The organism is Shewanella sp. UCD-KL12, assembly GCF_001957125.1.
Lineage (GTDB): Bacteria > Pseudomonadota > Gammaproteobacteria > Enterobacterales > Shewanellaceae > Shewanella.
The window spans coordinates 56985-518357 of the sequence record NZ_MPHJ01000001.1; the positions used below are offsets into that span (position 1 = coordinate 56985).

Sequence of the window (461373 nt, forward strand, 5' to 3'; positions counted from 1 at the left end):
AACTCCTGATCAAGCTTAGTAAGCTGTGAGGTGATTTTAGGTAGTTCACTTGACTGACTAGTATGGTAAGCCAGTAAAACTTGTTTCTCCTGCAGAGAAACACCTTGTAGTAGATGGCTTGTAGACTCGAGCGCTGGGATGCTTAGTTCTTGTAATACTTGAGTACTGGTTTTGAGTTTACTATTGGTTAGTAGCGATGCTGCACCTAATGCAATCAATAATAAGGTGACAACGCTAAATCCGCCAATGACTCTCGTGGCGACATTCATCTTCATAGGGTACTCCAGTTATTATTATATTTTCCCGTAAATGTTCATCCATCTGTATTTTGATATATTTATCTCGTAGCCTACTTTCAATCAGCGCGTTTGAAGGGGGAGGTTACTAAATATATTTACAGTTATAAACTGGTTGAACAACAACTCACCCTTATAAAAAAGGTCTTTATAATTCAGGGCTTGTCTGGCTGACTAGCGCTTTCATTTTTGTTATATCGGCCAAAACTCACGCTAGTTTAACTCTTTTTTAACTTATTTTGGGTAATTTTTTGGTCTGATTCCAAATGCCATAAGGTCATATGCTCCCCCCAGCAGCAGCCTGTATCGAGCGCATGCATGTTTGCGACCGGCACCTCACCCATAACTGCTGCCCAGTGTCCGAACACTAAGGTATGGCTAGCAGCAATCTGGTTTTCAACTTCAAACCAAGGAGTAAGTGCTTTATTATCGCAATCTTTCGGTGCCAGTTTACAGTCAAAGTCGAGACTCATATCAGGATGTAGGTATCGCATGCGGGTTAATGCATTAATGCAAAATATTTTCCGTTCTAGTTCTGATAAAGCGTTATTCCACTTGTTTGAGCCGTTAGTATACATATGAGCGATTAATGATGAGATATAATCAGGCGCACTAAGGGATTGATTGACTAGGCGTGCTTCAGTTCGCAGTTGGCTAAGATCCCAGTTTGGTGGAATACCCGCGTGGCTCATTATTATATTGTGTTCAGGTAGCTCTTGAATGAGTGGCTGTACCCTAAGCCAGTCTGTGAGTACGGATAGATCTGGTGCTTCTAACAATTGAGCTAACTGATCTTTTGGGTTCGCCCGTTTGATTTTCTTTGAAACAGCGAGAAGATGTAGATCGTGATTGCCTAATGCGACTCTCGCAGAGCCATCAAGGTTTTTAAGATACCTAAGCGTGGGCAAGGAGCCCGGCCCTCTGGCGACTAAGTCACCTACCGCCCAAAGCATATCCGTTGAAGGGTTAAAGGCCACTTTGTTGAGGAGCAGTTGCAGCTCTTCGAAGCAGCCCTGAATATCCCCTACAAAATAATTTGCCATTTGCTACTAGCCTTAAATTTAATGAAGTAAACCTGGAACAGCGAGTCTGAATGGGGCTATAAATGCCTTAAACTGCTGGCCTTCTTCGGTCACCATATTATAGAAACCTTGCATTACACCTACTGGCGTTTCCAGTACCGTACCACTGGTATATTGATATGCTGTATCAGGATCTATGGTCGGTGTTTCACCTACTACGCCTGCACCTTGGACTTCGCTTTTGTGGTTGTTGGAGTCGGTAATGCACCAGCTACGGCTTTTAAGTGTGACTGGATCAAGGCCTAAGTTTATGATTGTTATCGTATAGCGAAAAAGATATCGATCTTCATCTGGGGATGATTGCTCCTCGATATACTCAGTTTTAACTTCAATTTTGATTGTCGATTCAAGCTCTGACATTGCTTACCTTTTGACATAAGAAAGGAGGGCAAGCCCTCCATTATTTAAGCGCTCTTAATGCGAAAGCTATTATGAGCGAGTCAATGCATAGATATTGCTAACTATATAGGATCTTTGGCTTTTTTTTCAATGACTAAGTTAGCCATTGAAACATATTGCTCGACTGTGATCTGCTCAGGTCTGAGGGATGAGTCTATGTTGAGTTGTTCAAACTCTTCATCGGTGATCATCTGTTTTAAATTATTACGCAGCGTTTTACGGCGCATATTAAAAGCAGTCGTGGTTAAATGTCTTAAAAGGTCAACGTCCTTACACGGCCAAGGTTTAGTCTTATATGGCACTAAGCGTACTACTGCAGAGTCGACTTTCGGGGCAGGGGTAAAGCATCCTGGTGGCACTTCTAGGACTGGTAACACCTGGCAATGGTACTGAGCCATGACAGTCAAACGGCCATATGCTTTAGTGCCAGGAGAAGCCGATAATCTTAACACAACCTCTTTTTGCAACATAAAGTGCATATTGGTTATCTGCTCTGCGAACTCGAACAGATGGAACATCAATGGGGTTGAGATGTTATAGGGTAGATTACCGAAAACCTTCAGCTCTTTGCCCGCTTCAATTAACTGACTGAAATCAAACTTAAGCGCATCACCTTGATGGATCTCAAGCTTATCTTTCAAGGTAGGGTGCTTCTGCAGGCGCTCAACAAGATCTTTATCGAGCTCAACCACTTTCAGTTTATCAATACTAGTAGCAACTGGTTCGGTTAAGGCGCCTAAGCCTGGACCAATCTCAACCATAACGTGCTCATTATCAGGTGCAATCGCACCAACAATACGATTGATTACGTTATTATCGGTTAGAAAGTTTTGTCCAAAACGCTTTCTGGCTGTGTGGCCTAAATGTACTTTATTACTCATTTGCGATTAAATTATCCAGCTTTTGCTGCCAAATCTATGGCTTTATTTAGTGCACAGACAAAGCTTCCTATGTCTGCTTTACCTGTGCCTGCTAGATCAAGAGCGGTGCCATGATCGACAGAGGTACGAATATAGGGGAGTCCTAAGGTAATATTTACCGAACTACCAAACCCTTGTGATTTTAAAACAGGTAGACCCTGATCGTGATACATGGCCAATACTACATCGGCATCTTCTAAGTATTTACTCTGGAAGATAGTATCAGCTGGCAGCGGACCTACAAGACTCATTCCTTCTGCACGTAACTCTTCAAGTGCGGGAATGATAGTATCAAGCTCTTCACGGCCTAAGTGTCCATCCTCACCTGCGTGTGGGTTGAGTCCACATACATATATTTTAGGTTGCTTGATGGCAAACTTGTTGACTAAATCTGTGTGTAAGATTTTGACGATTTGGTGAAGGCGGTCGCGAGTGATCGCTTTTGACACATAGGCCAGCGGGATATGTGTGGTAACAAGCGCCACATGTAAGCCAGGTGCTGAAAGCATCATGACGACATCTTGACAATTTGCTTGATTAGCAAAAAACTCAGTATGGCCACTGAAAGGGATACCTGATTGGTTAATAATTCCCTTGTGTACAGGCCCAGTTACAACGGCATCAAACTCGCCATTCATATTCTTCTCACCGGCATAGCGTAACGTTTCAACTACGTAGGCACTATTTTGCTCATTGAGCTTGCCACATGTGCTTTCTGCGGCTAGTGGGAAGGGGGCTATTGTAAGCGTGCCTTGCTCTTGAGCTTTGGGTTCTTGGCTAGGCTGGTATGGTTTCAGCTGTAGCGGCAATCCCAGTTTTTTTGCTCTAGAGATCAACAGATCGGGATCAGCACAAACAACTAGCTCAGCAGGCCAAGCCTGCTGAGCTAGTTGAATAACTAAATCTGGACCAACTCCTGCGGGTTCACCCGCAGTAATGGCAATACGTTTAGTCGTCAATATGATTAACCTCTATTAAAATCAGCATCGAAAACTTCGATATAAGCTTCCGCTCTCATCTCATCTAACCAGTTCTGTAACTCTTCGTTAAACTTACGACGGAAGATAAGCTGATGTGCTTTATTGGTATTGAATTGATCAGTTGCATCTGTTTTTCGACGCTCCTCTAGCTGAACGATGTGCCAGCCATGGCTTGAGCGAAACGGCTCACTGATCTCATTAATTTCTAACTCATTTAAGGTTTGTGAAAATGCAGGTACATAAACAGAAGGATCTGCCCAACCTAACTCACCACCTTTAGCCCCAGAACCTGGATCTTCTGAGTATTGACGAGCAAGCGCTGCAAAGTCAGCATCACCAGCTCGGATTTGGGTTACAAAGTTATCAAGCATTGCCTTAGCTCTCTCCTCTGAAAGGATCGGCGAAGGCTTAACTAAGATATGACGAGAGCGAACTTCATCGACTTCTTTTGTTTGTAGACCGCGGGCATCCATGACCTTAATGATATGGAAACCAGCTCCACTTCTGATTGGGCCGATAACATCACCAGATTTTGCATCAGAAAGTACTTCTGCAAACAAAGTCGGCATCTCGTTAACATTCATATAGTCCCAAATACCACCTTCAAGGGCCTTAGGGCCTGCTGATGCAGCAATGGCTGTACGTCTAAAGTCTGCACCATCATTAATGCGCTTTAATACGGTGTTGGCACGTTCACTCGATTTTGCTAACTGTTCACTATTTGGGTTATTTGGGATCTCAATAAGAATGTGACCAATTTGAAATTCAATCTGCTTAAGGCCTTGTTCTTCAATCATAGCGACCAGGTTATTAATCTCTTGCGGAGATACCTGAATACGGCGCTGAACTTGAATACGCTGAATTTCACCTAAAGTGATCTCTTCGCGAAGCTGTTCACGGTACTGACTCCAGCTCATCCCCTCTGCGCTGATTTTCTGCTTCATCTGCTCAGTGGTCATCTTCTGTTCTTTGGCTATATTGCCAATCGTCTGATCTAGCTGGAGATCACCAATGTGCAAACCAATTCGGTCTGCCATCTGCATCTGTAGCCGTGTCATAATCAAACGCTCAATGACCTGGGTTCTTAGGGCTTGATCAGAAGGCAGTGACTGACCTGCGGCGGTTGCATTTGATTTAACTGTTTTTAGCATATTGGTGATTTCACTCTCCAATACGATACCTTCATTGATCTGAACTGATACCCGGTCTAGAGGCTCGTTAGCTGCTTGAACCGTATGGCTTAAAGCCAAGGTTAAAAAGGCAAAAATTAACTGTTTACAGGGTTTCATCCACAAAAATCCTTGGCATATGTATGTCAGTTGTGGCACTACAACTGATGTCTCTAATATCGATTACCATGATTGGACTATAAGACCGGCTCATGGTTCAAAGCAAACAAACATATTTGCTTAACTAGTTCTTAAGGTAAAGCGGTTTTCTATAATTAAATAATCCATCATTGAGCATATCGGATACGCCCAGAGGACCTGAACCACCTAATCCTTTAATGACGAAGTTTAAGTAAACTCCGCTTTCGAACAACTCTCTATTATCCAGTGTTGGATTGTAGTCGTCATCATAATTGGTTTTGATGCGGTAGTGATAGCTTAAACGTAAAGCCCAGCAACATGACTCATATTGGAAACCTGCGTAAGTTTCAACACTACGGCTTTCATTAAGATCATAATACCAGTTTCCGACGAGATATAAGCTGTCATTAATTGGCCATGCCCCGCGCATACCCGTTTGGGAAATGTTTACAGACTCATTGGTATTAGTATTGAGTAGGTCGGGGACGTAACGATAACTAAACTGAAGCAGTTTATTAGCACCAGGTCTAAAGTCGAGTGTTACTTCACTCTTTTTATTTTCACTTTGCTTAGTATCATACTGAATTGAACCACTCATGTACCAGTCTTTATATAGCTGAGCATTTAACTCGGCAGCTAACACTGAGTTTGAGGTGTTCTCTTGAGTAAAGGTCTGCTCAGGCATACTTGGATCTGAGATACCAACACGACTATCGTTGAAATAGAAGATTTGACCCAAGCTAAACTTTAATTTTTCAACGTTATGATCGTCAAATAAACGGGTCGTTAAACCTAATGTCATCTGGTTGGCATCTGCAATTCTATCTAAACCTGAAAAGCGTCTTTCCCTGAACAGACCATAGTAATCTTCTTGGAGTTGAGCGGTATCGTAAATGCCAATATTAGATTGATCTTCATATCCCACATACAGGTATTGAAACTGTGGCTCTAACGTTTGGCGATAGTTCTCAGTATACCGTTCAAAATTTATCTGACCATGTAGCCTAACCTGTGGCAGCGTTCTATTGACCTGACTGTCGAGATGCTCATTCCCCACATAACCTTGGTCATCTTGCCAATAATTAGTTTGGAGTAATTTTACTTCACTCGTAAATGAGCCCGCTGGTCCATGGATAGGGTAGGAGATGCTTGGCTCAAGGTGAACACGAGTGGCGGTTGAAAACTCATTCTCTTGATGTCTGAAGTTGGTGACTTCACTCATCAGATCGAAATCAATACCATTCCATAGGTTAGGCGCGCGGTAGTTTAAATTTAACTGCGGCATGACCTGGTAAGGTTTTTCATCTTCACCCAGTACTTTTATATCTTGAACTCTGGCACTGAAATCCCAATTGCTTTCAAAGTAGCTAATTTCTCCAACTCGTGAAAGTTGGTTATCTGTTGCTCTCAGTACGTCAGAGTCTAAGTCATTAAAGTAGTTGTTATCAGATACATCTGTATAGTTAGCCAATACGCGCCAATTTTCATTTATCGCGCCTTGATGCTCCCAGTGATATAGGTAACGGTTAGGGCTTTTATCTAACATGTTGTCATCAGCAAGATACTCAACATTGAGTTGTCCCTGCTGTGATTCCCCTGCAAGGTATCTAAAGTCAGTCTTAAGGAACATTCCTCTTGCTGACATATAATGGGGGGTAAATGTTAAGTCATATTCTGGTGCGATATTCCAGTAATAGGGCGTAGCGACTTCAACACCATTGGTGGTACTGGTACTAAATGTGGGGAACAAGAAACCTGACTTACGTTTATCTGAAACAGGTATTGTCATGTAGGGAATATAGAAAACGGGTATATCACCAATCTTCAATTTGGCATTCCATAACTCTCCCCACTCCTCTTTGCTATCAATTTTGATCTTTTCAGCTTCGAGTAACCATGAGTTATCACCTGGCGGGCAAGTGGTAAAATTGGTCTTGGTCAGGTGCAGATTATTGTCAGGTGTTATCTCTAACTTTTCTGCATCACCGTGGATCTGTTGGCCATGTAGCCAATATTGCGCACCTGACAGTGTAGCGCTGTTAGTTCGCATTTGAGCAACTAAGGAGTCTGCTGTGATGGTAAACATTTGATCTTGAAAGACCAAGTTGCCATTCGCATCTAATCGCTCGCTCTGTTGATCTAAAATGGCTTCATCGGCTGCGATATGGCGACCGCCTTGAGTAAATGATACATCGCCATTAAATTTTGCTTGTCTTCCCATCTGAGCTTCTGAGCGATCTGATAGGATTTTGATCTCTTGGAGGTCTAGAGCAAGCTCGTCTGCATTATTTACTGGCATGCGCGGTACAGGCGGCTCAACAATACATTGTGCACTGGTTTGGTTTTCCAGTTCGGTTTCTTCAGCCAAGACTAATTGGGGAAGTAGGCTTAGTGCCAATAAATATCGGATCTGCATCTTAAGTCGTTAATATGATTTCTTAGTCTGGATAAACATTGGGGAGAAAGTTGCACTTTTTATAGGCAACTCAGCTAAATATCAATAATGCGCTGTTTAGCTAATTCCATTTTGCTTTATAATAAAGCAATTTTTACGTAAGAGCCATGAGGCGCCCTTGTCAGATCTTAGATTTCTTCAGTTAAAAGCTTGGCTAAACCAGATTTTTGATACACATGTAACGCTAGCATTGATCTCTGGAGATGCGAGTTTTAGACGATATTTTAGGCTGAGCCTTGATTCTAAAACTTATATCGTTATGGACTCACCACCTAAACTCATTCCTGTGACTCCATTTATTAATTTAGCAAAAGCCTATGAAAATAACGGTATTCTATCTCCTCAAGTCATTGAATCTAATGTTGAAGATGGGTTTTTAGTCTTAAGCGATCTTGGAGACGTACAGCTGCTCTCACGGCTAAATATCGATACTGTTAGTGGCTATTACAGCCAAGCCTTGTTGCTGCTAGATAAGATCTCAACAATAAAAAATGTCGGTGAAATAGCACTGCCTCTTTATGATTCAGCCTTTGTTCAGAGGGAGTTAGATATTTTTTCTGAATGGTTGATAAAACATCATCTAAATCTAATGCTCGATGTAGAAACTCAACAGATGATTGAACAAGCGTTCGAGTTCTTGGTGGTGAATGCAGACGAGCAACCTAAAGTTGGCATGCATAGAGATTTCCATAGCCGTAACTTGATGCTTACCCCAGTTACGGATGGCTCTGAACAGTTGAGTGTGATCGACTTTCAGGATGCGGTATTGGGCCCAGTGACCTATGACACAGTTTCACTATTAAGGGACTGTTATATCCGTTGGCCTGATGCTTTGGTGGAAGATTTGATGCAAAAACACTATCAACACCAAGTTGAAATTGGATTAATCGCAGCCGATGTTTCGCTATCAACTTATCGTCGATGGTTTGATCTTATGGGGTTACAACGTCACATTAAGGCTGCAGGTATTTTTGCTCGTTTAAACTATAGGGACAACAAACCTGCTTACATGGCTGATATCCCAATGACATTAGATTACATTGTAGATATTTCTGCACGATATCCAGAACTTGAAAAGTTCAGTTGCTGGGTTAAAGAGACTGTTATCTGCGAATTTAAGGAAAAAGCATGAAGGCGATGATCCTTGCTGCTGGCAGAGGAGAGCGATTGCGTCCCCTTACGGATACCTTGCCTAAACCTTTAGTGCCAGTATTAGGTAAACCGCTGATTGTCTACCATATAGAGCGCTTAGCAGACCTTGGGGTTAAAGATATTGTCATTAATCATGCTTGGCTTGGAGAGAAACTGGTTAATCAACTCGGTGATGGTAGTCAGTGGAGAGTCAATATTATCTACAGTGCGGAAAAAAGTGCTTTAGAGACAGGTGGTGGTATCAAGTTAGCCCTGCCGTTATTAGGCGATGAACCTTTTTTGGTGATTAATGGGGATCTGTTTATCGATCGCTTGCCTGAAGATATCGACTCTGCGCTGAACAAGCTTACCTCTGGGAAATTGGCGCACCTTTGGTTAGTCGATAATCCAGAACAACACCCCAATGGTGATTTTCCACTTCGTGATGGAGTACTCGCTCCATATTCAAATGAGGGAGAGTCGGCGTTGACCTTTTCTGGCTTAGGTTTATATCATCCATCTCTATTTGATAATACGCCATCCGGTGGGTTTCCTCTGGCCCCTTTATTGCGAGATAAGATGGCAGAACAAACGATATCTGGTAGTCATTTTGATGGCTTTTGGTGTGATGTTGGGACAGTTGAAAGGCTGAATAATTTAGAGAAAAGCTTGTTGAAGGCTAGCGGTTAGAGTAAGCGGCTAATATATTCTATTTTTATCTTGGTTTGACTATTTTCATGAGTAAGGTTTATTAATGCGTATTTGGGGTAAGTTCTTTGGTTTTGCCATAGGTTTTATGTTTGGCCGTATCATAGGTGGCTTGATTGGTCTTTGGTTGGGGCACCTCTATGATAAAAAGAGTGCTCAACTGAGTGGCATCATAGGTAAAGGCGCCAACAGACAGGCGCTGTTTTTTAATACAACCTTCGCAGTAATGGGACATGTCGCTAAGGCTTCTGGTCAGGTGACTGAAAACGATATACGTATCGCCACTATGCTGATGGATCAGATGCAACTTGAAGGCGAGGCAAGGAAAGAGGCACAAAAAGCGTTTAATGAAGGTAAAGCGAGTGACTTCGATGTAAAGGCTTGCCTAAAAACGTTCAGAATTATCTCTATGGGGCGCAGAGAGTTATTACAGATGTTTCTGGAGATCCAGATACAAACTGCACTTTCTGATGCTGAGCTTGACCCTAAAGAACATGCTATCTTACTTACCATTGCCCAAGAGCTAGGTTATAGCAGAAGTCAGCTTGATGAGCTGTTAAAGCGATGGCAAGCTGAGTTTAATTTCCATCGTGGCGGTGGGGGGAATCAAACTTCAATTAGTGATGCATATGACCTATTAGGTCTGAGCGAATCCTCATCGGATCAAGAGGTGAAGCGAAGCTACCGTAAGCTTATGAATGAACATCATCCCGACAAGCTTGTGGCTAAAGGATTGCCCGAAGAGATGATGGAGTTAGCCAAGCGTAAAGCACAGGATATACAGGCGGCCTACGATAGAGTCAAAACGGATAGAGGCATGCGTTAAATGGGTCAAATGAACTCATAAAAAGGGTCATTTGGGATAAGTAAAATAAAGAAGGGATTAAGGATGAACAAGCGTACTAAGTTATTTGTAGCCATGCTAGCTGGCTCATCAGGATTGTTTTCAACCTCGGCTTTAGCTGAGGTCTTCGTTGCTCCTTTTGCTGGTTATAGTTTCGCTGCGAGCGAGTTTGATGTGACTCAAACTGAAACGGATGAGCAAGGTAATGTAAAAATTGCTGAGTCTGCAAATTATGGCGTGATGTTTGGGGTAACGACAAAAGATCCGGGCAATATCTATTTTTTATATAGCAGCCAAAGCACAGATTTGCGTTCCGGTGGAAACTTCAGCCCTGACTCAATCACAGACTTGACCGTAGACTACTTTCATATTGGTGGCTCTTTATTCTTTCCCAATGGCAACTTGAAACCTTATGTAACTGCTAGCGTCGGTATGACCAATATGCGCCCCAGTGGCGACTACTCGAATGAGTCACGCTTCTCTATGGGCTTTGGTGCTGGTGTTGAATACGAAGTTACGCCTGCCGTTTCCCTATTTGCCGATGCGCGAGGTTATGCGACCTTTGTGAGCAGTGATAACGCACTGTTTTGCGATGGAGGCCATTGTGTGTGGAATATTCATGCAGATATTATGTGGCAGGGCCAAGTTAATGCGGGCGTTAAGTTAACATTCTAGAATACCGTTTCGGGAAGTATCAGATGAAGCTTGTTGTACTGGACAGTTTTACGCTTAACCCTGGTGACTTGAGCTGGGAAAGGTTAAAGGAGATCGGTGATTTACACTGCTATGATAGGACACCTGCTGAGCTAACTGTCCCTCGCTCGAGTGAAGCAGGAATTGTCTTTACCAACAAAACAGTGCTTGATAGCCAAGTATTGAATGCGTTACCTAAGCTGAAGTACATCGGAGTGTTGGCGACAGGCACTAATGTTGTTGATCTTGAAGCTGCAAGAAAGCGAGGGATTGTCGTCACCAATGTGCCTGCTTATGGCCCTGATGCTGTCGCTCAGATGGTCTTTGCGCATATTCTGCATCATACACAAAAGTTGGCACTGCACCATGATGCTGTTATACAAGGTACTTGGTCACAATGTGATGACTTTTGTTTTACGCTCTCTCCGCTGCAATCCCTTAAAGGTAAGTGCATCGGCTTGATTGGTTATGGCGCCATAGGGCAGAGAGTAGCAAATATCGCGCTTGCCTTTGGGATGAGTGTCAAAGTCAATACTCGCTCTAAGCAGATCCAATTACCCTGTGGTGTTGAGTGGTGTGAGCGAGGCTTGCTGTTTGAACTGGCGGATATTGTGTCATTACATTGCCCTTTATCGGTTAGTACTGAGAATCTGATCGACGGTGATACTCTCAAGTTAATGAAGGCGAGCGCCCTATTGATTAATACGGCCCGAGGTGGGCTTATCGATGAGCTGGCGCTTGCGCTAGCACTTGAGAAAGGGGAGATAGCTGGCGCTGGTGTTGATGTGCTTTCAACTGAGCCCCCCCAGGCTGACAATCCGCTTCTTGGTGCTAAAAACATCTCAATTAGTCCTCATAACTCTTGGGCAACCATAGAGGCAAGACAGAAACTCCTCGATATTGCCTGTGATAATTTGGCTCACTTTCTATCTGCTCAGAGAAACGTGCAAGATAAGTGTAATAACCAAGTGAATTAACGTTAGCTCTTATCATTAGTAAGCTTCATTAATTACCTTAGTTAATTAAAGTATTAAGAGAAGATTCATAATCTAGTCAAAGAGTCATTTCTATTAGTACTAAGGTACTGGCACTGAGGCTAACTATGATAAAACCACTTTTTTTTATTGCACTATTGGCGACAGCGAATGCTGTTGCGACTGAGGTTCCTGTCGCTGAAGATGAGGGAGCATGTAAATGTAACCGCATCACTATGACAGAGGCTGAATTTTTAGAGATGAAAGCTAAAACCACCGATATGCCAGTTATTGGTGCGTATCTAGATGATAAAACTGGAAAGGTTGTTGTAGCCGGAGAGGCTGAAACTTCATCTCCTAAGTGAGTGCCTGAAAATCAGAGACTTTCAGGCACGCTTTGAAGCGTTACAAAATAACTTGTACACAATTAGCTGATGTTTTAGCTTTGTCTATAGCGCTGGCTATATCTTCAGCTCTGGCTAGGGCAACCCCTAAACGCCGTTTGCCATCAATTTCAGGTTTACCAAATAGTCTGATCTGTGTGTTGGAGGCCTCAAGTGCCTGAGCCACACCTTCAAAGCGAATATCCTGAGAGCTCCCTTCTGCAAGAATGACAGCTGAAGCGCTAGCACCATGCTGCTCGATATTTGCAATAGGTAAGCCTAAAATAGCGCGTGCATGCAGAGCAAACTCAGATAGATCTTGGCTGATCAGGGTGACTAGGCCAGTATCGTGTGGTCGTGGTGATACCTCTGAGAAATAGACCTCATCACCTTTAATAAATAGCTCTACGCCAAACAAGCCATATCCACCAAGCGCTTCGACCACTTTTTTGCCAATCTCTTGAGACTTTTCGAGTACCACACTAGACATTGCCTGTGGTTGCCAAGACTCTCTGTAATCGCCATCCTCTTGCCTATGGCCAATAGCATCACAAAAGTGAATCCCATTTACCGCACTTACTGTTAGTAGCGTTATCTCATAATCGAAGGGGACAAAGCCTTCGACGATAACACGACCTTTACCTGCCCGGCCTCCCTCTTGGGCATAGTGCCAGGCGCTATCGACCTGTTCGCTAGAGTGGATAACGCTTTGTCCTTTACCTGATGAGCTCATCACAGGTTTTACGACACATGGAATACCAATTTTTTCAATAGCGGCTTCAAACTCAGCCTGAGTATCACAAAATACGTAAGGGGAGGTTGGTATGTCTAAGGTTTCAGCAGCTAGACGCCTGATCCCCTCTCTATCCATGGTGAGCTGCGTTGCCTTAGCGGTTGGAATGACATTAATCCCTTGGGCTTCCATATCCACTAAGGTTTGCGTCGCAATAGCTTCTATTTCTGGTATCACCAGGTGTGGCTGCTCTTGCTCAATGATACTTCTCAGTGCTTGTGGATCTAGCATATCGATAGTGTGAAAGCGGTGAGCGACCTGCATCGCTGGCGCATTTGGGTAACGGTCGACGCCAATCACTTCGACTCCTAAGCGTTGAAGTTCAATTGCAACCTCTTTACCTAGTTCGCCGCAGCCAAGCAACATCGCACGTGTTGCACCTTTTGAGTGGGGAGTGCCTATCATTGTGGGTACCTTAGTCATTATCGTTATGGTCAGTAATTAACTACAGTTTTTGCTGTTAATTATTTGCTGCTATTTTTTGGGGGCATTTTACCGATAACGAGCAGTAATAAAGTATCGGGCAGGAACAAGTGTGTGCTCGATCACCGAAACAGACTGTTCACACCTACGGCAAATAGAAAATTCACTGGCGTTGATAACAGAATGTTGAGAGAATGTTTTTTAATGTGTGGGGACTTTAACTAATAAAAATAATGATCTAAATATCAGTGGTTAGTGGAAAATATTTAGATATAAGGAGCTAAGGTGTTTTTAGATTACTTTGCATTGGGTGTGATCTTTTTCGTCGCTATATTTCTGTTTTACGGAATTATAGTCATTCATGATATTCCCTACGAGATTGCTAAGGAGCGCAATCACCCACAACAGGATGCCTTACATATTGCGGGGTGGGTTAGCCTGTTTACCTTGCATGCTATCTGGCCATTTTTGTGGATTTGGGCAACGCTTTACCGAGAGGACAGGGGGTGGGGCTTTAATAACGTTGTTCAGCGAGAGCTCGCTCTTGAGGATGAGGTCAAGCAACTCAATAAAACGGTAGCGCAGCTTGAATTACGGTTACAAACCATAGAGCAAGGAGCTGTTTCAACGCCAGCAGAGTCAACTCAATCAACCAGTGGGAAGGAGGCATAAGATGGATCTATTACTCATTCTTACTTATACCGCAATCTGTATTGCTATTTTCAAGATTTTTAAGATCCCGCTAAATAAATGGACTGTTCCAACGGCTATTTTAGGTGGAATATTCATTGTTGGTGCACTTGTTTTATTGATGAACTACAACCACCCATACTCTCCTTTCGCTAGGGAAGTATTTGTTACTGTGCCTATCAATCCCGCTGTACGGGGGATAGTGACTGAGGTTGAAGTTAAGCCAAATGTGCCAATTAAAAAAGGCGATGTACTGTTCAGATTGGATCCAACCCCTTTTGAGGCAACGGTTCAGCAAAAGCGAGCAGCTTTAGTTGCTGCAGAACTTGAAGTGCCTCAGCTTGAAGCTTCTTGGAATACTGCGACTGCGAGTGTTGCAAGAGCCGAAGCTGATAGAGATAGAACTAAGTCGGCCTATGATAGATATGCCAAAGGAAAGAAAAGAGGAGGGGCAAACTCTCCCTTTACTGAGCTTGAACTTGATAACAAGCGTCAGCTCTATTTAGGATCTGAAGCGACACTTTCAGCGGCAAAAGCTGAAGAGTTGCGAATGCGATTAGCTTTCGAGTCAAACGTCGATGGCGTGAACACTAAGGTGGCAGGAATTCGAGCTGAGCTTGATAAAGCCATATTTAACCTAGAGATGACCGTGGTGAGGGCGCCTGCTGACGGTATGGTCACTCAGATGTTGTTGCGTCCAGGCATTGTCGCTGTGCCTATGCCACTTCGCTCACTAGTCAGCTTTATTCCTGACGAGGAAAGGTATTTTGCTGGCGCATTTTGGCAAAACTCATTGCTTCGACTCAAAGAGGGAGACGAAGCGGAGGTTATCCTTGATGCAGCGCCGGGTCAGGTATTTAAAGGCCGAGTTTCTCAGGTTTTACCAGCGTTAGCTGAAGGTGAATTACAGTCTAGAGGCGTACTTGTTTCGTCAATGGCATTAATGCCAAGAGGACGAGCAATCGTGCTTATAGAGCTTGACGATCATGAAGCTAAGAAGCAGTTTCCTGCGGGTGTAGCGGGACAAGCTGCTATTTATACTGAACACTTCTCTCATGTTGCAGTGATGCGTAGGGTATTGCTAAGAATGCAGGGGTGGTTGAACTACTTGTTCCACTAGACCACTGACAGACTTAATTATTGATAGCAAAAGGGGCCATGTGTCCCTTTTTTTATCTGAATATTTAGCAGTAATTTAAGGGATTAGCATGCAAGATATTAGAGATCTGACTTCAGTGTTAAGATCGAACACGCCCATTGTGATCATAGAAACCTATGAGGAATACCGTGTTATAGAGTTGCTTAAAAGAGTCTCTGCGGTGCTGTATCAACCGCTTTTTACTTGGAGCATTACGCAAGGTTTAACCCGTGCTGACCTAGCCATGGGGACACAAAAGTTTAATAGTGAGCCTGCTGATATTCTAGGCCAGATAAAATCAACGTCACAGCAAGGGATATATGTTCTGTGTGACTTTCACCCCTTTGTCGATAATGCGCCTAAAAATGTCCGTTTACTCAAAGAGATTGCACTTGAATATGCATCCCTTAAGCACACAATTGTGTTGGTTAGTCATGCGTTTGAGATCCCGCCTGAAATTCAACGGTATTGCGCCCATTTTAGTTTATCGCTGCCAGATAGTGCACAACTTCAAAACCTCATTTATGAGCAGGTTGAGCAGGTCAAAAGCGAAGGTATGATGCTTAACGTAGATGACTCGGCTGTAGAAAAATTGGCGGATAATTTACGCGGACTGACGTTCGATGATGCAAAGCGTTTGTCACATAAGGCGATAGTCGATGACGGTGCCATCACTCATTCTGATATCGATATGGTTAATCAGGGAAAATTCAAGTTGCTCGATATGGAGGGAGTGCTGCAATTTGAGTATGACACCAGTAACTTTTCTCAAGTTGCGGGCCTACATAACCTTAAGCACTGGCTAGAGCAAAGAGCCCCTACAGCGCATACCGAAAACGTTGAAGATAAACCGAAGGGAATATTGCTTCTTGGGGTTCAGGGAAGCGGAAAAAGCTTAGCAGCTAAGGCCGTAGCGGGAATGTGGCAACGGCCCTTATTACGAATGGATATGTCTGCTTTATACAATAAATATATTGGTGAGACAGAAAAGAACCTACGCAGTGCATTGGAGCTAGCCGATCTTATGTCTCCCTGTGTGCTTTGGGTCGATGAGATAGAGAAAGGCTTGAGTAGTGGTAACAGTGATGATGGCACCTCTAAGCGTATTTTAGGTACCCTTTTGACTTGGATGTCTGAGAGAAAGTCTGATGTGTTCCTTGTCGCGACGGCAAATGATATTTCGGTGTTACCACCAGAGTTAATGCGAAAAGGCCGAATGGATGAGGTATTTTTTGTTGATCTGCCAGATGATGAAATTCGCCGTGCAATCTTTCTTATTCATACCAAACGCCGAGGGTTAGATATCTCTAGTTTAGACTTGAGTCCGCTATCTAAGGCGAGTGAAGGGTTTTCTGGTGCCGAGATTGAGCAGGCGGTGATATCGGCTATTTATACCGGTAAGGCAGCGAATAGGCTAGTCGATCAACACCTACTCATAGAGGAGCTAATGAAAACACGTCCACTATCCGTAGTTATGCGTGAAAAGTTGCAAGCTTTAAGGCTGTGGGCTTCAGGACGAACGGTTAATGCACATAAGTAGATTTTACATCTGCTTATGTTAATGAGAGTGAGAGTGCGTGCAAATGCTTAAACAGCATGATTTTTGATATCGATTTCACTGGCATAGGGCGGTTTTTTTTCGTTGAAGGCATTTGCTCTGTCAGTGCGAGTTAACAGTTAATCATCGATTAAACTCTTTTCTTTATCTATTTTCTATCTGTTTTAACTCTATTAAATGAACTCGCGATCTCCAGCGTTGATTTGTCCTTAACTTTATGAATAATTTTAATTCTGTATCAGGAAGATAAAGTAAATATAGAGCTAAGGATTATGAAATGAATGGAGTTCAACTCATATTATCAAAAGTCGCATTAAGTGGTTTGGTATTAATTTTTCTAACAAGTTGTGGGATGACTAATGCGGAGCAGTTAGAGAGAGATGCTTTAATAAGTAAAGGGATTGAGCAGCACCCCAGCAGATGCACGCGCCTTGATGAAAACTTGTTTGAGCATCATGTATATAATAACCGCCTAGCAAGAACCAAAATTATCAAAGAGCCTGTCTATCCTGAAACTGCGGAAAAACTAAGGGTAGAAGGATACGTATCACTCGAGTTTGACCTCTCTGATAATGGTAAGCCTATTAATATATCTGTTTTGAAATCCTATCCTGCAGGAGTATTCGATCAAGCTGGCATTGACGCGCTATCGACTTGGGTTTATCAAGGAGAGATGCTTCCTTGCCTTGGGGTGAGACTCGATTTTAGCTTGCCACCAGCTAGGTGAGCCACTTAGTACAATACGCACCAGCTAAGAGTATGTTGGTAGTCTTAGCTGGTGCGCGATCTTGTGTTACTGCTTATGGGGAGGGAAAAGTGCTAATATTTTGGCTACAGTGGCTCGAGTATCGGCCACCTTCTCTTCACCGCCAGCATCAAAGTTAAATTTATCTGTGCCACGCCAGATTAGCCGGTTAGTTTTTGGGTTAATGATATCTATTTGTATCGTCTGAATTTTTGCTGTGTCGCTACCGATGGGAACGCCCACACTCGTACCAATACTTACACCGCCGCTGCTCCCCCAAGTCCCTGTACCCAATCCAATGGAGACGCCTGAATCTTTAGGTTTATCTTCAACCTGAAATGAATAAGTCACGGTAAAGTCCGCTTGGTTTCTGTCGAGTACAAACCCTTGCTGTAACAAGGATGAGGTAATTGATTCTTCAATTCTTGTTGAACTCAGAGGATCGTTACTCTGAGCTGGAGAAAAGGGCGCAAAGGAGTGAAGTTGACTAAAATCAAACTCAGTATCGTAATCACTCTTAGGTTTGCTGGCACACGCACTAAGGAGCACGATTGAAACACACGCAGCAATTAATGTTGAAACTTTCATCTTTCTCTCCAAATAGAACCTCAATGCATAATTTGATATTAACTTGCTCTATATGCAAGGTATTTTATTATTTTACTACAGAACTTTCTGCGCGAAAAATAGCCAGTATGAGATAAATCAGTTATGGTTAAATTATGACAATTAAAACGAATCGGTAAAGAACGCTGATAATGATGGAGCAGTTAGAGTTTTTTGAGATCCCTAGTCCCTGCATCGGTGTGTGTCAAACCGATGCTCGAGGCTATTGTAAGGGCTGCCTGCGCAGCCGTGAAGAACGCTTTAATTGGCTAGATTTTTCGGATGCAAAAAAAACGGATGTTATCCGCCTTTGCAAGCAGCGTATGAGAAGAAGAAAATTAGCGATTTTAAAGGCTAAAAAGGCGCAATTGCAGCTTGAAAGGGCTGAACTTAATACATCACTAGATTTTGAAAAAACAGAGGAAAGTGAGGTTAACTTATCACTCGATGATTTTTCACTAGATTAGTTATTTATGCTTTGTGTTTTTGGCTATCGGCCAATAAAGCGTAAAGCAGGTCACTCCCTTCTGGCTTGTTAAACTCACTTTTCCCTTATGTTGCTCCATAATGCGCTTAATAATCGCCAGCCCAAGCCCATGACCTTTATTACCATTTTGAACTGATTTACTTCGATAAAAAGGTTCAAAAATCTTACTTTGATCTTCTATTGGTATTCCTTGCCCATCGTCAACAACCCTAAGTGATAGGTACTTGTGATCGAGTTGAATATCGATACTAATTGATTGTTCTGCAAAGCGCTGGGCATTGGTGATTAGGTTCTGTATTGCCCTTTCGATAAGTAGAGGATCGCCAAGAATAAATGCATCTTCAGTGTTGTTATTTAGGGTGATAGGCGCAGAAGTATCAGACTGAAGCTTTTCGATAATCTGCTCTGCTATCACATTAAGATCGCAATGCTCGAATTGTATCTCTTTTTGCTGCGATTCAAGGCTAGCGTAGGTCAATAGCTCCTGAAGCAGGTTTTCCATCTCCTTGACATCTTGCTGCATCTCCTCAAGAAACTCCGCTCTGCGGGCTTCATCTGAGTTGGGTAGGCAATACTGCGGCATCAAGGCTAATGCAAATTTTAGTCTTGCCAATGGCGTTCTAATTTCATGTGAGACCGCATTGGACAGATGCTTTTGGTTTTCAATCAAGGTACTGATTTGCCGTGACATCTCATTAAAGGTTAATGCCAGTGGCAGTACTTGAGAGCGAGGTGACAGCTCTATTTGTGTATCCCATTTCGCTTGGCCAAACTCTTTTGTCGCACTCTTCAATGTTTTGAGATCTCTTGATAAGGGCCAGACCCAAATCAGCGCAACAAAGGCCAGCGACAGATAGAAAAAGAGTGTGAACAGACCGCGCAACTGAGCGCGAGGATCTATCTCTACCGGGCCTGCAATTAAAACTTGTGTATCAACCTTAATAAAGTGCAGTTCATGCTCTTTGCCTTGGGCTGTGATCAGCACTGAGTCTGATGCAAGTTTATGGTTGTTAGGTAGGGCTACTTTGCTTGAATTTAGAAGTTTTAGTGGGTAGTCAGCGTTTTGCTCAAGCTGATCAATATAGCTACTGCGATCTTGAATGGGAAGTTTAGCAAGTATTTGAGCTAAAGCGATAAGTGGTGCATCCATTGCACCACTATCTTCGACACTGTTTTGCCAGATACTATCAAGAGTCCAGCCTATTCCTAGAAAGCTTAAGCTTACTAATAGGTACAGACTGATAAAGAGTCTTTTCAACTTTTAGTTCCGTATAAACTGACTATATCTGACAGTGGGTAAGCTTAGTTTGCCCAAGCCTCTGGAGCAAATAGATAGCCTTGACCCCATACTGTCTTGATTCTAAATGGTGTTTCGATATTATCTCCAAGCTTTTTTCTAAGACGAGATATTCGAACATCAATCTTTCTATCTTTACCATCAAAGTCGATATTGAGTAGGTATTGATAGATGTATTGACGACTTAGTACCTGTCCAGCCTGAGAAGCGAGTAACCAAAGCAACTCAAATTCATGGCTGGTCAGATCGACCTCTGTTTCTCCTAAACGGATAGCTTGGGTGTGAGGATCGATACTTAACTTTCCAAAACTTAAGCAGTGTGACTCAACCTTTGGTGGTTTTGCTGTTCGGCGTAAAAGGTTATTAATTCGCGCGATAAGTAGAGCTGGATCAACAGGTTTGACGACATAATCATCAGCACCTAACTCTAAGCCTTTAATTTGATCTTCATTTGAGCCAAGTGCACTCATAAGTAAAATAGGACCTGCAAAATAATCAGGCAACTTTTCGCACAGGGTTAAGCCATCCATTCCTGGCAACATAATATCAAGAAGTATGATATCGGGCTTATAGTTAATAAGCCGAGTTAAAACCGTATCTCCTCGGCGTTCTACTTCAACGTGCATTCCATGCGACTTTAAATAATCCACAATCAAATTGGCAAGGCGGATATCGTCCTCTACCAGTAAAACTCTATGGGTAGATTGGGGGTCGGTCATTAGAATAAGCTCCATGGGTTGCGGTAGCGTCGTCGCACTTTAGGCTCAGCAGCCGGTGTGACTTTGAGTTTGACTCCAGCTAATGTTTGGTGTGTTTCTTTATCAATCATCACAAATTGAATATCGTCAGTAGCTTTTATATTCAAGGTTAATGAGTGAGTATCCGCTGACTCGGCACACCACTTTGCCATCTCTTTGTAGTCAGACAAAATACAGATGGGTCTAAAATCTTTATTTTCCCATTCTAGCACTAGGGTAAGTTCACACATAAGCTCATCTTCAGAAGTTATGCAAAACTCAGGGGAAAGTTTGAGTTTGGAAGTGATTTCATCATCTAAATCATCGGCAACAGCGTAGCCGCTCAATAATATGAGGCTCAGTATTCCAACGGGTAATAATCTATAAGCTGACACAAGTACCTGAATTAACACACGTATTAAAACCTATAGGCTGTGCCAACAAAAAAGGTACTGGTATAATCTTCATTAAGCAGTGGACTTGCAACTATTTCGTCAGCAATTTGCGTGTATCTGGCAAGAAACAGTAATTTCCAATGATCGGAAAGCACATAATGACTCGTGAGCTCTATCCCCGTATTGAGCGCAGACTCCGCTTTGTAGTTTTCGCTCCAATACGCATTCTCTGAAGGCCGAATACCGTAATAATAGTCAACAACCTCTTCACTCTTCCAGTCGAAGACAAGCGCTAATTCAAAGTTCCACTCATCTATAGCAAGGTTATAAAGCCACTTTAATGATGCTTCAGTACCTTGGTGAACATTGAGAAGATCATGTGTCAAAGAGAGATTAACTATGCCTACTCGCGTATAAATATAGGCTTCAACGCCACCAAGGTAGGTAAAGTTACGGCTTCCCAGTTCATCGATATTCAGTGTCGTTGGCTCTTCGCCCATCAATGTTGGTTGAATCGATCTTGATAAGACGCCGGGCTCGAATTTATTCGTGCTTGTAAGAAATATGTTAGAGGGATCCCAACGATGAAAGAAAGCACTGTCAGTACTAAAGCTGGTGGTCAGGTTTATGGTATATCTTTCATCTTCGGCTAAGGTGTAACCGATATTACCGTTGTCGAAATACCAAGAATCACCGTAATAAGCAAAGGTCGGAGCTAAATAGATAGGAATATCATCATAATCTTTAAGAGGATTACTGCGAGAGCCGTAGCCGAATGCTAGGCCTACATCCCATCTGCCGATTTCGATACACTCATATTCAGTGCCGCAAGAGTCGACAGTGTCTGCCCAAGCAAAAAGGGGAAATAGGATGCATGTTAGCAGTATTGCTCTAAGCTTTTTCATGTTGCCCGTTTATATACTCATCACAGAATTAACATAATAAGTAACAGAGTATCATCTGTGGTTCGTTTAGGTAGTTTTTTAACGCTAACTGATGCAAAATGATACAGCGGCGCTTCATTTGTGGGGGTAGTGTTTACACGAACACCTGTTGTGAAAACAGTTTTTATGTATTTTGTTGCGGTCGTGTTTTGTCCCTGTTTCTATCTCGTGTGTTCAACCTATCTCAGAGTCCGTATTAAGCAGTCGTTTCGGACAGCTCTCATTGATTACTCAACAATCTCTTCGAAATGCTCACAAACATAGCTGCACTTCAAAGATGATGAGTCGTTCACTGCACACCTAAAGCGTGCTTTGGACTTAAATCGCTGTTTTATGTACAGCTTCTAAAATTTCATTTTTGGTTGATGGCTTTAAAATATATCCTTGCAGGCCTTGTTCGGCCCACTTTTTAATGAGTTCTTTATTTTTATTACCTGTTAATGCAATTACAGGTACTTCTTCGCCACCATTAATGGTCTTTATCTGCTTGGTGGTATTGATACCATCAAGGTTTGGCATAAATAGATCCATCAAAATTAATGAATATTGGTTAGCGCGTATTTTTTTCAGAGCACTGAGTCCATCTCCTACATCATCAACTTGATAGTCTTCTTTAGCTAACACTCTGACTAACATATCTCGGTAAATTTGATTATCTTCGACGACGAGTATTCTTTTCGCCTTATTTTCACTATCGCTGGCTTTAGTGGCTTTATCTATTACGCTGTTCTCACCTGTTATTGCTTCTGCAATTGTTGCGGCGCTAGGGAGTTTTACACTGTTTAATTCAATGGCTTTACTTTCTAGTTCTTTAAGCCCAATTTGCTTAGATAACAGCTGCTGTATCATGTCATCTAGGCCTGTTTTTATATTTGTCTCAAGTTCTGCAAGAAGTGGTTCAATGTGTGTCTTATTTATCTTCTCTATCATTGCTTTGGATGTGATTTTAGTCGTTTTAGTATCTTCTATTAGGTTAGTTTGAGAGTCCGTAATATCTTGTTTGCACTTAGCTATTGAATCTAATAAAGACTGTTTACACTGACCTCCAGAGTCAATGAGGCTCGCTAACTCATCGTTGACATATTCAAATTGCTCATCATTTAACCCTCTATACTGCTCTGCTGATTGGCTGACCATCAATCCATTGTGGACAATCATTTTTAGACGAAATTTTTCATAAAGTGGTTGATAAACAAAGTAGTTGTCGAATAAACCTTTGATACAACTTCTGAAAGCGACTCCTGACTCTCTGTTCTTGCATAGCAGAATGCCGTAGTGAGGGTAGTTTAAGTGTGTGTCTTGAATGAGTTTCGTATATAGCTCGATGCTTCTTTGAACACTTGAGAGTGCAAATAGGATCACTGATGGTTTAATTATTTTGATTTTTTCACCGATCTCGCTGTTGAGCAGCACAGTTCGATATTCATCGACTTGATCGGCAATAATACTTGCAGCGCCAAGAATATCATCTTCATTTTCATAGATCATGATCACCTTAGGCTGCCGGCAAGCAATTTTGACGTTATTTTTCATTAGCTATTACCCCATGTATCTGCTGTAAGGCAACTTTAATATTTAAGATAAGCTCTCTGCATTCAGGTTTATTGAGCTCATTTCCTGACTCTTCTAATGTTTGTAACAGGTGTGATACTTGCTCGGCTCCGACCGCTTTTGCAGAGGTTTTGAGAAAGTGAGCTTCCTCTTTGATATCACTGAATTTACTTCTGTTATAGAGATCTGCAATTTTTTGCAAAGAGGATTTTGCCTGCTTTAAAAAATCAATCTCAAACTGTCTTATTAGCTCAGGTTCATCTCCAATGAGCTCAATCATGACATTTCGATTTAAGATCTGTTGATTCCCTTCATTCATATCTATCCCACCTGTCTATTCCTTTAGCTTTCTCGTCAAATAGCACGAGTAAAAAAGTGCGTGCTTGTTAGTTTAAATATCATATTCCTCATGAAACTCTGTGGCAGCAGAGCGCTGTAAATACCATTTGTTCATCACTTTTTTTAGGTCTTTAAGTACTATAGGTTTACTGACAAAGTCATTCATACCCGTGGAGTAACAATGCTCTGCGTCACCAGCCATTGCTGCACCTGTTATGGCCACAATTGGAATAGACTCTTTGTTTTGTTCCTGCTCAATTCCCCTAATTTTTTTTGTCATGTGGTAGCCATCAAGATTTGGCATATGGCAGTCAGTTAAGATAATTTTATAGTCTGCTGACAGCCACCTTTCAATACCATGCACCCCATCATCAGCTAGATCACACTGGTAGCCTAAAGCGGCGAGTTGCTTAGCAATCAACTTTTGGTTTAATGGGTTATCTTCTACCACGAGAATGTCACTTAGCGACTGGCAATTTGCTGAATTCGGAGAGGTTGGGGGGAGGGTATCTGTCTCTAACTCATCGAGATCTAAACAGAGCTCTTTGTCGATAACCTTCTTTAGGGATGCAATCAGCTGACAACGGGTCATAGGTTCTATTGATATTAAAGTCGCTTGTGGCATGAGCTTTCTTGCTTGGCTCATTTGAGAAGCATCAACACCAATTATAAGGTTAGGGGATTGCTGGTAGCTCTGGTAGATATCGATGAGTGATTGTTGATGACGTTCAATATCATTAACTAACAAGAGTACGGCATCACTAGAGCTGACCGTTGAGCTGATATTATCAATCTTAGATACAGTAACTATCGCTTTTTCACTCTCGAGATGTCGTTTAATATTGAGCTGGCGTTGATCGGCCTGCTTCTCGAGTTGAACGATGGCAATTTTGGAGGCACTAAGGTGGTAACTGTCATCTGGTTGCGGAGTCTTTGAATACCAGAAAGGTAGCTCAACACGAAATGTTGAACCCACCTCTGGTGAGCTTGAAAGTTCAATCGCCCCCCCCATTAAATTGGTTAGCTTACCGCATATGGCCAGACCTAGGCCTGTGCCACCGTATTTTCTAGTGGTAGAACGCTGGGCTTGTGTGAATGGGGTAAAGAGTTTTTTTTGTGTCTGTTTATCAATACCTATTCCGTTATCTGAGATGCTGAACGCGATGCGATAGACGATATTATTGTGTTCAACGACTTCAGCCTTTAGCCTGACTTGGCCTCTTTTATTGCTATCTGTGGAGGTGAACTTTATAGCGTTACCAAGCAAGTTAAACAGTATCTGCCTGACTCTAAGGGCATCCCCTTCCATAAACCTTGGAATGTTAGGATCCTCTTCAATATGCAGTGAAATTTGCTTCTTATTGGCTACTGGCAGAAATATTTTTACAACATTATCTATGGTTTCAGCAATGGAGTAATCCCGCTCCTCTAGTTGTATTTTCCCTGCCTCAATTTTATTGATGTCGAGTATGTCGTTAAGAATGGCAATTAAATTATTTGCCGATGTGGCTGCAGTTTCAATGAGCTCAGTAGATTCTGGTGTCTGTTTGGATAAGGTGAGTAAGTCTAAAGAGCCGAGAACGGCATTCATTGGCGTTCTTAATTCATGGCTCATCATGGAAAGAAACTCACTCTTGGTCTGATTGGCTTGTTCGGCTCTCTCTTTTGCTTGTTGCAGCTCTAAAGTTCTGAGGTTTACTCTCTCCTCGAGCTCATTATTGATCTCTTCTAGCTCTTTTTGAGCGACAAATATAGGCGATTGGTCAATACAGACCCCATCAATTCTAGATATATTATTTTTTCTATCTTTGCCTACCTTGCCTTTTCCCAGAATGTATTTGACCTCTCCATCAGGCAGGATTGTACGGTACTGCATACTGAAGGGGGTGCCAGTCGTTAGCGAATGCTCGACAGCGGCTAAAACTTCTTCAGAGTCTTGTGGATGAAGCCGGTCTACCCATCTTTGTAAGTTACCAATATCTTCAGGGTTAAGCGCAAACATATCATTAGCTCTTTCATCCCAGTTCCATTTCCATACTTGCTCAGTATCTAGCTCTGCACGCCAGTTTCCTATATTACCGGCATCGAGAGCCAACACTTTTGATTCAATAGCATCTCGGAGTGCTAAATCGTTTTCTTTCTCCTCTGTGCAATCAATTAGTGAACCAGTAATCGTTAATAGCTCACCATCTGAGAGAAATGCTTCACTGTTGAGTTTGTACCAGTGCTCTTTCCCTTCCTTAAAAATTCGATACTCAAAATTGATCTGAGAGCCTGGAGTGATATCTTTTTCATTTAATTGATTAAATTTATAACGATCTTTTTCGACGGCTAATGCTTTAAATTGTTGCCAGCAGAGTTGAGTATCAAGTTTTACACCAATGAGGGATTTTAATTTTAAGGAGAAATAACTGCGTGCTGATTGCGGGGTATATTCCCAAGTCCCTATATCGGCTCCTTTCATTGCGTGGTTTAATCTATGCAGCTTATTCCTGATTAAGTTGCTTTTTATCTGAGATTCGTGACAGGTGTTCACGGCTAAACAGTATTCATCGGGAGAGCTTAAGCTTGCACTGATTGCTACGTTAACGCTGTATTTGTTTGGGCCTAAAATTAAGTATGAGAGAAAGTTATCTTGATTAACGAGGTGCTGTAAAAAAATACGATGACATGACTTAGCTTCAATATCGAAAAAATTAAAGATTGTATGCGCCATCATATCGTTTAAAGAGGCATCAGAAGTATGGAATGTCTCTGTGAAACATTGATTTATAAAAACAATTCCACCGAGTCTATTACACACTAAAATGGGAAAAGGAGTCGCATTCAATGCTGAGTAATCGTACATATCCTTTTGTACTCTCTAAAAGTGGGGCTTATTATGATTAAGCCTAGCCGCTATAAAAAAATTCACCTTGCTATAAGGCATTTTATTTAAATTATCTACCGCTTTTTTGATCTCGATTGATATGAAAACCTTTTTACAATCATAAAAAAAAGTGTGTAAAGTTATCTTTTGGGTGTGAATGATTATTGGAGTTTAATATGGATTTTGAGGTACAAGGAGAGATAGAGGTTCGCCATAGTCACGCTGATGATATCGCTGCAATACACGGTATCTACTCACAGCGTTCTTGTTATAGTGGAACCTTACAACATCCATATCCATCGATAGCGCTTTGGCAAAAGCGCTTGAGTGACCTTCCTGAAAATAGCCATAGTTTAGTCGCCGTTATTGACAATCAAGTCGTCGGGCAAATTGGTATGGAGGTGATGTCGAGCCCGAGGCGTAAGCATGTGGCTAATATAGGCATGGGGGTCGATGAAAAATTCCGCGGTCGGGGAGTCGGCGAAGCTATGCTCAAGGCTGTAATAGAGCTCGCTTATAACTGGTTAGCGATTAGAAGGATTGAGCTGGAGGTTTATACCGATAATCACGCCGCCATTGCCCTTTATAAACGAAATGGCTTTGTTATTGAGGGGGAAGCTCGAGACTATGCATTTCGTGCTGGTGAATATGTCGATGTCTTTATGATGGCAAGCGTAAAAGATTAACTCTCAAAGAGCATATTCAGCGCTAATGCTCAGAGTATTAGCTGATTGAAATGTTCAGCATAAGCAATTGCTTTAGCTCACCAGAAATGAGCAAGGGCTCAGCTTTAACTGAGTCCTTGTACCGTCTAAGAGCCAGACTTTTCTATAATAAAATCGATAGCTTCACTGTTGAGAGGGCGCTTCGAAAGGTAACTGGTTCCTCCCGAGTGTTTAATCAAGAAGCCCTGTTTAGTGACAGTGATTTCATTGGTGTCATGCCAATTAATCTTACTGTCGACATAGAGAGAGTGAGTTATCACTCCCTCTTCATTGACAGTTAGGCTGACTTCATTACCTGCCGCCTTGCTCATCATCTGACGCCACAGCCACCACGTTTTTTTAAATTTGACGTGAAATGCCTCTAAAACGCCTAAGCCTACGAGAAACCAGGATGCATAAGCGTTTGTATATGTGAGTAGCAATGCAACGCCTATCAGGAAGAAGCCGATTGCCTTGGCATAGGCTTTTACTGAAAAATCGAGGGTCACAGACTCATCGAAACATTCATTGAAATGCTGTTTATCTAAAATGTAGTTGGTGGTGTAGCTAAATGGCTCTTTCATTAATTCATTGTGGCTGTGATTGTAATTTTCCCTAGTTTAACGGATAAACAGAGTTTTCAGCTATTCAATCTAGGTAATTTGTGCAGATGCTGGCTAAACTTAAAATCAGATTATGGTATTTAAGAGAAAAGCTAATGTCTTGTGTTCCAAAAGGCTATGTAAGCTACAAGTCGACAAAGGTGTTTACCAAAACCTCAACGCCAGCAGCGCTGCTTGAACCTCATATCACTAAGCCAGGGTTTTACGAGCAGGTCCATGTTTTACATGGAGAGCTGGCATTTTATGGTTATTGCGATAATCATACAAAAACAGATAAGCAGGTAAGAGTTAAACAGAATGAAACCGCCATATCCCACCCCTATTACTGGCATAGAATAGAGCCTCTAACTGATGACACCGAGTTTGAAATTCATTTTTTTAAGAAGGTTTAGTATCTCTAAGTGGGGGAGTGTTTTTTAATCAGCCATTCAGAATGAACTGTGATATGTACAATATACCTGCGGTTAACAATTCTTAACATGACATTCACAAGGTTAAAAGGTAGAGTGGAAGCTCATCCACAATTCTCGCATCTGATTGTATTGGTGCATTTTTTAATCTAGAAATTTGGCTAAACATATATAAAAGTGACTAGCCTAGCAGTATTCAAGGAAGAAACGAGTAAGGAGAAGGTATGTTAATTGGAAGCATAGCCGAACTGTTCTTCTGGTTTTTCTGGGACCTATTATTGTCTTTTATTTTATATACAACGGGTGCTCTAGTATTAAGGGTTGTTTCATTTGGGCAAGTAAAAAAGCCCCTTTTTGTTCCCCATGTATTTAGTAATGAAAAACGTTTGGCAAAGAATGACTTTTTTTCAGCCTATATATCTGGATTCTTTTTCTATTTAATCTTGTTAGCTTTGATTGTCTGGCTAAAGTAATTTTGCTCATAGAAAACAAAGCTGTATCAGCAGATTGATTATACTGTCTACTTAGTTATGTTATCTGTTTTGTGCTTTATGACATGTTAATTTCTACTTTTGAGTTGTGCTGGCAAGAGGGAAAGATTGAGGTGATCAAGCTCAATACTTTTAAGATAAATAGACTCAAACCTCGGGCTCAAAGCTGCGTGCTATTCATATCGATTTCTCTGTGAGGGGATATCACTCAGGTATTGCACAAATTCCACTTCATATCCATTTGGGTCTAGATAATAAACATTTTTTCTAAACTCATCGATAGCGCCATCTTTGTCTGCTAAAAATCCAGCCTGAGCTAAACGTTCGATCACTGCATCAATATTACTGGTAACAAAGGCAAAGTGAGCTAAACCAACCTGGTGACCAGTAAGGTCTCGATTTTGACCGACTCCATCGTCGTTAAAAGTGAGGTATTGATAGTCATCACCAAAATGTACCCAGTTACGTGGCTTTCCGTGCCATACTCCTTCGCCTCCACCCCTTACTGACCAGTGCGGAAAAGCTGCTTGATAGAATTTTAGCGTCGTTGGGATATCTTCCACTACTAAATTCAGATGTTCCAGATGTAACATAACTCACTCCTATTGTTCCTATTAGAACGTGTTTAATTATTTAACTGTTTTCCATTATAGGAAAGCTCATGGTCTTCTACATGCCGTAGCAATACTCTTGTTGTTTAGGGTATGGGGTGTTCTCATGTCTAGTTCTGATCTCTGCGAGTGCCTCACTGTATTGATTGAGCATATACATGCTGTAATTAATTCTTTGCCTTAGGTCTTGATCTCTATCCTTTATCACTGGATTGTCTAGCTCGGAAGTGTTGAGCACATCATTTACATTACGAATGATGAGATGATCAGGAAGTGCGACGAGTTTATTGTTTTTCAGCGCATTCATGCGTAGCTCTGCAATAGGGTAGGCCCCACTAATCCCACTGACAACTGAGACTAATAATGCCGGTTTATGGGCTGTGTCTTGGTTATCACACATCAAAAGAAAGTTTTTCAGTAATGGCGAAGCCATTCCTCCCCACTCTGGAGTGATTAATACCAAGGCATCTGCACGGCGAACTTTTTGGCTAATAAGTGGCCATGGACTGCTTTGCATTGATTTACTCTCCTGTTCACCATCCCAAAAAGGTAAGTCGTAACGGCAAAGCTCAATATGGCTTATGTCGTTAAATTCAGATGAATGCTTAGCGATATAGTTAGCCACTTTAGCGCTTTGTGAATTTTCTCTTTGGCTGCCACTGACGATGAGTAACTTCATTTAATAAACCTTTTTCTTTATTAAGTGTTTTGTAATGTAAATGCTTTACATAAGTTTGTAAAGGGTAAAGTAAATAAAAATGTTTACTTAATATCTGATTCAGTAATAATAGTAGGCCTGCTAAAGGTGAGATATTTTATGAAAACCAGTGAAAGAATCATTCAACTGCTAAAAGTTCAAGGGCCTTTAACTGCCAAAGTACTGGCGAGTGAGTTGTCCTTAACAACCATGGGTGTACGTCAGCATATGCAAGGTTTAGAGGATGATGGCGATGTGATCTTTGAGGACAAAAAAGCGGCTAGAGGGCGTCCAACAAGATACTGGTCGCTGACACCTCAAAGTAATAGTCATTTTTCTGATACTCACGAAGAGCTGTCTCTACAGCTGATCGATTCGGTGATCACAGTGTTTGGTGATACGGGGTTAGACAAGCTGATTAGCCATAGAGAGCAGGCATCACTTTCACTCTATCAAACGAGTTTACAAGATAAGACTAGCCTTAAATCAAAGCTTGATACGCTTGCTGAGATCAGAAGTCGCGAAGGTTACATGGCGACAATTGTTGAAGATGGAGACTTGTTTTGGTTAATGGAGAACCACTGTCCAATTTGCGCAGCAGCGAGCAAATGTTTGAACTTCTGTCGCTCTGAGCTTAACTTGTTCCAGACGATTTTAAGCAAGGAGGCCAAGGTTAGTCGTGAGGAGCACATTATAGAAGGCGCAAGGCGCTGTGCTTACAAAATCACACCCTTAACTCAAATCTAAGTACCTTGACTGACTAGGAAGAACCGATAGACAGATTATGGAATCAAAACGTGCAAGGCTCGACCGTTTTCTAAGCAGTGAGCTAAATATCAACCGCAAAGACGTTCGCCTTATGCTAGCCAAGGGGCGAGTTTTCGTTGACGGTGTGATTGCGAGAGATATTCAGCTTCCTGTTGATGAGTTTACCCATGTGACCTGCGATGGACAGGTACTTAAAGATAACAGACCAAGCTATGTGATGTTGCATAAACCTGTCGGCGTGGTTAGCGCGACAAAAGATGATAAGCATAAGACTGTCATCGATCTGCTTGATCGCGAAGATAGTGATGAGTTACATATTGTTGGGCGTCTTGATCTCAATACATCGGGTTTACTACTATTGACTAATGACGGTCGGTGGTCCAAGAAACTCATGTCTCCGGAGTCAAAGGTGGCTAAACGTTATCGAGTTACCTTGAAAAACGCGATCAGTGAGGATTATATCGAGGCGTTTGCTAAAGGCTTTTATTTTGAGTTCGAAGATATTACCACTCAGCCAGCTCAGCTTGAGCTGATCTCTGAACATATTGCTGAAGTGACTTTAACCGAAGGTAAGTATCATCAGATTAAGCGAATGTTTGGTCGCTTTCGTAATCCTGTTATAGGCTTACATCGAATTTCAGTGGGAAACATCATACTCGATCCTCAATTGACACCGGGAATGAGCCGAACCTTAACTCAGCAAGAAATATTGCTATAGAGGCGAGCTATTTAACAGCAAGGCCCAAGGCCGCTGCTTATTAGTTATTAGTCATTAGATATCCTGGCTCACCTGCTGACTCATTCGGTATTCATCAACTTGGGCTATCACTAATATTGACACCATAAATTAACGTTGACAGCTCTGGGTCATGCTTTTTTTTATCGCGAGATAGCGCTTTACCCTCTGCCGTGTCATGTAATTTGAGTATTTTAGGTGCCTTAGGGCTCCTTTTTTGGCTTTGAGGTTTAAAAAATAGGTAAAGCTCAATTCTGTGATCGAGATCGATAATCTATGCCTGAGCCTCGCAGCTATCAGTAATGGCTAAAGTAATAACTGCTTAAGTGTGTGAGGAGTGTCTCAATTGATCACCTAAATGTGAGGTGAGTTGTTTGCCGCTGTTGGTTAAAGTAAAGTCTCGTTTTTTACCTTTGTAATCATTTGAAACTAAAGTGTAATTCTTGATTTTTTATGGGGATTGCTGCGCTGTGTAAGTTGTAATTGTAGATTTGCTTGGCCTAAGTGCTTGCACTAGAATCCGCGTCGCTAAGATTAACCAAAGTTAATCTAGTGCGACGATACCCTCGTTGCTACCTATTCTATTGATTACTTCCTGTAGGGGAATTCAATGTCTACACAGCTTACAAACTCTCTCGCAAATCCCGCTCCACTTGGTTTGATGGGATTCGGTATGACCACTGTCCTGTTGAATATTCACAATGCCGGCTTCTTTCCGATTGACTCAATGATATTGGCTATGGGGATATTTTATGGTGGTATCGGTCAAGTGCTAGTTGGCTTGATGTGTTTTAAGCGTGGTGATACTTTCGGCACAACAGCATTTACCTCATACGGCTTGTTTTGGTTGACCTTAGTTGGCCTGTTAGTGATGCCTAAAATGGGGCTTTCTGAGCCAAGTTCCGCAGGATTTATGGGGTGGTACCTAACATTGTGGGGGATTTTCACAGGCTTTATGTTTATTGGCTCATTGCGTTACCCACGTGCTAAGCAGGTAGTTTTTGGCTCGCTTACCATTCTATTCTTTCTGCTTGCAGCAAGAGATTTTACTGGTAGTGAACTAATAGGAACCATTGCTGGTATCGAAGGGATTTTTTGTGGCGCGAGCGCTATCTATTTTGCTATGGCTCAGGTGTTAAATGCTGAATATGGCCGTACTATTTTACCTGTTGGTGAATTGAGCAAAGATTAATAGATTGATAAATAGTTTTATTTTGTTGAGAGGAGCTTAGCCGCTTCTCTCAATTATTAATCGACACCCCAGCGAAACCTGCATGTTCGCTCCTTGATTATTTAGAAAAGCACTTAAGAGTGATAAATCAGTTTAACCTTTTCATTCAATTGGTTGCCATGTTGTCGTTTGAGGGGAGGGACACTCAGTGCTTTGGAAAAATAGCCACTTTTGAGCTAAGTTAAGTGTAATTATACTTATCTTAAGGCATTTTATGCCCAGTGCTTGGCAGTCCGTTGAGCGTACCTTTCTTATCGCTGTAAGGGAATCCTTTATAGCCCTGCTGCCATTCCTGTTCGTTAATTCATTTATGGCCCTAGTTCTAGCGCTCGTTAACTTATGGCATCCAGTTTGGCTAGAGGGCCAAGTTTATGTATGGCTCACCTTGTTTATCGAAAGCTTACTCAGCTTGTTTCCTTTGCTTGCTATCTTGTCGCTCTCATTTCATTTTGCCAAATACCTCAATGTTTCAGCTGTGGTTGTAGCATCAATATCCATTGGTTCTTTGATGGCACTGCATATTAACCCTTCAGTGCCGTTGGAGAGTGTAGAACAGTTTAATGAGATGTTTAGCGACCCCAGAGTTTTACTCTTACCTATTATTACTGCATACCTGCTTAAATTTACAGTCTCTATTGAACGCTTGAAAATCGTCACTAGTACCAGTTTAAGCAGCTACCTTAAGTCGCACCTAAATTTAGTTATTCCAATGCTTTTCTGTTTCTTTTTTGTGTCTTGCTTTGTCTATGGAGCTACATATTTACTAGAAATGATTTTTCAGCCTTTATTTCTTGCCTTGACTGACTCTAGCTCAGTTGTTCAGTTATTTATTAGGGTGTTGATGACCCATACCTTGTGGTGCTTTGGCGTTCATGGCGATATTGCTTATATGATGATTGTTGGTGCTGATAATGGCTTACAGGAGCTAATACCTAACCTAACAATCTCTCAGTTTATGGATCTGTTTGTTCTCTTTGGGGGCAGTGGTTCAACGCTCTCTTTAGTGATCGCTATTTTTGTATTTTCTAAAGATCACAACTCGTTGAATATTGCCAAGCTCTCTTTGCCTTTTACCCTATTTAATATCAATGAAATCCTAATCTATGGCTTGCCTATTATCTTCAACCCTAAGCTCATTCTGCCCTTTGTATTACTGCCTATATTAAATACCTCGCTTGCCTATCTAGCTATCTCATCAGGCATACTTGATTTTACAGGTGGATCATTTCCTTGGGTAACACCGGCACTGTTAAATGGCTATATTGCAAGTGGGAATTTTACTGTGGTTGGTTTTCAGTTTTTACTTATTATTATGGGAGTATTTATCTATCTTCCCTTCGTTAAGCAGTTCAACTTATTGAAGGCCAATAAGGCTTTTGAGCATGATTTAGTGAATAAAGTGAAATTGCAAAATGATATGGAACGTATTTCGGAGAGAAATTATAGTCGGCAGCAATCAGCAGTATTAGCTGCCAATAGGAACCTTGAGAAAACACTCAAGGAGGTACTTAATGGCGAGTTGTTGCTCTACTATCAGCCTAAGATAGAGGTATCTACCAATAAGGTCGTTGGCTTTGAAGCCTTGATAAGGTTAAAGCGTGAGTCCGGTGAGGTGGTTGGCCCCTACTTTATTCAGGAGTTTGAGCAGGCAGGTTATGCCAAGCTCATTGACCATTTTGTAATTAATACCCTTGCTATGGATCTGTCTCGATGGCAAGCAGAAGAGTTTTTCCCAACTGTAAGTATCAACTTAAATCCCAATAATATTTTAGACAGCCAAACTCAAGCGCTACTCATCGATAAGCTTGGCGAGGTCGCTGATAAAGTCGAGATTGAAGTATTGGAATCTGCATTTATGCATGATTTAGAACATGTTGAATCGTCGATTGCTAACTTGCGAAGCTATGGCTTTAGGTTTTTGCTCGATGACTTTGGCACAGGTTTTTCGAGTATCAGTTTATTGAGCCGCATTAATATTGATGGCGTCAAATTAGATAGAAGTATCTTAGAGAATATTACCCATGATAAAGGGAAGACGCTATATAGACATACTTGTATGTTGTGTCAAAGCTTAGGTTTTTCACTCGTTGCTGAAGGGGTTGAAACAGTCGCTGAAGTTGAATTTATAAAGCAAAGTGGTGTGGATTATGTTCAAGGTTGGCTTTACGCTAAAGCGCTGCCTCGCCAGGAGGCGAAGCGTTACGCAATATTATCATCACTGTTAGGCGTAAAAGCTAGTGAGTCCCATTAATCTGTAGGGAAGTTTGAAAAAAGGGGCGAAGCCCCTTTTATTTTATAGCTTGTTCTAGCTTTCGCTTAAACTTAACGATACTTGCTTAGCTTCTTTGCAGCTTGAGTAGCCACTTTCCGTATAGGTAGATACCTACGGCAGAGATAGTGCCGATAGCAGCAATGATATACCAAGCCATACCAATATTATGAGTATTGTAGAGCAAGGTCGTTAGCTCTTGTGCTGGTTCGCCTGTGTAGGCTACAAGTGTCGTAAAGGCTTCACCCTGAGGAATTGCACTCACGTCGCTGGCGCTCATGCCACGCTGAGCGAGTAGTTCCAATGAGAAGATCTCTTTCGATGCATAAATCTCATAGAGTTTAGGGCCAAAGTATCCTTCAAGTGTCCAGCCTATACCTTGAGGCAACATAACAAAGCCTAGATACATGGCTTTTTTACCTTCAGGTGCGATATTGCCCATAAACTCATTCTTTTTCGGGCTAATCATCATCTCACCGAATGAGAACATAGCAATCGCCAGTACCATCATCCAAGCAGCATTAGTCGCGCCAATAAGGAAAAATGCCAAAATACTCAGTAAGCAGCCACCTAACATAGCTGTTGTAATGCGGTATTTAGCTGTAAGGGCTGCAACAAGGAAACAGGAGGTCATGATCATACCCGCATTGAGGTTGAGCATACCCTCAGGCATCACTTTTGTACCTGTGTTATCAAGTCCTAGCCAGAACTGTAATATTCCGTTGGAGGTCCCCTCTGGACCAAACAGTGAGGTAACAATCACGCTAGTATCTACCCATTCGGCAATATGGATGGGTAATACATCAAATAGAGAGTTAAATAGAAACCAGAAACCTGCGAAAACGAGCATGTAGTAGATAACAATTGGCTTTTTTAACTCATGCCAAGCATCTTTCCAAAGCACCTCTTGATGGATTTCACCGGCTTTAATTTTACGGTTACGTTCTAAACGTTCCTCTTTACCCGGCTCTTTATAAGCGAGTAAAAATAGGAAGTTAAGAGAGATAATTGCAGCACAAGCATAAAATACATTATCCCATGATAGCTGACGCATATGCACTGCAACTAGCGGACCTAAGAATCCACCAATATTGACCACCTGATAGAAGATACCCCAAGCCATTGAGGTGTTTTGCCTACCCGTCGACAATACTAGTGTGCCTTGAATGCCGGGTTTAAATACCCCTGTACCCGCTGCGAGTAATATTGCACCGAAAAGGAAGCCGTAAAAGCTTGGGAAGAACGCCATGACCAAGTAACCAGCAATCTTGATTAAGGTTGAGGCGAAGATGGTTTCCTTATAGCCGACTCGGTCTGAAATACCACCTGTAAATACAGGAATAAAAGTCTGCATCATTGCCCAGATAGCGATAATGATACCGTAGTCATTAAGGCTGATCCCAAGACCGCCTTCTGAAACAGGTGCTTTAGCATAAAGACCCGCACTGGCTTTCACACCATAATAGGCAATGCGCTCAACGAGCTCCATGCCGCCAACTATCCAGAAAATATAACTTAAACTGGCAATAGAGGCCCACATGCCCAGTTGTTTCACTTCCCGCAGATCATTGTCTGCATAAGCATCTTTGGAATCGCTCATCTTCTTCCTTTAAATATTATAATTATTAGCTTGTTATTAATGATATTTGTTAGCTTGCTACTAATGATGTGGCTATGTTGAATTATAATGTTTTAAACGCACATCTTGATTGTTTTTAGGTTGTTCACTTGTGATAACACTCGACACTTTACCTAATTTACTGCAAAACACCAAAACCAATCTCATAAACTTATTTAAACAGCAGTATCGCTAGTCTTTATCAGTTGTTAATCTTATGTTTGAAGATACTGTTTATTGTGTCAGTTTTAATTTAGGGATAGATAAAATGCAGCTTGATAAAGAAAGAAGAGTGACTAAAGAGATAAGGTTCATAGCAGAGAATGAGCTACATAACTTCTTTGAGTATCTAAGCCTGCAAATTGCAGAAAATGGTCAAGGAGACGTTCCCCTGTTTCAACCAATGTCGGCTGATGTTTCTGTTATGTCTGAACAGATGAAGCTGAGGTTTTCTCAGGGAGTGGCTACTCATTTTCCCGATGCTGGTTGGAGAAAACTGTGGATTGCTACTGATGAGAAAAAGCAAATTTGTGGTCATATAGATTTAAGGCCCTTAGCCGAAGCTCATACAGAGCACAGAGCCCTATTAGGCATGGGAGTACATAATGATGCTAGACGCACAGGTTTAGGTAAACAGTTGATTAAAACCATAGTGTCATGGGCAAGAGATGAAACTGAGCTGCAATGGATTGATCTCTGGGTGATGTCTAATAATCTGCCTGCTATCGCTCTTTATCAAAAGACMGGTTTTATCAAAAATGGTGAAATAGAGGACATGTTCAGGATAGATGGCAATTCATATTCCTATATCAATATGAGCCTGAAGCTGTAACTTTTCCCGTGTTCAATGGCTTGCCTGCGAYCCCTACATATCAAAAGACAGGTTTTATCAAAAATRGTGAAATAGAGGAYATGTTCAGGATAGATKGCAAYTCATATTYCTATACTAATATACGTCTTAAATTATGATTAACTCAAATAGAAACAGCTAATGTCCAATAACGGATAATCATTTATATAGTTTTAAATATTATAGGAGTTGCAGCCGACTGAAAAGTAATGACTTTTACTCTCGATGTAAACGGGAGATGTAGGTTTATCTTTGCCTTTTGCTTTTTAACATCTCCTCTTCAGCCTATTGAACTATAGTTAATCGGATATGTGTCAAAATGACAAGCGCCAAGGAGTATGGGGCTTACGTTTATCTGTGTCATGAATGGAGGCTGGACATGAATCATTATTTTAATAATATGCCACTAGCGAGAAAGTTAACGTTTGTTCTCTGTGCTGTTGGACTCGCCCCAGCGATTATTATCGCTTCTCTAGCCCTTTTTAATAGCTCACAAGCCTTATCCAATGACAAATCATCAGCGTTAACTGCGGTGGCAGAACTGAAAACGAGTATTATTAGTCAATACTTCAATACCGCGCAGTCACAGTTAGAAAATTTGAGTCGGAGTGGCATGGCACGGAATGCGCTTAATAGTTTTTCCCAAGGCTTTCATCAATATTTAGCTGAGCATCAAGCGCTAAATACGAATACGTTAAGGCAATACTATCGAGATCAGTTTGGTGCTAAATATCTGTCTGACACAGCACAGAAAGTTGATGATGCAGGTTTAGTATCATCGCTTTCTGAGGTTGCCGTTGCATTGCAAACAAGTTATATCAGTTTGAACCCTTACCCTTTAGGTGAGAAAGATAAACTCACTGATAACGGCGTCTCGACTCTCTATGATCGTGCCCATAAGCAGTACCATCAAGACTTCAGTAGTTATGTTTCTGAGTTTGGATATTATGATATTTTTCTTATTGATGCGCAGAGCCATCAGGTTGTCTACTCTGTTTATAAGGAACTGGATTATGCGACGAACTTAGAGTCTGGTCCCTATATGACAAGTGGACTTGCACAAGCTTATCGAAATGCTGTTACCAATAAGTCTACGGTGTTTGTGGATTATGCTCCCTACACTCCCTCCTATGAAGCGCCAGCAAGCTTTATTGCCAGTCCTATTTTTGATGGAGAGCAGTTGCAAGGTGTATTAATTTTTCAGCTCCCGCTAGATCAAGTATCGCAAGTCATGAGTTCGACATTTGGATTAGGTAAAACGGGTGAGTCTTATCTGGTCGGTAGCGATCATAAGATGCGCTCCGATAGCTTCTTCGACACTAAATACTCAGTGAAGGAATCTTTTAATTCTTACAGTAATGTTCAGAACAGTACTCGCCAAGTTGATAAAGCCTTAGCGAATGAATCAGGTTTTATTGAAAGTGCAAACTATCAAGGAGAGGAAGTTGTCGCGGCTTATGCTCCCTTAATTGTTATGGGCAGCCGATGGGCCTTAATTGTTGAGCAAAGTACGGGGGAGGCTTATGCCGCCATCTCCTCACTGAGATTGTTATTTATCTTTATGATGTTGGGGTTATTAATTTTTACGGTGTTAATTGCCATTAAATTCGGCCGCTCTATCGCATCGCCCATTCAAGACTTGTCGGCATTTATTCTCGACTTGAAATCTCAATGGCGATTTTCAATGCGCACTAAGGTGTCTAGTGCTGATGAAACTGGTCAGGCGGCTAAAGCCCTTAATGAGATGCTAAGCTCGCTCGACTCTGCGGTGCAGGATATCAATGGAACGGTTGAAGAGTTAGCAAAAGGTAACTTCAAACGAAGAGTCAATACCGAGATGGCGGGTGATCTGGATGATCTTAAATGCACCATTAATGATTCAGCTCGATCCATTACTGACTCTATTGATGATATTGGTCGTGTAATGAAAGCCATCGAGCTTGGTGACTTTACTCAAAGAGTTGAAGTGAATGCTCAAGGGCAATTACTCGAGCTGAAAACCATGGTAAATACTACAGCTCAAAGCACCGCTATGTTTATCGATAATGCGGTAGCTGTGATGCAAGGTGTTGAAGCTGGGGATTATAGCGTTCGGGTCTCAGTGGAGACCTCAGGTGAGCTAAATACGTTCAAGCATGTCATAAATCAAAATATTCAAAACACTGCATTAGTTATCGAAGATATAGGCCGAGTAATGCAAGCTATTCAACTTGGGGACTTTACTCAACTTGTGAATGTACCCGCCCTGGGGCAGCTGCATACACTTAAAAATACGGTTAATCAGACAGCAGAAGGTATGGCGAACTTTATTCAAGATACCACAGGTGTTATGCAGCAATTAGAGGCTGGGAATTATAGCGTCAGGGTTAAGGTGGATGTAGCCGGAGAGCTGGATACGTTTAAACATGCCATTAATCAAAATATCGAAAACACAGAGCTGGTTATTAATGACATTGTGCAAGTGATGCATGCAATTCAGCAAGGGGATTTCACTCAAGCCGTGAATGTACCTGCCCAGGGGCAATTAGATACCCTGAAAGTGACCATTAACCAAACGGCAGAAGGGATGGCGAGCTTTATTCAAGATGCGACTGGTGTGATGCAGCAATTAGAAGCTGGTGACTACAGTGTTAGGGTTAAGGTCGATGTAGCCGGAGAGCTAGATACATTTAAACACGTTATTAATCAAAATATCATGAATACACAAACGGTGATCTCAGAGATCGGCTGTGTGATGCAACAAATTCAGCAAGGTGTCTACGGTAAACAAGTGGAGTGTGATGCTAAAGGGCAACTTGCTCAAATTAAAGATAGTGTCAATACGGCCTCTAAAATCACCGATGATATTGTTCGTGAAATTATTCAGGTGATGGAGTCACTGGCTCAAGGTGATTTTAGTCATCAAGTTTCAGTAGATGCCAAAGGCGATTTAGCCAGGTTGAAGCAGAGTATTAACTTGGCAGCGTCTGGCACTAAGGATGTCATTGATAACATCATTCATGTAATGAAAAAAGTTGCTGAAGGTGAGTTTGACCAACTCGTTACCGTCGATGCTAAAGGGCAGCTTTTGGATTTAAAGCAAGGCGTTAATTCTGCTGCAATTGCTTGCGATCAAGTGGTGAAGGCGATATCTCAAGTGATGGAGTCTTTAGCTCATGGCCAACTGGAGCAAAGGGTGACAATTCAAACTTATGGAGACTTCAATCAATTGTCTGGGGCTGTTAACCAAACCTGTGATGCAATCGAAGCAACGCTCAATGAGTCAAAAGAGGTGATGGAAGCCGTTGCGGGAGGTAATCTGTCACAGTCATTTAATATGGCGGTAGAGGGGGAGTATGCAGCCTTAAAGCAGAGTATCAACCGCACGGTTGATAACCTTGTCGCTATGATTGATGAGATCCGTAGTGCAGCAGATGTGGTTAATCATAAAACTCAGGAAGCTTCGGATGAAACATTTGGCCTCAATCAACAGGTCGATGAGCAAGTTGCAAGTGTGGAAAGTATTGCCAGCTCGATGACTGAGATGCAATCGTCTATCAATAGTACGTTAGAAAAGGCCCACCAGTCGGCGAATATGTCAGTGCAAGCTCATAAATATGCTATTGAAGGTGAGAGGGTGGTCGATGATGTCATTTTAGCAATGAATGGCATTACTCAATCTAGCGCTAAGATGTCAAACATCATAGGGGTTATTGACGAGATTGCATTTCAGACTAATCTACTTGCGCTCAATGCCGCTGTAGAAGCCGCCAGAGCTGGCGAGCAAGGTAGAGGTTTTGCTGTAGTTGCAGGTGAAGTTAGAAATCTTGCCCAGCGTAGTGCTAATGCAGCTAAAGAGATATCCAACCTTATCAATGACTCTGTTGAAAAAGTGAATGCAGGAGCTGGCCTAGTCACTGAATCTGGTCAATTGCTTAAAGAGATCACCGTCTCTAGCGAAGGTGTGAAGAATAATGTCGATGAGGTGACGCTATCAATGAAAGAGCAGCAGAGCCAAGTGCTCTACGTGTCTGAAGCGATGGAGAATGTCGACAGCACTATTCAGCAAAGTGCAGCGATGCTCGAAAACCTTAATCAAAATGTCGGTGATGTGAAGCAGCAAGCTACTAGCTTACTCAAGTTGATAGAGAGGTTTCAGACCCAGTCACCACAGATGCTCAAAGTTGTGTAATACCCGTTGTTTAATCCCTTTACGGGGCACGCAAGGTTGAAGAGCAGCTATTTTACCTAAGCTGCTTTTTACTTTGCTTTGTAACGTCTCTTTGTAGCTGTTGCACTTTTAATTGGCTAGTTAGGCTCACTAAAATGAACGACAGAAAATACTTTAACTGACAATTGCTTAGACCAATAGTCGCAAGGCCAGCCTGCTTTGTTCTTCAAGGCATCAAGAAAGTGCTTTGGCTGCGGTAGTTGTTGCCATACCTGAGGTAAAAAAACGCTCCTTTTATCCCCTTCTGAGAGTAATACACCAAGCTTATTAATACTCAAATACTCCTCTAGTTGAGCTTGACTGCTGACATCGATTGCTGACAGCGGAGATAGTAATGATATCTCTATACGTACTTGTTCAAGTTGCTCCTCTAGCAAAGGGGAAAACCTTCTATCATAAAAAGCACTGCTGGTGGCTAGATCTGGAATGCTTTGGCTTAAAGGGCGATCGCTTTCAATTGTTCCAATGCAACCTTTAAGCTCGTCATCAATAGTTAGGGTGATGAAGCAGCCTAGGGGGAGGTTAAGTATTGATGGGTCATCATTTATGCTTGATAGCGTAAACGTGTGGTTCGAGGCAAAGCTGTTGATTAAGGTATCTCGGGCTAATTTCAACAGTTTTTGTTGCTCAGTTTGGCTAATATTAATCGATGACAAAGCTGGCATAGCCGACCACCCGTTCTTTATCTCCTGCGCTTGTGTCACCTGAGTTTCTATAGCTGAGCTGAGTAATATTGAGGTTATGGCGTCTGGCTTGTAAGGCTATTGCGTTTAGTGCACGGCAACCGCAAGCCTGCTCAGAAGAGATATCACAGCTGAGGGCTAACACTTTTTGGCAGGTCTTACTGTCTATGTACAGCGCCTCTTCATATTGGTGAAAATGACTCAAGTCAGTACTAACCACTATCAAGGTTTCATCACCTCCCCATACTCGCTGTAGAATGTCCGCCATGATATTGGGCATGATATCGCCGACAACTATGGGGATTAGCGTGAATTCGGAGATTAGGTGCTGAAGAAAAGGAAGCTGTACCTCTAGGCTGTGCTCGTTTTGGTGTGGAAGGTCGGAAGTGGTTACGCCCTCATAGGATGACAAGCTGTTTATGCTGTGTTTATCGATATCTAAAAAGCCTAAAGGAGTTTCAAAGTGAGTCATTTCAGGTAGGGCGCAGCCTTGCAAGTAAATGGTATGGGCTGGGCCGATTAAAACAACTCGCTTAATCTTATTAGCGTTAGCGCCGATACTGGCAAAGGCATGGGCTGCTACCTCACCTGAATAGATATAACCTGCATGAGGAACAATAATCGCCTTAGGGCGCTTGCTGGATAGGTCTTGCTGTGTTCCCACTTTTGCTAAGTAACTTTTGAGCTGTTTAGTCAGCTCGACAGGATCTGCTGGGTAAAAAAGCCCAGCGACAGCGGGAGAGCGAGTAGAGCTAAACATCTGATACCTTGGCAGAGGTTTTAAACTAGGCTTTAAGTATAGGCCAAGGTGGACACATATAGATGATGTCTAAAACGAGTACGGTAAAGACGAACTACTGGCATCAATTGGAGGATGGTAGAGTTCAGTGCGATCTTTGTCCTAGGCATTGCCAGCTACGGGAAGGCAAACGGGGAGTGTGTTTTGTCAGGCAAAATATTGAAAATGAAATAAAACTGACTAGCTATGGCCGTTCCAGTGGGTTTTGTATCGACCCCATAGAGAAGAAGCCACTCAATCACTTTTATCCCGGGAGTTCTGTGCTCTCTTTCGGCACTGCTGGCTGTAACCTCTGCTGTAAATTCTGTCAAAATTGGGATATTAGCAAGTCACGAGAGTTTGATATTCTAGGCTCAAAAGCCAGTCCTGAGGCGTTGGCGGCGACGGCTAAGCGCATGGGCTGTAAAAGCATTGCCTTCACCTATAATGATCCGATTATTTTCCATGAGTACGCCATCGATGTTGCCCAGGCTTGTCATGAGCTAGAGTTAAACTCAGTTGCTGTGACTGCAGGCTACATCTGCCCCGAGCCAAGAGCCGAGTTTTTTAAGTTTATGGACGCTGCCAACGTAGATCTTAAGGGCTTCACTCAAGACTTTTATCATAAGATCTGTAGCGGAAACCTGAACGATGTACTCGATACTTTGTTGTACCTTAAACATGAAACTCAAGTCTGGTTCGAGATCACTACACTATTGATCCCCGATGAAAATGACAGCATCAAGGATTTAGAGCTTCAGAGCAGATGGATAGCCGATAATTTAGGGGCGGATATTCCACTGCACTTTAGCGCCTTTCACCCAGACTTTCATATGTTAGACAAATCTAGAACGCCAACATCGACCTTAATACGCGCCAGAGAGATAGCCTTAGCTCAAGGCCTTAACTATGTTTACACTGGTAATATTCATGATAGCGCTGGTGGGAGTAGTTATTGCCCAAGTTGCCATAAACTCGTTATCAACCGAGACTGGTATGAGCTGGGTGAGTATCACTTAGATCATAGTGGCAAGTGCCAGCACTGTGGCACACACATACCTGGCAGGTTCAACGGCCCTTGTGAGCATTTCGGTAGAACTCGAATTCCGATAAAGATTGGGTAAAAGCAGAGGGCAAGCAGTAAGTTATAAGTGGTAAGTAAAAGCATTGGTAATACGTTATTTTAGGCATTAAAAAAGTGACCCAAAGGCCACCTTTCTACTCGTTTTTTATATCACGTTGATATTCAGCCTGTATTGATATGCCGAAGGGAATTAATTTTATTCGGCGGTCGGGAAAATCCCAGTTACAGCTATACAAGCTGTAAGTGATTTATACGAAATTCCATTTCCGTTGCCATTCCCATTACCGTTGCCATTTCCGTTACCATTTCCATCGTCCGTTTGAACCACTATGTGCTGGCGCAGATCGGGTAACGCAAAATCCTCAACCCCGTCTCCGCCATAAGTTGTTCCAAGAAGGGAGAACAAACTAGCGTTCTGAGCAATGGAGAGAAGTGAACCATCAGCTTCAACCCAATGACCTGAGCTATTGCTGGTGGGACAAAAATCAAAAGATACAAATTTAATTTCACCTAAAAATGGTTCATCTGCCTGAGCAAATGTGGAAGCCATCAGCAGTAGGAATGTGATCACTAAAGCTGGAATTTTATACTTAGTAGCTATCATAGTACTTTCCTTAAAATGAAACTGATGTCAGTCAATTTCGACACTCGAGCAATATAAACACTATCCCTATCATTGATTAAACTCCGGTTTTATAATCAAATTATGATTCCCGTGTTATATATTCAACTCGATTATTAGCAGTAATAAATATAGTACAGGGTGAATGTTTTATTGTATTAATAACGTATAAGAAATATTTTAATATATGGCCTTAGTATATAGGTAAATCACTTTAACTTTGGGGGCGTGTAAGTCATTAAGTTGATTGTAATCGTTTGATTTTAATCGGTTTGGTTGGTTGATGATTATTTGGGGAGTAACAGAGGGGGATTTATTAAAATTCAGCCCTGTAAAATGTCTACAAAGTTGTATTTGCTGAAAATAAATTTATTTATCTTCTAACAACAATATAAAAAGTTAGCATTATCCTTACTAATAATAATGCTTTATATAACTTAAGGTGCATTAATTTATTCTTGAACGTAAAGTTGACTTTTTGTCAGAGTCGTCCATAAAAAAGCCCTGTAGATAATACAGGGCTGATAAAGTCGCTTTACATTATTTAATGTAGGTCCAGATGATGTAAACGGCGCTTAATAGCTGCCTATTTATGCATCTCTTTCTGATAGCTTTCTATCTTCAAGCTAAACTTGAAGATAGAAGCTTGCGACCGACGATAGCATTAACCTTCAGCTTCTAGCTTTGCAAGCTCAGCTTTCTGCTCGGTTAGCTTTTCGATATCGCGTTGATATTCAGCTTGCTTAGCACGCTCTTTTTCAATCACGGCAGCTGGAGCCTTGGCAACAAAACCTTGGTTAGAAAGCTTACCTTCGATGCGCTTAAACTCACCAGCAGCCTTTTCTAAAAGCTTGTCGATACGAGCGACCTCTTTAGCCACATCGATAAGACCTGCCATCGGGATAAGGAGCTCCATATTGCCAATCAACTGAGTGGTCGACATAGGCGCTGTTTCATCTTCGCCAAGGACTGTCATAGTCTCAAGCTTAGCCAGCGTCTTGAAGAAAGTCTGATTAGCTTCAAGGCGAGCCCTGTCTTGCTCACTCACACCCCGTAGTAGGGCATTAAGTGGCTTAGATGGGGCAATGTTCAGTTCGGCGCGAATGTTACGTACGGCGGTGATCACTTGCTTAACCCACTCGATATCTGCCATCGCTTCACTATCAACCTTATCGGCTTGATATTGCGGGAACTCGGCTAACATCAAGGTGTCACCTTCAATGCCTGCAAGGCCTTGAATACGCTTCCAGATAGTTTCTGTTAGGTATGGCATCATTGGGTGCATGAGGCGCTGCATCTTCTCAAGCACAGTCACTAAAGTATGACGTGTACCGCGAAGTTGAGCTTCAGTGCCACTTTGCATTACCGGCTTGGTAAGCTCTAGGTACCAATCACAGAACTGATTCCAAGTGAACTCATAGATGGTATTTGCCGCGAGGTCGAAGCGGTAGTTTTCCATGTGCTCATCGTAAGCTTTAACGGTTTCGTTAAACAGGCTGATGATCCAGCGATCGGCAAGTGACAACTCCATCTCACCAGGCTTGCCATCAACAAGTAGTTGACCACAATCGAGTGCTTCGCCGATAGCATCTTCTGCTGCATCTTCAACTTGTACTTCGGTGTTCATCAGCACGTAGCGTGATGCGTTCCAGATCTTGTTACAGAAGCTGCGGTAACCGTCTAGGCGTTTCATGTCCCAGTTGATATCACGGCCAGTAGAGGCCATAGATGCTAAGGTGAAACGCAGTGCATCGGTGCCGTGGGCTTCGATGCCGTCAGAGAACTCTTTACGGGTGCTCTTTTCGATTTTAGCGGCAAGTTTTGGCTGCATCATGTTGCCAGTACGCTTGGTCACTAGCGACTCTAAATCGATACCGTCAATCATATCTAAAGGATCGAGTACGTTACCCTTAGACTTAGACATTTTATTACCCGCTTCATCACGGATAAGGCCTGTCACATAAACCGTCTTAAATGGCACTTGTGGCTTGCCATCTTCATCTTTGATGAAGTGCATAGTCATCATGATCATGCGGGCAACCCAGAAGAAGATGATGTCAAAACCAGTTACCAACACATCGGTTGGGTGGAAGGCTTTAAGCTCTTCGGTGTTCTTCGGCCAACCTAAGGTTGAGAAGGTCCAAAGTGCAGAGCTAAACCAGGTATCGAGTACATCATTGTCTTGGCGTAGTACGACAGAATCATCAAGCTTGTGCTTAGCACGAACTTCTGCTTCATCGCGGCCGACATAGACTTTACCTGATTCATCGTACCAAGCTGGAATTCTGTGTCCCCACCAAAGCTGGCGTGAGATACACCAGTCTTGAATGTCACGCATCCAAGAGTTATACATGTTCTCATACTGCTGTGGTACGAACTTGATATCACCGTTATCAACCGCTTCCATGGCAGTTTTTGCCATAGGTGCAACGGATACATACCACTGATCTGTTAATAGTGGCTCGATAACCACGCCAGAGCGGTCGCCGTAAGGCACTTTTAGCCCGTGAGGGTCTATTTTACCTAGTAGTCCGAGGGTTTCGAATTCGGCAACAATCGCTTTACGAGCGGCAAAACGCTCAAGACCTGCATAACGCTCAGGTAGGCTGTTATCTAGCTCATTATTTGCGGTGCCATCTGTGTTAACCACTTCGGCTGCACTACGAATAGCAGCATCGATAGTTAAAATATTAAACATTGGTAGAGCGTGGCGCTTACCGACTTCGTAATCGTTAAAGTCATGGGCTGGAGTGATCTTCACACAGCCAGTGCCAAACTCCATGTCGACATAATCGTCGGCCACAATCGGGATAAGACGATTAACGATTGGCAGAAGGATAAATTTGCCTACCAGTGAGCTATAACGCTCATCATCTGGGTGAACGGCTACGGCGCTATCACCAAGCATGGTCTCAGGGCGGGTAGTCGCCACTTCCAGGTAGTCTTTACCGTCAGCAGTCAAAGCACCGTCGGCTAGCGGGTAGCGGAAATGCCACATGCTACCTTGCTTCTCTTTGTTCTCAACTTCTAAGTCAGAAATCGCAGTGTGAAGCGCAGGATCCCAGTTAACCAGACGCTTGCCACGGTAGATCAGGTCATCTTCATACAAGCGAACGAATACTTCTTGAACCGCTTCAGACATGCCTTCGTCCATGGTGAAACGCTCACGATCCCAATCAACCGATGCGCCAAGGCGACGTAGCTGTTTAGTGATAGTGCCACCAGACTCATTTTTCCAGTCCCAGATACGGTCGATGAACTTTTCACGGCCTAAGTCGTGGCGGTTCAAGCCTTCTTCGGCAGCAACTTTTCGTTCAACTAGCATCTGAGTGGCGATACCCGCATGGTCGGTACCGACCTGCCAAAGGGTATTTTTACCCTTCATGCGTTGGTAACGGGTAAGCGTATCCATAATCGTATCTTGGAAGGCATGACCCATATGCAGACTACCCGTCACATTTGGTGGCGGGATCATGATGCAATAGTTGCCTTGGGACTCGTCGCCATGTGGCTTGAAGTAACCTTTCTCTTCCCAGCTTTGGTAAAGAGACTGTTCTATAGACTGCGGGTTATATGTTTTTTCCATGGGAGCTAGTATTTTCTCAAACAAAATTAAGTGGTTGTGCTGCTAGGTCTTGAGTAGTTAATGCTACTCCAAGGCTCTTATACTGGCGGTAGCGATCGCGTGCGATCGCCTTGAAGCCAGTATCATTGGCAACGAAATCGATAATCTGACCAAAGTTTACCGCAAATGAGGGTACTTGGTCTGCAAGATTAATCAGAAGGTGACGATTTTTATTGGGTCCTAAGGTATCGAAGCCGATCTCCACAGGCGCACCAGTCGTCGGGCCTTCACCTTTTAGGTTATGGGGTACAAAAGAATTTGGCTCAAATTGCCAGAGTAATTCATCGACAGCATAAGCTTGTGCTCTATCCTGAGTATGGATATAAACCAACTGCTGATTCACATATGCGTTTTGTGCAAGTTCGCAAGCCAGTCGGTGAACCTGTTCAGTCGCCTCCGAGGGGCTATTAGCCTCAGCAGGCATCACATAAAATAGGGCATTTGGCATAGTTGGGATCAGTTGAGCTTAATTTACTGTCGAAGGGAGGAATTTTACACCAAAACCTATGCTTTAAACCAGAGTAGAGGTTAGTTATCAGCCTCTTTTTTTGTTGATTTGAACTTCAATTGGACACATAAGCCTTGTTTTAGCATTAACCCACATTTTAACCTATCGCTTGCAGCGTGCTTTTATGCAAATGCTTCTGTGACACGGCTTGGTTTAACTTGTCAGATCACAAATTTGAAGCTCTTTTATGTGGGTATCTAGCTTCATTCAAAGCTAAAGTTGTTTTTGATAGATACCTTCTGCGCAATCAGCACTATCAGCGAGTTCAAAGCCGACGTTGAATAGATATTCTTTGTGCTCTACTGTTGCCGCTTTAGCTATTAAGGTGTTCACTCCACGTTGTTTTATTTCATTAGGGTGCGAGACAAAGTAATAGTTTGCCAGCTTAAAATCGCGGTATTGTGGAGTGACATAGTCGAGCAGAATGGAAAGTTCGCCCTTATCATTGTTATTGCCTACAAGTACTCCGGCAATGCTGTTATCTCTTAGCATATAAAACGCAGTGTTGGCCTTTCTTAGGTCATCGATAGATGTTTGTGTCTCTATGCCGGTCTGGTTCTCGGAGATGAAGTGCTCAAAAAACTCAGTATTCACCGATGCGGCAATCAACTTGAACTGCTCATTGGTTGAATAAAATTTCCATAAATAATAAACGTTAATTCCAGCTATACCTAAATTCATAAACATAGTCGGGTAGGAGTTTATTAGGTAAGCAAAGCCTGCGAACGCTAAGCAACCCACTAGATTAATGACTCTTAACTTGATAATGGATGTCATCGTTAGAGAAACGAGGACGATTAGTGATGCCAGATAACCAAACCACTCAACCCAATCAAAATCCATTTTCTCTCCCTGTATGTTAGTAATCACAGTGCTATCAGCGACTGAAATGTTATTTATTGTTAATTAATACAGTGGAATAAAAGGAGGGTCAACACCTTATGCCACCAACTTACTTAACAGTCGCTAAGCTAGGTTGTGATTGGTAATTAGTCGCAGGTAGGGAAATGGTTTATGAAGGTATAGTTAAAGATATCTATAGAGCCATTTACAGCCTGTTGTCGCAGACTGTAAATGGCGATGAAACTAAGAGCTTCACATATTTATCTCTATTTTGGAGGAATGATTTAATGAATTATCCTTAATCGATATATCCCAGCTTCAGAGAGGACACATTCGTCTTGTCCGACTTGGCTATTGGGGGAGTCATTGTATCTGTCGTTGTTAAATGCACGGTGAAAGTCCCAGTATCCTTCAGCATTTTCGACCCATTCAGGGTATTTCTTTCCTTTGAGATCTATGGTCATTGGACCTTTTCTAAGTTTTTCCATAAGACTTCTCCTACGCCCTTAAGCAAGGGCTTGGTTAGAGTAAATGAATGCATAACAATCTTGAGTGGAGCAATGAACCTTTATCCTTGAGAAGGCTTAACATAAGGATTAATGATGATGGTTCAATATTGATAGGTCTTAATTCGAACTGAGCTGACTCTATATGACATTTCTATTAGCGCCAGAATTTAAAGATAGAACATTCTGGATAGTTTCACCCTAAGTATTTTTACTGAGAATTTGTTTGAATCTAGTTTAAGGCTAGATTTTAGCGGTGCAGGAGCCGATAAAAGAGGAGGAGTCCTATAAGACTTAGGTACTCCTCAATTGCTATGGTTATAGATCATTTAGATAGCGCATTACCATCTCCTCTTGGCTTTCTGGTGTGCTATCTACTGATAGCTGCTCGTTTATCATTAGCCCCATAGTAGGAAATGATGAACGCTCTATTTGGCTTTGAAGTGACCAAAGCTTGGAGCGCATCAGCGCTTTAGCACAATGTAAGAAAACCTCTGTTACAGCTAGCTCTATACAGGTTATGGGAGCTTTTGTGTCTTCTGTAAATAGGTTCAGGTGTTCAGGGGACGTTGATAAGCGGGCTGTGCCATTTACTCTTAGGGTTTCATCGACGCCAGGTATAAGAAACAAGCAACCTATGTTGCCTGTTTCAATAATATTGCTCAGGCTATCGAGGCGATTGTTTCCCTTGGCATCTGGGATTAACAAAGTGCTGTTATTGAGAACTTTTATGAAGCCTGGTTTTCCTCCTCGGGGAGAGCAGTCGAGTTTACCTAAACTTGAGGCTGTTGAAACGGTAACAAATGGCGAGTGCTCGATAAAATTGATTGAATGTTTCTCTAATGCATCGAGTTGTTTGTCTAGGCTCCGGCCTTTTGCAGGTGCGTAGAGCTCTCTAAGTTGTTCTTCTCTTTCAATATACATCTCTATCCTTAATAAATAACTATGACTCCCTGTGACTAGCGCTAATTCAGTAACTGAATAGTGAAAAAGCCTGCGTATCAGAAGGAATATAGCATTGTGATTGACCCCTACCAAGTTTCAAAGCCTTGGCAGAAGTAGTGAATACTTGGTCTAGAATTTAAGGGGAAGGTAATTTTTACCGTTACCTTTTGTTCGTTTAAAAAGAGAGGAGGCGAAATGGCTGTAGCTATTACTCATATGGCACTGCATGTCAAAGACGTCCAAGCTTGTGTCGATTTCTACTCTTCATATGCAGGTATGCATATAATCCATGAGCGAGAGTGCGGAAGAAGTTATGAGGACTCCCCTGAGTCTAAATCTGTAGGTATGTGTGAAGCCACGCGCATCGTATGGCTTAGTGAGCCCGGGCAAGAGTCTCAATTTATCATTGTTTTAATTCCTGGTGGAAGGGGTCATCAGCAACAACTTGATGATTTTTCTCACCTTGGTTTTGCCCTGGAGAACAAAGCTGCTGTTGATAAGGTTGCAAAACTGGCACTAGAGGAGGGGAGGCTGGTTTGGGGAGTGCGTGAAGACAAATACCCAGCGGGGTATTACTGTGGAGTTCGGGATCCTGATGGTAATTTTATCGAATTTAGTTATGGCCAACCCCTAGGGCCTGGTGCATTAGAGTTAGATATAGCCGAGCTGTAAATAAAAAGGGCGAACACTTGAGTGCCGCCCTTGATAGATTTTAGTCATAACTAAAAGCTTTACTCTCCTTGAGGAACACCCGCTCGGTTGATCAGAAATTGAGTCAGCAGAGGTACAGGACGTCCAGTCGAGCCCTTATTCGCGCCACTGTTCCAAGCAGTACCTGCCACATCTAAATGCGCCCAGTTGTACTTCTTAGTAAAGCGAGACAGGAAGCAAGCTGCAGTGATTGAACCACCGGCGCGGCCGCCAAGGTTAGTCATATCTGCAAACGGGCTTTCAAGGTGCTCTTGATACTCATCCCATAAAGGCATGCGCCAAGCTCTATCGCCACTTTGCTCACCTGCATTCAGTAACTCATGAGCGAGTGGGTTATGACCAGAGAATAGGCCTGAAGCATGTTTACCTAATGCGATAACACAAGCACCTGTCAATGTTGCTGTATCAACAACTAGCTCAGGATCAAAACGCTCAACATAGGTCAACACATCACACAGTACTAAGCGGCCTTCGGCATCAGTGTTTAACACTTCAACAGTTTGACCAGACATAGTTGTGAGAATATCACCAGGACGGTAAGCATTGCTTGAAGGCATGTTTTCACAACCTGCAAGAATACCAATCACGTTAATTGGCAGTTTCAGATCGCATAACGCTTTCATTGCACCAATTACGCCTGCTGCGCCGCCCATGTCGTATTTCATCTCGTCCATGGCTTCGCCAGGTTTAAGAGAGATACCACCTGAATCAAATGTCAGACCTTTACCGACAAGGACAATAGGCTTTTCTGTACTATCGACAGCGCCCTTATACTCCATCACAGTCATCACTGATTCGTTGTCACTGCCACGGCCAACTGCAAGGTATGAGTTCATACCTAACTTTGCCATCTGCTCTTCGCCTACGGTTGTTACCGTTAGCTCTTCGCTTGTTTCAGCAATTTGACGAGCTTGTGAAGCAAGGTATGCAGGGTTACAAATGTTTGGAGGCATGTTAGCTACATCACGACATAGATGCATACCGGCAGAAACACCCATACCATGCTCAATCGCGCGCTCTCCAACAGTCAACTCACGACGTGTCGGTACATTAAAAACCAGCTTACGAAGTGGACGACGAGTTTCACCTTTGTTGCTTTTTAGTGCATCAAAGCTGTAAAGGCCATTCTGAGTTGTTTCGACAGCTTCACGTACTTTCCAGTATGTATCGCGGCCCTTAACGTGAAGTTCCGTCAGGAAGCAAACAGCTTCCATTGAACCTGTTTCGTTAAGTGTTGTGATCGTTTTAGTGATGATCTGCTTGTACTGACGCTCATCAAGTTCACGCTCTTTACCACAACCAACCAATAAAACGCGTTCACTTAGGACGTTAGGTACATGATGCAAAAGTAGCATCTGACCAGGCTTTCCTTCAAGATCGCCACGACGTAGCAAGTTGCTGATATAGCCTTCACTAATTTTATCAAGCTGCTCAGCAATACCCGATAGGCGTCTCGGTTCATATACGCCAACCACTATGCAGGCCGAACGTTGCTTTTCCGGACTACCGCTCTTAACGCTAAACTCCATGAGCTCTCCTAGATTCTTAAAGACAAATTTTATTATTTATTAGATAATGTCTGCTTGTGCCCAAAACGGGCCTAAATATTGGTACATCAAAGTTTGTTTTTTTAGGTGTTTTTATACCATATTTAGTTAATAGCTGGTTACAAAACTACCAAAAGTAGACAGTCTACATGAAAGTTGGCCTTACACCAGCATAATTATAAGTTTAGGGACCGGATCCTGCCTGTGATTGTATTTAGATACCTGATTCGAGAAGTTTTAAAGGCACAAATAGCCGTACTTTTAGTACTTTTAGCTATTTTTATCAGCCAACACTTTGTTCGTGTACTTGCAGATGCTTCTGACGGTGAATTTCCTGCCTCATTGGTATTAACCCTTTTAGGATTGAATTTACCTTACCTCGCAGTCCTTGTTATACCGCTTAGTTTATTCCTCGGTATTTTACTCGCCCATGGGCGTATGTATGCCGATAGTGAAATGATTGTTTTTCATGGCGTTGGGGTCAGTGAGTGGTATATCACTCGAGTGACGTTATTGCTTGCGGTGGTCAATATGTTGATCACTCTGGGGCTTTCTGTTTATGTCACTCCTTGGGCGGAGGAGAAGCAAAATCAGGTGCTAGAGCATGCGCAATCAGAAGCAGGTCTTGCGGCGATAACCCAGGGGCGCTTCCAAACGAGCCCGAACGGCAGAGCCGTACTATTTGTTGAGCGAATCGGCCGTGATAACAAGTTAGATAAAGTTTTTGTTGCCCAGTTACCTGATCCAGAAGATGAGTCTGGACTTAGTAATATTGTGGTTGCTGAAGGTGGTAAGGTCGTCGAAGATGATACTGGTGGGCAGCGTTTGCAACTCAATGATGGTGTGCAGTACCAGGCAACTCCCAAGCAAGTGGACTTTCAGATCATCGAGTTTGGTGGTTATCAGATGCAGATTAAAGAGCAGGAGGTCGACGAGCGTCGACGTAAACTTTCTGCCTTGCCTATTAATGAGTTAATGAAGCTTGAAGGGCCTGAAATTACCGCAGAGTTTCATTGGCGCCTTGCTATTCCTCTGGCGATTCCTTTAATGACCTTAATTGCTGTACCTATGGCACGTGTGAATGTGCGCCAAGGTAAGTTTGCTAAGATGTTCCCTGCAATTTTACTTTACCTTGGTTACTTTGGTTTGATGATCGCTGGGCGTAAAGCACTAGAGGATGGGGTGATACCTGAGTACCTTGGGATGTGGTGGATCCATGCCTCCGCGCTTTTCTTAGGGATTTTGCTTTTAGGTAAAGAGCGGCCATCTGGTGCTAAGTTAACTGGTATATTTAAGCGTAAGAGGGCTTCTGCGTGAGAATATTAGACCTGTATATCGCACGTACATTAATTAGTACATCTGCACTTTGTTTACTGATCCTTACAGGGCTATCTGGGATTATCAAATGGGTCGATCAGCTAAGGGTTGTTGGCCGGGGTAGTTATACCATGCTTGATGCTGGTATTTATGTCCTCTTTTTGATCCCTCGTGATATCGAAATGTTCTTCCCTATGGCTGTACTTCTTGGTGCACTTATCGGTATGGGGATGCTTGCTTCAAACTCTGAATTAGTTGTCATGCAGTCTGCCGGACTGTCACGCTTTCAGATCACCATATCAGCAATGAAAACTGCGGTTCCTTTGATGTTGATGATTATGGCTCTCGGAGAGTGGGGCGCACCTGTTGCCGAGCAGCGCGCTAATGAGTTACAGGCCTTCAAAGTCTCTGGTGGTAGCTTAATCAAGTCTAGCCGAGGGATCTGGGCAAAAGATGGCGATCTGTTTGTTAATATCGGCGAAGTCGAAAATATTAATAGTCTGCGTAATATCACCCTCTATGAGTTTGATAATACTCTGACTTTAGTTAAAACGATCCATGCTGAACGTGGTATTTATTCAAATGATCACTGGCGCTTGCTAGATGTAAGGCAAACAGATATCACCAAACAGAAGGTGACATTAACCGATCTGACGCTATACCGCTGGGAATCAACACTGACGCCAGATAAGTTGAGTGTGGTATCTGTAAAACCTGAATCTTTATCGATTCAAGGTTTAATGGGATACCTCGATTACTTAGAAGTTAATAACCAAGATTCAGGGCGTTATGAACTGGCGCTTTGGCGTAAAATAATGCAACCGGTGACGGTGGCAGTGATGATGCTAGTAGCCCTCTCATTTGTCTTTGGTCCACTGCGTACAGTGACTATGGGTGCACGAGTATTACTTGGGGTTATCGCAGGTTTTACCTTCTATATCAGCAGTGAGATCTTTGGCCCCTTGACCTTAGTATATGGCTTACCGGCCTTTATTGGCGCCATGATGCCCGCTTTGATATTCAGTGCTGTCGCAATCTATTTTATTAGGCGGTAAAGCAAGCTATAAGTTTTAAGTGATAAGTTGTAAGAGTGATATCTTCTACTTAGCACTTAAAACTTCCCTACCTGACAAACGGATCGCTAAACTTCTCATCAGATAAAAAATTCTCATCAGTTAAGGTGTGCAGAAAAGCGATTAAGTCTGCCTGTTCAACCGCCGTAAAATTATAGTGTACCGGGTTGCCATCTTGGTCTCTTAACAGGGCTTGTAGCGTAGGGTGTGGCTTTATACCACTACTATAATGCTCTATGGTCTCCTCTAAACTGTTAAAGCGAGCATCATGCATATAGGGTGGTCTGACAGCGACATTTCTTAAGGATGGCACTTTAAACTTGCCTGTATGACCATTTATGCCAGTGGTTTCAAATACACCAAGGTCATCACTCGATTGCTCATCTAAGCCATTATTACTGGCGATGGTAGTGGCATTAGAGTCTGGGCCGATTAATGGGCCGACAAAAGCTTCCGAACTGTGACAGCTAGTGCAGGGAGGGATCCCCTCTCTGAAGGTCATAAATAAGCGCTTACCTGCATTCTCCTCGCGACTGAAATTAGGGAAATCTCGCAAGGGATCTGTAACCTGTATTCTCCCCTGATCATATTTGGCATCAACACTGACCATAGCGCGAACAAATTGAGCTAGCGCTTTGGCAATTCTGTCGCTGCTAACTTGCTCATCACCAAAAGCATTGCTGAACAGTTCAGGGTAGTAGCTTTGCGCTGAGACTGTTTGTACCAATTGAGCTAATGTCATCCCCATCTCAACTTCATCTTGAATAGGCATTAACACTTGCTCCTCAAGTGTTGATGCACGCTCATCCCAGAAAAACTTACCCGTTTGGTAAAAGCGTGCATTAGCTAATCCCATTGAGTGTCTACGAGTTTCGCCGCCAGCAAAGCCGATACTTAAGGCGCTGGGATCTGAAAAACCGAATTCCTGAACATGACAAGAGGCGCATGACACTGTGTCGTTGATGCTGAGTTTCGTATCATAAAAAAGAACCCTGCCAAGTGTGGCTCCAGCATTGGTGATTGGGTTATCTGCTGGTGTGTTATCACTCTCAATCGCAGCGGTCTGAAACTGAAAGTTATCGGGAAAATCGTTTTGAATAAAGTGCTGCGGCAAAACGATACCTGCATAGTCGAACAGTGTTTCAGGGAGTTGAATGACAATAGGTTCAGGTTCTGGCTCCGGTGGGGGAGTTAATATGACTGTGAGAGTTTGAATATCAGCTTGTTGTCCATCACTGACAGATACTGAGATAAGCTCCTCTGAGGCTGCGTCTACCGTCCCAGTACTAACGGTGATTTCATTGCTGTTATGGCTGACAAGTAGCGCTTCGCTGGATGATACTTGTATCACTAAAGGGTCGTTATCTGCATCGCTAGCAGTGAATGCAATAACTTGTGTGCTGTCAGACGTTAAAGAGATGGTATCTAAAGACAAATTTAGCACAGGTGCGGTATTAACCACTGGTGTATCTGTTGCTGGCGGGGTTACAGGCGTCTTAGTCTCTTCACTTGAATCTTGGCCGCCACAAGCGGTTAAAACCAGCGTAGAGGTAAGGAGTACTGAGCAGAGCTGGAATTGAGAAGGGTTGATGTATCTCATGTATTACTTACCTTTGCGAGTCACTGGTGGTTAACGTTTTATTTACATGTTAACTATAAAGCAGCGGAGGTAAATCAATCTATGAGTTTTGTAAAGATGTGCAAAATCGTAAATTAGGAATTACGAGCTAGTGCCTAGCTCGTAACTCGTGACTGTCTTTGCAGTTAAAGCTGAATTAAACGCCTCGCCAGTTGCGCATTTGATTCGCTTCTTTTGAAAGTACAACAACCTCTGAGCGGGTCATCATATCTTGCAGTGCCAGCTTGTCGCCATTGATGAGGATCCACAAGTTACCGATCCCAAGTAGAGACCATACTAGCCTTGCACCTGCTGTTATCATGCTTAGGCTTTGACCATTGGGGTGTTGGATTTTTAATTTCCAAGCTCGCATTCCCAGTGTTTGACCGCCATAACTCCAGAAAGAGATATAAAAAAGCCCCACGCACAAAGAGATCCAAAATTGATAAATCCCTTTATATAGGGAGTTTCCATTTAGTAGATCTGATACATGCTCATAATTTCCCATGTTAATCACCCCATAAGAAGTGAGCGCGGTAAATACGCCAAAGCCAATGGCTCCGGCAATCATGTATACGGCCACTGCAAGTAACAGGTCATAAACTATAGCGCCGCAACGGCGAAAGAATCCGGCACGGGGAAAGTTAGCATGTTCACTATTTGGCATTGAGCTTTCGGTCATTTTTAGGCTCTCTAGCGTTGAGATAATCTTGGCTTATATCTATTACTCATCACCACTCGACGTTATGTTTGATGCGCTAACATTGATAAAATAGTCGGTGATAATAGGTGGTACTCAGTTACTTGTTTTTGGGCTCATCTTTGATGTAATAAATGTCACTAAATCCCATGCGAGCAAACTCTTTATCTCTAAAGTCTCTAACAGCCGCAGAGCCTTTTGATGTCATAGCAACCTGCTGCTCCATCATATGATAGCTGGTTAGGTCGATGCCTTCTGCAGCTGCAATTGCTTCATGGATATCATGATGTTTGTCATAAGCGAAGTTGATCTCTTTCGCCTGTTTCTTGTAGGTGTAAGTTACTCTAACGGCCATAATTTTCTCTGTTCACTCTTTTACGTAATATATTCATTGCGGCGGTGCGCATTTATATTTCCAGCACCATATAGCAGGCATCTGGTGTGTATCCGGTTAAGCTCTTTTCAATCTCTTGAACAACAAAGCCTTGTTTCATCCAATAGCTACTAGCACCTTGCACTGCAACTAAAGAGAGACTGCTATAAGCGCTTTGCTTAGCTAGCTGCATCAGTTTTTTTAAAGCAGCTTGCCCAGCGCCTTTGCCCTGAGCTTTAGCTGAAAGCGCGATATCATGGAGATACAAGCTGTTCGCTTGTTTATCTGCAGTTATCACTTGCTCGAGAGATGGAGGGTTACCTAGATGCCATGGATGAGCTAAACAGTAACCAACAACTTGTTTGTGTATCTCGATAACAAAGCAGCTTAGGGGGGAAACCCGCCACTTACTTTGTAGCGCTTGCAGGGACTCTGGTTCTAAATCTGGGTAGCATTCGTCTTGAATCAATAGGATCTCAGCCCAATCATCACAGGAGATACTTCTCAGTTTCATCGTTTTGCCCTCATCATGCGCTTTCGTGGCTGTATGATACGTTATTTAAGGTATCTTTGCTCTAAGTGACGTCTAAAGAATTTAGGGTTTAATGACTCGCCTGTTGCGTGTTTAACTAACTCTTCAGTTGTCATTAAACAGCCTTGAGACCAGATGTTCTTATTTAACCAATCAAATACTAGGCCGATTTTCCCGTTAGCAAGGAGTTCATCGACAGGACCAAGGCTGGCTTCCATTGCGAATCTAAATTGTGCTGCGTACATGGCACCGAGTGTATAGCTAGGGAAGTAGCCTAATTCACCCACAGCCCAGTGAATATCTTGCATACAACCATTTCGATAATCTCCTTGGGTATCAACGCCTAATAGGCTTCCCATCTGTTCCTGCCAGAATTCAGGCAGCTCTGCGACACTCAAGCTACCATCAACGAGCCCTTTCTCAGCTTCAAAGCGCAGTAAAATATGGCATGGATAGGTTACCTCATCGGCATCGACCCTGATTAAGCCTGGCTTTACTCGAGTGTAAATATCGCTCAGCTGATCGATAGACAATTCACTGGCTAAATGTTGCTTTATTTTGGGTTGGAGCTGGCTCAGAAAACCTTTTCCGCGACCAAGTTGCATCTCACAAAAAAGGCTTTGGCTTTCATGTATAGCCATAGAGCGGTGGTTACCTGCTGGTTGTCCACGCCACTCTATAGGTAAGCCTTGCTCATAACGTGCGTGACCCGTCTCGTGGATGATTCCCATTAAGCCACTGGTAAAGTCTGCTTCATCGTAGCGTGTTGTTAGGCGTATATCACCAGGGACGCCGCCGCAGAAAGGGTGACTACTAATATCGAGGCGACCTTGGGTGAAGTCAAAGCCAAGAAAAGCCATCACATCTCGGCCTAGCGCTTCTTGAGCTTGAGCACTAGCATGAATTGGCAGCGCAATATTATCTCGGCCCTGCAGCTTAACGGTGTCAATAAGGTTAGGAAGCCAACTTTTTAGATCGCCAAATAGATGCTCTAAGCGGCTCGTAGTCATACCCGGTTCAAACTTATTGAGTAGGGCATCATAAGGGGAGAGGTCTTGGGCTTGAGCTCTGATACCCGCTTCCTCTTTCACTAGGCTTATCAGTGATTCGAGGTTAGGTTTAAAGCCTTGCCAGTCATTATTTTTTCTCTGATCTCGCCACGCATGCTCACAACGGTATGCCAATTGAGTTTTGGCTTGTACTAGATCTGCAGGCACTACATTGGCTTGCATAAATTGGTAGTTCATTTCACTTAAGTTAGCCATCTGGTGACTGTTTAGCAGCTCATCTTGGGCTTGCTCTAAACTGTCTTCAATGAAGGGGGCTGTCTTGAGTTCATGAATATGGCGTGCAAGTTCAGCCATCGCTGCGCCGCGTCCTTCACTGCCGCCAATTGGCATCATTGTGGCCTGATCCCAATCCCCTAATGCACTGAGGTGCTCAAAATGGGAGATTTTCTGAAAGTGTTCTGTCAGGCTAGTGTAATACGGTGTCGATTGAGAATCTGTCATAACTTTTTTCTATGAGCGATGAATATCCCAATGGTATACCAAGCAATGGCAATTTTCCTTCTGCTTTTCACTTAATCACTTAGCTGCTGCAAATTGCTTTTGCTGTAAAACTCGTTGCGGTTGATTTCCATATTCAAAAAAGCTTTGCTATGATTTTATTCATACAGATGGATTCTGGTTAACATGGTTTGTTGACTAAATTCTCTTTTTTTTCAATAAAATGGACTTTGTTATGCACATGGATGCGACGACTATGGTGGACTTTCTGCTCACTCAAGCCAACTTACCTTTTACTATCTCTCTTTCATTCGTGGTCATACTTGCAGTATTAGAGGCTTTATCTTTATCCGTGGGCTTTAGTTTAGTGAAGGCACTAGAGAAGTGGGCGCCAAGAGATACAGGTTTAGAGCATACAGATGTCTCTGTAAATGGCTTAGCAAGTGTCGCTAGCTGGCTTTGTTTAGATAAACTTCCACTGCTTATCTGGTTTGTTCTCGCCTTAGTGAGCTTTACTCTGGCGGGCTTTGTTAGCAACTATATTGCACTTACTCTATATAGTAATCTGCTTCCTCAAAGCGCTGCATTGCCTATTGCACTGTTTGTTACTGCCTTTGCTTGTCGGTATATCGGGGAAGCCATTGCGAGCGTCTTGCCTAGAAATGAGTTGGGCATAGTATCAACAGATGGCTTACTTGGAAGTGTTGGCACTGTCACCGTTGGTTGTGCGATCAAAGGTAACCCCAGTGAGGCATTGGTTCAAGATCAGTACCAGCAGAAGCATTATGTTTTAGTCGAGCCAGAATCTAAGGGAATTGAATTTAATAGTGGAACTCAAGTGGTCTTGCTAAGAAGAGAGGGGGGGGTCTGGTCCGCTGCTAGGTTTGATTCTTAAATTAGCTAGGCGCGACTTAAGTCACGCCACGAGGTATAAAACTAAATGCTTTATCTAACCAGTAGAGCCATCTCTGGCTGTTGATTACCAGGAAATACCTTATAAGCCTTATGATGTTTAACTAAGCTTGCCTTTTTATCTCCTTGGCTAAGGAGTAGGCCATGCTTAGCAGCGATTTTGGCAAGTGCTTGCTCATCAGCGCGAACATACATGGTGATAGTTTTTGTTAACGCTTCACCGCTGATATGACCTTGATACTGCTCATCAGAAATCACTAAACTATTCTGGCCGCTACTTTCAAGTTTAAGTTTTGTAGTGACCTCACAGTCAAGAATGACCACCCAGTCAAGTTCAGCCAGCTCTGTGAGCATAGTATTTAGAGATAAGCCTAATGCCTGGCTTTTCTCTGCCGCTAAATATTGCTGCTCAATGCGCTGCAGTAACGAAGGCAGTTGAGCGGCAGCGCCCATGCTACGAGCATCTCGGATCCATTGAGTAAGCTCTTTGGCTATCAGCTTAGAAAAGCGTCGCTCTTTCAATGCCTGAACCATCCAGTTACAGAGAAAATGACTTTCTGCATCGACTGTTTTAACTACATTTTTGCCGTTACTACGTTCATCCAGTGCGGCAAGTCCTGCTTGAGCTATCTCTAAGATAGCTTGGTTATAACTGCTCATCGGTTTTCCTTAGCGGATCTTCTTCGCTTTGCTCTTTGGGCTGTTCGATGAGTTTTTAACTTTAACTCTACGGCCTTCCATGTTTCTCTCGGCGACAACCTGAGCACCTGCATTATCTTCACGCTGCTGCTTTTTAGCAAAACTACGACGTTTTTGAAGTTGCTTAATCAGTAGATCACGGCTACCTACTTCATAACCTGGAATGGTGATACGACTAATTTTTTTACCGATCAACTTTTCGATATCATAGAGGGTTCGCTCCTCTTCACGACTAACGAGTGAGATGGCGACACCTGATTTACCTGCACGTCCTGTACGGCCAATACGGTGAACATAATCTTCAGCTAAGAAAGGCAGATCATAGTTAACGACATATTCAAGATTTTGAATGTCTAGACCGCGAGCGGCGACTTCAGTAGCGACTAGGGCGCGTATCTTCCCCTCTTTAAACTCGCGAAGTGCACGGCGACGATTACCTTGTGCTTTTTCTCCGTGGACAACAGATGATGGAATGCCATCCAAGTTTAACTCTTTTACCAGCTTATCAGCTGCATCTCGAGTCGCTGTAAATACAAGTACTTGCTGCCAGTTTTTCTTACCAATTAACTCTGACAATAGCTCACGCTTACGGCGTTGCTCCACAGGGTAGACCACTTGGCTTACTGTATCAGCTGTACTGTTTTGGCTATCTACCGCAATAAGCTTAGGCTTAACTAGCATCTCATTGGCAAGGTTCTTTACAGCACTTGAGAAAGTCGCTGAGAAGAGTAAGTTTTGGCGGTTTTTATTAACGGCCTGCATGATCTTTTGGATATCGCTAATAAAGCCCATATCTAACATGCGATCGGCTTCATCTAGCACCATAAAGTCGACATTTGAAAGGTTCAAGTTACACGCTTGAAGGTGCTCTAAAAGGCGACCTGGTGTTGCCACTATGATGTCTGCGCCGCGTTTAATCTTCTGTGCCTGACTTTCTAACTTAACACCACCGTAAATGGTCAGTACTGAGACATCCATATACTTACTGTAATCATTAATGTTATCGGCGATCTGTGAGGCGAGCTCACGTGTTGGCGTAAGGATCAGCGCACGAGTGTTAGAGCGTTGAGTTTCGGCTGGGTTATCAAGCATCTTCTGTAAGATAGGCAGAGCAAAAGCTGCTGTTTTTCCTGTTCCGGTTTGTGCACTTGCAAGCACATCTTGACCACGGCGAATGGCTGGAATAGCTTCTTGCTGAACAGGCGTCATTTTTTGATAACCACATTCAGAGATAGCACGCAAAATCTCGGGAGCAAAACTAAAAGATTCAAATCTCATCTTGGGGCCTCTACCTTACTTATATGTTCACCTACGTTAATGCAGGCAATATGCTTTATTCACTAGGCTTTCAATGCCTAAACCGCGAATGAAATGCGGCGGCGGAGTATAGCAAGTTTATGATGATTTTAACAGCATATCATTCATCCCCTTAAAAGCGCTATTGGGTTAGATTTTGATAGGGGAAATAGACTTTCAGTCAAAGATTTACAAGCTGCTATTTGACAGAGTGGACCTATGAACTAGGCTTTAGTTGATTTAACTGTAGCGCTAATGCATGGAGGCAATATGGCACCTTGGATACTTGCTGTGAAAAGGAAAGTTTCAACGCTGACAGATCCTTTTACCCTCTCTATGCTGACTCTTCTCAAAAGTGGTAGTGCTAAATTCTCTCGCTTAAGTTCTTTTTTCATTGCACTACTGATAGAGAACCAATATGTCTATTAATGTACTCGTTATCGATGACTCTTTATCCTCTTGCCGAATTTTAAGTGAATACCTGATGCAGCTGACGGTCAATCGAGTGGAATATTGCACCTGTGGTGGTTCCGCTATTAAGATCTTGACCAGATATTCACAGGATTATCACCTGGTTGTCGTTGACCTACATATGCCCAATATGGATGGCATTGAATTACTGATGCAGTTGAGTGAAATGGGCTACAAAGGGGGGATTATTATCGCTTCTGCCATGGAGAACCGTATCATTGAAGCGGCATCCCAAATAGTGATCAACTCAAACCTGCGCTTGCTAGGCTCCTTGGTAAAACCTGTATCAGTAAACCAGCTAAAGTTATGTATCGAACGTTTATTTATGATGGAGACAGAGTTAAGTCCAAAGCCGGCTACAATGACTGTTGATGAGTTACAGCATGCATTGAATCAGGATAAAGTGATCCCCTATTTTCAGGCTCAAATGGATGCCGAGTCAGGGGATATTGTTGGCTTTGAAGTGCTTTGCCGGATCCAATCGGGTAATCAATTAAAGCTACTATCCCCGGATAGTTTTATAGAGGTTGCTGAGAGTCATGATCTCCTTAACCTGCTTACTGAAAAGCTACTAAGTAAAGCTATGGTGGAGTGGAGCCAAATTTGCCAAGATGAATCTTGTATCAACACTAGTCTCTCTATTAATCTTAATCCCAGCCAGTTAGCCCAAGCATCGTGGCCTAATAAGTTGCTTAAGTATTGTGATGAAAACCAAGTAGATTCAGCGAAAATTACTGTTGAAATAACTGAAAACCAGGCCTTAGATCAGCAGAGCCAGTATTCAAGCATTAGTCGCCTTCGCTTGCATAAGTTTGGTGTTGCGATAGATGATTTTGGCACGGGGTATACAAATCTAACTCAACTTTGTCGTTTACCTATCAGTGAGTTAAAGCTAGATATGAGCTTTGTCAGAGGAATACACTTAGATCCATTAGCGCAAGCTATTCTCAAATCATTGCAAAATATCAGCCAAAACCTTGGTATAAGCCTTGTGGCTGAAGGCGTAGAGGATCTGCGCGATCTAAATTATCTTGAGCGTATAGATAATTTGCGGTTACAGGGCTTTCTAATCTGTAGGCCAAAACCATTTACTGAGTTAATGCGCTGGTTAAAAGCGCATAAAAAAGTGGGTAACGCTAAACTTGAGAGCTCTCGAGTTAATAGTGATAAAGCTAACAGTAACAGAGTTGAAAGTGGTTCAAAGGTAAAGGCTGTTATCACCGCTGAACACTCTGATGATAGAAGGTCAAATTACACTATCTAGCGATTCAATTGGTATGAGTAAATATGCTAATAAAAAAGCAGGCAAAAATGCCTGCTTTTTTTATGAGGATTATACGTGATACCAATTGCATTAAGTATTTGATCAATTCAGAGCGCCTTAGGCTTTTCAATTCAAGGCGCATTAGTGAGCAAATGGTTATTCCCTTTTGAGCTAATGCAAAGCAGAAGTGGGAAGCCTAAGACGCTCACGTAGTGCGGCTGATGTTCAAAGCAATGGCAAAGCCCTTTATACTTCGATGAACGCTTTCGATATAGAATAACTATTAGCTTCAATCGTCCATCTCGCCTACAGGGCTTTGAATTCCCGTTGAATGGTCAAACTTTTAATGCAACTGGTATTAAATTGCTTTAGTCGCATTTTCCAACCAGCTTAGTTCAGCGCCTTGCATTAAGGGAGAAAGCGTCTGATAAACTTGCTTATGGTAATCATTAAACCAGTTTACTTCAGCACCCGTTAATAGGTTCTTGTCGATTAGGCGTGAATCCATAGGGATAAATGTCAAAGCTTCAAATTCAAACATTTCACGCTCAGCATTCGCTAAAGCTTCACAAGGTCTGACGGCGATAAGGTTTTCGAGTCGAATACCAAATTCATCAGCGCGGTAGTATCCAGGCTCATTAGAGACAACCATTCCAGCTAGCAGTGGCACGTTATTACTGTTTTTTGCGATCCGTTGTGGTCCCTCATGTACGCTGAGGAAGTGTCCGACACCATGGCCTGTTCCATGATCATAGTCGAAGCCATGTTGCCATAAGTGTTGGCGGGCAAAGCTGTCAAGTTGTTGACCTGTGGTGCCACGTGGGAACTTCGCCTGATCAAGAGCAATATGTCCCTTAAGTACTAAGGTGACCATCTTCTTATGCTCGTTAGTCACTTGACCTATGGCGATGGTACGGGTGACATCTGTGGTGCCATCTAGGTACTGGGCACCAGAGTCGACCAAGTAGATACTGTTGTTGGTCATTTGTGCTGGAGTGCCATTGTTATGGTTGTAATGGCACATGGCAGCATTCGCACCGACAGCCGAGATGGTGTCGAAGCTAGGTTCTTGATAAAGGCTATCTGCTAGGCGGAAGCTTTCAAGTTTGTCGGCTAAAACGGCTTCATCATAAAAGTTACCTGCTAGGACTTCACTGTCTAACCAAGCTAAAAAACGGCTAACAGCGACACCGTCACGTATGTGACAAGCTCTCATTCCATCTAGCTCTGCGGTGTTTTTCTGTGCTTTTGCCAAAGCGATTGGGTCACTGCCTGGGATTAATATCGCCCCAGCCTGCTGAGCGGTGAGTTGTGACCAAGCATTACTGGCATTAGGATCTGCGAGTAGTTTGACGCCATTTAGTTGAGTCAAAGATGCTTTTAACTCCACTTCATCTTTAAAGCTCACGCCTGGGCCAACATGGCTATCTATGCCTGTCGGGAGTTTGCTCAGGTCAGTAAACAGTGTCATTTCACCGCTACTGCTTAATAGTGCAGAGCCTAATATAACCGGTAGACGAGGAACATCGCTGCCTCGAATGTTTAGTAGCCAGCAAAATGAGTCTAACGAGGTGATGAGAGCCATATCTGCGCCCATTTTTGCGACAGTTTTACCGCTCTGCTGACGTTTTTCTACGCTCGTTCTTCCTGCTAGCGCTTCATCAAAGAGTATGGCTGGTGTGTCAGTAAGTTCAGGTCTCTGCTGCCAATGAAGATCGATTGGATTGTTATCTAGTGGGATCAGCGACATTTGAGCTTGTGATAACTGGCTAACAGCGGCTTGCTGCCAGCTGAGCGGGTGAAGCCTCGCATCATATCCGATACGTGCATTGGCACTTAATGTTTCGACAAGCCATGGGATCTGCGGCGTATCAGTGAGGCTTAAATAGTCAAATAAAGTGTTATCAACTTGAAGTTTAACTTGCACAGTGTAACGGCCGTCAATAAAGATGACTGCGCTATCTTTTAAAACGATTATCATCCCCGCAGAGCCAGTAAAGTTACTGACCCACTGCATGCGCTCATTTCGCTCAGGCACATATTCACCTAAATACTCATCGGCACGAGGAATGATAAAGGCATCTAGGTTTTCTTTAGCCATCTCGCTACGAACCGCTGCAAGACGTGAAGCAATAGATTGGGGCATGGATACTCCGGTTACGACTAACATTCGCTCGTTAGTGTCATTATAGTTTTAGTAATGCGGGGATTATCGCAGCAGAAACGCTGAGTGGGAAGCACAAACAGATGTCCAAACTCTTCAATTTAGACAGATATGTATGTGTCACTACATATTTACTGTTACATCTGTAGCTAAATCAATTAGATTAATGGTTACGGATGTTTCGATAACTAGAAAACCTTAATGATATGGAGATAGTTGATGCCTTTTAATGTGTGGGTGCTGACCATTGCTCAGGCCTTTGCCATGAGTGCTGCCCCTATGATGATGCTACTAGGTGGAATTATCGGTGCAAAGCTTGCTCCCACTCCAGTATTGGCCACTTTACCGATAGCCTCTATGGTTGTTGGGGTGGCTATCTCTATACTTCCTGTGACTCAATTAATGCGTGCTTTTGGGCGTAAGAAGGTATTTATTGCGGGCTCGGTACTTGCTGCTTTTGCAGGTCTTATTGCTGCATATGCCGTGGCAGAGCAAGTGTTTAGCTATTTTTGCATTAGTGGTGTCATTCTTGGTTGTGCAGGTGCCATTATTCAGCAATATAGATTTGCTGCCATGGAATCCGTTACTGCTGAGCTATCAGCAAAGGCCGCATCTAGAGTCTTATTAGGTGGATTAGTTGCTGCCTTTTTAGGTCCTGAACTGGCAGTCTTAGGCAGTGAAATTGTTGCGACCCCTTTCGTTGGTGCCTTTCTATTTTTAACCTTAATGGCCATATGCGCCGCGATCACTTTGAGTTTCTACCAAGAAACACAAATAGAAGCTGAGTCTGCCAGTGTAGAGCAAGTAAAAGGTGAGTCTCGGAGTATGCGTGAGATTTTATCAAATATTCAGATCTGGGTTGCCATTGCTGGCGCTATGATAGGTTTCGCCATGATGTCATTCGTAATGACTGCAACGCCTCTGCACATGCATCATATTGAGCATCACTCACTGGCAGATACTAAATGGGTTATTCAGAGCCATATTATCGCTATGTACCTACCGTCGCTGTTTACTGGCTACCTCGTGGCCAAGTGGGGAGTGTCTAAGATGATGTTGATAGGGCTCGCTGCCTACGCTGTAACAATTATGACAGCTTTAGTCGGTAACGAGTTGCTTAACTATTGGACTGCACTCGTTTTGCTTGGCTTGGGTTGGAATCTATTATTTGTTGGCGGCACCGTCATGTTGCCCCGTTGCTATATGCCTAGTGAGCGCTTTAAGGTTCAAGCCTTTAACGATACTGTGGTTTTTGGTGCCCAAGCCATCGCTTCGCTCAGTGCAGGCTGGGTGATCCATCAACTTGGTTGGGAGCTGTTATTGGTGATCTGCTTACCCTTTATTGCAGTTCAACTGGCCTTAATTAGCTGGTTGAAATTCAGCCGTAGTAAGTTTTTAACGGCAAAAACCAGTGATTAAGCGATTCTCTTATGTTGTATAGTTATTGTTAAATAGATTATTATTACAAAAAGTTATTAACTAACTCAGGGAATCGAGTTTTATTGGAGCAAGCGATGCACACGTTAACAATCGATATTGGTGGTACAAAAGCATTATTTGAGTTGCACCTTGATGGGCGTACTGAACAGTATAAGGTTCCGACGGGTGAAGGATTCGATATCGCAGATCTCAATAGGCACCTCATTGAGTTGGAAGCGGACTATGGCTTAGATGAATATCAGCTTGCTGTTGCTTTACCTGGCCTAGTCAAACGTAATGAACTGCTCTCTAGTAAATCTCTTCCATGCTTAAATGGTTTGTCTCAATCAGATCTAAATTCTAAGGCAAAAAGGATACTTTTAAGTAATGATCTGGATGCGGGTCTGGGGGCTGTGATCGATCCTAAGCAAGATTGTGAGTTGTTGATCATGTGTGGTACCGGGATCGGTTTGGCAATCTCTGTCAATGGGCAGCTCTTCTCTGGAGCGAGTGGATTTGCTGGTGAATTAGGCCATTGCCGAGTAATGACAGAATCTGGTGAGTTTAGTCTGGAGCAGTTAGCGAGTGGTGATTCGATTCGAACCCGTGAGCTAAAAAGTTCATACGAGCTTAATCGTGCAGGACGCTACCTAGGTATGGGCATATCTTGGGCTGTTAATCTATTTAACCCTAATCGTATCTGGTTAGCTGGTGGAATGATGAACAGCTCGGATTACTATAGGGGTTGTATAGATTCCTTGAATGAGATGGCATTAACAGCACCATTATCTGAAACTAAAGTTGCTCGAGTTGATGATATGGAGACCTTAGTTTGTCGGGGGTTGAAAGTGTTACTCGATAAAGCAGTATAGCCGTACTTTAAGCGCGTCATCCCATTGGCGCGCATTGCTAGCGTGTATTTCAGTCCTTGTTCGCGTCACTACTCTGCAGCACCTTTTGCTATTCAATAAGTTTACTCTTCAATCTATTCTACCAATTGGTTTTCTGAATCATTTAAGGGAGGTTTTTCAACTACGATCTCTCATTTGAAAAACTTTCCACTGACACTTTGTATATTTTATGCTAGAAAGTAGCTCTAATTTCTGTATTGGTTGAGTGTCGCTATTTAGTCACTGTTTTTAATAGCAGGTATCTGAGCCAAAAAATAAAAAAATCTGGCAAAGCATTAAGCTTTGAGTTTGAGATAAAATAAAAAGGGTAATCCTATGACCTTAGGTGTGGGCGGTTCGACCGCAGTGCAAGAGTTGGCTAAGTTGAGTGATATGACCAAAGGGTCTCATCCTATTAGCCAAAATGAATACCGTGAGCGTATTGAGAAAGCGCAGTCACTAATGAAGGCGCAGGAGCTTGAAGCCATCTATATTAATGCCGGAACCAATCTCTACTACTATACCGGAACACGTTGGTATGCCAGCGAGCGTATGGTTGGCGCTATCATCCCAGCGAGCGGTGACGTTGAATATATCGCGCCTGCTTTTGAGGTCGATACTTTAGAAGGCTTTATGGTTATCGAAGGCAAGGTGAATACGTGGCAAGAAGATGAAAGCCCCTATGCTCTGTTTGGCGATGTGCTAAAAAATATGGGCATAGATAGCGGTAAAGTGGGGATTGATGAGTCGGCTGCTTTCTTTATCTTCGATGGTGTGCGCCTTGCTCATAACCAATTTGATTATGTAAATGCAAAACCTGTGACTGCAGCGTGTCGTATGATCAAATCAGATACAGAACTTAGTCTACTTCAGCGCGCTAAGGATATGACCTTAGAGGTACATAAAGCTGCTGCACGTATATTGAGGGAAGGTATCACTGTTGGTGAAATTGAAGCCTTTATCAATGACGCGCATAAGGCGGTTGGTGCACCAGCAGGTTCCTATTTCTGTATCGTATTATTTGGTGAAGATAGTGCTTACCCACATGGGGTTAAGTCACCTAAAGCGCTTGAGCTTAATGACACTGTGCTCATTGATACAGGTTGTCAGCTTCAAGGGTATAACTCAGATATCACCCGTACATTTGTGTTCGGTAAACCAAGTGCTAGACAGCGTGAGTTATGGCAGCATGAGCAAGATGCTCAGCTTGCAGCTTTCGAAGCTGCAAAAGTAGGGGCAACCTGTGCCAGTGTTGATAGAGCTGCTCGTGATGTACTGGAAGCGGCTGGTTTTGGTCCTGGGTATGATGTACCAGGCTTACCTCACCGTACTGGCCATGGTGTAGGACTCGATATTCATGAGTGGCCATATTTGGTGCTTAATGACCAGACACCTTTGGCTGCTGGCATGTGTTTTAGCAATGAACCTATGCTATGTGTGCCTGGTGAGTTTGGCGTACGTCATGAAGACCATTTCTATATGACTAATGAAGGCCCGGTATGGTTTACAAAGCCTGCCCATTCTATCGATGATCCTTTTGGTTACGAAGACTAAGTCGTAACCTTTACTCGTGCTGAGCCATAAGTTCTGGAAGTAGACAGCGCGAAATAGACAGTGCGAAATAGACAGCGGATATGATGTTGAGTCATTCCGCTTTTTTCTGCGTATAGCTTGCTGATAGTGATGATATTTGATGCTTGCTTTTCTCAGTTTTAGCCATCCCATATACAAAACATATTCAGTGATATATTCCTTTTTTACTGCTTTCTCCTTTTTTAAATCTCGCTAAAGCCCGCGTAAGCCATTATTTAAACCATTTATAATCATATGCTTGCGTTAATGTAAAACTAGGTGTTGCAATTACGTTCAATTTAAGCCTATGCTAAATAAGTGATGACAGCGTTGTCATTGCCCTGTGAAAAATTTAATGAAAGGCAAACCAATCGAAAGGTTGGGACGCAAAGCCACCGGTCTAAGGGGGCAATATTGAAAAGGTCGCATTTTCAATATTGTCGAAGTACCTAAGATAGCGGGGATGTTTCAGGAATTTCTTCGTGTGATGTGATGGTATAAAGAACCGAAAAGGTCAGTACTAGCCATATCCATGGTATTAAGAATAGGTTGGTATCCTGTTCAAGCTTTGTTTGCCTTATTGATTGTTTTATAAAAATAAAAAGCAATAAGGATACCCTATGTTTAACACTAAACTCTCATCTGCTGCGCTTGTCGTGGCTAGCGTATTTGCAACATCTGCATATGCCTCTGTACCCGGTAAGCCAACAATAGGCTGGGGCGAAACCAACTTTTCAATTATTGAAGTCAATCAATCTGCTACCGCATACAACCAACTGGTTACCGTTAAAGATGCCGCAGCAGTTTCTGTTACTTGGAACTTATGGTCTGGCGAACTTGGTGACACGGCCAAGGTGCTATTTGATGGTGTTGAGGTTTGGTCAGGCGCTTCTACGGCGTCGGGCAGTGCGACGTTCGACATCAGTCAAGGTGGTCGCTATCAAATGCAAATCCAACTTTGTAATGCTGATGGTTGCACGCTCAGTGATGCTAAAGAGATCATTGTCGCCGATACTGATGGCAGTCATTTATTGCCGTTAGAGACACAGCTAGGGGAAAACAACAAACCTTATGCCAACAAGTCAGGCAAGGTTGTGGGCAGCTATTTTGTTGAGTGGGGCGTATATGGCCGCAAATTTCCGGTCGATAAAGTACCGGCACAAAACCTGACCCACATTTTATATGGCTTCACGCCTATTTGTGGTGGCGATGGCATTAACGATAGCTTAAAGGAGATTGAGGGGAGCTTCCAAGCTTTGCAGCGCGCTTGTAGTGGTCGTGAAGACTTTAAAGTGGCGATACATGATCCATGGGCTGCTGTGCAGATGCCCCAAGCTGGTGTTAGTGAATTTTCAGATCCATACAAGGGCAATTTTGGTCAGTTGATGGCGTTAAAGCAGGCTCAACCTGATTTGAAGATCCTCCCTTCGGTTGGTGGCTGGACACTCTCTGATCCTTTCTATTTCTTAGGCGATAAAGTTAAGCGTGACCGGTTTGTCGCTTCGGTAAAAGAGTTCTTACAAACCTGGAAGTTCTTCGATGGTGTCGATATCGATTGGGAGTTTCCTGGTGGTAAAGGCGCTAACCCAGATCTTGGCGATCCAGCCACTGATGGTGCGACCTATGTGCTCTTGATGAAAGAGCTAAGAGCCATGCTCGATGAACTGAGCGCAGAAACGGGCAGAACCTATGAGCTGACATCTGCGATCAGTGCTGGCTCTGATAAAATTGCCATGGTGGATTATCAAGACGCGCAGCAGTATATGGATAACATCTTCTTGATGAGTTATGACTTCTACGGTGGCTGGTCTAATACAGATCTCAACCATCAGACGGCACTGTATGCTGCGAGCTGGAAGCCAGATACCAAAAATACCACTCATATCGGTGTCAATGCGCTGCTTGCGCAAGGCGTGACGCCTGAGAAAATCGTTATTGGGACAGCCATGTATGGTCGAGGTTGGACTGGTGTCAGCGGTTATCAAGATGGTAATCCGTTTACAGGAACGGCAACCGGAAAAGTGAAAGGTACCTGGGAAGATGGGGTGGTCGATTATCGTCAAATTATCAATGAGTATATGTCTGGTGAATGGCAATATGATTACGATGAAGTGGCTGAAGCACCTTACGTGTTTAAAGCATCGACAGGGGACCTTATTACTTTTGATAACCCAAGATCTGTGAAAGCAAAAGGTCAGTATGTTACGGCTAATCAATTAGGTGGACTGTTTTCGTGGGAGATTGATGCTGATAATGGGGATATTCTTAATGCTATGCATGAGGGTTTAGGCCACGGCGAGGGCACAACTCCTCCAGTCAATAAAGCGCCTATCGCAAATGCGGGGAGTGCCCAGAGTGTGACAGGGCCCAGTGATGTCGTATTGGATGCTGGTTTGTCACGGGATCCTGAAGGTAAAGCACTGACCTATGCCTGGAGTCAGACCTCTGGTCCTGCACTTACTTTGGTCAATGCCGATATGGCTCAAGCCAGTTTTAGCCTAAATGCAACGGATGCCGATGTAGTGTATGGCTTCTCTGTGACAGTGACCGATCCTGAAGGCTTATCAAGCACTGCAATAACATCTGTGACTAATATGGCACCTCAAGCTAACCGCGCACCAGAGGTCTCTCTTGATGCTGCTGTAACAGTTGATTCAGCCAAGCAGGTCAGTGTGGTTGCGACTGCGAGCGATGCCGATGGTGACGCCTTGACTTATAGCTGGACAGTGCCTGCTGGTATAACTGCAACGGGCCAAGCAACTGACACATTAGTGGTCACAGCCCCTTCTGTTACTGAGGATACAAGTTATACCTTAAGTGTTCTGGTGTCCGACGGCTCTCTTGATGCCTCAGCGCAAACACTGCTTACAGTGAAAGCGCCAACAACGGGAGGCTGTGACTCAACTGACCCTGATGCCGGCAATCACCCTGCATGGGAGTCTGGCACTGTTTATACTGGTGGTAATACTGTGAGTCATAACTGTTTGGTCTGGAAAGCTAAGTATTGGACTCAAGGTAACGAGCCTACTGTTACAGCGGATCAATGGGCGTTGCAAAGTAATGTCGAGCTCGGCTGGAATGCGGGCGTTGCATATAACGGTGGTGAGCAGACAACGCATAATGGCCATACTTGGCAGGCTAAATGGTGGACGAAAGGTGAAGAGCCTGGCGTTGCTGATGTTTGGACAGACCTCGGCGCGACAGCTAACTAATCTGTTGTTTTCTATCTAGTAAGAGGGGAAGTTCTTCCCCTCTTTTTCCTTTGAATATGCCTAAATTTTGCAATCGGAATCTGGCTAGCTGTCTTGCCCTTTTGGAGATTTAGGTGGAGAGTTCCTATGAAACAACATCATCTAGCCATCTCTATCATGGCATCATCTCTAGCGTTTCCTCTATTGGCTGCAGAAGCTGTACATTTCACTCAAGCCGAGATTGATGCTAAAGAAGCGACATTGACAGACTTTCCTTTGATGCAAGCGGTCAAGTCATCTATCGCTACCAGAGATAATGCCATCGTCGAGGCGATCACACCACTAAATCCAACGAATCCTGACAATGTTAAGCGGCTCGAGTCAGTACTCAGTGAAGCGCAGTTTGAATTTCTGTTTCCTGTGCGGGCGTCTGAATATACCTATCAAGGCTTATTGCAAGCGGCTGCTAAGTTTCCGGCGTTATGTGGAAGTTATAGCGATGCTCGTGATGCAGAGGCAATATGCCGAAAATCGTTAGCCACTATGTTTGCACATTTTGCCCAAGAGACAGGCGCCCATGATAAGTGGATGACTGAGCCCCAATGGCGACAAGGCTTGTATTGGGTGCGGGAGGTCGGCTGGGATGAAACCAAGCGTGGTGGCTACAATATGGAGTGCAATCCTGATACTTGGCAGGGACAAGTTTGGCCTTGTGGCACCTTTGCTGATGGTAGCTATAAGAGCTACTTTGGTCGTGGGGCTAAACAGCTTTCGTACAACTATAATTACGGTCCTTTCTCCGATGCCATGTTCGGTGATGTTGCGACCTTGCTTAATAACCCTGAGTGGGTAGCCGATACCTGGTTAAATTTAGCCAGTGCAGTTTTCTTCTTTACCTACCCTCAGCCTCCTAAACCTTCGATGCTGCATGTCATTGATGGGACTTGGCAGCCCAATGCTAAAGATAGCCAAAATGGGCTGTCTGCAGGTTTTGGTGCGACGACCCATATCATCAATGGTGGGATTGAGTGTGGGGCGGGCAGTGAAAAGCCGCAATCTCTGAACCGGATGGAGTACTACCAAGCTCATGCTCAATACCTAGGCGTGCCTATTGAGGCTGATGAGGTGTTAGGTTGCAAAGATATGAAACCTTTCGATAACCAAGGCGCTGGCGCCATGTTGATCTATTGGGAGCAGGATTGGTCCTATATTCCAGGTAACCCCAATGGCGGTAAGAGTTATGCGTGTAAATTGGTTGGCTATCAGACTCGCTACAGTGCCTTTAAATCCGGCGATTACAGTCTATGTTTACTGCATTTTTTTCCTGAAGTTGTCATTGATGACACTGGTACACCGACGGATCCAACAGATCCTGTGAATCGTGTACCAGTTGCAGATATTCAAGGAGCTGCAGAAGCTGAAAGTGGCGCATTAATCACATTATCTGCGTCGCAATCAAGCGATCCTGAAGGAGCTGCGCTCAATTACCTTTGGACATTACCAGCAGGTGCGAGTGCACCGTCGCTTGTGGATGAGACATTGGCATTAACCCTTCCTGCACTTAGTCAGACCGAAACAGTGACGGTGTCACTCAAGGTCACAGATGATAAAGGCTTAAGTGCCAATATTAGCCATGCTATTTTAGTTAATCTTGTTGATGGAACGCCGCCCGATGGTGTAGCGCCTTATCAAGCGGGCTATGCATATGCGGCAGGAGATAGAGTGAGTAATGCTGGTGGTATCTATGAGTGTAAACCATTTCCTTACACAGCTTGGTGTGCGGGCGCTGCCTGGGCTTATGAGCCGGGAGTAGGCGTTGCATGGGAAGATGCATGGATAGCGAGATAGCTTATGTTGAAAAGATAAAATAGCGTGAATCTAGAGTATAAAAAACGCGCCAAAGGCGCGTTTTTTAATTCTAATATAGCGTAAAAATGACTTAATCTATGCTGATAAGCTCAACGTCAAAAATTAGCACTGAACCACCAGATATTTTGCCTGTTGAGCGGTTGCCATAAGCTAAGGTGCTAGGAATAAAGAAGCGTGTCTTCTCACCGGGTACCATCAACTGTACGCCTTCAGTCCAACCTTTGATCACGCGGTTAAGTGGAAAAGCGATAGGTTCACCGCGCTCCACCGAGCTATCAAATACTGTGCCGTCGATTAAGGTACCGTGATAATGCACTGTCACTGTATCACTGGCTTTTGGGTGAATTTCACTATCGCCTTTATTGAGCACCTTATATTGCAGGCCCGACAGTGTCTCTACAACACCCTCTTTATTTTTGTTTTCGGCCAAAAAGGCATTACCGATAGCAATATTCTCTTTTGAAACTTTTTGATTATTCATCGAAGTGAAAAAGTAAAAAATGACGCCAGCAATGACGACAACGGCTAAAAGCATTTTCATATAATTAATTCAATCAGTGTAATGTCTGAAGCTATGATATCTAATCGTTTGCTATAGGTAAATTAGAGCTGAACATTATCTGTATTTTATCAATTAAGTATATTTGATTTGCTTATAGTCAAAAGTTGTCTGGGCAATATTTTTAATAGAAAAGTTGTGATAGTGTTGGCTTGAAAGTAACCAATAACTCTTTTTAAATAAGCATAATTTCTAAGTTTTTATATACCTTACTAGAGTGGTAAAGCGTTATATGAGAATACCTACCGCTTTGACACCACATAATTAATGCAGAATAAGGATTCATTCTGATGAAGTATGTCAACTCCATCTATAGCTATTTTCTTTTCATTTCATTGGCGCTTCTTTCTGGTTGTGGAGGCGATAACGATGGCTTTCCTACTGGTGGCTGTGGCGGAGAGGGGGACCCTTGTCCTCCTTATGCTGTTGAGTTAACCGTTACTCCTCAGCTGAGTACATTAGCGGTTGCCACCGAAGAGCAATATATAGCGAGGGCGACATACAGTGATGGTACGCAAAGAGAGGTAACCACAGAGGTGACCTGGTCAAGTAGCATGCCTGATGTGGCTTCAATTGAAGCGGCTGGAATAGCGAGCGCTGAGGCGGTAGGTACAACAGATATTATCGCCACACTTGCAGCGAGCCAAGCTGGCCCTGAAGTGAGCGATAGCGCGATTCTTCATGTCACAGATGCCGCTGTTACCTCATTGACGATAGAGCCTGGTCAAGCCGAAACCTTAGTGGGTTTAACGCAAGGCTATAGAGCTGTCGCCTTATTTGCGGATTCTCATATACAAGATGTGAGTCGCTATACTGATTGGGGCACCTCAGAGCCAACAGTGGCAACTATCTCCAACGAGGAGTTAACCAAAGGACTTGCTACAGGTGTGATGCCTGGTACGACCCAAGTCATTGGTAGTTATGCGAATATGAATGCAGAAGCGCAATTAGTGGTACTGGATTCGGCAGTTGAAAAGCTTGTTGTTAGCCCAGTAGATATCAGTTTTCCAGTCGGTACGGGCGTACAGTACCGCGCCGATCTTATTTTTGCTGATGGTCTAAGTATGGATGTCACGGCACAGTCAAGTTGGGCCAGTAGTGTCACGGCTGTGGCTAGCATAAATTCAGATGCGCGTTTAATTGGACTGCAAACGGGTAAAACACAAGTCTCAGCTAACTTAAACTTTGCTGATGTGAATGTGTCAGATTCGACCTCCGCCACAGTAACCCAAAGCGTGATAACTCAATTAGTTGTAAGCCCTGATAACCTGATTAAACCTGTAGGGACTCAAGGTGATTATTTAGCAACGGCATATTATTCAGACGGTACCACAGCAGATGTCACCCATGATGCCACTTGGTCGGTCGATGATAAAAGCATTGCTGTGATTGTAGAGTCCGGTGACATGGGGGGCCATGCTACAGCTATCTCTCCAGGTTCTGTGGAAGTGACGGCATCATTTGGTAACCAAAGCGGCGCCGTGACGGCTGAAGTGACCCAGGCTGTGATAGAAAGTATAGAGATCACGCCTCTTGATTATGTAACCCCCGCAGGCACGCAAGTTGTTTACAGCGCCAGAGCAAGATTTTCAGACGCAAGTGTTCATGATATTACCTTACTGGGCTACTGGCAGAGCACGATAGACTCGGTTGCGAATATTGGTATTAGTGGGGCCAAAGCGGGAGTTGCCCATGCCAAAGCGGTAGGCGTAACAGATATCAGCATAGATTATATGGGGATGAAGCAGACAACGACGTTAACTGTGACTGATGCGGTTATCTCAGGTTTACAGGTGACCCCAAAGAATTTGCAAAAACCTCAAGGCACTCGCGGTCAATATCGGGCTATAGCTAATTATACTGATGGCCATACTGAAGATGTTACATCGACAGCGACATGGAGCTCAGCTAACCCAAGCATTGTGAGCATTATAACTTCAGGCAGTAGTGGTGGATATGCAACCGCCAATGAGGTGGGTACCACGAATATTCAGGCTGTTTACGCAGGTCTGAAAGCATCATCAGCTAACACCTCACTAATAAAAGTCAGTGCACAAACCTCGGGGGCAAGCTCAGATTCGACCCCTGCTACTGTCACAAATGCGGTGCTTGAGAAACTGGTTATCTCGCCTGTAACGGCGAGTGTCTCGGCAGGGAATAACCAGCAATATAACTTAACTGGGATCTTCTCTGATGGCAGTAGTAAAGAGGTTACCGAATTTGCTGACTGGCAAGTTGAAAGCTCGAAGATTGCGACAATAGATGCTAAAGGCAACGCCTTAGGCTTGAGCTCTGGCACGACCGGGATATTGGCGACCTATTTAGGCGTTCAAGCTAGCGCTGAGTTAATTGTGACCGATGCAGTTATTGAAAGCCTACAAGTGACGCCAGTACAGAACCAATTGCCAGAAGGGGAGACGCAGCAACTAATTGCAACGGCTTTTTACTCCGATGGGCATGCTAGTGACGTGACTCAATTGGCGACTTGGTCATCAGTTGATACAAGTATTGTAGAGGTGGTATCTCTCGGTGTCGAGGCAGGTTTAAGCCATGCTTTGAGTGCTGGGGATACCAGTGTCACAGCTAATTTTGATGGCATGCAAGCCAGTGCGACCTTTGTTGTGACTGATGCAATTTTGGAGTCTGTGACCCTTTCTCCTGTTTACTCATCAGTTGCAGCGGGCAATAGTCAGCAATACCAATTTATGGGCATCTTTTCTGATGGTACAAATAGAGATCTGACTAAGGTTGCTAATTGGCAGTCAAGTCTTGCCTCCGTGGCAAGTGTCGATCGCTTTGGTCTCGCGCTTTCCTATGTTGAAGGGATGACAGAGATACGTGCAAGTTACATTGGCTTTAGCGCCACCGCGACGCTTGATGTCACCGATGCAAGCTTGACAGGGCTTCAGGTTACTCCGGCAAACACTCAGGTTCCTGTAGGGACAAGTGGTCAGTTTGTTGCGACGGCATTTTACTCAGATGGGCATAGCAGTGATGTCAGCCAATTAGCGACTTGGCGTGCTGTAGACAATTCAATTGTTAATATTGTCGCAACTGGAGCCACTGGGGGATTTGCTGAGGCGATTACCGTTGGCGATACTCAAGTTCAGGCGAGCTTTGAAACGTTAACTGATTCGGTCGATGTGACTGTCACCGATGCTGTACTAGAGCGTTATGTGGTCAGCCCAACTTCGGCCACTATTGCTGCAGGTCTTACTCAGTCTTATCAAGCGACAGGTATCTTTTCAGACGGTAGCAATAAGGACCTCACTCAGTTCTCTAACTGGCAAAGCTCGGATACCAGCATAGCTAGCTTAAATAAACAGGGCGTTGCAAGCAGCTACACATCTGGCCAGATCACTGTGACGGCTCAATATATTGGTTTTAGCGATATCGCTTCCTTGGTCGTCAATGATAAAGCGCTTAGCTATATCAAGGTCACACCAAGTCTTGTTGAAGTGCCTTTAGGCACCGAAGGGCAGTTTACTGCTCAGGCTTTCTATACTGACAATAGCTCAGAAGATATCACTGATGTTGCTACATGGCGCAGTCAAGATGAGTCCATTGTTCATATTGGTACGGGCGCACTGGATGCTGGCTACGGTATAGGAGTTGGTGTCGGGCAGACATCAATTACAGCGCAGTATAAAACCGAAACTGATACTGCAGTTGTTAGGGTGAATGATGCCGATATTATTGAACTGACGATATCGCCTGAAAACAAAACGGTGCCTCTAGGTTTAAGTCAGCCTTATCAAGCTTTTGCCCGCTTCACTGATGGAAGCAGTAAAGAGGTGACTTTAGCGTCTAGCTGGCAAAGTTCAAACCTTAAAGCTGCCACAATCGATATGCAGGGATTGGCACAAACCACGGTAGGCGGTGGAGAGTATCAAACAGTTATTAAGGCAACATATAAGGGCTTAACGGCAGAGACGAACTTGTATGTTGGTGAAGCACAGCTTGTAGAGCTTCAAGTCACGCCTGCAACGTCAGAGGTGAATATTAATGAGTTTCAGCAGTACATTGCGACAGCGTTTTATTCTGACGGTTACTCTTCAGATATAAGTGGTGCTGCAACTTGGACTGTCCTCGACTCCAGTGTTGCCCATGTCGTTTCTTCAGGCTTTGCCGCAGGGCGCGTGACTGGAGATAGTCAAGGTACGACTCAGATAAATGCACACTATTATGGTATGGATGCTCAAGCTGAAATAGTAGTGACAGAACTTGAATATCTTGGGGTGGATGTAGAGCCTGCTGACAGTCATGTGATTGTCAATGAGACGATTCAGATGCAAGCGCTAGCGATATATAAAGATAGTGGCGGTAGCATTGTCTCTAAAGATGTCACGCCTCAAAGTATATGGTCTGTTGAGAAGCGGGAGAAAATAACCATCAACACTACTGGGCTAGTGACAGGGCTAGAGGCTGGAGAGTCTGCAGTTTATGCTGAATTTCAGGGCCTCAGAGGTGAGGGACGAGTCAATGTGCTTAACAGTGAAGTGATAAGCCTCAAGGTTACGCCTGATAATTTAGCGGTGCCTGTCGGCACCAAGGGACGCTATACCGTAGTTGCGACCATGTATAACGCGTCACTCGTCGATGTGACAGATAAGGCGACTTGGTCTTCAAGCAACACTGATGTGATCCATATGGTGACGACAGGTTCTGATGGTGGGACAGCGACGGCGGTAGGTGTAGGCTCAAGTACTATCACTGCGGAATATGATGGTGCCGTTGATGCAGTGACAACACAAGTGAATGCCGTTTCATTAGTAAAGCTTGAGATCACGCCAAGAATCGAATGGATAATCTCCCAAGTTGCTACCCCATTTTTTGCCACTGCCACATTCTCTGATGGGTCTGAGTTAGATGTCACCAGAGATGCTTCATGGATGAGTAGCAATCCTAGAGAAGTTGAGATCGGGACTGGAGGTGAACGTGCTGGGATAGCGGTAGGGCAGTATGAGAGTGGCAGCGCCACAATTTCAGCCACGTATAAAGGGTTAAGCGATCAATTAGCCCTTGGTGTTGCACCTAGAGAAGCGGTATCGGTTGAGATTCTTCCCAACCAGATGACGATTGAGGTGGGAGGGTATCAAATTGTGGAGGTCTGGGTTCATTTTAATGATGGCAGCTCAGAAAACTATGCCGACTATGTTGATTGGAACAGTAGTGATTACAGTGTCGCTTATCCAAACAGACACGAGGTTGATGGTGAAGGCGTTGGGACGGCAATAGTCACAGCCACTTTTGATGGGCAAAGTGGCACTGCTAATGTAGAAGTAGTACCAGCCAGTTAACCCTATGTAAAGCGTAAAAGAGTAGAGAGTAAAAAAGGCGCTTTAAGCGCCTTTTTTATTAGGAGCGTTATTGGACAATTGAATAAACTAGCTGCTGCCCTCTATCTGACAGTGCGCCAAACAGGAGCAGGTTATTTATAATAATCATGCAAGCGAGTATGACTCTAAAGCTGACTTTCTGCGATTTGTGCCTTAAATATTGCTGTGCGATTAACGCCCCAGGCCAGCCGCAGCAAAGCGCGAGTAGCTGTAAGGTACGCTCTTTTATTCGCCATTGACCTTTGATAGCTGCAGACTTATCTCTGGCATAGGCAAGAAAGGTGATAAAGCTTACGCTTAAATAGACGTACAAAACTGTCAAAGGCAGTTTGTCGAGCATAGCGCTAACAGTAAGGCCGGCTAAAAACAGCAGTGCTGCGCCGACCTTGATTTTTTGATTCATAAGAGTGTGCTTAAGAGTATTGATTCACTTCAGTCTATCAGAAGTACTCCACCTCTAGCTCGTAGATCTCAGCGCGTAATTCATCTGATTCATATTTTGCTATTAAGGCAAAATCATCACGATAGAGATCGACCATATCGAAGTTATCGCTGGCATCTGTGTATTGCTTTAGCAGCGATTGTTTATTAGTAGGTAAACCTAAACCCTTAATTGATGAGTAGTAGCTCTCAAGTGAATCTTCTTGTGCAAAAACAGCGGGTGATACACGTAATTTTGTCAGCTTGTCATCCTGAAACTGCACTTGTAGGTGATTGCCAAGCAGCCACCACACTCCAGAGCCTGAGATGTTTAGGCGGCTCATCGCTGGGTAAATATCTTGCAACTCTTCTAGGCTAGGTTGTCTGCTCTTATTGAGGTTGAGCAGTGATTCAAGCTGATTAAGTTGTGACTTTGTCGGCGTATTAGGGGTATAGCTTTTATGACTAACATTAGATTTGAGCTGATATTGAGTGAGTAAAGCAACTGGCTCCTCCATGCTTGAAGGGTGGAATAGATCAAAGCTTAATTTCAGTTGTGTATCTTGATGGGACATTGAGATGAAGTTAGTACCCACCAAGTTATTGGTTTGTTCTAGCTGATTTATTACTTTATCAATGCTGGTTTTTTGAGGGATGGTGCCATTTACTTTCCAACTAATATCATCAAAGCCATCTCTTGGTTCGATAAGGTTACGACCATAAGCGCTCATATAAGGAGACTGGCTTCTCACCTCTATCAGCTGGTGGTCAGAAAATATAAACCAGTGGGAGCGACCATAGCCCCACACAGCCATATCATCCTCTAAAGTAATTTCAATACTAGGTGGTCCAAGCCGCTCGCTGACTTGTTCACTCTTTGCCCCTAAATTTAATCCATATACACCAGTATTGAGCGAGACTTCAGCGGGTGGGACTTGGATATTCTTGGCCAAGATTGCCGGCGACTCATCGACTGGCAGCTCCATGGTATAGGCATAGCTGAAACTTTTTATCTGATAACCTTGAGCATTAAACTTGGTTCGCTGACTGGTGAGGCTTTTGTCTGATGAACAAAGCTTGAATAGTTTAGCTTCTAGGTGGGTCGTGAGCCGAGTGAATGATTTGTCATAACTGCTTCTCGACTTGGTATAGTTAACCTCGAGCTTTTTAGTGGCGTTGGTGACATGGTTGTTCACCTTAGTCAAAGCAACGGCATCTGCGCCTTGTTCGCTCGCTTGGACTTGCAGTGCTTTTAGGGCTTGTTTAAACGCTTGGCTTTCTTCCGGTGCGCCATCATCTACATAGTCACCAGCAACCACTTCGATGGTTAATGGTGGAAGGCTTTTATCGATACAGCTCGGTTGATAATCTAAAAGTGTGGCCAATGTTTCAGCTTGGGTTGAAGTCGATAGAGAGGCTAAAAATGCCATTGTGGTAAGACTGGATAGAAAAAATCTATGTGTGTTCACTGGTTAGCCCTTAAGTCCTTTTAATGTAACCATTTTTCACTAGCTGGCTACATGTGTCAATGGCTTAATTTGTAACCTTGAATAGCTGAAAACGATATTGATGATTAGCCGTAAATAAAAGTATAACCATGCGAACCAACTGTAGCGCCAGCAACGGCAACTAAACTTAAACTCAGCAATAATATGTGCATGTTATGGACTAAGTTAAAGGTCTTTTCACTATCTTGCGCTGCTTTTTTATGGAACCACTGATGTAGAAAGAGGGGTTCTAAAACAAAAAGAACTAAGGTGAATATTGCCCAAACCAACGTCATTAAGTGCATCCACCAAAATTGTGGATATAAGTAGCGATCCCAACCATTGATGATTTCTAACATGACATAGCCAGAGATCCCTGTGGCTAAAGTGACAAACTTAGCTTGGAAGGAGAACTTGCTCTCTAACTGCTCAAACAGTTCGAGTCGCTTCTCGGCTGAGGTGAGCTGTTTGATCGCAGGCAATAAAATAGTGGTCACAAACGCTACTCCCCCAATCCAGAGTACAACCCCTAAAACATGGATGGCTCTAGCAATAACAAAATAGTGATGTTGTTCCATAATCAATGCTTCCATAGACAGTAATGCTAATAATATGTATTTACAATACAGGTTATAGGTGCTTGCTGCTATGGCATAAGTCAAACTTTGAGCTTTTTCTGTTGCGTGTTGAATGCGTTGAGCATTCCAATGCAACAGCTTTCATAACTACTAGTGCTGACAGTGCGCATTTACAGCTTTCATAGCGACTAATGCTGACAATGTGCATTTACAGCTCAAGCGATAAGTGCTTGCTTCTATGGCATCAGTCAAATTTATTCGGAGCTATTCTGTTTATGCTCGGCCTCTTTTCGATAGCTTTCGCCCTGCAAGGGCATTTTGTCCAAGTAGATATAAGTTACAGGCACCTGCTGTTAATTCAATCGCTTGCAGTAGATAGAAATAAGTGTCGAACTGGCCAGCCTGAGCCCAATTGTTAAGCACAATTGCAGCGGGAAGTAATATCAGTAAGCCATTGGCTGCCGCAAGTTTCATTCTGAGCATTTTTTGTTTAATTAATTTGTTGTGTCTTCCTTTAGTTAAAAGATTTCCCGTGATACCTGTCAGAGCCATTGCTGGGATTAAAATGAATAACCCAGGAAATAAAATACTCGCTTTTACTTGGGCTACCGTTTGTAAGCTTCCGAGCAGCTCACTCAATAAGCTAGCGGTGAAGAATGTGACGATACATAACGTCGCTAGAGTTGCTGCTGTTAGATGAATTTTAAGTTTCATAGGTTTGCCTCTGACAATGTTTAAAAGCGATACGTTTATAATTGACAGTGTATTGTCAATGTCTGCAGTCTAGGATATTTGACAGTAGGTTGTCAATAGTGACAGCGTGTTGTCGTATTTGTGTTTCCTTGTTATAGTCAGAGACAGAAATAGAAAATGAATCCAATCGAGCATGAGCTGCGGTGGATAAATTACGAGAAGATAGATGGCTGAAGATGAAGGCTTTACGCAACTAGTATTAAGTGTATTTAGGCTTAATGGCTTATTAATCAACGAAGGTGATGCACTGAGTCAGCCTTTTGGGCTAACGAGTGCGCGCTGGAAAGTGTTAGGGGCTATTGAGCACTGTGCACAAACAGCTTCTGAAATTGCTCGAACCATGGGGCAGACGCGTCAAAGTGTACAGCGGATCGCTAATGAATTAGAGAAGCTTGAAATTGTTTGCTTTGAAGATAACCCGAGTCACAAGACAGCTAAGTTAATTGCAAGAACGCCCAAAGGCGCAGAGTTATTCGAAAAGCTCTCTTTGCTGCTTCCTGATTGGAGTGCATCAGCCTTGGAAGGTATTTCTGAAGAGGAGTTAGCGATCACGCTGAAAGTGATCACTAAGCTAGTTACTCATTTCGATCAGACTTGATTGTTGTCAGATTTCTTAGCGGACTGTTTGTTTTAGCTATTCTTAGCAGGCTTAGCGGATATCCAAAGTTTTATATGTCCTTTTACCACTACGATACCTTGGTCATCATAAGCGGTGACAGGCACTAGCAGATCACCTTCAACCCAGTCTTCTGGTTTGACTTCGGCGACACAGCGAATATCACTGCCCGCTTTGGCGGTATAGTCCACAGACATGCCTTTAGGGATCCACCTTAAATGATGAGGGATAGAGGCTTCAGCCATCACGCCCATCGCCATCTCAAGCCCATTACAGATAGCAATCACATGGACTGTTTTAATATGGTTATGTACGGCGTTGCGCTTTTTGACAAAACATTCACAGTAGTTTGGCTTTAATTCAGTGATCAGCGGTCTAATGGTACCGAAATAGGGGGCCATGCGAGCGACCATGATAGAGAAGATCTTGTTACCAAAAGGAAAGCGAGTGACCTTGTTATACAGCGCCATAACTTTAGTGGGTTTATTCTGGGTCATCTTATTGTGCCTTTATCATGTCGGGCTAAATATCATCAGCTTGTTCTGGTCGGATGAGTCAAGGTTATCTCGATAACATAAAAGTAACAAGCTGAATTTTTATCTGAGCAGACACAAGCTTAAAAGCGCAATGAGCTTAATAAATTAAAATGAATCAAAGTTCATTTTCCTTTATTGGATCCTGACCCGTATAATCTCAGCTTCATTAATGAAAGCTATTAACCAAATAGGGCTAAAAATTGAATTATCTGCTTACCTACCTCAAAGGTATGGCAATGGGTGCTGCTGATGTAGTCCCAGGTGTCTCAGGTGGAACTATTGCATTTATTACAGGTATTTTAGATACCTTGCTCGACAGTATTCGTCGTATTAATCCGAGCTTGATTAGTGTGATAAAAGAACGGGGAGTAAAGGGAGCGTTTCATTATATCAATGGTCCCTTCTTAGTATGTGTATTTGGTGGCATATTAACGAGCATTTTTACCCTATCAAAAATTATCTCCTACCTACTTGTTAATCACCCAATCCCGGTCTGGTCCTTCTTCTTTGGGCTCATCTTGATCTCTGTTGTTCATATGCTCAAACAGGTCAAAGGTTTCTCGGCTGTGCGGATCATGCTGTTTGGCCTCGGGGTGCTCTTTGCCTGGGGGATAACTATGCTCAACCCTATCTCATTGGAGATGACCTATTTAAACGTATTTATCGGCGGTAGTATCGCTATCTGCGCCATGCTGTTGCCTGGGATCTCAGGGAGCTTTATTCTACTTTTATTGGGCTTGTATCCTTCGGTACTCGCAGCAGCAAAAAATTTAGATATTACAGTACTGGCTATCTTTGCATCGGGTTGTGTTGCAGGCTTACTGACATTTAGTCATCTGCTTTCTGCACTACTTAGAAAGTTTCATGACGCGACGTTGATTTTCCTTACGGGTTTAATGCTGGGGACGCTAGGCAAAATCTGGCCATGGAAAGAGGTGGTTAGCTGGCGAGAGAATTCAGCTGGAGAGCAGGTTCCCCTGCTAGAGCAAAACCTTTCGCCTATGCAGTTTGAACAAATAACTGGCCAGCCTGCAAATATTGCTTGGGCCATTGCAGCGTTATCTTGTGGTATTTTGTTGGTATGGGGAATGGAAATAATTGCCGGGCGTAATGCGGAACCTGATGAAAACAATCAAAATAAAGAGGGGTAATTGAGTGAAACTAGTCCTTATTGTCACCGCACTGCTTGGTATTTCAGCCTGTGCAACCAATATCAATTTCGACATGAGTAACGATGAGCAGACTCCTGTTGAAGGCGCGCCAGCCCAAGATGCTATGGTTGAAAATAACCAGCGTATTATTGACGATGCACGGGAGCGCGGTGAGCTAGAGCGCAAATAGTCGCAAGCTTCTCAATAGAAGTAGGTCCTTCGGGACCTGCTTATCTTATTAGCCTGCCTGTCGACTATTATCTACCTGCTTCTTGTCGTAATACTCAAAGGGGAACAGGTTACGAATTCTTTGGGTGATACCATCCCTGACATTTGCTGATACATGTAACCTTACTGCGCCTGATAGCTTTTCACACCTAACTGAACAGGTGAGCTTTTCAGCCTTGGCTATCGCTCGACAATCTTTTTGAAATTTCTCTGGGATCTTACCTTTGTGGGATTTAAGTTTGCCATCTTTAAAGTGCATCTCAAAAATGGTGAGCCCTTTTTTTCCACTAAAGATTAGTTTGTAAGCGATGAAAAGCCCAACAACGATAAAGAGTACTTTTAAAAAGGTCGGTGTCATCTCAAATTTCCTTATGCCTGTTTGATTAACAATACGCTTGTCAGGGAATATTTTAAAGTCTGATAGCGCACACTTTTCGTTTGAATTGTTAGACTAAGTAAGTTTACTTGTTTAACCGTGATAGTGAGCTATGATTGTAGATTAGGACGTAGCAATACAAGGATGTTATATGTTTATATCAAATGCACAACGCTGGGCTACAATTTGTGAGCGCCAAGCTGAAATCATTGAAAACCTATCAAAAACATTTCCTGAACGTAGAGAGAATCACAGCGATCTAGGGATCTGCTGGCGACGTCTAGGCGATCAAGTGAGCCGTGGTCAGTCTATAAATACGCTGGATTCATTTAATAAGTAACGTTACTCATTACTGATGTATCTTGTTCTTAGTATAAAAAAACCGCCTAGATGGCGGTTTTTTTGATCGTGAATAAAGCGCTAGAAGGCATAGCTAGCAGTAGCCAATACCGTACCATCATTCTGCCATGGGCCGTCTTTAATGATGTTGTCATCACTTAAGTTAGTGTCTATCCAAGCAACCGATAAGCCCACACCACCGAGCTCTGTAGAGATCCCTATCGAGTAGTCATAGTAATCTTCGCCCCAATCTAGATCTGCACCATCCCCATAGCTGTAACCAGCATGGGCATCTATGCTCCAGTTATCGGCAAACTCAAACGAGTAGTTAAGCTCTGAATAGTGCAGTGATACGTCGGCATTAGCATAGTCATTGGTATACCACTGGGCGAAATGGAAGCCTGCATAATAGAAGCCCACATTAGCTTCTAGATACTTAGTGCTTTCGTCTTGCCCTGGATAAGTGTAATAGGTCAGAGTGACATCATATTCAAACTCTTCATCCTCACCAATCGCTCCCCAATAACCAGCGTAAACATCGATCTCAATATTTGAGTCGTAGCTTTCATCATCAACGTTACTTCCCCAAGCGCCGAAGAAAAAACCACTTTCTGTGCTGTAATCTATGCCTGCTTGTAGAGCAAAGTCTCCAGCCGTTTGTGATACGCCGCGAAAGCGGTAATCGTTGGTGACACTGACTTCACCAGATACCTCTGCTTGGGCAAGAGGAGTGATTAGCGCAGCAGCTAAGGTTAGGCTGGTAAGTTGGGCAATCCGTTTTTTATTGAAGTTTTTATACACGGTAGTTTCTCCATTTCGTGGTTTTGAAATAATGGTTTTGACATATTTTTGTTGAAATAATGGTGTACATTTTTGTGTTGAAATATCCCTTAAAACAACAAAGGGGGGGCCAAACATCAGTTCACTGCACTGAGACCACATGGCGACGGTTTTAAAATCGTGATGTTACTTTTACTGACTGTTTTACTATCTCTTTTAATGAGTGACTAAAGCCAGATAGTCACTTTGACTCGAATACCACGTAGATTTTTTTACATGGTTCGGTGACTTGCCATGAACCGCTAAATCCTGCGGGTATGACAAATCTGTCTCCTTTGTTGACAGTCATTGAGTTGCCATTCTTATCGGTAATGACACTGCAGCCCTCGAGGATCTCGCAGTATTCGTGTTCACTGTAATTGACTCTCCAGTGACCGATTTCGCCTTGCCAGATACCGCTATTCATCTGATCGCAAGGGCTGGCATAGTGATTAGTTACCTCCTGATGAGGTGCCCCGTTGATAATCTTATCTTCAGCAGGAAGATATTTTTCAGTCTCATTAACTGCCGTAGCAAAATTTACGATGGCATTGATGTTAATGCTCATAGTGTTAGCCCCATATTTTCTCGATATGACTTAGAATTGAGTGACTCATATATTGCAGCTAAGGAGTGACATTTTAGTCACTCCTTCAAGTGAGTTACTTCATTGTTGGCATAACGAACTCGGCCTTGGCATCTTTCGCTTTAGGCCAACGGGCGGTGATTGCTTTACGTTTGGTGTAAAAACGAACGCCGTCAGGACCGTGCATATGTAGAGGACCAAACAGTGAGCGTTTCCAGCCGCCAAAGCTGTGAAAAGCCATAGGAACGGGGATAGGCACGTTAACGCCAACCATACCCACTTGCACGTGATGACAGAAGTGGCGTGCAGCTTCTCCACTTTGGGTGAATATCGCTGTGCCGTTACCAAATTCATGATCGTTGATGAGTTCAAGGGCTTCTGCATAATCCTTTACTCGCACAATAGCGAGTACCGGACCGAAGATCTCCTCTTTATAGATGCTCATCTCAGGGGTGACATTATCGAATAGGCAGCCGCCAAGAAAGTAACCTTGCTCATGATCGGCAACACTTAGCTGTCGTCCATCGGCAACTAAGGTGGCGCCTTCTGCTACTCCGGCATCAACATAGCCTCTGACTTTATCTAAGTGTTGGGCTGAAATAAGTGGACCCATATCCATATCTGGTAATACGCCATTACCAACACGCAGTGCGGCAATTTGTGGCAGTAGCTTTTCAACTAGCGCATCACCAGAGTCACCTACAGCTAAGACAACAGAGATTGCCATACAGCGTTCACCTGCTGAGCCAAAGGCTGCGCCCATTAATGCGCCTACCGCTTGGTCCATATCTGCATCTGGCATCAGTAGCATATGGTTTTTAGCGCCGCCCAAGGCTTGAACGCGTTTGCCATGTTTAGACGCGGTTTCGTAGATATATTCTGCAATCGGTGTCGAGCCGACAAAACTCACGGCTTGAATATCTTTGTGGGTCAGTAATGTATCTACCGCCTCTTTATCGCCGTTAACCACATTGAATACACCATCGGGAAGCCCCGCTTCAGTCAGCAGCTCAGCGATACGCATCACTGAACTTGGATCTTTCTCTGAGGGCTTCATGATAAAGGTGTTACCAGCTGCTATGGCGATGGGGAACATCCACATAGGCACCATGACTGGGAAGTTAAATGGCGCGATACCCGCAACGACACCTAAAGATTGATTAACATGCCAAGCATCAACACCATTGCCTACCTGTTCCGTGTGTTCACCCTTTAATAGGTGAGGGATGCCACAGGCAAACTCAACGACCTCTAATCCGCGAATGATTTCGCCTTTAGCATCATCGAGTACCTTGCCATGCTCGCGGGTGATAAGCTCAGCCATCTCATCCATATTGGCTTCAATTAGCGCTTTGAACTTAAATAGCACACGGGCACGATTGAGCGGAGAGACCTGAGACCAGCTTTTGTGGGCTTTCTTTGCAAGCTCGATTGCACCATCGACTTCAGCTGCACTAGCAAGGGATACACTTGCTTTTTGCTCGCCAGTAGCGGGTTCAAATACTTGGCTACTGCGCTCACTCGGTGCGGTATGTTGGCCATTAATGTAATGGTTAATCACTTGATTATTAACAACTTGCATAAACATCAATCCTGTCTGTTAATTGCAGCCTTCGGCGATGCCAAAGGCTGATGTAAAGTTCAATTACCTTGAATTTGAATCACTTTGAGTTAGACGTATTTGTCGATCCCTTTCAGTGAGTGCTAATCAGCAGCTCTGATAGCATCACCTAAGGTATTGACGATCTGGTCTATCTCTTGTTTATCGATGATTAAAGGTGGGGAGATGGCAATAATATCTGCGGTAGCCCTGACTAATGTGCCGTTAGCAAAGCAGCGTTCAAATACATCAAAACCACGTTTACCGATGCCTTTGCTGCTAGGAGAAAATTGAACAGCACCGACTAAGCCTGTATTGCGGATATCGATAACATTAGGCAGGCCTTTGAGGCTGTGCATAGCATCTTCAAAATAGCCCTCTAGCTCACGGCTTCGATCAAATAACTTTTCATTATGGTAGATATCTAATGTCGCCAAGGCCGCTGCCGCTGCAACCGGATGGCCTGAATAGGTATAACCATGAAAAAGCTCTATGCCATCGGGGCCTTGCATACAAGCATCGTAGATCTTGTCATGGATCATCACAGCGCCCATGGGGATAGCCCCGTTATTGAGAGCTTTTGCGGTAGTGATTAAGTCAGGTGTCACATTCCAGCGCTGGCTGGCAAAAGCATCGCCAACACGACCAAAGGCGGTGATCACCTCATCAAAGATAAGTAATATGCCGTGCTTTTGAGTGATCTCGCGTAGACGTTTGAGATACCCTTCAGGCGGTAAGATGACGCCTGCAGAACCCGACATAGGTTCAACAATCACAGCGGCAATATTCTCTGCACCGTGTAGAGCAACAAGTTGCTCTAATACTTCAGCTTTCTCGGCGCCAGTTTGCGGCAAGCCTTTGTTAAAGGCATTTTGCTGCATATCTAATGTGTGAGGAAGATGGTCAACTCCAGGGAGTAGTTGTTGGCTAAAGGTTTTACGGTTACCGCCTATACCGCCGACAGAGATGCCACCAAATCCAACGCCGTGATAACCCAGCTCACGGCCAATAAAACGGGTTCGAGTCGCTTCGCCATTGGCTCTATGGTAGTTAATGGCAATTTTTAAGGCACTATCAACAGATTCTGAGCCTGAGTTGGTAAAGAACACCTTATTTAAGCCATCAGGACTTATCTGAGCTAAACGCTCGGCAAGCTCAAAGGCGAGGGGGTGGCCCATCTGAAATGAAGGTGCATAATCCATATGATGGATCTGTTTACTAACAGCTTCAGAGATCTCTTTTCTACCGTGACCTGCATTACAACACCAAAGCCCTGCAGTACCATCGAGTACTGGTCTGCCCGCTGTGTCTTTGTAGTACATACCTTCGGCTTCAGCGAGTAACCTAGGATTAGCTTTAAACTGCCTATTGGCTGTAAAAGGCATCCAGTAATGCTCTAAAGATTGCTTTTCGCTTGTCGCTTGATGTTGATTATCTGCCATATCATCTACCCTAATCCGTTATTAGTTGTTTTTCTGAGCGGTTGATATTTTTCATGCTATGTCAGAAATAACGAACATGAAAGCTTTTTGTTCATTTATTTATAGCAAAAAAGCACTTTTTGTAAAATATATTGAATTTTGATTGAAGTCTCACCCATTTAAGGCGTAATCTGACCACCTACTTATCAAATGTTAAGCATATTACCCATCAAGAGGTCATCATGAGTACACCGAACAATCTCAAGCAGTGGCAGAGCCTAGCCGACAGACTTATTTCCAATAATGAGATCCAGGCTAATGCCTTTATCGATGGTGAGTACCTTACATCTGTATCAGGAGAGCGCTTCGATTGTGTGAGTCCGATTGATGGCCGTGTGTTGTGCCAAGTCTCGAGTTGTGATCTTGAAGATGCCAATCTAGCAGTAACGAATGCTAGGCAGACGTTTGACTCAGGTGTTTGGTCAGAACTTGCGCCAGTAAAGCGTAAGCAGATAATGATACGTTTTGCCGAGTTACTTGAACAACATCAGGATGAGTTGGCCCTATTAGAGACGTTAGATATGGGTAAACCCATTCGTTATTCTGGTGCTGTCGATGTGGCAGGCGCCGCCCGAGCTATTCGTTGGTCCGGCGAAGCTATTGATAAAATTTATGATGAGATAGCGCCCACCGCTCACAACGAAATCGGTATGATCACCCGTGAACCTGTTGGTGTTGTTGCGGCTATTGTGCCGTGGAACTTTCCTATCTTGATGGCGTGCTGGAAACTCGGCCCAGCGTTAGCAACGGGTAATAGTGTTGTCCTTAAACCATCTGAAAAATCACCGCTTACCGCAATTCGTATGGCGCAGATAGCTCTTGATGCTGGTATCCCAAAAGGTGTGCTTAACGTATTGCCTGGATTTGGTCACACTGTTGGTAAGGCTTTAGCCCTACATATGGATGTCGATACCTTGGTTTTCACCGGCTCAACTAAGATAGCTAAACAGTTGATGATCTACGCGGGTGAGTCAAACATGAAGCGCGTTTGGTTGGAGGCGGGTGGTAAGAGCCCAAATATCGTCTTTAATGATGCACCTAATCTACAAAAAGCCGCCGAGGCCGCCGCTGCGGCCATCGCCTTTAACCAAGGCGAGGTCTGCACTGCAGGTTCTCGCCTGCTGGTGGAGGAGGGGGTTAAAGATGAGTTGCTCACATTGATAGCCAAAGAGATGCAGGCTTGGCAGCCGGGGCATCCACTAGATCCTGCGACTACGTGCGGCGCAGTAGTGGATAAACAACAGTTAGATAATGTACTGAGTTACATTAAATCAGGTATCGATGAAGGTGCAAAGCTGGTTCAAGGCGGTGAGCAGGTGATGGCTGATGGTGGTGGCGTCTATGTAGAGCCAACGATTTTTAGTGATGTGAACAATCAGATGACGATAGCTAAAGAGGAGATTTTTGGCCCGGTACTATCAGTGTTAAGCTTCGATGGCATGGAGCAAGCTATCGAGATTGGCAATGACAGTATCTATGGCCTAGCTGCTGGGGTGTGGACATCTGATATTAGTAAAGCACATAAGACTGCTAAGGCGCTACGCAGTGGTATGGTGTGGATTAATCATTACGATGGCGGTGATATGACAGCCCCATTCGGTGGTTATAAGCAATCGGGTAATGGCCGTGACAAGTCACTGCATGCATTTGATAAGTACACTGAAATAAAAGCGACTTGGATTATGTTGGACTAGGTGTTTAAGGTTCGAGGAGCTAGGCCCTAGATACTAGAACCTAGGGACTAACTTAAAAAAGCCCGCTAGCTTATGCTCGCGGGCTTTTTTTGTCGCTAATATTCGTGCGCCAGACTACTTACTTTCTGGACTGAACCTTTCCATGACGACAGCGCAGACGGCATCACCTGTAATGTTCAGTGAGGTGCGGATCATGTCAAATATGCGGTCTAGTGCGAACAAGAGTGGCAGACCGTCAATGGGGATCCCCGCGGCAAGTAACACGGCGACAACGAGAAAAGAGGGCCCAGGGACACCAGCTTGGCCTATCGCGCCCAATGTTGAGGTGAAGATGATAGCGACATAGGCGGTCATGGTGAGATCGATATGATACATCTGTGCGAAAAACATGGCGACTAAACCATAATAGATGGCGTTACCAGTCATGTTGATAGTCGCGCCCAGTGGCAATACAAACGCTGTGGTGGCCTTTGAGACATTGAGCTCCTTTTCACAGGTCTCCATAGTAACGGGCAACGTAGCCATCGATGAGGCGGTTGATAATGCCATCGCTTGGGTTTTTTTCATTGCCGAGACAAACTTTATGGCTGGTACGTTTGAGAAAAACTTCACCACCAAAGGAAAGAAGATAAAGCCATAGATAATAATCGCCACGACGAATACTACGAACAACTTGAGTACGACCTCAAGGGCTTGAAAGCCGAATGTGCCTACAGACTCAGCCATTAGTCCGAATACACCAATAGGCGCAATGATCATCACGCAATTGATCATCCAGACAAACGCTTCAACAATAGTGTTAAGGCCGCTGATAAGTGGTTTAGCCCCATCGCCTTTAACTTTACTCAACGCAATACCGAAGAAAATGCAGAACACCAAGATCTGTAGAATATTCCCTGAGGTCATAGATTCAAATACATTGGTCGGGATCATCCCAATAAAAGTATCCATGGCACTTGGCAGCGCACCTTGCTCTGCAGTGACTTGGGTTAGCGATTGATTCTGCGTACTAAAATCTATGCCAGCCCCAGGTTTGAAGATATTGCCCATCACTAGCGCCAGTGTAACGGCAACACCTGAGGTCAAAATAAAGAAAGCAAACGTGCCAATACCGATTTTACCAGCGGATGGGCTGTTACCTAAGCTTGCGGCGCCAGCGATAATGGATACAACGACTAAGGGGATGACTAGCATCTTAATCAGATGAATAAAGATGGTGCCTAAAGGGCCAAATATAGCGGCGCTTTCGCCCATATAGAGGCCGACTAAGGCGCCAATTATCATGGCGATAACCACCTGAAGCCCTATGTTATTAAATAATTTTCTATCTCGAATAGCCACGTTAACCCCATTATTGAATTGGAACTGATCTGTTACGCTTTTTTGAAGGGGCGTAAAGTTATCACAGCAGAGTTTAAGACACTGTGAAACAGCACTTAACTAGGGGATTAATGTGATTAACTATTGTTTTACCTGGCTATGGGTAAGATATTCTCAATAAATGAGGGTAAAGTTTTGTTTATCTATAAACTGAGGCTGTATTTAGCAGGACTTATTTTGATATCTGTATTTGGTGTTGTTTTCTTAATCAAAGGGTGAGGGCTTCGAATGAAGCTTGATGACATTTTTTGTTGTTGGCTCATTTGATTAAGTGTGCCCTCCATCGTCACTCCGGCAATGCTTTTGAGCCGGAGTCTAGTGCTCTTTGCTATGTACTGGAGTGGGCAGCATTGATCAGCAGCCAATGCGCTAGTGTCTTTGCAAGACGCCGTAAAATCTTCCCTGATGGCTCTACTAAACCATCCATGGTTTAGAAGCTTGCACACCACAAAGCGCACAGGCTACTAGCGAGTGTATGGTATCGTTCAACTAACTCCTGCCCCAAAACGAGTTTACGTCAGCAATTCGTCCAATGCAGCATTAACCTCTTTGCAATATTTTTCTCATCAGTCGGAGAGGTCAGTGTTTGTGTTTTTATACAGCATTATTGGCTTTGTGCGGATAATCATCAAATTATGCGCAACCAGTTCACGGTTTACTATTGAGTGAAAACAAAAAGAAGAGTAAATTCAAGTAACTAAAAGTGTGCGGCCATAAAAAGTTGAGATAACAGGCAAGCAAAGTGTGCATGCGCGTTTACACCAAGAGTGTATTGGATACTATTCGACAGCTATTGAGTTATTGAGCTGTTTTTAATAGGCTTTTATCAATGAGTTGAGCGCACGCTTTCCCAAGAGGGCTTGGCAAAACGCGCAAGCCGTATATAAAAATGTTATAAGGCTTGCAATTGATATTCAGCACTAAAAAAGTTTTGGTCTCAATCTTTGCAACTCCGATTGTAGTTTGCATTGGCTATTATCTTTATTGCCTATCAGATTCTAGATATTCTTTTGAAGAAATGGACCTTAACAATAACGGTTATGTCTCTTTTCTAGAAGCAATGTATGTTAGTGAGTCCTTCGAAGTCGAAGTGATTTTAGAAGGCAAGAAATGCATCGAGTATGTTGCATTTAAAGATGGCCACGTCTTAAAGCAAGTGTGTGCCTTATAACAAGGCAATTTAAACGGAACTAAAACAGTGTGCCATGTTTCGTTCCTCAACAAGTTTGGCACACAATTTTAGTCCGCTTAATGTGGGCGTTAGCAGTACAGAAAAGGAGTTCAGTTTGAGTTCGATATTAGAGATCATAAATAGCTATACACCATTTGAGCAAAGCTTGATTGGTTCGGCTGTATTTTTATTTTCTTCTTGGTTATTTAGAGTTATTTTTAATAAAGCTAAAAGTAGTGGGAAGGTATTCTTTAAAGAGTACTCAAAAATTGATGTGGTTAAACATACCCTTCATAAAGAATATATAAATACTAACAATATGCAGTTTTCAACTTTTGGTTCCGCTATTGCTTTACTTCACGCTAGTCGTTGGCTAATAAGAGCCTTATTAATCTTTATATTTTTCTCTGGGTTATCATCAATTTTAAATGGTGACTGGCTGTTTGTTGCTGCATCTTGGTTTTGTTTTAACTGTGTTCTTGAAGCAAATAATTGGGTAAAAGACTCTAGTAGTGAAAAGAGTGTTGCGCATGTTCCTGAAGACATCAAAAATGAACTTTACGACAAATTTAAGCCGCAACTTAATAGTGAAGTGCAAAGTACTGCTAACAAGTAAATCAACAAGGACACGTAACAGTTGGCTACGTTTCGCTTCGCTACACAATTTTAGCCAACCATTACTTAGCCTGTTATTTGGGCGTTAGCTGTTTTCTGGAGTTTGAATGGATAAATCAATTATTGTTTTTGGAACTGTTTTTGCGGCATTTATTGCAGGAGTATTTTCATTTTTTAATTTGGTTAATAGTAAGGAGCAAAAAGTATCTGAATTTAGGCAGGCGTGGATTGATTCATTTCGTGGTGAAGTTTCTCTTCTAGTTTCATCTGTTGCATATATCTCATTTTACTATCAATCAATTCGAGAAACTCCACCTCAAACTCAAGATATTGAAGAGTCTTACAAAGATTATGTTGCTGCTTGTGCCGGTTTAATTACGCGATTAAATGCTCAAGATCCAGATATTCGAACAAAACATACAAATTCTATGTTTTTAGAAACATTAACCGAATTAAGAGATAGTTTTAATAATCAAAAATATTCTGAAGTTCATGTTCTATCTAAACATTTAGTCGAAAACTCAAAGCCACTTCTTAAGGCTGAATGGGAAAGAGTTAAAATAGGAGAGAAGGGCTATAGAAAAAACAAGAGGATCGCTTTAGGGTTATGCTTAGTCGGCCTATTGGCTACAGCAGTTTTTGCTAGGTACTTATATGTAGCATCCCCTATAATAAACAGCTAACAAGGTATTTAAACGGAACAAAAAACAGTGGGTTACGTTTCGCTTCGCTACACATTTTAACCCACTATTTTTGTCCGCTTAATGCGGCGTTAAATGGCAAGGATGGCATGAAGACACTTCAGCAGAAAAATGATGAGCATTCGAAATTGATCGCTAAGGAAAGGCATAGTGCGGTCTATTTGGCTCTGGCATTATTTCCAATATTTGTAATTTTTGGCTATGACTTCTATCGAGGGTTCGTTGGCGCTGAAGCTCTTGGCTTTCATCCAGGACTTGTAGTGCTTGGTTCTTTGCTCTTTGCTTTACCACTTCTGGCAATTGGGCAAATGCTCATACTTCCATCTTGGCTCAAGCTGACTTCATATGTATGTATTCAAATCTTATTCGCCTCATTGTGGTTTCTCGATGGATTTTTATGGCTTGCATTAATTCCCCTGATTGTAGTTTTTGGCATACTACAGTACCAATTGCCTGTAATTCGGAACTCCGTAGACCAGAATGAAAATGCCACTTAACAAGCTGCTAAATTCAGATTCACCAAGGCAGGCATGCCATTTGCTGAGCAAATCGCCCGCCAGCACATGGTTCACTTATTAGCAGGGCGTTATACCAAGAGTGAATTTTAGATGGATTTAGAAAACCCAGATAATATAGAAAAGTTAGAGAAAATCTTTATGCCGCATATGGCTAAAGGTAAAGAAAATCACGCTAGTGCAAATAATAAGTTTGTACATTATACATCTGCAGAAAATGCAATTAATATTTTAAATTCAAAGACCTTATGGATGAGAAGCCCTAGGTGTATGAATGATTACATGGAGATTTCATTTGGTCATCAACAGCTGGTGAAATTTTTTAATACCAAAGAACATAGACAAAGGTTTATAGCTGCACTTGACGATTATGAAGCAGGTATTGCTGAAGAAGTACTGAATCAATTTGATGAATGGTGGAACAAAATTCAGAATGACACCTTCATTGCTTCGATATCTGTACATCCAGAGTCAGAAGACTTGCATGGAAGACTTTCTATGTGGCGTGCATATGGTGAGCAGCCTGCCAAAGCAGCTCTTGTCCTTAATAACCCGCCAAAATCGAATAAAAATATTGGATTAATTCTAAGTCCTGCAGCGTATTTCACATATGAAGATCTTGAAAATGAGCTTTTAAATATTATCTCTTCAATCGAAGATAATATTGATTATTTGAAATCACTAGATAAACAAGCTGTTGTCGGCACTACAATAGTTTCTTTAATAATTTTAGCTGTATGCCTAAAACACCCTGGGTTTAAAGAAGAGCAGGAATGGAGAATTATTCATCTACCACAAATGACTAATCCAAATGGATGGATACAAAGTTCTGTTGAAACTATATCGGGTGTTCCGCAGGTAGTTTATAAAATTCCGTTAGAAAATGATGATGAACTTGAGATCACAGGTTTAGGTCTTCATGAACTAATTGATAAAGTTTTGATTGGCCCAACTCAATACCCACTGGCTGTATATGATGCTTTTTGTATCTCGATGAACGAGGCAGGAATAGAAGACCCTGTTTCTAAAATTACAGTATCAGATATTCCCTTAAGGACATGATTGTGAAGTCGGAAAGATGGTATAACAAGCAGCTGCAACCTGACTCCGCAAACTGTCACTTTTTGTGCGAAAACCACACAAAAATCGCCAGTTCGCTACGCAGTTGAGCTGGGCGTTACCGCATATCCGTTTGCCATATTTTCCCTAATGAGATTCATTACTCCAAGATTTTTAGCTCTAAATCATTTATGTCCATTAATGAGTTACAAGCTACGATATACTTGCTAGCAGGGTATCTGATTTGGGGCGTGCAAGCTTCGAAAAAAAGGATTTTTTCGCGGAGCTTACACGGACGTACTTGCGCGTCTTGCAAAGACACAGAGCAGGTGCTCTGCAACTACAATACAACCTAATAGTTTCAAGCTTAAAGGCTCTGGATCCCAGCCCAAAAGCATTGCTGGGATGACGATGATTGCTTAGATGTTAGATGTAAACTAGCTCGATTTTGTCCAAAAACATGCCAGGCGCTACATTGAACTTGCTGGCAGATGAGCTGCATTTTATTGAAGTTAGATTGTTTGCTTTTGGCTGTATGAGCTACCCAAAGCGGCTTTTGTCTAAAAAACAACTTACCTACCAATAAGTCTAGATAGAAGAAATAAATCATCAGGTGTGAACGCGGCAGTGACCTTCGACAGCAAGGCCAAAAATATTCCATATATTTTTCGGCATTCCCTACGTCCATGTAGGTCAGATGATGTCGCAGAGCGCCCATGGATGGGCTCTTATGAAATCAGGAGCTAGCGAGTCACAGAAGTGTTTGCACTTAAGGTCGTTTATAGGCATCCATGTCTTCACGACATTCGTATATCCTTATACAGCACCCACGGCAGGTGATAAACACCAATGAAGCTTTGGTACTCATCAAACTCACCAAGTACCAAAACCATTGAATGAAACCAAAAAGTTTAAAAGATATTTTCTAAAAAATATCCAAAAAACGATGGTAAAGCATTCCCGCCGCGAGCATCGGCGATCTAAACGTGGGTCCGCCGGGGAAGGTCATATGCTGCACTTTATCGAAGATATCGAAGCGCTCAGCCTGTGCGGTCAGCGCTTCGGCGATCAGCTTAGCCGCCATATGGGTGGCGTTAACGCCATGGCCCGCATAAGCTTGGGCGTAGAGGATATTAGGGCAATCGGGCAGTCTGCCTATCTGAGGCAGTCGGTTGGCGCCTATACCAATCATGCCGCCCCATTCAAAGTCGATTTTAACGCCCTTTAATTGTGGGAAAACCTTCTCAAGGTTGGGTCTCAGTGCGGCTTCAATGTCTTTAGGGTCTTTACCTGAGTAAGTACATAGGCCCCCAAAGAGTAGGCGGTTATCTTCAGATAGGTGGAAATAGTCCAAGTCGATACGTAGATCGGCAAACGCCATGTTTTGCGGGATGATATCTTTGCACTGCTCGTCAGTTAACGGCTCAGTGGCGAGTAGGTAGCTGCCAGCGGGTAGGACTTTTCCACCAACATAACTCTCTAATTCATGACCGATATAAGCATTACCCGTTAAGACTAAATACTGGCAGTTAACTTCACCTTTTGCTGTAAGTACTCTAGGTTTATCCCCTTTGATAATCTTTTCAGCAGCGCTGTACTCATACATTTTTACCCCAAGCATGCGCGCGACTCGAGCCTCACCTAACGCTAGGTTGAGTGGATGAAGATGACCACTGTTCATATCGACTAAGGCGCCGGCATAGCAATCTGAGCCTATGACCTGCTTGATATCTTGCTTTTCAAGAAGCGTAAAACCATCACCTCGCCCTTGAGATAGCAGGTCATCATAATCCTCTTGCAGCTCTGTCATATGGCGGGGCTTAATGGCTAAGTCGCAATAGCCCATCTGCAAGTTACAATCGATGTTATGCTCTTTAACTCTTTGCCTGACAATGTCGACGGCTTCAAACCCCATCTGATTGATTGCCTGAACACCCTCTTCGCCGATGACATTCTTAAACTGTTCAATATTATGGCCAATACCACGGATAAGCTCGCCACCATTGCGACCAGATGCCCCCCAACCGATACGCTTAGCTTCCAATAACGCCACTGAAAAGCCTTTTTGAGCTAATTCAATGGCGGTGTTTATGCCGCTAAACCCGCCACCAACGATACAAACGTCTACAGAGATTGACTCCTCGAGTTGTGGGTGTTGATACAGCTCTTTTGCCGTATCAAAATAGTATGATGGGGGGTATTGGTCGCTGTGAACGGGGCGCTTAGCTTGCATCATATCTCCAGATATTTGTTATTATTCGCCTACAGCAGGCTAATTAGGTTATTAGTTATATCTATTACACCTTGAGAATTATTGCTTGTTAGCACAGTATGCTTTTGCATTTGGGTTCGAGTGCTATATAATTAACAAGTGTTGTTTATATTTAACATGCTTTTTTGTTTGATACAAATTAGTATGTAGATTAATTTGTACACAATTCTGATCGATTAATAGCAATTACGTATATTCTTACAGGAGATATGCAATTTGGATATTGGAGCTAGCCTTAAGGCGGTCCGTAAAGTAAAAGGTCTGTCGCAACGTGAACTTGCAAAAAGAGCTGGAGTGACCAATAGCACTATCTCTATGATCGAGAAAAATAGTGTCAGCCCGTCGGTAAGTTCATTGAAAAAAGTCCTATCTGGCTTACCTATGTCTCTCGTTGACTTTTTCGCGATGGAAGATTCGGGCGAAAGTGAGGCTAAAATTGTTTATCGCAGTGATGAGCTGCTTGATATCGGTGATGGTAACTTAGATTACAAGCTGGTGGGGCGAGATTATCCAAACCGTGCCATGTCAGTCATGAGTGAGACCTATCCCCCAGGCTCTGATACGGGCGTTGAGATGCTTAAGCATGAAGGTGAAGAGGCTGCTATGGTCATTCATGGAAAGTTGGAGCTTACGGTTGGCGAAGAGATATTTATCCTTGAGGAGGGCGATAGTTATTACTTTAACAGTGAATCTCCCCATAGGTTTAGAAACCCTTTCGATGAGGAGTGCCGCATCGTGAGTGCGACGACTCCAGCTAATTTCTAATGCTAAAGCCCTAAGCTAAGAATACCTAAGCTTAGAATGTTTAAGCTAAGCCCAATCAAGCTTATATATACCTAAATTAGCGAAAGATAGATGGACGTATGCCCTGCATAGGTCCATTTTTGTTTTCAGCCCTGAATAACCGCTAAACCTTGCTTTTAATGAGTGACTTTCCCCCTCAATCATATGCTTCAGGCGCCTCTTGCTCGTGCTTATCTCTCTAAGGTGTAGGGCATTAAGCCATTTAGCTTGGCAGTTTAAGCCAATCTTCAATTAACTGCTGTTTTGATGTAAATAATAATGGTCAATAGCCTGCCATATATGTGATCTAAATCTCTCCGCTTAAGTCAATCATTTTCAATGGTTAAACTGTAAAAAGCCATGTTGCTAATAGAGTTCGACTATTGGCTAATGTTTTAAGTTTCTGTTATCTATCATTTTAAATTTTAATTTTACTTCATTTCAAATTGTATTCATTTCGCCTCTTGCCTGTTCACTATTTTCCGTGTAGTGTTTGAAAAACTGAACACGCGCTTAGTTTATGTTCGTATGTTAAAGCGCGTGGTAAAGATAAAATCAAAAATATAACAATAAAGGTGATTTATGTCGGATGCAGGGCTTGCTGTCATTGGGGTGACAGCGTGCAATCAGGATTTAGGCTTACATCCATTCAATATAGTTGGTGAAAAATACCTGCTCAGCATTGCTGATGCGACTAAGGCGTGGCCTTTGGTTATTCCAGCATTGGGCCATTGTCCAGCAGAGCTTATTTTACCTCGCCTCGATGGCATTCTTTTTACGGGTTCCCCTTCAAATATCGAACCGCATCATTTTCAAGGTGCGCCAAGCGAGCCTGGCTCTCATCATGATCCAAAACGTGACGCGACTACGCTTCCTCTCCTTAAAGCGGCTATCGATGCTGGTATTCCTGTGTTGGCTATCTGTCGTGGTTTTCAGGAGATGAATGTTGTCTTTGGCGGCAGCTTGCACCAAAAGCTTCATGAGGTGGGCGGCTTTTTAGAGCACAGAGAAGATAAAACTCAATCAGTTGATGTGCAATACGGTTTGTCACACGAGGTCAAGATAGAGCCTGGGGGACTGCTCCACGAGGCATGGGGCCGTAGCTCTGCACAGGTGAACTCTGTGCATACCCAAGGCGTAGACCGTCTAGGTGTTGGGTTACGGCCAGAAGCATATGCTCCAGATGGATTAATAGAGGCATTCTCTATTAAAGACGCAAAGAATTTTGCACTGGGCGTGCAGTGGCATCCTGAGTGGAAGGTGTTAGAAAACCCTTTTTACACCTCGATTTTTAAAGCCTTTAGTGATGCGTGTGAACGCCGTGCAAACAGCCGAACGAGATAAAAAATGAAGAAGTTAACAGCATATTTAAAAGAACATAAAATTACCGAAGTGGAATGTGTGATCAGTGACATGACGGGGATTGCTCGTGGCAAGATAGCGCCTGTCGATAAGTTTATCGATGAGAAGGGCATGAGAATGCCTGAAAGTGTTCTGCTGCAAACGGTGACGGGTGATTATGTTGAAGATGAGCCCTATGACGCCCTATTAGATAAAGCCGATATCGACTTTATCTGCGTGCCTGATGAGGATGCGGTGTTTAAACTGCCATGGACCATAGAAGCGACAGCGCAAGTTATCCATGATACCTATGACAAGATGGGTAACCCAATCGAACTCTCTCCACGAAACGTACTCAAGAAAGTACTCAAGCTCTACGAAGATAAAGGCTGGAAGCCTGTTGTCGCACCAGAGATGGAGTTTTATCTGACACGTCGAAATGAAGATCCTGATCAAGCGCTTATTCCGCCAGTTGGTCGTAGCGGGCGTCAAGAGTCAGGCAGGCAGTCTTTCTCTATCGATGCGGCTAACGAGTATGACCCGCTATTTGAAGATATGTATGACTGGTGTGAGATCCAAGGGTTAGATATCGATACCTTGATCCATGAAGAGGGCACAGCCCAGATGGAGATTAACTTCAGTCATGGTGATGCGTTATCTCTGGCAGATCAGGTGTTTGTATTTAAACGCACCCTTCGTGAAGCCGCGCTTAAGCATAATGTGTGTGCGACGTTTATGGCTAAACCTGTTGCTGATGAACCGGGTAGTGCTATGCACTTACACCAAAGCATTGTTGACGCCAAAACCGGTGAAAATATCTTCTCACTGGAGGACGGCACTAAAGGCCCGCTGTTTTATAGCTATATTGGTGGCCTGCAGAAGTTTATCCCTGAGCTATTGCCTTTACTGGCACCAACAGTGAACTCATTTAGACGTTTTCTGCCTGGTACCTCTGCGCCAATCAACCTTGAGTGGGGCGAAGAGAACCGCACTTGTGGACTGCGTATTCCAGAGTCTTCACCACAAAACCTACGAATTGAAAACCGTATAGCGGGCGCCGATGCAAACAGTTACCTGGGCATTGCTGGTAGCTTGTTAGCCGGGTATATCGGCATGGTCGATGATGTTAAACCGTCAACGCCAGTACAGGGGCGTGCTAACGAGAGTCGTCAGAGTATTAGTCTGCCGCTGACACTGGAAGAAGCCTTAGCGGTTATGTCTGAAAGTACCGCGTGCCGTGAATACCTAGGCGAAGCATTTACCACAGGTTATATCGCGGTGAAGCAGGCGGATCTTGCCAGTTATAAGCGTGTGATCAGTTCATGGGAACGTGAGTTCCTGTTACTGACAGTTTAATGGTTTAGCTCGTATCTAAACAGATCCAGTTTGCATGAGTGCTTGATGGGGAAGCACTCAAATTTTGAGGAAATAAAGAGAATCACCTTTGTCAGAAGATGGGCATAGGTTAGCAGTAGAGCAGTCAAAACTGCCGATGCAGTTGTCAGGTGTAGCATTGGTTAACAATAAAAATTAAAGCCGGTTTGACCGGTAAACAATGACAGACAGTAGCCTTTAGGTTACTGCTACGCTAAATCAAGGAGATAGCATGAAGCTTTTAAAGAAGATGACCACATTAGCCATACTGGGTGCAGGTGTGCTGGCAAGCACGAGTGTCATAGCTGAAGAGGTTGTTCGGGTCTATAACTGGTCTGATTATATAGCAGAAGACACCTTAGCTAACTTTGAAAAAGAGACAGGGATCCGCGTTGTATATGATGTTTTTGACAGCAACGAAGTCGTTGAGGCTAAGCTGCTCTCGGGTCGCTCTGGTTATGACATCGTGGTACCGTCAAACAGTTTTCTTGCTAAACAGATTAAGGCGGGCGCATTTCAAAAGCTAGATTCCAATCAATTGCCAAATCATAAGAACTTGAATTCAGAGTTGATGCAGCAACTTGAGACGGCCGATCCTGGAAACCAGTACTCAGTTCCTTATCTTTGGGGCACCAATGGCATTGGTTATAACGAAGCTAAAGTAAAAGCGGCATTGGGCGAAGATGCGCCAATTGATTCGTTGGAGCTGATTTTCAACCCAAAGAATGCTGAGAAACTGGCGTCATGTGGCATAGCGCTATTAGATTCTGCCGATGAGATGTTGCCGATGGCGATGATCTATTTAGGGCTAGATCCAAACAGCACTAAGGCTGATGATTACAAGAAAGCGGGAGAGGTACTAGCTAAGGTTCGTCCTCATATTACGTACTTCCACTCATCTCGTTACATAACCGATCTCGCAAATGGTGATATCTGTGTCGCCTTTGGTTACTCGGGAGATATCTTCCAGGCTGCGGCTCGTGCCGAAGAGGCGGAAAATGGTCAAGTGATTGGCTATTCAATCCCTAAAGAGGGCGCTAACTTATGGTTCGATATGTTAGCTGTTCCTGCTGATGCCGCCAATGTGAAGAATGCTCATACCTTCATAAACTACCTATTGCGTCCTGATGTGATTGCACCAATCACTAACTATGTGGCTTACGCAAATCCAAATGTTCCGGCACAAGAGTTTGTCGATGAAGAGATACGTACTGATTCTTCAATCTACCCGACCGAAGAGGTGCTTAAACGTCTCTATGTGGGTGAAGTGCGCCCTCTGAAGGCACAGCGCTCAATGACTCGCGTGTGGACCAAGGTGAAATCGGGCTACTAAGCAGTATTAAGGGCAAGCATGGCTTGCCCTTTTTTGTCTAAATCTTTTTGTCACTTAGTTTTGTATTGCTCTAGGCGGTGATATTCACAGCCTTTTGTGGAGAAGTAATATGGTTAACACCGCAGGCGTCGCTAATAAACCAACAACAAAGACGCAAGGAGAGATCCTGCTTAAGATTGAGCGGGTGAGTAAGTTATTCGATGATGTTCGTGCCGTCGATGATGTGTCACTGAATATCAATAAAGGGGAGATTTTTGCTCTGCTTGGCGGTTCGGGGTCTGGCAAGTCGACCTTGCTCCGTATGCTAGCAGGTTTTGAGAAGCCTTCAGAAGGGCGCATCTATCTCGATGGCGTCGATATCACCGACATGCCACCCCATGAACGTCCCATCAATATGATGTTTCAGTCCTATGCCCTATTTCCGCATATGACGGTAGAGAAAAACATCGCATTTGGTCTTCAGCAAGACAAATTGCCAAAAGATGAGATAGCGCAGCGTGTCAAAGAGATGCTTAAGTTGGTGCATATGGAAGAGTATGCCAAACGTAAACCGAATCAACTCTCTGGTGGTCAGCGTCAACGTGTCGCACTGGCAAGATCCCTTGCAAAGCGCCCTAAGCTGCTACTACTCGATGAGCCAATGGGTGCATTGGATAAGAAACTACGTACTCAGATGCAGCTAGAGGTGGTCGATATTCTAGAGGCGGTTGGGGTGACCTGTGTGATGGTGACTCACGATCAGGAAGAGGCGATGACCATGGCCGAGCGGATCTCCATTATGAATGATGGCTGGATAGCGCAAACTGGCACACCGATGGATATTTATGAGAGCCCAACAAGTCGAATGGTCGCTGAGTTTATTGGCTCTGTTAACTTGTTTGAAGGCAGCATAGTGGTGGATAAGTTTGATCATGCCATTATTCGCTCACCGAACCTGCCACAAGACTTCTATATTGGCCATGGCGTATCGACGAATGTTGAAGATAAAAGTGTCTGGCTTGCAGTGAGGCCTGAAAAAGCCAGGATCACCCGAGAGCAACCTGAGGCCGAGTATAACTGGTGCAGTGGTGTGGTTGAAGATATCGCCTATTTAGGTGGAATTTCTGTCTATTATATTCGTCTCAATAACGATCAGGTTATCCAATCTGTGATGACCAATAGAGATAGGCGTTCAGACCCTCCAACTTGGGAAGATAAGGTATTCATCAGCTGGGAGGCCACCAGTGGTGTGGTCCTCAGATCCTAAGGGGGCAACATGAAAAAGCCATTAACGTTTAGACTACCCAAAGGACAATGCTGGACAATAGGTGTTCCCTATTTCTGGTTACTGCTCTTCTTCGCACTCCCCTTCGCTATCGTGCTTAAGATAAGTTTATCCTCTGCTGCGATTGCTATTCCACCTTACGAATCTCTTTATACCTATGCAGATGAGTCGCTACAGATCATGCTGAACTTAGGTAATTACCTATTGATCTTCGATGACTCCCTCTACCTAAATGCCTACTTAGGTTCGCTGAAGATGGCTTGTATTACTACGGCTGGGTGTTTGTTGATTGGTTATCCAATGGCTTATGCCATCGCAAGAGCCCCAAAGCAGCATCAAACCGTGTTGATACTCTTAGTGATGTTGCCATCTTGGACCTCATTTCTAATTCGGGTATACGCCTGGATGGGCATACTGAGTAATAATGGCGTGATCAATAATGTACTCATGTGGCTTGGGGTTATCTCCGAGCCAATACAGATGCTCAATACCAATTTTGCTGTGTATATCGGCATCATCTATACCTACCTGCCATTTATGATATTGCCGCTGTATGCAACGCTGTCTCAGCTTGATGGCAGCTTGTTGGAAGCAGCATCAGACTTAGGTTCGCGTAGCTTAAATACCTTCTGGAAAGTGACACTGCCTTTGTCTAAAGGTGGGGTTATCGCAGGCTCTATGTTGGTTTTCATTCCTGTGGTGGGTGAGTTTGTTATTCCTGAGCTCCTTGGTGGCCCAGATTCCTTGATGATAGGTAAAGTGTTATGGCAGGAGTTCTTCAATAACCGAGATTGGCCAGTGGCTTCAGCCCTTGCCATTGTGATGTTAGGCCTATTGATCATTCCTATTACCTTGTTCCATAGATACCAATCAAGAAGTATGGAGAAAGACGCATGAGTAGCCGGATAAAGAGTTTACGTTTTTCGACCATCATGCTGTGGGCGGGGATGTTTTTCCTTTATGCCCCTATGTTTATCTTAGTTATCTACTCATTTAATGAGTCTAAGCTAGTAACCGTATGGGGGGGATTCTCACCTAAGTGGTATGGCGAGCTGTTTCGAGATAAGCAGATCTTAGATGCGGTTTGGACCAGTTTAAAGGTGGCATTTTTTGCATCGAGTATGGCGGTGATTTTGGGCACTATGGCGGCATTTGTGATGACTCGCTTTAGACGCTCTTGGGGCAAGCTAACCCTGTCAAACATGATCACTGCACCACTGGTTATGCCAGAGGTGATCACTGGTTTGTCGCTATTATTGCTGTTTGTACATATGGCCGATCTGTTTGGTTGGCCTGCTGAGCGCGGCATGTTGACGATATGGATTGCCCACTCGACCTTCTGTGCAGCTTATGTGGCTGTGGTGGTATCGGCAAGGTTACGTGAGATAGACCAGTCTGTTGAGGAGGCGGCGCAAGACTTAGGTGCAACGCCTTTAAAGACCTTTTTCTATATTACAGTTCCTATGATCTCACCCTCGCTGATGGCGGGTTGGTTACTGTCATTTAGTCTGTCGTTAGATGACTTAGTGATAGCCAGTTTTGCATCTGGACCTGGCGCCACGACGTTACCTATGGTGGTGTTCTCCTCAGTACGTATGGGGGTCTCGCCTAAGATAAATGCTTTGGCGACCTTGATCATTCTTACCGTGTCTCTGATTGCATTTATCTCTTGGTATTTTGCAAGACGAAGCGATAGGAAAAGTTTACCGCCGGCCATGTAGGCTGAATCCTGCAGCCTAAAAGTCTTGGCTGCAGGTGTAAATTGTCGGCGCGGGATCGCGCTTAAATCCAGTATTGAAAACAAGAAAAATGAATATAAAGGTAGGGTAGCGTTATGGCGAGTGTACCTCATGCGGAATCTTATTATGCAGCCTCTGCAAACGACAAAGTAGAGCGTTCTCAACTCACGCAGGATATTGATAGTGATGTCTGCATTATAGGGGCTGGTTATACCGGTCTATCGACGGCACTGCACCTGCTAGAGCTCGGCTTTAGTGTGACCATCTTAGAAGCTGCCCGCGTTGGCTGGGGAGCGTCGGGGCGAAATGGTGGCCAGATAGTGAATAGCTTCAGCCGAGATATTGACTCCATAGAAAAAACGGTAGGTAAGCAAAACGGTAAACTATTTGGTGAGATGGCGTTTGAAGGTTCCCGAATTATCAAGAGTTTAATCGCCAAGCATAATATCGATTGTGACCTTAAAGATGGCGGTGTATTTGCTGCTATTAACCCAAAGCAGATGAAGCATCTTGAAGCTCAAAAGTCTTTGTGGGAGAAGCATGGTCATATGGGTCACCTAGAGCTTTTAGATGGTAATGACATCGAGGGTGTGGTTGATTCTAAACGCTATGTCGGCGGGCTCTTAGATAAAAGTGGTGGCCATATCCATCCTTTAAACCTTGCACTCGGTGAGGCCAAAGCTGTTGAATCACTAGGCGGGCAGATCTTTGAGGATTCGGCGGTAGTTAAGGTTGAACAGGGAGATAATCCTAAAGTTTACACAGAGAAGGGGTCTGTGAAGGCTAAGTTTGTTGTGGTGGCAGGTAATGCATACCTCAATGGTTTGATGCCCGAGTTACAAGCTAAGTCTATGCCCTGTGGCACTCAGGTGATCACCACTGAGCCACTGGGTGATGAGCTTGCCAATCAACTACTGCCTCAAGATTACTGTGTAGAGGATTGCAATTACCTATTGGATTACTTCAGATTGTCTGGGGATAAACGACTCATCTATGGGGGCGGTGTTGTCTATGGTGCACGCGACCCTGCCGATATAGAAGCGATTATTAGACCTAAGATGCTGCAAACATTTCCACAGCTTGAAGATGTGAAGATAGATTATACGTGGACGGGCAACTTTTTACTGACGCTGTCTCGTTTACCGCAAGTTGGCCGTATTGGCGATAATATCTATTACTCTCAAGGCTGTAGTGGTCATGGAGTGACTTATACCCATCTGGCTGGCAAGATTTTAGCCGATGCTATCCATGGTCAGGCGACGCGTTTTGATGCGTTTGCTAGCTTGCCACATTACCCGTTTCCTGGCGGGCACATACTCCAAGTACCTTTTAGTGCCATCGGCGCTTGGTATTACACCATGAGGGATAAGCTAGGCGTTTAATTTGCTTAGTGCTTAGTGCTTAGTTTGCTAAGAGTGCCTAGTGTGAGTAGTAACTCCCCCAGTTATTGCTCACACTTTTATTGCAGCTGACACTTTGTATTGTAAACAGCGACAGATTTACCTCAACTTAATCAATTTGATCAAATGCCATTGATTCAATGGCACTCTTCCCCGTGAATGCTATTTTTAAAGGTAGTCCTTATATTAGGCTTAAGGGAACTGGAGAACCTAATGAAAACAATGGCAATTAGCACTAAGCTTTTGTGGATCACATCAGCGTTATTTTTAGCAACTGTGGCCATCTTATCTATCTCTTTATGGTGGGCCTTAACAGATAAAAATGCAGCGGTATCTGATGAGGTTCAAGAAGCTATTCACCTTGAGACAAAAGCAAAGTTAGCCGCTAGGGCTGGTGAATATGGTGAGAGGATCGCAGGCTTTATCAATGAGGCTTATCGGATCCCTTTCGCCTTTGCTGGGCAGTTAGAGGAGATGTCTGGCGGCGAGCTATTAAGCCGTGAAAGTGTCGAGTCGAGCATTGCGGCTATTCTTAAGAAAAGCAGCCAATTATCCTCCATGTACGCTCAGTTTGAACCTAATGGTTTTGACGGTAATGACAGTTCATTTGTGTCAGGCTATGAGCACAGCGTTCCCGAAGTGGGCAGCCTGGAGCTGTATTTCATTAGAAATGATGATGGCAGTGTTGAGCAGGAGGCGGTGACCGATGCCGATGAAAAGTATATTGCCACTTTAAATGAATTCGGCCTTAGAGAGGCTGAGTGGTACCTATGTAGTCGAGATAGTAAAAGACCCTGTTTAATGGAGCCGTATCTTTATGAGATTATGCCGGGCAACAACGCGTTAATGACCTCGCTGACCGTGCCAGTGATCAAAGACTCATCATTTACTGGTCTTGTTGGCGTTGATATCAATCTGCCTGTTTTTCAGGATCTGATTAAAGAGCTATCGAATAACTTATATGGCGGCGAAGCAAAGGTGACCTTGCTTAGTACCAAGGGGCTGATCGTCGCAGCGAGTCATTACAATAAATTAGCTCGACCCTTCAAAGAAGCTGTTGATGCCAGTTTGGCCAATGAACTGCAAAATTTACATAAGGCTAGCCGCTATTTTGAAAATGATACAGCGATAGTGGTAGCTCACCCCATATACATTCCTCTTGCTGATAGTACTTGGTCTCTGCTTATTGAGGTGCCCAAAGAGCAAGCGTATAAAAGTGCTATGGTCTTAAAAGAGGATATGATGGCGATGGCGCAGTCCCTTGGGAGTTTGCAGCTGACCTTAGGTATCCTTGTTTCTATCATCGCAGTTTTTAGCATCTGGGTGGTGATACGTAGCATCATATCTCCGTTAAAGAAGATTCAAGTTCGAGTTGAGAGTTTGGCAAGTGCCGAGGGCGATCTGACTCAATCAATTGAGGTTGAGTCTCATGCTGAGCTTATCGCTTTAGGCAATGGTTTTAATGCATTTTTGAGTAAGCTCAAGTCACTCATTATTGAGCTAAAAGGGTTAGCGGGACAATCTCAGCAAGTGAGCGCTTCAACGGCACAAATTGCACAGCAAACTAGAGATAGTGTAAATGGTCAGTACAGTGAGATAGAGAGTGTGGTTACCGCTGTCAATCAGATGAGTGCTACTGCGTTGCAGGTAGCTAAAGCTTCAGAACAGACAGCAGCTGAAACCGAAGCTATGTCTGATAACGTTAAGCAAAGTGAGCAGGGGCTAACGACAGCCATGGAGCATGTCACGACGATGTCTAGTGAATCTCTGCTGGCAAAGGAGGCTGTTGGTAAGGTCTCTGATAGCAGTAACAATATTAGTACCATAGTCGAAGTTATTCGTTCAATCGCTGAACAGACTAATCTGTTAGCGCTTAATGCGGCTATTGAGGCTGCACGGGCAGGTGAGCAGGGCAGAGGCTTTGCTGTAGTGGCTGATGAGGTCAGAGCGTTAGCCTCAAAAACTCAAACATCGACCGACGACATCACCCAGTTGATTAATGCACTGCAATCAGAAGTGAGTAGTGCTTCAGGTATTATTGAAAGTGGCGCCGAAAAGGCACTATTAGCCGTTCAGCAAACAGAAGAGGCCTTAGTATCGATTAATGCCATAGTAGGGCAGATTGACGAGGTATCCAGTCAGGTGACTCATATTGCCACTGCAGCAGAGCAGCAAAGCGCGGTGACTGAAGAGGTCAATAAGAATATTACTGGTATCTCAGACTCAGCTTCTGAGCTAGCAAGGCTTGCCGATGAGGCACTAGACAGCAGTAACAATTTAGCGGGATTGGTACAGCAACAACATGAACAGCTCGATAGGCTGAAGACTTAACGCTAAAATGATGCTGATTGTGCATGAGAGGGGAGGTATCCCCCTCTCTAAATACTGCTAAGCTTATGTTTAAGTTTCTGTTTGTCTCTTGATGTCATACTCAGTTTAGAACTGGATATTCATCTCAATACGAAAGTCTGTCCCTTCTAAGGTCTCCCCCCAATTCCAAAATGCACGAATATTCTTTGTTGGTGTTATCTGATAGCTAATTGCAGCTTCATGTGTAAGACCAAAAGCGTCATCGAGTCGATCATCACCTCCCAGTTGTGTCGTATACATGGGGTTATAGTTCAGCCAGATTGCGTCATTAAGCTCTATTTTACTGTACATGCCAACCAAGCCGAATGAGGCGGGGACTGTATACCCCATATCATCTTCAACGGTTAAGCCTAAACCAGCCAAAGGGTAAAGTTGAATGGCACTAACACAACTAAGACACCCAAAATAGTCAGAGAGAGATTGCTTAACTAAGCTTAAATAAAAGTAGTTGAGGAGGGGGTTATGCCCACACCAAGAAAAGCGTTAGTGAGCTTAGAGGATACGCCCTATTATCATTGCATAAGTCGTTGTGTAAGAAAGGCGTTCTTGTGTGGGGTTGATAGGTATACAGGACAATCTTTTGAACATAGGCGTGATTGGGTTGAGAGTCGGCTGTTAGAGTTAGCTTCAGTGTTCGCTATTGATATCTGTGCTTATGCCGTGATGAGTAATCATCTACATTTAGTGTTACGGGTGGATGCTGAGTTAGTTAAGTGCTGGTCGGATATAGACGTAGTAACTCAATGGCAAAAGCTGTTCAAAGGCGACAGCTTGAATCACGACTTCGTTAAAGGCGAAATGCTTGAGTCTTATCAACAAACCATCATCAATAAGCGGGTAAAAGAGTACCGATTAAGGCTGATTGATATCTCGTGGTTTATGCGCGCCCTGAATGAGCCGATAGCCAGAAAAGCCAATGCAGAGGATAAGTGTAAAGGCAGATTTTGGGAGGGAAGGTTCAAGTCTCAAGCGCTACTCGATGAAACCGCGGTATTAGCCTGTATGGCTTACGTTGACCTAAATCCTGTTCGAGCCAAAGTCGCCAAGACACCAGATACTTCAGATTTTACCAGCATTCAAAAACGCATCAATGCAGCCATGAAAGGTGAGCAGCCTCCAACATTGTTGCCATTTGTTGGAAACGAACGTAGAGATATGCCTAAAGGTCTGATGTTTAATCCCAAGGATTACCTACAACTTGTAGATGATACAGGGCGCATCATAAGAGATGATAAGCGTGGAGCGATTAGCCAAAGCTCACAACAATTATTGGACAGACTCAATATCCCTCAAGAAAACTGGCTGAAACTGAGCTGTGAGTTTACGAAGCTATTTAAAGGCCCCGTAGGGACACTTCAAGAACTGGATAGGTATTGCGAACATTTAGAGCGCAAGCGAAGGCAAGGGGCAGCGAACTGCCATCGATGGCTTGATATCGCATAACAGAAGCTAAAAATTACGATACTTTATCACTAACCAAGCAGCAGCTTGGCTTTTCTGTGTGTCCAGACTTCAACTAAATAGCCGATATTTTACAGATAGTCAGAAATGTCATTGATAAAATAACTATTTATCTAAGGGGATGAGAAATCCATCCAATGAGTCTTATGCAAAGATTAGAAGCGACGAAATAGAAATAATTATGGGTGTCTTCGTTATTTCAATTATGGGTGTCTTCGTTATTTCAATTATGGGTGTCTTCGTTATTTCAATTATGGGTGTCTTCGTTATTTTTTATTACAGATAGTCAGAAATGTCATTGATAAAATAACTATTTATCTAAGGGGATAAGAAATCCATCCAATGAGTCTTATGCAAAGATTAGAAGCGACGAAATAGAAATAATTATGGGTGTCTTCGTTATTACTGTGTGTCCAGACTTCAACTAAATAGCCGATATTTTACAGATAGTCAGAAATGTCATTGATAAAATAACTATTTATCTAAGGGGATGATAAATCCATCCAATGAGTCTTATGCAAAGATTAGAAGCGACGAAATAGAAATAATTATGGGTGTCTTCGTTATTTCACTGGGTTGACTCGCATAGCAAGATCACCTGTGATAAAAATGGGTGTAAGAACTAGCTGTGGTTCAGGGAGTTCTATGGGCTCCCTATTTTGTGGTCTGTTCAGTCCCACTTCTAGAAAGCTCCTATGTAAAACCCTAAAGCTATGAAATGAGGTTGATGTACAAAGCCAATGACCGAGGAGGTTGTTGAAAGAAGTTGGCAGATACAATATCTACTGTTGTATTCAACAGTTTGGGTTGACCAGCGATAGCCCAATTTCTAACTCACGAATAAGATTGTACGCCATACCCTTGTTAGAGCTGTTGTTTCACTTCACCATGCTTACCTTTTCTTTTATTTTATATGGATTTAATCTCTTTACATCAATAAGATAGCAATTGTAAAATGTGATGGTAGCTCAATAATTCAAACAGCCAAATTTATTGAGCTATCCCTTCAATAAGCTGTGATAACTAGGTGAGCATGGACACTATTAGCGAATTATTAAAGCTAGGCTCAGTCGGAATAATATCTGGTTTATTCTCGGCGTACATAGCTACCCGTGGTCACCGAAATAAAAAATGGTGGGAACTTCGCGTGGCGGCATACCAATCGGTCATTGAGGCGCTGTCTGATTTGACTCACTACTATGATCGGAAATACAAAGCAGAAATAGAATCACGAGAGTTAAGTGATGAGTATGAGGCTGAGCTAGGTATGTTTTGGGATGATAGCTATCACAAAATAAGGAAGGCAGCTGACAGCGGGGTGTTTCTTTTTTCAAAAGATGTAAATGTCGCTCTCAAAGAGTTTATGGACCTAAAAAACGAAAGTCACCACACATACTTTGAGCATCTTAATAGCTATCTTGCAGTTGCGGATAAATGTCTTAAAACAGTCGTTGCTTCTGCTAACAAAGACCTTCGTGTATCTGATGACTGGTTTTAGCAAGGCACTGAATAATCATCCACAAAAACAAGTTACGTGGACTGGACTCGCTAACGCTCGCATTTTATTGCAGCTTTAGGTCACTAGAGAACTTTATGAGCATATCAAATATATATGAAGTAGCTTTTGCTGTAATAGGTGCGGTAGGTGGTGCAAGCTTGATTATTTTTTCTTTATCTTCTTGGCTTGGAAAGGTATGGGCTAGCAGGCTCATGCAAGCTGAAGTTTCCAAGCATGCCGAAAAACTAGAGTCGTTGAAAAGCGAATTCAAAAAGCTCGAAACCGAGCATACAGTTAGGTTTACGAGGTTACATGAAAAACAAGCAGAGATAATTGCACAGCTATACAATAAACTTTACGAAGTCAATAGGTGCAGAGATACACTTACACTTCAATTACAGTGTCGAGAAATTAAAGAGAAATATGAAAAAGAATATAAAACATATGAGTCGTGGGAGTATGTTTATGGCGTTCATACATTAACGGATGAAGAGCAAGCTATGGTAGGTGCTTTGAAGGATTCAGTGAATGATTTAAGTAATTTTTATGGACGTCATAAATTATACCTTTCTTCTCAATGTTGTGATTTGATGAGTCGAGTTACGCAGCTTTCATCATTTATTTCAATGAACTATTCTAATTTAGCTTTAAAAGATGAGAGTGGTAACTATCGTGTTAATCCGAAAGTTCCAGAAATGTGGAATTCCTCAATTGGAGCTATTCATACTATTTTGCCACTCTTGGATGGTGAATTTAAAGAGATAATAGGCTTTGATAATAAGTGACCTAATGGAGCGTTATTCTTAGATTTCTTAATAATTATAGCTATCCATTTGATTATCACTCTAACATTGAAATTTAGTGGGTTTTATGATGTTTCGGCGAACTGATTAAAAGTTCTAATATCTAAATTTTTCTTATTATAACAAGAGACTAAATATGAACCTCAGTACTGCAAATGAAAACTTTCGTCAGTTAGTCGGACACAATGTTACCTACAGTATTCCTCCCTTTCAGCGTGATTACTCTTGGTCAGAGGAAAACTGGGAAGAGCTCTGGTTTGATATAATGGCGATGTACAGCGGTGAAGATGATGCTGAGAATGAGCATTATATGGGCTATCTGGTTTTACAGGAGTCTGATAACAAAAAATTTAGCTCTGTCATTGATGGTCAGCAAAGGATGACAACTGTTAGCATTATTGTGCTTGCTGCACTGAATCACCTCCATTCTCTGATAGCGAAAGATATCGACTCGGAAAATAACAAACAGCGTGAGAAAGTACTTAGGGAGAGCTATATTGGCTTTATAGATCCGATCACGCTGAAATCCAAATCGAAGCTAACGCTTAATAAGCACAATGATAGGTTCTACCAGACATATATCGCTACAAATTCAGATAGAATCCCTGCAAGAAACCTTAAAGCATCTGAGCACCTATTGAGAAAGTCTTACCTTTGGTATTCGCAAAAAGTAGAAAGCCGTTTTGGGTATGGCGACACTAGTGGTCCAGACGTGACAAGGTTTATCGATTCGTTAGTTGATAAGTTGTTTTTTACCGTCATCACGGTGACTGATGAATTGAACGCTTTTAAGGTATTTGAAACTCTTAATGCTCGTGGTGTGAAATTGTCTTCAACAGATCTCTTAAAAAACTACTTGTTCTCTGTATTAAGCAGTGATGATCCCCATGACTCCGTCTTAGAAGACTTAGAGACTTCATGGGAAAGAATTACTGGCTTATTAAGTAACGAAAGTTTTCCTGAGTTACTGAGAATTTTCTGGAATAGTAAGAACAGACTTGTTCGAAAGAAAGACTTATTTAAAACTATTCAGAAGTCGATAAATGACCAAGCGAAAGCATTTCAACTTGTTAGAGACTTAGAGTATAACTCTGAAATCTATGCCAATCTAAGAGATCCGAGCTCTACAGTATGGAACTGCAGTGAAAAAGAGTCGTTAGGTCTTCTTAGTATGTTCGGCGTTAAGCAGCCAATTGCTATGCTAATGTCTGCCTATAGAGAATTCTATGACAATGATCGAGAGGTGTTTACTAAGTTACTGAATGCTATTTCTGTCATTTCATTCAGATACAATGTTATTTGCAGTTTACCACCACAAGATCAAGAAGGTTTGTACAGTTCCGTTGCCATGAATATTGAGGCGAAGGAGTTGAAAAGCTACAGAGAAATTATTTTTGCTCTTCGCGATATCTACCCTGATGACGCTCATTTTAATGGGGCGTTTGCAAGCAAGCAGTTAAGAACAACCAATAGTCGTAACCAAAAAGTTGTTCAATACATTCTCAAGAAGTTAGAAGAACATGAGTCCGGTAATGCGATAGACTTATCGACTAATCGTTTTAATATTGAACATGTTTTACCACAAAAAATAACTACTGGTTGGGATGCATTTACTGATGTAGCCCATTCTCAATCTGTGTATAGACTAGGAAATATGGTTATTTTAGAGAAGTCTATAAACAGCGATATTGGTAATGATTCGTATGAGGTGAAGCGGAAAGCATTTGAAGGAAGCTCTGTTGGTTTAACTTCTGGGCTAGCTTCGAACTTTGATACTTGGACTACCGAGACAATTGAATCTCGTCAAAAGTTCTTCGCAAAACAGGCTAAGTCTATTTGGAAGATACAATCTCTTTAATCTTCAAAGGCTCCTTTAGGAGCCTTTTTTAATTTTTCATTTAGAACTCTGAATAAGTAAGTCGGGTCAGAGTGAAATTTAGTAATACTTACAAACCACAGTCCTTTAGGAACGATAGCCAACTGTTTTTCGACCGTTTTAGCAACTTGGGGTAGGCGACTAGAAATCGACTCGGTCATTTAAAAGCATAGGCTTATAACTTGGTAAATAATGTGAGCCATACCGCTCAAAACTATCAAAGTTAAACACTAAGTATTGATTGATAAACTGTTTAGTATAATTGTTTAAGTAATTCAAGTTGTTTTCCAGTGTGTCTTTTGGTAAGCCATATTTATTGTTCAGCCTTTTCCGTATTTTATAAATTCGGCAGGTTGGATCAGGGTGAGAACTTACCTGGTTACCTCTTCTTGGGTTTATATGATCAAGTACTATCCTACTTGTATCCAAATACATTAATGTTAAGAAAGCAGCGTTTGATAAGTCATTTTTAAACTTTGAGTTACCTTTTATGTTTTTTATTGAATGCCAGTCAGCATCATATTCTAGTTTATGAGAGTATTTGTAGTGTTGAATTATATCTTTTCCTTCATGCATGGCCATAAAGGAAGATAACGAATTAGAGTGCAAGTTTGAATCCTTGACGTGGCCAAGCAAATGATGAGAGTACTCATGACCTAATACAAATTGATATTGTAAATCAGTTAGCGACTTCATCCATATGTCAATATGTTTTGGCAATACCCCCCTAGGGTCTATATCAAAATCAAAAGACTCATGGCCAGCCATAATCCTCTGGGCAATTATAAATGATGCATTAATATCTATATCTTTTATTCCAAAATCTTCTCCATAAAAAAATATATTCATAAAATAAAGGAAGTATTCTAAAGGCTCTGATACTGCAATAATATTTCCAGCCTTAGTCTTTGAACATATTGCATTGGCACCAGCAAGGTATACACTACCAGCAGGAATGTCTTTAAGTTTTTCGTGATTACCTTTTGACAGATTTGATAGGTATACATCTTCTCGCTTTCGTTCTTGATAATATTTTTCTAGTGACCAATTGGTCTTCTTGCCTTTCCTAGTTTTAAATACCCTAATAAGCCTTGGATTATCTACAATTGATTCAGCTCGTAATTGCAGTAAAAAGTCTGATGCTACTTTTGGAGAGTATATTTTTTCGATATCAGACTTTGAACAAAAAGGAGTGAAAAAAATAGCATCATCGCCAAATCCCTTGTAATCATCGCCCTCAATAAATCCTGTGAGGTGCATGAATCCATGTCCTGTATCTATAAGAACCCCATCTTTAGCCTTGCGAGCTTTTGGATTGTTTTTTAGGAAACCTTCGATCAACTCAGCATTCATACTTGTCGTCCATATTTGTAATAGTACGCATCCATGCATGCCTAGCAAAACGCGCAGGTACAATAAATTAAGATTCGGAGATCTGAATACATTGATAATAAAGACATTATCAAATCGTAATGAGGAAAACGAGCACACTATACTGATAATGTGAGCGCTAGTAGTAACGTCTTACTGAAAGTCATCATTGAATGCCATTTTGGGATTAGTTTAAATAGGCAAGTTACTGGATATTTATCTGTGCTGCTTATCATCTGTAAATCACAATGGGCAATTTTATTGCCAGAGAGAAACTTAAATCTAATAGACAAATAATCGTGTGTAGATACGGCTGCTGATTTTGGTGGCATGAATGTAACCGCCGAGCCCATAGGGAGGTGGTAGCGGCACTTTGCAGAAGTCACTGCGCATAAGGTCGTCCTGCTTTCACTTGATTGATACATCCATGTACACGACACATACGGCAGGTACTTGATCACAATAAAGGGACAAGCTTCATGTGAACGAGCGAATTACAAATGACCATGAATGAAGAAGTTTAATCAGTCTTCATTCGGCTAAACCGTTGTGAGGACAAAAGCTGGTTATTTGTATTCTGTGTAGGATGAATGAGTAAGAGGTGGAATGAAGGTCTATGGGTTTTAGTGCTCAGAGGTTTGAAGTCCGTTAATAAAAATCAAAAAATATATGAGCGCTCAAACTGGATGGATTGAGGAGTAATCTGCTACATATTTGCTACACAGAACTCCAGATACGAAAAAGCCGTAGTAGGTACTAACCTACTACGGCCTATCTGTATTGGTGGCCCCTCCCAGACTCGAACTGGGGACCTGACGATTATGAGTCGTATGCTCTAACCAACTGAGCTAAGGGGCCTACTTAAGGAAGTCGTCACTACCGAAAGCGACGAGAAGTATACGAGGTTTAAATGCCGTTGTCACCTGTGATCCCATAAGAAATCACAAGTTTGAATTCAATTGCTTATCTGTTAATCAATAATCAACAATAAACTGGGTTAAACGACTATTCATCAGCTAATAAAAAGCCCCGCTATCAGATAGCAGGGCTTGTTTGTTGGCTTATCAGCGAGTCAAGTTGACTACTGAGCAGAGGCTTACTCGTCTAAGAAAGACTTTAAGATCTCTGAGCGAGAAGGGTGACGTAGCTTACGCAGCGCCTTGGCTTCAATTTGACGAATACGCTCACGTGTTACGTCAAACTGCTTACCTACCTCTTCTAACGTGTGGTCGGTGTTCATGTCGATACCGAAACGCATACGTAGTACTTTAGCTTCACGAGCGGTTAGGCCAGCTAAGACTTCGTGAGTTGCGTTTTTCAAGCTTTCGCCTGTGGCTGAATCCAACGGTAGCTCGAGGGTGGTATCCTCGATAAAGTCACCTAAGTGCGAATCTTCATCATCACCGATAGGTGTTTCCATTGAGATAGGCTCTTTGGCGATCTTTAATACCTTACGGATCTTATCTTCAGGCATTAACATACGCTCAGCTAACTCTTCAGGAGAAGGTTCACGACCCATTTCCTGTAGCATCTGACGCGAGATACGGTTTAGCTTGTTGATAGTCTCAATCATATGCACTGGAATACGGATCGTTCTTGCTTGGTCAGCAATAGAGCGAGTGATCGCCTGACGGATCCACCAAGTTGCGTAAGTCGAGAACTTGTAACCACGACGGTATTCAAACTTATCAACCGCCTTCATTAGACCGATGTTACCCTCTTGGATAAGATCAAGGAACTGAAGACCACGGTTGGTGTACTTTTTCGCGATTGAAATTACTAGACGTAAGTTTGCTTCAACCATCTCTTTCTTTGCACGACGAGCCTTAGCTTCACCGATAGACATACGACGGTTGATATCTTTTATTGCAGCAATCGCAAGACCTGTTTCAGATTCGATAAGGTCTAGCTTGTAACGACAACGACGCACGTCGTCTTCAACCATCTCTAGGCCTTCAACATACGGCTTTTTAGAGGCGAGTTCTTCGTCAAACCATTCGATGCTGCTTTCGTTAGCGGTATAACCTTTAACGAAGTTTTTCTTTGGCATTTTAGCTTGTTCAACACAAAGCTTCATGATCAAACGTTCTTGAACACGCACTTTATCCATGGTTGAACGCATGCTCTTCACTAAGCGGTCAAACTGCTTAGGCATGAGACGGAACTCTTTAAATAGTTCACCAATCTCAAAAAGAGCTACTGTCGCTTCAGGATGGCCGCGACCTTTTTCGCCGATGATTCTAAGTGCGTTTTCATGAACTTCTCTTAACTGAGTAAAACGCTCTTTAGCTTCTTCAGGATCAGGACCTTTTGGACCCTCTTCCTCTTCATCTTCATCATCTTCTTCGTCGTCTTCGTCATCAAGATCTTCATCTGACAGCTCTGAACCAACGTGAGTTGCTGTTGGTGCTACATCTTCAGCATTCGGGTCAATAAAGCCTGAAATGATGTCAGATAGACGCACTTCTTCAGCTTCATAACGATCGAACTGCTCAAGGATCATTGCGATTGCTTGAGGGTATTCAGCGACAGAAGCCTGTACTGTGTTAATACCATCTTCGATACGCTTAGCGATAACAATCTCGCCTTCACGAGTTAGTAGCTCAACCGTACCCATTTCACGCATGTACATGCGAACAGGATCGGTTGTACGACCAAGTTCAGCTTCTACCGTGGCAAGTGCCGCGGCAGCTTCTTCTGCAGCATCATCATCGGTGCTGTCTTCAGACATCATGATATCATCAGCATCCGGCGCCTGTTCATAGACGCGAATACCCATGTCATTAATCATCTGGACAATATCTTCGATTTGATCGGCATCGACCATATCTGCAGGCAAGTGATCATTCACTTCTGCGTAGGTTAAGTAGCCTTGCTCTTTACCTTTAGCTAGCAACAATTTAAGTTGCGACTGAGGAGTATGCTCCATAGATATCATCCAAGTTGGGTATTAGTTAAAACGACGCGCAGTTATTGCCGCGCAAATCGTCAATTATAGCCTTGTGCGCTTCCGTGTGCTAGTCCAAGTGCTTACTTTAAAGACATAAAGTGTCTTAATTTTGCCCTTGTATGACTGCGATCAGCTTGCTCAGCTGAATCCTTTCCTCTTTAGTATGGTTCTGTTTTAGACTCAATTCCTGATATCGTTGCTCAATATATTGATTATTGAGCCAGATAAGGGTTTTTCTAAACTCCTGCTGCAGGTTTTCATCCGCCACTTGATGATCCCATCTGGTCAGTTTTTTTAGGGTGCCTAATTGTGGCTCGTCCCTAAACTGCTCAAGTAGTTGTGCGCTGTTTTTAACCTGTACACGAGTTACGTCTAACAGATGGGTAAGTAAATCTATACCTGCCATCTTTAGATGCTGTAAGGCTGGCTGCACTGGCAGACCTTCTCCTAACAGCGGATGTTGTACTAGCAAAGCGATGGCTAATCGCAATGGTGTTCCTCGTCCTTTCAACGCTTTTGTTTGAAGCGGTTTTACTTGCTCTTTAGAGGAGAATGCGAATTTACGCTTTAACTCCTCTGCACTATCCATTCTCAGTTTATGCGCTAGATTTTCTAACAGTAAACTTTGAAGTACCGTGTCTTGTATCTTTTCAATCAGGGCTATCGCTTGTTTTGCCAGATTACCTTTGTCACCACCGTATCGCTGTGCGAGCGTATCAAAAAGAAACTCTGGTAGCTCTGTGGCTTCACTAATCTGGCTTTCGAAAGCCTCTTTTCCCACCTGACGAACCATAGTATCTGGGTCTTCACCTTCAGGTAGAAACATAAACTTTACTTGGTTGCCTGGTTTTAATAACGGCAATGCCGTCTCCAATGCACGCCAAGCTGCTTCAGTGCCAGCTCTGTCGCCGTCATAGCAACAGATAACCTCTTTAGCACTGCGAAGTAACAATTGAAATTGTTCTGCGGTAGTCGAGGTGCCTAATGACGCTACAGCGTAATCGACATCAAATTGAGCTAGGGCTACGACATCCATATAGCCTTCAACAATCAGTATCTGTTGAGGGTCTCTGTGTCTTTGCTTTACTTCATACAGTCCGTATAGCTCATTGCCCTTATGAAATATGGGCGTTTCTGGAGAATTCAAGTACTTTGGCGTACCGTCGCCTAAAACTCTTCCTCCAAAACCGATAACACGTCCTCTTCTGTCACGAATGGGGAACATTAGCCTGTCACGAAATCTGTCGTAACGTTTACCGCTATCGTTCTCTATGACCATTCCTGCAGTGAGGAGCTTATCTTGTGCATCCTGATTTTGGCGGTATCGACCTAATAGTCCATCCCAGCCGTCAGGTGCAAATCCAATATTAAAGTGTTCGACCACTTTATTGGACAGTCCTCGATGATCGAGATAATCAAGAACCTTTTGTTTGTCATTGTGCTGTCTAAGTTGACTCTGAAAGTGGAGGCTTGCTTCCTCCATCAATTGATAGAGATCGCGGCTCAGCCCTTCGTCACGTCTTTTCCCCGTTCCTTGCTCTCTAGGTACTTCCACACCTAGTTGGCCTGCAAGTTCATCGATAGCATCGATAAAATCTAGGCGGTCATACTCCATGACAAAGTCGATAACATTGCCGTGAGCACCACAACCGAAGCAATGGTAGAACTGCTTATCTCTACTTACTGTAAAAGAGGGGGATTTTTCACTATGGAAAGGACAACAGGCAGAGTGATTTTTACCCGCTTTTTTAAGGGGTACTTTAGCGTCGATCATATCGACAATATCAATACGAGCAACTAGCTCATTAATAAAATCACGAGGTATCGCCATTATCTAGTTAAGGCCGCCTTTCGCTAAACGTTGAAGTGAAAATGAAACGCTATAAACAAACAAGCCGCGCAAGAGCACGGCTTATTTACGCATTGTACTTAAAGTTACTTAAGTTTAGCTCTGATAGTAGCGCCAATTGCCGCCATATCAGCTCTGCCTAAGACTTTAGGTTTCAGTGCGCCCATTACTTTGCCCATATCCGCCATGGAGGATGCGCCCATCTCTTCGATGCTTGCATCAACTAGAACAGCAATTTCCTCTTCAGTAAGAGGTTGAGGCAGGAAGTCTTCAAGAACCTTGATTTCTGCTGCTTCAATTGCTGCTAGTTCGTCACGTCCAGCTGCACTATATTGTGCAATTGAATCACGACGCTGTTTAACCATTTTGGTTAAGACAGCTATAGCTTGGTCGTCAGTCAGAGTTTCGCGGGTATCCACTTCAATCTGCTTAACGGCGGCTAGTGCCATACGAATAGTTCCCAAGCGTACCTTTTCTTTGGCACGCATGGCATCCTTCATCTGGCTTTTTAGCTGATCAACTAGGCTCATAATAGATTAGTATAAACGTACGCGACGAGCGTTTTCGCGAGAAAGCTTCTTAGCAAGACGCTTAACTGCAGCGGCTTTAGCACGCTTACGGCAAGTAGTTGGCTTCTCGTAGTACTCACGAGCGCGAACATCAGCTAAGATACCGGCTTTTTCACAAGAGCGCTTAAAACGACGTAGAGCTACGTCAAATGGTTCATTTTCGCGTACTTTAATTATTGGCATACGCCATCACCCCTTAGGTGTAGTTTGTAATGAGTCAATCGCTCGACTCAAGTTAATTTAAAAATGGTGCGGAATTCTATACCGACTTAAGCGTGTTTGTAAAGCCTATATTGCGATCAAAATAAGATCTTTTATCGTCAAGCGATCGATTTTTTGATCCGCTGGCTTTTACTGTGCGTACAGTAGCTAAAATATCTTAAATAAAACTCTGCATAGTCTATTGGTATAATTAAAGCACAGCAGGTAGAATTAGCAGCCTTTTATGACACTTTGACGGGATACGATGCGGGTTTTAGGTATAGAAACATCTTGCGATGAAACTGGGATAGCCATTTATGATGATGAGCTTGGCTTATTATCACACACTTTATATAGCCAGGTTAAGCTACATGCCGATTATGGTGGTGTTGTACCTGAGCTGGCATCTCGTGATCATGTGAGAAAAATTGTCCCGTTAATTAAGCAAGCCATTGCTGATGCAAACTGCAGCATTGATGATATTGATGGTGTGGCATACACCACAGGTCCAGGGCTTGTGGGCGCTATTTTAGTGGGTGCCTGTGTGGGCCGCTCGCTTGCCTACTCATGGGATAAACCTGCTATTGGTGTTCATCATATGGAAGGGCACCTACTTGCGCCAATGCTTGAAGATAATGTCCCTGAGTTTCCATTTCTCGCACTATTAGTGTCTGGCGGACACTCTATGATGGTCGCCGTTGAAGGCATTGGTCAGTACGATGTGCTGGGCGAGTCTGTGGATGATGCTGCCGGTGAAGCGTTTGATAAAACTGCCAAGCTTATGGGGCTCGATTATCCGGGTGGCCCTAGGCTTTCAAAGCTGGCCGCTAAAGGTGAGTCTGGACATTACCGTTTCCCACGTCCGATGACAGATAAGCCTGGTTTGAACTTTAGCTTTTCTGGATTAAAGACCTTTGCTGCGAACACGATTGCCAGTGAAAGTGATGATGAACAGACCCGCGCGAATATTGCTTGTGCCTTCGAAGAGGCTGTGGTTGATACATTAGCGATTAAATGTAAGCGAGCGCTGAAGCAAACGGGTTATCAACGCTTAGTCATTGCTGGCGGCGTAAGTGCTAACTCGCGTCTTCGTAGTTCATTAGCTGAGATGATGAATAACTTAGGCGGTGAAGTATTCTATCCTCGCGGCGAGTTCTGTACCGATAATGGGGCGATGATCGCCTATGCGGGTTTACAGCGACTAAAAGCGGGTCAACAAGAGAATTTAGAGGTGAAAGGCAAGCCGCGTTGGCCGTTAGATTCTTTACCTGCAGTTTAGTTATCTTTGAAAGCTATCGATAATTGGCCTTTATTGATAGTGACTAGATTAATACGCTTGAGTGGCACTGTAATATCAAAAGCAGTGCCTTCCTCATACTCCCCACTCTTCTTAGACACCATTACTTAGGCTAGCCTTTTTTCTTACGACTCACTTTACTCTCATTGCCATCGAGTAGACGGCGAATATTGTCTTTGTGTCTGATGACGATTAAAGCAGAGAGCATAGTGACAGGAATAGTGAATCTGTCATCTAAGTACCAGGTATAAACAGGGGCGAGCACGGCAGTAATGATTGCGGCTAATGATGAGTAGCGAGTGATGAGTACCATAACTATCCAACTCGCTATTAACGCTAAGGCAAGATCGTGGCCAATAGGAGCCATGGCGCCAAACGCGGTTGCTACACCTTTTCCGCCCTTAAACTTAAAGAAGATTGGGAAAATATGGCCAACACAAGCTGCAATTGCGATGAGGCCGAGTGAAACGGGGTCAACACCGAGCCTAAAGGCGAGGTAAGCGGGAAGGGCGCCTTTGAGCATATCGAAAAACAACACCATAGCCGCAGCACTTGCACCGCCAATACGCAGCACATTCGTGGCTCCAGGGTTGCCTGAACCTTCATTGCGCGGGTCTGGAAGTCCTCTCATTCGACAAACGAGCACGGCACTGGAAATTGAACCAGCCAAATAGGCTGCCAATATCATTACCAGAGTGAGTACTGTTAAGGTCAAATTGGTTTCCTTATCCTTCTTAAGGTATCATCGCGCCACAATATTTGCTGGCCCTAAATGCATAAAAATAGCTTTGTTTTTTAATCTGCACGACTTGGGCTTTAAAATCCTTCTCTAGCGCCTTATCCTACTTGGGATTAATGCTGTTAGAAAGAGCCATCTAGCAAATTAATCAATAAGATTTGCATTATATCTTTTTTATTCTATACAGCTTATTAGACCTCATAGGTCCGAGTGTAATAGAAAGGCTTATTTTCACCATTTAAATGGTTAGCAAGATCGTTTGGAGGCGTCATGGATAGAGTATTAATACGACAATTAAAAATAGAAACTGTTATCGGCATTTATGAGTGGGAAAAGCAGATACATCAAAACCTCTTAATCGATCTTGATATGGCGTGGGATAACCGACCAGCAGCCGCTAGTGATGACTACCAGCATGCTCTGTGCTACGAAACAGTGTCTAACCGTTTGACGGCGCTCATTACAGAGAAACCCATCGAGCTTATAGAAACTGTGGCTGAGATGATTGCCAGTTGCTTGATGGCTGAGTTTGATGTGCCTTGGGTTAAAGTGACGGTAATGAAGCCTGGAGCGGTTCCTACTGCCGCTGCTGTTGGGGTCGAAATTGAGCGAGGTCATTGTTAAATGAGTGCAAGGATTTATATCAGTTTAGGCAGTAATATTGAGCCAGAAAGACACCTTAAGGCTGGATTAACTGAGCTAGGTTACCATTTTGGTAAATTGACCCTCTCCTCTGTTTATGAAAGCGAGGCGGTTGGTTTTGAGGGAAGTAACTTTCTTAATATGGTTGCGGCTGTCGATACTGATTTGAGTATTGGTGAAGTTGTGGCGCTATTTAAAAAGATTGAGCAAGATAACGGTCGAAAAGTAGGGGCGAAAAAGTTTGCGCCAAGAACCTTAGATTTAGATCTTCTTCTCTTTGATGATGTTGTCGCCAATACTCCCGTCGAGTTGCCAAGGGCTGAGATATTGACCAATGCTTTTGTGCTCTGGCCAATGGCTGAGATAGAGCCAGATCTTCTTCATCCGGTGGTGGAGACGAGTTATCAGGTTTTGTGGAAAGAGTATGATAAATCACAGCAGAAACTGTGGCCAATCCCCTTCACCTGGGTTCAAGCGTTAGTTGATGAAACGATCGACTAGTTAAAGTTGAACTAGCACTTTCAGAATAAAAATACAGGAACTACACATGGATACCTTTCAGGTCATCGTTTTAGCCTTGATTCAAGGCTTGACCGAGTTTTTACCTATTTCAAGTTCAGCTCACCTTATTTTACCTTCACAGATATTGGGTTGGGAAGATCAAGGCTTGGCCTTCGATGTTGCTGTACATATAGGCTCTTTAGCGGCGGTAATGCTCTACTTCAGAAAAGAGGTCGTTGCTTTACTCACCTCATGGATAGCAAGTATTTTTAAAGGGAAGCACTCAGAAGACAGCAAACTTGCTTGGTGGATAATCTTAGCGACGCTGCCAGCGGTCTTTCTCGGCTTTGCGCTTAAAGATATGATTGAAACTTACCTGCGAGGCCCTGGTGTCATCGCTATTACCACCGTTATTTTTGGTCTGCTACTTTGGTGGGCTGATAGAATGTCTCGTTGTGAACTCAGTGAGTATCAAACAGGTTGGAAAAAAGCGTTATTGATAGGTTTTGCTCAAGCTTTGGCATTGATCCCTGGTACATCGCGCTCTGGTGCGACCATTACCGCAGCCCTTATGCTTGGTCTTAATCGAGAAGCTGCCGCTCGATTTTCATTCTTAATGTCAATTCCGGTCATTTTAGGTGCGGCGATATTAATGGGGAAAGACCTCGTTGAGACGGGCGTCGATATTGACTACGGCTCATTAGCGCTTGGTGTTGGGGTGTCATTTGTTGCCGCTTACGCCTGCATACACATGTTCTTAAAAATAATCAGTCGCATGGGAATGACGCCGTTCGTTATCTATCGACTTGCGTTAGGTGCACTTCTATGTGCATTTATCTTTATTTAAATAGCTTAATCTTCTTGCGCCTATACTCAATTAGGCGCGAGTTTAGTCCTTTGAAAGAGAAATTATGAAGAGTATCTACCACTGCCCAGTATGTAATGACCCCCTTTTACTCCATGAGGAGTCTAAAGGATTGCATTGTAGTAAGAAGCACCATTTTGATAAAAATGAGCATGGATACTGGGAATTTAGTCAAGCCAAAAAACCGAGAGTAGATTCGCGTCAGGTTATGCGTGCGAAACGTTTCTTGTTGGAATCTGGCATTTTTTCTCCAGTAAACGATGCGATTACTGAGGTGCTGGGCGCAGAGCTAGCGGCTATGGCGACAGACGGTGTCATTGAGCATTTAGATTATGATTGTGGAGAGGGGTCTTATCTTCGAGTCATAAAGTCGCAGCTAGCTGAACGTCTTAATCAATCAAAGCTCACCCTTGTTCAACATGGGATCTCAGAGGCTGAAAATGCCCTTTTTTCTGCGGCTAAAATTGAAAGCGAGCTTGATGACGATGAGAAAACGACACTCATCGTCAGTCACCTTAAGCTGCTTCCTTTTGCGCCAGAGAGCTTTGATTTAGTCAGTTTGATCGATAAGCAGCTAAAGGGTAAAGAGCCTATTCGGGTGCTAAAGCAGGGCGGTTATCTGCTGCAAGTCTCTCCCGCGCCACGTCATTTGTGGCAGCTAAAAGAGTATCTGTATCCGGATATGAAGGAGAAGGAGCTGCAATCAAGTTTGATTGCTGGTTTTGAGGAGTTGCAGAGTAAAAGAGTCTCTTTCAATCTATCAATAGAGGGTGAGCAAGCGCTGACCTTGCTTGAGATGACGCCTTATGCATGGCGAGCAAATGATAAAGTCAGGAAGCAGATCGCCCAGGCTAGTTTTGCTGGGTTAGAAATTGATTTTGTGATCACCCTATCGAAGAAGCTATAGTATTGATTAGTGGCTACCTAAACCTGTGCAAAGTGATTGTAAAAAATGAATGGTCTGCAAGGATAAGTATTAGGTTTTATGGCTTATAGAGGTTAATCTTTAACCTTAGATTAAGCAGAGTTAAGTATTTTAGTTAACTCTACTAGATGATGAAAGATTATAGGAAACATTGAGACTGATGATGCGAATAGTGCTGTTGTTCATCTTAAGCTTAACCCCAGCTATCTCTATGGCAAATGTGTATACCTTGCCAGAGAAGGGAAGCCGGCTTATTGGCGAGATTCAAGAACACCTTGTTGAGAAAGGTGATTACTTTCAAACAATCTCAAAGCAATACAATGTCGGTATTTTAGAGCTTATGGAGTCTAACCCTGGCGTTGATCCATTCCTGCCAACGCCTGGCACTAAGCTTGTTATCCCTACTCAAATGTTGCTGCCAGACGTGCCACGTGAAGGTATCGTGTTAAACCTTCCTGAACTTAGGCTCTATTACTTTGCTAAAAACGGTAAAGATGTTCATGTGTTTCCAGTCGGCATAGGTCGTATAGGTCGAGAGACCCCTGAGATGGTGACTCGAATTAAGTCGAGGATCCCCAACCCTAGCTGGACTCCACCTGCAAGTATTCGAAAAGAACATCTTGAAGAGCGAGGTGAAGTGTTGCCCCGAGTCGTCCAACCTGGGCCTGATAACCCGCTTGGCAAGTATGCAATGCAGCTCTCCTACGGCGATGGCAGTTACCTTATCCATGGTACGAATAAAGATTTCGGTATCGGTATGCGAGTCAGCTCTGGTTGCGTTCGTTTAAATCCAGACGATATTGAGTGGTTATTTAACCAAACTAAGTATGGCGATCCCGTCCGAGTGATCAACCAAACCGTTAAGATATCTACAGAGCCTGATGGCCGACATATCATAGAGGTTCACTCTGCACTGTCTAAAACTGAGCTGGAGATGCAGCAAGAGAAGGTCGTGAGTATGAGTTCAGAGATCGTTAAGTTCATCAGCCAAGATGATATTGATAGTTTTAAAGCTAATGATGCACTACTGACTCAAAATGGCTTACCGGTTGATATCAGGCTTTAAATAACACTAGTTAGCGTAGTTTTAAGAGCGTCCCTTGTGGGCGCTTTTTTGTGGCCAGAATAAATTTAATCCGACATGAATTAGTGGCTTTAGTGGTTATAGAAATTTTTATAGAGAGGGGGGTTAAGCTTGGAAAAAGGGGGGGGGGGAACATATCGGCAACACTGATGTGCTGCCGATACAGACAAATTACTTCTTGTAAGAAGAAGCAACGTTGTCGATGCGATCGTTAGCACGCTTAGCTTCAGCCTGTGCGTCCATAGCAGCAGCTTTTGCATCTTTAACGTCTGCAGAAAGAGCGCCTTGCTCAGACTTCAGAGAGCTAACTTCAGAAGATAGCTGGTCAACTTTGTTACCTAGGTTAGCAACGCTTTCTTCTAGAGCAGTAGTGTTTGCACAGCCACCTAGTAGGGCAGTCATTGCTACACCAGCAATCATCAGTACTTTTTTGTTCATTGGGAAATCCCTTTAAATAGGTTGGATAGAAATTAAACAGCTGTACTATACAACTGCAACAACTAGATTATGTCATAGCTATTTTATAATGCTACGGTTTTTCGCCCTAAGGCCTGAATACCTTAACTAATATAGCTCTAAATGCAAGTTGAACGCAGTTTAATTGAGCACTCATCATTAAAAATTAACATTTTGTAGACATATCCTCTTTTTATTACCCCTACAAATTTGAACCTTTGTTAAATTTTTTCTTAACTTCTGAGACTCGTTCAATACGCTGTATTTGCAGTTGCTGCTTAATTTCAGCACCTTTAAACCCCGCATCAACAATAGGCTTTACTTGCACTGAACTTGCGCTCTCAAACGCGAGAGTAAAGTATTTGGCCTGAGGGTAATCTTGGCTCTCTAAACCTAATCGCCCTCTAGCATCTGCTTCACAGGCTAATGTTATCTGGGGTAATCGATGGGGCTTTCGCCACAGATCGGCCTTATCGAAGAGTTTAATTAAAGTTTCCGGCCTTAATTCTTCAATGTTATGGATGTTTTGATGCTGATCGCTAACGAGGAGTGCTAAGTCTCGATACTCGTTGGGCACCTTTACACGGGCGCACAGCGCTTTGATCGGTGCTAGGCCTTTTTGTCCGTGGCCATGATGCTTTGGTAGGTGCTCTTTCGGGCTAAGCGCCTTGCCCAGATCATGCACTAGCGCTGCAAAGCGTACAGCTCTATCTTCTGTTAACTTCGCTGCCTGCTCAACGACCATAAGAGTGTGTATGCCGGTATCAATTTCAGGGTGCCATTGAGCAGGTTGAGGCACACCAAATAGCGCATCGATTTCAGGGAATAGAACGGCTAATGCACTACACTGCCTGAGCACTTTAATAAAGATATGGGGACTGTCACTACTTAGTGCTTTATCGAGTTCGAGAAACACGCGTTCTGAGGTTAAGGCTTCTAGCTCACCACTTGCGCTAATATCTGTCATCAACTTCATTGTTTCATCTGCAATGGTGAAACCTTGCTTATGAAATCGTGCGGCGAAACGTGCAACTCTAAGTACGCGTAGGGGGTCTTCTATAAATGCATCAGATACATGCCTAAGGCATTTATTGTTAATATCTGCAATGCCAGAGAAGGGGTCATATAGTTTGCCGTCATCATCTTGCGCAATCGCATTAATGGTCAAGTCACGGCGTAGCAGATCTTGCTCTAAGGTGACATCAGGGCTAGCGTGGCAGCTAAATCCGCCATAACCTGCGCCTGTTTTGCGCTCTGTGCGTGCTAAGGCATATTCTTGCTTGGTTTTTGGATGCAAGAATACTGGGAAATCTTTACCTACTTGCTGATAGCCTTGAGCTAACATCTGCTCTGGCGTTGCGCCGACAACCATATAGTCTCGGTCTTTAACTGGAAGGTCGAGTAAGTTATCGCGTACCGCGCCGCCAACAAGGTAAAATTTCACAAACAAGCTCACAATATTTTTAGTTTATCCAATGAATCAAATCTTACCATGCCTTGTTTTTATTTTGTGTCATTTCAGCCTCTAGCTCTTTATTTACGGTATTTTTTTCATTTTTGTTAAGCATTTTTTGACAAGGTGAGCACTTAGCTTTAGTTTTAACTGTTTTTTGTATTTTATAACCTCTAAGTGACCGGTTAAGGATTGAATTCAGTATGTACAAGGCCTTCTTTGGATTAAGCGATAACCCTTTTTCTATCGCACCTAACCCTCATTATCTCTTCCTCAGTGATAGGCATCGTGAGGCACTCGCTCACTTAACTTATGGCCTAGGGGAAACTGGGGGCTTTGTACTATTAACCGGTGAGGTGGGGACTGGAAAAACCACAGTTTCACGTTGCTTGCTTAATCAATTACCCGAAAATACAGATACCGCTTTTATTCTAAACCCCTCTTTAACAGAGCTCGAGTTGTTAGCGACGCTGTGTGATGAGTTAGGGATCGTTTATGAAAAAGACCCAAGTTTAAAGCAGCTTACCGATCTCTTGAGTCAGTTTTTACTCAGCAACCATGAGAAAGGTAGAAATACGGTTCTGATTATCGATGAGGCCCAACATCTGCGTGCTGAAGTGTTAGAGCAGTTACGTTTATTGACGAATCTTGAAACCGATACCAAAAAACTGCTTCAGGTTATTTTGATTGGTCAGCCTGAATTGCAGCAACTGCTTAGACGGCAGGAGTTGCGCCAGCTAGCCCAGCGCATCACCGCACGTTATCACCTACTGCCATTAACGCCAGAGGAGGTGAGTTTATATGTACAGCATCGACTTCAAGTTGCCGGCAGGCACGAGCCATTATTTAACTCAGGTTCGATTAAAGCCTTACACAAGTTCAGTGGTGGTATTCCAAGGCTGATAAACCTGCTCTGTGAAAGAGCGTTAATGGCAAGTTATGCTCAGTCAAAAGTACCTATCGATCGTAAAATGGTGAATAGTGCGGCTTCTGAAGTGCTAGGAGAAGATGTTAAACAAGCTAACTATCTTCTTCCTGTTGCGGCAGTATCAGCGATCGCGTTAACGGGTGTAATAGCCTTTACCTTACTCAGTGGTAGCAAGGTAACAGATACTATGAATCAGGGTGAACACTCACCTGCAGAGCAGGTGCAAACGAGCAGTAGTGAGCTTGCCAAGCCGGTTAGTCCAACAAGTTCTGGTCAACGAGTGCTTCAAGCCGCTATTGAGCAGAGCCGTGAAATAGATACTGCTTACGCGAGTATCTTAGGGCTTTGGGGCAAGGTGCCATACTTAGGTCTATCTGCGTGTCAATCGGCCCATCAGCAGGGGCTATCTTGCTTCCAGCAGCAGGGCAATTGGAACTCCCTTATCCGCTTGAACTTCCCAGCTGTGGTATACCTGATTGATGGTCAACAGCAAGCATTCTACGGCACCGTCGTCTCACGTCATGGGGAGCAGTTATTGCTACAACTCAATGAGCAGCAGCTTTGGGTTGATAGAGCCTGGTTTACTAGACACTTTAGCGGTACTTTTGAAATACTGTGGCAGGCTCCAGAGGGGCAACCAAGGGAGATTGGACAAGGGGCGAGCGCTGAGCAGATACAGTGGTTAGAGAATAGTTTAGCAAAAATAGATAATACGGCGCCAAGGCTTGTCGATTCATTTGACGCACAATTAGAGGGCAAACTGATGCGCTTTCAACGAGAGCATGGTTTGAGAGCCGATGCTATTGCTGGAAGCCAGACCTTAGTTCAGCTTAATCTATACCTTAGTGCTCAAGGGCCTAGATTAGTTGAAGCCAAAAGGAACTACTAATGTCTATCTTACTCGATGCTGTGACTCGCTCGAAGCAACAGGAGTTAGACAGTAGCTTAGATCCTGTTTTAAGCCCTAGAGCGCAGTATGACCAGTTTTCCCAGCGTGGGAATCGTAGCATGCTTATTGCTTTAGCTTGCTTAATTGTATTACTGCTTGGCGTGATTGCCTGGCTCAGTAAAAGCTATTTTACCGATATGGGGGCTCAAGGTGCGCATAGCCAAAGTGCCTATGATACCGCTACCTCAAAGGCTGATGACGCTGAGCGAAAAGAAGCTAAACAGACAGTGGCTAAGCCAATAGCCGCAGTGACTTCTTCTGAGCAAGAGGGGATCTCATTGGCAGGAAAAGTCGCATTGCCTATCGCTAGGCAACTGCCTGTATATGCCAGAGATGAGTCAAAAGTTACTGCTAACACTGGATCCAGCTCTAAATCTAACTCTAGCTCTAGCTCTACTTTGAACTTAGCCTCGCAAGCTAAAGCGAGTGATGCAGCCTTAAGGCAAAGTGTTATCGAAGCGAGTCAAGCCATCGATAGCGGTAGTTATCAAGTGAACTCGGATGAGCCTATCATCTTAGGTGCTAACGCTAATGATAAAGGGCAGGCACTCCTCGACTCACTGAAGTATCAGGTTAACGTTGCAGCAGAAGAGGTCGGTATGCAGGGAGCTGATACTCAGCCTCGGGACTATCAGAGCGAGAATAATCTGCTTGCAGCATTTGAGGCGGCTTTGAAAGAGGTTGAGATTGAAAACTCGGTAGCAACCCCTGTGACACCGGAGAAATTAGATCCAATTCCAACGACTCAGCCAGATGAGTTACCTAAGTATGGTCAGCTACCTGCTGGCATTCAATTGCAGGTGCCTGAGTTTAATATTAATGCTCATGTTTACTCTAGTGTTGCGACTAATCGATGGTTAAATGTCGATGGTAGTGAGCTTCAGGAGGGGGATAGCATAGGCGGTAAGCTGACAATTGTTGAGATAAGACCAAGGGATGTGGTGCTCTCTATTCAGGGGACAGAGTTTAAGGTTCCAGCGATTTAACGCTTCAATTTATCGTTTGAAAACAATTAAAAATCATTCTAAAAAGGGCGCATAAGCGCCCTTTTTATCGTTTAATCTCTATTATAGTTTAACCATAAAGCTGGTATGAAAGCAGCAGTGTCAAAGCGTAACCAACACTGTAGCAAAGCAGCAGGGCTGGGACATACTTAAGGTAGCTAACAAAGGTCAGCTCCTTAACTTTACTCATCGCAATAATTCCTGATGCAGAGCCAATCACCAGCAGTGACCCGCCTACCCCTACCGAATAGGTTAGCCCTAACCACTCTGGCGTGTTGAGAACAGGTTCAGCTTTTAATAATGCAGCGGTTAGTGGCACATTATCGAGCAGAGCTGAACCGATACCAGTGACAAAGTTAGAGATATTAGGGTTAAATTGTGTGTATACCTCGGTCAGTAGATCGAGTGTTCCTATCTCTTTGAGCATGCCTACAAGTAGCAAGATACCAAGGAAGAATAACAAGGTATCAAACTCAACCTGGCGAATATATTCGAGAATTTGTAACTCCTCTTTATTGCTATGGCTGGTATGTCCTACTAAAAACATGACAGATAACCCGGTAAGAAAAGTCAGTACGGGTGGTATGCCAAATAAAACGTTCAGCGCCATAGTGGCAATGATAGTACTAAAGAAAATAAGCGCTATGAGGAGGTCGACCTTACGATACTCCCGTTTGATTGGGCTTGTGCTGACATGTCCTTCAGCCTTAAGAGAAAACAGTACGGCTAAGAGCATGACACTGCAAGCTGCTGGGACGAAGAGAACTAATAGCTCTGACATCTGTACGTGGCCACCGAGAAAAATCATCAAGGTGGTGACATCACCGGTGATCAATGCGACGCCGCCTGAGTTGACTGCAAATATGATCAATACCGCCATACGACGTCGCATCTGGCTTTCAAGTTTAAAGGTGGTCAACAAGCCTAGGGAGACAAGCGTTGCTGTGACATTGTCACAGATGGCTGAAAGTACTAATGAAAAGAGTGCGACCTGTATCATTAACATGCGAACGGACACGCGCTGGGGAAACAACTTCTGAACCAGTATTTGAATCATTCCCTTAGCATTAAGGTAAGCCACAAATGTCATTGTAGACATGAGAAAAAGCCAAAGTGTTGCAATTTCTAGCAAGTTTTCATTTAGCTCAGCTTCTACTAACTGCTGCTGGCTGGGAGCTCCTGCTGAAGCGAATAGTACAATCCAGGATATACAGCCAAAAAAGAGGGTTGTTTTGGCCTTATTTAGATGAGTTACCTCTTCAAAAATAATGCTTAAGAGTGCTAAAACAGCGAGAGAGATCAGGAAAATGTTCAACATACATCAGTTCCTACTACTGATTTGGCACTTTGCTTTATCTAGGCTAACAGCGCTCAAAATCAAGGTTAAATTAAGCTTGGTGTGTTAGGCGCGGATTAGGCCACATGGCCACTGATAATACAAGTGTTAACTTGATCGACTTTTTGGTTGAAAGTGCTATCTATCTCACGGTGGGCGGGCTGCTTTGGCTAGATTAATGTTTGTTCATGGTGAAAAGTGTTTAGTGAGAAGGTGTTTAGTAAGAGGGGGAGTTAGTTCGTGGATAAAAAAACAACTTGGCTGGCGTAAATAATTTTTTTCAAGGCAGGATGGTTAACTGGTTAAGGAACTGCTTAATAATTAATGCTTTTTTAGGAGCGTTTTTTTAGAGGCCGTTGCTAAGTTAATTTAGGGACTGAGAGTCAGAAACTTGTCTAAGTCAATTTATTGACCGAGTGAAAAATAAACAGTATCTTGTGTCGGAAACTAGGTAGAGATACTAAATACAGTATCTAAATACAGAATTAGTCGCAATCGCATCGAAGGAAAGAGGCGTCAGGAAAGCCTAAGTGAAAGGCGAGTGATAAAGAGTAGTCAGATGAAGTTTTTATTGAGATCGATTTTATTGTTGGGTTCGTTAGCTTGGCTGATTATTTCTGCTGAGCAACTACTAAGCTTAGGCGTATTACAAAACCCTTCTATTGCGATGGAGCATACCACCTTGCTCATTCAAAGTTTGATTGCGTTTATCATCTTACGATCAACTTGGGGTTCAAATAAAAAGCGAGATAGCTTTTAGTTCATCGTCTCTGTTTGTAGAAAATGATTTATAAAAAAGGACGCGATAAGCGTCCTTTTTTAATATGAATGACTTAAATACTAAATAACTGCTTATTTAGCTGCCATTTTAGCACTCATATTCATCAAGAGACGTTCTGCAGCTGCGAGTGTCTCTTCGAGCTCTTTGTCGCCGTGTGTTTAGCTAGGGAAACTTGCTTATGTTGACAAGGGGCAGGCAATAAAAAAGGACGCGATAAGCATCCTTTTCTTAATAAGAATGACTTAAATACTAAATAACCGCTTATTTAGCTGCCATTTTAGCACTCATATTCATCAAGAGACGTTCTGCAGCTGCTAGTGTCTCTTCAAGCTCTTTCTCGCCATGAGTTGTAGGTAGGGGAACTTGCTTATGTTGGCAAAGGGCAGACAATAAAAAAGGACGCGATAAGCGTCCTTTTCTTAATAAGAATGACTTAAGTACTAAGTCTAAGTAACCGCTTATTTAGCTGCCATTTTAGCAAACACACGTTCTGCAGCTGCTAGTGTCTCTTCAAGTTCTTTCTCGCCATGAGCCATAGAGAGGAAACCTGCTTCATAAGCGCTCGGTGCTAGATAAACACCCTCATCTAGCATGCCATGGTAGAAGATAGGGAACTTTTCAGCATCACATTTAGTGACTTGCTCAAACGTGGTGACTTTTTCTTCTTCAGTGAAGAAGAAACCAAACATGCCACCAACATAGTTGATAGACATTGGGATACCGTGCTTATTAGCAGCAGCTTTGAAACCTTCAGCGATACGTTTAGTCTTAGCTGCAAGCTCTTCGTAAACACCCTCTTCGCAAAGTGCGTCCATCTGAGCAAGACCTGCTGACATAGCAATAGGGTTACCAGAAAGCGTACCCGCTTGGTAAACAGGACCTGTAGGTGCGATAAACTGCATCACATCTTTACGGCCACCGAAAGCACCGACTGGCATGCCACCACCGATCACTTTACCTAATGTCGTTAAGTCTGGTGTGATCCCGTAATGGCCTTGAGCGCCACTTTTAGATACACGGAAACCGGTCATCACTTCATCGATAATCATTAGGGCGCCGTACTGATCACAGATAGCACGTAAGCCTTCAAGGAAGCCTTCTACTGGTGGGATACAGTTCATGTTGCCAGCAACAGGCTCTAGAATGATACAAGAGATCTCTTCTGGGTACTGTTCAAATAGCGCCTTAACCGAATCTAGTTCATTGTAGGTTGCGGTTAGTGTGTGCTTTGCAAAGTCTTCAGGGATCCCTGGAGAGCTTGGCTGACCTAAGGTTAGCGCACCAGAACCCGCTTTTACTAATAAGCAGTCAGCGTGACCGTGGTAACAACCTTCAAATTTTAGGATCTTGTCACGATTTGTAAAACCACGTGCAAGACGGATTGCACTCATGGTGGCTTCAGTCCCTGAACTTACCATACGAACTTGCTCCATAGATGGAACCATTTCGATGACTTTCTCAGCCATAGTAACTTCAAGCTCAGTAGGCGCGCCAAAAGATAGACCATTTTCAACGGCTGCGAGTACTGCTTCGCGGATTTTAGGGTGGTTATGGCCTAAGATCATTGGGCCCCAAGAGCCAACGTAATCGATGTAAGCTTTACCGTCTGCATCATAGATATATGCACCATCTGCTTTTTCGATGAAGCGTGGTGAACCACCAACGCCATTGAATGCACGCACAGGTGAGTTAACACCACCTGGGATGGTTTTTTTAGCCTGCTCAAAAAGTGTGTCGGAACGGGTCATTATCAATCCTTAAAATCAGTCGCCTGGTTATAGTTTATTTATTCGTTAATATCTATTTACAGAGAAGGGAGTTGTGCTTCTTGAATTCTAGCTAGAGTATATCAGCCTGAACTAAATTTCCCTCAAGTTGATCTGTTATTGTGATCTTATGCTCGGCATTTTCAATGTCATTGCTCACATAGTCAAGCATAGGAAGCGTATGGCGTTGGACAAGTGTGAAGCTAAATACCAATCGGTATAAGAAAGTGGTCAGTTCAGAGTTATTTTTGGCAGCATAATTCAAGGCGAATGAGTGAGGGAATGGTGATCCCTTTTGAACTTATTCAACACGGAAGTAGGCAGCCAAAAACACTCCTGTTAGGCGAGTTTTAGCGCTTCTTATACGGCGTTAACGAGCTTAAACGTAGAATAACTATGTTTCTCACTCGTTGCCTTGTCTCACAATCGCTAAACTCTCGCTGAATGGCCACACCTTTATACCGATTGGTATAAGCTTGCGATAGGGGAGTTAAAAGGTGGTAGTGCAGTGAAAAAAAGCTACCCAACTGATGTTGGGTAGCAAATTGATATAGGTTGGCTTGTGGATAGTAAGTCTTAACCTAATCACTTATAACGAGTTAGTTTATTTAATTTTGGCTTGGGCCTGTTGTGAATAATACAGTGCCACATCTTTCATCTCTGTTTCAGATAGCATGCCTGCCTGTGCCTGCATCAGTGGGCTAGTCCGTTCACCTCGTTTAAAGTCAATCAGCTGCTTAAATAGATACGCGGCTTTCTGTCCTTTTAAACTCGGGTATATAGGCATCATTTTTAGCATAGCCTCACCATGGCAGGCGATACAGCGCTGATTCGCAAGCATCTCACCATTGGCTGGGTTCGCTTGGTGTTCAAGCACTGCAGCATCAAGCTTTAACCCTGATACCGCTAAGGTTGCATTGAATGCTGCATTATCTTCAGCACTTGAGGCTGAGCTGTAGGGACTGAACAAGGCTGCGGCAATCACTAGCATAGATAGATTCATCATCTTCATGACGTTAGCGCTCCTGTTGAGTTGGCATAGGAGGCATTTGAGAGGCCTCTAATGGCTTACGCCTAAAGATTTTCATATCAATACCCGTTTCATTGTAATAGGTAGATAGATAATCCAGTACAGGCTCCCAAGTATCATTGAGATCCCATAAACCTTGGGTGTCAATCATCCACTGTATGGTGTCACGCCAAACTTCACGGTTGCCGGGGTTCTGTGGAATGATATGGCTAGTATGACAAGCGTTGCACTGGGCTTTAACCATCTCCCAACCGGGTGCCATAATAAGCCCTGTCACTTCATCGACAGGGTATTGCTCGGTTGCACTCACTGGGGAGAATACTCCGGCTAGTGCGATTGAGGCTGCTAGTAGATGTCTGTTCATTACACCACCCTTACAGCAACTCTGTGACAGCCATTGAATAGGTAACCTTTAGGGTTCCATTGAGGCTGAACCATAGGCTGAGTATCACCTTTGCTGTCAGTCGCGCGTGCCCAGATCTCGTAATAACCTGTCTGAGGTAGCTTCACGTTAAGTTTCCATTGCTGCCAAGCCATAGGGTTAACAGGTTTTGTCAAAGATGCGGTTTGCCAAGTCGTTCCATAGTCGTAACTGACTTCTACTTTCGTGACATCGCGAGTACCAGCCCATGCGTGGCCGCTGACCTCAAGAGATTGACCTAAGCTGAGTTCACCACCCGTTTGCGGAGACGTGATCAATGACTTAACTATCATCTCTTCGATGATCTTAAAGTCTTTATTATCGACTTTCTCGCCTGGCGCTACAGGGTTTTTAGGCACTTGGTAGGCTGGAGCCCCCATTTTCTTGCCATCATGAACTCGGTCACGAACGCCCATCCCTGTTGCACATTTTTGAGATACGGAGCCTGGTCGGCCGCCGAAGACAATACGTAGTGGGTAGCCGTGCATAAATGGAATATCTTCACCATTCATTCCCCAAGCTATCATGGCATTTTCATTCATGGCTGCTTCAATAGGTACGCCACGTGAAATAGCCGCGCCTTTGCCACTAATGTGCTTATCTGCACCGTAGTGAGCCGTATATACCGCATCGCTCTTAACGCCACAGTCGGCTAAGACATCTTTCACTAAAACGCCTGTCCATTCGGCACAGAATACCGCAGAGTTGCTCCACTGGTTTCCTTTTGCGTTAGGGTAAAAGTTTTCACGGCTATTACCGCCACACTCAAGCACTAGCTGCTGGGTATGGGTTTTAAATTTCTTTTTTAACTCTGCAATGGTGTAAGTCTTAGGGGTTTCAATAGACTCACCGTCAACAGTGAACTCCCAAGTATCAGGATCGATATTCTTGAAATCTGGCATTTGGCCATTCCAACGAATAAAGGCTATGTCTGCAGGTGTTTTTGCCGGAGCAAGCAAGTGCTCTGCTGGCATGGCATTGAGTGGGTTGGTGTTTAGCACATTAAAGTGAGATGGAATATCCTCAGCTTTTGACCAAGTGACTGCAGATACATCGAGGGGAGGCATACCGGCTGGACGATTTTGAGCAAATGCCCAGTTAAGTGGCCACATTGCGGTGACGGAGGTCGCAACAGCGCCTTTTAGAAATTTGCGTCTATCGATAGTCATTACTGTTTTTCCTCACCCTTGCTGAAATAGGTTGCCATGGTTTCCATCTGCTCAGTAGAAAGCAGTTTAGCTACCTTAGTCATTGTCTTATCTTGGCGTTGGCCACTTTTAAATTGTTCTAGTTGCTGGACTATGTATTGCTGGTTTTGCCACTTAAGGTTGGGGATTGAGCTGAACTCGCTACTCCCGTCTTTGCCATGGCACGCTTTACACATCTCTAAAAGCCTTTGGTCAGTATCAGCAATCGCTGATTGGCTGACAAAAATGCAAGGCAGTACGAATGAGAATTTAACTAGCTTAAGTACGTGTTGCTTGCTTGCGTTCATCACACCCATAATTTTCCTTAAAATGAAAGTTGGGGTTATTCTAAAAGTCACAGTTTTTCTTTTTGTTAGAATCATTAATTAGTAAAGAGTTAGACCCACTTGACCAAGATCAAAGTTTTACCGCTAACTTTACTGTAGTTCACGAATGTACTTATTTTTGTGAGCTAAGGCATGTAAAAAGTTATAAAAAGTTATAAAATGCATATAAAAACAATTGTTTATGAATGTTTTGTTTTGAGGTTTTTTTACAGTAAAAATAGGTGTAGGGCTTTTTGTATCGGTTTGAGGAGAAGAGTTGGTTGAGTTTTTGTCGCTATTGATGATGAAAATTAAATAGTTTAGAGGCATTTATACTTGCATTGAAAACATTCGCTGCAGCACTTGATGACTAACAAATCACTGATAAAGACGGAGTGAAGCGGGCAAATCACGGCGGTTTTTACTGCTTACCTAGGTATCTTTTTCGTATTTTTAGTAGTGCTTCTTGTTGGATTAGTTTGTCAAATTGAGACTTTAATTGAGGAACGGATATCTTCGCTAAGCTTTTGTTTGAAACCTGTACCCATGGCGTTCTTTCAGATACCACAAAGGGCTCACCAAAAAGCGTTATATCTTTATTAAGTTGCTTTGCTGCACTGATAATGGGATCCATCGGCCCAATTACAGCATCAACTCGACCAGCTATGAGCACCTTTATGGCTTGGACGAAATCTAATGTCTCGAAACGATAAATATCTGGATCGTTATCGACTCTATCACTAAATTTTGCCCCCCTTAAATAGGCAATTCTTTTTCCCTTTAGGCTGTCGAAAGAGGCGTAATTGGTCCCCTTGAGCCCTATGACGACGTTTTTTAAGCTAGGCAATGCGGCGATGTAAGTGACGTAGTCCTCTAGCTCTTTATATTTGAACATGATGGTCATATCTGTTTGGCCTGACTTTAACTCAAGCATGATCCTGGCATAAGGGTATATCTTATTATGAGGTTGGTAACCCGACTCTATTGCCAGTTGGTTCGCCATATCAAAATAGATGCCGCTAGGTAGAAATTCAGGTGGGGTCTGACCTTTTATCCGAGTCCGTATTCCATAAGGAAGAATGTCTATGGTGCGGATCTCTATTATTGATGAAGACTGAATGGTTTCACCTTGAGCAGAACTGATACTTAAATAGCCAAGTGCAAGTAGGCTATAAAGTGCTATATGTACCTTTGTGCTGAAGAAATGGGTCAATATTTTATGCCTCCTTGTTGACCTTTGGGCTAGAAATATAAAGCTTGATTACTTTTAGTATGGGGTATATTTCAATGAAATATTATTTGGCGTTGTTAGAATTTTAAGCTCTTAAATAAGTCGTTGATATTTCTCTTGTTAACTGAAATTAACGGAGAAGCTTCAAAATTACAATTGAATCAAACTCAACTAAACTGCAGATAGGCCCCTTGAAGAGGTAATTTATGCTTCATAAGTCTTATTCGCTGTTTTGCCTTATATCCATTTGGGCACTGTTAATTGTGCTACCAGCACACTCAGAAACAATCGAGATAGCTGCTGAAGATGATTGGGTTCCTTATGCCCAAGCTGATGGTACAGGCCTAGCCAATGAAATTATTATCGCTGCTTTTCAAAGTGTAGATATTAGTATTATTTTTCGAGTCATGCCCTATGCGAGAGCCTTGTCCTATATTGAACATGGGAAAATCATCGCCGCGTTTAATGTGCCACTAGATGCTCAAAGTAACGAAAAGTATATCCTCGGTGAGGAGAAGTTATTTGATGCTGTGTCAGCCTATTATTATTGTAGTGATAAACAGGTGACGATTATGAATAGGGAGCAGCTCCTCAATCATGAGGTTGTCGGTGTGGTTAGAGGGTATGGTTATGGCGACCATTATCTATCTTTAGTAAAAGAGGGACATATCCTTGAAGAGATAGCTAACTCTGAAGTGGATAACTTAAGAAACCTTGCATTAGGGCGCATAGACTTCACTATCATTTATGATAAAACCGCCAATATTTTAGTTCAACAGCTGCAACTTGAGTCTAAAATTAGGTTCGGTTTTGAAAATGAAACGACGGCCATCTATCTCGCATTTTCCAGAACCCATCCACAGGGGTTGTATTACTCGCAGCAGTTTGATCTTGGGATGAAGCGCATTAGGCTCAATGGGGTTTACCAAAAAATAATGGATAGTTATTAGGGGCTAATATCACTCCTTTTAATGCTTGTTTCATTATATGTCGATTCACTTTTATGGAACTAATAACGTTTAAACTTGACCTGAACGGATCTCTTTTTGAAGTGCAGCCCAACTTATCACGCCAACAATATTGTCTTTGTGGCCTTGATAAATATATACCTCACCACGACGATGTTTAGATAATATTTGGTAGACTTCATTCAGCGTTGCAGTATCAGCTAGCCCCTCTATGGAGTGACGTGTCAGTGTGGTGGTATCATCTGTGAACTGTAATTCCAGCTGCAACATTTGAATATCGCCAAAAGTATTTCTAGCAAGGACTGAGCGGCCTTCTGCACGCTTTAGCACTTCCAATAGCAACTCATCATTGTCACGGACGATAACAAATCGTGTATTCATCAGGGCGCGAACGCCTGTTTTCATTAAGCCCTGCTTCACCGGAGAGACTTTATAGCCTAGCCCCATTATCTCTAACTGCTTATACAGGAGAGACTTTGAGTTAAATCCTTGGTGAGCAACCAGGAAAGCTGGGATGCTGACAAACATGGCTGGTAAAATCATTGAAGCATTGTTTGTTAGTTCCAGTAGCGCAATGAGTGCTGCGAGAGGAGCGCCTAAGCAGACGCCCATCATAGCTGTCATACCTATGATGGTATAAATGCCTATGTAAGGGTCTGTTGATGGGAAGATTGCCGCTGTAATAATGGCTAATATGGCGCCGATGAGCGCACCGATGCCGAAGAGTGGCCCGATGATCCCCCCTGGAATACCGAGTCCTAATGCTGCAATCGTCGCAATAATTTTGCCAATAAGCAGGGCAATTAAAAACATCAACCCAGGGTGTTCGCTTATCGCCCGCTCGATAGCGAGATCGCCACTGCCTAGTGCTTCAGGGAGAAATACACCAACAATGGTTGTGATCAATCCGGCGAGTAAAAGGCGGTAGATGAGCGGCCAATTTTGGCCAGTAGCGGTCACTTTTAATAAGCTGTAATTAAAGAGGGCGGCAGTGACACCGATCAAAACCCCCGTGATGGCTAAAATAGGGTATTGGGATAGCGGAATTTGAATGACACCAATCTGTTCATACTCATGGATATTGCCAAATACTAGCTGACTCGATACTGCGCCACATATGGCTGAGATCATGATAGGGAAAAAATAATGCAGCTTGTATTCCCTTAAGATAACCTCAAAAACAAAGAAGACAGCGGCTAAAGGGGCGTTAAAGGTGGCAGCTATGCCTGCTGCAATGCCACTGGAGCACATTATGCGTACGCTATTATCTGGGAGGTTAAATTTTTCGGCTAAAACACTGGCGCTGACAGCCCCTAAATGTATTGCTGGTCCCTCACGGCCTACCGAAAAGTTAGTTGCTAAGGCAAAGAGTGCTTGAAAGAATTGGCCTGGAGCTGATTGGAGGGGCACCTTGCCATAATGAAGCTTAACTCGGTGTAAAACGTAGGCGATTCCCATACGTTTATAGCGTTTAGATCCCACTCGAGCGACTAGCCAGATTAAAAGTGCACCAAACAGGGGTAAAAGCACTCGCCAGTCGTCAATGATCTCAGTAAACTCTAGCTCGCTGGTTTGAGTATAGTGATTAAGCCAGAGGAGTATCAGCCTAAATAGAATAATGACACCGGAAGCGATAAGCGCAAATAGCAGAGCCAGCATACATAATTGTAAGCTGAGTTTGGGTTGAGACAGCTTATCTTTAAGCTCTGTTCTCATATACATCTGGCATCGCGCGTAGCTGCTCTTTATTCTATTTTGCACCGGAGCCTTCCTGGAATTCCATTGCCAGCCACCATATCTAGGCATGGGGCTATTTTACATTGTATTGATTTAAGAGGTTGTTAGTTCATGGCTAATTTTCATCGTTGGCTCGACCGTGTTCAAGTGAGGGAGCGCAAGCTCAGGCCATCGAGTATCTATCTACTTTTGCTTGTTACCGTCGCATTTACATTAGGTGTACTTAGTTATGATGTTTGGACTGAGGCAAACCAACCTGTGGTGAAGAGTAACACAGAAGCCATTGAAAAATTGAGTAAACAGCTGAATAATCAAGCTCAAGTTCTCGCGTCTAGAAACCTTGAACTTGCATTGGCCGAAGAAACAAATGACGAGATGCAAGGGCTGTTTGCTAAGCAACATATAAAAGAGCAAGAGCTAGTCAGAGAGCTGGCCTTTTATCGCAGTATTATGGCTCCAGAAAATAATGCCGATGGTGTCGCCATTCATGGTTTAGAGCTATCTGAAAACCTGCTGCCCGATCATTACCGACTTAAACTTATTTTAACTCAGCTACAAAAACGTAAACAATCGCTGAAAGGGAGAGCTGAGTTTACTTTCATTGGCCTGCAAGACGGTCAGTTTGTAGAGCTTTCACTGGAGTCTGTCTCTGTAGACAAACAGCTCGCTTTTCAGTTCCGCTATTTTCAAGTGTTAGAGAGTGAGGTGACTTTCCCGGTAGGCTTTGAGCTGTCTAGGGTGATAGCTAAAGTTAACGTTCCTTCCAGTCGATGGACTAAAGGTTCTCAAGCTGAGATGGAGTTTCCTGCATCAGAGTTATTACCGGTTACTGAGCCGATTAGCGCAGAGGAGGTAATTGTTGAGGATATTGAGGCTGAAATTGAGGTTAAACCTGGGCAAAGCTTACCTTCAATTCAGCAAGTCACAACGCCAGATGAAGCACTAGCGACTGAGGTCAATCAGACCGATGTAGCAACGCAGAGTAATGACTCCTTAGATAAAGGCCAAGATAAACCTATTCAGTGATTTCATATACTGGTGTTATTATTTATCACAGAAACTAAATGAGCAGGGGTTATTACTTGAACAAATTGGTCAGGTATTGGATAATCCCGCAAAGAAATTAGATGTAGAGGTTCTCATGACTGAACAAACAGCTGAACAAGCGACAGAGCAAGCTGATGATGCGTTGCCGATTCAATTTACCGATGCGGCAGCTTCAAAAGTAAAAACGCTGCTTGATGAAGAGGAAAACGATGCACTGAAGCTTCGTGTTTACGTTACCGGTGGTGGGTGTTCTGGCTTTCAGTATGGCTTCACTTTTGATGAGAAAGTGAACGAAGGTGACTTTACCGTTGAGAAGCAGGGGGTCCAACTGGTTGTTGATCCTATGAGCTTACAGTACCTTGTTGGTGGTGAAGTTGATTATACCTCTGGCTTAGAAGGTTCTCGCTTTTTTGTGAAAAACCCTAATGCAACAACAACTTGTGGTTGTGGTGCGAGCTTCTCTGTATAAGCACTCTGTTGCTTTATAGAAAATAATTTTAAAAAAGCCAGTTGCTTTGCAACTGGCTTTTTTTGTTTTACTGCATCTCGCTGCTTAACTCATAATGTTCATATTGATCTTAGTGTGAAAGTAGGCTTTTACTTTAGGCGTAAAGGCTATCCACACTTGCAACATTGCCAGTAAAATCAGTAAACCAAAGATGATGTAATCGGGGATCTTTCCTTCTAATGCTCCGAGCTGAAACGTCGAGGGATTACCTACAAGCAAGTTATCAGGATCATACAGAAAGATAGGCAATACACTGACCAGTACCAGCTGGAGTACCGTATAGCCCTGAAGGAAGTACATTGCTGTACGTTGGCGGCCCAGAATTGCTATCACCATGATTAAGGTCAGTACGCAAAAAAGTACCCCCTGTTTTGCCATGATGCCACTGATTGATGCAATAGCAAAAAAAGCACAAAGTGCTGCAAGGCGCTTTGGTAACGGCGATTTAACTTCTGTTTGGCTTGTTGTAGCAGACTCACTCTGAACGTTACTCAAGCTATATCTCCCATTTTTCTCTGATTAATCAACGCAGAGCGATACTATACCAATCGGCATAAAGGTGTGATCGCTCAGCGAGATATTAGCGCTTCAGAGGCAAAGTCATTAATTGCTCCTGCATTAATGACATTCAGAACATCCATGTTCTTTGCAACGAGTGAAGCGCATAGTTATTCTACGCTCTAGCTCGTTAACACAGCATATGAAGCGCTAAAACTTGCCTTTCAGGAGTGTTTTTGGCCGCCTACTTCTTCGTTGAATAGCCTTCACAAGGGAATAACCATTCCATCAGCTACTCGCCTTGAATTAGTTGCCAAAAAGCACTCTGAGTAGATCACTTTCTTATGCTGATTGGTATTAGTGGCGCTGCTTAGGGGTTAAACGTTGCTCAAGTTCGTAAGGAGGAATAACCACCCCAAGGTCTTCCTGAACTGGGAAGATAGCAACAAATAGATCATCATCTTGCATGCCTGGAACCCAACGTTCTAGCCACTCTGCAACAGGGATAGCCAGTGGAATACAGCTTTCCCAATCATCAACTGCCCACAACTTAGCAGCCTCTTCACTTGGCCACATAGGAATACAGTCTTCCTCTTCAGTAGTAAGCATCACGCAGCCATCATCATCTTGAAGTGTCCACAGGGTCTTTTCTGCTTTTGCCTGCTCAACAAGATAATCGTAGCGGGCTTCTGGTGTCATCTGGCTTGCATCTTTGGCATTCTTGCTCATGGTTATCTCATCTTAATCAGGATTACTGTGTGCTAGTACAACTTGCTGTGTACTACTCTAATGGCGGGATCATACCATTTCAGTGACAGGATATAGAGCAGATTTTTACTCGATAGGAAAAATGGGAGTTATCTGCTGGCTTCGTTTAAATGAAGCCAGCGAAGAGAAGGGCGCTATGCGCTAAATTTAGCGCGCTTTACTGTTGAAAAACTTATAGATAAAGCCCGCGATGATAGCCCCTGCAATGGGGGCAACCCAAAATAGCCATAATTGAGATAATGCCCAATCACCCACAAAAACAGCAGGGCCTGTACTACGAGCTGGGTTCACGGAGGTATTTGTGACTGGAATACTGATCAAATGAATGAGGGTAAGTCCAAGTCCGATTGCTATCGGGGCAAAGCCTTTCGGCGCTCTGTCATCTGTAGCGCCTAAGATGATCAAGAGGAAGAAGAGCGTCATGACAATTTCAGTGACTAAGGCAGAGGTCATGGTATAACCACCCGGTGAGTGCTCTGCGAAGCCATTTGATGCAAAACCATCGGCTAAGCTAAAGTCGGTATTACCAGATGCAATGATAAATAAGATCCCTGCACCAGCGATAGCACCAGTAACTTGAGCGATAATATAGGGCAGAAGCTCTTTAGCTGGGAATCGTCCGCCAGCCCATAGACCAAATGAAACTGCAGGGTTAAGGTGGCAACCAGAAATATGGCCAATGGCAAATGCCATTGTCAGTACGGTGAGACCAAAAGCAAAGGAGGCACCGAGTAGGCCTATACCGATATCGGGGAAGTTTGCTGCTAGTACTGCGCTACCACAGCCGCCAAGTACGAGCCAAAGTGTACCGATGAATTCGGCCGCCATTTTTTGAGATATGTTCATAAACAGTTCCTTGTGTTTTAGCGCTCATTATCCATGTTAAAGAGTTTTTATTACCATTTGACTACTTTAAAGCTTAACAAGCGTTGAGCGAAATGAGTAGGTGTACTCTACAGCTTCATCAAAAGATGGGAAGCTAATGTTGAACTGTTTACACAAAATGAGCTACATATCTGAAAGGGTGAGTGCTGATGTGAACGTTTTCACCCTTTTGGCTGGTTTATTACAGCTTGATACCGACTCTACTGCTTATGACGGTAGCGCTCAGCGGTTATCATTTCGATAAGTCTTGCCGCAATTTCGGTGTTGTCTAAATGACCACTAAAGTGTTGCTGGCCTTTGCCATAAGCAAAAACTTGCACATCTATACCGTCATGACCACTGGTGGTCCACCCTGTATACGTTAGCTTGTCAATCCGCTTTTTAATCAAGTCTTCAAGACGTTCGACTGCTTGATGGGACTTTAACTGAGTCATTAATTGCACTCTGAATATCTCTTGGGTTTCAGGGGACATCTTAATGCCTATGCTGTTTGCCCAAAAGGAGGAGAAACTTTTTGGGGTATCGAGCAAAGATGGGCTTTTAACGAGTTGCTTAGCAACCTCCTCTGGGAGCTTGTTTACCTGTTTTAATAACTTCCCCTTCCATTGATATTTACCGCCACGCCCTAAAGTGAGCCCGCCTGTTGAGTGATCGGCAGTAGCGACAAGTAGAGTGTCTGGGTGGGTGTCGATATAGTGCTTTACTGTTTCCAATGTCTTAGCAAAATCATCCATTTCACTCATAGCACAAGCGATATCATTACTGTGACCACACCAATCTATCTGACTTGCTTCAACCATCATGACAAAGGGAGCTGATTGAGTGCCGAGTAATCTTAGCGCAGCGTGTGTCATGGCGTTAAGTCTGTACGGGTCATTGCTCCCAAGTGCTGCATCCATCCCAGATGGCGCAAATAGGCCGAGTGCCGGTAAGCTGTGTACACTGCTAAGGTCAGTTAACTTATTGATATATTTATATCCCAAGGTTTGGAACTCTTTGGTTAAGTCTCTATCTTCTCGTTGAAAGTATTTAGTTCCTCCACCAAGCATTAGATCGGCAATTGGTTGACCATTGATAAGATTCGTTAAATAACTATCGGCAATCTCATCATAGTTTCTGCGACTTTCATTGTGGGCTAAAAAGCTGGCTGGAGTGGCGTGGTTTATCTGGGAGGTCACCACGATAGCAGTGGTTTTTCCCATCTCTTTTGCCATCTCCATCATAGTGGGGAGTTTATCGTGTTGGTGATCAACCGATATTGCACCATTATATGTTTTTACGCTGGTGGCCAAAGCCGTTGCTGATGCTGCGGAGTCAGTGACATAGGTATCGTCATCGGGGTAGGTGCTGGACATACCCACGAGAAGATGATCGAAGATCGTTTTCTCTACAGGCTTTGTATCGGGTCTATCGGAGAAGTATCGGTATGCACTGGTATAAGCGGGTCCCATGCCATCACCTATCAGGTAGATAATATTTTTAGGAAGCTCCTCCTCGGCTATAGTTATCTGCTCGTTAGACCACGCGAGTGTACTCAGGCTGGCACTGAATAGGAGCAATGCACTAATGATAGGTGAAGGGGCAAGGCCTAATTTAACTGTTTTCATCTTGGGCTCCGGTTTATAGAACGCAGGGAGTGGAAATTTGTTAAGCAAGCGGCTTATATGCGCCGCTTGCTTATCTTTAACTGAAATATGCAGTTGATTTTGTACTTGAGAGGCTAATGAAAGCTTGCTTTAGTATCTGGGGCGCCAGTGCTTTGGCTAAGGTGTTTACTTAACCACTCCTCCTGCTCCCATAGCATATGCAGTATTGACTCTTTGGCCTTATAGCTGTGACTCTCAAAGGGGAAAGTGACGAGTCTTGCTTGTCCGCCAAGGCCTCTGATCGCTTTAAACAGCCGTGCAGACTGCATTGGGTAAGTGCCTGAGTTAGAATCCATCTCGCCATGCATGATGAGGAGGGGCTCATCTATCTTGTCGGCATGGGTAAAGGGAGATATCTGCTGGTAAAGACTGGGAGCCTCCCAGAAGTTACGTTTCTCATGCTGGAAACCAAAGGGGGTGAGTGTTCTATTATATGCACCGCTTCTGGCGATCCCCGCTGCGAAAAGATCTGAATGTGCCAACAGATTAGCCACCATAAAAGCGCCGTATGAATGACCTCCTATTGCTACTCTGTCTCTGTCTGCAACGCCCATCATAACTAAGGTGTCGATAGCGGCTTTCGCATTATCAATAAGCTGGGCTCTAAAGTTATCGTTTGGTTTTTCTTTGCCTACACCGATAATCGGCATGGCTACACGATCAAATACCGCAAAGCCCTTGGCTACAAAGGGGACTGGGCCCTTAGGGCTAATATAGTTGTATTGGTTTGGCGAGTAGTTTACCTGACTGGCAACCTCGGCATTTTTATATTCTCTAGGGTAAGCCCACATTAGGACGGGCAATGGGCCATCACTTTTCTTATACCCTCGTGGCAGGTAAAGGTTGCCTGATAGTGGCAGGCCATCTGCACGTTTATAAGTGATTAATTGCCTCGTCATTCCTTTAAAAGCATCAACTCCGGCCGTTGCGGGCTCAATGACAGTTTCACCTTTTGACTTGGTATCGATGAAGACAAGGTGAGATGGGATATCTTTAGTTTGTCTATTTATGATGAGCCTGAGAGGGTCTCTACTGATGACATAGCGGACTGTTTCCAGTTTATCCTTTGATGATTGCCACACTATTTTAGGGGCGTCAGCGACGAGTTGCTCACTGGTTGATGCTTCACTGACTGTTAGCGTCTTAAGGAAGGGCTGATAACCCTCTTTGGAGGCACCGAGTCCAAAATGTAGTACTTGATTATCTTCTACTGTGAATAGTCTGCCAAACTGCTTACCACCTATGATGGCCTTATGGGAGACAAGAGAGCCGGGATCTCTATAGCTATCCCTTATCGCTTTTTGATACCAGAGCGTCAAGCTTGAGTGTTTATCTGTGTTGAAAAAGCTGACTCGCATCTGCTTCTTAGTCGAATTTTTTTCTGTTACTAAGCCAAGCTTGCCTTCTCCCCACTGAATGTTAGCAATTCTCCAAGGGGTTTTAAATTGTTGCTCTGCAAGGTTATTAAAGGGAGCTGCTAGTTGCATTAGCTGATCGCGAAAATCAACTTTTACATTGCTGTCTCCATTATCTAGCGCTCGGACAAAGGCTAATGTAGCTGGTTTATCTGCTCGCCAATGTATTAGCCTTGGCCCTTTGCGTACTGAGTCACTGCCAGAAGGTCTGAACTCACTGCTTTCGAGTTTTGCGAGTGATTTAAGGTGGTGGCCATTCAGTTTATAAAGCGCTACGTCTTGGGCAAAGTCGCGGTATTTTACGACATGTGAGAAGGGCGGAGCTATCTGTTTGGTGAGAATATATTCGTCATTGGGGGAGACTTGATAATGAATATTTATTGCTGGCTCACCGATAGCTGTCGTTGTGCCATCTAACGATAACAGGGTTAATTGACTGCGGGTTAATGAGTTAAATAGTGCATCATCTTGGGCATTCTTTAGTAGATCTTGGTAGGTTCGTCGCGGAGCTTTTTTTGCGCTTGTGACGCTGATATTTGGCCCAAGTTCAGTATTATTTTTAGCTATGGGGTTGTTAAAGGCGATACTCGTTATCAAACCTTGACTGTTATGCAGCCATTTATAGTTAAGGCCGAGTGTGGCATTTAATCGATTAGCGTTGAGCTTTCGTGATTGATCTTTTTTTATATCATAGAGGTAAAGATCGGTGCCGTGCTCAGTGAGAGCAATAAAGCTAATGTATTGACTATTAGGTGAAAACTCGACTTTTGCAATGGACTTTGCAGGCAGAGTTATGACTCGCTTAGCCAAGTCTACTTGAGGGGCATTGCTAGAGTACGCTTTGGCTTGATCTGCTATTTCTGAAAGTTCAACAAGCTCGAGTTTAAGGTACTGGGTTTTTATACGGCTTGGAGCAAGCTGGGTTGGGGATAACCTAAGACCTGCAAGTTTAAGTTCTGGCTTAGCTAATGCTTCAATATCCTGGTGCGCTTTAGGGGTTAACAGTGCCAGCCATTGTTTGTTGTTTGATAAACGAGTGCTTAGCTTTTTTTTCTGTTCTACGACCTCTTTTAATGCTTGAGAGGGAGCTTGATACTCTGCGGCCATACTTGCGCTGCTAAAAAAAGCTATCAGGGAATACATAAAGATGGACATTCGAGACATTTTTATCTCCTGATAAAAAGGGGGATAGAACTGATATAGAAGAGAATCAGCGCCCCTTGCAGGGCGCTTTTATACTCTAAGTAGTACTTATATTGGTGCTTATATTAGTGGTTAGATTAGAACTTCTGTGAGTAGCCGAAGAACATGCTACGACCCTTAGCAGAGTAGCTGCTGTTATCATCCTCATAGAAAGGCCAGTCGTTATGCTTATCGTTACGAACATCGTAAAGTGGCGGCATCTCATCAGTCAGGTTTTTAACACCTGCGGTGAACTTACCTTTCCAAGGTGCTGTATAAGAAAGCGTAATATTGATTGTCTGATAAGGATCTAAGGTATCCGTTTCAATTGACTCAACATCTTCACCATCAGCATCGACGTACTCAAACAGGTCCGTACCAACAGCTTCACCCGTGTAGTAGTAAGCAATCGTTGCTCTGAAGTCTTCATAACTCCAGCTTAGGCTGGCATTACCTTTCCATTTAGGGAAGTAATCAGTTTCAGTCTGCTCCTCAATCTCATCACCCTCTTTCTCTTGGTACTCTTTCTTAAGAAGGTAAGAGGCTGCTAGTTTAAACTTAAACTCACCTGCAGCGGTTTCTGGGAAAAGGTAGTTGAAGCTAGCATCGATACCCTCAGATGCTTCATAGGCGCTGTTGATAGGTCCTTTGCGCATACAAGCGATATTTTGGATACCGTCATCATCAAATTCAGTCAAGTAACCCACTTCAGGCATATCTGAACAGGCTGTGTATTGACCATCCTTGTTGTAGCTTTGATCCTCTAGCATCTCATCAGTTGAGATTGTTTTAACCGCACCTTCAAGCTCGATATTCCACCAGTCTAATGTTAGATCTGCATTATCTGAAACATTCGCTACAAAACCTAAGTTCCAAAATTCACCTTTCTCTTCAGTTAGGTTAAGGTTCCCGGAGTTAAAGCTCTCATAATCATCTTCATAGATCTCATCTGGGATAGTCGGGTGTGGGTACTCTGTACCACCAAAACCTCTTGTTAAACCAGAATATAGGCGATGCATATCGGGTGCTCTAAAACTCTTACCCCAGTTTGCGCGTACCATGACTTCATCGATTGGTCGGTAACTTAGACCGACTTGAGGTGTTGTAGCGCCGCCTACATCAGAATCATCTAGATATTGGTCATAACGAAGTGCTGCAGATAGATCTAAAGATTTAACACCAGTCATGTTTGCTAAAAGCGGAATTTGTAGCTCACCTGCCACCGCGACGCGATCACGGTCACCTTTACCGCCTGTACCACCCATACCGATATAGCCACCGCTCATGGTAGTTTCATCTAAGGTATCTTCATAGCTTTCACGGGCCCACTCTGCAGTGGTTGCAAAGCCTACTGTACCGGCTTCTAGCTCCATTAAATCACCAGTAAATACGGCTTGGAACTGATGCATACTTGAGTCTGATTTCTTGGTTGAGTCACCTATCAGGGCTTCAGCTTGTTCGCTAGTTAACTTGTTATTTGGGTACCATTTAGCTGGGTCACTGTTATTTGGATCAAATGTCACCATATCAAGTAGTGCATCAGCACTCACCATATGGTGATTCTGCTTTTCATATAATGCATAACCGCTAGACCAAGAAATATCGAGTTCATAATCACCGATTGTACCGTTGGCACCGAAGGCTAAAGAGGCTTTAGTATTTTGAGTGTCGTAAGTACGTGGTCCAGGATACTCCTCCATACGGCGGCGCATCTGGAACTTGTTGTAATCTTCAAATTCATACTTGTCGTAGCTCATTGCTCCAGTTACTTCATCTTGATAGAAGTAATCGCCAAAGCCTTTTTCATCTTTATATTTAGTCGACTCTTTGTATGAAGCGTTAAGCATGCCGTATAGCTGCCAATCATCATTAAGATCGTATGTGCTGTTAACGACTAAGTTGACTCTGTCATATTCTGATTGAAGTCCGCGATCGGCATACTTATCGTAGTAACAGTCATAGCTGCCAGCTTCAACATATATGCCTTTATCACCAAATAGATTTGTACATTGGGCTTCGTCGACAGGGCTGTATTTGTCATCGGTATAAACCTTTGAGTAATCTCTTACCCAAGATGCCCAGCTTGATGGCGATGCATCACCAAAAGGACCTGCTCCCCAGCGAGTATCGCCATCTTCATCTTCGTAATAAGCGGGGTTGTATAGGTCGTCACGTTGATAAGTTTGGATTGCGCCGACTTGACGGTATTCAAGCATAATAAGACTTTGGCTATTTTCAGTGTTTATGCCCTGAAGGTATGAGAAATCAAATTGCTCGCCGCCACCTTGTGTGGTGTCAGAGTACTTAGCTTCTACTTTTGCACCGTCATACTCTTTTTTAAGGATAATGTTCACTACGCCGCCAACAGCATCAGAACCATAAATTGCCGATGCACCACCGGTAAGAATTTCGACGCGATCAACGGCTGCAGTTGGGATATCAGAAACATCAACAAAGTTTGATGTACCGCCTGCTGCTGAAGGAAAAGATGCCTGACGACGACCATTGATCAGTACGAGTGTTCGGTTGGCGCCCATACCACGAAGGTTGACTGAGCTTGCACTATCAGTGTAGCCATCACTTTCACCATTGAGTGAACCACCGTTGTTAGCTACAGAAGATTGAAGAACCTCTGCGATAGAAGAGAGGCCGCTGTTTTCAATATCATCAGCAGTAATCACAGTGACAGGTGCAACACCTTCAAAATCGGCACGCTTAATACGCGAGCCTGTGACTGCTATTTTCTCCATCTCTTCATTGTTAGCATCTTTGCCTGCAGTTTGTTCTGCAGCATGTAGCGATGACGTTGTTAGCGCTGCCATTGTCATGGCCAATGTCAAAGCTGATAATTTCATCTGATTTTTCATCTGATTCCAGTCCTTGTTTTTATAATTTTCTAGAGGTAATTAAAGCTTCCCCTAGTTATTTTTAGTTGTTAACGCTGTCGATTCGCAAAAGGCACTCTCAATCTTTCAGCTGACTCAAGTTGTAAAGAAAATGTTTATTTCAAGCAATGGTCTGAGTGTCGTTTATATGCTGTTTATATATCTATTTAATATCTATCTTGTTTATTATTAAATGCTTATGCTTGTGTGGTGGTGGCCGTTACCGCTTGCGCTTGTGTGTTGACAGGCTGTAAACTGTTTATTGCTGGGTCGAGACGATAAAGATTGTTGCGCAATTAAAACTATAAGAAATAACTCGGCACTACATGTTAGGGGAGAGAATGATTGAGATAAAAAAAGAGGCGGTATTTACTTTGGCTGGGTGTGAGATCACCCCTAGTGATAACAGCCTCAACTTTAAAAATTGTGTTCAGTTGGACAGAGGCTTAGCAGCGGGTGGTTCAGCAGACAAAATCTCTTTACAGCCAAAATTTATTGAGCTACTTAGTTATTTGGCTAGGCAATATCCTAATGTCGTGACTCGTGAGGAGTTAATAGAAAGCATTTGGGAGGGCAACAGCTATGTAGGGACTAAGGCGCTTACCAATGCGATATGGCATTTGAGAAAACATCTTAATCCTTTAGTTGACATAAGTGGCACTGAAGCGATTGAAACAGTGAGAAAGACGGGTTATCGCTTATTGATTGAGCCTGAATTTAAGCCTGAAGATCTTGTGTCAAAACCTGAAGTGTTAGAGGTGGAGCAAGCGAAAGTTAAGGAGCTTAAAGATAAACTTAGCAGAGTTGTTGTTGCCATCGTTATACTGTTTATTTTTGTTGGGGCAGGTGCTTTTTTTCACCTATATCAAGATAGTAAGCAGTTGATGCAAACAGAAGAGCAGATGTTGACCCGAACTGCAGGCGCAGAACTTTATCCTGCCGTGTCACCAGATGGACGTTGGTTGGTTTACGGTAAGAAATCTAACTTGTACCTAAAAGATCTTCAAACACCAACTGACACCCCTAAGCGTTTGACTTCAAAGCAGACAAAAGAGCTTAGATCTATCTGGTCACCTGATGGAAAGTCGCTTTATTTCCCTAGTGAAAGTCGAGACAGCGGTGAGTGTTATCTATCTCAATTAATGCTAGATAGCCATGAGATAATTCAAATCACACCTTGTTATAATGCATCTGCAGCTTTGGATATCTCTCAAGATGGCAGTGAATTAGTTTATATATGGGAAAGTTCATCGGATGAGTTTGGTGGGCTGTATAAATTTGATTTAACTTCTGAAACAGCTGTGCCCAAAAGAATCTCTTGCAGCTCAGATTGTAGTTACCGAGATAGGGATATCGCCTTTAGTCCAGATGGTCGTTGGTATGCAATCTCAAGACGCTTTGGCAATATATCTGAAGACATATTTATCAGAAATACCGAGAGTGGTGATGAGATACGAATTACTCAAGGCTTAGAAGATATTAGGGGGCTAAGTTGGCATCCTGACAATGATAAATTAGTGTTTAGTACCGAAAACTCTGGTGTGAGGGCTGGTTATGTTGTTGATATTAATAGTAAGAAAATAACTAATTTATCCGTGGTTGGCTTCAGTTACCCCAAGTTTATTCCTAACTCGAATCAGTTAGTTTTTGCTAAATATATAAAAGACTTTAAAGTTGCATATCTTGAGCTTGATCAGGCTATCCCCTCTACCGTTTTCCCTTTAACTAACTCAGAGTTTAATAATAGAAATCCTGACTATTCAGCTGTGACTAAGCGCATTGTCTATGTGTCTAATGAAACTGGACATAATGAGATATGGAGCTCCAATATTGAAGGTGGTGATAAAAAGCAACATACCGACCTGAAGCGACGAGTCGCATATCCTACCTGGTCTAAAGATGGCAATAAGCTTGCTTTCTTAGCACCTGATGATAAAAATGAAGGCAATAAAATCCATATCTTGGATCTCTCTAACGGTGGTGTCAGCATTATTGCTTCGAGCTATTCAGATCATAGAAGGCCTATCTGGGGAAGAGATGATAATGAGGTGCTCTCTTCAACTGATGATGGGTTGATGGCATTTTCACTCTCTAATCAGCCTCCAAAAAAGGTCAGCAAAATGGGAATGCGCCTAGGTAAGCTTGTTAATAACACTAATATCATGTTTACGCGATTAGATAGAGGCGGACTTTGGAGCATGGCATTAAGTGAGCCAGACAAGATAAAAGAGGTGATCTCGGCAGAGAAGTTTGATGAAGGTTATAACTGGGTTGTTACCGACAAAGGGGTCTATTTTAGAGAGGTGCATGGCAGATATCATTTGATTAACTTTTGGCGCTACAACACAGACTTAATTACCCCTATTTTAAAACTGCCTCCAAGAAGCTTATATGGCTATGGTTCAATGAGTTATATTCCTAGTGAGCATAGGATATTGTTAACCCTGTCAGAGTCTTCTAAGCGAGACATCATTATGTTGAACCATAAGTTACTGCAATAACAGGTTTAGCACACCTTGTAAGGTGTGCTAAAGCATTTACTTTTACTTTGCTGGAAACAGTGCGCCCAGCACTGCTTCTCTGCTTGCCCCTGTGACGGCAGGAAGGTTTCCAGATAACCCTTTATGATGACGCATGGCAAGCCAAGCGAAGGCGATGCCCTCAACCCATTGTGGTGCGATACCAAGCTCTGATGTTGTACATATTTGATAGCTAGGCAACAGCAACTTGAGTCGTCGCATTAATTCGCTGTTAAATGCGCCTCCACCACAGACAAATAGCTCGCCATGTGAGCACAGTGCAAGTGTATCATTGGCGATACTCTGGCACGTTAGGTCGAGTAGGGTAGACTGAATATCTGCTTCATCGAGGTGAGCAAAAGCGGCTAATTGCTGCTCCAACCACGCCTGATTGAATAACTCCCTGCCTGTACTTTTAGGGAAAGTTTGTGAGAAGTAACTGTGGGAGAGTAGATGCTTTAATAGTGCCTCATCTGTTTGCCCGCTTGCAGCCCACTCTCCATCTTTATCATAAGCTTGATGTTTAGCATGTTGACACCAAACATCGATTAAGCTGTTACCTGGACCCGTATCAAACCCTACTACTTGCTGGTGGCTGGCGTGCAGCTCGCTAGGTAGATAGGTGATATTAGATATCCCACCAATATTAAGGATGACTCTGGAGTTGTCTTTATTAGAAAATATCTGCTGATGAAAAGCGGGTACAAGTGGCGCGCCTTGGCCGCCCAATGCGATATCTTTGCGGCGAAAGTCAGCAATAACATCAATCCCTGTTAGCACCGCAATCGTGTTTGGATCGCCAATTTGCAAGGTAAACCCAGTATCTAGATTAGGCATATGCCTGACGGTTTGCCCATGACTGCCGATCGCTATGATGGCTTGTTTTGATATTTCGGCTTTGCATAATAGTTCATTGACAGCAAGCGCGAATAGTTGCCCAACGTTACGGTCAAGTTGGCCAAGCAGGTTAACCTCGTCACTTCCCGGCAGACAAAGGCGCTGCAGCCCCTTTAAAGTATGCTTAGGTATTGGCTCACTATGCTTGGCAATAAGCTTAGGCTGCTGGCCACTAAAGTCGACTAAAACAGCATCGACACCATCCATACTAGTACCTGACATTAAGCCAATATAATAGTCTTTGTTCATAGCACTAGTTTCCTAATTTTTCACAAGCGGGGAACGCCTTAAGCCTATTGAGATGAGGCAAGCTGGATCTGCTTATTCTGTTGAAGTTTAGTCATGATCTGCTTACTCAGAGCCAAAAAGTTCGCTTTTTCAGCATTAGCAATTGGCAGAGACTTAGGCAGTTTTACGGTTCTTGGATTTCTGTGGGTACCGTTAACGATAAACTCATAATGTAGATGAGCGCCAGTTACTCGCCCTGTTGAGCCTAAGGTACCGATGATCTGCCCCTGCTTTACCGTAGCTCCCTGCTTAACTTTGCGTTTTTTCAGGTGGAGGTATTTAGTTGTGTAGGTATCGTTATGTTTAATAAATACATAGTTACCATTATATTGGTTATAGGCTGACTTTATTACACGGCCTTTACCCGCGGCTTTAATCGGGGTGCCAACCGCAGCAACATAGTCCACTCCTCTATGGGCTCTAACTTGTCCTGTTACAGGGTGCAATCGCCTCGGATTAAAGCTTGAGCTGACGTACTTGAAATCAACGGGAGATCGTAGGAAGGCTTTGCGCATGCTACGACCATCTTCTGAATAGTAATTACCATCGGTATAGCGCACTGCTGTATAGCGATCGCCTTGGTTACTAAATTCAGCAGCAAGAATATTACCATTTCTGAGGAATTCACCATCGGCGTACTCCTCTTCAAAGATGATAGAGAAGTTATCCCCTTCTCTAATATCTAATGCAAAGTCGATATCCCAGCCGAATATTGTTGCAAGTTGCATGATTTGATTAGGAGTCAGGTCAGCATTGACTGCTGCATTCCAGAAGTTACTGCTGATAGTCGCACTGGCAAATTTGTTACGACTTTCAACTTTTTTATCTGAGATATGCTCGCTGTAGCCCTTATCACTTCTTTCAATGATTAAAGTTGAAATAGGGTTGATATGATAATTAACCTCCAGCAGATCACCTGCATCATCTTTAACTATGATGATTTCGTCGCCAGGCATTATTTTCAACAGGTTCTTTTTGGCTTTTGGAAGTAAGGTGATCTCATAGACATCACGAGAGGATAAGCCTGCACGGTTAAACAGTGACGCTAATGTATCGCCGCGCTCTACTTCAAACTGTTTTATATGTCTGTTAGCTGGTGCCTGAGCATCGGCGTCAGCATCTGGTTCTGTTGTGGTATTGCTTGTCTCATTAGCTTTTAGCTGAAGTGGACTTTCTGGTGGAGTCGGCTTTCTAAAAGCAAGCGGCGTTTTTAAGCGTTCACTGTTATCGCCTTGAGCGGATGAGTTAGATGAAGCGCCGTTACCTAAGTCAAGGGTTCCAGAGAGTTTTGAATGGCTACCTTGGGAGGTGTCACTATCACTTGAAGGTAAAAGGAGAGCAATTATGGTCACTAAAACTAAGAAACACAAAAGAAGTTGATGCACTTTCGGTAGTAATTTTAAGAACGTTATAACCTTTCCCATCTAACCTTTTCCTGTTGAGCTAAGTCGCAATTTTTTTGCTAATAGAGATCCCCTTAGTGTACACACTTTCAATTGTGCTGGCTAACAAGTAACATGACTCTCTATTTTTTGATTGAGCTCCCAGGAGTAGTTGGCGAGATGGCTGATTTAGACCAAGCATTAGCAGAGATTAAACGCGGTACCGATGAGATTTTACTCGAAGCAGATCTGCTGGAAAAACTAAAAGAGGGACGTCCCTTACGTATTAAGCTTGGAGCCGATCCAACCGCACCAGATATTCATTTGGGTCATACGGTTATCTTGAACAAGATGCGTACGTTTCAGGAATTAGGTCATGAAGTGATCTTCTTGATTGGTGATTTCACCGGTATGGTTGGCGATCCAAGTGGTAAAAACAGTACTCGCCCTCCATTGACCCGTGAGCAAGTACTTGCTAACGCAGAGACCTATAAGCAGCAAGTGTATAAGATTCTAGACCCTGCAAAAACACGTATTGAGTTTAACTCTACTTGGTTAGAGCCTTTAGGCGCTGCTGGTATGATTCGTCTAGCTTCCAAGCAGACTGTTGCCCGTATGATGGAGCGTGATGACTTTAAGAAGCGTTATGGTTCTGGTCAATCGATTGCTATCCATGAGTTTATGTACCCACTACTACAAGGCTATGATTCAGTAGCACTTGAATCAGATGTAGAGCTTGGTGGTACCGATCAGAAGTTTAATTTGTTGATGGGGCGTGAGCTGCAAAAATCTGAAGGCCAAAAACCTCAGACGGTTATCATGATGCCACTTCTCGAAGGCCTAGATGGCGTTAAGAAGATGTCTAAGTCTGCTCACAACTACATAGGTGTGAGTGAGCCTGCAGGTGAGATGTTCGGTAAGATCATGTCTATCTCTGATGTATTGATGTGGCGTTACTTTGAGCTGCTTTCATTCCGTCCATTAGGCGAAATTGAGCAGTTTAAAGCGGATGTTGAAGCGGGTACTAACCCACGCGATATCAAAATAGCACTTGCTAAAGAGATTATTGCACGCTTCCATGATGAAGCTGCTGCAGATGCTGCTCATCAGGAGTTCATTAATCGCTTCCAGAAAGGTGCTATTCCTGATGATATCGAAGAGGTTGAGATTAATGTTGGTGAAGGTATCGCCATCGCTAACTTGCTCAAAGAGTTAGGTTTCGTTAAGTCAACTTCAGATGCTATGCGTATGATCAAGCAGGGTGCAGCCAAAATTGATGGCGAGAAAATTGAAGATACACGCCTGCAATTGACTGCTGGAACCAGTGGTATCTTCCAAGTCGGTAAGCGTAAATTTGCTAAGGTTACCTTAGTTTAGGTTTACACTCTCTCGATATAAAAAAACCTGCCAATTGGCAGGTTTTTTTATATCTGAAACTTATGGAAAAGGGACCTATTGAACTGCAAGTTGATCGACCATGGTTTGGTAGTCCATCAGATCTTCATGTTTAGACACGCGATGATTATCCATATCCAACTTAACAGTTGTTACTCCGGGGATCGCTAAATCAATTATTTTCCCTGGTTTCCCAAATTGCTCGCCAGGTCCCTTATAGTGATAGCTGCCGATCATGACGACTAGTGAGCCAGAGTTAAACATATGCTCGATATTAAAGCCATATTCAAGCACACCTTGGTGGGCGCGTCTTAAAAAGCTGATGATATGTCTGCGACCTTTATAGGTCTTGCTAGCGGTTCTATCATTGAAGACGCTCTCTCTATTATAAAACCTATTCAGTGCCTGATAGTCATGATCCGTAACAGCTTGGATATACCTGACTGCCAGCTGTTGCTCGGCTGGCATTTCACCGGTATTCGCAGCGGAGGCAAAACTGGTCAATAGAAAAGTGAGGCAAAGGTAGCGTAAAATCGTCATGGTTAGCTCTTCAAACTCTTTTTTAAATCAAATGCAGGTAGCGACAGGTGCCACTTAATCGCAGCTAATCTGATTGCAAGTGCAACTGTCATTGAAAATAGTATGGCATGCATATTATTTGCGCCAAAATAGAGGCTCAAGCTATAGCTTATTCCACCAAGAATAGAGGCTGTTGCATAGATCTCAGTTCTTAATATCATAGGTATCTGACGGCAGAGTAGATCGCGGATGATACCGCCACCCACGCCCGTTATCAGTCCCATTACCACTGCAATCATTCCGCCTAGCTCCATATTCAATGCTTTCTCTGCACCAATCACGGTAAATAGAGCAAGCCCAAGGGCATCGGCAATTGGCAGTGTATGTTGAGGTACCTTTTTAGGTTTTCGTACAAAAATTAGGGTTAATAATACTGTGATTAAGATGACGATAATATAGTTAGGATCGCGTATCCAAAATACTGGCGTTGTACCTAACAGTGCATCACGGATACTGCCTCCTCCCACCGCTGTCACTGAGGCAAGCACAATAACACCGAAGGGATCCATTCTGTGTCGACCAGCGGCTAGCGCCCCAGAAAGGGCAAACACAGCTGTACCACAAAGGTCGAAGAAGTAGATGAGCTCTATCATTGGTCCATATCTTTAAGGTGGTGATTTAATGCATCGACTGAGATACGGATCTCGATAACCGACAGTAATAGAGAGTAGAGCAGTAGAAGTAGACTACAGCCAAATATGAGAGAACCTGTTTTATTAAGACCAATATAAATAAAGATCATACATAGCACACAAAGCGCAAAGCTCATGACCCCAGCTTCTTGCATGCGTCTGATTATCGTTATCCGTTGGCGTAAATTCTTTATCTGTTCGCTATGAACGGGCTTTCCGTCGTTACTTAAATTTCTAATTAACGCGGCAAGCGAGAAAAAGCGATTGGTATATGCAAGCAGCAATAAGGATATCGCTGGGAATAGCAGTGCTGGAGTTGTTAAAGATACATGAATATTGTCGAACAATTTCTCTAGCCTATATCGGTATGTATAAAGTCTGTCATTAAGATGATACCTATGGTTTAGCTGATGTCTAGACTTGATAGCCCGCTTTAGGCTTGTAAATAGCGTAGTGCTGCCCAAATAAGCGGAATGATGATGAGAAAGCTTAACCAAAGTGTGTAGCCAGTGCTTGCAAGTTTAATTGCCGCAGAGATTGAGTGGCTATTTGGGGGAGGACCATAGGAAAGCTTAGTCACTGTGACTCTTTGATTGTCGAATTTCATCGGCCCCCCTAACTCGATTCTAAGGATCGCGGCGGTAATTGCACAGGTATTAATGCAATTATAAAAGGGTCCTGTGTTATTTAGAGGCTTGAATAACATCAGAATAGTTTTAGGCCCGCCCTGTATGGCGATGCTGAAGTTCCAAAGTAAGCTCGGCAGCCAAAATAGTGCAGCACTGAGGTAGTAAACGGGTTTACCAAAGTGCCTAAACTTGGGATTGATCGGCGGCCAGCACAGCTCGAGCTTCTTGAGCATTCTGGCTGCGAGCACCAGAGCGGCTCCGCCAATACTGAAGAAAACAATAGTGGCCACTGTGCCGTAAACGGGGGCTGTGACTAATTTTTCTATGGTTGCTTTGCTTATCCCCACAACGCTGAGTTGATTGGTGTCTCGATATAACCAATCAGACAGTAGCGCTCTGGCAGCTGGTTTGTCTTCACGCTTAAGAGAGTGTTTTATCTCGACGGCAACCTGTTTGAAATTATCATCATTGAGGCAGATGTATAGGATGATAAATTCAAAAAACCAAGGAAAAGCTGCCAGTTGTAGCAAAAAATAGATAATGGACCAGAAAGGCACCATTAGAAGTACTGCCGCCATTGTCCCTGCGATAATCTGCTGCGAAGGCGCGCGGCTTGAATGGTTAACCTTTTTCGCCAGCTCTTGGGCTAGGTAACCAAACCAGACTATAGGTTGAAAGTTTCGTGGCAAGGGGGCGATTCTAGAAAGGAGTAAGCTAACAATAAGGATCATGGTTCCTTGATAAAACGGGCTGTCATTGAGTAGCTGGTTGGCGAACTCTGGAACCATGATTTTGACCTTATCGATTTAACACTTACAAAAGATTAAAGCGTAATTATTGAAATATTATAGCTGCTTAAGTAGTGCCATCACCATTAAGGCTGACTGATGACCTGCTTTGACGATGTAAGAATCAAAATCGACAGGGGAGTCGTTATTCGCATTGTCAGAGAGTGAGCGGATCACGACAAAAGGAATGTTAAACTGATGACATACCTGAGCAATCGCCGCACCTTCCATCTCGCAAGCTGCCATAGTTGGGAAATTACTGACCATGGTTTTAGTACGCTCTGGATCGCAGATAAAGCTATCGCCAGTACAGATAAGCCCCTCTATTGCTTTAACGTCACCTAGGCTGGCAACAGCTTTTTGCGCCGCCAGTTTTAACTTTTCATCAGCGACAAAGGCTGCAGGCTGACTCGCCATCTGACCAATTTCATAACCGAAAGCGGTAACATCAACATCGTGGTGTCTAACTTCTGTTGATATCACGATATCGCCAATAGCGAGTTCATCGACAAAACCACCTGCAGAACCCGTGTTGATAACAGCATCAGGCGCATATTTTTCGATAAGTAATGTGGTTGCGATACTCGCTGCGACTTTACCAATACCTGAGCGAGTAACAATGACTTGAGTGCCATCTAATGTGCCTGAGATAAACTCAATCCCTGCAATGGTTTGTGACTCAGGTGAAGTCATTGCGTCGATTAGATGAACCACTTCTGGCTCCATTGCGCCTATGATGCCTACTTTCATTGATTTAGCCTTAAATTGTCATACGAGATCTGATGGGCGCTAATATACCATGGTGGGAGGGGTTTAGTGAAAAATCCATCGGTTCAGTGATGTGTTTGGCTTTATTTTGTGTGGTCGAGCTAGGCTCCTTTTAAGCTGGTGTGTAGTACAAAAAGTTTGGAACTAATGATTGATAGACATTGTTAGGTTTAATGGTTAATTTCTAAACAAGTACCTGCAGTATAGGTTTTCACAACTAGCGGGAAAGTGAGTCTACTTAGCCTTATTCTTCTTACCCAAACTTATTACAAAAATCTTTTGATTAAAGGAGCTTAATCATGGGTAAGTCGTTGTTTAATTTTATGCTTGTATGTGTTGTTTCTATAGGAATAGTCCTAACACCCCAAGCGTTTGCAGGGAATAACAACTTAGCAGGTATCAAGGTCAATAAGGCACAATTCAATAAGAAACATAATCGACTCGATGTTAAAGGGCGAGTGGGCAATGATAGCTCAGGTGACGAAGTCACACTTTGGGATGCAGATCTAAACACTATGCTTGCAAGTGGTGTAACCAAAAAGGACAAATTCAAGTTTAAATATGCTTTGAGCGAGGGCGATATCGTGCCTTGTCGCATTGAGGTGCGAGTGGCAGGGGAGAGTAGTAGCCGGAAAGTAAAGCGTGCCCCCCAAGATTGTGGTCAATATCAGGTCACTATAACGGGATTAGTTACAGATTCCCCCATTCCCTTCGCGACTGTGACAGTGACCCTTAATGGTAATACTTATACGACAGTTGCCGATGAAAATGGTGCGTTTTCACTGGATATTCTCACCGTTTCTTTAGATGAACTGGTGACTATCGAGTCGAGTGCAACAGATGCTGAAACAGGCGATCCCATTAACTTTGTAAATATGGCTGGCACATTTTCTAAACTACTGAGCGATCCCGAAGCTAATGTGACCAACGTTACCACTGCATCTTATATACTCGCCGTTGAGGCCAATGGAGGAGTCGCCCCTAATAATATTGAAGAGTTAACCGCTGCAGAAACGTCAATAGATGCTTCAACGCTCCTTGAGTTAGCGGCAGTGATAAAGCTGGTTGTTGATGACCCACGTTTTGAGCTACCTGATGGCTTCGATAGCTTGATAGACTTTGTTGCTAACGATAGTGCAGTTGAAAGCTTTATTGAAGACGTTGCTGCTATCGATCCCCAAGCATTAGAAAATACCCAAAGCGAGATACTCAATGACACTTCTCTAGTTGCAGGCTTTACAGTCGATGAAATACCTGCCCGATATTATGTAATTGCAGCCGCAGAGCCCGGTTATATGGCAAGAAGTGGTGCAGCGCTAGAGTTTGATGGGAGCACTGGGACAGGACAATACCTCTCATTTGCTGGTTGGAATGGACAAGCGATAAACCAAACTTATAGCTGGGCAGTTGTCGGTGGCCGTCTAGAGCTAAATTATGACTCGCCTCAAGCGGTAGCGTTACTGACAAGTCATATCGAAGATCTTACTGACGATCAGAGTAAAATTGATGCTTATTATGCTGGGGGCGGTGTTCACGATAATATTGTGTATGAAAGCTCAGAAGTTCAACGCAAGTATACGCGAGTGGTGGATGGCAATTTAGTTGATATGATCTCGACTGAGGTGAAAACGGTATTGCATACGCCTCCATTTGAGCTCGTAGATGGTTCTATGTTGGAGCTAGAAGTCGATAAGCTTGATATCTCAACGAGTAATCAGTCCTTTCGCTCAAGCTTAGATATCCAAAATATACCATTCACAACCAGCTGTCTTACTGGCGAAGTTTGTGCACTAGGAAACTGGGGAGGTGTATTCCACTATGCTGCTGGTACGCGGGTATACGATGACTATATTTATCCTACGTCCAGTTATGGTGAGCTATTAACTTTTAACAATGATACCAGCGTCTCAGGGGCAATCTCGGGTGAATCGGCATCTTGGAATATAGACAGTGAAGGCAAACTTATCATCGACTATGCCGATGGTACGGTACAGACGCTACAAATTATCGACAACATCGGCTTAGAGTACGGCGTATTCTCAATTTTTGAAAATGGAGGCGAGCGTTATGCTGACTACAACCTTTGGGTAAGAGGTGACAGTCAGTTTAGTTTATCAGGGAGTTACCTTACTCCCTCTGCGTCCAACAGGTATTGGAATGGCGAGATAAACTCATGGATACCAGGTGGTTTCGATGCTAATGGAGTACGTTTACCCAGTAATAGATTCGGTTGGAAATTTGATGGGGCAGGCGGGCTAGACAATTACTGGGTCGATCAAAATCGTGATTATGATGGGGATGGTAACAACGACCTTGGGCTCATTGTTACAGCAACGCATGGCTGGGAGGTTGATGCCGGTATTGCGAGACTGGATAGATTCTCATTTGCGAGACGATATTGGTTCCCGGTTGCGTCAACAGACATTGATGGCCAGCGAGTTTTCTACGTTATTGAGCGTGAAGCGAGAGATTATGGACAAGGATGGAAAACCTTTATTCCTGCAAGAATGAATATTCAAAGAGAAATTGATGAATTTACTGACTGGGATTACATCGAACAAGTAGATGCTCAATAACTTTCTGAACCTCAATAGCCGCCTAATCCCTTTGGACAATAGGTATTAGGCGGTAACGTATCCGGCTATATATGCAGGTCATGTATATGTGTGGGGGTCAGAGTAAACTTTATTTGATTACCATACCTTTTTTAATCCTATGAACCACCTTTAGACGCTTAGCCCTAACGCGTTTCTGTTCAAAAAAGAGTAAAAAGCAGCTATGAATTCGCTAGCAGAGCATTTGCTGAGAGGCGTGCGAACTTCGAAAAAAGGGATTTTTTCGCAGAGCCTATAGGGATACTTCTTATGAGTTCAAAAGCCACGGCGTGTCGCAAAGACTCATAGCTCATGCTCTGCAACTCCAATATCGGTTAAGGTTAACTAAGCTGTTTCTGTCCAAAGGCGAGTTACGGCCAGTAAGCCTAAATCGAAGAAACAAATTTTCAGGTGTAGATACGGCTGCGAGCATCTCTGACCTTGTGAGCGTGATATTCGTAAATCCATTTACAGTACCTGCTGCAGGCCATAAGTACCAATGAAGTATTAGTACTCAGTAAACCAACCAAATACGAAACTAGCCAATTGAAACCAATCCCAAAAGTGAGTCACATCTTGTTATTCGACAAGGGTTCATCAGCTTGTATTTGGCCGACTACTAATACAGGGGCTGCATCCAACTCATTGGCATCCATCATGGAAGCTATGCGCTCCACTGACGAGAGTAGCTGGCTTTGTTCCCACTCTTCGAGGTTTTGATAGCGGGTAATAAAATGCTCTTGCAAGGGTTTTGGTGAGTCACTCAATAGCTCATGACCGGCTTCACTCAGTGACAGATGAACCTTACGTTTATCTGTTTCACTGCGCGTTCTTATCACTAACTGTCGGCTTTCGAGCCTATCGATTATGGTGGTGACAGTGGCAGGGCTTAAAGCGATCTCTTTGGCAATATCTTTGGCTAATGGACTTTCGAGTTGAGCGATACTTTGCATTACCAGAAGCTGCGGACCTGTGAGTCCAGACTGCTTATTCAATTTACGCGAGTGTATATCAATGGCTCGGATCACTCGGCGTAGTGACACCAATAACTGTTCGTACTTTTCCATAATTTACCCTATGCCGGTGGTATTGAGCTATGAGCGATATGTCACTCAATAAAAATGCGGTATATCGCCAGAGCGTTATACCGCATTTTTTATACTAGGTGCAAGACCATGGTTAGCATAAGCCTTTACCTAGTACTTGCTTATATCAATCAGCATATTTAAAAAGCAAAAGTTCTAGCGACAGATAGGACGGCTCGCGTATCGGCGGTATCAATATCCATGCTTGTATCTTCAACCGCTAAGTTGAAGTCAAAGCCTTTCCAGCTAGTCATGTATTCTGCGCGATAATGGTTGTAGGATTTGTCGCCATCCCATGACCATTTGTCTAGGTCGTTTGAGGTTGAACGGTCAAAACTAATACGAATATCATGACCTTCGGCAATGGTAAAAGTGTGTGCTGCCATCATGATGTAATGACCTGCATCAACGCCAAAGTAATCCCAGGTATACCAAAAATTCAGCTCAGTTTGACCCAGTGATGAGCCGTACCCAAACTTAGTGTATAGCTCTGGATACTGATACTCGTCAGAGAACGAATCACCATGGTAAGTGTAGTAAGCTATACCAGCATCAAGAGATACGCTTTCACTTAGTTGGTAGAACATGCCGCCGTAAAAGTCGAGCTCTAACCAAGTATCATCTTCAGAACCAAAATCAACATTTGAAGCCCAACTGCCTACATACCAGCCAGAGTCTGATGCGTAATCAAGGCTTGCCTGTAAAGCTGGCCCGTTATCTGTTTGGCTGACACCATTAAAGGTATAATCTGAAACGGCTGTCACTGTTGAACTGAAGTTTGCACTTGCAGCTGTAGGTAAAGTCAGTAGGCCCAGTAAGGCGATACTTTTGATTGTCGTTTTCATCATTTCTCTTTCTCTATTTATCATTTTTATATTCGTTCGATTGCTAGTAACGTCTTAAGATTAGTTAGCTAATTCAATTTTGTTAAAATCAATTTTGTTCTCTTTAGGCGAGCGCTCTATCGCCGCAACCTTTTTGTATTTGGTCGCTAAAATATAGCCAAAACAACCCAAAATAAGCGCAATCGCTAAGGCGCCAACCCACTGGATCTCTAAGAAGTTCAGTTGGAATAGCAGAGTCAGGCCACTCATCAGTGCAATATTGCCTACGATGTACTTAGTTTTACCAAAGCGCTGAACGGTCAGGTTAAGATTATCTGTGTAGAGGCGGATCAGTGAGTCGAGTGAATTCACCACAAAGGTGATGCCAACAAGTACCATGGCTAGATTATAGAAGCCTGTCGTCGCTATCTCATTTGCGCTGTAGTAATACAACACAGTAAACCAGACTGCGATCGGTAATGATGGGAATACCATCATAGCTATCAATACTTGGTAGGTTTTAAGGCCACCAACGAAGCGAGCGGTGAACTGACCGATCATGATGCTCCAAGCAAACCACCAGAAGAGGTAGAACTCATGGTAATCATTGATAGGTAAAACGAAGTGATGGATATTACCAAAGTAATCCCCAAGTAGCGCAAAGGTCGTGACAAACTCTCCAATACCTGAACCTTCAGATAGGAAGGCACCCGCCCACATAAGTACAATCAGCCCCATAAATAATCCAGTGCTAACGAGACTGAGTCTACGTACATAGCGAATGCTGGTACTTGAGTAAACGGCTGCGGCGATGATCACAAACACAATAAGATAGAAGCTGCTCACTATGGTTTCCCCATCGCCCATCTCAGGCAAATACCACGGCAAGTTGCTTAGCAATAGGTAAGCTGTGAAAGCACAGGTGCCAATTATCACTAAGTTATTGATGAACTTGATCACTGGGATTTCAAAAAACTTCACTCTTGGCTCTATTACACAGAAGTAGAAGCAAGTTAAAAAGTAAAATGCCCAGATCAAGAAAGCCCAGAAACCAAACTCGATGGCCAGCGGGTTGGTAAAGCCATATTCAGGGCTTGCACCAATATCAGCGTAACCGGCAAATTCAGTCAACGGGAACATGATCAAGCCAACGTCTAATCCTGAGGTAAACAGAATGGCGATAAAGGTAAAAGTGCGCACAGGAGTGACACCAATACACTTGACATTTCCCCATCGATAGATCACAAAGGCGATGGCGGCGAAGGTAAATAGAATCCCTATTGTTAGCCAAGTCGTCATTATTTGACTCCTAACTTATTTATCTTGTAAAACATGGGCTTGCTTCCTTGTTTTTATTTTTTTTATGCCTGGTTGCAGTAAAGTTTGGCTGCAAAAATCCCTCAAACCTTAACTATCGTTTTAACGAAACTTAAGGTTTGATAAATTAATCAAGGCGATTTAGGCCATTTAGCCTCAATGGGCTTAGGCTGACCTTTTGCCTATATCGACTCGAGCGACTTAATTAGAAAAACTGAGTCACTTAAGCCAGTAAAGAGGGTTATCTTGCTGGTGGTTTCAGTCTTTGTTGTGTTTGCCAATCATCACTAACGGTGACTTTAGCCGAACTTGGCGCTAACGGTGTTTTCCCTAAGATGAGGTCGGCAGCTCGCTCGGCTAACATGATTGTTGGCGAGTTAAGGTTGCCATTGGGAATCGTCGGGAAGATAGATGAATCGACAACTCTTAGCCCCTGCATTCCATGTACTTTAGTTTGGGAGTCGACTACGGCCATCGCATCTTCGCCCATCTTGCATGAACAAGATGGATGATATGCGCTCTCTACCGCGCTTCTCACAAAACTATCAATCTGCTCGTCGGTCTGTATACCTGTGCCTGGCTGTATCTCTTCACCGCGATATTCATCTAAGGCTGGCTGATTGATGATCTCTCGGGTCAGGCGTACGCAGGCTCGAAACCCTTCGATATCATCTTGGTGTTCTAGATAGTTAAACTGAATGCGAGGAGCGGTATGGGCATCGCTTGATACGACTTTGACGCTGCCTCGACTCTTAGGCTTATTATGGCCGATATGTACCTGGAACCCGTGACCTGCAAAAGCCTCTTTGCCGTCATAGCGCATGGCTGCAGGCAGGAAGTGATACTGAAGATCAGGCCATTCTAGCCCTGGCTTTGAGCGGATAAAGCCGCAAGACTCAAAGTGATTGGTTGCACCGAGTCCTGATTTATTTAAGATCCAGCGAGTACCAATAAATAACTTATTGAGTGGGTCGAGCTTACCGTTAAGAGATATAGGTTTAAGGCACTTAAACTGGAAGTAGAACTCTAAGTGATCTTGCAGGTTTTCACCGACACCAGGTAGTTCGTGCACTTGCGCTATTCCTGCCGCTGCAAGTGTTTGTGCTTCCCCTACACCTGAGAGCTGTAAAATATGCGGTGAGCCAATGGAGCCTGCAGAGAGTATGACCTCTTTATTGGCGCTGACTTCTATCTGCTTACCCTTACGCTCAAAGTGAACACCAACGGCCTTTTTCTTTTCACCTTTGTTCTTACTAAATAACACCTTATGCACTAAGGCGTGGGTGATAACAGTGAGGTTAGTGCGCTTCATGGCTGGTCTTAAATAGGCATTAGATGTTGACCAGCGGACACCATTTTTAATGGTCATATGCATCGGGCCGAAACCTTCCTGCTGAGCACCATTGTAGTCAGATGTTGATAAGTACCCCGCATCGACTCCTGCATCGACAAAGGCTTGATAGAGCGGGTTCTTCATCTGGTTGCCATTATTTACTGATAGTGGCCCGTCAATACCGCGATAATCATCTTCGCCAAATGCCCAGGTTTCGGCTTTTTTGAAGTAGGGTAGGCAATGGGCATAATCCCAACCTTTTGCACCCTCTTGCTGCCACTCATCGAAATCTCGGGCATGACCACGTACATAGACCATACCGTTAATCGACGATGACCCACCTAATACCTTGCCTCGTGGACAATGCATACGGCGGTTATCAAGATAGGGCTCGGCCTGGGTTTCGAACTGCCAAGCATATTTAGGCGTATTCATTGGGATTGAAAGCGCGGTTGGCATCTGGATGAAGATACTTTTATCGCTGCCACCGGTTTCGAGTAATAGTACCCTGTTATTCGCATCAGCCGATAAACGGTTAGCGAGTACGCAGCCAGCACTACCGGCTCCAACGATAATATAGTCGTATTTGTCTTGATTAATCTGTGTCATGTCAGCGCCTTAAAATGGACTTTCAAGAGGCTGCATACCAAGGTATACGGCTTTGATTTGTGTGTATGCTTTGAGTGTCTCACTACCGTTTTCTCGGCCGATCCCAGACATCTTATAACCGCCGACTGGCATCTCTGCTGGCGATGCACCATAGGCATTTATCCAGCATATCCCAGCTTGCATCTGATGAATGACCCGATGAGCCCGAGTGATATCTTGGGTAAACACACCTGCGGCTAAGCCTAATCGAGTATCGTTTGCGCGGCGGATAACTTCCTCTTCATCCTTGAAAGGTAATACCGACATCACAGGGCCGAATATCTCCTCTTGGCTAAGCGTCATCTCATCAGTGCAATCGCCAAATATTGTCGGTGCGACGAAGTAACCATTTGGGCTGTTATCAGGTGTCAGCGCATGCCCACCGGTAAGCAGTTTAGCGCCCTCTTTTTTACCAACCTCAATAAAACTGAGCACTTTATCTTGATGAGACTTTGAGATAAGCGCACCAAAATTAGTCGCAGGATCCATAGGATCGCCGCAGACTATGTTGTCTTGAGTGCGCTGAACGAGTTTCTCAATGAACTTGGCGTAGATATCCTGCTGCACAAATACGCGAGTGCCATTGGTGCAGATCTCACCTTGTGTATAAAAATTACCTAGCATGGCAGCGGATACGGCGTTATCTATGTCAGCATCGCTGAAGATGATGAGTGGTGATTTACCACCCAGCTCCATGGTGACCTCTTTCAATGTGCTAGCGGCTGCAGCCATGACTTTCTTGCCTGTGCCGACTTCACCAGTGAAAGAGACTTTAGCGATAGCGTCATGATTAGTGAGCCAAGCGCCTACGCGGCCGTCACCTTGGATAACGTTAAATACGCCATCAGGAAGGCCAGCTTGGGTGAATATCTCTGCTAACTTTAAAGCACCCAATGGGGTCTCTTCAGAAGGCTTAAATATCATTACATTACCGCAAGCAAGTGCGGGGGCTGATTTCCAACATGCAATCTGTAGCGGGTAGTTCCAGGCGCCAATACCTGCGCATATGCCTAGCGGCTCACGGCGAGTGTAATAGAAATCTTCACCTAAGCTTTGTTGATTGCCTTCAATGCTAGGGGCGAGGCCGGCGAAAAACTCAATGGAGTCGGCGCCAGTTACGACATCGACCACAGAGGCTTCTTGCCAAGGTTTACCTGTATCTTGTACCTCAATCGCGGCAAGTTCATCATTGTGCTCACGAAGTAGCGCCACAGCTTTGAGTAAAATTCGGCTGCGTTCCATTGCGGTCATAGTTGACCAGATCCTAAACCCTGCTTCTGCGCTGGCAATGGCTGCGTTTTGTATCTTCTTATCGGCGACCTCTACGAGATAACTCACCTCTCCATTGGCTGGATTGATGACCTCAAAGGTCTCGCCTGTCTCATTGCTGAGCGTTTTTCCGTGTATATAGTTTGGGTATACAACTAGTGACATCGGTGTTCTCCGTACTGCATGGTCACTGCCTCAATAAAGGCTTTACATAATATTTGGGCTTGTTCGAACTCTTTCTCTGGGGCGGCACTAAGTGCGCTACGTAGCCAAAAACCATCAATCATGGCAGCGGTTTGCTTTGCGGCTGTAATGGCTTCACTGGGAGGAAGGAGATGTTTGAAAGAGAATAAAAGGTTGCTGTACAAACGTTGACTATTGATATTTTGCAATCTGGCAAGCCCTTGCTCATGCATGGCTTGGGACCAGAAGCTCAGCCAGGTTTTGGTCGCCGGCCTTGAACGTTGTAGCTCGGTAAAGTTAGCTTCTACGATGGCGTGTAATCGCTCAAGGGGCAGTAAGTTTTTATCGGAAGTTCGACTTAATAATGCTTGTTTAAGCTGGTCGAGCAGATATTTTTGGGTTGCTTCAATTAACCCTTGCTTGCCGCCAAAGTAGTGACTAATCAAGCCCGATGAAAGTCCTGCCAAACCACTGATGGTATTGATTGTTGTATTGTGAAGACCATGACGTTCAACGGAGATGAGAGTGGCTTCTATGAGCTGTTGTTGTCGGACGGTTTTCATTGGCGGGCGCGGCATAAAAGGCAAAATCCTAAGCGTTCATATTGAGAGTTATAGTTATTATTTTTACTTGTTCGAATAGTTAATTGAACGTTCAATTAATAACAACTCTAATGGTTAGAGCTGTAACTATCAACCTTTATTCTAAACTGAGACCTAGTTCACGGATTTATTTCGTTCATTTTCTAAAGGTTCAGCTTGCGTTTAGTTTATTGTTTTTTATAGGGTAAATTGGGGTCTATTTATTGTCCAAGGCGGAAACTAAGTCGCTGAAATTAATTTTGCATTCAAATTAGTTTTAGCCGTAATCTTTACTGAGAGCTGAGCTAGCTTTTAGAGCGGGACAAAAAAAAGCGCACCTCTCGGTGCGCTAATCACAAGCAATGGTTACATTTTATCTGGCAGACTAGATAAGCCTATAAATACTTGCCTTCGTATTAATCTTCAAAGCTATTTAAAATACCTAAAGCCGCATCACGACCCTCGGCAATCGCAGTCACAACGAGATCTGATCCACGTACCATATCTCCACCGGCGAATACCTTAGGATTTGTTGTTTGAAATGGGTTGTCGGCGACTTTTGGTGCTATGACACGATCCCACTGATCTAACTTAACATCATGATCCTTAAGCCAGGCAGCAGGGCTTGGTTGAAAACCAAAAGCTATAATAACAGCGTCAGCTTCAAGCAGCGCTTCACTGCCCGCAATGACCTCTGCACGGCGACGGCCACTGCTATCAGCTGCCCCCATTTGAGTTTCTGCACATGTCAGTCCAGATACTTGACCTTGGTGAGTTTCAATTGCAACGGGTTGACGATTGAACAGGAAGTTTACGCCTTCCTCTTTAGCATTTTGAACTTCACGGCGAGAACCAGGCATATTATCCTCATCTCGGCGATAAGCACAGGTAACCTCTTTAGCGCCTTGACGAATCGCAGTACGGACACAATCCATCGCTGTATCACCACCACCAAGAACAACCACCTTTTTACCCGCTAAGTTGAGATAAGGTGCAGCATCATCCTGAGTCCCCATCAAATTATGAGTATTGCCGATAAGGTAAGGAAGGGCTTGAATCACGCCTTGAGCATCCTCACCAGGTAGCCCAGCTTTCATTGCTGTATAGGTTCCCATACCGAGAAAAACCGCGTCATAATCATTAATAAGCTCATCAAAGGCGATATCTTCACCTATGTTGACGCCTAGTTTGAACTCTATTCCCATTCCTTCAAGCACTGTGCGGCGTGTTGCCATTACGGATTTATCTAGCTTAAAGGATGGAATGCCATAGGTTAGCAGTCCACCAATTTGAGGGTTTTTATCAAATACGACAGCCTGTACACCATTACGGGCAAGAATATCGGCGCACCCAAGGCCTGCAGGACCAGCGCCTACAATGGCGACACGCTCTTTGCGTGGAGTGACCTTAGATAAGTCTGGTCGCCAGCCCTGTGATATCGCGGTATCTGTGATGTATTTCTCAACGTTACCGATAGTTACAGCACCAAAATCATCGTTCAGTGTACATGCGCCTTCACACAGCCTGTCTTGAGGGCAAACTCGACCACAAATTTCGGGCAGGGTATTGGTTTCATGGACTAAGTCAGCCGCCTCTAAGATACGTCCCTGCTTGGCGAGTTTTAGCCAGTTAGGAATGTAATTATGCAAGGGGCACTTCCACTCACAATAGGGGTTACCACAGTCTAAACAGCGATCGGCTTGCTCATTAACCTGAGTTTGAACGAATGGCTGATATATCTCTATAAACTGTGTCGCTCTTTCTTTAGCCGCATGTTTAGTTGGATCTTTACGGCCAACTTCAATAAATTGAAAATCATTGCTCATCTGAAGTTACCCCGCTACTACTGAAAGTTCTGGATGTGCTTGTTCCAATCTAAGCAGATCGGATAGCTCGACACTTTTAGGCTTAACAACCACAAAGCAGTCAATCCAATTTTCGAAATCATTTAATAACATTTTTGCATGCTCACTACCGGTTTCAGCTAAGTGCTCTTCAATAAGGCCCTTTAGATGTGCCTGCAAGATGGGTGATTCAACTTTATGAGTATCAACGAGCTCAGTGTTCACTCGGCGGTTAAAACGGCCAAAGCGGTCAAATACATAGGCAAAGCCACCTGTCATACCTGCACCGAAGTTAACGCCGGTTTTTCCTAACACTGCGACAATACCCCCAGTCATATATTCACAGCCATTATCACCCACTCCCTCAACAACAGCAGTAGCACCCGAGTTTCTCACTGCGAAACGCTCACCAGCGGTGCCTGCTGCAAACATTTTTCCGCCCGCAGCGCCGTAAAGACAAGTGTTACCGATAATGGAAGAGCGTTCACTTTGGAAGGTGCTACCGAGTGGTGGATGGATAATAATTTTACCCCCTGACATTCCTTTACCGACATAATCGTTAGCGTCACCACAGAGGGTTAACTCAAGGCCTGGGCTGTTCCACACGCCAAAGCTTTGACCTGCGCTACCGTTAAATTGCAGCTTAATGGCTTGTTTAGCTCCCTCTTTACCCACTGTAGAGGCGATATGACCTGAAAGAGCCGCGCCAACAGAGCGGTCGATATTACTTATGCTGAACCTTCCTGAGTATTCAGTGCCTTGCTCAACTGCAAGTTTGGCAGCATCGAGTAGTTTAAGGTTTAACTTACCTACATCTGAGGCGGGGTTTAACTCTTTCCATGTTAATGAGCAGCCTTCAGGGACTTCAGGGGTGAACAGTATAGGGTCGAGTACTAGCTTATGTTGCTTTGCTGTTTGCCCCTCTAATGCTTGCAACCAGTCACTGCGACCAACAAGTTGCTCAAACTCTGTGACACCTAAAGCTGCCATCTCTTCACGGATCTCTTTAGCCACAAATTCAAAATAGGTCATTACCCGCTCTGGTAGGCCGTGATAATGCTCATTTCTCAGCTGTTCATTTTGGGTTGCAATACCAGTTGCACAGTTATTGAGATGGCAAATACGCAGATATTTACACCCTAGGGCTATCATAGGCACAGTACCAAAACCAAAGCTCTCAGCACCTAGTAGGGCCGCTTTGATAACATCTCTACCTGTTTTAAGCCCACCATCGACCTGTAGGCGTATCTTATGACGAAGTCCATTAGCGACTAGAGATTGATGTACCTCTGCAAGTCCTAACTCCCATGGGCTACCCGCATATTTGACCGAAGTAATCGGACTTGCCCCTGTACCGCCATCGTAACCAGAAACGGTGATCATATCGGCATAAGCCTTGGCTACACCCGTAGCAATAGTACCCACACCCGGTTCTGATACTAACTTGACCGAGATAAGCGCTTTAGGGTTAATCTGTTTTAGATCGAAGATAAGTTGAGCAAGATCTTCAATCGAGTAGATATCATGATGCGGTGGTGGTGATATGAGTGTCACCCCAGGTCGTGCGTTACGCAGTCCTGCAATCTCTACACTCACTTTATCGCCAGGTAACTGTCCGCCTTCTCCTGGTTTTGCACCTTGAGCGACTTTGATCTGTAAGACTTCAGCATTCACTAAGTAATGAGCGGTAACCCCAAATCGTCCAGAAGCTATCTGTTTAATCTTTGAGTTTCTCTCAGAATTAAAGCGCGCAGGGTCTTCACCGCCCTCGCCAGAGTTAGAGCGGCCACCTAAGCGGTTCATAGCAACGGCAAGTGCCTCATGTGCCTCAGGGCTTAATGCACCGATACTCATCGCTGCACTGTCAAACCTCGGATACAAAGTTTCGGCTGATTCAACCTTATCAACTTCAATTGAAGGGTTTTTCCCTTTGACGGCAATGAGATCTCTTAAAGTTGCTACGGGGCGGTCATCGACTAGCTGGGTGAAACGCTTATAGCTGGCGTAGTCTTTGTCTTTTAAACAAGCCTGCAGGGTATTGACCACGTCAGGGTTGAAACTGTGGTATTCACCACCTTCAACATACTTGAGTAGTCCACCTTGGCTAAGCGGCTGATGTGCTCGAAAGCCCAACTTATGCAGCTTAATCTGGTCTTGCTCGAGCAGGTCAAAATCAGCGCCTTCGATTCGACTAATGACGCCATTAAAGCAAAGTTCAATCACTTCGCTAGCCAGGCCTATGGCTTCAAATTGTTGACTACAGCGATATGAACCGACAGTACTAATGCCCATTTTAGACATGATCTTTCTCAGACCTTTGTCGATCCCTTGCCTGAAGTTTAGTAATAACTGTCGCGTATCTGTTACCTGGTTTTGCTTAGCCATAGCACTGATACTTTCATATGCTAGATAAGGGTAGATAGCAGTAGCGCCAAAACCAAGAAGTACGGCAAAGTGGTGCGGATCACGTGCTGAAGCGGTTTCAACCACAATATTGGTATCGCAGCGTAAGCTTTTATCTACTAACACTTTTTGCACCGCGCCAACAGCCATTGCCGCTGGAATGACTTGCTTAGATTTGTCTGTCGCTCTATCTGAGAGGATAAGCAAGGTCGTGCCGGTTCTCGCGAGTCTTTCCGCTTCGTCACAGATACGGACGATAGCCTGCTTTAACCCTTCATTAAGGTCATAATTTAGATCAACCGTATTGGCTCGGTAATAGGTTGAATCTAGCGCCATCAATTGATTGAAGTCACTAAATAGTAGTACCGGTGAGTTGAACATGACGCGATAGGCGTGGCCTGTCGTTTCATTAAACAGGTTTTGTTCGCGGCCGACACAGGTCGCAAGCGACATGACATGTTTTTCACGTAATGGATCAATCGGTGGGTTCGTGACCTGGGCAAACTTCTGCCTGAAGTAATCGTAGATAGTGCGCGACTTTTTAGACAAAACAGCCATAGGGGTATCATCGCCCATGGAGCCAGTGGCTTCCTCTCCCTTCTTAGCGAGAACCCAGATGACCTCTTGTAACTCCTCACGGGAGTAACCAAACTGCTTATGGTATTGCAATAGCTGGTCATCGTTTAGCTCACTCACGCCCTGTGCCTCATTAGGCATATCTTCTGCGGCGGTCAAAGTGCGACTGTTTTTTGCCATCCACTCCTTGTATGGATGACGACGTTTAAGGTCGTTATCTATTTCAAAAGAGGAATAGAGTTGGCCATTAAGTGTATCCAGAACCAGTAACTCTCCTGGTCCTACACGGCCTTTTTCAACTACTTCATCAGGTGCATAATCCCAAATACCTACTTCTGAGGAGAGGGTCAGTATTCTGTCTTTCGTGATCACGTAACGAGAGGGGCGTAGACCATTACGATCAACGGCGCAGGCTGCATGACGACCGTTAGTCATCACAATGCCCGCAGGTCCATCCCAAGGCTCCATATGCATTGAGTTGAAGTCGTAAAAGGCTTTTAACTCTTCATCCATCTCTGGGTTACTTTGCCATGCTGGTGGAATCAACAGGCGCATAGCACGATAAAGATCCATACCGCCAGCAAGTAACATCTCAAGCATGTTATCAAGTGAAGATGAGTCTGAACCTGTCTCATTGACAAAAGGAGCCGCTTGTTGAAGGTCGGCAAGAAGCGGTGCATTGAACTTATAAGCACGTGCTCGTGCCCACTGTCTATTACCTGTAATAGTGTTGATTTCACCATTATGTGCAAGGTACCTAAATGGCTGGGCAAGAGGCCACTTAGGTGAAGTATTCGTTGAGAAGCGTTGATGGAAAAGACAGATAGAGCTTTGTAGACGTATATCTGCAAGGTCGTCATAAAACTCTGGCAGATCGACAGGCATCATCAAGCCTTTATATACGATGACCTGACCAGATAAGCTGGCAACATAAAACTCTTTATCATGTGGCAGCTGTTGCTCAAGTCGACGTCTAGCCATATAAAGTCGGCGTTCTAAATCTTTCTCACGCCAGCCGATAGGTGCGTTGATCAATACTTGGTATATCTGCGGCAAACTTTCTTTGCCAATAGGCCCAAGTACATCAGGGTTTACTGGTACTTTTCTCCAGCCTGCGACACTTAGGGTTTCCTTTTCTAACTCTCGCTCAAGCAGTTGTTTAGCTTCGTTGGCTAGCCTGTCATCTTGGTTGAGAAAAAGCATACCTACAGCAAACTTGCGACTTAAGTGCCAGTTATTTTCATCGGCAATAGCTTCGAAGAACTTAATAGGTAGTTGCATCAATAAGCCACAACCATCTCCTGTCTTCCCATCAGCTGCGATACCACCACGGTGTTTCATGCGGTCCAACCCATGGATCGCCGTTCTGACGATTCGATGACTTGGCTCGCCGTCCATCTGGGCGATTAAACCAAATCCGCAATTTTCCCGTTCGAAACTGGGGTGATATAAGCTCATACACAAACTCCTAAAACTAAAATACTGCAAAAACTAAAATACTGCTCGGGGAGATTGTAGTTATATATATATGCACCCGAACGATCCAAATTACCCCTTGAAAGCGCAAAGGTCAAACTGAAAAGTTGCATAAAACGTGACTGTTAACTGGTGTTTAATACAGATTTAACAATGACCTTACGTTAACGTCAACTGAGGATTGATCTATATAACCTTATGAATAAAAAGAATTTTAGTATTCAACCTGTTTAGGGTTTACTAAAGTGTAACAAAGCTAGCCTTTGCTTCCATATTGTGGAAAGTGATTTTTATTGCACGTACAGTGAATTTTCATCAGTTTTTGGCCTGATTGTTTATGCACTTTCGATGATTCAAGTCTCAAAAACTGTATAAAATTGCAGTTTATGCATTTGTATCCCGATTTATGTGCTTTATGAGTGCTAATACCAGGTTAATTTTCAGTTGTTTGATATAGCGCCGTGTTTGCGCTAGGTGAATGTTTTAAAATGACGTTAGTTTAATGAATAGAGACCAGTTAGTGGGACTTGATACATACGTCAATACATTCGGTGTTGCCTGCAAAAAACAGTTCGGTGAAAAGCTGAAGAAACTGACAATCGATGCCAAATTTACCTGTCCTAATCGTGATGGAACCCTTGGTAAGGGCGGCTGCACCTATTGTAATGTGGCCTCATTTAGTTATGAACATGGCACTGAGCTTTCTATTCCTGAACAGTTACAAAAGGGCCGTGAAAGATTGGCAGGAAAAACATCAAAGTACATCGCTTATTTTCAAGCATACACTAGTACTTATGATGAATATCGAGTGCTGAAAGCTAAGTACGACGAAGCAATTAATGACCCAGATATCGTGGGGCTATGTGTTGGTACTAGGCCTGATTGTGTGTCAGATGAAGTGATAGAGCTACTTGTTAGTTACCAGAAACGTGGTATTGAGGTGTGGCTAGAACTTGGGCTTCAGTCTGCAAATGATAAGACATTAAAGCGGATAAACAGAGGGCACTTTTTCAGTGATTACCAAGATACTGTAACTAGGGCGAGAGCTCGCGGTATTAAAGTGTGTACTCATCTCATTCTTGGCCTGCCAGGTGAAACGCATCAGGATTATCTTGCTTCACTAAATGCCGTTTTGTCTACAGGTGTTGATGGTATCAAGCTTCACCCCTTACATATTGTTGAGGGGAGTACAATGGCCAAAGCTTGGCGCAATGATCGGATGTCACTACTGACCATAGAGCAATATGCTTATAGTGTTGGTGAGCTTATCCGCTATACACCAAAAGAAATTATTTTTCATAGGGTTACAGCTTATGCAAAGAAGCCTATGCTACTGGGGCCCGATTGGTGTGCGTTTCGTTGGGATGGTTTGGTCGCGATTGTAAATGATTTGAAGGCCAAAGGTGGGCAGGGGAGTTACTTGAATTCTAAAGTAAACTTTTCTTAAAACCGTAAAAAAAGCAGTTAAATAGCAGATTTGATTAATAAATAGTTAATGTTTGGTTAAAATGTGACGGATTTTACTGACATATCGCTCAATTAGTTGCACCAGCATTTATAGCGGGTATTATGTGGTAAATCAGTTTTTATACAGTCAAAATTTTTGAGAGGTGCCTAAAGATGGCAACAGCTGAAATAGAATCAATATTGGATCTTAATACACTTGAGCAATACTGTAGTGCAATTGGCGCGGGTACATTGCTTAAAAGTGTCGTCTTATTTGAGCAGCTAATGCCAGAATATGTAGGCAACCTAGTTAATGCTAAAGAAGCAGAAGATAAAGATACCCTTTGTTCAGAAGCTCATAAGTTCAAAGGCGCAGCTGGTTCAGTGGGTTTGAAACGCATCCAGCAGTTTGCTCAACTACTTCAACATGGTGAAGAAGCGGCTTGGGCTGCTGAACATGATGTTTGGTTACAAGCTATTGTTGATAATGCAAGTAATGACCTTGCAGAATTAAAGCAATACCTTGAATCTAAAGCTTAATATTTAAACACTTGCTGAAGCATTCACTGTTTCAGATAAAAAGCACTATTGAATTTTCTATTCATTAGTGCTTTTTTTATGATTCAATATCATGCTTGCTCTTTGACGATATATGGCTTTGAACTTGCCACTTCAAATCTGTTCCTTCCTAAGCCTTTCGCTCTATAGAGGGCTTTATCCGCCAAATTTAGCAGTTGTAAATCATCAATGCTGGAGTGATGAGTTAATGATGCAACACCTTGGCTTATCGTTATATTGATATCCCCCTGAGCGGTGAGAATCGGTTTAGTGTTTACTGCTTTACCTATTTGTTCTGCTATATGTTTTGCACCTTGAATATGGGTATTGGGTAACAAGATGACAAACTCTTCTCCACCATAGCGACAGATCGCATCAGCTGGTCGATTGAGCGCGTAATAGAAACGTTTTGCGACCATTTTTAATACTTCATCACCGACTTGATGGCCATAGTTGTCATTAACACTTTTGAAGTGATCAAGATCGATAAGAATAAGGCTCAATGGTGTCCCCTCTCTGGCACTTCTTGCAAGTTCAGAGTGGTAACTATCATCAAAGAACTGCCTGTTTTTTAGACCGGTCAGAAAATCGATCGCATTTTTTTCCTGAAGAAGTCGATGGCTCATTTCAAGCTCTTGAAACTTGTGCTGTAGCTCAGCTTTATTAAGGCTTGGATTATATTCAGGTTTAAATGTGTTGATTGAGAGCTCGGCGAGCTTAGCTTGTAATGAGGTAAAGCTTAAGAGCGATACGCCTAATATGGGGAGGTAAAGCAATAGCTTATCGGCTATGTTGGCACTATTTTGTATTAGGCCGCAAAAAAGAGTAATGAATAGGATACAACCTAAGTGGCAAAGGTACTCAAATCCTCTTGTCTTGAATAAGCCATAGATTGAAATAGATAGTAAGATTACAAAGCAACTAAGCAGGTAATGAGGAAGCAGGGAAGCGAGGCTTTCTATGGTTACTTGAGTTAGCACTAATGAAGTGATTATCCCCAAAATGGCAGCACTATTTAGCACAGTTAGTAATTGATTGTTTTGTGTGAATTGGGATGTTTTGCTCTGATGTTCAAGGATGTGGATCATCAAAAGGAGTGAGATGCTCAATAACAAATGAGTTGATGCCTCCTGGTAGGAGGTTGGCATCACTAGCTTAAACAGGCCTAATTCATTGGCCAATACTGCGGCAAGTGAGATTTGAAGTAGTACCGATTTGAGATTGCGACCTGCTAACAAGGTGCAGTTACAAAGGTGTAGCAATAGTACAGAGAGTATTGCCCCCCACATAAGCGAGGAATATTGGCTATATTGCCCAAGCTTATTAGTTAGCCATTCTTGTGACCATAATTGAGTTGGTAAGTCTGTTTGGTTAAATAAAATCTCAACTCTTTCATTCGCTCGAATCGTGATCTCATGTAACTCTACTTGAGCTGGCCAATGTATTATTTGACCGCTTAGCTTGGTAACTGTTTTATTTGGATATCGAATGAGTATTGGGGATTTTTCGGCCTCAAATGGCGATAGTGAAGTGAGTATCCAGTTTCTTTGTTGATCTGTATTGTTTTTTAATATTAATAGCTTAGCTGAACCTCCATTTTCATTTTCATGGAGGAAAGCTTCTGGGGCAAGCTGTTGATATAGGGAGATCTGCTTCTGCGTTGGGACCTCATAGAGTACAGATATCGGGATTAGCCTGTTTCTTTCAGTCAAGCTAACATGCGCCTCAACATTTATGAATATAGAGGGCATAAGTATTAAAATAAAAGTAAAAGCAAACCTCATTCCCTGAGTGCTCCTATAAATTGGTCTCTCTGAGTATAGAAGCCGACCTGATTTCGGCCAGTTTTTAACGATTTATGTCGATTGACCTCACATTATTCGCGCTCACTTTAGTAGATAAAGTAAACTTCTATGGTAAAGTTATATTGATGATTTGAATAAATATTGCAGTTGGTAATCGATTTTATGAAACACTTACCTAGTTTAAAAAACCTTTTCTATCTGGTTAACTTATATCAAGAGCAGAATTTTAATCGAGCTGCAAAAAAGTGTTATGTCAGTCAGTCTACACTTTCAAGCGGAATCCAAAATTTAGAAGAACAACTTGGTCACCAATTAATAGAGCGTGATCATAAATCTTTTATATTTACAGCTATTGGCGAGGAGGTTGTGCTCCGTTCAAGGAAGCTGTTGACTGATGTCGATGATCTTGTTGAGTTGGTGAAGCATCAGGGCGAGCCTATGACTGGGGATATACGCCTAGGTTGTATCCCAACGATTGCCCCATTTTTATTGAGCCGCGTGGTTAAGCAGTGCCAGCATAATTTTCCGGATCTGACACTCTTTCTAAAAGAGGATACTACTGAGCGCTTACTGGATGCTTTAGGTAAAGGTGAGCTCGATTTGCTCTTGCTTGCATTACCTGTAGATACCAGTGGGTATCACAGTATGAAGGTCGGTATTGACCCGTTCAAACTGGTTGCTCATGAAGACTTAGCCGATTCAATCATTGAGCCACTCGATTATCAATCGCTACCCGATGAAAGTATTTTCCTGCTTCAAGCAGAACACTGTATTACTGGGCATGCGATTAGTGCTTGCCAACTGGGAGATAGTGCAAAGGTAAATCCATTTGCTGCCACTAGCCTACATACCTTAGTACAGATGGTTAACAGTAAGCTTGGAACAACGTTTTTACCTCAAATGGCCATAGATACTGGCATCTTAAATGATACTGATTTGACCGTTATGCAGCCGCCTGGTGAAGCGCCATATCGAGATATTGGTTTAGTTTGGCGACAGACATCAAGCCGTATCCTAACTTTTAGGACCTTAGGGTTAACGATTCAAAATATATTGGATGAGGCTGAGAGTAAACAGGCTTAGACTTGATGCTTACTAAGGCTTAAATATGTGTTTAAGCCTTATTTGGCCAGCAATTGATAATTAATGTTAGTTCTGTTTAGGGTTTACGCTAAACACTTCTGTAGAATGTTGCTTTCCTTTAAGCTTTATTGGCCCAAGGCTTTTAATATCATATAAGCTGCTGTCACTATCTATACGTGACTCAAGAGAACCTGAAATAAGCATTCTTTGCCCAAGCGGATTACACTGATCTTGAAGTCTTGCGAGGGTATTAAGTACATCACTAAAGAAGCTTATCTCTTGCTTCTGCACGCCAACAACAGCAGCGACAACCTGACCACAATGCGCGGCAGCTTTAAATTTAGGTACAAAACCATATTGCTCTTCAAAGTACTGTCTTTGCCAATTAAGCTGCTGACTAAACTCATAGTAGATATTGAAGCTTCGATCTTTTTGTATACCGTCCTCTAGCGGCCAATGAATTAACACGGCATCTCCCATATATCGATATATTTCGGCTTCATTATTTACAACGGTATCGGATAGTAAGCTAAAGCTGTCCTGGATTAAGCGGCTAAAACGGTAATCACCAAGTGACTCTGCATGTGTCGTCGAGGCCACCATGTCTAGATAGAGAAATAGTCTCTGTTCATATCTAGGTTTATGATATTTACCCAAGCCAATGTTGAATAACACTCGTGGGCCGACCAGAAGTGCCATCTGTTCAATAAAAGCGAGACCAACCCTAACAACGACTAAATAGATAATTAAAGCCTGGAAAGAGGGGCTGTAGAGAATATGGGCTGTGAGCATCTGCCGTAATGTTGCCATATGATTCTCTATCGCCCACATATTCAAAAACTGGGTAATATAGGCTAACGTGGTCGCGCCTAGCAGAAGGAACAAGCCTTTAAAAATAACAGAGAAGAGGTATGGAAGACGATTGATTGCACTAAAGTCAGCAATTAGATTGGACATCCAGTGTAAGCTACCGAAGATTATTCCCATATAAATCGCTAATGTCGCGAGATCGGCAGTACCTACCGCCCACTGCGGAAGGTCCGGAGCTTGGGCATATCTAAAGAACACAAATGCCGCCATGGCTATTCCCCAGGCGAAGATCGCAAAAAGAAGTTTTTTTGCTTGTATACGTGCTCTCACTGTATTGGGTTTATCCTAATGCGACTTTTGATTCAGGATGCGCTAGTTTATAGAATATGACCCTATGATTTCCAGTAGTATTTGTGATCTTAGTCAAATGAAGATGATATCAGATGAAATTCAGTTAAAAAAACGCGTTAGAATTGCGTGAGTGAAGGGAATTTTAAGATAAAAGCCTCTAGGGTTAGTCATTTCTGTTTGCCCGTCAACGCCAATACTTTGGGTTACTGAACGACTATTAGCGCCTTTCGGCCTAAGTTGAAGTATCTCACCGTGTCTCGCGGTAAGGTTTTGAACCTGCCCCATGGAGATAAATTCCATGATCTCCTCCCAGTCCTGCTTTAATAAAGCAAGCTCTACGGGGTTTGGAGACCACAAAATAGGTGTGCCGATCTGCCTTTGGCCAACAGGAATATCACGATTGCCCTGTATCGGCACCCAAAGTACAGTCTTCAATTTATGACAAACAACACTGTTTTCCCAAGTGAGCCCTTGGATATCGATTAAGGGGGCTACAGTGACATAAGTCGTCTCTATAGGCTTGCCGTTATCATCAACCGGAATCGTTTTAAGTTCGATTCCTAAATGAACAAAGTCTGGTTCTGGTTTAGAGCCCGCGAGCGCGCCTAGCTCATGTTCAATGAGTTGTCCTACCCAGCCTTTGTCCCTTTTAAGGTTTTCAGGCGTCGAAAAGCCATGGGATTGGGCTAGTTGCCCTAAAGTTAAACCTGCCATATCGTTGGCACGTTGCATGAGTTCTTCAGTCGTACTTGGTGGTAAAGGCGCTTTTTTCATGGTGGGGATTTTACCTAAGATCTTAGATAATACAATCTTGGTTAAAAAACGCACTTGCTAAGTGGTGTTGATAAGTGCATTTGATTGAGCTTGGTTAAGTTATTAAAAAACCAGTGATATTTATCTAATCCTTCTCACTTTGAGCTACTAGTTTTCAGTTAACCTTTTATTGCCCTTACTTTTCCAACATAGTTATCCACAGAATTATTGGATAACTTGGAATATATGTCATCAAACTGGCGCAAATAGCATTTTCTCAGAATAAATCTTGCTATTTTTTCCAGTGAAGATCGATTGCTACTTATAATCTGTGTATAACATGAGAAAACATTGATTAAAGTTATTCAAAATTACGTGCAGGCCAAAAAGTGAACAACTAACGTCTTTGATGAGTGGTTAATAAATTTTATATTGTTTATCTTATTGATATTAATTGTAAATATGGTTTACGGGTAATTGGTCAGACTCAAAGTTCACTGACTTAGTTCGACACTTTTTATGAGTATATATGAGTTAAGAACAGAGATATCCACAGAAATTGTGGATATAATTGGGACTGGTGATAACTTTCTGTTGATAAAAGTTGAGTTTTGAGTTTTTTATCCAGTGACAATCTGCTATATGGTATTTGCCGCGGCCACTTCTTTATGAAACAATCGATAGATTAAAATTGTAAAATACGGAGTCCATGTGATTGATAGTGACGGCTTTCGCGCGAATGTGGGCATCATTATCTGTAATCGCTTTGGGCAGGTTATGTGGGCCAGAAGATTTGGTCAGCATTCCTGGCAGTTTCCTCAGGGGGGGGTTGATGAAGGTGAATCTCCTGAAGAGGCAATGTATAGAGAGTTATACGAAGAAGTTGGTTTAAGGCCTGAGCATGTTCAGATTTTGACATCAACTCGCTCTTGGTTGCGTTACAGATTACCCAAACGTTTGATTAGGCAAGACAGTAAACCTGTCTGTATAGGGCAGAAGCAAAAGTGGTTTTTACTACAGTTAAAAAGTAATGAGAGTGCCATCGATCTTAATGCGTGTGGTCATCCTGAATTTGATGATTGGCGTTGGGTGAGTTATTGGTACCCTGTTAGGCAAGTGGTTTCCTTTAAAAGAGATGTATACAGGAAAGTGATGAAGGAGTTTGCACCTACTGCACTGCCGTTTCAGGCGAAGGACTTTCATCAAGGCAATCATAACAGCAATAAAAGAAGAACAAGGCGACGCTAATAACTGAGGGGTTATAGCTGTTGTAAATAAACTTAACTGAGTGGTAAAGGGAGTTATTAAGTGCTTAAAACGCTAAGAGATATTACACAAGCGGTTGCGGCAGCGCACGACCTCCACTCAGCATTAAACCTGCTTGTCTCTCGAACAAAAACAGCAATGGCAACCCAATGCTGCTCTATCTATCTCTTAGAGTCTGAGCAGCTTGTGCTATCTGCAACTGATGGCCTTGAACCGAGTGCCGTTGGCCATATCAAAATGTCACTTTCTGAAGGTTTGGTGGGTTTTGTCGCTGAGCGCGAAGAGCCCATTAACCTTGCTGATGCCCATAAACATCCTAGGTTTAAAGCATTCGACGGCGTTGGCGAGGGAGAGTTTCATGCTTTTCTAGCCGCCCCAATCATTTATCAGAAGCGAATCTTAGGCGTTATCGTTGTTCAACAAGTTGATCCAAGGCAGTTTGATGAAGGTGAAGAAGCTTTCTTAATGACCTTAGCTGCACAACTTGCAATGGCAATAAGAAACTTAACGAAGAAAGCCGAAGCGCCTGATCTACTTCATTTTAAGGGGACCTCTGCAGCGAATGGTGTTGCGATAGCTCATGGGCTGGTGCTAGGTGGCCAGATAGAGCTTGAACAAGCTGATGAAAAGCGGACGGATACAGCAGCTGAAGTGCTGCGTATCACAACGGCAATTGAAGCATGTAAAGAGACATTATCCTCATTATCCCAGCGCTTCGATCAAGAGGAAGACAATGAAGTTGTTTCTATATTCTCTGCCCTGCAACAATTACTGGATAACGCCAGCTTAGGTGGTGAATATATTAAGGAGGTTCGGGAGGGATGGAGCGCTGTCTCTGCTGTGAGTCGCGTGTCTTTGAGGTATATCGAGCAGTTTACTCAGATGCAAGATCTCTACTTAAAAGAGCGAGCAAGTGATATTAGGGATCTTGGCCTTAGAGTGCTTCGCCTTCTTATTGAACCTGAAAGAATGGGCGTTGAGCCTGATGTCCCTGTCATCTTAGTGACAAAAGAGGCCGATGCCACCATGTTAGCTGAGTTTCCTCGGCACAAACTTGTTGGCATAGTGACAGAACAGGGTGGCGTTAATTCTCATGCTGCGATACTTGCTCGAGCCTTGGGAGTACCAGCCATTATCGGTGTCGAAGGGATATTAACTGCAGGGATTGATAAAAAGTTACTGATTATCAACGCAAATCGCGGTCAAATATTAGTTTCACCGACACCCACGATCATTAATGAATACCGAAACCTTATTTCGGCAGAAAAAGCACTGCAGGACAGATATTCACAGGAGTTAGATCTTCCCGCTGAAACCATAGATGGAAAAAGGATCCACCTTTACCTCAATGCAGGCCTGCTCAGTAGTCTAGCCTCCGAAATAGCAGATGGTGCCGATGGGATCGGTTTATACCGTTCTGAGATCCCCTTTATGTTGCATCAAAGGTTTCCGAGTGAATCTGAGCAGGTAAAAGTCTATAAGCAAGTGCTTGCTAGTGTTACGGGTAAGCCAGTTGTGATGCGAACATTAGATGTGGGTGGTGATAAGCCTTTATCTTATTTTCCCATTAATGAAGAGAACCCTTTTTTAGGGTGGCGGGGTATTAGGCTCTCTTTAGATCACCCAGAGCTTTTTTTAGTCCAGCTCAGGGCGATGATTCAGGCCGGCGGAGATAGTAACCAGCTGCATATTCTTCTCCCTATGGTGAGTAATCTAGATGAGATAGATCAAGCCATAGCCTATCTGGAACAGGCATTCTTTGAACTAAAAAGTGACTCGGGTAAAACATTCTCTCGTCCTAAAATAGGCATCATGATTGAAGTTCCCGCATTACTCTATCAGCTTGCAGAAGTCGCTAAGCGTGTCGATTTTGTTTCTGTAGGTTCCAATGACCTCACTCAATATATGTTGGCTGTTGATCGAAATAATCCAAGAGTGAGCTCACTGTATGATTGCTATCATCCTGGGATCCTCCGGGCATTAAAGCGCGCAAGATTTGATTGCTGGCAATATCACTTGCCCGTCAGTGTATGCGGTGAGCTGGCCGGTGAACCTATTGGTGTGATTTTGCTTGTTGCTATGGGTTATGATCAGCTAAGTATGAACCAGGGAAGTTTGGCACGTATAAACTATTTGCTGAGGCGTGTATCCCACTCAGATCTCAGTGAGTTGCTTGAGATGGCGTTAACTTTAACAAGTGGTCAAGAAGTGAGAGATTTAGTGAGAGAGTATTTCGAGTCCAGAGAACTTGGTGCAATTCTTAACTAATGAATGTAAATCCCGTAAACTACGGCTTCTTTTAACCATTAGGCTGACTTTTGAATTGCTTTATTAACGCCTTACTTAGCTATATCGCTTTAGGGAAGTACTGTGGATAATCTTTATCTACTAATTCTATCTTGTATGGCTCTAGGGGCTGTTGTCGGTTTTTTAGCGGGCCTTTTGGGGATTGGTGGCGGTATTGTTGCTGTGCCTGTACTTATTTATCTGCTCCCCTTAGCAGGTTTTAGTGCTGAAAATGTACCGCACGTAGCCATTGCCACTTCCTTAGCCGCAATAATATTAACCTCATTTTCATCTGCAACTGCTCACCATCGACGCGGTAATATTCCTTGGCCACTGTTTAAATTTGTTCTCCCTGGGCTTGTATTAGGGGCTATCTCGGCAGGCTTTATTTCGCAGCGATTTAGCGCCACGCTTTTGCAGCAGACATTCGCACTGTTCGTGATCTTTATGGCAATACAGATGATCTTTCCATTTAAAGTGAAGGAGAGTCGTAAATCGTTGCCCTCTGGAGGGGGGTTGTTTATTGCCTCACTCTTGATTGCTATTATTGCGGCTATGATGGGAATAGGTGGTGGTATTTTATTAATTCCGTTTTTAGCTTGGTGTGGACTACAGCTTCGGGAGGCTATAGGTTTCTCATCAGCTTCTGGCGGGGTGATTGCATTGTTTGGCAGTGCCAGTTACGTGATGGCTGGTTGGAACATTTCGGGGCTTCCAGAGTGGACATTAGGTTTTGTTTATCTGCCTGCTCTTGTTGGTGTCGTCATGACCTCTGTGGTGATGGCGCCTTTAGGTGTGAAAGCTGCCAGTGTATGGCCGACCCCTGTATTAAAGAAAATTTTTGCACTCCTTCTTATCATTGTTGGAGTTAAGTTGGCATTGACATAGCTTTGCTAATTAATTGCTATATATTCATATTTGTTAAGCTCAAGATTAAGGTAAATCATAATGAAGCAATATCTATCACTCTGTAATAGGATCCTCGATGAGGGAACCTGGATTGAAAATGAGCGTACGGGGAAGAGATGCCTTACTGTGATCAATGCCGATCTGACTTATGATGTAGAGAAAAATGAGTTTCCTCTCATCACAACGAGGAAGAGCTTCTGGAAAGCAGCCATCGCCGAGATGATTGGCTATATTCGTGGTTATGATAATGCTGCAGACTTTAGGAAAATTGGTGCCAAAACCTGGGACGCGAATGCTAATGAGAATTTAGCGTGGCTAAATAATCCTCACCGTAAAGGTCCAGATGATATGGGCCGGGTTTATGGTGTGCAGGGTAGGGCATGGAGCAAGCCTGATGGTGGCAGTATCGATCAGTTGAAAAAAATTGTCGACAACTTAAAAAAGGGTGTCGATGATCGAGGTGAAATTTTAAGTTTCTATAACCCTGGTGAGTTCCATATGGGTTGCCTTCGCCCTTGCATGCACACTCATAACTTTTCTTTATTAGGTGATACGCTTTACCTTAATAGTTTTCAACGCTCCTGTGATGTGCCACTAGGATTGAACTTCAATCAGGTTCAAGTGTTTACTCTGCTCGCTTTAATCGCACAAATTACAGGCAAGAAACCTGGGCAGGCGTACCATAAAATTGTCAACGCTCACATTTATGAAGATCAATTAGAGCTGATGCGCGACGTACAATTGAAAAGAGAGCCGTTTGAACCAGCTTCTTTAATCATTAATCCTGATATTAAATCTCTCGAAGATCTTGAGACTTGGGTGACTATGGATGACTTTGAAGTAACAGGTTATCAGCACCACGAAGCTATCAAATACCCCTTCTCTGTTTAGTTCTGATTAGTTATCTCTACTTTAGCTAATTAATTGTTATTTCAGAGTTATCAAGCAGGTAATAGATCATATTGCCTGCTTTTTATTTCGTTTAACTTGCATATAAATTCATCAGTAAAGCGTTTACCTTCTTGCGTGATTTAAGTCACATTCCTGTTTTTCCTGTAAATTTTATAATGTTCATCAATTAATCTATTGATAGCTAGTCATTCTATAGCTACACTCTAAACATCGGCATTTCCGATGTTTATAGCAGATGGAATCGAATATTCAATAGATTTGTATTCGGCTACACTCAGATCATTAAGATTTATTGGAGCGTAATATGGAAAGGGCTATAAAGAATTTTTTAAGCCAAGAATCGGCAGGCGGGATCCTGCTTATGGTAGCGGTTGTACTCGCTATGATTATGGCTAACTCACCACTTGCTGGTATGTATCAAGGGTTTTTAGATACCGAGATGCAAGTTAGAGTCGGTAGTCTAGATATTGATAAGACGCTCATTCATTGGATCAACGATGGTCTGATGGCCTTGTTCTTTATGCTAATCGGCTTAGAGGTCAAGCGTGAGTTATTAGAGGGGGCGCTATCAAGTGCAGCTCAAGCCTCTTTACCTACATTTGCAGCAATTGGTGGCATGGTATTCCCAGCAGCTGTTTATTTGATGTTTAACTATGGCGATCCAATTACACAGGTAGGTTGGGCTATTCCAGCTGCGACTGATATTGCATTTGCCCTTGGGATCATGGCTCTACTTGGAAGCCGCGTACCTGTAGCATTAAAAGTATTCCTTCTTGCACTAGCTATCATTGACGACCTAGGCGTTGTTGTGATCATTGCACTGTTCTATAGTACAGATCTGTCTACGATTAGTTTGATTGTTGCGGCTGTTGCTATAGCAGGCTTAATAGGATTGAACCGTAAAGGGGTTACCGCACTAGGGCCATATGGCGTACTGGGCATTATATTGTGGATAGCAGTATTGAAGTCAGGCGTTCACGCAACCCTTGCTGGTGTGATCATCGCTTTCTGTATTCCACTTAGAGCAAAAGATGGCTCTTCGCCCTCTGAAAGCCTAGAGCACAGCTTGCATCCATGGAGTACGTTTATCATCCTACCGATTTTTGCCTTTGCCAATGCGGGCGTAAGTTTGAGTGGTATGAGCTTAGATGCGCTCGTTTCACCCGTACCAGTAGGTATTGCATTAGGTCTGCTGCTTGGTAAGCCAGTCGGTGTGATGCTATGTAGTTATATTGCTGTAAAATTAAAGCTTGCTGTATTACCTGAAGGAATGGGTTGGAGGCATATTGCACCAGTATCTGTGCTCTGTGGTATCGGCTTTACCATGTCTATGTTTATCTCATCATTAGCCTTTGTGGGTGAAGGTGCGGTTAATGGAGACTTTGCTAGATTAGGGATTTTAGTTGGCTCATTGTTATCTGCGCTTATTGGTTACTTCTGGTTAGACAAAGTCTTACCGGCAGCTAAGGCGCAAGAAAGTAAATAGATAGAAGTTCGGGGGAATTTATTATGAGAGTCGCTTTTCTTACTATAGCATTGAGTTTAGGCCTTGTTTCTAGTGTGCAAGCCGATCAGTTAAAGGCTTGCAACGCTGACATTAACAGTGAGTCTTGTCAGCATTACCTAGAGGGCGTTGTCGATGGCGCTATGATGTACAAGCCTGATGCAATGGGTGCTCGTATTGAAACCGATACCTATGAGTCAAGGGCTCTTAAGTACCGTAGCGGAAAACGTTTTCAGGAGGCTAATCGAACCTATTGTGAAAGCCGACTCCCTGATCGAAATGTGCTAGTTACAGGCCTTGCTGAAGCGTTCAGTGCTGGAAATGTGAATAGTGTCGAAGAGCTTAACAGTGTGATGTTCAGTCTGATGGACTGTCAGCGCCTTAAATAGTAGCTAATGTCTCATTTAAATTATAACCATCTGTACTACTTCTGGATGGTGCATAAAAAAGGCTCGGTAGCGAAAGCTGCCGAGGCTTTATGCTTAGCACCACAAACAGTAACTGGTCAGATACGAGTTTTAGAAACTCGTCTTAAAGGCAGCCTTTTTAAACGAGTTGGGCGTTCACTTGAGCCCACTGAATTAGGCGAACTGGTTTTTCGTTACGCTGATAAGATGTTCAGTTTAAGCTACGAAATGCTGGATCTTCTTAACTATCAAAAAGATGAGAATATTCTCTTTGAGGTGGGAATTGCCGATGCTTTATCTAAAGCCCTAGCCAGTCGAGTTTTACTCTCAGTCGTACCAAGCGATGGTTCTATGCACTTGGCGTGTTTTGAGGCGACGCACGAAAGCTTAATGACTCGATTAAGAGAGCATAAATTGGATATGATCTTGTCTGATTGTGCTGGTGAGTCTTTAAAATATCCTGAGATCCTCTCTAAAAAGCTTGGCGAGTCAGGAATTGCTTTTTTCTCCGCTGATGAGTATACCAAGCCATTTCCTGAATGCTTAGAAGACGGGAAGCTATTAATACCTGGAAAGCGAACTTCTCTTGGGCAGCAGTTGCATCATTGGTTTGATGAAAATGGCCTAAACGTTAATATCTTAGGTGAGTTTGACGATGCGGCAATGATGAAGGCTTTCGGCTATTTTAAGCAGGGAATATTTGTTGCTCCCTCTATCTATAAACAAGATATTCTTGCTCATGGCATGAACCTAATCGGTGAAACCAACGATGTTAAAGAGGTTTATCATGTCATGTTTGCAGAAAGAATGATTCAGCACCCAGCAGTTAAGCGGTTATTAGAGACTGACTTTACTGAACTTTTTGCAGGCAAAGATGAACAGGTACAAAGGCTAATTTAAATCCCTTTTCAACTGGGCAAGCCATCGACTCAGGCTTTAACTAGGGGTAAACTAGCCCGATACCGAGAAGTAGGAGCAAGTTTGTGGCTGAACCAATGAACATCGCGAGAGTAAGATGGGCATGCCGTAGAGGTATGTTAGAGCTAGACGTTCTTTTTCAACCTTTCGTCGAAGCACATTATGAGCAGATGAATGATTTAGATAAAGGGATTTTTGTTAGGCTGCTTGAAGGTGAAGACCCTGTATTATTTGCTTGGTTTATGGGTCATGAACAGTGCCCTGACCCTGAGTTAGCCGAGATGGTTATTCGTGTCCGTGGTCGAGCCGCGCCATAGTTTTACCTTAACCGCTTCATTCGACCAGCGGCTCTCGTTGGTCGTCGCTGCTTGTATCTGTTTAACCTCCTTTCTAGCGTGGCCATATTTCGGTAATGCTTATTTCCAGTTGTTCAAATACTTGCTTTTTAGTCTTATCTGTTTGTTCTTTATCTACCAGTTTTACCAATTAAAGCAATGGTCTTGTCAATTTACTCTCGGCGATCGAGGTGAGGGGATGCTAAGTATCAAAGCGCCAAACAGATACATAGCCGATAGCACGCAAGTCGCTAAAAAGTTCAAACTTATACGAAAACCTGTTATCACTTCCTTTATCGTACTGTTTTATATTCAACTTGAGGGGAGTCACCGGAAAAGGCTAATGATTGTTTGGGCTGATATGCTAGACGACACAGGTTTTAGGCACCTGTGCCGCTTATTACTAAACGCTCGCTGAGCGATCACATCGTTATACTGATTGGTATTAGTCAGGTTGTAAGATAGTTGGTTTAGGATTATCTAATAGCTGAGGGTGGTCTATGTTGTAATGCAGACCACGACTCTCTTTTCGCTCCATGGCACAACGTATAATTAATTCAGCAACTTGTACTAAGTTTCTTAACTCGAGCAAGTTATTACTGACCCTAAAGTTACTGTAATACTCTTGGATCTCTTGCTGGAGCATAGCGCAGCGCCTCAGAGCCCTTTCTAAGCGTTTATCTGAACGTACTATGCCAACGTAATCCCACATAAACAGACGTAGCTCATGCCAATTATGGGCAATAACGACCTCTTCATCAGAGTTGGAAACTTTACTCTCATCCCATGGAGGCAGTTGTCCTGGCATAGGGATTTTATGCAGCAACCCCTCTATATCTTCCCCTGCCGCTCTGGCAAAAACCAGACACTCGAGTAGTGAGTTGCTGGCTAAACGGTTAGCACCATGCAGGCCGGTATATGCAACTTCACCTATGGCATATAAGCCGTTAAGATCGGTTTGTCCGTGGAGATCTGTCATGATGCCACCACAGGTATAATGTGCAGCAGGTACAACCGGGATTGGATCTGTTGTGATATCAATACCGAACTCTAAACAGCGCTTATGAATGGTTGGAAAGTGTTTGATGACGAAATCTGCAGGTTTATGGGTAATGTCTAAGTAGACACAATCTGATCCTAAGCGTTTCATCTCATAATCTATCGCTCTTGCCACTATGTCACGAGGAGCAAGTTCTGCCCGCTCATCAAACTCAGGCATAAAGCGTGTGCCATCAGGGCGCCTTAGGTAGGCACCTTCGCCACGAAGCGCTTCGGTAAGCAAAAAGTTTCGTGCGTCAGCATGGTACAGACAAGTGGGGTGGAATTGGTTGAACTCCATATTGGCAACACGGCAGCCAGAACGCCAAGCCATAGCAATACCGTCACCAGATGCAATGTCAGGGTTGGAGGTATATTGGTAGACCTTTGAGCTACCTCCGGTTGCTAATGCAACGAAGCGTGCTTTGACGGTTTCAACTTGCTCGACATCGCGGTTCCAAACATACGCGCCTAAAACACGATTACCGGGGCGATTAAGTTTACGAGAAGTAATCAGGTCAATGGCATTATAGCGCTCTAAAACCTGAATGTTTGGGTGGGCTCTGGCTCTATCTTCAAGGGTTACTTGTACCTCTTTCCCGGTTGCATCAGCTGCATGGAGAATACGTCTATGACTGTGCCCTCCCTCGCGGGTCAAGTGATAAGGTGCATTACTTGAGTCACCTTGGTAGTTTTCCTCTTTATCAAAGGCAACACCACATTTGATTAACCACTCCATAGAAGCTTTGGCATTTTCAGCCGTAAACTTCACAACAGGCTCATCGCAAAGTCCTGCACCTGCAACGAGTGTATCGGCCACATGTGACGCTACGGTATCACCTTCATCGAATACTGAAGCAATCCCGCCTTGGGCATAGTAGGTAGAGCCTTCACTTAGAGGGCCTTTAGATAATAAGATAACTTTCGACTTTTCAGCTAGATGCAGAGCTAAAGTCAGCCCAGCTGCGCCACTACCGATAACCAAAAGGTCAGATTGGTGTTCAACTACTTGTTTCATCAGGTATCATGGTAAATTCTGTGAGTGTTAACTATGTTAAACTAAGCGAGCTTTTTTGGATAGATTCATAGTTAACAGAAAATAAATTCATTTCGATGCAATTTTTTTAGAACTTTTTTAAAGTTCGCTAGTCTACATATGTGCATATGATTCGAGCGACTGAGAAATCAGCATTTTAGATTTAGGAGTAGTCGGCTCGGATGAGTGGACAAATAAGTGATCAACAGCTTGTTGAACGTGTTCAACAAGGCGATAAAAATGCGTTTAATCTCTTGGTTCAGAAGTATCAGAACAAGGTTATAAACTTGATTTCACGCTATGTGCGCAATCAAGCAGACGTTGCTGATGTGTCTCAGGAAGCCTTTATTAAGGCTTATCGAGCGCTACCAAACTTTCGAGGTGAAAGTGCTTTTTATACGTGGTTGTACCGCATAGCGGTAAATACAGCTAAAAACCATCTGGTTGCTCAGGGGCGAAGAGCTCCGGCAAATGATGTCGATGCAGAAGAAGCTGAATATTACGACGGCAGTGATGCGCTAAAGGAGTTTGCTTCTCCAGAGCGTTTACTGATGGCTGATGATATTCAAAATGTAATTTTCGATGCATTAGAGTCTTTACCAGAAGAGTTAAAGATGGCTATTTCGTTACGTGAGCTTGATGGTATGAGCTACGAAGAGATAGCAAGTGTTATGGATTGCCCCGTTGGAACTGTAAGATCTCGTATCTTTAGAGCCCGTGAAGCAATTGATAAAAAACTGCAGCCTTTGCTGCAGCAATAACAGCCTTTTACTAATTACAGGTACTTAATGTTAGTACCAACACAGGTGACAAATGGATAAATTAGGTCAGGAATGGGTGTCCGCTGCCGTCGACGGTGAAGTTGATGAGCAGACATTGGCTGAATTAACAGCCGATAAGGATTCACATCAGCAGTGGCGTGATTATCATATGATCGGTGACGCTATGCGTGGTGAGTTACCCAAGTCAATTAACTTGGATCTCAGTGCCAGTATTGCAGCTGCTATCGACAAAGAACCGACAATCATCGCTCCGGCTCACAAGCCTAGCCTTGATACTGTGACTGAGCCAACTCAAAGCGATAACAAAGGTTTTGCCAATGTGATCCCTATGTTTAAGCAGTTTGGTCAATATGCCATTGCTGCCAGTGTGGCACTGTTCGCGATTGTAGGTGTACAAAACTACAATCAAGAAGCCTCAATAGATGCTTCGCCACTGCCAGTGCTAAATACACGTCCACTTGTTGGTAGTGTTACACCGGTAAGTTTACAGACTGGGCCAGTACAACAGAGCCAAAGCTTTACGAATGTACAGGTGATAGAGCAGCGTCAGCGCATTAATTCATATTTTCAAGACCATATGCTTCAACAAAGATTGAATAATGGGACTAAAATAGAAGACAATAGAGAACTAGATTCTACTTCTGCGAATCACTAGTTCAAATAAGCTCTAAACTTTAAGGAGTTAGCTTGCGTTTTATTCTATTAGCTCTGTTAGTTTTACATCTTCCTGTGATGGCACAGGAAGATCTGTCACCAAAGGCTTGGCTAGAAAATATGAGCCAAGCTCTGCAGGAACAAGAGTTTAAAATCTCTTTGATCCAGCTTCAAGCCGACCATATCCGTCCATTAGTCTATATTCATGGCAAAGTAGAGCAGCAAGAAGTTGCTTTTCTTGAACATCTCAATGGCCCGCCTAAAAACGCGGTACGCGTGGGCAATACCGTTACCTTTATCGAGCACGACCAACCTGCGTATAGCGTGAGTGCCTCTAGAATTCAGGGAATATTACCACCTGCGTTTGCTGGCGATATTTCTAAACTTGAAGCGGGCTATCAATTTGTTCTTGGTGGCAGAAGCAGAATAGCGGGGCGCCCAAGTCAGTTAGTGCGTATCATACCCAATGACGATTACCGTTATGGGTATCAGGTGTGGCTTGATATGGAATCATATCTCCCCCTTAGATACGATATGCTGACCCAAGATAAACAACTTCTTGAGCAGATCTTAGTTGTTGAGTTGTTGGTGCTAGATGAAGCGCCTGCAATACTCATCGAAGCTTACAAGCAGGAGTGGCCGCCAGTTATTTCTCAGTCAAAGCGTGATGCCGGAGACAATTGGACATTTAAGTGGCTACCTCAGGGTTTTAGTATTCTTGTTAAGGATAGCCATAGGCTGATGGGAAGCCACGAGTCGGTTGAATATATTGCTTTAAGTGATGGCATGGCTAATATCTCTGTCTATGTTGCTCGTGTTGGTGAAACGCCAATGCCCGAGGAGCTTGTGACACGCAACGGTTTATCATTAGCCACTGAAGTTGTCGGTAACTTTGAAGTGGTCGCTGTGGGTAAGGTGCCTTCAGAGACATTAACTCGTGTTGCTAAAAGTATTGCTATCCAATAGCGCGAAAGCGTTATTGGAGCGTAAACGAGGTACAAGCTTATGATGGAAGAGATGGCTAAAGTCTTGAGTAATCGAAAAGATGGTTGGGTTACCGTAGAGGTGCAGGTCAAAAATGCTTGTAATCACTGTGATAATACCGAATCTTGCGGTACCTCCGCCGTTGCATCTGCTTTCTCACCTAAAGTGCAGATCTTCTCTATTCAGTCAGATAAAGACTACCAAGCCGGTCAGTTACTCAAGCTGGGCTTACCCGAAAGCGTGATTCTAAAAGCCGCAGCACTCGTTTATCTACTACCTTTGCTTGGATTGTTTGTTGGCGCCTCTTTAGCAACACTGCTGTTGCCCTATCTGTTACCTGAGGTAAGCGACCTCCATATCATGCCTGTGGCTCTGTTTGGCGCTGTGATGGCGTGGCTTTTCGCCAAGAAAGTAGCAAAGCAGATGGAGATTTCAAGTCAACCAGTCATAATTTCAGAGCTGGGCTATTCTATCTAGTCCGGCTTTATTGCCACTTTCAGCCGCGAAAGAGCGGTTTAGATTGGTATTGTAGCGCCGATCGGGTACAATTCGGCACCTTAAAAATATTCCAACTTTGAGTCAGTCATTTCGCATCATGAAGCACATTAGAAACTTTTCAATTATTGCCCATATTGATCATGGCAAATCAACACTCTCTGATCGTTTAATTCAGTATTGTGATGGTCTTTCAGATCGTGAGATGGCGGCCCAGGTTTTAGATTCAATGGATATTGAGCGTGAGCGCGGTATCACCATTAAAGCACAGAGTGTAACGCTTGATTATAAAGCGAATGATGGCGAAACATATCAGCTCAACTTCATTGACACACCAGGCCATGTAGATTTTTCTTACGAGGTTTCACGCTCTCTTGCAGCGTGTGAAGGTGCGCTATTGGTGGTTGATGCTGGCCAAGGTGTTGAAGCTCAAACCTTAGCAAACTGTTATACAGCACTAGAGATGGATCTAGACGTTGTACCTGTGCTTAACAAGATTGATCTCCCTCAAGCTGATCCTGAGCGTGTTGCTGAAGAGATTGAAGATATTGTTGGTATCGAAGCGGCAGACGCTGTTCGCTGTTCGGCTAAAACAGGTATTGGTATTAAAGACGTACTCGAAGTCATTGTTGAGCAGGTCCCACCACCAGAGGGCGATCCTGAAGCACCACTTCAAGCATTGATTATCGATTCTTGGTTCGATAGCTACCAGGGCGTAGTCTCTCTCGTTCGAATTAAAAATGGTACATTGAAAAAAGGTGACAAATTTAAGGTTATGTCCACAGGACAAAACTATAATGCTGATCGCGTGGGGATTTTCACCCCTAAGCAAACAGATACTAAAGAGTTAAAAACTGGCGAAGTTGGTTTTGTCATTGCTGGTATTAAAGAGATCCATGGTGCACCAGTAGGTGATACCCTGACTCATGCAAAACACGGTTCAGAAGAGCCTCTTGCTGGTTTTAAAAAGGTTAAGCCGCAGGTTTATGCCGGTTTATTCCCAATCTCGACTGATGATTATGAAAGCTTTCGCGATGCATTGAACAAGTTAAGCCTTAATGATGCTTCGCTGTTCTTTGAGCCTGAAACATCATCTGCACTTGGTTTTGGTTTCCGTATCGGTTTCCTTGGCCTACTGCACATGGAGATTATCCAGGAGCGTCTTGAGCGTGAATATAATCTCGACCTTATTACCACAGCGCCTACGGTTGTTTATGAGATTGTTACTACCAGTGGCGATATTATCTACGTAGATAACCCTTCAGACCTCCCTGCGATAAATAATATCGAAGAGATGCGTGAGCCTATTGTTGAAACCAATATCTTAGTACCGAAAGAGTACTTAGGTAATGTGATCACGCTATGTGTTGAAAAGCGTGGTGTGCAAAAGAGCATGGTTTATCACGGTAACCAAGTTGCAATCAGCTATGAGCTACCTATGGCTGAAGTTGTTATGGACTTCTTCGACAGACTTAAGTCAACGAGTCGTGGTTATGCATCACTTGAGTATAACTTCGTTCGCTTTGAACCTGCCGATATGGTTCGCCTAGATATTCTTATCAATGGTGACAGAGTCGATGCATTAGCTATGATCATCCATAAAGGTTTGATCCGCTCTAAGGGCTTAGCCCTTGTTAATAAGATGAAAGAGCTGATTCCACGCCAGATGTTTGATATTGCGGTTCAAGCAGCTGTGGGCAGTCAGGTTATTGCTCGTTCATCGATTAAAGCAATGCGAAAAGATGTAACGGCGAAATGTTACGGTGGTGACGTTTCTCGTAAGAAGAAGCTATTGCAGAAACAGAAAGATGGTAAGAAACGCATGAAGTCGGTAGGTAATGTTGAAGTACCTCAGGAAGCTTTCTTAGCAGTGCTTAAGCTGAACGACTAAATCGTTAAAAATTGTTAATAGTGAGCAATATCTAGCGCCGCAGTTTGCGGCGCTTTCGTTACTCACGTATAAATGAGTTATTGTCGCTGTTATCAAGAATCACAGCCGTTTATCTCAGTATTTTGTTTAAAGGCAGGAGTTAATAAAGTATGGCAGCATATTTTTCCCTCATTTTGGTAATAGTAACCTTGTGTAGTGGCCTCATCTGGATGGCTGATGCGTGGTTATTAGCACCTAAGCGCCGAGAAAAGCTTGCGATGGCGCAGGCTGTAGACGCAGAAATTAGTGAGGAAAGTGCCGAGAAGATCACCAGAGAGCCAGCAATTGTAGAAACATCTCGCTCAATCTTTCCTGTGATCGCATTCGTACTTATTTTACGTTCATTTATCTATGAGCCATTTCAGATCCCATCAGGTTCAATGATGCCAACCTTGCTGGTTGGTGACTTTATCTTGGTGGAAAAATTTACCTATGGCTTGAAAGATCCTGTTTGGCGTAGTCAACTGGTGAATAACGGTAAGCCGGAGCGCGGTGATGTTGCTGTGTTTAAGTATCCTGTTGATCCACGTATTGACTATATTAAACGTGTCGTTGGTCTACCTGGCGACAGAGTGGTTTATCGCAATAAGCAACTCTACATCCAAGCCGCATGTGCAGAAGGTGTAGAGCAGTGCCCTGAGCTAACTGAGGTTGCTCGAGTTGGTGTGAACCAAGGTGAGTTTTCACAAAATGGTGTTCCCCTATCTCGTCACACTGAGACACTTGGCGAGGTGAGTCACGATATCTTGATCAACCCACAGCGTCCTGATCCACTTGGATACTATTACCGAGAAGGTAAGCTGCCTGTTGGTGAGTTTATCATTCCTGAAGGCCAGTACTTCATGATGGGTGATAATCGCGATAATAGTACTGATAGCCGTTTCTGGGGCTTTGTACCTGAAGAGAATTTAGTAGGTAAAGCCGTTGCTATTTGGATCAGTTTTGAATTTGATCGTACACCAGCTGATTTCCTACCTACCTGGATCCCAACTGGGGTTCGTTTTGAGCGTGTTGGCGGAATAACTTAAGATGGAACCGATTAAAAACTTTCCTCGTCTTTGTCGAACTTTAGGCTATGACTTTAAAGATCAAGGATTGCTAGAGCATGCACTGACTCATAGAAGTGCTGCGAGTAAACATAATGAAAGACTTGAATTCTTAGGTGATTCAATTCTCTCTATTATTATATCAGATGCGCTTTTCCATCAATTTCCTAAAGCGACAGAGGGCGATCTTAGCCGAATGCGAGCCACACTCGTATGTGGCAAGATGTTGGCTGAGATAGGCTTTGAATTTAAGTTAGGTGATTACCTCAAGCTTGGTCCTGGAGAGCTTAAAAGTGGCGGCTTTAGACGAGAGTCGATTATTGCCGATGCTGTAGAAGCTATAATTGGTGCAGTCTATTTAGACTCTGAGCTTGAAACAGCCCGTGAATTGGTACTTAAGTGGTACGCAACTCGCTTAGCGGTCATAGAACCTGTCAATCAGAAAGACCCTAAAACGCTATTGCAGGAGTTACTGCAAGGGTTTAAAAAGCCATTACCCGTTTATAAAGTGACAGATATACGTGGTGAAGCCCATGCACAGACCTTTACCGTCGAGTGCTATGTAGATGAACTGAATAAACCTGTTGTAGGGGTTGCTAGTTCACGTAGGAAAGCTGAGCAGATTGCTGCTGCACAGGTGTTGGAGTTATTAAAGCGATGAGTAAGAAAAAAGCCCCTGAGCAGAGTAATGAGCCGAATTTAGATGATCTGCTCGCACAGATGAATAATCCGTCATCAGCTGCTACTTATGATGTGACCTATTGTGGCATGGTGGCCATTGTTGGACGCCCTAATGTTGGTAAGTCGACATTGCTGAATAACTTGCTTGGACAGAAGATCAGTATTACCTCTAAAAAGCCACAGACAACACGTCATCGTATTATGGGCATTCATACTGACGCTGAGCGCCAGGTGGTGTTTATTGATACCCCAGGCTTACATATGGAAGAGAAGCGTGCCATCAACCGTTTGATGAATCGTGCGGCTGCGAGTTCATTAGCTGAAGTCAGCTTGGTTATTTTTGTCGTAGATGGCATGACCTGGACTGAAGATGACGATATGGTGCTGCGTAAACTGCAGAGCCGTGATGATGGTCGTAAAACCGTGCTTGCGGTGAATAAGGTCGATAACATTAAAGATAAAGAGGAGTTATTCCCCTATCTTGATAAGTTGTCCAAGAAGTTTCCTTTCGATGAGATTCTACCAATTTCAGCCACTAAAGGGACGAACGTTCAGCGTATATTAGATATGTCCGTTGAATCAGTACCTGAATGTCCGCATTTCTTCCCTGAAGATTATGTGACTGACAGATCGCAAAAGTTTATGGCGTCAGAGATCGTACGTGAAAAGCTAATGCGCTTTTTAGGTGACGAATTACCTTATGACTGCACGGTTGAGATCGAGCAGTTCAAGATGATGGAGAATGGCGTTTATCAGATAAATGCCTTAGTGCTTGTTGAGCGCGAGACCCAAAAGCGTATGGTTATAGGCAATAAGGGTGAACGTATCAAGAAGATTAGCTCTGCGGCTCGTGTCGATATGGAGGTCTTGTTTGATAACAAGGTATTCCTAGAGATGTGGGTTAAGGTCAAATCTGGTTGGGCCGACGATGAACGTGCGCTGCGCAGCTTAGGCTATGGCGAAGAGTAAGTATCTGACTAAGGCTCATCAGCATTTCGCTACTGAGCCTAACTTTGTTCAAATAAGCATTAACATGCTACACCTACTAAGTCTGAAGTGCTTCAGACTGCCCTTGAGATATATTTAATGGAGCGCGGCTATGTGCTCCATACTCGCCCCTTTAAAGACTCTAGTGTACTGGTGAATGTGTTAGTCGATGGCCGCGGACGCGTCGACTGTGTTGCCCGTCTAGGGAGTGGTAAGAGTTCAATTAAGAGTATTTTACAACCTTTCCAGCCGCTTATTTTCCAGCTCTCTGGCCGTTCAAGTTTAAAGACCTTATCTATGGTTGAAGCGGCGAGCCCCGCAGTTCCATTGTCAGGTGAAGTAAGCTTTGCCGGCTTTTATCTTAATGAGTTAATGGTTCGCTGTATTACGGTGGATCACGGCGCCGAAGCCCTGTTTTATACCTATCACAAAACCTTAATGGCCATGGCGGCGGGATTTTGTGAAAGTCAGCTTAGGTACTTTGAACTGGCACTGCTTAAAGAGTTAGGTTTAATGCCAACTTTAACGGTAGACCTTAGTCAGGAGGCTATCGAACCTGATTACTACTACCGTCTCTTGCCTGATGAAGGCTTTATTAATGCCCTTGGCCCTAAGCTGTCTCACTACAGTGGGGAGATGCTGTTAGCATTAAATGAAAATAGGCTTGAGCTGCACCATCTCAAACAGGCAAAGTATTTGATGCGCCTTATGCTTGCTCCCTGTTTAGGTGATAAACCGCTTAAGTCTAGAGCCCTGTTTAAGTATAAAACGAGCAACCCAATGCCTAAGTAGTTATCGCGCATCGATTGCTGTTTTTGATAGCTGCTCATTTCGTATGGCGGAAGCAGTAAAGGATTAATACCAATCAGCATAAGAAAGTGATCTACTCAGAGTATTTTTTGGCAACTAATTCAAGGCGAATAGCTGATGGAATGGTTATTCCCTTGTGAAGCTATTCAACGAGGAAGTAGGCAGCCAAAAACACTCCTGAAAGGCGAGTTTTAGCGCTTCATATGCTGTGTTAACGAGCTAGCACGTAGAATAACTATGCGCTTCACTCGTTGCCTTGCCTCTGAATCGCTAAACTCTCGCTGAGCGATCACATCTTTATGCTGATTGGTATAAAACCCTTGTGAAATCTATGCATAAAATGCTATTTGTTCATACTATCTGCTTTTGTATCTGTTTTGCTGTTTCACCTTTTCATACAACCTGAGTACAATACCAAAATCCGTTTGATGGCTTATAAAAAGAGGCCGCAAATTCACCCTATATTTAGAGGATCTTCCATGAGCCGTATCTTACTTGGCGTTAATATCGATCACATTGCAACTCTTCGTCAGGCCCGTGGGACCTCATACCCAGATCCTGTCCATGCAGCAGCAGTTGCAGAACATGCAGGCGCGGAAGGCATTACCGTACACCTGCGTGAAGATAGACGTCACATTGTAGATAGAGACATCTATCTGTTGGCCAAAACCCTCAAGACTCGCATGAATTTTGAGATGGCCGTTACCGATGAAATGCTCGATATTGCCTGTGAAGTTAAACCGACTTATGTCTGCCTAGTCCCTGAGAAGCGTGAAGAGCTAACAACTGAAGGTGGCTTAGATGTCGCAGGGCAGATGGGTAAGATTGAGGCTGCTATTCGCCGTTTAAGCGATGTTGGCGTTAAAGTATCGTTATTTATCGATGCTGATAAAACTCAAATTGATGCCGCTGTGGCAGTCGGTGCACCTCTCATTGAAATTCACACAGGCTGTTATGCCGATGCTGAAAATGAAGTTGAAGAAGCTAAAGAACTTGCCCGTATCAAAGAGATGGCCACTTATGCTCACTCTAAAGGTTTAGTGGTTAATGCAGGTCACGGACTTCACTATCACAACGTTAAGCCTATCGCTGCTATCCCAGAGCTTTATGAGCTAAACATAGGTCATGCCATTATTGCCCGTGCAGCCATCGATGGTCTAGCGACTGCGGTTAAAGATATGAAGCAGCTAATGAACGAAGGCCGTAGAGGCGAATAGTCTTTACTGATAATGAGTTATAAGTTACGAGTGGTAAGCTGTAAGCTACGAGCTACAAGTGTTGCTTGGTGTTCGCGACTCGTAGCTCGCAACTTTCTTAGCTTTAACTTAAGACTTTCTTGGCTCTGTCTTGAGCTTAAGACTTACAACTTCTTAGCTTCAAGGATATTTATGATTGTTGGTCTAGGGACTGATATTGCTGAGATTGCGCGAATTGAGCAAAAGGTTCCCGCTGCAGGTGATACAGATGCTTTGGCTAAGTGCCGTTTAGCCAAGCGGGTATTAACTGAGTCTGAGATGGCCCTTTTTATCGCCTCATCAATGCCTGGACGATACCTCGCTAAACGTTTCGCTGCTAAAGAGGCAGCTGCAAAAGCGCTAGGTACAGGCATTGGGCGCGGCGTCTCGTTTCAGCATATTGAGATAAGCAATAATGATAATGGCGCGCCGTTAGTCAGCTTTAGCGGCGGCGCAGCTGAAAGGCTAGCGCTGCTAGGCGGCGTACGCGGACATATCTCGATTGCCGATGAGAAGCACTATGCAACTGCAACAGTCATCCTTGAGTCATAAAGAGTTGAGTCTTAAGGATAAGACTTGTTATCCCTTTAAGTTGGTACTTGGAAGTTAGTTAAAGGTCACACCTTCATTGCAATCTATCGCTTGCTCAGCGGGATATGTGCAGCTACTTCTGCGAGTCGCCACAAGCACTTCCTTGTGGGCTCTGCCAAAACGTCCCTGTTTTGGAAGCTCGCAGCCGTATCTACACTCGGTTATTCACAAGAGGCTTTCCTCTTCGATTTAATTTTAAAAGATAAATCGTTCAGTTTTAACCAATTTAGATTCAGCTACGATCACTTTGTTTTCAATATGTCCGCGATTGTTTTAAGAGTTGTGCTTCTCAATGTGGCTCCAAATCTTTTCACATAGATTTTTTAATTGAGGGGAGAGCTCCCAGTTTTCTTCTGCCATAACATTAATAGCGGTATGGCAGAATTTGACTTTGTCTTTGATTGTTCCAGATTTTTCGCTATAGAACCTTCGTTCTAGCACAGGAGGCTTATTAACATATAACTCTAAAATTTTACCAATTCCTTCGTTATCTTTTTCGAATCGGTCCCGTGCAATATTGGTAAAGCGATTGGAACACTCTGTGCGTTGAGTAAATGTTTCCCAGCGACGTTTTGCAGTCTCCATTAAAATATCGTAAGGGATGTAGTTCTCGATCTCTTTCCAGGTTAGGAGATAAAAGCCTTCCCCAAGAGCCTGCTGTAACTTTTCAACTCTATCCCCTTTATCGTCAATGTCTGCATCGGCAATAAGGAGAATGTTCTTGTTTAATCTTTTGGCTGGGGTTTGGGTATCAGAACCCTCACTATCAAATGCCCAGTGAGTTATGTTGCTACCTTGGTATTCGGTAAATACGTAATGTAGATTCTCGTGATAGCTAGTGAGTCTCTCCGCTCTATCCTGGTCACCACTTTCTTCCAACTCTTCAATGTACTTTTTTAGATATGCACGCAAATAAAGCTTATCGGTAACACCTTCAACCCATATTGAACAGTTTGCTAATAAAACTGAAGAAGCTCGAACTCCTAAACTATTCAGTAAGTCCTCATACTCTTTTGTTGCCTGTACGGCCGTTTTTTGTTCTTTTTGACTTACGTGTTGTATAGATATATCGTCTCGTTCTTGGGCAATATCGAGAATGTTATTGGAGTGAGTTGTGAGAAAGAACATATGATCATCATGCAAAGATAACGTTTCTATTAAAGTTCTTTGAAGTCCGGCATGTAAAAAATGTTCAGGTTCTTCAATGAAGAACATAGTTGGCTTTTCAGCCATAAACACTGGGAATGTCAAAATAATAATGGATTGAATTCCATCGCCGAGGTCATAAATCGGCCGCTCTGGTTTGTCCCCCTCTTTAAAGTAAACCACATCTTTTTCAACCATGGGGACTAATGAGATCTCTTGCCCAGAGAAAAAACGAGTTGATAAGTACTTTTCGTATTTCTGAACTTTCTGGCGTTGCTCATGAGTGCCAAGTAGATGCTTAACTAGGTCTTGGTATAGAGAGTGGCCAGTAAATATAACTCCGAGCTTATTAGTTTGTTTAAAATAGTCTAAAACTGTCCTTTCTTTGAGTAGGTCAACATTGTTATCAGTTTGATGAGGCAAGTTACGCAGACCTCTGAGAGTAGGGATATAACAGGTTAACCAACGAGTCTTTTTAAATTGGTTGGGGATTTCAAGTACATCCTGCATAGGTTTATTTGGCTCGGACAAAATCCAACTAGTAAGCAGGTTGATATGGGAGTCTTGAGACCTACTGCCTTTTGATTTGGAGTATAAATATCCTCCTAAAGCATGTAATCCTATAGGTGGCTTATTCTCTATAGCATTATTAATAGCACCTGTAAGTTTACTCGTATCGACTGTATTGGCCTGTTGTCTTATCGTGCGAAGACCTGTGGGAGAGTTGATTTTTTCATTAGCTCGAACCAATATGTCAACCGTGGGTTGCGAATATGTGTCAATAATCCATTGATCGATATTACTGGTAAATATTTCACGGATTTTTCGGCTTTTACCTGAGTTATTCGGTCCAATAAAACAGTTTATTTGTTTTAAATTTGTAAGCTCCCAATGATCAGGATAAATCCGGCCATCAAAAAAAGCGATTTTGTCGATATCGTTAGTTAGTTTTCTCATCACTGAATTTTTAACCTTCGGGGAGCTTTCAAAAAAGGTAATGATACCATAGTGCTAACTAGAAATTTTCTTGGAAGCAGTTACATTGAATTTCCTTGAAAACTCAAATCGAGGAGATAAACACTCTAGTGTGAACGCGGCTGTGACCTTCGGCATCAGGGATGATGTCGCAGAGCGTATAGGGACATATTCACAGCGTGTCGCAGAAGTGTTTACACATTAGCTTGCTGCAGGCAATAGGTTGCATTTAGGCTATGGTCGTTAGCAAGATAACCAAATTGTAATAATGCTAAATTAAGTCTACTAAGAAAGAATTGAAACTTGTGAATCGACAAGTAATCCCACTTTTGTCCAAAAGTGAATTTCTGAGCTTGCACTCAAATCGAAGAGATAAACACTCTAGAGTGAACTCGGCTGTGACCGTGACATTCGTAAATCCATTTACAGCACCTGCTGCAAGCAATAGATAACAATGAAGCTATGCATTTCAGGTAACAACCAAATACCAACAGAGCCCAATGAGCCCGTTCAAGAAAGATATTTGAAACTTGTTATCCAACAAGTCACAAATTGACTCTATTAAAAAAGAGAAAAATCCTTTAGGTTAATACTGTGTTAAATCAAACAAACGTTTGTTTTGTCTCTGTCTGTCAGTTAAACCTGGCTAAGCTAGACAAGCAGTGAAACGTTTTATCACTACAATTAAACAAGCGTACCCTGGAGAAGAGCAGATGAAATCCGCCGTAGAGCAGTTATCTCGTTATAAAAGTGTCCACCTGAATCCGAAAAATATTAAGACGCACTTTGTAGGCATACCTCTGATCATCTGGTCACTCTTTGTGTTGCTAAACTTAATCCCTATTAACTTTGTTGCGTTGCCGGAGCAGGGGATTTTCGTCAATGTCGCTGATGTGTTCACTATCGGCGTGCTTCTCTACTATATGAAACTACATTTTCGTTTGGCTGTTGGCATGGTGCTGTTTATTGTACCTGTGCTTTATACGTCAGATATGGTTGCGCAGCATGAGTTTGGACTTTGGATAGCCATTGCTGTGTTTATTATTGCTTGGATTCTTCAGCTTCTTGGTCATAAGTATGAGAAGGCGAAGCCTGCATTTATTGACGACCTTAATCAGTTACTTATCGGGCCATTTTTTCTGATGGCAGAGCTTTACTTTATGTTTGGCTGGGAGAAAGCATTAGAGAAAGAGATCACGCCGTTAGCGATTACTAAGCGTCGTGAGTTAGAAGCGGCAAGAAAGGCTGCAGTTTGATAATTTAGGTTTAGGATGTAACTCCTCTAAAAAGAAAGGCGCTGATAGCGCCTTTTTTATTAGTCGTCATTTCTAATACCAATCAGCATAAAGATGTGATCGCTCAGCGAGAGGTTAGCACTTCAGAGGCAAGGTCATAAATTGCTCCTGCATTAATGACATTCAGAACATCCATGTTCTTTGCAACGAGTGAAGCGCATAGTCATTCTACGTTTTAGCTCGTTAACAAAGCATATGACGTGCTAAAACTCGCCTTTCAGGAGTGTTTTTTACTGCCTACTTCTTCGTTGAATAGCTTCACAAGGGAATAACCATTCCATCAGCTATTCGCCTTGAATTAGTTGTCAAAAAACACTCTGAGTAGATCACTTTCTTATGCTGATTGGTATAAGCTGCTAATCGTGGCTCTTCTTTTTTGGCTTCTTGTAGTGTTGCGGCATAATGCGTAAGGTTTTAATCTTATTTTCTGCTACATCAACCACTTCGATAGGGTAGCCTGCGATACGCATACTGGTATTGGGAGTGGGGATCTCCTCTAAATATTCGACAACGAGACCGTTAAGTGTTTTAGGGCCGTCGATAGGGAAATCCCATGACATCTCTTTATTGAGCTCACGAATATTTATCGTGGCTTCAATCAAAAAGCTACCGTCCTGTTGTTGATTGATCTCTTCACTCGGGGCTGGCTCTGGTGAGGTAGTAAAGTCACCAACTATCTCTTCGAGGATATCCTCTAAGGTGACTAAACCTTGTATATCACCATACTCATCGACAACAAGACCTATGCGTTCTTTATTTTGCTGGAAATTACTGAGCTGAACATTAAGCGGTGTACCCTCAGGAATAAAGTAAAGCTCTTTGACAGCACGAAGCAGTGATGACTTACTGAATTGGTTTTTTGACTGCAATCGAAGGGCATCACGCAGATGCACGAATCCGACAGCATCATCTATATTGTCTCTGTAAAGCAGTACACGAGTGTGTGGACTCTGAATGACCTGTTTGGTGATACTTTTAAATTCATCATTGATATTGATAGCAAATAGGTCGGAGCGGGGGATCATAATATCTTCGACTGTGACCTTTTCCAGATCCATTATCGATAACAGCATCTCCTGGTGACGTGTAGGGATCAATGCGCCAGCCTCATGCACAACGGTGCGAAGCTCCTCTTGGCTCAACGCGTCAGAGGGTTTAATAGAGCGTATCCCCAGCAGGCGCAGGAAGCCTGATGTAATAAAGTTGACGGCTTTTACAAGTGGGTTAAGCACTAGTAGTAACCACTTAAGCACAAAGCTGGAAGGAAATGCGACTCGCTCTGGGTGTAGAGCTGCGATAGTTTTAGGTGTGACTTCAGCGAATACCAATACTACGAGAGTTAATATTATAGGGGCGATGGCTAAACCAAAGTCACCATAGAGCCTAATGCCGATAACGGCTGCAATTGTTGATGCCAGAATATTAACTAAGTTATTACCGATAAGAATGAGGCCAATTAACCTGTCGGGACGCTCCAACATCTTAATTGAGCGCTTTGCTCCCTTGTGTCCTTTAGACGCGAGGTGCTTTAAGCGGTATCTGTTGAGAGACATCATCGCGGTTTCAGAGCCTGAGAAGTAGGCTGAAATGATCAGTAATACAATAAGAACAAGTAGAAGTACGCTGGTTGATATGGCGTCCAAAAAGGGGCTCCATTAGGGTTATAAACGTGATTTGTTCAATGCTTTAATTAAATAATAAACTGGCTGAATACCTGTTTATTAAGCACGTTTTAATAACTATTTGGGTTAAAGGTTAGTAATTACAGTGAATTGATAAGGGTGTCAAGTTTAGACCTTAGATAACAAACAGCCAATGTAGGAAAACCTGCATTGGCTGTTTGTAATTTATGACTAAGGTTCGAGCCTAAAGTACCGTGACTTAAGCTAAATACTTAAACTAAAGCTGATTAAGTTAATATCAACTCTTTGACAATTCTTGCGCCAAAGTAGGCCAGCGATAGCATAGTTGCACCAGTTAAGGTGTAGAGTACTGCTGTCCGTATTTTACATCCCACTAAATACTGCTGAGCTAGCATAGTGATATAGGTGAACCACGCCAGTATTGAAAGTACTGCTTTATGGCCTTTACCCTCTTCAAACATATCATCGAGGAAGATGAAGCCTGTTGCGAGCGACAAGCTCAACAAGATCACGCCGACAATCACTAGATGATATAGCTGCTTTTCAACAGTCATCAATGGAGGCATTGCTGGGCTCATCATCAACTTTTTACTCTTTAAACGATTTTGAATAATGGCAAGTTGAATCGCATAGAGCGCAGCAATCATCAAGGCACTGTAGGCCATAAGTGAGAGCACGACATGAACTAAGATGTCTGGATGAATTTCAAAATGGGTGATGTACTCAGGCGGTACTAACCAGAGAAGGGCGACGGAGATAACCGAGCAGGCATAGACCACAGGCACGACGACAATCATCTTGAGTCTAAATAGCATCACAGTAAAGGTGAAGGCGATTATCCAGTTAACCATAGATATCACATTGGTTAGACTGAAGTTTTGCCCGTCACCTGTCATGATTGCTTGAGACAGTGCTGCGGCATGTAGCACTACACCGATAGCTGCAAATCCCGCCACAAGACGACGATTAGGGCCTTCGGCATGGAAAAGGCGTCCGGCTACTAGGGCTAGCGCTATGCTGTAAAAGAACATGGCTGAAGCGGAGAATATAACCATTGAGTATTAACCTATCGTTTATTTGCTACGGGAATACTTAACTCATCAGTTCATCGATAACATAATGAGAAGCGAGCAAAGCCTATCTGAAAAACGGACTCCTAGAGTAACACGAGCAGTAGTGTATTGTGCAGTAGACAGACGTACAAAAATTAGTGGTTTCTGAGCGTTAGACCTAAGTTTTACACTTTATTTAAAAAATAATGCGCCTGTAGTGCCTATATATCTTGTTCCATGCAGTAGCATATTATCTAAGCCTCGCTATAATACTGCCCAATAAATGAAATTCTATATGGTAAGAACGCGATAATGTTTGAGAACCTAACGGACAGATTGTCACGATCGCTGAAAAATATCAGTGGTCGTGGTCGCTTAACAGAAGAGAATGTTAAGGAAACCCTACGAGAAGTGCGTATGGCACTACTTGAGGCGGATGTTGCTTTGCCTGTTGTACGATCTTTCGTCAACAGCGTTAAGGAGCGTGCCGTAGGGCAGGAGGTTTCTAAAAGCCTAAGTCCAGGTCAAGCATTTATCAAGATAGTTCAAAGTGAACTTGAAAATGCCATGGGCGAAGCTAATGAAGGCCTAGACCTTTCAGCTCAGCCGCCTGCTGTGATCATGATGGCGGGTTTGCAAGGTGCGGGTAAAACTACCAGTGTTGCTAAGCTCTCAAAGTTTCTGCGTGAACGGGAAAAGAAATCCGTCTTAGTAGTTAGTGCCGATGTTTATCGCCCAGCGGCGATTAAACAGCTTGAAACCTTAGCGACAGAAGTTGAGGTTGAGTTCTTCCCATCTGATGTTAGTCAAAAGCCAATAGATATCGTTAACGCGGCGATGGCTCACGCTAAGCTTAAGTTCATTGATGTTGTTATTGTCGATACTGCAGGTCGCCTGCATGTTGATGAAAGTATGATGGACGAGATTAAAGCGCTACACGCTGCAGTCAATCCGGTAGAAACCCTATTCGTTGTTGACGCAATGACTGGTCAAGATGCAGCTAATACTGCTAAAGCATTCAATGAAGCGCTGCCTTTGACTGGTGTGGTATTGACTAAGGTTGATGGTGACGCTCGAGGTGGTGCTGCACTTTCTATTAGACATATCACAGGTAAGCCAATTAAATTCTTAGGTGTCGGCGAAAAGACCGATGCATTAGAAGCATTCCACCCTGATCGTGTCGCATCTCGTATATTAGGTATGGGAGATGTACTTTCACTGATTGAAGAGGTTGAGCGCGGCGTCGATAAAGACAAGGCGATGAAGCTAGCTTCGAAAGTGAAGAAGGGCGGTAGCTTTGACTTAGAAGATTTCCGTGAGCAGCTTAGCCAGATGAAAAACATGGGCGGCATGATGGGGATGATTGAAAAGCTCCCTGGTGTTGGCCAACTTCCCCCTGAAGCACTTGCCCAAGTACAAAATGGCAAGATGACTAATCAGATGGAAGCTATTATTAATTCGATGACACCCGGTGAGCGTAAGCGCCCTGATATCATTAAAGGCTCGCGTAAGCGCCGTATTGCTGCAGGTTCTGGTACACAGATCCAAGATGTAAATCGTCTTTTAAAGCAGTTTACCCAGATGCAGAAGATGATGAAGAAGATGTCGGGTAAAGGCGGCATGAAGAAGATGATGAGAGGCATGAGCGGTATGTTACCGCCAGGTATGAAGATGCCAGGCCGCTAAGCTGATGAGATAATCTCTGCCAGTTTAATCAATTTAATAGCCCACAGATGCTAATATTGTTGTCTGTGGGCTTTTTATTTACCCAATCTAGTAAGCTGTCGCTCAGACTCAATTGAGTAGAGTTTACTCAGAATTGGTATAATTTGTTGCATTCGTCGGCGAGTAAGGTAAAATCGTCCGGCTTTCTATCTGGGACTCTTCGCGAACACGGGGTTCCAGTTTTTATTTTTGCTTCAATAAGAAGCAAATCATTAGAGGATAAAAGACGCATGGTTACCATTCGTTTAGCTCGTGGCGGCGCAAAAAAGCGTCCATTTTACAACATCGTAGTTGCTGATAGCCGTAATGCTCGTGACGGTCGTTTCATCGAACGTGTTGGTTTCTTCAACCCAATGGCTCGTGGCCAGGAAGAAACTCTACGTTTAGACCTAGATCGCGTTGAGCACTGGGTTGCTACTGGTGCTGCTACATCTGATCGTGTAGCAAAGCTGATCAAAGACGCTCGTAAAGCTGCTGCTTAATAGCGTTAAGGTATAGATTGATGAGTAGTAAACAAGAACCTGTCGTACTGGGCAAATTAGGTTCCAGTCATGGCATTAAGGGTTGGTTGAAGATCACTACCTATACCGATTCTGTTGAAGGTATTTTTGACTATTCTCCTTGGTTGATTAAAGAGCAAGGTGAATGGCGCGAGGTTAAGGTGCTCCAGTGGCGTTTTCAGGGTAAAGCGGTTGTCGCTTGTCTTGAAGGTGTAGAAACACGGGAACACGCGCAAATGCTTACAAATTGTGAGATTGCGGTTACTCCAGAGCAGATGGAAACATTGCCAGAAGACGAGTTCTACTGGCGAGATCTTATCGGTTGTGAAGTGATAAATACCAAAGGCTATAACATGGGTAAGGTGCAGGAGATCGTGGAAACAGGATCAAATGACGTCTTGTTTGTGAAAGCTAATGCAAAAGATGGCTTCGGCAAAGCGGAACGTATGATCCCCTTTGTCACCGAGCAGTTCATCATTGAGGTGAACCTAACGGAAAAACAGATCACAGTGGATTGGGATCCGGACTTTTAAGTCGAGGTAGAACATATGCGGTTAGGGGTAGTAACCCTGTTTCCTGAGATGTTTCGCGCCGTAACAGACTTTGGAGTAACGGGTCGGGCCGTTAAAAATGGCCTGCTTGAGTTGCAAACGTGGAATCCTCGTGATTTCACCCATGATAAACATAAGACAGTGGATGACCGACCTTATGGCGGTGGCCCTGGCATGTTGATGATGGTGCAACCTTTACGCGAAGCTATTCAAGCAGCGAAAGCTGCAAGTGGCGACAGTGCGAAGGTGATTTATCTTTCTCCTCAAGGGCGCAAGCTGACACAGCAAGGCGTCGAAGAGTTAGCTAAATCAGACAGTTTGGTTTTAGTGTGTGGACGGTACGAAGGTATCGATGAGCGCATTATTCAAACTGAAGTGGATGAAGAGTGGTCAATTGGAGATTACGTGCTTTCGGGCGGTGAACTTCCTGCGATGACTTTGATTGATTCAGTATCACGGCTGGTTCCTGGTGTACTAGGAAAAAAAGCCTCGGCAGAGCAGGATTCCTTCTCTGACGGTTTACTGGATTGCCCCCACTATACTCGTCCTGAGACCTTGGATGGTTTAGATGTACCGGCAGTGTTGTTAAGTGGCAACCACGAACATATTAGACGCTGGCGTCTACAGCAAAGTCTCGGTAGAACTTTGTTAAGACGGCCAGATTTATTAGAAAATCTAGCTCTGACTGACGAACAAACGAAGCTATTAAATGAGTTTGTTGAACAAACAAACCAAAGCGGATAGTTACGGACAGTTATATCTAGTAATGGAGTTTATTCATGAATAACATCATCAAAATGCTCAACGAAGAGCAGATGAAGCAAGATGTACCAGAGTTTGGTGCAGGTGATACAGTAGTAGTTAAAGTACGTGTTGTAGAAGGCGGTAAAGAGCGTCTACAGGCGTTTGAAGGCGTTGTAATCGCTAAGCGTAACCGCGGCGTTCACTCTGCATTCACAGTACGTAAGATCTCTAATGGTGAAGGTGTTGAGCGTGCGTTCCAAACTCACAGCCCAATCATCTCTAGCATCGAAGTTAAGCGTCGCGGCCGTGTTCGTCGTGCTAAGCTTTACTATCTACGTGAGCGTTCAGGTAAGTCTGCACGTATCCGTGAGAAGCTTTCTACTAAGTAATTTAGTAGTACGCAGTAAGAAAAAGATGCAGTGTTCGCACAATAACCCGCCTAATGGCGGGTTTTTGTGATCTAGGGGGGAAGAAAAGTTTCGAGTTCAAGACAGAGCTAAGAAAGTTCGGGTTCCTAGAAAAGTCAAAAAACATAATTGAGTTGTAATATCGCTGGCTTCCTGGCGCCTAGAACCTAGTAACTCACACCTTATCTAGTGGATTTTGCTTTAGTTCGTCGATCTTACTTGATCTTATTTTGTATGGCAGGCATAGTTAGCTCATGAGCGTAATGGTGTAGCAGTACGGCGTTACGAATTGAACAAGTTCTTAATGACTTCATTGATATATAACGGATAGGTTTTAGGTGGTAAGTATGCAGCAAGATACAATTAACAACGTTCATATTAGTTCTGAAAAAGTATTAGTGACTCCACAGGAGTTAAAGCGTGAACTGCCACTGTCTAAAGATGCCTATCATTATGTTTTAAATGCACGTAAAACCGTTGCTGATATTGTTCACAAACGCGATAACCGCGTGTTAATCGTCACTGGACCATGCTCGATTCATGACATCAAGTCCGCTAAAGAGTACGCACTGAAGCTAAAGACATTACATGATGAGCTAAGCGATGAATTTTACATCTTGATGCGGGTTTACTTTGAAAAGCCAAGAACAACAGTTGGCTGGAAGGGGATGATTAACGATCCAGATATGGATGAGTCATTCGACGTTGAAAAAGGCTTGCGCCAAGCGCGTGAATTGATGATTTTCTTAGCTGAACTTGGTTTGCCTGTGGCAACTGAAGCATTAGACCCTATTAGCCCTCAATACCTATCAGAGTTAGTAACATGGTCTGCAATTGGTGCGCGTACTACTGAGTCACAGACGCACAGAGAGATGGCGTCAGGACTGTCTATGCCAGTAGGCTTTAAAAATGGTACAGATGGAAAACTGGGTGTAGCAATCAATGCGTTAGAGTCAGCTGCTAGCAGCCACCGCTTTATGGGGATCAATCAGCAGGGGCAGGTGGCACTATTACAAACAGCGGGTAATCCAGATGGGCATGTTATTTTGCGTGGTGGTAAGACACCCAATTACGATGCGGTCAGCGTCGCAGAGTGTGAAAATCAATTGCATGGCGCAAAGCTCAATGCGCGATTAGTGGTTGATTGTAGTCACGGAAATTCGTCGAAAGATCATCGCAAACAACCCGCAGTGTGTGAAGATGTATTTAATCAAATTATTGAAGGTAATCAATCAATAATCGGTGTTATGCTTGAGAGTCACCTCAAAGAGGGAAATCAGAGCAGTAACAAGCCAATGGCTGAGCTTGAGTATGGTGTTTCAGTCACTGATGCGTGTATTAACTGGCAAGATACTGAGCAGCTATTGCGTGATGGTGCTGCAAACTTGTCACCTGTACTTGCTACTCGTTTTGATACACTTAAAGTGGTAAACGGCTAATAATTGCTAAAACTCGTGATGAGCTAGAGAGCCGCAGAGATAGAGAGGCGGTGTGGCTAAGCTCACAGGTAATGAAGTAACCCAATTTTGCTTTCTTGATGGATAGATGATTAATGAATGAGAAGACTACGGCGGATCTAGAAAACTTAAGAGGCTTGATCGATAGCGTCGATCAGCAATTGATCCACCTTTTGAGAAAGCGGTTAGATCTGGTCGCCCAAGTTGGTGCGGTGAAGCATGGGGCTGGTTTACCGATCTATGCACCACAGCGAGAGGCTTCAATGCTTGCTAAGCGCCGCTCAGAAGCAGAAAGCATGAATGTATCACCTCAGTTGATTGAAGATATATTACGTCGCTTAATGCGAGAGTCGTACCTTAATGAGAAAGATGTCGGCTTTAAGCAGGTCAATACCGAGCTGGGTCATGTCGTTATCGTTGGTGGTGAGGGTAAGCTAGGTGGGCTGTTTTCTCAGATGCTAACGCTGTCTGGTTATCAAGTGAAGGTGTTAGACAAGGATGACTGGGCTCGTGCAGAAGAGATTTTTGATGGTGCAGGCTTGGTTATAGTGACGGTACCGATATCAATTACCTGTGAATTGATAAAGGGCAAATTATCGAGTCTATCTTCAGATTGTATTTTGGCCGATCTCACGTCGATTAAGAGTGAGCCAGTAAAGGCGATGCTAGAAGCACATAAGGGACCAGTGGTGGGCCTTCACCCAATGTTTGGTCCAGATGTAGGCAGTTTAGCTAAGCAAGTAGTGGTTGTCTGTCACGGTCGAGAGAGTGATAAGTACCAATGGCTGCTTGAGCAGATCCAGATCTGGGGAGCGAGAATAGTAGAAGCTGAGGCACAGAGACACGATAAAGCGATGCAGCTTGTACAAGCAATGCGTCACTTCTCTTCATTTGTTTATGGTTTGAACCTTTATAAAGAGGAGGCTGATATTGAGTCTCTGCTGCAGTTCAGCTCACCTATCTATCGATTAGAGCTTGCTATGGTTGGACGCTTGTTTGCGCAAAGTCCCGATCTTTATGCCGATATTATTTTTGCTCAGAAAGAGAGCATGCATGCAATCGGCGATTACCTTGATAACTACTCTCAGGCGCTAGCCCTGCTCCAGGCGGGTGACCGTGATGCGTTTGTAAATCAGTTTAAAGAAGTTGCGCAGTGGTTTGGAGATTTTGCCCCTCAGTTCCAGCGTGAGAGCCGGGCTATGTTACAGTCAGTTAATGATATGAAGACTGACTAACAGCTTAAGGACACGTCTTATAGCAATATTTAAACAAGGGGCTCTGGCCCCTTTTTCATTTTCAGTTTAGCAAGAAATAATTTCTTCCTAGCTGTATTAGAATCCATTGAAGGTGATCTGTCTCTAATTTTTAGCCATTGGTTAAAAAATCACTTCGGTACTAATAGTTAAAGCATTACAATCTGTTAAAACATGTAAAATAAAAGCATGATAACAGGAGCAGTAATAATGTTTTGTATTCAGTGTGAACAGACAATTAGAACGCCGGCTGGTAATGGCTGTAGTTATTCTCAAGGCATGTGCGGTAAGCTTGCCGAAACCTCAGACCTTCAAGATCTACTTATCTACATACTTCAAGGAGTATCAGCTTACGCAGTAAAAGCACGTGAGTTTGATATTATTGATTCAGAAATTGATACATTTGTCCCTAAAGCTTTCTTTGCGACGCTTACCAATGTCAATTTCGACGATGCTCGTCTTGTTGAGTATGCCGAGCAAGCCAGTGCATACCGAACTCGTTTAAAAGGTGCTTATGAAGCGGCTTGTGCTGCTAAAGGCATCACTCCAGCGCAGATGAGTGCACCAGCACAACTTATTCTTGCAACTTCAAAGCCTGAGATGATTACTCAAGCGGCCCAAGCTGCACCAAATCGCGGTGATGTACATGAGGATATTCTAGGCCTTCGTTTACTCTGTTTATATGGGCTAAAGGGTGCTGCTGCTTATATGGAGCATGCGCGAGTATTAGACCAAACGGATGCTGAAATAGCGGGTGCATTCCATGAGATCATGGCATTCCTTGGTGAAGACTCTGTTGACGTAGATAAGTTGTTTGCCACCTCCATGGAGATTGGGCAGCTTAACTACAAGGTGATGGCGATGCTAGATGAGGGCGAAACTGCGACTTTCGGTCATCCTGAGCCAACACAAGTTAATACTGTTGCTGTTAAAGGAAAAGCTATCTTAGTTTCAGGTCACGATATGGTAGACCTTGAGCTTATTCTTAAGCAGACTGAAGGCAAGGGGATCAATGTATTTACCCATGGTGAAATGCTGCCTGCACTTGCTTACCCTGAATTTAAAAAATACCCGCACTTAGTCGGTAACTATGGTAGTGCTTGGCAAAACCAGCAGAAGGAGTTTGCCAACTTCCCTGGTGCGGTTGTTATGACATCCAACTGTATTATTGACCCAAATGTTGGTAATTACTCAGATCGTATCTTTACCCGCAGTATTGTAGGTTGGCCTGGTGTGACTCACCTTGTGGGTGATGATTTTACCCCTGTTATCGAAAAAGCGTTGGCGCTAGATGGCTTTGCCTATGATGAGATCCCCCATCTAATCACGATAGGCTTTGCTCGCAATGCGCTTATGGCAGCAGCTCCGGCAGTGATAGAAAATGTGAAAAGTGGTGCTATTAAGCATTTCTTCCTTGTCGGTGGCTGCGATGGTGATAAGGCTGAGCGTAGCTATTTCACTGATATTACAACGCAAGCACCTGATGATTCAGTAATTCTGACATTGGGTTGTGGCAAGTATAAGTTCAACAAACTAGAGTTCGGTGATATCAATGGTATCCCGCGTTTACTCGATATTGGTCAGTGTAATGACTCCTACTCGGCTATCCAACTAGCAATTGCATTATCTGAAGCATTTGAGTGTGAGATCAATGAGCTACCTTTGAGCCTAGTGTTATCATGGTTTGAGCAAAAAGCGATTGTTGTCTTGCTTACACTGCTTTCTCTTGGTGTTAAAAATATCCGTACTGGTCCAACACCACCGGCTTTCTTAACAGAGAACTTGCTTAACATTTTAGAGGATAAGTTTGGTCTTCGAAACACAACCACAGTTGAAGAAGATCTGAAGACTATTCTAAACGTCGCATAATCTGCAATTAGAATGACTGGCCATGCTTTTTTAGCTGGCCAGTTTGTTGTTTCTAACAAATAAGGTTACTCATGAGTACTGATCTAATCTCTCCTGCCCACTGCGATGAGCAAAAGTTAAATTCCCCTACTTGGCAACACGGTGAAGTAACCCTGCTTTGTGTTGAGAAATGGCAAGAAACCCATGATGTAGTCAGTTTTAGGTTTCAAGGCGTTGAGCCAGTTAAGTTTCAATTTAAGCCTGGCCAATTTGTGACTTTTAAAGCTGAAGTTGAAGGGGAGCTGGTTTACCGTAGCTACACTATTTCATCTTCACCATCACGTCCTTACTCTATTGTTGTGACGATTAAGCGTATCGAAGGTGGGATATTTTCTAACTATATTGCTGAGTCCCTGAATGTCGGTGAGACTATTTCAGCAAGCGGCCCTGATGGCGTGTTTAATATCGTCGATATTAAAGCCGATAAATACCTGTTTTTAAGTGCAGGCAGTGGCATCACCCCTATGTATTCGATGTCTCGCTGGTTAACCGATACTAAAGTTGGCGCAGATATCACATTTCTTCACTGTGCTAAAAGCCCTCAAGATCTGATCTTCAGAAATGAGCTAGATACCGTTAATTTTAATAACCCAGAATTTAAGCTTAAGTATATTCTTGAGTCTGGCAGTGAGAGTATGCCGGCATCTTTCGATGGAGAAACTGGAAGAATTAATGCTGACAGCTTAAAGAAACTTGCTGATGACTATCAAGAACGAACCATTTTTGTGTGTGGACCTGAGCCATTTATGCTTGGCGTGAAAGCGCTGCTTGGGTCACTCAACTTTGATATGAATAACTACCATCAAGAGAGTTTCGGCAATGCACCTCAAGTCGATAACGCGCCTCTAGCGACTTCCTCGGCTGCCAAATTTATGTTGAGAATAGGCGATAACAAGCGAGAGATGGATCCGAATCAGACTTTGTTAGATGGCATTGAAGCTGAGGGATTACCTATTATCGCCGCCTGTCGAGCTGGGGTATGTGGCGCCTGTAAATGCAAAGTCATTGAGGGAGAGACGGAGTCAACAAGTGAGATGACCTTGACTGCCGATGAGATTGCTCAGGGGTATGTGCTCGCTTGCTCAACTAAGATAAAGAGCAATGTGACCTTAGCGCTTTAAGAAAAGATTATGCTGGTAGTCGTTATCTTAAGCTAGCGCTTCGCTAGCTTTTTCTCTGGGTCCTACCTCTAGTAAGAGTTGAAGAGCAAACTTTTTATCCCCTTTGTTTGCGCTATAGGCTTTGACAACGTATTGTTAAAGATGTGTAGTGTTTTTTTATCTTTGCTTTTGCCGTATTGGAGCCTATCTATGATAACGACAACCTCTCAAAGAGTGTCTGGAGACGATCCAAGTTTAGCGCATTTTCTTTATGCATTAATGTCAGCTTTTCCCATCTTTTTTTTACCGACATTGGTCAGCCTTCTTATTAATTTAGGGCAAAAAACCTCGAGTTCAGGTGAGTTGCTCTCTTCTCATCTACGTTGGCAGAGACACTCTATCATTGGCTTTATGGTTCTGGGAGGCGTCGGGTTGTCACTGACTCAGATTTGGATGAGTTTGACAGTCTACTTAGTGGCGACTTTGTGGTTTTGCCACCGTATTCTTAAGGGATGGTTGAATTTAACTGACGGTGAAGCTGTATAAGCCTAACCAAATAGCGGTTATTCAAATAAAAAGAGGACCAAATGGTCCTCTTTTTTGTTGCTAAATATCTGAAGCTGAAAAACTTATACTTAGTGAGATTATTTATACAGCACCCTGAGTAGCTCACTATGACGAGCGAGCTCAGTGTTAAATGTCTCTACATCAGAAGAGAAGTTAAGGACTAAGCCATCAGCTGTAAGCTTTTTTGCTGCATTTGCATGTTGTGACAGTGTTTGCTCCGTTGATGCATAACTTGGATTGACCAGTACCGGAAGATGAGAGATAGCTTTAATATCGACAAGTGCGGCTAAATCTAAGACTGGCTTGTTGGAGTCGTTAAAGGTTCTCACACCAGACTCACAAAGTATGAGCTGCTGGTTGCCATTAGATAAGATAACCTCTGCAGCCTCAAAATACTCCTCGACACTGGCCATGGTATTTCGCTCTAAGATAACAGGAACGTGTAGCGAACCAACCTCTTTCAGCAGTGAGTGGTTATGCATCTGCTTACCTGTAATTAGTAAAATACTGGCATGTTCGGTAGCAAGCTTTAACTCAGACTCATGCTCAACTGAGATAACGCATTCTAAGCCAAATTGATAAAGGGCCTTTTTAAGGTTAACAAGGCTCGACTCTGCTTCTGGTTGGTGAGAGATACCTTCAATGATGATGGCCTGGAAGCCTGCTTCTTTAAGTGACTTTGCTTTTTGGCTAAATTGCTCAACATCCTGAGGTAGAGAAACTAAAGCAAACGCACCAAACTGGCCATCTCCGACTTGAAGTTGCCCGCAGGTGAGCTGTGAGGCGTCTTGATGATGCTCTTTGGTATAGCGAAGCTGAGCAGAGCTTGGCTCATCACTCAGTTGTTTGGCCGTATTCTGTGCTCGACTCGTATCAGGCTCTATCATCAATTGACTATTGGTAAGCTGTGTCGGGTTGACGGTTTCACATGGGTAACAGCCCAATACTTTAATAAAGCGAGTAATACGCTCAAGCTCTTTTAATGCTGATTGCATCGCATCGCTAGATAGATTGGCATCAAGATCGAGGTAAAACATCTCTTCCCATGGCGTACCAGGAATAGGGCGAGACTCAAGTTTACTCATGTTTAGGTTATGTGCTTTTAAGACCAGCAGAGCCTCAACCAAGGCGCCAGGCTTTTGCCCTGTTGCCATGATCAGTGTCGATTTAGCTGGTAATTGCTCAGGCACTGCAATCGCTTTACGTGCAACAACGATAAAACGACTCTGGTTTATCTTTTGATTTGCTAGGTCTTGCTCTATAGCTTCTAATTGATAAAGCGCTCCGCCTTCTGCACTACCGATAGCTGCGACATTGAGCTCCTCGCTTTCTAAAACTCTCTCCATCGCTTCGGCGCTACTTGAACAATACTCTAGCTTAAATTCTGGATGTTGGCTGAGATAGCGACTGCACTGGCTGATTGGTTGAGGGTGAGCATAAACCGTTTTAATTTCATTAATAGCTGCACCATTTTTACCGAGTAAGCAGTGGCCAACCTCTATGGTTGTTTCGCCTACAATTGCCAAGCTAGTATGCTGCAGCACATCATACACTTCGTTGATGGAGCCAGAGGAGGTGTTTTCAATTGGCAAGAAGCCATAGTCAGCATGGCCTGATTCAACGGCCTGAACAATTTCATCAAAGCTTTTGCAGCCTAGGTCTTGCATGTCTACTTGTCGTCTATCACAGTAACGGCTTGCTGCAAGGTATGAGTATGAACCTCTCGCGCCAAGATATGCGACACAATATTGTTGCTTCTGAATGTCAGGGTTAGCCCTTCCTTGCAGGTAGGCTTGTTGATTTAGGACTGAGTCTTCGATAATGCTTTGATAAAGCGAGATAACATAATGCGCGTCAAGCCCTTGCTCACGACCTTGCTTAACGAGTCTAGCGAGTAGTTCTTTCTCTCTTTGGGTATCGCGAATAGGGCGTATATCGACCTCTTTACTGCGTGCCACGTCCAGGCTTAAATTTCTACGCTTTGCCAATAGAGCTAATAGGTCTTTATCTAAAGCGGTGATCTGTTCACGTGTCTGGTTTAAAGCCTGTGGTTTGCTCATACTGCCCTCTATATAGCGAATGAATTTTACAAAATGCGGTTACAAAAAAGCCTCCCTAGTGGGAGGCTTTGGAATTTTCACTTTCGTTTTTACACCGAAATTCCGCCTCCCAGAATGGGTGGAATAAAAAAGAAAGTAAAAAAGTGAACGCTAAACAATTTCATGGCTATAAAAGTAAAGCGCGTGCACTCAGCTGTCAATGAAAACTTATGCATATTTTAGATCTATTAAATTGTACTGAGAGATCAAAAAAGCGCACATGAGGTGCGCTTTGGATTGAACAATAAAAAATCAAACTAAAAACTCCTCCATAACGCTAGTTGAATCTTCAATCTATCGCTTCATACTTTTGAGAAGGGAAGCGTGATATCAGTCTCATTGTATTCTCCATCAACATAAGGAGAAATCGTTATCTGAACAGGCTTATTCGCTGTTTTTAGCTTTCTGACCGATTGCGATGCATTTGCTACTGTCGGTAGCTGTCGGAACATATCGGTATCTTTTAGCCTGTACCCATATCGTGCATGATTAGCTGTATATTGGGTTTAATTTGTCTTTAAGCCTTCTATTTTATTATTGAAATTCAATCCTTAAATTTGACGCTTTTCCGCGAAAATTTAGTCGTGAATCTCATTGTATCTCAGCATACTGAGACACCTATTACAAAATCAGGCATGTTTAGCTGTTTTTAGCTTAAAAGCCGAATGCATTGCTAGACTTTAATCTGTTAGTACAAGCTGCATTGAGGCATGTCTATTGCCTGTCCCTTGTTCCAAACTAACTTAATTGCTTTAACTTTTTGCTTCCTCTGAAATAGCCCTATTTGAGATACTTCACCAACTTGCGATGTGGAAAGTACGAATATGGGCATGAAAGTGCAGCTCAAACCTTAATGGTTGCACGGCCGCATTAACAAATAGGCGAACTGTTGACTCGTAGTCTGTCATCTGTGCTTTGAATAGCAGGCTAAATGACCTATTGACGCCTAACATGTTCAGATAAGACTTTAGCTCCTATGGTAGTGCGGTTATTTTTATTGCTCCACCATACATTAATATTAGCATGGTGAAGCGGTTTCGCCTGTTTTCTGTGTACTACTTTAGCCAACATGTTTAGCTGTTATGGCTAAAGAAAAATTGAGAGCTTGTAGGGGCGGCTAATGCTTTCAATCCCTACTCGCTTAAGTTATGCGGCGTAGTTTTCTTCTAACTCATCTTCAAGCGGAGCTTCAATTACCTCCTCCTCTCTTTTCAGCGAGGTATGACGCTGTGATTCACCTTTATGTGTCAGACGATTGAGTTGTTTTTCAAGCTTTTGCCCCATGGCATTAATTGCTGAATAGAGATCCTCATGCTTTGCTTGCGCGAAGAGTTTGTGATTTGGGATACCAACAGCGGCTTCAATTTTAAACTGCTGCTTCTCCTGAATAATGATCACATGAGGGTTAATGAGCTGTACATCGTGTCTAGAAAGCTTCTCTAACCTAGCTTCTATACGTTCGCGAATGAGTGGAGTAACTTCAAGGTGTTTGCTGGTAATCTTTGTCATATATTGAACCTTTTGTTGTTTCCTTGAATTCAGACTACCAACCTCAGCGACGAAAGTCGTGATCTAAATCACGTTTTTAAGCCTATTTCTTGCTGTTCGTGCTTAATTTGATCACTTAGACACTTTTGCGTAAATCCCTCCAAATAGTGCTTGAAAACTTATTAAAACAGGCTCATATTTGAATGGATAAATTTGGTTACGCTTCAAAACTTGCCTCGCAAATCCTCTTCTAATATCATCGTTAACACATCCTTTTTAGCATCTACTTCGATGCTTAGCTGTTAGGTTTCTATTAGGTAAAACATGAATCATAAAATTAAAGTCTGGGATTTTCCTACTAGAGTATTCCATTGGGGGATGATAGGTCTTTTGGCGGGGTTATGGTGGTCAGCTGATGCCGGAGAGTTAGTGTGGCATCAAGTGCTAGCATATTCGCTAATGGTATTGATTGTGTTTCGTATCATCTGGGGGTTGGTGGGAAGTGATACCGCTAAGTTCACGCATTTTATCAAGCATCCGAAAACGGTATTGCAGTATGTCGCGAGTATTAGACGTCACGGTGTTTCTCCTAGCGTTGGCCATAATCCACTTGGCGGTTATATGGTTATCGCACTGATCGCGATTTTGGCCTTACAGTTAACAACAGGTTTGTTTGCTACCGATGAGATATTTACTGAGGGGCCGCTATTTAGTTATGTCTCTAATGAAACTGCATTATGGTTAACTTGGCTGCATAAACAGACCTTCAATGGTATTTTGCTATTAGCCTCGATACATATCTTGGCTGTGCTGGTTCATACAATTAAAGGCGATAAGCTTATCTTACCTATGATCACTGGCTATAAGAGAGTTTCTCAGTTAACGAGCGTGTCCCTGAGTTTTAGATCAATTTTTGTTGCTATTGCACTATTCTCTGTTTTAGCAATATTGGTCGGTAATTACCTAATTCTTCCAATTGCTCAGATGTTATAGATGCTACAGCATTTTTGAGGACAAGAAAAAAGGCTATTGTTCGGTAAACAATAGCCTTTTTATTAACGTCTAAGAATTAATCTTTTTTATAAACGTCATGACAACCTTTACAGCTTTTAGCTACTTTCATAAAAGCTTGTTGCAATACTTTTCTATCTTCAGATGAAGAGGCTATAGCAAGTGCGGCAGCGTTCTTTTGCAAGGTTTTCATCTGCGCATCAAAGTCAGCCTTTTCAGACCAAACTTTAGCAAGTGCTCCAGTATCCCCTTTATCAGAACCCGCTATAAAACCCTCAAGTGGTAACTTTGAAATAGCTGCTACGTTATCTGCTCGTAATGCAAAAACCTCAGCATCAAAAGGCTTCTTGCCTTTTAACATCGCACCCATATCGCCAAAGTTATAAGCCATTAAGCTGAAAGCTGATTGGCGGTAATCAATAGCGTGGTCACTGTCTTTAAAGTGTGCTGCAACTGCTGCAGTAGACAATATGCTCGTAGAAACTAATGCTAGAAGGGCTACTTTTGCTTTTTTCATTTTATTGCTCTCACGGTTTTTATGATTATGTGATCTGTCTCGAGCCATTGTATTCTTTTTTTGTGTTTTTGATCTACGAAAAAACTCAAGGGTTTACATGTAAAGATGCAACAATTTATGACACGATTTGATAATGGTTTGGCTTTTCATGGTTTATTGGTAAACTTCCAGTAATGGTGTACTAGTACGAGAGTGTTTATGAGAGCTGAGTGGGGATTAGTTTTAGAGAAAGTGGTTAATCATCATGACCATAATGCATTAATAGAATTGTTTGAACTCTTACTGACTCAAGATGAGCGAAGTGCTATAGCCAGTCGTTTAAAGGTGTTTCAAGCATTATTGGCTGGGGACTTGAGTCAACGGCAGATCGCACAAGAGTTCCAGATCAGTATTGCGACAATTACTCGCTGCTCTAACTATTTAAAGCATATGACACTCGAGCAGCGAGAAAAGATAAAATTACTTATTTTAGAGTAATTAAAAATTTGGGTTTTCTTGTGAGCAAGGCGCTGTATGGCGTCTATTTGATGAGCGCCTGATAAGGATATACAGAGAGTAGGTCATCAAGCTAATCGCAATTACGGGTCCAACACCGGTAGAAAACAGCTTAAATATTACGGTTGCTAATAATAAGTAGGCAAAAGGTAAGTAGTTGTATATTGAAGTCGGAAATTTGCCCGCTTTACGCTTTCTAATGGGATCGGTGCGCCTATTTTGAGAGCGCATATTATAAATAGTGGCGCCAATAATATAGACTGTTAACGATGAAACGAGACCGTAGCCTTGATCTAATAAGAGTAAGCTGACTGTACCTATGGTGATATAACCGATAGGCAAAATCTCATAAATGGGTTTAGTAAGCATATTACAGTCCTTTGTTTGAGCTCAGCGTCATTCCATCGCTGATTGATTATCGTACAGTATAGAGAACAAAACCCTGCTGCACTAGTTAAAATGCAACAGGGCTAGTATGAAACGCTATTAGTCACTCATTTTATTAGTGAAAAATAATGATTTTAGTGCTTACAACCACAGCCGCCGTTACCGTCACATCCCTCTTTAGCTGGCTGGTCTTCTTTCTCACTGCAACAACCACCTTCATGGTTATGCTCGTGATCTGAGCCGCCACAGCTGCCATGTGCATGGATATGGCCATGTGCTATCTCTTCAGCCGTTGCTTCACGAACTTCAAGCACCTCAACACTGAAGCTCAGTGATTGGCCTGCTAATGGGTGGTTGCCATCAACAACAACAACATCATCTCTTACTTCTTTAACTTGAACAGGTCGTTGACCCATCTCAGTTTCTGCTATGAAGCGCATACCAGGTACAATATCTTCGATATCACCAAATGCACTTAAAGGAACTTCTTGACGTAGACCGTCGTGATATGGGCCATAGCCATTATCAGGGTTGACTGTTACTTCTAGCTTATCACCAGCAACTTTACCTTCTAACTCTGACTCAAGGCCTGGGATCATGTTTTCAGCGCCATGAAGATAGAGCATTGGCTCTGAAGTAAATGAGTCTTCAATTAACTCACCTTTTTCATCAGTTAAACGGTAGTGAATGCTTACAGCGCAGTGTTGGGTGATTTTCATATCGCCTCCAGTTCAGAATGTGCGCGCATTTTAGCTTGCTTTTAACCCGTTGGCGATGACTTGAATCACCTAATGCCTATATATATGTTCAATACTAGAAGTAAGGCAAAGTACTCGAGGTAGGGGATGAGAGGCTATAAGTATCAATTGTGAATAATTAGTTATATTAAATGAAAAAAAAGTCACAGGCGCTCTAAAGAGGTTTAAAAAAGCAATAGTGACAGTTTTAGGCTATAGGTGAACATTAGCTAACATAATTGTTATTTAAGCAGGTTTAGTGAAAGCGTGTTATCTTCAGTATTAATAATATATTAAATTACAAAGGCATACTGAAATGCTTACGTTTGCGTAAACGGCATATATATTTTCTTTGTGGGGCCGTTATGACTGATGTCTAAGGGTAAAGTTAGATAACTAATAGGTACTATTAAAGATCAGCAGCAAGCTGAAGTTTCTGGATGAACTTAACAATAAGGGGTTGACATCCCCATAGAAAAAAAGCAATTCTGTAGTCACAGATTTTAATATTTCTTAGAAGAGTCCTTTTAATGCATAGCCTTAATAGTGTTGTAACCACCATTATTACAACCACCACGATTATTATCGTGGGGGCCGGCTAAGCATACTCTAAAAGAATGTAAACAATAGCCCGCTCCCACACCAAGGAGCGGGCTTTTTTGTTTCTAAGGTAGCGTGGTACAAGGAGAAGATATGAAAGTAATGAAGTTTGGTGGTACCTCGCTGGCCAATTGGCAACGATTTAATACTGCTGCTGATATCGTTGTAGATACCGCAAAGTCAGAGCAGGTAGCCGTGGTGCTTTCTGCACCAGCTACTGTGACTAATGGTTTACTAGAGATGGTAGATGTTGCTGTATCGGGCGGAGATTTTAAGCCAGTTTTAGCTAATGTTGAATCGGTTTTCAACCGCTTATATCAAGATGCAGCCTCTGTATTACAGGCGGATCAAGTGGCTCCTCTAATGGCTACTTTATCTGAGCAGTTGAGTTTTTGGGGAAACAAGCTACTTGGAATTAGCTTACTTAAAGAGTGTCCTGATTTCGTTCGAGCTGAAATATTAGTTGGCGGGGAGAAGCTCTCTTCTGCGTTAATGGTTCAGTTGATGGAAGCGAAAGGCCATAGTGCTAAGCAGTTTGTGCCGCAAACACTTTTCCTTGGTGCAGGCGATCCACTGGAGTCATTAGTTGATATAGAGTCAAGTAAGGCACGTTTTAGCCAAGTCGCACTTAAGGATTATCAAGTCTGGGTGATGCCAGGTTTCACCGCCGGTGATAAAGAGGGGCGCACGGTAACGCTTGGTCGTAATGGCTCTGATTACTCGGCGGCAGTATTATCAGCCTGTATTGATGCCAGTTGCTGTGAGATCTGGACTGATGTAGATGGTGTTTATAATACCGACCCTAGAGTGGTTAGTGATGCTAAACTACTTTCTCAGTTAAGCTACCAAGAGGCGATGGAACTCTCCTACTTTGGTGCTAAAGTTCTGCATCCCAAAACGATATCACCCATCGCTCAATATCATATCCCATGCTACATCAGAAACAGCTTCAATCCTCAAGCACCGGGAACATTAGTTTCTAATGAGGCTGATCAGAGTGGCTTAAATGTTAAAGCTATCTCAAACCTTGATGATCAAACAATGTTTGATATTTCAGGCCCTGGTATGAAAGGCATGGTTGGCATGGCTAGCCGCACTTTAGGGGCTATTTCACGTGCCGGGATCTCTATCTCACTAATTACCCAAAGCTCCTCTGAATACAGCATTAGTTTCTGTATTAATACGCTTGATGCCGATAAGGCCAAGTCAGCATTAGAGCTTGAGTTTGAACTTGAGCTTAAAAGTGACATCCTTGAACCTATTGAGATGCGCCATAATTTAGCTATTGTCTCGTTAATCGGTGATGGTATGCGTACTCACAAAGGTGTTGCGGGTAAATTCTTCCAGGCACTCGCACAAGCTACTGTTAATATTATTGCTATTGCTCAAGGTTCATCAGAGCGCTCTATCTCGACGGTTATTGAGCAGCGTAAAACTAAGCATGCCATATCGGCCTGCCATCAGAGTTTCTTTGATGTACAGCATTACCTAGATGTTTTCCTTGTCGGTAGCGGCAACGTTGGCGCAGGGCTTCTAGAGCAGATTAAGCAACAAACTGAGATGCTTAAGCAGGAGCACATCAGTATCAGAGTATGTGGTATCGCGAACTCTCGTCATATGTTACTCGATGCTAAAGGGGTTGAACTGGATAAGTGGCAAGGCTTGTTGTCAGATTGTCAGGTGGAGTGTGATCTCCCATTGATGCTTAAGTGGGCCAAAGAGCAGCAGCTTTTAAACCCAGTACTGGTCGATTGTACTTCGAGTGAGCATGTTTCAGATCGCTATGTTGATGTAATGAATGCAGGTCTGCATGTCGTAACTCCTAATAAGAAAGCTAACACCCGTGACATCGCCTATTACCGAAAACTTCGTGAAACAGCACTGAAGCAACGTCGACAGTTTTTGTATGAAACCACTGTTGGGGCTGGTTTACCAGTTATTGATAATCTCAAAAAACTGTTATTTGCAGGTGATAAGCTGCTTAAATTTAACGGTATTCTATCAGGCTCTCTCTCCTACATTTTCGGCATGCTTGATGAAGGAATGACGCTTTCACAGGCAACTGCAATCGCAAGAGATAAGTGTTTTACAGAACCTGATCCTCGTGACGATCTTAGCGGTATGGATGTGGCGAGAAAGGTGCTTATTCTGGCCCGAGAAGTTGGACTAGAGCTTGAATTATCAGATATCTCTATTGAGTCTGTTCTGCCTGATAGTTTTGATGCAAGTGGCGATGTTGAAACATTTATGGCTAACCTTCCTCAACTAGATCAGCATATTGCACAGTGGGTTGAGAAAGCGCGTAGCGAAGGGAAAGTCCTTAGATATGTCGGCCAGATTGATGATGAAGGCTGCAGAGTCAAGATTGCAGAAGTTGATGCACAAGACCCACTCTATAGTGTGAAAGGGGGCGAGAATGCATTGGCCTTCTACAGCCGTTATTATCAGCCGATTCCATTCGTATTAAGAGGCTATGGCGCCGGAACTGATGTTACTGCAGCGGGAGCGTTTGCAGATTTGCTAAGAACACTGAACTGGACGCGGGAGATGAGCGCATGAGTTTGAATGTTTATTGTGTTGCCCCGGTTATAGGAGCTTTTGTATGAGCGTAACAGTTTACGCACCAGCATCAATGGGAAATGTCGGTGTTGGCTTTGATCTACTTGGTGGAGCTTTAGCACCGATTGATGGTAGTTTGCTTGGCGATAGAGTCTCAATTAAAGCGGCTAAAGCGGGGATCGCTCTTGCGCTTGATGGGCGCTGGGCTGACAAGCTTCCCCAGAACCCTCAAGAGAATATTGTTTTTCAATGTGCTGAGTTTTTTCTACAGCAACTAGGTAGAGATGACGGTGTCGAGCTACTTTTAGAGAAAAACCTGCCAGTAGGCAGTGGCTTGGGCTCAAGTGCTAGCTCAGTCGTTGCGGCGCTCTATGCATTAAATGAACACTTTGGCTCTCCCTATGATCAGCAAGCATTACTTAGATTGATGGGAGAGTTTGAGGGCAAGATAAGTGGGTCAATTCATTATGATAACGTCGCTCCTTGCTACTTAGGCGGTATGCAGTTGATGTTAGATACGCCTGCAAAAGTATGTGATGCTATTCCAACTTTTGATGAGTGGTACTGGGTGGTTGCTTATCCTGGTATCTCACTTTCTACCGCTAAAATGCGTGCTTTACTGCCAGAGCAATATGATAAGTCTACTGCAATCGACTTTGGCCGTTATTTAAGTGCTTTCGTACATGCTTCCTATCAACAAGATGCATCAATGGCCATCGCAGTCTTAAAAGATGTGCTTGCAGAGCCTTATCGTGCTGGTGCTATCCCTGGTTATGAGGCATCTCGAGCAGCCTTGTCACAAATTGGTATGTTAACGACAGGTATATCTGGTAGCGGCCCTACACTTTTTTCAGTTACCGATAACTTAGAAACTGCGCAAAAGGCGCAAGCTTGGTTGCAGAAGAACTATGTAGAAGCGGGCAAAGGGTTTTCTCATATCTGTAAAATCGATACCCAAGGGACTCGCAGAACTGATTTAGTTTAATTATTGATAAGATTTAGAATTAAGGTTACCGATTATGGAATTGTACAATTTAAAGCATCCGTCACAGGTTGTAGGTTTTACAGAGGCGTTAAAGCTTGGACTTGGAAAAGATAGAGGGCTATTTTTCCCAACCTCTATTCCTGTACTCGAAGATATAGACTCTCTACTGGCGCTGCCATTTGTAGAGCGTAGCAAGAAAGTGTTGGGTGCATGGTTGGCTGATGAGATAGGCCAAGAACGAGTCGATGCGCTTGTTGAAAAAGCATTTAACTTTGATCTTGTTGTAGAGAAAGCGGATGAAAATAGGCATTGTTTAGAGCTATTTCATGGTCCGACATTAGCTTTCAAGGATTTCGGCGCTCGCTTTATGGCTCAGTGTTTAAATGCTTTAGCGTCTGATGAAAAAATCAATATTTTGACTGCGACATCTGGAGATACAGGCGCTGCTGTTGCTGATGCCTTCTTTGGATTAGATAAGATCAAGGTGGTGGTTCTTTATCCGAAAGGTAAGATCAGTCTGCTGCAAGAGAAGATGTTCACCACACTAGGCGATAATATTCATACTGTTGCTGTTGAGTCAGATTTTGATGCCTGTCAGTCGTTAGTTAAGCAAGCTTTTGAAGATAGTGATGTACGTGATGGATTACATCTAAATTCAGCTAACTCAATTAATATCAGCCGCTTACTTGCTCAAATCTGTTATTACTTTGAAGCTGTTGCTCAATTTAAGCGCCAGCATAACCAAGACCCTGTGATCTCTGTGCCAAGTGGTAACTTCGGTAACTTAACTGCTGGTTTATTTGCTAAAGCTATGGGGCTGCCTGTTAAGCGTTTCATTGCTGCAACTAATAGTAATGACACAGTGCCAAGATATTTAGCGCAAGGCGATTGGCTACCTCATCAAACAGTCGCAACAATGTCGAATGCGATGGATGTTGCTGAGCCAAGTAACTGGCCGCGAGTAGAAGCAATTGTTGATAAGATGGGCTGGTCTCTGTCTGACATCACAGGTGTAGCGATATCAGAGTCTGACACATCAGCAGCACTTTCTGATTTAAATGAAGCAGGCTATCTCTCAGAGCCACACGCTGCAATCGCAGCTCAGGCTTTGACCCTAAATATGTCAGGTGATGAGAAGGGGATCTTCCTCGGTACTGCTCATCCTGCTAAATTTAAAGATGTGGTAGATAGAGAGCTCAATGTTGAGCTACCACTGCCAGAGGCTTTGGCTGCAGTTGATAACAAAGCCATTTTGTCAGTGACCTTAGCTGATGATTTTAGTGCACTGAAGGAGCACTTGTTTAAAGTGTTATAAAGAGGCTGCAGTGTCATAAGCTTAATTGTAAAAGAGGAGGTAACTCCTCTTTTTTTATTTTGATTTAAATAGCACCATGTATGTAACAAGTGTCATCTTTATCGTGGTATGTATTCTCTATGTTGCTTTTACGCTGCGTTAGGTGAATTGCTTTGTAGGTAGTAACGTGTGTAACCGCTTGTATCAACCCTGACTTTCACAAGGTGATCTTGATCACGCTTTTTGGCGGCGATTTTTTATATCTTGCGCCACACTCTATCGAAAAGGTTCACGTGCGGTGTTTAAAGCTTTTATATCTCTATTGCTATTTATTACCCTTAGCGGATGTTCCAATACTCCAGAAGAGCAACAGTTTTATCATCGAATTGATGAGGCGTATGACTTTGAAGTGACACATTGTGATAGCTTCGCAATGGCAAGGGGCAAAGGAGTTGGAGAGTTTGCCTTAAGAGATGCCAAGATGCAGGCGATGAGCTACGGTGAAGAGATTGGCGGTACCCATATTGTGTGGTTACAGGTCGATGAAGGCGGCGAAGGTGAAGAAACTAAAGTCGTTGCTGTTATCTACAAGTGCCTCAGGTGATTGAGCTTAATCCTTAGACTTGTTTTAGCCTGTAACATTAACCATCATGGTAGCCAAAACTTGCTACCATGAAACGGATCAACTTATTCCTCTTCCCTTGTTAAGCTACGCAGCCAGCTTATCTCCTGTGACCATATTTCTGAGTTCGTAGTCTCTAGCACCATAGGAATATTTTTGGTGGCATCATGATTCATAATAAACTCAAAGGCTGCCTTACCTATATAACCTTCCCCTAAGGAGTCGTGTCTATCAACTCGGCTATTTAATGGGGTTTTGCTGTCATTAAGGTGCATGGCCTTGAGGTATTTATCACCAACGATGTCATCAAATTGCTTAAAACTAGCCTGACACGCTTGCTCTGAGGTGAGGTCGTACCCAGCTGCAAACATATGGCAGGTATCTATGCAGATCCCGACTCGACTTTTATCTTCAACTTTATCGATTATTTGAGCGAGTTGTTCAAAGCTATGGCCTAAATTCGAACCTTGGCCTGCAGTATTCTCTATGACGGCTGTGACTGTTGAACTTCTGTCTAAAGCCATATTAATCGAGTCACTAATTAAGGCTAGGCAATCATCGATTGGGATTTTTCTTAAGTGGCTACCTGGATGAAAGTTTAACAGTGTCAGCCCTAGCTGCTCACAACGAGTCATCTCGTCGAAGAAGGCCTGCCGAGACTTATCTAGCTGGATAGGGTCAGGGTGTCCTAAGTTTATCAAATAACTGTCGTGAGGAAGTATTGCTTCAGGTGCTACGTTAGCCTTAAGGCAGTTACTGTTAAAGGCATCTATTTGAAGCGTTGTTAAGGGAGCAGCTTGCCAGCGCCGTTGGTTTTTGGTGAAAAGTGCGAATGCATTGGCCCCTAACTCAAGTGCATTCAGTGGCGCATTCTGTACGCCTCCTGCTGCACTGACGTGAGCCCCTATCCACCTAGATACAGTCATTTTATTCTTTCCCTCTCATTTTACAGACAAAATTAGTTACAAGCTTTGTGACGAATATTTCGCGAACTGTTCTAGTTTTACTATGCTTTATTCAGCAACGCGATTTGAACTTTCGATATTAAATGGATAAGCGATAGTCTTAAAGACTAAAGGGAACGGACTCTACAGTGTTTAAAGAATTCTCTCAAACAGATATCAATACTCTTTGGCCAAGGTTGTTGGCTGAGCTCGGTAAATTACAAGCTAACTTCATCAACGGGGAAGATATCTTGTTGCCTTTATGCAGGATACTAGCCGAGGTGAGTCAGTCACAAGCTGTATTGATCATACCGAAAGACTCACTTGATTCAGATGATATGCCATCGTCAGCAACCTGCTGGTGTCGAGACCCTGTCAGGTATCTCACACTCTGGAAGGAGGCTAAAGCTTGGCCTTTTTCTAATCAGGAGCCTATGGTGCACCGTTGGCAGTCGTTTGTTATATGGCCGGCCAAACAGGTGAATATTCAGATATATTTCCACTCCTCTAGTGACCAATGGTTATCGTTTCTTTTAGGCTCAAGCGATCTCTTATCGGACATCATTATGGGAATGCTGGTTCAACAAACTGTTGAGTGGCAGCAGAAGGCAAAGGAGAGAGTTATTCATGCTGTAGATAGTGAGATGTTTCAGTCGATTGTTAGCAACAGTGAAGATCTGATCTTGGTGGCTAGTCGCTCTCCCTTTGGTGTAGCCAGTATCATGTATGCCAATGCCGCAGCAACAAGCATTACTCATTACCCGCGTAGTCAACTCATTGGCAAGCCTATTACTTTGCTCTTTAAAGAGGAGAACGCTCAATTTAAAGGAGCTCCTACTGAGGAGAGTGAGTTACTTACTGCAATTAACTCTCGCAGTGAGTTTGATGGCGAGCTTATCTGTACTAAGGCTGATAATGATACTGCACTATTACATATGCACTTAGTGGCTTTAGAGGAGCGAAATGAACACGGCAGCCTGTTTGCATTAGTTGGCCGAGATATTACTGAGCATAAGCAACTGCAGAACATTATGGCTCGAACGCAAAAAATGCAGGCAATAGGGCAGCTGGTGGGCGGAATTGCACATGACTTTAATAACATCCTTGGCGTACTGAGAGGTAACCTTGAACTCATGGAGCTTAAGTCTAGTGAGGATAAAATTGCTCGTTACCTTACTACCGCTTTTAAAGCCTGTAAAAGAGGCACAGATCTGACTCGCCGCTTACTACAGTTTTCCCGCCAGGAGCAATTCAGTGCCAAGTTATATCAAGTTAACGATGTTATCAGTGGGATTGAGGAGCTAATCGGCAAGTCATTGACGACTCAGGTCACACTTCTACTCGAACCTGAAGATGGCGTGGAGGAGATATTAGTCGATCGAGGCGATCTTGAAGATGCGCTATTAAATCTTGTGCTAAATGCAAAGGATGCAATGGGCGGGGAGGGCAAGATCATTATTCGCAGTGGTAGAGAGCAACTTGCCGGATTTCTTCCAGGGTTAACAGGTCGCCCTATGGTGGTGGCTGGGGAGTATATTACTGTGTCTGTTCTCGATACCGGGACTGGAATCCCATCTCATCTACTTGAAAAGATCTTCGATCCATTTTTTACCACAAAAGATAAGAGTAATGGGACAGGTTTGGGCTTATCTATGGTTTATGGATTTGTTAAGCGATCTAATGGCTATATGAGTGTTATCAAGACTGACAGGTCAGGGACTGAGTTTAGGCTCTGGTTTCCTGTTTCTAAAAGTGAAGTAAAAGATGAGCTTATTGATGAAAAAAAGCATATTGCACCTAAGGTTTCTCAAAGATTAAAAGTACTTATCGTTGATGATGAAGAGGACCTTTTGAATGTTTTAAAGGATTACTGCGAAATTTTAGGCATGGATGTCGAAGCATATAGCGACCCTCTGCTAGTTAAAGAGAAGTATAGGGATGGATTGAATGGTATTGAGCTATTGATCACTGATGTATTGATGCCGGGGGGAATTAATGGCTATGAGTTGGCTAAGGATATTTGTGCCAAAGAGGATATCTCTGTGCTGCTTATTTCAGGGTTTATTGGTGATATAGGGATCAATAGTAACGAAGAGATGCCCTACAAAGTATTACACAAACCTTTTGCAATAGAGGGCCTAGTCGCAGCGTTGCAGCAAGTTGGCGTTAATTTTTCAAATAATGATTTAGGTTAGATTTATCAAGTTAACAAGGATGTTCTAAATGGTGAAGTTTTTCATCGACAAGAAAGGCATAGATATCGTGATTATCTGTAAAAATAACTTAGTAATAGGTCACATCGATTTACGTTTAAGAGGGATTTTGTAATGGATCAGATTTTAGTTTGGATAGTGGATGACGATAAAGATTACTGCGAGCTGATTCAGGAGGTACTTGCTGATGATTATCAAGTTTCAGTATTCCACGAAGCAGGAGAGTATCGCAGGGCCTTAGCTGAGCATACACCTGACTTAGTGTTAATGGATATTAACTTACCTGATGTGAGTGGTATTGAGTTATGCAGTGAGTTAACTGAGTCGGGTAAAGATTGTGCCGTGATCTTTGTTTCAGGTATGAATACCTTAGAGGAGAGGTTGAGGGCATATGAAGTCAGTGCTGTTGATTTTATTGCTAAACCATTTGAATTGAAAGAGTTGCTGGCTAAGGTACAAGCGGTGGCTTCCTATCAAGCTAAGAAACGTACTTTAGTGCAGGCTGAATCTATGTCCAGAAACATGGCATTTCAGTCTATGACTGAGTCATCGCAATATGGCGCAGTGCTGCAGTTTTTTAGACAGTGTTTTCTCTGCCAAGATTATCAGAGTCTTGCCGATGCATTTTTCGATTTGATGCAGCAGCTTAATCTCAATACCTGTTTAGAGATTCGAGATAACGAAGTGCACTATTTTGCACCTCAAAATGCAGATATCTCTCCTATAGAAGCAAATATTTTAGAGTTACTAGATAAACATGGTCGTCTCTATGATTTCGGTAGTCGCACTATCTGTAATGATAAACACGTGTCCTTCCTGATTAAAAATATGCCAATGGATGACGAAGTGCTTTATGGCAGGCTAAGGGATGTTATTGCTGTCATTGTCGAGGGCTTAGAGGCGAGAGTGATGGATATTAGGCGTCAACAAACACTGCAGCATGTCTTTATGGAGATACAAAGTTTGCTTGGCAATATAAGTGGTGCGATTTTAGAACATGATGAGAAGTTCAGTGCGGCGCTAACCGGTATGACTACAGAGATAAGAACCAGTTTCCATGTGTTAGATATGACTGAGGAGCAGGAGGAGTACTTTGCTTCTTTAGTTGAGCGGAATTTAAAAGAAGCTAACTCAGCAGGAGATGCTTTTTATCGATTACAGGGCTCACTCAATACCGTTAAAAACGTCGTTGAATCGAGTGTGCAACAGTAAGGTTTTGTCATTAGCTTATTGATTTATACTATTTAAATAGTGCTTGTTTAGTTGATCTTAATCAGAACACCGTAATAAGGGTCTTTGATATATTGGGTAATATTTCATCTGTTTACTAATATTGTATATATAAGGGTGCTCGGGATATGGAGACAACTATGCTTGCTAGGCTGAACAAAGATCATCGGCATATTGCAATTTTACTTAACATTTTGAAGGTCAAATATAGACGGCTTGCAGATGGTGAAGCGATCAACTTTAACCTTATTAGGGATGTTGTTGAGTATATGCAAAGTTATGCTGAGCATAGCCATCATCCTTTAGAAGACTTGATATACAGTTATTACTTGAAGAAACTTGCTATGACTGAGCCTGACGATAAGTTAGCTCAACAACATCAAGAATTGATTGAAGCATCGGCATCTTTGATGTCTTCATTGAATCTTATCTTAAGTGATGTCGTCGTTTCAAAGGAGCAACTTGTGCTGGATCTGAAGTCATATGTCTCTTTACAGCAGGAGCACATGTATTATGAGGATTCAGTCGTCTTTCCTCAATGGGCAAAAGTGATTGATGATACTGACTGGCGTGAAATTCAGGCGCTTTGTACCTTAAAGCTTATCGATGACCCGCTCTTTAGTGATAATGATAATGTACTCTTTGAAGAGCTTAGGGAGTATATCTCTAAGGATGAGTAGCTGTTCTTAGTTTGAGACTGGAGCTTGGAGGTTCTTGAGGGCTAAGAGAATTAGTTATTGGTCAAAATGTATTTTAGTAAGGAAGAGGGCTGTATACCGCTTACTTATAAGAAGTTATTACAAGCAGGCCAGACACAAAGTAAATTTCTATCCTTGACCTCCAGGATAGAGGGAATGCCATGAAGAAGTCTGGAGCATCTATGGCCCTTGGGTACTATATATAAAAAGCGACATAACTTTTTATTACAAGAAGGCCAGACACAAAGTAAATTTCTATCCATCCTTGGGAAATTTACATCAGTGTTCCAGACACAAAAAAGAGCGCTATTAGCGCTCTTTTTTTATGATGTCATTTACATCAGGAGGTTATCAAGCTCGCAATCGAAACTGCTATCGATATCCTGTAGCTCTTTAAGTAAACGGTGCTTCTCTTTAAGTGCCTCTATTTCACGCCACTTACGCTTCTTGTTGGAGCTTCTCGAGCGACTTGGTCTTTCTACGACGGTGTCTAACGCACTACCATAATCTAAACGATTCATGGCAACCTCCTGTTATTGTATTTTTGTTCAACAATTAAATACCACACTTTTAAAATAGTCTGCAAGAGAAATGTTTCATTAGTGTTAACGTGAGGTGAAGTTTTTATGGCGGAATGAGCCTGTTTTTTACTCTAACTATAAAGAATCTTTGCTAAAATCAGTTTTATGAACTACAGAATAAAAAAAAGCCAGTGTAAACTGGCTTTTTTAAAGATGAGCTTATTTTATAAACTAAATTGATTGTTGCCTAAAGAGATTGATCAATCCATTACTAGAACTGTCTAGCTCAGTGGCATCTTTATCAGCATTGAGTCTGGAAAGTACATCGTTTCCTAGGTTTTTACCTAGCTCAACTCCCCACTGATCGAAAGAGTTAATATCCCAGATAGCGCCCTGAACAAAGGTTCTGTGCTCATAAAGTGCTATGAGTGAGCCTAATGTTGCTGGGGTCAGTTTATCCATAAGTATTGTGTTACTTGGTTTATTTCCTGCCATCTCTTTATGCTTGGCAATCAGCTCTTTTTCACTTTGTGATAGTGAGCTGCCCTCTAACTCTGCAATAGCCTCTTCAAATGAGCGGCCCTGCATCAGTGCTTGGGTCTGACCAAAACAGTTAGAAGCAAGCTGAGCATGATGTTCTCCAAGAGGATTGTGACTCTTTAGAGGCATGATGAAATCAGCAGGGATGAGTGCTGTTCCTTGATGCAGCAGCTGGTGGTACGCATGCTGACCATTGGTACCTTCACCGCCCCAGATCACTGGACCTGTGCTGAAATCAACCTGTTCACCAGCTAAGGTCACCGATTTACCATTACTTTCCATATCTAGTTGTTGGAAGTAAGCAGGCAGACCTCTGAGGTAGTGATCGTAGGTCAGTACAACATGGGACTGAGCTTGATAGAAATTACCGTAGAGGAGTGAAAATAGCCCCATTAGTACAGGCATATTCTCCGATAACGGGGTATTAGCAAAATGCTGATCCATCTCATGAGCACCGTTAAGCATCTCACGAAAGTTATCCATACCAATCATTAGGGCAATAGGCAGCCCGATTGCAGACCATAAAGAGTATCGACCACCAACCCAATCCCACATAGGGAAAATGTTCTTAGCATCTATGCCAAACTCAGTGGCTTTAGCAACATTTGATGTTACAGCGACAAAGTGACTTGCAATATCTGCTTGTGCGCCGCCTTGATTGATAAACCAATCTTTAGCACTTAGGGTATTGGTTAACGTTTCTTGAGTCCCGAATGACTTTGAAGACATGATAAACAGAGTCGACTCAGCGTTAAGGTGTTTCAGCTTCTCCGTAATCGAAGTTGCGTCAACATTACCGACAAAGTGACAGTTAATCTCTTTGTTCCAGTAAGGCCTTAAAGCTTGTGAAGCTATTTTAGGTCCAAGAAATGAGCCGCCAATACCGATACTGACGATGTTAGAGATAGGCTTGCCTGTATAACCTTTCCACTCACCTGAAGTGACAGACTCGATGAATGTTTCCATCTGCTGCTGAGTTTGCTGTACTTCTTGTACTATATCCTCACCATCGAGCATGATTTTCTGATCAGGCTTTGCTCTTAGAGCGGTATGAAGTACAGCACGCTGTTCTGTGGTGTTAATGATATCACCGGCAAACATGGCTTTAATCTTTGACTCTAAACCCGTCTCTTCTGCTAATTTGAATAGCAGTGATAGTGTCTCTTCAGTGGCTCTATTTTTTGAGTAATCCAAAAACAGACCACAAGCTTGAGTCGACATCTTGTCAAACCTTTGCTTGTCAGCCGCAAAAAGCGTTCTCATATGAGGCAGGCTTTCACTGTGAGATTTCAGCTCATTCCAAATTCGACTCTGAGTTAGCTCAGTCATTCGGTCTTACTCCTTTAAGAGGCTAGTTTCTCTTTTAGCATGACTTCAAGCTTACCTTGATCGATAGCGAAGTTTCTGATCCCTTCAGCAAGCTTTTCAACTGCCATTGCATCTTCATTAAATTCCCAGCGGAACTCACTCTCTGTAAGAGGTTGAGGCGCTTTTTCGATTGTCTTAGCTGGAGTTAGCATGCGTGTAACTTGCGTTTGAGAGTTAGCCATCTCTTCAAGTAATGCAGGGCCAATCGTTAAACGGTCACAGCCTGCTAGCTCGATGATCTCACCTGTGTTACGGAAGCTTGCACCCATAACAACGGTCTTAAAATCGTGCTGCTTGTAGTAGTTATAGATCTCAGTGACAGAGACAACACCTGGATCTTCACTGGCGCTATAATCAAGGCCTGTGTCTTTTTTGTACCAATCAAGAATTCGACCGACAAATGGAGAGATAAGGTAAACACCAGCTTCTGCGCAAGCGCGTGCTTGTGCAAAACTGAACAACAAGGTTAAGTTACAGTTTATGCCTTCTTGCTCAAGCTGTTTAGCCGCGCAGATCCCTTCCCAAGTAGAAGCTAGCTTTATCAGGATTCGAGATTTATCAATTCCAGCTTCTTTATATAAGGCTATTAGCTTATGTGCCTTTTTGATTGAGCCGGCTTGGTCGAAAGAGAGTCTAGCGTCGACTTCAGTAGAGATACGACCAGGCACTATTTTTAAGATCTCTACACCAATATTTACCGCTAGCTTGTCACCTGCGTCTTCTACCTGTTGCTCAATTACATCACTTTGTGACTTAGCCCAAGTGATGGCGTTTTTAATCAGGTGAGCGTAATCTGGAATTTGAGCTGCTTTTAAAATCAGTGATGGATTGGTGGTCGCATCTTCAGGGTGATAGCGCTTGATGGCTTCAATGTCACCAGTATCGGCTACGATGGTAGTAAAAGATTTTAATTGTTCGAGAGTGTTAGCCATAAAAATTACATCCTTCTTAAGAAGCAGCTTAAGGTTTGTGATTGCTTGGGAGTATTAGAAGCGATCTTGATGATATTTCCAACCATAAATGAAAAAAAATTACAGGAAAGTTGTAAAATATCAGTAAAAGCACCATTAAAATGTTAGAACACCCAATAATCTAGCTAGAAATAGGTAGAGAAGAGTATAGCTTGTAAGTTGAGTTTGGATACAGATAAAAAAAATCGCTGCATTATAGGCAACGATTTTTTGTACTGGGTTATGGAGCGCTTATTTAATCAAGGCTTCCTTTTTTACACCTGTGACATGTGCTTCAATTCGACGGTTGGCCTTGTTAGCTTCGGCTGTTCTGCCTTCGATAACAGGTTGAGTGATACCGAACCCTTTAGCTTCTACGCGAGATTGGTCAATACCGTATTTTTCTATCAAAATTTTAGCCACAGCTTGAGCGCGCTTATCTGACAAGGTCATGTTGTAATCAGCCTTACCAACATCAGAGGCATGGCCTGAGATCAACACGGTAGACTTAGGTTTTTTGTTCATATAGGCCGCGAGCTTTTCAATACGCTGGTAAGATTCACTTTTGACCTTTGATGAATCGTTAGCGAACTGAATAGAGCCAACATCTCTTTGCTCTGCTGTCTCTATATAAATCGTGCAGCCCTTAGAGTCAACCTTATGAGTCTTTGGCGTATCGGGGCACTTATCTAAGTCATCTGTAACGCCATCATTGTCAGAGTCAATTGCTGCAACGGCAAGTGGAGTTGCTGCTTGTGCTGGTGTACCGAAGCGGTAGCTAAGTTCAAGTCCCCAGTAGTTACTCTCCATCTCAAATGAGTTTAATTTATCTTCATCTAAATTTTCATATCGACGATATTTAGCCTGAAGTTTGAGGTTCTCTGTGATGTTGTAACCGACACCCGCGCCAACATAGGGAGCGACGCCACTGTCGCTATAGTACTCACTGCCCCACTGCTTGTTGTTAGACAACGTGTAGTTCATGGCGCCCATCTCTGTCGAGATACTCCAGCGTTCGGCTAATGGCCAAAAGCCTACTACGCCTAGGCTTACACCCGTTACACCAACATCATTCATTTTATTGGCATAATCGACCCATTCAGCACGGCCAAGATCGCGATAACCCAGTTCAACACCAAAATAGTCGTTGAAGAGGTAGCCACCGAATACATCCCATGCGTAGGGATCGTCTTCACCGCAGACTTTCATGGTTTTCATGTCGCAGTTTGGCTCGTAATTATTTACGCCAAGTCCACCACCGACATACCAAGGAGTAAGTTCTTGTGCTGCGTTTGCAGCGAAAGGGAGCATTGATGTAAGCAAAATAGCTTTAAGTGTATTGTTCATCATTTCCAAATCCTTTGAGTTTTTGTCATTCCCCTATGCTGCTCTATTTTTATATAAAGCACTGCCAGCACTTTAAAAGGGGATTCCTTTGGTTTTGTCGCTGACGGCGATATTATCAATTGTTTTTGGTTGGTTTTCTAGCTTTGATGTGAGTGTATGTGGTTTTTTTATGGTCTATATGTAAGTGATAAGTAATGAGCTGGGGAGGGGGACTCTGTTTAGCTGTTTATTCACGCTAATTAGTTTAGAACAAAAACACTCAAAAAAAAGCACGCGTTGAGCGTGCTTTTTTGTTTTAGATTGATGGAGTTGGTGTTATCGAGTCCAAACCCAGTTTTCTAAGCTGATAGGATCAACGCCGTTAGCCTTAATATAATTTCTGTGCTCAACTAATCGCTGTAGCATATCGGTAGTAATTGAAACATGCTGAGTCTCATCTATTACACCTTGCTGGAATAGTTTATAAGCCATGTCGATCACTAAATGGTAGCGAGAGGTACCATTACGCACGCCCATATCAAATGGTGTTGTGGTTGAACCTTCCTCTTCGTAACCTTTAATTCTAAAGCGATCACTACCTTTATAATCAAAGACTAACTTTTTGATCGTGTTAGGGTAACCATGGTAGTTGAAGATAACGCCTTTATTTTCGGTGAAGATCTCATCCATCAACCAAGGCTTGCTTTGGAAGTCTAAGCTACCTAAGCCACTGCTAGTCAGTTCTGTGACACTCACAAAACGGATGCGAACTCTTGGTAGTAACTCTCTGATAACCACTAGCGCCGCCATCGCTTCTTGTGTGACATAATCACCACAACCAACAAGTACAACATCTGGGTTGTCATCGGATGCAAAGTCCCAAACCATAACACCATCTTTTGCTTGTTTGCGGGCTTCATCAAGGGTAAGCCACTGAGGCAGATCCTTCTTACCTGCAACTATAATGTTAAGTTTATCGCGGTCTTCATATGCACGCTCTGTATAAACTAAGGTGCTGTTACCATCGGCTGGAAGGTAAGCTGAAATAATCTTAGGGTGCTTCTCTAGCATTGCGCCCAAGAAAGATGGGTTCTGATGCGAGTAGCCGTTATGATCTTGGCGCTCTAACAGAGATGATAGGACGACATTACATGACGGTACGGGCTTGCGGAAGTGCACCCCTTGGCTCGCATAGACATATTTACAGTATTGGTCAGCCATTGATGACACAACTTGTGAGAAAGCCTCATAAGTTGGGAACATGGCATGACGACCTGTAACTGTGTAACCATGCATCATGCCAAATAATAGGTTTTCAGATAGCAGCTCGATGACACGGCCGTCACGAGCCATATCTTGATCCCACTCTTCAATTGGCCATTGCCAAGCACGATCTGTCTCTTCAAATACGGCTTGAAGCTGGTTTGAGTAGGTTTCATCTGGGCTAAAGATACGTAGATTACGTTGTTCGCGGTTAAGCTTCATCGCATCGCGCATCCACTCGCCCATCTTGTACATAGATAATCCACGAGCACCGCGAGGTGTTTCAGGACCATAAGCGAGCTTTTGTAAGTCTGGTTGCTCTAGAGCTCGAACGACTTCACCGCCATAACTAAGGTGTTGCTGACCGCAAGTAAGCTCTTTAGGTGGTAGAAGTGATTGGATCTCTTCATCAAATATAAGCTCACCTTTATCGTTGATCTGATAAAGCTCGTTGAATTTGTAACTTGCTAACCAGCTATCAAGCGCATCAAGGTGGCCTTTGTCAGTAGCACACTTGTTGACAATAACCTGGTGAGACTCACAGTTACCTTCGAGTTTCTTACCATTATATGTAGTTGTTCCAGTCCAGCCTTTAGCAGTACGCATTAGGATAACTGGCCAGCGAGGTCTGACGACATCTTCACCGCTTCTGGCTCTTGTTTGGATCTCTTTGATCATCTCATAGGACAGATCCATGGCATTCGCCATCTGAACGTAGATATCCTCTTCAAGTTCATCATCGACAATGATTGGATGGTAGCCTAGGCCGCGAAACTCAAGGTCTAATTCTTCATGGCTCATACGTCCCATTCGAGTAGGACCTGAAATTTTATAACCATTGATATGTACGATAGGGAGTACTGCACCATTGGTTGCAGGGTCTACTAAACGGTTTGCATACCAAGATGCCGCTAAAGGTCCGGTTTCTGACTCTCCGTCACCGACTAAGCAAGCTGCAATAAGATCTGGGTTATCTAATACGGCTCCCCATGCAACTGATAATGAATAACCTAGCTCACCACCTTCTAGAATTTGTCCAGGGGCTTCAGGGTTTGCATGTGAAGGGTAACCATATGCTGCTGAAAACTTCTGACAGATATCTGTGATCCCATCTTCATTGTACGGAATGATATCTGGATAGTAATGGCTCAGTGAGCCTTCCATAAATAGGTTTGCTTGAACAGCTGGGAAACCGTGACCTGGGCCGACCAGATATACAAATGAGCGTTGGTTTTTGACGATTAGGCGGTTGACGTTAGCATAAACAAAGTTGATACCGGGGCAAGTTCCCCAGTGACCTAATAGACGTGGCTTAATATCTTGATGTGAAAGCGGACGTTTATGTAGCACGTTTTGCTTTAAGTAAATTTGTGAAGTCGCCAGAAAGTTGGTGGCTCTTACAAACTTCTTTAGTGCGCTGATCTCTTGCTGTTGTGACATAAATAACCCCATTTATAGTTAGCAAAAAGTTAATCAAAGCTGATGTGAAATACTATATTTGTAATTTTATTACAAAAATGTGTTCTATATCTTAGTTTTGTAAAGTCATAACATCTCAATTTTGTTGCGGTCACTAGGTGAAATAGTTGTTGAATCAGTTGCTACCGTAACTTAGTTTTGTTTTTAGGTGTGATTGCAGTGTTATGTAAATGATTAATTGTGATCTGGCTCACATGGGTTGTTTTTAATGGTATGCTATTTTGCCGCAGCGAAAATTGGTGAGCGTGATGTAATAAATTCACGAAAGGAAAATTCTAAAAGAAAAATTCACCATTTTTATCGAACAGATGGAAGGAACTTAAACAAGACAGTTTTGCTTAGAGGCTAATAACCACTTCGCCACTGTCATGGGGATAGATATAAAAATATGTTTGAATCTTTTGTAAGTACCATTGAGTTGGTGATTAACAAGTTAAATGGCTTACTGTGGGGCAGCGTACTTATGTATGTACTTGTCGCTGCAGGTGTCTTCTTTACACTACGTTTAGCCTTTATTCAGTTCCGCCTATTTGGCCATGGCGCCAAGCTTGTCATCCAAGGCCGAGAGAAAGTTGATGGTATCTCATCATTTCAAGTTTTCTGTACCTCTATGGCTGCACGAGTCGGCACAGGTAACATGGCCGGTGTCGCAGTAGCGATTACTGTCGGTGGTGCTGGCGCAATCTTCTGGATGTGGCTCATTGCACTTCTTGGTATGGCGACAGCTTTTGTTGAATCAACACTGGCTCAAGTTTATAAAGTAAAAGACAGTGAAGGCCAATACCGTGGTGGCCCAGCTTACTATATGGAGCAAGGGCTAGGTAAACGCTGGATGGGGGTTATCTTCTCTATTCTGCTTATCATAGCTTTTGGTTTTGCATTTAATGCAGCCCAAGCTAATACCATGACTGATGCGCTTAACAATGCATTTGGTTTCGATAAGACGATTGTCGGTCTCGTTATCATGCTCGCTTCTGCTTATATCATCTGTGGTGGTTTAAAGAAGGTGGCTCGTGCTTCTGAGCTGATTGTTCCTGTAATGGCTGTAGCCTACCTTGCTATTGCAATGGTGGTATTGGTCATCAATATCGATCAAGTCCCAGCAGCGCTTAGCTTAATAGTTAAGAGTGCGTTTGGTTGGGAAGAAGCTGCAGGTGGCGCAATGGGCGCTATGATGGCTGGTATCGCTCGTGGACTATTCTCGAATGAAGCTGGTATGGGTAGTGCTGCAAATATTGCTGCCTCTGCGACACCAAATCCTAACCACCCAGCCTCGCAAGGTTTTGTGCAGATGATAGGTGTATTTGTTGATACCTTAGTGATCTGTAGTGCATCCGCTGCAATTATCTTGCTTTCTGGTGTATTAGATAACCCAGGCGAACAAGGTGGTATTGGTCTTTTACAGTTGGCACTGACTAACGAACTAGGTGGCTGGGCTGCATACTTTATTGCTTTTGCTATTATCCTATTCTGCTTCTCTTCAATTATTGCTAACTATAGCTATGCTGAAAGCAACATCATGTTCTTAACCAAGAGCAAGAAAGTGTTGTTCATTTTCCGTGGTCTAGTTTTAGCCATGGTTATGGCAGGTTCAGTGGCTTCACTTCAGCTTGTCTGGAACTTTGCCGATGTATCCATGGGGCTTATGGCTCTTGTGAACATTGCAGCAATCACCATGCTGTCGAAAGTGGCATTTGCAGTCATTAAAGATTATGAAAAGCAGATGAAGCAAGGAAAGACGCCAACATTCGACCCGAAACAATTTCCTGAAATTGAAGGTGTTGAGCAAGGTGAATGGTCAACGGCTAAAATGGCTGACAAGGCATAACTATTCTTGAACTGATTCGATAAATTGAATTAGCTTTATCTAAAAAACCACGCTAAATAGCGTGGTTTTTTTATGTTGGGATCAGTATGATAACCAGCAATAAAGTTCAATGAGGATTAGTGATGTTAGTTTTAGTTTCACCAGCAAAAACATTAGATTATGACAACCCTGCAGGAACAACTGAATATACGTTGCCAAAGCTTGTCGAGCATAGCGCCAAGTTGATTGAGGAGTGTCGTAAGCTGACACCTGCCCAAATAGCCTCTTTAATGAAGGTGAGTGATAAGATTGCAGGGCTAAATGCTGCACGCTTTGAGTCTTGGTCGCCGACATTTACTACTGATAACGCTAAGCAAGCACTCTACGCCTTTCGTGGCGATGTATATACCGGATTAGATGCTGATAGTTTGAGCCCTGAAGGCATCGCCAGTGCTCAGAAGCAGTTGCGTATTCTGTCTGGCTTATATGGGCTTCTTAAGCCATTGGACTTAATGCAGCCATATCGTTTAGAGATGGGGACTCGCCTAGCCAATAAGCAAGGCACTAATCTTTATCAATTCTGGGGTAACACAGTTACTGATGAGGTTAACTTAGCGCTTGAAGAGCAGGGCGACGATATTCTTATCAACCTCGCATCAAATGAGTATTTTAAAGCGGTTAAGCCTAAATTGGTTAAAGGGACTGTGATAACGCCTGTTTTTAAGGACCGTAAAAATGGTCAATATAAGGTGATTAGTTTCTTTGCTAAGAAAGCTCGCGGCATGATGGTGCGTTATATTCTCGATAATAATGTCAGTAGTCTCGATGAATTGATCAAGTTCGATACTGCTGGATATCATTATTGTGAAGCTGAATCGACGCAACTTTCACCTGTTTTTCTACGCGAAGAACAGTTATAGGCTTAGCCTTTGAATGAAGGCTAGTGGCATTTTGTTTGGTTACACGTAACTGGTTGGGTATTTGGTGGTTTGCTGAGTACCATAGCCAAGTTGTAATCAAACGCCTGTCCGGCGAGAGAGGGGGACTTGCCTGCTAGCAAATTCAGTATCTCTTTTAGGCTCGGTTTCATTGGGCTGAATTCATATTTGGTTTTATGTCGAATGCCAAAAACCTAAAGTTATCTATCACCTGCAGTGGGTGCTGTATAAGGATATACGAATGTCGTGAAGGCATGGATGCCTATAAACGAGCTTAAGTGTAAACACTTCTGCGACACGCTGGCTCTTGATTTCATAAGAGTCCATCCATGGGCGCTCTGCGGTTTCAAATAACCTCCATGTTTAACTGCCAGTTCGACATCCTGTCTCTCGTTCGAAGAGTATCACGTTGTGATACCTCACCCTGAAACCGAAGGTCACAGCAGCGTTCACACCAGAGTATTTACCTCTTCGATTTGAGTCTTACTCACTTTTGGACAAAAGCGAGCTGAAGCTCCTTAGCTTTATTAGCAACTTAAGAGCTTGGTGATTTTCTTTTTCGATTTCTTCTAACGCAATTATTAACATAGTATCTAATTGCTTTAAATATGGAAGAAGTTCCATGTTATAAATCTCTACCTCTGTTTCGGCTTTGATCATTCTACGAAGAACAAAAGTTTCTGACATAAGAAATTGGATTCTATTTTTTAGTATTTCGATTTGCTTAAGTGAATCCCAAAGCTCAAGTGATTTTTCGCAATCTAGTGAGGACGTTATGATTAATAAATCACTTGATGGCGCAAAAAATTCATTAAGGGGGTTAAGAGTAAATTTCGGTAGTTTAGATAACTCATTATTAACTACGCCAATGTTATATTTAGCTACTTCAATATTTTTTTTAATGTTACCTTCAATTTGAAGTAACACCATTTTATTTTTTTCTTTTTGATCAATTACTCTAGTAATGCGATACCAAAAAATTGTTCCCAAAGCACCAATAGCTATACCTATAACTTCTTTCTTACCCAGAAATTCTACGATAGAAATCAGTAAATCATTTATACTTTTTAAAATCTCCATCATTTCCCTTACCTGAAAATCCAAGTTGAAGCTAGCATTTGTATAGTGTCCATGCGCGTATAATAAACCTATTATTTAAGCCTTGCTAAAGCAAAGTTATTGATTCATAAGTACTATATCAGAGTGGTGTTGAATAAACTATTTTGAGAAATTGGAAAGCGAGCATTGATATTAATCTCTTATCTAAAGTCAGCAATTTGAGTCGCCTGTAACTTATTAAGGGGCTGAAGTTCGTTAGCAAATTTAACCTACCAGTTAGCAGTAAAGCCAAATCGAAGAGAAAACAACTAAGTGTAGATGCAGCTGCGAGCTTCCAAAACAGGGATGTTTTGGCAGAGCCCACAGGGAAGTGCTTGCGGCGTTTCGCAGAAGTATCTGCACATAAGCACGCGGCAAGCGGTAGATCACATTGAAGCTACGACCTCAAACACATAATCCAACATCAAATTAGCCTGATGAATCAAAGGTAAAATGCCCCCAGCTTCATTCGAAGCAAAAAGGCCACTGTTACGATAAACAGTGGCCTTGTAGGTTACCAATATCAGGCTAAATCGAGGTAAACCTCGAATCAGCTGAAAAAGCTAATCAGCTATTTAGCTGCGATAGGTCGTAAATCAATTTCTGATTGTGCCATCAGGTACGCAAATTGGGCATAAGCCGCTACGTTTTGCATTAATGACTCAGGGTTTACCTTGTCTAAGGTGTCATTGGGTGTGTGGTGATAATCGAAGTAATCACGGCCATCTTGTCTCAGCGAGGCAACGGGGACGCCTTGCTTGGGTAACATAGAGACATCAGGGCCACCAGAGGCGGTATTTGTGCCCATTGCTACACCATTTGCGCTCATAGGTGCGCTAAGTGATAAAACATCCTTAAAAGCGTGCTCTGAGACTCGGTAATCTATTTGATAGATGAGGCCTGCACCGAAGTCAGACTCTGCGGCTATGTAGTGCTTGTCGAGTTCATTTTTATGGGCTTTGGCATACGTTTTACCACCTAGCAGGCCTAACTCTTCTGCAGCGTAAAGCACGACTCGAATAGTTCTGGCAGGTTTTTGTGGCAGATCTTGGATCAATTTGCCCGCAGCGGTAACAATACCTACGCCTGCACCGTCATCTAATGCGCCTGTGCCCTCATCCCATGAGTCTAAGTGTGCGCCAATTAGCACTATCTCATCTGGCTTAGTTGAGCCAGTGACCTCTGCAATGACATTGTAAGATGTTGTATAACCATGGCTCTGTGGTGACATCTTAAGGTTTATGACCACATGTGAGTCACGCTTTAGCATCAAATTAAGTTGGTCTGCATCTGGGCTAGATAGCGCAGCAGCTGGGATCCTTTTAATATCCTTTTGATAGCGCATCGCGCCAGTATGGGCCATTCTGTCATGATCTGTGCCTATTGAGCGGATCACGATAGCTAGCGCCCCTTTACTCGCTGCCGTTACTGCACCACGAGAACGGCCTCCTACCGTTTTACCATAACCCTTACCCGTAGTATGACGCTCTGTCTTATGGTCAATAAAGGCTATCTTGCCTGTTAATGAACCTTCTGGCGCCGCTTTAAGCGCTGTAAGGGTATCAAAGCGAACAATCGGCGCTGTGATGCCATCTGTTGGGGTTGCCACGCTACCGCCTAGAGCGGTGATCACTAAGCCTTGAGGAAAGGGAGAAACCACGGTCGCTGTTGCATCACCTCGGTCCCATACAGGAACCTCTACTGGCTCCTTATAAACTTTATCGAATCCTAGGCTTTTGAGTTTATCTTCGGCCCATTTTACCGCAATCGGATCTTTGTCACTTCCAGCTAATCTTGGCCCAACTTCTACGGTGAGTGATTCGACAATCTCATAGGCAAGATTTGAGCTAAGTGCTGTTTGTTGCAATTGCTGTGCAGTGTGCAGATTTGAATCAGCTGTTTGTGTATTTTGGCAACCTAGCTGACTGCCAAAAAGCAGACCAATGAGCAGGGTGCGAAGTGTGTTTTTCATAAGTTTCCTTTGTTTTTATTATGTATGTCCCACTTTTGAAAACAATCTAGCAAAAAGTGTGCTTTATGTCCCGACTATATCTGTAAGGCAACGCTATATTAGTGCCGGGGATTGTTTTAGGAGAAATTGTTCGTAATGAATATTGAATTAATGCAGCAACGGGCAGACCATGCCGTTGTGATGTTGAAGGCTTTAGCCAATGAACGCCGTCTCTTTATCCTGTGCTACCTTCTTGATGAAGGTGAGATGTGTGTGGGTGAGATGAACAAAAAGTTGGGGTTAAGTCAGTCTGCTTTATCTCAACATTTGGCTTGGCTTAGAAAAGATAATTTAGTTGAGACCCGCAAGGAAGCTCAAACTGTATTTTACTCTTTAAAGAGTAAAGAAGTTTCAGAAATTATTAAGTTGCTGAATAACATCTACTGTCACTAGTACTTTTCTAGTGGTGGCAGATTACAAGCTGGCAAAATGGTGTTCATTTTGTCAGTTTTTTTGTGCCTGTTATTTTCGTGACCAAATTTTAGATATAAAAAAACCGGCATAAGCCGGTTTTTTTAAAGCATAAACTTAAAGATTAAGCAGCAAGTGCTTTGATCTTAGTGTTTAGGCGAGACTTCTGACGAGCAGCTTTATTCTTGTGAATAAGGCCTTTAGTCGCCATACGGTCAACAATTGGTTGTGCAGCATTAAATGCTTCAGTAGCCGCTTTGTGATCGCCAGCATTAATTGCAGCGATAACTTTCTTTACGTATGAACGTAACATTGAACGACGGCTAGCGTTATGCTGACGACGTTTTTCAGATTGAAGCGCGCGCTTCTTTGCAGACTTGCTATTAGCCAAGGTGCAACTCCTAAATAGGGTTAGATATTTTAAAGGTCGGGAATATGCCCTTTTTTTGTCACTTTGTCAATGACAATGATTGAATCTTTATATTAAAAATAAATTAATCCAACCAGACTTGGCTATCTTCAACCTAACTCGTGTAATATGGGCGCTAATTCTAGCAGCTATTGTTAGACGGTTACAGGGGGAAAATCAATTTTGAGACTACTCGCCTGAAGTTTATTACTCAGTTCAGGGGGTGTTTTGAGTAGAAAATTATTGAAGTCAGGCATGATTGTGAGTGCTATGACGTTGATTTCCCGTGTTTTGGGCCTAGTCAGAGATGTTGTTATCGCCAATCTGATGGGAGCCGGAACCAGTGCAGATGTATTCTTTTTCGCGAATAAAATTCCTAATTTTTTAAGACGCCTGTTCGCTGAGGGGGCTTTTGCACAAGCATTTGTCCCTGTTTTAACCGAATATCAGGAAAAACAGACCTCTGAAGAGGTGAGAGAGCTACTGGCTAAGGTCGCTGGCACATTAGGTGTCATTATTACCGTAGTGACTCTTATTGGTGTTGTCGCTTCTCCATTGCTAACCGCTCTTTTTGGTGGTGGCTGGTTTTGGGCCTGGGTCAATAATGAACCTGATGGAGCCAAATTCGAGCTCGCCTCCTTGATGTTGAAAATTACTTTTCCCTATCTGTGGTTTATCACCTTTACTGCTCTTGCAGGGTCAATTTTAAATAGCCGTGGGCGATTTGCTGTTTCTGCTTTCACGCCGGTATTTTTGAATATCGCCATAATTGGAGCGGCAATATTTTTATCCCCTAACATGGAACGCCCTGAAATTGGTCTGGCTGTTGGTGTCTGTCTAGGCGGATTGATTCAGTTCCTGTTCCAGATCCCTTTCTTAATCAAAGAGCGAGCGCTTGTTAAGCCCGTTTGGGGCTGGAACCACCCTGGGGTGACAAAAATTCGAACCTTAATGATACCTGCGCTTTTTGGTGTCTCGGTGTCTCAAATCAATTTATTATTAGATACTTTTATCGCCAGTTTTTTAATGACGGGCTCTATCAGTTATCTGTATTACTCAGATCGATTACTCGAATTTCCATTGGGCTTGTTTGGGATTGCCATCGCGACAGTGATTTTGCCCGCTTTATCTAAGAAGCATGTTAATGCTGAGGGTAATGGCTTTGAGTCCACCATGGACTGGGGCGTTAAAGCCATTCTATTGCTAGGAATGCCTGCTATGTGTGGCTTAATTGTGCTGGCAAAACCTATGTTGATGGTGCTATTTATGCGTGGTGAGTTTACGCTGCATCATGTTGAGATGGCGTCTTATAGCTTGATGGCTTATGGCTGTGGCTTACTTAGCTTTATGTTGATTAAAGTACTTGCGCCGGGATACTACTCTAGACAGGATACTAAGACTCCAGTTCGTTACGGTATCATTGCTATGGTCAGTAATATGGCCTTTAACCTTATGCTTGCTTACCCCTTCGGTTATGTCGGGCTTGCAATAGCGACTTCAATGTCAGCTTTGTTAAATGCAGGTTTACTCTATCGAGGCCTGCATAAAGCTGGGGTCTATCAGGTGAGTAAACAAACGGCCTTGTTCTTTTTCAAAACACTACTCTCTTCAGCTGTTATGGTGGCGTTATTAGTTTACTACCTACCATCGCTAGAGGCTTGGGTGGCACAAGCCTTCTTTGAAAGGGCAATGACGCTATTGATGCTTATATCGGCTGGAGCTGTGAGTTACTTAGTCTGTATGATGTTATTTGGAGTCAGGCCATGGAAGATTAAAACAGGTCTTTAATCGCTGTAGCGATTAACTGCTTTTAGACTCTGGTTTCTAGTAAACTGAATGCTAATTTGTGAATGATAAGCTCACCATAGTAGCTGGGATATAGACTGCTTTGGTGAGTAAAACCTTGCATCAGTAACTTCAGAGTAAGATCATTGCTGATTATCCTTGTCAGCTGGTATATAATCCGCCCACTTGGGCCTGCTATTTATGTAATGTAATGGAACTAATCCGCGGTATACACAATATTTTACCTGCACATCACGGTTGTGTTCTCACTATCGGTAACTTTGATGGCGTCCATAGAGGCCATGCTGAAGTGATCACTAAATTGGTCAAAAAGGCGAGGCAGCTTGGTGTTCCGGCCACTTTAATGACCTTTGAACCTCAGCCACAAGAGATGTTTCGAGGTGATAACGCCCCAGCTAGGATAAGTATTCTCAGGGATAAGATTGTACTACTTGAGGAGCTTGGGATTGACAGGTTAGTGTGCATAAATTTTAATGCTAAATTCGCTAACCTATCGGCACAAGCATTTATTGAAGATCTTTTAGTCAACTCGCTAGGGGTTAAGTACCTAGTAATTGGAGATGACTTTTGTTTTGGTAAGCAGCGGCAGGGCAACTTTGAGATGCTAAAGTTGGCTGGTGAAAAGCACCGATTTGCTGTCGTGAGTACTCAAAGCTTTGTGCTAGGTGATAAGCGTGTTAGTTCAACCGAGATAAGAAAGCAGCTGGCTAAGGGAAATCTTGAACAAGCAAGACGCTTGTTGGGCCACCCGTTTACCTTATGCGGTAAAGTCGCTCACGGTCAGAAACTGGGGCGCACAATAGGTTTTCCCACTGCCAATATTGCACTGAAGCGCCAAGTGTCTCCTGTGAGGGGCGTTTTTGCCGTTAAGCTATATTGGGACGAAAGTGATATTTATGAAGGTGTGGCTAATGTCGGTTTTAGACCGACGGTTAATGGCCAGATCTGTCAATTAGAAGTACACCTTTTTGATTTTGATGGTGATCTGTACGGTCGAACTGTTGAAGTTGAATTGGTCGCGAAAATTAGAGATGAACAGCCATTCCAGTCATTGGATGCGCTGAAAAAACAAATTAACAATGACGCTGACAAGGCCAAAGCACTGCTTGGCAGTGATGCAGGCTAAACCCCTTTGGCTAAATAAACGGTATAGGATCAATGAGCGACTATAAATCTACTTTGAATTTGCCGGAAACTGAGTTTCCGATGCGTGGTAACCTGGCTAATCGTGAGCCAGAGATGTTGAAGTCCTGGAAAGAAGATGGGCTGTATCAGCAGATCCGTGATAGCCGTATTGGCCGTAAGCCATTCATTTTGCATGATGGCCCTCCTTACGCCAATGGTGACATTCATATTGGTCACTCTGTTAATAAAATTCTTAAAGATATTATTGTAAAGTCTAAGACGCTTTCAGGCTTCGATGCGCCGTACATTCCTGGTTGGGATTGTCACGGTCTACCTATTGAGCTTAAAGTTGAGCAAAAAGTGGGTAAACCTGGCCATAAGGTTACCGCAAGTGAGTTTCGTCAGAAGTGTCGTGAGTATGCTGCTAAGCAAGTTGACGGTCAGCGTGATGACTTCATTCGCTTAGGTGTATTTGCTGATTGGCATAAGCCGTACCTAACGATGGACTTTGATACTGAAGCGAACATAGTACGCTCACTGTCGAAGGTGATTGAAAGCGGTCATCTACATAAAGGTGTAAAGCCTGTTCACTGGTGTACTGATTGTGGTTCTGCACTTGCAGAAGCTGAAGTTGAGTATGAAGATAAGAAGTCGCCTGCTATTGATGTTGCCTTTGCTGCCGCAGATAAAAAAGCACTACTTGCTAAGTTCAGTGGTGTAGAGGTTGCTGGTGATGTGTCTATGGTTATCTGGACCACCACACCTTGGACATTACCTGCAAACAGAGCTTTGTCTATTGCTGCAGATCTTGAGTATTCACTTGTTGAGTTTGTTAAAGGTGACAAAACAACGGCCATAATCATTGCAGAAGCACTTGTTGAGTCTTGCATGGAGAGATATGGCGTTGACTCACACAAGGTGCTTGGTCAAGTTAAAGGTCAAGAACTCGAACTACTTCGTTTTAATCACCCATTCTATGATTTCGATGTGCCAGTCATTTTAGGTGATCATGTCACCATCGAATCTGGTACTGGTGTGGTTCACACTGCACCTGGCCACGGTCAAGATGATTTCGTGATTGGTCAGAAGTATGGACTAGAAGTTGCCAACCCAGTTGGTGATAACGGTGTTTATAAATCAGATACCGAAATCTTCGCTGGTCAGCACGTATTTAAAGCGAATGCTAATGTGGTTACGCTTCTCGAAGAGAAGGGCGCATTAATCAAGCATGAAAATATTCTTCATAGCTACCCACATTGCTGGCGTCACAAAACGCCAATTATCTTTAGAGCAACGCCTCAGTGGTTTATCTCTATGGATAACAAGGGGCTAAGAAAGCAAGCTCTTGGTGAGATAGAACAGACTCAATGGATCCCAGATTGGGGCCAGAGCCGCATCGAAAAGATGGTTGAAAACCGTCCTGATTGGTGTATCTCTCGTCAGCGTACTTGGGGCGTTCCTATTACACTGTTTGTTCATCGTGAAACGGAAGAGCTGCACCCAGATAGCGTCTCATTGATGGAGCGCGTTGCTAATAAGATTGAGCAGGAAGGCATTCAGGCTTGGTGGGATTTAGAAGCATCTGAGTTACTTGGCGAGGAAGCCGACCAATACCGTAAAGTGACTGATACTTTAGATGTGTGGTATGACTCTGGCTCTACTTTCTCATCTGTAGTTGCTTCACGTCCAGAGTATCAAGGTCATGATATCGACCTTTACCTAGAGGGTAGCGATCAGCATCGTGGTTGGTTTATGTCATCTTTGATGATATCAACTGCTATGAACGGTAAGGCACCTTATAAGCAAGTACTTACTCATGGCTTTACCGTTGATGGTAAAGGCCGCAAAATGTCTAAGTCTGTGGGTAATGTTATCGCGCCTCAGCACGTAACCAATAAGCTAGGTGCTGATATTCTACGTCTTTGGGTTGCTGCCACCGATTACAGCGGTGAGATGACGGTATCTGATGAGATCCTCAAACGTAGTGCCGATGCGTATCGTCGTATACGTAACACTGCGCGTTTCTTGCTGGCTAACATCAATGGTTTCGATCCAGTAAAAGATGCTGTCGCTGTTGAAGATATGGTTGCGTTAGACCGTTGGGTTGTTCGCCGCGCAGCTGCGCTACAGGAAGAGCTACTTGAAGCGTACGACCAGTATAACTTCCACCTTGTGACACAAAAGCTAATGCAGTTCTGTTCAGTTGAGCTAGGTAGTTTCTACCTAGATATCATTAAAGACAGACAGTACACAGCTAAAAGCGACAGTCATGCACGCCGCAGTTGTCAAAGTGCACTGTATTTAATTTCTGAAGCTATGGTCCGCTGGATTGCGCCAATCTTATCGTTTACAGCTGATGAGATCTGGAAGTTGCTTCCAGGCGAGAGAGAAGCTTATGTCTTCACTCAAGAGTGGTTCCAGGGGCTTGAATCTGTAACGCTAGAATCAGATCTTAGCGATGAGTTCTGGGAGCAGTTACTAACTGTTCGTGGTGAAGTGAATAAGGTGATTGAACAAGCCCGTCGTGAGAAGCAGATTGGTGGTTCTTTAGAGGCTGAGATCACGCTTTATGCCGATGAAGCATTAGCTACTGCACTAACGACCTTAGGTGATGAATTAAGATTTGTGCTTCTAACCTCTAAGACAGAGATTGTTTCACTAGCAGATGCGCCAAGCGATGCGATTGAGACTGAACTTGCCTCGTTAAAGTTAGGTTTAGTTAAGGCTGAAACAGAGAAGTGTGAACGTTGCTGGCATCACAGAGAGGACGTTGCTCAAGTTGAGAGCCATCCAACACTATGTACGCGTTGTGTTACCAATATTGAAGGTGATGGCGAAACACGTCAGTTCGCATAAATAAACATGATTAAGCCTGTAGTCATTACAGGCTTACTGTTTTTAAGTTGCTGGCACTAAGTTGCCGTACAATCAAAATACAAAGTGACGCTCCTATGCGTCATTTTTTTTAAGAGGAAGGCTAATGCCATCTAATTGGAAAGAGAGTGGGCTACGTTGGTACTGGATCGTTGTTGTTATATTTATAGCAGATCAAATATCTAAGCAATGGGTTCTAGCTAATTTTGACCTCTATGAGTCAGTGAAATTATTGCCCTTCTTTAACTTTACCTATGTGCGAAACTATGGCGCTGCTTTTAGTTTTTTAAGTGACGCTGGTGGTTGGCAAAAGTGGCTATTTACCTTTATTGCTATCGGTTTTAGTACGCTGTTAACGGTATGGCTAAGAAGGCAGCATACAGGCCTGTGGCGCCTTAATCTTGCTTATACTTTGGTTATCGGTGGCGCATTAGGAAATCTGATTGATCGCCTACAACATGGCTATGTGGTCGACTTTTTAGATTTTTACTGGAAGAGCAGTCATTTCCCTGCATTTAATATTGCAGATTCTGCAATTTGCGTCGGAGCTGCATTAATTATTCTTGACTCATTTATCTCCGATAGAGATGAGAAAAAGAAAAAAGAGCAAGATGAAAACAGCACTGCAAAGGAGTAATTACATTGTCTGATCTACGTTCGTTACTGTGTCATATGAATATAGTGCTTGAAGATGGTTCAACCGCTGAGAGTACTAAAGCTACTGGAAAGCCTGCTAGATTAAATATAGGCGATGAAAGCCTTAGCCCTGCGTTTGAGGCTCAAATAGTAGAACTTGAAGTGGGCGACTCTCATACATTTACTTTAGCTGCTATTGATGCCTTTGGTGAGTCTAACCCGGATGCTATTCACCATATGGATAGAAGTAAGTTTCCTGCCGATATGTCACTAGAAGCTGGAGTCATTGTCAGCTTCGGCGGCCCTGGTGGCAGTGAGATCCCTGGCGTTGTGCGTGATGTTGCTGGCGACTCAGTGACGGTTGATCTTAACCATCCGTTAGCAGGCCATGAAATAACCTTCGAGCTTGAAGTTGTACAGGTAATTTAGCTATGAATAAGACTAACTCACTGCAGATTAAACTAGCCAACCCGAGAGGTTTCTGTGCTGGCGTTGATAGAGCGATTAGCATTGTAGAAAGGGCACTTGAGCTATTTTCCCCGCCTATCTATGTTCGACATGAGGTGGTGCATAACCGTTATGTCGTGCAAAACCTAAAAGATCGTGGTGCTGTATTTGTCGAAGAGTTAGATCAGGTTCCCGATGAGAGTATTGTCATATTTAGTGCTCATGGAGTCTCTCAGGCTGTTAGGGCTGAGGCTAAGCGCCGTAGTCTGAAGGTGTTTGACGCTACATGCCCGCTAGTGACTAAAGTACACCTGCAGGTTACTCGTGCTAGTAGAAAGGGCATTGAATGCATACTCATTGGTCACGCTGGTCACCCTGAGGTGGAGGGGACTATGGGGCAATATGATAACCCTGAAGGTGGCGTACTTCTCGTTGAGTCTCCTGAAGATGTCGCATCATTAACAGTAAAAGATGCTAATAACCTCTGTTTTGTTACTCAGACGACGCTTTCTATGGATGATACGGCCGATATTATCGCTGCACTGCAGAAACGCTTCCCGACGATTCAGGGGCCTCGAAAAGATGATATCTGTTATGCGACCCAAAATAGACAAGATGCAGTTCGAAATGTCGCTGATGATGTTGAGCTGTTTATTGTTGTTGGCTCTAAGAATAGTTCTAACTCTAATCGTCTTCGTGAACTAGCGCAAAAGCAGGGCAGTGATGCTTACCTTGTCGATAACGCAGATGATATAGATGCCAATTGGTTTACTAATATCACTAAGGTCGCTGTTACTGCTGGCGCGTCGGCGCCCGAGGTGCTAGTTAAGCAAGTGATTGATGCGATTGCCGAGCGCGCTCCAAGTGTCATCACCGAAGTTGAAGGCAGAAAAGAAGATACTGTATTTGCGGTACCTGCTGAGCTGAGATAAAACTCAACTTAAATCATTTAATAACCAAACTAAGGAGGCGCAATGCCTCCTTTTTTATTGTCTAAAAATAACACAAGATCTAACAGGTAACCTTTTTAGACTCTAATGTTACTAGCGGCTAACATTCGACTAAACTATGATTAACCTATATTATAGCTAAAACAGCTAACTTTCAGATTTTTAACAGGTAAATCATCGATTTTAGCGTCAAATATGTGGCGAACGAGGGAGAATTGACGCATATGAACTCAAGACAAAATGGATTCTCGCTTATTGAGGTCTTAGTTTCCCTTGTCATTCTAGTGATCGGACTGATAGGTGTCTTTAATTTACATATTGTAGCCAAACGAGGAAGCTTTGAGTCATTTCAGCAAACTCAAGCTTCGTTTTTTGCAATTGATATCATCAATAGAATGAAGCTTAACCGTGGGCAGCTTGCAGGTTATGCAGGCACTTATGCAGGGAATTTATCTCTGCCCAGCCAGTCTTGTGATGTTTCTATTGGTGGAAATGCTATCTGTACAAGCACTGAAACCCTCCAGTGGGATCTCTATAACTGGGAGCAGTTGTTGAATGGTGCCGGTGAAACTAAGGCTACCCGCTCTATCGGCGGATTAGATACTCCTACTGCTTGTATTCAAGTCTCTGGTGCAGGAGATGTCGTTGTTGCTATCACTTGGAGAGGCATTCGTGAGGTATCAGATGGTGCTGCAGGGGCTGACGAGTTTGTTAAGTCATGTGGAACCAGTAACAAGCGAAGAAGAGCTTACTCTATCAATACGGTGATAATTTAGTTTGGTTACTTTTATGAATAGAAAATATCGAGCACAGAAAGGCTTATCTCTGGTTGAGTTGATGGTAGCTATGGTTATTTCACTCTTTCTCAGTGCGGGGATCTTTTCGATGTTCAATATGTCCGCGACCAATGTAACTACGACGAGCCAGTTTAATCAGCTACAGGAAAATGGTCGAATAGCACTCTCATTAATGGAACGCGATGCCAGCCAGCTTGGTTTTATGGCTGATATGACTGGGACTGATTTTATGATTGGAACCAACACTCAGATTAATGCGGTTGATATTCCACCTGGTAATGACTGTATTGGTGGGGGGGCAAATAATGGCAGTTTACCCAATAATATCCCATCACACTTTCGTCGTTTGTGGGGTTATGAAAGTGGCGTGTCTGCTGAATCTTTTGCTTGCTTATCTGATGTCTCTGCTTCTACAGATGTATTGCAAATTAAGCGCCTTTCTGGACCTTCAGTTGCAGTGCCTAATGATAATAATCGTTATTACGTTGGGACGACCGCCAATCAAGCGGTGATCTTTAGTGGTGATCAAGCGACCCCTGTGCTCGATAATGGCCGCTTTTGGGAGTATCAACACCACATATATTATATTCAGGAAGATAGCGGGGTCCCAGTGCTTAGGCGAAGAGTGCTAAGGAATGGTGGTATGAACACCTCTGGAAGCTATGAGCAGCTAGTAGAAGGCATAGAGAATATGCGTATTCTCTATGGGTTTGATAATGATGGAGATGACACTGCCGATAGTTTTATGCCTGTCCAGAATGTTACCTCACTTATGTGGGATAACGAGCTCTTTCAACGCTTAGTCGCTTTAAGGATATTCCTCTTGGTTCGCTCTGTTGATGAAGATAGAACGTTCACCAATGATGCAAGTTATCAGCTTGGTGATAAAACCATAGCGGCTACCGGGGATCACTTCAGACGCAAAGTCGTTTCTACCACTGTGGTACTTGAAAACCCAGTGTTGATAAGAAATTAGGAGAAACTAATGAGAAAGCAGCAAGGCATGGTACTTTTTTTCTCCTTAATTACATTAATTATTATGACTGTAATTGGTGTTGCACTTGCCGTTAATTCTAGCCAGTCGATGAAGATGGCGGGTGCTGGCTCTGAAAGGGTCGAGGCAATGTCTTCAGCTCACGGAGCGCAAGATAGAGTTGTGGCAAATAATCAGGGTGCAACCATAGCAAACCTTGCAGGTACTTTGGTGATTAACGATGCAGCACTTGGGGTGACCAATACACTTACCCCCTTAGCGGCTGGAGATGTGAACTGTCAACGAAGTACTAAAGCCAGTTCAGCCAACTTAATTAGTTGCAGACGAGTCGAAATATCCAGTGCTGCGAGTTTTGGTAAAAAGAATTTAGGCCAATTATCAGTTGTGGCTGGTATAGAGCAGGAAGTATTAACCGGGAGTTAGTTATGTGGATCAAACGTTTTTTATGCGCTGGGATAGCGGCTCTGAGCATAATATCAGGTATGAGCTATTCAGATGATACCGAGCTCTATGTCTTTGAGTCCTCTGCCCGATCCGGTGCACGTCCTCAGGTGCTTATTATCTTTGATAATTCAGGCAGTATGGGGACTATGATTGAAGATGCGGAAGCATTTTATGATCCGAGCATCACTTATCCCGCCTCTGGTAGCGATAATTCATTGCAAGAAAGAATGGTCTATTTTACCAAAGGTGGTGTAGATAACTCGGCTATGCCTGTACCTGACAGTCCATCGGAAAGTCGGCGTTTTCTTGGTGAGATCAATGGCTGTGAATCTTCTTGGGATTATCTTAACAATTATGGTGTGTTCACCGGCTTTTTCAGAGAGTACTCATTCTCTGGTCAGAACGGAACTTGGCAGGAGGTGCCAGATAATAATGGTGCCAATATAACGATTATTGACTGTTTTGATGATATTGAGGGAGGAAAGTGGAAGAATGCGCCCGGTCAGCCAAATGGCTTCCCAATCGACAGTGCAGGAAATAAGAAAAATCCTGTTAGATATGAAGAGGTGGATAGTGGCTCTTCTAGTGCAGATTTTGATGCGGCTATAGAGAAAGCTAAGCTTACAGGGTTTGGTACTGGACAAACTATTACGCTATATACAGATAATTACCTAAGGTGGTTTCACGGTGATAAAGCGCTTGTGCCAAAATCAAGGTTAGAGGTCGCTAAAGAGGTCATAAAAAACACCATCGTGACTACACCGAGTGTTGATTTTGGTTTAGCAATATTTAACCTCAATTACCGTGATGAAGGGGATAGAGATGGCGGCCGTATCGTCTCCGGCATTAAAACAATGACAGAGGCCAATAAGGTGAGCTTATTGTCAACGATTGAAGGTCTACCAGCGTCGACCAACACTCCTTTATGTGAAACCTTATATGAGGCATATAGATACTTTGCAGGCAGAAGTGTTTATTTTGGTAACGATGATAAAAACTACAGCAATTGGTATCAAGCAAACCGTCCGCCTAGAGATACGAGCATAGAAGATGGTGGAAGTTATATCTCACCTTTTAAAGAGTGTCAGAATCGGGCCTATGTTGTATATATTACCGATGGTGTGCCAACGGTTGATAAATCTGCTGATAGTAAGGTGAAGGAGTTATCAGGAATTAGTAGCAGTGATAAGTTCACTAACACTAATCCAAGCTTTACTAGCTATCTACCTGCACTTGCTGGATGGATGAATACCAATGATGTTAATACCAATGCAGGTTTCCCTGACGACCAAAATGTGACCACTTTTACTATCGGTTTCAGTGAAGGAGCAGATGATGCCGCTCCATTGTTGACCAAAACTGCAGAGCTTGGCGGCGGTGAGTATTATTCCGCTAAGAGTGCTACACAGCTACAAGCTGCTCTTTCGCAGGTGTTCTCACAAATTTTAGAGGTTAACGCCAGCTTTACCTCTCCTTCAATTGCGAGTAATAATTTCGATAGAACTCAAACCTTCGATTCTGTCTACTACGCCATGTTCTTACCCAATAAAGGTCCCCGTTGGACTGGTAACCTTAAGAAGTTTAGGGTAACTGGAGGTGGCGATATTGTTGATAAAAATGGCGCTTTAGCCATTGGCTCAGACGGTAACCTTAAGTCATCGGCATGTTCATACTGGACACCAAATTCGGTTTGTTCATCAGCAAGTGACGGTGGGGACGGTAACGATGTAAGGACTGGAGGTGTTGCACATAAGTTAAGGACTGGCGGTACAAGAACATTATATGGCAACTATGGTAATGCTGGTGCACTTGAGCCTTTTACCAAGTCTAATGCTGCCAATGCTGCTGGCGGTGAGGCGGCCTTAGCCAGTTTCATGAAGACCGATGTTGATCAGTTAGATACCATATTTAACTGGGCTAAAGGTCAGGATGTTGATGATGATAACGGTAATAACAGCACGAGCGAGTTAAGGCAGGATATTGTCGGCGACCCGCTTCACTCAAAACCATTAGCAATTAACTTTGGTTCCAGTGCCGCTCCAGATATTAGAGTGGTGGTGGGGACAAACCATGGCTTCCTTCATATGTTCAAGGATACAGGCTCTGATGTTTCTGAAACATGGGCGTTTATGCCCTATGAGCTTTTACCAAATATCACTGAGTTAAGGGCAAATGTTCCAACGGGAGTGCACTCTGTCTATGGAATGGATAGTCCACCAGTTGCCTATGTTAAAACCGGGTCTGGCGGTATTGAAAAAGCTTGGATGTTTACAGGTATGAGGCGTGGTGGGAAGTCCTATTATGCTATTGATATTACTAATCCTGATTCGCCAAGTTATATGTGGAAAATTGATTCAGACAGTGCAGGTATGAGTGAGATGGGGCAAACTTGGTCTGAGCCCGTTGTCACGTTAATCCCTGGATGGCCAGCAGGAAATACTGATCCTGCTACAGCAGAACCTGTACTTATTTTTGGTGCTGGATATTCTCCATCGACAAAGGATGCGGCTGAGGTTGGAACCGCAGATAGTGAGGCTAGGGGAGTCTTCATTGTCGATGCTAAGACAGGCAAACTAATTCATGCGTTTGGACCGAGCTCAGGGACTAGCGTGACTCAGATGCCTGGAATTACTGACAGTGTACCAAACTCTGTCGCCGTGCTAGATGCCAATGGCGATCGTTTAACTGACAGAATATATGCTACAGATACAGGTGGTAATGTATGGCGAATGGACCTTCCGGGAGCAACACCTAAGAGCTCAACTAAACCTTGGACAGCATTTAAGTTTGCAGACCTTGGCGGAAGTACATTGGCAAGTGATAGGCGCTTTTTTGCGGAACCTGCTGTCGCGCAAACGGTCTTTACTAACTTATCTGAAGTTGATGTAACGATAAATGGTGAGACGACTAATACTAAGACCTATCAAAATGTTGCTTATGATGCTGTTGTTGTTGGTAGTGGGCACAGACCACATCCGTCGGATAAAAGTCGTAGTGACATGTTTTATATGCTCCAAGATAGAAATGTGGTTTCACGCTCCTTTAATGGAGCCGCAGGTAATGAGATCCCTGCAGCACTGACGCTCTCAGATCTATACGATGTGACTTCAACAGCTCCAAGTACCGATAGTGAAAATATCAGCTTTGGGCTTAAACGTGGTTGGTATTATGGCTTTGGCGGAGTGGGTGAGAAAAGTCTGGCTGGGGCCTCTATCATCGAAGGTCGAGTATTTTTCACTTCTTATGTTCCAGGTGATACATCGTCCAGTAATCAGTGTTTAGTGGCGGGGGTTGGCCGATTATATGGCTTTGATCTTCACAAAGGGACACGTTCCTACACCCATGAATATATTGAGATGGGTGAAAGGGTACCTGATACCCCACAGCTTGTTATTCCGCCGAATGGAGAAGGTGATAGCTATATGTACCTAATCGGAATCGGTGCTGCTGGTGAGGATATGAAAAAAGCAGGTGGTGACGGTGGCGGTGGCGACGGTTGTCCACCAGGGGATGATAAGTGTGTTGGTGGTGGTTTAGGTGTTAATAAAATTTATTATCATATCAATGAATAAGAGTGTTGGACTATGAAGAAAAAGCTGATGAAAGTGATGAAGGGGTTTAGTTTAATTGAGTTAATGATTGCTGTGGCGATTATGGGCATTTTAGCTGCGGTTATCTATCCCTCTTACACTGAGTTTGTGACTAAAGGTGGACGGGCCGATGGACTTGCAGCTGTGATGCGTGTGGCAAATTTACAAGAGCAGTTTTACTTAGATAATAGGCAATACGCGACAGATATGACTCAGTTGGGTTTAGATGCTGATCCTTTTGTTACTGATAATGGTCTATATAGCGTCGATTCAACGGGTACTACAAGTTTTGTCGTTGTTGCTACAGCGCAAGGTAAGCAAGCTAGTAGGGATACTGGCTGTGTAACTATTCAGATCAATGATATTGGAGAGAAATCTCCTGCGGAGTGTTGGGAATGATAACTAACGTACGCTTGTCCTATTTTATGGTCTTATTACTTACTGTATCTGGTTCTGTGCTTGCTGATAACACTAAGGGAGGTAAGAAAGATTATAAGTGTTACCTTCAAACCACTTCAGGGCATCAGATAGCGTTTTATGAGTGGAAAGAGAAGGAGGTTGCACTGCGCATGGCAAAGTTACCAGCTAGAAAGGTGCCTTCTAAAGGAGTAGGGAAAAAAGCATATATAAAAGATGTCGAAGAATGTGTTGAATTGGACCAGGAGTTTACTTTAGGCGCTGCGCAGAAGTTGGATGACATTACGCTAAAATAGCTTCCGAATGCTCTGCTTTGAGGTTAAAGAGGTTAAGTCTCAAAGCTGTTATATAGTAGCTATAAGCAATTGACGCTTGCGGTGCTGTATTTAGCTTTTCCTGATGGGCTGATTTCAATACCAAGAGACTCTTCACTGCTCTGGTTTCCAGGGCAATATACAAATAAACCAGATGTGAATGCTCCGGTCAATAGCCCATCAGGGCTATAACTTATTGAACTCGTATCGTATGAAACAAAGTCGCTGGAATTGATAGCACCTACCACTGTAAGTATCTCATCATTGCCGTCGATCTCATTAGCGACACCATTATCTAAAAATATTTTGTAGCCCTCGCTCCAGTCAGCAGTACAACTTCCAGAGACTACTGGGCACATAGTTACTCTTGAGCCGTAACTTACAGCGTGACTTCGGGCAAAGAGTAAAGATTGATTAACTTTACGGATCTCACTGTCACTACGGTAGCCCTCATATAATGCCTTTAGTGATGGAGCGCCAACACCAACTAATAGCATAGCGACGACCAGAGTCACCATCAGTTCAATTAAAGTAAATCCATTTATAGTCGCACGCATGACACTACCTTCTCTCTAATATTAACTCTAAGTATAAGCGAGAATAGGTGTTTTATCAGCACGAAAAAGCAACTATTTACAGCCAATATATTGACTTTAAAGGAACAATTGACTGCTAGCTTTTGCTGTTTAGGTGCTTGTTGCTACAAGGTTTTAGGTTAAGTGCATTCAATGACCTTAGCTTTAGAAAACCTAACTCTTCCAGATTGGTTAATTATCACAGCTTTAGATGATTCACTTTTAATACTTGTAGGGCAGTATTTTAATGTCCCGTTCGTACCTGAAGCTAAGCCATCAGGAAGGAACCTAACCGAGCTTCGATTGTATGTAACAAAGTCATGTTGGTAAAAAGGACTGGTCTTTAAGAGAATGACATCTTCTGCATCAATGGTGTTTGGCTCACCAGAATCAGTGAATACAGTGAGTCCAATCGTCCAGTCTTTACTGCATCTGTTATCTACAACGGGGCAAGTCGTTACCCTGACACCGTAGCTAATTGCACTATTACGTGCCAGTTGAAGAGCTTGTAATATGGTTCGAATTGAAGAGTCTGCTCTATAGTGATCATAGAGTGAGTTGAAGTTAGGCACTGCGACACTAATTAAGGTGGTTGTAATAACAAGTGTTGTCATGAGTTCAACTAAGGTGAAGCCTTTTTGTGGGGGCATATTCAATCCTTTGAATATCAGTCTTTTGGGGAGCAGCTATTTTGCTTGATAGCTGCCAGTGTTGCGTCCTGCATCACTTTTTAGCAAATGTACTCGCTTACAAGTAAGTATAGCGATTGATTTTAAACATATTTCATTAAGTTTAATAATGTTCAGTTATATGAACATTGCATTTATTTATTGATTGATATATTAACTTTGGTGATTTCAAAGCTCGTGATAAGCTTGAGCAATAATTCCGATAAATAACTTTTACCCTATAAAGGAGCATTTGATGAAAAAGGTCGAGGCTATAATTAAGCCATTTAAGTTGGATGATGTGCGTGAGTCTCTAGCGGAGATCGGCATTACCGGCATGACCGTTCTAGAAGTCAAAGGCTTTGGTCGTCAAAAAGGTCACACTGAGCTTTATCGTGGTGCAGAGTATATGGTCGATTTTTTACCTAAAGTAAAAATTGAACTGGTTATTCAAGATGAACAGCTAGATCAGGCTATAGAAGTTATTGTCGATACTGCCCGTACTGGAAAAATTGGTGACGGTAAGATCTTTGTGACCGAAATAGAGAGAGTGATTCGGATTCGTACTGGCGAAGAGAACGAAGAAGCGGTTTAACGCTTAGCTGTATAAGTCATATAAATAAAAAGGCGCTGCATTTGCAGCGCCTTTTTATTATTTGAGCACTAAAGTTCGTGATATAGGTCTACGAGACTTGAGATGATGAGTCTCTAATGACTGGCTCTGGAGTAAATATCTTAGCTTGGTCTGATTTTTGTGATCGCCTCTTGGCTATCAGCAGTTCAGTGGCCATTTGGGCTATTTTTTGATTAGGTTGGTGTACCGTTGTTAGCTTGGGCCAGGTTTGTCTGGAAAATGGACTATCTTCAAAGCCAACGATAGAAATATCATTAGGGATATCAACCCCTTCTAACCTTGCTGCAAACAAAGCTCCAGCCGCTATCTCATCATTACAAGCAACAATTGCAGTTGGCTTATTTGCTCTTTTAAGTAACGCTTTAGCGCCAGTAACACCTGATTCAAATGAATATTCACCCTCAATAATATTGTGTTTATCTATTGTGAGATTATTATCCACTAGTGCTTGAGTGTAGCCTGATAAACGAGCCTTAGTTGATTCGTGGTGTTGATCACCACTTAAAAAGGCAATATTTTTATGGCCTAGGTCAATGAGGTGTTGGGTAATGGATATTGCACCGAATTTGTCATTTACTAATACGGCTAAGCCAGTGTCGGCTTCAACTTTCTCTCCCGCGATAATCCGCACATAATTTGCATCAATTTTGTCTAAAGCTTGAAGAATTTTTGGGTCTTCAGACAGTGGCGGCGTTAATACCAAGCCTGCGAGTCTTGCATGCTTCACCATAGTGGTTAATTCATCACAAATGTTATCAGATTTTGCATTGCAGGGATGAATAAGCAGCTCATATCCTAGATCTTTGCATGACGATAAGATGCCGTTTTGCATATCAATAACATAATAAGCATTAGGGTTATCATAGATAAAGCCGATCACATAGGACTTAGTTCCAGCTAAGTTTCTTGCTGCTAAGTTTGGTTGATAATCAAGCTCTGCAATCGCTTTGTTGACCTTATCTATAGTGGCTTGCTTTACAGATGGTTCGTTATTAGTGACTCGAGAAACGGTTTTAATTGAGACTCCAGCATGTTTCGCTACATCATTTATTGTGACTTTCATACAACTAAACACTCATTTTATCAGTGTGTTAAGGGTAAGTTCTAATGCTTGTAAAGATGAGAGTACGCTGTCGGAGTTCAGGTTTACAAAGAACTTTTTTTCATTTTGTTACAGTCTATAGTGCGAACTTTTACTCTAATAAGCAATCGACAAATGTAATTTTCATCTTGTAAAAATATTTTTAATATAAGTAATAACTGATTATTTTCTCTCTGAACCCCACGTATAACAAAGGTTTAACAATTGCTCATTGAGCTCACGCCTGTAAAAAAAATGTTCAAACAAACCCGTTTTTCTTGTTTTTGGTTATTTTGTTGTGGCGTCACTGTTAAATATTGTGTAATGTTTGTACTAGACATGACAGCGTTGTCATTCCATTAGGGAATGGTTATGGATATTAAAAAAATAAAATAAAGTTATGGAAGGGAAACGAGATGCGACCATCTAATTTTAAGAAAAGTGTACTAGCTACAAATATAGCGCTTATGCTCGGTACTGCAGTATCTATGTCAGCTATCGCGGCTGAAGCTGACAGTGCTGCAGTCGAAGCTGATGAAAATATCGAAAAGATTGAAGTGCGTGGTATTCGTGCTTCACAACAGGCCAACCTGAACGCTAAGCGTTTTTCAGACGGTACTGTTGATGCGATTACAGCTGAAGATATCGGTAAGTTTCCAGATAAAAACGTTGCCGAATCACTTCAGAGAATTCCAGGCGTAACAATTCAGCGTCAATTTGGTGAAGGTGCTGGAGTTTCTATTCGTGGTGCTGGTCAAGACTTAACTTTGACAACATTAAATGGTCAGAATGTGGCGTCTACAGGTTGGTTTGTTCTAGAACCTGCAAAGCGTTCATTTAACTATGAGCTTCTCCCTTCTGAACTTGTAGGTGACTTAGAAGTTTATAAGTCGTCTCAAGCCGATCTTGCTGAAGGCGGTATTGGTGGTACGGTTATTGTTAATACTCGTAAGCCACTTGATATGGACTCTCTTACTTTTTATGCATCAGCTGAAGGTCAATATCAAAGTGATTCAGATGCTGTAGATCCACAGTTTTCTGCTCTAGGTACATGGAAAAACGACAGTGAAACTTTTGGTGTATTAGTTTCAGGTGTTTTGCAAGAGCGTAGCTTGCAGCGTCAAGGTAATGAAGCGTTTTGGGAGTGGGGTGCAGGTCCAGTTGCTTTTGAACAAGATCGTAAGCGTTCAGCTCTTACAGCTACTTTCCAGTATGCACCTACTGATTCGTTGAACTTTGTTTTCAACGCGATTGATATGCAAATGGAAGCAAATAACACTAACTATGCTTTATGGTTAACTCAAGGCGATACTTCTTGGGCAGGTGCTCCGGGTTCAGGTGCATGGGATGACACTACTTGGTTAGGTGGCTGTGGTTTGTGTGGTGGTGATGCACCCAGCGCAGATGGTTCAGGTACACAAGTTTCTGGTCCTTTGAATGTTGCTTTCTGGCAGGCTCGTCCTCGTGAAGCGACAATGAAATCACAGGTATTTGACCTGAAGATGGATTACGAAGGTGATGGCTATGTATTCACAACTCAAGTAGGTACTACGACTTCAACGGGTGGTACTGACTTTGAAATGGTTGTAGATGACGGCACTGGTGGTACGCCAATTCCTGGTGGCTCATATGATTTTACTGGTGGCAACCAAACTTGGGATACCAATGGATTTGATATGGCGACATATGATCCAGGTTCACTCAGTATGGGAACTGGCTCTAACTTTAACCGTACTCCAAAAACAGATGATGAAAGCTATATCCAGGCTGATGTTGAGTTTGATGTCGACCTAGGTGTCATTACAGCGGTTAAAACAGGTGTTAAATACGCTCAGCACAACACAACTTCTCGCCGTTATGAATATATTCAAGCTGAAGGCTTTGATACTTCAATAGCAACGAGCGGTATCTCTGCAGGAACAATTGATGTTGGTGCTGGTGACTACCAAATTGCTAAGTTTGACCCTGATGCACTTAAAGCTTGGGCTAAATCTAGCATTATTGGCGAGAATGAAGATTTAGGTTCATATCGTGAAGTAGATGAAGATAACTACGCAGCTTACGTCATGGCTAAATTTGGCACTGACGGCATGCGCGGTAACTTCGGTGTCCGTTATGCCGGTACTGAAGCAACATCTACCTATTATCAAGGTGGTAAGAAAATATCAGATGATGCGAGTTACGGTGAGTGGTTACCAAGCTTGAACGTAGTTTTTGATCTATCTGATGATGTCATTATGCGTGCATCTGCTGCACGAGTTATGGCTCGCCCACAGTACGATGATATGTATGTTAACCCTAATGTATTAGGTGCTGATGACGATCTACCTGATAACCAGTATTGGGTTGTAGGTAATATCGGCCTTAAACCATATGTTGCTAATCAAATGGATCTAGGTATTGAGTGGTACTTCAATGCTGACTCACTAGTTTCTGCTGGCCTATTCTGGAAAGACGTTAAGAACTTCGTAACGATCAATGAGTACCGCGCTGACAGTGCAGATATTCCATTTGAAGGCACTTTACGTCCGGATGAAGAAGCTGCAGGTTGGACCGTTCAAGAGAAGCAAAATGGTGAGTCTGCAATTATCCAAGGTGCTGAATTCCAATACCAACAAGATTTCGGTAATGGTTTAGGCTCAATTGTTAACTATACCTATACAGATACAGAGACAGGTGAAAACACGTATACAGATATGAATCCTTTCTTGAGTGATAGCTCAGAGCATTCATATAACGTAACGGGTTACTTTGAAAACGACCTTTTCCAAGTTCGCTTAGCTTATAACTGGCGTAGTGAATATATGATCCGTGAGCAAGGTTCATATGGAAACCGTTTACATGATGCATTTGGTAGCTTAGATTTAAGCGCGATTTGGCATGTTACTGATTATTTAGATATAAAGCTTGATGGTAATAACCTACTTGAAGAAGGTTCGGTTCAAACTGGTAACAATAATTTCCAGACAAACCGAAGTGGCTTCACGGCTGGTTTCCCTACATTTGAGTACGAGATGGCTCGACGCATTACTCTAGGGGCAAGTTTAAGGTTCTAATCTAATTAGAATTAAGGTATAAAAAAGGGGGAGTTTAACTCCCCTTTTTTGTGCCTATCAAATTGTATTTTTAATAAGAAGTCCAGATAAGGAACCATTCATATGTCAAATGAAATATCTCTTTTAGACCCAAGTAAACATGCAGATTTAAAAGTTAGTAAGCCTGACTTTTCACAAGTAGCTGATGAGCATATTTTACCTATTACTCTTCATGAATTTTCTCGTGCCGCAACTGAATATCCCATTGTTTTTGTAAAAAACAGTGAGACAGGAAAGTTTCAGTCTGTCGTGATGTTAGGCCTGAAGCCGGAACAAAATTTAAGCGTGGTAAACGGTGAGTGGGTTGGAAGCTATATTCCGAATGCTGTAAAGGATTACCCATTTGCTGTTGTATTGAATGCCGAGCAGCCAGATAAGATTTGGATTGGTATTAGAGAACAGAGCAAACAAGTGGGTACCGATGCAGGTGAACCTCTATTCAAGGAAGGAGAGGAGACGCCTTTCTTTAATCAACGTCGAGAGTCAATAGTCCAGCATTTTGAAGAGGAGCAAGCCAGCCAGTCCATTTTGCAGTTTTTGGCAGAAAAAGAGCTGTTTAGGCAGCAAACTTTAACCGTTACAGTTAAAGGTGAACAGCGTAACATTAATGGCCTTTATATGGTCGATGAAGCTAAGTTGAATGATCTTTCTGATGATGACTTTCTTGACCTTAAGAAGCGTGGATTACTGGGCCCAATTTACGGTCATTTAACTTCTTTACATCAAGTCAATCGATTAGCCAGAACGGAAATGTTGAGCGAGTAATGATTTGGAGGTCATTTGATGTCAGCTTCAACAAACCAGATTAAAAGCATCATCATTGTCGGTGGTGGAACAGCCGGCTGGTTAGCGGCTAATCATTTAGGTCGAAAGTTTTCTACTGCAGATGGCCTTCCAATTAAAGTCACCTTGGTTGAGTCTCCCACTATTCCTAATATAGGGGTTGGAGAGGGAACTGTTCCTATGATGCGTGAAACATTACGCTATCTTGGAATTGATGAAGGAGAATTTGTTACCTCATGTGATGCCACTTTTAAACAAAGTATCAAGTTTGTCGACTGGGTATATGACCCTAGTGAAGTTGAGAAGCATGAGTATCATCATCTATTCGACTATCCAACAGGTGATAACCCTGCTTTTTATTGGGGCAAAGTGCATGACCATAAGTGTAAGAGCTTTGCCGAAAGTGTATCAATTCAAGCCGGCGTAGCGGATTCTGGCTTGGCTCCCAAACTGATAACTCAACCTCAATATCAAGGTATAACTAGCTATGCTTACCACCTTGACGCAACTAAGTTTTCAGAACTCCTGAAAAAAAACGCTGTGGAGCGCTTTCATGTTTCTCATGTTGTAGATGATGTTGTTGACGTTGAGGTTAGTGTTGATGGGAATATCAGCCAATTATCAACGATGTCCAATGGTAAGTTAGTTGCTGATCTCTATGTTGACTGTACAGGTTTCAGTGCTCGCTTGATTGAAGGTGCTTGTAAGGTACCATTTGTTGATAAAAGTGATGTACTGTTTGTTGATTCAGCATTAGCTGTACAGGTTCCTTATGAATCTGCTGATAGCCCTATACCATGCTATACAATCTCATCGGCTCAAAAGGCGGGCTGGATATGGGATATAGGCTTGTCTCAAAGGAGGGGAGTCGGTTATGTCTACTCTAGCCGGTATAGCACTAGAGGTGAGGCTGAGTGTGAGCTACGGAAGTACTTAGGAGTAGGTGAAGAGGTTAGTTTTCGGCACATTCCGATGAAAATTGGTTACCGTCAAAGAGCCTGGCATAAAAACTGTGTAGCAATCGGCTTGTCTGCGGGTTTTGTTGAGCCACTTGAGGCTACAGGTCTGTTAGTGTTTGACGTCACTTCTCGGATGTTAGCTGAATGCATGCCCAGCAAACTGGAGGTGATGTCAATCTCTGCAAAGCAATTTAATAATAAAATCGCCAATACCTGGGAGCGGGTGATTGATTTTATAAAGCTACACTATGTTGCCTCTAAACGCTCAGATACTGCATTTTGGCGAGATAATAGAGAGGAGTCTAGTATACCTGACTCACTTAAAGAAAGACTTGAGCTATGGAATCATCAGTTGCCTAACCGGTACGACTTCACTTCGACATTAGATATTTTCAATTTAGAAAATTATCTTTATGTACTCTATGGCATGGACTTTAAAACTGACCTAGGTAATGAGCCTGTTTCAGAAGCGGGCTTACAAATGTACCAGAAACATCAAATAAATTTGGAGTCAATGCTAGAGCAAGGAAAAGAGGCCTTACTACCACACCGAGAGTTAATAGATAAAATTAATCAGTTTGGTATTCAAAAAGTATGAAGTAAGTAGGCTGGTGTTAGCTTTATAGGCTACTAACCTAAAGTTAACACCAGTTTGTCGCTTTAAAGAGCGGTCTGCTTTAAAAATTCACTATGAGTCATTGATGCCTTCACTGCTTGCTTTTGTTGCTCTTGCAATCTTTGCAGAGTGTTATGTAACTCTTTCTCTGTAGAGGGGAGGTTAATGCACGGGGTATGATCCATCCCATAGAGAATATATCGATAGTTCTCATCTGTGAATATTGTGCCGTAACCACCTGCTAAATCCATAAACTCACATGTTTTATGACGCCATAGTTCAATTTTTTCCTGTAAGCCATCTGCAAATTTCGCAGTCTGCTTAGCATGTTTCCAAAACTCAGTGTCTTCACGATCTGTAAGGCAGTAATGTAAAATAATGAACTGCCTAAGATCTTCATAAATTCCATTAATTGTTTTGTTATAAGAATCACGTACTGATTGGGGAGGATTTTTAGATGATAAGTGGGTAGCAAGTAACCGAGCACCAACGTTAACAAGATGAAGTCCAGTAGATTCAAGGGGCTCAATAAAGCCACCTGATAGGCCAATAGCAATACAGTTTCCTACCCAAAACTCTTTCCTACAGCCGATTTTCATATCTAAGTGTACAGTACGAATTATCTCTTGCTCATCACCCAAATGCTCCAATAATTCCTGTTCGGCTTGCTGTTTGGTTAAGCGATTACCATCATACACATATCCAGTGCCTTGACGGCTTGCGAGATCGATCTCCCATACCCAACCATTAGTTAATGCAGTTGCAACTGTGTATGGTTTAGGTGGTGTCCCTTCAGGGTAACGACGTTGAATAGCGACAGCTTTGTTGCAAGGCAGCTCCTCTTCAAATGATTGCCAGTTATTTTTCTTCACTTGCTCTATAAGAAGCCCTTTAAAGCCTGTGCAGTCAATATAGATATCAGCTGTATACTCTCCAGATTCAGTCATAATAGATTCGATACGGTTGTCACTAGTATTGATGTGAGTCACATTTGTTTCAATATGCTCAACTCCCGCTTCACAGGCTTTTCGCTTTAAAAATTGACCCATCAAAGTCGCATCTAAGTGATAGCCGTAGGGGACAATACCTTTATAGGGCGGAGAGTTTTTAGCTTTGGGGCAATGTTCATGCTTTATCAGCTCTGAAGAGATACTGGTTGCACTTGCAAAACTTTGATTTGATTGAGTGGCGCTTATCCAAGTCGTAGCGTTGTCTAAGGGACCCGCTGGACCTTGCTGTTCAAACGGATGAAAGTATTCGTGCGTTTGACCATTCTCAGGCTTCATCCAGTTACGAAACATGATACCTGTTTTTAAAGTGGCATTGGTTTCTCTGATGAGCTCATTTTCATCTAGCCCCATAGCCGCGAAGAGAAAGCGAATACTGTGAACTGTAGCTTCACCGACTCCAATCGTACTAATGTCTTTGCTTTCAATAAGTCTGATTTTTACGTCGCCACCAGATCGATTATAGAGTTGTTGCAAATACATTGCGGTTATCCAGCCAGAACTTCCACCGCCAACAATCGTGATATTCTTAATTGTTTCTGTTGTCATGCCTACCTCTCTACCTAAATAACCAATATTGCTATGCCAGATAAGATAATCCAGCCAGCGAAAAATACCTTAAGCCCTTTTACTGGAAGATAAAGCGCCAGTTTCTTAGCTAAGACGCCCCCGATAACAGCACCAGGGCCTGCAAATAACAGTACATTGAAATAGGCGTCACCATGTTTTGATAGATGTATAGGGCTCACAGACCAGACAGTAATAGCTGTGACAATAACACCAAGAGCGATAGCTAAGCTCGGCTCACATCTTTTTAAAAGCATATAGATAACAATGATTTCTCCAACCCCGACAGACAGCCAGGCGGTGATAATGCCACCTATAAAACTGATACAAGAGAGTTGAATCAGCTCACTTCTGTTTAACGAGGTGCGCAAATTTGTCTGCTTTAATGTCAAGCAGCTGTAGAGAATGGCAACACCTAAGACGATTGAAAAAATACTGAAGCTAAACTCAAGTGAGCTAGGGGGCTGAAATGAAAGTAGTTGAGCTGTCCAGATCCCGGCTACTGCAAAAGGTGAGGTGACACTGAGTTGTTTGATGAGCGCTTTGCGTACAGGAGACAGGTTATCCCTATTAAAATGAAACCACCAAGTTAATGCACCGGCGGTCATACCAAAGCACTGAATAGCAAAGGATGTCGATATACTTTGTTCACTGGTAAAGTTAAGGCTATTAAAGACTGGAATAAAAATGACGCCACCACCTGCGCCTGTGGAGTTTGCAAAGATTGCTCCAGTGATGCCTAGAAATAAGTAATGAAGGTAGTCGCGGATAAGTTCAATAGGGTCAGAGAATTGTAATACCCAGATAGACCATAAGCTAGCTAAACCTAGGAAGAGATATAGAGGTTTGGAGTTGAACGCTTTACTATTTTTGCCATGCTCACTCATCTTAGGTCCATTTTATTATTGTTTTTCTATTCGCCTAATTATCACACTAACACTTTTAATGATGTTATCAACTTTTGACAGCGTTGTCATATTTTAGTGTTGCACCTAGTTTGGTTGATTAAAATAAATAACTGCAACTTCTCTTGCTCTGTCTAGCTTGAGCAAAAAAGTTACTGCTGAATGTCAAAAAAATGTAGATATTCTGTTTGCTCTTGTGTATGTTTGTAAATGACAGCGTTGTCATCTGCTTGTGTGATGAGCTGTCTTGTAAGGTCTGCATGAATAGGAAGAGGTCTCCTGATTCATGTTATTGGCAGATGTATTTAGGTAAAACTTAATGACATCTGTGTTTGAAATTCAAATAGTCTCTCCCCAGAAACTAGAGTTGGCTAGATGCTTTGTCAGTAATTATAGTGATGAATCATCTAGCCTTTTTTTTATCTAATTTTTGAATGGTTAGGCAGGATTTGTATGTTTCATGTAACATATTTCAAACAAAATAGTGCGTTATGCTATTTACAGGTATTTTGTAAAACTCTATAAATGTCAGCAAGTTTGATCAGCTAAGCTAGGCTGAAAGTATTTAGCGCTGACGAAATAATAATTAGTCGTCCACAGTCTCAGGTGTGGCTTTCTCGATCAAGTAAGCGGTTTATTTTTGATTACAGATTGTACCTAGGGGAAAGATTGCTGGTCAGTTGACTCATTCAATGTCGACATGAGTTATCACCACAAAGAAAATTGGATCTAAGTTGAGGGATAAAATGAAGCTGAAGTTAATCACTGCCGCTATAACACTAGTGTTAACCACAAGTGCTTGCTCTGATGGAAAGGTTGAAACAAACCAGCAGGAGCTTGCTCAACAAAGCCAGTCTAAGCTTGATACTTTAGACCAAGAGCTGTTGACTGCGTTCGGAAATACGCTAGATATAAAATATCGGCTAGTGACGAATTATCCTGAAGGGTGCCCAGCTTCTGGTGTTGACGGCCGCTGTTTTATCGCTCAAATCGATCTTACCCCAGCAGTTGATCTCGCTAGTAATGACTGGTCAATCTACTATAGTCAGATGCGTCCGGTGCAATCGGTGAACTCAGAAGCATTTACCATTACACGAATAAAGGGGGATCTGCATAAAATTTCCCCTACCTCAAAATTTAGTGGCTTTAAAAAGGGCGAAACTCAGACTCTAGAGTTTAAAGGCGAGTTATGGCAACTTTCCGAAACTGATGCCATGCCGAACTATTATATTGTTGCTGGTGATTTAGAGCCTGTAGTTATTAAGAGCACACAAGTTGGCCGTGACAGTGAGACTGGTATGGAGTCACGTCCTTATGCCGTCTCTTTTACCGATGCTGAAACACAATACAGACGCAGTGACAGTGACAAGGTTAAGTGGGCAACACCTGAAGTATTATTTCAAGCCAATCAGGGAACCACATTGGAGCCTAAACTGGTTACAAACAGCATTATTCCTACGCCAGTTAATATCGAAGTCAGCTCAACCAACACACCTGTTTCGTTAAAATCTGGTATTAGCCTTAAGCTTAATGAAGTGAAGCGGCAGGCTGTTGACGCTGCACTATCTCGCCTAAGCCGTATCGGAGTCGATGAGTCGTCATCTGGGATGACAGTGTCTTTGCTTCCTTTTACTGAGGCTCAGGTCGCAGGTGCTTATCAACTTGATATAACAAAAGATAAAATTACTATTTTAGCGGCTGATGATGCCGGTTTTTCCTACGGCTTATCTTCTTTAGCGAGTCTAGTTGATAGTAAAAAACTAGCCATCAATACGATGAAAGTTAATGATGAGCCTAGATATGATTTCCGTGGTATGCATATCGATGTTGCCAGAAACTTCCACAGTAAGCAGTTTGTATTGGATATGCTTGACCAGATGGCGGCGTATAAGCTTAATAAACTGCACCTACATATGGCGGATGACGAAGGTTGGCGTCTAGAGATTGAAGGGTTACCTGAACTTACTGATATTGGCAGTAAGCGTTGCCATGATCTCAGCGAAACCACCTGTTTATTGCCTCAGTTAGGCAGTGGTCCATTTGCCGATACTTCAGTGAACGGTTACTACTCTAAAGCTGATTATATCGAGATTTTGAAGTATGCCAATGCCAGACAGATTCAAGTAATACCCTCTATGGATATGCCAGGGCATTCACGAGCTGCAATTAAGTCTATGGAAGCACGCTACCGTAAACTCGCCGCAACAGGCAATGAGGCTGGTGCTAACGAGTTTCGTCTTATAGACCCAAAGGACACAACCGTTTATTCATCAATTCAGTATTATGATGATAATACGCTCAACGTCTGTATGGAGTCGACGTTTCACTTTGTTGACAAAGTGATTGATGAAATAGCTAAACTGCATCAACAAGCGGGACAGCCATTGAGTATCTATCATATTGGTGCTGATGAAACTGCTGGCGCGTGGTTAGAGTCCCCATTATGTAAAGCATTTCTTGCGGATAATGCCCAAGGGGTTACCACTACTGATGAGTTTGGTGCCTACTTTGTTGAGCGGGTGTCTAATATTTTGAGTGACAAGGGGATTGAGCCTGCCGGTTGGAGTGATGGTATGAGCCATACTCGACCAGAAAATATGCCGAAAGTTTCGCAGAGTAACCTGTGGGACGTTATCTCTCATGATGGTTACCGACGTGCTCATGAACAAGCAAACCTTGGTTGGGATGCAATTCTTAGTACGCCAGAAGTACTCTACTTTGACTTTCCATATGAAGCCGATCCTAAGGAACATGGCTACTATTGGGCGAGCCGTAATACGAATGAGCGTACCTTCTTTGGGTTTATGCCAGGTAACTTGCCTGCAAATGCTGAGCAATGGACAGATATCCAAGGGCAGCCATTTGAAACCGATGACACTATCAAGCTTGATGAAGCGGGTAAGCGTACGAGTGGGCCGCTTAATGCCGGGGTTAACTTTGGTGGAATACAGGGACAGATCTGGAGTGAGACCCTCAGAAGCGACTCAGTTGTTGAGTATATGACATTCCCAAGATTGTTAATTTTAGCTGAAAGAGCTTGGCACAAACCTAGTTGGGAAGTGCCTTATCAGTATGAAGGCGCTGTCTATAATCAAAACAGTGGCCACTTTACTGAAAAAATGCGTGCCGAGCAGGCGAGTCAGTGGTCAGTAATTGCTAATACTTTAGGCCAAAAAGAGTTAGCAAAGTTAGATTTGGCTGGTATTGAGTATAGAGTGCCAACAGTCGGCGCCCATATCCATGAAGGTAAGCTATTTACTAATGTTATCTATCCAGGTTTAACAGTTGAATACCGGGTCAATGGTAGTGATTGGCTTATTTATCATTCACCTATAGCTGTTTCTGGTGAAGTTGAAGTTAGGGCTGTTGCTGCTGATGGCAAGAGAAAAGGGCGCTCCTTAATAGTTAGGTAACAAGGTGGTAACAGGTGTGGCTGCATCTATTTATCAAATGTAGCCACGCTCAACTCCCGCTGCTGTGGAGTTTCAAGCTTTAATTCATCTTATTTTATAAGCTGAAAGAAAATAAATGACAACGCTGTCATTTGTGTTGTAACATGAAGTTAACTTAGTCAGTGAACAGAGCCAAGTATCTTACTTGAGGCTTTGGATAAAAAAACTGTGGATGAGGTCTGTCATGAGTGTGAACCAGACGAAGGAGAAACCGTTGTTTATAGGTATTGATGGTGGCGGCAGTAAATGCAGGGCAACGATTTACTCTAGCGAAGATGGTGTAATTGGTACTGGTGTAGCTGGGCGTGCAAATCCACTTCACGGTTTATCACAGACGTTTGAATCTATTCAGATGTCGACCGAGCTAGCGTTAAAAGATGCTGGAATGAATTTAGGTGATAGCAAGGCGCTAATCGCCGGGCTAGGACTTGCAGGGGTTAATGTCCCCAGGTTGTATCAAGATATCGTTAATTGGAAGCACCCATTTGCCGATATGTTTGTGACGACTGATCTACATACTGCTTGTATCGGCGCGCACCGTGGTGGCGAAGGTGCGGTGATAATTACAGGTACTGGTTCGTGCGGCTATGCACATGTCGAGGATAAGCATTTATGTCTTGGTGGGCATGGTTTTGCCTTGGGAGATAAAGGCAGTGGTGCATGGCTAGGATTAAAAGCGGCTGAACAGGCGCTATTAGATCTTGATGGTTTTGCTGAGAAAACAGTATTGACTGAGCGAATTCTTAACCATTTTAAAGTTCATGACGCTATGGGTATTGTTGAGAATCTTGCTGGGCAAACTTCGAGTGTGTATGCAAAGCTTGCACGAACAGTCCTAGAGTGTGCTAATGAGCAAGATGAAGTCGCTCAAAATATCGTTAAAGAGGGCGCCGCTTACATTAGTGAGCTAGCTCGTAAGCTTTTTGAAGTTAACCCGCCACGCTTCTCTATGATAGGTGGGCTAGCTGAGCCTTTAGCACCTTGGTTAGATAAAGATGTGATTGCTAAACTGTCGCCGACATTAGCTCCGCCAGAGCTAGGGGCAACCTATTTTGCTCGTCAAAAGTTTAGCAAGAAAATTAATTAATCTAGGGTTAGGCAATTTAAAGGCTAATTAGGCTTGAGGTGTCGCTAACATGAAAAGTTGTATCATGGAGCATGAAGCTAGAGAGGCACCTAAAGTCGTGGCAGCGCAGCTTACTGCTAATGCACTAATCGCTCAGCAATTGGGTGAAAAGATAAGAAGCTTTGAGCCACAGTTTGTCATGATTATTGGCCGTGGGTCATCTGATCATGCTGGGGTATTTGGTAAATACCTCATCGAGATTGAAGTCGGCTTGCCGACTTTTTCTGCAGCTCCTTCGGTAACCAGTGTTTACGGTAAACAACTCAAACTTGATAAAGCGCTGGTTATTATCATTTCTCAGTCTGGTACTAGCCCAGATATCTTAGCTCAAGCGAGTATGGCTAAAGCTGCTGGCGCATTGTGTATTGCTTTGGTTAATGAAGTTAACACTCCGCTAGAAGCCTTAGTTGACTATGTATTACCTCTAAGAGCAGGTGAAGAGCGAGCTATTTCAGCCTCAAAAAGCTACATTGCGACTTTGTCAGCCCTTATGCAATTAGTAAGTACCTGGACACAAGATGTCGACTTAGCTTTAGCGGTAAAGTCTATGCCCATAGCACTTGAGAATGCTGTTAAGGCAACACCTCAGCTTGTCCCTAATTCGCTTACAAATGACAAAAACTTAGTCGTTTTAGGTAGAGGGCTAGGCTTTGCAATTGCAAAAGAGATAGCCCTGAAGCTAAAGGAGCTCTGTGGTATTCATGCTGAAGCATTCAGTAGTGCTGAGTTTCTTCATGGCCCGGTAACTCTCATTGAACAAGATTTAAAGGTTATCGATGTCTCTGTAGGCGATGAGTCTTATGGTTGCCATATTGAACAAGTGGTTGAAGTTAACATGAGAGGTGCAGACCTTATCCATTTACATCAAACTACGATAGATATACATCCGCGCATTGCGCCAATAGCTTTGTTACTTCGCTTCTATATTGATGTTGTAGCAGTTGCTAAAGTTCGTGGAATAGATCCAGACTCCCCAGTTGGACTGACAAAAATGACTGAAACCCTTTAGCTACGATTGCTGAAGTCAATAAATTTAGGATTAAGAAACATGAAGCAGACAATTATTGCTAAACGCGTATTTGATGGTGAGCAGTTTCATCATGAACTGCCGATCACAATCGAAGATGGTCATATCTTAGCTTTAGATACTGTGACTGGCACTAAAGAAACTAAGCTAGATGGCACCTTAGTCCCTGGCTTTATTGATGTACAAGTTAATGGGGGAGGCGGTGCTTTACTTAATGCCGATACTTCAGTTGAATGTATTGAGACCATAGGCAGCGCTCATGCTAAATTTGGTACTACAGGTTTCCTACCTACATTGATCACTGATGATGTTGATGTGATGCGCCGGGCAGCAGACGCTGTTTCTGCAGCTATGATCAAGGGGAGTGCTGGTGTGCTAGGCGTGCATTTTGAAGGCCCACACCTATCTATCCCCAAAAAAGGGGTTCACCCGCAGTCCCATATACGCCGTATATCAGATGCCGAGCTTGAAATATTTAGTCGAGATGACTTAGGTATAAAAGTTGTCACGCTCGCCCCTGAAAACGTTTCAGCGGATGTGATTAAAGCCTTAGTCGCTGCCGATGTCAGGGTATGTCTTGGTCATTCAAATGCTGACTATGACACCGTCGTTGCAGCATTAGAGGCGGGCGCAACAGGCTTTACTCATCTGTTTAATGCCATGTCGCCATTTGGCTCGCGTGAACCTGGTATGGTTGGTGCTGCGATAGAGAGTCGAGATGCCTGGTGTGGTCTTATTGTCGACGGCCATCATGTGCATTCTGCGGCGGCGAAAGTTGCAATTTATGCCAAGCCAAAGGGGAAGGTGATGCTAGTCACCGATGCTATGCCACCAGTGGGTCTTGAAGAGGAGGCAACATTTGAGCTTTTTGGTACTCAAGTTATCCGACAAGGTGACAGGCTTAATGCTGTAACTGGTGAACTGGCTGGTTGTGTATTAGATATGGCTGGTGCAGTAAAAAATACGGTCAACATGCTTGGTTTATCATTAGAGGAGGCTATTCGAATGGGCTCTCTATATCCGGCAGAGTATTTAGGGTTATCAGGTAAGCAAGGGCAAATAAGTATAGGTAGTCGAGCGGACTTAGTGCTGTTAAATGACGCGCTACAAGTACAGCAAACAATGATCGCTGGTGAAGCTGTTTTTAAACGATAGCGTTAAACCAGAGTTAGCCTCAGCTGTCTTTTCTGGGGCTTTTTACTATAAAAATCGCCAAACTGTTGCACCTTGTAAAGTAAATAAAAATAAGAATAAACGATAGCATATAGGGAAATCGTAATGGAAACGAGTCAAGCTAAAGCACCCAAACGCAGGTTGATGTCACTCGATGCGCTAAGGGGCTTCGATATGTTCTGGATATTGGGCGGTGAAGCCCTGTTTGCTGGATTACTCGCCTGGACTAGTTGGCAAGGCTGGAAGATTGCCGATGCACAGATGCATCATAGCCAGTGGCACGGTTTTACTTTTTATGACCTTATTTTCCCGTTATTTATCTTTCTCTCCGGCGTTGCTTTAGGTCTATCACCAAAGCGTTTAGATAAACTCCCAATAGCTCAGCGAATGCCTATGTATAAGCACTCCGTTAAGCGTCTTGCACTACTGCTATTTTTTGGTGTTCTTTATAATCATGGTTGGGGCACGGGGGCGCCAGTTGCCGTTGATGAGGTCAGATATGCCAGTGTACTTGGCCGAATTGCTTTCGCTTGGTTTTTTGCTGCCATGCTCGTTTGGCATACTAGCTTAAGGACTCAGCTGTTTGTCACATTAGGTATAGTTATCGGATATGGATTGACGCAATTGTTTATGCCATTTCCTGGTGGTACACCAGGTCTGTTTACGGCTCAGGGAACGATTAATGCCTACTTTGATACCCATTTTTTACCTGGGATCACCTACCAGAATAGGCCGTTAGACCCAGAAGGTATCCTTTCTACTATCCCTGCTATTGCCAATGCTATGGCTGGGGTGTTCGTTGGTCACTTTATTGTTAAGGAGCATAAAAAGGGGGAGTGGGCGAAAGTGGCTTCACTGCTGCTCGCTGGTGGTTTAGTTTTAGCACTCGGTTGGCTGCTTGACCTTGTTATTCCGGTAAACAAAGATCTATGGACTAGCTCATTTGTGTTAGTTACTACGGGCTGGAGTATCATCCTATTAGCGATATTCTATACCGTTGTGGATCTACTTAAGTGGCAAAAAATAGCCTTCCCGTTTGTGGTGATAGGCTGTAACGCGATCATCATTTATTTAGCTTCGAGCATAGTCAATTGGAAATACATTTCACAAAGCCTGTTTGGCGGCGTAGTTAATGCTTTTCCTGTATCAGCACAAGGTTTAGTGGCGGTGATTACATTGCTATTAGTGCAATGGTTACTGCTGTTTTGGATGTATAAACGTGACATTTTCATCAAGGTTTAAGTTTTAATCAATAAAATTTGGATGTTTTTTAACGCATTAAATCGGCGATTTAGCTGGAATGTTGGTGGTTTTTAGGTGAATAGTTAAAATGACAGCGTTGTCTTTTTTGTTTTTCTGTTTTAACATCAGTGAAACAAAGTCAGTTCTTACTCTTATTAGATGAGTGATTTTGGGCTTTTGACTATAAATCTAGTGTATAAATGTTTAAGAGATATTAGCTGTACCTGATATCTACAATAAAATTATAAGAAGCAGGCTTATGGAAATGACAGTAAATAGTGAAAGTAAACGTAGTAACTTAATTCCGATGGCAATCGTCGCCGGACTGTTTTTCATCTTAGGTTTTGCGACCTGGCTCAACGGTTCGTTGATGCCCTATTTGAAACAGATCCTCCAGCTAACCCCCCTCCAAGCATCTCTCATTCTTTTCTCTTTCTATATCGCAGTAACTTTTACCGCACTCCCTTCGGCGTGGGTGATCAGGAAAGTGGGTTATAAAACAGGTATGGCATTGGGTATGGGGGTCATGATGATCGCTGGCCTATTGTTTATCCCCGCAGCTAAAACTCAAATCTTTGGCTTGTTTCTTTTCGCTCAGTTGGTGATGGGGGCAGGGCAGACCTTGCTTCAAACCGCGGTTAACCCTTATGTGGTGAGAATAGGCCCTGAAGAGTCTGCAGCGGCTCGAGTGAGCGTAATGGGAATATTGAATAAAGGCGCAGGCGTAATTGCCCCATTGGTTTTCAGCGCGCTTATTCTTGATAGTTTCAGAGACCGAGTAGGTACTGAGTTAACTCAAGCACATATTGATGAGATGGCGAATGGGTTAGTCTTACCTTACCTTGGAATGGCACTGTTTATTGGTTTGTTAGCTATTTTAGTTAAGAAGTCACCACTGCCAGAGCTTGAAAATGAAGACGATGAAGTTGAAGAGGGTGGTAAAGGACACACGAGAGAAGCATTATCTCACCCTAACTTAGCACTCGGTGTGGTAGCACTATTTTTCTATGTCGCAGTAGAGGTGATTGCAGGTGATACTATTGGTACATTTGCCTTGTCACTTGGTATTGAAAGTTACGGGGTGATGACCTCGTATACTATGATCTGTATGGTTGTCGGTTATATCATTGGTATTTTGACTATCCCGCGCTTTATCTCACAGCCAAAGGCGTTAATGGTTTCAGCTATTTTAGGCATGGTGCTGACTCTTGGAATACTGTTTGGTGACAATGAGTCTTACGCGATAGCAAACGCTGTATTAGTGCCATTTGGTGGTGCTCAGTTGCCAGATACGCTACTGATGATTGCTCTGCTTGGTTTGGCTAATGCAATTGTTTGGCCTGCAGTTTGGCCACTTGCTCTATCTGGAATGGGTAAATTAACCAGTACTGGCTCTGCGCTACTTGTTATGGGTATTGCTGGTGGTGCATTTGGACCACTATTTTGGGGGCTGACAAGCTCTGCCACCTCCTTGGGGATCCAGGGTGGTTATATGGTGATGTTCCCATGTTACCTATTTATTCTTTTCTATGCTGTTAAAGGCTATAAGATGAAAAGCTGGAAGTAGCATTCTAACCGTTACTAGTGAACAGCGATAAAAGGAGCCAAAGGGCTCCTTTTTTGTGTCTGGTATATGAACTTGAAGTCGTAAGCTCTTAGGCTACTAGAGGTGAATAAGGGCTGATATAGATGAGACTGCGAGGAAGAAGCAAGAAGCAAGGAGGCTTATTGGTTACAGAGCACGGAGAGGTGAACGTACAGCTGTTATGCAGTGAATCTGTCAGTAACCTCACCAACTAGATGTATAAGCCTGCTGTTTAACTTGTCGATGCAAATACTTCAGTCATAGAGAATTCTAGAATAATGCCGAGTTTTTGGGTTTCACAAATTTGAAAGATGGTGTCATAACCAAGAGTTGAAGATCTGGTAGCGGTAAACAACTGGCTCAAAGTTGTGAGTAGGTGAGGTGAATTTCAGATACAAAAAAGCCACTAATTAAAGTGGCTTGTTTGTTCTTCTTTAGGAAGATGGTGCCGGCACCAAGAGTCGAACTCGGGACCTACTGATTACAAGTCAGTTGCTCTACCAACTGAGCTATGCCGGCTAAATGTTGGTGCCCGAACCCGGAATCGAACCAGGGACACGAGGATTTTCAATCCTCTGCTCTACCGACTGAGCTATTCGGGCAACTAAACTAAGCGTTAGTTAACTACTTCAAACAAACTTTAAACTGGGTTGTTAATGCCCTTGTCGTTTGGAGTGCGCGTATAGTATAGCGATGTTATTAGCTGTGCAAGCCCTTTTTGAACAATTTTGTTTAAGCTGTCAAAAACTGAACAGATAAGGCATTTAAGCACTAAGACAATAGAAGGAATATAGGCGATGGCGCTGCTTAAACTGAATAAACCAGGTGTGCTAATTTGGTGTGCTAGTTTGATTTGCTAATAGTTTGAAAATGGTAAAAGCAGTGCAGGTGGGATTTGTATGCATTGGCCTGATCAACTTCAGAGTTCGCCCAATGTTCTATCGACTACAGTCTTAACAACACTAGTTCAGTGCTTCAGTCTCTTACTATATTTGTTTATGTCTCATTCTAGCCTGAAATTGATTCAAGCTTCATGCTCTTTAGTTGATGGGGAAATAGTAGGTTAATTCAGAGGTGCATAGCCCCGTGCAGTATTGAGAATTCTCACTCTTCACTTTTAATAACAGAGTGAAGGTGGTTCAGTTGCTAAGAGTTGGAAGTCTGGTTGATTTAAACTACTGAGCCATTCTGCAATACGACAAACAGCAGTCATAAAAAGATGAACAATGCCGAGACTTTCTTATTGTATGGTGCCAGCTCTAAAGAGTTGAAGCACTGGTAGTTGTAAACTACTGATTCAATGCAGTGAGTGGAATTGGTGAATTTCAGATACAAAAAAGCCACTCAAAAGAGTGGCTTAATCGTATATGGTGCCGGCACCAAGAGTCGAACTCGGGACCTACTGATTACAAGTCAGTTGCTCTACCAACTGAGCTATGCCGGCTAAATGTTGGTGCCCGAACCCGGAATCGAACCAGGGACACGAGGATTTTCAATCCTCTGCTCTACCGACTGAGCTATTCGGGCAACTAAACTAAGCGTTAGTTAACTACTTCAAACAAACTTTAAACTGGGTTGTTAACGCCCTTGTCGTTTGGAGTGCGCGTATCTTATAGCGCACTCTTTTTTCCTGCAAGTGATATTTTGAATAAAACTTACTGTTCGGTTAGTTAGTGTTCAAAAACTGCTGCAGGCTGTCCATTAACGGGCTATTCGTCGTCTTTTTGTGGGACGTAACCTTCAATCTCTACGTCTTTCCCCTCAAATAAAAAGTTAATCATCTGCTCTTCGAGAAATTTTCGGTCATCAACATTCATCATGTTGAGCTTCTTTTCATTAATCAACATAGTTTGCTTCGACTGCCATAGCGCCCAAGCTTCTTTGCTGACGTTATCAAAAATTCGCTTACCTAGCTCACCAGGGTATAGCTGGAATCCAAGGCCTTCAGATTCTTTTTTTAGATAAACGCAGTTTACAGTGCGAGCCATGATTACTCCTTAATTAATACAGAACCTAAGCTGGCTAGAATACGCTCAGTTGCCGCAGCTAAGCCAACTTTAGGGGGATGGGGTAAGTTATACCAGAGTGAAGGCTTATCTTCCATGATCTGGTTATCGCTCCAACTTTTGACCTCGACATTAATCGGACTGACATCTAGGTGGAAGTGACTAAAGGTATGCCTAAAACCTGCCAGCTCCTCTTTAAGGGAGAACGCTAACCCTATAGAGTTTAAATAACTGTTCAGCTCATCATGGGATGAGAACTCTGGAAAGCACCAGAGTCCACCCCAGATGCCAGTAGGGGGTCTTTTTTCTAGAAAGACTTCGTCTCCCCGAGAGAGGACCAGCATAAAGGCAGATTTTGCAGGAATAACTTTTTTTGGTTTTTTCCCAGGGTATTCAGTTTGTCGGCCAGCTAACTGTGCTTTGCAATCAAGTGCAACAGGGCATTCGCTGCAGAGTGGTTTTGAACGGGAGCAGATCGATGCGCCTATATCCATCATTGCCTGGTTGTACTTTTGTACGTTAACAGCAGGGGTTAGCTTATCTGTTAACTCCCAGAGCTTATTTTCAACAGGCTTCTTACCTGGCCAGCCCTCAATTGCACCGTGGCGTGCTAAGACTCGTTTTACATTGCCGTCGAGAATGGAGTGGTGCTGTGATAAAGAAAGGGAAAGTACAGCACCAGCCGTTGAGCGACCTATACCAGGTAATGCCAGTACATTATCAAAGTCGTTTGGAAATATAGAAGCGTATTCATCTCGAATTACTTGCGCTGATTTATGTAAATTACGGGCTCTCGCATAATATCCAAGTCCCGTCCAATGATGAAGTACTTCATCTTGAGGAGCGTTTGCAAGGCTATCGATATTAGGAAAGCGCTCCATAAACTTAAGATAGTAGGGGATAACTGTACTGACTTGAGTTTGCTGCAGCATAATTTCAGATACCCACACTTTATAAGGGGTCTTATTAAGCTGCCAGGGTAAGTGTTTGCGTCCATATTTGTCGTACCAGTTTATGATGCGATCGGAGAAGGGGGCTGGCTTGATAATATTGGTCGTCACTGAAGGCATAGAGAGCTAGGCTTTTAAAGGTGGAGTAGTATCAGTATGGAGGCAGTCTATCTATCAAGCTCAAACATAACAAGTCGAGAGAGATCTATTCAAAATAATTGCTGCTATATCAGCAAGGATTTCGCAGCTTTTGAGAAACTTGGTATACTTTGGCCACTAATACTTAACTTGATTAAGCTAAGTAGGGCTTGCACTGGCTAGTAATCTTTGGATAATGCCCTTCTTTTCTATTAATCCAGCCATGACAGAGGGCGAAAATGAGCGACGTTACAACCGCGGAATTTAATGAAGAAGGTAAGTACCTTCGCAAAGTAAGAAGCTTTGTATTAAGAGAAGGCCGATTGACCAAAGGTCAGGCCGCCGCGATGGAACAGCAGTGGCCACTTATGGGGCTTGATTACTCGCCAGAGCCGCTCGATTTAGTTCAAGTTTTTGGCAGAGAAGCTGATACAGTTCTCGAGATTGGTTTTGGAATGGGGGCCTCTTTAGTAGAGATGGCTAAAGCATCTCCTGAATTAAACTTTATTGGTATTGAAGTGCATAAGCCTGGTGTTGGTGCCTGTCTAGCGGAAGCTGCAGAAGCTGGTGTGACAAACCTGCGGGTTTATCATCATGATGCCATTGAGGTACTAGAGAATAGTATTGCTGCTGGCTCATTGGCTAGAGTGCAACTTTTCTTCCCAGACCCTTGGCATAAGAAGCGTCACCATAAGCGTCGTATTGTTCAGTCAGAGTTTGCACAGCGTATTCGCACAACATTGAAAATTGGTGGTGTTTTCCATTTAGCGACAGATTGGGAAAACTACAGTGAGCACATGCTTGAGGTGATGAGGGCTGCAGAAGGTTATAAAAACCAGTCATCGACAGGTGATGTTGTAGCGCGTCCTGATCATAGACCTTTGACAAAATTCGAAGCCAGAGGCCATAGGTTAGGTCACGGTGTTTGGGATATTATGTTTGAGCGAGTCGATTAGAGATTTGTATAAAGTTTAATTTAGTACTTTTAAGACATTAAAACCAAGGTGGAAAATACTATGGCTACACGCAGTCGTCGTTTACGTAAAAAATTACGCGTTGATGAGTTTCAAGAGTTTGGCTTTGATATCAACTGGACCTTTGATGCTTCAATAACTGAAGAGCAGATAGACACCTTAGTTGATGAGTTTATCGAAGCTGTTATTGAACCTCGTAAACTTGGTTTCCATGGTGGTGGACATAAAGAGTGGGAAGGTATAATAGCGACTCAAGCTATAGGTCAGTGTACAGAGGATGATCGCGCTGCTGTCACCGATTTTTGGAAGTCAAAAGCTGCATCGGATGTCACAGTTGGTGAGCTTTACGATATTTGGTGGAGTTAGTGCCAGAACTTGCACTACTTGAGCAGGTGGTGGAGAAAGTTCGCCCCCTGCTTGGTCAAGGAAAAGTTGCTGATTATATTCCTGCACTCGCGAATGTAAATCCTAATAAAATTGGTATCGCAGTTACCAGTGTCGACGGTACGACCATCGGGGCTGGTGATTACCTTGAACCTTTCTCCATTCAAAGTATCTCTAAAGTTTTTAGTCTGACACTCGCTCTAACCCTTTATGAAGAGGAGGAGATCTGGTCCCGTGTAGGTAAAGAGCCTTCAGGTCAATCCTTCAACTCTTTAGTGCAGGTTGAGTTGGAACGAGGCTTGCCGAGAAATCCGTTTATCAATGCTGGTGCACTTGTTATTGCCGATCTATTACAAGCTAGATTAGGTGCCCCAAAGCATAGAATGATCGAACTCATTCGTAGTTTAAGCGCTAATCCCTCATTAATTTCAGACAAAATTGTTGCTTCATCTGAATATGAGCATAGTGCCCGAAATGCGGCTATTGCTTATCTAATGAAATCCTTTGGCAACTTTAATAATGATGTCGACACGGTTCTTCATAGCTACTTTCACTACTGTGCGATGCGAATGAACTGTGCTGATTTATCAAAGGCGATGCTATATCTGGCGAATAAAGGACGTTGTTTAGACGGTTCTCAGCTTATTTCCCCAGTTCAAACTCGGCAGATGAATGCTTTATTGGCAACCTCAGGCTTATATGATGGCGCAGGGGAGTTTGCTTATCGAGTTGGTATGCCAGGTAAAAGTGGCGTAGGTGGTGGGATTATTGCTGTCATTCCTGGTGATATGGCAGTATGTGTATGGTCACCAGAGTTAGACCGAAATGGTAACTCCCTCGCAGGAACTGCAGCACTCGAGGCTTTATGCCAGAGTTTAGGTCGCTCTATTTTTTAATCATAATCCTGCTTACCTGTCAGTATCTTTGAGGCTGGCTTAGCAGCTTCGCGTTTCTATTGAGCTCTTTTCTATTAGTGAATTGACCAACTAGTGGTTCGATTCACTACTCTTCTATTCTTCTTCTATTCTACTTGTAGATCTATAATTAATTAACTCTTTATTTTTCAGCTTGTTACCATGTTTGGCATGGCTTGTGCTTTATCTATTTCATGAAGGTTATCAAAAACGTTTGTGAAGCGGTTCTTTACTGGCTTAACGGTAACCATGAGAACACCTCAATTAAGGATATATTTGATGAGAAAATTAGCGACTTCAATAGGGATTAGCGCACTGTTACTTGCAACAGGAACCGTGACAAGTGTATCTGCTCACCAAGAGCATTCGTCGACTTCATATTCAAGCGATAACAGTCAGTGCGAAGTAGCGCTTAACTATGATATATCGGTTGAGCCTAAAGTATTAGCAGTGAGTGATGCTGGAAAGGAAGTGTACCGAATAGAGATGGGGAAGCTGTATGTTCAAGGAGAGCAAGTTTCACTTGATGCTACACAGCAAAAGCTAGTGACTCAATATTCAGACGAAGTCTCTAAGCAGGTGCCGGAGGTGATAACTTTAGTACATGATGCTGTAGGTATTGCGTCAACAGCTGCAAGCATGGCGTTAACTCCGCTACTAGGTGATGCTGCTGGTGCCAAGCTCGATGAGATGATGGACGGATTAGAGAAAAGAGTTGAGCAGGTTGCTTACCAAAATGGTGATAAATTCTACTTAGGCTCTACTCAATCGTCATTAGAGGAAACCTTTGGTGAAGAGTTTGAGCAAGAAGTTGAACAGCTGGTTAAAAACTCAATTGGCAGCATGATGATCAATTTAGGCAGTGAGATGATGTCTGGTGACGGCGATTCATTTGAACAGAAAATGGAAGCCTTTGGACAAAAAATGGAAAATGTTGGGCAAGATATTGAGTTACAGATGGAAAGCCAAGCTCAGGAACTTGAACTGAGAGCTGACAAAATGTGTGATGATTTTCAGCAGCTAATAGCGCTTGAGCAAAAGTTAAGAACCGTGGTACCTGAGCTAGAAAACTACCCGCTTATAGACTCTCCTAAAGTGGAGTTACTTGAATAACTGATACCGCTTATGTAGGCATATTGAACCTTAGACCCTCAGTTGCTCCCTCCAAATTTGCAACGCCCCTGTGATCTAATTGAATACAGGGGTTTTCTTGTTTCAGCATGTTTCTCATGCAGGCATAAACATAATCAATCAGGTATTAGAATTAAAGCGCAAATCTTTGGTATACTTATAAAAAATAATAACAACTGACCCTCATTTGTTAGAGTGGTTCAGATATCTGACTCTACTTTAGTGTACTTCAAATTTAGTAGGTAACTGTTTTAATAGCTGTTTTCAGTTTATTCATTCACTAGTTGTCTTATTAAAAGTGCAAGTATTATTAGTGTCGTAAACACCTTAAGGCGATTTACATGTTAGAACTATTGGAACCTATCGCAATTTTTACTCATGTTGCTAGAGCTGGCAGCTTTAGCGCAGCAGCAAGAAAGTTGGGGATATCGAAATCAAAAGTGAGTACTCAAGTTGCCGATCTTGAACATAAATTAGGTGTTCAGCTCATTCAGCGTACGACTCGAAGCCTAAGTTTAACTGAGGCGGGTCAACTCTTATATGCTCAAGGTGAAGAGCTTTTAAGAGATGCAGATCAGGCTGTAGCGAGTGTACATAACCTTAATGATGCAACCAGAGGTGTCCTGAAAGTGGGCATATCACAATCATTTGGTACTATGCATATTATTCCGGCACTGCCTGAATTTATGGCTACTCATCCTGAGTTGGAGCTACAAGTTAGTTTACTCGACCATAAAGTTGATGTTGTCAGTGAAGGTTTAGATCTTTTGCTCACCATGTCTGAGCAGTTACCTTTGGGTATGGTTGCTAGGCCATTAATGAAGTGTCAGTTTTTACTTGCCGCGTCCCCTGAGTATATTGATAAGCATGGCCAGCCAGAACGCCCTGAACAGCTAGTTGATCACAACTGCCTTGTTTATCAAGGTGAGTGGCACGAGCATAGCGTGTGGCAGTTTAAGCAGGCTGATGATTATTGTGAGATAGGCGTTTCTGGTAATTTTAGAGTCGATAATGCGCCAGCATTGAAATCAGCAGCTGTAAGCGGCCTAGGCGTTGTGTACCTTGCTAGTTACCTACTTGAAGACGAAATAGAGAAGGGCACTTTGGTTCCTTTACTTCAAGACTGGCAACTGACCAACCACCTACCGCTACAGGCGGTATATCCAAGAAGAAAGCACTTAGCACCTAAGGTTAGTGCCTTTATTGATTTTATTAAAGGTCATATCGGTTCTCCACCTTATTGGGATGCACCATATTCAGAGCTATATGCTAAACGTAAGTAATATCCTGATTAAATAACTTATTCAATTTATGAATAAGTTTACTAAGTATTTAGGAAACATTGTTTTCTATTTAGGATTATAGGCCAGGGTAACCTTGTTATCCTGGCCTTTTTCTTTTTTATCAGTTGGTTACCTTATTTGTCTGGTCGGAGTTCTTGTGGGGTTAATTCATTGATATCTAATGCTCAAGTCTTATTTTTCTTGCGGTTTGTTCGTAAATCAATACAATTGATGACAGTTGATACGGGATAATCTGAACCCTATATATTTACTAAGAATGACCCCTCTTATTAAATGTATACAGATTAGCGTTACTGCAGTTCCGAATCGATGCTGGCAGAGCTTTAAGAACTAAAACAATGTCAGCCTTCAAACCATCATCCTAGTTTGGTTTACCCCAGTTTTTCTGGGGTATTTTTCTTAGGAAGAGATTCATCTCTCTGCACCCTACAGTTAAATTATTCACTAACATAAGTGGAAGTTTGAATTGCAGAATAGAGATTAATAAAAAAGCCACATAATGTGGCTTTTTTATTGGGTTAAGCTTTATAAGTATCGTGACTAACTTTTCTCAGATACCCATATATCCACTTTATCTTCGAGTATGTCTAGTGGAAGAGGACCATTTTTGAGTACCAAAGTATGAAACTCTCGTATGTCGAATTTTTCGCCTAAAGTAGTTTTCGCTTTCTCTCTCAGGGCTAAAATCTTCAACATGCCTACCTTGTAAGCCGTTGCTTGTGAAGGCATAACTACGTGACGCTCTACCATTTTTACAGCGTCTGATTTGGCATTAGGGGTATTTTCAACATAGTAATTAATCGACTCTTCTCTAGTCCACTTCTTAGCGTGCATTCCTGTATCTACAACTAGGCGACAAGAACGCCATAGCTCCATAGCTAATCGACCAAAATCAGAGTATGGATCGGCATAGAGTCCCATCTCTTTTGGGAAGTACTCACTGTACAAGCCCCAGCCCTCAATGTAGGCAGTATAACCGCCAAATTTACGGAACTTAGGAAGACCTTCAAGCTCTTGAGCTATGGCTATTTGCATATGATGTCCAGGAGTACCTTCATGGTAAGCTAACGCTTCCATCTGGTACTTAGGCATAGCTTCCATATCATAGAGGTTGGCGTAATAAGTACCTGGTCTGGTTCCATCTGGTGATGGTTGATTATAGAAGGCCTTACCAGCTGATTTTTCACGAAATGCTTCTACACGTTTAACTATCATTGGTGCCTGCGGCTTGACGTTAAAAACTTCGTCTAGTCTCGAAGACATATTATCAATCAGTGCTATTGCCTCATTGAGGTATGCTTCTCGTCCTTCATCAGTGGCAGGGTAGTAGAACTGTTTATCTTCACGCATAAACTTGAAGAAAGCTTGCAGATCGCCTTTAAAGCCAACTTTATGCATTATTTCACGCATTTCGCCATGGATTCGAGCAACTTCAGTTAAACCAAGTTGATGAATTTGATCCGCTGTCATCTCTGTTGTCGTTGTGCGGGCAAGAGCGTTGTTGTAGTAGGCTTCACCTTGTGGGAACTTCCAGGCGCCATCGCGTGTATCTGCTTTTGTTTCAAGCTTTGTTATATAGCCGATTAGCTGAGTGTAAGCTGGCTCTACATTTAATTTTAAAGCTTGCTTAGCTTCAGCTAGAAGCTGTTTTTCATCACTTTCATCGATTGATAAAGCCGTAACCTTACGTTTAAAGTCTGCCCATAAAGCACTATCTTCACCACTGTTAAAGGGTTGCCCTGTAATTATGTTCTTACTGTCAGAGAGTACATGAGGGAAGACAAATTTTGGCGCAATTATGCCTTTTTCGGCGCGAATTTCTAATGCATCCTGCAACTGTTGTAAATATTTAGGCACACCATTAAGCCTGCTAATATAGGCTTTAGCATCGGCAATATCAGTGATCTGATGTTGGTTAATTAGGAATGAAGCAACAAGAGAGTGGCCGCCATACATCTGGTTAACAGGGTAGCTGTGGTAGCGCCATTGATAATCGGCAATACTTTGCTCAAGCTTTTGTTTTAGTAAGGTGTAACTAAGGCTTGTTTGGCTATCAAGTTGAGTTTCATCAAGCTGATTTAACTGGGCTAAATGTTTTTTTGTTCGTGCTAAGTCTCGGGCGTCGGCATCTTCGCCACGTTCGTCCCACTTACCGTAGTCGGTCTTTATCCCTAAATGAGTTTGTGAGATGGGACTTGCCATCACATTTTCCATAAAGATCGATTCAAATAAGGCGTTGGCCTTCTTTGATTCACTTTCAGATTTATATACTGCAGGCTCGCTAGGGCTAAGAAGTGGTAATTGAGTTGGAGCTGCTATAGCGCTGCTATGGATAAGGCTAGCCAAGGTGATGGCCAGCAAACTGCTTTTTGTTTTTATAGGCATGAATTAGTCTTATTGTTATGGATTTTATTAAAGTACTGCTCATCCTAATAAAGCTAATCGTTAATGTTTTGATCTAAGTGTTAGCAGATGTGTCTAAACGGGCTAAGAACCAGTATTTAGCCCGTAAAAACAGTGAGTATAGATAATTTCTATGAGCTAGCTAACAGAACAGAGATTGTCCTAGTCTTAGCAAAATTGCGACAAGAGCTCGTTGACGAACATCTTTCCTTTTGCCGTAAGCTCCCAATGAGTCTTAGTTTCGCACAAGAGTTTTTTATCTTTGGCGGCTTCAATACCATCAGTTATCACTTGGTGAGGTAAGCCGGTTCTCTGCTCAAACTCAATTTTAGGAATAGCAGACATTAGCCTAAACCGATTCATAAGATACTCTAAAGGACGTTCATCTTTCGAAACTTCAGTGGTGTCAAAAGTAAACTTATCTGCGGCTAAATAGCCCTTAGGGTGCTTAATTTTTACTGTTCTTAGGATCTGATCCTGAGCAAGTAAAGTGATCTTACCATGTGCGCCACAGCCTATTCCAAGATAGTCGCCAAACTGCCAGTAGTTGATATTATGTTGGCACTGGTAGCCAGGTTTTGCGTAGGCAGAGATCTCATATTGCTCATAACCTAAAGCAGCTAGTTTTTGCTGGCCTTGCTCATAAATATGCCAAAGAGCTTCATCATCGGGAAGCTGCGGAGGCTTAGAGTGAAATAGCGTGTTTTGCTCTATGGTCAACTGATACCAAGATAAGTGGGGAGGAGATAAACGTGCTGCTGTTTCTATATCAGCCATCGCTTCCTCGAAGCTTTGGTTTGGTAAACCGTGCATCAGGTCTAAATTAAAACTCTGATAGCCTGAGCTTAGTGCTTTTTCTGCGGCAACCTTAGCTTCACATTTATCATGTATACGCCCTAACAGATTAAGCTTATCCGTTGAGAAGCTTTGCACCCCAATCGAAAGGCGTGTAATACCCGCTTGGCAGTATGCCTCAAAATCATCATGCTCTAATGTGCCAGGGTTAGCCTCCATAGTGATCTCTATTTGTTCACTGAAAGGAATCCTTTCATTGATACTAGAAAGTAGGCGCTTAATTTGAGCCGCTTCAAACAGAGAGGGAGTACCGCCGCCAATGAAAATAGTATGCAGTTGACGCCCTTGAACATAATGAAGGTCTTGCTCTAGATCTTGAATCAAGGCGTCGACATATTCCTGTTGAGGTAACTCACCGTTTTGCCCGTGGGAGTTAAAGTCACAGTAAGGGCATTTCTGCACACACCAAGGGATATGAATATATAAGCTTAGCGGAGGTAAGGTTAACATTAAATAATCATACCCTGTTGTTTCATTGCAGCTGTCAATATCTCCATCGCTTTGCCTCTATGGCTTAAGCGGTTCTTCTCTTCACTGTCAATTTCTGCCGCTGAGCAGTTGTGCTCATTAGGGATGAAAACAGGATCGTAGCCGTGGCCATTCACACCCGTTGCACTCAATGCTATATGACCTTCCCATGATGCTTGAGCTATGATGGGAGTGGGATCGTTTGCGTGGCGCATATAGACCAAAACACACTGGAATCGAGCTGTTCTTCCCTCGTGATGAGTTTTCAATGCCTCTAATAGCTTAAGGTAATTACCTTTCTCGTCCGCATTTTCACCTGCGTAACGGGCTGAATATATCCCAGGAGCGCCTTTTAGAATATCGACCTCAAGACCTGAGTCATCAGCAATCGCTGCAAGTCCAGTCACTTCTGCGGCATGACGCGCTTTGATGATGGCATTTTCTACAAAGGTTGTTCCCGTCTCTGGTACTTCAACAACATCGAACTGACTTTGAGGAAGGACCTCTACACCATAAGCTGAAAATAGCTCAGAGAACTCTTTTAACTTTCCTTTATTGCCACTGGCGAGTACAAACTTATCCATTTGATACCTTTTTCGATGTGAGAAGTGATAATTGGGCGCAATAGTAACTAAGCTTGAGGGGAAACGGTAGCAGAGATTGGAACTGAGAAAGGGAATGAGTCACAAAAGATTTTTTGCAAATCGTTTTTATCACGATTGAGCTCATTCCCAGACTTTATTTTACATAGGCTTTATCAAAGTGATGCCATCACTCTACGTAGAATTTTTGCTTAAACTTGAGTTGAGTGTTGAGCTGGTTATCATGTTTAATCGCGACCTGAAAATTAATCTCTTGATCGTCTCTATAAGGCACTTCTGCGATGTAATAGATAGCTTCTCCCTCTCTTATCTCTCTAAATTGTAAGTTAATGCGGGCATCGAGAAGGTTGTTTGCAATGCCTGATATCTCAACGGCTACAGGCGGGTTACCATTTTGACTGGTATCTAATACCGCAATATTAATAATTCCAGTATAACTACTGCGCTTAATCCCATAAGACTTGGCTATGCTAGGAGTTAAGAATGTGCTGCTCAGAGCCATGTAGTGAATATCGAAATTACCTACTTTCTGTTTCTGCTCTGCTGACACATTACCTATAAAGGCAAAGGTAAGAATAAGGACAGATATGATTGCTCTAAACATGGCGCTGCTCCTGTGATGAAAGTGAATGAATGTATTCACTTACTGATAATAATCATATATTGAGTATAGAGCTTTAGGCTATGACTCGCTTCGAACTATTTATAATCTTACAAATTTATAAGGTAAAGGTTTAGTAAGAGCTAGCGTCTAGATGGGACTAATTTGTTGTGCCATTTAGAATCAACTTGACCGGTTCTGGTATAACTCTGGGTGATAAGACTTGGATCTGCTTATGTCTACCAAGCTCCCCCTTGAGTATTTTGATATCCCCTTTGGGTACCTTAAATGCTTTCGAAAGGTACTTAACCAGATGTGCATTAGCCTTACCATCGACGGGTGGTGCAGTAATGGCAACCTTAAGCTCGTTGCCATGAATACCAACTATCTGATCTCTACTTGCTTTAGGTTGAATATAAAGGCGTAGCAGCAGGTTACCCTGCTGCTCAGATACCGGTAAAAGCATAGGTTAAACGTTCGCCCAAAAAGGTACGTATTGGGATAGCAAGATATTGACAAAATTAAGGATAATCATCATCACCAATAGTGAAAGGTCTAAACCTCCCATAGATGGAAGCATACGACGAATAGGTGATAGAAGAGGTTCTGTCAGTTGGCCCATCACCATCTCAATAGGGTTATGACCTTGGCTAACCCAGCTGAGGATTGCACGTATAATCAACATCCAGAATAGTAGCACTCCGGCTTGTTTTAATACCGATACAACAGCTATCAGCAATATCGTCATAACGTTAATAGCGGCGCCAGCAATTAAGCTCAACAATACAAACTTGGCCATAACCACAACGAGTGCAAGTAATACCGATGCGGTATCCAAACCACCTAAAGAGGGGATTATACGGCGTAGTGGCGCCACAATAGGTTGCGTTGCTTTGACGATAAACTGGCTAAATGGATTATAAAAATCGGCTTTAGCCAACTGAAGCCAAATACGCAAAATGACAACCATAAGGTACAGGTCAAAAACGGTGCTAACTAAAAAACTGAGTGCATTCATTGGGGTTCTCTATTTAAAATTAAATCGAAAATCTTACTTGCTTAGCGTTCTTAATGTAGTGCTCTTAATGTAGTGCTCTTAATACAGTGCTCTTAATACAGTGCTCTTAATATAGTGTTCTCAATATACAGTTTTGTTCAATATATTTTGAGCAATTAATACTGTTTCGCCATCTCTTGAGCACGAGTGACACAGTCATCCATGGCCTGTTTTACTATGCCTCTGATGTTACCAGATTCAAGCGCAGCTACCGCTTGCGCCGTAGTGCCTCCCTTTGAGGTGACGTTTTCTCTAAGTTGTGCGGGGCTCAGCTCAGGGTTTTGCTTAACCATCTGTGCTGCGCCTAAAGCAGCTTGTTGAACCAGCTCCCTCGCTTTTGTCTCATCCATACCTGATGATTTAGCATTTTCTATCATAGCTTCCATAAATAGGAAGAAGTAGGCAGGTGAGCTACCAGATAAAGCGATAACCTGATCCAGTTCAGATTCCTTTTCAACCCAGACTATTTCACCACCACTTAGCATCAACTGCTCAGCAATTGCTTTGTGCTCAGTTGAGATCTCTTCTCCTGCAAAGAGGCCTGTCATACCAACGCCAATTTGGGTTGGCGTATTAGGCATAGTACGAATAAGTTTAATCTCTTGTCCAAAGTAATCGCCATAGCGTTTGGCAGGGATCCCTGCAGCAATCGTGATAATAAGCTTATCAGAAAGATCTAAAGTGGATAACTGTTCACAGACTTGCTGCATAAAGTGTGGCTTGACACTGAGTACGATAACGTCGGCGTCTTTAGCAGCTACCAAGTTATCATGGGAGGTCTTGATATTGAGTGAACTTTTCAGCGCTTCGAGCTTAGGTGCACTAGGGTTGGTGGCGAGGATCAAGTCGGCAGGGTAACCATGACTCACCAATCCAGTGATAATACTACGGGTCATATTGCCCGCGCCAATAAAGCATATTTTTTTTTCAGCCATGATACTTCTCTTATACTTGCGCCTCTAACTTAATGAGGCCATTACTTCTGGAGACAAAAAATTGCCGTAAACTATATCACTAATATCTGGGCACAGATGGTGTAAAACAAGGCCTTTCTAGCGCTTTTCCCTTTCACCGAAAATAGCACTACCAATTCTCACCATGGTTGAGCCTTGTTCGATAGCTTGTTCTAAATCATTACTCATCCCCATAGATAGCGTATCGACCTGTGGATAAAGCCGCTTGAGCTCTTGATACAAGTGATGTAGCTGTTGAAACTCATCTCTTTGTAGCTGCTTATCTGATGTTGCAGTCGGAATTGCCATTAGCCCTCTAAGGGTTAATTTAGGCATTAGCGCTATCTTCTCTGCAAGTGATAGGAGCTCATCTGGCGTAGTCCCTGACTTACTTTGCTCACCACTAATATTTATCTGAATACAGATGTTAAGTGCTGGCAACTCTGGTGGGCGCTGCTCGTTTAACCTTGAGGCTATTTTTTCTCTAGATACGGTATGCATCCAATCGAAATGTGCGGCAATGACCTTGGTCTTATTTGATTGCAGAGGTCCAATAAAGTGCCACTCGATGTCAGGGCAAGAGTCTTGTAGGGCTTTTGCCTTAGATTCACCCTCTTGTACATAGTTTTCACCAAACCTTCTTTGCCCCGCAGCATAGGCGGCCAGAATATCAGTATTTGGTTTTGTTTTGCTAACGGCGAGTAATTGAATTTCATCGGCATTTCGTGAAGAAATTTGCGCCGCTTGTGCAATTCGAAGCTGGGCGTTAGCGAGTCTGTCTGCTATTGTTGTCATGATGTAAGTTTTTGGTTGAATGGATATCCCATACTATGGAAATCACAGAGTTACTTGCCTTTAGTGTAAAGCACAATGCGTCAGATCTACACCTTTCAGCGGGCGTTTCGCCTATGATACGTGTTGATGGTGAAGTCAGAAAGATTAATTTACCTGCGTTAGATCATCAAGGGGTGCATGGACTCGTCTATGACATCATGAATGATAAACAACGCAAAGATTTTGAAGAACATTTAGAGATAGATTTCTCCTTTGAGGTGCCTAATCTCGCTCGTTTTCGTGTCAATGCCTACAATCAGGCGCGAGGTGCCGCTGCGGTATTTCGTACCATTCCCAGTGATATATTGAGCCTTGAGCAGTTAGGGGCGCCAGAGATCTTTAAGAAAATCTCAAGTTTCCCACGTGGGTTAGTATTAGTTACCGGACCTACAGGTTCAGGTAAAAGTACCACTTTGGCCGCCATGATTGACTATATTAATGATAGTCGCCATGAGCATATCCTCACCATTGAGGATCCAATAGAATTTGTTCATCAGACTAAACAGTGTTTGATTAACCAGCGAGAAGTCCATCGTCATACCCATAGCTTTAATGCTGCACTAAGAAGTGCATTACGTGAAGATCCCGATGTTATTCTCGTTGGTGAGATGCGTGACTTAGAGACCATTCGCTTAGCAATGACGGCGGCTGAAACGGGTCACTTGGTTTTCGGAACCCTACACACTACCTCTGCGGCAAAAACGATTGACCGTGTGGTCGATGTATTCCCTGAGGGAGAGAAGGGCATGGTGAGAACCATGTTATCAGAATCCCTTCAAGCAGTGATTTCGCAAACCTTGATTAAGAAGGTGGGTGGAGGGCGTGTGGCAGCTCATGAGATTATGATGGGTACCCCAGCCATCAGAAACCTTATTCGTGAGGATAAAGTGGCGCAGATGTATTCAGCAATACAGACAGGTATGTCGCATGGTATGCAGACGTTAGATCAATGTTTACAAAACTTGGTTAATCGCGGTCAGATCAGTCGTGAAGATGCACAGCACAAGAGTGCTAATAAGCAGACTCAATTTTAATGATTAATCGCTAAGGCTTTATTATGGATGTTCGTCCTTTTTTAAAAACCATGGTAGATCGTAAGGCATCGGATCTATTTATTACCGCAGGCTTTCCGCCTAGTGCCAAAATTGATGGTGAGCTAAGGCCATTAAGCGAGACATCATTCTCTCCAGCTCAGTCATTAGATTTTGTTGAATCTTTGATGACAGATGAGCAAAAGAAAGAGTTCCATGAGTCACGTGAGTGTAATTTTGCTTTTGCACTGAATGAACTTGGACGTTTTCGTGTCAGCGCATTTTGGCAGCGAGAAGCTTCTGGCTGTGTGATGCGCCGAATTGAAACCACAATTCCCGATGCTGATGACTTGAAGCTCCCACCTATTTTGAAAGATCTGGTGATGAGTAAACGTGGCTTGATCATCATGGTTGGAGGGACGGGTACTGGTAAGTCGACGTCACTGGCCTCGCTGGTGGGCTATCGAAATGCAAACTCTCGTGGTCATATTTTGACGATTGAGGATCCGGTTGAGTTTGTGCACGATCATCGTAAGAGTATTATTACTCAGCGTGAGGTTGGCATTGATACTGAGTCTTTCGATGCGGCGTTGAAAAGCTCGCTGCGTCAAGCTCCTGATGTCATTTTGATTGGTGAGATCCGAACTCAGGAAACGATGGAGTTCGCCTTAGCCTTTGCTGAAACCGGTCACCTTTGTATGGCAACCTTACACGCCAATAATGCTAACCAAGCGTTAGATCGGATTATGAACTTAGTCCCAGAGAGTAAGCATCAGCAGTTATTGTTTGATCTCTCACTAAACTTAAGAGGGATTGTTGCTCAGCAGCTGGTGCCTACTGTTGATGGTAAGGGTCGACGTGCGGCGATTGAGATTCTAATTAATACGCCTCGCATAAGTAGCTTGATTGCTAAAAATGAGCTGCACACGCTTAAAGAGACCATGTCTAAGTCGAATGAGCAGGGGATGCAGACTTTCGATCAGGCGCTGCTTAAGCTGTATGTGTCAGGTGATATTAGTTATGCAGATGCCTTGCATCATGCTGATTCACCGAATGATTTAAGATTGATGATCAAGCTGCAGAACTCTGAGCAAACAGGCTCTGGGTTTATGGAGGGAGTAACACTAGATCTTGATTAACGCACTAGGTGATCAGTCTGAGGGCTGAACCTAACTCGTTATTTTTAACTAAGCTTGTAAGAGATCAGTGCAACAGGGCGCTGGCCTTTTTATTTATTCTGCTCGAATTCGCTAAATTATCATTCTCTGCTTAAACTATTGAGAATGGGTTTCATGTCAAGGACATAGGGAAGTTATGACTTCAATAAATCAATTAGGTGTTGTTTGTCTATGCATCTGTGCTTCATTTACAGCACAAGCTGCGAAAGTGACCGAAGATTTGGATATCGGTGGCGCTGTTCGAATTAACTATGGTTGGAAAGATTACGCTGATGACGCCAAGTTAGAGTTTGAGCTGTTTCGCGCTGACATCAATTATAGTCACGATGATATTTTTGCTTCAGCGCAATATCGCTGGTATCAGGATATGGATGTTATCCATCATGCTTATGCAGGTTACAACATCAATGAGCAGCAGAGTGTCATTGTCGGTGTAACTCAAGTACCTTTTGGTCTGCTTCCCTATGGGGCACACTCATTCTGGTTTAGTGCTAATTATTATCTTGGCTTTGAAGATGATTATGATGCCGGTATTCATTGGAAACATGACAGTGATAATTGGCGTTTTGATCTGGCCTACTTTTTCAATGATGAATACGGCGATGGTGCTAGGTATGACCGATATTCATTCGATGTCGCAGTGACAGATGAATCCCCCTATGAAGAAGCGGGACAACTCAATGCCCGTGTTGAAGGTAAATTTGGCGACGGTGATATCAAGCATAAGTTAGGTGCTTCGTTGCAATATTCTGAGCTAGATTATTTAGGTACAGCAGAGGGTGAAGATACTAATGGTTATGCCGCTTCTGCTCACTGGCAGCTAGATTGGGCTAAGTGGCAAGGGCAGATCCAGTATCTGCATTATGATTATGATATGCCAAATAGTGAGCGAATCGCATTGTCTGCTTTCGCTTATCCTTTTGAAATTGCTGCAGAGGCTGATGCGCTCACTTTAAACATATCCCGTAGTATGGATGTTGATTGGGGGCCGATCACAAACCTTAATTGTTATAATGACTTCAGTCAGGTATTCGTTTCAGGGGAAGGGTTAGAAGACTCTGTTCAGAATGTGACTGGTTGTGCAATTACGGCAGGTAAGTTTTACTCTTACGTCGATTGGATTGCGGGTAATAATATGTGGTTCATAAATGGGCCAGGAGTTGGGATATCAGAAGGTCCAACAGAGTGGAGCTCTCGTCTTAACATTAACATCGGGCTCTACTTTTAATACCAGTTATACAAAATTTAGATAAAGAAAGGCCAGCTTAAATAAGCTGGCCTTTTTGTTAAAAAACTCATGTTAGTCATACATGTTTTCAAAAAAGCTTTCGATGATCAGTACCGCTGACATAGCGTCTACCTGGCCTTTGGTTAAAGCCTTATAACCGCCAAACTCGAACAACCTAGCTTTTGCATCAGCTGTAGTAAGACGCTCATCTTGCGTAGCTATTTTTACACCAAATCTGCCATTGATGCGGTTGGCGAATTTTTTCGCTCTCTGGGTTATCTCTTGCTCTGTGCCATCCATATTAAGGGGTAAGCCAACAACCACGAGATCAGGTTGCCACTCCTCGATTAACATGCCTAGCTCTTCCCATTTAGGGATCCCATCCACTGCCTTTATGGAGCCAATAGGGTTTGCACTGCCAGTGAGTGACTGACCAATTGCGACGCCGATACTCTTAGTACCGTAATCGAAACCTAACACTGTAATTGAGCTCATCGGTAAGTATGTCCTGCTTGTCGTCCTGTTTGGGTGTTTTGTTTACCCACAATTGAAGCTAGGCATGTCCTGATTGGTTAGACAGTTGCCATATATCAAACCCTAAAGATTCCGTTGCTTTTTGCCAGCGATCATCGTGGTTTGTACTGAATAACAGCTCTTGGCTGGCAGGAATGGATAGCCAGGTATTATCTGCTAGCTCCTGTTCAAGCTGATCTCGGCTCCAGCCGGCATAGCCTAAAGCAACAATAAATTGCTCTGGCGCATCTTTACTGCCTAACGCTGATAACACATCTCTAGACGTCGTTAGCATGAGGTCTTCTGTTAGGGCCTGACTATTATTCCAATGCTCTTGAGGAGTATGTAAAACAAAGCCCCTCTCTGGGTTAACTGGGCCACCAATAAGCACTTTAGCACCTAGGCTTTTTACTTCAGCGGGTTCTTCATCTAGCTCCATCTGTTGTAGTAGCTCGTTAACCTCTATGCCTACAGGTCTATTTATCATGATACCCATAGCCCCTTTTTCATCATGTTCACAAAGGTAGATCACTGAACGTTCAAAATAGGTATCTTTAAGAGATGGCATAGCGATTAAAAAATGATTCTGTAAACTTTCCATTAAAGCGCTCCATAAAGAGAGGTCGCAAGGGAGAAACCAATAAGTGACTCGCTACTTGCTTAGCCGCCCGCTAATTTTACCTTGTAGTTTAGTTTCTCAAGCAAGGTCTTAAGCTGCTCTCTGTTGTCTGTTTGCACCTCAATATTAAACTCTTTTACTGTGCCACCACATCCGCACTGTTTTTTGAGTTTTTGAGCTAATGCTTTTAAGGCTTTTTCGTCTAGGGCTAAGCCTTTAATCACTGACACCCCTTTGCCTTTTCTTCCTTTGCTGTCTTTATGGATGCGCACTACACCATCACCATCAGGGATCTGCTTTGTTTCAACTTCAGGGGCAATTCGGCCAACATCAGTACTATAGACAAGGGATACGTTTGAATCTTTTCTCATGAGTGATTTGCTTATAACTTGTGATGAGTAGAGTTTAACAAACTGAAAAAAATTGTGGGAGCTTTATCACTTTCAAATGATTAGAAACAGACAAGGCTACAAAATTGTAGCCTTGAATTTATAACCGTTTGTCTTTTTATTTAGGTATTGGCAAGACGAGGAACCACTAGAGTGTCAGAGTCAGCCCAACGATCAGAGAGACGACAGTAATTGCCGCGCAAGGGATAATAAACTTGTGAAACTTAGTATGAGCAATGGCGCAGGAGGTTAATACAAAACCGATAGCAGCAGCACTGAAGTTACCTTGATCACCATCAATGAGGGTAAATAGTAGCCAAGCTAATACAATAACAGGCAAGATGAAAAGACCTATGTGACCCTCACTCTTTTTCGCTGAGTCGTTATTAGCTTGTTCCGTTACCTCTTTGGGCGCGAATAAAAAGATAGCACTTGCGATAATAAATGCACTAATAAACCAAAGCATATGAAACTCCAAGCTAGAGGGCAGCGATATATTCTGTGATACCGTATTAACTGATAATCATTATCATTAAGGTCTAACCTTAAGTCAAGCTGAACTTGTGGCTAATTACCAGAAATTTGAGTTGTAGATCATGAAATTGCTATGTAAGCTGAATTTATAAATGAGTTTCACAAGATACAGATTTGATGGAGTCGAAATGAAAAAGGTTATAATTGCTGTCGTTGCACTGGCGTTAAGTGCATGTAGTTCACTAAAAACAAGTTCAGACTATGATCCTGCGGCGAACTTTAACGATGTTAAAACTTATGCTTGGGTCGCTAAGAAAACTCAGGATACGACTTACCATTTAGACGGACTAATGGATCAACGTGTTCGCGCAGCAGTCGATAGCCAACTTGCCGCGAAAGGGATCACGATAACCGATGCAGCAGAAGCCGATATTTTGGTTAACTATCTCACTAAGGTTGATAAGAAAATTAATGTAGATACATTTAATACTAACTATGGTTATAACCCTTATTACGGCTCTAGATGGGGATATAGTGGCAGCATGAATACCCAGACTACAGTACGTGAGTATGAAGTAGGTACCCTAATCTTAGATATGGTTAATCGTGAAACAGGTAAGCTTATCTGGCGTGGTTCGGTAGCCGATACCATTCGAGACAAAAATACTCCAGAAGAGCGTGTAGAAGTGATAAACAAAGCAATATCTGCGATGTTAGTTAACTACCCTCCAAAGCCTGAAGCTAAGTAATTTCTTCATTTTAGCTTTGAATAATACGCCCCTCTGGGGCGTTTTATTTTCTCTGTACAGATCTAATTCTCTCTGCTTTTTGTGAGCTATTCCCTACCTAGACTAAAGTCCAACATATTCAGCATACTGCTGGTGATACTCTCAAGCCTCATGACGTTGAGACCTTTAACCTGAGGTAAGAAAAGTGGAGCAGTTTTTAAAGCAGTGGTTCGATGAGTATGATAAAGGCAAAGGGGTAGAAGCTAAGTCTCTTTGTGAAGAAACTCAATCACAATGGTCCCAGTTGCTAGAGCAAGCAAAGTCAGGCCATTTAGATGACTGGAAGCGGTCACCACCAGGAAGAATGTCTCTTATCTTGCTTATGGGCCCTATTGCCCACTTACTTGAAGATAATGATGTCGACCTCTTGCACCCTAAGGCAAAAGAGCTCTGTATTGAAGGCGTGTCTTTAGGCTTCGATACGCAGTTAGATCCCGTTCAGCGTCGCTGCTTTTACGATCCATTATTTTACTCTTCTGTGACAGAAGATCGCCAACTGCTATTGCGTTTGCTCCAAGGCATGCAGTCACAGGTTGAGTCGATGCAAAGGCCTGCCTGGAACGACTGGTACAAGCAGGCCAGCGTTAACTAGTTAGTCTGATAGCCTGATAAAAGCGGTGAATCAACCACAATTCGCCGCACTCATCATGTCACTCAGTAGCTTTCTCAGTAGCTGGCATGCGCTGTTATCAATTCCACTGTGTTGAATCACATCAATATTGGCTGTCCAGCCTAACTGCTCAAATCCTACTGGGATTTTGCAAAGTAGGTGTTCATTTATTGCCTCCTGAGCAATGTGTATGGGTAGCAAACCCCACCCGAAACCCGACTTAGCTAACTCCAACAAAACATAGTAATTATCGGCATACCAGACATCTGGTGAGTGCTGCAAGTTATAGTTGCTTGGGGCTCTATCTCTGGCACCAATGATCAATTGCCGGTGCAGCTTAAGCATATCGACATGTGCCGACTCTGCAGTAGCTAATGGATGCTTTGGGCTGATAAGAAGTTCAAACTTGACGGTGCCAATCGACTCAAAGTCGATGTTTTCTGGATAGGTAAAATCACTAAAAACCAGTCCTAAGTCGGCTCGCTTATCTTTGACGAGTTGGATGATATCTTGGCTAGAGGCATTTAACATCTCGAGTTGAATGAAGGGGAACTGCTCAGTGAAGGCTTTTAAATAATGGGTTAATCTCCCGTAGGGAACCCCTTCATCTAGTGCGAGGGTTAGTTTTTGTGCTTGCCCCTGATCTAACGCATCAAGTTGTTGATTAAGTCTTCTATGTTGGGCTATCACGGCTTTTGCTTGAGGTAGTAATGTCATACCTGCTTGTGTGAGTTTTGGGTAGCGGCCAGAGCGATCAAACAGGGTTTTATCGCTGTCTATCTCCATGTTCATAATATTCTGGCTAACGGCCGATTGTACTTTTCCAAGCTTTCTTGCCGCTGCTGAGAAGGAGCCTTCCTCAACGGTTTCTACAAATGAATATAGCTGTTCTAGTGTCAACATATCAGTAAAGGTGATGGTAGGTAACTTTAAAGTATCATAGTTTGGCTAGATAATGGCTGCAAGTTTTTAGAGGAGTCGCCTTATGACAACCGCACAAAGAGTTATCCATAGTGTTTTGTTTGAAGTTTTTGCCTTAATCATCGTAGTGCCATTAGTTATTATGATCTCTGGAAAGGGAACTGCTGACCTACTAGTTGTCGCTATTGGCTTGAGCTTTTACGCCGTAATTTGGAATTACTTTTACAATATCTGGTTTGATCATAAGTTTGGTAATAACAGAAGTGAGCGTAGCCTTTTGACCAGAATCGGTCATGCTGTTGGCTTCGAAGGAGGGATTATTATTGTGACTTTGCCAGTGATCTCTTGGTTTATGGGGATTTCACTTTTTTCTGCTTTCTTATTAGAACTGGCTTTTCTTGTATTGTTCTTCTTCTATGCAATAGCGTTTAACTATGTGTATGATCTTGTGTGTGAACATATGCAAGTAACTTCTGTACAGTGATTTACTGATGCCCTTTATGTCAGTGGAGCGTAAAAATGCTTTCAGTGATATAGATTAGGTTTATGCTGCTGAGATATTGTCAAAAAAGCAGAAGAATATAAATTGTATCAATCGGTGAAGGTAATCGTTTACAATTGTACTAAATGACTTGATGAGCTATATAAGCTTTAGGCACAAGCTAGAGGACATTTATGTCCATATAGATTAGGTTAAAACGATGAAGATATTCTGGTTAACGTTGATATGTTTATCAAGCCTGCTTTTTAGCAGTGAAACATTTGGCTGGAATGATAGTGATAAAGATGGAGTGCCAGATCTTAAGGATGCATGCCCCAAAACACCACTAGGCGTGCTTGTCGATGCTTCGGGTTGTGATAAAAACCGACTATTTAAATCAGTATGTTTAAAGACAACCGAAGGCGACATTTATCCAGACTCTTGCAGTGAGAGTAGTGAACTTGTTTTAAACTTTGAGTTTGCCAAGTCTGAAGTGCTTTATTCGCAATGGTTAGTTCTTGCTCAAGTTAAGCAGTTTTTGCAACTAGAGGACGTTAAGCTATGTCTTATTGGTCACACTGATTCAGTAGGTAGTTTAGAAGCTAATCAGCGTCTTTCAGAGTCTAGGGCATCTAGTGTTAAACGTATCCTTGTTGAGGATTACGGTTTTGCTCCTGAGCGCTTTATCATTAAAGGTATGGGGAGCCTCACTCCAGTAAGCCTCAATGACACAGAGGTTGGCAGGGCCTTGAACCGACGGGTGAACTTCAAGGTTGTTTTACCTAATTAAACGATTACATTGAGTCATATTGTTTATATTTTAGTTTATATTTTGGTTTAAATAGAGCGAAGAGAATGGCTGTCTATTAGCTAGCGATATGGACTGCTTTTTCGGTGCTAGATTTGAATTTTGTTAACCCAATATGTTTTGGGAATTTTTAGGGAGTAGTAAATGGAAAACTTGGAAGGTTTGATCGAGCAAGCGCCAGAGCTTATCGTGACCTATGGATTGAAGATTATTTTTGCACTTGTCATCTTTGTTATCGGTAAATATTTTGCCGGTCTTGCTAAGAAGTTATCTAGCAAGTTGATGACTAAGCGTAAAGTTGATCCTACTGTTGTCTCATTTGTGTCTAATATGGCGTGGTCACTGGTATTTGTATTTACCATAGTGGCAACCCTTGGACAGATTGGCGTACAGACAGCATCACTTGTCGCTGTAATTGGTGCCGCAGGTCTGGCTGTAGGCCTAGCACTGCAAGGGTCACTGTCTAATTTCGCGTCAGGCGTACTTATGGTAATGTTCCGCCCCTGCCGTGTAGGTGATTATGTCGAGGCTGCGGGTATTGCTGGTACCGTTAATGAGATCACTATCTTTTCAACTAAGCTACTGACACCTGATAATAAGCTTATCGTCGCACCAAACTCTGCGATGATGGATGGCACGATTATCAACTATTCTGCGATGGAAACTCGCCGTGTCGACTTGGTTATTGGTGTTTCTTATGATGCTGACCTGTTAGAAGCGAAGAAGGTGCTAACGCGTATCATCGAGAAGAATCAGTATGTATTAAAAGATCCTGCATACACGATTGCAGTGTCTGAATTAGCAGATTCTTCGGTTAACTTTGTGGTTCGCCCATGGGTTAAAGGCAGTGATTACTGGCCTGCATATTTTGAAATTCTTGAGCAGATCAAAGTGGCACTGGATGAAGCTAATATCGGAATTCCATATCCACAGATGGATCTTCATCTGAAAGAGACACCAGCAGCTTAAGGCTAACGTCTTAATCAGCAATCATTGAAAGTTTTACTCGTCGCTAGCGCTCTGAGTGAGATGATTAGAAGCCGTGTTGATTGAGATAAGATAGCAGCACTTAGTACAAAAAAAGGTCGGCATTGCCGACCTTTTTTGTGTCTGGAACACTTATGAAGATTTACCAGGGATGGCTTTAGAATCTTCGTTGTGGCTGGAACGGAACATCTAGGCTACAACCCCTAAGGAACTAGAGTCTAGTCCCTCTCTGGTTTTAATGTACTTCACCATATTGATAATCAAACTTTGGCATACCCCAATGATATTTTATGGCTAGCATTCGCAAGCCAAAGCCAAATGGTAAGCAGATAGCCAAGTTAACCCATTCGCTGATCCCGTAGGATTTTAAGCCAACATAAATTGCAGCTGTGAGTAGGGCGACCAAGGCATAGAGCTCTTTCTTGAAAACGAGCGGTACCTGATTACACAAAATATCACGTATCACACCGCCAAAAACGCCTGTGATGACTCCCATGACTATTGCAACAACTGGGCTAAACCCTAACAGCAAGGTTTTTTGCGCGCCAACAATAGAAAATACGGCTAAACCTAGTGCATCAATGGCTAAGAATAGCTTAGATAAGTAGCGCATAACGGGAGCAATAACTACGGTAAGCAGTGAGGCAAATGCGATGGCTAACAGGTAGTGAACATTTTCAACCCAAATTAGTGGGTAATTACCTAGCATCATATCGCGCAAGGTGCCGCCGCCAATCGCTGTGGCACAACCGATAATCACAACGCCAAACAGATCCATCTGCTTTTTCCCTGCTGAAAGTGCTCCAGTCATTGCTTCGGCAATGATACCTATGAGCCAGAGTAAACTGATAAATTGAACTTCCTGCATCTTACGCACGCCGACAAATAAAAGGACAGAGATTTTGCCTGATAAATTATAAATTGCACAATGATAAAATTTGTTTTTATTCATTATTAAATCTAATGATTTAATGGTGCTCTTATTGGTTAACTGGTTGATTTTGTGTGTGTTGATTTTTTGTTATTCTTGGCCTGTTAATTTTACAGGTGGATTTATTGATGTTTGTTGGTGTGTTTGCGGTGAGTTTGAATGTAATCATAGTTAACGCTTGGCCAAAGTTCGTGCTTTATGACTTAAATTTAATATGCATAAATCAGCTTTATGAGATGAGGAAACGCTGGTACTAGCCATATTCTAAGAGTAATATTTGTGGCTTGTAATCATAAGCAGGGGCTCAGATGATCGATTTTCGAAGTGATACAGTAACCAAGCCGACTGATGCTATGCGCAAGGCAATTGCATCGGCCGAGGTGGGTGATGATGTTTATGGTGATGATCCAACAGTTAACCGTTTAGAAGATATGGCAGCTGAGATGTATGGGTTCGATGCTGCGATTTTTACCTCTTCCGGTACTCAGGCAAACTTACTTGCCTTGATGGCGCATTGTGAACGTGGTGATGAGTATATTTGTGGCCAACAAGCGCATAACTATAAATTTGAGGGCGGGGGCGCGGCCGTTCTTGGCAGTATTCAGCCTCAGCCGCTTGCTAATCAAGCTGATGGCACTATTTTACTGAGCGATATCAAAGCTGCAATCAAGCCTGACGATGTCCACTTTGCTCATACAAAACTACTGAGCTTGGAGAACACCATAGGTGGTCAGGTAATACCTCAAGCATATCTTGCACAGGCCCAAACTTTAGCCTTTGATAATAAGTTGAAAATTCACCTTGATGGCGCCCGGGTTGCGAATGCGGCCGTTGCACAAAATATTGCCATCAGTGATATCACCCAATATTTCGATTCAGTGTCTATCTGTTTATCAAAAGGCCTTTGTGCTCCAGTCGGTTCCTTGCTCTTAGGTGATGAGCGTTTGCTTACTAAAGCAAGGCGTTGGCGTAAAGTGCTTGGTGGCGGTATGCGTCAGGCTGGGATTTTGGCTGCAGCGGCCGAGTTAGCCATTACTGAGCAGGTTGAACGTTTATCTGATGATCATGATAATGCCAGCTATCTGGCCTCTCAGTTAAAAGCCTTTGATGAATTCGAGGTCGATTTTGCGTTAGTACAGACCAATATGGTGTTTGCTAAAGTTGAGCAAGGTGTAGATATAAGACGTATTGCAGCAGAGCTTAAGTCTTCGGGAATGCTTATCAGCCCTGGAAGCACGTTACGCTTGGTCACCCATGCAGATATTAGTCGAGAAGACATCGATGTATTTATCTCGAAGTTGAAAAGCCTATTGAGATAATCTTTGTGTTCGCTTTATCCATAAAAAAGTCTGCTTATGCAGACTTTTTTATGTGATGAATATTTCTAGCGATAAACTTATACCAATCAGCATAAGAAAGTGATCGACTCAGCGTATTTTTGGACAGCGAAGAAGTAGGCGGCCAAAAAACTGAAAGGTGAGTTTTAGCGCTTCATTAGTGCGCATGCCCGCCATGACCACCGCTTATTTGTCGGCCATCACTGGTATAAAACCCTGAACTACCATGTTGAATAAAACCTTGGGTGATCATCTTAGCGATAAATGGGTCAGATTCGCTGTCGCCCACATCGGCAAAGTCGATATCTTGGTAACCAGAGATCAAGTTCGTAAAGTCAGCTGATGAGACAGGGCTTATCTCAATAAGTTGATATGTTAGCTTGTGCTCGTTTTCACCTATGGTCAGTTTAAACGGTAAATTAAGCGATGTAGCCCACTCTAAGTCGATCTTCTGTCTCTTTTCATCTCCGCTGAAGGTTTGTAGTGTCATACATTTATGCTGGACACTACCAGTTTGATTGAGCTTTGACTGAACATGAGGTGAAACAAGATGAAATATCTGCTCAAGGTCATAATTGATATTGAGAGAGAGCAGATCGCCTGGGCGGTAACTTACCGAGCGTTTATCCATTGGGAAGTATCGAACGTATTCACCATTTCTGTTCCAGGCTTCGAAGCTTTGCGGTGAACTTTTGTAGACAACAGAATCTTGGTATCGGATGAGCTGTAGCTGATGTTTAGCTTGCTGTGGCCCATTGGTTTGCGATACCTCATAAACTGCATTGAGTTGGTCTGGCTGTACATGATTACATGCTGACTCAAGGTTCGCAGGTAAATGACTGCTTTGAGGCTCTTGCTCAGAACTTGCATAAGCAGGTGCTGGTTGAGCAGAAGTTGAGTGAGCCGATACGGTTTGTACAAAACAGATGATTAAGGCGGCGCTAAGCAAAGAATACTTCATAAAAACTCCAGTGCTTGAATCAATACTTGAATCAAAAAAGTTTGGCCGCCTTAGTTAGGCTAGACGGCCAGATGAAAGAATTTACATAAGAACTTACATAAGAACTAATATAAGAGCTTAAGCAAAAGCTGAGACAAGAACCTATTCAAGTACTGATTTAAGTGTATGTAAAAGCACTTATAAAAGAACCTGTAATAAGTCATTGTGCTCAGTGCTTATAAAGCCGCATCAGCTTTGACAACAAGATTCGCGGCATGGTTGATGACATGGAAAATGTGGTTCTGTTCTACGGTACCTTGCACTAAATGAGCGCCTGGACCACTTGCAAAAATCCCTACATCTTCACCTGCATGTGTCTCTGACTCTAAAGGCACTAAGGCTTCTTGATGAAAACCAGCGCTCTGAGTATCGACATAGTTAAGATCAAACCTGCCAGTTGCCACAGGATAGCCATAGCGCTCATCTCCACCAGTCTCAAGTGCAGCGTAGCCGCGACCATTGGTATAACCAACGGTGGTATATGGCAGACCGTTAGCATCGGTTGAGTTCGTTACTGCAGATATTCCACTTGAATCATTGCCTTTAACAAGGCCTAGAATAGGGTTGCCGCGTGTTGGGTAGCCTGCAATGGTAAACACATGGCTATGATCGGCAGTGACCATGAGCAAAGTGTCTTTCGTTGAGGTTTTCTCCATAGCAACGCGCACAGCTTCAGAAAGTGCAATTGTGTCATGTAGTGCTCTAGCGGCGTTACCTGCATGGTGTGCATGGTCGATGCGGCCAGCTTCGATGATAAGTACAAAGCCTTTATCATTCTTCTTAAGAATGTCGATTGATTTGGCTGTCATCTCTGCAAGTGATGGCTCACCTTCTGCGCCAGTTGTTACACGGTCATAGTCATACTCCATATGGGATGAGTTAAATAGACCTAATGCATGATCTGTGGTGGCAGGGTCTAAAGCCAAGAAGCTATCTCTGTCGGCCACATAGGCAGAGTTTTCATATTTTGTAGTCCACTCTGCGGTTAAATCACGACCATCAAGGCGTTTACCGCTTTTCCCCTCTGGGTCAGTCATTGTTGTCGGAATGAAGGCGCGTCGTCCGCCGCCCATAACCACATTAATACCTGCGCCATAGCTGTAATCTAACAGCTGCGCCGCGATATCTTTACATCCATTGGTTACTGCTTCTGCGGTCAAATCTGCATCACTTTCCCAGTTACGCTCAGGGCTGTGGGCATATGCTGCAGCTGGTGTTGCGTGAGTCACGCGGGCTGTTGAAATCACCCCTGTGGACATGCCGGCCATTGAAGCAAGCTCAACCGAGGTCATTAAGTCCTGTCCAGAGGTTGAAGCACAGTTTCCACGGGTGACACTTTCCGATTGTGAAAGCACACCAACATCAGTTTTAACCCCAGTTACCATAGCGGTCATGGTGCCTGCTGAGTCAGGAGTTTGGCCATCGACATTGTAGGTTTTTGCTAGGCCAAGATGAGGTAAAGTTTCAAATGACAGTGAGTTTTCCTCACCGGTTTTACCTTTAAGTTGTCCATCTAAGATACGAGCCGCTGTGACAGTGGAAACTCCCATGCCATCACCGACAAACAAAATGATATTCTTTGCCGCGCCGGCATCATTCTTAACCGAGATATCAGCCGCTTCAGTGACGCGGCGTTGGCCGTCGATAAACCACTCATTGACTGCTGTCCAGTCTTGACCATCGCTGCCGTTATTACCGTCGTTGCCATTGTTACCGTCACTGCCATTAGTGCCGTTATTACCATCGCTTCCACAGGCGCTCAGACCTAAAATTGCTGCCATAGACAGTACTAGTAATTTCTTATTCATAATTTGCTCCAATGAGTACTGTTTAATTAGTATTTAGTGCCGCCAAGCGATTGTGCTTGGTTGATAATATGGAAAATGACATTTTGCTCGATCACCCCTTGGGCCAAGTGAGAGCCTGGGCCTGTAGCGTGTAGGGTGATATCTTCACCTGCGTGGGTTTCGCTGCTTAATGGCACTAATGCTTGCTGCATGAAGTCTTTTTGCTTAGTGTCGACAGAGGTTAAATCATCTCGTTGACCAATAACGGCGCCAGGACCATTGGTATAGCCTAACGTGGTGTATGGCTTGCCATCATTTGCAACCGCGAGATCGCCACCCACATTATGAACTAAGCCTAAGATAGGGTTACCACGCTCTGGGTAGCCAGCAATGGTGAATACATGGCTGTGATCAGCGGTAACCATGATGAGTGTTTCATCTGGATTAGTGTTATCAAATGCGGCTTTTACTGCGTTTGATAACTCAACCGTATCGACAAGCGCGCGGTGGGCATTACCAGCATGGTGGGCGTGATCGATACGACCAGCTTCAACAATAAGTAAGTAGCCTTGCTCGTTCTTGTTAAGTATCTCGATAGACTTGGTGGTCATATCTGTCAGAGATGGCTCACCGGCTGTATCATCTAAGCGGTCAGCTTCATACTCCATATGCGAAGAGTTGAATAGGCCAAGCAGGTGATCAGTGCTGCTGGCATCGATGGCATCAAAACCTGCCTTATCCCAAACATAAGCAGAGTTGCTGAAATTCTCAGTCCAGGCTTGGGTCAAATCAACACCATCTGCGCGGCGACCAGATTTGTTTTCGCCATCAGTCACTGAATCTGGGATAAAGTTACGACGACCGCCACCAAGTGCAACACTCAAGGCATTATCTTCATCACGCATAACCAGCTGATAGGCGATATCTTTACATTCATTGGTTAGCGCTTCTGCAGGTAAATTACTGTCAGCTTCCCAGTTACGTTCAGGGCTAGCGGCATAGGTCGCAGCAGGCGTTGCATGTGTAATGCGCGCTGTACTGACTACACCAGTAGATAAGCCCTTGGCATTAGCAAGGTCAACTAAGGTCACTAGCTCATTACCTTTTGATGAAAGGCAGTTTGCACGAAGGCTTGCATCAGAGACTGACAAAACACCCGCTTTAGACTTAACGCCTGTCGCCATCGCCGTCATGGTGCCTGCTGAATCTGGTGTTTGCTGGTTGGTGTTATAGGTTTTGACTAAAGCTGTATTGGGAAATTGCTCGAAGCTGAGGAAGTTTTCTTCACCACCTTGATTACCCGGTAACTGTTGCCCTTGGTAAATTCGGGCAGCGGTTAGTGTTGAAACTCCCATACCATCACCGACAAACAAAATGACGTTCTTTGCTTGGCTCTTTTTAGTTTGTTGGGTTTTATCGCTGACAAGTTGAGCACTTGTTTTAAACCATTGACTGCCAGTTTGTGTAGCAGGTAAAGCTGCAGCATTGGCTGCCATAGTCACTAAGCTGCATGACACGAGTGCAGCTATATTCTTCATATTAATCACTATCATCACCCTTATTTTATTGAAGTCTGTTGGGATTACATTTTTAGACGCGATGATTGTCGGTGATCTGTATGACGGAAATGGGTAGGAATTGTGTAGCTTTTGTGACTTGCTTGCATCTTTGCAACAAGTGAGCGTTGAAGCATGCTTGGATTACTGGTTTCTCGAGGTGAATAGTATTTTGGGTTAATAGTGTTTGAATGACCCCACAACGTTATTTGGGTGATGTTTGTGCAGGCTTGGGCCTTTATGGTGCGCAATACTATGAGAGGGGAGTTTTAACTTACTGTTTTTATATTGTTTATCTATTTGGTCTGACTCTTGCTACTACTTTGGAGGTATCTGTTTGTCGAGCTAAACCCAACTCGCCATTAAATATGATGTCTACTATTAGCCAAAGACTTGTTAGAGGATGTGCATACAATGAAATATTACAGTCGAAGATTTATTAAGCCTGAACATTTAAATCCTGCCAATGCGCTGTTTGGTGGGCAACTGTTAAGCTGGATTGATGAGGAAGCGGCAATTTTTGCCGGGTGCCAGATGAACAGTCAGAGCATAGTGACTAAAATTATCTCCGAAATTAATTTTAGAACGCCAGCTAGACAAGGCGATGTGATTGAGTTCGGGCTTGAGTTAGTCAGTGCAGGTTCTAGTTCAATCACAGTTCGCTGTATGGTGAGAAATAAAGTAAGCCACCTCCCTGTTGTCTGTATCGATAAAATGGTCTTTGTAAATGTTAATGAGCAAGGCTTACCAACACCTCATAAGATCAGGGCAAACGCAGCATAAACTGGATAGGGGCAGGTACTAAGCACCTAACTAAGACTGTCGATGATAGAGGCTGGAGAGATCTAGCTTCTGTTCTCTGTGTTTTTCATTGATATTTCATTGATAGAGTATGGTAGGCTTTCACCATATGAATATCATCTTCTGCCGAGCTGTGGCAGGGATTGTTACCTAGCAGCACCGTGAGCCTTACCTCGCTATTATGAAAGTATCATCACTGTTAAACATAAGCCGCTTGAATCAATTAAGCCGAGAGTCTATCGGTCTAGTGTGTTGTTGTATTATGGCATCGGCTTTTCTCATCTTCCCGCAAACAGCAATCTCTTTGGTTGCAGGGGTGACCAGTTATGCCATCCATGAATTTGGGTTGGCTTTCATTATTATTCCCTCTGTGTTTGTGGTCCTTGCTTTCGCCATTGCGCTAAGTCCGTGGGGGAGAATCACCTTAGGGAAAGATAAAGCACCTGAATTTAGCTTTATTAGTTGGGTGTCTATGTTATTCGCAGCAGGAATGGGCTCAGGACTCATTTTTTGGGGAGTCGCTGAGCCAATAGCGCATTATGCCAACCCGCCAGCATTTATACCCCTTGATGAAGTGGGTAAAGACACGGCACTTGCACTGACTTACTTTCATTGGGGTCTACATGCTTGGAGTCTGTATGCGGTATCTGGGTTGGTCATGGCTTGGTTTGCATTTAATCGCTCCAGAGCAATGACTGTGTCGGCCAGTTTTACTGAAACACCTAGATCAAATGGTTATCAATTGTTTGATCTTCTCGCTGTGATTGCTGTGATATTCGGGGTGGCAGGCACGCTGGCCAACACAATTGCCTTAGTGCAAAGTGGCCTGGAGCAAAGCTTGGGCTTTGATATTGGTGGCTTAAGCTTTCGCTTGGGTCTGCTTTTAGCGATTACTTTCGCGTTTACCATTTCATCGACATTAGGCTTAGATAAGGGGATCAGGCGAATGAGTCTGTTTAACCTGCTTTTTGTTATTGTAATGCTGGTGGCTGTGCTGACTTTAGTCGACCCGTTAGCTGTTGTTATGACGATTTTTACATCCAGTGTCAGTTACCTGCAACTTCTGCCAGAGCTCTCATGGTCAATCGATGATAGCTCTCGAGGTTGGAGTGAAGGCTGGAGTATCATCTATTTTGTCTGGTGGATTGCCTGGGCACCTTTTGTTGGCCCATTTATCGCTCGAATTAGCCGTGGACGAACCATTCGTCAATATCTGCTCTGTACTGTATTGGTGCCAACGGCAACGACTATCGTCTGGTTTAGCGTCTTTGGTGGCAGCGTATTTGAGATGAGCATCTTACCGGACGTGGTACAGGCAACGAGTAGTGATTTCACTTTAGGCTTGTTTACCTTCTTTGAGCATTTAGCTATAGGTAAAATTCTGATCTATAGCGCCATCTTGCTATTAATCACGTTCGTTATCACCAGTGCTGATTCGGCTATCTTTGTAACCAGTATGATGACGGGGAGCCAAGCAATAAAGTCTAAACTGATGTGGAGTCTCGTATTGGTGGCGATCACCGCAGCCTTAGTACTTAAAAATAATATCGATTTGAATAAACAGATAGCCATTTTTGGCGCACTGCCTTTTACGCTTATTTTACTCGCTCAGGCAGGGATCATGATTAAAGAGCTGATAAAACATAAAGAGTAGGGCACAAGGCTGAGTTTGCCTTCAGCCCTAAAGCGGTTTATGTGGCAACCCACTCAATAGACTCGGCATTTTGTGCCATTTTTCGAATTGAGTCGTAATCGCTATCTTGTGTTACGGCAAAGTGGGAGATATTAACTTTCTCTAGGATATGTCTGCCCATAGGATCGTTATGCATCCTAGTCAAAATAGTTCTGAGCTCGGCACGTAGCTCTTCTGGCACCTGCTTTGAGATCATAAAGGGTGGGAAGCCGCTAGGGCCTAAGGTCTCAATTACACGTAGCTGAGCGGCGAGTTGAGGATTGTGCATGAGCTCTAATTCCAGTACCCAGCTATCAATTGCCGAAGCATCGATCTGCTTATCTACAATCATCTGTATTGAATTTTGGTGAGCGCCTGACTCTATCACTTTACCAAAGTAGCTGCAGTCCTTGCCCATGTTGGCTAAATAATCACGAACCACATAAGCCCCTGAGTGAGATTTTGGCTCATTGTAAGACCAGCGCTTACCTTCAAGGTCGGCAAAGCTGAAGAGCTTACTATCTTTATGCACCACAACATCAGAATAATAGACCGGCGTATTATTGTAGCGACTCGCTTTTAACAAAGGAGTCGCGAGCAACTCTACTTGTGGAGCGGGTTTATCGACTTTCCACACATAGGGGAGCCCACAGATCCAACATATCTGTATATCGCCGCTATCAAATGCGCTTTCTCTATCTTGCCAGGGGATACCTAGGCAAGGGTCTATTGATTTATCTAATTTTAGCGATAAATATTGAGCCAAAGCGTCTACAAAGCCATCGGCATTGGGCGCCATGCATGAGGTTAGTTTTAATCTGTTCATTTATCGCTTAGATCGAATGGGAAAGGGCAGGTAACTTGAGGTTTTTACCTAAGGTTAATCCTTGGTTTCATCTTCACTGTTAAGGTCTTCTTTGACAGAATTAACAGCATCGCGTGATGCATGACCGATGGCTTTGGTGGTGTCTCTCGTTGCATGGCCTATTTCAGTGGTGACATCTTTCGTTGTGTGGCCTATGGTCTTACCCATATCTTTTAGCTCAGCGCAGCCACTAAGTGTGATAAACAGTGTTAATACAAAAAATGCTACTTTCATTACAGAGTCTCAAGGTGAATGATATGCGGTATTTTATCTTTTTAACTACAGAATACCAATCGCTATATAAAGTAGAGAAAGGCCTCGATAATCGAGGCCTTGATGAAGCTTTATACTGATTACTATGAGTTAGTGCAGCTTCAGGTGAGGGTGAATGATACGGCTGATCCCCTTCGCACACATCAGTAGCGTGCCTCTAAAGACACCGTGTAATTCAATCAGATGTCGACGGTATAGCGAAGTGTAAACGAAGCGAGCAATTTTCCCCTCAACTAATACACCGCCACCCATAAATGACATTAAGTTGCCCACGGTATGAAACTTTGAAAGGTTTACTAGCGAGCCTAAATCTTTATAGACATACTCATTTTTTGGAGATTTATCCTCAAGCATCAAGATGATATTATCTGCTGTCATCAATGCCATCTGTCGCGCAGACTGACCGCGTGGTGGCACCCAGCTACCATCTTCTTGAGGGCAAGCTGCACAATCACCGATAGCAAAAATATGTGGATCGCGAGTCGATTGCATATTTTGTTTAACCATCACCTGATTGATGTGGTTACTCTCTAAGCCGCCAATCTCATTTAGGAAGTCAGGGGCTTTAACCCCTGTAGACCAGATAACCATATCTGATGGGATTAATTCACCCTCAGTAGTGTGTAAGCCTTTAGTGGTGACTTCACTAATGCGGGTCGATGTACGGACATTGACGCCGATAGAGATAAGCTCTTTAGCCACAGATGTCGATATCTCAATTTTATCCACTTTAGGTAAAATGCGTTCGTCGGCTTCAACTAAGGTGACCTCTAGTAAACTCGAGTCAATCTTATAACCAAACCCTCGAAGTTGATCGACAGCGTGATGCATCTCTGCAGACATCTCGACACCAGTCGCCCCAGCACCTACAACGGCAATTTTGATCTTTTCATCAAGTTGGTGATGACTGGCATAACGCATAAATTTATTTAGCAGCATGCTACGAATTTCCATCGCTTGCTCTGTGCTGTCTAGAAATACGCAATGTTCACGAACGCCAGGTATTTTAAAGTCATTGGCGATACTACCGATAGCGATAACGGCATAGTCATAGTCGATGCGTCTTGCAGGCAAGAGCTCTTCACCCTCTTCATCTGTGATAGGGGCAAGTATTATCTGTTTGTTCTCTCTGTCTATTTCCGTCATTGCACCTTGCTGAAAGTGGTAGCCGTGGTTAGCGGCATGGCCACGATAGCTTAAGGCATCTATGCCTATATCGAGCGCCCCAGTGGCCACTTCGTGTAAGAGAGGTTTCCAGACATGACTTTCTGCACAGTCGACAAGTGTGACCCTAGCTTTTCCTTTTTTACCAAGCTTACGACCTAATTTAGTCGCTATCTCCATACCGCCTGCGCCGCCACCTATGATGACAATATTTACCATTTCGTGCATGAGTACATGCTCCTATATTATTAAAAAATTAATATGTTTAGCAGGCTTGGCTGTTGAATTAGAGTTTTTTTAGGCCAACCTAATGATTAACACCCTGACCAGAGGCATTAACCGTTATCGGTATAATTATAGTTATAAAAATTAGAACTGGTTTTCGAATAAAAATTGTATCAGTGGTGTGCTAAAACGGCAATGAGAGGTCAAAAGTGATGGGAGTTGGGTGAATTTGCTTGATTGTATTTGTTTGTTTTTGAAATGTAAGTGTTTTATTTTTTTTGGATTGTATTTTTTAGGAGTGTTTTTTAGTTTTTAGTTATTGGGTTTTGTGATCTAGGCAACAGAGAGTGTTGTAAAAATGTGAACTGCCTCACCGGGAAGCAGTTCAATTATCTTGTTGAGATACTCAGCAAGGCTGATGAGCGCTGTTAGCGTTAGAGTTTAGCTATCTTTGCATCGTAATCAGCAATCAAGTGCTGCATGATCTCTTGCACTGAGGTGTCTTTGGTTGAATCATCCATAAATATCTTAAAGGTTACCAATACATGGCCATCGTTCTTAATTCGGGTGTTATTCATGGCGAAGTAGGCACTTTCAGCCTCAGCCTCACGTACTACAAAGCCATCCTGTTCGAAGATGCGGTGGCCTGAGCGACCGTGCCATTTTGTGATGCGGCTTAATCCAATTTCGCAAGATTGATTAAACTCAATATGATTTTCCCAAGTAGTTGGGTGTGCAGGATCTTTTACGTGTGGGCATCGAACGGTGTAGTTGTATACATGAGAGATTGCTGTCATAGATTACCTACTTGTTTGCGAATACTAATGCCATCATAGACATTGCTTTTCTAATTGGTCAACTTTTATTCGTGATTACTGATATATATTTACAGTGACATTTTTATCTATATAAGTAAGCGAATAATCAATTTGCTCTGACTCTTTTTTAGCACGACTCAAACTAAGATAACCTTGTGCTAGATCTCACTTTTTATACTCTTTTCTATTGAGTATTGCTTTTGATTAATAAAGCGACAGCTAATTGAGTGTAAGACTTAAGCTTGGCTTTATACCAGTATGAAAATATTCATCGATGCCATATCACCTAGCGCTTGTTCATGTCGCATACGGCATTGATTTATTAACTAACCACTATGTATCACTAATACTGATGGCAGCTAACTTTAACCCTAGATGTTTTAAGATGATAATCGCTTAAGATCAGATCGAGTGCGTGGAGCTTATGGAAAATTGTGGTATCGAACCCACTTTAACTCGTATCTCTACTTATATTCGTTGGCTAGAGGTAAGTTGTGACTTTTATGAAATAAATATGTAAATAGGTGTTATTACCACCTGTATCTGCTTATAATTCTTGAATATAAATCCCTAATTTTATTGATGCTTACCGGAGGCATAAATGGTTGTTCGAACCGTTTCAACATTTAAGTGGTGCATACTTTTTATAGCAACACTGCAACTTACAGCCTGTGGGGAAGCACCTGCACCAAAACAAGCTATGTTACCTAGCGTGATTGTGAATACTGCACATACCGAAGAGATCATCCCTAAGTCTGAAATCGTGGGCCGCACAAGGGCATCTGAAGATGTGGTTATTCAGTCACAGATCCAAGGACAACTGCTAAAGCGTACATTTATCGAAGGTGATGATGTTACTGCTGGCGATCTTTTGTTTGAAATTGACCCGTCCACTTATAAAGCTGAGCTTGCTCAGCAGTTGGCCGTACTTAAGCAAGCTACTGCATCGCGAGATGTAGCAGTAATGAATTGGGAGCGTGGTCGCCGCCTGCTACCGGATGGCATGATCAGTGCCCAAGATATGGATGAGCTAACCAGTCGTAAGCTGACTACCGCTGCTGGGGTTGTTCAAGCTGAAGCTGCAGTAAAAGCTGCTGAGCTTCAATTGAGCTATACCAAGGTTTATGCGCCTATCTCGGGTCGGATCAGTAATTCAAAAGTGAGTACCGGTGACATTATTACCCCTCAGTCTGAGATGGCGAATCTAGTTCAGCTACAACCTATGTGGGTCAACTTTCAGGTTGCTGAGAAAAAGCTCATATCAGCCCAGCAAGACTTCTCTAAAGCTGCTGACCAAGATGTGAAAATTGAAGACATTGTTATTCATTTGCGCCTGCCAAATGGCACCATGTTTGATGAAGCGGGTTATATCGACTTTATTGGTAACCGTGTCGATGCTGCGACAGGAACCTTACCTGTTAGAGCCACTTTTAAAAATGCTACTAGCCTAATGTTGCCTGGCTTATTTGTCACGTTAGTGATTGAGTCGCCTATCACTGAGAATGCCTTGCTAATCCCTCAAGCTGCAGTACAAGAAGATCAGCAAGGTCGTTTTGTTATGGTGCTTAATGAGCAAGACGAAGTACAAAAGCGCCTCGTAGAATTAGGCGATAGATTCGGCGTCGATTGGCGTGTGCTGAGTGGCTTAAAAGATGGTGAGCGCATCGTCGTCGAAGGATTACAGAAAATCCGCCCAGGCATCAAAGTCAACCCGGTTGAGCAAGAAGTTATTCCTTTCCAAGAAAATGCATCTTAATCGGGGAATGTCATGATTAGTGAATTTTTTATTGGCTTGGTCCTAAATTTGTCTTTGTGTCGCTCAAACCTTGAATTGGAAAGTGACAGGGGAATGTCATGATTAGTGAATTTTTTATTGGCTTGGTCCTAAATTTGTCTTTGTGTCGCTCAAGCCTTGAATTGGAAAGTGACAGGGGAATGTCATGATTAGTGAATTTTTTATTAACAGGCCCAAATTTGCCTTTGTTATTTCGACTGTACTGACATTAGTCGGATTAATCTCTATACCTGTACTTTCAGTGGCTGAATTTCCTGAAATTGCGCCGCCACAAGTAAGTGTTTCTACCAGCTATTCAGGTGCAAGTGCCGATATTGTAAAAGATACCATAGCCCAGCCTTTAGAGGCTGAAGTGAACGGTGTTGAAGGCATGCTCTATATGGAGTCAAAGAGTGCTAACGATGGCAGTTACTCTTTAAATGTGACCTTTGAGGTGGGCACTGATGCGGATATGGCACAAGTTAAAGTGCAAAACCGTGTGCAACAGGCAATGCCACGCCTGCCTGAAGAGGTAAAGCGTCAAGGTGTTAAGGTTGAAAAACAAAGCCCTAATATGTTGATGGTGGTGAACCTAGTTTCGCCCAATGAGACCTTTGATTCACTCTTTATCACCAACTATGCCGGCTTAAATGTTAAAGATGCCCTAGCGCGTCAAAACGGTGTTTCAAAAGTACAAGTGATCGGTGCATTAGATTACGCGATTCGTATCTGGTTAGATCCAGATAAAATGGCTAGCCTTGGAGTGACAGCCGCCGATGTTATTGGTGCGCTGCAGGAGCAAAACATTCAAGTTGCCGCTGGCCGTATTGGTGCTGCACCTGTCGATCCAGAGCAGCAATTTCAATATACCCTACAGACTAAGGGCCGCTTAAAAGATCCTGAAGAGTTTCGTAATGTGATGATCCGCGCTAATAGCGACGGCTCTAAAGTCACTGTTAGTGATGTAGCACGTGTTGAGCTTGGATCGCAGACTTATGATGCACAAGGTAGGCTAAATAATAAGCCATCCGCAATTATCTCTATCTATCAGTCGCCAGACGCGAATGCGTTAGAAGTGGGTAAGGCGATTAAAGCTGAAATGGCTAAGCTTTCAGAGCGCTTCCCTGATGATTTAGAATATGAAGTACTTTATGACACCACTGAGTTTGTTGAAACCTCAATCAAAGAGGTTGTGCAAACTCTATTTATCTCTATTGCATTAGTTGTCTTGGTTGTATTTATCTTCCTGCAGGATGCACGCTCTACATTAGTCCCAGGCATTGCGATCCCAGTATCGCTTATCGGTACCTTTGCGTTTCTTCTGCTGTTCGGCATGAGTATAAACACGGTATCTCTGTTTGCGTTGATATTAGCCATCGGTATTGTGGTTGATGATGCGATTGTCGTGGTTGAGAACGTCACTCGTTTGATGCAAGACGAGGGATTGTCGCCGAAAGAGGCTACCTCTAAGGCGATGAAAGAGGTCACAGGGCCAATTATTGCCACCACATTAGTACTGCTTGCGGTATTTGCCCCGACGGCAGTAATGCCTGGGATCACTGGGCAGATGTATGCCCAATTCTCAGTGACTATCTGTATTGCGGTACTTATCTCTTCGATTAATGCATTAACCTTAAGTCCGGCGCTGTGTGCCTCCTTACTGCGCGCACCTAAGACACATACCAAAGGGTTCCACGCCGCCTTTAACAGACAGTTTGAACGCTTCACTGGTAAGTATATGAAGTTAGTGTCATCACTGACACGTAAATTGGCCCTTGTTGGTGTGGTTTATCTTTGTCTGATAGGCCTGACCGGGGGGATTGCTAATATCTTACCGTCAGGTTTTGTGCCTATGGAAGATAAGAAAGCCTTTATGGTCGATATTCAGCTACCTGATGGTGCATCGTTGAACCGTACTGAAGAGGTAATGAGGGAGCTTGTTGAATTAACTCTGAAAGAGCCAGGTGTAGAAAATGTTATTCATGCCAGTGGTTTTAGTATTTTGACCGGCTCTGTGTCATCAAACGGTGGCTTAATGATTGTGACGCTCTCAACTTGGGAGGAGCGTGATACCCCTGATATGGTTGAGGCGGCGATCGTTGCTAAACTTCAGGCCAAATACGCGGCAAATCCTGCAGTGAAGGCAATGGCTTTCTCTCTGCCTCCTATTCCAGGTGTGGGTAGTGTCGGTGGTTTCGAGTTTGTGCTGCAAGACACTCAAGGCCGCACTCCTCAAGAGTTAGCTTCTGTGATGCGCGCGCTGATTATGAAGGCGAACGAGCAGCCAGAGATTGCTATGTCCTTTAGTAACTTCCGCGCCGATGTGCCACAGATGTATGTGGACGTCGATAGAGATAAAGCTAAAGCGATGGGGATCTCGCTTAATGAGATATTCTCTACGATGCAAACCATGCTTGGCTCAATGTATGTTAATGACTTTAACCGTTTTGGTAAGGTCTTTAGGGTGATTTTGCAGGCTGAAGGTGAGTATCGAAATTCAGATAAAGATATCTCGCGTTTTTATGTTCGCTCTAAAACGGGCGAGATGGTGCCATTAAGTACATTAGTGACAGTGACACCCATTTTAGGCCCAGATGTGATGAACTCATATAACATGTTCAACTCAACCACCATTAATGGTTTCCCTGCAGCAGGTTTTAGCTCGGGTGATGCAATTACAGCGATGGAGCGAGCGGCTAATGAGTCTTTACCTGCTGGCTATACATTTGAGTGGACTGGCCAAACATACCAAGAGATTAAAGCAGGTAATTTAGCGCCACTTATTTTTGCGCTGGCATTAGTCTTCACCTATCTATTTCTGGTGGCTCAGTATGAGAGTTGGACGATTCCATTTGCGGTTATCTTAGCGGTGCCAATCGCAATCCTTGGGGCATTTTTGAATATCTTGCTGGTGGGGGCTGACTTAAACCTCTATGCCCAGATAGGACTCGTGCTCTTGATTGGTTTAGCCTGTAAGAATGCCATCTTGATAGTGGAGTTTGCAAAGCAGCTACGTGAAGAGGGCAAAAGTATTCTCGAAGCTGGAGAAACTGCAGCTAGATTACGTTTTCGTGCAGTATTGATGACAGCGTTCTCCTTCTTGCTCGGTGTACTCCCTCTGGTTATTGCAACGGGTGCTGGTTCTGGTAGCCGCAGGGCATTAGGTTACTCAGTGTTTGGTGGTATGTTAGCAGCGACGATTGTTGGAACACTTTTAGTTCCTGTCTTTTACGTGATGATGCAAAAGATGCGAGAGAAAGCTAAAGGTGAGTCTAAAGCGGCATAAGTTTCGCTTTCAGCTTTAATTAATCCAAAAGCCCAAGCTAATCAGCTTGGGCTTTTTTATGGGAGACTGAGTAGGGGAAGCGTGAATAATGGCCGATTTAGGTCTAGGGTTAATAGACGATACTAATGCCTAGGTAATGCATATGCATATGCAGATGACCTTACAGCTTTTAGTATTTTTTGTGGTAGCGATAATATTAGGGATATTGTTACGCCGACTATTAAAAAATACCGCTATTCCATACTCTGTAGCCTTGCTAGTACTGGGAATGTTGATAGGCTCAGTATTAGATTACGAACTTCAATCTCCCTTCCTTCATGAGTTAAAATCCTCTTTTGAGCTAGCAAGCCAGCTCGATGCCAATCTAATCATGTTTATCTTTTTACCTGCACTGGTATTTGAATCTGCATTCTCTTTAGAGGTGCACCTATTTAAGCGTATGTTTTCTCAAATTGCTTTGCTTGCTATCCCAGGCATGGTGCTTTGTACCTTGTTCACTGCAGCATTAAGCCTGACAGTGCTGCCTTGGCAATGGTCTATCGGTACGGCATTGATGTTTGGCACGATAGTGAGTGCCACCGACCCTGTTGCGGTTGTCGCGCTACTTAAAGAGATGTGCTCTCGTGCCAGACTACAAACCTTAATTGAGGGAGAGTCTCTGCTGAATGATGGTACAGCAATTGTTTTATTTACCCTGTTTCTTACTTTAGTCACTCAGGTTGATGCAGAGCTCAGTACCTTACATGTGATTGGTGAGTTTACGCGAGTCGTGTCGATTGGAGTGATTATCGGCGCCTTGGTTGCTGGGGTAAGTTTGCTCTTTATTGGCTCCCTGTTTAATGACAGTTTGATTGAGATTGCCCTAACCTTAGTGCTCCCTTACTTAGTATTTTATCTCTCAGAGCACGTATTTCATGCATCGGGTGTGGTGAGTGTAGTTACGCTTGCACTTATCTATGCGGGCCCTGGTCGAACCCGCTTTTCTCCCGAAGTGATGGAGCATCTGCATCACTTCTGGCACACATTGTCATTTCTGTTTAATACGCTTATTTTTATTTTAGTGGGGCTGGTGGTCTCAACCAGACTTGGGCTTGCTGATTTGGCTAACTGGCAATACTTAGCCGTGATTTTTGCCGGTATTTTAGTGATTCGAACTATGGTCATTGTTGGTTTTATGCCTATCTTAGCTAGGATCGGCATAGGGTTAACGAAAGAGAAATCAATAGTGTTGATCTGGGGCGGACTCAGAGGGGCTGTGTCGTTAGCATTGGCACTTATCGTTGCGACCAATGAGTCCTTAGATATTCAGCTTAGGGATCAGGTGTTGTTTCTCACTGCGGGCATCGTGGTGCTCACTATCGTGGTCAACGGTTCGAGTATGCGTTTTGTGATGGCAAAACTTGGGCTTGATAAGCTGCCAAAAGCAAAGCAGAAAACCTTTGCTAAGGTACAACATAAGATTGCCAATGAAATAGTGCTAGTCAGGGAGAAATTACAGCAAGACGAGCATCTTAAATCGGTCAATTGGCCAGCTGTTGATAACAACATAGTGACAGTTGCTGCCCCCTATAAAGAGGAGGAAAGCGTTGATACTCAAGTTGAGTATCAGAGAAAGTTGCTCGAATCTGAGCGCCAGTTTTATTGGAATCAATTCGCTAAAGGTTTACTAAGCAAAGACGCCACTCATCTCTTAATCGGTGCGATAGAAAGAGCGCTTGATGGCACACCACAAATATGGCCCAGACCCTCAATCGCTAAGCATTGGCAGATCCCTAAGTGGGCCACTCAATGTGCGCATTTTCCAATTGTTGGTAGCTATGCTCGTGCTACTAGCTATAAGCAACATGTGATTATCTTTGAGAGTGCCAGAGGGCTGTTTGAAGCGAGTCGTTATATTCTTGAGCTAGCACCTAGCTTGTCATTAGAGAAAGCGCAGTTAGAGGAAGTGCTTGAGCAAGTGAGTTTAGTGAATCAATTTGCTGATAATACCTTAAATGGTTTTCGTCAGAACTCACCGCATTTGGTGGAGCAGGTTGAATCTTACCTAGCCTTGCGAATATTACTCAATACTGAACGGAAAAAGATTCAGGAGTTAACCCATGAAGGGATAATCTCCGAAGTCGATGCTGAAAAGCTGATCGAAGAGGTCGAGCTCAAGATGCATGAAAATAAAAAGCAGAGTCAGTTGTTATAACTGTTTAACAAATAAAAAGGCCCGTTGATTATTTAATCAACGGGCCTCAGCTTGCTAATTCTTTGCAGGGAAAAAGCTAACTGTCACCACTTTATAACATGTGTAACCTAGTTTGATAGAGATAGGTCACAAAACTGTTAGAGAGCATTAGCAAAAATCTGGCTAATCTCTTCATGTGTTGCTTGTTTAGGGTTAGTGAGGCCACATGCATCTTTTAATGCATTCTCAGCCAATGTTGGAATATCCTCAGCTTTTACACCTAATTTAGTGAGGTTCTCAGGAATTTTAACTGCAACGGAAAGCGTTTTAATGGCTTCGATAGCTGCGGCTGCACCTTGCTCGTCACTCATGGTAGCAACATCCACTCCCATGGCTTTAGCGACATCTTTCAAACGCGGTGCGGCAACTTGAGCATTGTATTGCTGAACATGTGGTAGCAATAGTGCGTTACAAACTCCGTGTGGTAAGTCGTAGAAGCCGCCAAGTTGGTGAGCCATGGCATGAACATAGCCAAGACTTGCGTTGTTAAATGCCATACCTGCTAAAAATTGTGCATAAGCCATCTGGTCGCGAGCATCAATATTCTGACCGTTATCAACCGCTTCAACTAAGTTTGCCTTGATAAGCTCAATGGCTTTAATCGCGCAAGCATCTGTGATTGGGTTCGCGGCGATTGAAACATAGGCTTCAATTGCGTGAGTGAGTGCATCCATACCTGTGGCAGCAGTAAGGCCGGCAGGTTTTGCTAGCATGAGCTCTGGGTCGTTGACTGAGAGAATAGGCGTTGTATGTTTGTCAACGATTGCCATCTTAATATGGCGAGCTTCATCAGTGATGATACAAAAACGTGTCATCTCGCTTGCCGTACCTGCAGTGGTGTTTATGGCGACTAATGGAAGTTGAGGCTTAGCTGACATATCAAGACCTTCGTAGTCTTTGATGCTGCCACCGTTCGTTGCGACTAGGGCGATACCTTTAGCGCAATCATGTGGAGACCCACCGCCAAGAGAAACTACGAAGTCACAATCATTGGCTCTGAGAAGCTCAAGGCCAGCTTCTACATTACCTGAAGTTGGGTTTGGCTGCACACCATCGAAGATAGTGGCGACGATTCCTGCTGCGCCAAGTTTTTCTGCTACTTGTCCAACAAGCCCTATTTCAACCAATGGTTTATCTGTGACAACCAATGCGCGCTTAAAGCCCAGAGTTTTAATATCTCCAATAGCCTCATCGACAGCGTCTTTACCTAACACATTGACAGATGGGATAAAAAATTTAGCAGCCATAAAAATCACCTTTATGCTTAAATGTTAAAAGTTGTTATCTTTTCTGGTAACCAAATTACCAACCTTGATAGTAGAAGGTTGTGATCTAACTCTAAAAATGGACTAGGTTAGCGTAATATTTGGCTGAAAATTAGAGCTGAGTTACTAAATTTGTAATTTTATGACATGGATAGAGGAATTATCTAGCTAACAAGTACCAACCGATGAGAGTGAGCTTTTTGAGAAGTGAGCAGTGGTAAGCCAGAGGCCAGATGCTGGATATAGAGAGGGAGTCTATTTAGTAAGTACGATGGACTGTACTAATGGTCTGCACAATGTGAAACAAGCGGCAGCGCTTATCGTTACCTTAAAGCGTTAGATCCAAGGGATAGTCTATACTTTTTTTATCGCCTGCTAATTTTGGTTGAGAATCATGAGAGTTTTCCCTGTTTTACTGCTTCTTTTTGTGAGCTTTTCTTCTGTTACGTTTTCCGTGAAAAGTGCAGAGTCTGAAACAACGTTATCTGAGTTGAAACGGCAGATAGAGCAGTTACAGCAGCAGGTGTTAGCCTTAGAGAAAGCCCAAGAAGCGGAAAAGCTCAGGCAAGCGAGTGTTGCCAAGCAAGTGCAGGTAAGCGAAGAGGCCAAACCTGAGACTATGCCTGAAAAGCCCCTTAACAATACCTTACGTGTTTACGCCACGATGAGGCCAACCTTAGGTTACTTCGATGAAGATGCTGAGTCTTTTTGGGATGTGCGTGATGCCCTGTCCCATGCAGGGATAAAAGCGACCAATGAGTTTATGCCAGGCTGGACCGCCGAGTTACATGGGGAGTGGGGCATTGATATCTCCAACAATGGTGATTTCGGTAAGGCTAGACGAGCCTATGTGGCTGTGGGAGGACCTTATGGCCGAGTTGCAGTGGGTAAACAGCGCCCTCCACAATATCTGCTGATTGCCGAGTATGTGGATATTTTTAATCATGCCAATAGTCCTTTCTCCTACGATGCAGAAGGGATATTTTTTGTCGATAACATGGTGACCTACCGCCTTCAAACCGGTGGGTTTAGTTGGATGGCCGCTTCCCAGTTCGATGGAGACAGCGGTAATAGTAGTGCCGATATGGTCAACCTAGGTTTAGGGTATGATCAAGGTGGGTTTCATGGTGCGGTGAGTTACCTAGTTCAAGATACTCTAGAGGGGGATTTGACCACAGGCGAAGATGAGGTATGGGCTGTTTCATTAGCCCATGATTTTAGTAATGGTTTATACCTAGCTGCGGCGTATCAGGATAAAACTTATCAAAGGGATCTAATTTCTCAAGAACGCAGTGGTCATACACTCGACGTGTCAACGGCATATAGGTTAAGCGAACAATTTAGAGTTAAGTTAGGTTATTTTGATTTTGATGATGGACGCAGCACCCTTTTGAGTCAAAGGTATGATGGTTATAACACTACATTTGAGTGGTTACCTGATGATAATCTGCGCTTTCACATTGAATATTTGACTAAAAATTACGACTACCTGAGTGACTTTGATTCTTGGAGTATAGGTTTTAGGTATGACTTTGCTAAAGACTGGCGTTTCTAACCAATTAGCATAAATGATGGTTACTGACCGTTAGCACAAGTGATGAGTATGAGTTAACCGTTTGAGCTATCTATGCAGCATCAAAACCACGGCCGCGCTTAATAGGCGCGGCCTCTTCGACCTTAATAGACTAGACCTCTTCTTCACCGCTTTACTTTCTTCGACTTTCTTACAAAGCTAAGTATAAGATATTGATATTTAGCGGCTATCGCATGTCATCCCCTTGACATAAATCTGTCTTCAAGCTGTTATTTTTCACAAGCAAGATTAAGGCCTGTGAATTGTAAGTTGAGAGCACTCCTTGCTCTTTAAGCACAAGGAAGACAGGTATGGAGCTTGAGAAGTTACTGTATTTGCAAGGTGTTGGTGCAGAGTTTATTGATTGCAACGGGAAAAATGTCACGATCCCTGAGCAAGATAGATTAGGCGTATTGAAATGTATGCTTAATCGCTCTGATGAACTCACCTCAACGGCTGAAAAATGCGCTGAACTCGGTGATAGGGTGCAGGAGTTAGATGCTAAGCCCTGGACATATCTGTTAGCAAGTTTTCAGCACACCTATATAAATAACCAGAGTTTCACACTTAATTTGCCTGCGAGTTACCCACACAGTTTATGGCTGAGCCTTCGCTGTGAAAATGCTTGTGAAGCAGGTATTGAAGCTGGCGGCGAAGCAAGAGATGAGCAGACTGTTGAGCTGTTTCCTGCAGGTTTTGAGGTGATTGGTAACTACAGTCATGAAGGTAAGCTGTATCTTAATTATCGCATTCCATTATCTGAGCTCGGTATCGAACTTGAGCTTGGCTATCACCAGCTCGAACTCTCACTGTCAGACCGTTCCATCACTGAAACAGGCACCTTGTTAGTTGCCCCCATACAAGCTTTTCAATTCGAAGATATCCCAAATTTAAAAGTCGACCCAGATAGAGAGGCACGTCCTTGGGGGGTCAGTATTCAGCTATATTCACTGCGCTCTAATGAACAATGGGGAATAGGGGACTTTGGCGATCTAGCAAAGTTAATCGAGTTTATCGCCCTGCAAGGGGGGGACTTTATTCAGTTAAACCCACTGCATGCATTGGCGCTATCTAGCGATGATGCGATGAGCCCATATAGCCCAAGTGATAGAAGGCGGCTTAATCCGCTTTATATCAATATTACCAATTTGAGGGAATATCACTACGTCGAGCCTGAGTTACTTGAAGGGGCGTTGGCGGAGAAAAAGCTATCTCTTAATCGAGATAATTGGCTCAGCTATCAAGAGGTCATAGAGACTAAATACGCTATTTTTCATCTCCTCTTTGATGCATTTCATCAACATGAAATCATGACTAATTCCCCCCGTTCTCAGGCATTTTTTAAGTTTATCGACGCTCAAGGGGAAGATTTAGCTTTCTATTCAGCTGAAATGGCAGGCGAAGGGCCTAGCTGCGATCCGCAGTTTTATAACTATCTTCAGTTTGTTGCCGAAGAGCAGCTTGAAGGTTGCCAGGCGAAAGCTAAAGCGTTAGGCATGTCCGTGGGACTAATTCGAGATCTTGCAGTAGGGGCATCCCCCTCTGGTATAGAGGTGAAGCAAAAAAGCCAGCTGTTTTGTCAGCAAGCAAGTATTGGAGCGCCAGCCGATCCCTTTGCACCTCAGGGGCAAAACTGGGGATTAACGCCCTTAGACCCCATCGAGCTAAAACAGGACAGGTACCGCCATTTTATCAGCATAGTCAGACACAATATGGCCGCCTGTGGGGCGTTAAGAATCGATCACGTTATGGCGCTACTCAGATTATGGTGGTGCCCAAGTCATCCGCAACTTGGCGCTGGCGCCTATGTTTATTACCCATTAGAGGCCCTTTTGGCCATTATCAATTTCGAGAGTCACCTTGCTCGCTGCTGCGTCATTGGTGAGGATTTAGGGGTTGTACCGCCTGAACTCAATGGGTATCTGAGTCAAGCAGGGATCTACTCTAACCAACTGTTTTATTTCAGTAAGCACTTCGATGGTTTTCTGCAACCTGCACAACATAAATCCCACAGCTTAATGATGTTAGCGAACCATGATGTCCCGACATTGGCGGCCTGGTGGTCAACAAGTGATCTGTATTTACAACGTCAGCTTGAGCTGATTAACACGGATGAAGCGCTCGGGGATGCATTGACGCTGCGGGAAGGTGAAAAGCAGCAACTTTTGTCTCTGCTCAATCAGCAGCATGCTTTTTCTACAGGTCAGTTTATCGGTGAATTAAATGAACTGGAGTTTGAGTATCTATTAGAAGCTTGGGTTCGACTCATTGCCATGAGCGCATCAGCATTACTGAGTATTCAGCTGTGCGATCTGATCAGCGAGCGCCATAGCGTTAACATTCCTGGAACCTGGAAACAGTACGCCAATTGGCAGCGCCGTTTGCCCTATTTGCTCGATGACTTAGCCCACTCGCCAAAGGTGAAGCAACTGCTTCGAACTCTTGCATCCCACAGAGGTGCATCCCATGTTGGCGTGAAGAGAACTGTAAACTTAACGGAAGAGATAAGATGACTCAAAATGCCCCGCACTTTCACGATGGCGCCGATATCGCGCTGCTAAATGGCGAGTATAGTGATGTGTTTGCTCTACTTGGTATGCACTTAACTTCAAACGATAAAGACCAAGTAAAAGCCAGTAAGCCTCAGCTCGTTGTTCGCTGTTTACTGCGTGGCGCACTTAAGGTTGATGTGGTTAGCCTTAAGGATAACCGTAAGGTGGCCAGTCTTGAAAGAGTCAATGATGAGGGGCTATTTGCAGGAGTTATGGGACGCAGGGTAAAACCCTTTCCCTATAAGCTGAGGGTGGAGTATCCCTTAAGCGTTGAGGAGATCATCGACCCTTACCAATTTTCCAGCGGCTTAAATGATGATGACCTTTACCTTTTTGGTGAAGGCCGTCAGCAGCAAGCGTATCATTTTTTAGGGGCTAACTGGCGTGAGATAAATAAGACTCCAGGCGTGTTATTTTGTTTATGGGCACCTAATGCGCATAGAGTTTCTGTTGTTGGGGATTTTAATCACTGGGACGCCACTCGCCATGTAATGCGTCAGCATATAGCGAATGGGGTCTGGGAGATCTTTATTCCAGATGTTGAAGAGTCGCAGCACTACAAGTTTGAGTTAATCACCGCTTTTGGTGAGCGGATCATCAAGTCAGATCCCTATGCTAAGGCGATGCAGGGCGCACCAGATAATGCCTCGTTAATTCCTCTAAAGCGTAATCATGAGTGGCAGGATGAAAGCTGGATTAACCGCCGTGCAACTCAGACATGGCATCATGCACCTATCTCTACCTATGAGGTGCATCTAGGCTCCTGGCGCAGAAAAGGGTTGGATGGTGAGGGCTATTTCAACTATCAAGAGTTAATTGATGAGTTGATCCCCTATGTGGTTGAGATGGGGTTCACGCATTTACAACTTATGCCTGTCAGTGAGTACCCTTTTGATGGCTCATGGGGCTATCAGCCAGTTGGATTATTTGCGCCAAGTCATAGGTTTGGTGATGCCTTAGGTCTTAAACGCTTTATCGATGCTTGTCATCAAGTTGGGATCGCAGTGGTACTTGATTGGGTGGCGGCGCACTTTCCAAAAGACCCCCACGGCCTTATTAAGTTTGACGGCAGTTGCTTGTATGAGCACCAAGACCCGATGCAAGGTGAGCATCCAGACTGGGATACCTTGATCTATAACTATGGTCGCGGTGAAGTACAAAGCTACCTATTGAGTAATGCATGTTTCTGGTTAGAGGAGTTTCACTTTGACGGCCTCAGGATCGATGCGGTCTCTTCCATGTTGTACCTCGATTACAGCCGAGAGCCGGGGCAATGGCAGCCTAATGTTCATGGCGGACGTGAAAACCTTGAAGCCATAGCGTTTTTACAGACTTTAAATCAACGGCTTTACCAATGTTTTCCTGGCATAGTGATGATAGCTGAAGAGTCTACTGCCTGGCCGGGTGTTACTCATCGAGTCGATGAGTCCGGCTTAGGTTTTGGTTTTAAATGGAACATGGGCTGGATGAATGACAGCCTAAGGTATTTAGGCCGAGATCCCATTCACCGTAGCCATCACCAAAATGAACTGACATTCAGCTTGATGTACTGCTTTAGCGAGCAATTTGTTCTCTCCTTGAGTCACGATGAGGTGGTGCATGGTAAAGGCTCACTTCTGCATAAAGCGCCGGGAGATGACTGGCAGAAGTTTGCCAATGTCCGAGCCTATCTGGGCTTTATGTGGGGGCATCCGGGTAAGAAATTACTGTTTATGGGCGGGGAGTTTGGTCAGCGTGATGAGTGGAGCCATGATAAAAGTTTAGACTGGCACTTGCTGCAATATGCGCCGCATCAAGGATTACAGGCATGGGTGAAAGACCTTAACCAGCTGTATCTAAGCCAGACAGCCCTCTATAGTTGCGATGCCCTGCCTGAAACCTTCCAATGGCTTGATTGTGACAATCATCAGGCCAGCATATTTAGCTTTATTCGTTACGGTGCAACTGGTGACGATCACTTAGTGTTCGTTATCAACATGACGCCTCAGGTACATCATGGGTTTCGACTTGGCCTACCTGAGGAAAGTCATTACTCAGAGCTTCTCAATAGCGACAGTGTGCATTACGGCGGCAGTGGTGTGGGGAATGCGGGCGTCATTATCTGTGAGGCAATGCCCTATCAAGGCATGCCTCAAAGCGCTCTTATCACAGTGCCGCCGCTAAGCTGTGTCGTGCTAGCGCCAAATACATCGTTAGTTCAAGGTGCTTGTGATGAAGCTCACTAATGGCAAGCCATATCCATTAGGGGCGAGTGTGGATGCTGATGGGGTGAACTTTGCGCTGTTTTCAGCCCACGCCACTCAGGTGATTTTGTGTATATTCGATGAGAAGGGAGGGGATGAGGTCGCACGCTTTATCCTGCCACGAAAGTCTCAGAATATTTGGCATGGTTATCTCGAAGGCGCCAGTGAAGGCTTGTTATATGGTTATCGAGTTGATGGCCCCTATCAGCCTTTGTCTGGTCACAGGTTCAACGTCAATAAGCTCCTGCTCGACCCCTACGCCAAACAGCTGGTGGGGCAGTGCCATGATGATCCCGCTCATTACGGTTATCAACTCGATGGTGCACTCGCCGATCTGTCATTCGACAGCCGAGATAACGCTACCAGTATGCCCAAGTGTCGTGTGGTCGATATCCGCCACCTAGAGGCTGTCTTGCCGGTGCAGAAAAGCTACAGTCAGGAGGAGGTCTCACTCTCACTGCGGCGCAGCGTGATCTATGAGCTGCATGTAAAAGGTTTTACCCAGTTACACCCAGATATTGCTAAGCATAAGCGAGGAACATTTGCGGGGCTCTCTAGCCCAGAGTCGATAGCTTATCTTAAAAACCTAGGGATCACCTGCGTCGAATTAATGCCTGTACAGCAGTTTTTTGATGAGCCGTTTTTACAAGATAAGCAGCTCACTAACTACTGGGGATATAACAGCATCGGCTTTTTTGCCCCCCATCAAGCTTATTTAAGTGGCGATCAGATATCTGAGTTTCGCCAGATGGTGACACAGTTTCATCAAGCCGGTATCGAAGTGATTTTGGATGTGGTTTATAACCATACCGCAGAGGGGAACCGTTTAGGGCCTACTTACTGTTTTAGGGGGATTGATAACGCCAGCTATTATCGCCTAAGCCCAAGTGAGCCGAGGTATTACATCAATGATACTGGTTGTGGTAACACCCTTAACTTGGCCCACCCCTATGTGTTGCAGCTCGTAATGGATTCATTGCGTTACTGGGTTGAGGTGATGGGAGTGGATGGTTTTAGGTTCGATCTAGCGACCTGTCTTGGCCGAGAAGCACATGGTTTTGATGCCGGTAGTGGCTTTTTCGATGTATTGACGCAAGACCCTGTGCTCAGTCAGGTACGTCTCATTGCCGAGCCTTGGGATATTGGACCTGGCGGCTATCAACTCGGGCAATTTCCAGTTGGCTGGAGTGAGTGGAATGATAGATACCGAGATACCATTCGCAGGTTCTGGCGGGGAGATTCTGGCATGTTACCTGAATTTGCCAGGCGTTTTCATGGTTCAAGTGACTTGTTTGAGCACTCGGGAAGGCCCCCTGCAGCGAGCGTGAACTTTGTGACTAGCCATGATGGCTTCTCACTGATGGATCTAGTTAGTTATAACCAGCGGCATAATGAAGCCAACGGTGAAGATAACCGCGATGGTCACCAGGAAAACTTCAGCCACAATTATGGGGTTGAGGGAGTGACTGATAACCCTGAAATTAATGCTCTGCGTGCCAGACAGTGCAGAAATATCCTCACAACGCTCTTTTTGTCTCAAGGCGTACCTATGTTGCTGGCCGGCGATGAAGTGGGCCATTCTCAAATGGGGAATAATAACGCCTATTGTCAGGATAGCCCCCTAAGCTGGCAACAGTGGCAGCAAGATGTGAGCAGCAATGCGCTGTTGCAGTTTACCCGTCAGCTGATCCATCTGCGCAAACGTTTCCCTCTGCTTTGTCATCGTCACTATATTCACGAGAATGCCAACTTAAACGCGCCAGGCTTGGACTGGTTTTGCCGCCAGGGACTGGTGATGACCAAAGCGCTCTGGAGCGAGACGCAAACCCGTAGCTTAAGTGTTGTTATCAGTGGTGAATTAGAAGCGCAGAAGGGGTGTCGTCAGGCGCTGTTATTGATGCTCAATGCCGATGAGCAGCCGCTCAATTTTTGTCTGCCTAGCCTCGAGAGCCTCTCCCCCTGGCAGTGCCTATTACACACCCAAGATACTGAAACGGCTGTTGAGGCAGGCTCTGTCTCTGCACAATGCCGCACATCATATCGTCTGCAAGACCGCAGTTTGATGCTGTTTTACGCTGAATTTAAGGAAGCTGTGCATGAGTATTAGTCCCACAAAGCGAGACAAGGTCTCTAAAAAAGCCTCACCGAATAAGGCACGCAAGGTGCAGCAAGGCGACCAAATCCAGCAACAAGATTGCCCGCCCTGTGATTCGTTATCAGCCTCACTGGCGCGCTATATGAATAATGGTCTGGGTCAACAGGAGCACGTCAAGCACGACCTGTTTCATGGTTTAGCGTCCAGTGTGAAGCATCAGATGCTCAGTGCTTGGAGAGAGACGCGAAATAAAGACAGTCAATATCAGACTAAGCAGGTAGCTTACCTCTCCTTGGAGTTCTTAATGGGACGCGCCTTAGGCAACGCTTTGCTTAATTTAGAGCTGACCGATGAGAGCCGTGAAGCATTGAATCAGTATGCGGTTGATTTAGAAGCCTTAGAGGGCTTAGAGCATGATGCAGGCTTAGGGAATGGTGGTTTAGGCCGATTAGCGGCTTGTTTTTTGGATAGCTGTGCCAGCATGGATTTAGCGGTGACAGGTTATGGGATCCGCTATGAATATGGCATGTTTGCCCAGAAAATTGTCGATGGCTACCAAATCGAAAGACCAGACCGCTGGTTAAAAGATGGCAACCCTTGGGAGGTCAGAGTGCCTAACCATAACGTGACTGTGCCGTTTTTTGGTCATACAGAAAGTTATGTGGATAAAGCAGGGCGACGCCATATGACCTGGCTCAATACTCAAGATGTCAAAGCGGTGGCCTATGATATGCCCGTACCAGGTTACCGAAATGGTCGCATAAATACCTTACGGCTGTGGAAGTCTGAAGCTACGGATGATTTTGATTTAGCTGAATTTAATCAGGGGGATTACACCGAGGCTGTGGCGCGGAAAAACCTGGCCGAACAGATCACTATGGTGCTTTACCCCAATGATGCCAGTGAAAATGGTAAAGAGTTGCGCCTTAGGCAGCAGTACTTCCTCTCATCAGCTAGTCTTCAGGATCTGCTCAATAATTGGGTAAAGCAAAACGGTCATGATTTTAGTGGCTTTGCTAACGCCAATGTCATGCAGCTTAATGATACTCACCCAAGTGTTGCTGTGCCTGAGTTGATGCGTTTGCTGGTGGACCATTACGCCATGGAGTGGGAGCAAGCGTGGGAGATCACCACAAGCACCATGGCTTACACCAATCATACCTTGCTGCCAGAAGCGCTAGAGCGTTGGCCTGTACGTATGTTTGAGCAGATGCTGCCAAGGGTGTTAGAGATCATCTACGAGATTAATGCACGTTACCTAGATGATGTTGCTCACCATTGGCCCGGCGACAGTGACATGCTTAATAAGATGTCGATCATTGAGGAGGGCCATGAGCCACACGTACGTATGGCCTATCTTGCCATTGTGGCTAGCTTCTCTGTTAACGGGGTCGCTGGATTACACACTCAGTTATTAACCTCTGGGCTGTTCAAATCCTTTTATGAACTCTGGCCAGAAAAGTTTAATAACAGAACCAACGGCGTCACACCGAGACGTTGGCTTGCTCACTGTAATCCAAGGTTGGCTGCGCTGCTGAATAAGCGCCTGGGTCTGGAATGGATCAGGGATCTGCAACATCTACAAGCACTCAACGCCTTCACCGAAGATAAAGAGATGATTGAGGAGTGGCAGCAGGTAAAGCTCGCCAATAAACGTGAGCTAAGTTTGATGATTGCCCGCGAGTGCGGTGTTGAGTTTAGCCCTGAGATGATGTTCGATGTGCAGGTTAAACGTATTCACGAATACAAGCGCCAGTTACTCAATATTCTTCATGTGATCCACCTCTATCAAAAAACATTAACAGCGGTGAGTGAAAACAAGACGCAAGACTTGCAGCCAAGGTGTGTGTTAATTGGCGGTAAAGCAGCGCCTGGTTACATGATGGCTAAATTGCTGATAAAGCTTGCTAATAATCTCGCTCACATGATCAATTCAGACCCAGATGTGGTGCCTTACTTAAGAGTTGCTTTTCTGCCAAATTACAACGTCAGTGCCATGGAGAAAATTTGTCCGGCAACGGATCTATCCCAACAGATATCCACCGCCGGCAAAGAGGCCTCTGGGACAGGAAACATGAAGTTTATGATGAACGGCGCATTGACCATTGGCACCTTAGATGGGGCGAATGTTGAGATGCTTGAGGAGGTGGGTGAAGAGAACTTCTTCCAGTTTGGATTAAATGCAGATGAGGTGAGTGCGCTAAAACCTAATTATCAGCCAGCGCAACTTATCAAAGATAGCCCGGCGCTCGCCGACGTGATGACTTTGATGGAAAGTGGCTACTTCAATCTGCAAGAGCCGGGGATTTTCGATCCCATCATAGCCAGTATTAAATCTCCCAATGATCCTTGGATGACGGCAGCTGATTTTGAATCCTATCGACTGGCACAAGTGCGGGTCGCTGATGCCTATAAAGACCGCAAAAGTTGGACCCAAATGAGTATACGCAATACCGCGTGCAGTGGCCGTTTCTCTAGTGATGTCACTATTGCCGGCTACCGTGATGATATCTGGAGGGCTTAATCATGTTGTATCTAGAAGTCATGTGTTACCCAGTCACCCCCGTGTGTACGAGCTACAGCCAAACAATGTTAAGCAATGAATCTCAAGGAGCGAGTACCTATGCCTAATCCGAGTCCACGTTATATCAGTAATTTAACCCGTGATACTTATGCCATCATTTTAGCGGGGGGGAGGGGCTCTCGGTTACATGAGCTTACGGAGTGGCGAGCTAAACCTTCGATCTATTTTGGCGGCAAATTTAGAATCATCGATTTTCCCCTATCAAATTGTATCAATTCGGGTATTCGCCGTGTTGGTGTGGTTACACAATATAAGTCTCACTCACTCATTCGCCATGTTATGCGTGGTTGGGGACACTTTAAAAAGGAGTTAGGTGAGTCGGTAGAGATCTTGCCTGCATCACAGCGTCACTCTGAAAACTGGTATCAGGGGACGGCGGACGCCGTGTTTCAAAATATGGATATCATACGTCATGAGCTGCCAAAGTATGTGATGATTTTATCTGGCGATCATGTCTATCGTATGGATTATGCTGGCCTGCTTGCTGCCCACGCTGAGTCAGGGGCTGATATGACGGTCTCATGCCTTGAGGTGCCTGTGGCTGAGGCCGCAGGGGCATTTGGTGTGGTAGAAGTTGATGATACAAATCAGATTTTGGGTTTTGAAGAGAAGCCTGCGTTACCTAAGCACTTGCCTGATAATCCAGAGTCATGTTTAGCCTCGATGGGAAACTATGTCTTCAATACTGAGTTTCTGTTTGAGCAGCTAAAGAAAGATGCCATGAATGAAGAGTCTGATAGAGACTTTGGCAAAGATATTATTCCTTCGATCATTAAAGAGCATAAAGTGTTTGCCTACCCCTTTTGCTGTGATTTTGATAATGAAAAGGCTTATTGGCGAGATGTTGGCACACTTGACTCCTTTTGGCAGGCTAATATGGAGCTGCTTTCACCGACTCCGCCATTGAACCTCTATGATGAAAAATGGCCTATCTGGACCTATCAGGAGCAGCTCCCTCCCGCTAAGTTCGTCTTCGATGATGATGACAGACGTGGCATGACATTAGACTCCATCGTGTCAGGAGGCTGCATCATCTCAGGGGCCACAGTACGTCGTAGCGTACTGTTTAATGAGGTCCGTATCTGCTCCTATTCAGTGGTTGAAGATTCTGTCATCTTGCCCGATGTGGTGGTTCAAAGGCACTGTAAGATTAAAAATGCCATTTTAGACAGGGGCTGCATTATCCCCGAAGGGACTGTGATTGGCTATGACCATGCACATGACAGAAAGCGGGGCTTTAGGGTATCAGAGAAGGGGATAGTGTTAGTGACCCGTGACATGCTGGGTTTACCTGCGGGTTATGAGTAATCACGCGTAGAGGTTAAGGAGTTGAGTGTGAAGAAAGTCCTGATGTTAGCTGCAGAAAATGGTGCCATTGCAGGGGCAAAAGTGGGTGGTATGGCAGATGTGATTGGCGAGCTTCCCAAGGCCTTATTTGAGCAAGGTGTGTGCCTAGATTTGATAATGCCAAGTTATGGGTTTCTGGCAGGTACTGTCAATGCCACTAAGATAGCTGAGTTTGAGCTTGTATTTGGTGGCCGTACTCGCGGGGTTGAGCTTTTGTGTGCGCCGCATCCTGATGTGCCCCAAGCGGTTATCTACTTTATTGAGCTAGTCGAGGAGAGTGGAGATCTGCAAATTTATACTCAGGGAGACCCTAGTAGGCCTTTTGCTGAGGATGCCAATAAGTTTGCTTTGTTTTGTCTGTGCGTGGCGACGGCGTTAAAGCGGCAGCTATTACCTATGCCTGAGCTGGTGCACCTGCACGATTGGCATATGGCTATGTTTGCTGTGCTTAGCCGATTCGATAGGGCATTTTCAGCATTAAAGCATCTTCCTTGCGTATACACGATCCATAATCTTGCGATTCAAGGAACGCGTCCGCTTCGGGATGAGTCATCCTCACTGGCGGCATGGTTTCCTGAGCTGTTATCTCAGTTACCCAGCGAGGCGCTTAATCACATTATCGACCCTAGATATCCCCACTGTATCAATCCGATGCGAGCTGGTATCAATATTAGCGACAGGGTTCACTTAGTCTCGCCCACTTATGCGCTGGAGGTATTGCAAGCATCTAATCACAGCGCGGGCTTTTTTGGTGGCGAAGGCTTGGAGTGGGACCTTCAGCGTAAACAAGATGCTGGTAACCTCTTTGGGATTTTAAACGCTTGCGTGTATGAAGATACACCGCTGGTGGCTAATCATGCTAGGGAAAAAGGTGTTGTGTGCAACGATGAACCCAGCGTTAGAGATAACTTAAGGGTTAATGATGCAACCCCTTTTGGGCTTGTAAAATCTCAACATAAAACGTCAGGTGGCACAAAACTGGCAGCTCAAAAAGAGTATAGCTCTGAGTGGGGGCAGCTCCTATCAGATATGGAGCAGGCACTCATAACGTGGCAGGGGGATACTCAATGGGTCTCTAGCTGTGATCAGATAGCATTAACGCGTATCGCTAAGTTGTGGCGTCGCTATTCAGGGCTTGAGGGAGCCAGTGAGACCCCGAGCATGCTAGTGACATCGGTGGGACGGTTGACCGATCAAAAAGTCCTCATTCTCAGGCAAAAAGTGCAGCCAGAAACAGGGCCATCGATCTCAGTACTTGAGTCGATATTGCAAATGTTAGCTGCGCATTATCCTGACGGACTGTTTATTTTACTGGGCAGTGGAGATAAGGTGATTGCCGATGAGTTTAGAGCGGTTGCCGCGAGGTATTCCAACTTTATCTTTCTTAACGGTTACGATGAAACGGTTTCAAGAGGGCTTTACCAACAGGGAGAACTCTTTTTAATGCCAAGCTCCTTTGAGCCCTGCGGGATCAGTCAGATGTTAGCGATGAGAGCCGGTCAGTTGTGCCTGGTTCATGGGGTTGGCGGTTTGAAAGATACCGTAATAGATAATGAAACGGGCTATCAGTTTGTAGGCCATGGCCTAGCAGAGCAAGCGAGTAATTTATTGGCGCGATTTGGTGATGCGTTAAAGGCGTTCAACAGTGAGCAGTGGCTGACAATGCAAAGCTTGGCAGGGCGGCAGCGCTTTGACTGGCAAGCAAGCGCGGTTAAATATAAACAGCAGCTTTATCAGTTTGAGTAATACCAGTTCCATTAAACATGTGCTCAATTCAGAGCTTTCTCAGGGATTTCGATCCAAGACGCATTGTTGAAGAAATGGTTATTCCCTTTTGAGGCGATGCAACGCAGGAGTGGAAGTCCTGAGACGCTCACGAAGTGCGGCTATCTTATAAACATGGGAAACCCCCTTTATGCTGCGCATGTGGCTTTCGAAATATGACTGCATGGATGCAGGAAGTAGAGCAACGCAGGAGCTGTTGCCGAGAATAACTATTAGCTTCAATCCACTTAAAGCCACAAGGATGTGGTGAATGTCTATATTGCAGGAGTAAATATTGCCCTTGCCTACAGCGGTTTTAACTCCCGCTGAATGGTCAACTCTTTAATGGAATTGGTATTGGCTTTTGGTCGTTAACTCGTTAGTGATGACTTTCAGGTTTCAAGCATTCAGTGAATGTTTGAAACCTGAAGTGACAAGCTGACATACAAAGGAAAGCTTAATGAATATTTTGGTGGCTGAATCTTAGGTGTTTGGCATCTTTAATTAGTGTGACAAAGTCCTTGCGGCTGATCCGTACCAAACTATCATGATCGCCCGCTTCAAAATAGATATCCTTAGCTTCGATTAAAAGATCATCGTAAACTGCTTCTAAGTTATAAGCCCCACCCAGTGGGGGAATAGCACCGTTCTCGCAATCATTAAACATCTGATAAACCGACTGCTCTTTTAACAGATGAAGATCCCGGTTTAATTTATCTCCTAAAGCGCCGAGGCTGATCTTATGATTAGCTGGCAGTACAGCCATCATTTTTCGACCTTCATGATCTTCTAAAATTACCGCCTTTGCTAGCTGTGAGGGGGAGACCTGGGCTGCGATTGCTGAGCTTATTGAGTTGAAGCTGTGGGGGTGGGAAACGAGATCATAATTAACTTTATTATCCTGCAGGTATTCATTTAATCGAGTAGAAATAGTCATAGTGTTACCTCTTGAAAACCGATATGACACTAGCTGTAATTATAGTCCAGAGGCGAAAAGGCCGTCTTAAAGTTCAAACCTGAATCTCTAAAATCGCTAGTTTGTTTTGTGCTAGTTAGTTTTGCATAGATTAGAAACTCATAATTAATCTTTGTTAAAAACGAAACCTGCCTACCTTATCTAATTGAAACCTAGCCATATATCTCTTGGTTGTTCATCTCTACTTGAGAATTTGTTCGTGTTTAAACATGATTAAATTTCACTAGCACTTGATTTTTGCATGCAATATACAGTAGAAATAAAAAAGAAACATTTTATTAACAAAAATACTACTTGTTAGAAAGTAGAAAATAAAATCGATAAATAGAGATGGATTATTAAAGGCACCTGCACAGGTTTATTTGTGCAGTTTAATGGAATATCTACAGGTCGCATCGTAGAGCTAAAGTGTCTTTTACTTATATGAATTGTATGTTCAGCGATTTGCTGGCGTCGTTGCATGAGGTAAACCCTATGAGAAACATAATAAAATCAACAAGCGGCCTTTCGCCGAGAAAGTCTTTACTCGCAAGTGCTATCTTACTATCCCTGAATCTAAGCGCCCTCTACACCTCGTCCGTTCAGGCTGCTGAGATGTGCGGCACTAAAACCTTAGCGCGCCAAGGTGAAGTACCGGCAAATCAAGCCCACTGTATTACCGATTATGGTCATTATTTTTACGTCAATGTGCCCTATGAAAATAGCGATGTGACGATCACTACATCTGGTGGCACATTCAGTGGCAGTGATGCCGATATCTTGCTCTATGACGGTGATGATTGGAGCGGTAATGTCGAGTTAAGCAGTGTTACTGCTGGCACGAACAATGAATCACTCTCTTTTGTCTCTCGTGCGGGGGCGCGTTATTTTAAGATCAATGGCAACATACAAGAAACCACTCTAGAGGTGACAGTCACTGGTGGTGACGTGCCTCCACCTATGGGTGATTATATTGTCTTTGATACTCATATTCTTGTCGATCTTCCCGCACCTGCTATCTCATCAAAATCACAATATGGCAGCACTATCCCAACCATTTTAGCGGCGACTTACAGTGACTTTGAAGGTATTGCCAGTGGGGCGAATGACCCCATTGATGATGTCAGTGATGCACTTCATTACTTGGCGAGTACCAATGACCTAACGGATCCGGATCTGAATCAACTGCTCTACTTTATGGGCTCATACAAATATTACGCCCCAGCTATGACAGATGCAGAGGCTGCCAAACTGAGCATTGCGCTGCAAGCGGTAGCAAGCATGAATGGCTTTTTGAGCAGTGAAGGTGGTGTGATTCAAGAAGGCTATGCTAAAGCGCTGAATAACTTTGAGCGTGGTGCTGGCGCTGCATACTTTAAAGATCAATTGCCTCACCTGTTAGCGACAATTCAGTATTACTCTACCCAAACTAACCCTTTTGATGCCAGCAATGCCGGCGATGCGACGATGGCGCTACTAGGGGCTATTGGCTCTGGGGCATATTACGGTGACGCATCGGTTAAATCTGCTTATAACAGCAATATGCTCGATGTACTTTCGGTGTTGCGCTCATTTGCCTTCTTAGGTGAGACGTCACTGGATATGAAGTGGTCTACAGAAGCCGACAGAAAGTGGATTTTGCCGCATACCTTTATCGCACTAGGTAAGGTGTCGAGTATCGCGACAGAGGAAGCGAAGGCGCGCTTTGATAGTACTGTACTCGAAGTTCACGGCAAGGTGACCCAGGTTATCTCGGTGGAAACCACTGAGACCATAGTGACTAAAAACTACTTAGAATCGGCGGGTCGCCAATGTGAAGCGAGCGACCCTCTATTTGGTAGCTGCGTAGTACCGCCAAAAGAGGAAGATATCTTAACCGTGCGTCATGAGTGTACCGATAAGGTGGTTATTCGCGCGCAATCAAGTATCAGTCAGGCAACCTTAACTCAGTCTTGCGCCGATATTGCGGAGCAAGAGACTGCGTTCCATAACTTCTTTAATACAGGCGGGGTTCCCGTTACTGGCGATCAAAATGAGGTTATTGAAGTTGTGGCCTTTGCCAGCCCTGAGGATTATGAAAAGTATGCGCCTGAGTTTTTTGGGATCAGCACAGATAATGGCGGCATGTACTTAGAAGGTACACCTGAGAATGTGGGCAACCAGGCGCGCTTTATAGCTATGCAGTGTCCGGACGCGTGGGTGGGAAGCTCTTGTGAGTATATCGATCAGATCTATAACCTTAAGCATGAGTTAGTACACTACTTAGATGGTCGTTATATCAAGGCTGGCTCCTACGGGTCATTTGATTATAATGTCTCTTGGTCTGAGGGAATGGCCGAGTATATGGCGAACGGCGCCGAACATACTCGCACGTTAAATACCCTCAAGGGTGAAACCATACCACCGCTTTATAACCTGCTATTTATGGCCTATGGCTATGATAACTTGTACCCATGGAGCTATTTTGCCATGCGTTACTTGAGTGAGGAGCATCCTAGTGAAATAACGGCTATCACATCGGCGCTGCAAGCGGGTGATAATGCTGCTTATGTTGAAGTACTAAAAGGTGTGGCTGAGCGTACTGAAGCTGGCTTTGAAGCATTTGTGCTAGCGAATTCTGACACTCAGGCTCCTGCTGCAGCGACGATTCCTGCTGCCGATACCATAGGCAGTTGTGCATTGGCTCAGCAATATGTTCGCAAGGTTGATGCCAGTAAGACTGAATATACGGTGACCAATACCACAGACACGCCGGTATCTCTGTTCTGGATAGATAATAACAAGGGCACAGCAAACTTTGCCAAGAACTATAAAACATTACATTTAGGCGAAAGTTACACAGCAGCTAGTTGGTCTGAAGGCGATCGCTTGATGCTGACCGATAATGCGATGAACTGTTTAGGTGTGGCGGTGATGGCGCCTGTGCAAAACAGCTTCTCAATCGATGCAAATTTAGTGAAAGATGTGGTGCCTGAGGTGATCCCCGAGCAAGATATGCTTGGCAGCTGTGAGCTTGTAAGGCCACATCTTATTAAGGATGAGTCCCATGCCTTTACGATCACCAATACCACAGATTATCCGGTTCGCTTGTTCAGAGTCGATAACTTAACTGGTAAGCCTAAGTATGCCAGTGCGGCCACAGGTTTTGGCTTTGGTTACGGCACCTTAAACAAAGGGGAGAGCTACACCTCAGATATCTGGTATGGCGATCGCCGCTTTATGTTAGCCGATGCACGCTTAAACTGCTTAAGTGTTGGCGTACTTAATAACACTACGGCTGATTTTGTTATTGATGAATCAATTGTTGCTAATGCTGCGGCGCCAGAAGTGATTCCGGCCGCTAATACCATAGGCAGCTGTGATTTGATGAATAAGCATCTAACTGGGCCGTTTGAGGCTGACTTCTCGTTTATCAATAACAGTGATACGCCTGTGCGTGTCTATCGTGTAGATAATGAAACCGGTGAACTCAGTGAAAGCTTTGGTTATACCACGCTAGCGACTGGCGAAACCTACGATAGCCTCACGAGCTGGAAATGGTTTGGTAATCGCCGCGCGGCTATCACCAATACTGCCGGTCAGTGTTTAGGTGTAGCGGTTATGACTGAAGAGGGGGTGAGCAACGATTACGAAATCACTCAAGCGCTTGTTGGTGGTGGCACTACGCCAGTTGATAGCGATGGTGATGGCGTTATCGATTCACAAGATGCATTCCCTAATGATCCTACCGAATCAGTTGATAGTGACGGTGATGGTGTAGGTGATAACGCCGATGCTTTCCCAAATGATGCGACTGAAACCCTTGATAGCGATGGTGATGGTGTAGGTAATAATGCCGATGCCTTCCCAAATGATGCGAGTGAAACCGCTGATAGCGATGGTGATGGTGTAGGTAATAATGCCGATGCTTTCCCAAATGATGCGACAGAAACCGTTGATAGCGATGGTGATGGCGTAGGTAATAACGCCGATGCTTTCCCGAATGATTCGACAGAAACCCTTGATAGCGATGGTGATGGTGTAGGTAATAACGCCGATGCTTTCCCAAATGATGCCACAGAAACCCTAGATAGTGACGGTGATGGTATTGGGGATAATAGCGATGCTTATCCAAACGATCCTAACAACGGTGTGGTACAGAGCTGCGGCGCTGCGACGATCACCTCTGGCAAGCTGACCCTTGAAAATGAGGAGTGTATCTCAGGTGGTAGAGGAAGCTTCTATGTCTATGTAGACAATGATAATACCAACCTTTACATCAGCACAAAGGGCGGAGACGGCGATGCCAATATCTACTTTAATGCAGATACTTGGGCATCATCGACCAATGCACAGGCGAAATCTGAGTTAAGCGGTAACAGTGAGATTTTACATGTTGTAGCTAATCGCGGCTGGCGCTATATCGCTATCGACACCGGCACTAGCTATTCAGGTGTAACCTTGAAGGTCAGCTTGATAGACCCTGGCACAACTCCAGTAGAACCACCTGTTGAACCAGAGCTGCCAACTGCACTTGCAGATATGTGTGCAACTGAGTCACCACAAGACTACGGTAGCATCAGTGATGGCGTTCCCATCTGTGTTAAAAATGGTCGCTCATCTTTCTATATCAATGTGCCAGCAGGTACGCAGAGCTTAACCGCTGAGACGGGGCATGGTGTTGGAGAGTTGGAGCTATATGTTGGTGAGAGCTGGCCTGATGCTAATAACAATACAGGTAAGTCAAGCAACCCTGGCACTATCGAGAGTGTGACAGTGAACCAACCTACATCGGGTTGGTACTATGTTTCAGTGCAAAGTATGCCAAGCAGCGAGGATGTAACATTGAAGGTAACGCTTAAATAGCAACAGGCTGCCGATAATAGGTAGTAGCTTGTAATTAAACAAACGAGTCTTAGGTCACTAAGGCTCGTTTTTTTGTATTAATTGAAATCGGCGGTCGATACTTTTTAAAAGAGATAAAAAAATGGCCCCGACTTAAATAAGYGGAGCCACAACAATTCTAATTCAGAATCTGTAATGAAGTATCAAACTACTTAGCGCTAGCAGGCAATTTAATCTTCATCTGGAGGCTCAAGTGAGCGTCCTAAGGGGAGGTGATGAACCATGATGAAAACATGTAGCACTCGCTACATAGAGTCAGAGTCATTAAATCTGAATTAGTTCACTCTTACTGGTAAAAATTATCGATAAAGGATCAAAAAATAGATAAAAAAATGGCCCCGACTTAAATAAGTGGAGCCACAACAATTCTAATTCAGAATCTGTAATGAAGTATCAAACTRCTTAGCGCTAGCAGGCAATTTAATCTTCATCTGGAGGCTCAAGTGAGCGTCCTAAGGGGAGGTGATGAACCATGATGAAAACATGTAGCACTCGCTACATAGAGTCAGAGTCATCAAATCTGAATTAGTTCACTCTTAATAGAAAAAACGATCAAAAAAGTGAGAAGAAAGAGAGAAAACAGATAAAAAAATGGCTCCAACTTAAATAAGTGGAGCCACAACAATTCTAATTAAGAATCTTTACTTGGAAACTGACATATCAATTAGCGCTAGCAGTCGATAACGGTTTCCACTAGATACCAAGCGTATCTAAAGGGAGATGATGATGAACGGTGAAACGACTTGGATTAAAACTGGGTTAGAGCAAGATAATCAAAGCCAGAAATTCGGTTCATAGTATATGAGTCGAGTTAAGCCAAAAAGTTCACTCTTTAGCAAAAAAATTGCTGAATAATTTTAAGCTGGGAAAAACAGGCAAAAAAAGGGCAACACCACTCTTGTTTAAAGATAGGGCTGCCTGATGATCATTTAAGATCAAGGGGACCGCGCTAGAAGTCCCAGGGAGAATGATGAACATGAAAACCTTCTTCGCTGTTCATATTCTTTGATGCCCTAAAAAAGTAAAAGTTCAAAAAATAGACAATGTTTTTTATCTTTTTTTTACTTTTTATATAGTGTGTTGATAGTTAAAGTAATTTCTCTATGTCTTTTTCTATATCTTCAGGCTTTGTTGTAGAAGCATAACGGGTCAATACCTTTCCTTCGCTATTAACTAGGAACTTGGTGAAGTTCCACTTGATCCCTTGGCTACCTAAGAGCCCTTTTGCTTCTGATTTTAGATATTCATAAAGGGGATGAGCATTGGCGCCATTCACTTCAATCTTCTCAAATAGTGGGAAGGTTACACCAAAGTTCAGTTCACAGAATGTAGATATCTCGCTTTCACTACCACTCTCTTGGGATCCAAATTGATTACAAGGAAAGCCCAAAACGACGAACTTTTCTGGACCATGTTTTTTATAAAGCTGCTCAAGACCTTCATATTGCGGAGTGAAGCCACAAGCGCTGGCGGTATTGACGATTAGCAATACTTTATCTTTATATTCAGAAAGAGAGCTAGGTTTACCTTGTATGTCATTTACTGAAAAATCATAGATTGATGTCATGATCTCGCCCCTAGGCATTAGTTAATACTGTTATCGATTATTAGCCAGAATCTTAGCTTAGAAAGCAAATAAACTCAATTGAATTGTGTGCAATTTAATTTTGCGCTTCCTATGTTAGCTTTACTGAGAAGGTTTATAAGAAATGATGCAGTCTGTAGCTTAGGTTTCCTTTAAGGGGGATATGTTGTCAATTGTTTAAGCTTGATCGGGATTTGGAATGGTAATGTTTTGATACTGGTTTTTAAACTTGTTTTAAAACAAATGGATACTGGATGTGCGTATTGTTTTTGATATCATGCTCAAAATGATTATATTGAGACAATTATGAAAGCAAAATTATGGGGAGGTGTTCTCCTACTATCAAGCATCTCAGTGACTGCAAGTGCCAACGACTTTGGTATCAGCCTTAACGATGATGTCATCTCGACGGAGATGAACCTAAATTTGCAGAATAACGCTACAGCTTCGCTAGGCTATATCTATTCAAATGATGGGGGGAGCTTATTATCAGGTGCCATGCACGTAGCGCATGATGCAGGTATCCACCATTTTGAGATAGGCGCAAAATACTCTTATGCTTGGGCTAAAAATAGCTCAAATGGTAGTGCTATTGGCGTGGGTGGCCGTTATGCAATGGCACTAGGTTCAAACCTGTCATTTCAAGCATCTGGCTACTATGCACCATCAGTACTTTCGTTTGGCAGTGTTGATGGGATGTATGAATTAGACAGTAAGATTCAATTTCAGCTTAATCCAAGCTTAGCCTTGTACACAGGTTATCGAAATATTCGTCTTCAGTATGATAATTCGCAAAACTCAACATTCGATAGTGGATTCTATATCGGTGGCAAAGCCAGCTTCTAATTCACCATTTGCTGTATATTGCACCTGAATGTCAGGTGCAATCCTCTCTTAAGTCACTGCTATCTCCACCAACAGATATCCCCTTCAATATCAGCTTCAGAGATTCAGAAGTTTAAAATTCAAAGTAGCCAGAGTAGGCTAGACTTATGTGTAGCGGTACTCGAAAGTATTTAGGAACGCTATAGTCAAAGGAAGGCATCTCTCCTGCAAGTTTTGCTTCTTTTACTTCCTGTAATAAAAACAACTTTTCGTTTCAGTTCCGCAAGTTTTATGTACTGTTATGATGAGTTCCTAACGACTTTTGGCGATTTATTCAACGGGAAGGTATGATTTTTTCGCCAAGTGAGTGTTTTCTATTGAATATTGCGTTACGTGTAAATAAACTTGAATCTAAAATGTTAATGGCTTGTATTGGCAATGGTTGTCTCCAAGGATCAGGGGAGTTTCCATTAAGCCTACTGCTTATAGTTGGCTAAGGGTCAACGAATAATTAGATAAAAGGCTGAATGCTATGATCCATAAAGTACTTTTAATACTCTTTTTTGTTATCGTTCAGGTGTTCCCAAGCCAGGCTTTATCAGCCACCTCACTCGATCAATCTTTTCTCTTTTTTGCTAAGCCAGAACAGACTCCTCCTGCAAAGCATGCAGATGTCACTCCTTGGATGGCCACGTTAGAAAAAGCTGACAGTATTAGCTTAACTGGCGGGAGCTATTGGCTAGTGATGCCTACATTTGTTTATGACAGAGAAACCCGATGGGCTGTTAGTGTCAGAAATTCAATCGTTGAATCACTTGATTATTGGGTGATCGGGACTGACGGTAGCAAGCAGTATGCTCATAGTGGTTATTATGCCCCCTATGAGTTTCTGTTTGATTATGGCCGTGAAGTCGAGCTCAATAATGGTGTGGAATATTGGTTAATCGTTAAGATGGAAAGCCGCTATTTCTCTTCGATACCAAAGATTGAGCTTAATCCCCTAGTAGAGCACAAGCAAAGTGCAGATATTGAAGCGATGGCCGTGATGCTATGTCTTGGTGGACTGATCTTTATCGCTTGCTATAACTTATTGATTTTCTTTTCGATTAAAGACCGTGCATTTCTCTATTATGGTATGTATGTACTGTCGTACTTTTTTGGCTGGGCGCTGACTTTTCATATTCCTTCTCACTTGTGGGGTTATCATAATTTAGAGCTACACCACCTGTTTTTTATCAGTTTGCCTATATTTAATATTCTGTTTTACAAGCACTTTCTACAGCTTCCTGAATACTCACCTAAGCTTTGGCGCCTAAGTAAATATCTCATGTGGCTCTGTATTATCGCCTTGCCAACCAGTATTTATCTGGTCTCTTATACCGCACTGATTGCCTCCGTCTTAATCATGTTATGGATTGGTCTCGCGATCACCTGTGGTAATGTCTGCCTGATCAAGGGCTTTTCACCGGCGCGTTACTTTATTTTTGCTTTTACCTGCTTATTACTGCCCGCAGTTATTATTCTTCCGGGCAATCTAGGTTTGACGCCTGACTTTATCGAATATGCAGAGCTCGCCACCTTGGTAGGCGGCACTGCCGATGCCTTGCTACTCTCTCTCGCATTAGCCAATAAGATTAAGCTCCTGTCTGAGGAGCGCCAAACCTATATTGAGACACTCGGTATAGCGTGGGAGAAAGCGCGGCAAGATGATCTTACTCAGTTGCAGAACCGACATGCATTTGATGAATACATGCAAACAGCGTTATTAGGTAAAAATGCTAAGCGTGCACAGCATCTTATTTTGATTGATATCGATGGTATTACTCAGGTTAATCACACATTGGGACACCAAGAGGGTGACAGCTTACTCAAGTTAGTTGCTAAGCAGTTAAAGTCGATATGCAGCGACCATGAGCGAGCTAGACTGTTTAGAATTGGCAGTGATAACTTCGTCATTTTGTTATCCGCTGAGCAGACTAAATCGTTAGTGAATCAATTAGAACTGCTCTCAAAAAGTCTAGAACAGGAAGGTTATCGTGATACTGGTATCAGTTATGGTTATGCCGTTAACTCTGAAGTGAGGGATGCCAGTGAATGGCTGAGAACCGCAGATAGAAACATGTATAAGGTTAAGACTGAAAAGCGTCGTGAGAAGCAAGCTCAATCTGTTTCATTAACCGAAAATGAGTTATTAAGCTAATACCAATCAGTATAAGAAATTGATCTACTCAGAGCTATTTGGGGCAAACTAATTCAAGGCGAATAAGTGATGTAATGGTGATCCCTTATGAGGTTATTCAACGAAGAAGTAGGCAGCCCCCAAAGCTCCTACAAGGCGAGTTTTAGCGCTTCTGAATGCTGCGTTAACGAGCTTAAACGTAGAATAACTATGCTCTTCACTCGTTGCCTTGCCTCAGAAGCGCTAAACTCTCGCTGAGCGAGCAAGTCTTTATACCGATTGGTATTACACTCCTCTAAGATCTATTTTGATGAAAAAAAGCTGACAGTGCATGCTGTCAGCTTTTTTGCGTTAAAGCCGCTTTCTAAAAAGCGGGTTGCTTGTGTCAATTAGCCCTAGATTAAAAGTCCTGCTCGCCTTTAATCAGCTTAGGGTAGCCACAAATCGCTTTTGAAGTGTGCATTCCGGCCATCGTTGCCGCCTCAACACAGCTGGCGTTAATACCTGTGTTTATCCAGTCGCCAGTCATGTAGAGGTTATCTATGCCGGTACCGTCAGTATTGATACGGTATTTACTGCTGCCTTTTACCGACATAACATAACGCTCTGATGGGTCAACATTGGCGCGCCAATACTGACTGTTAAATCTTGCTTCTCCCTGTGCGCCAGAGCTGGCTTCATCACCTGTGTGTAGCCATTGCCAAGGGAAGGTGTCGCCGACATGACTCCAAAGCTTGTGGATCTGGGTATTCAGTTGACCGATAGCGCCCTCTTTAGCTTGCAGGGCTTTTTCCTCTGGAAAACTCACATCAGAGCGAGGCGGGTAGTGCGCTACAGGCAGTGCCGAGCAGAAGTAGCTGGCATTTTTAGGCTCAAGGCCATGCCAGTCCTCTTTATCCAGCAGTTGATCCATTGAAGCCCACGTATCGAAAGGCTCGGTAAAACCTGATAGGACTGGCTCCTCTCCGCTCTCTGGCGTGTATTGCCAACCTATGCCGTCAAGATCTTCATTCATCCACAGCTGGTAAGCTTGGGTCGCCACGGTTTTAACCTTCTTTACCGCTTTGGTCAATGGCTCACTTTGAGCCATCACCTCACTGGCAACGTGGGGGACTGAGCCGATGGAAAGGCCAAAGATCACCTTGTCAAAATCTTGCCCTTTGACTAATGTCTTCTTCGGTAGCGGCGTGCCGATATTCGCTTGATAAACCTCACTCCAGTTACTCCAGAAGTGCTCTAGGTTAATATCATTGTCTTTGAGTAGCTGTGCCTGTATTGGATCGAGTTGCTCATAAAGTGGCGTACTTGGCCAGCAGGCTAAGCCTTTCACATCAACCAGAGGGTTATAGCTTTCTACCCCCTCTTTGAGTTTAACCTGTTCGGTTATCTCAATGCCTTCTATGCTGCCGTTATTGCAAACTAGGTTATCCACTTGATTGAAGTAGTGGAAGTTAACCCCTCGGCGTTTAAGCACCTCGTAGTATGGGGTAAAGACGACATCTCCCATACCAGCCTGCATCTTCCACATCACACCACCTTGATAACACAGAGCAATTCTAAGCATAGAGCGAATGATGGTGCCAGCTTCGACATTGGGCTGGCTAAAGTCGCCTTTCTCATAGGCGAAGACAAGATCGTAAAACCCTCTTACTGGCGCGGAGTCGACGGTAAAGGTTTGGTTTGCACCATGTTTAGTGAGCCACTCTCGGTAATCATAATCATTGATGACATCGAAACCGTGCTTAAATACCCCATCGGCAAACATACCTTTGAGAATGGTTAGGCCAAGGTCTGAGGCGATATAAAGTCTGCGCAGTTCATCATTGGTCTCTAATTTCTCGACAAAGTTTTCCTCCAGGCGAGCACGAAAACTATCAACGGCTGACTCGATAAAGCCCTCATCATCTTCATCAGGGCTATGTGCATGCTCGTCACACTCACGGCCTACAAGTTGATTGATATGGCACTCGATTGAATCCCCAAGGGAGGCTAAGCTCTCTTTGGTATCTTCTATGGTGTCTTCAATTGAATCTTCAATCCTATCCTTAAGGGTTTCAAACCAATCTTCGCTAAACCAGTGCACAGGCTTTGCGGTCTCTTTTTCGGCGTTATCGAGTAGATCATCCATCTCCTTGAGCCACTCTCGAATCCAGCTGAAGGCAGCTTTAACCACTTTCCAAAGGGTTAAGATTTCGGTGCTGTCGCCTGGGATCCCCTCTCTGAGGGGGAACTCAATTGGCCAGCTGTCAGACTCACCGCCCACATCTTCCTGCAGTACAATATAGCTATGGGGCTTAAAGGCATCTAAGAAGGTCGCAAGGGGAGCATCTTCTGGGCGGTCAAGCTCTTCATAGGCCTGGCGCATCAGGCTAAAGGCATTTTGGTAGAAACCGAACCAGATATGCAGACCGTGTTCTTCAATTCGCTGGCCATGCTCGGCGTTACGGCCACTGGCACCTTTTCCGCCAATCCGCCAACCGAGTTGATAGACATCAATATCATACTTGTTTTGCCAGCCCGGTTGCTCTGTGAGGCACATTGCCGCTGTCATTGCGGCGACTCCTCCACCAAGCACAGCAATTTTCTCCTTTTTAAGCACTGAGTTATCGACTAAGACCTCCCCTTGAGGGACTTCAAAGTCAAAATTGACATGATAGGGAAGCAATACATTTTGCTCGCCCAGTTCGACACCCAATGACTCTTTGAGCGGAAAACTGGCGTTATCGAACACTGTCGCTAACAGGTCGTTTTCCAACAGTGACAGAGAATGTACTTGTTTGACTGTCGCTGGGGAGGCGGTAATCGCCTGATAAACGGCTTTTTGGCCAGCTGAGTCGGGTAACTGCTTAAGAAATATCTGATCGATAGCGGGCTTAAAGAGTAGGCTAAAGAGTTGATCTTCACCGAGTCTGTCGAGCTCTGGAATAAAATCGGTTTGATCTTTAAAGAGCTGCCAGGTTTTAGTAATGGCTTCAACAGTGGTGAGCTGATCTTCCTCTTTTGCTTCACAATCAACAGACAGTAAAGGGTGCATCGCCAGTTCAGTTTCTGGCGAAAAGGTTTTAAAGCTTTTGGCTGACAGACTGAGCTTAGTAAGTGGCTCACCCGGCTGGGGCATCTCATACTCGCACATGTTCTTGGGGTAGCCGAACAGCTCACGGCCGTTGATCAGTGCCATAGAGTCATTGACGAAAGTGTACAGGGGATGAAAGTACACATGACTGATATCGTCACTGTCGGCACTATTTTGCCTGCCGACCATGATCCAAGTGATGATATCGGTTTCTTGGATCCAACCTTTATCTCTATCTTCTGGAAATTCAGAGTAAGCTTTGTCGACACGAGTAAAGCTGGTTAATACATAAGGTGATAACACCCTAAAATACATACTGCTGCCTGCGACTTGATTTAGGCAGGTATCGATAGATTTTTGTAGATTGGCTTGTTTGCCTTTCATGAAAAAACCATACATATCCGCCTTATTCAGTACTAAAGGGGAATGCATTAACATAGATCCGGGAGGATAGATAAAATCAGGGCGAAGTTGTTCCATAGCCTATATTCCTTTTGTGGCCTAACTTAAGTGAACATCTCGAGCGGATGCTGTTTTACATTATGTTTTTGTATCTGAGTTTTGAGTTTCTAATTTTTGTATTGAGGGTATTAACTTAAATATAAGATAGGATAAGACTATGAAGATTTTGACTATTTTACAAATTTTTAGGCAGCTAAATACTCGCTGATGAATAGATAACTTAGGTTCGAGGCATTAACGCTGAGAACCTAAGCCTTGTCTTATAACCATTGTTGAGCGTGTGAATCTTGATCAAACTGTTGACGTTTTTGATCTGAGAGCTGCTTACGATTATGTTTATTACGCTTACTTTTCTGCTTATCTCTACTCATGTCAGCTTGCTCTATTTCACTGTCCCAAAGTAAGTCATCATTATCGTAGAAGTTAGAGGTGTTCATCGCTGTATGTCCCGCTTTGATTGTAAAAAATTAAATGGTTTACAGCATAATAAACAGCCTAAGTGACACTAATATGACGATGATTATGAGCGCTGGTCGTTGAGCTCTTTTTCATAGCGGTAAGATTGGGAGAAAGGGAGAAAGGGAGAAAGGGAGAAAGGGAGAAAGGGAGAAAGGCGACAAACTGCCGCCATTTGATAAACCTATTATCAGCAAGTATTTTTAATACTTTTATGACTTCTTCATTTTAGCGACGAACATCCCATCGGTATTGGCTTGATTTGGTATCACAGTATGCATAGTGTCCTCAATACCTGTAAAGGGGTGAGTCGTACTGACCAATTTAAAATCAGTATGTTGCGCTAAAAAGGCATTAACCACATCTTCATTCTCTAAAGGCGACAGTGAGCAAGTTGCATAGACTAATGTACCGCCATCTCGCACAGCTCGACTCGAACGGCTAAGGATATCTAGCTGCAGAGCAGGTTTGTCATTTACTGAGTTAACAGCATCTATCCAGCGCATATCCGGGTTTCGTCGCCAAGTCCCAGTACAACTACAGGGAGCATCAACAAGCACGCCATCGAAATGTTTATGCGCAACTGGCAGTTCATCGGATTTCCAAGCAGATGTTGATATGCCGCTAAACCCTGCCCGCTTTGCGCGTTTTGCGAGTTCTTCAAGGGGTTTTCGGCGCACATCGGAAGCGACTATCGTCCCGTTTGAACGTTTATTTTGGCGTAACATAAGCGATCTGAGTTGTAGGCTTTTGCCGCCAGCACCACTACAGGTGTCCCACCAGTGTTCATCAGCATGGGGCGCACAAATCTGGCCAACGACCTGAGAGCCAAGATCTTGGATCTCAAGTTCTCCTTCACGGTAAAGTGACAGGCCGTTGAGATTGAGACTCTTGTGGCCTAAGTTAATGCTGTCACTAAAGTAGTCACTGCCTGTCGCGACGATATCCAGCTTCGCTAGCTTCTCAATAGCTTCATCAGTATCAATGTTTTGCACTCTTGCCCAGATAGGTGGGCGTGAAGACAGTGCTTCAACCATAGTTAAGCGTTGCTCTGTATTATCAATCTTGCAAGTTTGCCAAAACCACTCTGGCACGAGTTCATCGGTAGTAAAGCGCAAAGCGGGAAGCTGATGATTGAGCCAATCACATTTTGCCGATACAGAGGCTAAAGCCGTGTCGCTTTCAAGTGCGAGGGCTTGTTCTTTATCTGCAAATCCTGACCATGCCGCAATAAAGGCTTCCCACGAGTGGGACTCAAGGCGTGCATTGACTGTCAGCATAGTGAACCAAGCGACTTGATTATCGCAACTCTTACCTTCTGTGCTGAACTTCTTTAACCAGCCCCACCAACGAAACAGGGCAAACAAGCTCTCGCGGATAACGCGCCTGTCTTTAGAGCCATGTTTCTTATTGACTCTGAAGTACTCACCTACAACCCGGTCAGCTGGTTGCTTCTTTTCCATCACCTCAGTAAATAGTTGAAGTATGGTATTGGCGTAGCTAAGGGCACGTTTTTGCGCGGGAGTCTCAGCATTCATAGCATCAAATGAGCTAGCTTTAAGCTCGTTTAAAAATGCCACGCTTGTGAGATGGTCATTAACCGTTGAGTCAGTCGTTTGTTCTGCTTGGCTTGTGTTCAAGGCGTTGCCCATGGGTCGTTATCTAGCGGTGTATTTATCTGAGCTGGATTATAACAGATGTGGGCTGCTTGGAATCAAGCTGGTTAGTATTTTATATGCTGGTGGATATTGGTTTGCTCAGTGGCAAGCTTATATATTTCATTAGACTGGTATGACTCTGCTTATTGTGTGTTTTTAATCTCAAACGTAAAAATGAAGATCTAGGTATCAATAACCTTAATCATTGAGTAAAGGTTCGATTGGAATATTGAATTGTGACGTTTATAAAAGGTACTATTAAATAGTAAGTTACAGATTGTTTTTATTACTTTTTATTTACATTTTCGATTGAAGGATTAAGTCACAAAATGGATTATAAACAACCGCTAGTTATGGGCGCTTTAGCTCTGGCTGTTAGTAGCAGTTGCTTTGCAACGCAGTACCAAAATGTCAATGATATCCCTTTTCAGGATGATAACTTTAAGAGCTGTGTATTAGCTCAAAAAGTACAAGACCCTGCCGCGATTACTAAATTGGTTTGTCGTCAGATGAAAGTTAATCAGGTTGAAGAGCTTAAGTATTTCCCTGCTCTGCAAGCCCTGTGGGTATCGGGTCCTCAATTAACTCAAGTTGATCTGACCCATAACTCTGAGCTTATCGATGTTTCAATTACCTCCTCTAAATTGACTGGGTTAGATCTTAGTCAAAACAGTAAGTTGAAAGAGCTTAATCTTGCTTTTAATCAATTGGCGAGCCTTGACCTTAGTCATAACCCTGAATTGACTAATATCGGTGTTGTCGCTAATAACCTTAAAGCGTTAGACTTGAGTCATAACACAGAGCTTAAGTATCTTTGGGCCAAAGAGAATCAGTTTACTTCAATGGATTTTAGCCATAATCCGGCGCTGATCCAGGTGGGTTTGACGAGTAACCAGATAACCCATATTGATGTGAGTAATAGCGGCCAATTAAATAGTTTAAGCTTGATGTATAACCAATTAGCTAAACTAGATGTGAGCAAAAATGCTAAGTTAACAAAGCTACATGTAACGGATAATAAGCTAACGAGTATCGACGTTAGCAATAACCCGAAACTGAGAGCCCTTTGGGCTACAGGTAACCCGTTAACTGAGCTTAATATCAGTAACAATCCTGCATTAGATGATTATGAAGTTGATGAAGGTATCTCTGTAAGCGAGTAACCTTGAGCCATAACTTTTGAAAATATTAGCTTGGTAAATATTAGCCTGGTAAGTAATAGACAGGCTAATATTTCTTGAAGTTATGTACAGGGGGAGCTTTATCTAAATTGTCTCATCCGTACTAGCTTAAGTGAGCGCTCTATTAAGGAGAGTGCTCCATTAAATGAGTGCCTTCTATGAAAATTAGACCCGAAAACGTATCAGATAACGGGGCAATCTCTGCCTTAACCTACCAAGCGTTTGAGAACCATCCACATCATGCTCCTGGCGCTGAGCCTACAGAGCACCTGATTGTTCAAAAGCTTCGTGAAAGTGGCGTACTGTCTGTCTCGCTTATCGCTGAAGACGATACAGGCCTTCTTGGTCATATCGCTTTTTCACCTGTAACTATCGCTCAAGCTAATGGTGATATTGTTGAAAATAACTGGTTTGGCTTAGGCCCGGTATCTGTGAGCCCTGCTCATCAAGGAAAAGGAATAGGCAGTCAGCTAATCAGAGCGGGTATGGAGGAGGTAGCAGCGCTTGGGGCTGAAGGTGTTGTCCTACTTGGTGAGCCTGAGTATTACAAGCGTTTTGGGTTTTATGCTGACGCAAACTTGATACTTGAAGGCGTGCCAGCTGAATACTTTATGGTTAAAATACTCAGTGAAGGGGAGACTGAAGTTCCTGTTGGTGTTGTACACTATCATCAGGCTTTTTCATGATAAACGCTTTATGCTTGGGGTGATGTCTATTATCCAGGGGAGGGCAATATTAGCCCCTTATTGAGCGAGATATGCTCAGCAGGCCAGCTTTGTACTATTTATTACCTAAGAAATTGAGTGCTCATAATTACAGTGGCAGTGACAATGAAAGAGATACCAACAAGCATTAGCTTTTTTGAAATACTGACGCCATTTGTGGCCTCGGGGAAAAAGACCATCACGATTCGCGATGAGTCAGAGTGCCATTATGTACCGGGCACCCAAGTCGAGGTTTTTACCTTAGAAACGAACGTTAAGGTTTGTGATATAGAGATAGAGTCGGTTGAGCCAATTCTATTTAGTGAAATTAATGAATTTCATGCCCAGCAAGAATACCTTGAGCTGCCCAAGCTTAAAGAGATTATCAGAGGTGTGTATCCCAATACTGAGCAGCTCTATGTGATCTCTTATAAGTTGGTTAAATCAACTATTGATTAAATCGAGAAAGTTATTTAGACACAATTTTTCTAATCTGCTTAGCAAACTCCTCTTCGCTTAAATCTGAAGAGGAGGATATTTCTCTGCCAATTTGCACCGTTCCATTCATAAATACGAACCTAAGACCAAGTCGGTAATACGCTCGATTAACTTCATGATGCCTTTATTTCCAAGGTACTTCTTAATAGTCTAGATCTAATGCAAAGCACAGATATGCCATCAGCTTTTGTGTCTGTTTAAATTCGTTGGCACACCATGAAACAAAGTCTTTATCTGTGATCTGTTTATTGTCAAAAGCCTTAATGGCGATAAAGTCTTTGCGTTTTAGCTCATCGAGCATGGGGTGAGTCTTGTCGTATCCTTTTGGCGGACGGATCAAGCTGCTGCCCTCCATCTCAAAACCAGCTTCTCGTAGTTGAACTAGCGCTTTTTTATAAGCATTGGGGTTTTCATCTATGCAAGTGCGCAGCTTATTTAGCGCTTTTGAGTCTGGGTGCCAAATTCCTGCTCCTAAAAAGCAACCTTCGTTGGCGATATGTAGATAAAGACCCGGAGCATGAACATCTTTACCCTGAAAGTGGCGAAATTGAATACCCACATTGGTTTTATAAGGGGTCTTATCTTTACTGAAGCGGGCATCACGTTGAGGTCGCATTAAACTCCCCCCCACCTTTTTAGGCGTTGCGTTTAATCGAGGGGAGAGTGCCAGAATGTGAGGCTGCATCGCCTCGATAAACTTGAGTGCTGGCGTACGCACTTCATCTTCGTATTGGGCTTGATTTGCTTTAAACCACTCTCTGTCGTTATGAGTGGCAAGTTGTTTAAGAAATGAAAAGCTTTTGGGTGTAAACATAAGGTCAACATCTAAATCAAGAATAATGTTAAGGAAATTAGCACAGGGCTGACGAGATTGGGAGGGGGGAGCGGAAGCTAATTATGATGGTCTGAGTAGCAAGGAAGAATATTTTTCAGATGCTGAAAATGACGTGCATCAATGTACCAAAACGCTTCATACCTTATATCTGGTGTTGCTAGGGTTCATTTCTTACCTAAGGAGTGACTTACCTGAGAAAGGTGTTTAAATTTACATTCGTTAAATTTTTGTTGCTTGCTTGTTGTTGTTTTGATCTTCTGTTAGGTTCGGGATCGTGAAGCAAACGAAAACGCTGCCAACGGTGATAGTCGTAGCCGATAGTATGGTGGAAGCTTCATTGTTCAACAGTTTGACAAGCAACAGTAACTCTATACTAAAAATATAACGGAGAAACTCATGAAATTATCTAAAATTGCAGGCGCAATCATGGCCCTGACCGTGGGTGTGTCTACAAGCGTAATGGCAGATGATGAACGTTACATAATCCAAGTGGATAACAGCAAAAAAGGCGTAGTGAAAGCACTAGCCAATCAACTCGGTGGCAAGCTTCATGTTGATGGTAATGGCTTTATCGCCGCAACTTTCTCAGGTAAAGACCTGGCCCAAGTGAAAGGATTGCTTAACAACCCGCATATTAAGTTGGTCGAAGCGGATCAACGCCGTCAGTTGATGTCAGCATACAGTGACGATGCCGGTAATCCCATGACACAACAGATCACCCCTTATGCCGTGTATCAGTCACAAGCTGATCAGCTTAGTTTAAATGCAAGTGCGGGCATGAAAGTGTGTGTGATTGATTCGGGACTCGACGCCAGTAATAGTGATTTTGAGTGGAATAATATCAGTGGTGATAATGATTCTGGTACGGGGAACTGGAATGAACATGGTGGACCTCACGGTACACATGTCGCAGGTACTATAGGGGCGGCTGATAACAATGTGGGGGTAGTGGGCATGGCACCCGGTGTGGATATGCACATCATAAAAGTGTTTAACGATGACGGTTGGGGCTATTCTTCTGATTTAGCGCATGCTGCCGATCTATGTAGCGCAGCCGGTGCCAATATCATTAGTATGAGTTTAGGAGGAGGTGGGTCGAACTCTACTGAGTCGAACGCCTTTCAATCTTTCGTCGATGCTGGTGGTCTAGTGGTCGCAGCTGCGGGTAATGATGGTAATAATGTTCGCTCCTATCCTGCAGGTTACCCATCAGTGATGATGATTGGTGCAAATGATGCTGATAATAATATCGCTGATTTCTCTCAGTTCCCAAGCTGTACTTCTGGGCGTGGTAAGCGAGCACAAGAGGATGAAACCATCTGTGTTGAAGTAACAGCTGGTGGTGTCGATACGCTCTCTACTTATCCAGCGGGTATGGCTACAGCGGCAAATATGACTGCCGATGGTGCAGCATTTGCGAGCTCTGCTATGGAAAATGCCGGTAGTGTTAGCGGAAGTACCTACTATATGGGAACTGCTGAGGCGACTGATAGCGGTGCTAATGGCAATGTGTGTGTGATTGACCGCGGCGTGATCTCATTCCACGATAAAGTCGCAAATTGTGAAAACTCTGGTGGTGTTGGCGCGGTCATTATCAACAATGAACCGGGTATGTTATACGGCACGCTGGGTGATACGAATGTGACAAGCATTCCAGCTGTTGGTGCAACCTTTGAAGATCGCAGTGCACTGATAGCAGCAAGTAATATTGCTATCGATATCGGTACCTCTGATTATGGCTTTATGAGTGGTACCTCAATGGCAACACCTGCAGTATCTGGCGTTGCTGCTCTCGTTTGGTCTAACCATAACCAATGTACAGGTAGTGAAATACGTGAAGCACTCAAAGCTACGGCGATGGATAGTGGCGCAGCGGGTAATGATGTGTACTTCGGTTACGGTATCGTCAAAGCAGCAGCTGCGGATGCTTATTTAACCGCTAATGGTTGTGCGGGTGACGGTGGCACTGAGCCTGGTGGTGACTTCACCTTGAGTGCAAATGGTTATAAGAGTAAAGGTGTTAAGAAGGTCGACTTAAGCTTCAGCGGCGCTGCTGGCAGCAATGTCGATGTATATCGTGATGGCAGCATGATAGCGACAACATCAGCAAGCTCAACCTATACCGATAGTATCTCTTCTAAAGGCGGTGGTTCTTATACCTATAAAGCCTGTGATGAAGGGACATCTACTTGTACAGCAGAGCAGACTGTGACTTTCTAAACTTTATCCATTCTCCCGAATAGGGGATTATAAAAAGCCGCAGCTAGGTTCATTCCTGCTGCGGCTTTTTGGTTAAGCGTAACTGCGATTAAAATATGACAGTTACCTCCTCGGAGCAACCACCTCCGCTTTGGCAAACTTTAACCGTATGGGAGCCGCCGCCTTTTTCTCCAGTGTCGATATCATAAGTATACGGTGAGGACTGCTCCTCAATTGCTTCCAATATAGGCTGGCTCATGTCATCTAAGTAGATATCCATATAAGGGGCTGTATCCCAATCTAGCTTGATATGTTTAACTCCTTTGACCTTGTACCCCATGGTCTCTAAGTTGATGCTTGAGCTGTCTAATGTTGTAGCCGAAGCGATATTAGAAGGGGCTGAGTTACCGGCGCCATTGAGGGCTGTGACTCGGTAATCATAGCTAGTAGCAGCAGTGAGGGCCGTGTCTGTGTACAAGGTGGACTCAGCCGCGAGTGTTGCAATGCTGCTCCAGTTTCCGCTGTTTGCCGGGGCTCTTTCAATATCAAAGCCTGTTTCATTGTCTGAAGCATCAAGCCAGGCAAGTTCAATACTTGTCGATGAGAGCGGCGTTGCCGTTAATGACTGTGGCGGTGAAGGAGGAAGGACACTGGCATCGGTTTCAGAGCGAATATAAAGCGCTGATACTGAGATTGTATCTTTAACTCTATTACCTGAATTTCTATCACTGTCGACAACCTGAATTCTCACCGTACCGGATGTGTTATTAGGCAACATAGTTGAGAAGTTATGATTGCCATCTGTTATCGATGCAAATTCAGTATAGTTGGCGCCGCCATTGGTTGAATAAGAGAATGTCATGGTCTCATTTTCACTGCTGGCTTGCATGTTTGCCGATAAGTGTAAGGTAACAACATCCCCTGCAAGCGCGTTAACGAGCCAAGTATGTTGTAAATAGGTATGGCGGTTGGCAGGTTTCCCGCCAGATTCTCGCTCGGTGATACTCTGCACTGTGCCACTGTCTGGTTGGGTGTCGGTGTAACTGCCACTGACGCTACCGCTGCCAAAGATCTCGCCATGAACAAATTGATCGACAAAAGGCGGTGCATCGACACTTATCTGCACACTGGCTTGGTCAAATAACCCTAAATCATCGGTCACGGTGAGCGTTGCTGTAAATAAAGCCGTGCCTGGACCTGAATTGGTATAACTATGATTGGGCGAAGGCGACGATGAGCTATTGCCATCACCAAAGTCCCAGCCGTAACTTAATGAATCCGTATGAGCGGTGTCGGGATCACTTGAGCCGGAGCCATCAAACGCGACCAGAAGAGGTGTTTCGCCAGATGTTGGCGTAGCAAAAGCATCTGCGATGGGGGCTTGGTTTGTTACCGATACCGATACAGAGTCTTGACTGCTTAAGCCGTCACTGTCTGTCACTGTTAATGTGGCATTATATTCACCTGGCGCTGTGTATAAATACTGCGGATCGGCTAGGGTGCTTGAGCCGCCATCGCCAAATTGCCAACTAAAATTTGTTATTGGTTCATTGTCACTTGAAGCTGAGCCTACAAAGCTGATATCTAAAGGCGCTAAGCCTGAGCTTGCTCCAGTAATGGTGGCGACAGCGTTTGGTCCCTGTAAATTAGATGGATTTTGCGCCGTTGCAGATATGATGTATTGGCCTAAACTGCCATAATCTGGATAGCCGCCATTGAGGGGGTCGCCTTTGCCTACGCCATCAATTTTTAAGAAGTAAGTACCAGCATTGTCAAAACTGCCGCTCATTGATGCTGATAGAAGGTTGGCAACATTATCGGTTTGCATCAAAGTCCCAGTGCTGTCATAGAGACTCGCCTCAATATCTAAGTTGGGGCTGATATCGTCTGGTTGAACTGAAATGCTATAGCTACCAGCGGCGGCATCGAATTTAAACATATCTTGGTCACTTCCAAGGTGTATGATCCCGTTGCTATCGAGTTGCACCGTTGTGCCGTTATCTGTGACAGCCATTGAGGTCACTGCGTTGGCATCATCCATCATATCGACATGATCATCAGCGACCAAAGGCGCCCCATGTGCCTGAATTTCATTAATATCATTTTGCGGTTCATTGGCTAATGGGTAAGTATCCATGCTCCATTGAACGAGTTGCTGATAATAGCCCACCCCCATGATAGGCGCCCAACCTGTTACGCCAGAGCCATGACCTGTGTAGTATCCAGTACCGTTAGTTTGGCCATCATGCCACAGGCCCAGATTATGACCGACCTCGTGGGAGATGGCTTCGCCCGCGCCTACCACACTCGAGTTGAATACAAATGCAGGTTTATACCTGTCACCGACATAATTAAATACGCCGACATAAGCAAACCCACCGCAACCACAATTGGCAAAATTATCCTGGGTGATCACCACTCTGGTACCAAACTGAGTATCACCGTTGCCTGAGTTAGTGATTAACGCTTGAGCAGGCTCTTGAGTCGTGACATCAACATTAAACGGAGCATAGTCCTCTGCGACTTGGCGCCACATTAGGTAGATACGGTCTAGCTCTGTTTGAGTAAAAGAGTCTGAGGTGCCTTCAGTATTGTAGGCTGGTGAGTTTATTGTGCCGACACCGTAAGAGGTATTCCACTGCCTGCCAGTGGTGATATGGCCATCAAAGTCGAGAAAAATGACCCTGTCTGCCCCTGGTTTACTATGAAGCAAGAAGGTTTGCTGCTCACTTAGCGATGTCTCTGGCGTCGTAATGGGGCCAGTAGGAGTGTGTTGGCTTTCATCTTCTACTTCAACATAGAAAATGCGTCCCTGTTTATCTAACCAAACACTTTTGTCCTCTCTGATCATTTTGGCAAATTGTGCCGTTGTTTTGCCATACCAAGCTGCTACTTCTGGCAGCTTTGCCCCGAGTAAGCCGATGGCATGTTCGCCATTCGCGGGTTCAGGTAGTTCGACAGAGGGGAATACTCTATGAGCATTAGCTGGCGTGTTGGCTTGGGTGTTAGCTGCGTTGGCATCGGTTCCTGATAGCCCCGTAGCGGATAAGGCAAAGCTGAAAAGCGCAACCTTAAAGAATCTATTTGAGTAATCCATTACCGTTCCTTTTTTAGCGACCGATAGGTAGTTTAAAGTGTAGCAGGGGATAAGCGGTTCGCACGCTAGAGCAGGGCCTGTCAAGGTTTCTCACTTTTTTTAATCACTTATAATTTAATTAATCCGCTGTTCAAAGTTAACGATTTACGATTAAAATTAGACTTAGTTTTAGGTAAAGCGGTTTTTAATCGTTGTAAGTTCATGAGGTTGGTAGGTCTATATGTCTTTTTCTATGCTAGATGTTGTCTCTTTTATCTGTTTCATCGTTTGTTGGGTGGGGTATGCTACGTTTGCGCGCCGCAAAGCCAAAACGACTAACTGTGTCGCTAGATGCTTGCATCAGCACAGAGTTCATTGGATGAATGAGTTGATAACCCGGGAGGTACGAGTCGGCGAAGCGGCACTACTGGCCAACCTTGAGCGTAATATTACCTTCTTTGCTTCTACGACTATGCTGGTGCTAGCAGGTGTGCTGACCCTGTTTGCACAAGTTCCTCGCTTAGAGGCCGTGATCGCATCTATTCCATACACTGCTGTGCCCAATGATGCGATGATCCAACTGAAATTGAGTGTGTTAACTTTTATCTTTGTCATGGCTTTTTTTCAGTTTACTTGGTCTATGCGTCAATATGGTTTTTTAAATGTAATGGTGGGCGCTGCACCTATCGACCTTGAGGGGAAAAATCAAAACCTAAAGAAGTACGCTAAGCATATGGCGGTGTTGCAAGACAGGGCTGCACATTCCTATAACTATGGCTTAAGGGCTTACTACTTCTCTATGGCTGTTCTGTGTTGGTTCTTCCATCCTGTGCTGTTCATTGGAGCGAGTCTATTTGTTGTTTATACCCTCTATCGTCGTGAGTTTAAGTCTAAAGCTGTTGTCGCCATTACCGCGGGGATGCAAGTGCTAGATGAGGAGCGTGCACTCTCTGTTAAAGATAAATCATGAGCAGCTAGTGTGTAGCTCGCGATTATCATCTTCTCGCTTAGCAATCTTAACTAAGGGGCTTCTCGATTTATAAGCTATCGAGGAGAAGGGCTTTTGAGTTACCGCATAGCGAGTTTGTTTTCTATAACGCTTGGGTGTTTAAATTAATCAGAAGAGCGCGCTAAATTAACAATATTTATAGGATTTCTAATAGTTAAGTTAGCTGTTTTGTGTAATGTTATTACATAACGGTCTCTTTGCTATCTTTTGGTTTTTGCTTGTAAGTTGTTGAATGTCGAGATTTCTTAACTCAACCTTAAATTATCTTTTAAAAATTAACTAACCGATAAGAAATAAAATAACGTTAGCTAGTTCCAGAATTGAGAGGAAGTGTGACATGGATGTTGGTATTGTCATTAACAAAGATTTACTATTAGCCATCCTTATTTCCTATGGTTGATATTTGTGATGGCAGGTTTCTCAAATCAGGTTCAAAAAATCAAGAAGGGCCTAGATGTACCTATTGCTGGTGAGCCCAGGCAAGAGATAGAAAATTCTTCGAGGTCATCACATGTGGCCATTTTGGGAGAGGAGTATATTGGGCTTAAACCCACTATGCTAGTTGAAGTGGGGGAGCTTGTTAAAAAAGGCCAGCCGCTTTTTGAAGATAAGAAAACTCAAGGTGTTATTTTTACTGCCCCTGCAAGTGGTGAGGTGGTTGAGATAAACCGAGGCGAACGCCGTGTATTACAGTCAGTCGTGATCAAATGTCATGGCTATGACAGCATTAAGTTCAAGTCCTTTGAAGACCTTTCAAGTTTGAATCGTGAACTCGTTCAGGAAAACTTAGTAAAGAGCGGTTTGTGGACTGCGCTCCGTACTCGTCCGTTTTCACGGGTACCTGAGCTCGATACCACGCCTGCTGCAATTTTTGTGACCGCCATGGATACCAATCCTTTGGCTGCCGATCCCCGTATTATCATCGCAGAGCAAGAAGAGGCGTTTGATGTGGGTATGCAGGTACTTACTCATCTTACCGATAATCAGGTTTTTCTCTGCCAAGATGATGGAGTAGCCCTTCCGGGTCACCAGCATTCAAAGGTGAGTGTGAAGCAGTTCACTGGCGTTCACCCTGCTGGGCTAGTGGGTACTCACATTCACTTTACACTGCCTGTGAGTATTGAGCGTCCTGTATGGCATATTGGCTATCAAGATGTCATTGCTTACGGCAAACTATTTTTAACCGGTGAGCTTTATATCGACCGCGTGGTATCCATTGCCGGACCAGACGTTATTAACCCAAGACTTATTCGTACTCAACTTGGCGCTGAAATAGTCGAAAGCACTAAAGATGAGCTAAAGCCTGGTTTTTCACGTGTGGTTTCCGGTTCTGTCCTGTCAGGTCATACCGCTAGCGGACCACACAGTTATCTTGGCCGTTTTCATAATCAAATTACTGCGCTGACTGAAGATGATGAGCATGAGCTTTTATCATGGGTACGCAGTGGTTCAGATAAGTTCTCTATCACAAGAGCGGTGACTTCACGTTTCAGTCGTACGAAAAAGTTGTTCAATATGACCACGCATACAGGTGGTTCTCAGCGCGCCATGATGGCATTTGGTCAACTCGATAGAGTTATGCCTTTAGATATTTTGCCGACCCTGCTAGTTCGTGACTTAGTGGTACGTGATACCGATGAGGCACAAGAGTTGGGCGCCTTAGAGTTAGACGAAGAAGATTTAGCATTGTGTACCTTTGTTTGTCCTGGTAAATACGATTTTGGTAAAGAGCTTCGCGCTTGCCTGGACATCATTGAGAGGGAAGGGTAAATGAGTAACAAAGACAAAAAGCCTGACGTTCAGGAAGACTATTACGCACCTGGACAGGCGATGAAGGGCTACCTTCGTTCATTGGTCATCGCTCACGGTCGAAGCACTAAAGGTAAGGTGCACGTACGTGATGCCATTGATGTAAAACGTACCATGACCTTAGTGGGTCTATGTTTATTACCAGCCATCTTGTTTGGTTTATATAATTTAGGTCTGCAGGCACAAGTTGCAATTGCTTCGGGCTTATCTACGCCAGATGTATGGCAGCTAGCCCCGTTTAATCTGCTGTTTGGCGGCCTAACTGAGCAAACAGGTCTTATCGGTTTGTTCCTTTATGGCGCAAGCTTCTATATTCCCATCTATCTTACTGCGTTATTAGTCAGTCTATTTTGGGAGATGGTGTTTGCTAAGGTGCGTGGCCAAGAACTACATGAGGGCTTCTTTGTCACGGCACTATTGTTCACTTTGATTCTACCGGTTTCAACACCGCTTTGGTTAATTGCCATGGGTATCACTTTTGGTGTGATTATCGCTAAAGAGCTATTTGGTGGCATGGGATATAACTTCCTGAATCCAGCGCTTGCGGGTTATGCGTTTATCTTTTTCGCTTATCCAACTCAAGTTGCTGAGCCTGCGCTATTAGTTGCAGCGGACGGTTTCTCTGGCGCGACTGCGTTAGCACAAACTGCAGCGGGTAAGATGAGCTTTGCCGATTACACTTGGTATCAGGCATTTTCAGACCCTCAGTGGTGGAATTCATTCTTTGGCTTTACCCCTGGCGCCATTGGTGAAACCAGTACTTTAGCCTTGTTGATTGGCGGTGGATTACTGCTTATCACACGTCTGGCTGACTGGCGTATCGTTGCGGGTGTGATGTTAGGCATGATATTAACAGCGATTCTATTTAATACGATTGGCTCAAGTAAAAACGACATGTTTGCTATGCCTTGGACTTGGCACTTAGTTACGGGGGGCTTTGCCATTGCAATGATGTTTATGGCAACCGATCCGGTGACAACTTCATATACCCGTCCGGGCAAGTTGGCCTACGGCGTATTGATTGGCTTTATGGCTGTGCTTATTCGCGTCATTAACCCTAAGATGCCAGAAGGCATCATGTTAGCCATTTTGTTTGCTAATTTGTGGTCGCCACTGTTTGATTACATGGTTGCTCGCGCGAATATCAAACGAAGAGCTAAACGTACTGCGCTGACGAGCAAAGATAACTCGGGAGTTAACTCATAATGGCATTGAAGAAAGATTCTGTGATGGGAACAATGATCTTCACCGTCACCCTCTGCCTCTTGTGTTCATTTATGATCACAGGAACCGCTGAGTTACTGAAAGAGAGAAAGCTGGTTAAAAAGCGTGATGAATTAAAGCGCTATGTATTGATAGCTTCAGATACTGATATACAAGGTGAAAAGGATTTTCGCGCGATATTCGAAAAATCTGTCACGCCGCTACTTATCGATATTGAATCAGGTGAAATAGAGCCGAAAGAGCGCATTGAAGTTATGGACTTCGATGAGCGTATGGCAGCAATTAATCCGGATAAATCACGCAAGCCTAAGAAGGATACTGCAAGAATTCGCTCTCGTGCGGATGAGGTAAGGGTGTTTAAGGTCTTCAATGAACAAGGAGAGCTAAGCAGCGTGGTTATGCCAATTTATGGTAAAGGCCTTTGGTCGATTATCTATGGTTATGTCGCACTAAAGCCTGACTTTAATACCATTGAAAACGTGGTCTTCTATGAGCACGGTGAAACGCCAGGTATTGGCGATTTCCTCAACGAGACTGAGTGGACTGACAAGTTCCGTGGCAAGCAGATTTTTGATGCCAAAGGTAAAGTGGCACTTAAAGTCGTTAAAGGCGGCGCTAAAGAGGGTGATGTTAGCGGTGTCGATGCGGTAAGTGGTGCAACCATGACTGGACGTGGTGTACAGCGTTCGATTCAATTCTGGTTTGGTGACGAAGGTTTTAAAACCTTCTTAGACAAACTAAAAGCTTCGGAGGCATAAGATGAGTAAAAGTATAACTGCCACTCGGGAAGTATTAACGACGCCTATCTTCGCCAACAACCCTGTGGCAATGCAGGTCCTAGGTGTTTGTTCGGCGTTAGCGGTTAGTAACTCGATGCAAACGGCGTTAGTGATGACGTTAGCCGTGACTTTTGTATTGGTTTTTTCGAACCTGATCATCTCGACCATTCGAAACTTAATCCCTAACAGTGTACGTATTATTGCGCAGATGACGGTTATCGCCTCACTGGTGATCATCGTCGACATGGTGCTTCAAGATATCGCTTACGAGTTATCTCGTCAGTTGTCGGTATTTGTGAGTTTGATTATTACCAACTGCATCATCATGGGCCGCGCCGAAGCGTTTGCTATGAAGAATAAGCCGCCGATGGCTGTTGTTGATGCCTTAGGTAATGCCATGGGTTATGGCGTTATCTTAATGGGTGTCGCCTTTGTTCGTGAGCTTGTTGGCAGTGGCACACTGTTTGGTTATGAGATCCTCAAAACGGTTGAAAATGGTGGTTGGTACTTAGCGAACGAGATGTTCAAGCTGCCGCCAAGTGCATTCTTCCTGATCGGCTTGATGATCTGGGCTATCAACGTCATTCAGCGTAAAAGAGGGTAAGAGAAGGTTATGGAACACTATATCAATCTGTTTGTTCAAGCAGCTCTTATTGACAATATGGCGCTGTCATTCTTTATGGGAATGTGCACATTTCTGGCGGTATCAAAGAAGGTTTCGACCTCTTTTGGCTTAGGTATCGCGGTTATTGTGGTGATGATGTTGGCCGTACCACTAAACCAGTTAATCTACGCAAATGTACTCGCGCCAGGGGCACTCGGATGGGCTGGACAGCCTGAGCTTGACCTTAGCTATTTGCAGCTAATTACCTTTATTGGTGTGATTGCGGCGCTAGTTCAGATCCTTGAGATGTTTTTGGATAAGTATATTCCAAGCCTTTATGACTCTTTAGGGATCTTCTTGCCACTACTTACCGTTAACTGTGCGATTTTTGCCGGGGTTATCTTTATGGCAAACCGTGACTACACCTTAGCGGAGTCAGCGGTGTTTGCAGCAGGCTCTGGTGTCGGTTGGGCGATGGCAATTGTCATGTTGGCAGGACTACGTGAACGGATGAAATTTCATGCCATTCCAGAAGGGCTACAGGGGATAGGTATTACATTTATCACCACAGGTTTAATGGCATTAGGCTTTATGGCTTTCGCAGGTATTTCAATTTAACTCTTAGCTGGTTTATTTGAGTTAACACAATTGAATTAAGAGAAGGTAGATTCGATGGAAATGGCAATTGGTATCAGCATGTTTACGCTCGTTGTGAGCTTGCTGGTGATGGTGATTTTATTCGCCAAAAGTAAACTGGTATCAACCGGTGATGTGAGAATTGGCATCAATGATGACGATGAGAAGAGCATTACCACATCTGCAGGTGATAAACTGCTTGGCGCGTTGGCCAATAAAAATATCTTTATCCCGTCTGCTTGTGGTGGCGGTGGTACTTGCGGGCAGTGCCGCGTAACGGTTAAGTCTGGTGGCGGTGATATTTTGCCTACAGAACGTGATCATATCACTAAAAAAGAAGCTAAAGAGGGCTGTCGTTTAGCTTGCCAAGTCGCGGTTAAAACCGATATGGAGCTTGAGGTCGAAGAGGAGATCTTTGGCGTTAAGAAGTGGCAATGTGAAGTTATCTCGAATGATAACAAGGCGACCTTTATTAAAGAGCTACTGCTTAAGCTTCCTGAAGGGGAAGATGTTAAGTTTAAGGCGGGTGGTTATATTCAGATTGAAGCACCAGCACATCAAGTGAACTACAGTGATTTCGATATTCCTGAAGAGTATCGTGGCGACTGGGACAAGTATGATCTGTTCAAGCATGTCTCTAAGGTTGACGAAGATGTACTGCGCGCATACTCGATGGCTAACTACCCAGACGAGAAGGGCCGCATCATGCTTAACGTGCGTATCGCTACGCCGCCGACAGATGATGTACCACCGGGTAAGATGTCATCTTACATCTTTAACCTTAAAGCGGGCGATAAGGTGACCATCTCTGGTCCATTTGGTGAGTTCTTCGTGAAAGAAACCAATGCCGAAATGGTGTTTATTGGTGGCGGTGCGGGTATGGCACCAATGCGCTCACACATTTTCAATCAGCTTAAGGGTGAGAAGACCAAGCGTAAGATGAGCTTCTGGTACGGTGCACGCTCAACCCGTGAAGTCTTCTATCAAGATGAGTTTGATAAGCTCGCTGAGGAAAATGAAAACTTCGTCTGGCATGTCGCCTTGTCTGATCCGCTTCCTGAAGATAATTGGGACGGTTACACCGGCTTTATTCATAACGTGATCTATGAGAATTACCTAAAAAATCACAAAGCGCCGGAAGATTGTGAGTTCTACATGTGTGGCCCTCCAATCATGAACTCTTCTGTCATCAACATGCTTGAAAGCCTAGGCGTTGAAGAGGAAAACATTCTTCTAGATGACTTTGGTGACTAACTCTTAGATAAAGCCTTCATGATTAGGGGCCACAAAAATAGTGTGGCCCTACACTAACCCATGAACTCTTCTGTCATCAACATGCTTGAAAGCCTAGGCGTTGAAGAGGAAAACATCCTACTAGATGATTTTGGTGACTAGTATTAGGTGACTAACTCTTAGATAAAGCCTTCATGATTAGGGGCCACAAAAATAGTGTGGCCCTACACTAACCCATGAACTCTTCAGTTATTAAGATGCTTGAAAGCCTAGTCTTGCAAGAACCGTTGAAGAGGAAAACATTCTCCTAGATGACTTTGGTAATTAACTCTTAGATAGTGTTCAGCTTGAAATGAATAGCAATAAATAGAGAGTTAAAATGCAGCCTTTTGGCTGCATTTTTTGTTTTTAGCCCTAAATCACCAACTTCAGTAGGTAGTTACCATCCATAGGCTATGCCTTCATGGGAACCACAGCTTATAAGTCCATTCAGGTATAGCCTTTTATGCCAGATGTTGTGCAGAGGTTTAGTGAATAGTGCAATACAAGCTTCTAAATCAGTGCAGGAAATGTTCTATACATTTACCTGCATTCCCTGCCATCCATAGCGGTTAGTGATTTAGTCGTACCTATTTAGAAGAGCCTATAGGGCTATATTAACGGCGACTTGCAAATGCACGGTATCTAAAGCTCTCTTTTAGGGAGTGACTTTATAACTGTTCTCTTCAGTGGTTTAGTTTTTTGTGTAAGTTTATCAGTTGCTTATCTATTTATTCACCTTTCTTGATATTAAGTTATCTTTGTTGATTATGTCATTGAGCATTCAGTGCTTATTATGCTGCCTCAAAATTTTAGACTGATAAAAATCAACCTATCTTCTGAAAGCGACTAACGCAGTAATTTATTACGGCGTGCAGTGTGAGGGAGATATGAAAGGAGCAAAAAGTGCACATAATGATTAAACCTGCAGCGGTAGCGATTAGCTTGTCTTTACTTAGCGCATGTGGCGGTTCAAGTTCTGATGCGGGAGATAAAACCAAACCACCTCAGCCAAAATTCAAGCCTGCTTACTTTGAAGCTGGTATTCAAGATGTGAAAAAAGATTACCTGCCCTTACGTCTTCATATTAGCAATATGAGAGAAGAACCTATCAGTCTCTCGGTTGCTCGGCTTGAGGATAATGGGAATGGATATTCGCATTATGTTAGCTCAGTTTTGAATAAAGCATATCCGAACATGATCCAGCAAGTGTGGCGCAGTGGTAATGACTACAGTATTCAAGTTCACACTAGCCAAGTAAATAAAGGCTTGAAGCTGAAGGTGAGTGATTATGAGAGCAATAAGCCTTGGGAAATGGCAAAAGATATTAATGTTAGTAAGGACGCTGGCTACGTTATTGTGACCCCACAAGAAGCGGATATCGAAGGTAAGCTTCCTGTCGTATTTGTTAAGGGACTAGATAGCGATGCTCAAACTGGTGATTACTACAGCGTCATTAATCGATTTTCAGATCCGAGTCTAGGGGTTACTGACGCTAATGTTTGCTTAGTGGCTGTGAGCCAAGTTAATGATGCAGTGTTCCCGATTAGCTCGTTATTGAAACAAGGGGAGGCGACAGAATTACGCGATCTTTCAATGTTAACCCAAACTTGGCGTTTAGCTGTGGTGACAAAAGCCACCTTGAATACTCAAGAGGTAGCAATAATGCCAACGGGTGAGCAGCTAACCAAGATTCAACGCATTTGTACTGATTTTACCGTTGGAAATGGCGAAACACTTAGGTTATTAACCCCAACAATAAACCCATCTTCAATGACGGCTGACATCATCTATAGTCCATCTGTTGGTGAAGCTGCATTCACTGATACCAGTGTCGATTTAAGTACTTTGGCATGGGAGAGTATGTAAGCATGATTGCTGTGATTTTTCTGATGTGAAGTCGCAGCAAAGCCTGTTCTTTAATTATTCAAGTAAAGCCGCTTCTTTTTCCTGTTCAGCTTTATTGATCAGTTGTGTCGCTAATCGGTTTTTATGTAAGCGAAAAGGTGCTGTGCTAGCTTTATTGAGGTAGGTGACATCAAGGTAATAGCGTAAGGCTTTTTTTACCGCGATAAACGAGACCGTATCTATCTGTTTTAGCAGCTGGTTCGACTTTTCTTTTTCCCCTACAAGTGCAAAGGCTGCGGCAAGCTTGAGTTTTGTATCAGATAAGTACTCCGGTGAGCCTTGCAAAAGAAAATGAATAGCTTGCTGTAAATCTTCGGCCTTACCTGTTTTAAGGTATTGATTTAACATGACTCTACCAAAAGCTCCGTAAATAATCGGGCAATCAATATCACATTGCTGTACAGATTGCTGGAGCTGATAGATCACAGAAGGCTCGTTGAGAATTTGCTGGCTATAGCCATATGCAGACAGTTTAATTCTATCGATACTTAAGCTTGGATCATTGGGCCTTTTGAGCCATTCAAACAGCAAAGTGATCACACGTTTTCGGTTATGAGAATTTGTGAACTTTTCAACTAAATTAAGCAAGAGTTCATCGAACTCTTCATCTAGTCTGTCGAAGGACAGTTTGTAACTTTGAAACTCAAAACTGTTCTGCTCACCATCAATCAAGACTTTAACTTGTAATGCCTTTGGGCTGTATCGAATGATAGGCTTTACCTCTACGACCTCTTCTGGAATGTAAGTGAAACCTTGCTCACACATTTTGAATGTCTTAGTGGGACAGATAAAGTGAACATCGAATGGTTCATCTTTGAGCGACTCTTTGAGGCCAGTATAAAGAAATGCCGCCAATATATGACTGATTGGATCGGCGGGGATCTGTCCATTGCTGGTAAGAACGGGCTCAGCAGATATGACAACTTGGGTTCTCTCTTCTGGCCAGGTGAATACAGTTACCAGTAGCAGGCATAGAACTATTAATAAGGCGCTTAGCAGTGCAACAGATTTTTTGTGCTTGAGAGGTGAAGGCTTTGAGTTAACACCTGAAGAAAGCGGACCCTCTGCAAACTGTGTCTGGTTTAGTGTTTGGTTTCTTGTTTGGTTTAGTGCTTGGTGCTGTGAATGCGACATAGCGTTTGAAGAGTGACTATTATTTGTCTGCTGCTTAACTTCTTTAGTCTCAATCGAAGCTGGCTTGTCGTCATTTATCTCTGTGTTGGCCGAAGACACAAGTGTGACTTTCTCTATCAGGGCATACCCTTGGCGTGGGATGGTGACTATTATGTGTGGGTTTTTACTGTCATCGCCTAACAACTTGCGCAACTTACTCATAGATTGATTTAGCGAGTTTGCCGTAACGACCATATCGGGCCAAATTTTAGTAAATATGGTTTCTCTACTGACTGTTCGCCCTTGTTCACTGGCCAGTAAGGTCAGTAATTGCAGTAGTTGAGGCTCAACTTTCTGCTCAGCCTCTAATCGAATGGTTTGCTTAATAGGATCAACAATAATTGAGCTGCCTATTTGGAATGCTTGTGGCGAAGTAAAAAGGTTTTGAATATCTGACACCGATATGGACTCTGTGGTGGATAGGGAGCAATAGTTAAGCGATGATATAGGTAAGCTTTTTAAAAGTGATAAGCTTACTTAAGTGTAAACGATAATGATTATAATAGGCACAGGAATAAATCGCTATCAGCAGCAGGCTGAGAGACATAAAATATAGTAGCAAGTTGAACATTTAGTGCTGATGACTATTTGAAATGAAGGTTATGTTTAAAAGATACACGAGTGAACGGTATCTTATAAAATAAACGTGAAATTTCGTATGAAAGGCGTACACTAGCGCCTTTGATACAGATGAAAGGAGTTATTAAGTTCGTGATAATTACGCCGCCTTAGTCCCAGCCCCCTCTATATAGCTTTCTAGCTACCAAGTAACACACTTATACACCCGCGCTCCCTTTTTACTGCATTTTTGCAGTGACTGCTTGCGCCTAAAATTTATAGCTAAATTTTTCAGTATTCTGGAACGCTTTCGGCTGCCTGATAGATATCTAGATATATCAGAGGCTGCTTGAGAAAGTCCGGCTGTCTGATGAAAAGTAGAGGTTTAATGTTTACACAATTTAAAATCGATTGGATGTCTAACATCCGTGGTGATCTATTATCGGGTCTTGTTGTCGCACTTGCTTTGATCCCTGAAGCTATCGCTTTTTCGCTTATTGCTGGCGTGGACCCTAAGGTGGGTCTGTACGCTTCATTTTGCATCTGCGTTATCGTGGCATTCAGTGGCGCAAGAGCTGGAATGATATCTGGTGCAACAGGGGCGATGGCCCTATTGATGGTGACTTTAGTCAGAGATTATGGTCTAGAGTACCTGTTGGCGGCTTCTCTGCTTACAGGTGTTATTCAGATAGTCATAGGTTATCTGAAGTTAGCTGACTTAATGCGGTTCGTGTCTCGGTCGGTGATCACTGGTTTTGTGAATGCGCTGGCGATATTAATTTTGCTCGCACAGCTCTCAGAACTGACCCATGTTAGTGTGTATGTCTATGCCATGACAGCTTTAGGCTTGGCTATCATCTATCTGTTCCCACGTCTGCCTATTATCGGTCGCCTGCTGCCATCGCCTTTGGTCTGTATCGTGTTGCTCACTTTGATCGTTATCTATAGCGGCATGGATATTCGCACTGTGGGTGATATGGGCAGTTTGCCCGATGCTTTGCCTGTGTTTCTCTGGCCTGATGTGCCTTTGACGTTTGAGACCTTATGGATCATTTTGCCTTATGCCTTGGCACTGGCCGTTGTTGGCTTGCTCGAGTCTATGATGACGGCGCGTATCGTCGATGATCTCACTGATACTCAAAGTGATAAAAGCCGAGAGTGCAAAGGGCAGGGGATGGCAAATATTGGCGCTTCCTTGATGGGGGGAATGGCGGGCTGCGCCATGATTGGCCAGTCAATTATTAATATTAAGTCGGGCGGATTGGGTCGATTATCAAGCTTATCAGCTGGCATCTTCTTACTTGTTTTAGTGCTATTTCTCGATTCATGGCTGAAACTAATCCCGATGGCGGCATTGGTTGCCGTGATGATAATGGTCGCCATTAGTACCTTTTCTTGGCAATCGATACTCGATATCAAACATCACCCTCTTTCGACCAATATTGTCATGCTATCAACCTTAGTCGTGGTTGTTATCACGCATAATTTAGCTATTGGTGTGTTAGTGGGTGTGGTTTTAGCGTCACTATTTTACGCTAATAAGAGTCGTCACATCTTATCTCTTAGAGATGAAGTTGTTGTGGAGGGCGAGCATATTACACACAAGGTTCATGGGCAGATATTTTTTGCGTCAGCGGATCATTTCATCAGTTTATTTGAGTTTAATCGTCGGGCTGATGCTGTCACGCTGGATTTATCAGATGCCTATTTCTGGGATATTACCTCGGTTGCCGCATTAGATAAGGTGATATTAAAATATAGAAAATTGGGCGTTGGTGTGGATGTTATCGGGGTGAATTCGCCTAGTGAAAAGCTAATCAATAAGTTTGCGGTTTATGATAATCCTGAACTAGTTAGCGGCGCCTCTATGGGTCACTAATCAATGTCATTGAGGTGTTAACCTTAAGCTATTAGCGTTCATTGTAGTGCAGCCAACAGGCTGCACATCTTTTGATATCAGTGTGAGCAGTAAAACTCAGTGAGTGAGTAACTCCTCTATACCCGTTACTCCGAAGTATTGTATCGAGCGCTTTACCATGATCTTTTTAGCGATGAGATCCCCATCTTTGAAAATTTTGACGACTTTCTTACCACCTTTATCGTCACTGCTGTACTCATAGTCATCATTTAATCTAAGTTCATCGAACTGGCTTTTCATTATCAGATGCATAATTTCTCCATTGAGATATTTGTCATTCAATATTTAAGCTTGTCTCGCTCTGTTTTAGTACTTTATGTTGTCATACTTACTTTGATTGTTTAAAACGACTTACCTTGATTATTAGCTATTTCGATTGGCTCTTGTTACTCGTTGATGAGCTAACCTCTTTTGATATTACCTCGAATTGAAATGATATGCATTGTTGAATGTTTACCGTTTGGTCTCAGTATGGTTGGGCGATCGGCGATGCTCCTTGCTTGTATCACAGTTCTACAGCTCAAAATCGCTAACCGAGCGATATTGATTGTCATATGTTAAGTTCAGGGATAAAATGGCGACACTTTAAAAGGTGTAAATGTAATGCCTGTTTTTATTCGGAGTGACCGTGATGCTCAATATTGATGATCCAGCAGAGACTGAGAAGACGCCTGCAATATGGCGATTAGCTTTCAGACCTTTCTTTTTAGGAGGGGCGATAATTGCTGCGCTTTATATTCCTTTATGGCTGGTGACTTGGTTTATGCCCCAATACAGTCTGTTTCAAAGCGAATTCTGGAGTAAAGTTGTACCGCTTTGGTGGCACCCTCATGAGATGTTATTTGGTTTCGCTATGGCGATTGTCGCGGGCTTTCTATTGACGGCGGTAAAGAACTGGACCAATCAACCAGGCATGTCAGGTAAGCACTTGGCGTTTACCTTCTTCTGTTGGCTAACAGCGAGAGTGTTACTACTATTACCTTTCGATATCCCACTACTGTTGCCAGCGCTGTTTGACTCACTCTTTTTAGGGTTAACCGCATTTAAACTCTGGACCAGCATCTATAAGGTCAAGCAGTGGAACAATATTGGTTTTCCAGTCATGTTGTTATTGGCCATGTGCATAAACTTACTCAGCTATTATGCGCTGAGTGAGAGAGATTTTACGCTATCTAACCATATCTGGCAGGCGATGATCTGGTGGATGGCAATGCTCATTACTATCGTTGGTGGACGGGTTATTCCTTTCTTTACTGCTGTACGAATAAAAGTAGAGAAGTCTGCGCCGATACCGCTACTTGAGAGTGCGCTGCTTGCAGTGATGTTACTTTTGGTGATTCAAGCCATTGGTCAGTTTATTCCTACGGCCATCGAACAGTGGCTCTTGGTGCTAGCAGGTGTTTTACATCTGGTTCGGTGGGGACGCTGGAATGCTCACAAGACGCTGAAAGAGCCTATGCTCTGGTCATTACACTTAGGTTACCTGATGCTACCTGTTACCTTGTTAGCCCTTGCGTGGAACATAGAGAACTTGATGATGTATCGTAACTTGTTGCACCTTTTTGCCATAGGCACCATGGCGGGGGTATGTCTATCGATGATCTCACGAGTATCACTGGGCCATACGGGACGTAATATTTATGAAGGGCCGTCTATGTCGCTAGCTTTTGCGAGTATCGCGCTGGCGGCGATCACTAGAGCTATTATGCCGACAGTAATGCCGGACTACTATCAAACTTGGCTATGGCTATCTGGAGGCTTGTGGTTTATCGCTTTTGGTTTATTTGTATGGCACTACACGCCCGTGTTGTCTAAGCCGCGTGTTGATGGAAGGCCTGGCTAATACTTGTATAGAAAAGAATTAGTTAAAAGTACTAATCTATATACCTCTTTCTGTATAAAAAACCGCGCTGGTTATCATTTTTAACCAGCGCTCATTCATCTTTAGTTCCTTTAATCTAAACTGGTTACAGTAGATAAACTTTAGGTATTTCAATCTTATGAAAACATGGCTTACACGTGCTTTGTTCAGTGTAACTGCTCTAACGAGCATGACTTTCTCAGCTTCTTTGTTAGCGGATAAACTTGACGCTATTCAGGCTAAAGATATGGCTCAATTCCCGGCTCAATATAAGAGTTGGGCGGCTACCGAGGAGCAAGCTGAGCGAGAGGATATGCTGGCAAACTATCCAGCCAATATTATTTTATGGGCTGGCTCATCGTTTGCGAAAGAGTACCATAGTCCGCGAGGGCACCAGTTTGCCGTTGCAGATGTGACGCATACTTTGAGAACCGGGGTTACGCCGGAGGCGGGAACCAAAGGGTTATCGGCGAGTTGCTGGACCTGTAAAACGCCCGATGCACCAAGATTGATGAAAGAGTTAGGTGTAAAGGGGTTTTCTGCAAAGAACTTTACCGATTTAGGTCATGAAGTTAAGAGTGTCGTTTACTGTACCGACTGTCATGTTAAAGGCTCTGAAAAGCTGGCTTTACCAAGACCCCATGCACAAGATGCGATGAATAAGGTGCACCTGCCGTTTGATAAGCAGGACATCAATATGCAAGGCGCACAAGTATGTGGCCAATGCCATGTCAGTTATTACTTTCAGCCTGAAAGCAGCAATAAAGTTAATATTCCGTGGATATTTGGCAACGATGCAGACACCATCGAGAAGTATTATGATACTCGCCGTTTCTATGAGTGGATCCACCCTATCTCTAAAACACCAATTTTAAAGGCGCGTCACCCAGAATTTGAACATTGGAGCCGCAGTAATCATGCTAAGCAAGGAGTCACCTGTATTACTTGTCATATGCCTGCAACGACTGATGAGAAAGGCAATGAGTATACTGACCACAAGGTAGGTAATGCTCTAGAGCAGTTTGATAAGGCGTGTAGCAGTTGTCATGGCAGTAAAAGCAAAATAGAAACGGCGTTAGAGAGAGATAAAAAGGCGATTGATAGTGCTGCTCGACATGTTGAGGGGCTACTGGTGAAGGCTCACTATGAAGCCAAAGCTGCCTGGGTTGCTGGGGCAAGTTGGCCAATCATGAATGAAGCGATAATGGCGATACGTCATGCTCAATGGCGCTGGGACTTTGCTATGGCATCTCATGGCCTGTATGCCCATAACCCTCAAGAGGGGATAGCACTACTGAATAAAGCAACAGAGCAGGCTGAACATGCCAGAAAGCAACTTGCCGAGATATTAAGTATGTTTGAGGTGAAAGATGTCTACTACCCAGATATCAGCACCAAAGAGAAGGCACATGAAGCGATTGGTATATCTGTTGAGGAACTCACCAAAGAGAAGCAAGCCTTCTTGAAAGAGGAAGTAGATAAAAACTGGTCTCCAATTACTAAGCGTGGTTACGAGTAGGCGAGTTATCGTTAATCTACAGGCCGTTCACTCGCAGTGAGCGGCTTTTTTATACTTAAATCATGGTCATTAACAAAGATAGAACAAGGTGCGCACTCCTACAAAACGAGCAAAAACCAATAGATAATCATCAATCTATCGTCAGTACGACAGTTTCTCTGCTTCAGTTTGATTACCCTGAACGCCTCTTATCGCTCTAATACCAATTCCATTAAAGAATTGACCATTCAGCGGGAGTTAAAATCGCTGTAGGCAAGTAAGTGGATTGAAACTAATAGTCATTCTATTTCGAAAGCCACATGCGCAGCATAAAGTGATTTTAAACCCGCACTTTGTGAGCTTCTCAGGACTTCCCTCCTGTGTTGCATCGCCTCAAAAGGAAATAACCATTTCTTCAGCGATGCGTCTTGGATCGAAATCCCTGAGAAAGCTCTGAGAAAGCTCTGAATAGATCACATGTTTAATGGAACTGGTATCAATAGCCTATGCCCTCATCAAGCGCTGTTTGTGACAGCTGGCATAGGCCCAAAGGTATTCAAAGATGAAGTACTCTTTTTCAAAGGCTCGTTTATATCTGGCCACAGATAGCCTAGATTGGATGATAAATTACAGCATTAAACAATCACTTTCATTGCAAGATGCCACGCCTATTGTCTCTGGGCACAGCAGTATTCCAGAGCGCCCCATAGAAACCTTGTATATTCATATCCCTTTTTGTCACACGTTATGCCGATTCTGTTCATTTCATAAGGTTAAATATCAAGAGACGCTCGCTAGAGAGTATTTTCAGGCATTGAGGCAGGAGATACGCGAGGTGATCGACAGAGGTTACCGATTTAATCGTGTTTATATTGGGGGCGGCACGACAACCATTCTTGAAGATGAGTTGATTAAGACCATAGAGCTTATCAAAAGTCTGACCACTATCCGTGAAGTGTCCTGTGAGAGCGATCCCATCTATTTTAGTGAAGGCAATCCAGAGTTGCTCAATGGTTTGGTGGATCGCATGTCTATCGGTGTGCAAAGCTTTGATGATGTGATACTCAAAAGTACGGGCCGATTTGAGAAGTTTGGCTCAGGTCTGCAGCAGGCTGAATATGTCAGTCGCGCCATCGAGCTGTTTCCAACCGTCAATGTAGACATGATGTATGGTTTTAAGGTTCAAACTGTAGACTCAGTGACTCAAGATTTAAGACAAACCATGGCGCTCAATCCAGATCAAATTACCACCTATCCATTGACGATTGGCATCGGGAAAAACCGCAAAAAAGCGGGTTGTTTAGCAGGTGAACCACATGAACTCTGGCCGCAGTTTTTAGCCGTTAAACAGGCATTATCGGAGCGCTATGTGATGGAGTTCCCTTGGACCTTTAGTCGTAATTTTGGTCAACCAGTACAAAACAAGTATGTACTCGATGGCGAAGATTGCCTCGGTGTCGGTTCTGGGGCTTTTGGGCGTTTTGGCGAGCAGTTTCGCATATCAAGTTTCGATATTGCCGATTATACCCGGCTCATTGAGCAAACCCTATCGGGGACCTGTTACGTTAAATCCCTTGGAAATAACGCATTGAATCAACATCATTTGATGATAATGATGGGACATGGTCATCTAGATAACCAAGTCTTTAAAGCGCATACCGGGCGTTCACTGTGGCAGGCTTTGCCGCTGGAGATGAGCTTTTTGCTGGCATCAGGTGCTGTAGTCAAGCGTGGAGATAACTACCACACCACTGAGCAGGGACAATTTATCGCCCTGAAGATGTTTACTGGCTTTTTGAGTGGTATGGACTATCTCAGAGAGCAGGCACGAGAGCTGCCATTAACCAGCATGAGAACAGCCTAAGAGGTAAAAAAAAATGGCTAACCTGAAACTAGGTTAGCCATTTTTAGTGTGAACTATCTTGTGTGAGCTAACGATAATTACGCTTTATCGAGTGCCTGAGACACATCATTAATAATATCGTCGATATGCTCGATACCCACTGAAATACGAATTAAGTCTTCAGACACACCAGCCTTTGCCAGTTCATCACTATCGAGTTGTCTGTGTGTTGTTGATGCTGGATGACAGGCGAGGGATTTAGCATCGCCGATATTGACAAGACGTAAGATCATCTGCAGCGCATCGATAAAACGGCCACCGACGGCTTTTGCATCTGACTCTTTTGTAGAGCCTGTTTTAGCGCCTGAGTCAGCACTGCTATTAATACCAAAGCTGATTATACCCGATGCTTTACCGCCAGTTATCTTGTGGCAATTATCCTGATAGGGGCTGTTTGCGAGTGCGCCATAGTTTACCCAACTGACTTTTGGGTGCTCTGCTAAGAACTCTGCTAAAGCTAAGGCATTACTGCAGTGGCGCTCCATTCTTAACGCTAACGTCTCTAATCCTTGTAGCAGTAAGAAGGCACTTTGCGGGGCTAGCGCTGCGCCAGTATTGCGAAGCGGCACTACGCGGCAACGACCAATAAAGGCTGCTGGGCCAAAAGCATCTGTGTAGACCACGCCATGATAGGAAGGGTCGGGCTCGTTCAGTAATGCAAAACGCTTGGGCTGAGCTGCCCAGTCAAATTTACCTGAGTCGATAATCGCGCCGCCTATGGTGGTGCCATGACCGCCAATGTACTTCGTCAGAGAGTGCACCACGATATCCGCGCCAAACTCAAATGGCTTACACAGCACAGGGGTTGCCACCGTATTATCGACAATCAGTGGCACGCCATGTTTATGCGCTATCTCTGCTAAGCGTTCTAGGTCGACGATATTGCCCGCTGGATTACCGATTGACTCACAAAACAGTGCCTTAGTGTTGTCATCTATATGTGCCTCTAATCCTGCAAAGTCATCAAATGCGGCCATACGCACATCAACGCCTTGGCGAGGTAAGGTATGGGCAAACAAGTTATAGGTGCCACCATAGAGCTGGCTGGTACTGACAATGTTATCGCCTACTTGCGTCAGGGCTTGAATTGCATAGGTGATTGCAGCCATACCAGAAGATACTGCCAATGCACCGATGCCGCCCTCAATTGCCGCTAGTCGTTGCTCAAGTACATCTGTGGTTGGGTTCATAATGCGGGTGTAGATGTTACCTGGCACTTTTAGATCGAACAGATCGGCGCCGTGCTGGGTGTCGTCGAAGGTATAGGAAGTGGTTTGATAGATGGGAACCGCAGCTGCTTTAGTTGTCTCTTCTGATTTATATCCATGGTGTAGTGCCAGTGATTCAAGTTTCATCGGATCTCTTCCTTATCCATTTTGTGTGAAACTTGAACATAACAAGTAGCCGTCTAGAAGTCTAAGTGTTTATTGCTTTAAAGGTCACGAATAGTCTTTTGGTGTGGGTCATCATGGTTTTGCAGTCATTGTAATGTGACGGGTCTCACACAAATGGATGTTTAAGTGTCGGTTTATATTTATTAAATAAGGTAAACATCGCTTTGGCCGATAAGTATTGATACAAGTGTTGCTGGTTTTACTGGTGCAACTTTGCTGCTGCACAACTTAAAGGTACTGATATGAATGTTATTGGCGTGAATAAGTATAACCCTGCCTCCGGTGGTGACTTTAGCAAGCTAGATGTAAAGTCTGCCAATAGCATGTCAGCCTCAAGTGAGAGCCAAGCAAGCAAAGCTGTAGGTTCACATGCAGACGGAGAAAAGGTACAGATCTCAAAAGCGGGCAGAGATGCGCTAGCGTCTGATAATGGCAGTAAGCTGCACGCTCAATCATCTCAAGTTAACGCTCAAGCGGATGCAGCAGCGGCAGAAGAGTCTGGCTCGCCTAAGAAAAAGATTGATGAGTTGATTAAAGCCTTGAAAGAAAAAGTTGAAGAGCTAAAGGCGGAGTTAAAATCACTAGAGAGTGATAAGACAGAAGCTGGAGAGAAAAAACGTAAAGATCTGCAATCACAAATCGCTGTGCTATCGGCTCAAGTCTCTGATCTCATTAATCAGAAACTAGAGCAGGAGAAAAAGGAAGCGTTAATGAACGCTTAGGTTTTTCTGTTAAGTCCAGCACACTTGATTTGGTTTTATCATCAGAATGCTAAATTCATAGCTTAGTGTTTAACTTTTGTATGAATGAAGCAAGCAACAAAAGCGGGCTCCTCCTGCCGAGTTTCGGCTTACCGTTAACTTTCCGGACAGGCGTTTAGTTGCAGATTTGGCTATAGCCAGCCCCAGCCCTAAACCACCACTTTTTTGATTACGGCTCTTATCTAACCGCGAGAACGGGATAAAGATGGTGTCGAAATCTTCCTCGGCAATGCCGGGTCCATCATCATCCACGGTAATGATTAGCTGGCTATTGGCATCTAGCCCTTGTTTAGTCTCAACCGAGATGATGACTGTGGATCTGGCATACCTGATGGCATTTTTTACTAAATTATCAAACAGTAGTCTTAGATAAGCGGGATCGCATTCTAGCGCTTGTTGATGACAATAGAGAATCACTTGCTTGGACTGCTCTTGGTTTAACTGGGTGATACGCTCGTCAAAATAGGTTTCGAGATGAATAACCTGCTTGCCTGCTAAGTCGCCGGCTAACTTGTCAGCACTGTGGGCGGCATTGAGTTTAGAAAAAGTCAGTACTTGCTTCGTGAGCTCATCGATATCATCTATATAGGTGTCAATATTATCGAGTAAGGCCACTTGTTGTGGCTCCGTGTTGCTCTTGCGTAATAGCCCTGTGGCCAGTTGTATACGGCTCAAAGGCGTACGCATCTCATGGGGCACAGCCTGTGCGAATATTTGATTCTCTTTTACGGTTTCTGTGATTGATTCTGCCATCTGATTAAAGCTTGTTGCTAAAGAGCTTACAGGTTTAGTGAGTGTAGAGGAGGCGCGTACCATTAACTCGCCGCGGCCAAATCGCTCGTTGGTGTCGATAAGTTGGTTTATCTGCTTTTGTAACTGGCGGATCGGAAAGTAAAGCGGGGCACTTATGGCTAATATAGCGACAAATAGCAGTATCAAGGGGAGTAAGTCTTCGGGGTGTTGTTGCCATAAACTGGCTAAGTTTTCTATATTTACGTCATCATTGAACTCTTCATCATTGGTTATTTCAACCATATTGATATCAAGATTTTGATCGCTAATGAGTATCGCACCTTTAGTATTTGCTAATGGGTAAGCAGCGAGTAAAACGCCATATTCATCTTCATAAAGTTTGCTGTTATTTATGGTGTATAAATATTCACAGGTTGCACATTGCGGCGCGCCATCCCAGACGGGTTGCCACTGAATATTGAACGCGAGTAAGTTTTTTGGGAGAGACTGAATATAGCGCTCAGGCTCTACACCATAGGTTGCTATGGATCTTGAAACTTCATCGAAGATATAACTGGTTTCTGCGTTAAAGTTTGCCATATCACTCTTAGTGATTGACTCATCGCTGACATATAACGTCAACACTATGCTGCTTACTATCGCAATGATAATGCCTAGATAGAGGCGGGCGAATAAGGGGGGAGTAAATCTAGCCATTAACTAACATATATCCCTTGTTACGTACGGTTAAGATCAGTTGATAAGGTGGACTGATATCACCAAGTTTTTTTCTTAAACCCGAAATTCGCATATCGACAGATCTGTCATTGGCATCGTAGTCAATGCCGCGTAATGAGCGACAGCAATCATCTCTGGAGACTGTTATTCCAGGGTTTGAGGCTAGCAAAAGTAAAATGTCATATTCCGCTTCTGTCAGTACTGGCTTTATCTCCCCTAGGCTGACCTCTCTGCTCGCGGTGTCTAGTCTGAGTAAGCCTACTGTTATCATTGTCGTGTCTGGCGACTTGTTACCAACACGTCTTAGGAGTGCGTCGATGCGCGCCACCATCACATGAGGGCGTATAGGCTTTGTGAGATAATCATCGGCGCCAAGCTTTAGCAGACTCACTTCGCTCATATCATCGGCGCAGGCGGTTTGAACCAGAATAGGCCCAAAATAAAAAGTGCGGCACTGTTTACAGATCTCGATACCATCGAGCCCAGGCAACATAAGATCCAGTATGACTAGATCTGGCTTATAGCTTTTAATGGTATCGACTGCGAGTAGGCCGTCATTGATAACTTTAGTGTCGTAGTTTTCCGACTCTAGATACATGGCGGTCAATCGCGAGATCTCTAGGTCATCTTCAATAATCAATATGCGTGCTTTTGTCACTGGATTTCCTAGTGTTAGTTTTATCTTGATGACTCATGTTACAGCGCTTATTTTTACAGACTCTCATCATTAATCATAGTGCGCTTACACCCGCTTACATTCCCTTTGCCATAGCTTACCGCCGCTTACTCTTTACACTTTTATCCCATGGTAATTTTAATCCCACAGATGATTTCGGGGAAATATGATGAATAAAGTATTATTGGCAAGTCTGCTTGTAACAAGTTTAGTACTGCTTGTGGCATGTAATTCAGACTCTTCAAGCACTCAAACAGTGCCTGGGCCTAATGGTTCAACAGGTGGTGGCTCAGGATCTGGCTCTGCAAACGGTCATTCGGCTGCCACCTTAGCTTTGAATATCACCAGTGTGCCGGACTCTCTGTCGGCGACCTACACCTCAGCGCTTAAATTTAACCGTTACACCCAAGTGATGGCCGCTAATGGTAAGCCGATTCATCTTATCGCACAGGATAAATTGTCCGATAATCAAATCGTCAGGGCACGCTCTATCTTGACTCACTATCTTACCGACTATCCAGGTTCTGAATATGGCAGTGATAAATCGGCTGTTTCGAATAAGATGGCGGATAACGGCGCTATTCTTCTGTTACTCAATGGTGAAGATGATGGCACGAATCCAGCTTCAGAGTTAGATGGTCAGCCACTGTATCAGAATGAAATTCAGGTTGAGGGGGGAAGCTGGTATATCAATCAAACCTTCGATGGCCATCGTGATGCAAGTTTTGAGGAGATCCTGCATTTGGTCCATGACTATGGCATCGGCGTCGACCAAAACGCTGAGTTTATTGGTGCATTAGCCGATTATCAGGCTGAGATCCGTAGTGCTCAGATAACGGCGCTTAATGATAAATTGTGGGGAATAGCATCGCCTGATTGGATCACCGAGTTAACTGCAGAAAATAGTTTGACTCAGGAGTATTTAGCCTCAGTTATCGATTCATATTATGGCCTTTGGGGGGCATGGACTGGCAGTGAAACCCATGGCATGTGGGGAGGTTATGTCGCTAAAACCCGAGCTGAGGTCATCAGTGAAGACCCACTGGGTTCAGTTTTGATGGATAATAAGTACTTTCACCCCTACCTGACCTATGATGCTCGAATAGATGAAAGCTTTGAGGGAGATTTTAGCTTAAGGTTTAATTCAAGCCTAGGCTATACCCACCATGCCCAGTATCTAAAAAGTGTCACCTTAACTGGTGATAACAAGAGCAATGTTATCGTTAACGGCTTAGATAATAAGGTGACGGGAAATACAGCAAAAAATATCGTTTTTTTTAGTGGCCGCTCATCTGAATATGACATAAATAAGCAAACTGATGGCTCGACACTTATTTCAGATATGGTCGATAACAGAGATGGCGTTAATCGTGTCATCAATATAGAGCAAGCTGGCTTTAGTGATACTACAATCGAGCTTTAGTCTGTACTTTTTATTGAGCCCGATGTTAGTTTGAGGGGGAATTGGAAGACTTAATTGGAAGAAATAAGCGGGATGACATTGGCAGGAAGAGAAGGGGGAGAACAACTTAGCCCTAAATAAGCTAGAGACAAGTAGTACTAAATCAGCTCAGTTAAGTTGCCGCAGCTTCCGCCAGATAATATAACGTCATTGCATGTAAAAGGAGAGACAGATGACAGCAGCAAAGCTTGTGATACGAAACATGACCGCCGATGAGCTGGTATTAGCAGTCAGTTGGGCTGAAAAAGAGGGATGGAATCCAGGCCTTAATGATGCAGCGCTGTTTTATCAAGCCGATCCCAGTGGCTTTTTTGTCGGTGAACTCGATGGCGAGATTGTCGCTGTGGGCAGCGCGGTAAGCTACGATAGCCGTTATGCTTTTTGTGGCCTGTATATTGTTGCACCTGAGCATAGAGGCAAGGGGTATGGCTTAGCGCTGACAAAACACAGATTAGCCTATTGTGGTGAGCGAAATATCGGTATCGATGGTGTACTTGAGAATGTCGAGATATATCAGCGTATCGGTTATGTGCCTTTCTATCAGAATTATCGATATCAAAAAGTGGCGGCCTACGTCCCCCAGTCGATTGAGTGGATCTCTGTCATAGATAAGGATTCAAGTGCCTCACTTGAAGACTTATATGCTTATGATCGCCGCTGCTTTCCTGCCAAGCGTGAGGAGTTTCTCAAGACGTGGATGACACAAGAACAAGGTTTGACCTTAATGTATCGCCAAGAGGGGAAAGTACTGGGTTATCTGGTCAGGCGCCGCTGCGTCGAAGGCTATAAAGTTGGGCCGCTATTTGCTGATAATGCTGATATTGCCTACCAGTTATTGAATCAGGCCCAGTCAGATATAAAAGGCGAAACTATCATTCTTGATGTGCCCGAGAATAACCCCGCAGCTATCGACTTGGCCGAACATGAAGCTATGGCGGTGGTGTTCTCTACTGCGCGCATGTATCAAAAAGGGATGCCAGATATCGATAACCATAAGATATTTGGCATCACAACGTTTGAACTAGGTTAAGTCATACCTACGTAGCAGGTAGGCTCCGGGATACGCTTTTTAGGCTGAGTAAGCAGGCGAGCAGTGCGCTTGCTAACAGTACTAGGCCAAGATGCTGCACATGTCCGGCGAGGACAAGCCCGGCGCCTAAAAGCAGGTAGTAGCACAAGCCTAATAGGGCACCAGCGCTGCCTGCAACCTCTTTATAATCAGTTAATGCCTGACTTAGCGTATTGGGAATAGCCACCCCAAAACTGATGACAATGCCTAACATGGGCAGTAAGAAGAGTAGTTGCTCTCCAATTAAACAGATACCAATAGCGCTTAAGAGCGCAATCATAGCCGCCAGTTTTGTCAGTTGTTGTGGCTGTAAGCCTTTAGACAATAAAGCAGTATTGATATAGCTGCCTATGAAAGCTCCGACAGCCAACACTAGGCCACTGTATCCGAACTCCAAAGAGGTAAACCCAAGCTTAGTAAATAGAAATGGGCCTAATGAGTAGTAGCTAAATAGCATCAAATTAAACAGTGCAACCATTGCAGCGCTTTGCCAGATTTTGCTGTCACGACACATTCTTAAGGCTAATGCTGTGAGTTTAATATTTGGCTGCTTATCCGGCTTCGTCTCTGCAAGTGAGCGGATAGTCATAGCGAGTAACACCAGCGCCAGTATCAGCAGCAAGGTAAATATCCCTGTGTGACCTAAAAAGCGTGCCAATGTGCCACCTGCCATCAAGCCAATGATAGGGCTAAGCGATAACCCCATCGCCATCAGTGAGAACATCTTGGCCAGCTCTGTGCTATCAAAACTGTCTCGTAATATGGTCTGGGTGACAACCGAGCCTGTGGCTGCACCAAATGCGGAAATCACACGGGCTAAAAGTAACAGCTCAAAGCTGTTTGCCAAAAGGGCAATGATAGAGCCAATACCATAGGTTAACAGCCCTGCTATCATAGCGGGACGGCGGCCAAAGGTATCTGCCGCTCTGCCCCAGAACACGACGCCTAAAGCAAATGCGATGAAGTACACTGAGAGTGTTTGTGAAGCCAATTGGCTGCTAACTTCAAACGCTTGGGCAATATGGGGAAGCGCTGGGCTATATATGGTTTCAACTATTTGCGGGAACATCATTAATATGGCGATTAAGCCTATATGGGGTTTTGCTTTCATCTTGCCTCTCTCTATTATCAATACGCTTTACCGGCCAAGGTGGCGGCGAATGAGGAGGAGTATAGAGATTGACTGAATGTCCAGTTACAATGATAAGAACATAAAACATCAAAAGTCGGACAGATGCTAATCGATCACACCAGTCAGTTTGATGCTGATAACATCGATGCTCAGGTTGTTGGTATTGCCGCGGAACTGGGCCTACATGATTCTGGGATGCACACCCATCGTAAAGCGCAGCTGCTGTATTCTGCTCAAGGCTGTATAACGGTCACAACTGAAGGATCGCAATGTATATTGCCGCCAACACGGGCGATGTGGATCCCAGCGGGGCAAAAGCACAGTGCCAAGATGCGTAATGTGGTGGCGTATCGCTCTTTGTATTTTGATACTCAGAGGTTAGGCAGCTTACCCGAAGAGCTTAAAGTGATTGCAGTAAATCCGCTTTTTAAACAGTTAATTGAGCGGATATCCTATTGGGATTGGCAGATGCCAGCTAAATCGCAAACGAATGTGTTGGCCCTATTTTTCGATGAGTTAAGACAGGCTCCAGATGAGATGTTGCAGTTAACCATACCGAAAGATCCAAGATTGGCCGTATGGGTCGCTCAGGTAGCGGCGGGGGATATGCAGCCTCAAGCGCTCAATAAGATGGCATTAGCAATCGGTGCGAGTGAGAAGACGATTTCACGGATCTTTATAAAAGAGACGGGAATGGCTTATCAGGCATGGCGTCAGCAATGGCGTTTACATCGCGCGATTGAGTATTTAGCTGAAGGGCTGAGTATTACACAGCTGGCTTCCTTGTTAGATTTTGCCAGTGACAGTGCTTTTATTAGCTTCTTTAAACAGCAACTTGGCGAAACTCCGAGTCAATTTATTAAGTCTAAAGCCGGTTAGTGCTGTGAATTACTTGATTGAGTTCGATACTATTGGTTTTGCTCTGTTGTATCATTGCTATAGAACACCGACGCTGAGAACATCTAATGCAACTAAAACCTCTGTCTAAGGGCCGCTTTCAATCACTTTGGGAGCAGGAGCATGATGACATTGAACAGATCATGCTTGAGTGCATTAGTGAAACTAAGCTGGTACCAGCTCATCAAAAATTGATGCAGCAAGGTCAGAAAGTGGATGAGCTCATTTTAGTGAAACAGGGCCGGATCGCTATGGGCTATACCGCCCGTAATGGGCGTTGTTTTCAATTAGGCACTATGATGTGTGACTCACAGCTCTTCGGGGAGATGGAGTTTTTCAGTGATTATCGATGCCAGCTCGATATCATTGCCGAGGATGAGGTGGAAGTTGAGATTATCTGTGGTGATAAGCTACAACAGGCACTGACTAAAAAGCCGATGTTTGCGCTGTTTTTTGCCAGTGCCATCGCGGTTGATTATCAAGATACCGTCGATATTCTAACGCGCAGAATGCTCTACCCGATTGCTTACAACATCGCATATGACCTCTATCATCAGTACCTCAATGATCTGCCTGTGGATGGCTTTAGTAAGTGCTACTTAGAAGCTGAGCGATTCGCGACGACAGATCGTGTGTATCGCCGAGCGGTAAAGAAGCTTGAGGAGTTAGGCTTAATTCAAAAGGATAAAGAGGAGGGGATCATTATCCGCGATCTTGAAGGGCTCAAAGCCTATATTGAATAAGACCTAAGTGACAATAAGCCTAGATTATGCGCTTCACCTCCGTAAACCACTCCCGTGAAGCATCCCCGTATGAAGTCCCCGTGAAGCATCCCCGTATGAAGTCCCCGTAAAGCGCCGCAGTCCGGTAGCCATCTTATGTTAGCTCTTAACTTTAGCCTGTTAATGCCATGCCCTAGGTTTGTTTCATTACAAGCTGCAGTGAAACCTTAATCGTACTCAGGTTACATTCGGATACAGAGTCTAAAACATCGATCAAATATAGTGACCCTACTGTTATTTGAAAGATGTCAAAAGGACTCACTCATGAAAAAAATTTGTTTCGCAATCTCAGCAATCTTACTGTCTAACTCTGCTTTAGCTGCAGGCGATACTTACATTCGCAATGGTAATATCTACAGCCACCAAGGCCAGTTCTTCGCTGGAGCAAGTGCGATAACCGGCAGTGAATTCTATAAAGGGCAAGATCATAAAACCGGCGTTCTTGTTAACGGTGGTTATCATGGCGAAGACTTTAACGCCGATCTGAGCAGTATTAACTATCGCTTCCTTGGCAGTAATGAAAGCAAGTTCAACTTTAGTGCCTTTGTGGTGGCAAACCCCGGCTTTGATGCCAGTGATGCAGATAGCTTAAAAGGCATGAAAGATCGCAAAATCAGTGGTGACTTAGGGTTAAATGCCGATATCCACTTAGGTCAAGGCACGCTATCGAGTAAATTCAAGCACGATGTCACTGGCGTCTATAACGGCTATCAAGCTGATGTTACTTACTACCATCCAATGAATATTGGTTTTGCTGATTTCGTTCCTTATGCTGGAGTTCATTACTACAGTAAAGATTATGCAAACTACTACACGGGCGTATCAAAGTCAGAGGAAACCGCTAAACGTCCAGCTTACAAGGCTGAAGGCACATTTGCCTACAAGGTTGGGTATGCCTTAGTTATGCCTATTACCGAACATTTAGATATTACCCAATCGACCGGGTATTCACGTTTAGGCTCAGGTATGGCTGATTCGCCGCTGGTTGGCAGTAATAATCAATGGGCGACGACGTTAGGTATCAATTACAGCTTCTAATAGGTTAGGTGGGAAAGATTATGAAATCATTGATAAAATTATCAGCCGGTGTGGCACTTGCTATTATGCTGTCAGCTTGTGCAACATCATACGATACAGAGAAAAGCTTTTGGACGTTCGGTAAAGGCTTTGAAACTATGCAGATTGCCCCGGATAGCTGGCAGATTAGCTTTGTAGGTAATACCAATACAGATAGAGCGCTGACGCGTAAATATGTGATGTTAAAGTCAGCTGAACTGTGTCAAAAAGCAGGGTTTGCTTACTTTACCTTTACTAATGAACAGACTAATCGAGATTCGGTTGGACAGTTCGGCGCAGCAAGCAGTAGCAGTGATATTTTATGGGGCAGCTCGACAATAGATAAAGAGACCTCGACTGTGGTTGAAGTCACTGGACTTAAGAGTAAAGCGACTAACTCTGGTACCCGTATCTACGAGACTCAGTATATTCTTAGCCATTTAACTACCGATAGCTAAAGTCACAGACTATCCATTCTTAAAAGCGTCACTATTTATATCGATAGGTATCAGTGGCGCTTTTTTCTCTCGCGAATGTTGAATCAAAAGTTATAATTAAACGTTAATCATGCGTCTTATTTAAACGCTTAGTCCGAGTTTTTAAGTTTTAAGTTTAAACGTTAATGACATACGTGCGCCGCCTAATTTTGCAGAGCGGCTTATCACTAACTCAGTCCCCATCCAGTGACCAATACGTTTTACTATGGCGAGTCCCATGCCATGGCCGGCATTATCTCGACTTTGTTGCCCACGTACGAAAGGCTTTACTACCTGCTCGATTTCCGCACTATCGATACCTTGACCATCATCATCAACATGTAGCCAGGCTACACCGTCTTCAACCTCAACACTCAATTGGATCTTCGATTGGCCAAAACGCTCAGCATTACTGAGTAAGTTACCGATTTGCATCGATAAGTATTTAGGATCTGTGTTTATCGTTAAGGCTTGAGTAAAAGGGATAAATTCTAATGAGTGGGTAATATTTGCATGACTGGTCAACTTTTGTTTTAACCAGTCATTAAGTTCAATCGATTGTAGCTCTGGCTGAATGTTGGCTTGATCAAGGCGAGCATAACTTAAGAGTGTAGAGACCAGCTCCTCCATGGTATCTAGATCGCGATTTAAGCGCTGGAAGTATTTAACTCTGAGCTGTTCACTTTGGGTTTCCTCAAGCGCCTCAATACCGAAACGTAACCGAGCGATAGGCGTTTTTAAGTCATGGGATACGGCTCTGCTCAGCAGCTTATTATCATCGACGAGCTGCTGGATCCTATCTGCCATACGGTTGAACTCAGTTTCAATTGTAGCTATATAGGAGGTTTTACTGACGGGGATCCTTTGCTTTAGCTCTCCCATACCAAAGGCTTGAGTCGCTTTGCTCAGGTTCAACAGTTGTCTTATCAGTGGCGATACCCATAGCAGTAATATGAGTACCACACCGGCATAAAACAACATGGTATAGAGCTCGTTGACGTTAAAACTATCTTCAGTTGAGGTGACTAGCTGTGTTTTTATGTTCAGTACTTGCTGGGTATTAGGTAAGCGGTAATGCAGTGAAATGCCCTCATCTGAATCGAGCAGTAAAGCGCCTTCTTGAGCAAACTCTAGCTTTAAGGAGGGGGGTAAAATAAATCGAGTCTCAGCAATCAGAGATAATTTCTCTGGGTTGTGTTGATTCCAGCTTTTTATAAACTCATTTTTAGCGGCATTTTCATCATCGAGGCTATGTGCCAAGGTAACGCCCAGCAGCTTCAAGGCCGTTAACTGCTCGCTCGTGCTAGGGGCGTCGGTATCAGGGTTATGCAAGGCTGCAAACTCACTGATTGACCAGCCTAAACTGACAATAGAGGCCAGTACCACGAGTATCAGGGAGACGATTAACTTTCTCATTTTGCTAGCCTGCTCATCAGTATTCTATGGCTGGGATTCATCTTCGCGGCAAAATAGATAACCTTTACCTCGAACCGTTTTTATCTTGTAGGGCTGATTTTTAGCTTCATGAAGCTTTTTACGCAAACGAGAAACACGAATATCAACAGAGCGATCGAAACCATCATATTCAATACCACGAAGCTCGGCGATCAAGTCTATGCGGCTCACAACCGTACCGACCTTTAGTGCGAGTAACCAAAATACGTCGAACTCGTTGGCATTTAAGTCTAAGGGCTGCTGCTCAATGGTGACTGATTTAGCGGCGGCGTTGAGTACTAATGAGTCGAATACTAAGACTTGTTTAATTTTATCGTCAGTAGCCCGGCGCAATAAGGCTTTGATCCGTGCGAGCATCACTTGTGGGCGAATAGGCTTAGTTAAGTAGTCATCAGCGCCTACTTCTAGGCCTTGGATCTCATCTCCCTCTTCTACACAGGCTGTCATAAATAGAATTGGGCCAGGATAAAATGCCCGCGCTTCTTTGCAGACATCAAAACCGTTTTTCACCGGCAGCATGACATCTAGCAATACCAGATCTGGCTCCTCTTCAGCTATCATAGCTAACGCGTAATCGCCCTGACTCGCCACCGTAATGCTATACCCATGATCCAGTAGATAATCACTTATCCATTCGGCTAATGAGGTATCGTCTTCGACAACCAATATATGCTTTTGTGTCGACATGTTAGAAAAGTCTCCAGCCAGATTGACTTTGTTTCGGTGCTTTATAGACCCAAGTTAATACAACTTTAACCTCTGCTAGAGGCTGCGACTCATCATTACGGATCAAGCTAAAGCTAGTGGTAGAATCGCTTTCAAAACTATATTGATATTCCTGCAGAGCTTGACCATCCCAACAGGTTAATTCTTGTTGGCTTTTAGACTGTATAAGGCAGTAACGACCTACCTTGGGGGTTTGCCACTGAAACAGGATATCTTGATAGCAAGTTTGCCCTTTATGTAGCGCGACACACTGCTCTGGGGTGGCAGTAAAAATAATGGTCTGCTCATGCTCAGATGCTGTCGATGGTGCAACAAACAGAATTAGCGGCAACCATGAATAAAACTTACTCATAGGCCACCTAAAACACATAACTGATTGAGGCGTTAAAAAACGACACATAGTCAGATTGATTAAAGGGACTGTCAGTTACTTCGTCAGAGAGCAGGTTAATTCGGTACATGGCGCGAAACACAAAGCTTTCGCTAATTGGATAAGCCACACCGAGTTCAATGCCATAGCCAAACGAGCTATCTGGTTGGTATTCAGGAAAGAGTTCAGTGGCTTCCTCACTGCTCACGCCAAAAAGGTACTGATTAAGTGTGGACGATGAGTATTCAACACTCGCTAGCGCGTGAAAGTTCCAGTTACGCACTTGCCAAGACTTTCCTAGCCTTGCTGAGCTTTGAATGCCTTGATCGTCGTAGTAGTCACTCACTATTCGATATTGGAATACATAGTGATCTCCCCAATAACGTGTTGCTCGAAAGCCTGCACCGATATAAAGGGAGTCTTCAGACATGAGATAGGCGTTACGACCAGCTTCATTAAGCAGTGCTGGATTATATTCTTCTGAACGCGCCCAAGAGCTTTTAAGATTGGCAAATAGCAGGTCTAGGGACCAATTGTCTGAATTCCAAATGTTATAACCTAGATTGATTCCATCTTGAGATTGATGCACCATCTCAACAAAAAGCCCTTTATATTGATACATACCACTGAGCAGTAAAGATGGCTCTATGGATTGATAGTCGCTTTGCCTAACATCAACCTTGTTGACACTGTAGACACTTGCTCCTAATTCAAAGTAGCCACCATCTGCGAGACGGTTGTCTACACCGCCAGCCACGCTGCTGGCTATGTCTGAAGCGTAGGTCATAGCCGGAGACAGAATGAGTATCAGGCAGAGGGTACTCAGCCAAGATGAGGATAAATTACAACAGTAACGGCTCATATCACCAATAAACTTAAAGTTGAGTTGTTGAGAAGGGTTAACACAATGAGATACCACTGAATTGACGCATCATAATTTCCTTATGTACGTAGTGACTTATAAAGTCGCGTTACGACATGGGAGCAATTTCTTTAGGGGCAAAGTGTTTCTGCTAGCGCTTTGTTAATAGTAAGAGCAAATAGCAGGTAACCCCCTAGTTTACGCCTTCAAGCCAAAGCTATTTAATCAAAAGCTATCTAATAAAAATCGCCTAATACCTACTAAATAAAAGGCTGAAATATCCTGAAGGTTCAACAAGCTTAAAATACACCACAAGTATCTAGCAGCGCAATGTGATTATGCTAACAAGATAGCTCAAAAGCTCACTAATAGCACAATGTGATCACAAAGGTTGCACTTGGTTGTTTATACCAATCAGTATAAGAAAGTGATCTACTCAGAGTGCTTTTTGGCAACTAATTCAAGGCGAATAGCTGATGGAATGGTTATTCCCTTGTGAAGCTATTCAACGAAGAAGTAGGCGGCCAAAAACACTCCTAAAAGGCGAGTTTTAGCGCGTCAGATGCTGTGTTAACGAGCTAGAACGTAGAATGACTATGCTCTTCACTCGTTGCCTTGCTTCTGCAGCGCTAAACTCTCGCTGAGCGACCACATCTTTATACTGTTTGGTATTACCCTAAGTTTCAAAGCCTATTCCTACTCTTATTATGAGCCTGTACAGGCTTACTGAGATAAGGAAAAAGGGGAGAGTATCCTAATTGGGGAGATCTGAAAGTCGTGTTTGAATAACGAGTTTAAATCGTGTGTTAAAAGCTGTAAGAAAAAAGCCCTGGTGTTTGAATTACCAGGGCTTCATATAATGTGGGCTTATCTTTTTTGTAGGTTTAAGCTTCGCTGTTTCTCATCTTGTTGACTGGCCTTCATCATCAACAAACTGATCCTCTTCGCTCGTCTCATCCTAATCTTACGTACTCTCGTTTTAACTCTAATCGTTCTAGGTTTACGCATGGCAGTTGCTTATCTCTGTCATTGTTAAAATTAAAGTTGCCCGCATTATACGTTTTTTTTATGGTTAAATTAAGCTGTAGCTAAACTGTTTTCTGCAGTTTGGCGACGAGATATCACTAACATGGCTAAAATAATGGCGTAAATAACTGGTATTGCATACATTACCGTTTGTAAGCCAATAATAGATTCAAACATTGAGCTGATGGCTGGACTGAACATTGCGCCAGCGCTACCACTGATAAGAATATAAGAGACATTCTTACTGCTTGCCTGTTTCACAAAAGATACGCCGTAGGCGATAAAGGCGTTGTACAAGGCCGCACAGGCAAAGCCGTAACCGTAAGTCAGGTAACCCATCCACTCAAGCTTATCTGTTGTGACAATTAGACTCGTGATAATAAATGCAAGAGCCATCATTCCCATCAAGAAGTGCTGGATCTTAACCCTTGATACGATAACGGTAGAGATGAGCGCTCCAACGAGAGCGGCTGACCAGTATTGAGTAATGATGTTGCCAGCTTCTTCAAATGGAATATCAAATTTCTCTTTAACGAACATTGGTGCCCAAGTGAGGAAGGTATACAGGGCTAGCATGCCCAGAAACAGACCAATACCAGCACTGATAATAGAGAAGTTCCACTCAGATTTTTCTGCGCTTAAATCACCCTTGTCAGCTGATTTTTCACCCTGTCTGTCACAAAGGTCAAAGTTAGTCATTAGTGCCATCATAGCGGTACCTAATGCCACTAAGCCTACGGCTAAGTAACTATAGCTCCATGACAGTGCATTGCTTAAAGCGTAAGTAGTGATAAGCGGGAAAACGACACCTGCCACATTAAAGGTAGCGTCTTGAACCACTAGCATGGTGCTCTGAATTTTGTCTTTCCATACCGATACTACAATCGTACCCGCAATACACAGACCAATACCACCGCATAGACCGATAACAGTCATGGCCATCATCACCACGCTGAGTGATGAGGTAAAGTGCAGGGCTGCAGCGCTCAGCGCAATACTTATGTAACTCAGTAGCGTAATACGTTTAACCCCTATCTTCTCAATTAAGAAGAAGGCGGCGATAGTACCTGCGAGCGCACCACCGTTTAAGAGGGAGAAGATTGAAGCGACTTCATTGACGTTAGCTGCGAACTTTTCGGCGATGGGCTCTATTAGCATGCCGAACTGAGTGGCAAAGCCTGCCATGATAAAGTTGGCGAGGAAGCTTAAAATCGTTAAGGATATTTTGTTTTTCATCATCTGTACCTAGTTGTCGTTTTAAAGGCTCGCAGTCGATTCACCATTTGTTTTTTTTGGGGCTAGCTTTAAAGAGTCGCTGCCATGAGTGATATCGGGTTTACTGCGAGCGTTAGCTGAAATATCTACACTTTTATATCTGCTTCTAACTACAAGCTGTCTCTAGCGCTAATTCAATCATCTGATTAAATGACAGTTGACGCTCCTCGGCTGTTGTTTCTTCGCCTGTTATGCAGTGATCTGACACAGTTAAAATAGCTAAAGATTCGATACCTTGTTGATGGGCTAAGCCGTAAAGTCCTGCCACTTCCATATCGACGCCTAACACGCCAAAACGCTCTAGGGCTGGGATCATGTCTTCATCGGGATCGTAATACATGTCACCACTGAAGATATTACCCACTTTAACGCTGATATTTTTATCAGATGCTGCCATAAAGGCTTTATGCAGCAGATCAAAAGTGGCTGAGGTCGCCATCTGGTAGCCGCTGCTACGCTTAGCATTAGTCGGCGAGTCAGTCCCTGCCGCTTGCGCTAAAATGACATCATGCAGTTTCACATCTTTCTGGGTTGCGCCTAAGCTGCCGACACGAATAATGCGCTTAACACCGAAATCATTAATCAGCTCATGAGCGTACAACACCATAGAGGGAATACCCATGCCATGCCCCATGACTGAGATGCGTTGGCCTTTATAGAACCCTGTGTAACCTAGCATATTGCGAATGTTGGTCACTTCTACCGCATCTTCAAGGAAGGTTTCGGCAATATATTTAGCGCGAAGGGGATCGCCCGGCATGATGATGGTCTCGGCAAAGTCGCCTCTGTTACCGCTGATATGTGCAGTCATACTTATTCTCTCTTTTTCGCAACAGTTTAAAGTTGCTCTGTGGCAGTTCGATTCATTTAGCTGATTTAATGAGTGGCTCAACCAAATGTTCTTAATGCACCCGATAGTAAATCTGACTGAAACAGAGGGATTAGGACAAAAGTCCGCTTGGAGTGTAAATAGGTATCTTTTATCGATTGAGTCAATATTAAAAGTGAAAGAGTACGCAAGAGGAGTTTTAAAAATGAAGGAATATTGATCATTAAGCGAAAATAAAGGCTATATGGGTATGAAGTATACCATTTCATGTGCTTATACTTTCTTTAGCATATAGCCAGTTCTTCAGTTCATTACTCTACTGGGGGTACGAAAGTCCCACATGATTCAGTTTCAACTGGAGGTACTTCGCCATCACACATTAGCATAGCTGCTAATGGGCCACTTTCACCAGAGACTCGACAATCATCAGCATCTCTAGTGTACATATCTGACATAGATTCAAATGTAGGCTGGTCTTGATCATCTAAAACAGGATCTCCAAATTCATCTACAATCGGTACTGAGTAATCACACTCCTCCTCATCACCAGTCATGTGATTAAGGTGCCCTTTACCATTATGGCTAACGTTTAAAAGTTTCCAAATTAAGCTTGTAGACGCTTCATCTGTCATATCGTCAGTGACTTCACAGCCACAGTGAAATAACTCTGTTTTGGGCTGTTTTGCCATTGTTGCACCTGATGCAAACATGAACATTAAGCAGCCGAGGATTATTCCAATTTTTTTACACATTTTGTCACCTCATGTCTTTTATTTTTGCTAGCGAATGATTATTAGCTAGCTTTTGAAAAGCTAATCACAATGCTATGACAAATGGTGTCCATGTCAGTCCATAATCTCTTCAACGTTCCCTATTGACATTGAAAATTAGATACCCAGTAAGTTTAGTTAAAAACTTGCAATTTACATGTGAAACGGCCTGTTTCACTGCATTCTGGCAATGAGTTCTAGTTGGCTAATCTTGGTTTTTCTAAGCAGAAAATTAAAGGCTAAAGTGAGGTGAGTAAATTTGTGAATTTCTATAGTGACTTAGAGGGGGCTGCAGTAACATTGTTTAAACATACCTTGTTACATTTATCGAGTTTCATTAGTAATAAAAAGCTTAATAAATGGGATGGATTTAGCATTTTGCACTGTATTTTGCACTGTATTTTGCACTGGGATAGCAGTGTCTGGACTCGCGGGAGAAATGCAAATAAGCCCGCTATAACGGACTTATTTACATGTGATTGGCAGTTAAGCACTCAATTTGAGGCTTTAAATCTTATAACTGACCCCAAACTTTAGCGTTCTTGGCTTACCGACATTCACCTCTCCGTTTTCGCCGCCACCTAAGTAGTCAGTATCAAATAGATTCTCAACTTTTAGTCTTAGTTGCAGGTCATTTCCGGCCACTGGCAGTATGTAGCTGATACCTGTGTCGATGCGGGTGTAAGCTGACTTCTCGAAGCTGTTATCACCGTCGCCGAAACGTGCGCCTTCGTAGAAGGCGCCTAAGTTAAAAGCTGCTCGTTCTGTGATGGAGTACTTGGCCCAGATAGAGGCTGTCCACTCAGGTACATCTTCGGGGCGATTGCCTTCAAATTCATCATGGCTGGTGTATTCTGCATCCAGATACATAAGTGAAGTTATCAGTGATAAGTCATCGTTGATCTGGCCAATGGCGCCTAACTCGACTCCCTTGTGACGCTGCACGCCGCCTTGGGTGGTAATAGGTTCATCGGATGAGCCTTGATTGACTATGATATTACTGCGCTTGATATCAAATAGTGCGGCATTGAGGCGGACTTTGCCTGATAACAGCTCCCATTTAGTGCCTAGCTCATACATCTCACCTTTGATTGGATCGAGCTCAGTGCCAAAGCTTGCATCTTCATCATCCAGAACGCGGCCCTGTGGCTCGAAACTTTCGCTGTAATTGGCATAAATAGAGGCATAACTTGTCGGGTGGTAGATGATCCCTAGTTTAGGCAGGACAGACTGGTTATCTGCATCGGTCTTTTCCTGTTTATCGAAGCGTACCCCAAGGAGCACCTGCCATTGGTCGTTGAAGGTGATCAGGTCTTGAGCAAACACACCATAGTATTTGTAGTGCTCTGACTCTGACTTACCATCGGCATAGTCTAGATCAGGTTGTGGCACTATGATGCCAGTATCGATATTACCTGAGTCCATTTTACCTTTGACTTTCAAGGAGCTGTATTCGTGCTTGAGATAGTTACCACCGAAGAGCAGATCATGTTGCATGCTGCCAATTTCTAGGGTGCCGACTAAGTCAAAATAGAAGGATTGTTGCTGCCAATCTTCCAGCTTGTTGTAAGGTTTGTTTTTGTAGCTGCCGGTATCGGGGTCATAGCTGCCGGTTTGTGGCTTGCTTTCCCAGCGTTCACGTTCGTTATGTTGCTTGTTGTAGCCAGCGTCGATATTCCAATCGTCGCTTAATTGGTAACTGATGTCAGCACCATAGTTTTCACTCTGGGCATCAATCTTTGTCCAGGGCATATCCCAGATGGTTTCATTACCGCCAATAACATTACCCTGCTCATCGACAAGTGCGCCGCTGTCTTGGCCGGCGAGTTCATCGGATTTGTCATAGTGCAGCGACAGAGTCAGATCATCGCTGATATCGAAATCAGTCATCAGGCTGCCAACGAAGAAGTCACTCTCTTGTGCGCTGCCATCTTGATATTCACGCCAGTTTTTGTTCTCTTGCTTTTCAACGATGGCGCGGTAACGTATGGTTTGCGCTTCATTTAAGCTGCCACCTGCATCAAGCATGCCTCGCAGTGAGCCATTGTCATCGCCTTTAATGCCTATCTCTAGAAATGAATCATAGGTAGGATTTTTGGTCACCAGGTTAACTAATCCGCCAGGCGTAGACTGACCGTAGAGTAGACTTGATGGGCCTTTAAGCACTTCAATACTCTCCATAAGTGCCATAGGTAAACGGTATTTAGAGAAGTGCTGGTGGCCATCTTTCAATAAGTTGGTGCTCTCATCTAAGCTAAAGCCTCGTAGACTGAACCTTTCTCTGTCGGTAGTGACTCGACCAATGGAGACACTGGCATCATTTTTTAATGCATCGCCTAAGGTTAACACCATCTGGTCATCCATAATCTCTGTAGGGATGACGGTGACAGATTGTGGCGTATCTAACAGGGATACATCAGATCGCATTGCAGCATGGGCTTGATCTGTTTTGTAGTGTTGCTGCTGGCCAACAACCGTGATCACTTCGATATCTTGATTAGTTTGAGTTGCGGCAAACGCACTTGAGTTAAGCGTAGCTGCGATGGCTATGCTGATTAATGTTACTTGGGTTTTCATATGCTAAACCTAAATGGCTCAATGCGTGTTGCTTTTCCTTAAGCCTGAGATGAAGAACCGACGTTAGCCGCATCATTTCTTCCGCGCAATTATGAGGTATATGGTGAATGTGAGAATTGGTTTTTGCGGATGTTAATGCTAATCAATCTCGTTATCAAGGTTTGCAATGTAAAGATGTAATTTGTTTAAGGCTTAATGCTAGTGCTGTGAAATATGTCACAAATGTAACAGTTGTGGTGGGTGGAATTTAAGCACAATCAGTTTGTTACACGGTATTTATTCCAAGATTAAGGCCATTATCTCAGCTGTTTTTTGCTGCATTAACCCTCTATTGCCTTTCGTTTCGACGTTAAGCCTGACTAAGGGCTCAGTTTGTGAGCAACGTAAATTAAAGCGCCATAGATGTGCGGCGTTTGAGGTTGGTGTGTTGAGACCTGTCTCTGGTATTGGCTCTGATTCTGAGCCTGATTCTGGCTCTGGTTTTGATTCTAAGAAGGTCATGCTGAGTCCGTCAGTGTCATCTATATCCACAATTTCGAACTCTTTAGCGTCTAGCTTGGTATGCAAGGTATGGGCTTCATAGTGGCTGCGCACTTTGGCTATGGCAGCTTTGGGATCGTCAATGCTGGCGTTTATCTCGCCTGATGATGGGTAGGTGCTGATCCGCTGAGCTACGGCTTGTGAAAGTGTGAGGCCTTGGTTAGCTAAAAGCTCGATGACGAGCAGCCAAGGGATCATGCCTGAGTCGCAATAGTTAAAATCACGGAAATAGTGATGAGCACTCATCTCACCACCATAGATCGCATCATGTTGACGCATAAGTTGCTTGATGTAAGCGTGGCCCGCTTTAGATTGAATCGCACTTCCTGCATTTTCATCACAGAGTGCTTGGGTGTTCCATATTAGCCTTGGGTCATGAACAATTTTTGCGCCTTTTTCTTTGAGTAAAAATGCTTCGGCTAACAGCCCGACGATATAATAGCCTTCGATAAACTGACCGTTCTCATCGAACAGAAAACAGCGGTCAAAGTCACCGTCCCATGCGATACCCATGTCAGCCTTATGTTCAATGATGGCATCTGATGTTGTCTGACGGTTTTCGATTAATAATGGGTTGGGGATGCCGTTAGGGAAGGTGCCATCAGCTTGATGGTGAATTTTGATAAATTCAATTGGCACATTTTGGTTAAGCAACTCAGCTTCTATCGCATCCAGCGCGTGGCCGGCACTGCCATTGCCCGCATTGACGACTAATCTTATTGGCTTGCACTCAAGCTGAGTAGATAAGTTTTCACCGTTTATATAGCTCAGCATATGCTGGACATATTCAGCCATCACACAGACTTTTTTATAGCTTCCTCTAATAAGCGGTTTGGGCTTAAAAGTTTGATATTCAGCAAGTTGCTGTATCTGCGTTAGGCCATTATCCCGAGCGATTGGGCGTGAATCTGAGGTCACCAGTTTCATACCGTTATAATCGATAGGGTTATGACTCGCTGTGACTTCTATGCCGCCATTGAGTTTCAGATAAGCGGTCGCAAAGTAGATCTCCTCAGTGCCTGTCATACCAAGGTCTAAAACATCGACGCCACTGTCTCTAAGGCCATTAGCCAATGCTGTTTTTAGACCTTCTGAGCTGAGGCGACAGTCTCCTCCAACTACCACGGTATCGGCATTGATGACTTCAGCAAACGCACGACCGATACGGTAAGCTATCTCTTCATTGAGCTCGGCGCCGAGTTTGCCGCGAATATCATAAGCTTTGAAACAGGTCAGTGAGTTCATGGCTTCTCTCTTACTACTCTTACTTCTCTTATTTCAATTATCTGTTTCATTTGATATTGCATTCTCTATACCGCTAGTTTCTGCCGTACTTGTCTTGAAAGCGTATGATATCGTCTTCGCCCAAATAACTGCCAGATTGCACCTCAATCAACTCAAGGGGGAGTTTGCCTGGGTTCTCTAAGGAGTGGACCATGCCTATGGGGATATAGGTTGATTGATTCTCGCTGAGCAACAGCTCTTCATCGCCTTTAGTTATTTTGGCGGTACCAGACACCACAATCCAATGTTCAGCTCTGTGATGGTGCATCTGTAAGGATAGTTTCTCTCCCGGATTTACCGAAATGCGTTTAACTAAGAATCGCTCACCAGCATCAATCGCATCATATTTGCCCCAAGGGCGATAAACCTGCTTATGTTGCATCAGCTCTGGGCGCTGCTCTTGGTCAAGTTGCTCAACAATGGCTTTGACTTGCTGTACATCTGATTGCTTAGCGATTAATACTGCATCTTTAGTTTCAACGACCACCATATCCTCAAGTCCTATGGTGGTAACTAGCTTATCTTGTGCGTGGATATAACTGTTACGGGTATTGTTGGCTATTACATCACCGCGAATAGCATTACCTTGAGGGTCTTTATTCGAGACCTCCCATAAAGAGTGCCAGCTGCCAACATCACTCCAGGAGCAATCCAATGGCACTACTATAGCTTTACTGGATGTTGACTTGTCATTACATAGGGGCTCCATCACGGCGTAATCGATAGAGTCTGCATGGCAAGCTTCAAAAGCATTTCGGTCGATGCGGATAAAGTCTAGGTCTGATTGAGTGTTGGCAATCGCCAGCTCGCAGGCACTATAGATTTCGGGTTGATGATTTTTTAGCTCGGTGAGGTATACGCTGGCTTTAAACATGAAGATGCCACTGTTCCAGTAATAGTCACCGCTCTTAAGGTAGTGCTTGGCTGTTTCTAAGTCAGGCTTTTCGACAAACCTATCGATTGTAAAAGGGGTTTTGTCTAGTGCTGATGCGTCTTGGTTAGCTGCGCTGAAAGCTGAGCCACGTTTGATGTAGCCATAGCCTGTTTCAGCTTTCGTCGGTACAACCCCAAAAGTAACGAGTTTGTTTGCTTCAGCAAGTGCTGTGGCCGACGCTAAGGTTTGGCAAAAAGCCGCTTCATCTTTAATCACATGGTCGGCTGCAAGAACAAGTAAAACAGGGTCTTGGCCACTCTTTAATGCCTGTAAGGCTGCAATTGCGATAGCTGGCGCAGTATTTCGACCAACAGGCTCTAAGATGATGCCGCTATGCTTGAGTTGAGCTGCTCTAAGTTGCTCGGCAACAGAGAACCTATGCTCTTCGTTACAGATGATTAATGGCGCTTGATTATCTAATCCTGATAGCCGCAGCAAGGTGGCTTGTAGCATTGAGTCTTCGCCATCTAAAGTCAGAAATTGTTTTGGGAAGCGCTGACGAGATAGGGGCCACAGGCGAGTGCCACTGCCACCTGCCATTACTACAGGTAAAATCATTTTATTATCCATGATGTTGCGATTTTCATTGGCTGGCTGTTCAACTTAGTCGTTGGTTAAAGATAGAGATAAGAAGTTGATAGGATAATAGCATCAAGCTGTGCTTTACCTATAACCAAAGCCGTCATAATCAGGGAAAGTTATGCCCACTGATCATAGTTTCTGTGTTGGGGGGAGGGCATTATGTTGCTGATAGATTTTTTCAATGCGGCCAGATTGTGTCATATCTAAAAGGGCTTTTTCTAAGGCTGCTTTGACTTTTATGTCAGCAGAAAACTTTGAGAAGCCATAGTAGATGCCGACATTCTGTTTATGTCTATAATTTGCATAAGCATAGTCGGTGAAACCTATCTGTTTAAAGGCTTGCTCTATTGATGTTTTATCGAGCACTATCATAATATCAAATCTATTTGCAGCAAACATACTCGACATATTTTTATCATCTAACAGTAAGACTTTATTGAGCTTAAGGTCGTTATTGAATGCTTTAAAGTAAGCGGTATTTCTTTTGACTCCTATCTCATATTTGTAAAGGTCATTATAGCTGTTTACTCGATTTTCAAAGCCTTTGCGTACTAAAAATAGTATATCTTTTTGTTGTAAGCCTATAGGGCCTAAATAATCGATAAACTTTTCTCTCTGCTCAGTTTTTATGACTCTTGGCACTATGTCTATTTTACCATTTTGTAAGTCTTTTAAGCTTCTGGCAAATGGGGCTATTCGCCACTTTATTTTATAGCCTATCTCACTGGCTGCTTCATTGAGGATATCTTTCAAGGGACCAAAGGAGTCATTTTGATCAATAATCATCTGAGGAGGTCTGTGCCTGATATCAGCCGTGAGCAATTTTTCTTGGGCTGAAGAGATACAGGTAAATGTTAGCAAAAACAAACAGAGAAAAAGTTTGAGCATCGCCTCTCCAAAGTGATTCGTGAAATTGATACCAATAACTATAGCGACATAATCTTATCAGCAAACTAATGTTTAACAGCTTATTAGTTAAACCTTAATTACTTGTACCCGAAAAGCGTTAATTTGCTACCCCCTAAAAGTCTAAATATGAAGGTGTATTGATTTGAATGCTGTCCGCGCGTACTCCATCTCCCTAAGAGTTGACCGCAATGGGTAGAAAGCGATAATGTCCCACTGTTAATCACTCAGTTTTTAGTTCGTTCATTATGCGTCTTGATAAATTTCTCTGTAAAAGTACCGAATATTCACGTAAGCAAGCCATAGAGCAGATAGAGCAAGGCTTTGTCACTGTGAATGGAGAGGCGATCATAACCCCTGAGACACAGGTACATGAAAACAATACTATCTTGCATAATGGCCAGCGCCTTGTTGCTCGCCCTTCACGTTACATCATGCTAAACAAGTCTATGCATACCCTTTGTTCCAATGTTGACGGTGATTATCCGTCGGTGATGAACTGTATTGATGTAGAAAGAAGCTGGGATCTACATATTGCAGGGCGATTAGATGCTGATACCACAGGGCTACTGCTGCTGACTGACGATGGACGTTGGTCATTTAATATTATCAACCCTAAGTACCACTGTGAAAAGGTTTATCGAGTACGCCTGCGCGATCCTATAACAGAAGATAATGCCGATGAGCTAGTAGCTCGCTTCGCTAAAGGTCTTCAGCTTCAAGGGGAAGAAAAATTAACCTTGCCAGCCAGCTTAAAGGTTGTATCTCCAAAAGTGGTATTACTTACCATTAGCGAAGGGCGCTACCATCAGGTTAAGCGCATGTTTTTTACTGTGGGTAATCGCGTTGTTGGCTTGCATCGAGAACAAATAGGGGGATTACAACTTGATGTTGAACCGGGGCTGTGGCGCTATTTGACTGAAGATGAAGTGAGTGGTTTTAACAATAAAAACAGCGAGCATTAACTCACTGTTTTTAATTTAGCTAGTTTCTCTTTTTAGCTTCGCTATAGCCGTAGCCCTCGTTTAGCCTGGGCTTAGACTTATATCAGTCTCGCTGCTTAGTGTGAACGCGGCTTTGACTTTTACTTGGTCCAGCTGAGTGATACGGTGTTGAGCTCCTCATATTTGATGAGTGGCTGGGCTGTTGGCTCGGCTTCACTCTGGTTTGCTGCACCTGTGATGGAGCACTTTTATACTGCTTATGTGTCGCTTTAGGCTGTGTCTGCCTGTTTGATGATGGCGTATAGTGTCGTTGATTGGACTGCGCAGGTTTCACCTGTTTAGCTTGAGTCCGGTTGACATTATTGCTCCCGTTAGCCCTATTTACATCTTGTCTGTTTGCTTGATGCTTATTCACGCTGCGATCATTGACCTGCATATTTCTGTTGTGATGCATTTGGTTAGCAAATTTTTGCTCTCTCTGCTTAGCTACTTGCTTGTTGTAATGGCTTAGATTACTCGTTTGCTGTTTGTGGCTGGGCTTGCCATTTAGCTTAGCTTTGGTATTGCTATGGACCTTAGTATTCGAGTGGCTAATCGTATTGTATTGCGCCTTGCGAACCTGTTTTGCCTGCATCGTGCTCGGGCGATGACTGTTATATCTGTGCTTCACTGCAGGGCTTCGGTAAGCCACACCACGGCGATGCACCGGTTTATGATGCCACCTCTGGGCGCCATGACTCGTTACAATACGGCCATGATGGCGGTAGTGGCGAGCATTCTTATGGTGAACAACAACGACATGACGCTTGTGCCAATGGAAGGCGCTAAAGTAGTAGTTAAATGAAATATGAACGCCGCGATGCCAGTAAAAATGACCGTATGGTGGACGAACATAGTAAGGGTATGGCGCCCAGTAAACTGGCGGGTAGCTATACCAAGCCCAGTGTCCATAGACAACCCTTGGATCATAGTAGGGAACATAGACTATCTCTTTTTGCACCGGCTCTATGATGATCTGACTATCGACACGGCTAACCTGCATATTCTCCATCTCTGATAGGCTATCAGCTTCATCAGCTTGGTGTCTTAGCGTTTGGATCATGGCCAAGGTTTGCTCTTCATTCTGCAAGAAAGCATCGCCTAAGTCTTGGGTCCACTCAAGATCTTCGCTGAGCTTTTCCAGTACAGTGGGAAAGGCTAATAATGCCGTAACACTAGGATCCCACTCTTCACCTTCGGCTTTTTCCATCAGCTGTGGCGTAGGGAGCTGAGTGTTTTTACTTTGCAGGCGTTTGGCTTGCACAATCTCTAAAGGGTAAGTTGAAGCAATGAGGATATGGGTCAACAAGCTATCGGGGTATAAGGCTATTGGCGCCAGCATCTGTGCAAGCTCAGCTTCACTAAAGTTAGCGTCTTGATTTTCTGTATCATCTTGGGCGCTTGAAACAGGTGAAAATAGTAATATGGCTATGACTGTAAACAGACTGAGCAATACTGATTGCCCACGCTTTCCTTTGCTTTGAGTGAATATGTTCATACCGTCTCCAGTGCCTACTTTTGAATATAACTGAATTATAAAGAGGTGAAGATGAACGTAAGCTGAAAGGTCTAAATCGCTTCGGGAAGTGTGCTATTTCCTGCAAGGAAAGCAGCTTAGGTTGGCCGAAGTGTAATGCGAACGTGTATTTAGTTTTAGTATTAGGTGTTAAGGGTTAAGCGCTAAATACAAGTGTGAACTTAGCGCCGCCTAAGGCATCAGATGTTGAAACAGCAAGCTGGCCTTGATAGCTGTCGACCAGATCTCTAACTATCGCCAAGCCAATACCATGCCCTTGCTGGTAAGAGTCTGCGCGAATGCCTCTTTCAAATATCTCGCTTTGTTGCTCTGGTGAGATCCCTGCGCCATCATCTTCAATAATCATTGTGAGGTCGCCATTGTCTACCATGACGCTAATTTGTACCTGCTTCTTGGCGGCTTTGCAGGCATTGTCGAGCAAGTTGCCTAATATTTCAGTTAAGTCGGCCTCGTCGCCCTTAAAAGTAGACTGGCTATCAACATATGAGGCGATCTCTATTTGCGGGTCTCGGTATATTTTAGGTAAGGTTCGAACCAATTTATCTGACACAGAAGCCACATTGATACCTAAGTGCCAAGAAGCACCTGCTGCTGTTTGTGCCCGCTTTAGCTGGTGGCTGATGATGCGACTAATGATCTGAGTTTGTTCGAGTGAGCTCTTACTGAGATCTTTCTGACTTTGAATCACAGCCAGTGGTGTTTTTAAGCTGTGAGCGAGATCTGAGAGCGCGTTTCGGTATCGTTTTCGCTGATGTTGTTCAGTATTGAGAAGGGCATTAAGCTGCTTAGCCACAGCTTGTAGCTCATTAGGATAATCAGCTTTAATCTGTACAGCCCTGCCTTGCTCCACCTCGTTCAGTTCATGTTTAAACTGTGCCAATGGTTTTAGTGTCCATAGTAGCCATGCGAGTTGGACGATAATAAGAAAAGCCATCAAGATAGCTAACCAACTCCAAAGGTGCTGAGTAAACAGGTCTATCTGTTTTTGGTAGTCCTGTTGGTTTTTAATGATATGAACGGTGAGCGGAAAGGCGCGGTTTTCTACACTTAGCCCATCTTGGGAAAGCATCTTACGCTCGAAGCTGACACTGTAGCTGTAGATGATATGTGGCTTACCATCAATACTTATTGCTTTGAACTCACTTTGGCCAATCTCAGGTTGTGGTAGGTCAATGGGGAGCTCTAATCCCAAATAAGAGTTTGACTGCCAATCTATTTTACTTGTTTTACTCTCTGCTTCTCGCGTTGAAATGAGTGCAAACAGACCCGATTGAATGACGTTAAATTGATTTTCTGCTAATGCCTCTGGCATCTGAAGCTGGCCGTTATCAACCTCAGTAACCGCTAAAATTGAATATAAGTAGGCTTTGAGCTCGCTTTTTGCTGATGATGATACTTGCTGTTTAAATGCATTGTTGAGGGTATAGCCAATTAAAGGCAGTAAGATCAAAATCAGCAACAACGCGCTGATGATGAGGCGTGCCTTGAGTGAATGAGTCAAGCTTGAGAGCTTATTGCGCATCCGTACCATTGCCAGTAGTTTGATCCGTTTTACTCAGAGGCGTTAAGCGGTAACCTTGCCCCCTGAGCGTTTCTATCAGTCCAAGTTCATTACCCGGATCTAACTTCTTACGTAGGCGTCGTATAAAGACTTCGATAACATTTGAATCTAAATCGAAGTCTTGGTCATAGATATGTTCAATCAATACTGTTTTAGATTTAACTTCTCCAGGATGCAGCATAAAAAACTCAAACAACTTGTATTCTGAGCTACTTAAGTTCATCAGTTTTCCTGATTTTTTCACCTCTAATGTGCTAGTGTTTATGCTAAATGGTCCATTGTGGACGAGTGGACTCGACTTGCCTGCAGAGCGACGAATTAGCGCATTAAGCCTAGCAACAAGCTCTTCAGGGTGGAAAGGTTTAGTGAGATAGTCATCGGCGCCAGCATCTAAACCTGCTACTTTATCTTGCCAACTATCTCGAGCGGTTAAGATCAAAATGGGAAAGTCGACATCTTGCTCTCTGAGTTTAGTGATTAACTCAATGCCATTAAGTTTAGGTAGACCTACATCTATTATCCCTGCGTCATAACTGCATTCGCTGCCTTGAAATAAACCGTCTTCTCCATCACTAGAAACATCGATAGTAAAATTGGCTTCTATCAAATGTTGCTTTAGGTTACTTTGCAGCTCTAAGTCATCCTCAACGAGTAATATTCTCATTTAAGTACCTCACTTAGAAATGGACTGCTTTTAGCTATATTGGCAAGAGCGATAGTGAAATTAGCCCCGATATGCAAATGTTGCTTCAGGTTACTTTGCAGCGCTAAGTCATCCTCAACGAGTAATATTCTCATTTAAGTACCTCACTTAGAAATGGATTGCTTTTAGCTATATTAGCAAGAGCGATAGTGAAATTAGCCCCGATATGCAAATGTTGCTTTAGGTTACTTTGCAGCTCTAAGTCATCCTCAACGAGTAATATTCTCATTTAAGTACCTCACTTAGAAATGGACTGCTTTTAGCTATATTGGCAAGACCGATAGTGAAATCAGCCCCGATATGCAAATGTTGCTTCAGGTTACTTTGCAGCGCTAAGTCATCTTCTACTAATAGTATTCGCATTCGCTCACCCCAATAAATTCTTATAATTCAATCGTTAAAGCTTCAAAGCCTTTAAGTTGAAATTAGTTTCTACGTACACTGCCAGTTTTTGCATCGACGGACACATAAAAAACAGCGCCTGAACTTGATAGCAACTTAACCCTGTAACCAGGATTGCCGTTCACTCGACTCGATTGCACTTTAAGTACCTTGCCTGGGTATTGGCGTTTCACTAATTGAATAGCCTGCTGAGAGCTGCTCACTTTCAACTTTTGCGGAGGCTTCTTTGACTGAGCTGCAATAGACATTGAACTTACACTTACACTTGACGCTGAAACCACATTCGAGGCTACGCCCTGTAATGGATACAGTAGGCAGGCTGATGTGATTAAAACCAATGTCATGCTTGAAGCCAGTTTCATTGAGTATGTCCGTGTTTAGGTGTCAGATTCGCTGTTAGTGTAAATATCACACTCTTAAGACACAAGTTTTAACAAACAAGCGCTCAAATCGACTATTTAATTTAAGCGCTAGATTCAAATGCTAAATTTAAGATCCAAATATAGGAGAAAGGCGCTTTATATAGGTATAACGCATTTCAGATGAACGTAAGATGACCATGCTAGAGCAATCTACATTTATTGATACTTGCTGATAGCTACTGTTTTTATGCAATAAAGGCTTACGGATCTTAGGCAATAAATACACATTAATTTCAACAAAAAGCAGATTTTGAGCGTTCAGCTTATGTTCACGTTAAATCGACTCTAATGATGTCATTGTAAAGTGATATTGAGGTTTAATGATGAATATAGACGAGAGACAAGCAAGCCAGAAAACCAATTTGAGTCAACAATGGAGCTCAGTTTCCGGGCGTCACAGTGTTAAGAAATTGTCAGTGTTTGCTATCGCGATTGGCGTATATACCACCTCTATTGCAACAGCTCTAGCGAATGATATTGAGGTGACAGAGCTGGTAGCTGCAGTTAATCAGCAGGCTATTTCAGTGGGGGGGCAGAGCACGTCAGTTAGCAGCTCGGTAAATGGCGAGCTTGAAGAGCAGTATAAACAGCCTGAAAATCACAGCGAGCAGTTAACCGAACGGTCAGTGTCACTGCTTAAGTCTCTAGATAAAAAAATAGATACAACGCTGTTATTGGCTAAAGGTAACCCGTTAAAAACGCGAGAAAAAGTCATTGCTAATCACAAAAATGGCAAGCTAGCTCCGCAGTATTTAATACAAAATCAGCCGGGCGATGCTCAAGCAAACGTGCCGAAAGCTTTTTCAAATCCTATCTATCATGAGTTTTCTATTTATGAAGCCAGCAGTCGCTTATTTGTCGATGACGATGGGGACGGTTTTTACCAGACCTTTAGTGTTACGTTCGATGCTGATGTTTACGGTCCCGATGCTGTTGAGGTCGCGGATGTGTATGCTGAGCTATATTTGAGTCGTAATGGTGGCCCATGGATCCATTATTACAGCACGGATATTTTTACCATAATCGGAGATTCAACAGATGATGATTTCGAGGTGCTAACGACGTTACATAGCGGCTATTACACCGATCATTATGATGTGTTAATTGACCTCTACGAAGTTGGCTTCGACGATATTGTGGCCACCATTAGCTCAGATGATACCGATAATCTGTATGCGCTACCTCTAGAGAGTAGTGACAGGGACAGAGTTTACTCTGGGGGCGATTCAAGCAGTGATGGCCATGGCGGTGGAGCTATGTCATTTTTGAGTCTCTTGCTCCTTGTTGGTGTAGGGATCAAACGCCGCTGGAAATAGTCCTTATATGGCAATAGCGTTTATATGGTTAGCGCTGTTTGGATGAGCTTGTTTACTGTTCTTTATTCATTCGGCGCTTGGTATTACAATACTGTAACCTGCATGGCTATGGCATGATTTAGCTCCTACTATGCGCTTAAACTTAACGGTCAGTCTCCTAAATATGTCATCAACAACATTAAGCTCGTCCTCCTTAAAATTTACCACTCAATCTAGTCAGTCCTTCCATGAAGAGGTATGTCTGACAGGCTCTAGCCTGGATATTAATTTATGGATCTGGGAGCACTTAGTCACGCCAGGTCAAGTGGCTAAAACCTTACAAGGGGAAGTGGTAAGGGTGATAGAAGCTTTAGCCTGGGAGGCACAAAACAACGGCAATCTAAATTGGGATGCGAGCTTTGATGAGATGATTGCATTTTTACGTCAGGTATTTATCAGTGCTGAAGGCGTTATTTCTGCAGGCTTGTCTGATGAGGACCGAGAGTCTGCAGAGCAAGATCTACAACGCTTAGCGAATTTCATCTTACCGACAGAGCTTGATAGCCGGGTTTATATCGAAGAATTACCTTATGTGAAAGAAGATCTTTATGAGCGATTAACAGAGCACCTTATTCGTTTTTGTCGCCGCTGCCCTCAGGTGCTACCTCTCTAAATAGCATTGAATTTTGAGTGATAAGCCGATGATTAAATCTGAGTAATCGGCTTATCTTCGAATAACTGTTCTTTTTAATCTCTATATCAGCACTTTCTCCCCTCTTTTATTGACTAGCTCTGTCATTGATTAGCACTGTCTGAAAAATGAGCGCGGTTAAATTTTACGCGTAGATACTTTAGCTATTGTCGATATTTACTTTGTAAAAGTTCGCAGAAAACCCCAGCAATACAGATACAAAGATCACACCTTTGTATCAATATGTGAAAAGATCATTGTAATGATATTAATAATCGTTATCATTCCGGCCATAATACTAATGGGGGATAATATCGATGCAACAATTTCGTTTTTCACTACTTGCTGTCGCTTGCGCATCTGCGTTTTTGCCAATGACTGTATCTGCTACTGAGCAGGTACAAACGTCAGACACTGTGCAAACAGAAGAGCTGAAAAACAAGGATGTAGAACGTATCACTGTCTATGGAAGACAAAACCAAGTGGTCATGAATTCAGGGTTAGCGACAAAATCAGATATGTCGTTAATGGAAACGCCAGCAGCTGTTGTTATTGTCGATGAAGAGTTGATCAATGCTCAAGGCGTGAATAACCTGCAAGACTTAGTGCGTAATATCAGTGGTGTGACTCAAGCGGGTAACAACTATGGTATTGGTGATAACTTAGTGATCCGTGGTTTAGGGGCAAACTATACCTATGATGGTATGTATGGCGGCGCAGGCCTTGGTAATACCTTTAACCCTACACGTTCACTGACAAATGTTGAGTCAGTAGAAGTGCTCAAAGGCCCTGCTACAGGTCTATATGGTATGGGCAGTGCGGGTGGTGTGATTAACCTTATCGAGAAAAAGCCTGAATTTGAAAGCCGACATGATATTGGTGTTGAGCTAGGCCAATGGGATACCTATGCATTAAGTGTCGATAGCACAGGCGGACTGAGTGAAAAATTAGCTTATCGTGTTGTTGCAAAAACGGCTCGCAGTGATGGCTACCGAGATATTGGCACCGATCGCGACGAAGTCTATACCTCATTAAAATATGTGTTCGATGACAGCCAAGATCTGATGTTGTCAGCGTCTTATATCAAAGATGCCATTGCCGTAGACTCCATTGGGCACCCAATACGTATCTACAACGCAGAATCTGTTGGTGGAAAAACAGCTGGCGAAGCGGGTTGGGAAGACTTAATTAACGATCCTGAGGGTAAAGGCATTCAGCTTACCGATGAACAGCGTCAGCAGTTAGCGGATTCATTGGCTGCTAGCGATGGCCTAACGCCATACGCTTTCGGTCATAACGGCATCATTTCGCCAATGGCAAAAGATAACGAAGGTGAGGAGCTAAGGTTTAAGCTGACTCATAATATCTTCTTTAATGAAAATCTATTTCTCAATCAGCAACTTCAGTACCGTGATTACACTTCAGGTTTTGCTCGTCAAACTGGCGCATACAACTATGTATATTGGGACCGTCGCGGCACCATTAATGCTGATCCTCGTGCACCGTTAGTTGAAGACGGTGTGCTATATCCGTTTGCAGCACGCAGGCAGGAGTACCGTCAGGTTGCTGCAGATGAAACTTCATGGCAGTACTTTGCTGACTTGAGATACGATTTTGAACTGGCTGGTATCGATAATGAACTGTTAGTGAATGCTAACTTTGAAGACCGTGATATTCGCTTCAAACAATACTCCATTTATGACGCCGATAAGGTGATAAAGAACAAAGCGGGTGATGTTATCTATCAGGGCCAATTGCCTTACATCTATGACATTCGTAATCCCAACTGGGCTGAAGGCAGTTTTGAAGATCATGACCCTCTGATGACCAGTAACTACAACAAAAAAGTGAGTGCTTGGGGCGTCGGTTTACAGCATGTAGGTTACTTTGGTTACGGCTTTACCTCACGTATTGGTGTAGCGTTTAATGAGATTAAGCAAAGCTATGAGCACTTTGGTGTCGATGAGCGTTATCGCGCCAGTGCCGCTGAGCCCACTCCTGAAGCCGACACCAGTGATGACGGCATCACCTATAACTTAGGCTTGACCTATATGCCGACGGACGATCTGTCATTTTTCGTCAATCACTCTAAAGGCCGTACCGCCTACAGCATGTTAGGCGGCGTAGAGGGGGATGGTTCAGACAGGCTCGATTCTGAATCAATCAGTGATGACTTAGGCATGCGTATTAAGGCCTTTGATGATCAGATGCTGACCTCTTTGGTATTCTTTAAGAGTTCGCGCACCAATCTGCAATACTCAAACCCTGATTATGAAGAGGGCGTTTCAGGCCCGAATGTGGCGAAAAACTTCTATGATGGCAAAGAGGAGACCACAGGTGTCGAGTTAGATATGAATGCTCACTTAAACGAGCAATGGATGGTTAACCTTAACGGTGTTTATCAAGATGCGCGCGATAAGAAAGATCCAAATCGTAGCAGCTATGATACCCGTCAAAAGGGCGTGCCTTATGTGACTGCCAGTGCTTGGGTCACTTATGGAGCGGACATGTTCTCACTCTCTAGCCCGATTGATATCAGCTTAGGTGCAAAATACGTTGATGATCGCAGCACGAACTCAAGTTCATTTGGTATTCCCGATGGCTATGTGCCAAGTTATACCGTGTTTGATTCAGCCATCAGCTATCAGGCGGATAACTGGAAACTACAGCTGAACTTGAATAATCTATTCAATGAGGTTTATTACAATAAGGCGATGTTCCTTGGTGGTATGCCGGGTGAAGAGCGTAATGCCAAGCTGACCTTTAACTACCAGTTGTAAGCTCAGCTACGAGTTAAGCGTAATTTTTTACGATGGAAATTTAAAGCGCAGCCTAAGGGCTGCGCTTTTTGTTAGTGGTATAAAGATTGATTTAATACTTCCACTTCAATTCAAAAACTATTCGTTTTAATTTAAAAGCTATCCGCTTAAAAAACTACCTTTTTCAATTCAAAAGCGAGCTACTCCAATTCAACCCATTTCTTGGTTAAATTCAGTTAGATTATTGATTTTTATATGCTAGTTTATGTATCTAGATTGTTAACTTGGCCGTGAATAAAAGAGGAAGCCGATGAACCCCACCAAATTATGCCAGTCACTTGCCCTTGTATTTATGATATCAAGCCCGCTCGTTGGGATAGAGGCACATGCGAGCCAATCAGAGGCTAAATTCGTCCAGTCAGTTAATAAAGCCCTGCCGGAACTCGAGAAGCTCTACTTACACCTGCATCAAAACCCTGAGCTGTCTTATCAAGAGAAAGCTACGGGAGAGAGGATGGCGAAGGAGCTAAGCGCTCTTGGGTTTGAGGTGACTGATAATTATGGCGGGTACGGCGTTGTTGGCATATTTAAAAACGGTGATGGCCCAACGGTGATGATACGTGCAGATACCGATGGATTACCGATTATTGAGCAAACAGGCAAGCCTTATGCCTCGACGGTGATCACAACCGATGGCGATAATAACACTGTGGGGATCATGCATGGCTGCGGTCATGATATTCATATGACCAGTCTTATCGGTACAGCTGCGCAGTTAGTGGAGCATAAATCACAATGGCAGGGCACCTTGATGATGGTCGCACAACCCGCTGAAGAGGTCGGCGGCGGGGCTAAAGCTATGTTAGCACAGGGCTTATTTACTGAGTTTCCAACTCCAGATCATGTGCTTGGACTACATGTGAGCGCATCTGTGCCGGCAGGTAAAGTGGCTATTGCTCCAGGCTATGCTTTAGCGAACGTTGATTCGGTGGATATTACCGTTAAAGGCAAGGGCGGGCATGGTGCATACCCCCATACGACTATTGACCCTGTTGTGTTAGCGGCAAGGACAGTAATGGCGCTGCAGACAATACCGAGCCGTGAAATCTCGCCATTAGAGCCCAATGTTATTACGGTAGGTTCAATCCATGGCGGCTCTAAACACAACATTATCTCTAACGAGGTTAAGCTGCAATTGACCCTTCGCTCATATAATCCTGAGGTGAGAGAGCTGCAAATTGCCGCCATTAAGCGGATGACAAAAGGCATAGCCGTGAGTGCTGGAGTGCCAGAATCCTTAATGCCTGTGGTCTATGTTCATGAAGATGAGACCATACCATCAACTTACAACGATCCAAGCTTAGCGACCTCAGTTCAATCCAGTATTGAGCGGGAAATAGGTCAGTCGAATGTCGTGAAAGCAGAGCCTGTGATGGCTGGTGAAGATTTTGGCCTGTATGGCCGCACGAGCGAAAAACGGCCTATCACCATCTTCTGGCTAGGGGCGGTTGAGCCTAAATTATATGAAGCGAGCATGGCAAAAGGAGAAACTCTGCCTTCGCTTCATTCGAGCAAATTTGCGCCTGACTATCCTCTTACGATCAGTACCGGCGTCAGGGCGATGAGTCGCAGCGCAATGGATCTGTTTAATTCTAAATAAAGATGATAAAGCTCAGCTTGTTGATATCAAGCTGAGCTCATTATAGGAAAGTCCCCGTAAGCTGCTATTAGCATTCGTGCTGCATTTTTGTCGCTACAGCAAAGCGGTTCCAAGCATTGATCATTATAACCTGCATGATTGCTTCCGATAACTTCTCTTCACCTAACAGTTCGACACAAACTTGATAGGTATTATCGCTTAAGCCAGCGTGAGAAACGTGCGTCAGCTCATCGGTTAATGTAAGCAGGGCGCGCTCGGTTTCATCAAACAGTGGTGACTCTTTCCAAGCAGATATTGCAAACAGTTTGTTTTGGGATATTCCAGCCTTTAAGGCGACTTCGGTATGCATTTGAATGCAATAAGCACACTGGTTAATCACCGAGGCTCTAATCTTAATCAGCTCTTTAAAGTGAGTGGATAGAGTGGTTTCTGCTAAGTAGTTTTCAACTGTCATCATAGCGGTTAATGCCCCAGGTTGTGTTTGGGCGATATCAAGTCGTTTAGTCATCATGTTTCCTTATATACATTTAGGGTCGCTTTATTGGGATGATATTATTGTGCATAATTCGAATAAATAACTGAATATGGTTATAAACTGAAATAGCTTTGCGTAATTCGCAAAGATGGTTCATTTTTCAATATCGAGGTGTGTGCAGATGTTAGAGCTGATTAAGGTGTTTCATCAGGTGGTTGAGTCGGGGAGTTTCTCTCAGGCGGGAAAATCATTACATATGGCGCCCTCATCTATTGCACGTAATATTGACAGTCTAGAAGCTCAGTTAACAAGCACACTCTTTAAAAGAAGTACGCGGCAGCTTTCTTTGACTGAAGAGGGCAGTTACTTTTACAAGCAATCACTCAAGCTCGTCATTGATGCAGATACCTTACAGGCCGAGATGCGAGGAGCCCGTGATACGCCCCAGGGGATGCTGCGGATCTCTGTGTTTGAAAGCTTCGGAAACCTCTGTATAGCACCTATTATTCCTGAATTTTTACAGTTATACCCAGAGGTACAAGTTGAGCTAGAGCTTGATAATAAGCTGGTGGACCTTCATAGGGATAATATCGATCTTGCTATTAGAATCGGCGTTCCACAGGACAGTGGGTTAAAGGCGAGAAAACTGCTCACGAACCGCACCTTGTTGACCGCCTCTCCAAACTACTTAAAACAGCATAACCCAATTGTCCAGCCTAACGATCTCCATCAACATAACTGCTTGCTCATTAGTCAGCAGAGGCAGATAAATCATTGGTTTTTTAACAGGGGGAAAACCAAGCAAAAAGTCTCAGTGAATGGTAATTTTATCTCAAAAGGTGGCTCGCCATTAATGACCGCAGCACTCAAGGGAGGGGGCGTGTTGCTGCTATCTGAGTGGATGGTTAGACCTTACTTAGACAGTGGTGAGTTAGTCGAAGTTTTACCACAGTGGACAGTGAACCATTGGGAAGGGGGGAGCGGTGAGATTTTTGCTATCTATAAAGCAGCGCAATATCCAAAGCCCCATATTAGAGCTTTTTTAGACTTCTTAATCAGTAAGCAGAGCTAAAGGCTCAAGCTTAATAGTTACAGCTTCAGTTTGATGCTTTAGATAGTACAGAATCGCTATCAAAATACTTTATATAAAGACTTTATCAAAGGCCATTTGGGCTATAGAAGCATAGGCGTAAAAACAAAAAGGGGCTCAGATATCTGAGCCCCTTTTTAACGGTTTAATTATTAATTAAAGTCTAACATTTGCGCCTAAGAAGAAAGCACGGCCTTGAGTGTCATAATAACCATCACCATCGTATACATACGGGTTACGAGGTGGTGTGATATCAAACGCATTCTTCACACCGAAACGTAAAGAAACGTTCTCTGTAAAGGCATACGAACCAGTAAAGTCCCAAACTGTGTGCGACGGAATGTCGTTATAGTTGTTGTTCTCTGGCTTCCACTCATTATCAGCAACTGCTGAGTGACGGTAGTTAGATCTTGCTTCTAAGCTAAGTGCATCGTACTTCCAACCTAAGCTAAACATCGCTTTCCAACGTGGGTCAGTGTACTCACCAACATCAACTTGTAGATCTTCAGCAAAGCCTGTTGGGTTGGTTTCCCACTGCTCAAGATAAGTTGCAATCAAGTGAATGTTAAAGTCACCGAAGTTATCAGTAGGAATAAGGTACTGAGTTTCAATATCCACACCTTTAACATCAAATGATGCAGAGTTAACCGGTGCTTGTAGGAAGTCTACAATATCGCCAGTGCTAGCATCACGAGTAAATAGATCACAGTAAACATTATCTAGTGATACAGAGTCATAACAGTAACGAACCGCAACATCTACGTCGATATTGTTAATCGCATCTGTGATTTCAAAAGCCCAGTAATCAACAGTTAAAGAGAAACCATCAAGGTAATCAGGCGTATAGACCATACCAATAGTATAATCATTTGAAGTTTCAGGTTTTAGATCTGGGTTACCAGCGTTAACACCTGGTGTGTTACTTTGATACCAACCGTCAGTTGGGTTCCAACCTTGTGGAAGACCTGCCGCTTGACAGTTCTTTTTACGGTTTCCATCAGGACCTAACTCGACATTGATCGCATCACAGACATCTTTGAAGCTTTCAAATGTTTGTCCGCCTGGATCAAATAACTCACCGATATTAGGTGCACGAACTGATTTAGACTTAGTTGCACGAAATCTTAAATCTTCAATTGGTGACCAGTTTAGGCCAACCTTCCAAGCATCATCTTGTCCCGCTGTGCTGTAATCCATCCAGCGATAAGCAAGGTCCATACCTAGGTCATGTGCAAGGAACATATCTGACAGTAATGGAATACTAAATTCCGCTGCAAATTCCATTACATCATACTCACCTTTCATAGGTTGTGCGTTATTACCAAAGATAGTGCCGTCGATGAGTGCTTGATCTGGCTTAGTTTCTGATTCTTCTTTACGGTAGTCAGCACTGAATGCTGCACTGATATAGCCCGCTGGTACGTCAAATAGTGCACCGTTAACAACTAATCCAGCTGTAGTTTGAGTCGTCTTAGCTGTTTGGCCTGCACTTGTGCTGACCCAATCAATGGCTGCTTGGCTCGCCTGATCTTTACCGAGTAGGTTTAGAGGTACACAACCTGCTGCTTGAGCATCTGTATCACGACAAACGATGCTGCCATCATCTGCAAACACTGCATCTTTAGCCTGGTCATAACGGTCAGCCCAAATTTCACCACCCCAAACAGTGGTTTCATTCAGCTCACCACGTTGAGCATGGAATGAATATTCCCACTCATCAGTGATAGCACCTTCAATACCAACTAAGAATCTCATTGTTTCACGATCTTGGTTATAAGTACGGTTACCAAACTCTTTATCAATACGGTATAGATTAAAGTAATCCATGCCTGTGTCAGACATTAGTGTACGCGTTTCCTCTGGGAGGAATGCGTTATCGGCTTCAATATAGTTACGAGTGTGGAATACTGGCGTACTCTCACCATTTGACTGGTAATCAACATAAGTGATTTCAGTAAATAATGTGTGGTCTTCAGCGATTTCATAATCAGTATTTAACGTAAATACCATACGCTCGAGTGGCGTTCTTACAAAACCGTAATCGACAGGGTCATAACCTTCACAGCTAGGTCCACAGTAGTTGCCGTTATTACCAGGTCCTTCGATTAGGCCTTCACCGTAATCAAATACCTGCATGGCGCCATTGCTATCAAACGTATATTGACCACCGTCATTAGCGAAGAAAGTACCAGGCTCACTGATCCAAGATAGTGGCTTACGACCAATATATGGAATACGGGCAGGTGTGCCGTCTTCAAGTGATGAGTCCCACTCAGGGTTATAGATACTATTGACAGGGTTATCTAAGAAATCTCTGTCTGTATGACGCAGCTCTGCTTGTTCTGCATAGGTAAAGTTAAAAACGGTAGATAGCTTATCATCGAGAAAAGAGCCACCGGTTGTTAGAGAGAATTGAGTTTCTTCACCACCGCTTTGCTCTGGTTGAGTGTAAGAAAGGTCAAGCTCTACGCCATCTACTTCAGTACGTGTGATGATGTTAATTACACCAGCAATTGCATCTGAACCATATACCGCTGATGCACCACCCGTAATAACCTCCATTCTTTCGACCATAGCGGTTGGGATAGTGTTTAGATCGACGGCAGAGTCACCGTTAGAGCCTGCAACAAAGCGTCGGCCATTCACTAACACAAGCGTACGGTCACTACCAAGGCCACGTAAACTAGTCTGGTTCAAACCACTAGCAAAAATAGTGTTGTTAGACGTTTCAGGTGAAATACCCACTGTAGATGAAGGAAGCTTGTTCAAGATATCAGCGACGTTCGTGATACCCATATTCATCATCTCTGCACCGGTGATAACCGTTACTGGAGTTGGTGAAAGAGAACCGATTCGTTTAATTTTAGAACCTGTCACTTCGATACGTTCAATGACTGGTTCTTCTTCTGCTGCATATAGGTTGGTACTTGCTAGTAGCGCTGTACTTGTGGTTGCGAGCAACGCAACCCTTACAGCTTTTGATAAACTGCTTACTGGCATCATATTCATTCCCTTTGTTATGTATGTACTCAATTTTCTAGTCGAATTGAGTTTTATATTTATCAAGTCAAAGCCCCACTTTGACTTAACTAGCAATTTACAGATTTGTTACATTTAGTCAAGAATGGAAACACTTGTTTGCGTTTTGACACATGTAAAAATATCTTTGCACTTCAAACTTGGTTTTTTTAAATTAAAATTCTTTTTATTTCAGTTGGTTGATTTGGCTATGGCGCTTAATAAAGAAGAGTGGCTAGGTAAATAGTTTGACTCTAACCGGTAGTAAACTTGTGAGTCGGACCGTTTACATATTGATTTTCAGTTGAAAAAATTACTGGTTTATAAAATGCAGTTGTAATTAATTGCGTTATTTATTAGTTGCTTACGCTGTTCCCGGTATGAGGGGGAAAGATGTGAGAGATATCAGGCTGTAATTTACATTTGTTGGAAATTTGTGATCGGGAGCGGGTTTTATAAGTATGCTATTGGCTTAGAGAGGAGGGATGTTGATTCGCGAAAATCAATTTTTCGTTTGAGAGCCCGTCTTAGTCGATTCACTGTCTTAAAAGTAGGTAGGGTGACGCAAATTTTATATTTACAGGACCTTATTAATACGATTAGATGGTTATCTATCAATCACTTTTAACTTTGGAGTATTAATGCCTGACCTATTAGGCTTTTTTAAGTTAAAGGGACGGCATATTAGCGCCATAATTTTAGTGATAGCCTTAATGGGCCTTTCTATTTATCTCTATCTACAGAGCAGCAACAGAGCTGTATTACAAGCTGGGACTATCTTGGTTCTTCCAGTAAAAGTTATTGGGGATACAGCAGCTAAGCCTATAAATAAATATGAGAAAACAGATAAGTTAATTCATCAGATCGGATCTTCAGATCTGTACTCAGTGTTAGATACTGAAGATGTTATTGAGATAATGAAGCGTGCTTCAATTAGCAATGATGTGTTAGACGATGAAGATATCTTGAACATCTTTAAGGTGTCAGGTGCATCACTTATTATTGAGACTGAGGCAAGGGTAAGCGCTAAACAAGATAGGCTTGTTTACCGTTTACATACTAGGGGCGATGTTTATAGCGGTGACTTATCTGGAGCTGAAAATAATGACCTATTCTTACAGCTTTCTCATCTGATAAATAGGAGAACGGGGGCTGATAAGTTAACGACAATTAGACTTGATGATTCGAAGTTCGTTAACCCAGAGATAGCGAAAGCTTTAGAGCAAATAAAGGCTGGAAATCAAAACATAGCAAGGAGCAGTTTAGAGCAGGTATTAACATCTGATCCTGAAAATGTGACTGCTAAGCGACTTTTAGCAAACATATTGATGGATAGTGGCGAGTTAACTAGCGCTAATCGGTTATTTAATTCAGCGATTGAACAAGCTAATAGTCAGGGTGATAGCCGTGAGTTAGCAAGGTTGAGATTATCTCTAGCTAATAATATGCTCAGCCAAAATGAAATTGAGCGAGCATTATTACTGCTTTCTATGGCTAAATCAGATGCGGCAAAAGTGAATGACTGGCTCTATTTAGCCTACATCTTTGAGCGTTCTGGTCAGGCAAATCAAAGGTTAAATCGATACGCTGCAGCAAGGGAGCAATTTAAAAAATCTATCTATTATCATAAAAAAATCCATTGCCCATATGGTCAAGTGCAAGGCCAGAATCATTTGGCTGAACTTGAATTGTTGGAGCGTAATTATTCGAAGGCATATCGATTAACAAAACAGTCACTGGATATTATTACGATGAGAGATCTTTCCAACCTGAGAGCGCAAACATTAAAGTTACATACAAAAATTGAAAATAAGCTGTAGAAAATCCAGTCACAGCTAGCGGGGGAGATGAAGTTTACTTAAATGTCACCTTACCGCCAATCATCTTAAGGGCGGGGGTCCCTCTTACCAAAGTATCTCTGGCGAAAATCAGTTCGCAGTTAGGGCAGGTGCATGGTGTTTGGGTAAAATCTTCAACGATTCTCTCTTTAAAGCATTTGACTAAAGCACCTTTACCACCTTTTCGGTATTTAAAAAGCTGAGCCTTGCATTTAGCACAGAATATATCGACAGTCCGAGTTGGGCCTTTTTTATTAGGTTTTGCCATGTTTGTTGAGCTAAATCTCTATTTTGTTATACATTCCGCTATTGTAATCGAGCAAGGACTTACATACAAAATGTGCAAAACTTAAGTTTCTCTTCTACTATTCTTAGTGCCTCCTCAGTCAGTGTTTTACTTATTTGAATACCCAATAAATTTAGCTATTAAGGAAGAATTATGTCTAAGTTTTCAGATGTAGATGGAGTTAATCGTATGACCCTGTTTTTTACTGTTATGGCTTTCGTATTACTCACATCTTGCAGTAATTATGATCCAGTTCCCGTAGAGAAGTGTGCTGAAGTGGTAAAACATGCGAAAAAGATCTTAGGCAGTATGGCACCTGACAATGCCAGCATGATGGCGGATTGTAAGAAGGCATCAGATAGTGATCGAGGCTGTGTGATGGCTGCGACGAAAAAAGGCGCCGTTGCTCAGTGTATGTGATCAAATTTAATTGGTGATTGTCGAAAACAGCCTTAGTGTGAAAGCCTCCGTTGAGATTGTTTTAGTTAACATCAATGTAACTTAGGTTATAGTCATTGCCATGATAATGGATATCGTGGCAAATAATAATGATAAAAATAGTTAAAATCCTCCTCATCTCTACACTCTCTTTGCTTTTTATTGCGCTCTCCTCAGCCTATTTAGGGTTGAGTTTAAGCTTACCTAAATTAACCGCTGACCATTCGAGTGGCCATCTGTCCAAGTCTGTGACAATAGAAAGAGATCGCTTAGGCACGGCTGTTATTTCGGGTGATAATCGACAAGATGTTGCTTACGCTCTTGGTTTTGCTCATGGGCAGGACAGATTTTTTCAGATGGATCTATTAAGACGTAATTCAGCCGGAGAGCTCGCTGAGATATTTGGCAAAAAGGCACTCAATTTAGATAAATCGCGCCGCTTTCATCAATTAAGGAAGCGTGCTGAAAAGATAGTCACTAATATGCCACCAAAGCAAAAGCTGCTACTGCAAACCTATGCGAATGGTGTTAATGACGCTGTTGCCGAGCAGAAGTTAAACTCATTTGAATACCTATTGACGGGGACCAGTCCAAAAGCGTGGCGCCCTGCCGATAGTTTGTTGGTTATTTATAGCATGTATCTGGATCTGCAAGGTAATACGGTAAAGCGTGATATGGCATTGACCCAAATCAAGCGGCTTTATGGTGAGCAGATGTTGGCATTCGTTACTCAAAATAGCCCTTATCAGGCGGCACTCGATTCAAGCTTACTACCGATAGATAATATTGCGACCCCTGAACTTGAAACCCAACTGTTAGCGAGTGCATTGGTATCCACTATTGAGGAGCCTCTAGATGTAGGTAGTAATAATTGGGCGGTGACTGGGGCGCATACTCAAAGCGGCCGCAGTATGTTATCTGATGATATGCACCTATCATTTTCGGTACCAATTATTTGGTACCGAGCGCAGCTAAACTATCCATTGGATTCGGGTGAGCAAACACAAGTGACAGGCGTGTCTCTTCCTGGTGCGCCTGCAATTGTTGTAGGTACCAATGGTCGTTTGGCTTGGGGGTTTACTAACGCTTATATCGATACTGCGGACTGGGTGGCGATTGAGGATAGTGAACCTGTTAAAAGCGAAGTAGAACTGATGCATTTCTCACAATCGGGAGAGAGTGAAGAATACAGCATTGAAGTGTCCAAATATGGGCCCGTTAGACAAGTTGATGGTCAAAAATATGCACTCTCTTGGGTAGCCCATAAAGATTACGCAGTAGATATGGAGTTGATGGAACTGGAATCTGCTGCGAATGTTACTGAAGGATTAAGCATCGCGACGAGCTTAGGTATTCCAGTGCAGAATATGATGTTAGTAGATAGCTCTGGTAATGCAGCATGGAAGCCTGCAGGGGCTGTCCCCTCAAGGACGAATCCTGCTGACATCGCTCAACAAGTTGATGATTATCAAATCGCTAAGTGGGAAGTTGATGAAGTCGAGCTGCCTCAAGTCGTAAACCCAAGCGATGGTCGGTTATGGTCAGCGAACTCCAGAGTCGTCTCAGCAGAGCAGTCGAGCCGGTTCGGCGATGGCGGTTATGCCTTAGGGGCGAGAGGGCTTCAAATTCGTGACCGCCTGTTTGAGTCAGACACATTTACAGAGCAAGATTTTTATCAATTACAGTTAGATAATAAAGCTAAATTTTTAATGCCTTGGCATAAATACCTTATGGATACACTGGCTAAGGAGCCAGCCCGATTTGCTAGAGATATTCAGTACCTTCGTGACTGGCAAGCATGTGCTTGTGCCGATTCAGTAGGTTATACCTTAGTGAGAAGCTTCAGAGCGAGCCTGATTGATGCGAGCTTTGCACCACTAGAAACGGGCCTTAAAACGCTAAACTTATCTCTGTCACCGATAAAACGATACCTAGAGCCTGCAATGTGGCAATTAATTGAAGACACGCCAGCTTCATGGTTACCAAAGCAATATTCAAGTTGGCATAACTTTGTTACTCAAGTTTACCTAGATACGACTGAATCACTATTAAGTGAATATAGCGACAGTGCAGAGCTTGCAGATTTGAAATGGGGTAAGGTCAATGCGCTCAAGATACAGCATCCATTTAGTAAACAGATCCCAATACTTAGCGCTTTGCTTGATATGCCAGAAGCTGCGGGTTTTGGCGATAGCTTTATGCCCGCTGTTCAAGGGAAAAGCTTCGGCGCATCCCAGCGGTTTATTATACAACCTGGACTTGAAAACCAGGCCATTATGGTTATACCTGGCGGACAATCCGGGCACCCACTATCAGATTATTATCGGGCTGGATTCGAGGACTTTGTGACTCATCAACCAACACCACTATTACCGGGTGAACCAATACATAAGATCACAATCAAGCCTACGATTTGACGGTGTAGAAAAATGAATGAGCTTATCGGGTAAAGGCATTAACTCGCTAAGCTCATTGATTCTCTGCGTATTTCTTTGACTCTCTTTTAGCGCTTATGTTGCTACTTAATAAGTAGTATTTACTGTTTTGTGATTTTCTCATTTTAGCGTGAAAGTCTCGACTATGAGGCTTAGTCAAAACCTTTCTCTGTATATTTTAGCTGCAGCGAATGTATCTCGCTAAGATGTTACCGAATGTCCATATTCTTGAGCGTAAATCAACATTGTAAGTAAATGTAATATTAGCAGTCTTCTATAGATATTCTGTTATTCTGCGATACAAATAATTACAATAGAGTCGCTGAAGTATGACGAACTCAGAAGTTGTTGCCCTAGTGTTAATCGCTGGAGCCTTGCAAGGTTGCCGGGAAGATGTGACTTTCCAACTCGATAGTGTGGCAGAAGTTAACCGTAAATCAGTTTCTACCCATAAGGAGGTGGATGGCGTTGACGTGTTAGAGAAAGCTATCTCTGAATGTTACCTGAGAGTCTATGCGGTTAATCATTTAGATTACGGTGTGAAGGTCGCTCCGCTGATTAAAGTTAATGTAAACGGCGTAGAACATACGCTGAAAGTCAACTCTTGGGGGGATGATTGGGAGTACCTAGTTGCAGGAAAAAAAGATGAAGAGTATAAGCAAAAACTCTGTTTTAAAGAGAGAGATAGTAACCCTTTAAGTTGCGCAGAGCTTGCCAAAGCAATTCAAAAGGAAACCTACTCCCTTGAGCTTAATCGCTGTGAAAAAATTGACCAATCACCTGCGAGTTGCAATATGGAGATAAAGCTATCTAAAGGTGGCGTTAGCTTAAGAAGCCCTGAAGTGAATGAACAAAATACCAATCAGTTAGCAGATTGACTATTCAAATTAGCCCAGTTTAGTTTTCCAGAAAATGAATTTCAGCAATAAATCCATCAGCTTCTGATCTGACCCTAAATGGCCATGATTGTTGCTCACTAATTTGGCTTACTAGTTTTAAACCCAGGCCAAAGCTGTCTACTGCTTTTAGCTCAGCTCTTACCACATTATCCGTCACACCTTGATTGTCTATAATCAGTTTCTGACCCGTTTTTATCTCGAGTATTAGGGTGAGTTGAACAAGCTTTACTCCTCTAAATAGCACAGCCCCTCGAGGTCATACTTTGACTCATTGCTATTGGTCAATTCTTGACTCTGTTATATATTGGCTCGGTGTATCAAAAAATGAACCCAATCAATGTCAAACTAGTAATAAATTCAAAAGTATAGAGAGGTCCTATGAGCAAGTTAGAGTTTGCCCCCATGCCTGACGGTCAAGGTTTCTTTGGTGAGTATGGCGGCCAGATTATTCCACCAGAGCTAAAGGTTGCGATGGATGCGATTAATCAAGCCTATGAAGAGATCAGGCAGACCCAAGGCTTTCAGGATGAGCTTATGCAGCTGTTCCAGGATTATGTGGGTCGACCAAGCCCCATCTATCACGCCAAGCGTCTCAGTGAGCAACTTGGCGGCGCTCAGATCTATCTTAAGCGTGAAGACCTTAACCATACTGGTGCTCACAAGATTAATCATTGCTTAGGTGAAGCACTGCTCGCCAAGTTCATGAATAAGAAAAAGGTGATTGCCGAAACGGGGGCGGGTCAGCATGGTGTTGCGCTTGCCACAGCCTGCGCTTTAGTGGGGATCCCGTGTGAAATCCATATGGGTCAGGTTGACATAGAAAAAGAGCACCCGAATGTCACTAAGATGAAAATTTTAGGCTGTAACTTAGTTGCTGTCACTCAAGGGACTGCAACCTTAAAAGATGCTGTCGACAGCGCTTTTGTTGAATACCTTAAAAACCCGAAAGACTACCTCTATGCCATTGGCTCAGTCGTTGGCCCTCATCCTTTTCCTAAAATGGTGCGAGACTTTCAGAGCATTATCGGCCGTGAGGCCAAAGAACAGTTTCAGCAGAAGTTTAATAAACTCCCAGATATCATCACTGCTTGTGTCGGGGGCGGGTCGAACGCTATTGGCTTGTTCACTGCATTTCTCGATGACAGCGAGGTGAAAATTGTCGGCGTTGAACCCGCGGGGAAAGGGCTAGATACCACAGAGCATTCTGCCACACTCACTTTAGGCACGCCGGGTGCGATTCATGGTTTTAAATGCTACGTATTACAAGATGAAGCGGGTGAGCCATTACCGGTTCACTCCATTGCTTCTGGCTTAGATTATCCTGGAGTCGGCCCGCAACACTGCTACCTTAAAGATGTTGAGCGTGCAGAATATGACTCTGTTACCGATGAGGAGTGCCTAAACGCCTTTATGACGCTGTCACGCGTTGAGGGTATTATCCCCGCTCTAGAGAGTGCTCATGCAGTGGCTTGGGCCATGAAAGAGGCTAGCAAGCTACCAAAAGATAAACAGATCTTAGTCAACCTATCGGGGCGAGGGGATAAAGACGCCGATTATGTCGCTGATAAGCTAGGTCTTTAACATTAGCCCTCTAACACTAGGCATTTAATATTAGTCCTTTAATACCAGTGCCTAAATACGAGACAAGGATGAAGTATTCACTTCATCCTTGTCTCGGTATCGCTGATCGGGAAGCCATTGTAAGGGCGAAATTTGAATCGACTACAAGCACTTAATTTCGACTAAAATGCTCAGTGCTAATACTTAACCTCCAGTACTTAACCTCCAGTACTTAACTTCCAGTGCTTAACTTCCAGTGCTTCACTGCTGTCTATCTTCTTGCTGATACTTATCAAACCACCAGAGTATATGGGCCACCTTCGACATCAAATTACTCGGACGTTTATAGATACCATGAGGCGCATCGGGGATCCGCACCATCGCCGTATCAATATTGCGCAGTTTAAGGGCTTGATAAAATTGCTCACTTTCAGCAATTGGCGTGCGAATATCGGCTTCACCTGTCAGTAGCATCGTTGGGGTGGTGACATTACCAACATAGCTGATAGGCGAGAGCTTCATATAATGCTCGGCGTCTTCCCAAGGCATCTTCTCAAACCAGTTTTTAATGACAAATGGATAGATGTCGGTTGTGAGTGCAAAGCTATACCAGTTGATAACAGGCTTGGCGACAACAGCGGCTTTAAATCTATCGGTATGACCCACAATCCAGGCAGTCAGTACGCCGCCACCAGAGCCTCCGGTGACAAACAAGTTGTCAGTGTCTATGGCATCTTGGGCAATCACCCCATCGACCACTGACATCAAGTCATCAAAATCTTGGCTTGGATAGTTGTTATAGATAAGCTGAGAGAACGCCTTACCATAGCTATCACTGCCACGGGGGTTGGCATAGACAACCACATAACCACTTGCCGCCATCAATTGGATTTCGGCTGCGAAATGCGGGCCATAGTTGGTCACGGGGCCGCCGTGGATCTCTAAGATAAGCGGAAACTTTTTGCCTGACTTTTTATCAGCTTCATAGCCGGGAGGGTAGGCTACCCAAGCTTGAACTTCAAGGTCATCATAGGATGATTTGACTGTCATCTCTTTAATGCTCGCTAAGGTTTTATGGCTTAAGGCGTTGTCATTGAGTGATGTCAGTTGAGTGGTTTTGCCTTTGCGGCTGATGGCAATATCAGCGGGACGCTGGGGGGCTGAATAGGTAAACGCGATGGTGCCATTATCGGCCACATCAAACTCACTGCCTGTGTAAGGGCGACCAAAGGCAAGCCCGCCTAGATTCTTTGCTACAACTTTGCGTTTGCCTGAAAGTGGCTGATAAGCCACATAGGTTTCGCCTCTGTCATGGTAGCTCATAAACAGGCCTTTACTGTTGTCGGCCCACTTAATGCTATTAACCGAACGGTCAAAACTCGCGGTCAGTGAGCGTTTATTTGAGCCATCGAGCTGCATGATATACAGCTGGGTATTTTCATAGTTTTTATAATGCTGATCGAAACCTAAATAGGCGATCATCTTGCCGTTCGGAGAGATAACAGCCTGCTTATCTGGCCCATTTCTGTCGGTAAGTTGGATGACTGCCAAGCTATCTATATCTAGGCTAAAAATATTCGAGTCGGTCCATTCCAGCTCGCTATCATCACGCGTATTGGCAGAATAGATTATCTGCTCGCCATCTCGGCTCCAACTGAGCGGCCCACTGTGATCAAACTTGCCCTGGCTCAGCTGACGGGCTGCGCCCCCATCGGCAGACATAAGAAACAGTTGTCGATTACCGGGAGGAGTGAGCCCTGCACCATCAAAGCGATAGTACATATCATCGATAAATATTGCCGGTTTTGCCCACTTAGCACCTTTAGGTTTACCGGGAAGGGAAACCACTGACTTAGGTTTCTCTGCAACAAAGCGGGTGAAGGCGATATAACGGCCATCGGGTGACCATGACAGGTTCGATGGTGAGTGAGTAAAGTGACTCATTTGGCCTGTAACGCCTGTGTCTAACCATTTGATATGGATCTGTGGCTTACCACTGGCGGTTGAGATATACGCAAGCTTTTTGTTGTCAGGGGACAAGGTTGGCGAGTGATCCACATGGAGGCCATTAGTGACTGGGGTAAGGTTCTTTTTACTGTCGACCTTCCAGATATTACCCAGTTTCTTATCCGTATGGATATCCATATAGTTACGGACAAAATAGACCTCATCACCTTTCGCATTTATTTCTAAGTTAGAGGCATATTCAAGGGAGAAAATATCTTCAAGTTGCAGCCTTTTACTGTCATCAACACTTGATGATTCAACTGCGCTTTTGCCACTCGTAGCAATCGTTGAATCAGCCGAAGAAGTTTGTGCAATGGTTGGTGTAATAGTTTGTGCGATGGCCAAGCCCGAGGCGAGCGGGGCTATGGCCATCAAAGCGATACAAATGCCTTTTTTCATTATCATCCCTTAACTTATAAATTTTTATTATGGGGACAGAGCCAAGTTTGATAGCCAAACTATCTGTAAAACGGTAAAGCTATCTGCTCTGTTTTTATTCACTGCAGCTAAATTACCATAGGTAGTAAAAATGACAAACTGATGAGAATTGATGCTTAGAGCCGACGGGAATCAAGTGTGGAGAAGACGAGAAGTGGGCTGGTGGATAGAGATATTTTTATTCGAATTAATAAAAGTTCAATTCAGAATTGAGGATATATGTCTATTAACTCACTTTTGTGGTGTTTTTTGTGTTTAGCCCTCTGATTTGGTGTGTTCTGTGCTGCCACCCTCCATTTCGGCGTGTTTTGCATTGATACCCTCCGGTTTGTGTGTATAATCTCTGTTCGGAAATATTGAGATCGCTTTCAGTAGCCGTATAAAGATAGGTATCGTTTTTTCGTGTTCGGCAATGCTTAATCGAAAAAGGCATAGAGGCATTGCGACTTATCATTTTTCTCACTTTTAAATATAAATACATTGTGATGGGCTGGTTATGCATACATACACTTGGTTAGAAAGTTATGATCTAGGTATTGAGGTTATAGATTCACAGCATAAGAACTTACTCGTAATGATTAATAAACTCCTTATTAATCAAAATGAGTCAAGAGGTATCATGCAGCGTTTAATCAAGGAAGTCATAGCATATGCTGAATATCATTTCATATATGAAGAGAATCTTATGATGCTCACTCGTTATGAAGATTTTGAAAGGCATTCAAACGTCCATAACATGCTACTTAGACAACTAAAAAATCAGTGTTCAAAATATATTAATGACCAATGCGAGCTAAAAATAGTGATCATATTTATGGCTAATTGGCTTATTGAACATATTCTTTCAGAAGATAATGACCGCGATTTAGCAAAGTATTTACTGTCATCAGAAAAGTACAACTATTTAATCAATATCTAAAAGTTTTTGTGACTCTATATAGCCGCAGAGGTGAATTTAATCGCCGAAGCTATTTTCTAAAATCTAGAAAATATATGGGAGTCCTGGCTTTTTTGAGTGCTACATAAAAGTAAAAGCTATGCTTGGCCTGTATTTATCTCTAGTGGTCGTGCTGTTAAGCCTGTAAGCCCAATGGTCACGGATCACTAATCGGATTAAGCAAGTAACTAATTAGAGAGCTGCAAAATGTTCAACAAACTTAAATCGTTATTCGGTAAGAAGACTGCTGTACCTGCTAACTTCGAACAGGCGTCAAAAGTTGTCCTTGCCAAGAACCAAACCCACTTGGTGCTAAATGGTCTATTCAAAGGCATAGATAGAGACCAACAGATCTACTGCCCTGCAGGTGCGGCGATGACTAATCGTAATTTGGTAGCTCAAATTGATAAAGCTATGTTTGAGCTAAATGATTATCCAGAACTGCAGACTCAACTCGCCATAAAGATGGTTGAGGCCAAAGCTATGATGGACAGGCTTATCAACATGCAGAACGCTATAGAACCTGTAGTAAACATGATCGCCATAGAAACCATGACGAGAAACTGGGATAAAACGAAAGAAACTGAAGCATTAGAAATTAACTGGTTTAAGGGCTAGCTGATACCTTGTATTTCTGACTTATGCGGTATCTACATTTATCTATATTGTAACTAACCTCATAGCATAGAGAACTTTGGCAGGTGTTTTGGTTCTCGTAATGTTTAGGCGGAGTAATAAATTTGTTTAGCAGACCATTAAGCTGGATTATTAGCGGAAAAGAAAGATTAGGGCGATTATTAATTTTACTTTTTTTTTGTTCAAGTTGGGTTTTAGTTTCTGCATCAGAAGAACCAATAATTCCCTTATTAAATACTTTAAATGTGGAATGTTTTTTTGTTAATTTTTTAACTGGGAATACAATTGCGTTAAACTTGAGCTTAGGATTTATTGTAAGTAGTATTTTTTATTTTTTTGTATCCTACTTACCCGAAGAAAGGCGTAAAAGGCACTTAAAACCGATTGTTAAGGTAAGACTTGAAACAACACTTGGTAAGTTAGTATCAATGTTTAAACTCTTGCTTGAACATTCATCTACAGAGGTTGATTTGCATAAATTAAAAGAAGCTGATTTGAACAACCTTTGCAAGGGGTTTCCTGTTAAAAAGGATCTTAATGCTGGAAAGGTAGTGAAATCAGAATATCCAGTTGAAGGTGTGTATTATAATGCAACCCCTGGCGTGCTTTTTGCTAATAATTGGTTTCAAGTTACCGACAGTATCAAATGCCTAAATGAAGTACTTCCTATCTTTAATGATGAAGAGCTTACGGCAATATTACTTAATCTAGAGATAGAACCTTTAAGTAAAGTCATTAGGACTGCTATAACTTCTACTTCTACCGATTTGTCAAGTTACGAAAGTATAATTTCTCATATTTTAAAAATTACAAATAAACTCTCTGAATATCATGTGAAAACACTGATACTTCTTATGTAAACCCTCTTGAAGTAGAGGTGGTTGGAGCCCTGTAAAAGGCAGGTAGCCATATCTTCATTTATGAACAGCCAATGATAAAAAAACAAAAACACCAGAACCTCTTAGTTAAATAATAAAAGATAAGGCTGTCCTGTCTTTTTTTAATAACCCATAAAGGAAATGATGAACCATGAATAACCTAGCACTATTAGCTGTAACCCTATCAGCTCTAACACTTATTGGTTGTAAGAGTACTCCTATCTCTAACCCATACATAGGCGAGACCGTGACCATTACTACAGAGCTTGGTTACTCTAAAGCGGTAGCCTGTGCGCTTGATAATATCGATACACCGACAACGGATAATTTCTTCTCTTATGAGTCAGATGAGCAGGAAAAGTATTCAGTAACCTTTTACGGCGATGGTTTGAAGTTTAGACCGTCAGAACCTTTTAGCTTAGTAAGAGACTACGAAACAAAAGCCACCTTAAAAGCTAGTTATACCGATGGAGTGCTTACCTACAAATTGACTAAGGTCATGGGCAAATACACATCTTATAGTTCATTAGCTGATGAAGAAATGGTGAGCAAGTGGGAGGGCAAAGTACCTCAACGCCTAGTAGACCACAACAGAGTCTCATTTGGGCGTTTGATGGCTCAGCTAACTCAATGCACTAAAACAATATAATCAAATTTAGTCACCGATTGTAAATTTCGTTTTTCTATTTTGAATAAGGGAGAGAAGCCATTTAAACAAAGGTATGGCTGTCCAGCCTTTTTAAGCTTAAGCCACGAACAATCGTCGACAACTCCCCGCCATCCATGAGTGACGGGGTTTCTCGCGGAGAAATCAGATGAAGACAAAAAAAGAGATTCAACACTCACTACTACTTATAGATTCTTGCATAAGAGGCCTACATATTGCCATCGACATGGTTAGCAAGGCCGATGCCGTTATCAGAACGTATAACCACTTGGGGGTTGATAAGGGTTCTGACTACAGCAAGCATGAAGATAGCTTGTTGTGTGCCAAGTACATAATGGATCAGTTGCATGAGTTCGCTGATAACCTGCCCGATGCAGAAGAGGGAAAAAAGGAAAGAGAAGAGCGCCGCGCCAGCATGGCTGTAACCCGCTTTGTTTCAAGTGAACTCAAGAGAACCTTAAGCGGAATCACTACGACCAAGAGCCAACTGGAAGTGAGCACATCAATGTATGAAGCGCTTTCACAGCTCAACCTTGATGAAGATGGCTATAGATACAAGTTCGCTATTGAAGGCCATATCACCACCAACGTAGGTATTAGTGATGCTATTGGCGAGTTCCTTGAACCGTTAATAACAAAAGCGTTTAAGATCCGCAAAGCCAGACTCGATAAGATTGAAGCAGATTCACAGAAGCTAGACACTGCCAGCACGGAGCAAGGCTGATGTGGACTCTGTTTTGTGCTGCAGTTGCATTCTTTATCATACGGGCAATGGTTAAAAGCGGGAGTGAGAGAGTCGAGATACGCTCGAAAGAGCCGTCCAGTTTTAAATATTGGCCTGATTCTGACCCTGACCCTGAACTTAGAGATACTGACCGCTGGGGATACTCAAAGCGAAGAGGCTGGGCGTACTTCGATAAGTCATTAGCTAGGAACGCCAACGGCAGCAGAGCAATAAAGGTTTTCATCGACTGCGAGACTGGGATCGACATTTGCCTGTCCGACTGGATGGAAGGCTACACCATCTACTCATACGAAGAAGCGCTTGAAGCTTTTAAGTCTGCCAGTGTTGAAAAGTACAAGAGGAAGGTAGAGTCGTATCGACAGGCTGCTAGTGCTGCAGACAAAGAGCAAGTAAGACTCTTTGAGAGAGGTAGAGACGCTTACCAGCTTGAGAAAAAGAAAGAGTCAGCAGCAAGGTTGGCTGCAAAGTCAAAGATTAAGGCCGACATTGAGGCATCTAAGCCAGTATGGAGCATACGTACTCCTTCTACTTCCCCAGCAGGAGTCTGCCATCGATGCGAAGGCTCAGGATACTTGTCAGCTTTCAGGCATGTAGAGAACGGTAGGTGTTTTTTGTGCCAAGGAAGCGGCAGGCGCACTTAATGTAAGTGTCGTATGATAACGGATATACCCATAATTGTGGGGGTGGCTTTACCTTACCCTTGTTCAAAGTAGAAGTGAACTTCAAGAAAAAAGCCACCAGAACCACTTAGTTTGAATAAGTGTGTTCGGTGGCTTTACTATTTCTTAGATCCGCTTAGGGCTGGCTTTTATAAGAGCCGCTCAAGGCTGATTATTTCCAAGAACCGCTCAAGGCTGACGCTCTTCCTCGCAACTCGAAACTGCTTTTCCCTCGCAACTTGCTATTTTTCAGCTCAAGGCTGTCTTAAGCCATTCTCTGTGTCGGCTTCCAGCGCAGTAGCTGCGTTGGTAACTTCACACCTTGTGAGGTGAGGGTATTAACGCGGTTCAAGTAGGCTGCGCCGTACATCAGGTGCTTGGCTACATCGACAGCATTGCGGTCTTGGTAGTTATCTAAGTAACTGCCTTTCGCCCACTGGTTGAATGCACCTAATGCTGGGCCTGCCCAGATCTGGTAATCCATCTCGCGGCCTGATTCGCCTGAGTTTGACCAGCGGCTTGATAGTCCTAGATACCAGCGGAAGATGAGTGCCATCTTACGCTTTGGATTACCTTCGGCGCGTTCAATCTGCTTAGGATCACGCTCGTTAAAGTGCGCAACTGTTCCAGCCCAGATCTCATCGAGTGTTGAACGGAAAACTTGCTTTTCAAGTTTCTCACGCTCATCAGTTGGAATCGCTTCGATAGACTCATAACGTGTGTATAGCTCATAAAGCTTGTTGGCACGCATTGGGAATAGTGTGCCGCGCTTAACTACCTGCAGCTTAACGCCCATCTCGAACATATCGGCAGCGGGTGCCATAGTCACATCGGCCATCTCAGTAGTCGCTAGCAGCTTACGGGTATGCTCACTGGCGCCGGCTTCGACACAAGCTTGGTTGACTGAACCTGTGACAATATACGCTGCGCCCATATTGAATGTCGCAAGCGCTGCATCGGGTGTACCGACGCCGCCACCACAACCGACACGTATTGGAGTTTCATACTGATACTTAGTCTGGATCTCCTCTTTAAGTGCCAAAATAGTAGGCAGTAACGTAACTAAAGGACGGTTATCAGTGTGACCGCCAGAATCGGCTTCAGCTGTGATGTCATCAGCCATAGGAACAAGTTGGGCTAGCTCCATCTGCTCAGGTGTTATAGAGCCATCATCCACAAGCTTTTGCAGCATTTTAGCTGGCGCTGGCATCATGAACTTTTCAGCCACTTCAGTGCGGCTAACTTTAGCGATAACCTTGTTACCGACAACCACGTTTCCGTGCTCATCACGGCTTAAACCCGCTGCGCGGTAGTAAACAATCTGCGGTGTAAGGCCAAGGAACGCTGAAGCTTCTACAGTGCGAACCTTATGCTTTAAAAATAGCTCAACGCTGCCACGCTCTAATGCTGGCTCACTCGGGCTATGAATAAGATTAAACATGTAAGGGCCATTTGGTAGCGCCTTTTGAATGCGGTTAATCGCAGCTTCTACACGGCTTGGGATAAGACCCGCTGCGCCAAATGAACATAAAATACCGGCCTGACCTAAAGCTATCACTAGCTCTTCTGATGAGATGCCGTTTGCCATCGCGCCAGCGTAGTAGGCGTACTTAACACCGTGAACGCGGCGGAAGTTACTGTCACCTAAACTCTCGGTACCAAGTGCAGGAGCAAAAGCACTTACTGGGTGTGCGTTGCCATTAGCGCCTTTTGTTGATGCACTCTCGGTGAAGACTTGGGCTTCTTGGGCAATACCTGCGCCTTTTTCACTGTGGTTAATCACATAGCAGCCACGGCTAAAGTCTTTAAGTTGCTGCTCCATAGTTTTCACATCAAAGTTGATGTTGGCATCGGTAACCGACCAAGGCCATGGAGAGAGCTTTTCAATTGTTGTCGTAGGATTCATTCTTGACCCTTAAAGTAATTCGTTTTTATTTTAAATTAAAATTGTTTTAACCGCCTATGAGCGTGCCATTGCAAGACGCCATCAACTCATCCATGAGGGCTTTACTGAAAAATCCCTTTTTCAGAAACTTGCATGTCACTAGCTCACAGGCTGTATAAATTAGCTATATAGCGATTAATTCAAGCCTAAAAACTGTGTGTTTAGGCTTCCTCAATAGAGATCGCGATATCAAACACTTCATAAATGCGCAGGCCATCTTTACTTAGGCTCGCATTACCTGTGATCACCTTCTTGCCGTTTTCATCTTTGACAGAGGTGATGCTGACATCCATAGACATCTGCTTGTTCAATGGGTTGATCTGACCGCGATACTTCCATTTGATGTTGGATAGAATCTGACCAAACTTCGGATTTTTAAATCCTGCGCCCAAGTCTTTACTGATGGCGTAAGTCTGCATGGTTTCGATAATCGCTTCAACACCTAGTGAACCTGGCATAACTGGATCTTGGTGGAAGTGGAACTGGAAGAACCAATCACTTGGGTCGATGGTGCGTTCAGCGTATAGGTAACCTAAACCTTCTGTACCGCCGTTATCGACAATTTCTACAGAGTCGATAAAGTTCAGCTGGCCACCGGCTAAGCGGTAGTGTGGCTGACTCGCAGGGGCATTAAAGTGACGGCTGCTCTTATCGAGTAGGTTCACTTTGGTATCGGCTGCAATACCTTTAGCGACGTGCCAAGGTTGAGTGACTTTACCGTTATCAAGACCAAGCTGATCTTTAAGTGCATCACCTTTGAAGTAACCGAATACCGCAGTACCGCGATAGAAAGGCTCGCCATCTGTGCTTAGCTCGAAACTGAAGCTCTGAATGATGTTAGTGCCAGCCATTACCGTTGATAGTAGACGTGAGTCGTTGCGAATAGTCTTACCGCGCAGGTCGACTTCACGCAGTAGCTCACCGCTACCGTCTAAGTTACGGAAGAACAGCTCAAGACCTGGGAAGCCAAGGGTGGTACCCATGTAACCTGAGATGAAACCGTTTGGCTGCAGTGAAATCTCCATCAAGATAGAGTAAGGCATCACGGCTTGGTGGCTGTTTTTATCTAAGTACCATGCATCTGTTGGTACTTCATACTCAGCGATACATGAAGATGGCTTCTTAAAGTCGCCACGCTTACCGTTGACTTCGATAACACGCGTAGTCACCTGCAGATCGCCACAAGGAGTACGTGGTGGGATCATGCCGCGGTAGATTGAGAACTCAGGTCCGAAACAGTTTTCGATGTTACCTGTAGCAAACTCAAACATGTGATACGGCGTAAATGGCACAGTATCTGGTACACGGTTAGGGTAGTCTGGCGTGATTGGCGCTTCAACGTGTGAAATGGGTATAACGCCCTTGTTTGGTGCTTTAGTCAGATCAGGTATTTGAGCCATTAATGGCGCGTTTACCGATGCTGGCTGGTATTCCTTTTTTGACTCTTTATTAAGTGACGCTGAAGGCTCACTCTTTACAGAAGCTGATGCGTTAGTTGTAAGAGTTGGGTAGCGAACACACTCATCTTCCTCTTTAATCATCACACCTAGGTTTTGGAAGTCTACAACAGGCTTACCGTTTAGGATGATATCGATATTTGCCTTAGCGTATGGACGTGGGCTGAAACCAATTTCAGTGACTTCCATGCGGTAAGTCAGTGTGCCTGATTGTGGCAGCACCTGTCCGCGACAGCGAACCTGCTGTGATGCATTTTCAAGTGGCTGGAAACGGCCGTTTTTAGTTTGCGTGTGCATACCTAAATGCAGCATGAAGAACTGTAGCAACTGACCACAACCTTCAGCCATTAATGAGCCCGCCATCACTTGGTCGCCCTGGAAGTGACATGGGAAGTACCAGTGATCAGGTTCTAGTTGCTTGTGGCCTTCGATTAGCCCAAGCCCCCATGTGCCGCCATTGCGCTCAACCTTGCTCACTTGCTCAATCATCAAGAATTTCTCTGATGCGAAACACAGTGAGGGCTGCGCAGCTCCGGCATGAGTTGCACCGAAACAGCCTTCAATATCAGCTGATAGTAGTTTGTGGATATCGCCGTAGCTAAAGCTCGTTTTAGGGCAATCTAGTAGTGGGTTGAAGGTCTTTTTCACTACTAAGTTGCGGGCTTTAATCTCATCTTCAGTACGGATCACACCTTTACCGTCTGCAAGCTCTTCATCGGTGAAGAAGCCAGCACAACCACCATCCATTTTAAGGATCATAGTATCGCCAACGAAACACTCGTAAGAGAAGAAGAACAGTAAGGTTTCGCCGTTGCGGGCGTAGTTGTTGATCTTAATATCGTAACGCAGGGTATCGCCGCCACGAGGCAGGTCGCCTAGGAAGGTGAGGGTACAATCAAGCAGGCGGTAAACACGGTCGCCCTTGTTCTCAAAATCGATACCTAGGTAGCTAATGAGCATCAAGTCACACTGACCTGATTCAACCGCGACTGCCCATGGGATCTGGCCATCAACCAGGTAAGGTGCATCCAGTGGAATGTCATACTCAGTGGTCATTGAACAAGGTTTGAACTCGTTCATGGTCGCATCTAGCTTAGTGACGCGAGATACCAGTAAGTAATCTGTGGTCGGTAGACGTACGCGGCGTGAGTAGCTGTCGATGATGGCGTAATCTGAGCCAAACACATTGGCGATATCGCCTTCTGCGTACTCAACTAAATCTGCGTAGTTCCAGATACAAGGTTTTAGCTCAGGCGTTGGCGCTGTGTATGGCGGCACGTTCGCGTGATCAGGTTTGAGCTCTGGGGCTGTATTCAAGGTGTTAGCGTATGAAACAGGCGCTGGGATTGTTGTGCTAGCGACAGGTGCTGGTGCTTGGCCTAGCTCTTGTCCTAGTGTTTGACCAGTTACTTGGGCTAGCTGCTGTTTAAGCAGAGCATCAGCGACTTTCATTCCCGCTGAACGGCTCTTCAAGAATGCCTGATGAGCTTCTTGTGTCAGCTGCTGGTTTTGTGCAAATGCAGCCATATCGCCTGCTGAAACGTCTATTGTCTTGTTAGGCGTTGTAATTACTTTATTTGTCATAGTCTTTCTATTCTCTGACTTGGTTGTCATAGCAGTACCTAAAACTGGAGTAGGGCTAACAGGTGTAGCTTGCGCTGTTTGCACTATTGTTTGTTCTGCTAATACAGGAGCGGGTACTGCGGTGCGCGATACAAGCGGCTTGTGCTGCTTCAC

383 protein-coding genes, 5 tRNA genes, 1 riboswitch and 1 other annotated feature (2 of these 390 running past the window's edge) are annotated in these 461373 nt (G+C 43.4%); of the genes, 207 read left to right on the forward strand and 181 right to left on the reverse strand.

The genetic code is table 11. The features are described 5' to 3' along the window. The 7 genes from BM736_RS00290 to lptD form a co-directional block, all read right to left on the reverse strand. Nucleotides 1-275 carry the 5' portion of a methyl-accepting chemotaxis protein gene (locus tag BM736_RS00290; RefSeq protein ID WP_076407439.1) on the reverse strand. 1753 nt of this gene lie to the left of the window's left edge, so 275 of the gene's 2028 nt are visible here — the first part of the coding sequence; its start codon is at nucleotides 273-275; its stop codon lies beyond the left edge, outside the window. Nucleotides 276-514: 239 nt separating this feature from the next. Next, nucleotides 515-1339, reverse strand: a complete 825-nt coding sequence (locus BM736_RS00295; protein WP_076407440.1) for a symmetrical bis(5'-nucleosyl)-tetraphosphatase — start codon at nucleotides 1337-1339, stop codon at nucleotides 515-517. Between the two features lie 18 nt (nucleotides 1340-1357). Continuing rightward, complete coding sequence (gene apaG / locus BM736_RS00300; RefSeq protein WP_076407441.1) at nucleotides 1358-1738, reverse strand: Co2+/Mg2+ efflux protein ApaG; 381 nt, start codon at nucleotides 1736-1738, stop codon at nucleotides 1358-1360. A gap of 101 nt (nucleotides 1739-1839) precedes the next feature. After that, complete coding sequence (gene rsmA, locus BM736_RS00305; RefSeq protein ID WP_076407442.1) at nucleotides 1840-2658, reverse strand: 16S rRNA (adenine(1518)-N(6)/adenine(1519)-N(6))-dimethyltransferase RsmA; 819 nt, start codon at nucleotides 2656-2658, stop codon at nucleotides 1840-1842. 11 nt (nucleotides 2659-2669) lie between these two features. After that, nucleotides 2670-3656: a 4-hydroxythreonine-4-phosphate dehydrogenase PdxA gene (gene pdxA / locus BM736_RS00310; protein WP_076407443.1), complete on the reverse strand. Its 987-nt coding sequence runs from the start codon at nucleotides 3654-3656 to the stop codon at nucleotides 2670-2672. A gap of 5 nt (nucleotides 3657-3661) precedes the next feature. Continuing rightward, nucleotides 3662-4966 (reverse strand): peptidylprolyl isomerase SurA, encoded by a 1305-nt coding sequence (gene surA, locus BM736_RS00315; protein ID WP_076407444.1) that lies wholly within the window; start codon nucleotides 4964-4966, stop codon nucleotides 3662-3664. A 124-nt stretch (nucleotides 4967-5090) separates the two neighbouring features. Beyond that, a complete protein-coding gene (gene lptD, locus BM736_RS00320) occupies nucleotides 5091-7403 on the reverse strand; it encodes an LPS assembly protein LptD (protein ID WP_076407445.1) in 2313 nt (770 codons plus the stop codon). A gap of 157 nt (nucleotides 7404-7560) precedes the next feature. Between lptD and BM736_RS00325 the strand changes: the two genes are divergently transcribed. The 6 genes from BM736_RS00325 (at nucleotide 7561) to BM736_RS00350 (ending at nucleotide 12157) form a co-directional block, all read left to right on the forward strand. Next, complete coding sequence (locus BM736_RS00325) at nucleotides 7561-8574, forward strand: aminoglycoside phosphotransferase family protein (protein ID WP_083699763.1); 1014 nt, start codon at nucleotides 7561-7563, stop codon at nucleotides 8572-8574. Continuing rightward, complete coding sequence (gene murU, locus BM736_RS00330) at nucleotides 8571-9263, forward strand: N-acetylmuramate alpha-1-phosphate uridylyltransferase MurU (protein WP_076407447.1); 693 nt, start codon at nucleotides 8571-8573, stop codon at nucleotides 9261-9263. Before BM736_RS00325 ends, murU begins: the two co-directional genes overlap by 4 nt. 64 nt (nucleotides 9264-9327) lie before the next feature. Continuing rightward, entirely contained in the window at nucleotides 9328-10107 is a 780-nt protein-coding gene (djlA, locus tag BM736_RS00335; RefSeq protein WP_076407448.1) for a co-chaperone DjlA, read from the forward strand. Nucleotides 10108-10170: 63 nt separating this feature from the next. Beyond that, nucleotides 10171-10800, forward strand: coding sequence for an outer membrane beta-barrel protein (locus BM736_RS00340; RefSeq protein ID WP_083699765.1), 630 nt, complete (start codon nucleotides 10171-10173; stop codon nucleotides 10798-10800). A gap of 23 nt (nucleotides 10801-10823) precedes the next feature. After that, the gene (locus BM736_RS00345; RefSeq protein ID WP_076407449.1) at nucleotides 10824-11795 is read left to right on the forward strand and encodes a D-2-hydroxyacid dehydrogenase; all 972 of its coding nucleotides are present in this window, start codon (nucleotides 10824-10826) and stop codon (nucleotides 11793-11795) included. Nucleotides 11796-11920: 125 nt separating this feature from the next. Continuing rightward, nucleotides 11921-12157, forward strand: coding sequence for a hypothetical protein (locus tag BM736_RS00350; protein WP_076407450.1), 237 nt, complete (start codon nucleotides 11921-11923; stop codon nucleotides 12155-12157). Nucleotides 12158-12197: 40 nt separating this feature from the next. Here the strand turns inward: BM736_RS00350 and purT are convergent, their stop codons facing one another. After that, nucleotides 12198-13373 carry a formate-dependent phosphoribosylglycinamide formyltransferase gene (gene purT, locus BM736_RS00355; protein WP_076407451.1) on the reverse strand — a complete coding sequence of 392 codons (1176 nt, stop codon included), beginning with the start codon at nucleotides 13371-13373 and terminating at the stop codon, nucleotides 12198-12200. A 303-nt stretch (nucleotides 13374-13676) separates the two neighbouring features. On the opposite strand from purT, the gene BM736_RS00360 reads away from it, so the two are divergent. The 4 genes from BM736_RS00360 to BM736_RS00375 all read left to right on the forward strand — a co-directional run bounded on the left by BM736_RS00360 (nucleotide 13677) and on the right by BM736_RS00375 (nucleotide 17504). Beyond that, nucleotides 13677-14063 (forward strand): DUF3302 domain-containing protein, encoded by a 387-nt coding sequence (locus tag BM736_RS00360; protein ID WP_076407452.1) that lies wholly within the window; start codon nucleotides 13677-13679, stop codon nucleotides 14061-14063. Between the two features lies 1 nt (nucleotide 14064). Next, nucleotides 14065-15201: an HlyD family secretion protein gene (locus BM736_RS00365; RefSeq protein ID WP_076407453.1), complete on the forward strand. Its 1137-nt coding sequence runs from the start codon at nucleotides 14065-14067 to the stop codon at nucleotides 15199-15201. A gap of 88 nt (nucleotides 15202-15289) precedes the next feature. Continuing rightward, nucleotides 15290-16759, forward strand: coding sequence for an AAA family ATPase (locus BM736_RS00370; protein WP_076407454.1), 1470 nt, complete (start codon nucleotides 15290-15292; stop codon nucleotides 16757-16759). 295 nt (nucleotides 16760-17054) lie between these two features. Then, entirely contained in the window at nucleotides 17055-17504 is a 450-nt protein-coding gene (locus BM736_RS00375) for an energy transducer TonB (protein ID WP_076407455.1), read from the forward strand. A gap of 66 nt (nucleotides 17505-17570) precedes the next feature. On the opposite strand, the gene BM736_RS00380 is transcribed toward BM736_RS00375, so the two are convergent. Continuing rightward, nucleotides 17571-18110, reverse strand: a complete 540-nt coding sequence (locus tag BM736_RS00380) for a DUF4136 domain-containing protein (RefSeq protein WP_076407456.1) — start codon at nucleotides 18108-18110, stop codon at nucleotides 17571-17573. A 173-nt stretch (nucleotides 18111-18283) separates the two neighbouring features. Between BM736_RS00380 and BM736_RS00385 the strand changes: the two genes are divergently transcribed. Further along, a complete protein-coding gene (locus BM736_RS00385; RefSeq protein WP_179078996.1) occupies nucleotides 18284-18595 on the forward strand; it encodes a DUF1289 domain-containing protein in 312 nt (103 codons plus the stop codon). On the opposite strand, the gene BM736_RS00390 is transcribed toward BM736_RS00385, so the two are convergent. The 7 genes from BM736_RS00390 to BM736_RS00420 form a co-directional block, all read right to left on the reverse strand. After that, nucleotides 18596-19873: an ATP-binding protein gene (locus BM736_RS00390; protein ID WP_076407458.1), complete on the reverse strand. Its 1278-nt coding sequence runs from the start codon at nucleotides 19871-19873 to the stop codon at nucleotides 18596-18598. A gap of 44 nt (nucleotides 19874-19917) precedes the next feature. After that, nucleotides 19918-20631: a response regulator gene (locus BM736_RS00395; RefSeq protein ID WP_076407459.1), complete on the reverse strand. Its 714-nt coding sequence runs from the start codon at nucleotides 20629-20631 to the stop codon at nucleotides 19918-19920. Then, on the reverse strand, nucleotides 20631-21044 hold the full coding sequence (locus BM736_RS00400) for a DUF3019 domain-containing protein (RefSeq protein ID WP_076409758.1): 414 nt from the start codon (nucleotides 21042-21044) through the stop codon (nucleotides 20631-20633). The genes BM736_RS00395 and BM736_RS00400 overlap by 1 nt, the downstream gene beginning before the upstream one ends. 23 nt (nucleotides 21045-21067) lie before the next feature. Next, nucleotides 21068-21949: a MipA/OmpV family protein gene (locus BM736_RS00405; RefSeq protein WP_076407460.1), complete on the reverse strand. Its 882-nt coding sequence runs from the start codon at nucleotides 21947-21949 to the stop codon at nucleotides 21068-21070. A 357-nt stretch (nucleotides 21950-22306) separates the two neighbouring features. Next, complete coding sequence (locus tag BM736_RS00410) at nucleotides 22307-23521, reverse strand: response regulator (protein ID WP_076407461.1); 1215 nt, start codon at nucleotides 23519-23521, stop codon at nucleotides 22307-22309. Beyond that, nucleotides 23511-23858: an Hpt domain-containing protein gene (locus BM736_RS00415; protein WP_076407462.1), complete on the reverse strand. Its 348-nt coding sequence runs from the start codon at nucleotides 23856-23858 to the stop codon at nucleotides 23511-23513. The genes BM736_RS00410 and BM736_RS00415 overlap by 11 nt, the downstream gene beginning before the upstream one ends. A 72-nt stretch (nucleotides 23859-23930) precedes the next feature. After that, nucleotides 23931-26726, reverse strand: a complete 2796-nt coding sequence (locus BM736_RS00420; protein WP_076407463.1) for a PAS domain-containing hybrid sensor histidine kinase/response regulator — start codon at nucleotides 26724-26726, stop codon at nucleotides 23931-23933. A gap of 197 nt (nucleotides 26727-26923) precedes the next feature. Between BM736_RS00420 and BM736_RS00425 the strand changes: the two genes are divergently transcribed. After that, nucleotides 26924-27433, forward strand: a complete 510-nt coding sequence (locus tag BM736_RS00425) for a GNAT family N-acetyltransferase (RefSeq protein ID WP_076407464.1) — start codon at nucleotides 26924-26926, stop codon at nucleotides 27431-27433. 125 nt (nucleotides 27434-27558) lie between these two features. Here BM736_RS00425 and BM736_RS00430 read toward each other — a convergent pair whose 3' ends face one another. Then, nucleotides 27559-28035: a YcxB family protein gene (locus BM736_RS00430; RefSeq protein ID WP_076407465.1), complete on the reverse strand. Its 477-nt coding sequence runs from the start codon at nucleotides 28033-28035 to the stop codon at nucleotides 27559-27561. A 134-nt stretch (nucleotides 28036-28169) separates the two neighbouring features. Here BM736_RS00430 and BM736_RS00435 point away from each other — a divergent pair, with 134 nt between their 5' ends. Together BM736_RS00435 and BM736_RS00440 are read left to right on the forward strand one after the other, a co-directional pair. Beyond that, nucleotides 28170-28466, forward strand: coding sequence for a DUF1971 domain-containing protein (locus tag BM736_RS00435; RefSeq protein WP_076407466.1), 297 nt, complete (start codon nucleotides 28170-28172; stop codon nucleotides 28464-28466). Between the two features lie 242 nt (nucleotides 28467-28708). Then, nucleotides 28709-28957 carry a hypothetical protein gene (locus BM736_RS00440; RefSeq protein WP_076407467.1) on the forward strand — a complete coding sequence of 83 codons (249 nt, stop codon included), beginning with the start codon at nucleotides 28709-28711 and terminating at the stop codon, nucleotides 28955-28957. 191 nt (nucleotides 28958-29148) lie between these two features. On the opposite strand, the gene BM736_RS00445 is transcribed toward BM736_RS00440, so the two are convergent. Then, nucleotides 29149-29568 (reverse strand): VOC family protein, encoded by a 420-nt coding sequence (locus tag BM736_RS00445; protein WP_076407468.1) that lies wholly within the window; start codon nucleotides 29566-29568, stop codon nucleotides 29149-29151. Between the two features lie 76 nt (nucleotides 29569-29644). After that, on the reverse strand, nucleotides 29645-30265 hold the full coding sequence (locus BM736_RS00450) for an NAD(P)H-dependent oxidoreductase (protein WP_076407469.1): 621 nt from the start codon (nucleotides 30263-30265) through the stop codon (nucleotides 29645-29647). Between the two features lie 138 nt (nucleotides 30266-30403). On the opposite strand from BM736_RS00450, the gene BM736_RS00455 reads away from it, so the two are divergent. The 4 genes from BM736_RS00455 (at nucleotide 30404) to BM736_RS00470 (ending at nucleotide 35269) form a co-directional block, all read left to right on the forward strand. Beyond that, entirely contained in the window at nucleotides 30404-31030 is a 627-nt protein-coding gene (locus tag BM736_RS00455) for a metalloregulator ArsR/SmtB family transcription factor (RefSeq protein ID WP_076407470.1), read from the forward strand. A gap of 37 nt (nucleotides 31031-31067) precedes the next feature. After that, a complete protein-coding gene (locus tag BM736_RS00460; protein ID WP_076407471.1) occupies nucleotides 31068-31769 on the forward strand; it encodes a pseudouridine synthase in 702 nt (233 codons plus the stop codon). Between the two features lie 628 nt (nucleotides 31770-32397). Beyond that, a complete protein-coding gene (locus tag BM736_RS00465; RefSeq protein WP_076407472.1) occupies nucleotides 32398-32979 on the forward strand; it encodes a GPR1/FUN34/YaaH family transporter in 582 nt (193 codons plus the stop codon). A 253-nt stretch (nucleotides 32980-33232) separates the two neighbouring features. Next, on the forward strand, nucleotides 33233-35269 hold the full coding sequence (locus tag BM736_RS00470; protein WP_076407473.1) for an EAL domain-containing protein: 2037 nt from the start codon (nucleotides 33233-33235) through the stop codon (nucleotides 35267-35269). Between the two features lie 85 nt (nucleotides 35270-35354). Here BM736_RS00470 and BM736_RS00475 read toward each other — a convergent pair whose 3' ends face one another. After that, on the reverse strand, nucleotides 35355-36887 hold the full coding sequence (locus BM736_RS00475; RefSeq protein WP_076407474.1) for an MFS transporter: 1533 nt from the start codon (nucleotides 36885-36887) through the stop codon (nucleotides 35355-35357). A gap of 286 nt (nucleotides 36888-37173) precedes the next feature. Between BM736_RS00475 and BM736_RS00480 the strand changes: the two genes are divergently transcribed. Together BM736_RS00480 and BM736_RS00485 are read left to right on the forward strand one after the other, a co-directional pair. Continuing rightward, nucleotides 37174-37737, forward strand: coding sequence for a GNAT family N-acetyltransferase (locus BM736_RS00480; protein ID WP_076407475.1), 564 nt, complete (start codon nucleotides 37174-37176; stop codon nucleotides 37735-37737). A 397-nt stretch (nucleotides 37738-38134) separates the two neighbouring features. Next, nucleotides 38135-41926, forward strand: coding sequence for a methyl-accepting chemotaxis protein (locus BM736_RS00485; protein ID WP_076407476.1), 3792 nt, complete (start codon nucleotides 38135-38137; stop codon nucleotides 41924-41926). A gap of 116 nt (nucleotides 41927-42042) precedes the next feature. On the opposite strand, the gene amrA is transcribed toward BM736_RS00485, so the two are convergent. Both amrA and amrB read right to left on the reverse strand, forming a co-directional pair. Next, entirely contained in the window at nucleotides 42043-42630 is a 588-nt protein-coding gene (amrA, locus tag BM736_RS00490; protein ID WP_076407477.1) for an AmmeMemoRadiSam system protein A, read from the reverse strand. Then, complete coding sequence (amrB, locus tag BM736_RS00495; protein WP_076407478.1) at nucleotides 42608-43408, reverse strand: AmmeMemoRadiSam system protein B; 801 nt, start codon at nucleotides 43406-43408, stop codon at nucleotides 42608-42610. The genes amrA and amrB overlap by 23 nt, the downstream gene beginning before the upstream one ends. A 62-nt stretch (nucleotides 43409-43470) precedes the next feature. On the opposite strand from amrB, the gene amrS reads away from it, so the two are divergent. Further along, on the forward strand, nucleotides 43471-44550 hold the full coding sequence (gene amrS / locus BM736_RS00500; RefSeq protein ID WP_076407479.1) for an AmmeMemoRadiSam system radical SAM enzyme: 1080 nt from the start codon (nucleotides 43471-43473) through the stop codon (nucleotides 44548-44550). A 156-nt stretch (nucleotides 44551-44706) separates the two neighbouring features. Here the strand turns inward: amrS and BM736_RS00505 are convergent, their stop codons facing one another. From BM736_RS00505 to BM736_RS00530, 6 genes are all read right to left on the reverse strand, one after another. Next, nucleotides 44707-45114 (reverse strand): phage tail protein, encoded by a 408-nt coding sequence (locus BM736_RS00505; RefSeq protein ID WP_143562284.1) that lies wholly within the window; start codon nucleotides 45112-45114, stop codon nucleotides 44707-44709. Nucleotides 45115-45796: 682 nt separating this feature from the next. Further along, a complete protein-coding gene (locus BM736_RS00510; protein ID WP_076407480.1) occupies nucleotides 45797-48718 on the reverse strand; it encodes a valine--tRNA ligase in 2922 nt (973 codons plus the stop codon). Between the two features lie 16 nt (nucleotides 48719-48734). Beyond that, nucleotides 48735-49205, reverse strand: a complete 471-nt coding sequence (locus BM736_RS00515) for a DNA polymerase III subunit chi (protein ID WP_076407481.1) — start codon at nucleotides 49203-49205, stop codon at nucleotides 48735-48737. Between the two features lie 273 nt (nucleotides 49206-49478). Beyond that, nucleotides 49479-50108 (reverse strand): hypothetical protein, encoded by a 630-nt coding sequence (locus BM736_RS00520; protein ID WP_076407482.1) that lies wholly within the window; start codon nucleotides 50106-50108, stop codon nucleotides 49479-49481. Nucleotides 50109-50392: 284 nt separating this feature from the next. Then, the gene (locus BM736_RS00525; RefSeq protein ID WP_076407483.1) at nucleotides 50393-50596 is read right to left on the reverse strand and encodes a hypothetical protein; all 204 of its coding nucleotides are present in this window, start codon (nucleotides 50594-50596) and stop codon (nucleotides 50393-50395) included. Between the two features lie 336 nt (nucleotides 50597-50932). Further along, the gene (locus BM736_RS00530; protein ID WP_076407484.1) at nucleotides 50933-51538 is read right to left on the reverse strand and encodes a pyridoxamine 5'-phosphate oxidase family protein; all 606 of its coding nucleotides are present in this window, start codon (nucleotides 51536-51538) and stop codon (nucleotides 50933-50935) included. A gap of 216 nt (nucleotides 51539-51754) precedes the next feature. Between BM736_RS00530 and BM736_RS00535 the strand changes: the two genes are divergently transcribed. Next, nucleotides 51755-52231, forward strand: coding sequence for a VOC family protein (locus BM736_RS00535; protein WP_076407485.1), 477 nt, complete (start codon nucleotides 51755-51757; stop codon nucleotides 52229-52231). Nucleotides 52232-52290: 59 nt separating this feature from the next. Here the strand turns inward: BM736_RS00535 and pepA are convergent, their stop codons facing one another. Continuing rightward, entirely contained in the window at nucleotides 52291-53799 is a 1509-nt protein-coding gene (gene pepA / locus BM736_RS00540; protein ID WP_076407486.1) for a leucyl aminopeptidase, read from the reverse strand. 222 nt (nucleotides 53800-54021) lie between these two features. On the opposite strand from pepA, the gene lptF reads away from it, so the two are divergent. Together lptF and lptG are read left to right on the forward strand one after the other, a co-directional pair. Further along, nucleotides 54022-55134, forward strand: coding sequence for an LPS export ABC transporter permease LptF (gene lptF / locus BM736_RS00545; RefSeq protein WP_076407487.1), 1113 nt, complete (start codon nucleotides 54022-54024; stop codon nucleotides 55132-55134). After that, complete coding sequence (gene lptG / locus BM736_RS00550; RefSeq protein ID WP_076407488.1) at nucleotides 55131-56189, forward strand: LPS export ABC transporter permease LptG; 1059 nt, start codon at nucleotides 55131-55133, stop codon at nucleotides 56187-56189. Before lptF ends, lptG begins: the two co-directional genes overlap by 4 nt. Nucleotides 56190-56256: 67 nt before the next feature. Here the strand turns inward: lptG and BM736_RS00555 are convergent, their stop codons facing one another. From BM736_RS00555 to BM736_RS00575, 5 genes are all read right to left on the reverse strand, one after another. Next, entirely contained in the window at nucleotides 56257-57807 is a 1551-nt protein-coding gene (locus tag BM736_RS00555; protein WP_083699771.1) for a cytochrome-c peroxidase, read from the reverse strand. Nucleotides 57808-57982: 175 nt separating this feature from the next. Beyond that, complete coding sequence (locus BM736_RS00560; protein WP_179079015.1) at nucleotides 57983-58492, reverse strand: RDD family protein; 510 nt, start codon at nucleotides 58490-58492, stop codon at nucleotides 57983-57985. Nucleotides 58493-58625: 133 nt separating this feature from the next. Next, on the reverse strand, nucleotides 58626-58880 hold the full coding sequence (locus tag BM736_RS00565) for a DUF2960 domain-containing protein (RefSeq protein WP_076407490.1): 255 nt from the start codon (nucleotides 58878-58880) through the stop codon (nucleotides 58626-58628). A gap of 52 nt (nucleotides 58881-58932) precedes the next feature. Further along, complete coding sequence (locus BM736_RS00570) at nucleotides 58933-59412, reverse strand: GNAT family N-acetyltransferase (protein ID WP_076407491.1); 480 nt, start codon at nucleotides 59410-59412, stop codon at nucleotides 58933-58935. Nucleotides 59413-59453: 41 nt separating this feature from the next. Continuing rightward, nucleotides 59454-60941 carry a carboxypeptidase M32 gene (locus tag BM736_RS00575; protein ID WP_076407492.1) on the reverse strand — a complete coding sequence of 496 codons (1488 nt, stop codon included), beginning with the start codon at nucleotides 60939-60941 and terminating at the stop codon, nucleotides 59454-59456. Between the two features lie 232 nt (nucleotides 60942-61173). Between BM736_RS00575 and BM736_RS00580 the strand changes: the two genes are divergently transcribed. Then, complete coding sequence (locus BM736_RS00580; RefSeq protein WP_372827956.1) at nucleotides 61174-61833, forward strand: OB-fold-containig protein; 660 nt, start codon at nucleotides 61174-61176, stop codon at nucleotides 61831-61833. A gap of 50 nt (nucleotides 61834-61883) precedes the next feature. On the opposite strand, the gene BM736_RS00585 is transcribed toward BM736_RS00580, so the two are convergent. Continuing rightward, on the reverse strand, nucleotides 61884-62510 hold the full coding sequence (locus BM736_RS00585) for a DUF2913 family protein (protein ID WP_076407496.1): 627 nt from the start codon (nucleotides 62508-62510) through the stop codon (nucleotides 61884-61886). A gap of 9 nt (nucleotides 62511-62519) precedes the next feature. Next, on the reverse strand, nucleotides 62520-63827 hold the full coding sequence (locus BM736_RS00590; RefSeq protein WP_076407498.1) for a DEAD/DEAH box helicase: 1308 nt from the start codon (nucleotides 63825-63827) through the stop codon (nucleotides 62520-62522). A gap of 288 nt (nucleotides 63828-64115) precedes the next feature. Between BM736_RS00590 and BM736_RS25095 the strand changes: the two genes are divergently transcribed. Together BM736_RS25095 and BM736_RS00595 are read left to right on the forward strand one after the other, a co-directional pair. Next, nucleotides 64116-64274 (forward strand): hypothetical protein, encoded by a 159-nt coding sequence (locus BM736_RS25095; RefSeq protein ID WP_179078997.1) that lies wholly within the window; start codon nucleotides 64116-64118, stop codon nucleotides 64272-64274. Further along, a complete protein-coding gene (locus tag BM736_RS00595) occupies nucleotides 64264-65580 on the forward strand; it encodes an EAL domain-containing protein (RefSeq protein ID WP_083699773.1) in 1317 nt (438 codons plus the stop codon). Before BM736_RS25095 ends, BM736_RS00595 begins: the two co-directional genes overlap by 11 nt. A gap of 358 nt (nucleotides 65581-65938) precedes the next feature. On the opposite strand, the gene BM736_RS00600 is transcribed toward BM736_RS00595, so the two are convergent. Further along, a complete protein-coding gene (locus BM736_RS00600) occupies nucleotides 65939-67726 on the reverse strand; it encodes an aminopeptidase P family protein (protein WP_076407501.1) in 1788 nt (595 codons plus the stop codon). Between the two features lie 237 nt (nucleotides 67727-67963). On the opposite strand from BM736_RS00600, the gene BM736_RS00605 reads away from it, so the two are divergent. The 5 genes from BM736_RS00605 (at nucleotide 67964) to BM736_RS00625 (ending at nucleotide 76664) form a co-directional block, all read left to right on the forward strand. Then, nucleotides 67964-69163, forward strand: coding sequence for an MFS transporter (locus tag BM736_RS00605; RefSeq protein ID WP_076407503.1), 1200 nt, complete (start codon nucleotides 67964-67966; stop codon nucleotides 69161-69163). 95 nt (nucleotides 69164-69258) lie between these two features. Further along, a complete protein-coding gene (locus tag BM736_RS00610; protein WP_076407505.1) occupies nucleotides 69259-70035 on the forward strand; it encodes an ROK family protein in 777 nt (258 codons plus the stop codon). A 354-nt stretch (nucleotides 70036-70389) separates the two neighbouring features. Beyond that, nucleotides 70390-71607 (forward strand): Xaa-Pro peptidase family protein, encoded by a 1218-nt coding sequence (locus BM736_RS00615; protein WP_076407507.1) that lies wholly within the window; start codon nucleotides 70390-70392, stop codon nucleotides 71605-71607. A 369-nt stretch (nucleotides 71608-71976) separates the two neighbouring features. Further along, nucleotides 71977-72096: riboswitch (cyclic di-GMP riboswitch) on the forward strand. Between the two features lie 149 nt (nucleotides 72097-72245). After that, a complete protein-coding gene (locus BM736_RS00620; RefSeq protein ID WP_076407509.1) occupies nucleotides 72246-74837 on the forward strand; it encodes a glycosyl hydrolase family 18 protein in 2592 nt (863 codons plus the stop codon). A 126-nt stretch (nucleotides 74838-74963) separates the two neighbouring features. Continuing rightward, nucleotides 74964-76664 carry a chitinase gene (locus BM736_RS00625; protein ID WP_076407511.1) on the forward strand — a complete coding sequence of 567 codons (1701 nt, stop codon included), beginning with the start codon at nucleotides 74964-74966 and terminating at the stop codon, nucleotides 76662-76664. Nucleotides 76665-76755: 91 nt separating this feature from the next. Here the strand turns inward: BM736_RS00625 and BM736_RS00630 are convergent, their stop codons facing one another. Then, nucleotides 76756-77226 (reverse strand): FKBP-type peptidyl-prolyl cis-trans isomerase, encoded by a 471-nt coding sequence (locus BM736_RS00630; protein ID WP_076407513.1) that lies wholly within the window; start codon nucleotides 77224-77226, stop codon nucleotides 76756-76758. A gap of 308 nt (nucleotides 77227-77534) precedes the next feature. Between BM736_RS00630 and BM736_RS00635 the strand changes: the two genes are divergently transcribed. Beyond that, nucleotides 77535-82544, forward strand: a complete 5010-nt coding sequence (locus BM736_RS00635) for an Ig-like domain-containing protein (protein ID WP_076407515.1) — start codon at nucleotides 77535-77537, stop codon at nucleotides 82542-82544. 67 nt (nucleotides 82545-82611) lie between these two features. Here the strand turns inward: BM736_RS00635 and BM736_RS00640 are convergent, their stop codons facing one another. The 4 genes from BM736_RS00640 to BM736_RS00655 all read right to left on the reverse strand — a co-directional run bounded on the left by BM736_RS00640 (nucleotide 82612) and on the right by BM736_RS00655 (nucleotide 85782). Beyond that, nucleotides 82612-82986, reverse strand: coding sequence for a DUF1294 domain-containing protein (locus tag BM736_RS00640; RefSeq protein ID WP_076407517.1), 375 nt, complete (start codon nucleotides 82984-82986; stop codon nucleotides 82612-82614). A 37-nt stretch (nucleotides 82987-83023) separates the two neighbouring features. Beyond that, entirely contained in the window at nucleotides 83024-84472 is a 1449-nt protein-coding gene (locus BM736_RS00645) for a hypothetical protein (protein WP_143562286.1), read from the reverse strand. 104 nt (nucleotides 84473-84576) lie between these two features. Further along, nucleotides 84577-85068 (reverse strand): hypothetical protein, encoded by a 492-nt coding sequence (locus BM736_RS00650; protein ID WP_076409764.1) that lies wholly within the window; start codon nucleotides 85066-85068, stop codon nucleotides 84577-84579. Between the two features lie 273 nt (nucleotides 85069-85341). Beyond that, nucleotides 85342-85782 (reverse strand): hypothetical protein, encoded by a 441-nt coding sequence (locus tag BM736_RS00655; protein ID WP_076407521.1) that lies wholly within the window; start codon nucleotides 85780-85782, stop codon nucleotides 85342-85344. 205 nt (nucleotides 85783-85987) lie between these two features. Between BM736_RS00655 and BM736_RS00660 the strand changes: the two genes are divergently transcribed. Next, nucleotides 85988-86419 (forward strand): MarR family winged helix-turn-helix transcriptional regulator, encoded by a 432-nt coding sequence (locus BM736_RS00660; protein WP_076407523.1) that lies wholly within the window; start codon nucleotides 85988-85990, stop codon nucleotides 86417-86419. A gap of 32 nt (nucleotides 86420-86451) precedes the next feature. Here the strand turns inward: BM736_RS00660 and BM736_RS00665 are convergent, their stop codons facing one another. Beyond that, nucleotides 86452-86934 (reverse strand): hotdog fold domain-containing protein, encoded by a 483-nt coding sequence (locus tag BM736_RS00665; RefSeq protein ID WP_076407525.1) that lies wholly within the window; start codon nucleotides 86932-86934, stop codon nucleotides 86452-86454. A gap of 239 nt (nucleotides 86935-87173) precedes the next feature. Between BM736_RS00665 and BM736_RS00670 the strand changes: the two genes are divergently transcribed. Both BM736_RS00670 and BM736_RS00675 read left to right on the forward strand, forming a co-directional pair. Continuing rightward, on the forward strand, nucleotides 87174-88124 hold the full coding sequence (locus BM736_RS00670) for a DUF368 domain-containing protein (protein ID WP_076407527.1): 951 nt from the start codon (nucleotides 87174-87176) through the stop codon (nucleotides 88122-88124). Nucleotides 88125-88128: 4 nt separating this feature from the next. Further along, nucleotides 88129-88314, forward strand: a complete 186-nt coding sequence (locus BM736_RS00675) for a hypothetical protein (protein WP_076407529.1) — start codon at nucleotides 88129-88131, stop codon at nucleotides 88312-88314. A gap of 48 nt (nucleotides 88315-88362) precedes the next feature. Here the strand turns inward: BM736_RS00675 and BM736_RS00680 are convergent, their stop codons facing one another. Continuing rightward, nucleotides 88363-88710 carry a DUF3634 family protein gene (locus tag BM736_RS00680; protein ID WP_076407531.1) on the reverse strand — a complete coding sequence of 116 codons (348 nt, stop codon included), beginning with the start codon at nucleotides 88708-88710 and terminating at the stop codon, nucleotides 88363-88365. 169 nt (nucleotides 88711-88879) lie between these two features. On the opposite strand from BM736_RS00680, the gene BM736_RS00685 reads away from it, so the two are divergent. Next, nucleotides 88880-89068 carry a hypothetical protein gene (locus tag BM736_RS00685; RefSeq protein WP_076407533.1) on the forward strand — a complete coding sequence of 63 codons (189 nt, stop codon included), beginning with the start codon at nucleotides 88880-88882 and terminating at the stop codon, nucleotides 89066-89068. A gap of 80 nt (nucleotides 89069-89148) precedes the next feature. Here BM736_RS00685 and BM736_RS00690 read toward each other — a convergent pair whose 3' ends face one another. The 4 genes from BM736_RS00690 to BM736_RS00705 form a co-directional block, all read right to left on the reverse strand. Further along, nucleotides 89149-89868, reverse strand: a complete 720-nt coding sequence (locus BM736_RS00690) for a TorF family putative porin (RefSeq protein ID WP_076407535.1) — start codon at nucleotides 89866-89868, stop codon at nucleotides 89149-89151. A gap of 220 nt (nucleotides 89869-90088) precedes the next feature. Continuing rightward, nucleotides 90089-90454, reverse strand: coding sequence for a cupin domain-containing protein (locus tag BM736_RS00695; protein WP_218638742.1), 366 nt, complete (start codon nucleotides 90452-90454; stop codon nucleotides 90089-90091). A 94-nt stretch (nucleotides 90455-90548) separates the two neighbouring features. Then, nucleotides 90549-92054, reverse strand: a complete 1506-nt coding sequence (locus BM736_RS00700; protein ID WP_076407537.1) for a CoA-acylating methylmalonate-semialdehyde dehydrogenase — start codon at nucleotides 92052-92054, stop codon at nucleotides 90549-90551. A 122-nt stretch (nucleotides 92055-92176) separates the two neighbouring features. Further along, on the reverse strand, nucleotides 92177-93514 hold the full coding sequence (locus BM736_RS00705) for an aspartate aminotransferase family protein (RefSeq protein WP_076407539.1): 1338 nt from the start codon (nucleotides 93512-93514) through the stop codon (nucleotides 92177-92179). A gap of 221 nt (nucleotides 93515-93735) precedes the next feature. Here BM736_RS00705 and BM736_RS00710 point away from each other — a divergent pair, with 221 nt between their 5' ends. After that, nucleotides 93736-95247: an aldehyde dehydrogenase gene (locus BM736_RS00710; protein WP_076407541.1), complete on the forward strand. Its 1512-nt coding sequence runs from the start codon at nucleotides 93736-93738 to the stop codon at nucleotides 95245-95247. Nucleotides 95248-95361: 114 nt separating this feature from the next. On the opposite strand, the gene BM736_RS00715 is transcribed toward BM736_RS00710, so the two are convergent. Beyond that, a complete protein-coding gene (locus tag BM736_RS00715; RefSeq protein WP_372827967.1) occupies nucleotides 95362-96588 on the reverse strand; it encodes a dicarboxylate/amino acid:cation symporter in 1227 nt (408 codons plus the stop codon). A gap of 1325 nt (nucleotides 96589-97913) precedes the next feature. On the opposite strand from BM736_RS00715, the gene BM736_RS00720 reads away from it, so the two are divergent. From BM736_RS00720 to BM736_RS00735, 4 genes are all read left to right on the forward strand, one after another. Then, nucleotides 97914-98414: a hypothetical protein gene (locus BM736_RS00720; RefSeq protein WP_076407542.1), complete on the forward strand. Its 501-nt coding sequence runs from the start codon at nucleotides 97914-97916 to the stop codon at nucleotides 98412-98414. A 106-nt stretch (nucleotides 98415-98520) separates the two neighbouring features. Further along, nucleotides 98521-99096 (forward strand): hypothetical protein, encoded by a 576-nt coding sequence (locus BM736_RS00725; RefSeq protein WP_076407544.1) that lies wholly within the window; start codon nucleotides 98521-98523, stop codon nucleotides 99094-99096. A gap of 107 nt (nucleotides 99097-99203) precedes the next feature. Next, nucleotides 99204-99611, forward strand: coding sequence for a hypothetical protein (locus BM736_RS00730; RefSeq protein ID WP_076407546.1), 408 nt, complete (start codon nucleotides 99204-99206; stop codon nucleotides 99609-99611). A 111-nt stretch (nucleotides 99612-99722) separates the two neighbouring features. After that, nucleotides 99723-100691, forward strand: coding sequence for a DUF2971 domain-containing protein (locus tag BM736_RS00735; protein ID WP_076407548.1), 969 nt, complete (start codon nucleotides 99723-99725; stop codon nucleotides 100689-100691). A gap of 922 nt (nucleotides 100692-101613) precedes the next feature. Here the strand turns inward: BM736_RS00735 and BM736_RS00745 are convergent. Further along, nucleotides 101614-102921, reverse strand: a complete 1308-nt coding sequence (locus BM736_RS00745) for an FAD-binding oxidoreductase (protein WP_076407552.1) — start codon at nucleotides 102919-102921, stop codon at nucleotides 101614-101616. Nucleotides 102922-103176: 255 nt separating this feature from the next. Here BM736_RS00745 and BM736_RS00750 point away from each other — a divergent pair, with 255 nt between their 5' ends. The 9 genes from BM736_RS00750 to BM736_RS00790 all read left to right on the forward strand — a co-directional run bounded on the left by BM736_RS00750 (nucleotide 103177) and on the right by BM736_RS00790 (nucleotide 114525). After that, nucleotides 103177-103725: a cupin domain-containing protein gene (locus BM736_RS00750; RefSeq protein WP_076407554.1), complete on the forward strand. Its 549-nt coding sequence runs from the start codon at nucleotides 103177-103179 to the stop codon at nucleotides 103723-103725. 600 nt (nucleotides 103726-104325) lie between these two features. Further along, the gene (locus tag BM736_RS00755) at nucleotides 104326-105087 is read left to right on the forward strand and encodes a gamma-glutamyl-gamma-aminobutyrate hydrolase family protein (RefSeq protein WP_076407556.1); all 762 of its coding nucleotides are present in this window, start codon (nucleotides 104326-104328) and stop codon (nucleotides 105085-105087) included. A 3-nt stretch (nucleotides 105088-105090) separates the two neighbouring features. Further along, a complete protein-coding gene (locus BM736_RS00760) occupies nucleotides 105091-106440 on the forward strand; it encodes a glutamine synthetase family protein (RefSeq protein ID WP_076407558.1) in 1350 nt (449 codons plus the stop codon). Nucleotides 106441-106690: 250 nt separating this feature from the next. Continuing rightward, complete coding sequence (locus BM736_RS00765; protein WP_076407560.1) at nucleotides 106691-107791, forward strand: polyamine ABC transporter substrate-binding protein; 1101 nt, start codon at nucleotides 106691-106693, stop codon at nucleotides 107789-107791. A 109-nt stretch (nucleotides 107792-107900) separates the two neighbouring features. Further along, nucleotides 107901-109037, forward strand: coding sequence for a polyamine ABC transporter ATP-binding protein (potA, locus tag BM736_RS00770; protein WP_076407562.1), 1137 nt, complete (start codon nucleotides 107901-107903; stop codon nucleotides 109035-109037). Between the two features lie 9 nt (nucleotides 109038-109046). Beyond that, a complete protein-coding gene (locus BM736_RS00775; protein ID WP_076407564.1) occupies nucleotides 109047-109952 on the forward strand; it encodes an ABC transporter permease subunit in 906 nt (301 codons plus the stop codon). Nucleotides 109953-109960: 8 nt separating this feature from the next. Further along, nucleotides 109961-110776 carry an ABC transporter permease subunit gene (locus tag BM736_RS00780; protein WP_076409772.1) on the forward strand — a complete coding sequence of 272 codons (816 nt, stop codon included), beginning with the start codon at nucleotides 109961-109963 and terminating at the stop codon, nucleotides 110774-110776. Between the two features lie 113 nt (nucleotides 110777-110889). Further along, the gene (locus BM736_RS00785) at nucleotides 110890-112176 is read left to right on the forward strand and encodes an FAD-binding oxidoreductase (protein ID WP_076407567.1); all 1287 of its coding nucleotides are present in this window, start codon (nucleotides 110890-110892) and stop codon (nucleotides 112174-112176) included. A gap of 231 nt (nucleotides 112177-112407) precedes the next feature. After that, the gene (locus tag BM736_RS00790; protein WP_076407569.1) at nucleotides 112408-114525 is read left to right on the forward strand and encodes a methyl-accepting chemotaxis protein; all 2118 of its coding nucleotides are present in this window, start codon (nucleotides 112408-112410) and stop codon (nucleotides 114523-114525) included. 105 nt (nucleotides 114526-114630) lie between these two features. On the opposite strand, the gene BM736_RS00795 is transcribed toward BM736_RS00790, so the two are convergent. Next, nucleotides 114631-114894: a hypothetical protein gene (locus BM736_RS00795; RefSeq protein ID WP_143562287.1), complete on the reverse strand. Its 264-nt coding sequence runs from the start codon at nucleotides 114892-114894 to the stop codon at nucleotides 114631-114633. A gap of 132 nt (nucleotides 114895-115026) precedes the next feature. Between BM736_RS00795 and BM736_RS00800 the strand changes: the two genes are divergently transcribed. From BM736_RS00800 to BM736_RS00815, 4 genes are all read left to right on the forward strand, one after another. Continuing rightward, nucleotides 115027-116007 (forward strand): transposase, encoded by a 981-nt coding sequence (locus BM736_RS00800; protein WP_076407575.1) that lies wholly within the window; start codon nucleotides 115027-115029, stop codon nucleotides 116005-116007. A 1051-nt stretch (nucleotides 116008-117058) separates the two neighbouring features. Next, nucleotides 117059-117523 carry a hypothetical protein gene (locus BM736_RS00805; RefSeq protein ID WP_076407577.1) on the forward strand — a complete coding sequence of 155 codons (465 nt, stop codon included), beginning with the start codon at nucleotides 117059-117061 and terminating at the stop codon, nucleotides 117521-117523. A 95-nt stretch (nucleotides 117524-117618) separates the two neighbouring features. Next, nucleotides 117619-118308: a hypothetical protein gene (locus BM736_RS00810; RefSeq protein ID WP_143562289.1), complete on the forward strand. Its 690-nt coding sequence runs from the start codon at nucleotides 117619-117621 to the stop codon at nucleotides 118306-118308. A 154-nt stretch (nucleotides 118309-118462) separates the two neighbouring features. Then, nucleotides 118463-120184, forward strand: coding sequence for a DUF262 domain-containing protein (locus tag BM736_RS00815; protein ID WP_076407581.1), 1722 nt, complete (start codon nucleotides 118463-118465; stop codon nucleotides 120182-120184). Between the two features lie 159 nt (nucleotides 120185-120343). Here BM736_RS00815 and BM736_RS00825 read toward each other — a convergent pair whose 3' ends face one another. The 6 genes from BM736_RS00825 to rpsU all read right to left on the reverse strand — a co-directional run bounded on the left by BM736_RS00825 (nucleotide 120344) and on the right by rpsU (nucleotide 127124). Next, a complete protein-coding gene (locus BM736_RS00825; RefSeq protein WP_076407585.1) occupies nucleotides 120344-121555 on the reverse strand; it encodes a hypothetical protein in 1212 nt (403 codons plus the stop codon). A 799-nt stretch (nucleotides 121556-122354) separates the two neighbouring features. Further along, a tRNA-Ile gene (locus BM736_RS00830) sits at nucleotides 122355-122431 on the reverse strand. A 238-nt stretch (nucleotides 122432-122669) separates the two neighbouring features. Further along, the gene (gene rpoD / locus BM736_RS00835; protein ID WP_218638743.1) at nucleotides 122670-124502 is read right to left on the reverse strand and encodes an RNA polymerase sigma factor RpoD; all 1833 of its coding nucleotides are present in this window, start codon (nucleotides 124500-124502) and stop codon (nucleotides 122670-122672) included. A gap of 124 nt (nucleotides 124503-124626) precedes the next feature. Then, the gene (gene dnaG / locus BM736_RS00840; protein WP_076407589.1) at nucleotides 124627-126354 is read right to left on the reverse strand and encodes a DNA primase; all 1728 of its coding nucleotides are present in this window, start codon (nucleotides 126352-126354) and stop codon (nucleotides 124627-124629) included. A 104-nt stretch (nucleotides 126355-126458) separates the two neighbouring features. After that, nucleotides 126459-126902, reverse strand: coding sequence for a GatB/YqeY domain-containing protein (locus tag BM736_RS00845; RefSeq protein WP_076407591.1), 444 nt, complete (start codon nucleotides 126900-126902; stop codon nucleotides 126459-126461). Nucleotides 126903-126908: 6 nt separating this feature from the next. Further along, the gene (rpsU, locus tag BM736_RS00850) at nucleotides 126909-127124 is read right to left on the reverse strand and encodes a 30S ribosomal protein S21 (protein WP_076407593.1); all 216 of its coding nucleotides are present in this window, start codon (nucleotides 127122-127124) and stop codon (nucleotides 126909-126911) included. Between the two features lie 283 nt (nucleotides 127125-127407). On the opposite strand from rpsU, the gene tsaD reads away from it, so the two are divergent. Beyond that, the gene (tsaD, locus tag BM736_RS00855) at nucleotides 127408-128421 is read left to right on the forward strand and encodes a tRNA (adenosine(37)-N6)-threonylcarbamoyltransferase complex transferase subunit TsaD (RefSeq protein ID WP_076407595.1); all 1014 of its coding nucleotides are present in this window, start codon (nucleotides 127408-127410) and stop codon (nucleotides 128419-128421) included. A 130-nt stretch (nucleotides 128422-128551) separates the two neighbouring features. On the opposite strand, the gene plsY is transcribed toward tsaD, so the two are convergent. Further along, complete coding sequence (gene plsY / locus BM736_RS00860; RefSeq protein WP_076407597.1) at nucleotides 128552-129154, reverse strand: glycerol-3-phosphate 1-O-acyltransferase PlsY; 603 nt, start codon at nucleotides 129152-129154, stop codon at nucleotides 128552-128554. Nucleotides 129155-129448: 294 nt separating this feature from the next. Between plsY and folB the strand changes: the two genes are divergently transcribed. From folB to BM736_RS00885, 5 genes are all read left to right on the forward strand, one after another. After that, the gene (gene folB / locus BM736_RS00865; RefSeq protein ID WP_076407599.1) at nucleotides 129449-129802 is read left to right on the forward strand and encodes a dihydroneopterin aldolase; all 354 of its coding nucleotides are present in this window, start codon (nucleotides 129449-129451) and stop codon (nucleotides 129800-129802) included. Next, the gene (gene folK, locus BM736_RS00870; RefSeq protein WP_076407601.1) at nucleotides 129803-130321 is read left to right on the forward strand and encodes a 2-amino-4-hydroxy-6-hydroxymethyldihydropteridine diphosphokinase; all 519 of its coding nucleotides are present in this window, start codon (nucleotides 129803-129805) and stop codon (nucleotides 130319-130321) included. Nucleotides 130322-130367: 46 nt separating this feature from the next. Then, on the forward strand, nucleotides 130368-131168 hold the full coding sequence (locus BM736_RS00875) for an undecaprenyl-diphosphate phosphatase (protein ID WP_076407603.1): 801 nt from the start codon (nucleotides 130368-130370) through the stop codon (nucleotides 131166-131168). Between the two features lie 64 nt (nucleotides 131169-131232). Next, entirely contained in the window at nucleotides 131233-132093 is an 861-nt protein-coding gene (locus BM736_RS00880; RefSeq protein ID WP_076407605.1) for a putative RNA methyltransferase, read from the forward strand. A 178-nt stretch (nucleotides 132094-132271) separates the two neighbouring features. Continuing rightward, nucleotides 132272-133177: a L,D-transpeptidase family protein gene (locus BM736_RS00885; RefSeq protein ID WP_076407607.1), complete on the forward strand. Its 906-nt coding sequence runs from the start codon at nucleotides 132272-132274 to the stop codon at nucleotides 133175-133177. Between the two features lie 189 nt (nucleotides 133178-133366). Here BM736_RS00885 and BM736_RS00890 read toward each other — a convergent pair whose 3' ends face one another. Beyond that, nucleotides 133367-133633: an Lpp/OprI family alanine-zipper lipoprotein gene (locus tag BM736_RS00890; RefSeq protein WP_076407609.1), complete on the reverse strand. Its 267-nt coding sequence runs from the start codon at nucleotides 133631-133633 to the stop codon at nucleotides 133367-133369. A 220-nt stretch (nucleotides 133634-133853) separates the two neighbouring features. Then, nucleotides 133854-135095 (reverse strand): multifunctional CCA addition/repair protein, encoded by a 1242-nt coding sequence (locus tag BM736_RS00895; protein ID WP_076409774.1) that lies wholly within the window; start codon nucleotides 135093-135095, stop codon nucleotides 133854-133856. 212 nt (nucleotides 135096-135307) lie between these two features. Between BM736_RS00895 and BM736_RS00900 the strand changes: the two genes are divergently transcribed. Both BM736_RS00900 and BM736_RS00905 read left to right on the forward strand, forming a co-directional pair. Then, nucleotides 135308-136921 (forward strand): ExeA family protein, encoded by a 1614-nt coding sequence (locus tag BM736_RS00900; protein WP_076407611.1) that lies wholly within the window; start codon nucleotides 135308-135310, stop codon nucleotides 136919-136921. Continuing rightward, nucleotides 136921-137967, forward strand: coding sequence for a general secretion pathway protein GspB (locus BM736_RS00905; protein ID WP_076407613.1), 1047 nt, complete (start codon nucleotides 136921-136923; stop codon nucleotides 137965-137967). The genes BM736_RS00900 and BM736_RS00905 overlap by 1 nt, the downstream gene beginning before the upstream one ends. Nucleotides 137968-138055: 88 nt before the next feature. Here the strand turns inward: BM736_RS00905 and nhaD are convergent, their stop codons facing one another. Beyond that, nucleotides 138056-139303: a sodium:proton antiporter NhaD gene (gene nhaD, locus BM736_RS00910; RefSeq protein WP_076407615.1), complete on the reverse strand. Its 1248-nt coding sequence runs from the start codon at nucleotides 139301-139303 to the stop codon at nucleotides 138056-138058. Between the two features lie 577 nt (nucleotides 139304-139880). Between nhaD and BM736_RS00915 the strand changes: the two genes are divergently transcribed. Then, nucleotides 139881-140081, forward strand: a complete 201-nt coding sequence (locus BM736_RS00915; RefSeq protein WP_076407617.1) for a hypothetical protein — start codon at nucleotides 139881-139883, stop codon at nucleotides 140079-140081. A 479-nt stretch (nucleotides 140082-140560) separates the two neighbouring features. On the opposite strand, the gene hemL is transcribed toward BM736_RS00915, so the two are convergent. From hemL to BM736_RS00950, 6 genes are all read right to left on the reverse strand, one after another. Next, the gene (gene hemL / locus BM736_RS00920) at nucleotides 140561-141850 is read right to left on the reverse strand and encodes a glutamate-1-semialdehyde 2,1-aminomutase (RefSeq protein ID WP_076407619.1); all 1290 of its coding nucleotides are present in this window, start codon (nucleotides 141848-141850) and stop codon (nucleotides 140561-140563) included. A gap of 622 nt (nucleotides 141851-142472) precedes the next feature. Continuing rightward, on the reverse strand, nucleotides 142473-142880 hold the full coding sequence (locus BM736_RS00930; RefSeq protein WP_256717651.1) for a c-type cytochrome: 408 nt from the start codon (nucleotides 142878-142880) through the stop codon (nucleotides 142473-142475). Nucleotides 142881-142884: 4 nt separating this feature from the next. Beyond that, a complete protein-coding gene (locus BM736_RS00935; RefSeq protein WP_076407623.1) occupies nucleotides 142885-143262 on the reverse strand; it encodes a cytochrome C in 378 nt (125 codons plus the stop codon). Continuing rightward, nucleotides 143262-144488 carry a sulfite oxidase gene (locus tag BM736_RS00940; RefSeq protein ID WP_076407625.1) on the reverse strand — a complete coding sequence of 409 codons (1227 nt, stop codon included), beginning with the start codon at nucleotides 144486-144488 and terminating at the stop codon, nucleotides 143262-143264. The genes BM736_RS00935 and BM736_RS00940 overlap by 1 nt, the downstream gene beginning before the upstream one ends. After that, a complete protein-coding gene (locus tag BM736_RS00945; RefSeq protein ID WP_256717730.1) occupies nucleotides 144488-144814 on the reverse strand; it encodes a cytochrome C in 327 nt (108 codons plus the stop codon). The genes BM736_RS00940 and BM736_RS00945 overlap by 1 nt, the downstream gene beginning before the upstream one ends. Before the next feature lie 439 nt (nucleotides 144815-145253). After that, nucleotides 145254-146045, reverse strand: a complete 792-nt coding sequence (locus BM736_RS00950; protein ID WP_076407626.1) for an ABC transporter substrate-binding protein — start codon at nucleotides 146043-146045, stop codon at nucleotides 145254-145256. Nucleotides 146046-146269: 224 nt separating this feature from the next. On the opposite strand from BM736_RS00950, the gene BM736_RS00955 reads away from it, so the two are divergent. Then, complete coding sequence (locus BM736_RS00955) at nucleotides 146270-147013, forward strand: ABC transporter substrate-binding protein (RefSeq protein ID WP_076407628.1); 744 nt, start codon at nucleotides 146270-146272, stop codon at nucleotides 147011-147013. Nucleotides 147014-147082: 69 nt separating this feature from the next. On the opposite strand, the gene BM736_RS00960 is transcribed toward BM736_RS00955, so the two are convergent. Beyond that, on the reverse strand, nucleotides 147083-148753 hold the full coding sequence (locus BM736_RS00960; RefSeq protein ID WP_076407630.1) for a chloride channel protein: 1671 nt from the start codon (nucleotides 148751-148753) through the stop codon (nucleotides 147083-147085). A gap of 126 nt (nucleotides 148754-148879) precedes the next feature. Here BM736_RS00960 and BM736_RS00965 point away from each other — a divergent pair, with 126 nt between their 5' ends. Continuing rightward, the gene (locus BM736_RS00965) at nucleotides 148880-149794 is read left to right on the forward strand and encodes a DUF6776 family protein (protein WP_076407632.1); all 915 of its coding nucleotides are present in this window, start codon (nucleotides 148880-148882) and stop codon (nucleotides 149792-149794) included. A gap of 115 nt (nucleotides 149795-149909) precedes the next feature. Further along, nucleotides 149910-150284: an iron-sulfur cluster insertion protein ErpA gene (gene erpA, locus BM736_RS00970; RefSeq protein ID WP_076407634.1), complete on the forward strand. Its 375-nt coding sequence runs from the start codon at nucleotides 149910-149912 to the stop codon at nucleotides 150282-150284. Nucleotides 150285-150368: 84 nt separating this feature from the next. On the opposite strand, the gene BM736_RS00975 is transcribed toward erpA, so the two are convergent. The 6 genes from BM736_RS00975 to BM736_RS01005 form a co-directional block, all read right to left on the reverse strand. Then, nucleotides 150369-150818: a hypothetical protein gene (locus BM736_RS00975; RefSeq protein WP_076407636.1), complete on the reverse strand. Its 450-nt coding sequence runs from the start codon at nucleotides 150816-150818 to the stop codon at nucleotides 150369-150371. Nucleotides 150819-151178: 360 nt separating this feature from the next. Continuing rightward, nucleotides 151179-151550 carry a DUF2750 domain-containing protein gene (locus tag BM736_RS00985; RefSeq protein WP_076407638.1) on the reverse strand — a complete coding sequence of 124 codons (372 nt, stop codon included), beginning with the start codon at nucleotides 151548-151550 and terminating at the stop codon, nucleotides 151179-151181. Between the two features lie 186 nt (nucleotides 151551-151736). Then, nucleotides 151737-152435, reverse strand: coding sequence for an aquaporin Z (gene aqpZ, locus BM736_RS00990; RefSeq protein WP_076407640.1), 699 nt, complete (start codon nucleotides 152433-152435; stop codon nucleotides 151737-151739). A gap of 239 nt (nucleotides 152436-152674) precedes the next feature. Then, nucleotides 152675-154081 (reverse strand): alkaline phosphatase, encoded by a 1407-nt coding sequence (locus BM736_RS00995; RefSeq protein WP_083699779.1) that lies wholly within the window; start codon nucleotides 154079-154081, stop codon nucleotides 152675-152677. A 113-nt stretch (nucleotides 154082-154194) separates the two neighbouring features. Beyond that, nucleotides 154195-156699, reverse strand: coding sequence for a S9 family peptidase (locus BM736_RS01000; protein ID WP_076407642.1), 2505 nt, complete (start codon nucleotides 156697-156699; stop codon nucleotides 154195-154197). A 116-nt stretch (nucleotides 156700-156815) separates the two neighbouring features. Further along, nucleotides 156816-159584 carry a TonB-dependent siderophore receptor gene (locus BM736_RS01005; RefSeq protein ID WP_076407644.1) on the reverse strand — a complete coding sequence of 923 codons (2769 nt, stop codon included), beginning with the start codon at nucleotides 159582-159584 and terminating at the stop codon, nucleotides 156816-156818. 359 nt (nucleotides 159585-159943) lie between these two features. Between BM736_RS01005 and BM736_RS01010 the strand changes: the two genes are divergently transcribed. Continuing rightward, nucleotides 159944-162103 carry a winged helix-turn-helix domain-containing protein gene (locus BM736_RS01010; protein WP_083699781.1) on the forward strand — a complete coding sequence of 720 codons (2160 nt, stop codon included), beginning with the start codon at nucleotides 159944-159946 and terminating at the stop codon, nucleotides 162101-162103. A gap of 42 nt (nucleotides 162104-162145) precedes the next feature. On the opposite strand, the gene BM736_RS01015 is transcribed toward BM736_RS01010, so the two are convergent. Further along, nucleotides 162146-163267: an anhydro-N-acetylmuramic acid kinase gene (locus tag BM736_RS01015; protein ID WP_076407646.1), complete on the reverse strand. Its 1122-nt coding sequence runs from the start codon at nucleotides 163265-163267 to the stop codon at nucleotides 162146-162148. A 44-nt stretch (nucleotides 163268-163311) separates the two neighbouring features. Further along, nucleotides 163312-164730, reverse strand: a complete 1419-nt coding sequence (locus BM736_RS01020) for a peptidoglycan DD-metalloendopeptidase family protein (protein ID WP_076407648.1) — start codon at nucleotides 164728-164730, stop codon at nucleotides 163312-163314. Nucleotides 164731-164868: 138 nt separating this feature from the next. On the opposite strand from BM736_RS01020, the gene tyrS reads away from it, so the two are divergent. Then, entirely contained in the window at nucleotides 164869-166065 is a 1197-nt protein-coding gene (gene tyrS / locus BM736_RS01025) for a tyrosine--tRNA ligase (RefSeq protein ID WP_076407652.1), read from the forward strand. A 75-nt stretch (nucleotides 166066-166140) separates the two neighbouring features. Here tyrS and BM736_RS01030 read toward each other — a convergent pair whose 3' ends face one another. From BM736_RS01030 to mtnN, 5 genes are all read right to left on the reverse strand, one after another. Next, nucleotides 166141-166623 (reverse strand): nuclear transport factor 2 family protein, encoded by a 483-nt coding sequence (locus tag BM736_RS01030; protein ID WP_076407654.1) that lies wholly within the window; start codon nucleotides 166621-166623, stop codon nucleotides 166141-166143. Between the two features lie 2 nt (nucleotides 166624-166625). Next, on the reverse strand, nucleotides 166626-167255 hold the full coding sequence (locus tag BM736_RS01035) for a trimeric intracellular cation channel family protein (RefSeq protein ID WP_076407656.1): 630 nt from the start codon (nucleotides 167253-167255) through the stop codon (nucleotides 166626-166628). Continuing rightward, a complete protein-coding gene (locus BM736_RS01040; protein ID WP_076409788.1) occupies nucleotides 167252-167629 on the reverse strand; it encodes a DUF2721 domain-containing protein in 378 nt (125 codons plus the stop codon). Before BM736_RS01040 ends, BM736_RS01035 begins: the two co-directional genes overlap by 4 nt. Before the next feature lie 98 nt (nucleotides 167630-167727). Next, nucleotides 167728-168711, reverse strand: coding sequence for a cobalamin biosynthesis protein (locus BM736_RS01045; protein ID WP_076407658.1), 984 nt, complete (start codon nucleotides 168709-168711; stop codon nucleotides 167728-167730). A gap of 57 nt (nucleotides 168712-168768) precedes the next feature. Continuing rightward, nucleotides 168769-169461, reverse strand: a complete 693-nt coding sequence (mtnN, locus tag BM736_RS01050) for a 5'-methylthioadenosine/S-adenosylhomocysteine nucleosidase (RefSeq protein ID WP_076407660.1) — start codon at nucleotides 169459-169461, stop codon at nucleotides 168769-168771. Between the two features lie 317 nt (nucleotides 169462-169778). Here mtnN and BM736_RS01055 point away from each other — a divergent pair, with 317 nt between their 5' ends. Further along, nucleotides 169779-172055, forward strand: a complete 2277-nt coding sequence (locus BM736_RS01055) for a carboxypeptidase-like regulatory domain-containing protein (RefSeq protein WP_083699783.1) — start codon at nucleotides 169779-169781, stop codon at nucleotides 172053-172055. Nucleotides 172056-172642: 587 nt separating this feature from the next. Here BM736_RS01055 and BM736_RS01060 read toward each other — a convergent pair. From BM736_RS01060 to gltB, 8 genes are all read right to left on the reverse strand, one after another. After that, nucleotides 172643-173140, reverse strand: a complete 498-nt coding sequence (locus BM736_RS01060; protein WP_076407662.1) for a MarR family winged helix-turn-helix transcriptional regulator — start codon at nucleotides 173138-173140, stop codon at nucleotides 172643-172645. Between the two features lie 158 nt (nucleotides 173141-173298). After that, the gene (locus tag BM736_RS01065; RefSeq protein WP_076407664.1) at nucleotides 173299-174003 is read right to left on the reverse strand and encodes a TorF family putative porin; all 705 of its coding nucleotides are present in this window, start codon (nucleotides 174001-174003) and stop codon (nucleotides 173299-173301) included. A 60-nt stretch (nucleotides 174004-174063) separates the two neighbouring features. Continuing rightward, nucleotides 174064-175281: a BCCT family transporter gene (locus BM736_RS01070; RefSeq protein ID WP_076407666.1), complete on the reverse strand. Its 1218-nt coding sequence runs from the start codon at nucleotides 175279-175281 to the stop codon at nucleotides 174064-174066. 259 nt (nucleotides 175282-175540) lie between these two features. Beyond that, nucleotides 175541-177241 carry a choline dehydrogenase gene (gene betA / locus BM736_RS01075; RefSeq protein WP_076407668.1) on the reverse strand — a complete coding sequence of 567 codons (1701 nt, stop codon included), beginning with the start codon at nucleotides 177239-177241 and terminating at the stop codon, nucleotides 175541-175543. 9 nt (nucleotides 177242-177250) lie between these two features. Further along, a complete protein-coding gene (betB, locus tag BM736_RS01080; protein ID WP_076407670.1) occupies nucleotides 177251-178714 on the reverse strand; it encodes a betaine-aldehyde dehydrogenase in 1464 nt (487 codons plus the stop codon). Then, the gene (gene betI, locus BM736_RS01085) at nucleotides 178705-179310 is read right to left on the reverse strand and encodes a transcriptional regulator BetI (protein ID WP_076407672.1); all 606 of its coding nucleotides are present in this window, start codon (nucleotides 179308-179310) and stop codon (nucleotides 178705-178707) included. The genes betB and betI overlap by 10 nt, the downstream gene beginning before the upstream one ends. A 419-nt stretch (nucleotides 179311-179729) precedes the next feature. After that, entirely contained in the window at nucleotides 179730-181139 is a 1410-nt protein-coding gene (locus BM736_RS01090; RefSeq protein ID WP_076407674.1) for an FAD-dependent oxidoreductase, read from the reverse strand. Nucleotides 181140-181145: 6 nt separating this feature from the next. Further along, a complete protein-coding gene (gene gltB, locus BM736_RS01095) occupies nucleotides 181146-185594 on the reverse strand; it encodes a glutamate synthase large subunit (RefSeq protein ID WP_076407676.1) in 4449 nt (1482 codons plus the stop codon). 538 nt (nucleotides 185595-186132) lie between these two features. Here gltB and BM736_RS01100 point away from each other — a divergent pair. Together BM736_RS01100 and BM736_RS01105 are read left to right on the forward strand one after the other, a co-directional pair. After that, entirely contained in the window at nucleotides 186133-187059 is a 927-nt protein-coding gene (locus BM736_RS01100) for a TIGR01212 family radical SAM protein (protein ID WP_076409792.1), read from the forward strand. A gap of 173 nt (nucleotides 187060-187232) precedes the next feature. Next, entirely contained in the window at nucleotides 187233-187598 is a 366-nt protein-coding gene (locus BM736_RS01105) for an Hpt domain-containing protein (protein ID WP_076407678.1), read from the forward strand. An 89-nt stretch (nucleotides 187599-187687) separates the two neighbouring features. Here BM736_RS01105 and BM736_RS01110 read toward each other — a convergent pair whose 3' ends face one another. Next, entirely contained in the window at nucleotides 187688-189328 is a 1641-nt protein-coding gene (locus BM736_RS01110; RefSeq protein ID WP_179078998.1) for a GGDEF domain-containing protein, read from the reverse strand. A gap of 255 nt (nucleotides 189329-189583) precedes the next feature. Between BM736_RS01110 and oxyR the strand changes: the two genes are divergently transcribed. Then, on the forward strand, nucleotides 189584-190504 hold the full coding sequence (gene oxyR, locus BM736_RS01115; protein ID WP_076407682.1) for a hydrogen peroxide-inducible genes transcriptional activator OxyR: 921 nt from the start codon (nucleotides 189584-189586) through the stop codon (nucleotides 190502-190504). Between the two features lie 66 nt (nucleotides 190505-190570). Here the strand turns inward: oxyR and BM736_RS01120 are convergent, their stop codons facing one another. After that, entirely contained in the window at nucleotides 190571-191644 is a 1074-nt protein-coding gene (locus tag BM736_RS01120) for an adenylate/guanylate cyclase domain-containing protein (RefSeq protein WP_076407684.1), read from the reverse strand. Between the two features lie 120 nt (nucleotides 191645-191764). Then, nucleotides 191765-192439 carry a DNA mismatch repair endonuclease MutH gene (gene mutH / locus BM736_RS01125; RefSeq protein WP_076407686.1) on the reverse strand — a complete coding sequence of 225 codons (675 nt, stop codon included), beginning with the start codon at nucleotides 192437-192439 and terminating at the stop codon, nucleotides 191765-191767. Between the two features lie 690 nt (nucleotides 192440-193129). Here mutH and rppH point away from each other — a divergent pair. From rppH to BM736_RS25520, 9 genes are all read left to right on the forward strand, one after another. Beyond that, nucleotides 193130-193666 carry an RNA pyrophosphohydrolase gene (gene rppH, locus BM736_RS01130; protein ID WP_076407688.1) on the forward strand — a complete coding sequence of 179 codons (537 nt, stop codon included), beginning with the start codon at nucleotides 193130-193132 and terminating at the stop codon, nucleotides 193664-193666. A 60-nt stretch (nucleotides 193667-193726) separates the two neighbouring features. Continuing rightward, nucleotides 193727-195952, forward strand: coding sequence for a phosphoenolpyruvate--protein phosphotransferase (gene ptsP, locus BM736_RS01135; protein WP_076407690.1), 2226 nt, complete (start codon nucleotides 193727-193729; stop codon nucleotides 195950-195952). Nucleotides 195953-196054: 102 nt separating this feature from the next. Beyond that, complete coding sequence (locus BM736_RS01140) at nucleotides 196055-196858, forward strand: sulfite exporter TauE/SafE family protein (RefSeq protein ID WP_076407692.1); 804 nt, start codon at nucleotides 196055-196057, stop codon at nucleotides 196856-196858. A 60-nt stretch (nucleotides 196859-196918) separates the two neighbouring features. Beyond that, the gene (locus tag BM736_RS01145; protein ID WP_076407694.1) at nucleotides 196919-197770 is read left to right on the forward strand and encodes a thymidylate synthase; all 852 of its coding nucleotides are present in this window, start codon (nucleotides 196919-196921) and stop codon (nucleotides 197768-197770) included. 325 nt (nucleotides 197771-198095) lie between these two features. After that, on the forward strand, nucleotides 198096-199277 hold the full coding sequence (gene nhaA, locus BM736_RS01150) for a Na+/H+ antiporter NhaA (protein WP_076407696.1): 1182 nt from the start codon (nucleotides 198096-198098) through the stop codon (nucleotides 199275-199277). A 23-nt stretch (nucleotides 199278-199300) separates the two neighbouring features. Further along, nucleotides 199301-199684, forward strand: coding sequence for a hypothetical protein (locus BM736_RS01155; RefSeq protein WP_076407698.1), 384 nt, complete (start codon nucleotides 199301-199303; stop codon nucleotides 199682-199684). A 6-nt stretch (nucleotides 199685-199690) separates the two neighbouring features. Then, the gene (gene nhaR / locus BM736_RS01160; protein WP_076407700.1) at nucleotides 199691-200602 is read left to right on the forward strand and encodes a transcriptional activator NhaR; all 912 of its coding nucleotides are present in this window, start codon (nucleotides 199691-199693) and stop codon (nucleotides 200600-200602) included. Between the two features lie 95 nt (nucleotides 200603-200697). After that, on the forward strand, nucleotides 200698-200937 hold the full coding sequence (locus BM736_RS01165; protein WP_076409794.1) for a succinate dehydrogenase assembly factor 2: 240 nt from the start codon (nucleotides 200698-200700) through the stop codon (nucleotides 200935-200937). Then, entirely contained in the window at nucleotides 200918-201373 is a 456-nt protein-coding gene (locus tag BM736_RS25520; RefSeq protein WP_076407702.1) for a protein YgfX, read from the forward strand. Before BM736_RS01165 ends, BM736_RS25520 begins: the two co-directional genes overlap by 20 nt. Nucleotides 201374-201400: 27 nt before the next feature. Here the strand turns inward: BM736_RS25520 and nadB are convergent, their stop codons facing one another. Continuing rightward, on the reverse strand, nucleotides 201401-203011 hold the full coding sequence (gene nadB, locus BM736_RS01175) for an L-aspartate oxidase (RefSeq protein WP_076407704.1): 1611 nt from the start codon (nucleotides 203009-203011) through the stop codon (nucleotides 201401-201403). Between the two features lie 200 nt (nucleotides 203012-203211). Here nadB and rpoE point away from each other — a divergent pair, with 200 nt between their 5' ends. The 11 genes from rpoE (at nucleotide 203212) to acpS (ending at nucleotide 213185) form a co-directional block, all read left to right on the forward strand. Then, a complete protein-coding gene (gene rpoE, locus BM736_RS01180) occupies nucleotides 203212-203790 on the forward strand; it encodes an RNA polymerase sigma factor RpoE (RefSeq protein ID WP_076407706.1) in 579 nt (192 codons plus the stop codon). A gap of 52 nt (nucleotides 203791-203842) precedes the next feature. Next, entirely contained in the window at nucleotides 203843-204466 is a 624-nt protein-coding gene (locus tag BM736_RS01185) for a sigma-E factor negative regulatory protein (protein WP_076407708.1), read from the forward strand. A gap of 32 nt (nucleotides 204467-204498) precedes the next feature. Then, on the forward strand, nucleotides 204499-205431 hold the full coding sequence (locus BM736_RS01190) for a MucB/RseB C-terminal domain-containing protein (RefSeq protein ID WP_076407710.1): 933 nt from the start codon (nucleotides 204499-204501) through the stop codon (nucleotides 205429-205431). Nucleotides 205432-205470: 39 nt separating this feature from the next. After that, a complete protein-coding gene (locus BM736_RS01195) occupies nucleotides 205471-205926 on the forward strand; it encodes a SoxR reducing system RseC family protein (RefSeq protein ID WP_076407712.1) in 456 nt (151 codons plus the stop codon). Nucleotides 205927-206044: 118 nt separating this feature from the next. Then, nucleotides 206045-207835 (forward strand): translation elongation factor 4, encoded by a 1791-nt coding sequence (gene lepA / locus BM736_RS01200; protein ID WP_076407714.1) that lies wholly within the window; start codon nucleotides 206045-206047, stop codon nucleotides 207833-207835. A 149-nt stretch (nucleotides 207836-207984) separates the two neighbouring features. Continuing rightward, nucleotides 207985-208902 carry a signal peptidase I gene (lepB, locus tag BM736_RS01205; protein ID WP_076407716.1) on the forward strand — a complete coding sequence of 306 codons (918 nt, stop codon included), beginning with the start codon at nucleotides 207985-207987 and terminating at the stop codon, nucleotides 208900-208902. Nucleotide 208903: 1 nt separating this feature from the next. Beyond that, nucleotides 208904-209581, forward strand: coding sequence for a ribonuclease III (gene rnc / locus BM736_RS01210; RefSeq protein WP_076407718.1), 678 nt, complete (start codon nucleotides 208904-208906; stop codon nucleotides 209579-209581). Beyond that, complete coding sequence (era, locus tag BM736_RS01215) at nucleotides 209578-210570, forward strand: GTPase Era (RefSeq protein ID WP_076407719.1); 993 nt, start codon at nucleotides 209578-209580, stop codon at nucleotides 210568-210570. The genes rnc and era overlap by 4 nt, the downstream gene beginning before the upstream one ends. A gap of 117 nt (nucleotides 210571-210687) precedes the next feature. After that, on the forward strand, nucleotides 210688-211380 hold the full coding sequence (recO, locus tag BM736_RS01220; protein WP_076407721.1) for a DNA repair protein RecO: 693 nt from the start codon (nucleotides 210688-210690) through the stop codon (nucleotides 211378-211380). A gap of 497 nt (nucleotides 211381-211877) precedes the next feature. Further along, a complete protein-coding gene (pdxJ, locus tag BM736_RS01230; protein WP_076407723.1) occupies nucleotides 211878-212615 on the forward strand; it encodes a pyridoxine 5'-phosphate synthase in 738 nt (245 codons plus the stop codon). A gap of 171 nt (nucleotides 212616-212786) precedes the next feature. After that, complete coding sequence (acpS, locus tag BM736_RS01235; RefSeq protein WP_076407725.1) at nucleotides 212787-213185, forward strand: holo-ACP synthase; 399 nt, start codon at nucleotides 212787-212789, stop codon at nucleotides 213183-213185. Nucleotides 213186-213497: 312 nt separating this feature from the next. On the opposite strand, the gene BM736_RS01240 is transcribed toward acpS, so the two are convergent. Continuing rightward, entirely contained in the window at nucleotides 213498-215327 is a 1830-nt protein-coding gene (locus BM736_RS01240; protein ID WP_076407727.1) for an ATP-binding protein, read from the reverse strand. 731 nt (nucleotides 215328-216058) lie between these two features. Here BM736_RS01240 and BM736_RS01245 point away from each other — a divergent pair. Further along, nucleotides 216059-216601 carry a DUF962 domain-containing protein gene (locus BM736_RS01245; protein ID WP_076407729.1) on the forward strand — a complete coding sequence of 181 codons (543 nt, stop codon included), beginning with the start codon at nucleotides 216059-216061 and terminating at the stop codon, nucleotides 216599-216601. Between the two features lie 395 nt (nucleotides 216602-216996). On the opposite strand, the gene BM736_RS01250 is transcribed toward BM736_RS01245, so the two are convergent. Both BM736_RS01250 and BM736_RS01255 read right to left on the reverse strand, forming a co-directional pair. Continuing rightward, a complete protein-coding gene (locus BM736_RS01250) occupies nucleotides 216997-218283 on the reverse strand; it encodes an HlyC/CorC family transporter (protein WP_076407731.1) in 1287 nt (428 codons plus the stop codon). Nucleotides 218284-218549: 266 nt separating this feature from the next. Beyond that, the gene (locus tag BM736_RS01255) at nucleotides 218550-219338 is read right to left on the reverse strand and encodes an inner membrane protein YpjD (protein ID WP_076407733.1); all 789 of its coding nucleotides are present in this window, start codon (nucleotides 219336-219338) and stop codon (nucleotides 218550-218552) included. Between the two features lie 309 nt (nucleotides 219339-219647). On the opposite strand from BM736_RS01255, the gene ffh reads away from it, so the two are divergent. The 10 genes from ffh (at nucleotide 219648) to BM736_RS01305 (ending at nucleotide 229526) form a co-directional block, all read left to right on the forward strand. Further along, nucleotides 219648-221021: a signal recognition particle protein gene (ffh, locus tag BM736_RS01260; RefSeq protein ID WP_076407735.1), complete on the forward strand. Its 1374-nt coding sequence runs from the start codon at nucleotides 219648-219650 to the stop codon at nucleotides 221019-221021. Between the two features lie 269 nt (nucleotides 221022-221290). After that, a complete protein-coding gene (gene rpsP, locus BM736_RS01265) occupies nucleotides 221291-221542 on the forward strand; it encodes a 30S ribosomal protein S16 (RefSeq protein WP_076407737.1) in 252 nt (83 codons plus the stop codon). A gap of 20 nt (nucleotides 221543-221562) precedes the next feature. Beyond that, entirely contained in the window at nucleotides 221563-222093 is a 531-nt protein-coding gene (gene rimM, locus BM736_RS01270; protein WP_076407739.1) for a ribosome maturation factor RimM, read from the forward strand. 15 nt (nucleotides 222094-222108) lie between these two features. After that, on the forward strand, nucleotides 222109-222855 hold the full coding sequence (gene trmD / locus BM736_RS01275; RefSeq protein WP_076407742.1) for a tRNA (guanosine(37)-N1)-methyltransferase TrmD: 747 nt from the start codon (nucleotides 222109-222111) through the stop codon (nucleotides 222853-222855). A gap of 35 nt (nucleotides 222856-222890) precedes the next feature. Then, nucleotides 222891-223244: a 50S ribosomal protein L19 gene (gene rplS, locus BM736_RS01280; RefSeq protein ID WP_076407746.1), complete on the forward strand. Its 354-nt coding sequence runs from the start codon at nucleotides 222891-222893 to the stop codon at nucleotides 223242-223244. A 365-nt stretch (nucleotides 223245-223609) separates the two neighbouring features. Continuing rightward, nucleotides 223610-224701, forward strand: a complete 1092-nt coding sequence (locus BM736_RS01285) for a 3-deoxy-7-phosphoheptulonate synthase (protein ID WP_076407750.1) — start codon at nucleotides 223610-223612, stop codon at nucleotides 224699-224701. Nucleotides 224702-224814: 113 nt separating this feature from the next. Beyond that, on the forward strand, nucleotides 224815-225954 hold the full coding sequence (tyrA, locus tag BM736_RS01290) for a bifunctional chorismate mutase/prephenate dehydrogenase (protein ID WP_076407752.1): 1140 nt from the start codon (nucleotides 224815-224817) through the stop codon (nucleotides 225952-225954). Nucleotides 225955-226182: 228 nt separating this feature from the next. Continuing rightward, entirely contained in the window at nucleotides 226183-227841 is a 1659-nt protein-coding gene (hcp, locus tag BM736_RS01295; protein ID WP_076407754.1) for a hydroxylamine reductase, read from the forward strand. Between the two features lie 71 nt (nucleotides 227842-227912). Continuing rightward, the gene (locus tag BM736_RS01300; protein ID WP_076407756.1) at nucleotides 227913-229001 is read left to right on the forward strand and encodes a hybrid-cluster NAD(P)-dependent oxidoreductase; all 1089 of its coding nucleotides are present in this window, start codon (nucleotides 227913-227915) and stop codon (nucleotides 228999-229001) included. Nucleotides 229002-229190: 189 nt separating this feature from the next. Beyond that, nucleotides 229191-229526 (forward strand): hypothetical protein, encoded by a 336-nt coding sequence (locus BM736_RS01305; protein WP_076407758.1) that lies wholly within the window; start codon nucleotides 229191-229193, stop codon nucleotides 229524-229526. Nucleotides 229527-229624: 98 nt separating this feature from the next. On the opposite strand, the gene pheA is transcribed toward BM736_RS01305, so the two are convergent. The 3 genes from pheA to hpf form a co-directional block, all read right to left on the reverse strand. After that, the gene (gene pheA, locus BM736_RS01310; protein ID WP_076407760.1) at nucleotides 229625-231607 is read right to left on the reverse strand and encodes a prephenate dehydratase; all 1983 of its coding nucleotides are present in this window, start codon (nucleotides 231605-231607) and stop codon (nucleotides 229625-229627) included. Between the two features lie 40 nt (nucleotides 231608-231647). After that, nucleotides 231648-231769, reverse strand: a sequence feature (Phe leader region). A 179-nt stretch (nucleotides 231770-231948) separates the two neighbouring features. Then, nucleotides 231949-232098 (reverse strand): hypothetical protein, encoded by a 150-nt coding sequence (locus BM736_RS25100; protein WP_179078999.1) that lies wholly within the window; start codon nucleotides 232096-232098, stop codon nucleotides 231949-231951. A 694-nt stretch (nucleotides 232099-232792) separates the two neighbouring features. Then, the gene (hpf, locus tag BM736_RS01315; RefSeq protein ID WP_076407762.1) at nucleotides 232793-233155 is read right to left on the reverse strand and encodes a ribosome hibernation-promoting factor, HPF/YfiA family; all 363 of its coding nucleotides are present in this window, start codon (nucleotides 233153-233155) and stop codon (nucleotides 232793-232795) included. A gap of 303 nt (nucleotides 233156-233458) precedes the next feature. Here hpf and BM736_RS01320 point away from each other — a divergent pair, with 303 nt between their 5' ends. Continuing rightward, complete coding sequence (locus BM736_RS01320) at nucleotides 233459-234127, forward strand: cytochrome b/b6 domain-containing protein (protein WP_076407764.1); 669 nt, start codon at nucleotides 233459-233461, stop codon at nucleotides 234125-234127. Nucleotides 234128-234203: 76 nt separating this feature from the next. Here the strand turns inward: BM736_RS01320 and BM736_RS01325 are convergent, their stop codons facing one another. Then, a complete protein-coding gene (locus tag BM736_RS01325) occupies nucleotides 234204-234662 on the reverse strand; it encodes a cytochrome c (protein ID WP_076409797.1) in 459 nt (152 codons plus the stop codon). Between the two features lie 198 nt (nucleotides 234663-234860). Between BM736_RS01325 and trpR the strand changes: the two genes are divergently transcribed. Beyond that, nucleotides 234861-235139 carry a trp operon repressor gene (trpR, locus tag BM736_RS01330; RefSeq protein WP_076407766.1) on the forward strand — a complete coding sequence of 93 codons (279 nt, stop codon included), beginning with the start codon at nucleotides 234861-234863 and terminating at the stop codon, nucleotides 235137-235139. Here trpR and BM736_RS01335 read toward each other — a convergent pair whose 3' ends face one another. Beyond that, entirely contained in the window at nucleotides 235140-235526 is a 387-nt protein-coding gene (locus tag BM736_RS01335) for a hypothetical protein (protein WP_076407768.1), read from the reverse strand. Between the two features lie 152 nt (nucleotides 235527-235678). Then, nucleotides 235679-236263: a peptidylprolyl isomerase gene (gene slyD / locus BM736_RS01340; RefSeq protein WP_076407770.1), complete on the reverse strand. Its 585-nt coding sequence runs from the start codon at nucleotides 236261-236263 to the stop codon at nucleotides 235679-235681. Nucleotides 236264-236974: 711 nt separating this feature from the next. Here slyD and thrA point away from each other — a divergent pair. The 4 genes from thrA to BM736_RS01360 all read left to right on the forward strand — a co-directional run bounded on the left by thrA (nucleotide 236975) and on the right by BM736_RS01360 (nucleotide 242323). Beyond that, on the forward strand, nucleotides 236975-239440 hold the full coding sequence (gene thrA / locus BM736_RS01345) for a bifunctional aspartate kinase/homoserine dehydrogenase I (RefSeq protein ID WP_076407772.1): 2466 nt from the start codon (nucleotides 236975-236977) through the stop codon (nucleotides 239438-239440). A gap of 43 nt (nucleotides 239441-239483) precedes the next feature. Beyond that, the gene (gene thrB, locus BM736_RS01350) at nucleotides 239484-240425 is read left to right on the forward strand and encodes a homoserine kinase (RefSeq protein ID WP_076407774.1); all 942 of its coding nucleotides are present in this window, start codon (nucleotides 239484-239486) and stop codon (nucleotides 240423-240425) included. A 34-nt stretch (nucleotides 240426-240459) separates the two neighbouring features. Then, nucleotides 240460-241740, forward strand: a complete 1281-nt coding sequence (gene thrC, locus BM736_RS01355; protein ID WP_076407776.1) for a threonine synthase — start codon at nucleotides 240460-240462, stop codon at nucleotides 241738-241740. Nucleotides 241741-242017: 277 nt separating this feature from the next. Continuing rightward, nucleotides 242018-242323, forward strand: coding sequence for a hypothetical protein (locus tag BM736_RS01360; RefSeq protein WP_076407778.1), 306 nt, complete (start codon nucleotides 242018-242020; stop codon nucleotides 242321-242323). Between the two features lie 83 nt (nucleotides 242324-242406). Here BM736_RS01360 and nfo read toward each other — a convergent pair whose 3' ends face one another. Further along, nucleotides 242407-243267 (reverse strand): deoxyribonuclease IV, encoded by an 861-nt coding sequence (gene nfo, locus BM736_RS01365; protein ID WP_076407780.1) that lies wholly within the window; start codon nucleotides 243265-243267, stop codon nucleotides 242407-242409. A gap of 167 nt (nucleotides 243268-243434) precedes the next feature. Between nfo and BM736_RS01370 the strand changes: the two genes are divergently transcribed. The 3 genes from BM736_RS01370 (at nucleotide 243435) to BM736_RS01380 (ending at nucleotide 247408) form a co-directional block, all read left to right on the forward strand. Beyond that, entirely contained in the window at nucleotides 243435-245480 is a 2046-nt protein-coding gene (locus tag BM736_RS01370; RefSeq protein WP_076407782.1) for an ATP-binding protein, read from the forward strand. A gap of 132 nt (nucleotides 245481-245612) precedes the next feature. Then, nucleotides 245613-246710 (forward strand): response regulator transcription factor, encoded by a 1098-nt coding sequence (locus tag BM736_RS01375; protein ID WP_076407784.1) that lies wholly within the window; start codon nucleotides 245613-245615, stop codon nucleotides 246708-246710. Between the two features lie 146 nt (nucleotides 246711-246856). Then, nucleotides 246857-247408, forward strand: a complete 552-nt coding sequence (locus BM736_RS01380) for a hemerythrin domain-containing protein (RefSeq protein ID WP_179079000.1) — start codon at nucleotides 246857-246859, stop codon at nucleotides 247406-247408. A gap of 353 nt (nucleotides 247409-247761) precedes the next feature. Here BM736_RS01380 and BM736_RS01385 read toward each other — a convergent pair whose 3' ends face one another. The 5 genes from BM736_RS01385 to BM736_RS01405 form a co-directional block, all read right to left on the reverse strand. Further along, nucleotides 247762-247947 carry a DUF3545 family protein gene (locus BM736_RS01385; RefSeq protein ID WP_076407788.1) on the reverse strand — a complete coding sequence of 62 codons (186 nt, stop codon included), beginning with the start codon at nucleotides 247945-247947 and terminating at the stop codon, nucleotides 247762-247764. Between the two features lie 231 nt (nucleotides 247948-248178). Further along, nucleotides 248179-249816 carry a glucose-6-phosphate isomerase gene (pgi, locus tag BM736_RS01390; protein WP_076407790.1) on the reverse strand — a complete coding sequence of 546 codons (1638 nt, stop codon included), beginning with the start codon at nucleotides 249814-249816 and terminating at the stop codon, nucleotides 248179-248181. Between the two features lie 14 nt (nucleotides 249817-249830). After that, nucleotides 249831-250787, reverse strand: a complete 957-nt coding sequence (tal, locus tag BM736_RS01395) for a transaldolase (RefSeq protein WP_076407792.1) — start codon at nucleotides 250785-250787, stop codon at nucleotides 249831-249833. A 270-nt stretch (nucleotides 250788-251057) separates the two neighbouring features. Beyond that, entirely contained in the window at nucleotides 251058-252155 is a 1098-nt protein-coding gene (locus BM736_RS01400; protein WP_076407794.1) for an OmpA family protein, read from the reverse strand. A gap of 312 nt (nucleotides 252156-252467) precedes the next feature. After that, nucleotides 252468-254834: a phosphoketolase family protein gene (locus BM736_RS01405; RefSeq protein WP_076407796.1), complete on the reverse strand. Its 2367-nt coding sequence runs from the start codon at nucleotides 254832-254834 to the stop codon at nucleotides 252468-252470. Between the two features lie 427 nt (nucleotides 254835-255261). Here BM736_RS01405 and BM736_RS01410 point away from each other — a divergent pair, with 427 nt between their 5' ends. After that, on the forward strand, nucleotides 255262-256701 hold the full coding sequence (locus BM736_RS01410) for a sodium:alanine symporter family protein (RefSeq protein ID WP_076407798.1): 1440 nt from the start codon (nucleotides 255262-255264) through the stop codon (nucleotides 256699-256701). A 122-nt stretch (nucleotides 256702-256823) separates the two neighbouring features. Beyond that, nucleotides 256824-257600 (forward strand): peroxide stress protein YaaA, encoded by a 777-nt coding sequence (gene yaaA / locus BM736_RS01415; protein ID WP_076407800.1) that lies wholly within the window; start codon nucleotides 256824-256826, stop codon nucleotides 257598-257600. A 501-nt stretch (nucleotides 257601-258101) separates the two neighbouring features. Here yaaA and BM736_RS01420 read toward each other — a convergent pair. Further along, the gene (locus BM736_RS01420; protein ID WP_076407802.1) at nucleotides 258102-258701 is read right to left on the reverse strand and encodes a hypothetical protein; all 600 of its coding nucleotides are present in this window, start codon (nucleotides 258699-258701) and stop codon (nucleotides 258102-258104) included. 586 nt (nucleotides 258702-259287) lie between these two features. Then, complete coding sequence (locus BM736_RS01425) at nucleotides 259288-260688, reverse strand: M28 family peptidase (RefSeq protein ID WP_076407804.1); 1401 nt, start codon at nucleotides 260686-260688, stop codon at nucleotides 259288-259290. 135 nt (nucleotides 260689-260823) lie between these two features. Here BM736_RS01425 and BM736_RS01430 point away from each other — a divergent pair, with 135 nt between their 5' ends. Further along, nucleotides 260824-261120 carry a metalloregulator ArsR/SmtB family transcription factor gene (locus BM736_RS01430; RefSeq protein ID WP_076407806.1) on the forward strand — a complete coding sequence of 99 codons (297 nt, stop codon included), beginning with the start codon at nucleotides 260824-260826 and terminating at the stop codon, nucleotides 261118-261120. Nucleotides 261121-261262: 142 nt separating this feature from the next. Here BM736_RS01430 and rpsT read toward each other — a convergent pair whose 3' ends face one another. Further along, nucleotides 261263-261529: a 30S ribosomal protein S20 gene (gene rpsT / locus BM736_RS01435; RefSeq protein WP_012141538.1), complete on the reverse strand. Its 267-nt coding sequence runs from the start codon at nucleotides 261527-261529 to the stop codon at nucleotides 261263-261265. A 246-nt stretch (nucleotides 261530-261775) separates the two neighbouring features. Between rpsT and murJ the strand changes: the two genes are divergently transcribed. The 12 genes from murJ (at nucleotide 261776) to BM736_RS01495 (ending at nucleotide 275923) form a co-directional block, all read left to right on the forward strand. Then, complete coding sequence (gene murJ / locus BM736_RS01440) at nucleotides 261776-263335, forward strand: murein biosynthesis integral membrane protein MurJ (RefSeq protein WP_076407809.1); 1560 nt, start codon at nucleotides 261776-261778, stop codon at nucleotides 263333-263335. 208 nt (nucleotides 263336-263543) lie between these two features. Beyond that, entirely contained in the window at nucleotides 263544-264479 is a 936-nt protein-coding gene (gene ribF / locus BM736_RS01445) for a bifunctional riboflavin kinase/FAD synthetase (protein ID WP_076407811.1), read from the forward strand. Between the two features lie 32 nt (nucleotides 264480-264511). After that, a complete protein-coding gene (gene ileS / locus BM736_RS01450) occupies nucleotides 264512-267334 on the forward strand; it encodes an isoleucine--tRNA ligase (RefSeq protein WP_076407813.1) in 2823 nt (940 codons plus the stop codon). Between the two features lie 124 nt (nucleotides 267335-267458). Beyond that, a complete protein-coding gene (gene lspA / locus BM736_RS01455; RefSeq protein ID WP_076407815.1) occupies nucleotides 267459-267989 on the forward strand; it encodes a signal peptidase II in 531 nt (176 codons plus the stop codon). A gap of 5 nt (nucleotides 267990-267994) precedes the next feature. Next, nucleotides 267995-268417 (forward strand): FKBP-type peptidyl-prolyl cis-trans isomerase, encoded by a 423-nt coding sequence (gene fkpB / locus BM736_RS01460; RefSeq protein WP_076407817.1) that lies wholly within the window; start codon nucleotides 267995-267997, stop codon nucleotides 268415-268417. 20 nt (nucleotides 268418-268437) lie between these two features. Further along, nucleotides 268438-269367, forward strand: coding sequence for a 4-hydroxy-3-methylbut-2-enyl diphosphate reductase (ispH, locus tag BM736_RS01465; RefSeq protein ID WP_179079016.1), 930 nt, complete (start codon nucleotides 268438-268440; stop codon nucleotides 269365-269367). A gap of 242 nt (nucleotides 269368-269609) precedes the next feature. Then, nucleotides 269610-270161 (forward strand): type IV pilus modification protein PilV, encoded by a 552-nt coding sequence (gene pilV, locus BM736_RS01470; protein ID WP_076407821.1) that lies wholly within the window; start codon nucleotides 269610-269612, stop codon nucleotides 270159-270161. Nucleotides 270162-270174: 13 nt separating this feature from the next. Continuing rightward, complete coding sequence (locus BM736_RS01475; RefSeq protein WP_076407823.1) at nucleotides 270175-271158, forward strand: PilW family protein; 984 nt, start codon at nucleotides 270175-270177, stop codon at nucleotides 271156-271158. Nucleotides 271159-271167: 9 nt separating this feature from the next. Next, nucleotides 271168-271599, forward strand: a complete 432-nt coding sequence (locus tag BM736_RS01480; RefSeq protein WP_076407825.1) for a PilX N-terminal domain-containing pilus assembly protein — start codon at nucleotides 271168-271170, stop codon at nucleotides 271597-271599. Between the two features lie 2 nt (nucleotides 271600-271601). Further along, nucleotides 271602-275192, forward strand: coding sequence for a pilus assembly protein (locus tag BM736_RS01485; protein ID WP_076407827.1), 3591 nt, complete (start codon nucleotides 271602-271604; stop codon nucleotides 275190-275192). A 27-nt stretch (nucleotides 275193-275219) separates the two neighbouring features. After that, on the forward strand, nucleotides 275220-275609 hold the full coding sequence (locus tag BM736_RS01490; RefSeq protein ID WP_076409799.1) for a type IV pilin protein: 390 nt from the start codon (nucleotides 275220-275222) through the stop codon (nucleotides 275607-275609). Then, entirely contained in the window at nucleotides 275606-275923 is a 318-nt protein-coding gene (locus tag BM736_RS01495; RefSeq protein ID WP_076407830.1) for a TapY2 family type IVa secretion system protein, read from the forward strand. The genes BM736_RS01490 and BM736_RS01495 overlap by 4 nt, the downstream gene beginning before the upstream one ends. A gap of 59 nt (nucleotides 275924-275982) precedes the next feature. Here BM736_RS01495 and BM736_RS01500 read toward each other — a convergent pair whose 3' ends face one another. Together BM736_RS01500 and BM736_RS01505 are read right to left on the reverse strand one after the other, a co-directional pair. Beyond that, complete coding sequence (locus tag BM736_RS01500) at nucleotides 275983-276498, reverse strand: GspH/FimT family pseudopilin (protein WP_076407832.1); 516 nt, start codon at nucleotides 276496-276498, stop codon at nucleotides 275983-275985. A 158-nt stretch (nucleotides 276499-276656) separates the two neighbouring features. Further along, a complete protein-coding gene (locus tag BM736_RS01505; RefSeq protein ID WP_143562293.1) occupies nucleotides 276657-277166 on the reverse strand; it encodes a GspH/FimT family pseudopilin in 510 nt (169 codons plus the stop codon). A gap of 274 nt (nucleotides 277167-277440) precedes the next feature. Between BM736_RS01505 and BM736_RS01510 the strand changes: the two genes are divergently transcribed. Continuing rightward, complete coding sequence (locus BM736_RS01510) at nucleotides 277441-277779, forward strand: P-II family nitrogen regulator (RefSeq protein ID WP_076407836.1); 339 nt, start codon at nucleotides 277441-277443, stop codon at nucleotides 277777-277779. 88 nt (nucleotides 277780-277867) lie between these two features. On the opposite strand, the gene BM736_RS01515 is transcribed toward BM736_RS01510, so the two are convergent. Then, nucleotides 277868-278881, reverse strand: a complete 1014-nt coding sequence (locus BM736_RS01515; RefSeq protein WP_076407839.1) for a LacI family DNA-binding transcriptional regulator — start codon at nucleotides 278879-278881, stop codon at nucleotides 277868-277870. A 434-nt stretch (nucleotides 278882-279315) separates the two neighbouring features. Between BM736_RS01515 and BM736_RS01520 the strand changes: the two genes are divergently transcribed. The 3 genes from BM736_RS01520 to BM736_RS01530 all read left to right on the forward strand — a co-directional run bounded on the left by BM736_RS01520 (nucleotide 279316) and on the right by BM736_RS01530 (nucleotide 284334). Further along, the gene (locus BM736_RS01520; protein WP_076407841.1) at nucleotides 279316-281955 is read left to right on the forward strand and encodes a TonB-dependent receptor; all 2640 of its coding nucleotides are present in this window, start codon (nucleotides 279316-279318) and stop codon (nucleotides 281953-281955) included. Between the two features lie 102 nt (nucleotides 281956-282057). Next, complete coding sequence (locus tag BM736_RS01525; protein ID WP_076407843.1) at nucleotides 282058-282759, forward strand: SapC family protein; 702 nt, start codon at nucleotides 282058-282060, stop codon at nucleotides 282757-282759. Nucleotides 282760-282777: 18 nt separating this feature from the next. Further along, the gene (locus tag BM736_RS01530; RefSeq protein WP_076407845.1) at nucleotides 282778-284334 is read left to right on the forward strand and encodes a tryptophan halogenase family protein; all 1557 of its coding nucleotides are present in this window, start codon (nucleotides 282778-282780) and stop codon (nucleotides 284332-284334) included. A gap of 62 nt (nucleotides 284335-284396) precedes the next feature. On the opposite strand, the gene BM736_RS01535 is transcribed toward BM736_RS01530, so the two are convergent. Both BM736_RS01535 and BM736_RS01540 read right to left on the reverse strand, forming a co-directional pair. Continuing rightward, the gene (locus BM736_RS01535) at nucleotides 284397-285908 is read right to left on the reverse strand and encodes a tryptophan halogenase family protein (protein ID WP_076407847.1); all 1512 of its coding nucleotides are present in this window, start codon (nucleotides 285906-285908) and stop codon (nucleotides 284397-284399) included. Nucleotides 285909-285922: 14 nt separating this feature from the next. Then, nucleotides 285923-286813 carry a sulfite exporter TauE/SafE family protein gene (locus tag BM736_RS01540; protein ID WP_076407849.1) on the reverse strand — a complete coding sequence of 297 codons (891 nt, stop codon included), beginning with the start codon at nucleotides 286811-286813 and terminating at the stop codon, nucleotides 285923-285925. Nucleotides 286814-287577: 764 nt separating this feature from the next. Between BM736_RS01540 and BM736_RS01545 the strand changes: the two genes are divergently transcribed. From BM736_RS01545 to nagP, 6 genes are all read left to right on the forward strand, one after another. Further along, nucleotides 287578-290244: a family 20 glycosylhydrolase gene (locus BM736_RS01545; protein WP_076407851.1), complete on the forward strand. Its 2667-nt coding sequence runs from the start codon at nucleotides 287578-287580 to the stop codon at nucleotides 290242-290244. 223 nt (nucleotides 290245-290467) lie between these two features. After that, complete coding sequence (gene nagK / locus BM736_RS01550) at nucleotides 290468-291370, forward strand: N-acetylglucosamine kinase (protein WP_076407853.1); 903 nt, start codon at nucleotides 290468-290470, stop codon at nucleotides 291368-291370. 49 nt (nucleotides 291371-291419) lie between these two features. Beyond that, complete coding sequence (gene nagB-II, locus BM736_RS01555; protein WP_076407855.1) at nucleotides 291420-292418, forward strand: glucosamine-6-phosphate deaminase NagB-II; 999 nt, start codon at nucleotides 291420-291422, stop codon at nucleotides 292416-292418. Between the two features lie 39 nt (nucleotides 292419-292457). Continuing rightward, complete coding sequence (gene nagA / locus BM736_RS01560) at nucleotides 292458-293591, forward strand: N-acetylglucosamine-6-phosphate deacetylase (RefSeq protein WP_076407857.1); 1134 nt, start codon at nucleotides 292458-292460, stop codon at nucleotides 293589-293591. A gap of 123 nt (nucleotides 293592-293714) precedes the next feature. After that, complete coding sequence (nagX, locus tag BM736_RS01565) at nucleotides 293715-294851, forward strand: transmembrane glucosamine N-acetyltransferase NagX (RefSeq protein WP_076407859.1); 1137 nt, start codon at nucleotides 293715-293717, stop codon at nucleotides 294849-294851. 259 nt (nucleotides 294852-295110) lie between these two features. Further along, entirely contained in the window at nucleotides 295111-296418 is a 1308-nt protein-coding gene (gene nagP, locus BM736_RS01570; RefSeq protein WP_372828028.1) for an N-acetylglucosamine MFS transporter NagP, read from the forward strand. 461 nt (nucleotides 296419-296879) lie between these two features. Here nagP and BM736_RS01575 read toward each other — a convergent pair. The 6 genes from BM736_RS01575 to mutY all read right to left on the reverse strand — a co-directional run bounded on the left by BM736_RS01575 (nucleotide 296880) and on the right by mutY (nucleotide 299491). After that, nucleotides 296880-296955: transfer RNA gene (locus tag BM736_RS01575), tRNA-Thr, on the reverse strand. A 7-nt stretch (nucleotides 296956-296962) separates the two neighbouring features. After that, nucleotides 296963-297038 (reverse strand) — tRNA-Phe (locus BM736_RS01580). A gap of 766 nt (nucleotides 297039-297804) precedes the next feature. Further along, nucleotides 297805-297880: transfer RNA gene (locus tag BM736_RS01585), tRNA-Thr, on the reverse strand. Nucleotides 297881-297887: 7 nt separating this feature from the next. Then, a tRNA-Phe gene (locus BM736_RS01590) sits at nucleotides 297888-297963 on the reverse strand. Nucleotides 297964-298145: 182 nt separating this feature from the next. Then, entirely contained in the window at nucleotides 298146-298424 is a 279-nt protein-coding gene (locus BM736_RS01595; protein WP_076407861.1) for an oxidative damage protection protein, read from the reverse strand. Between the two features lie 2 nt (nucleotides 298425-298426). Further along, nucleotides 298427-299491, reverse strand: coding sequence for an A/G-specific adenine glycosylase (mutY, locus tag BM736_RS01600; RefSeq protein WP_372828357.1), 1065 nt, complete (start codon nucleotides 299489-299491; stop codon nucleotides 298427-298429). Between the two features lie 278 nt (nucleotides 299492-299769). On the opposite strand from mutY, the gene trmB reads away from it, so the two are divergent. The 5 genes from trmB (at nucleotide 299770) to BM736_RS01625 (ending at nucleotide 304216) form a co-directional block, all read left to right on the forward strand. Then, nucleotides 299770-300486, forward strand: coding sequence for a tRNA (guanosine(46)-N7)-methyltransferase TrmB (gene trmB, locus BM736_RS01605; protein ID WP_076407865.1), 717 nt, complete (start codon nucleotides 299770-299772; stop codon nucleotides 300484-300486). Nucleotides 300487-300546: 60 nt separating this feature from the next. Continuing rightward, complete coding sequence (locus tag BM736_RS01610) at nucleotides 300547-300870, forward strand: 50S ribosome-binding protein YggL (RefSeq protein ID WP_076407867.1); 324 nt, start codon at nucleotides 300547-300549, stop codon at nucleotides 300868-300870. Next, complete coding sequence (glsB, locus tag BM736_RS01615) at nucleotides 300870-301784, forward strand: glutaminase B (protein WP_076407869.1); 915 nt, start codon at nucleotides 300870-300872, stop codon at nucleotides 301782-301784. The genes BM736_RS01610 and glsB overlap by 1 nt, the downstream gene beginning before the upstream one ends. Before the next feature lie 297 nt (nucleotides 301785-302081). After that, nucleotides 302082-302915 carry a YggN family protein gene (locus tag BM736_RS01620; protein ID WP_076407871.1) on the forward strand — a complete coding sequence of 278 codons (834 nt, stop codon included), beginning with the start codon at nucleotides 302082-302084 and terminating at the stop codon, nucleotides 302913-302915. A gap of 359 nt (nucleotides 302916-303274) precedes the next feature. After that, nucleotides 303275-304216: a LysR family transcriptional regulator gene (locus BM736_RS01625; RefSeq protein ID WP_076407873.1), complete on the forward strand. Its 942-nt coding sequence runs from the start codon at nucleotides 303275-303277 to the stop codon at nucleotides 304214-304216. Nucleotides 304217-304777: 561 nt separating this feature from the next. On the opposite strand, the gene BM736_RS01630 is transcribed toward BM736_RS01625, so the two are convergent. From BM736_RS01630 to BM736_RS01665, 8 genes are all read right to left on the reverse strand, one after another. Continuing rightward, a complete protein-coding gene (locus tag BM736_RS01630) occupies nucleotides 304778-306622 on the reverse strand; it encodes a DUF885 family protein (RefSeq protein ID WP_076407875.1) in 1845 nt (614 codons plus the stop codon). 186 nt (nucleotides 306623-306808) lie between these two features. After that, complete coding sequence (hemW, locus tag BM736_RS01635) at nucleotides 306809-307945, reverse strand: radical SAM family heme chaperone HemW (RefSeq protein ID WP_076407877.1); 1137 nt, start codon at nucleotides 307943-307945, stop codon at nucleotides 306809-306811. Beyond that, the gene (gene rdgB, locus BM736_RS01640; protein WP_076407879.1) at nucleotides 307945-308547 is read right to left on the reverse strand and encodes an RdgB/HAM1 family non-canonical purine NTP pyrophosphatase; all 603 of its coding nucleotides are present in this window, start codon (nucleotides 308545-308547) and stop codon (nucleotides 307945-307947) included. The genes hemW and rdgB overlap by 1 nt, the downstream gene beginning before the upstream one ends. A 187-nt stretch (nucleotides 308548-308734) precedes the next feature. Next, a complete protein-coding gene (locus BM736_RS01645; RefSeq protein ID WP_076407881.1) occupies nucleotides 308735-309169 on the reverse strand; it encodes a DUF4426 domain-containing protein in 435 nt (144 codons plus the stop codon). Between the two features lie 157 nt (nucleotides 309170-309326). Then, nucleotides 309327-309632, reverse strand: a complete 306-nt coding sequence (gene yggU, locus BM736_RS01650; protein WP_076407883.1) for a DUF167 family protein YggU — start codon at nucleotides 309630-309632, stop codon at nucleotides 309327-309329. A 3-nt stretch (nucleotides 309633-309635) separates the two neighbouring features. Further along, nucleotides 309636-310184: a YggT family protein gene (locus tag BM736_RS01655; RefSeq protein ID WP_076407885.1), complete on the reverse strand. Its 549-nt coding sequence runs from the start codon at nucleotides 310182-310184 to the stop codon at nucleotides 309636-309638. A gap of 155 nt (nucleotides 310185-310339) precedes the next feature. Next, a complete protein-coding gene (proC, locus tag BM736_RS01660) occupies nucleotides 310340-311158 on the reverse strand; it encodes a pyrroline-5-carboxylate reductase (RefSeq protein ID WP_076407887.1) in 819 nt (272 codons plus the stop codon). Nucleotides 311159-311275: 117 nt separating this feature from the next. Then, a complete protein-coding gene (locus BM736_RS01665; protein ID WP_076407889.1) occupies nucleotides 311276-311971 on the reverse strand; it encodes a YggS family pyridoxal phosphate-dependent enzyme in 696 nt (231 codons plus the stop codon). A 35-nt stretch (nucleotides 311972-312006) separates the two neighbouring features. Here BM736_RS01665 and BM736_RS01670 point away from each other — a divergent pair, with 35 nt between their 5' ends. The 3 genes from BM736_RS01670 to BM736_RS01680 all read left to right on the forward strand — a co-directional run bounded on the left by BM736_RS01670 (nucleotide 312007) and on the right by BM736_RS01680 (nucleotide 315447). Next, nucleotides 312007-313044: a type IV pilus twitching motility protein PilT gene (locus BM736_RS01670; protein WP_076407891.1), complete on the forward strand. Its 1038-nt coding sequence runs from the start codon at nucleotides 312007-312009 to the stop codon at nucleotides 313042-313044. 23 nt (nucleotides 313045-313067) lie between these two features. Beyond that, on the forward strand, nucleotides 313068-314180 hold the full coding sequence (locus BM736_RS01675) for a PilT/PilU family type 4a pilus ATPase (RefSeq protein ID WP_076407893.1): 1113 nt from the start codon (nucleotides 313068-313070) through the stop codon (nucleotides 314178-314180). 175 nt (nucleotides 314181-314355) lie between these two features. Next, a complete protein-coding gene (locus tag BM736_RS01680) occupies nucleotides 314356-315447 on the forward strand; it encodes a hypothetical protein (RefSeq protein WP_076407895.1) in 1092 nt (363 codons plus the stop codon). 72 nt (nucleotides 315448-315519) lie between these two features. On the opposite strand, the gene ruvX is transcribed toward BM736_RS01680, so the two are convergent. From ruvX to BM736_RS01700, 4 genes are all read right to left on the reverse strand, one after another. Beyond that, the gene (gene ruvX / locus BM736_RS01685) at nucleotides 315520-315942 is read right to left on the reverse strand and encodes a Holliday junction resolvase RuvX (RefSeq protein WP_076407897.1); all 423 of its coding nucleotides are present in this window, start codon (nucleotides 315940-315942) and stop codon (nucleotides 315520-315522) included. A gap of 58 nt (nucleotides 315943-316000) precedes the next feature. Beyond that, a complete protein-coding gene (locus tag BM736_RS01690; protein WP_076407899.1) occupies nucleotides 316001-316561 on the reverse strand; it encodes a YqgE/AlgH family protein in 561 nt (186 codons plus the stop codon). 59 nt (nucleotides 316562-316620) lie between these two features. Next, complete coding sequence (gene yciH, locus BM736_RS01695) at nucleotides 316621-316950, reverse strand: stress response translation initiation inhibitor YciH (protein ID WP_076407901.1); 330 nt, start codon at nucleotides 316948-316950, stop codon at nucleotides 316621-316623. A 166-nt stretch (nucleotides 316951-317116) separates the two neighbouring features. After that, nucleotides 317117-317434 (reverse strand): hypothetical protein, encoded by a 318-nt coding sequence (locus BM736_RS01700; protein ID WP_076407903.1) that lies wholly within the window; start codon nucleotides 317432-317434, stop codon nucleotides 317117-317119. Nucleotides 317435-317630: 196 nt separating this feature from the next. Between BM736_RS01700 and BM736_RS01705 the strand changes: the two genes are divergently transcribed. Together BM736_RS01705 and BM736_RS01710 are read left to right on the forward strand one after the other, a co-directional pair. Continuing rightward, nucleotides 317631-318191 carry a DUF4136 domain-containing protein gene (locus tag BM736_RS01705; RefSeq protein ID WP_076407905.1) on the forward strand — a complete coding sequence of 187 codons (561 nt, stop codon included), beginning with the start codon at nucleotides 317631-317633 and terminating at the stop codon, nucleotides 318189-318191. 184 nt (nucleotides 318192-318375) lie between these two features. Next, nucleotides 318376-318822 carry a DUF924 family protein gene (locus tag BM736_RS01710; protein ID WP_076407907.1) on the forward strand — a complete coding sequence of 149 codons (447 nt, stop codon included), beginning with the start codon at nucleotides 318376-318378 and terminating at the stop codon, nucleotides 318820-318822. Nucleotides 318823-318852: 30 nt separating this feature from the next. On the opposite strand, the gene BM736_RS01715 is transcribed toward BM736_RS01710, so the two are convergent. Further along, nucleotides 318853-319743: a LysR family transcriptional regulator gene (locus tag BM736_RS01715; RefSeq protein WP_076407909.1), complete on the reverse strand. Its 891-nt coding sequence runs from the start codon at nucleotides 319741-319743 to the stop codon at nucleotides 318853-318855. An 82-nt stretch (nucleotides 319744-319825) separates the two neighbouring features. Here BM736_RS01715 and BM736_RS01720 point away from each other — a divergent pair, with 82 nt between their 5' ends. The 3 genes from BM736_RS01720 (at nucleotide 319826) to BM736_RS01730 (ending at nucleotide 322019) form a co-directional block, all read left to right on the forward strand. Beyond that, a complete protein-coding gene (locus BM736_RS01720) occupies nucleotides 319826-320245 on the forward strand; it encodes a PACE efflux transporter (RefSeq protein ID WP_076407911.1) in 420 nt (139 codons plus the stop codon). Nucleotides 320246-320462: 217 nt separating this feature from the next. Next, nucleotides 320463-321032, forward strand: coding sequence for an OmpA family protein (locus BM736_RS01725; protein WP_076407913.1), 570 nt, complete (start codon nucleotides 320463-320465; stop codon nucleotides 321030-321032). A 162-nt stretch (nucleotides 321033-321194) separates the two neighbouring features. Next, entirely contained in the window at nucleotides 321195-322019 is an 825-nt protein-coding gene (locus tag BM736_RS01730) for a mechanosensitive ion channel family protein (RefSeq protein WP_076407915.1), read from the forward strand. 253 nt (nucleotides 322020-322272) lie between these two features. Here the strand turns inward: BM736_RS01730 and BM736_RS01735 are convergent, their stop codons facing one another. Beyond that, the gene (locus tag BM736_RS01735; protein ID WP_076409804.1) at nucleotides 322273-322905 is read right to left on the reverse strand and encodes a trimeric intracellular cation channel family protein; all 633 of its coding nucleotides are present in this window, start codon (nucleotides 322903-322905) and stop codon (nucleotides 322273-322275) included. Between the two features lie 371 nt (nucleotides 322906-323276). On the opposite strand from BM736_RS01735, the gene ltaE reads away from it, so the two are divergent. Further along, a complete protein-coding gene (gene ltaE, locus BM736_RS01740) occupies nucleotides 323277-324287 on the forward strand; it encodes a low-specificity L-threonine aldolase (protein WP_076407917.1) in 1011 nt (336 codons plus the stop codon). 175 nt (nucleotides 324288-324462) lie between these two features. Here the strand turns inward: ltaE and BM736_RS01745 are convergent, their stop codons facing one another. The 3 genes from BM736_RS01745 to BM736_RS01755 form a co-directional block, all read right to left on the reverse strand. Beyond that, nucleotides 324463-325266, reverse strand: a complete 804-nt coding sequence (locus tag BM736_RS01745) for a hypothetical protein (RefSeq protein WP_076407920.1) — start codon at nucleotides 325264-325266, stop codon at nucleotides 324463-324465. Between the two features lie 215 nt (nucleotides 325267-325481). Next, nucleotides 325482-327113 (reverse strand): alkaline phosphatase, encoded by a 1632-nt coding sequence (locus BM736_RS01750; RefSeq protein ID WP_076407922.1) that lies wholly within the window; start codon nucleotides 327111-327113, stop codon nucleotides 325482-325484. A 26-nt stretch (nucleotides 327114-327139) separates the two neighbouring features. After that, entirely contained in the window at nucleotides 327140-328645 is a 1506-nt protein-coding gene (locus BM736_RS01755) for an alkaline phosphatase (protein WP_076407924.1), read from the reverse strand. A 417-nt stretch (nucleotides 328646-329062) separates the two neighbouring features. Between BM736_RS01755 and BM736_RS01760 the strand changes: the two genes are divergently transcribed. Both BM736_RS01760 and BM736_RS01765 read left to right on the forward strand, forming a co-directional pair. Continuing rightward, nucleotides 329063-329431, forward strand: coding sequence for an acyl-CoA thioesterase (locus BM736_RS01760; protein ID WP_076407926.1), 369 nt, complete (start codon nucleotides 329063-329065; stop codon nucleotides 329429-329431). Nucleotides 329432-329630: 199 nt separating this feature from the next. Then, entirely contained in the window at nucleotides 329631-331103 is a 1473-nt protein-coding gene (locus BM736_RS01765) for a BCCT family transporter (protein WP_076407928.1), read from the forward strand. Nucleotides 331104-331140: 37 nt separating this feature from the next. On the opposite strand, the gene BM736_RS01770 is transcribed toward BM736_RS01765, so the two are convergent. The 4 genes from BM736_RS01770 to BM736_RS01785 form a co-directional block, all read right to left on the reverse strand. Further along, nucleotides 331141-331947, reverse strand: a complete 807-nt coding sequence (locus tag BM736_RS01770) for a phosphate/phosphite/phosphonate ABC transporter substrate-binding protein (RefSeq protein WP_076407930.1) — start codon at nucleotides 331945-331947, stop codon at nucleotides 331141-331143. A gap of 54 nt (nucleotides 331948-332001) precedes the next feature. Then, complete coding sequence (locus tag BM736_RS01775) at nucleotides 332002-332220, reverse strand: hypothetical protein (protein WP_076407932.1); 219 nt, start codon at nucleotides 332218-332220, stop codon at nucleotides 332002-332004. A gap of 129 nt (nucleotides 332221-332349) precedes the next feature. Beyond that, complete coding sequence (locus BM736_RS01780; RefSeq protein ID WP_083699786.1) at nucleotides 332350-333651, reverse strand: NAD(P)/FAD-dependent oxidoreductase; 1302 nt, start codon at nucleotides 333649-333651, stop codon at nucleotides 332350-332352. Between the two features lie 431 nt (nucleotides 333652-334082). Continuing rightward, nucleotides 334083-334445, reverse strand: a complete 363-nt coding sequence (locus BM736_RS01785; protein ID WP_076407934.1) for a cytoplasmic protein — start codon at nucleotides 334443-334445, stop codon at nucleotides 334083-334085. A gap of 622 nt (nucleotides 334446-335067) precedes the next feature. On the opposite strand from BM736_RS01785, the gene BM736_RS01790 reads away from it, so the two are divergent. The 3 genes from BM736_RS01790 (at nucleotide 335068) to BM736_RS01800 (ending at nucleotide 341720) form a co-directional block, all read left to right on the forward strand. Next, complete coding sequence (locus BM736_RS01790; protein WP_076407936.1) at nucleotides 335068-336222, forward strand: efflux RND transporter periplasmic adaptor subunit; 1155 nt, start codon at nucleotides 335068-335070, stop codon at nucleotides 336220-336222. 184 nt (nucleotides 336223-336406) lie between these two features. Further along, the gene (locus BM736_RS01795; protein WP_076407938.1) at nucleotides 336407-339526 is read left to right on the forward strand and encodes an efflux RND transporter permease subunit; all 3120 of its coding nucleotides are present in this window, start codon (nucleotides 336407-336409) and stop codon (nucleotides 339524-339526) included. Nucleotides 339527-339668: 142 nt separating this feature from the next. Next, entirely contained in the window at nucleotides 339669-341720 is a 2052-nt protein-coding gene (locus tag BM736_RS01800; protein WP_076407940.1) for a sodium:proton antiporter, read from the forward strand. Between the two features lie 137 nt (nucleotides 341721-341857). Here the strand turns inward: BM736_RS01800 and yiaY are convergent, their stop codons facing one another. After that, nucleotides 341858-343006: an L-threonine dehydrogenase gene (gene yiaY, locus BM736_RS01805; RefSeq protein WP_076407942.1), complete on the reverse strand. Its 1149-nt coding sequence runs from the start codon at nucleotides 343004-343006 to the stop codon at nucleotides 341858-341860. Nucleotides 343007-343418: 412 nt separating this feature from the next. Here yiaY and BM736_RS01810 point away from each other — a divergent pair, with 412 nt between their 5' ends. The 7 genes from BM736_RS01810 to BM736_RS01840 all read left to right on the forward strand — a co-directional run bounded on the left by BM736_RS01810 (nucleotide 343419) and on the right by BM736_RS01840 (nucleotide 357164). Beyond that, nucleotides 343419-344579: a porin gene (locus tag BM736_RS01810; protein ID WP_076407944.1), complete on the forward strand. Its 1161-nt coding sequence runs from the start codon at nucleotides 343419-343421 to the stop codon at nucleotides 344577-344579. 329 nt (nucleotides 344580-344908) lie between these two features. After that, nucleotides 344909-347110, forward strand: a complete 2202-nt coding sequence (malQ, locus tag BM736_RS01815; protein WP_076407946.1) for a 4-alpha-glucanotransferase — start codon at nucleotides 344909-344911, stop codon at nucleotides 347108-347110. After that, the gene (gene glgB, locus BM736_RS01820; protein ID WP_076407949.1) at nucleotides 347107-349374 is read left to right on the forward strand and encodes a 1,4-alpha-glucan branching protein GlgB; all 2268 of its coding nucleotides are present in this window, start codon (nucleotides 347107-347109) and stop codon (nucleotides 349372-349374) included. The genes malQ and glgB overlap by 4 nt, the downstream gene beginning before the upstream one ends. After that, nucleotides 349361-351499 (forward strand): glycogen debranching protein GlgX, encoded by a 2139-nt coding sequence (gene glgX, locus BM736_RS01825; RefSeq protein WP_076407951.1) that lies wholly within the window; start codon nucleotides 349361-349363, stop codon nucleotides 351497-351499. Before glgB ends, glgX begins: the two co-directional genes overlap by 14 nt. Continuing rightward, nucleotides 351489-354011 (forward strand): glycogen/starch/alpha-glucan phosphorylase, encoded by a 2523-nt coding sequence (locus tag BM736_RS01830; protein WP_076407953.1) that lies wholly within the window; start codon nucleotides 351489-351491, stop codon nucleotides 354009-354011. Before glgX ends, BM736_RS01830 begins: the two co-directional genes overlap by 11 nt. Nucleotides 354012-354110: 99 nt before the next feature. Continuing rightward, nucleotides 354111-355379 (forward strand): glucose-1-phosphate adenylyltransferase, encoded by a 1269-nt coding sequence (glgC, locus tag BM736_RS01835; RefSeq protein ID WP_076407955.1) that lies wholly within the window; start codon nucleotides 354111-354113, stop codon nucleotides 355377-355379. Between the two features lie 42 nt (nucleotides 355380-355421). Beyond that, nucleotides 355422-357164, forward strand: a complete 1743-nt coding sequence (locus BM736_RS01840) for a glycogen/starch synthase (RefSeq protein WP_076409809.1) — start codon at nucleotides 355422-355424, stop codon at nucleotides 357162-357164. Between the two features lie 475 nt (nucleotides 357165-357639). Here BM736_RS01840 and BM736_RS01845 read toward each other — a convergent pair whose 3' ends face one another. Then, complete coding sequence (locus tag BM736_RS01845) at nucleotides 357640-358119, reverse strand: aminoacyl-tRNA deacylase (protein WP_076407957.1); 480 nt, start codon at nucleotides 358117-358119, stop codon at nucleotides 357640-357642. 513 nt (nucleotides 358120-358632) lie between these two features. Here BM736_RS01845 and BM736_RS01850 point away from each other — a divergent pair. Further along, complete coding sequence (locus BM736_RS01850) at nucleotides 358633-362982, forward strand: collagenase (protein WP_076409811.1); 4350 nt, start codon at nucleotides 358633-358635, stop codon at nucleotides 362980-362982. A 1126-nt stretch (nucleotides 362983-364108) separates the two neighbouring features. On the opposite strand, the gene BM736_RS01855 is transcribed toward BM736_RS01850, so the two are convergent. After that, nucleotides 364109-364588 (reverse strand): glutathione peroxidase, encoded by a 480-nt coding sequence (locus BM736_RS01855; RefSeq protein WP_076407959.1) that lies wholly within the window; start codon nucleotides 364586-364588, stop codon nucleotides 364109-364111. A 324-nt stretch (nucleotides 364589-364912) separates the two neighbouring features. Between BM736_RS01855 and BM736_RS01860 the strand changes: the two genes are divergently transcribed. Further along, nucleotides 364913-365452: a YfaZ family outer membrane protein gene (locus BM736_RS01860; protein WP_076407961.1), complete on the forward strand. Its 540-nt coding sequence runs from the start codon at nucleotides 364913-364915 to the stop codon at nucleotides 365450-365452. A gap of 511 nt (nucleotides 365453-365963) precedes the next feature. Beyond that, the gene (locus BM736_RS01865; protein ID WP_076407963.1) at nucleotides 365964-367631 is read left to right on the forward strand and encodes a diguanylate cyclase; all 1668 of its coding nucleotides are present in this window, start codon (nucleotides 365964-365966) and stop codon (nucleotides 367629-367631) included. 379 nt (nucleotides 367632-368010) lie between these two features. Here BM736_RS01865 and BM736_RS01870 read toward each other — a convergent pair whose 3' ends face one another. The 3 genes from BM736_RS01870 to BM736_RS01875 all read right to left on the reverse strand — a co-directional run bounded on the left by BM736_RS01870 (nucleotide 368011) and on the right by BM736_RS01875 (nucleotide 373139). Next, on the reverse strand, nucleotides 368011-371163 hold the full coding sequence (locus tag BM736_RS01870; RefSeq protein ID WP_076407965.1) for an NAD(P)-binding protein: 3153 nt from the start codon (nucleotides 371161-371163) through the stop codon (nucleotides 368011-368013). A 242-nt stretch (nucleotides 371164-371405) separates the two neighbouring features. Beyond that, a complete protein-coding gene (locus tag BM736_RS25105) occupies nucleotides 371406-371582 on the reverse strand; it encodes a hypothetical protein (protein WP_179079001.1) in 177 nt (58 codons plus the stop codon). A gap of 231 nt (nucleotides 371583-371813) precedes the next feature. Continuing rightward, on the reverse strand, nucleotides 371814-373139 hold the full coding sequence (locus BM736_RS01875; RefSeq protein WP_256717731.1) for an RsmB/NOP family class I SAM-dependent RNA methyltransferase: 1326 nt from the start codon (nucleotides 373137-373139) through the stop codon (nucleotides 371814-371816). A 449-nt stretch (nucleotides 373140-373588) separates the two neighbouring features. On the opposite strand from BM736_RS01875, the gene BM736_RS01880 reads away from it, so the two are divergent. From BM736_RS01880 to yqfB, 3 genes are all read left to right on the forward strand, one after another. Next, the gene (locus tag BM736_RS01880) at nucleotides 373589-374422 is read left to right on the forward strand and encodes a leucine-rich repeat domain-containing protein (protein WP_076407967.1); all 834 of its coding nucleotides are present in this window, start codon (nucleotides 373589-373591) and stop codon (nucleotides 374420-374422) included. A 176-nt stretch (nucleotides 374423-374598) separates the two neighbouring features. Continuing rightward, nucleotides 374599-375126: a GNAT family N-acetyltransferase gene (locus BM736_RS01885; RefSeq protein ID WP_076407969.1), complete on the forward strand. Its 528-nt coding sequence runs from the start codon at nucleotides 374599-374601 to the stop codon at nucleotides 375124-375126. Nucleotides 375127-375270: 144 nt separating this feature from the next. Beyond that, the gene (gene yqfB, locus BM736_RS01890; protein WP_076407971.1) at nucleotides 375271-375603 is read left to right on the forward strand and encodes a N(4)-acetylcytidine aminohydrolase; all 333 of its coding nucleotides are present in this window, start codon (nucleotides 375271-375273) and stop codon (nucleotides 375601-375603) included. A gap of 181 nt (nucleotides 375604-375784) precedes the next feature. On the opposite strand, the gene BM736_RS01895 is transcribed toward yqfB, so the two are convergent. Next, a complete protein-coding gene (locus tag BM736_RS01895; protein ID WP_076407973.1) occupies nucleotides 375785-376456 on the reverse strand; it encodes a DUF2461 domain-containing protein in 672 nt (223 codons plus the stop codon). Between the two features lie 417 nt (nucleotides 376457-376873). Here BM736_RS01895 and BM736_RS01900 point away from each other — a divergent pair, with 417 nt between their 5' ends. Then, nucleotides 376874-378697: a S8 family serine peptidase gene (locus BM736_RS01900; RefSeq protein WP_076407975.1), complete on the forward strand. Its 1824-nt coding sequence runs from the start codon at nucleotides 376874-376876 to the stop codon at nucleotides 378695-378697. Between the two features lie 88 nt (nucleotides 378698-378785). Here the strand turns inward: BM736_RS01900 and BM736_RS01905 are convergent, their stop codons facing one another. Beyond that, nucleotides 378786-381773: a PKD domain-containing protein gene (locus BM736_RS01905; RefSeq protein ID WP_076407977.1), complete on the reverse strand. Its 2988-nt coding sequence runs from the start codon at nucleotides 381771-381773 to the stop codon at nucleotides 378786-378788. A 220-nt stretch (nucleotides 381774-381993) separates the two neighbouring features. Between BM736_RS01905 and BM736_RS01910 the strand changes: the two genes are divergently transcribed. From BM736_RS01910 to BM736_RS01945, 8 genes are all read left to right on the forward strand, one after another. Continuing rightward, nucleotides 381994-382722: a DUF599 domain-containing protein gene (locus BM736_RS01910; RefSeq protein ID WP_076407979.1), complete on the forward strand. Its 729-nt coding sequence runs from the start codon at nucleotides 381994-381996 to the stop codon at nucleotides 382720-382722. Between the two features lie 447 nt (nucleotides 382723-383169). Further along, nucleotides 383170-384531: a Na(+)-translocating NADH-quinone reductase subunit A gene (locus BM736_RS01915; protein ID WP_076407981.1), complete on the forward strand. Its 1362-nt coding sequence runs from the start codon at nucleotides 383170-383172 to the stop codon at nucleotides 384529-384531. Next, a complete protein-coding gene (locus BM736_RS01920) occupies nucleotides 384532-385776 on the forward strand; it encodes an NADH:ubiquinone reductase (Na(+)-transporting) subunit B (protein WP_076407983.1) in 1245 nt (414 codons plus the stop codon). Continuing rightward, nucleotides 385776-386552, forward strand: a complete 777-nt coding sequence (locus BM736_RS01925) for a Na(+)-translocating NADH-quinone reductase subunit C (RefSeq protein WP_076407985.1) — start codon at nucleotides 385776-385778, stop codon at nucleotides 386550-386552. Before BM736_RS01920 ends, BM736_RS01925 begins: the two co-directional genes overlap by 1 nt. A gap of 1 nt (nucleotide 386553) precedes the next feature. Next, nucleotides 386554-387177, forward strand: coding sequence for an NADH:ubiquinone reductase (Na(+)-transporting) subunit D (locus BM736_RS01930; protein ID WP_076407987.1), 624 nt, complete (start codon nucleotides 386554-386556; stop codon nucleotides 387175-387177). A 9-nt stretch (nucleotides 387178-387186) separates the two neighbouring features. Continuing rightward, nucleotides 387187-387795, forward strand: a complete 609-nt coding sequence (gene nqrE, locus BM736_RS01935; RefSeq protein ID WP_076407989.1) for an NADH:ubiquinone reductase (Na(+)-transporting) subunit E — start codon at nucleotides 387187-387189, stop codon at nucleotides 387793-387795. Between the two features lie 54 nt (nucleotides 387796-387849). Then, nucleotides 387850-389067: an NADH:ubiquinone reductase (Na(+)-transporting) subunit F gene (gene nqrF / locus BM736_RS01940; protein ID WP_076407991.1), complete on the forward strand. Its 1218-nt coding sequence runs from the start codon at nucleotides 387850-387852 to the stop codon at nucleotides 389065-389067. Nucleotides 389068-389991: 924 nt separating this feature from the next. Beyond that, on the forward strand, nucleotides 389992-390954 hold the full coding sequence (locus BM736_RS01945; protein WP_143562295.1) for a hypothetical protein: 963 nt from the start codon (nucleotides 389992-389994) through the stop codon (nucleotides 390952-390954). Between the two features lie 54 nt (nucleotides 390955-391008). Here the strand turns inward: BM736_RS01945 and BM736_RS01950 are convergent, their stop codons facing one another. Beyond that, complete coding sequence (locus BM736_RS01950) at nucleotides 391009-392565, reverse strand: winged helix-turn-helix domain-containing protein (RefSeq protein ID WP_179079002.1); 1557 nt, start codon at nucleotides 392563-392565, stop codon at nucleotides 391009-391011. A 547-nt stretch (nucleotides 392566-393112) separates the two neighbouring features. Between BM736_RS01950 and BM736_RS01955 the strand changes: the two genes are divergently transcribed. Continuing rightward, entirely contained in the window at nucleotides 393113-394603 is a 1491-nt protein-coding gene (locus tag BM736_RS01955; RefSeq protein WP_076407995.1) for a SulP family inorganic anion transporter, read from the forward strand. A gap of 96 nt (nucleotides 394604-394699) precedes the next feature. Here BM736_RS01955 and BM736_RS01960 read toward each other — a convergent pair whose 3' ends face one another. Then, on the reverse strand, nucleotides 394700-394894 hold the full coding sequence (locus tag BM736_RS01960; RefSeq protein WP_076407997.1) for a hypothetical protein: 195 nt from the start codon (nucleotides 394892-394894) through the stop codon (nucleotides 394700-394702). Nucleotides 394895-395273: 379 nt separating this feature from the next. On the opposite strand from BM736_RS01960, the gene BM736_RS01965 reads away from it, so the two are divergent. From BM736_RS01965 to BM736_RS01975, 3 genes are all read left to right on the forward strand, one after another. Further along, nucleotides 395274-396485: an NnrS family protein gene (locus tag BM736_RS01965; RefSeq protein ID WP_076407999.1), complete on the forward strand. Its 1212-nt coding sequence runs from the start codon at nucleotides 395274-395276 to the stop codon at nucleotides 396483-396485. Nucleotides 396486-396642: 157 nt separating this feature from the next. Continuing rightward, the gene (locus BM736_RS01970) at nucleotides 396643-398022 is read left to right on the forward strand and encodes an ammonia-forming cytochrome c nitrite reductase subunit c552 (protein WP_076408001.1); all 1380 of its coding nucleotides are present in this window, start codon (nucleotides 396643-396645) and stop codon (nucleotides 398020-398022) included. A gap of 541 nt (nucleotides 398023-398563) precedes the next feature. Further along, a complete protein-coding gene (locus BM736_RS01975) occupies nucleotides 398564-399865 on the forward strand; it encodes a coproporphyrinogen III oxidase family protein (protein WP_076408003.1) in 1302 nt (433 codons plus the stop codon). A gap of 77 nt (nucleotides 399866-399942) precedes the next feature. Here BM736_RS01975 and BM736_RS01980 read toward each other — a convergent pair whose 3' ends face one another. Further along, nucleotides 399943-401259, reverse strand: coding sequence for an O-acetylhomoserine aminocarboxypropyltransferase/cysteine synthase family protein (locus BM736_RS01980; RefSeq protein ID WP_076408005.1), 1317 nt, complete (start codon nucleotides 401257-401259; stop codon nucleotides 399943-399945). A gap of 281 nt (nucleotides 401260-401540) precedes the next feature. Between BM736_RS01980 and BM736_RS01985 the strand changes: the two genes are divergently transcribed. After that, complete coding sequence (locus tag BM736_RS01985; protein WP_076408007.1) at nucleotides 401541-402020, forward strand: hypothetical protein; 480 nt, start codon at nucleotides 401541-401543, stop codon at nucleotides 402018-402020. A 69-nt stretch (nucleotides 402021-402089) separates the two neighbouring features. On the opposite strand, the gene BM736_RS01990 is transcribed toward BM736_RS01985, so the two are convergent. Both BM736_RS01990 and BM736_RS01995 read right to left on the reverse strand, forming a co-directional pair. Then, nucleotides 402090-403508, reverse strand: coding sequence for an ATP-binding protein (locus BM736_RS01990; RefSeq protein WP_076408009.1), 1419 nt, complete (start codon nucleotides 403506-403508; stop codon nucleotides 402090-402092). Continuing rightward, entirely contained in the window at nucleotides 403501-404187 is a 687-nt protein-coding gene (locus tag BM736_RS01995) for a response regulator transcription factor (RefSeq protein WP_076408011.1), read from the reverse strand. Before BM736_RS01995 ends, BM736_RS01990 begins: the two co-directional genes overlap by 8 nt. A 187-nt stretch (nucleotides 404188-404374) precedes the next feature. Here BM736_RS01995 and BM736_RS02000 point away from each other — a divergent pair, with 187 nt between their 5' ends. Together BM736_RS02000 and BM736_RS02005 are read left to right on the forward strand one after the other, a co-directional pair. After that, nucleotides 404375-405628 (forward strand): hypothetical protein, encoded by a 1254-nt coding sequence (locus tag BM736_RS02000; protein ID WP_076408013.1) that lies wholly within the window; start codon nucleotides 404375-404377, stop codon nucleotides 405626-405628. Between the two features lie 211 nt (nucleotides 405629-405839). Further along, the gene (locus tag BM736_RS02005) at nucleotides 405840-406697 is read left to right on the forward strand and encodes a GNAT family N-acetyltransferase (protein ID WP_076408015.1); all 858 of its coding nucleotides are present in this window, start codon (nucleotides 405840-405842) and stop codon (nucleotides 406695-406697) included. 7 nt (nucleotides 406698-406704) lie between these two features. Here the strand turns inward: BM736_RS02005 and BM736_RS02010 are convergent, their stop codons facing one another. Next, nucleotides 406705-407847, reverse strand: coding sequence for a Bcr/CflA family efflux MFS transporter (locus tag BM736_RS02010; protein ID WP_076408017.1), 1143 nt, complete (start codon nucleotides 407845-407847; stop codon nucleotides 406705-406707). A gap of 123 nt (nucleotides 407848-407970) precedes the next feature. On the opposite strand from BM736_RS02010, the gene BM736_RS02015 reads away from it, so the two are divergent. The 4 genes from BM736_RS02015 to BM736_RS02030 all read left to right on the forward strand — a co-directional run bounded on the left by BM736_RS02015 (nucleotide 407971) and on the right by BM736_RS02030 (nucleotide 411061). After that, nucleotides 407971-408747 (forward strand): helix-turn-helix transcriptional regulator, encoded by a 777-nt coding sequence (locus BM736_RS02015; protein WP_076408019.1) that lies wholly within the window; start codon nucleotides 407971-407973, stop codon nucleotides 408745-408747. Nucleotides 408748-408833: 86 nt separating this feature from the next. Beyond that, the gene (locus tag BM736_RS02020; RefSeq protein WP_076408021.1) at nucleotides 408834-409508 is read left to right on the forward strand and encodes a Crp/Fnr family transcriptional regulator; all 675 of its coding nucleotides are present in this window, start codon (nucleotides 408834-408836) and stop codon (nucleotides 409506-409508) included. Between the two features lie 303 nt (nucleotides 409509-409811). Continuing rightward, nucleotides 409812-410585, forward strand: coding sequence for an outer membrane protein OmpV (gene ompV, locus BM736_RS02025; protein WP_076408023.1), 774 nt, complete (start codon nucleotides 409812-409814; stop codon nucleotides 410583-410585). A gap of 20 nt (nucleotides 410586-410605) precedes the next feature. Then, entirely contained in the window at nucleotides 410606-411061 is a 456-nt protein-coding gene (locus BM736_RS02030) for a hypothetical protein (protein WP_076408025.1), read from the forward strand. Nucleotides 411062-411202: 141 nt separating this feature from the next. Here the strand turns inward: BM736_RS02030 and BM736_RS02035 are convergent, their stop codons facing one another. The 11 genes from BM736_RS02035 to BM736_RS02085 all read right to left on the reverse strand — a co-directional run bounded on the left by BM736_RS02035 (nucleotide 411203) and on the right by BM736_RS02085 (nucleotide 425197). After that, nucleotides 411203-412495, reverse strand: a complete 1293-nt coding sequence (locus tag BM736_RS02035; RefSeq protein WP_076408027.1) for an ATP-binding protein — start codon at nucleotides 412493-412495, stop codon at nucleotides 411203-411205. A 24-nt stretch (nucleotides 412496-412519) separates the two neighbouring features. After that, complete coding sequence (locus BM736_RS02040; RefSeq protein WP_076408029.1) at nucleotides 412520-413221, reverse strand: response regulator transcription factor; 702 nt, start codon at nucleotides 413219-413221, stop codon at nucleotides 412520-412522. A gap of 1 nt (nucleotide 413222) precedes the next feature. Then, entirely contained in the window at nucleotides 413223-413612 is a 390-nt protein-coding gene (locus BM736_RS02045) for a DUF3019 domain-containing protein (protein ID WP_076408031.1), read from the reverse strand. Nucleotides 413613-413619: 7 nt separating this feature from the next. Continuing rightward, nucleotides 413620-414417: a MipA/OmpV family protein gene (locus tag BM736_RS02050; RefSeq protein WP_076409818.1), complete on the reverse strand. Its 798-nt coding sequence runs from the start codon at nucleotides 414415-414417 to the stop codon at nucleotides 413620-413622. Between the two features lie 1152 nt (nucleotides 414418-415569). Next, nucleotides 415570-416754: an MFS transporter TsgA gene (gene tsgA, locus BM736_RS02055; RefSeq protein WP_143562334.1), complete on the reverse strand. Its 1185-nt coding sequence runs from the start codon at nucleotides 416752-416754 to the stop codon at nucleotides 415570-415572. Nucleotides 416755-416899: 145 nt separating this feature from the next. Beyond that, complete coding sequence (gene deoD, locus BM736_RS02060; protein ID WP_076408035.1) at nucleotides 416900-417604, reverse strand: purine-nucleoside phosphorylase; 705 nt, start codon at nucleotides 417602-417604, stop codon at nucleotides 416900-416902. A gap of 329 nt (nucleotides 417605-417933) precedes the next feature. Next, the gene (locus BM736_RS02065) at nucleotides 417934-418311 is read right to left on the reverse strand and encodes a hypothetical protein (RefSeq protein WP_143562297.1); all 378 of its coding nucleotides are present in this window, start codon (nucleotides 418309-418311) and stop codon (nucleotides 417934-417936) included. A 588-nt stretch (nucleotides 418312-418899) separates the two neighbouring features. After that, a complete protein-coding gene (locus tag BM736_RS02070) occupies nucleotides 418900-420969 on the reverse strand; it encodes a TonB-dependent siderophore receptor (RefSeq protein WP_076408039.1) in 2070 nt (689 codons plus the stop codon). A 276-nt stretch (nucleotides 420970-421245) separates the two neighbouring features. Beyond that, nucleotides 421246-422754, reverse strand: a complete 1509-nt coding sequence (locus tag BM736_RS02075) for a phosphomannomutase (protein ID WP_076408041.1) — start codon at nucleotides 422752-422754, stop codon at nucleotides 421246-421248. 73 nt (nucleotides 422755-422827) lie between these two features. Further along, entirely contained in the window at nucleotides 422828-424285 is a 1458-nt protein-coding gene (locus BM736_RS02080; RefSeq protein WP_076408043.1) for a mannose-1-phosphate guanylyltransferase/mannose-6-phosphate isomerase, read from the reverse strand. Between the two features lie 153 nt (nucleotides 424286-424438). Continuing rightward, nucleotides 424439-425197 carry an ABC transporter substrate-binding protein gene (locus tag BM736_RS02085; protein WP_076408045.1) on the reverse strand — a complete coding sequence of 253 codons (759 nt, stop codon included), beginning with the start codon at nucleotides 425195-425197 and terminating at the stop codon, nucleotides 424439-424441. A 266-nt stretch (nucleotides 425198-425463) separates the two neighbouring features. On the opposite strand from BM736_RS02085, the gene BM736_RS02090 reads away from it, so the two are divergent. Further along, a complete protein-coding gene (locus BM736_RS02090) occupies nucleotides 425464-426180 on the forward strand; it encodes a pseudouridine synthase (RefSeq protein ID WP_076408047.1) in 717 nt (238 codons plus the stop codon). Nucleotides 426181-426262: 82 nt separating this feature from the next. Here the strand turns inward: BM736_RS02090 and BM736_RS02095 are convergent, their stop codons facing one another. From BM736_RS02095 to BM736_RS02110, 6 genes are all read right to left on the reverse strand, one after another. Then, nucleotides 426263-427696 carry a DUF3300 domain-containing protein gene (locus tag BM736_RS02095; RefSeq protein WP_076408049.1) on the reverse strand — a complete coding sequence of 478 codons (1434 nt, stop codon included), beginning with the start codon at nucleotides 427694-427696 and terminating at the stop codon, nucleotides 426263-426265. Between the two features lie 175 nt (nucleotides 427697-427871). Then, entirely contained in the window at nucleotides 427872-429257 is a 1386-nt protein-coding gene (locus BM736_RS02100) for an ATP-binding protein (protein ID WP_076408051.1), read from the reverse strand. Further along, nucleotides 429247-429960, reverse strand: a complete 714-nt coding sequence (locus BM736_RS02105; protein ID WP_076408053.1) for a response regulator transcription factor — start codon at nucleotides 429958-429960, stop codon at nucleotides 429247-429249. Before BM736_RS02105 ends, BM736_RS02100 begins: the two co-directional genes overlap by 11 nt. After that, nucleotides 429957-430094, reverse strand: a complete 138-nt coding sequence (locus BM736_RS24925) for a hypothetical protein (RefSeq protein ID WP_372828065.1) — start codon at nucleotides 430092-430094, stop codon at nucleotides 429957-429959. The genes BM736_RS02105 and BM736_RS24925 overlap by 4 nt, the downstream gene beginning before the upstream one ends. Nucleotides 430095-430224: 130 nt before the next feature. Further along, on the reverse strand, nucleotides 430225-430362 hold the full coding sequence (locus tag BM736_RS24935; RefSeq protein ID WP_372828067.1) for a hypothetical protein: 138 nt from the start codon (nucleotides 430360-430362) through the stop codon (nucleotides 430225-430227). Nucleotides 430363-430424: 62 nt separating this feature from the next. Continuing rightward, complete coding sequence (locus BM736_RS02110) at nucleotides 430425-430763, reverse strand: PepSY domain-containing protein (RefSeq protein ID WP_076408055.1); 339 nt, start codon at nucleotides 430761-430763, stop codon at nucleotides 430425-430427. Between the two features lie 380 nt (nucleotides 430764-431143). Here BM736_RS02110 and BM736_RS24865 point away from each other — a divergent pair, with 380 nt between their 5' ends. The 4 genes from BM736_RS24865 to BM736_RS02130 all read left to right on the forward strand — a co-directional run bounded on the left by BM736_RS24865 (nucleotide 431144) and on the right by BM736_RS02130 (nucleotide 437228). Further along, a complete protein-coding gene (locus BM736_RS24865) occupies nucleotides 431144-432139 on the forward strand; it encodes a choice-of-anchor H family protein (protein ID WP_256717668.1) in 996 nt (331 codons plus the stop codon). Between the two features lie 163 nt (nucleotides 432140-432302). Next, nucleotides 432303-432791: a hypothetical protein gene (locus tag BM736_RS02120; RefSeq protein ID WP_256717669.1), complete on the forward strand. Its 489-nt coding sequence runs from the start codon at nucleotides 432303-432305 to the stop codon at nucleotides 432789-432791. A 335-nt stretch (nucleotides 432792-433126) separates the two neighbouring features. Further along, nucleotides 433127-435589, forward strand: coding sequence for a TonB-dependent siderophore receptor (locus tag BM736_RS02125; protein WP_076408057.1), 2463 nt, complete (start codon nucleotides 433127-433129; stop codon nucleotides 435587-435589). 331 nt (nucleotides 435590-435920) lie between these two features. Then, nucleotides 435921-437228: a M20 family metallopeptidase gene (locus BM736_RS02130; RefSeq protein WP_076409822.1), complete on the forward strand. Its 1308-nt coding sequence runs from the start codon at nucleotides 435921-435923 to the stop codon at nucleotides 437226-437228. 67 nt (nucleotides 437229-437295) lie between these two features. Here BM736_RS02130 and BM736_RS02135 read toward each other — a convergent pair whose 3' ends face one another. After that, complete coding sequence (locus BM736_RS02135; protein WP_076408059.1) at nucleotides 437296-437736, reverse strand: carboxymuconolactone decarboxylase family protein; 441 nt, start codon at nucleotides 437734-437736, stop codon at nucleotides 437296-437298. 148 nt (nucleotides 437737-437884) lie between these two features. On the opposite strand from BM736_RS02135, the gene BM736_RS02140 reads away from it, so the two are divergent. Continuing rightward, nucleotides 437885-438775, forward strand: a complete 891-nt coding sequence (locus BM736_RS02140) for a LysR family transcriptional regulator (RefSeq protein ID WP_076408061.1) — start codon at nucleotides 437885-437887, stop codon at nucleotides 438773-438775. 174 nt (nucleotides 438776-438949) lie between these two features. Here BM736_RS02140 and BM736_RS02145 read toward each other — a convergent pair whose 3' ends face one another. Further along, complete coding sequence (locus BM736_RS02145) at nucleotides 438950-441796, reverse strand: TonB-dependent siderophore receptor (RefSeq protein WP_076408063.1); 2847 nt, start codon at nucleotides 441794-441796, stop codon at nucleotides 438950-438952. Nucleotides 441797-442452: 656 nt separating this feature from the next. Here BM736_RS02145 and BM736_RS02150 point away from each other — a divergent pair. Continuing rightward, on the forward strand, nucleotides 442453-443631 hold the full coding sequence (locus BM736_RS02150) for a lipopolysaccharide assembly protein LapB (protein WP_076408065.1): 1179 nt from the start codon (nucleotides 442453-442455) through the stop codon (nucleotides 443629-443631). A gap of 34 nt (nucleotides 443632-443665) precedes the next feature. Here BM736_RS02150 and BM736_RS25355 read toward each other — a convergent pair whose 3' ends face one another. After that, a complete protein-coding gene (locus BM736_RS25355; protein ID WP_076408067.1) occupies nucleotides 443666-443917 on the reverse strand; it encodes a hypothetical protein in 252 nt (83 codons plus the stop codon). Between the two features lie 171 nt (nucleotides 443918-444088). Here BM736_RS25355 and BM736_RS02160 point away from each other — a divergent pair, with 171 nt between their 5' ends. The 3 genes from BM736_RS02160 (at nucleotide 444089) to BM736_RS02170 (ending at nucleotide 447686) form a co-directional block, all read left to right on the forward strand. Further along, nucleotides 444089-444355 carry a hypothetical protein gene (locus BM736_RS02160; protein ID WP_083699792.1) on the forward strand — a complete coding sequence of 89 codons (267 nt, stop codon included), beginning with the start codon at nucleotides 444089-444091 and terminating at the stop codon, nucleotides 444353-444355. A 128-nt stretch (nucleotides 444356-444483) separates the two neighbouring features. Continuing rightward, nucleotides 444484-446790, forward strand: a complete 2307-nt coding sequence (locus tag BM736_RS02165; protein ID WP_076408069.1) for a penicillin acylase family protein — start codon at nucleotides 444484-444486, stop codon at nucleotides 446788-446790. A gap of 347 nt (nucleotides 446791-447137) precedes the next feature. After that, nucleotides 447138-447686: a hypothetical protein gene (locus tag BM736_RS02170; RefSeq protein WP_076408071.1), complete on the forward strand. Its 549-nt coding sequence runs from the start codon at nucleotides 447138-447140 to the stop codon at nucleotides 447684-447686. Nucleotides 447687-447705: 19 nt separating this feature from the next. Here the strand turns inward: BM736_RS02170 and BM736_RS02175 are convergent, their stop codons facing one another. Beyond that, nucleotides 447706-447951 (reverse strand): hypothetical protein, encoded by a 246-nt coding sequence (locus BM736_RS02175; RefSeq protein ID WP_076408073.1) that lies wholly within the window; start codon nucleotides 447949-447951, stop codon nucleotides 447706-447708. Nucleotides 447952-448085: 134 nt separating this feature from the next. Here BM736_RS02175 and trpB point away from each other — a divergent pair, with 134 nt between their 5' ends. Beyond that, nucleotides 448086-449288: a tryptophan synthase subunit beta gene (gene trpB / locus BM736_RS02180; RefSeq protein WP_076408075.1), complete on the forward strand. Its 1203-nt coding sequence runs from the start codon at nucleotides 448086-448088 to the stop codon at nucleotides 449286-449288. A gap of 240 nt (nucleotides 449289-449528) precedes the next feature. Here trpB and BM736_RS02185 read toward each other — a convergent pair whose 3' ends face one another. Then, nucleotides 449529-451679 carry a prolyl oligopeptidase family serine peptidase gene (locus BM736_RS02185; RefSeq protein ID WP_372828074.1) on the reverse strand — a complete coding sequence of 717 codons (2151 nt, stop codon included), beginning with the start codon at nucleotides 451677-451679 and terminating at the stop codon, nucleotides 449529-449531. Between the two features lie 529 nt (nucleotides 451680-452208). Between BM736_RS02185 and BM736_RS02195 the strand changes: the two genes are divergently transcribed. The 6 genes from BM736_RS02195 to BM736_RS02220 all read left to right on the forward strand — a co-directional run bounded on the left by BM736_RS02195 (nucleotide 452209) and on the right by BM736_RS02220 (nucleotide 456216). Then, entirely contained in the window at nucleotides 452209-452631 is a 423-nt protein-coding gene (locus BM736_RS02195; RefSeq protein ID WP_076408079.1) for a bacteriohemerythrin, read from the forward strand. Between the two features lie 225 nt (nucleotides 452632-452856). Then, nucleotides 452857-453267: a hypothetical protein gene (locus BM736_RS02200; RefSeq protein ID WP_076408081.1), complete on the forward strand. Its 411-nt coding sequence runs from the start codon at nucleotides 452857-452859 to the stop codon at nucleotides 453265-453267. Between the two features lie 122 nt (nucleotides 453268-453389). Further along, nucleotides 453390-454145 (forward strand): hypothetical protein, encoded by a 756-nt coding sequence (locus BM736_RS02205; protein ID WP_076408083.1) that lies wholly within the window; start codon nucleotides 453390-453392, stop codon nucleotides 454143-454145. Nucleotides 454146-454314: 169 nt separating this feature from the next. Continuing rightward, nucleotides 454315-454812, forward strand: coding sequence for a hypothetical protein (locus BM736_RS02210; protein WP_076408085.1), 498 nt, complete (start codon nucleotides 454315-454317; stop codon nucleotides 454810-454812). 166 nt (nucleotides 454813-454978) lie between these two features. Beyond that, nucleotides 454979-455554, forward strand: coding sequence for a hypothetical protein (locus BM736_RS02215; protein WP_076408087.1), 576 nt, complete (start codon nucleotides 454979-454981; stop codon nucleotides 455552-455554). Further along, entirely contained in the window at nucleotides 455554-456216 is a 663-nt protein-coding gene (locus BM736_RS02220) for a hypothetical protein (RefSeq protein WP_076408089.1), read from the forward strand. Before BM736_RS02215 ends, BM736_RS02220 begins: the two co-directional genes overlap by 1 nt. A gap of 283 nt (nucleotides 456217-456499) precedes the next feature. Here BM736_RS02220 and pfaD read toward each other — a convergent pair whose 3' ends face one another. Continuing rightward, nucleotides 456500-458140 (reverse strand): eicosapentaenoate synthase subunit PfaD, encoded by a 1641-nt coding sequence (gene pfaD / locus BM736_RS02225; RefSeq protein ID WP_076408091.1) that lies wholly within the window; start codon nucleotides 458138-458140, stop codon nucleotides 456500-456502. 200 nt (nucleotides 458141-458340) lie between these two features. Then, nucleotides 458341-461373, reverse strand: partial view of a beta-ketoacyl synthase N-terminal-like domain-containing protein gene (locus tag BM736_RS02230; RefSeq protein ID WP_076408093.1) — the 3' portion only. 2838 nt of this gene lie beyond the right edge of the window; 3033 of the gene's 5871 nt are visible here — the last part of the coding sequence; the start codon falls outside the window, past its right edge — the gene reads right to left on this strand; its stop codon occupies nucleotides 458341-458343.

Excerpts from the sequence above, each read along its gene's own strand:
- BM736_RS00295 (WP_076407440.1), bottom strand. The coding sequence starts at position 1,339 with ATGGCAAATTATTTTGTAGGGGATATTCAGGGCTGCTTCGAAGAGCTG.
- apaG (WP_076407441.1), bottom strand. The coding sequence starts at position 1,738 with ATGTCAGAGCTTGAATCGACAATCAAAATTGAAGTTAAAACTGAGTAT.
- rsmA (WP_076407442.1), bottom strand. The coding sequence starts at position 2,658 with ATGAGTAATAAAGTACATTTAGGCCACACAGCCAGAAAGCGTTTTGGA.
- surA (WP_076407444.1), bottom strand. The coding sequence starts at position 4,966 with ATGAAACCCTGTAAACAGTTAATTTTTGCCTTTTTAACCTTGGCTTTA.
- lptD (WP_076407445.1), bottom strand. The coding sequence starts at position 7,403 with ATGCAGATCCGATATTTATTGGCACTAAGCCTACTTCCCCAATTAGTC.
- murU (WP_076407447.1), top strand. The coding sequence starts at position 8,571 with ATGAAGGCGATGATCCTTGCTGCTGGCAGAGGAGAGCGATTGCGTCCC.
- djlA (WP_076407448.1), top strand. The coding sequence starts at position 9,328 with ATGCGTATTTGGGGTAAGTTCTTTGGTTTTGCCATAGGTTTTATGTTT.
- BM736_RS00340 (WP_083699765.1), top strand. The coding sequence starts at position 10,171 with ATGAACAAGCGTACTAAGTTATTTGTAGCCATGCTAGCTGGCTCATCA.
- BM736_RS00345 (WP_076407449.1), top strand. The coding sequence starts at position 10,824 with ATGAAGCTTGTTGTACTGGACAGTTTTACGCTTAACCCTGGTGACTTG.
- BM736_RS00350 (WP_076407450.1), top strand. The coding sequence starts at position 11,921 with ATGATAAAACCACTTTTTTTTATTGCACTATTGGCGACAGCGAATGCT.
- purT (WP_076407451.1), bottom strand. The coding sequence starts at position 13,373 with ATGATAGGCACTCCCCACTCAAAAGGTGCAACACGTGCGATGTTGCTT.
- BM736_RS00365 (WP_076407453.1), top strand. The coding sequence starts at position 14,065 with ATGGATCTATTACTCATTCTTACTTATACCGCAATCTGTATTGCTATT.
- BM736_RS00370 (WP_076407454.1), top strand. The coding sequence starts at position 15,290 with ATGCAAGATATTAGAGATCTGACTTCAGTGTTAAGATCGAACACGCCC.
- BM736_RS00375 (WP_076407455.1), top strand. The coding sequence starts at position 17,055 with ATGAATGGAGTTCAACTCATATTATCAAAAGTCGCATTAAGTGGTTTG.
- BM736_RS00380 (WP_076407456.1), bottom strand. The coding sequence starts at position 18,110 with ATGAAAGTTTCAACATTAATTGCTGCGTGTGTTTCAATCGTGCTCCTT.
- BM736_RS00385 (WP_179078996.1), top strand. The coding sequence starts at position 18,284 with ATGGAGCAGTTAGAGTTTTTTGAGATCCCTAGTCCCTGCATCGGTGTG.
- BM736_RS00395 (WP_076407459.1), bottom strand. The coding sequence starts at position 20,631 with ATGACCGACCCCCAATCTACCCATAGAGTTTTACTGGTAGAGGACGAT.
- BM736_RS00405 (WP_076407460.1), bottom strand. The coding sequence starts at position 21,949 with ATGAAAAAGCTTAGAGCAATACTGCTAACATGCATCCTATTTCCCCTT.
- BM736_RS00410 (WP_076407461.1), bottom strand. The coding sequence starts at position 23,521 with ATGAAAAATAACGTCAAAATTGCTTGCCGGCAGCCTAAGGTGATCATG.
- BM736_RS00415 (WP_076407462.1), bottom strand. The coding sequence starts at position 23,858 with ATGAATGAAGGGAATCAACAGATCTTAAATCGAAATGTCATGATTGAG.
- BM736_RS00420 (WP_076407463.1), bottom strand. The coding sequence starts at position 26,726 with ATGTACGATTACTCAGCATTGAATGCGACTCCTTTTCCCATTTTAGTG.
- BM736_RS00425 (WP_076407464.1), top strand. The coding sequence starts at position 26,924 with ATGGATTTTGAGGTACAAGGAGAGATAGAGGTTCGCCATAGTCACGCT.
- BM736_RS00430 (WP_076407465.1), bottom strand. The coding sequence starts at position 28,035 with ATGAAAGAGCCATTTAGCTACACCACCAACTACATTTTAGATAAACAG.
- BM736_RS00435 (WP_076407466.1), top strand. The coding sequence starts at position 28,170 with ATGTCTTGTGTTCCAAAAGGCTATGTAAGCTACAAGTCGACAAAGGTG.
- BM736_RS00440 (WP_076407467.1), top strand. The coding sequence starts at position 28,709 with ATGTTAATTGGAAGCATAGCCGAACTGTTCTTCTGGTTTTTCTGGGAC.
- BM736_RS00445 (WP_076407468.1), bottom strand. The coding sequence starts at position 29,568 with ATGTTACATCTGGAACATCTGAATTTAGTAGTGGAAGATATCCCAACG.
- BM736_RS00450 (WP_076407469.1), bottom strand. The coding sequence starts at position 30,265 with ATGAAGTTACTCATCGTCAGTGGCAGCCAAAGAGAAAATTCACAAAGC.
- BM736_RS00455 (WP_076407470.1), top strand. The coding sequence starts at position 30,404 with ATGAAAACCAGTGAAAGAATCATTCAACTGCTAAAAGTTCAAGGGCCT.
- BM736_RS00460 (WP_076407471.1), top strand. The coding sequence starts at position 31,068 with ATGGAATCAAAACGTGCAAGGCTCGACCGTTTTCTAAGCAGTGAGCTA.
- BM736_RS00465 (WP_076407472.1), top strand. The coding sequence starts at position 32,398 with ATGTCTACACAGCTTACAAACTCTCTCGCAAATCCCGCTCCACTTGGT.
- BM736_RS00470 (WP_076407473.1), top strand. The coding sequence starts at position 33,233 with ATGCCCAGTGCTTGGCAGTCCGTTGAGCGTACCTTTCTTATCGCTGTA.
- BM736_RS00475 (WP_076407474.1), bottom strand. The coding sequence starts at position 36,887 with ATGAGCGATTCCAAAGATGCTTATGCAGACAATGATCTGCGGGAAGTG.
- BM736_RS00485 (WP_076407476.1), top strand. The coding sequence starts at position 38,135 with ATGAATCATTATTTTAATAATATGCCACTAGCGAGAAAGTTAACGTTT.
- amrA (WP_076407477.1), bottom strand. The coding sequence starts at position 42,630 with ATGCCAGCTTTGTCATCGATTAATATTAGCCAAACTGAGCAACAAAAA.
- amrB (WP_076407478.1), bottom strand. The coding sequence starts at position 43,408 with ATGTTTAGCTCTACTCGCTCTCCCGCTGTCGCTGGGCTTTTTTACCCA.
- amrS (WP_076407479.1), top strand. The coding sequence starts at position 43,471 with ATGATGTCTAAAACGAGTACGGTAAAGACGAACTACTGGCATCAATTG.
- BM736_RS00505 (WP_143562284.1), bottom strand. The coding sequence starts at position 45,114 with ATGATAGCTACTAAGTATAAAATTCCAGCTTTAGTGATCACATTCCTA.
- BM736_RS00510 (WP_076407480.1), bottom strand. The coding sequence starts at position 48,718 with ATGGAAAAAACATATAACCCGCAGTCTATAGAACAGTCTCTTTACCAA.
- BM736_RS00515 (WP_076407481.1), bottom strand. The coding sequence starts at position 49,205 with ATGCCAAATGCCCTATTTTATGTGATGCCTGCTGAGGCTAATAGCCCC.
- BM736_RS00520 (WP_076407482.1), bottom strand. The coding sequence starts at position 50,108 with ATGGATTTTGATTGGGTTGAGTGGTTTGGTTATCTGGCATCACTAATC.
- BM736_RS00525 (WP_076407483.1), bottom strand. The coding sequence starts at position 50,596 with ATGGAAAAACTTAGAAAAGGTCCAATGACCATAGATCTCAAAGGAAAG.
- BM736_RS00530 (WP_076407484.1), bottom strand. The coding sequence starts at position 51,538 with ATGTATATTGAAAGAGAAGAACAACTTAGAGAGCTCTACGCACCTGCA.
- BM736_RS00535 (WP_076407485.1), top strand. The coding sequence starts at position 51,755 with ATGGCTGTAGCTATTACTCATATGGCACTGCATGTCAAAGACGTCCAA.
- pepA (WP_076407486.1), bottom strand. The coding sequence starts at position 53,799 with ATGGAGTTTAGCGTTAAGAGCGGTAGTCCGGAAAAGCAACGTTCGGCC.
- BM736_RS00555 (WP_083699771.1), bottom strand. The coding sequence starts at position 57,807 with ATGAGATACATCAACCCTTCTCAATTCCAGCTCTGCTCAGTACTCCTT.
- BM736_RS00560 (WP_179079015.1), bottom strand. The coding sequence starts at position 58,492 with ATGCCAAATAGTGAACATGCTAACTTTCCCCGTGCCGGATTCTTTCGC.
- BM736_RS00565 (WP_076407490.1), bottom strand. The coding sequence starts at position 58,880 with ATGGCCGTTAGAGTAACTTACACCTACAAGAAACAGGCGAAAGAGATC.
- BM736_RS00570 (WP_076407491.1), bottom strand. The coding sequence starts at position 59,412 with ATGAAACTGAGAAGTATCTCCTGTGATGATTGGGCTGAGATCCTATTG.
- BM736_RS00575 (WP_076407492.1), bottom strand. The coding sequence starts at position 60,941 with ATGACAGATTCTCAATCGACACCGTATTACACTAGCCTGACAGAACAC.
- BM736_RS00580 (WP_372827956.1), top strand. The coding sequence starts at position 61,174 with ATGCACATGGATGCGACGACTATGGTGGACTTTCTGCTCACTCAAGCC.
- BM736_RS00585 (WP_076407496.1), bottom strand. The coding sequence starts at position 62,510 with ATGAGCAGTTATAACCAAGCTATCTTAGAGATAGCTCAAGCAGGACTT.
- BM736_RS00590 (WP_076407498.1), bottom strand. The coding sequence starts at position 63,827 with ATGAGATTTGAATCTTTTAGTTTTGCTCCCGAGATTTTGCGTGCTATC.
- BM736_RS25095 (WP_179078997.1), top strand. The coding sequence starts at position 64,116 with ATGGCACCTTGGATACTTGCTGTGAAAAGGAAAGTTTCAACGCTGACA.
- BM736_RS00595 (WP_083699773.1), top strand. The coding sequence starts at position 64,264 with ATGTCTATTAATGTACTCGTTATCGATGACTCTTTATCCTCTTGCCGA.
- BM736_RS00600 (WP_076407501.1), bottom strand. The coding sequence starts at position 67,726 with ATGCCCCAATCTATTGCTTCACGTCTTGCAGCGGTTCGTAGCGAGATG.
- BM736_RS00605 (WP_076407503.1), top strand. The coding sequence starts at position 67,964 with ATGCCTTTTAATGTGTGGGTGCTGACCATTGCTCAGGCCTTTGCCATG.
- BM736_RS00610 (WP_076407505.1), top strand. The coding sequence starts at position 69,259 with ATGCACACGTTAACAATCGATATTGGTGGTACAAAAGCATTATTTGAG.
- BM736_RS00615 (WP_076407507.1), top strand. The coding sequence starts at position 70,390 with ATGACCTTAGGTGTGGGCGGTTCGACCGCAGTGCAAGAGTTGGCTAAG.
- BM736_RS00620 (WP_076407509.1), top strand. The coding sequence starts at position 72,246 with ATGTTTAACACTAAACTCTCATCTGCTGCGCTTGTCGTGGCTAGCGTA.
- BM736_RS00625 (WP_076407511.1), top strand. The coding sequence starts at position 74,964 with ATGAAACAACATCATCTAGCCATCTCTATCATGGCATCATCTCTAGCG.
- BM736_RS00630 (WP_076407513.1), bottom strand. The coding sequence starts at position 77,226 with ATGAAAATGCTTTTAGCCGTTGTCGTCATTGCTGGCGTCATTTTTTAC.
- BM736_RS00635 (WP_076407515.1), top strand. The coding sequence starts at position 77,535 with ATGAAGTATGTCAACTCCATCTATAGCTATTTTCTTTTCATTTCATTG.
- BM736_RS00640 (WP_076407517.1), bottom strand. The coding sequence starts at position 82,986 with ATGAATCAAAAAATCAAGGTCGGCGCAGCACTGCTGTTTTTAGCCGGC.
- BM736_RS00650 (WP_076409764.1), bottom strand. The coding sequence starts at position 85,068 with ATGGAACAACATCACTATTTTGTTATTGCTAGAGCCATCCATGTTTTA.
- BM736_RS00655 (WP_076407521.1), bottom strand. The coding sequence starts at position 85,782 with ATGAAACTTAAAATTCATCTAACAGCAGCAACTCTAGCGACGTTATGT.
- BM736_RS00660 (WP_076407523.1), top strand. The coding sequence starts at position 85,988 with ATGGCTGAAGATGAAGGCTTTACGCAACTAGTATTAAGTGTATTTAGG.
- BM736_RS00665 (WP_076407525.1), bottom strand. The coding sequence starts at position 86,934 with ATGACCCAGAATAAACCCACTAAAGTTATGGCGCTGTATAACAAGGTC.
- BM736_RS00680 (WP_076407531.1), bottom strand. The coding sequence starts at position 88,710 with ATGACACCGACCTTTTTAAAAGTACTCTTTATCGTTGTTGGGCTTTTC.
- BM736_RS00685 (WP_076407533.1), top strand. The coding sequence starts at position 88,880 with ATGTTTATATCAAATGCACAACGCTGGGCTACAATTTGTGAGCGCCAA.
- BM736_RS00695 (WP_218638742.1), bottom strand. The coding sequence starts at position 90,454 with ATGAGCATTAACATCAATGCCATCGTAAATTTTGCTACGGCAGTTAAT.
- BM736_RS00700 (WP_076407537.1), bottom strand. The coding sequence starts at position 92,054 with ATGCAAGTTGTTAATAATCAAGTGATTAACCATTACATTAATGGCCAA.
- BM736_RS00705 (WP_076407539.1), bottom strand. The coding sequence starts at position 93,514 with ATGGCAGATAATCAACATCAAGCGACAAGCGAAAAGCAATCTTTAGAG.
- BM736_RS00710 (WP_076407541.1), top strand. The coding sequence starts at position 93,736 with ATGAGTACACCGAACAATCTCAAGCAGTGGCAGAGCCTAGCCGACAGA.
- BM736_RS00725 (WP_076407544.1), top strand. The coding sequence starts at position 98,521 with ATGGATAAATCAATTATTGTTTTTGGAACTGTTTTTGCGGCATTTATT.
- BM736_RS00730 (WP_076407546.1), top strand. The coding sequence starts at position 99,204 with ATGAAGACACTTCAGCAGAAAAATGATGAGCATTCGAAATTGATCGCT.
- BM736_RS00735 (WP_076407548.1), top strand. The coding sequence starts at position 99,723 with ATGGATTTAGAAAACCCAGATAATATAGAAAAGTTAGAGAAAATCTTT.
- BM736_RS00745 (WP_076407552.1), bottom strand. The coding sequence starts at position 102,921 with ATGCAAGCTAAGCGCCCCGTTCACAGCGACCAATACCCCCCATCATAC.
- BM736_RS00755 (WP_076407556.1), top strand. The coding sequence starts at position 104,326 with ATGTCGGATGCAGGGCTTGCTGTCATTGGGGTGACAGCGTGCAATCAG.
- BM736_RS00760 (WP_076407558.1), top strand. The coding sequence starts at position 105,091 with ATGAAGAAGTTAACAGCATATTTAAAAGAACATAAAATTACCGAAGTG.
- BM736_RS00765 (WP_076407560.1), top strand. The coding sequence starts at position 106,691 with ATGAAGCTTTTAAAGAAGATGACCACATTAGCCATACTGGGTGCAGGT.
- potA (WP_076407562.1), top strand. The coding sequence starts at position 107,901 with ATGGTTAACACCGCAGGCGTCGCTAATAAACCAACAACAAAGACGCAA.
- BM736_RS00775 (WP_076407564.1), top strand. The coding sequence starts at position 109,047 with ATGAAAAAGCCATTAACGTTTAGACTACCCAAAGGACAATGCTGGACA.
- BM736_RS00785 (WP_076407567.1), top strand. The coding sequence starts at position 110,890 with ATGGCGAGTGTACCTCATGCGGAATCTTATTATGCAGCCTCTGCAAAC.
- BM736_RS00790 (WP_076407569.1), top strand. The coding sequence starts at position 112,408 with ATGAAAACAATGGCAATTAGCACTAAGCTTTTGTGGATCACATCAGCG.
- BM736_RS00795 (WP_143562287.1), bottom strand. The coding sequence starts at position 114,894 with ATGGGGTATACAGTCCCCGCCTCATTCGGCTTGGTTGGCATGTACAGT.
- BM736_RS00800 (WP_076407575.1), top strand. The coding sequence starts at position 115,027 with ATGCCCACACCAAGAAAAGCGTTAGTGAGCTTAGAGGATACGCCCTAT.
- BM736_RS00805 (WP_076407577.1), top strand. The coding sequence starts at position 117,059 with ATGGACACTATTAGCGAATTATTAAAGCTAGGCTCAGTCGGAATAATA.
- BM736_RS00810 (WP_143562289.1), top strand. The coding sequence starts at position 117,619 with ATGAGCATATCAAATATATATGAAGTAGCTTTTGCTGTAATAGGTGCG.
- BM736_RS00815 (WP_076407581.1), top strand. The coding sequence starts at position 118,463 with ATGAACCTCAGTACTGCAAATGAAAACTTTCGTCAGTTAGTCGGACAC.
- BM736_RS00825 (WP_076407585.1), bottom strand. The coding sequence starts at position 121,555 with ATGAATGCTGAGTTGATCGAAGGTTTCCTAAAAAACAATCCAAAAGCT.
- rpoD (WP_218638743.1), bottom strand. The coding sequence starts at position 124,502 with ATGGAGCATACTCCTCAGTCGCAACTTAAATTGTTGCTAGCTAAAGGT.
- dnaG (WP_076407589.1), bottom strand. The coding sequence starts at position 126,354 with ATGGCGATACCTCGTGATTTTATTAATGAGCTAGTTGCTCGTATTGAT.
- BM736_RS00845 (WP_076407591.1), bottom strand. The coding sequence starts at position 126,902 with ATGAGCCTAGTTGATCAGCTAAAAAGCCAGATGAAGGATGCCATGCGT.
- rpsU (WP_076407593.1), bottom strand. The coding sequence starts at position 127,124 with ATGCCAATAATTAAAGTACGCGAAAATGAACCATTTGACGTAGCTCTA.
- tsaD (WP_076407595.1), top strand. The coding sequence starts at position 127,408 with ATGCGGGTTTTAGGTATAGAAACATCTTGCGATGAAACTGGGATAGCC.
- folB (WP_076407599.1), top strand. The coding sequence starts at position 129,449 with ATGGATAGAGTATTAATACGACAATTAAAAATAGAAACTGTTATCGGC.
- folK (WP_076407601.1), top strand. The coding sequence starts at position 129,803 with ATGAGTGCAAGGATTTATATCAGTTTAGGCAGTAATATTGAGCCAGAA.
- BM736_RS00875 (WP_076407603.1), top strand. The coding sequence starts at position 130,368 with ATGGATACCTTTCAGGTCATCGTTTTAGCCTTGATTCAAGGCTTGACC.
- BM736_RS00880 (WP_076407605.1), top strand. The coding sequence starts at position 131,233 with ATGAAGAGTATCTACCACTGCCCAGTATGTAATGACCCCCTTTTACTC.
- BM736_RS00885 (WP_076407607.1), top strand. The coding sequence starts at position 132,272 with ATGATGCGAATAGTGCTGTTGTTCATCTTAAGCTTAACCCCAGCTATC.
- BM736_RS00890 (WP_076407609.1), bottom strand. The coding sequence starts at position 133,633 with ATGAACAAAAAAGTACTGATGATTGCTGGTGTAGCAATGACTGCCCTA.
- BM736_RS00900 (WP_076407611.1), top strand. The coding sequence starts at position 135,308 with ATGTACAAGGCCTTCTTTGGATTAAGCGATAACCCTTTTTCTATCGCA.
- BM736_RS00905 (WP_076407613.1), top strand. The coding sequence starts at position 136,921 with ATGTCTATCTTACTCGATGCTGTGACTCGCTCGAAGCAACAGGAGTTA.
- nhaD (WP_076407615.1), bottom strand. The coding sequence starts at position 139,303 with ATGTTGAACATTTTCCTGATCTCTCTCGCTGTTTTAGCACTCTTAAGC.
- BM736_RS00915 (WP_076407617.1), top strand. The coding sequence starts at position 139,881 with ATGAAGTTTTTATTGAGATCGATTTTATTGTTGGGTTCGTTAGCTTGG.
- hemL (WP_076407619.1), bottom strand. The coding sequence starts at position 141,850 with ATGACCCGTTCCGACACACTTTTTGAGCAGGCTAAAAAAACCATCCCA.
- BM736_RS00930 (WP_256717651.1), bottom strand. The coding sequence starts at position 142,880 with ATGAAGATGATGAATCTATCTATGCTAGTGATTGCCGCAGCCTTGTTC.
- BM736_RS00935 (WP_076407623.1), bottom strand. The coding sequence starts at position 143,262 with ATGAACAGACATCTACTAGCAGCCTCAATCGCACTAGCCGGAGTATTC.
- BM736_RS00940 (WP_076407625.1), bottom strand. The coding sequence starts at position 144,488 with ATGACTATCGATAGACGCAAATTTCTAAAAGGCGCTGTTGCGACCTCC.
- BM736_RS00945 (WP_256717730.1), bottom strand. The coding sequence starts at position 144,814 with ATGAACGCAAGCAAGCAACACGTACTTAAGCTAGTTAAATTCTCATTC.
- BM736_RS00955 (WP_076407628.1), top strand. The coding sequence starts at position 146,270 with ATGCTTCATAAGTCTTATTCGCTGTTTTGCCTTATATCCATTTGGGCA.
- BM736_RS00960 (WP_076407630.1), bottom strand. The coding sequence starts at position 148,753 with ATGTATATGAGAACAGAGCTTAAAGATAAGCTGTCTCAACCCAAACTC.
- BM736_RS00965 (WP_076407632.1), top strand. The coding sequence starts at position 148,880 with ATGGCTAATTTTCATCGTTGGCTCGACCGTGTTCAAGTGAGGGAGCGC.
- erpA (WP_076407634.1), top strand. The coding sequence starts at position 149,910 with ATGACTGAACAAACAGCTGAACAAGCGACAGAGCAAGCTGATGATGCG.
- BM736_RS00985 (WP_076407638.1), bottom strand. The coding sequence starts at position 151,550 with ATGAGCAAGAATGCCAAAGATGCAAGCCAGATGACACCAGAAGCCCGC.
- aqpZ (WP_076407640.1), bottom strand. The coding sequence starts at position 152,435 with ATGAACATATCTCAAAAAATGGCGGCCGAATTCATCGGTACACTTTGG.
- BM736_RS00995 (WP_083699779.1), bottom strand. The coding sequence starts at position 154,081 with ATGAAAACAGTTAAATTAGGCCTTGCCCCTTCACCTATCATTAGTGCA.
- BM736_RS01000 (WP_076407642.1), bottom strand. The coding sequence starts at position 156,699 with ATGTCTCGAATGTCCATCTTTATGTATTCCCTGATAGCTTTTTTTAGC.
- BM736_RS01005 (WP_076407644.1), bottom strand. The coding sequence starts at position 159,584 with ATGAAAAATCAGATGAAATTATCAGCTTTGACATTGGCCATGACAATG.
- BM736_RS01010 (WP_083699781.1), top strand. The coding sequence starts at position 159,944 with ATGATTGAGATAAAAAAAGAGGCGGTATTTACTTTGGCTGGGTGTGAG.
- BM736_RS01015 (WP_076407646.1), bottom strand. The coding sequence starts at position 163,267 with ATGAACAAAGACTATTATATTGGCTTAATGTCAGGTACTAGTATGGAT.
- BM736_RS01020 (WP_076407648.1), bottom strand. The coding sequence starts at position 164,730 with ATGGGAAAGGTTATAACGTTCTTAAAATTACTACCGAAAGTGCATCAA.
- tyrS (WP_076407652.1), top strand. The coding sequence starts at position 164,869 with ATGGCTGATTTAGACCAAGCATTAGCAGAGATTAAACGCGGTACCGAT.
- BM736_RS01030 (WP_076407654.1), bottom strand. The coding sequence starts at position 166,623 with ATGACGATTTTACGCTACCTTTGCCTCACTTTTCTATTGACCAGTTTT.
- BM736_RS01035 (WP_076407656.1), bottom strand. The coding sequence starts at position 167,255 with ATGATAGAGCTCATCTACTTCTTCGACCTTTGTGGTACAGCTGTGTTT.
- BM736_RS01045 (WP_076407658.1), bottom strand. The coding sequence starts at position 168,711 with ATGGTTCCAGAGTTCGCCAACCAGCTACTCAATGACAGCCCGTTTTAT.
- mtnN (WP_076407660.1), bottom strand. The coding sequence starts at position 169,461 with ATGAAAGTAGGCATCATAGGCGCAATGGAGCCAGAAGTGGTTCATCTA.
- BM736_RS01055 (WP_083699783.1), top strand. The coding sequence starts at position 169,779 with ATGGGTAAGTCGTTGTTTAATTTTATGCTTGTATGTGTTGTTTCTATA.
- BM736_RS01060 (WP_076407662.1), bottom strand. The coding sequence starts at position 173,140 with ATGGAAAAGTACGAACAGTTATTGGTGTCACTACGCCGAGTGATCCGA.
- BM736_RS01065 (WP_076407664.1), bottom strand. The coding sequence starts at position 174,003 with ATGAAAACGACAATCAAAAGTATCGCCTTACTGGGCCTACTGACTTTA.
- BM736_RS01070 (WP_076407666.1), bottom strand. The coding sequence starts at position 175,281 with ATGACGACTTGGCTAACAATAGGGATTCTATTTACCTTCGCCGCCATC.
- betA (WP_076407668.1), bottom strand. The coding sequence starts at position 177,241 with ATGACACAGATTAATCAAGACAAATACGACTATATTATCGTTGGAGCC.
- betB (WP_076407670.1), bottom strand. The coding sequence starts at position 178,714 with ATGTCACTAGTTGTATACCCAAACTATATACACGGAAAAACGCTCAGC.
- betI (WP_076407672.1), bottom strand. The coding sequence starts at position 179,310 with ATGCCGCGCCCGCCAATGAAAACCGTCCGACAACAACAGCTCATAGAA.
- BM736_RS01090 (WP_076407674.1), bottom strand. The coding sequence starts at position 181,139 with ATGAGCAATGATTTTCAATTTATTGAAGTTGGCCGTAAAGATCCAACT.
- gltB (WP_076407676.1), bottom strand. The coding sequence starts at position 185,594 with ATGAGCTTATATCACCCCAGTTTCGAACGGGAAAATTGCGGATTTGGT.
- BM736_RS01105 (WP_076407678.1), top strand. The coding sequence starts at position 187,233 with ATGGCAACAGCTGAAATAGAATCAATATTGGATCTTAATACACTTGAG.
- oxyR (WP_076407682.1), top strand. The coding sequence starts at position 189,584 with ATGAAACACTTACCTAGTTTAAAAAACCTTTTCTATCTGGTTAACTTA.
- mutH (WP_076407686.1), bottom strand. The coding sequence starts at position 192,439 with ATGAAAAAAGCGCCTTTACCACCAAGTACGACTGAAGAACTCATGCAA.
- BM736_RS01145 (WP_076407694.1), top strand. The coding sequence starts at position 196,919 with ATGAAGCAATATCTATCACTCTGTAATAGGATCCTCGATGAGGGAACC.
- nhaA (WP_076407696.1), top strand. The coding sequence starts at position 198,096 with ATGGAAAGGGCTATAAAGAATTTTTTAAGCCAAGAATCGGCAGGCGGG.
- BM736_RS01155 (WP_076407698.1), top strand. The coding sequence starts at position 199,301 with ATGAGAGTCGCTTTTCTTACTATAGCATTGAGTTTAGGCCTTGTTTCT.
- nhaR (WP_076407700.1), top strand. The coding sequence starts at position 199,691 with ATGTCTCATTTAAATTATAACCATCTGTACTACTTCTGGATGGTGCAT.
- BM736_RS01165 (WP_076409794.1), top strand. The coding sequence starts at position 200,698 with ATGAACATCGCGAGAGTAAGATGGGCATGCCGTAGAGGTATGTTAGAG.
- nadB (WP_076407704.1), bottom strand. The coding sequence starts at position 203,011 with ATGAAACAAGTAGTTGAACACCAATCTGACCTTTTGGTTATCGGTAGT.
- rpoE (WP_076407706.1), top strand. The coding sequence starts at position 203,212 with ATGAGTGGACAAATAAGTGATCAACAGCTTGTTGAACGTGTTCAACAA.
- BM736_RS01185 (WP_076407708.1), top strand. The coding sequence starts at position 203,843 with ATGGATAAATTAGGTCAGGAATGGGTGTCCGCTGCCGTCGACGGTGAA.
- BM736_RS01195 (WP_076407712.1), top strand. The coding sequence starts at position 205,471 with ATGATGGAAGAGATGGCTAAAGTCTTGAGTAATCGAAAAGATGGTTGG.
- lepA (WP_076407714.1), top strand. The coding sequence starts at position 206,045 with ATGAAGCACATTAGAAACTTTTCAATTATTGCCCATATTGATCATGGC.
- lepB (WP_076407716.1), top strand. The coding sequence starts at position 207,985 with ATGGCAGCATATTTTTCCCTCATTTTGGTAATAGTAACCTTGTGTAGT.
- rnc (WP_076407718.1), top strand. The coding sequence starts at position 208,904 with ATGGAACCGATTAAAAACTTTCCTCGTCTTTGTCGAACTTTAGGCTAT.
- era (WP_076407719.1), top strand. The coding sequence starts at position 209,578 with ATGAGTAAGAAAAAAGCCCCTGAGCAGAGTAATGAGCCGAATTTAGAT.
- recO (WP_076407721.1), top strand. The coding sequence starts at position 210,688 with ATGGAGCGCGGCTATGTGCTCCATACTCGCCCCTTTAAAGACTCTAGT.
- pdxJ (WP_076407723.1), top strand. The coding sequence starts at position 211,878 with ATGAGCCGTATCTTACTTGGCGTTAATATCGATCACATTGCAACTCTT.
- acpS (WP_076407725.1), top strand. The coding sequence starts at position 212,787 with ATGATTGTTGGTCTAGGGACTGATATTGCTGAGATTGCGCGAATTGAG.
- BM736_RS01240 (WP_076407727.1), bottom strand. The coding sequence starts at position 215,327 with ATGAGAAAACTAACTAACGATATCGACAAAATCGCTTTTTTTGATGGC.
- BM736_RS01245 (WP_076407729.1), top strand. The coding sequence starts at position 216,059 with ATGAAATCCGCCGTAGAGCAGTTATCTCGTTATAAAAGTGTCCACCTG.
- BM736_RS01255 (WP_076407733.1), bottom strand. The coding sequence starts at position 219,338 with ATGGTTATATTCTCCGCTTCAGCCATGTTCTTTTACAGCATAGCGCTA.
- ffh (WP_076407735.1), top strand. The coding sequence starts at position 219,648 with ATGTTTGAGAACCTAACGGACAGATTGTCACGATCGCTGAAAAATATC.
- rpsP (WP_076407737.1), top strand. The coding sequence starts at position 221,291 with ATGGTTACCATTCGTTTAGCTCGTGGCGGCGCAAAAAAGCGTCCATTT.
- rimM (WP_076407739.1), top strand. The coding sequence starts at position 221,563 with ATGAGTAGTAAACAAGAACCTGTCGTACTGGGCAAATTAGGTTCCAGT.
- trmD (WP_076407742.1), top strand. The coding sequence starts at position 222,109 with ATGCGGTTAGGGGTAGTAACCCTGTTTCCTGAGATGTTTCGCGCCGTA.
- rplS (WP_076407746.1), top strand. The coding sequence starts at position 222,891 with ATGAATAACATCATCAAAATGCTCAACGAAGAGCAGATGAAGCAAGAT.
- BM736_RS01285 (WP_076407750.1), top strand. The coding sequence starts at position 223,610 with ATGCAGCAAGATACAATTAACAACGTTCATATTAGTTCTGAAAAAGTA.
- tyrA (WP_076407752.1), top strand. The coding sequence starts at position 224,815 with ATGAATGAGAAGACTACGGCGGATCTAGAAAACTTAAGAGGCTTGATC.
- hcp (WP_076407754.1), top strand. The coding sequence starts at position 226,183 with ATGTTTTGTATTCAGTGTGAACAGACAATTAGAACGCCGGCTGGTAAT.
- BM736_RS01300 (WP_076407756.1), top strand. The coding sequence starts at position 227,913 with ATGAGTACTGATCTAATCTCTCCTGCCCACTGCGATGAGCAAAAGTTA.
- BM736_RS01305 (WP_076407758.1), top strand. The coding sequence starts at position 229,191 with ATGATAACGACAACCTCTCAAAGAGTGTCTGGAGACGATCCAAGTTTA.
- pheA (WP_076407760.1), bottom strand. The coding sequence starts at position 231,607 with ATGAGCAAACCACAGGCTTTAAACCAGACACGTGAACAGATCACCGCT.
- BM736_RS25100 (WP_179078999.1), bottom strand. The coding sequence starts at position 232,098 with ATGTTCCGACAGCTACCGACAGTAGCAAATGCATCGCAATCGGTCAGA.
- hpf (WP_076407762.1), bottom strand. The coding sequence starts at position 233,155 with ATGACAAAGATTACCAGCAAACACCTTGAAGTTACTCCACTCATTCGC.
- BM736_RS01320 (WP_076407764.1), top strand. The coding sequence starts at position 233,459 with ATGAATCATAAAATTAAAGTCTGGGATTTTCCTACTAGAGTATTCCAT.
- BM736_RS01325 (WP_076409797.1), bottom strand. The coding sequence starts at position 234,662 with ATGAAAAAAGCAAAAGTAGCCCTTCTAGCATTAGTTTCTACGAGCATA.
- trpR (WP_076407766.1), top strand. The coding sequence starts at position 234,861 with ATGAGAGCTGAGTGGGGATTAGTTTTAGAGAAAGTGGTTAATCATCAT.
- BM736_RS01335 (WP_076407768.1), bottom strand. The coding sequence starts at position 235,526 with ATGCTTACTAAACCCATTTATGAGATTTTGCCTATCGGTTATATCACC.
- slyD (WP_076407770.1), bottom strand. The coding sequence starts at position 236,263 with ATGAAAATCACCCAACACTGCGCTGTAAGCATTCACTACCGTTTAACT.
- thrA (WP_076407772.1), top strand. The coding sequence starts at position 236,975 with ATGAAAGTAATGAAGTTTGGTGGTACCTCGCTGGCCAATTGGCAACGA.
- thrB (WP_076407774.1), top strand. The coding sequence starts at position 239,484 with ATGAGCGTAACAGTTTACGCACCAGCATCAATGGGAAATGTCGGTGTT.
- thrC (WP_076407776.1), top strand. The coding sequence starts at position 240,460 with ATGGAATTGTACAATTTAAAGCATCCGTCACAGGTTGTAGGTTTTACA.
- nfo (WP_076407780.1), bottom strand. The coding sequence starts at position 243,267 with ATGACTGTATCTAGGTGGATAGGGGCTCACGTCAGTGCAGCAGGAGGC.
- BM736_RS01375 (WP_076407784.1), top strand. The coding sequence starts at position 245,613 with ATGGATCAGATTTTAGTTTGGATAGTGGATGACGATAAAGATTACTGC.
- BM736_RS01380 (WP_179079000.1), top strand. The coding sequence starts at position 246,857 with ATGGAGACAACTATGCTTGCTAGGCTGAACAAAGATCATCGGCATATT.
- BM736_RS01385 (WP_076407788.1), bottom strand. The coding sequence starts at position 247,947 with ATGAATCGTTTAGATTATGGTAGTGCGTTAGACACCGTCGTAGAAAGA.
- pgi (WP_076407790.1), bottom strand. The coding sequence starts at position 249,816 with ATGACTGAGCTAACTCAGAGTCGAATTTGGAATGAGCTGAAATCTCAC.
- tal (WP_076407792.1), bottom strand. The coding sequence starts at position 250,787 with ATGGCTAACACTCTCGAACAATTAAAATCTTTTACTACCATCGTAGCC.
- BM736_RS01400 (WP_076407794.1), bottom strand. The coding sequence starts at position 252,155 with ATGATGAACAATACACTTAAAGCTATTTTGCTTACATCAATGCTCCCT.
- BM736_RS01405 (WP_076407796.1), bottom strand. The coding sequence starts at position 254,834 with ATGTCACAACAGCAAGAGATCAGCGCACTAAAGAAGTTTGTAAGAGCC.
- BM736_RS01410 (WP_076407798.1), top strand. The coding sequence starts at position 255,262 with ATGTTTGAATCTTTTGTAAGTACCATTGAGTTGGTGATTAACAAGTTA.
- yaaA (WP_076407800.1), top strand. The coding sequence starts at position 256,824 with ATGTTAGTTTTAGTTTCACCAGCAAAAACATTAGATTATGACAACCCT.
- BM736_RS01420 (WP_076407802.1), bottom strand. The coding sequence starts at position 258,701 with ATGATGGAGATTTTAAAAAGTATAAATGATTTACTGATTTCTATCGTA.
- BM736_RS01425 (WP_076407804.1), bottom strand. The coding sequence starts at position 260,688 with ATGAAAAACACACTTCGCACCCTGCTCATTGGTCTGCTTTTTGGCAGT.
- BM736_RS01430 (WP_076407806.1), top strand. The coding sequence starts at position 260,824 with ATGAATATTGAATTAATGCAGCAACGGGCAGACCATGCCGTTGTGATG.
- ribF (WP_076407811.1), top strand. The coding sequence starts at position 263,544 with ATGGAACTAATCCGCGGTATACACAATATTTTACCTGCACATCACGGT.
- ileS (WP_076407813.1), top strand. The coding sequence starts at position 264,512 with ATGAGCGACTATAAATCTACTTTGAATTTGCCGGAAACTGAGTTTCCG.
- lspA (WP_076407815.1), top strand. The coding sequence starts at position 267,459 with ATGCCATCTAATTGGAAAGAGAGTGGGCTACGTTGGTACTGGATCGTT.
- pilV (WP_076407821.1), top strand. The coding sequence starts at position 269,610 with ATGAACTCAAGACAAAATGGATTCTCGCTTATTGAGGTCTTAGTTTCC.
- BM736_RS01475 (WP_076407823.1), top strand. The coding sequence starts at position 270,175 with ATGAATAGAAAATATCGAGCACAGAAAGGCTTATCTCTGGTTGAGTTG.
- BM736_RS01480 (WP_076407825.1), top strand. The coding sequence starts at position 271,168 with ATGAGAAAGCAGCAAGGCATGGTACTTTTTTTCTCCTTAATTACATTA.
- BM736_RS01485 (WP_076407827.1), top strand. The coding sequence starts at position 271,602 with ATGTGGATCAAACGTTTTTTATGCGCTGGGATAGCGGCTCTGAGCATA.
- BM736_RS01490 (WP_076409799.1), top strand. The coding sequence starts at position 275,220 with ATGAAAGTGATGAAGGGGTTTAGTTTAATTGAGTTAATGATTGCTGTG.
- BM736_RS01495 (WP_076407830.1), top strand. The coding sequence starts at position 275,606 with ATGATAACTAACGTACGCTTGTCCTATTTTATGGTCTTATTACTTACT.
- BM736_RS01500 (WP_076407832.1), bottom strand. The coding sequence starts at position 276,498 with ATGCGTGCGACTATAAATGGATTTACTTTAATTGAACTGATGGTGACT.
- BM736_RS01505 (WP_143562293.1), bottom strand. The coding sequence starts at position 277,166 with ATGCCCCCACAAAAAGGCTTCACCTTAGTTGAACTCATGACAACACTT.
- BM736_RS01510 (WP_076407836.1), top strand. The coding sequence starts at position 277,441 with ATGAAAAAGGTCGAGGCTATAATTAAGCCATTTAAGTTGGATGATGTG.
- BM736_RS01515 (WP_076407839.1), bottom strand. The coding sequence starts at position 278,881 with ATGAAAGTCACAATAAATGATGTAGCGAAACATGCTGGAGTCTCAATT.
- BM736_RS01520 (WP_076407841.1), top strand. The coding sequence starts at position 279,316 with ATGCGACCATCTAATTTTAAGAAAAGTGTACTAGCTACAAATATAGCG.
- BM736_RS01525 (WP_076407843.1), top strand. The coding sequence starts at position 282,058 with ATGTCAAATGAAATATCTCTTTTAGACCCAAGTAAACATGCAGATTTA.
- BM736_RS01530 (WP_076407845.1), top strand. The coding sequence starts at position 282,778 with ATGTCAGCTTCAACAAACCAGATTAAAAGCATCATCATTGTCGGTGGT.
- BM736_RS01535 (WP_076407847.1), bottom strand. The coding sequence starts at position 285,908 with ATGACAACAGAAACAATTAAGAATATCACGATTGTTGGCGGTGGAAGT.
- BM736_RS01540 (WP_076407849.1), bottom strand. The coding sequence starts at position 286,813 with ATGAGTGAGCATGGCAAAAATAGTAAAGCGTTCAACTCCAAACCTCTA.
- BM736_RS01545 (WP_076407851.1), top strand. The coding sequence starts at position 287,578 with ATGAAGCTGAAGTTAATCACTGCCGCTATAACACTAGTGTTAACCACA.
- nagK (WP_076407853.1), top strand. The coding sequence starts at position 290,468 with ATGAGTGTGAACCAGACGAAGGAGAAACCGTTGTTTATAGGTATTGAT.
- nagB-II (WP_076407855.1), top strand. The coding sequence starts at position 291,420 with ATGAAAAGTTGTATCATGGAGCATGAAGCTAGAGAGGCACCTAAAGTC.
- nagA (WP_076407857.1), top strand. The coding sequence starts at position 292,458 with ATGAAGCAGACAATTATTGCTAAACGCGTATTTGATGGTGAGCAGTTT.
- nagX (WP_076407859.1), top strand. The coding sequence starts at position 293,715 with ATGGAAACGAGTCAAGCTAAAGCACCCAAACGCAGGTTGATGTCACTC.
- nagP (WP_372828028.1), top strand. The coding sequence starts at position 295,111 with ATGGAAATGACAGTAAATAGTGAAAGTAAACGTAGTAACTTAATTCCG.
- BM736_RS01595 (WP_076407861.1), bottom strand. The coding sequence starts at position 298,424 with ATGGCTCGCACTGTAAACTGCGTTTATCTAAAAAAAGAATCTGAAGGC.
- trmB (WP_076407865.1), top strand. The coding sequence starts at position 299,770 with ATGAGCGACGTTACAACCGCGGAATTTAATGAAGAAGGTAAGTACCTT.
- BM736_RS01610 (WP_076407867.1), top strand. The coding sequence starts at position 300,547 with ATGGCTACACGCAGTCGTCGTTTACGTAAAAAATTACGCGTTGATGAG.
- BM736_RS01620 (WP_076407871.1), top strand. The coding sequence starts at position 302,082 with ATGAGAAAATTAGCGACTTCAATAGGGATTAGCGCACTGTTACTTGCA.
- BM736_RS01625 (WP_076407873.1), top strand. The coding sequence starts at position 303,275 with ATGTTAGAACTATTGGAACCTATCGCAATTTTTACTCATGTTGCTAGA.
- BM736_RS01630 (WP_076407875.1), bottom strand. The coding sequence starts at position 306,622 with ATGCCTATAAAAACAAAAAGCAGTTTGCTGGCCATCACCTTGGCTAGC.
- hemW (WP_076407877.1), bottom strand. The coding sequence starts at position 307,945 with ATGTTAACCTTACCTCCGCTAAGCTTATATATTCATATCCCTTGGTGT.
- rdgB (WP_076407879.1), bottom strand. The coding sequence starts at position 308,547 with ATGGATAAGTTTGTACTCGCCAGTGGCAATAAAGGAAAGTTAAAAGAG.
- BM736_RS01645 (WP_076407881.1), bottom strand. The coding sequence starts at position 309,169 with ATGTTTAGAGCAATCATATCTGTCCTTATTCTTACCTTTGCCTTTATA.
- yggU (WP_076407883.1), bottom strand. The coding sequence starts at position 309,632 with ATGCTTTTACCGGTATCTGAGCAGCAGGGTAACCTGCTGCTACGCCTT.
- BM736_RS01655 (WP_076407885.1), bottom strand. The coding sequence starts at position 310,184 with ATGAATGCACTCAGTTTTTTAGTTAGCACCGTTTTTGACCTGTACCTT.
- proC (WP_076407887.1), bottom strand. The coding sequence starts at position 311,158 with ATGGCTGAAAAAAAAATATGCTTTATTGGCGCGGGCAATATGACCCGT.
- BM736_RS01665 (WP_076407889.1), bottom strand. The coding sequence starts at position 311,971 with ATGACAACAATAGCAGACAGACTCGCTAACGCCCAGCTTCGAATTGCA.
- BM736_RS01670 (WP_076407891.1), top strand. The coding sequence starts at position 312,007 with ATGGAAATCACAGAGTTACTTGCCTTTAGTGTAAAGCACAATGCGTCA.
- BM736_RS01675 (WP_076407893.1), top strand. The coding sequence starts at position 313,068 with ATGGATGTTCGTCCTTTTTTAAAAACCATGGTAGATCGTAAGGCATCG.
- BM736_RS01680 (WP_076407895.1), top strand. The coding sequence starts at position 314,356 with ATGACTTCAATAAATCAATTAGGTGTTGTTTGTCTATGCATCTGTGCT.
- ruvX (WP_076407897.1), bottom strand. The coding sequence starts at position 315,942 with ATGAGCTCAATTACAGTGTTAGGTTTCGATTACGGTACTAAGAGTATC.
- BM736_RS01690 (WP_076407899.1), bottom strand. The coding sequence starts at position 316,561 with ATGGAAAGTTTACAGAATCATTTTTTAATCGCTATGCCATCTCTTAAA.
- yciH (WP_076407901.1), bottom strand. The coding sequence starts at position 316,950 with ATGAGAAAAGATTCAAACGTATCCCTTGTCTATAGTACTGATGTTGGC.
- BM736_RS01700 (WP_076407903.1), bottom strand. The coding sequence starts at position 317,434 with ATGCTTTGGTTTATTAGTGCATTTATTATCGCAAGTGCTATCTTTTTA.
- BM736_RS01705 (WP_076407905.1), top strand. The coding sequence starts at position 317,631 with ATGAAAAAGGTTATAATTGCTGTCGTTGCACTGGCGTTAAGTGCATGT.
- BM736_RS01715 (WP_076407909.1), bottom strand. The coding sequence starts at position 319,743 with ATGTTGACACTAGAACAGCTATATTCATTTGTAGAAACCGTTGAGGAA.
- BM736_RS01720 (WP_076407911.1), top strand. The coding sequence starts at position 319,826 with ATGACAACCGCACAAAGAGTTATCCATAGTGTTTTGTTTGAAGTTTTT.
- BM736_RS01725 (WP_076407913.1), top strand. The coding sequence starts at position 320,463 with ATGAAGATATTCTGGTTAACGTTGATATGTTTATCAAGCCTGCTTTTT.
- BM736_RS01730 (WP_076407915.1), top strand. The coding sequence starts at position 321,195 with ATGGAAAACTTGGAAGGTTTGATCGAGCAAGCGCCAGAGCTTATCGTG.
- BM736_RS01735 (WP_076409804.1), bottom strand. The coding sequence starts at position 322,905 with ATGCAGGAAGTTCAATTTATCAGTTTACTCTGGCTCATAGGTATCATT.
- ltaE (WP_076407917.1), top strand. The coding sequence starts at position 323,277 with ATGATCGATTTTCGAAGTGATACAGTAACCAAGCCGACTGATGCTATG.
- BM736_RS01745 (WP_076407920.1), bottom strand. The coding sequence starts at position 325,266 with ATGAAGTATTCTTTGCTTAGCGCCGCCTTAATCATCTGTTTTGTACAA.
- BM736_RS01750 (WP_076407922.1), bottom strand. The coding sequence starts at position 327,113 with ATGAATAAGAAATTACTAGTACTGTCTATGGCAGCAATTTTAGGTCTG.
- BM736_RS01755 (WP_076407924.1), bottom strand. The coding sequence starts at position 328,645 with ATGATAGTGATTAATATGAAGAATATAGCTGCACTCGTGTCATGCAGC.
- BM736_RS01760 (WP_076407926.1), top strand. The coding sequence starts at position 329,063 with ATGAAATATTACAGTCGAAGATTTATTAAGCCTGAACATTTAAATCCT.
- BM736_RS01765 (WP_076407928.1), top strand. The coding sequence starts at position 329,631 with ATGAAAGTATCATCACTGTTAAACATAAGCCGCTTGAATCAATTAAGC.
- BM736_RS01770 (WP_076407930.1), bottom strand. The coding sequence starts at position 331,947 with ATGAACAGATTAAAACTAACCTCATGCATGGCGCCCAATGCCGATGGC.
- BM736_RS01775 (WP_076407932.1), bottom strand. The coding sequence starts at position 332,220 with ATGAAAGTAGCATTTTTTGTATTAACACTGTTTATCACACTTAGTGGC.
- BM736_RS01780 (WP_083699786.1), bottom strand. The coding sequence starts at position 333,651 with ATGCACGAAATGGTAAATATTGTCATCATAGGTGGCGGCGCAGGCGGT.
- BM736_RS01785 (WP_076407934.1), bottom strand. The coding sequence starts at position 334,445 with ATGACAGCAATCTCTCATGTATACAACTACACCGTTCGATGCCCACAC.
- BM736_RS01790 (WP_076407936.1), top strand. The coding sequence starts at position 335,068 with ATGGTTGTTCGAACCGTTTCAACATTTAAGTGGTGCATACTTTTTATA.
- BM736_RS01795 (WP_076407938.1), top strand. The coding sequence starts at position 336,407 with ATGATTAGTGAATTTTTTATTAACAGGCCCAAATTTGCCTTTGTTATT.
- BM736_RS01800 (WP_076407940.1), top strand. The coding sequence starts at position 339,669 with ATGCATATGCAGATGACCTTACAGCTTTTAGTATTTTTTGTGGTAGCG.
- yiaY (WP_076407942.1), bottom strand. The coding sequence starts at position 343,006 with ATGGCTGCTAAATTTTTTATCCCATCTGTCAATGTGTTAGGTAAAGAC.
- BM736_RS01810 (WP_076407944.1), top strand. The coding sequence starts at position 343,419 with ATGAGAGTTTTCCCTGTTTTACTGCTTCTTTTTGTGAGCTTTTCTTCT.
- malQ (WP_076407946.1), top strand. The coding sequence starts at position 344,909 with ATGGAGCTTGAGAAGTTACTGTATTTGCAAGGTGTTGGTGCAGAGTTT.
- glgB (WP_076407949.1), top strand. The coding sequence starts at position 347,107 with ATGACTCAAAATGCCCCGCACTTTCACGATGGCGCCGATATCGCGCTG.
- glgX (WP_076407951.1), top strand. The coding sequence starts at position 349,361 with ATGAAGCTCACTAATGGCAAGCCATATCCATTAGGGGCGAGTGTGGAT.
- BM736_RS01830 (WP_076407953.1), top strand. The coding sequence starts at position 351,489 with ATGAGTATTAGTCCCACAAAGCGAGACAAGGTCTCTAAAAAAGCCTCA.
- glgC (WP_076407955.1), top strand. The coding sequence starts at position 354,111 with ATGCCTAATCCGAGTCCACGTTATATCAGTAATTTAACCCGTGATACT.
- BM736_RS01840 (WP_076409809.1), top strand. The coding sequence starts at position 355,422 with ATGTTAGCTGCAGAAAATGGTGCCATTGCAGGGGCAAAAGTGGGTGGT.
- BM736_RS01845 (WP_076407957.1), bottom strand. The coding sequence starts at position 358,119 with ATGACTATTTCTACTCGATTAAATGAATACCTGCAGGATAATAAAGTT.
- BM736_RS01850 (WP_076409811.1), top strand. The coding sequence starts at position 358,633 with ATGAGAAACATAATAAAATCAACAAGCGGCCTTTCGCCGAGAAAGTCT.
- BM736_RS01855 (WP_076407959.1), bottom strand. The coding sequence starts at position 364,588 with ATGACATCAATCTATGATTTTTCAGTAAATGACATACAAGGTAAACCT.
- BM736_RS01860 (WP_076407961.1), top strand. The coding sequence starts at position 364,913 with ATGAAAGCAAAATTATGGGGAGGTGTTCTCCTACTATCAAGCATCTCA.
- BM736_RS01865 (WP_076407963.1), top strand. The coding sequence starts at position 365,964 with ATGATCCATAAAGTACTTTTAATACTCTTTTTTGTTATCGTTCAGGTG.
- BM736_RS01870 (WP_076407965.1), bottom strand. The coding sequence starts at position 371,163 with ATGGAACAACTTCGCCCTGATTTTATCTATCCTCCCGGATCTATGTTA.
- BM736_RS25105 (WP_179079001.1), bottom strand. The coding sequence starts at position 371,582 with ATGAACACCTCTAACTTCTACGATAATGATGACTTACTTTGGGACAGT.
- BM736_RS01875 (WP_256717731.1), bottom strand. The coding sequence starts at position 373,139 with ATGAATGCTGAGACTCCCGCGCAAAAACGTGCCCTTAGCTACGCCAAT.
- BM736_RS01880 (WP_076407967.1), top strand. The coding sequence starts at position 373,589 with ATGGATTATAAACAACCGCTAGTTATGGGCGCTTTAGCTCTGGCTGTT.
- BM736_RS01885 (WP_076407969.1), top strand. The coding sequence starts at position 374,599 with ATGAAAATTAGACCCGAAAACGTATCAGATAACGGGGCAATCTCTGCC.
- yqfB (WP_076407971.1), top strand. The coding sequence starts at position 375,271 with ATGAAAGAGATACCAACAAGCATTAGCTTTTTTGAAATACTGACGCCA.
- BM736_RS01895 (WP_076407973.1), bottom strand. The coding sequence starts at position 376,456 with ATGTTTACACCCAAAAGCTTTTCATTTCTTAAACAACTTGCCACTCAT.
- BM736_RS01900 (WP_076407975.1), top strand. The coding sequence starts at position 376,874 with ATGAAATTATCTAAAATTGCAGGCGCAATCATGGCCCTGACCGTGGGT.
- BM736_RS01905 (WP_076407977.1), bottom strand. The coding sequence starts at position 381,773 with ATGGATTACTCAAATAGATTCTTTAAGGTTGCGCTTTTCAGCTTTGCC.
- BM736_RS01910 (WP_076407979.1), top strand. The coding sequence starts at position 381,994 with ATGTCTTTTTCTATGCTAGATGTTGTCTCTTTTATCTGTTTCATCGTT.
- BM736_RS01915 (WP_076407981.1), top strand. The coding sequence starts at position 383,170 with ATGGCAGGTTTCTCAAATCAGGTTCAAAAAATCAAGAAGGGCCTAGAT.
- BM736_RS01920 (WP_076407983.1), top strand. The coding sequence starts at position 384,532 with ATGAGTAACAAAGACAAAAAGCCTGACGTTCAGGAAGACTATTACGCA.
- BM736_RS01925 (WP_076407985.1), top strand. The coding sequence starts at position 385,776 with ATGGCATTGAAGAAAGATTCTGTGATGGGAACAATGATCTTCACCGTC.
- BM736_RS01930 (WP_076407987.1), top strand. The coding sequence starts at position 386,554 with ATGAGTAAAAGTATAACTGCCACTCGGGAAGTATTAACGACGCCTATC.
- nqrE (WP_076407989.1), top strand. The coding sequence starts at position 387,187 with ATGGAACACTATATCAATCTGTTTGTTCAAGCAGCTCTTATTGACAAT.
- nqrF (WP_076407991.1), top strand. The coding sequence starts at position 387,850 with ATGGAAATGGCAATTGGTATCAGCATGTTTACGCTCGTTGTGAGCTTG.
- BM736_RS01955 (WP_076407995.1), top strand. The coding sequence starts at position 393,113 with ATGTTTACACAATTTAAAATCGATTGGATGTCTAACATCCGTGGTGAT.
- BM736_RS01960 (WP_076407997.1), bottom strand. The coding sequence starts at position 394,894 with ATGCATCTGATAATGAAAAGCCAGTTCGATGAACTTAGATTAAATGAT.
- BM736_RS01965 (WP_076407999.1), top strand. The coding sequence starts at position 395,274 with ATGCTCAATATTGATGATCCAGCAGAGACTGAGAAGACGCCTGCAATA.
- BM736_RS01970 (WP_076408001.1), top strand. The coding sequence starts at position 396,643 with ATGAAAACATGGCTTACACGTGCTTTGTTCAGTGTAACTGCTCTAACG.
- BM736_RS01975 (WP_076408003.1), top strand. The coding sequence starts at position 398,564 with ATGAAGTACTCTTTTTCAAAGGCTCGTTTATATCTGGCCACAGATAGC.
- BM736_RS01980 (WP_076408005.1), bottom strand. The coding sequence starts at position 401,259 with ATGAAACTTGAATCACTGGCACTACACCATGGATATAAATCAGAAGAG.
- BM736_RS01985 (WP_076408007.1), top strand. The coding sequence starts at position 401,541 with ATGAATGTTATTGGCGTGAATAAGTATAACCCTGCCTCCGGTGGTGAC.
- BM736_RS01990 (WP_076408009.1), bottom strand. The coding sequence starts at position 403,508 with ATGGCTAGATTTACTCCCCCCTTATTCGCCCGCCTCTATCTAGGCATT.
- BM736_RS02000 (WP_076408013.1), top strand. The coding sequence starts at position 404,375 with ATGAATAAAGTATTATTGGCAAGTCTGCTTGTAACAAGTTTAGTACTG.
- BM736_RS02005 (WP_076408015.1), top strand. The coding sequence starts at position 405,840 with ATGACAGCAGCAAAGCTTGTGATACGAAACATGACCGCCGATGAGCTG.
- BM736_RS02010 (WP_076408017.1), bottom strand. The coding sequence starts at position 407,847 with ATGAAAGCAAAACCCCATATAGGCTTAATCGCCATATTAATGATGTTC.
- BM736_RS02015 (WP_076408019.1), top strand. The coding sequence starts at position 407,971 with ATGCTAATCGATCACACCAGTCAGTTTGATGCTGATAACATCGATGCT.
- BM736_RS02020 (WP_076408021.1), top strand. The coding sequence starts at position 408,834 with ATGCAACTAAAACCTCTGTCTAAGGGCCGCTTTCAATCACTTTGGGAG.
- ompV (WP_076408023.1), top strand. The coding sequence starts at position 409,812 with ATGAAAAAAATTTGTTTCGCAATCTCAGCAATCTTACTGTCTAACTCT.
- BM736_RS02030 (WP_076408025.1), top strand. The coding sequence starts at position 410,606 with ATGAAATCATTGATAAAATTATCAGCCGGTGTGGCACTTGCTATTATG.
- BM736_RS02035 (WP_076408027.1), bottom strand. The coding sequence starts at position 412,495 with ATGAGAAAGTTAATCGTCTCCCTGATACTCGTGGTACTGGCCTCTATT.
- BM736_RS02040 (WP_076408029.1), bottom strand. The coding sequence starts at position 413,221 with ATGTCGACACAAAAGCATATATTGGTTGTCGAAGACGATACCTCATTA.
- BM736_RS02045 (WP_076408031.1), bottom strand. The coding sequence starts at position 413,612 with ATGAGTAAGTTTTATTCATGGTTGCCGCTAATTCTGTTTGTTGCACCA.
- BM736_RS02050 (WP_076409818.1), bottom strand. The coding sequence starts at position 414,417 with ATGACCTACGCTTCAGACATAGCCAGCAGCGTGGCTGGCGGTGTAGAC.
- tsgA (WP_143562334.1), bottom strand. The coding sequence starts at position 416,754 with ATGAAAAACAAAATATCCTTAACGATTTTAAGCTTCCTCGCCAACTTT.
- deoD (WP_076408035.1), bottom strand. The coding sequence starts at position 417,604 with ATGACTGCACATATCAGCGGTAACAGAGGCGACTTTGCCGAGACCATC.
- BM736_RS02065 (WP_143562297.1), bottom strand. The coding sequence starts at position 418,311 with ATGGCAAAACAGCCCAAAACAGAGTTATTTCACTGTGGCTGTGAAGTC.
- BM736_RS02070 (WP_076408039.1), bottom strand. The coding sequence starts at position 420,969 with ATGAAAACCCAAGTAACATTAATCAGCATAGCCATCGCAGCTACGCTT.
- BM736_RS02075 (WP_076408041.1), bottom strand. The coding sequence starts at position 422,754 with ATGAACTCACTGACCTGTTTCAAAGCTTATGATATTCGCGGCAAACTC.
- BM736_RS02080 (WP_076408043.1), bottom strand. The coding sequence starts at position 424,285 with ATGATTTTACCTGTAGTAATGGCAGGTGGCAGTGGCACTCGCCTGTGG.
- BM736_RS02085 (WP_076408045.1), bottom strand. The coding sequence starts at position 425,197 with ATGCTCAAACTTTTTCTCTGTTTGTTTTTGCTAACATTTACCTGTATC.
- BM736_RS02090 (WP_076408047.1), top strand. The coding sequence starts at position 425,464 with ATGCGTCTTGATAAATTTCTCTGTAAAAGTACCGAATATTCACGTAAG.
- BM736_RS02095 (WP_076408049.1), bottom strand. The coding sequence starts at position 427,696 with ATGAACATATTCACTCAAAGCAAAGGAAAGCGTGGGCAATCAGTATTG.
- BM736_RS02100 (WP_076408051.1), bottom strand. The coding sequence starts at position 429,257 with ATGCGCAATAAGCTCTCAAGCTTGACTCATTCACTCAAGGCACGCCTC.
- BM736_RS02105 (WP_076408053.1), bottom strand. The coding sequence starts at position 429,960 with ATGAGAATATTACTCGTTGAGGATGACTTAGAGCTGCAAAGTAACCTA.
- BM736_RS24925 (WP_372828065.1), bottom strand. The coding sequence starts at position 430,094 with ATGAGAATATTACTCGTTGAGGATGACTTAGCGCTGCAAAGTAACCTG.
- BM736_RS24935 (WP_372828067.1), bottom strand. The coding sequence starts at position 430,362 with ATGCGAATACTATTAGTAGAAGATGACTTAGCGCTGCAAAGTAACCTG.
- BM736_RS02110 (WP_076408055.1), bottom strand. The coding sequence starts at position 430,763 with ATGAAACTGGCTTCAAGCATGACATTGGTTTTAATCACATCAGCCTGC.
- BM736_RS24865 (WP_256717668.1), top strand. The coding sequence starts at position 431,144 with ATGATGAATATAGACGAGAGACAAGCAAGCCAGAAAACCAATTTGAGT.
- BM736_RS02120 (WP_256717669.1), top strand. The coding sequence starts at position 432,303 with ATGTCATCAACAACATTAAGCTCGTCCTCCTTAAAATTTACCACTCAA.
- BM736_RS02125 (WP_076408057.1), top strand. The coding sequence starts at position 433,127 with ATGCAACAATTTCGTTTTTCACTACTTGCTGTCGCTTGCGCATCTGCG.
- BM736_RS02130 (WP_076409822.1), top strand. The coding sequence starts at position 435,921 with ATGATATCAAGCCCGCTCGTTGGGATAGAGGCACATGCGAGCCAATCA.
- BM736_RS02135 (WP_076408059.1), bottom strand. The coding sequence starts at position 437,736 with ATGACTAAACGACTTGATATCGCCCAAACACAACCTGGGGCATTAACC.
- BM736_RS02140 (WP_076408061.1), top strand. The coding sequence starts at position 437,885 with ATGTTAGAGCTGATTAAGGTGTTTCATCAGGTGGTTGAGTCGGGGAGT.
- BM736_RS02145 (WP_076408063.1), bottom strand. The coding sequence starts at position 441,796 with ATGATGCCAGTAAGCAGTTTATCAAAAGCTGTAAGGGTTGCGTTGCTC.
- BM736_RS02150 (WP_076408065.1), top strand. The coding sequence starts at position 442,453 with ATGCCTGACCTATTAGGCTTTTTTAAGTTAAAGGGACGGCATATTAGC.
- BM736_RS25355 (WP_076408067.1), bottom strand. The coding sequence starts at position 443,917 with ATGGCAAAACCTAATAAAAAAGGCCCAACTCGGACTGTCGATATATTC.
- BM736_RS02160 (WP_083699792.1), top strand. The coding sequence starts at position 444,089 with ATGTCTAAGTTTTCAGATGTAGATGGAGTTAATCGTATGACCCTGTTT.
- BM736_RS02165 (WP_076408069.1), top strand. The coding sequence starts at position 444,484 with ATGATAAAAATAGTTAAAATCCTCCTCATCTCTACACTCTCTTTGCTT.
- BM736_RS02170 (WP_076408071.1), top strand. The coding sequence starts at position 447,138 with ATGACGAACTCAGAAGTTGTTGCCCTAGTGTTAATCGCTGGAGCCTTG.
- trpB (WP_076408075.1), top strand. The coding sequence starts at position 448,086 with ATGAGCAAGTTAGAGTTTGCCCCCATGCCTGACGGTCAAGGTTTCTTT.
- BM736_RS02185 (WP_372828074.1), bottom strand. The coding sequence starts at position 451,679 with ATGATAATGAAAAAAGGCATTTGTATCGCTTTGATGGCCATAGCCCCG.
- BM736_RS02195 (WP_076408079.1), top strand. The coding sequence starts at position 452,209 with ATGCATACATACACTTGGTTAGAAAGTTATGATCTAGGTATTGAGGTT.
- BM736_RS02200 (WP_076408081.1), top strand. The coding sequence starts at position 452,857 with ATGTTCAACAAACTTAAATCGTTATTCGGTAAGAAGACTGCTGTACCT.
- BM736_RS02210 (WP_076408085.1), top strand. The coding sequence starts at position 454,315 with ATGAATAACCTAGCACTATTAGCTGTAACCCTATCAGCTCTAACACTT.
- BM736_RS02215 (WP_076408087.1), top strand. The coding sequence starts at position 454,979 with ATGAAGACAAAAAAAGAGATTCAACACTCACTACTACTTATAGATTCT.
- BM736_RS02220 (WP_076408089.1), top strand. The coding sequence starts at position 455,554 with ATGTGGACTCTGTTTTGTGCTGCAGTTGCATTCTTTATCATACGGGCA.
- pfaD (WP_076408091.1), bottom strand. The coding sequence starts at position 458,140 with ATGAATCCTACGACAACAATTGAAAAGCTCTCTCCATGGCCTTGGTCG.